Source organism: Streptomyces sp. 12E (genome assembly GCF_055633275.1).
Genome location: NZ_JBVNCJ010000001.1, coordinates 4,615,943 through 5,065,437, shown reverse-complemented (window position 1 = coordinate 5,065,437; position 449,495 = coordinate 4,615,943). Strand labels below are relative to the sequence as shown.

The following is a 449,495-nucleotide window of genomic DNA, read 5'->3' as shown; positions in this document are numbered from 1 at the left end:
ACAAGGCTCGTTCGTCCCGTGCGCTCCGGGAACGTCCGTGCGAGCACGGCATCGCCGCCTGCCACGAGAGGACCGCGACCGTCCACATCGGGGGCATCCTCCTCTGGTCCGCTCAGTGGCCCGACGGCCGCTGAGCGGACCTTCCGACCGGTGCCGTGTCCGATGACGCGACCGCAGGGCGGGTGCGGGAGCCGGGTCAGCGGACGACGTCGAACACGTTCTTCTGCAGGCCGTTGGCGTACGCCTCGTGCTCGACCAGCTTCAGCTTCTGGGTGTCCTTGTCCGTGTCGCTGAACAGGCGCTTGCCCGCACCGAGCAGGAGCGGGAAGACGAGCAGGTGGTAGCGGTCGATCAGGCCGGCGTCCGAGAGGCTCCGGTTCAGGGCGGCGCTGCCGTGGACGATGATCGGGCCGCCCTCGGTCTCCTTCAGGGCGGCGACCTCGTCGAGCGAGCGCAGGATCGTCGTCTCGCCCCAGCCCGACACCAGTTCGTCCTCGCTGAGGGTGGTGGAGACGACGTACTTCGGCATCGTCTTGTAGTCGGCGAAGTCCGCCATGTCCGGCCACACCGGGCTGAACGCCTCGTAGCTGGTCCGGCCCAGCAGCATCGCCGTGGCCTCCTTCTGCTCGCGGCCCTTGATGTCGAACGCCTCGGGGAGGAACTCGACGTCCTTGAAGGTCCAGCCGGAGTTCCGGTAGCCGGGCTCGCCGCCCGGGGCCTCCACGACGCCGTCGAGCGAGATGAAGGCGGTGCTGATCAGGGTGCGCATCTGAGGTTCCTCGGTGGCTCGTGTCCGGTTCTCGGCAGGTCGGACCGGTGGACGCTTCGGCCGCACTCGCGACCGCGGCGCACCGGCCATCACCTACGACTGCCGATCATGAAGGAACTCATCGGCCCGCGCCCCGTCTTCTCCGGCACTCCTGACGACCGGATCAGCTCCGAGGGCGCCACGCGCTCGATGGTCCAGCGGTGCCGGCCGAGCCGGGTGGAGGACTCGATGCCCTTGCGGGCGACAGCGGCGCCGGATGCCCCTCCTGCGCAGCCGGCGGCGCAAGTCGTCGTGGTCGCAGCCCTTGTCGCCGTGGAGTTCGGCGGGTCGGCGCCTGCGTGGGCCGCGGCGGGAGCGGATCGGCGGAACGCCACGGACCAGGGGCTTGAGGGCCTGGCTGTCGTGGAGGTTCGGGACGTCAGGGCCGGTGCCCCGGTGCGATGTCGTTCGTCGCGGGACATCGAAGTCAGAGCGCCAGCCGCGCTTTCCGCGGGGCAGAAGTGCTCGACGCGCACGATGTGTCGCCATCGAACGTGGGCCAAAGCCACCAGCGGTGCTCCTATGGCGTGGTGGCCGGTTCAAACGTCAACGGCAAGGCTGCGTTGCAGGTCCAGGCGCAAGGTGTCATAGGTCGGTGCCAGAGCTCTCAAGGTGCGCTGAGCCGCGCGGGTGTCGCCTGTGGCAAGGGGATGCTGCAGCGCGCCGACAAGGCGGGCCTGGCGGTCCATGGTGGCTGCCGCGGCGTTGCATCCTGCGCGGTGCAGGCAGGCGGCGGCGTCGGCAAGTCGTCGGGCACCGACGCGAACGGCGAAGTGAACCAAGTGCCCGGTGAGTTCTTCGCTGTCGGTGTCGAGCAGCTCGGCCAGGCCGTGGGCGGCGTGGCCGTTGGCGAGGCTGCCTGACGGCATGGAGGGTTGCGGATCGGCGGTGACCCAGGCGAGTGCACGGGGCAGGACGGCGGTGACCGCGGCGGAGGCGCTGACGGAGGCGATCCGGGTGAAGCCGGTGCGCATCGTGTACGGCTGTCCGTAGTCGACTGTATCGGCGCGCCAGGCGTCCATGAAGTCGGGCAGCGGCAGCCGCGCGTAGGGGTAGCCCTGCGGGTCGTGCACGGTGATGTGGTCGTCCCGGACACCGAGGGCGACGAGGTAATGGTCGGCGCCGATGGGGCCGGTCTTGCCCGGCTGATAGCGCAGATACCCCATCTCGACCGGGCCGATCATGACCGGTCCGGTTTCCAGCAACGAGGTGAGACGGCCGAGCGCACGGTCGGCGTCGTCTCCGCTGAAGGTGCGCGCCGTCCAGCCGAGCGCGGTCAGGGCATCGCGCACGCCGATCTCCGGCGTCCAGCCATAGGGGTCGAAGAACGGTAATGCGCCGCCCAGAAGTTGCATGCCGAACGGGCTGCCGGTAACGGTTTCGAGCACCGCCGGCTCGGGTGCGTCGGCCCCCATCATCATGGCCAGTGCGTTGGTGTAGCAGTACGGGCCCGATCCCAGGTACGGAGTACTGAACATCGCGGCAGCGTGGCAGTTTTCACGGGAAAACGCCACTGGCGGGAGGGGTGCAGCGGTCGGTCATGGAGACGGCGCGGCCACAGGCCGACCGCGGGCGGTCACGGACGGAGGCCCGGAGGAACTTTCGCGGAGCGCCGTGTCGGTGGCCCCGGCCACCACGGCGACCAGGAAACGCTCGTCCGTGTCTCCGGGGGGACGGGTTGGCCGGCGCGTCGCTTGCCGGTCAGCTCGGCGAGCGGAGCGGTGTTCCCGAGCGGGCCGATCAGCAGAGGGGGCACGGGCGGCCCTCGGCGCTCGACGGCCCGGGGCCCGACCGCACGCACGCGGTCGGGCCCCGGGCCGTCGTGGTCCGCCGGGGGCGGAGGGCCGCTACTTCAGGTAGACGATGCCGTCCGTGGTGAGGGTCGGACGGCCCTTGGTGCCGACGACGACGATCTTGACCGTGTGCTTGGCGCTGCCGCTCCAGGTCTTGGTCCAGATCGCGTCGCGGTACTTGGTGGTGGACGACTTCAGGTCCACGGTGGCGGTCTTCTTGCCGTCCACGTAGACGTGGGCCTGGCCGGAGGTGCTGGCGCGGGAGACCGTCCAGGCGACGGAGCGGCCGGTGAAGGTCCAGCTCAGCGAGGCGTTCTTGGAGGAGCTGGTGTACGACTTGCCGCCGAGGTAGCTGGAGGAGGACTTGGTCGTCCACTTGCCCGACTTGGTGGCGGAGCTCTCCTGGAGGATGACCGGGGTGCCGGCGACCGAGGCGGTGGCGGTGTTGCCGGCCCGGTCGTAGGCCTTCATCGACCAGGTGGTGGCGGAGCCGGACTTGGCGGTGTGGTTGGCGCTGGTGGTCGTGGGCCCGTAGGTCTTGGCGGTCGGGGCGGTGAGCCGGACCTCCTTCAGCGCGACGCCGTCGGCGGCCTTCCACTTCAGCGTCAGCGGAACGGCGGCGGTGTTGACGGTGCCGGTGCGCAGGGCCAGGTTCGGCTTGGTGGTGAAGGTGGGGGCGGTGCTCTCGGCGACGACGGTCGCGGCCGCCGTGGTGGTCGTCCTGCCCGACAGGTGGACGGCGCGGACGGCGACCTTGTGGGTGCCGGCGGCCAGGGTGGCCTTGGCGGAGGTGGCGGTGCCGGCGGTGGTGGCCACGGTCTTGCCGTTCACCAGGAGTTCGTACTTCGCGACGAGCGCGGCCGGGGTGGTGGCCGACCAGTTCGCCGTGACGGCGGCCTTGGTGTAGGTGGTCGTGCCGGAGGTGTTGTTGCCGGTGACGGACTTCAGGGTGAGGCCGGAGACCGGTCCGCCCGCCCAGGTGCGGACGGTGGCGAGCTTGTTGTAGAAGGCGTCACCGGGGCACTGGGTGTTGTAGCCGTCGCGGTGGCCGTGGATCGCGGGCAGGGTCAGCCGGGCGCCCTTGGTCCAGGTCTTCCCGGAGTAGCTGCGGCCGCTGTCGCCCGCGGTGAGGGTGGCGGTGGAGGTGGGGGCGACGCCGTACTGGCCGAGCTTCCACGCGGCGATCCGGGCGACGGAGGTCATGGCGGCCGTGGAGGGCGCGGTGGAGGTGTAGGTCCCCAGCACGGATATGCCGGTGGTCTCGCTGTTGAAGCCGTAGGCGTGGGCGCCCATCACCGGCCGGTCGACTCCGCCCTTGCGGCCCTCGTAGACCGTGCCGCACTTGTCGACCAGGAAGTTGTAGCCCAGGTCTTTCCAGCCCAGCTGCTTCACGTGGTACGCGTAGATGCCGCGCACCACGGCCGGGCCCTGGGCGCAGGTGTAGTCGTTGGACTCGGCGGTGTGGTGCACCACGACCGCCTTGATCTTCCCGTCGGGCAGGTAGCCCGGCTCCTCCGGGCTGATCGACTCGTCCGCGCCCCAGGCGGCGCGGGAGGTGATCGGCGGGCGCGGCGCGGTGGACGGCGGCGCGGGCGGGACGCTCTCCGAGGGGCTGGGGGAGGCGGTGGGCGAGGAGGTGGCCGGGGCGGACGGCGAGGCGGGGGCCGACGGTTCGGTCACCGAGGGCTGCGGCGCCGAGGGCTCGGAGGGGGACGGCTCGGGCGGCGTCTCGGAGGCGGGGGTCTCCGGGACGGTGGCGTCCGGCTGCGGCTCGGTGCCGGTGCCGGTCTCCGGCTCGGTGGCCGAGGAGGTGGGCTCCTCGCTCTCCTCGGCCCCTTCGGCCACGTACGCCGCCGGCTCCAGCGCGGTGACCTCGCCGCTGCCGGGGTCGACCATGTCCAGTCGCAGGCCCTTCGGCAGCCTGGCCGAGTCCTTTCCGTCGACCCGTACCTCGACGCCGTCGGACGGGCCCACCCACGCCGGTTCGGTGCCGCCGCGCGCGGCGCCGTTCTCGCCCTGGCCGCTGTCGCCGTCCAGCGTCAGCCACCGCGACCAGTTCTGCGTGCCGGCGGCCCGGGTGCGGACCTCGACCGTGCCGCCGACGCGGGCGGAGGGGTCGGACCAGGTCACGCCGAGCATGCTGAACGGCCCGGTGTCCCGCTTGCCCAGGGCGGCGGAGGTCCCGTCCCCGGAGACCCGCAGCTCGGTGGTATCCGCCTTGCTGGTGACGGGCCCCGGCGCACCGCCGGCGTGGGAGCCGTCGCTCTCCTGTCCCGTCATGGCCTGCAGGACGAGTGCCCCGGACAGGCCGGCCGCGACGACCGCGGACGCCTTCCAGAAATGCCGTGGTGTGCGCATGTCAGTTCGCGAGGTCCTTCTGCGTAAGGAGGGGGAACGGGGCGGGAAGCCCGCCGCCCGGACAGGCGGCACACGAGAGACCCACACGAACGGGTGAAGGTTGCACGACAGTACGGGATGTGTAACTCAGGTCACACCCGTGGAGGGGCCGCCGTGGAACTCCGCCCACGGCGAGGCCGGTTCCGGCAGCGCGAGGGGAGCGTTCCTCCCGGCGGAACACCGCACGGGCGGCGTCACGCCGGGAGGAACGCTCCCCTCATCGAACGGCGGCGCGATGCGCCGACAGCACCCGGAGGGCGGGGCGAGGACCCCTCCCGCCCTCCGGCGCACCCGGTCTAGAAGACCGACTCCGCCTCGTCCATCCGGTCCTTCGGGACCGTCTTCAGCTCGGTGACCGCCTCCGCCAGCGGCACCATCACGATGTCGGTGCCGCGCAGCGAGGTCATCTTGCCGAACTCGCCCCGGTGCGCCGCCTCCACCGCGTGCCAGCCGAAGCGGGTGGCGAGGACCCGGTCGTACGCCGTCGGCACGCCGCCGCGCTGGACGTGGCCGAGGATGACCGGCTTGGCCTCCTTGCCGAGCCTCCGCTCCAGCTCGTACGCCAGGGCCGTGCCGATGCCCTGGAAGCGCTCGTGGCCGAACTTGTCGATCTCGCCCTTGCCGTAGTCCATGGTGCCGTCGGCCGGGTGCGCGCCCTCGGCGACGCAGATCACCGCGAACTTCTTGCCGCGGGAGAAGCGTTCCTCGACCATCTTGACCAACTGGGCCGGGTCGAAAGGACGTTCGGGCAGGCAGATGCCGTGGGCGCCGGCGGCCATGCCGGACTCCAGGGCGATCCAGCCCGCGTGCCGGCCCATGACCTCGACGACCATCACGCGCTGGTGGGACTCGGCGGTGGTCTTGAGTCGGTCCATCGCCTCGGTCGCGACGCCGACCGCCGTGTCGAAGCCGAAGGTGCGGTCGGTGGAGGAGATGTCGTTGTCGATGGTCTTCGGGACGCCGACCACCGGCAGGCCCGCGTCGGAGAGCATGCGGGCCGCGGTGAGCGTGCCCTCGCCGCCGATCGGGATCAGCGCGTCGATGCCGAAGTCGCGGATCATGTCGGAGGCGTTCTCGCAGGCCTCGCGGAGGCGGTCGCGCTCCAGCCGGGAGGAGCCCAGTATGGTGCCGCCGCGGGCCAGGATGCCGCTGACCGCGTTGAGGTCGAGCGGGCGGTAGCGGCCGTCCAGCAGGCCGGAGTAGCCGTCCTCGAAGCCGATGACCTCGTCGCCGTAGTTGTCGACCGCCCGGTGCACGACCGACCGGATCACGGCGTTCAGTCCAGGGCAGTCGCCGCCTGCGGTGAGTACTCCTATGCGCATCGTGCCGTGTCTCCTGGTCGCTGTCGATACCGGTGAGCCAGTCCCGATTGTTTCACGTCCCCCCGGGCGCCGCCGACGCCCTACGGGCGGGCGTCCTAGCCAGCGCCGGAGGTATTGTCAAGAGGGGTTCGCTCACCTGGGTGGGCGAATTTTGTGACCCCGCCGAAGACCCTTGCGGCCTCGACGAAACGGAGAGCGCGCGTGACCCGCAGCGTGTACGTGACCGGTATCGACCGCGGTGACGGCCGCCAGGTCGTCGAACTCGGGGTCATGGAGCTCCTGACCCGGCAGGTCGACCGGGTGGGCGTCTTCCGTCCCCTGGTGCACGACGGGCCCGACCGCCTCTTCGAACTGCTGCGGGCCCGGTACCGGCTCGCGCAGGACCCGTCGACCGTCTACGGCCTGGACTACGCGGAGGCGTCCGCCCTCCAGGCCGAGCAGGGCACGGACGAGCTGGTGTCCACCCTCGTCGAGCGGTTCCACCGGGTCGCCCGCGACTACGACGTGGTCCTGGTCCTCGGCACCGACTACGCCGACACCCAGTTCCCGGACGAACTGTCGCTGAACGCCCGGCTCGCCAACGAGTTCGGCGCCTCGGTGATCCCGGTCGTCGGCGGCCGCAGGCAGACCGCCGAGTCGGTGCGCGCCGAGACCCGCAACGCCTACCGCGCCTACGACACCCTGGGCTGCGACGTGCTCGCCATGGTGGTCAACCGGGTCGCGGTCGAGGAGCGGGACGAGATCGCCGAGCGGCTCGCCACCCGGCTGCCGGTGCCCTGCTACGTGCTGCCCGACGAGCCGGCGCTGTCCGCCCCGACCGTCTCCCAGATCGTCCACGCCCTCGGCGCGAAGGTGGTGCTCGGCGACGACTCGGGACTCGCCCGCGACGCCCTGGACTTCGTGTTCGGCGGCGCCATGCTGCCGAACCTCCTCGCCGCCCTGACGCCGGGCTGCCTGGTCGTCACGCCGGGCGACCGCGCCGACCTGGTCGTCGGTTCGCTGGCCGCGCACAGCGCCGGCACCCCGCCGATAGCCGGGGTGCTGCTGACCCTGGACGAGGTGCCCGGCGAGCGCATCCTCACCCTCGCCGACCGTCTCGCGCCCGGCACGCCGGTGCTCTCGGTGCCGAGCAACAGCTTCCCCACCGCCGAGCAGCTGTTCTCCCTGGAGGGGAAGCTGAACGCGGCCACCCCGCGCAAGGCGGAACGGGCGCTCGGCCTCTTCGAGCGGTACGCCGACACCGCGGACCTCACCAAGCGGGTCTCCGCGCCCAGCAGCGACCGCGTCACCCCGATGATGTTCGAGCACAAGCTGCTGGAGCAGGCCCGTTCCGACCTGCGCCGGGTGGTGCTCCCCGAGGGCGTCGAGGAGCGGGTGCTGCACGCGGCCGAGGTGCTGCTGCGCCGGGGCGTGTGCGAGCTGACGCTGCTCGGCGACGTGGACCAGATCCGCAAGAAGGCCGCCGACCTCGGCATCGACCTCGGCGACACCCAGCTGATCGACCCGGCCACCTCCGAGCTGCGCGACTCCTTCGCCGAGAAGTACGCGGCCCTGCGCGCCCACCGGGGCGTCACCGTGGAGCTGGCCTACGACGTCGTCTCCGACGTCAACTACTTCGGCACGCTGATGGTGGAGGAAGGGCTCGCCGACGGCATGGTGTCCGGCTCGGTGCACTCCACGGCGGCGACCATCCGGCCGGCCTTCGAGATCATCAAGACCAAGCCGGACGCGGACATCGTCTCCTCCGTCTTCTTCATGTGCCTGGCCGACAAGGTGCTGGTCTACGGCGACTGCGCGGTCAACCCCGACCCGGACGCCGAGCAGCTCGCCGACATCGCCGTGCAGTCGGCGGTCACGGCCGCGCGGTTCGGGGTGGAGCCGCGGATCGCGATGCTGTCGTACTCGACCGGCACGTCCGGTACGGGCGCCGACGTCGACAAGGTGCGCGCCGCCACCGAGCTGGTGCGCGCGCGCCGGCCCGAGCTGCGGATCGAGGGACCGATCCAGTACGACGCGGCCGTGGAGCCGTCGGTCGCGGCGACCAAGCTGCCGGGCTCGGAGGTGGCCGGCCAGGCGACCGTGCTGATCTTCCCCGACCTGAACACCGGCAACAACACCTACAAGGCCGTGCAGCGCTCGGCCGGCGCCATCGCCGTCGGGCCGGTGCTCCAGGGCCTGCGCAAGCCGGTCAACGACCTGTCCCGGGGCGCCCTGGTCCAGGACATCGTGAACACCGTCGCCATCACGGCGATCCAGGCCCAGTCCCCGACCGAGAAGGCGACCGCCCAGTGAGCTCCACGCGTGTCCTCGTCCTCAACTCCGGCTCCTCGTCGGTGAAGTACCAGCTGCTGGACATGCGCGACAGCAGCCGGCTGGCCGCCGGGCTGGTCGAGCGGATCGGCGAGCGGACCTCCCTGGTGCGGCACACCCCGCTCGCGGCGGGCGGGGAGACCCGGGAGCGCACCGGGCAGGTCGTCGACCACGGCGCCGCCCTGAAGGCGATGGCCGAGGAGCTGGCCGCCGACGGTCTCGGCCTCGACTCCCCCGAGCTGGCCGCGATCGGCCACCGGGTGGTGCACGGCGGCAAGCGCTTCACCGAGCCGACGGTGATCGACGACCGGGTGCTGGCGGAGGTCGAGCGGCTGATCCCGGTGGCGCCGCTGCACAACCCGGCCAACCTCACCGGCATCCGCACCGCCATGACGCTGCGCCCGGACCTGCCGCAGGTCGCCGTCTTCGACACCGCCTTCCACACCACGATGCCGGAGGCGGCGGCCCGCTACGCGATCGACGTCGAGACCGCCGACGCGCACCGCATCCGCCGCTACGGCTTCCACGGCACCTCGCACGCGTACGTCTCGCGGGAGACCGCGAAGCTGCTGGGGAAGACGCCCGAGGAGGTGAACGTCATCGTGCTGCACCTGGGCAACGGGGCGTCCGCCTCGGCCGTGCGGGGCGGGCGCTGCGTGGACACCTCCATGGGGCTGACACCCTTGGAGGGGCTCGTGATGGGTACGCGGTCCGGAGACATGGACCCGGCCGTCATCTTCCATTTGATGCGTGTTGGCGGAATGTCCGCCGACGAGATCGACACTCTCCTCAACAAGAAGAGCGGTCTGGTCGGACTGTGCGGTGACAACGACATGCGGGAGATCCGGCGCCGGATCGACGAGGGCGACGCACGGGCGGAGCTCGCGTTCGACATCTACATTCACCGTCTGAAGAAGTACATCGGCGCCTATTACGCCGTTCTCGGTCGGGTGGACGCGGTGGCCTTCACCGCCGGGGTCGGCGAGAACGCCGCCCCGGTGCGGGAGGCGGCCGTGGCGGGCCTGGAGGGGCTGGGCCTGGCGGTGGACGGCGGGCGCAACGCCGTGCGCGGCGGCGGGCCCCGGCTGATCTCGCCCGAGGGCGCGCGGGTCGCGGTCGCGGTGGTGCCGACGGACGAGGAAATGGAGATCGCTCAACAGACATACGCACTGGTCGGAAAGCACAACTGAGCAGGGACTTCCTCATATGTATTTTCCGCCAGCCGGAATATTCCGCTGCGAAACAAACCGATAGGATCGCCCCATGCGCCGTTCGAAAATCGTCTGTACTCTCGGCCCCGCGGTCGACTCCCACGAGCAGCTTGTCGCCCTGATCGAGGCCGGCATGAACGTGGCCCGCTTCAACTTCAGCCACGGCTCGCACGCCGAGCACCAGGGCCGGTACGACCGGGTCCGTGCCGCCGCCAAGGAGACGGGCAGGGCCATCGGCGTCCTCGCCGACCTCCAGGGCCCGAAGATCCGCCTGGAGACCTTCGCCGAGGGGCCCGTCGAGCTGGTGCGCGGTGACGAGTTCACCATCACCACCGAGGACGTCCCGGGCGACAAGACGATCTGCGGCACGACCTACAAGGGCCTGCCGGGCGACGTCTCGCGCGGCGACCAGATCCTCATCAACGACGGCAACGTCGAGCTGAAGGTCCTGGACGTCGAGGGCCCGCGGGTGAAGTCGATCGTCATCGAGGGCGGCGTCATCTCCGACCACAAGGGCATCAACCTGCCCGGCGCGGCGGTGAACGTGCCCGCGCTGTCCGAGAAGGACATCGAGGACCTGCGGTTCGCCCTGCGGATGGGCTGCGACCTGGTCGCGCTGTCCTTCGTCCGGGACGCCAAGGACGTCGCCGACGTCCACCGCGTGATGGACGAGGAGGGGCGCCGCGTCCCGGTCATCGCCAAGGTGGAGAAGCCGCAGGCGGTGGAGAACATGGAGGGCGTCGTGGCGGCCTTCGACGCCGTCATGGTCGCGCGCGGCGACCTGGCCGTCGAGTACCCGCTCGAGAAGGTCCCCATGGTGCAGAAGCGCCTGATCGAGCTGTGCCGGCGCAACGCCAAGCCGGTGATCGTGGCGACCCAGATGATGGAGTCGATGATCACCAACTCGCGGCCGACCCGCGCCGAGGCCTCCGACGTGGCCAACGCGATCCTGGACGGCGCCGACGCGGTCATGCTGTCGGCCGAGTCGAGTGTGGGCGCGTACCCGATCGAGACCGTGCGGACGATGTCGAAGATCGTCCAGGCGGCCGAGCAGGAGCTGCTCTCCAAGGGCCTGCAGCCGCTGGTGCCGGGCAAGAAGCCGCGCACCCAGGGCGGCTCGGTGGCCCGCGCCGCCTGCGAGATCGCCGACTTCCTCGGCGGCAAGGGCCTGGTCGCCTTCACCCAGTCCGGCGACACGGCCCGGCGGCTGAGCCGCTACCGCGCCGCCCAGCCGATCCTGGCGTTCACCACGGACGAGTCGACCCGCAACCAGCTGGCGCTCAGCTGGGGCGTGGAGCCGTACGTCGCGCCGTTCGTGAACAGCACCGACGAGATGGTCGCGCTGGTGGAGCAGGAGCTGCTCAAGCTGAACCGCTTCAGCGAGGGCGACATCGTGATCATCACGGCCGGCTCGCCCCCCGGCGTCCCCGGCACCACCAACATGGTCCGCGTCCACCACCTGGGCGAGGCGACCGCCTGACCGTGAGGGTCCGGTACGACACCGAGGGCGCCCCCTGCGACGGGGGGCGCCCTCGGTGTTGCGGCTCCCGGGAGGGTCCGGAGGCGTTCAGCGGGTGATGTACTGCCGCAGCCCGGGGATGTGCAGGGTGCCGCCGAACTGGCCGGCCTGCTTCACCGTCACCTCGGTGAAGTGGATCCACGGGATGTCCAGCGGCGGCGGGTGCTCCGGGTCGAACGTGATCGGGATCAGGCCGAGCAGGTTGCCGGAGATGCTCTCGGTGTACATCACGGTGTCGCCGTCGGTGATGGTGGACATCGACCCCTTGGCCGCCCGCACGTGGTGGGTCGCGCCGGTCCGCTTGTCCGTGACCGTCTGGTGCAGGTCGCCGATGTCGGTGCCGTGGGAGATGACGTACTTCAGCACCCTCTTGGTGGCGCCGCCGACGGTCCGCACCTCGACGATGCCCTTGTAGGAGGCGCCCTTCAGCGTCAGCGAGCTGGCGTTGAGGGTCCAGGGGTCGTCGGGCAGCAGGATCTCGTTGTCGACGCCGCCCTCGGCGTCGGTGGCGACCGGGCAGTCCTCGGGGTCGACCGCGGCCGACGCGGAGGGGCTGGGAGAGGCGGTGGCCTCGGGGGTCTCCGCTTCCTCGGTGACCTCCCCGGCGGCTTCCTCGGCCGTCTCCTTGGTGTCCTCGGCGGTCTCCGAGGCCTTGTCGCCGGTGTCCCCGGCGGTGTCCTTCGCCTCTTCGGTGACCTTCTCGATGGTCTTCTCGGCGGTGCCGGCCGTCTTCTCGGCCTTCTCCTCCGCCTCCTCGGTGGCGGAGGCGGACGGGGCGGGGCTCGCCTCGGTCTTCTTGTCCTTGGGAGTGAAGACGTCCTTGAGGGCGTCCCCGAGACCCTCCAGGAGGTTGCGGTCGGTCTTCGAGGGGGTGGGCGCGGGCTCGGCCGTGTCCTCGGAGGCGGAGGCGGAGGGAGCGGGCGCCGGCTCGTCCTCGTCGTCGGAACCTGAATCCGACGAAGAGGACGAGGAGGTGTCCTCGTCGGTGCCCTGGTCCGCGTCCGTGCCCTGGTCCGCCTCCGGGGCCTTCTGCTCGTCGGGGGTCTCCGCCGAGGGCTCCTCGTCCGGTGACGCGCTCGCCGACGCGGAGGGCGTGGGCGACGTGGAGGCGTCGTCCTTCCCGGCGTCCTTGATGACCTCCAGGCAGGCCTGGTACTCCTCGAGGGTCAGGCTGTTCGCCGGCGGCGTCCCGTCGTTGCCGTCGGCGAGGGCCAGCGTCGGCGTGAACCCCATCCCCATGAGGACCGCCGTGGGCATCGCCGCCAGGGCTATCGCCTTGCCGCTCGGCACGTGGAACCTGGTGAGCAGCGGCTTCCTCGGAGCCGCGTGACGCGGCCCGCGCGCCTCCTCAGCCGACACGGTGACCCCCCGCGGCCCGGACGCCGTCCGCCTCCCCGTCCTCCCCCTTCTCCAGGGGGACGGCCGGGAACCGCGGCGCCACGGCGGGGTCGTGGAGCGTGTCGTCCGGCGCCGCCTCACCCGTGGGCGCGTCGGCGCCGTCGTGCTCGCCCGCCGCCTCGACCGGAGGCTCGCCCGGCGCCCAGGAGAGAGCGAGGGCGCCGCCGACCAGCGCGAACAGGAAGCCGATCAGGAAGCCGCCTATGTTGGAGATCACCAGCGACACCAGGGCCAGCAGGATCGTCGCGACACCGGCGAAGACCCGGGTGGCGGACTGGAACCACATGGTCAGCCCCAGCGTGAACAGCAGCACACCGATGATCAGCGATCCGGCGCCGGCCGTCGTCGCCATGGCGATCGACATGTGGCCCAGCTTGAGCGTGGCGTAGGGAAAGTAAGCGATGGGTATTCCGCCCAGCAGCGTGAACAGACCGGCCCAGAACGGCCGGGTGCCCCGCCAGTCGCGGAATCGCAGACGCAGCCGGGTGAAGGTACCGGCGCTCTGGACCGGAGTCTCGGCACTCATGGAAAACAGCTCCCTGGTCCGGTGGACGTACGTACCGGCTCGGCCTAGGCACGGAGAAGCCGGAAGTGTCTGGGTATCAGCGCGTGCCCGCCGCCGGACGGCGGGCCGGGCGGGTGGGGAGGCCAGGCCTCCCCACCCCTCCTCGGCCACTCAGCCGGCCGAGGTCACTCCGAGGACGGGACCGTCAGAAACACTCCATCTCCGGGTCCGCACCGAGACGCATCTTCAGACCGCTGAGCTTGAACGTGCCGGCCGTGGTCGCCCACGCCGTCTGCTCGACGTTGTAGAGGTCGGCCGACTTCGCCTGCTGGGCGAAGCCTCCCGGCAGCGAGGTGCCGTCCTGCTTCACGTCCGGACCACGGTTCTGGTCCTTGACCGCCACACCGATGTCGATCTCGTTGAACGTCGCGTCGGCTTCCAGCTGAGCCACATCGATGTAGAGGTTCTTGGCGATGACCTTGCGGTCCTCGTTCGGGCCCGCGTCAAGACGGAGGTAGACCGTCTTGTTGACGAACGGGATCACCGTCTTGACCGACTGGCACATCTTGGTGATCTCGGCGTACTTGAACGACGAGATCGCAACCGGGCGATCCGTCTTCTCCTTGCCGAGAACCGACGTGTAGCCCTCGTCCATACCGCCGTACTGGGCGAAACCCTCACCGTACAGGTGGTCGGCCCTCACCTTGAACTCCTGGCCGGACACGCTGAACGACGCCGCGAGCGCACCCTGCGCCAGGCCGACACCCACCGCCGCCGTCGCGAGCACGCTGGGCACCATGACCACAGCGAACCGCTTCCATCTGGTCCCGCCACGCACTTGGGACTCCATATTTCCTCCTTCTCGGACGTACATCTCCTGCTCCGGCCCGTCGCCGTGGACGGCGGCTCGGCAGGGCAGGGATGGGAGAAGTGCTACGTCCTCGGGAAGGAGAGCGCCCGAGCTCGACGGCGCGCACGACGCGCCCGATCACCGGCGATCACCCCCGAGCGACAACCACTGGTCGCGCCTGACACGCATCACGCACAACCCTGCCGGACAGGCTTCGCCGGGTGGGCGAAGACCCCCCTGTCCGAGAACCGGCGTCACTGCCGCCGGTTCTGCTCGGTGGGGACCCAGGAGTTCCCGCGGCCCGACCGGCTGCCGGGGGGTACGGGTAATGGACCGAGCGTCGCCGATCGTGGTGCATTCTCGCCGTCGACACAAGGGGGTTCGTTACTCGCTAGTAACGACCGGATGACCGCACGGCTGCCCGCCGACGTCGCGCGGCGACGCTGGGTGCGTGGAAAGTGCCGCACAGAACAGCCGATCCCTGGACAGAACCAGACAGACCACCGCCTGCGACTTACTGGCAGTAACAGCGGCCGCGATTGCCAAGATTTGGCAAAGCGCGGCCGCATCGGCATCCGTGATCCGTTCGGCACCTCGGACACCAGGAGCCCGGGCCCCCGGCGAATCGACCGGAACCGGGCAACGGCGCCCGGTGGCTCAGAACAGGGCCCGCGCCAGCGCCCGGCGCGCGGCGATCACGCGCGGATCGTCGGCGCCGACCACCTCGAACAGCTCCAGCAGCCGCACCCGCACGGCGTCTCGGTCGTCGCCCGCGGTGCGCCCCACCGTCTCGATGAGCCGGCCGAAGGCGTCCTCGACGTGACCGCCCACCAGGTCCAGGTCGGCGGCGGCGATCTGCGCGGCGGCGTCCCCCGGCTTCTCGGCGGCCTCCTTGCGCACCTGCTGCGGGTCCAGGCCCTGCACCCGCTGGAGCAGTTCGGCCTGGGCGAGGCCCAGCGTGGCCTCGGGGTTGGTCGGGTCGTCGGCGAGCACGTTCTTGTACGCCTGGACGGCGCCGGCGAGGTCACCGCCGTCCAGGGCCTGGACGGCGGCCTCCAGCAGGGCGTCGTACGGACCGGCCGCCTCGGCCGGAGCGGCCTGCGCGCCGCCGCCCGGCTCGGCGTCGGGGTCGACGGCGAGGCCGGTCAGGCCGAAGCGCTGCTCGCCGACCTGCACCAGCTGGTCCAGGGTCTGGCGGATCTGCGCCTCGCCCGCGGCCCCCTGGAAGAGCGGCAGCGCCTGTCCGGCCACCACCGCGAAGACCGCCGGGATCCCCTGGATCCCGAACTGCTGCATCAGCATCTGGTTGGCGTCGACGTCGATCTTGGCGAGGAGGATGCGCCCGTTGTACTCGACGGTGAGCCGCTCCAGCAGCGGGCTCAGCTGCTTGCAGGGCTCGCACCACTCGGCCCAGAAGTCGATGACGACCGGGACCTCGGTGGACCGCTGCAGGACGTCGCGCTCGAAGCCGGCCTCGTCGACGTCGATGACGAGATCGGCCGGGGAGATCGCGCCCCCGCCGCCCTGCCGGGCCGCTTCCGCGCGCGCCTGCTCCGCCTTCGCCTTGGCCTCCTGGGCCGCCTTCACCGCGGCGAGGTCGACGACTCCGCTCATGGACATGTTCCGTGGCTGCATGCGCCTATCCTCCCCCGTACACCGCGCGTGCGTGAAAACGCCCGGGCAAAGCCAGGCGTACGTGTGCTTCTGGCGCCGGGTCCCCACCCCACGCCGGTGGTCGTCGCTCGGGCACGCCGGTCACGCGTGCTTTCGCTACTGGTCGTAGCGTAATGCCGGCCGGGCTCCGCTGAACAGGGTGCCCCGGTGATCTCCCTCACGTGGGGCCGCAAGGAGTCCGCCGTTATCGTCGAGCCATGCAGAGCCGCACCCCAGCCGGTCGCGCCGGGCGTCCGCGCAGCGCCGCCGCGGACGCCGCGATCCTGGCCGCGACCCGTGCCGCTCTGGTCGAACTGGGGTGGTCCAAGCTCACCCTGGGGGACGTGGCGCTCCGCGCCGGGGTCGCGAAGACCACCCTCTACCGGCGCTGGGCGGGCAAGAACGAGCTGGTCGTGGACGCGGTCGCGGAACTCTTCGACGAGCTCACCCTGCCCGACCGCGGCTCGCTGGCCGCCGACATCGAGGGCGTGGTGCTCCAGTTCGCCGCGATCCTGGACCGCCCGGAGGCCCGGAACGGACTGATGGCGGTGGTCGCGGAGGCCACCCGCGACGACGCCCTGCGCGAGCGCATCCGCGCCTCGATCGTGGACCGGCAGAAGCGTCTCGTCCTCGCCGGCCGGGCACGCGCGCAGGCACGGGGCGAGCTGCCGCCGGCGGCCGACGCCGCCGAGGCGGCCCGCACCATCGACCTGATCTTCGACATGGTGGCCGGCGCGGTGGTGCACCGCACCCTGGTGAGCGCGGAACCGGCCGACGAGCAGTGGGTGCACGGCTTCACCCGGGTCCTGCTGTCGGGCCTGGCCGCCGCCCCCGCCGCCCCCGACCCCGGCTGATCGGCACCGGCCGCGAACCGGCCACGGTCGGCCGGTAGTCGCCTGTCACCGCCCCCGGCGCGCTGCGAGGATCGTGATCGCCCCGCACCGGGGCGGCAGGGGACGCACGGGACGCCGAGCAGTCAGGGAGGCACGCATGACCGGGACCGGAACCGAACCCGCCACCGCGCGGATCGACACCTCCAGGCCGCACCCGGCCCGGGTCTACGACTGGTTCCTCGGCGGCAAGGACAACTACCCGGTCGACGAGGAACTGGGCCGGCAGATCATGAGCGTCGACGGCACGGCCCAGCACGTCGCCCGCACCAACCGCTGGTTCATGCAGCGGGTCACCCGGTGGCTGGCCGGCGAGGCGGGCGTCCGCCAGTACCTGGACATCGGCACCGGCATCCCCACCGAACCCAACCTGCACCAGGTGGCCCAGGGCATCGCGCCCGGGTGCCGCGTCGTCTACACCGACAACGACCCCATCGTGCTGAAGCACGCCGAGGCGCTGCTGCGCAGCACCCCCGAGGGCGTCACCGACTACGTGCAGGCCGATGTGCGCGAACCCGGCCGCATCCTGGAACAGGCCCGCGAGAAGCTGGACTTCGACCGGCCGGTGGCGCTGTCCCTCGTCGCGCTGACGCACTTCCTCGGCGACGAGGACGACCCGTACGGGCTGGTGGCGCGGCTCGTCGGGGCGCTGCCCTCCGGCAGCTACCTGGTCCTGTCGCAGCTCACCGCGGACTTCGACCCGGAGGCGGTCGGCCGCGGCGTCGAGATGTACAAGGCGGGCGGCGTCACGCTCGCGCCGCGCGGCCGCGCGGAGATCGCCCGCTTCTTCGAAGGGCTGGAGCCGGTGCCGCCGGGCCTGGTCCAGCTGACCGACTGGCATCCCGAACTCGCACACGGCGAGACCGCCGACGAGCACGCGGTGATCTCGCTGTACGGGGCGGTGGCCCGCAAGCCGTGACCCGGTCACGCGCCGGGCCCCCATCGGGAGGCGAGCGACGAACCCCCTTGCTACGGTGCCCCGATGACATCGGTCAAGAAGTTCCAGGTCACCTTCGACTGCGCGGAGCCCGAGCGCCTCGCTCGCTTCTGGTGCGAGGTGTTGGGGTACGTCGTACCGGCGCCACCCGAGGGGTTCGCCACGTGGGACGACTACAAGCAGTCGCGGCCCCCCGAGCAGCGGGACTCGTGGTTCGCCTGCGTCGACCCCACAGGGGTGGGCCCGCGCCTGTTCTTCCAGCGCGTTCCCGAAGGCAAGGCCGCCAAGAACCGGGTGCACCTCGACGTGCGGGCCGGTACCGGGCTCGTGGGTGAGGAGCGCCTCGCCACGCTCGAGGCCGAGTGCGCACGGCTGGTCGCGCTCGGCGCGGTGCACGAGCGGACGCTGTACGCCGACGAGGACGACGAGTCGTGCATCGTGATGCAGGACATCGAGGGCAACGAGTTCTGCCTCGACTGAGCGTCTCCCGGGGCGAGATGAGGAGCCGTCCGCCCCGCTGCGGCGCCCCGGTCGGCGGGCTGTGCCCGGTGGGGCGGAGGCCGGCCGGGTGGCCCGCTCGCCGCTCATCGGCATCGGTCCGTGGTGGAGCGGGGCTCCGTGGACGGGTTCCGCGCCGCGGAATCCCGGCGAATGGTGCCCCGCGCCGCCCTCCTCCGGTCCGTCCCACCGGTGCGCCGACGTGATCCGAGGGACTCCGCACCGCAGAATCCTGGCGGGCGGCGCCCCGCGTCGTCCCCTCCGGTCGTCCAACCGGTGTGCCGACGTGATGCACGGGACACAGAAGGGCACTACCTTGCGCATACTCAGACGGGCGCTGGGCACCACGCTCACCGCAGCTCTCGGCTCGCTGCTGCTGACCGTTCCGGGAGCCGCCACGGCGTTCGCGGAGGGCGGCGTGCCGCTGCCGTTGTACTCCCTCGCCGACATGGAGGTCGACGGGAGCAACCGGCAGGTCTTCCTCAGCATGCCCGCGGGAGCGGACGGCCGAGTCGTGGTGACGGACTACGACGGCGGGAACAGCACCTGGCTGAGCGGCCTGCCGGGCGCCGGCGGGCTGGCCCTCTCGCCCGACTCCCGGACCCTCTACGTGGCCGCGCGGGACATCGACACCATCGTCGCGTACGACACCGCGACGCTGACGGAGACCGCACGGTACTTCGTGGGCGAGGACACCGCCCCGTGGAGCCTGGCTTTCGCGGGCGGGAAGCTGTGGTTCGGACACGGCGACACCGGGGACCTCGGGGCGGTCGACGTGTCCGGTGCCGAGCCGGAGATCGAGCTCGGTCTGGACGCCTCACTGGACTGGGGGGCGGATCTCGTCGCCTCCCCCGCCGACCCCGACGTGCTGGTGGCCGGCACGGGCAACCCCAACGTCAACACCCTCACGGTGTACGACGTGAGCAGCGGATCACCCGAGGTGTCAGCTCGACGGGTCTTCTCCGGGACCGAGATGAGCGGTCTGCGCGACCTGGACGTGACACCCGACGGCCGGAGCGTCGTCGTGGCCGCCCTCATGTCCTCCGGCTACCAGGCCTTCCGCCTCGACGACCTCTCGGACCAGGGAACCCCCGCGGCCTCGCCCTCTCCCCTGGCCGTCGCCGTCGCACCCGACGGCACGGTGGCCGGAGGAACCTCCAACACCAGCGTCGACGTGCCGGACCTGTCCTTCTACGCGCCGGGCGCTTCCGCTCCGTTGACCACGGTCGAGCTGGGCGGTGGCACCGAGAGACTGGTGGACGAGGGGCTGGCCTGGGCGCCGGACGGGAGCCGGGTCTTCGCCGTGACGCAGCAGACCGGCGTCATGGGACTCCGGTTCCATGCGCGGCAGGCCGCCACCACCGTGCGGACCACCCTTGCCCTCGATGCGCCCCCGACCAGCAGGAGGTACCGGGAACTGACCGTCACCGGCACCCTGGCTCCGGCGGCCGGCTTCGCTCCCGGCACCGCCGTCGCGGTGAAGCGCTACGACGACGCCGCTCCGGAAGGCACCTCGCTGGGCACCGTCACCGTGTCGGCCGACGGCGCCTTCACCGTGACCGACACACCGAGGAGGCTCGGTCAGGTGAGGTACGGCGTGACGTACGCCGGTGACCCCTGGCACACCGCGGCCTCCGCCGAGGTGACCGTGGAGATCACCCGCCGCTGACACCGTCTCCGGCACGGACGTCGCCGTGGCCCGGAGCAGGCCACCGGTTCCGCGCCCGGAACACCTCTGAGCGGCGGCCGCGTCGGCGGGGGCGGCCGCGTCGGCGGACGCCCCCGCCGCCCCGACCGAGCGGCGTCGGGTCTAGAACCCGGCGGGCTCGGTGTAGACGCCCCACTCGTCGCGCAGCACGTCGCAGATCTCGCCGAGGGTCGCCTCCGCGCGCACGGCGTCCAGCATCGGCTCGATCATGTTGGCGCCGGAGCGGGCGGCCGCGACCATGGCGTCGAGCGCGCCGCGCACCTTCGCGTCGTCGCGGGCGGCCTTGCGCTCGCCGAGCAGCCGCACCTGCTCGCGCTCCACCTCGTGGCTGACCCGCAGGATCTCCAGGTCGCCGGTGACCGACCCGGTGTGGACGTTGACGCCGACGACCCGCTTGTCGCCCTTCTCCAGCGCCTGCTGGTAGCGGAACGCCGACTCGGCGATCTCTCCGGTGAACCAGCCGTCCTCGATGCCGCGCAGGATGCCGGAGGTGATCGGCCCGATCGGGTGCCGCCCGTCCGGGTGGGCGCGCAGACCCCGCTCCTTGATCTGCTCGAAGATCTTCTCGGCGTCCGCCTCGATGCGGTCGGTGAGCTGCTCGACGTACCAGGAACCGCCCAGCGGGTCGGCGACGTTGCCGACGCCGGTCTCCTCCATCAGCACCTGCTGGGTGCGCAGGGCGATCTCGGCGGCCTGCTCGCTGGGCAGCGCGAGGGTCTCGTCGAGGGCGTTGGTGTGCAGCGAGTTGGTCCCGCCGAGCACCGCCGCCAGCGCCTCCACGGCGGTCCGCACGACGTTGTTGTACGGCTGCTGCGCGGTCAGCGAGACGCCGGCGGTCTGGGTGTGGAACCGCAGCCACTGCGCCTTGTCGCTCCTCGCGCCGTAGACGTCCCGCATCCAGCGGGCCCAGATGCGCCGGGCCGCGCGGAACTTGGCGATCTCCTCGAAGAAGTCGACGTGCGCGTCGAAGAAGAAGGAGAGGCCGGGGGCGAAGACGTCGACGTCCAGGCCGCGGCTGAGGCCCAGCTCCACGTAGCCGAAGCCGTCCGCGAGCGTGTACGCCAGCTCCTGCGCGGCCGTCGCTCCGGCCTCGCGGATGTGGTAGCCGGAGACGGAGAGCGGCTTGTAGGCGGGGATGCCGGCCGCGCAGTGCTCCATCAGGTCGCCGATCAGGCGCAGATGGGGCTCGGGCTGGAAGAGCCACTCCTTCTGCGCGATGTACTCCTTGAAGATGTCCGTCTGCAGCGTGCCGTTGAGCACGGCGGGGTCGACGCCCTGGCGCTCGGCGGCGACGAGGTACATGCAGAAGACGGGCACGGCGGGCCCGCTGATCGTCATGGAGGTCGTCACGTCCCCGAGCGGGATGTCCCGGAACAGGACCTCCATGTCGGCGGCCGAGTCGATCGCCACCCCGCAGTGGCCGACCTCGCCCAGGGAGCGCGGGTCGTCGGAGTCGCGGCCCATGAGCGTCGGCATGTCGAAGGCGACGGAGAGACCGCCCCCGCCGTTGCCGAGGATCATCTTGTAGCGCTCGTTGGTCTGCTCCGCGTTGCCGAACCCGGCGAACTGCCGGATGGTCCACGTCCGCCCCCGGTAGCCGGTCGGGTACAGCCCGCGGGTGAAGGGGTACTCCCCCGGCCAGCCGATCCGCTCGAACCCCTCATAGGTGTCCCCGGTCCGGGGCCCGTACACCGGCTCCACGGGATCGCCGGAGAGCGTGGTGAAATCCGCGTCGCGCTTGCGAGCGGCGTCGTACCGGGCCTGCCAGCGTCGGCGGCCCTCCTCGATGGCGTCAGCGTCCATGCTTCGAATTTACTAGGACGTCCTAGTAAATGTCGATGGGAGACCGCCGCACGCTGCTCCGTACGGCGGTGGGACGCGTTACGCGACCGCGGGCGCCTCGTCCGCGATCCTTCCCTCCAGCTCGCGGCTGATCCGGCGCTCCACGAAGAACGCGGCGGTGGGGACGGTGCCGGCCAGCAGCACCCAGAGCTGCTTCTTCACCGGCCACTTCAGCTTGGAACCCAGGTCGAAGGCGAAGATCAGGTAGACCACGTAGAGCCAGCCGTGGGCGATGCTGACCACCTGCGTGAAGTCGGCCGCGCCACCCATGTCGAGCACGTACTTGCCGATCATGCCGAAGGTCAGCGCGACGAGGAGGACACCGGTGACGTAGGCCATGACCCGGTAGCGGGTGAACACGCTCTTCTTCATGGAGTCGAGCGTAACGGCCCGTTCCGGGAGATCTCGTCCCGGGTCAGTCCTCCGCGAAGTCCCCCGCCGCCAGCCGCAGCGGGCGGAGCATCGCGAAGATCTCGCCGCACTCCTCGGCGTCGTAGGCGCCCAGGCCGAAGTCCATGGCCATCAGGTCGCGGGTGGCGGACTCGACCACCGCACGGCCCTTGTCGGTGATGGTCGCGAGGGTGCCGCGGCCGTCGTTGGGGTTGGGGCGCTTGGCGACCAGACCCGAGCGCACCAGGCGGTCCACGGTGTTCGTCACCGACGTGGGGTGCACCATGAGCCGCTCGCCGATCTTGGACATCGGCAGCTCGCCCGACTTGGAGAAGGTCAGCAGCACCAGGGCCTCGTACCGCGCGAACGTGAGCCCGTACGGTTTGACGACCGCGTCCACCTCGGCCAGCAGGATCTGCTGCGCCCGCATGATCGAGGTGATCGCGGCCATCGACGGCACGTTTCCCCAGCGCTGCTTCCAGAGCTCGTCGGCGCGGGCGATGGGATCGAACGAGAGACTGAGCGGCTTCGGCACGGACCAGACCCTACCGGCCGGTCATATGCCGGTCAGCCCCGTCTCACTCATCGGTCCGCGGTCGTCCGTCGCCGCGCGCCAGATGCCGCTCGACGGTCTCCACCTTGGAGGTGAGACCGTCCTCCACGCCCGGGCGGATGTCCGCCTTGAGGACCAGGGAGACGCGGGGCGCACGCGCCTCCACGGCGGCCACGGCGCGCTTGACCACGTCCATGACCTCGTCCCACTCGCCCTCGACCGAGGTGAACATGGCGTCGGTGCGGTTCGGCAGGCCGGACTCGCGGACCACCCGCACGGCGTCGGCGACGTACTCCCCCACGTCCTCGCCGACGCCCAGCGGTGTCACCGAGAAGGCGACGATCATGCGTTCACCACGCCCTCGTTACGGGCGCGGGAGGCGATCACCGCGTCCTCGGCCTCGCGCTTGAGCCGGCGGTCGGCGAAGAAGCCTCCGACCGGCAGGACCGACATCAGGAAGTAGAAGGCGGCGGTCTTCAGCGGCCACTTGGCGCGGTTCCAGGCGTCGGCCCAGAAGAGCACGTACAGGACGAAGAGGAAGCCGTGGACCGCGCCCATCACCGGGACGGCGTTGAAGTCGGTCGTCCGCTTCAGGACCGAGCAGACGAGCAGCAGCAGGAACGAGATCGCTTCGGGGCCCGAGACCAGGCGGAGGCGGCGGAGGGCGGAGGCGGTCTTGATGTCCACGGGTCACCTTCGGTGGGAGAGACGTCGGCGTCTACGGGTCGGACGGTTTGTGAACGCACGCACAAGCGCCCCGCCATTGTGGCAAACGCCGTCCGTGATCACCGGAGGGGGTCCCGTAGGGGGCCGTTCAGGGTCCGACTCCCCCTTCGGGATCTGTCGGCGGGGGCGAAGGTGCGGATACCGTCACAGTCGTGGCGATGTTCCGACTTCAGAGCAGCAAGGTGCTCGCCGTCGACATGACCGGGGACGCCGTGAAGGCGAAGAACGGCTCCATGGTCGCGTACGACGGCGAGATGGCCTTCAAGAAGCTCAGCGGTGGCGGTGAGGGCCTGAGGGGGATGGTGACCCGCAGGCTCACGGGCGAGCAGATGACGCTGATGGAGGTGAAAGGGCACGGGACCTGCTTCTTCGCGGACCGGGCCTCCGAGATCAATCTGGTGGGTCTGCAGGGCGACAAGCTGTACGTGGAGTCCAGCAACCTGCTGGCGACCGACGGCGGCCTGCGCACCGGGACGAGTTTCACGGGGGTGCGCGGGGCCTCGCAGGGCAACGGGCTGTTCACGACCACGGTCGAGGGGCACGGCCAGGCGGCGCTCCTGTCGGACGGGCCGGCCGTGCTGCTCCGGGTCAGCCCGCAGTACCCGCTGACGGTCGACCCCGGCGCCTACGTGGCCCACCAGGGGAACCTGCGGCAGTCCTTCCAGTCGGGCGTGACCTTCCGCACGCTGATGGGAGAGGGCGGCGGCGAGGCCTTCCAGATCCGGTTCGAGGGCGACGGGCTGGTCTACGTGCAGCCCAGTGAGCGGAACACGATCGCGGGGGACGTGTGACATGGGCTTCCGGGAGATCAACTCGAAGATGATCGAGGCGACCGTGGCGCCGGGTCAGCGGCTGTTCAGCCAGCGCGGCGCGATGCTCGCGTACAAGGGGGAGGTCGGCTTCACCCCGAACATGACGGGCGGCCAGAGCGGGGTGATGTCGATGATCGGGCGGCGGGTGGCGAACGAGGACACGCCCCTGATGACCGTCGAGGGCAGCGGCACCGTCCTGTTCGGACACGGCGGCCACCACATCCAGGTGATCGACCTCGCCGGGGACACGCTGTACGTCGAGGCCGACCGGCTGCTGGCCTTCGAGGGCACCCTGGAGCAGGGGACGGTGTTCCTCGGCTCGCAGGGCGGGGTGATGGGGATGGTCCGGGGGCAGGTCTCCGGGCAGGGCCTCTTCACGACCTCGCTCAAGGGGCACGGCGCGGTCGCCGTGATGGCCCACGGAGGGGTGATCGAGCTCCCGATCACCCCGCAGCGGCCGGTGCGCGTCGACCCGCAGGCCTACGTCGCCCACCACGGCGACGTCCGCAACAAGCTGTCCACCGCCCTCGGCTGGCGGGACATGGTGGGCCGGGGCTCCGGCGAGGCCTTCCAGTTGGAGCTGAGCGGCAGCGGTGCCGTCTACGTCCAGGCGTCCGAGGAGAAGCTGTGAGCGCCACCGTCCACGACCCGATGACGCTGCCGTCCGACGACAACGTCGATCCCTACACCTTCTGCGTGGAGCTCAAGGGCACCCAGTGGTTCATGCAGAAGGGGAAGATGATCGCCTACTACGGTTCGATCGATTTCAACGGCATCGGGCACGGGCGGCTCGACCGACTCGTCCGTACGTCGTTCCATTCGCCTCTGCACGCGAGCGACTGGGTCGTGGCGGAGGGCTCGGGCAAGATGCTCCTCGCCGACCGGGCCTTCGACGTGAATTCGTACGATCTGGAAGACGGCAACCTGACCATTCGCTCAGGCAACTTGCTGGCTTTTCAGCCAAGTCTGTCGCTGAAGCAGTCGATCGTGCCGGGTTTCCTGACGCTGATCGGAACCGGGAAGTTCGTGGCCGCCTCCAACGGTCCGGTGGTGTTCATGGAGCCCCCCATCCGGGTGGATCCGCAGGCGCTGGTCGGATGGGCGGACTGCCCCTCCCCGTGCCACCACTACGACCACGGCTACATGACCGGCGTGATGGGCGGTCTACGTGCGCTGACGGGCCTCGGCGGGGCCTCCGGCGAGGAGCACCAGTTCGAGTTCGTGGGGGCGGGCACGGTGCTGCTCCAGTCGTCCGAGGCGTTGATGGCGGAGCAGGCCACGGGGGTGACCCCGCACGAGCCCGGAGTGCCCGGGAGCGGGGTTCCGGGTGGCCACGGGCAGGGTGCGGGCGCACCGCGTCTTCCCGGACAGCTGGGAGACCTCCAGCGTCGCTTCGGGCTGTGAGCGGTAATGTGCGGGGTGTGACATCGAACGCCTGAGCACGACGTCACACGGAAGCCTTATTAGTTCACCATTCAACTTTCTTAGGTAGACTTCATTCATGGAGACCGAGACGGCCACCCGCTGGCTGACCAATGCGGAGCAGTGCGCCTGGCGCACCCACCTGGAGGTCAACAGGCTGTTGACGTACCAGCTCGAGAAGGACCTGCAGCCGTTCGGCCTGACGATGAACGACTACGAGATCCTGGTGAATCTGTCCGAGTCGGAGGACCGGCGGATGCGGATGAGCGACCTCGCCTCCGCGACCATGCAGTCCAAGAGCCGCCTCTCGCACCAGATCACCCGCATGGAGAACGCGGACCTGGTGCGGCGGGAGAACTGCGAGTCCGACCGCCGCGGACTCTACGCGGTCCTCACCGACCACGGCCTGGAGACCATGCAGAAGGTCGCGCCCCATCACGTGGCGTCCGTGCGCCGGCACTTCATCGACCTGCTCTCCCCCGAGGCCCTCACCGAGCTCGACAAGGCCCTCAAGCCCATCGCGGAGCACCTGCGGGGGCAGCGGGGACGTCACTGACGCCCTTCAGCGGGCGAGCGGCAGGCGGAGTTCGAACCGGGCTCCGCCGGCCGGCGCCGCACCCGCCGTGAGCGTCCCGCCGTGCCGTACGGCGACGTCCCTCGCGATCGCCAGCCCCAGCCCCGCCCCGCCGTCGTCGCGGCTGCGGGCGGCGTCCAGCCGTACGAACCGCTCGAAGATCCGCTCCCGGTCGGCCTCGGCCACCCCGTCGCCGTCGTCGGCCACTCCCAGGACCGCCCAGCCGCCCTCCCGCCGCACGGTCACGGTGACCCGCTCGCGGGCGTGCCGCCCGCCGTTGTCCAGCAGGTTGGCGAGCACGCGCCCCAGCTGCCCCCGCGATCCGGTCACCTCCGCCGGCTCCGCGTCCACCGTCACGCCGGTGCGTCCCGCGGCCTCCTCGCGGGCCAGCGCGGCCAGGTCGACCCGGGCGTCGGCGGGCCGCTCCCCCGCGTCCAGCCGGGCGAGCAGCAGCAGGTCTGCGGCGAGGCGCTGGAGCCGGACGGTGTCCTCGACGGCGCCGTCCAGGTCGAGCAGCTCGGGGTGGGCGGCGGCCACCTCCAGCTGGGTGCGCAGGGACGCGATCGGGCTGCGCAGCTCGTGCGAGGCGTCGGCGACGAACCGGCGCTGCCGCTCCACGGACGCCTCCAGGGCGGCGAGCGTCTCGTTGGTGGTGCGGGCGAGACGGGCGATCTCGTCGTGGGTCGCCGGTTCGGGGACGCGGCGGGCGAGGTCCTCGGAGGCGGTGATCGCGGCCATCTCGCTCCGGATGCCCTCCACCGGGCGCAGGGCGCGGCCGGTGACCAGCCAGGTCACGCCGGCGACCACACCGAGCAGGACGGGCAGGCCGATGAGCATCCCGGTCAGCGTGGTGCTCACGGCACTGTGCTCGGCGGCGAGCGGGGCGCCCGCGTGGACGGTGAGGCGGCCCCGGTCGGAGGTCTCCACCTCCAGGGCGGCGAAGCGGTAGTCCTGGGTGTCGCCGTCGATGGTGGCGGAGCCGTTGGTGAAGGTGGTCTCGTCGGCGATCTCGCCGGGGGCGAGGGGCGCGCCGGAGTCGTCCGGGTCGTCGCCGGAGTCGTCGTCGCCGTCCTCGTCCGGCTTCGGCGGCCGCGGCGTCACGTCGGTCGTCGCGGTGCCGGTGATCCGCTCCAGGTCCTCGCTCGCCGCGACCAGTCGTCCGTCCTCGTCGAGGATCTGCACCGGGCGGTCCTCGCCGTCCAGCCCCGACAGTCCGTCGTACGGCGTCCGGGCGGCGAGTTCGGAGGCGACCGCCCGCGCGGACTGCTCCGCCTGGGTGCCGGCCTCGCCGATCAGGTTGGAGCGCAGGGACATCAGTACGGCGGTGCCGGCCGCGACGAGGGCGACCGCGACCACGAGGGTGGCGCCCAGCGTCGCCCGTGCGCGGACGGAGCCGAACAGGCGGCTCACGGCGCCGTCTCCAGGCGGTAGCCGGCGCCGCGCACCGTGCGGATGAGACCGGCGCGCAGTTTGCGGCGCAGGGCGCTGATGTAGACCTCGACGATGTTGGGGTCCCCGTCGTAGGCGAAGTCCCAGACGTGTTCGAGGATGTCGGCCTTGGAGACCACCTCGCCGGCCCGCAGCACCAGGTGCTCGAGCACCGAGAACTCCTTGGCGGTCAGGGTCACTTCGTCCTCGCCCAGGAAGACCCGGCGGGCGGCGGTGTCCACCTTGAGGTCGCCGTGCACATGGACCGGGGAGGCCCCGGCGGCCGGCCGGCGGCGCAGCAGCGCCTTGATCCTGGCGACGAGGACGACGTACGAGAACGGCTTGGTGAGGTAGTCGTCGGCGCCGGTGTCCAGGCCCTCGGCCTCGTCGTACTCGCCGTCCTTCGCGGTGAGCATCAGGATCGGCACGTCGTGTCCCGCGGCGCGCAGGGCCGCGCAGACGCGGTAGCCGTTCAGGCCGGGCAGCATGATGTCGAGGATCAGGAGGTCGTACGTCCCCTCCGTGGCCCGGTGCAGCCCCTCCCGGCCGTCGTGGACGACGTCCACGGCGTAGCCCTCGGCGGTGAGGCCCTTGGCGAGGGAGAGGGCGAGGCGTTTTTCGTCCTCCACGATCAGCAGGCGCATGGGGTCAAGGGTCGCAAAGGGAACCTGAAGATCCCTTCAGGCGCTTTCAGGTTCCTCTCAGCGTCGGTCGGCGAGATTGATGCCGTACAGCGCGAAACGCAGCGACTCGGGAGGAACCCACATGAAGCGCAACATCGTGATCGCCGTCGTCACGGCCGCGGCCCTGGTCGGGGGCGGTACGGCGACGGCCCTCGCGGTCGCGGGGGACGACGACGGGACGACGTCGGCGGCGACGGAGAACCGGGCGGGGGACGACGACGCGCGGGACGACGACGGGCAGGACGACGACGGGCAGGACGACGCGCGCGACGACACCCGTGACGGACGTGCCGTCTCCGGTGACGTGACCGCCGCCGACGCCATCGCCGCCGCGCTGAAGCACACGCCGGGCACCGCCGTCTCCGCCGAGCTGGACGACGAGGCCTGGGAGGTCGACGTCCTCGGCAAGGGGGACAAGTGGCACAGCGTGCGCGTCGCCCCGGACGGCGGCAAGGTGCTGGGCGCCCAGAAGGACGACGAGGACGACACCGCCGAGGTGCGGGCCGCGCTGAAGGGGACGTCGGTGACGGCCGAGGAGGCCGCGAAGGCGGCTGCCGCCAAGGGGGCGGTGGTCTCCCTCGACCTGGACGACGGTGACAAGGGCTGGGAGGCCGAGACGCGCGCCTCCGGCGGGGACGAGCGGGACTGGCGGGTCGACCCGGGCAGCGCCAAGGTCACGGCAGACCGGAACGACGACGGCGACTCCGACGACTGAGCGTGGGGGCGGGCGTCGGGGGGTTCGCCCCCGCCGCCCCTTCCCTCCCCGTCCCCGGGGGCTGCGCCCCCGGACCCCCGTCGGCCCTGCGGGCCTCGTCCTCAGACGCCGGACGGACCGGAAGCGGTCAGCCCTTCCACCAGTTCGTCCGCCGCCCGGTACGGGTCCAGCTCGCCGGCGATGATGCGTTCCGCCAGGGCGTCCAGGCGGCGGTCGCCGTGGAGGTCGCCGATGCGTTCGCGCAGGGCCGTGACCGCGATGGTCTCGACCTCGCGGGAGGCGCGGGCCAGGCGGCGGGCCGTCAGGACGCCGTGCTCCTCCATCCAGGCGCGGTGCTTCTCCAGGGCCTCGACGACCTCGTCGACGCCCTCCTGGCGCGCGGCGACCGTCTTGACGATCGGGGGGCGCCAGTCGCCGGGGGCGCGGGACTCGCCGAGGCCGAGCATGTGGTTCAGCTCGCGGGCGGTGGCGTCGGCGCCGTCGCGGTCGGCCTTGTTGACGACGTAGACGTCGCCGATCTCCAGGATTCCGGCCTTGGCGGCCTGGATGCCGTCGCCCATGCCGGGGGCCAGCAGCACCACCGAGGTGTCGGCCTGGGAGGCGATCTCCACCTCCGACTGGCCCACGCCCACCGTCTCGACCAGGATCACGTCGCAGCCCGCCGCGTCCAGGACGCGGATGGCCTGCGGGGCGGCCCACGCGAGGCCGCCCAGGTGGCCGCGGGTGGCCATGGAACGGATGTAGACGCCGGGGTCGGAGGCGTGCTCCGACATGCGGACGCGGTCGCCGAGCAGGGCGCCCCCGGAGAAGGGCGAGGACGGGTCGACGGCCAGGACGCCGACCCGCCTGCCCTGTTTGCGGTAGGCGGTCACCAGGGCCGAGGTGGACGTCGACTTGCCGACGCCCGGGGAGCCCGTGAGACCGACCACGTACGCGTTCCCGGTGAGCGGCGCCAGGGCCGCCATGACCTCCCTGAGCTGCGGGGACGCCCCCTCCACCAGGGAGATCAGCCGGGCCACGGCCCGCGGCCTGCCGTCCCTGGCCTGGGCGACCAGCGAGGAGACGTCCTGCATCACAGCTCCGTTCATGAGAGAAGACCCTGCAAACCCGCGTACGAACCCGGCTCAGACCTTGGGTACCCGCACGATCAGCGCGTCACCCTGGCCGCCGCCGCCGCACAGCGCCGCCGCGCCGACACCGCCGCCGCGCCGCCTCAGCTCCAGGGCGAGGTGCAGCACGAGCCGGGCGCCGGACATCCCGATCGGGTGACCCAGCGCGATGGCGCCGCCATTGACGTTCACCTTTTCGGTGGAAACACCCAGGTCCTTCATTGACTGGACGGCGACCGCGGCGAAGGCCTCGTTGATCTCGATGAGGTCGAGGTCGGAGACCTCCAGGCCCTCCTTCTTCAGCGCGTGCCGGATCGCGTTGGACGGCTGCGACTGGAGGGAGTTGTCGGGCCCGGCCACGTTGCCGTGGGCGCCGATCTCGGCGATCCAGTCCAGGCCCAGCTCCTGCGCCCTGGCCTTGCTCATCACGACCACGGCCGCCGCGCCGTCCGAGATCTGCGAGGAGGAGCCGGCGGTGATGGTGCCGTCCTCGGCGAACGCCGGGCGCAGCTTGGCGAGGGACTCGGCGGTGGTGTCGCCGCGGATGCCCTCGTCCTTGCCGAACAGGACCGGGTCGCCCTTGCGCTGCGGGATCTCGACCGGGGTGATCTCGGCCTCGAAGATCCCGTTCCGCTGCGCGGCGGCGGCCCGCTGGTGGGACAGGGCGGCGATCTCGTCCTGCTCGGGGCGGGCGATGCCGAGGCGGGTGTTGTGCCTCTCGGTGGACTCGCCCATGGCGATGTTCTCGAAGGAGTCGGTCAGACCGTCGTGCGCCATGGCGTCGAGCATCTGCACCGCGCCGTACTTGAAGCCCTCGCGGGACTTCGGCAGCAGGTGCGGGGCGTTGGTCATGGACTCCTGGCCGCCGGCGACGATCACGTCGAATTCACCCGCGCGGATCAGCTGGTCCGCGAGCGCGATGGCGTCGAGGCCGGAGAGGCACACCTTGTTGACGGTGAGCGCCGGGACGTTCATCGGGATGCCGGCCTTGACGGCTGCCTGGCGGGCCGGGATCTGCCCCGCCCCGGCCTGGAGCACCTGCCCCATGATCACGTACTGGACCTGGTCGCCGCCGATCCCCGCACGGTCGAGGGCGGCCTTGATCGCGAAACCGCCGAGGTCGGCTCCGGAGAAGGACTTCAGCGAGCCGAGCAGCCGGCCCACGGGGGTGCGGGCGCCGGCGACGATGACGGACGTCGTGCCGTTCGTCGCGGAAGATGCGGATGATGCGGAAGTCATGAGCTGCGGTCCCCTTACCGGCTGCACAGCCGAGGAGTGAACGAGGGTTTACTTCGAATGTACTGACGTGCGGCGGACCACGTCATCGGCCTTTCGGTGTGATCGCGCGCACGTTGCGTAACCATCGCGGGAGCGCTGCACTGAATCCATGCTGACGCGAATCGACCACATCGGGATCGCCTGCTTCGACCTCGACAAGACCGTCGAGTTCTACCGGGCCACCTACGGCTTCGAGGTGTTCCACTCCGAGGTCAACGAGGAGCAGGGCGTGCGCGAGGCCATGCTCAGGATCAACGGCACCTCCGACGGCGGGGCCTCCTACCTGCAACTGCTCGAGCCGACCCGGGAGGACTCCACCGTCGCCACGTGGCTGGCGAGGAACGGGGAGGGCGTCCACCACATCGCTTTCGGCACGGCGGACGTGGACGCGGAGGCCGCCGACATCAGGGACAAGGGCGTACGCGTTCTGTACGAAGAGCCCCGACGCGGCTCCATGGGGTCACGAATCACCTTCCTGCACCCCAAGGACTGCCACGGCGTACTGACGGAACTGGTCACTTCGGCGCCCGTTGAGTCGTCCGAGCACTGACCCACGTACATAAGGGCCGGTAGGGTTGGGTCCGGTCGCCGCTCATGCGTGGTGACCCAGTCCCGTCGTCTTTGGCGACGGGATCGCCGGGGTCCGGGTTTCGGGGGGCGAGCGCGGGGCGGCAGCCCATGCTCCGCCGTTGATCTGACACCATTCCCCGGGGGCCCCGTTCGGCGGATGAACGGAGCTCGGCCAGACTTGCGACCAGGGGACGGATGGGACCGCGCAGTGCGGGGCTACGAGAGCCAGGAGCGAGAGCCGGCGGCTGACGTCGACCACCTCTCTCGGTTCGAAGCCGAGATGAAGCGGCTGAAGACCGAGCGGGAAAAGGCGATCCAGCACGCCGAGGACCTCGGCTACCAGGTCGAGGTGCTGCGCGCCAAGCTGCACGAGGCGCGGCGCACCATCATGTCCCGGCCCGCTTACGACGGCGGTGACCTCGGCTACCAGGCCGAGCAGTTGCTGCGCAACGCGCAGCTGCAGGCCGACCAGCTCCGCGCGGACGCCGAGCGGGAGCTGAGCCAGGCGCGGGCGCAGACCCAGCGGATCCTCCAGGAGCACGCGGAGCAGGCGGCCCGGCTCCAGGCGGAGCTGCACCAGGAGGCGGTGACGCGGCGCCAGCAGCTCGACCAGGAGCTGGCGGAGCGGCGGCAGACCGTCGAGTCGCACGTCAACGAGAACGTGGCCTGGGCGGAGCAGCTGCGGGCCCGTACCGAGCAGCAGGCCCGCCGGCTGCTCGACGAGTCCCGCGCGGAGGCCGAGCAGGCCCTGGCCGCCGCCCGCGCGGAGGCCGAACGGCTGACGGCCGAGGCCCGGCAGCGGCTGCAGGGCGACGCCGAGGCGGCCCGCGCGGAGGCCGAGCAGATCCTGCGCCGTGCCCGCGCGGACGCCGAGCGGCTGCTGGACGCCGCCTCCACGCAGGCCCAGGAGGCCACCGACCACGCGGAGCAGCTGCGGACGTCCACGGCCAGCGAGTCGGAGGCGGCGCGCCGTCAGGCGCAGGAGCTCAGCCGGGCCGCCGAGGAGCGGATGTCCCAGGCCGAGGCCGCGCTGCGCGAGGCCCGGGCCGAGGCGGAGAAGGTGCTCGCCGGGGCGAAGGAGTCCGCCGCGAAGGCGCTCGCCTCCGCCGAGTCCGCCAACGAGACCCGTACGCGGACCGCCAAGGAGCAGGTGGCCCGGCTGGTCAGCGAGGCCACCAAGGAGGCGGAGGCCACCAAGGCGGACGCCGAGCAGCTGGTCGCGGACGCCCGCGCCGAGGCCGAGAAGATCGTCGCCGAGGCCGCCGAGAAGGCCCGTGCGATCACCGCGGAGGAGTCCGCGACGCAGCTGTCCAAGGCGGCCAGGACCGCCGAGGACGTGCTCACCAAGGCGTCGGAGGAGGCCAAGCGGACCACCAGGGCGGCGGCCGAGGAGGCCGAGCGGATCCGCGCCGAGGCCGAGGCCGAGGCGGACCGGCTGCGCGCCGAGGCGCACGACATCGCCGAGCAGCTCAAGGGCGCGGCGAAGGACGACACCAAGGAGTACCGCGCCAAGACGGTCGAGCTGCAGGAGGAGGCCCGCCGGCTGCGCGGCGAGGCCGAGCAGCTGCGTGCCGACGCGGTCGCCGAGGGCGAGAAGATCCGTGCGGAGGCCCGCAAGGAGGCCGTGGCGCAGATCGAGGAGGCGGCGAAGTCCGCCGAGGAGCTGCTCGCCAAGGCGAAGGCGGACGCCGACGAGCTGCGCTCCACCGCGCGGACGGACAGCGAGAAGGTCCGCACCGAGGCCATCGAGCGCGCCACGACGCTGCGCCGGCAGGCCGAGGAGACGCTGGAGCGCACCCGCCAGGAGGCCGAACGGCACCGCGCGGAGGTCGTCGAGCAGGCCGACGCGCTCAAGGAGGACGCCGAGCGGGCCGCGCGCGAGCTGCGCGAGGAGACCGAGCGGGCCGTGGAGGCCCGCCGGGCGGAGGCCGCCGGGGAGCTGACGCGGCTGCACACGGAGGCCGAGGAGCGGCTCGCCGCGGCCGAGCAGGCGCTGAGCGACGCGCGTGAGGAGGCCGCCCGGATCCGCCGGGAGGCGTCCGAGGAGACCGAGCGGCTGCGCGCGGAGGCCGCCGAGCGGATCCGTACGCTGCGGGAGCAGGCGGAGGCGGAGGCCGAGCGGCTGCGGGACGAGGCCGCCGCGGACGCGTCGGCGTCCCGCGCGGAGGGCGAGGCCGTCGCCGTACGGCTGCGGTCGGAGGCCGCGGCCGAGGCGGAGCGGCTGAAGTCGGAGGCGCAGGACAGCGCCGACCGGATGCGCGCGGAGGCGCAGGCCGCCGCCGAGCGGATCGGCACGGAGGCGTCCGAGACGCTGGCCGCCGCGCAGGAGGAGGCCGCCCGGCGGCGCCGCGAGGCCGAGGAGCTCCTCGGCGCGGCGCGGCAGGAGGCCGACCAGGAGCGCGAGCGGGCCCGCGAGCAGAGCGAGGAGCTGCTGGCGTCGGCGCGCACCCGCGTGGAGGAGGCGCAGGCCGAGGCCGTACGGCTGGTCGAGGAGGCGGACCGGCGCGCCACGGAGATGGTGTCGGCGGCCGAGCAGCACGCGCAGCAGGTGCGGGACTCCGTCGCGGGGCTGCACGAGCAGGCGCAGGAGGAGATCACCGGGCTGCGCAGCGCCGCCGAGCACGCGGCGGAGCGCACCCGCCGCGAGGCCGAGGAGGAGGCGGACCGGGTCCGCGCCGACGCCTACGCGGAGCGGGAGCGGGCGAGCGAGGACGCGGGCCGGCTGCGGCGCGAGGCGCAGGAGGAGACGGAGGCCGCGAAGGCGCTGGCCGAGCGGACGGTGTCCGAGGCCATCACGGAGGCCGACCGGATCCGCGCGGACGTGTCCGAGCACGCCCAGCGGGTGCGTACGGAGGCGTCGGACGCGATCGCCGAGGCGGAGCAGGCGGCGGCGCGCACCCGGGCGGACGCCCGTGAGGACGCCAACCGGATCCGTTCGGACGCGGCGACGCAGGCGGACACCCTCATCACCGAGGCCCGCAGTGAGGCGGAGCGGCTCACCGAGGAGACGATCGCGGAGACCGACCGGCTGCGCACGGAGACGGTCGCCGAGGCCGAGCGGGTGCGTTCGGAGACGGTCGCCGAGGCGGAGCGGGTGCGTTCGGAGTCGGTGTCCAAGGCGGAGAAGCTGATCGCGGACGCCACCGGGGACGCGGAGCGGCTGCGGGCCGAGGCCGCGGAGGCGGTCGGGTCGGCGCAGGCGCACGCGGAGCGGATCCGCCGGGAGTCCGAGCGGGTCAAGGCCGACGCGGAGTCGGAGGCCGAGCGGATGCTGTCCGCCGCGCGCGGGGAGGCCGAGCGGACGCTGGACGAGGCCCGCAAGGACGCCAACAAGCGGCGCTCCGAGGCGGCCGAGCAGGTGGACACGCTCATCACGGAGACCACCGCCGAGGCGGACAAGCTGCTCACCGAGGCGCAGCAGCAGGCGCTGAAGACGACGGCGGAGGCCGAGTCGCAGGCGGACACGATGGTCGGCGCGGCCCGGCAGGAGGCCGAGCGGATCGTCTCCGAGGCGACCGTCCAGGGCAACTCCCGGGTGGAGAAGGCCCGTGCGGACGCGGACGAGCTGCTGGTCGGCGCGCGCCGGGACGCGACGCAGATCAGGGAGCGCGCCGAGGAGCTGCGCGACCGCATCACGCGTGAGATCGAGGAGCTGCACGAGCGGGCCCGCCGTGAGGCGGCGGAGACGATGAAGTCGACGGGCGACCGCTGCGACGCGCTCATCAAGGCCGCCGAGGAGCAGCTCGCCAAGGCGGAGGCGAAGGCCAAGGAGATCGTCTCCGAGGCCAACTCCGAGGCCGGCAAGGTGCGTATCGCCGCCGTGAAGAAGGCCGAGGGCCTGCTGAAGGAGGCCGAGCAGAAGAAGGCCAGGCTGGTGAAGGAGGCCGAGGAGCTGAAGGCCGAGGCGGTCCGGGAGGCGCGGCACACGGTCGAGGAGGGCAAGCGCGAGCTGGAGGTGCTGGTGCGGCGCCGTGAGGACATCAACGCCGAGATCTCCCGCGTGCAGGACGTGCTGGAGGCGCTGGAGTCCTTCGAGGCGCCCGGGGGCGCCAAGGACAACGGGGTCAAGGCGGGGGCCGCGGCGGGTGCTACCCGTACGGGTGGCAAGTCGGCGGAATAGCCGACAAAGCGGGCGAAATCCTTTGTGCGGTGAGGGCTTTGATCATGCCTTTGGCAAGTCTTCCGACGGCGAGCCACTCAAAAGGGGTGTCATTCTCCGTATCAAACGTGCATCCGCTCGATGACACAGCGCTTCGGCCCCTAGGATTCCACCTATCACCTCACCGGTCTCATTCGACAGGAACCCCATGAGCGACACTTCCCCCTACGGCTTCGAGCTTGTGCGGCGTGGGTACGACCGCGCTCAGGTGGACGAACGTATCTCCAAGCTCGTCTCCGACCGTGACAGCGCTCTCGCCCGCATCACCGCTCTGGAAAAGCGCATCGAAGAGCTCCACCTCGAGACACAGAACGCCCAGGCCCAGATCAACGACGCCGAGCCGTCGTACGCGGGTCTCGGTGCGCGCGTGGAGAAGATCCTCCGCCTCGCCGAGGAGGAGGCGAAGGACCTGCGCGAGGAGGCCCGGCGCGCGGCGGAGCAGCACCGCGAGCTCGCCGAGTCGGCCGCCCAGCAGGTGCGCAACGACGCCGAGTCGTACGCCGCCGAGCGCAAGTCGAAGGCGGAGGACGAGGGCGCGCGGATCGTCGAGAAGGCCCAGGGCGACGCCGCCCAGCTGCGTTCCGAGGCGCAGCGGGACGCGCAGTCCAAGCGGGAGGAGGCGGACGCCCTCTTCGAGGAGACCCGTGCCAAGGCCGCGCAGGCCGCCGCCGACTTCGAGACGAACCTCGCCAAGCGGCGTGAGCAGTCCGAGCGCGACCTGGCCTCGCGCCAGCAGAAGGCCGAGAAGCGTCTCGCGGAGATCGAGCACCGGGCGGAGCAGCTGCGGCTGGAGGCCGAGAAGCTGCGCACCGACGCCGAGCGCCGGGCCCGCCAGACCGTGGAGACGGCCCAGCGCCAGGCCGAGGACATCGTGGCCGACGCCAACGCCAAGGCCGACCGGATCCGTTCGGAGTCCGAGCGCGAGCTGGCGGCGCTGACCAACCGCCGCGACTCGATCAACGCCCAGCTGACGAACGTCCGCGAGATGCTCGCCACGCTCACGGGCGCCGCGGTGGCCGCGACCGGTACGCCCTCCACCGAGGACGAGTCGATCTCCCGCGGGGTCCCGGCCCAGCAGTCCCGGTAACACCGGCCGAAGGATCGGCGAGGCCCCCTGCCGCTGAGCTTGGGTTCAAGGGATCGTCGCAACACCACTTGGTTTTAGGTGGTGAGTAGATCACGTAGACGCTCGGCTGGGGTATCCCAGCCGAGCGTCTTGCGTGGGCGGCCGTTGAGTTCCTGGGCGACGTGTTCGAGGTCTTCGGGGCTGTGGACGCTCAGGTCGGTGCCCTTGGGGAAGTACTGCCGCAGCAGTCCGTTGGTGTTCTCGTTCGAGCCGCGTTGCCAGGGCGATGCGGGGTCGCAGAAGTAGACGGGCATGCCGGTGGCCATGCTGAACTGCTTGTGGCGTGCCATCTCGCTGCCCTGGTCCCAGGTGAGGGAACCGCGCAGGTGGGCGGGCAGGGTCTGGATCGTGGCGACGAGGCCGTCGCGGACGGTCTCGGCGTCGTGGGCTCCGCCCGGCAGGTGGACCAGCATGGTGTAGCGGGTGCTGCGCTCGACCAGGGTGGCGATCGCGGAGCGGCCGCCCTGGCCGATGATCAGGTCGCCTTCCCAGTGACCGGGCACGGCCCGGTCCTCGATGTCGGCGGGGCGGTCGCTGATCATCACCATCGGGTCGGTGAACCGTGGGGTGCGCCGCTGGGGGTCCCGGCGTGGTTTGCGGCGGGTCCGCCCGGAACGGACGGCCGCCTGCACCTCCCGTTTCAGGCCGCCACGGGCCTGGAAATACAGCGCCTGGTAGACCGTCTCCACGCTCACCCGCATGCTCTCGTCGTCGGGATGTTCTCTCAGTAGAGCGTGGCAGATCTGCTCCGGTGACCACCGCCTGCGCAGTCCGTCCTGGACGAAGCGGCGCAGCCGTCCCTCGCGCAGCAGTTTGCGTTCCTTGGGCCGGGGCCTGCGGGCGGCGGCCGCGCGGTGGGCGGCGTAGGGCTGGTAGCCCTCGCTGCCCGAGTTCGCGTCGATCTCCCGCTTGACCGTGCTCGCCGGCCGTCCCAGGGCTCGTCCGATCGCCCGCAGCGAGTGGCCCGCCGCATGGAGATCGCGGATCTTCTCGCGCTCGGCGAGCGTCAGGAACCGCGGGTGGAGCTGCTTTTCCAGGGCCGTCAGGCCCACCGGTGGCGTGGTCACAACGGACATCGTGACGGTCCCCGCCGCGTAGTCGACGCGGCGGCCGTCGGCGTAGGTGCGTGTGGTGCCGCTCTTCTTGACGCCCCAGTCCCAGTCCTTGGCCGTGCGCTCGTTCACGCCGACCTGCCGGGCCGCGACCCGGCGTGCGACACCGGCGGCCCGAAGCCGCTCGTACTCGTCCCGCCCGGGATGCCGGCGCGGCAGACGAACCGAGCTCCGTCCAGCTTTCCGGGCCCAGCTGAAAGCAGTGTTCCGGTTCACCCCCAGCTCACGCGCCACCACGGTCACGTTCCCCACGGCATCCAGCCGCGCAAGAAAACGCTCCCGCAGCCCCGCAAGATCATCGCGCCCAACGACCACGGTCCTCGCAACTCCCACAGATCGCGGGTGTTGCGAGGACCGTTAGAACCCAAGGAGGTGGCAGGGGGCCTTGTCCCGTTCTAGCGTGGCCGCATGATCGAGCTCGAGGGGCTGACCAAGCGGTACGGCGAGAAGGTGGCGGTCAAGGACCTGACCTTCACCGTCCGGCCGGGCGTCGTCACGGGCTTCCTCGGTCCGAACGGCGCCGGCAAGTCGACCACCATGCGGATGATCCTGGGGCTGGACCACCCGACCGCCGGGGACGTGCGCGTCGACGGCACGCACTACGACCGGCTCGAGGACCCGCTGACGTGCATCGGCGCCCTGCTGGAGGCCAAGGGCGTGCACCCGGGCCGCAGCGCCTACCACCACCTGCTGTGCCTCGCGCAGAGCAACGGCCTCCCGCGGCGGCGGGTGCACGAGGTGCTGGACACGGTCGGGCTGACCGCGGTGGCGCGGAAGAAGGCCAAGGGGTTCTCGCTCGGCATGGGCCAGCGGCTCGGCATCGCGGCGGCGCTGCTCGGCGATCCGCGGATCCTGATGTTCGACGAACCGGTCAACGGCCTCGACCCCGAGGGCATCCACTGGATCCGCACGCTGATGAAATCGCTCGCCGCCCAGGGCCGCACGGTCTTCGTCTCCTCCCACCTGATGAGCGAGATGGCGCTGACCGCCGACCACCTCGTCGTCATCGGCCAGGGCCGGCTGCTCGCCGACACCTCCATGGCCGAGTTCATCGAGCGCAACTCCCGCTCGTACGTCCGTATCCGCGGTCCGCAGCGCGAGCGGCTGCTCGACGTGCTGCACCAGGCCGGGATCACCGCCGTGGAGAGCGGCGACGGGGCGCTGGAGGTGGACGGCTCCAAGGCCGAGTACATCGGGGAGCTGGCGGCCCGGCACCGGCTGGTGCTGCACGAACTGAGCCCGCAGCAGGCCTCCCTGGAGGAGGCGTTCATGCGGCTGACCGCGGAGTCGGTGGAGTACCACGCGCACACCGGCGCCGCCGCCCCGCCGCAGCGGTGGGGCGACGACTGGAAGAAGGGCTGAGCATGGCGGCGACGCAGGTCGTCCGGTCGGAGTGGACCAAGATCCGGTCGGTGGCGTCCACCGTGTGGACGCTCTCCCTGGCGGTGGTCGTCACCATCGCGCTCGGCATGCTGATCTCGGCGCTGTCGAAGAACGAGTACGAGGCCCTGGGCGCGCGGGACCGGCTCTCCTTCGACCCGACGTTCATCAGCTTCGCCGGGATGAGCCTCGGCCAGCTCGCGATGATCGTGTTCGGGGTGCTGGTGGTGTCGAACGAGTACAGCACCGGCATGATCCGCGCCTCGCTGGCGGCCGTCCCCCGGCGCGGCACGTTCCTGCTGAGCAAGCTGGCGGTGGCCACCGCCCTCGCCTTCGTCGTCTCCATGGCCACCGGCTTCGCCGCCTTCTTCCTGGGCCAGGCGATGCTCGGCGAGTACAAGGCGTCGATCGGGGACGACGGCGTGCTGCGGGCGGTCATCGGCGGCGGCCTCTACATGACGCTGATCGCGCTGTTCTCGATGGGCGTCGCCGCGATGCTGCGCTCCCCCATGCTGTCCCTGGGCATCCTGATGCCGTTCTTCTTCCTCATCTCCAACATCCTCGGCAACGTCGACGCCACGGAGAAGGTCGGCCGGTTCCTGCCGGACCAGGCGGGCAGCAGGATCATGCAGGTGGTGGTGCCCCCCGACGACGACGTCCCGTACGGGCCCTGGGGCGGCCTGGGGATCATGGCGCTCTGGGTGCTCGCGGCGGTCGTCGGCGGCTACGTCCTGCTGAAGCGGCGCGACGCGCAGTAAATGATCATGCGGGACCGGTTTTTACCTCGGCTTGAGCGGAACCGTCAGTGCCTCGATAAGCTCCTAACCCTTACGGGGGCGTGTGCCCCGCTGTCCTGAACCTTCCGATGGGTGCGGAGCATGATCGAGGCAGTCGGCCTGACCAAGCGGTACGGCGACAAGACCGCTGTGTACAACCTTTCCTTCCAGGTGCGTCCCGGCGCCGTCACCGGGTTCCTGGGCCCCAACGGCTCGGGCAAGTCGACGACCATGCGGATGATCCTCGGCCTGGACAACCCCACCTCGGGACAGGTCACGATCGGCGGCTACCCGTACCGCAGGCTGCCCAACGCCCCCCGTCAGGTCGGCGCGCTGCTGGACGCGAAGGCGGTGCACGGCGGCCGGTCCGCGCGCAGCCACCTGCTGAGCCTGGCCCAGCTGTCGGGCATCCCGGCCCGGCGCGTGGACGAGGTGCTGGGCGTGGTGGGCCTGCACGACGTGGCGCGCAGGCGGTCCAAGGGCTTCTCGCTGGGCATGGGCCAACGGCTCGGCATCGCCGCCGCGCTGCTCGGCGACCCCCAGGTGCTGCTGTTCGACGAGCCGGTCAACGGCCTCGACCCCGAGGGCATCCTCTGGGTGCGCAACCTGATGAAGGCGCTGGCCGCCGAGGGCCGTACGGTCTTCGTCTCCTCCCACCTGATGAGCGAGATGGCGCTGACCGCCGACCACCTCATCGTCATCGGGCGCGGACAGCTGCTCGCCGACATGAGCGTGACGGACTTCATCTCCGCCAACTCCGCCGACTTCGCGCGCGTGCGCACGCCCGACACCGAGCCGCAGCAGCGCGAGAAGCTGTCCGCCGCGATCACCGAGGCCGGCGGCCACGTGCTGCCCGAGCAGGACGGCGCGCTGCGGGTGACGGGGCTGGCGCTGCCGCGCATCAGCGACATCGCCCACGACGCCGACGTACGGCTGTGGGAGCTGTCGCCGCACCAGGCCTCGCTGGAGGAGGCGTACATGCGGATGACGCAGGGCGCCGTCGACTACCGCTCGACCACCGACCAGAAGGCCGGGCTCCAGCAGCCGCTGGAACCCGGCGCGCAGCCGCCGGTGCCGGTTCCGGGGCAGGGCCAGCCCGGCTGGTACGCCCCGCCGCCGCCCCAGCAGGGCGGGCAGCCCTTCGCCGCGCCGCAGGGCGGGCCCGCGGGCCCCTACGGCGCTCCGGGCGCCCCTGGAGCCCCCACGCCCAACCCGTACGCACAGCCCGCCCCGCAGGCCCCCCAGCCGCCGTCCGGCCCGGCTCCGGCGGCGCCGCCCGCCGCACCCGCCGTGCCCCCGACCGCTCCCGCAGCCGACCTGACCAAGCCCGAGGACGCCCGATGAGCACGCCCCCGCCCCCGATGCCGCAGACCGCCGCACCCGACTGGCAGGCGGCGCCCGGCTCCCCGTACCCCACCTACACCTCGCCGATCCCCGTGGTCCGCACGCACCTCGGGCACGCGCTCGCCTCCGAGTGGACGAAGATCAGGTCCGTGCGCTCGACCATGTGGACGCTGGGCGTGTTCGTGCTGCTCGTGGTCGGCATCGGCCTGCTGACCGGCCTGGTGGTCTCCAGCGCCGAGGCCGACATGGGCGGCGAGAGCCCGCTGTCCCTCGGCTTCTTCGGACTGCTGCTCGGCAGCATGTGCGTCATCACGCTGGGCGTGCTGACCACGGCGTCGGAGTACGGCACCGGCATGATCCGCACCACGATGGTCGCCTGCCCCTCGCGCGGACGGGTGCTCCTGGCGAAGGCCCTGGTGTTCTTCCTGCTCGCCTTCGTGGTGACCCTGGTGTGCGCGACGCTGACCGGCTTCCTGCACGTGGCGCTGCTGGAGGGGCACAACGCGAAGGACCCCAGCGGCGAGGAGTGGCTGAAGGGCACGGTCGGCGTCTCGCTGTACGTGGCGCTGCTCGGCACGCTGTCGCTGGCGATCGGCTCGGTCATCCGGCACTCGGCGGGCGCCATCACCCTCATGATCGGCGCCGTGCTCGCCCCGCTGGTGATCGCGCTGTTCATGTTCTCGTCCTCGCTGGCGGACGTGCGGGAGGCGCTGTTCGAGTACTCCATCCCGAACCAGATGAGCATCTTCTACGCCAACTCGCTGAGCGAGTCCGGCCCTTCGGGCTGGGACCCGCTGTGGGTCATGCTGGTCGCCGCGGCCGCCGCGCTCGGCGGCGCCTTCGCCCTGCTGCAGAAGCGGGACGTGTGACGGGGTTCAGAACCTCGGCGCGTTACGGGACCGCTGCACCCGCGTGGTGCGGCGGTCCTTCGCGTTCCAGCACGCCTTGTGCCAGTGCCGGCGGTCGTCGACGCCCGCGTGCTCGGGCCAGGCCACCACGTGCGGCACCCCGTCCGGGATCAACTGGTCGCAGCCGGGGCACCGGTAGGCCTTGCCCTGGGCGCTGGCGCCCGCCACGTGCCGCACGTTCCACTCCTCCCCCCGCCAGCTCTCCGCGGACTGCCAGCCGCCGTAGCGGCCGGAGCGGTCGTCCTCGGCGCTCCGGCCGGACGAACCGGCTCCCTTGGGTCGGTTACGACGCGGGGACACGGGACACCTCACGGGGCTATACAGGATGCTGGGGCCGGGTCCAGCCTACGCGGCGCGCGCGGGGGTACGCGTAGGGCACCGATCGCCACAGGTCCCCTCCGTGACGTTGCGACGCCCCTCCTGAGCGGCCGATTCTGCAGACAATCCGCAAAGTCCCCCGCCCGGCCGTGTCCTCGGCACGTGTCAGGCGGTTATGCCCTGCGGGGGAGCTCCGCGTCGGGGCCAAGGAAGCAGGAAAGCAATGCGCGTTGGAAGTTTCGTGTTGGCCGCCCAGTTCCCCGGGCAGGGCGAGGGAGAGGCGCTGCACCGCGCGGTCCGCTCGGCCGAGGTCGCCGAGGAGGCGGGGCTCGACACGGTCTGGCTGGCCGAGCACCACTTCGTGCCCTACGGAACCTGCCCGTCGGCCGTCACCCTGGCCGCGTTGCTGCTCGGCCGCACCCGCCGGCTCCGGGTCGGCACGGCGGTCAGCGTGCTGCCCACCGTGCATCCGGTCGCCCTCGGCGAACAGGCCGCGCTGCTGCACATCACGAGCGGCGGCCGGTTCTCGCTGGGTCTCGGGCGCGGCGGACCGTGGGTCGACCTGGAGGTGTTCGGGGCCGGACTGCAGGCGTACGAGAAGGGGTTCCCGGAATCACTCGATCTGCTGGTGCGCTGGCTGCGCGAACCGTCCGTCGGGGCCGACGGCGAGCGGTACCGCTTCCGCGAGGTGCCCGTCGTCCCCCGCCCGTCGGAGGCCCTGGACGAGACGGAGGGGCCCGAGGTCGTGGTCGCCTGCACCTCCCCGGCGGGCGTACGGCTGGCCGCCGAGCGCGGGCTGCCGATGCTGCTCGGCATGCACATCGGGGACGAGGAGAAGGCCGAGATGGTCGCCCTGTGGCGGCAGCACGCGCGCGCCTGCGGGCGGCCGGCCCGGGAGGTCCACCGCGCGGCCCATGTCTCGGCCGGCGTCTGCCAGATCGCGGACCGGCGCGCGGACGCGGCGGAGACCCTGATGAAGGCGATGCCCGGCTGGCTGGAACAGGGGCTCGAGGCCCATGTCACGGTGGACGGGCGGCAGCGGCGGATGCGCGACCCGCTGGCGTACACCGAACTCCTCTGCGGGCTGCACCCGGTGGGCCCGCCGCGGCTGTGCGCCGACCGGCTCGCCGCGACCAGCGAGCGGACCGGCATCTCCCGCTTCGCCCTGCTCGTCGAGGGCTCCGGCGACCTGGCGGCGACCGAGGAGAACGTGCGGCGGCTCGGAGCCGAGGTACTCCCCCGACTCGGCTGAACGAACGGGGTTCACACGGGCTTGCCGCCCCGGTACGACTGCACCTCCCCCGCGTACGGAGCGGCAAGCGAACGGTGGAACGCGTCAGCAGTCGCGCAGTTCCGGCGACTGGTTCAGTATCTGACCGCGCACCGAGGTGAAGCGGGCCAGCCTCTCGTCGACCGAGGAGTCAAGCGGGAACACGGCCACCCGGTGGCAGTTCTGGAAGGCCAGCCGTACACCGAAGTGGCGTTGCAGCGCCCCGCGTATCGCGTCACTCGCGAGCGCACGCAGCAGCTGACCGCGTGCCTGCTCGTCCGGCGGGGGCGTCTGGTTGTCGGCGAAGGCTCCGCCGTCCACCTTCAGCTGGGCCACCAGGGAGCTGATCATCTCCCACGCGAAGGGCAGGGAGGTCCGGACGCAGTCGACGAATTCAGCTTCGTCGACCTCGCCTCGCTCGGCCTGTTCGAGTAGGGCCGGTGAGACGTCGAGCGACATGGGTTCTCCTCTCGCACCCCCAACGATCAGGGGTTGCCTGACAGATAAGGGAGTGCGCGATATCAGACACGCTGCGTACACAGTTCGCGACCTCCCGTTCAATACCGTAAGCAACGGGCGGGGGCGGCACCAGGCGAATGCCCGGATGCGGAACTTCCTGTGGGCCGGTAATCGGCCACCGCCGAAACACGCGTTTTCCCGGAGATTCAGGACGCGCCTCGTGGGCCCCGAGGGGCGTGTGTGACGACGAATCGCGTCGGGGCGGGCCGGTCGAGTAGCGTTGCCGACCATGCGTCTCGTCATTGCCCGCTGCTCCGTGGACTACGCCGGGCGGCTCACCGCGCACCTGCCGTCGGCACCCCGTCTCATCCTGGTCAAGGCGGACGGCAGCGTCTCGATCCACGCCGACGACCGGGCCTACAAGCCCCTGAACTGGATGTCGCCCCCCTGCACGCTGAAGGAGGGAACCGGCGACGAGGAGGGCGTCTGGACCGTCGTCAACAAGGCGGGCGAGAAGCTCATCATCACGATGGAGGAGATCCTCCACGACTCCTCGCACGAACTGGGCGTCGATCCCGGCCTGATCAAGGACGGCGTGGAAGCGCACCTCCAGGAGCTGCTCGCCGACCGCATCGAGACCCTCGGCGAGGGGTACACCCTCATCCGCCGCGAGTACATGACGGCGATCGGCCCGGTCGACATCCTGTGCCGGGACGCCGAGGGGCGGACGGTCGCGGTGGAGATCAAGCGGCGCGGCGAGATCGACGGCGTGGAGCAGCTCACGCGCTACCTGGAACTGCTGAACCGCGATCCCCATCTCGCCCCGGTGCGGGGCGTCTTCGCCGCGCAGGAGATCAAGCCGCAGGCCCGGGTCCTCGCGACCGACCGGGGCATCGGCTGCCAGGTCCTCGACTACGACGCGCTGCGCGGCATCGAGGACGACAAGCTGCGGCTGTTCTGACCGCTCCGGCAGGGAGTCGAGGGCCGGGTTCCGTCGGGAACCCGGCCCTCGACCGTGCTCGGAGGTGTCCGCGGGTCAGATCACCTGTACCGGGCCGCCGGGCGTGCCGGCCCCGCCGCTCTGCGGGGCGCTCGCGCTCGTCTCCACGGGGGTCGACGGCGCGGTGTCGCCCGCCGTGGTCTCCGGCCCCGTGGGCGTCTCCGGCTCCGTCGGCGTCTCCGGCTCCGTCGGCGTCTCCGGCTCCGTGGGCGTCTCCGGCTCCGTGGGCGTCTCCGGCTCCGTGGGCGTCTCCGGCTCCGTCGGTGTCTCCGGCTCCGTGGGCGTCCCCGGCTCGGACGACGGCTTCGAGGGGGAATCCGTCGGATCGTCCGGATTCTCCGTCCCGCTCGGTCCGTCCGACGGCTCCCCCGACTCACCGGCCGTGGGCGTCGGGTCGTCGGAGGTGCCCGGGGTGCCGTCCGGGCCCGGGTCGGTCGGCCGGCTGGTGGCCTCGCCGGTGTCGCCCTCGTCCCCGGCCGCCGGATCGGCGCCGAGGCTGCCGTCGTCGACGCCCTGGCTGGCGGAGGGGTTGACGCCGACGTTCTCGGACGGGGTGCCGGTGTCGTTCTCCGACGTGGCGCCCAGGGTGACCACCGTGCCCAGCACGGCGACGAGCAGCGCGCCCGCGCCGGCCGCCACCAGGTTGCGCTTGGCCAGTGCCTTGAGACCGCCGCCCGGCTTGGCCGGCGGCGCGGACGGCGACGGCACCGCGCGGTGGACGACCAGGGCGGTGTCGGCGGGCGGCTGGAGCTCCGGGAAGGCCGTCGGCACCCTGCGCGGCGGTGCGGCCGACTCCTCGTAACGGGCCTCGGGCACCTCCTCCGCCACGGTCGGCACGATCGTCAGCGGGGTTCCGGAGCGGTCGGCGACCAGGGCCAGCGCCCTGCGTCCGGCGACGGTGCCGCGCTTGTCGGCGAGGGCGCCGCGCAGCCCGATGGACGCCTCCAGTTCGGCGCGCGCCCGGTCGAACTGTCCGGCGCACAGCGCGTGGACGCCGAGCTCGTGGTGGAAGTAGGCCTCTTCCGCCACGTCCCCCGCGAGCCTGGCGGCCTCCGCACCGGCCCGCAGCGTCTTCTCCCAGGCGCTCCAGTGCAGGCCCGAGGCGAACGCGGGCGCGGCGGTACGGGCCAGCCGCACGACCGTGCTCTGCTCGCCCTCGGTGGTCTCCGTGGCGAGCGGGGACGGCACGGCGAGCGCGGCGAGCACCGTGTCGGCCTCGGCACAGACCCGCTCCGGGTCGACCGAGGGGTGTCCGGTCCACCAGGCGTAGTGCTGGGCGGCGGCGCGGACCTGCTCCTCGGCCTCGTCGGCGTATCCGGCGGCCTCCAGCTGGGCCGGCACCCCGGCGGCGAGCCGGTAGCGGGAGCCGACCGGGGAGACCAGTCCGCAGGCGGCCAGCTCGCCGAGGGCGGCGTCGGCGTGGGTGTCGCCCACCAGGGCGGGCAGGTGCGCCTGGTGGGGCACCTCGCCGCCGAGCGCGACGGCGAACCGCAGGGTGGCGCGGGCGGAGGCGCTGAGCCGGGAGGCGAGCAGCGGGGCGGGGGCGGCGGCCTCGCCGAGCGAGGGCAGCGGCACCTCGTCGCCGTCCGCGGGGCCGTGGGCGGCCTCGTCGGGCCGTACGTCCTCGAAGACGCCGAACTCCTCGACGGCGTCGGCGCCGGCCCGCAGCCGGTCGCGCTGCCGCAGCAGGGCGCCGGCCTGGACGAAGCGCAGCGGCAGGCCCTCGGACTCGAACCAGAGGTCCCCGGCCCAGTTCGACTCGTCCTCGGTGAGGCTCCGGCCGACGGCGTGCTCGAGGAGGTCGAGGCCGGCCGCGCGGTCGAGACCGGGGAGGACGACCTCCTCGAGGCCGGCGTCGGCGGACGGCTCGGGCACGTCCGGGGTGGCGCCGAGCAGGAAGGCGCACTCGGGGGTGGCGTCCAGCAGCTCGTCGAGGGCGGCGCCGCCGAACTCCAGGTCGTCGAGGACGACGACGGCGCCGATCTCGCGGACGTGGTCGGCGAGTTCGTCCCGGTCCGGGCGGTGCAGCGGGGCGTCGTGGACGGCGTGGAAGAGGTCGTGCAGCAGGTCCTCGGCGGAGCGGCGGTGGCCGTTCAGGCGGACGACGCCGTCGGGGGCGAGGTCCGCGCAGTCCTCGGCGACGATGTCGAGGAGCCGGGTGCGGCCGGAGCCGGCGGGGCCGGTGAGGCGTACGGAACGGCCGCGGGCCAGCAGCCGGACCAGCTTCTCGCGCTCGTCCTCACGGGCCAGCAGCGGCAGCGGGAGCTGCGCGGGCCCCGGCGGGACGGGCGGCCTGGCGGCCCGCTCCACCTCGGCGCGCTCGGCCTCGGTGAGCTTCGCGGGGCGGGCCGGCCGCTCGGCGGGCGGGCAGGGCTCGATCTCGCTGCCGTCGACGGGGTTGACGGTCAGCAGGAAGTCGCCGGAGACGAGCCGCACCGTGCGGGCGGGCCCGGGCGCGTGCTGTCCGAAGTCGGAGGTGAGGGATTCCCGGGGCGGACGCTGGCGCGGCGCGGGGCCTGCCCCGGCCTCGGATCCTCCCCCGCTCTCGGCTTCGCTCGAGCGGGGGGACCCCCATGACCGGGAGGTGCCCCCACCTTCCTGGCCGTACTCCTCGGGTCCCGGGTTGTTCGGGTCCATAGGTCCTAGCCCCCCAAAAGCGTCGTGTGGCGGAAGCCCTTCCCGACCTCGTCGCACACCGCGCTGTCGCTTCTGGTCCGGCCCGCTCGAGGGTTGCAGGGCAGCAGGCAGCCGAACCTTAAACCTTCGCTCAGTATCCACGACAGTCCGGGGTACCGGGCGGTCCGGGACATCACGGTCTCGTGAGGATTGTGCGCACGTCGCACGGTTCGCCGAGGTCGGTCCGGGTCCTCGGGGGTCGCCCCGTCCCGCACCCGTGCGTCCTCACACGCGGGGCAGCGTGTCCACCCCGATGCCTCCCTCGATCGCCAGGATCCGGTGCAGCCGGGTGGCCACCAACAGGCGCTGCATCTGCGGCGGTACGTCCCGCAGCACCAGGCGCCGGCCGCAGCGGCCGGCCCGTCGGTGGGCCCCCATGATCACACCGAGTCCGGTGGCGTCCCAGGAGTCCAGATCGGACAGGTCCAGCACCAGGTCGCCGGCTCCGTCGTCGACGGCCGAGTGCAGGACCGTACGGGCGTCCGCCGCGCTGCGGACGTCGAGGCGGCCCCCGACGACCAGCTCGGCGTGGTCGCCCCTGATGTACATATGCGCTCCCCGTGTTACGTCTCGTGCTCCGCGTTTTCCTGACGGCCGGTGACGCAACCTCTGACCGCGCGGTGGTGCCCGAGGTTGCTGCCCGTGAGCGAACCGATACCGAATTCACCCCGGCGTGTGATGCCCGCCGGGGCGGGCGCACGGTGTCAGTGCTCGTAGAAGCCCTGCCCGCTCTTGCGGCCGATGTCACCGGCGTCAACCATCCGGCGCATCAGCTCGGGAGCGGCGAACTTCTCGTCCTGGGACTCGGTGTAGATGTTCGACGTGGCGTGCAGCAGGATGTCCACGCCGGTCAGGTCGGCGGTGGCCAGCGGTCCCATGGCGTGGCCGAAGCCCAGCTTGCAGGCCAGGTCGATGTCCTCGGCGCTCGCCACGCCCGACTCGTACAGCTTGGCGGCCTCGACGACGAGGGCGCAGATGAGACGGGTGGTGACGAAGCCGGCGACGTCGCGGTGGACGACGATGCAGGTCTTGCCGACCGACTCGGCGAACTCCCGCGCCCTGGCGAGGGTTTCGTCGCTGGTCTTGTGGCCGCGGACCAGTTCGCACAGCTGCATCATCGGGACCGGCGAGAAGAAGTGGGTGCCGACGACCCGCTCCGGGCGCTCCGTCACGGCCGCGATCTTGGTGATCGGGATGGCGGAGGTGTTGGAGGCGAGGACGGCGTCCTCGCGCACGATCTTGTCGAGCGCCCGGAAGATCTCGTGCTTGACCTCGAGCTTCTCGAACACGGCCTCGACCACGACGTCCGCGTCCGCGCAGGCGTCCAGATCGGTGGTCGGGGTGATCCGGGCGAGGGCGGCGTCGGCGTCGTGCGCCTCCATCCTCCCCTTGCCCACGAACTTGTCGTACGACGCCTTGATCCCGTCGGTGCCGCGCGTGAGCGCCTCGTCGGTGACGTCCCGCAGGACGACGTCCCAGCCCGCCTGGGCGGAGACCTGGGCGATGCCGGACCCCATGAGGCCGGCCCCGATGACGGCGAGCTTGCGTGTCACTGTGCGACTCCCCTGATACGCGCTGTCTTGTTCTCCAGGAGCGGACACTAGCGGGCGCCGACGCCCCTGTGACTGACTTAGTAACGCGTTTCACGTCTCACCTGATGAGACTCCCGTCACGTCTCCCCGCCGGGTCCGGCGGAAAGGCGGTCACCGCGTGCGCGGCGGGTGCGAGGGTGGGGGGACCGGTGTCCGATCGACGGAGGAGAAGCCCGGCATGGCCGTGATCCACCGCACCACCCTCGAGCCGACCAAGCTGGAACTGCTGACCGCCTGGCTGCCCTCGCGCCCCTGGTACCACGGGGGCGCGGGAGCACCGCGGCTGGCCAGGGCCGGCGGTTTCCGGCTCGACGACCCGGAGGGGGAGGTCGGCATCGAGTTCATGGTGGTGACCGACTCCTCCGGCGCCGGACCGGCCGCCTACCTGGTGCCGCTCACCTACCGGGGCGCTCCCCTCGACGGGGCGGAGCACGCCCTCGTCGGCACCACGGAACACGGTGTCCTCGGGCGGCGCTGGGTCTACGACGGCTGCCACGACCCGGTGGCCGTCGCCGGGTTGGCGGCGCTGATCGAGGGCCGCGTCCAGGCCCAGGCCCAGAGCGTCAGCGACACCCCCGACCGGGAGGTCGTCCGCGCCTACGCGGACGAGGCCCCGGTCCCGGAGGAGTTCACCGCCGTGGAGGACACCGAGGAGCACACCGCGCTGTCCGCGCCGGACGGCACGGTCCTGCGCGTCCTGCGGACCCCGGAGCCCGCTCCGGACGGCTCACCGCTTCCCGGCCCGGGAGCGTCGGGCCATGTCGCCGGTGCGTGGGACCTGCCCGACGGCACCCGCGCGCGGGGCCTGCTGTGCGTCCTGCACACGCCCCCTGCGGCGTAGCCCGGTTCAGCCGCGCACCGCGTAACCGAGCACCCGGTCGCTCAGCAACTCCTCGATGTCGTCGACCAGTCCGAGCACCTCGCGCGACACCTCGGCCGGTGCGCGGCCCTTCATCATCTCCCGGCCGATGGTGACGAATACGGTGCCGTGGATCCAGCAGATCTGGCCGGCCACCAGGCCCGGCAGCGGGTCACCGGGGGCGGCGTCCGTCTCCTCGCGGAGCGCCGCCTCCAGGTTGTCCTGGACCTCCTGCTGCAGGCTCCACAGCCGGGAGCGCAGCTGCGGGGAGTCATGGATGACCCGCATGAAGCGGTCGTAGCCCTCCATCAGGCCGATCCGGGGTGACACCGCCTCGATGTCGGCGCGCAGTTCGCGCAGTACGGCGCGGGCGGCCGACTCCCCCTCGTCCCGGGCCCGGACCCAGCGTGCCAGCTGGTCGACGACGCCGCTGGAGCGGTCGAAGAAGAGGTCCTCCTTGGCGGGGAAGTAGTTGTAGACCGTGTTCACGGACACGTCGGCGGCCTCCGCCACCTCCGCCATCGTCACGGTCACGAAGCCGTGCTCCAGGAAGAGCCCGGTGGCGATGTCCGAGATCCGCTGCCTGGTCTCGCGCTTCTTCCGCTCCCTGAGTCCCTCTGCCATGCCCCTCATCGTAGGTCGACCCGAAGATCAGTGGACCCTCTCAAAATTTGGTGTCGTTGCAAAATTTCAATGACTCTGTTTTTCTGGAGTCATGGCAATCATCAGTACGGCCGGACTGGCCCGTACCTTCCAGACGAGAAGCGGCCCCGTGGAGGCCGTGCGCGGTGTCGACCTCACCGTCCGCGAGGGCGAGATCCTCGGCCTCCTGGGACCCAACGGCGCCGGCAAGACCACCACCCTGCGCATGCTCACCACCCTGCTCGCCCCCACCGGCGGCGCGGCCACCGTCGCCGGCCACGACCTGGTGGCCGACCCGGCCGGGGTGCGGCGGGCCTGCGGCTACGTGGCGCAGTCCGGCGGGGTCGATCCGCAGGTCACGGTGCGGGAGGAACTGGTCACCCAGGGCCGCCTGTACCGGCTCGGCAGAGCACGGGCCGCCGAGCGCGCCGAGGAACTGGCCCGCGACCTGGACCTCACCGGGCTGCTCGACCGCACGTGCGCCGCGCTCTCCGGCGGCCAGCGGCGCCGCCTGGACATCGCGATGGCGCTCACCCACCGCCCGAAGGTGCTGTTCCTGGACGAGCCGACGACCGGTCTCGACCCCGGCAGCCGCGCCGGCCTCTGGGACCTGGTGCGGCGGCTGCGCGACGAGCACGGCACCACCGTGTTCCTGACCACCCACTACCTCGACGAGGCGGACGCGCTCGCGGACCGGCTGGTCGTCGTCGACCGCGGCGTGGTCGCCGCCGAGGGCGCCCCGGACGCCCTGAAACTGGAGTACGGAGGCTCGGCCGACGCCTCGCTCCAGGACACGTTCCTCGCCATCACCGGCCGCAGTGCGACACCGGCCGACGCCGCCCCCGTAGCCGTATAGGACCTCCACGATGCTGCTCCACGACACCGCACTCGTCTACGGGCGCTACCTGCGCCAGTCCCTGCGCTCCCGTTTCGCCCTGTTCTTCGGCGTGCTGACGCCGCTGCTGTACCTGCTGTTCTTCGGCCCGCTGCTGACCGGTCTGCCGCTCGGCGGGCCGGGCAGCTCCTGGCAACTGCTGGTCCCGGGGCTGCTGCTGCAACTCGGCCTGTTCGGGGCCTCGTTCGCCGGTTTCTCGATCATCATCGAGAAGGGTCAGGGGGTGGTCGAGCGGATGCGGGTCACGCCCGTGAGCCGTCTCGCCCTGCTGCTGGGCCGGGTGCTGCGGGACGCCACGCTGTTCGTCTTCCAGGCGGTGCTGCTGGTGCTGGCCGCGCTCCTGATGGGGCTGCGGGCCCCGCTGCCCGGGGTGCTGATCGGCTTCGCCTTCGTCGCCCTGCTGACCGTGTCCCTCGCCGCGCTGTCCTACGCGCTCGCCATGAGGATGGAGACCCCGCAGACGTTCGGGCCGACGATCAACGCCCTGACGATGCCGTCGATGCTGCTGTCGGGCCTGATGCTCCCGATGACCCTGGGTCCCGCCTGGCTCGACGTCCTGTCCCACCTGACGCCGTTCCGCTACCTGGTCGACGCGGTGCGGGACGCCTACGTCGGCTCCTACGCCACGGCCCACATGCTGTACGGCGGTCTCGTCGCCGTCGGCTTCGCGGTCCTCGCCGTGACCGTGGGCACACGCGTGTTCCGGACGGCCGGAGCGTAACTAGGCTGGCCCCATGGTCAACCTGACGCGCATCTACACCCGGACCGGCGACAAGGGCACCACGAACCTCGGTGACATGAGCCGGGTGCCCAAGACCGACCTGCGGATCTCCGCCTACGCCGACGCCAACGAGGCGAACGCGGTGATCGGCACGGCGATCGCGCTGGGCGGTCTGGAGGAGGAGGTCGTCGGGGTCCTCACCCGCGTCCAGAACGACCTGTTCGACGTGGGCGCCGACCTCTCGACGCCGGTGGTGGAGAACCCCGGGTACCCGCCCCTGCGGGTGGAGCAGTTCTACGTCGACCGGCTGGAGGCGGACTGCGACCGCTTCAACGAGCGGCTGGACAAGCTCCGCTCCTTCATCCTGCCCGGCGGTACGCCCGGCGCGGCCCTGCTCCACCAGGCCTGCACGGTCGTACGCCGGGCCGAGCGCTCCACCTGGGCGGCGCTGGAGGTCCACGGCGAGACCATGAACCCCCTCACCGCCACCTACCTCAACCGCCTCTCCGACCTCCTGTTCATCCTGGCCCGCATCGCCAACAAGGAGACCGGGGACGTCCTGTGGGTGCCCGGCGGGGAGCGCTGAGCCCTACCGGAGCCCCGCCGGGCCGCGCGCGGCCCGGTACAGACCCAGCAGGATCTCGGCGCCGCCCACGCACACCATCACCACGCCGGCCTTGACGGGATCGACCACCGGCAGGTCCACGCCCCCGGCGAACAGCCACAGCCCCAGGCCCGCCACCAGCGTCGCGGTCCCCGCGATGAGATTCCTGGAAGCCCGCTTCACCGGCCGACACGCTCCTTGACGCGGTCCTGCCCGGCCGGGGACCCGCCCGCCGGGGCCTTCTTGGGCCAGATCCAGTAGGCCAGGGCCACCAGGCCGTGGAGGCCGGCCGCCCGCCAGGCCGTGAAGCGCCAGTCCTCCAGGGAGGCGGTGCGGCCCGGGTCGTCGACGTACCAGATGGCGAGCTGGAGCAGCGCGGTCGCCACGGCGGCGGCCGTCAGGGTGCCCAGCCACACCTTGGTCTCGTGCCAGGCGCGGGGCATGCCGTAACGCGGTGGGCCGAGCGGCCTGGGCGCGCCGCCCAGCCGGTGGGCGGCGTGGCCGTCGAGCCACTTCACCGTGCGGTGGCCGTGGCCCACGGTGTAGCCGATGTAGAGCGCGGCCAGGCCGTGGCTCCAGTTCGGCTCGGCGCCGTTCCTCAGGTCCAGCACGGTGGCGACCAGCAGGACGACCTCCAGCAGCGGCTCGCACAACAGCAGCGCGAGGCCGGCACGGGGCATCCGCAGCAGATAGCGGCAGGCCAGTCCGGCGGCCAGCAGCACCCAGAAGCCGATCTCACAGGCGGCGATCAAGGCGACGATCATGGTTCGCTCCCTTCGGTCACCCTTTCAGGCTCCCGTGCGGAGCGGCCCGTTTCGTCGTCGCCGCCGACGAACCCGCGGTACATCGAAAGATGCAGTCCGGGACCGTCCGCGGGGATCGGGCGCCGGGCGCGCGCACCGTGTTGGATGGTGCCATGGCCGTACGACCGCCCCGCCCCCGCCGCTTCGACGTCCACGTCGCGCTGGGCGGTCTGCTCGGCGGGCTGCTCCTGTGGGGCGTGGGCCTGGCCACCCGTCCGCACACGGAGCCGTACGTGCTCCTGCCCGGGCGCTGGCCCCTCCTGCTGCCGCTCGCCGTCATGGCGGCCTGTGAGCTGCTGCGCCGCAGCGCTCCCCGTGCCGCCCTGCTGATCGGCACGCCCGCGCTCGTGCTGGACCTCGTCACCCAGGGCAGCCTGGTCACGGTCCTGATGTACACCGACCTGATGTACGCGGCCGTCCTGTACGGGCCGCCCGCCTCGGCCCACCGCATCCCGCGGATCACCGGGCTGCTCTCGGTGGCCGGGTTCGTGGTGCCGTTCGCCGTCTGGCGCGAGCCCGAAGCACTGCTCATCGGTGTGATCACCGGCCTGGTCACCTTCGGACCCGCCTCGACCGGACTCATCGTGCGCAACCACCGCGAGGTCGCCGAGGCGGCCCGGCTGCGCGCCGAACAGACCGCGCTGCTGGCCGAGATGGACCGCGTCCAGGCGGTGACCGCCGAACGCGCCCGGATGGCGCGGGAGTTGCACGACATGGTCGCCAACCACCTCTCCGCCATCGCCATCCACTCCACGGCCGCACTCTCCCTGGAGGACGAGAGGACCTCCCGCGAGGCGCTCGCCGTGATCCGGGAGAACAGCGTCCAGGGGCTGTCCGAGATGCGACGGCTCATCGGCATCCTGCGCGACGGGGCCGACGACCGGGAACCCGCCGCGGTCCCCACCCTCGACGGCCTCGGCGCGCTGGTCGAGGGCGCCCGCGCCAACGGGCTGGACGTCACCCTCGACGCCGCCCACGCCTCCGTGCCCGCACCGGTCGAGCTCGCCGCGTACAGGATCGTGCAGGAATCGCTGACGAACGCGCTGAAGCACGCCGCGCCGGGAAGGGTCACCGTGCGGCTGCGCCGCCTCGACGACGGCCTCGACATCCGGGTGAGCAGCCCGTACGGCGGCCGGGACATCCCGCGCGCACCGGGGTCCGGGGCCGGGCTGATCGGCATGCGGGAGCGGGCGACCCTGCTGGACGGCACGTTCGAGGCCGGACCGGAGGGCGGTCCGGACGGCAAGCTGTGGGTCGTACGCGCCCGTCTTCCCGTCACCGACATCACCCGAGGAGAGCTGGAATGATCCGGGTCCTGGTCGCCGAGGACCAGTCCGCCGTCCGCGCCGGACTGGTGCTGATCCTGCGCAGCGCGCCCGACATCGAGGTGGTCGGCGAGGCGGAGGACGGGGAGCGGGCGGTGACCCTCGCCCGTGAGCTCCGCCCCGACCTGGTGCTGATGGACGTGCAGATGCCGCGCCTGGACGGGGTGTCGGCGACCCGGCAGGTGGTCGGGGAAGGACTCGCCGACGTGCTGGTGCTGACCACCTTCGACCTCGACGAGTACGTGTTCGGGGCGCTGCGGGCCGGGGCCGCCGGGTTCCTGCTGAAGAACACGGACGCGAAGGACCTCATCGCCTCGGTGCGCACGGTGGCGCGCGGGGAGGGCGTCGTCGCCCCGGCCGTCACCCGGCGGCTGATCGCGGAGTTCGCCGCGAAGCCCGCCCGCCGGGCGACGGTCGATCCGGCGGTGCTGGACGCCCTCACCCGGCGCGAGCGCGAGGTGCTGTCCTGTCTGGGCGAGGGGTTGTCCAACGCCGACATCGCGGCGCGCCTCGACATGGCGGAGGCGACGGTGAAGACACACGTCAGCCGCCTGCTGGGCAAGCTGGAGCTGCGCAGCCGGGTGCAAGCGGCGGTGCTGGCCCAGGAACTGGGGATCTGACGGAAGCCGGCACGAGTTTCGGGGGCAATGGTCCAGACCTATTGACCTGTGGTCCAGACCTTTCTATTCTCGCGGCACCGCGGGCGTGATGGCTCAGTCACGCCCACAACGGCTTCTCCCCCATAAGGAGGCGCAGCATGCGCTTCAGACACAGAGCCGCCGCGGGGTTCGCGACCCTGCTGCTTCCCGTCGCCGGCCTCGTCGGCCTCGCGAGCCCCGCCCAGGCCGCCGCCTCGGCGACCGCCACCTACGCCAAGACCCAGGACTGGGGTTCCGGCTTCGAGGGGAAGTGGACGGTGAAGAACACCGGCACCACCACCCTCAGCTCCTGGACCGTCGAGTGGGACTTCCCCTCCGACACCAAGGTCACCTCCGCCTGGGACGCCACCGTCACCAACTCCGGTGACCACTGGACCGCCAAGAACGTCGGCTGGAACGGCACCCTCGCCCCCGGGGCGTCGGTCAGCTTCGGCTTCAACGGCAGCGGCTCCGGCGCCCCGGCCGGCTGCAAGCTCAACGGCGGCAGCTGCGACGGCGCCTCCGTCCCCGGCGACGCGGCCCCGTCCGCGCCCGGCACCCCCACCGCCTCGGACATCACCGACACCTCGGTGAAGCTGTCCTGGTCGGCGGCGACCGACGACAAGGGCGTCAAGAACTACGACGTGCTGCGCGACGGCGCCAAGGTCGCCACCGTGACCGGCACCTCCCACACGGACACCGGCCTCAGCAAGGGCACCGACTACTCCTACACCGTGCGGGCCCGTGACACCGGCGACCAGACCGGCCCGGCCAGCGGCGCGGTGAAGGTCCGCACCACCGGCCAGACCGAGGAGCCGCCCACCGGCGACGAGGTCAAGCTCGGCTACTTCACCGAGTGGGGCGTCTACGGCCGCAACTACCACGTCAAGAACCTGGTGACGTCCGGCTCCGCCGCCAAGATCACCCACATCAACTACGCGTTCGGCAACGTCAAGAACGGTCGGTGCACCGTCGACGACACCTACGCCGCCTACGACAGGGCCTACACCGCCGACCAGTCCGTCAGCGGCGCCGCCGACACCTGGGACCAGCCGCTGCGCGGCAACTTCAACCAGCTGCGCCAGCTGAAGGCGAAGTACCCGCACATCAAGGTGCTGTACTCCTTCGGCGGCTGGACCTACTCCGGCGGCTTCGGCCAGGCCGCGCAGAACCCGGCCGCGTTCGCCGAGTCCTGCAGGCAGGTCGTGGAGGACCCGCGCTGGGCCGACGTCTTCGACGGCATCGACATCGACTGGGAGTACCCGAACGCCTGCGGCCTCACCTGTGACAGCAGCGGCCCGGCGGCGTTCAAGAACCTCTCGCAGGCCCTGCGCGCCGAGTTCGGCAAGGACTACCTGGTCACCGCCGCCATCACCGCCGACGGCTCGAACGGCGGCAAGATCGACGCGGCCGACTACGGCGGCGCCGCGCAGTACCTCGACTGGTACAACGTGATGACGTACGACTACTTCGGCGCCTTCAACGCGCAGGGTCCGACGGCCCCGCACTCGCCGCTCACCTCGTACGACGGCATCCCGCAGGCCGGCTTCAACTCGGCCGACGCGATCGCCAAGCTGAAGTCGAAGGGCGTCCCGTCCGCCAAGCTGCTGCTCGGCATCGGCTTCTACGGCCGCGGCTGGACCGGCGTCACCCAGTCCGCCCCCGGCGGCTCGGCGACCGGCGCGGCCCCGGGCACCTACGAGGCGGGCATCGAGGACTACAAGATCCTGAAGAACAGCTGTCCGGCCACCGGCACCATCGCCGGCACGGCGTACGCCCACTGCGGCACCAACTGGTGGTCCTACGACACCCCGGCCACCATCGGCACGAAGATGTCCTGGGCCAAGGACCAGGGCCTGGGCGGCGCCTTCTTCTGGGAGTTCAGCGGCGACACCACCAACGGCGAACTGGTGACGGCCATCGACAACGGCCTGAAGTAACCCTCGAGCAGCACCACGCGACTTCACCCTCCCCCGGACCTCGTCCGGGGGAGGGTGAACGCGGTTACGCGACGTTCACCCTCTGTCCGGGCGGGGCCGCCTCGAGCCACGCGAGGAAACCGGTCAGCGCGTCCTCGCTCATCGCCAGCTCCAGACGCGTGCCCCGGTGCAGACAGGCGAGGACCACCGAGTCCGACAGCAGTGCCAGCTCCTCCTCGCCCTCGGGCAGGCGGCGGCCGGCCACCTCGATCGCGGAACGCTCCAGAACGCGGCGCGGCCGGGGGGCGTAGGAGAACACCCGGAACCACTCGACCCGGTCACCGTTGTAACGTGCCACCCCGTACGCCCAGCCCTTGCCGCCGGAGTCGCCCGACTCGGGCGCGTCCCAGCGCAGGCTGCAGTCGAACGTTCCGCCGGAACGCTGGATGAGGCGTCGGCGCAGGCCGAAGACGAAGAGCCCCACCAGCACGAGGGCCACCACGATTCCGCACACAGTCAGAGCGAGGACCATCGGCACCGACCTCCTCGTCTCCTAGGTAACGGAACGGAAAAATCATCCAGATCTGCCTCAGCCGCGGCCGGCACCGGATCGCTCCGGTGCCGGCCGCGGCTGAGTGACGTCATCCCACCGCGCCGGTGTCAGCGCCCTGCCGACGCCGCCCGCAGACGGACGTCCGCGCGGCGCTGGGCCTCGGCGTCGTCCTCCGCCTTCGCGTGGGCGAGCTCCCGCTCCACGCTCTGGACGTCGATCTCGTCCGCCAGCTCGGCGACCTCGGCCAGCAGCGACAGCTTGTCGTCCGCGAACGAGACGAAACCGCCGTGCACCGCGGCGACGACCGTCCCGCCCTCACGCGTGCGAATGGTCACCGGGCCCGACTCCAGCACACCGAGCAGCGGCTGGTGACCGGGCATGACGCCGATGTCGCCGGACGTGGTGCGCGCGACGACCAGGGTGGCCTCGCCGGACCAGACCTCTCGGTCGGCCGCGACCAGCGCGACGTGCAGCTCAGCAGCCAAGGTGGCTCCTCGGGTCACCACCCGGCGGTTGTGCCGGGTGTTGGTTACAAGTCTAAGGGGCGTGACCGAGGGGGCGGGACGTACCCGCCCCCTCGGGTGTGAACCTCAGGGGTTCACGGTGAGCCTGATGCTCAGGAGACGCCCAGCTCCTTCGCGTTCTTCTTCAGGTCCTCGATGCCACCGCACATGAAGAACGCCTGCTCCGGGAAGTGGTCGTACTCACCGTCGCAGATCGCGTTGAACGCGGCGATCGACTCGTCCAGCGGCACGTCCGAACCGTCCACGCCGGTGAACTGCTTGGCGACGTGGGTGTTCTGGGACAGGAAGCGCTCCACGCGACGGGCGCGGTGGACGACGAGCTTGTCCTCCTCGCCGAGCTCGTCGATACCGAGGATCGCGATGATGTCCTGCAGGTCCTTGTACTTCTGCAGGATGTTCTTCACGCGCATGGCCGCGTTGTAGTGGTCCTGCGCGATGTAGCGCGGGTCCAGGATCCGGGACGTCGAGTCCAGCGGGTCCACGGCCGGGTAGATGCCCTTCTCCGAGATCGGACGGGAGAGCACCGTCGTCGCGTCGAGGTGGGCGAAGGTGGTGGCCGGGGCCGGGTCGGTCAGGTCGTCCGCGGGGACGTAGATCGCCTGCATCGAGGTGATCGAGTGACCACGGGTCGAGGTGATGCGCTCCTGGAGGAGACCCATCTCGTCGGCCAGGTTCGGCTGGTAGCCCACCGCGGAGGGCATACGGCCGAGCAGGGTCGACACCTCGGAACCGGCCTGGGTGAAGCGGAAGATGTTGTCGATGAAGAACAGCACGTCCTGCTTCTGCACATCGCGGAAGTACTCCGCCATGGTCAGACCGGCGAGGGCCACGCGCAGACGGGTGCCCGGGGGCTCGTCCATCTGACCGAAGACCAGGGCGGTCTTGTCGATGACGCCCGACTCGCTCATCTCGTCGATGAGGTCGTTGCCCTCACGGGTGCGCTCACCGACGCCGGCGAACACCGACACACCGTCGTGGTTGTTGGCGACGCGGTAGATCATCTCCTGGATGAGCACCGTCTTGCCGACGCCGGCACCGCCGAACAGACCGATCTTTCCACCCTTGACGTACGGGGTGAGGAGGTCGATGACCTTGACGCCGGTCTCGAACATCTCGGTCTTCGACTCGAGCTCGTCGAAGTTGGGCGCCTTGCGGTGGATCGGCCAGCGCTCACCCGTGTACTGCTCGTCGACGTTCAGCACCTCACCGAGGGTGTTGAACACCTTGCCCGTGGTGAAGTCGCCGACCGGCACCGAGATGGAGGAGCCCGTGTCGGTCACCGGGGCCTGGCGGACCAGACCGTCGGTGGGCTGCATGGAGATGGTGCGGACCAGGCCGTCACCCAGGTGCTGCGCGACCTCGAGGGTCAGCGTCTTGAGCTCGCCCTCCTTGGCCGGGTCGGCGACCTGGACGTGCAGCGCGTTGTAGATCTCCGGCATGGCGTCGACGGGGAACTCCACGTCGACGACCGGGCCGATGACCCGGGCGACGCGGCCCGTGGCCGTCGCGGTCTCAACAGTGGTGGTCATTAGCTGTCACTCCCCGCGTTCGCGTCGGCCAGGGCACTGGCGCCACCGACGATCTCGCTGATTTCCTGGGTGATTTCGGCCTGGCGGGCCGCGTTGGCAAGACGGGAGAGCGTGTTGATCAGCTCGCCCGCGTTGTCGGTGGCCGACTTCATCGCGCGCCGCGTGGCGGCGTGCTTGGAGGCGGCCGACTGGAGCAGCGCGTTGTAGATCCGGCTCTCGACGTACCGCGGCAGCAGCGCGTCGAGGACGTCCTCCGCCGAGGGCTCGAAGTCGTACAGCGGCAGGATCTCGCCCTTGGTGGTGCTCTCCTCCGCGACCTCTTCGAGGCGCAGCGGGAGCATCCGGGAGTCGACCGCCGTCTGCGTCATCATCGACACGAACTCGGTGTAGACGATGTGGAGCTCGTCCACGCCGCCGTCCGCCGTCTCCGTCTGGAGCGCCTCGATCAGCGGGGCCGCGATCTTCTTGGCGTCCGCGTACGAGGGCTCGTCGGTGAAGCCCGTGAACGACTCCGCGATCTTGCGCTCGCGGAAGTTGTAGTGGGCGACACCGCGGCGGCCGACGATGTACGCGTCGACCTCCTTGCCCTCGCGCTCCAGGCGCTCGGTCAGCTGCTCCGCCGCCTTGATGGCGTTGGAGTTGAAGGCGCCGGCCAGACCGCGGTCGCTCGTGAGGAGCAGGACCGCGGCACGGGTCGGGTTCTCCGCCTCCGTGGTGAGCGGATGCTTGGTGTCCGACCCGGTTCCGACCGCCGTGACCGCGCGGGTGAGCTCCCGCGCGTACGGCGTGGAGGCCGCCACCTTGCGCTGCGCCTTGACGACGCGCGAGGCGGCGATCATCTCCATCGCCTTGGTGATCTTCTTGGTCGCGGTGACGGATCGGATGCGACGCTTGTAGACCCGGAGCTGGGCTCCCATGAGTCAGGTCCCTTCCTTACGTCACTTGGCGGCGGACGGGGCGTCCTCGCCGAGCAGCTTGCCGTCGCTCGTCTCGAACTGCTTCTTGAAGGCCGCGATCGCCTCGGCCACGGCCTGCAGGGTGTCGTCGGACATCTTGCCGCCCTCGCGGATGGAGGTCATGAGGCCCTGCTCGCTGCGGTGCAGGTACTCGAGCAGCTCCTTCTCGAAGCGGCGGATGTCGGCGACCGGCACGTCGTCCATCTTGCCGGTGGTGCCGGCCCAGACGGAGACGACCTGGTCCTCGGTGGACATCGGCTGGTACTGGTCCTGCTTCAGCAGCTCGACCATGCGCTGACCGCGCTCCAGCTGCGCCTTGGACGCGGCGTCCAGGTCGGAACCGAAGGCGGCGAACGCCTCCAGCTCACGGAACTGGGCGAGGTCCACGCGCAGACGGCCGGAGACCTGCTTCATCGCCTTGTGCTGCGCGGAACCACCGACTCGGGAGACGGAGATACCGACGTTCAGCGCGGGGCGCTGACCGGCGTTGAACAGGTCCGACTCCAGGAAGCACTGGCCGTCGGTGATGGAGATGACGTTGGTCGGGATGAACGCCGAGACGTCGTTGGCCTTGGTCTCGACGATCGGCAGACCGGTCATCGAGCCCGCGCCCATGTCGTCGGAGAGCTTGGCGCAGCGCTCCAGCAGGCGGGAGTGCAGGTAGAAGACGTCACCCGGGTAGGCCTCACGGCCCGGCGGGCGGCGCAGCAGCAGGGAGACGGCGCGGTAGGCGTCGGCCTGCTTCGACAGGTCGTCGAAGATGATCAGGACGTGCTTGCCCTCGTACATCCACTGCTGACCGATGGCCGAACCGGTGTACGGCGCCAGGTACTTGAAGCCGGCCGGGTCGGACGCCGGGGCGGCGACGATGGTCGTGTACTCCAGCGCGCCGTTCTCCTCCAGCGCGCGGCGGACCGACGCGATGGTGGAGCCCTTCTGGCCGATGGCGACGTAGATGCAGCGGACCTGCTTCTTCGGGTCGCCGGAGCGCCAGTTGTCGCGCTGGTTGATGATCGTGTCGACGGCCAGGGCGGTCTTGCCGGTCTGGCGGTCGCCGATGATCAGCTGGCGCTGACCACGGCCGATCGGGGTCATGGCGTCGACGGCCTTGTAGCCCGTCTCCATCGGCTCGTGCACCGACTTGCGCTGCATGACCGTGGGGGCCTGCAGCTCGAGGGCGCGGCGGCCCTCGGTCTCGATCTCGCCGAGGCCGTCGATCGGGTTGCCGAGCGGGTCGACCACACGGCCGAGGTAGCCCTCGCCGACCGCGACGGACAGGACCTCGCCGGTGCGGGTGACCGGCTGGCCCTCCTCGATGCCGCTGAACTCACCGAGGACGATGGCACCGATCTCGCGCTCCTCGAGGTTGAGGGCGAGACCGAGGGTGCCGTCCTCGAACTTCAGCAGCTCGTTGGCCATGGCCGAGGGCAGGCCCTCGACCTTCGCGATGCCGTCGCCGGCAAGGGTGACCGTACCGACCTCCTCGCGCGAGGCCGCGTCCGGCTTGTACGACTGGACGAAGTTCTCCAGTGCGTCCCGGATCTCCTCCGGCCGGATCGTGAGCTCCGCCATCTGAGTTCCCTGCTCTCCTTGTTGGGCCCGAAGTTTCACTTTGGGGGGATGGGGACTCCCCCCTGAAAGAGGTGAATCCTCTGCACGGCCCAACGCGGGCCGTCGTCAATACGTATGAAGTTGCTGCTAGCCCGCCATGCGACGGGCGACGTCCTCGAGCCGGTCCGCGAGCGAGCCGTTGATGATCTCGTCGCCGACCCGCACCCGGATCCCGCCGAGGACCTCGGGGTCCACGTCGAGGTTGAGGTGCATCTGGCGGCCGTAGAGCTTGGCCAGCGCGGCGCCGAGACGACGCTTCTGGGTGTCGCTCAGCGGAACCGCCGAGGTGACGACGGCGACCGTCCGGTCGCGACGCTCGGCGGCGAGCTTGGACAGGGACTCGAGTCCCGTCTCCAGACTACGTCCCCGCGGCGCGGTGACGAGGCGCGTCACCAGACGCTCGGTGGTGGCCTGGGCACGGCCGCCGAGCAGCTGACGCAGCAGCTCGCCCTTGGCCGTCCCGCTCGCGGCACGGCTGGTCAGCGCGGCCCGCAGTTCCGTGTCGGACGACACGATCCGGCCGAACCGGAACAGCTCGTCCTCGACGTCGTCGAGGGCGCCGGCCCGCTGGGCCGCCGTGAGGTCGGCCGTGGCGGCCAGTTCCTCCAACGCGTCCACCAGGTCGCGCGACTGCGACCAGCGGGAGCGCACCGTCCCGGCCACCAGGTCGGCGGTCGGGCCGCCGACCTGACCGCCGAAGATGCGCCCGGCCAGTTCGGCCTTGGCGTCGGCGGCCTGCGCCGGGTCGGTGAGGACCCGGCGCAAGCTGACCTCGCGGTCGAGCAGCGCGGTGACGGCGGCCAGCTCGTCGGCGAGCTGCGCCGCGTCCACGGACGTGGAGTCCGTCAGCGCGTCGAGACGCTCCCGTGCGGCTGCCAGGGCCTCGCGGCTCGCTCCGTTCATCGCGCGGCCTCGGCCTTCTCCTCGAGCTCGTCGAGGAAGCGGTCGATCACGCGGCTCTGCCGGGCGTGGTCCTCGAGGGACTCGCCGACGAGCTTGCCGGCCAGGTCGGTGGCGAGCTTGCCGACGTCCTGGCGCAGCGCGGACGCGGCGGCCTTGCGGTCCGCCTCGACCTGGGTGTGACCGGCGGCGATGATCTCCTCACGCTGCCGCTGGCCTTCCGCGCGCATCTCGGCGATGAGCGCGGCGCCCTGCTCCTGCGCCTCCTGGCGCAGGCGCGCGGCCTCGTGGCGGGCCTCGGCGAGCTGAGCCTTGTACTGCTCCAGCACGCTCTGGGCCTCGGTCTGAGCCGCCTCGGCCTTCTCGATCCCGCCCTCGATCGCCTCGCGGCGCTGCTCCAGAACCTTGTTGATGTTCGGGAGGAGCTTCTTGGCGAGGAAGCCGAAGACGATGACGAAGGCGAGCAGGCCGATGACGAGCTCGGGAATCGGCGGGACGAGGGGGTTCTGGGCCTCCTCGGCCGCGATATGAAGCAGTGGGCTCATATCAGAGTGCCTTTCGTCTAGTGACCCGGTCGTGGATCAGGTGATTACCGGCCGTAGACGAACGGCATGACCAGGCCGATCAGGGCGAGCGCCTCACAGAAGGCGAAGCCGAGGATCTGGTTGGCGCGGATCAGGCCGGCGGCCTCGGGCTGACGGGCGATGGCTTCGGTGCCCTTACCGAAGATGATGCCGACGCCGATGCCGGGGCCGAAGGCGGCGATGCCGTAGCCGATGGAAGCGATCGAGCCGGTGACGGCGGCGAGGGTCTGGGACATGCCAGTTCTTCCTTTTCTTCACGGTTCCGGTGGGGGTGGGCCACCGGACGACTGGGGGCGGGGGCGGGACGCTCAGTGGTGCTCGGCGAGCGCGCCCTGGATGTAGGTCACGGTCAGCAGGACGAAGACGTACGCCTGCAGGGCCTGGATGAAGAGCTCGAAGGCGGTCATCACGAGGACCATGAGGAACGAGACGCCGGCGTAGGCGATCCCGATGCCGTTCAGCAGGTACCAGCTGGCGATGGTGAACAGCACCAGCAGGATGTGGCCCGCGAACATGTTCGCGAAGAGTCGCACGGCGTGGGTGAAGGGCCGCACGAGCAGGTTGGAGAAGGCCTCGATCAGCATGACGACCGGCAGGGCGGCGCCGAGCGACTTGTCGTAACCGGTGAAGTTCTTCAGGGCGCCGACGAAGCCGTGCTTCTTGAAGGTCAGGGAGACCCACACCACGTACACGAGCAGTGCGAGCACCGCCGGGTAGGCGATGATCGACGTCACCGGGAACTGCGCGAGCGGGATGATCGACCAGAGGTTCATCATCCAGACGAAGAAGAACAGGGCGACGACGAACGGGACGTACTTCTCGCCCTCGCGCTTGCCCATCGTCTCGTACACGACGCCCCGGCGGACGAAGTCGTAGCCGGTCTCGGCGACCATCTGGAGCTTGCCGGGGACGACCTTGGGCCGGCGGAAGGCCGCCCAGAAGAAGCCGATGATGACGATCGAGCCGAGCAGCGCCAGCAGCATGGGCTTGTTGAAGTACAGGTTGCTGTCGCCGTCGCCCCAGAGGGGCTTGTAGAGGAACGAGTGCAGCCCGGGAGACGGAAAGCCACAACCGTCGAAGATGTGGCAGTCGGTCTCGAAGGCGAGCACCTGCGTCGGGTCAGCACTCACCGCGGGCTCCTTCGGCGTGGCGCATGGATTCGGCAACCTCGTGGTGTCGGCGCGGAACGGGGCCGCGGTTCGGCACGGGACTGGTGTTACGGATGTGGGGGCGGCTGTGGGGCGTCTCGCCTCGCGATGTGGCAGGCGTCAGCTCGGATGCCCGCGCCCGCGATGCCGCAGTTGGCACCGGACGATAGCAGGGTCTCCCATGCGCCTTTATCCCGGCCCTACGTCTCACGACGAGTGCCCCTGGTTTTCCTTCTTCTCGTCCGTCGTCGACCCGGGCTCCACGTAGAGGATCCTGGCCTTCATCTGGGCACGCGCCTGCGCGGCGACCCAGGCGAGGGTGCCGGCGAGCAACGAGAGGGCGAAGACCTTCGGATGGAACAGCGTCGTGTCCCTGAAGAGCACGATGAAGACGAACATCAGCGCAATCTGAGCCATGTACATCATCAGCGCCATCGCCTGGAACAGAGTCGGCAACGACTTGGCGGTCCACTGCAGGACGTACAGCCCCGCCCCCATGAAGAAGATCACGAGGACCACCCCGACGACCGCCCCGATCGCTCCCTTGCCCCCTTCGACGGCACCGCCGATCGCGACTGCGACCGCACCGACGACAGCGGTGGGCACGGCAGCCTGGATCAGAATCCGGACGTCGTTGGACGGCATGGCGGCAACTCCGCTTTTCAGGGGGCAGGGGGTGTCGTCATGGACGAGCGTAGTCCCCCGGGTCGAGTGCTGGACTCGCACCGACGAGGCCGTCGCACTGCGGCCCTTCGGCTCCATCCGGGGTTCTCGTGAACGGTATCACAAACTATTTGATGCAGTCTTTACCTACCGGGTGTGCCCACTGTCACACATGAGAGTGAATCTGCGCGCCTGAGCGAAAACCTGGACCCTTTGTCTGTTATTGGGGCGGTTTACACCCCCAACGGGAACCCATCGAGGCCCCACGGCTTGGCAATGCTCTAGTCGGATTCTTACCTTGGCCGTGATCGGTCGGCCAGGCGTGCGCGGGAGCCGACGGCGGTCGCGCCGTTGACACCGGAGACGCCCGCGGCGACCGGGGCACGGTGGTCGTCGGCGGACTCGGGGTCCGCCGGGGCCGACGCGTCCGGGGCGGCGGCCGGGGCCGCCCGGCGGCGGCGGTAGCGCGGCGGCACGACGGCCTCCGCCCAGCGCGGGGCGCGCGGCCTGAAGCGGGGCAGCAGGAGCAGGACCAGACCGAGCGTGGAGAGGATCACGACGCCCAGCACGATCCACATCGACGCCGAGTGCACGGAGTAGGCCAGCGCGCCGAAGCCGATCAGCGCCGACCAGAAGTACATGATCAGCACCGCCCGGCTGTGCGAGTGGCCGATCTCCAGCAGCCGGTGGTGCAGGTGCCCCCGGTCCGCCGCGAACGGCGACTGGCCCCGCCAGGTGCGCCGCACGATCGCCAGGATCAGGTCGGCGGCCGGGATCGCGATGATCGTCAGCGGCATCACCAGCGGGATGTAGACCGGCACCATCTGGTGCACCGTGCTGCGCTCGGACCCGCCGAACAGGCTGTCCGGGTCCACCTGCCCCGTGATGGAGATCGCGCCCGCCGCCAGCACCAGACCGATCAGCATCGAGCCCGAGTCGCCCATGAAGATCCGGGCGGGGTGCATGTTGTGCGGCAGGAAGCCCAGGCACATGCCCATCAGGATGGCCGCGAACAGCGTCGCGGGGGCGGCGGCCTCGATGCCGTACGAGTACCAGATGCGGTAGGCGTACATGAAGAACGCGGCCGACGCGATGCACACCATGCCGGCGGCGAGGCCGTCGAGGCCGTCCACGAAGTTGACCGCGTTGATGGTGATGACGACCAGCGCCACCGTGAGCAGGGTGCCCTGCCACTGGGTCAGCGCGACCGTGCCGACGCCCGGGACCGGCAGCCACAGGATCGTCAGACCCTGCATGACCATCACACCGGCGGCGATCATCTGGCCACCGAGCTTGATCAGCGCGTCGATCTCGAACTTGTCGTCCAGCACGCCGATCAGCCAGATCAGCGCGGCCCCGGAGAGCAGCGCCCGCGGTTCGTTGGACCTCTCGAAGAGCTGGCCGAGGTTGGTGAGGTGGTCGGCGGTCAGCAGACCCGCGCACAGGCCGAAGAACATGGCGATACCGCCGAGCCGCGGAGTGGGTTCCCGGTGCACGTCACGTGCCCGGATCTCCGGCATCGCCCCCGCCACGATCGCGAATTTCCGTACCGGCCCTGTCAGCAGGTACGTCACCGCGGCCGTGATGCAGAGCGTCAGCAGGTATTCACGCACGGGCTTCCCCACAGGTCTCGCTGGCCATCACAGCCCCACACCCTAGCGAGGCGCGCATACGGGTGAGGACTTCCGGGTAGCGACGATGGTTGCACGCGTGACCGTGCGTCCGCGCCACCTCCCCCGGAACCGGCCCGCTCAGCGGGGGTAGGGCGGGAACGCCGCGGCCAGTTCCCGTACGTCCTCCCGGGCGCGCGCGGGCTCGGTGCCGCCCCGCAGGACGCTCGCCAGCAGCCCCGCCACGAACGTCATCTCCCTCGCCCCCATGCCCTGTGTGGTCACCGCCGCCGTGCCCAGGCGCAGCCCCCGGTCGTCGTCGTGCGGAAGCGCGCAGCAGTCCAGGACGATCCCGGCCGCCGCGAGCCGGCCGCGCGCGGTGCGTCCGTCGACGCCGAGCGGCGCCGGGTCGGCGATGATCAGGTGGGTGTCCGTGCCGCCGGTGGTGACGACCAGTCCCTCGGCGGCCAGCGCGGCGGCCAGCGCCCGCGCGTTGGCGACCACCTGGTGCGCGTACGCGGCGAACGCCGGCGTCGCCGCCTCCCCGAACGCGACGGCCTTGGCCGCCACGGCGTTCATCTGGGCGCCGCCCTGGGTGAAGGGGAAGACGGCGCGGTCGACCCGCTCGGCCAGTTCGCCGCCGCACAGGATCATCCCGCCGCGCGGACCCCGCAGCACCTTGTGCGTCGTCGCGCACACGATGTCCGCGTACGGCACCGGACTGGGCGCCACTCCCCCGGCGACCAGGCCGATGGGGTGGGCGGCGTCCGCGATGAGACAGGCGCCGACCTCGTCGGCGACCTCGCGGAAGAAGGCGTAGTCGAGGTGGCGCGGATAGGCGATGGAACCGCAGACGATCGCCTTGGGACGGTGGGTGCGGGCGAGGGCGCGGACCTGGTCGCGGTCGACGAGCCCGCTCTCCGCGTCCACGCCGTAGCCGACGAAGTCGAACCAGCGGCCGGAGAAGTTGGCGGGCGAGCCGTGGGTGAGATGACCGCCGTACGGCAGGCCGAGGGCGAGCACGGTGTCGCCGGGGCGCAGCAGGACGGCGTACGCGGCGAGCACGGCGGACGAGCCGGAGTGCGCCTGCACGTTGGCGTGCTCGGCGCCGAACAGCGCCTTCGCCCGCTCCACGGCGAGGCGCTCGGCGGCGTCGACGACCTCGCAGCCGCCGTGGTGCCGGTTGCCGGGATATCCCTCGGCGTACTTGTTGGCCAGCGGTGAGCCGAGGGCGGCCAGCACGGCCGGCGACATGAAGTTCTCGGCGGCGATCAGCTGGAGCGTGTCCGACTGCCGCTCCCGCTCCGCGAGCAGCACATCGGCCAGCTCGGGATCCTGCCGCCGCACCACATCGCCCTCGAGGACGTGCCCGACCGTCATACCGCCCAATGTAGGCCGCGTCACACGAAAACGCCCCCGCTGCCGCGCCCCGCGTCGCCGGGGGGCAGCCGTTCGGCGGGACGACGGGGGAGGGCGGGCGCGGCGGAACGCGCCGGAGGCCCCGCGAGCCCGTCCCGGCGGCAGCCCGCCTACGCCCGGGCGGGCACCCCGGTCAGCGCGGTGACCACCGGGTCCAGCGCCTCGAATATCTCGTCCCCGATGGACCGGAAGAACGTCAGCGGCGCCCCGTACGGGTCGTACACCTCGTCCGCCTCGGCGGTCGGCGCCAGCAGCCACCCGCGGAGAGCCGCGGCGGCCCGCACCAGCGCCCGGGCGCGCATGACCAGCCCCTCGTCCAGGGGCGGCAGGGTCGCCGGGTCGATGGCGTCGACCAGCCGCGTGAACTCCTTGAGCGTGAACGTCCGCAGCCCCGCCGAATGCCCCATCGAGATGACCTGTGCCCGGTGGTCCCGCGTGGCCGTCAGCACCAGATCCGCCCGGATCACGTGCTCGTCCAGCAGCTCGCGCCCCGTGAACCCCGACGCGTCCGCCCCGAACTCCGCCAGCACGGTCTCCGCGTGGGCCTCCATGGGCGCGCCCTCGTGCCCCCAGGTGCCCGCGCTCTCCACGATCAGCCCGCCCCCCAGGATCCCCAGCCGCTGGCTCACGAAATGCCGGGTCAGCCGCTCGGTGATGGGCGAGCGGCACACGTTTCCGGTGCTGACGTGGAGGATGCGGAAGGTGTCGCGCGGAAATCCGAAGGTCGTCGTGATCTCCGCGCTGGATTCCCCGTTGCCTATGCCACGCCCCGACTCGGGGGCCGTCAATTCGCCACCTCGAGGTCGGGTACCACCTTGCGCAGCTCCTCCGGCGAGATCGCTCCCTCGCGCAGCAGCACCGGCACGGGGCGGGTGACGTCGACGATCGAGGAGGGCACGTTGCCGGGCGTCGGACCGCCGTCCAGGTACACGGAGACGGAGTCGCCGAGCATCTCCTGCGCGGCGTCGCAGTTCTCCGGCGCCGGGTGACCGGTGAGGTTGGCGGACGAGACGGCCATGGGACCGACCTCGGTGAGCAGCTCGATGGCGACCGGGTGCAGCGGCATCCGCACGGCGACCGTGCCCCGGGTGTCCCCGAGGTCCCACTGGAGCGACGGCTGGTGCCTGGCGACCAGCGTCAGCGCGCCCGGCCAGAACGCGTCGACCAGTTCCCAGGCCAGCTCGGAGAAGTCCGTGACCAGGCCGTGCAGGGTGTTCGGGGAGCCGATGAGGACGGGCGTGGGCATGTTGCGGCCCCGGCCCTTGGCCTCCAGCAGATCGCCGACCGCCTCCGCGGTGAACGCGTCGGCGCCGATCCCGTACACGGTGTCCGTCGGCAGCACCACGAGCTCGCCCCGGCGGACGGCGGACGCGGCTTCACGCAGACCGGTCGCGCGGTCGGTCGCGTCGTTGGTGTCGTATCGCCGAGCCATCTAGCGGGCCTCCTCGTACGGGTGCTGCTGGGGGGATGAAGTATGCGGGGCGGTCACGGCAGCGCCTTGCGGGCGGTGGCGAACCGGGGGCGGTTGTTCAGGTCGGGGTGGTCGGCCGCGTCGGTCCAGCCGCGGTCCTCGGCGAAGATCCACGGCACCTGCCCGCCCTGGGTGTCGGCGTGCTCGACGACGACCACCCCGCCGGGCCGCAGCAGCCGGTACGCGGTGCGCTCCAGGCCGCGGATCAGGTCGAGCCCGTCCTCGCCGGAGAACAGGGCCAGGTCGGGATCGTAGTCGCGGGCCTCCGGCGCTACGTACTCCCACTCGGTGAGCGGGATGTACGGCGGGTTGGAGACGACCAGGTCGACCTGGCCGTCGAGGTCCGGGAAGGCCGTCAGGGCGTCTCCCTGGCGCAGCTCGACCCGTGACCCCTCCATGTTCTTGCGGGTCCACCTCAGGGCGTCCTCGGACAGCTCCACGGCGTACACGCGCGAACGCGGCACCTCCTGGGCCAGCGCCAGCGCGATGGCGCCCGAGCCGGTGCACAGGTCGACGATGCACGGCTCGACGACGTCCATGGCGCGGACGGCGTCTATCGCCCAGCCGACCACCGACTCGGTCTCGGGCCGCGGCACGAACACCCCGGGGCCGACCTGGAGCTCCAGGTAGCGGAAGTACGCGCGCCCGGTGATGTGCTGGAGCGGCTCGCGCGCCTCGCGGCGCGCGATGACCTCCCAGTAGCGGGCGTCGAAGTCGGAGTCCCGCACCAGGTGCAGCTCGCCGCGCTTGACGCCGTGCACGAACGCGGCGAGCTCCTCCGCGTCGGTGCGCGGCGAGGGCACGCCGGCGTCGGCGAGCCGGTGGGTGGCCTGGGCCACCTCGGCGAGCAGCAGGTTCACGACGGTCCTCCGGGCTGTCTACGGGGGGTTACGCGGCGGCGAGCTTGGCGGCCGAGTCCGCGTCGACGCAGGCCTGGATCACCGCGGCGAGGTCGCCGTCCAGGACCTGGTCCAGGTTGTACGCCTTGAAGCCGACGCGGTGGTCCGAGATGCGGTTCTCCGGGAAGTTGTACGTACGGATCTTCTCGGAGCGGTCGACGGTGCGGACCTGGCTGCGGCGGGCGTCGGCGGCCTCCCGCTCCGCCTCCTCCTGCGCCGCGGCGAGGAGCCTGGAGCGCAGGATACGCAGTGCCTGCTCCTTGTTCTGGAGCTGGCTCTTCTCGTTCTGGCAGGAGGCGACGACTCCGGTCGGGATGTGCGTGATGCGCACGGCGGAGTCGGTGGTGTTGACGGACTGGCCACCGGGTCCGGAGGAGCGGTAGACGTCGATGCGCAGGTCGTTGGGGTTGATCTCGACGTCGACCTCCTCCGCCTCCGGGGTCACCAGGACACCGGCGGCGGAGGTGTGGATGCGGCCCTGCGACTCGGTGGCCGGCACCCGCTGCACGCGGTGCACGCCGCCCTCGTACTTCAGCCGGGCCCACACCCCCTGGCCGGGCTCGATCTGCCCGCGGGCCTTCACGGCCACCTGGACGTCCTTGTAGCCGCCCAGCTCGGACTCGGTGGCGTCGATGATCTCGGTCTTCCAGCCGACGCGCTCGGCGTAGCGCAGGTACATGCGCAGCAGGTCGCCGGCGAACAGGGCGGACTCGTCGCCGCCCGCGCCCGCCTTGATCTCGAGGATGACGTCCTTGTCGTCGCTGGGGTCGCGCGGGACCAGCAGCAGCCGGAGCTTCTCGGTGAGCTCCTCGCGCTGCCGCTCCAGGTCCTTGACCTCGGCGGCGAAGTCGGGGTCGTCGGCCGCCAGTTCGCGCGCGGTCTCGACGTCGTCGCCCGTCTGCCTCCAGGAGCGGTACGTGGCGACGATCGGGGTGAGCTCGGCGTAGCGCTTGTTCAGCTTGCGCGCGTTGGCCTGGTCGGCGTGGACCGACGGGTCGGCGAGCTTCTTCTCCAGGTCGGCGTGCTCGGCGACGAGTTCCTCGACGGCCTCGAACATCTTGGGCTCCTGCGATTGCGTGGGTGAAGGGCGGGCGACCAAAAACGCCGGTCCCGGCCGCACCCCGGGACGGGGCGCTGCCGTGGACCGGCGATATGGGGCTCGCTACTTCTTGGAGCCGGCGGCCTTGCCGAAGCGGGCCTCGAAGCGGGCCACACGGCCACCGGTGTCGAGGATCTTCTGCTTGCCCGTGTAGAACGGGTGGCACTCGGAGCAGACCTCGGCGCGGATGGTGCCGCTGTCGATCGTGCTGCGGGTGGTGAACGACGCGCCGCAGGTGCAGCTGACCTGCGTCTCGACGTACTCGGGGTGGATGTCGCGCTTCAAGGTGTCTCCTAGGTTCGGGAGGGCGCCGGGTCGCAGCCGCGGGATGCGGGAGCGTGAACCGGAGCCGACTCACCAGTCTGCCAGGACTGGGGTCATCACCCAAAACCGGGGGCGGGCGCCGGGTATTCCCCCGCGGGCCGGCGGGGTCCTCCCGCGCCCGTGCGGCAAAGCCGCGCACCGGCACGGCCCCGCGTCACCGAGCGGCGCTCACGACGCCCCTCGCCGCGCCCTCGGCCGCGTTCCCGGTGACGTTCCCGGGGACGGGGGCGTCCCTCCTCAGGGCGTCCCAGACCCGTGCGGCCTCGGCTTCCCGCACCAGGACCCGGTTGCCGTCCGCCGGGTCGTACCGCACCGGCAGGGTGATCATGTGCAGGTCGGCGGGGGTGATGTCCTTCAGGCCGGCGGCGAAGGACATCAGGGAGTTCACCGAGCCCAGCTCGGAGTCGGTGGTGACGGCCTTGGTGGCGGTGTCGGCGAGGTCGTACAGCTTCTTGGGGTGGGTGAGGACGCCGACCTCCTCGACCTGCCGTACCAGGGCCTTGAGGAAGGCCTGCTGGAGCTGGATGCGGCCGAGGTCGGAGCCGTCGCCGACGCCGTGCCGGGTGCGCACCAGGCCGAGGGCCCGCGCTCCGTCGAGCCGGTGGGTGCCGGCCTCGAGCCGCAGGTGGCTGTCGGGGTCGTCGATGTCCTTGCCGGTGGTGACCTCGACGCCGCCGAGTTCGTCGACGAGCTTCCGGAAGCCGGTGAAGTCGACCTCCAGGTAGTGGTCCAGGCGCAGACCGGTGATCGACTCGACGGTCTTCACCGCGCAGGCCGCCCCGCCGGTGGCGTAGGCGGAGTTGAACATCACGCCGCTCGCCGCGGGGTGGGTGCCGCCGCCGGTGTCGGTGCACTCGGGGCGGTCGACGACGGTGTCGCGCGGGAGGGAGACCACGCTCGCCCTCTCGCGGCCCTCGTGGACGTGCACGATCATCGCGGTGTCCGAGCGGGCGCTCCCCCCGTCGGGGCCGCCGCCGAGCGTCCCGTTGTCACCGGAACGGGTGTCGGAGCCGAGGACGAGTATGTTCTCGGAGCCGTTGTCGGCCTTCTCGGGCCGGTCGGCGCCGAGGACCCGGTCGATGTCGAGGCTCTCGATGTTGCCGTTGAGCTTGACGTACAGGTATCCGGCGCCGGCGCCGCCGAGGGCGACGATGCCGGCGGCGGTCCAGGCCGCGGCCTTCAGGCCCCGGCGCCGCTTGCCCTGGTGGCTCGGTGTGCTCTCGGCGGACATGTGCTCCTCGGCTCGTCCTCGGTCGGTCGCTCCCGCGCTCGGTGTCAAACCCGGTCCTCACAGCCGTACGCCACCCATCGTCCCGCCACCGGGGCGAACGGGAAAACGGGGGACGGGGTCGCACGTCCCGGTCCCGGGCCCGGCGGACCCCGTCGTGACGGAGCCCTCTCCGCACCCCTCACCGCACGCGAAAGGGCCGCTCCCCCGCGGGAGCGGCCCTTTCGGCGCAAGGTCCGGCGTCAGTCGCCGTTGCCCGGCGTCGGCGTCGTCTTCTGGATCTGCATCAGGAACTCGGCGTTCGACTTGGTCTGCTTCATCTTGTCGAGGAGCAGTTCGATCGCCTGCTGCGAGTCGAGCGCGTGCAGCACCCGGCGCAGCTTCCAGACGATGGCCAGCTCGTCGCTGCCGAGCAGGATCTCTTCCTTGCGGGTGCCGGACGCGTCGACGTCCACCGCGGGGAAGATGCGCTTGTCGGCGAGCTTCCGGTCGAGCTTGAGCTCCATGTTGCCGGTGCCCTTGAACTCCTCGAAGATCACCTCGTCCATGCGGGACCCGGTGTCCACCAGGGCGGTGGCGAGGATGGTCAGCGAGCCGCCGTCCTCGATGTTGCGGGCCGCACCGAAGAAGCGCTTCGGCGGGTACAGGGCGGTCGAGTCGACACCACCGGACAGGATGCGGCCGGAGGCCGGGGCAGCGAGGTTGTACGCACGGCCCAGACGCGTGATCGAGTCGAGCAGCACGACGACGTCGTGACCCAGCTCCACCAGGCGCTTGGCGCGCTCGATGGCGAGCTCGGCGACCGTGGTGTGGTCCTCGGCCGGGCGGTCGAAGGTCGAGGAGATGACCTCGCCCTTGACCGACCGCTGCATGTCGGTGACCTCTTCCGGACGCTCGTCGACCAGGACGACCATCAGGTGGCACTCGGGGTTGTTGTGGGTGATCGCGTTGGCGATCGCCTGCATGATCATGGTCTTGCCGGTCTTCGGCGGGGCCACGATCAGACCGCGCTGGCCCTTGCCGATCGGCGACACCAGGTCGATGATCCGGGTGGTGAGCACGCCCGGGTCCGTCTCCAGGCGGAGGCGGTCCTGCGGGTAGAGCGGGGTGAGCTTGTTGAACTCCGGGCGGCCGCGGCCGTGTTCGGGCGCCATGCCGTTGACGGAGTCGAGGCGGACCAGCGCGTTGAACTTCTCGCGGCGCTCGCCCTCCTTGGGCTGGCGCACGGCGCCGGTGATGTGGTCGCCCTTGCGCAGGCCGTTCTTGCGGACCTGGGCGAGGGAGACGTACACGTCGTTCGGACCGGGCAGGTAGCCGGAGGTCCGGATGAACGCGTAGTTGTCGAGGATGTCGAGGATGCCGGCGACCGGGATCAGGACGTCGTCGTCGGTGAGCTGCGGCTCGGGGGCCATCTCGTCGCGGCCACGACGGCCACGGCGGTCGCGGTAGCGCCCGCGGCGGCCGCGGCGGCCGCCCTCGAAGTCGTCGTCGTCGTGCTGACGGTCCTGCCGGCCGCCGCCCTGCTGGCTCTGCTGACGGCCCTGGCCGCCCTGGCCCTGCTGCTGGTCGTCGCCCTTGTTGCGGCGGTCCCCGCGGTCACCACGGTCGCCGCGCTCGCCGCGGTCACGGTCGCGGCCGCGCTCACGGCGGTCGCGGCGGCGGCCTTCGCCGCCGTCGTGGTCGGCCTTGGCGTCGCCCTGCTGCTGCGACTGCTGCTGGGCCGGGGCCTCGGCCTTCGCCTCGGCGGTGACCGTCTCGGCCTGGGCGGCGGCCGGGGCGCCCGCCTCGGCGGTGGCGCGACGGCGGCGGCGCTCGGCGGGGGCGGCCTCCTCGGCCTGCTCGGCCGGGGCCTTCGGGGAGGGCTGGCCGGGGATGTCGATCTGCTGCTGGGCCGCGGCCTGCTCGGCCGGGGCCTGCTCGGCCTTGGCGTCGGCCTTCTTCTCGGCGGCCTCACCCGTACGGGTCCGGGAGGTGGCGCGGCGCTTGGGCTTGGTCTCGGCGGCGGCCTCGGCCTTGGCCGGGGCGGCGGCGCCTCCGGCGGCCTGCGCCTCCTTGATGACCTCGATCAGCTGACTCTTGCGCATGCGCGCGGTGCCCCTGATTCCGAGGCCGGACGCGACCTGCTGCAGCTCGGCCAGCACCATGCCCTCGAGGCCGGTACCGCGGCGCCGCCGGGAGCCGGCACCGCCGGCAGGCGCGGAAGCGTCCGTGGCGGGCGCGGCAGCGGTCTCCTCGACACGTGCGCCCATCAGATCGGTGGTGTCGCTCACGAAGGGTCCTTCCCTGGAGCGGACGTCGGCCTGTCTGGCTCGGCGACCGGTTGTGCTGTCCGGCATCGGTCCTTGCTGTGTGAACCGTGCCGGGGCGGTTGTCCGCCTGAGCGGCGGAAGAGATATCTGGTGATGGCGCTTCCCCGAGCCGTGGCATCCAGTGTCACGTGGCGTGGTCGCACCGGTTCCGAAGCCCGCCCCGCGGGCCGTTCAGCGTCCGCGTACGACGTACTGCCCGCGTACGTAGCAGAGAACACAGTGCGGCTTGGGGGGCTCCCGGAAGAGTGTCTGTCCCGGACGGGGACACGAGGCACCTCGCCATGGTGGGGTCGGGTGCAGACTTGAGGTTAACACTACCGGATCCAACAAACATTCCCCCTCTCGAAATCCGGCGACCGTGTGTCAGGTGGCGAGCGGAAGCACGCTCGCGCCCTGCGCGTCGAGACCGAGCCGGTTGGCGGCCCAGCCGGTGCCGGCCAGTGCTTCGACCTTGTCGGCCGTGCCCGCGTCCGCCAGCGCCATGACCGTGGGACCGGCGCCGGAGATCACCGCGGGGATGCCGTCCTCGCGCAGCCGCTCCACCAGGGCGGCGCTCTCCGGCATGGCCGGGGCGCGGTACTCCTGGTGCAGCCGGTCCTCGGTGGCGGGCAGCAGCAGCTCGGGGCGCCTGGTCAGGGCCTCGACGAGCAGGGCCGCACGGCCCGCGTTGGCGGCGGCGTCGACGTGCGGGACGGTGCGCGGGAGCAGGCCGCGCGCGGTCTCGGTGAGGACCGGCTTCCCGGGCACGAAAACCACCGGAACGATGGAATCGGCGGGGTCCATCCTGATCGCCCGGGCCGCGCCGCCCTCCATCCAGGACAGGGTGAAACCGCCCAGCAGGCAGGCCGCGACGTTGTCGGGGTGGCCCTCGATCTCGGTGGCGAGTTCGAGGAGCGCGGTGTCGTCGAGCCTGGCCTCGGCGCCTATGGTCACGGCGCGGGCGGCGACGATCCCGGCGCAGATGGCGGCGGAGGAGGAGCCCAGGCCGCGGCCGTGCGGGATGCGGTTGGCGCAGACGATCTCCAGGCCGCGCGGCTGTCCGCCGAGCAGGTCGAAGGCGGTGCGCAGGGAGCGTACGAGCAGATGGCTCTCGTCGCGCGGGAGGGTCTCGCCGCCCTCGCCGGCGATGTCGATGTGCAGCCCGGAGTCGGCCACCCGGACGACCACGTCGTCGTAGAGACCCAGCGCGAGGCCGAGGGCGTCGAAGCCCGGGCCGAGGTTGGCGCTGGTGGCGGGGACGCGCACCCGGACGGCGGCGGCGCGGAACGCGGGACCGGCCATCGCTCGAAGACTCTCCTTGAGCTGCGTGACTGTCGAACGGGATTCGACGGACATCCGACGGACATGCGGGGGCGTACGAGACCCCCTGGGAGCGCCGCCGACCGGGGTGGCCGGCCGCTCTCCGGATCCTCCGGGCCGCTTTCCGGACCACGGAGGCACCGCGATACCGCGGCATATGCGGTAGGCGGATTCAGTACAGCCTATCGAAGGAAGGTCGAGTGGCGACATAGGGCGCACAGGAGGCGCACGATGCGTGTCGTAAGCCCCCTGTGCACCCACTGTGGGGAACCTTCCCAGGTGGACGCGCTCTTACGCCCGGTTTGCGGACCGGGCCCCATGCCGCCGCCCGCGCTAGACGAGGCCGAGCCGCTCGGCGGCGGTCGCGGCGTCCACCGGGACGGTGACCGGCTGCGGGGCGCCGGCGACGGCCCAGTCCGGGTCCTTCAGACCGTTGCCGGTGACGGTGCACACGATCTTCTGCCCCGGGTCGACCCTGCCCTGCTCGGCGGCCTTCAGCAGGCCGGCCACCGACGCGGCGGACGCGGGCTCGACGAAGACGCCCTCCTGCGAGGCCAACAGCCGGTAGGCGCGCAGGATCTCACGGTCCGTCACCTCGTCGATGGCGCCGCCCGACTCGTCCCGCGCGGCGAGCGCGAAGTCCCAGGAGGCGGGGTTGCCGATGCGGATGGCGGTGGCGATGGTCGACGGGTCCTTGACGACCTCGCCGCGCACGATCGGCGCGCTGCCGGAGGCCTGGAAGCCCCACATGCGCGGCGTCCTCGTGCTGATCCCGTCGGCGGCGTACTCCTTGTACCCCTTCCAGTACGCGGTGATGTTGCCCGCGTTGCCCACCGGAAGGACGTGGACGTCGGGCGCGTCGCCCAGCATGTCCACGATCTCGAAGGCGGCCGTCTTCTGCCCCTCGATCCGCACCGGATTGACCGAATTGACCAGCGCCACCGGGTAGTTGTCGCTCAGCGCGCGGGCCAGCGTGAGGCAGTCGTCGAAGTTGCCGTCGACCTGGAGGATCTTCGCGCCGTGGACCAGCGCCTGGCCCATCTTGCCGAGCGCGATCTTGCCCTGCGGCACGAGCACGGCGGAGACCATGCCCGCGCGCACGCCGTACGCGGCGGCGGAGGCGGAGGTGTTGCCGGTGGAGGCGCAGATGACCGCCTTGGCGCCCTCCTCCTTGGCCCTGGAGATGGCCATGGTCATCCCGCGGTCCTTGAAGGACCCGGTCGGGTTCGCGCCCTCGACCTTGAGGTGCACCTCGCAGCCCGTGCGCTCGGAGAGCACCTGCGCGGGCACGAGCGGCGTACCGCCCTCACGGAGCGTCACGACCGGCGTGGTGTCGGATACCGGCAGCCGGTCCCGGTACTCCTCGATGATTCCGCGCCACTGGTGGGTCATTGCTGGTTACTCTCCTTCAACCCGCATGATGCTGGCGACACCGCGCACGGTGTCGAGCTTGCGCAACGCCCCGACGGTCCCGCCGAGGGCCGCGTCGGACGCACGGTGGGTGACGACGACGAGGGAGGCCTCACCGTCCTTGCCCTGCTGACGGACCGTGTCGATCGAGACGCCGTGCTCGGCGAACACGGTCGCGACCTGGGCCAGGACGCCCGGTTTGTCGGCCACGTCGAGGCTGATGTGGTAGCGCGTGACGACCTCGCCCATCGACGAGACGGGCAGCGCCGCGTACGCCGACTCCCCCGGCCCGGTCGTCCCGCCGACCCGGTTGCGCCCCACGGCGACCAGGTCCCCGAGCACCGCGGAGGCGGTCGGCGCGCCGCCCGCGCCCGGCCCGTAGAACATCAGCTGCCCGGAGGCGTCCGACTCGACGAACACGGCGTTGTAGGCGCCGCGCACGGAGGCGAGCGGGTGGCCGAGCGGGATCATCGCCGGATGCACCCGCGCGGTGACCGACGCGCCGTCCTCGGCCCGCTCGCAGATGGCGAGCAGCTTGATGGTGCAGCCCATCTCCCTCGCGGAGGCGAAGTCGGCGGCGGTGACCTCGGTCATGCCCTCGCGGTGCACGTCGTCGAGGCGCACCCGCGTGTGGAAGGCGATCCCCGCCAGGATGGCGGCCTTGGCGGCGGCGTCGAAGCCCTCGACGTCGGCGGTGGGGTCGGCCTCGGCGTACCCGAGCGCGGTGGCCTCGTCGAGGGCCTCCTGGTAGCCGGCGCCGGTGGTGTCCATCTTGTCGAGGATGAAGTTGGTCGTCCCGTTGACGATGCCGAGCACCCGGTTGACCTTGTCCCCGGCGAGCGACTCGCGCAGCGGGCGGATCAGCGGGATGGCGCCGGCGACGGCGGCCTCGTAGTAGAGGTCCTTGCCGTGCTCCTCGGCGGCGGCGTGCAGCGCGGCGCCGTCCTGGGCGAGCAGCGCCTTGTTCGCGGAGACGACGGACGCGCCGTGCTCGAAGGCGGTGGTGATGAGCGTGCGGGCGGGCTCGATGCCGCCGATGACCTCCACGACGATGTCGAGGTCGCCCCGCTTGACGAGCGCGGTGGCGTCGGTGGTGACCAGGGCGGGGTCGATCCCCTCGCGCACCCTGTCCGGCCGCCGCACGGCCACGCCCGCCAGCTCCACCGGGGCCCCGATGCGGGCGGCGAGGTCGTCGGCGTGCGTCGTCATGATGCGCGCCACCTCTGAGCCGACCACTCCACAGCCCAGCAGCGCCACCTTCAGCGGACGCGTACGCATCATCCGACCTCGATTCCTGATTACCGTCTCGGTTGCACCAGTCTCACTCACCGGACCGGGGTTTCTTTCCCCGGTCCGGATCGTGAGACATCTATTTCATTTTCATGACCGGAAAGACAGAAGATCTTCCGTCGTCCGATCACGGTCTTTGTCGCGGCTCGTCCGACATCGCCGCTCGTCCGGCATCGCCGCTCATCCGACGTCGAGACGGAGGAGGTCCTCCTCCGTCTCGCGCCGCACGATCACGCGCGCCTCGCCGTCCCGGACGGCGACGACGGGCGGACGCAGGACGTGGTTGTAGTTGCTCGCCATGGACCGGCAGTACGCCCCGGTCGCCGGCACGGCGACGAGGTCGCCCGGCGCCAGGTCCCCCGGCAGGAAGGCGTCCTTCACCACGATGTCACCACTCTCGCAGTGCTTGCCGACGATCCGGCACAGCACCGGCTCGGCGTCGGACACCCGGGAGGCCAGGACGACGCTGTACTCGGCGTCGTACAGCGCGGTGCGGATGTTGTCCGACATCCCGCCGTCCACGGAGACGTACGTCCGCAGCCCTTCCAGCGGCTTGACGGTGCCGACCTCGTAGAGCGTGAAGGCGGTGGGCCCGACGACGGCGCGCCCCGGCTCCACGGAGATCCGGGGGGTCGTCAGCCGCGCGGCCTCGCACTCCCGGGTGACGATCTCGGTCAGCGCCTTGGCGATCTCGTGCGGCTCGCGCGGGTCGTCGTCGCTGGTGTACGCGATCCCGAGGCCGCCCCCGAGGTCGATCTCGGGCAGCTCGACCCCGTGCTCGTCGCGGATGTCCTTGAGCAGCCCCACCACCCGGTGCGCGGCCACCTCGAACCCGGACATGTCGAAGATCTGCGACCCGATGTGGGAGTGGATCCCGATGAGTTCCAGCCCGTCGAGCTGCAGCGCCCGCCGCACGGCCTCCGCCGCCTGTCCTCCGGCCAGCGGGATGCCGAACTTCTGGTCCTCGTGCGCGGTGGCGATGAACTCGTGCGTGTGCGCCTCGACGCCCACGGTGACGCGGATCTGCACCCGCTGCCGCCTGCCGAGCTCCCGCGCGATGTGCGCGACGCGGACGATCTCCTGGAACGAGTCGAGCACGATCCGCCCGACCCCGGCCTCGACGGCCCGCCGGATCTCCGCGACGGACTTGTTGTTGCCGTGGAAGGCGATCCGCTCGGCGGGCATCCCGGCGGACAGCGCGGTGGCCAGCTCGCCGCCGGAGCACACGTCGAGGTTCAGCCCCTCCTCGTCCAGCCACCGCACGACGGCCCGGGAGAGGAACGCCTTGCCGGCGTAGAAGACGTCGGCACCGTCACCGAAGGCGGTGCGCCAGGCCCGCGCCCTGGCCCGGAAGTCCCGCTCGTCGAGGAAGTAGGCGGGGGTGCCGAACTCCTCGGCGAGCCGCTTGACGTCGATCCCGCCGACGGTGAGCACACCGTGCTCGTCACGCGTGACGGTCTCGGCCCACACCTTGGGCTCGAGGGCGTTGAGGTCGGCGGGTGGTGCGGAGTAGTGCCCCTCGGGGAGGACGTCGGCGTGACGGGGCCCGGCGGGGTGTGCGGAACGGCTCATGGTCTTCTCTCTGGGCTCTCTCAGAGGTGGTCGGGTGCGTCGATGCCGAGCAGGGACAGGCCGCCGGCCAGCACCGTCCCGGCGGCGTCGGCGAGCGCGAGCCGGGCACGGTGGGCGGCCGAGGGTTTCTCCTCGCCGAGCGGCAGCACGGCGGGCAGCAGCGGCAGTACGGCGTCGGCGACGGCGACGAGCTGCCGGGCGAGCCGGTCGGGCGCACGGTGGGCGGCGGCGGCCGCGAGGACCCGGGGGTGGTCGGCGAGGAGCTGGAGCAGCGGCCGGTCCTCCGCCCGGTCCTCCGCCACGGGACCGGGCTCGGGCCCGAACCCGAGGTCGGCGGCGTTGCGCAGGAGCGCCCGGGTCCGGGCGTGGGCGTACCGCACCCGGAAGAGGGGGTTGCCCTCCCGCTGCACCAGGTGCTCACCGCCGATGCGGGGCCGGTCGTGCGGGGCCGGGTACAGCAGGGCCCAGTGGGCGGCGTCACGGCCCAGCGGGAGGGGATCGGCGGGCGCGGGGACGGGCCGTACGACGGTGCCGTGGTCGTCGTCGAGGTGGACGACGGCGCTGTGGTCGTCGAGGTGGACGACGGCGCCCTGGGACCGGAGGATCCGGCCGAGCGCCTCGGCCATGACGACGGCCCGCACCTCGGGGACCGCGCGGAGCCGGACGGTGCGACCGCGCAGGGCGTCACCGTGCCCGTACCGGGAACCGTGCCGCAGGACCTCGCGGACGAGGCCGGCGCTCCCGGCGCGGGCGAGGCTGATGTTGAGGAACCCGGGCCCGGTGACGACGACGTCGCTGACGCCGGGGGCTCCCAGAAGACGGGGCCGGAGGATCTCGGCGACCCGCTGGGCCGGCTCCCCCGCCGGCCGCGCGAGCTGGAGGGCGACGTTGGTCGCGTAGTCCCCGCACCCTCCGGGCCCCGGAGGCGTCACGCGCACCCGCTCGGGCAGGACCGCCACCCTCAGCTCCCCCTCGTCGACGGCACGGCGCACCGCGTGCAGCACGGTGCGGGAGAGCTCGACGGGGGTCACGGGACAAGCGTAGGGGAGGAGGGGGGTGGGTAGACGAATGAGTTGGACCACGGTCCCGAGATGTGGACGGCCGCCGCTCTCACCCTCCCGCGTGCCCGGCGGCCGGCTCGGCGTCCCCGGCCCCGCGCACCCGTCCGAGGGGCCCCGGGACCAGCCGCTGGACGGCCCGGACGAGCTCCGTGGGATCGAAGGGCTTGGCGAGGAAGGCGTCCACCCTCGCATCGAGCCCGCGCTCGATCTCGTACCGGGTGCAGGCGCTCACCATGAGGAGCGGAAGGTGACTGGTCCGGGGGTCGGCGCGCAGCCGGGCGGCCGTCCGGAACCCGTCGAGCCGCGGCATGACGACGTCGAGGGTGACGAGGTCGGGCCGCACCTGATGGACGACTTCCAGACATTCGGCACCATCGGCCGCGGTCACGACCTCGATGCCCTCCAGCTCGAGATTGACCCTGATCAACTGCCGGATGACCTTGTTGTCGTCCACGACAAGAACCCGGCCCGACGCCCCTGGCACACCTCGAGAGTAGGTCGCCCCCGGCCACCGCGTCCGGCGTTTCCCCCATTCCGCCCCACCCGGGCGGCCCCTCCTGCGGAAACGGGTTCATGACCACCCCCGGGGAGCTGGTAGTGTTCTACCCGTCGCCGCGATCACCGCGACCGACACGCCCCCGTAGCTCAGGGGATAGAGCAACGGCCTCCGGAGCCGTGTGCGCAGGTTCGAATCCTGCCGGGGGCACCCTATATGAGGTGCCCAAAGACCCCGTCACCAGCGGAAACGCTGAGGCCGGGGTCTTCGCGTATGTGCGGGCGTGTGCCGCCCGGAGCGGCTGTATGTCGGGGTCTGTGGACGAGGCGTGGACGGGATCTTGGAGCATCGCCGCAGGTGAGGTCCGGGAAAAGGTGAGGCCGCACCAACGTCCGTCGCCCCACCTTGTAGGGATCGTCACGCCGCGGGGACGCCGACTCAGGCCCGGGCCCAAGCCTGACGATGACGAGCGACGCTGTACACCTGCTCCACCTGGTCAGCCGTGAGCACGCCTGAGAGTGGAGTGAGTGCCGCTACCTGGCGCTCCTCGTAGACCCGGACACTGAGCTGTGTGGCAACCACCTTCAGCTCGGAGACACCGACGAAGACGAGCACCGGCTCCACCGGTACCGGGAAGTCGCAGTAACGCTCAAGCACCCGGACGACCCGGTTTGCTTCCGCCCGGCTCTTGCGCGCGTAGGGCGCCGGTTTCCCGTGATCGACTTTCACGGAATCGTCCCCGACCCACACGGCCCTCTTGTTGTGGTGCTTCGTATTGATGCTGAACACCCCACCGGGCCCGATCAGTAAGTGATCGATGTCCACTTTGTTGGCCAAGGGGATGGAATGCAGGACACGCCAACCGTGGCGCCCCAAGCGGTTCAGCTCGGCTCCCACTCGCCGCTCCCCCTCCAACCCCTTCCGCCAGGAATCCCACTCAGTGGGGCGCCGAAGAACCCGCGAGATCATTCGCTGCAACAGTCCCGGTTCGGATTCGTCGAGCAGATCATGCAAGGAGGCCCCGGGAAGGTTCACGGCCAGATCGTCCGCCGGCGTCAGAGGCGGCAGCGTCGGACGCTCTGCAACCCCGGGCGCCCTGTCTGGCGAAGCCGGCTCCGTGAGCTTCTGTAAGTGCTGTGTGAGCACGGCGATCACGTCGTCGTGATACTCCGCCCGCAAAACCGTGATGTCCCCCGTCATGACATTTGCCCAACCGGCCGCAGTGCCGTCCGGCAGGTTGGCATACAGGCGATCACGCCCGTACCGCTTCCAGCGCGTGACGCGCAGTTCCACAAGGCCCCCTGTGCTCTCGCATTGACGTTGCCGACATGCCAGCAGCAAGCGAGAGGAGGCCACAAGACCGCGGGGCAAGCAGCGCGGCCGAGCTCGCTCTTTCCGGATGAAGCACCGTCCCCGGTAAGGCATGAAACGACTGAGGCCCCAGGCGGCATGCCTGGAGCCTCTGTGTGGGTGCGGGTTGTCTCACTCGTACTCGCGAAGCAGGTCCTCGATGCGGCGGTTGGCGACGTCCTGCCGTCCGTCGAGGCACTTCGCGTAGCGGGTCAGCAGAACCTCGACGCTGTTGCCGGCGCGCTCGGCCACCTCGGTCGGATCGACGCCGGCGTTGAGCCACGTCGACAGTGCCGAGTGCCGGAGATCGTACGGCCGACTCGCGAGCGGCGAGGCCGCGACGGCCGGCGGAAGCGCGAGGAGCCGGGCCTCGTGCCACACGCGGTAGTAGGTCGAGGACGGGACGACCGAGCCCTTCTCGCTGAAGAACAGCCGCCCGTCGTCCGCCGTGCCGAAGGTGGCCAGGTGCTCACGGAGCACGGCGACGAGGTGCGGCGGGATGGGCACCCGCCTCACATCCTCGGTCGGCCGGTTCTTCAGCCCGCGGTCGTCATGAGTCTCCCCCGAGTCGGTCCACTGCTTGCCGACGGACGGACGAGTCCGGTGGAGCAGCGCCGAGCCCCAGCCCTGCCCGGGAAGGCTCAGGTCCGTCTCGACGAGGCCGACCGCTTCCGCCGGCCGGAGACCACCGAAGTACATGGCGGCGAACAGACCCACAAGGCGACGACCACGGGCACGCCGGTACCCGCCCACGTAGGAAACCGCCGCCAGGAGGTTCCGCGCCTGCTCCGGGTTGGCGACGACCCGCGGATCGACCTGCTTGGACACCTTCGGCTTCTGCCAGCGGACAGCCGTAATCGGGTTCTCACTCAGCTCCCCCAGGTCGACGGCGTAATTCGCGGCATTGACGAGCGTCCGACGCTTGCGCCGCACGGTCTCCGCCGCTGCCGCCGTGCCGTCGAGCTTGAGCTTCAGCGAGTCGAGGACCGCGCGAGCCGTGGCCGGTTCAGCGAGATCGGCGAGCGGCCGGGACGCCTTGGACACCCAGTGGAGAACGTTCCGCACGTCGTCCGGGACTTCCCGGTCATCGGGCCCCGGCAGCACGAAGGCCCAGTTGCGCAGTGCTCTGCGAATCATCTCGTCGGACGGCCGTCCGGCGCGCTCGTCGAGGAGCCCCAGCGTCACGCTGGTAAGGGCTTCGTTGATGCCGTCCCGTGTGTTGGGGGCGGCATGGGGCCACTTCATGGCGAGGTACCTGAGAGCGAAGGCGTACCACGACACGGCCGACCTCTTCTCTTCCATCGAGGCCGGAAGACCCGACTTCGTGTCGAACTCCTCGCCGTCGCGCATCGCGCGCATGAGCTTCGTGCGGTAGTGGTCGGCAAGCGCCTTGGTCCGGAAGGACTCCGAGAAGACGTTGCCCGCAACAGACCAGCGGACCCCATACGAGGGTGTCTTGGTGTCCCGCTTACGGACGCTCCAGACCTTCACGTCGAGAGACTTCATGCCGCCGCCTCCAACTGCCGCAGCCAGGCGGTGAAGTCACTCCGCCACACCCGGAGCTCCCCATTGGGCAACTTGAACGCAGCGGGGCCCTGGCCCAGCTCGCGCCAGCGGTAGAAAGTACGGCGGGACACACCCCCCAGCTCTTCAAGGATCTGCGGGACGGTCATCAATTCGTCGCGTCGGTGGTCCACGCCAGTTCTCCTTCCGTGTGGTCGTCTGTCAGGGCTGCGGGCGAAGAAATGCCATGAGCGATGAGGTGTTCTGCAGCGGTCAGTCCGGTGCCGACGAAGCGCCAGTGCGAGAGGACGAGCACGGTGTCCGGGTCGGGCAGCGGGTGGCCGGCCTCGGTCGCGCGTTCGCGGGTGAGGGCTTCGTTGTGGTCGGCGCGTTCCTGGCGGAGGGCGCCGAGGGTGACGGAGTAGGCGCGGGACTTGGTGGAGAAGTGGCCGCGGAAGCCGAGCATGTGGGCCCACTTGCGCAGGCGCAGGTCTTCGAGTTCGGGCAGTGCGCCGAGGTTCCAGCAGGTGAGGATCATGCGCCGGGCGTGGTCGGTGACGCCGGAGCCGATCAGGTCGGTGATCGGGTTGCGGATGGGCCGGTCGAGGGTGCCCGCGGTCTCGGCTCCCTTGGTGGCGTACTTGGCGATGTAGGCGGCCACGGCGCGGCTGGACAGTTCCGAGGTGCCCGCGAAGTCGGCCGAGCGGATGGGGCGGATGTCGAGCTGTTCGCCGAAGCGGAAGGCGTACGCACGTCCGTCGAGGACCGGGCCGGGTGTCTCGGCCGTCCGCGCCGCGGAGCGGATCGCGTCGGTGAGCAGTTCGGTCGTGGCCCAGGCCGGCGGGGCGTCCTCGGCGCTGTCCGGGCCGTCGAGGCGGATGACGGCGTGGAAGTGGACGGCGCCGCGCCGCTGGTACTCGGCGACCTTGGCGTACGAGACCTTGAGGCAGTGGCGTAGCGCCGAGCGGCTGAGGCCCGCGCGGGAGGCGAGGTGCTGGCGCAGGTAGGTGGTGAAGCGGCCCCACAGGGCCCCGGCGTGCGCGTTCCACAGGACGGCCGCGCGGTAGTCGTAGCGCTCCGGGTCCAGGGGCGTGCCGAGGGCGGGGTCGTCGTCCGGGTGGAGGCGGCCGCAGCGGCACCGGCCGCCGCCGGGGCGGTTGTGGACGGGGCCGAAGGACGGGGCGGTGAAGGTGGCGAAGACGCGCGGGTGCCCGGCGACGGCCGGGCCGATGCCCTTGCCGCCGCTCAGCCCGGCGGTGACGAGGTGGAAGGTGTCCTTGCGGTAGATCTCGGCGCAGGAAGCGCACCGGGTGGCACGGCGGTTGTTGCAGCGGATGAGGAGCTGTCCGGCCGGGAGGTCACGGTCGGCGATCTCGCGGACGATCTCGCCAGTGGCGGCGTGGACATCGAGCCGGTGACCCTCCATCCGTACGGGCCGCTCGCAGCCGCCGAGGCGCTGGATCTGGTGGGCGTAGGCGCCGAGATCGCCGTGCCGGGCGAGAGCTGCCAGCTGGCGGATGGCTGCGGACGGAGCCGCAGGACGCATGTGCGGGTTCCTCCTTGAAGAGAGCGGACGTGCGGTGTGAGCGCCCGGCCTGTCGAGGGGGCTAGACAGCACGAGCAGGCCGGGCAGGCGGAGCGATGAGGTCAGCGGCGGGTGAGGACGGAGCGGATGACGACGGCGCACACGGCCACGGACGTGGCGGTAAGGGCGACGGCGAGGAGCATGGAGATCAGGACAGCGCCGACGACCAGGATCACGCCGGTGCCGCCACCGACGAGGGCGAGCGCGGCGCCGGGCGTGAGCCGGACGGCCGAGCGGGTCGGGACCGGGGTGACCGGGGCCTGCAGCGGAGCCGGGGCACTCGGCGTGATGGTGGTCGGTTCGACGACGGCGGGCGGGGCGGCCGGGCCGGTGGGCTGCGGCATGGCCGGGACCTTCGGTCGGAACATGAACGCTCTCCCTTCGCGGGTCACTTGAGGACGGGGTCGATGACGGAGGCGAGCAGACTGTCGGCGAGGAGGTAGCCGCCGACGAGCAGCACGGCGATGAGCCACCAGGGCGGGCGGATGAGCTTGACGCCGAGAACGCCGACCACGAGCAGGGCGAGCCAGAGCGGAACGTCCACTTCGGTGGTCTCCTGTCAGGCCGAGCAGCGGTGGGTACGGGCGGCCAGTTCGGCAGCGGCGCGGCTGTCGTGCTCGGCGGAGAAGTCGCAGCGTGGCGCGGTGCAGGCGGCCAGGTGGCGGTTCCGGCCGCGGTCGACGTACGAGGCGACGTTGACGGGGCCGATGCGGCGGACGTTGCGGAAACGCGGGTTCATGGCGGTGCTCCTCTCAGAGGTGTGCGGCGACGGATGCGGTCATGGACGGGGGCAAGCCGAGCCGGGCGCGCACGGCGTCCGGGTCGGCGGGGTGGCCGGTGGTCGAGCGGTGCTCGTCGGCCAGGGCCCGGACGCGGTCGACGAGGGCGGGCGGCAGTGCGACGGCGGGATCAGGTGCCGGGGCCGGAGTGGCAACCGGTTCGGCAGTGGGCTCCGGAGCCGGGCCGGGGTCGATGGAGGACGCCGGCAGCGCCTCACGTTCGGGCCGGTCGACGGCGGACGGAACAGCGTGCGGCTCCGTTTCGGCGTCCGCCGCAGGGGAGACCGGGGCCGTCGGTGGTTCCGGGGTGTGCGGGGCGTGGGCCAGCAGCGTGCCGCCGAAGAAGGCGACAGCGGGCCAGCCCGCGACCGTCACGCGGAGCCAGGCCGGCACGTCGTCCAGGTCGAGGAGCCCGGCCGTGGCGACGTTGGCGCCGAGGGACGCAGCCAGGGCCACCAGGAACCACAGCCGCGGACCACCGGCCGCCTGTCCCGCTCGCTGCTGCTGGCGCATCCGGCGCCAGGCAGCGACCAGGAGCAGGTCGACGCTCACGGGGTAGGCCCACGCCTTCCAACCGTCCTGCCCGGCCGCCGCAGCGAGGTCGTGCAGGTGAGAGAAAGACAGGGCACCGGCGATGACGGCCTGAACGATCACGGCGTCCACGCGGGCCAGAGGGGCACGCATCGGCTCGGTCTCCTTCCGGCGTGGTCAGTCGGTGGACTTGAGCGAGTCGGCGCGCTCACGGGCGCGGCGGGCCACCTCGGCGGCCTCGGTGTCGCCGGGCGCGTGGTCGGCGATGCGCTCCAGCAGATCCGCCTTACGGTCCATGAGCACGGTGTACTCGGCGGAGGTGTGGTGGTTCTGCCGGAGCGCGGCCAGGTCCGCGATGAGCGCGCTGACTTCGACGATGGAGGGACGTGGCACGGGGCTTCCTTCCGGTTTCGGGCATGGGAGGGGTAGGGACATGGCGCGAGGCGGTCACGCCGGCCGTGGGAGAGGGAGCGCGGTTACTCGGTGACCGGGCGAGCGGTGGGCACCGTGGCGGGGAGCGAGGTCGGTCCGGCCGGTTCGGCGACGATGGGCCGGAAGGCGTCGAGGCGGGGCAGTCCCGGGACCAGGCCGGAGGTGTCGCGGCAGACGGCCGCCGCGTCGTCGAGGGTGAGGTGGGGTGAGCGGACGCGGGACCAGCCTCCGGAGGAGTCGCCGACGACCGCGACGCCAGGCCGTTCGGCCGGGATGGAGGTTGCGGCCAGCGCCGCTTCCGGTGCGATGTCGCCGAGCGCCATGTTGGCGGACGTCTCGTCGTTGACGCGGTGGCAGACCCGCCCGGTGAGCTGGGCGCGGAGCATGGTGGCGCCCTTGCCGAGTTCGGCGCCGAAGCGCTGCCCGCACACCTCCAGGTAGATGCCGGCCGCGCGGCCGAGCTGGGCGAGGCGGATGAGCTTGGTGACCATGGCGTCCCGCCGCTTTTCGTCGTCCTTGCTCGCGGCGAGGAAGAGTTCGGCGACCTCGTCGACGACGACCACGACCGGCACCGGCCGCGCCTTCTCGGGCAGGCCCCAGACGTCCGAGGTAAGCACGGCGTCCGGACCGGTCCCGCTCGTCATGCCGATCAGGCGGAACCGTGCCTCCATCTCCTCCACCAGGACGCCCAAGAGGTCGTTCGCACGGTCCGGCGTGTCAGCGAGCGCCGACAACCGGGTGGCGAATGGCGCCAGTTCAACGCCCCATTTGCAGTCGATCCCGACGAGCGCGACGGGCTGCCGGGCCAGCCCGCACAACAGGTTGCGCAGGTACACGGACTTGCCCGACTGCGTGGCGCCGAGGATCAGTTCGTGCGGCACGGTCCGGAAGTCCCGGACGTGCCAATGTCCGTCTTCGCGCAGCGCCAGCGGCAGGGACAGCGGTTCGGTCCGCAGCCACCGCCGAGCGGGCCGGACGTCGGCGAGGACGTCCCAGCCGACCAACCGCAGCTCCAGCCGCCCCGGCTTGGTGGGACGGACGTGCACGGCGTGCGCGCCCCAGGCGTGCCGCAGCCGGTCGGCCGAAGCGGTGAAGTCCTCGGGAGCCTGCCCGGCCGCCATGCGCAGCCGCATCACGAGCCCGGACCCAGTCGGCAGTGGGAGTGACCGGCGAGGCGGCACCGGAGCAGCCTGCCGCCCCACCATCCGCGCAGTGGCCCGGCGCATGGCCGAGGCGGGCACCGTCAGGCCGCAGGCATCCATGGTGGCCCGGTACGAGGCGAGCACCCGCAGCATCACGGCCGGATACCCGACCAGCCACCAGAACAGGACCGGCAGCCGACGGCGCACCGCGACCAGCGCGGCTACCGCCAGCAGTACCGGCACCAGAACCCACAGGGCATCGGTCATGACGCTCAGCCCTGCACCGCGGCCGGAGTGCCGACCATGACGGCGTCCGCCCGGTAGGCGATGCCGTGCCGGGCACGGCCGCCGAACTCGCTCTCCCAGGGCCGAGCCACCAGCCCGGACAGGAAGACCGGCGCGCCCATGACCAACCCCTCACCGATGCCCTTCTCGGGCACGGTGACCTTGATCATGTCCGAGCCGCCCTGGGCGATGAACACCAGCTCCAGGACCATGAGCCGGTCGTTGGTGACCGGGTCCACGGCCACCTCACCGGTCTTCCGGTCCCTCACCTTGACCTCGGGCAGCTTCGTGACCAGCAGAGTGGCGGACGAAGTGTCCACGGGGATGACACGCATTCTGTGAACCTCACTTGATCGGGCGTCCGTCACGGACGCCGAACCGTTGAATACCCCCCTAGACAGCACAGGGAGGGGCCCGCCCCAACTGTCTAGGGGGGTTGACGACTACCGTAACGCGGCATCTCGACAACTGTCTAGGGGGATATACGAGCGCCGTGTCGGCGGAGTGACCAGCGCTCTACGAAAGCGCCCAGTGCAGGGCGGTGGCGTCATCGTGCGCCTTGCCCCGCGGCCAGCGCCGGCCGTCAGGGTCGCCGTCCTCCGCCTTACGGGTCTGGCGGATCAGTTCGTCCGGGCCGGCGGAGTCAAGGAGAGCCGAGGTCTCGTCCCACGAGGCAAGCCCGAAGCGGTCCACCAGCCGTGCCGCGCCGTCGCTCAGCAGCGTCACGGAGGCCAGGGAGTCCAGCGGCATCGCGCCGGTCAACGCGTGCTCGGCCGCGAGCGGATCGGGACCGGCGATCCAGAAGCCACCCGGCCGGTTCCGCAGAGACGTCAGGGCGTCCCGGTACTCGGCCAGCGCGGCGGCGTGTTCCGGCGAACCGGTGGGCAGCTCGTCGACCGGCCCACGAAGCCGCGCGCCGACCTCGTCTAGACGCCGGTCAGTGATGACGGAAGAGCTCCCGTCCCGCTTCGCGAGGAGCAGTGAGGAGTCACCGAGCACGAGGTGTTCGAGCACTCCGTCACGGGCACGAACAGCGACGACCGTACTGGTCGGACTGGCCCGGTACTCCAGGTCGCAGACGTCCTCGTGAAGCGAGCGGGTGATGCGGATGGAGTCGGCCAGGCACTCGGCGAGCGACCAGGCCGGACGCGCGACGAGGGTACGCAGCAGCAGCGCCCCCAGAGTTCCGGAGAACCAGGCGACGCCGTGCACGCACCCGGTTTCCACGCCCCCTACGCCGGCGCCATCGAGGAGGACGGCGGCATCAGATGCGGCAGCGGCGAAGTCCTCGTTCTCACTGCCCGGCGTGGACGGCGAGGTACCGAGGGTGAACCTCACTCCGCCGTCTCCTCGTCGTGACGGTATAGCGGGCAGACCAGTTCGACGGACCGCGGCTCACTGGTCTCCGGGTCGTACTCGACCCCTACCAGCGTGGAGAACCGGCGATCTCCCACCTGCCCCCAAAGGGAGTTGAGTTCGGAGGAGAGCAACTGGACGACACCGAGCGATCCTTGCGTGTGGATACCGGCGATGGCCAGGAGCGAGCCCTTGCCGTCCGGGCGCGGCAGTCGGCCGAGATAGCCGATGTCGTACGGCCGGGCCGGATCACTGTCCTGCCCCGACCGGTGCACGGTGCCGGTGAGCCGGTCCACGACCGTCCAGGGGCCGCCTTCCGCCTTCTCCCATCGCAGCACAGGGTCTTGAGCATAGGTGTTCCACATGTCCTGTGACATGCGCGGCCCGCAGACGACGACCAGGCCGTCGCGATTCAGGTCGATCTCTCCGCTCACCGGTACGTGCTCGGAGGTGACGGCGAGCCCGTACGACCGCGCCAGGTCCTCCAGACGCTTGCCAGAGCTGACGTCGTCCACGGCAACGACCGTGCGCCCGCGTTCGTCGTCCCGCCGCAGTGGAGTCGCGACCGTGATGGCACCCGACCCGAGGAATGCGCCCTCGGGCGCCGGGCCGGTGTGGCGGATCTGGTGAATGCGCCCGCGACTGAGGCCGGCCTTCGCCGCGATCTGCGCGTACGACAGTCCTTGTGCATGGAGGTCCTGCACCACGCGGCGCCGCAGCCGAGCGAGTTCGGTGACCTCCTGCTGTGCGTCGGCCAATCGCGTCGTGACCTCACGCAGGAGCAGGTACGGATCATCGATCGCCATGATCCGTTGCAACTCGTCCGACATGTGCTCACCTCCTTGTCTCACCCAAGAGTCTAGGCCCCTAGACGAAACGGGCAGGAGTGGCCGGCCCGACCGGACACCAATCACGTGGAGGCCGGACCGGCGCCGAGGCACCCCGCGAGGAGTCATTCCCTGCCGCCCGCGCGGCGGCCGAGGAGAAGCAGGCTGGAGGTGGTCACACCCCCTCCCGCACCAGATCCGCCCACACCGAAGAGCCCTTCGGCAGAGTCTTAGCACCCCAGTCCTTCGCGCAAGCCGCCACCAACATCAGCCCGCGGCCGCCCTCTTCCAGGCCGGTCGCGTTCCGCATCATCGGAGCGCTGTCGCCGCCCTGGTCGATCACCTCGATGCGCACGAAGTCCGCGCCGAAGCCGACGACCACGAGGAACCAGCCGCCGGCCTTGCCGCTCAGCGAGTGGCGTACGGCGTTGGCCGCCAGTTCCCCGGCGACCAGGGCCCCCTCGTCGACGCAACCCCACTCTTCGAGTAAGACGGCTACGAAGTGGCGAGCTTCGGCGACTTGTTCAGGCAGGCCAGGGAAGGCACGGCACCACTTGGTGAGCACGGCAACACTCCTCGTCTAGAGGGCTAGACAGCACGAGGAGCAGGGTATTCCCACATGCCACGCCAATCTAGGCATGCAGAGGAATTATTCCTCTACTGAGTGACGGCAGTCTCCAACCCGCGAAACTCTCCCATCACCTGCATCAGCAGGTCGCGCGCCTCACCGCCGAAGAGAGCCGCGCCCTCGAACCGGCTGAACATCTCCTCGTACCGAGCGAGGTCGTCTGTCTCGGTGGAGACCCGCTCACTGGGGAACGCCTCCGCCACGACGGACCGCCGGTCGCAGAGCGTGAAGCCATGACGAGGCAGCACCGGCACCGGCCGAGTCCACGGGATGACCCCGAGTCGCACCGTGTCCAGACTCTCGACGGCCAACAGTCGATCAAGCTGGGCAAGCATCAGCGACGGCGTCCCCGGCCACGTCCGCAGCACTGCTTCCGTCAACACGAACACCGACTCGCGCCCCGGCTCGTACAACAGGCTCTGTCGCTCCACCCGAGCAGCGACGGCCCGGCCTACCGCCCCAGCATCCAGGCCCGGTGACGTCAGGAAAACGTGCCGGGCATACTCGGCACTCTGGAGCATGGCCGGCAGGACCACGCACTGAAAGGAGCGCACCAGCCGAGCCCCGCGAATCGCCTCATCCACGACGAGCCCCGCGGAGACGTCCCCCTCGAAACCAGTACCGGTCTCTACAGCAGCCTCAACCGCGGCCAGCAGCTCGCGGACCTCACCGGCGGTCGACTCATCGAGCCCGAGCGCCCGGGACAACCGGTCCAGCACATCGAGACTCGGGACCATACGCCCGTTCTCCACCTTGGAGACCGTCGGCTGGCCCACACCGGCCTGTTGTGCCAGAGCAGCACCCGTCAGGCCGGCATCCGCACGCAGAGCCCGAAGACGTGCCCCAAGCACCCTCATCCGCTCGCGCCGTTCACTCCACATACCCAGGGTTCTACACCACGAGCCAGCAGCCACCAGGCACAAGAGCAGCCTCAACGGCCAGCAACGTGAGCGTGATTCAAACTCTCTCTACTGGTTCAAGCCCCGGCTGCGCTCCGCTCCGCCGGGCGCGCTTCCCGGCTCCGCTCCGGGCGCCGCTCCTGCCTTCGGCCCGCTCCGCCCGCGCTGCGCCGACGCGCGCCCACAGGTGGATAGGGCCGGAGGCCATGAGTCGATCACCGCATGGAGCGGCGTGCGGTCCAGGCCGATGCCTCCGGCGGGGGATCGGCCAGCACCGGGATGGAGGGGGCGCCATCGCCGACCGCGGGCCCGTAGTGGCGTGCGTGGGTAGCTCCCATCCCGTCCACCGTCGACCCAGGCAGAGCCGAGCAGACGCGGCCCAGGGGCGTCAAGGTCGTTCGTACAGTGGCGCGCTCCACCTTGACGCCCCTGAACCACGCCCGCTCCACGGTGTGTGGGTCGACGGCGGACGGGATGGGAGCTGGGGTTAGTGGTGGGTGGAGGTGGCACGGGCCAGTCACGGATATAACCATTACGGTTACTAACCGCCGGTTAGCGCTGGGGCTAACTAAGGCCATCTAGAGCTAACTAGGGCCAGGATAGATATAGTGGCAACGCAACAATGGTTGCCATTGAGTGGGGTAGCAACGCTAGGTTGCATCCCTGATAACAGACCTCCAGCACGGAGACCCGGCCCCGGGGGCCAACCAGGACCGGGCTCGTGCGTGGAGTAACGAAGCGGGTCCGGCCGACTACTCAACGGTCGGACCCGTTTCTTGCGGTCCACCATCTTCCGGCACCACTTCGCACGGCGCTAGCGCCGCGTCAACTGCTCCACACAGGTTGCGACAGCCGCCACAGCGGGCAAGGCCACGATCAGCAGCCTGAACCACCGCGGGTCCGGACCTTGATCAGGCTTCCCTTCCTGCTCCTCAGGCTCTCGCTTTTCCATCCCTACTCCTTACCTGAGTGGTTCACCCGGCGAGCCGGGTACCTCGGCCGCACGTGCGTCGAGGCGCGGTGATCGGTAAGGAGTGAGACGGGCTCAGCATACCCGTCACGCCTTGCGCTTGACGGGGCGTCATTGCAGACCAATTAGAAAGCTCGCGCAGCTCAATTAATTCATTCCAGGTTCGGTTGTAGCTTCACGCCCTTCGGCTTCCACGTGTCCGAATCGGATGCGGAAATCACGTATCCGATTCGTCGGTCTGATTCGCGTCTCGCACAGCGTACACTACGACCAGCCGCAGTAGGTGTGGCTGATCGAAGGAGGAGAGCGACCGTGACGGAGGTGAGCTCCGCGGAGCGCGAGGCCATCGAGTGGGACCTCGAACCAGGTGACGTGATCGAGCGCAAGCAACTGCACGCCAAGTACGGCGGACGGACGCAGGGTGGCATCGGGCCATCAGCCAAGACGCCGAACGTGATGATCTTTACGGACCCGATCGCCGGCGAGAAGCACGGGTACTACGACGGCTGGATGCCCGATGAGCTCTTCCACTACAGCGGCGAAGGGCAATACGGAGATCAGCGCATGCTCTCCGGAAACGCCAGCATCTTGAACCATGAGGCCGAGGGGCGAGCGCTGCGGGTCTTCCAGGGAGCCCGGGGCAACGTGACCTACCTCGGCCGGTTCGCTGTGGCGGGATGGTACGAAGCGGACGCGCCGGAGACCGGAGACGGGCCGATTCGCAAGGTCATCGTCTTCAAGCTTCGCCCGCTGGACACGCCGCCCAAACACGCTGGCACGAAGCTGGGCCGGCTGCTCGCCGATCAGGAGCAACCTGTCATCGAGATCGACATTGAGCGACTAGAGACCGAGAAGACGTACGTCGACCCGAACCGCGAGCCCTACGAAGCGGAGCGTCGGGAGGGCAAGCTGGTCCTGGACTTCAGCGCCTATCTGCGCGCCAAGGGCTACCGGGTGCACCGGCAACGGATCTTGCCTGAAGGAGAGACCAGGCCTCTTCTCACGGACCTCTACGTACCGGACCTCGATCTCCTCATCGAAGCCAAGGGCAGCGTGACACGGGAGAACATGCGCATGGCGCTTGGCCAGCTCCTCGACTACAACCGCTTCGTGCGCGCGAAGTACCGAGCCGTGCTCGTGCCAAGCAAGCCTCGCGCAGACCTCATCGGGCTCGCGGAGGCTGCTGGGCAATCGATCATCTGGCCAGAGGGGAAGAGCTACAAGTGCTCAAGGCCTGACCTGCTGCCCCAAGCTTGATCACTGTGGTTGCTGTACAGCAGCGAAGTACAGCAACCACGGCAACCAACCCCAACCGGCAACGTACTCGTAGGGCCGTCGTCCGCCCGGTCTAACCGTCACCGACCGGTCCACATAGAGCTACGGATCAGAAGGCCATGTGCCCCAACTGTGCCCGATCGAGCGGAAACGGCGGGGCGTCCGGAAGTCCGGGCAAGCGAACGGCCCCCGACCAACAATCCAGGTCAGGGGTCGTTCTCACTGCTCATCGCGCGGAGGCGGTGGGACTTGAACCCACGGCGACATCGCCGCCACGACGGTTTTTACTTCGTATCCACGCAAGGACACTCAGTCCGACGGCCCCACCTATCACTAGAGGGCAATCTCAGTCCGCATCTCTCACAGCGCAGCCCGCCCTGCCGTATGTCACGCGATGGCGGGATCGTAGCTTTACCTTTTGGACGCTCAACGGGATACGACATAGCCCGGCCCCCTCATTCTGCCCTTCGGCGAGGCTATACCCGCCGGAGTTGAGATGCACGACGCACCACGACTGACCTGTCTACGCAGTGTGACAGGGCGATGAGCGGCGTGTGAGCATTTGCGACAAAACAAGAGGGCTCAATCAAAGCGAAGGCCGGCGCGACGTCCGAGCTGGGCCGTCCCTGGGCCGTCCCTGGGCCGTCCAGGGTCACCCAACACCAACCGACAACGACAGAAGCCCACGGCATCTGAGCTGGTCAGAGCCGCGGGCTTCTTCAGGTCTGCTGGTCCGCGGGAGTAGCGATCAGTAGACCGGCATGTGAACACCCCGACGGGACCGTCCTGGGGCCATGGAAGGGCGCTCGATGGTGAGCTAACGCCGACAACTGCCGGCAGCTCAGCAGCAGGTCAGAGCGTTCATTGGTTAGGCGGCCTCAGGTCACGGCCGCCGTTGATCAATTGTGGGAATGTTGAAGTGGCCCGGTCCTTTCCTCACCGCGCAACGAGCGCAGCCCGCATCGAAGTCATGAGTCCGCCCAGTTGAAGTCCCAGTTGACGACGTCGTTCGTCCCAAGCCTCTGGCGGGATCGGCGCCAATTGGGTACCCAAGCGGGCCGGAATAAGTCGAGCAAGCGGCACGTTCAGCTTCCCACGGGTCGCCTCCGCGTACCCCCACATCGAGGTCTTGTCTGTGTTCAACGCGTACCAGATGGTCAGAGGATCGACGCTGGCGCCGCCGTCATAACGTGCGGCCGCACAGCCGGTAGCCAAAGCCTCGTGTACGAGGGCGACGAACTTCGTTCGAATGCCCTCCAACACCTGTTGCTTGCGGGTGGCGGTGAGGGCGTCTTCGTACGACCGCTGTTGTCTCGCTGCGTTGATCCGAATCGTGTTGGATGTCTCCTCAGCCTCGCCACGCGCGGCCGCAGCTCCAAGACTGTCAACATCCTTCAATCCTTGCACCAAAGTGGGCGGAGTGCGGTCGGCACGTACCGCAACACTGGGCCATGCCCCATTGCCGGTAATTACCAGCGCGCTGTCGTCGGGAAGGCTTGTCCCGGCCCTGCGGGCAAGTATTTCGGACAGGACGGGGTGACCATACGTCGCCAATGCGGTCCAGCTCTCCCCATCACGCGACGCCCGCGCAGGGTCAGATGTGACGGGTCGGCCAGGCTGGTCGAGCACCGCACCGAACCGTTCGAAGAGGACCTCGCGTAGGTCTTCCAGGGTGACGGGGGAAGGGGCATGCTCCGGCAACGGCATCGCATCCTCCGAACCAAAGCCGACACCTTCCTGTCGCACAACGTCGATCTGCTCGACTAGCTCGCGGATCGCTTGCCGCTGAGCCGAGGCCCTCTCACTCCTTGGCGCCTTAAAAATCGTCTGGAAGGCACGCTCGGTGGCGCCAAGAATCGGCTGAAGCTGACCAAGCAACTGACGGAAGTCGTCGATCCGGCCGGCAAGCGCGGTATAAACGTCTTGCTCAACGGTGTTGGGTACGAAGTAGCTTCGAATGTGCACAACGTCACGTGCCTGACCGAGGCGATCCACACGACCGATGCGCTGTTCCACGCGCATTGGGTTCCATGGCATGTCGTAATTGATGAGGAAGCTGCACGCCTGAAGGTTGAGTCCTTCACTGGCCGCGTCGTTGGCCAGTAGGACGGTCACACGGCCGGAGCGCACAGCGTCGACAAGGTCACGCTTGGAGATGTCGACCCAGCCTTCGTGTTCACGGAAGACCTGCCCACCTTGTCCGGTAAAGGTGGCCAACTGTGACCGATAAGCCCCGACAAGCCTGTCCCGAAGACTGAGGAGCGTGTCTGTGTACTGGGTGAAGACGATGACTGAATGCCCCCGCCCTCGGGCGGCGTCCAGATCGGAACGCAACCGGTCGAACTTCGAGTCCGGAACGTTCTTCATTCGGTCGATATACCCCTGGATGTCTTTTATTTCGATCGGCGTCAGCGGCAGCGCCTGAGCATCATTGACGTGGTGTCCGTCTCCGGTCTCTATCCCATCGTTAAGCCCAGCGTCGCTCCACGCCTCCTCGAAGTCCTCTGCCGCCTGGTCGTCGTCGAGCGCCAACGCCTCGCGATTGAGTCGTTTTGTCAAAGTCGCCTGGATAGCAGCCCATGACGAGGTGAGACGACGACGGTAGACGGTCAATACGAAGCCGGCGCCACGCTTGCTTCCATGAGCAGACATGAGGCGGTCGATGAGGTCGTCAAGCTCGTCGTAGAGCTCCTGCTCCTCTTGAGTGAAGGGGATTATGACCGGCTGAGTGTCCCGATCTGCAAGGTTTTCCGTGAGGAGCCCGCGATCCCGGTATAGCTTCAACGTCTCACGGCTATGGCGGGTGACGAACTGACCGACAGGGCTGAGCAGAGACAGCCATTCGCGCAGAGCAGCAAGTCCGCTGGGGGTTAGCTCCTGGGCGATCTCCTCCCCTGACAAGTCGCCCGTACCGAACTTTTCGATGCGAGCGGCTGCTACCGGTCCCACCTGATTTTGGATCTTCTGCAGAACTGCTTCCTCAGCTGCGGTACGCGGTAGCCGAGGTGTATCGCGCAGCGTCTGGTCCAACCATGCCCAAGCCGTCTTGCGATCCTTCGGGCCGTCGCCCCTACCTACTTCGCGGAAGTACCTTTCGAACGCTCGCGGGCTGGCCAAGGGGCCCTGCAAGCCTACGTGGACGAGCAGGTCGCGCAGCTCGATCGGGGCAACCTGCATCGGCGTCGCGGTCAGCAACCAAAGTGCCTTGGTCGCTCCCCGTTGGGTGATGCGATCGAGCAGTTCGAGTAGGCGACCCGGGCGGTACTCATCCTCATCAATGTGGGTACGGCGAGCGTGGTGCGCCTCATCCACAACTACGAGGTCGTACGGGCCAGCGGCAAGGAGGCGTTCCTGCTCGGCCGGTCGACGCGCCAGATGACTGGAGGCAATCAGTACCGGCTCAGACTCCCACGGATTCGCCCCCGGTACGACACTCCGCACGTCTTCAGGGTGAGCACCGTAGATTTTGCCGCCCTCAAGGCGGGGAACCCATAGCCCGAACTTCTCGAAGAGCTCGTCCTGCCACTGCCGGCAGACGTTCGCGGGGGCCAAGATCAGAGCACGTCGCACGCGCTTGGATAGCAGGAGCCGACGCAACGACATGCCGGCCGAGATGGTCTTGCCGAGACCTACCTCATCGGCGAGTAGCCAGGAGCGCGGATAGAGACCGGCAAGCCGTTCAACTACCTGCTGCTGATGCGGGAAGAGCGTCAGCCCTGTAGTTGCCACTGGCAGAGCTTCTGCACCCACCAGGGCCGGAGCCACCTGCAAGTACCGAGCGACGACAGTGTCGTCACCCATCGGCTCCGGTTCTTCCGGGTCCCTCTCTCCGGGCACATCGTCCGGCGCCATGCTCAACAGGCGTTCCGCGGCCGCATCCGGGAGCGCATATACCTTGAAACCGACCATCCGGCCGGCCCAATGCTCCTCAAACTTCAGCGCCCAGTGGCTGAAGTACGTTGCCGCCTCAGTCCACGAGGGATAGACAGAGAAGGACTCGAAATTGCGGATCCATGCCTGGGCCGACTCATTGACTGACCCCTGGAAGGCAACCCCGTCTCCGGCCGCATCACGTAGGACACCGATCTTCTCGTGAAAGTACGGGTCCATGCTGCCGCCAACGAGGGGCGTTCCATCCCGGTCCACCGGAATCGCAATGCGAACGTCGAGACGCCCCACCTTGGCCAACCAGGCAAGCACCTCAAGGCGGCGTCGACCCACTTCCGACTCGGTGACCAATGCATCCGCAAGCTTCTTGGCGAAGGCCGGGCCGATCTCGGACCGCCCAAGTAGGGCGTCCCGGTCCTCCGGGCTGACCTCGGCACCGCACAGCAGCCGCACGCGTCCCCCACCGTTGATGAAACGGGACAGACCACGAGCGGCGACGCTCAGCGAAGAGGAGCGGAAGTACCCCACTGAGCGGTCGTACCGTACTGACCGCGACAGCGCCGGGACGTAAAACGACTCCAACACACGGTCACTGGAGTCATAGCCCGGCTTGAGGTCCAAGCCTCTCAGGCCGGGCGGCGTCGTGACGTTGACTTCAGACATCGAATCCGAAGGTCTGCTGCTCGTGTGCGGCAACGGGTTCCACCTCATCGGCAGGCAGCTCGATGTGGTCGAACAGTGCCGCCCGGAGGCTGTCCAGGATTCGCGCCTCCGGGCGGGCGAAAGCGCCCTTGTCCTTCACGCGCGGAATTGCGTGCAGCGCGGCGCGCACCACCTCGGTAAGGGTGGAGTCGTCAGCCAGACCGGTGCGGTTCAGCCAAGCCTTCGCTGCGCCCAGACCGTCCGAGTCGTACAGCGACATCAAAGCGTGCAGCCGGTCTAGCCAGGTCCCATATTCCGCTGCATCTGGGTCAAGCACACCGGCCGTGACACGCTGTGCCGGCGTGAGCAGAGTGACGCTGCCGCTCGACGCCTTAACCACCTTGTGCCGCTTGGCAAGATCGTCAAGCTCAAGGTGCGTTGCGATGGAAAGCTTGCGGGCTTCGTCATACGGAAATTCCGCGGCCGCGAAGTCGCTCCACGCAAGCAGATACCAGTCGGTGATGCGGTCGAAGTCGATGTCTCGGCCGCCGAGCAGGTCCCGCTTCTTTAGCGAAGCAACCTTCTCGCGGGCAAGATCGAGAGCTGCATCGGGTCGCAGCACCTCGGAGTTGCCGTCGGCGTCGAGCTGGCCGGTGTAGACCGGCCAGCGGTCAGAGAGCACAGACAGCACAGGGCCGTAGGTCGCGATCGTGAGATCGACACCGGTCATGCCCTGCGCTGCGAAACGACCAGCAGCCTCCTCGGCCGCGCGCTCAACGTCGCGGCGGATGTCGGACCAGAAGGCAGGCTCACTGCCAGCGCGCTTACGGCAGGCAAGGAAGATAGTGGACGAGGCAGCGTTCTTCTTCGCCACGTGAAGGGAGTGCTCGCTTTCAGTCTGCACAGGCCACGAGGCATCAATAGAAAACCCAGCGTCGAGCAAGGCCGCACCTAGGGTGTCCCAGGCGTCGATCCGCTTGTGCGTGAACATCACCGTGAGCACACCATCTGGCTTGAGAACGCGGTGCGCCTCCCCAAAGGACTGCTTCAGCAGCTCTTCGTACCGCTCATCTGCCAGCTGGGCGGCGGTCTTAGCACCGTCATCCTTGCGGCGTCCGCGGCGGGAAGGAGCCGCAACGTCTTTGAAGAGAGACGGGTTGGCCACGGCTTCGGCGTTCTTGTCCGTAAGGACGAGATCGGTGAACTGTGGCCATGTGTCGCGCAGCGATCTTTTGAGCCAGACGTAGAAGTAGTCCGAGATCTCCGCGTACATCACGTTGTCGTAATATGGAGGATCAGTCACTACGGCATCGATCGACGCATCTGGCAGCGGGAGAGACGTGGCCGATCCGCGAATGATACGTGCCTGGGCCCGCCGCTCCTCTTGGTCGTCGAGCGCCGCGCCTCGCTGGGTGAGATTGCACATGCCGGCATAGACACGTGCAACCTGGCTTACGGTCCATGTAAGCAGCGAATGAGCGCCATCAAATTCAGCGAATGACCATTTGTAGGCGAAGTCATGCCTATCGAATGTGTTGCGAATCTTGATCCGCGTCGCATCCCAACTACTGAGCATGCCGTTGTAATCGCACGCCTTGTCCAGCGCTAGCGCCAGGTAAAGACCAAGAGCTCGACCCCGATCATCTCCTATCTCCGAACGTGCTTCCGCTACAACATCGCGCAATTCTTCCAGTGCCGTTATATTGGCAAGCAGCTGCCTGGGGGAAAACATGTCGGACCAACGGGTTAGGCCCATCCTGCGAGGCTCGCCAGTCTTCCATCCATCAGGAATGGGATCGTTCGGAACAAGGTCTTCGATCTCCCATCCAGGCAAGCGAGTCGCAAGTTCTCGTTCCGCCATTTCAACCGCAGCGAGATCGTCCAGAGACGGAGCCCGGAACTGTCGACCCCTGACGCCATCTCGGGAAAAGGCAACTGCGAGCAACATTTGCCCGACCCGCCCCTCATTTCCCATGGCGTTGATATACTGCCCGGAAAACGTTTCACCCGTCCAGATACTTGTAGCAGTACCCCTCTTATACGTAGATCGTTCGCCCCACTGTTTTGCCTGCTCGCCCTCCACGACACGTAGCTCATAAGTGCCGGCATCTGCATCTACTTCGAGCGCAACCGCGACACTCCGGCCAGACTTCCCTCGCGCCAACCAGAAATCCGGAGACAGTGGTGTCGGCCGACCTGTTGTCGGGCACGGGACGGTGTGAGCCCAGACGTAGGCAACGATGACCTCCGCACCTTGCCGAGGGAAGTAAACCTCCAAGCGCTTGCGCACTCTTTCAGTCCAGCGACCTCCCCAGTCGCTGATAGTTTTCGCAAACTCAGGACCCATCTCTGCTGGCAATGCCACCGTCCCTTGCAGCACCGCCGTCGCAACCGGATTTAGCTCATTCGCGACCGTGTCAAATCCATATCGCGCCGCCTCAAATGGAATTGACCCGCCGCCAGAAAAGAGATCTAGGACGGCCTGAGGGGCGCTGTCCGATGTTTCACCTGAGGTGCGGATCTTGCAGAGGCGATGGATACGTTCGAGAACCGACTCCTCGGGGCTCACGGAGAATGCACGCGGGTACCCGTACCCATTTCCGACAAGCTTGATCCCCGCTTCGTTTGCGGCGTTAATCTCCTTCTTTCGAGCTACGGCATCGCCAAGGATCCCGACCGCCTTCATGTACCACGCGTGGTAGGCCTCTTGCCCCTCGGGAAATTCCTTTTCCAGAGCGGTCAAAATGCGATGGGCTGCTACATCTTCAGCAGCCTCCTCAGAGGAAGGCCAGGCTGGCAGCAGTGAAGCTACTACGGCCGCGCGACTGGCGATGAGCGGACGCCGTGCCCACCAAACGTGAAGTGCAAACGAAGGTGGCAGCGCCGTGAAAGTCGCGCGCTCTCGCACGCTCTCAACACCGAGGGGGGCCGCCGGAAGCCATTGCTCGATCAAACTACGGCTCACAGGCCGCCCTCCCATTACTCTTAGACGGCGGACATACCCGCCATCTCCTGTTGTCACTACCCACCGCTGGGACCACTCGTCTCAGGTCAGCACGAGTCGTCCCGAAGGAACCAGCATGCCACTCCGCGTCGACACGGGGAGGCCGGTCTGCGGACTCAACAGGGGACTCATGGGTGGTCGTGTTGACATCGATCAACACGCACCGACACGTGTCCTCACTGCAGCAGCGTGCCCGAGTCCGCCTTCTGTCGAGGTGCCGACGGTCAGCGTCGCTTGCCGCCATCAAGGAGGATGCGAAGCGCCTTGAGCCCGTGCCTGTGCTGCACTTGGGCGTGCCAGTACGCCGCCTCCTCCCGGCTCATTCCCGCTACGCCCTCAGCAATGTCGACGATGCGATCGGTCCGTCGGAGCGGTTTCACTGCACGCAGCAACAGTTCCGCGTGCGCACCAAGCATCGGATCGAGATCTAGCGGCTTCTGCGAAGTCCAGTCCCGGCCACGGAAGCCGGCGGCACGCAAGACGTCCTGGAGCGGGGCGGCGATGTGCGTGGCTCGACCGCCGTTCACACGGATGGCGCGGTGGCCGCCGTCGAGGTCGTCTGCGGCAACGTCGACAGCGACGATGCGCCCATCCTGATCCCGGGTAATTAGGCAGGTATACTGCTCGGCTCGGCTCATCTGTCACTCTCAGTGCGCATCAAGATTCTACACTTGGTCGGACCAGTGTCTCGCGCAGCCTGAGCAAACCGTTCCACCACATCCCCAGACAAGGGTAGCGGGTTAGCGAAAACCGCAGTTACCGATGCTTTTAGAACGGACTCGCGTGGTCCGAGTAGCTGCTTGAGGGCTTCTCGGAGCGGGGCATAGTCTCCCGGAGTGCCCAGGTAGGAGATTTTGGCCGTGTGTAGCTGGCTGTCGCCGAGGGTGACGACTACGTCTACGTCGTAAGTCAGGTCTGCGCCCAAAGTCGCCGGGGGGACGATGGAATGGAGGCGCAGTAGCTCCGGGCCACCTCCAGCGCCCAAGTGGTCGATCTCAATCTTCAGTTCCAGCAGACTCTCACGCTGAGTATCCGCTGCTGCGCTACGTGCCTGCGCGAAGGCGCTTCCAGCCGCACCAACTCCAGTAAATTCCGCGGGCTTGGCTGGTTGCAGACCTAGCTGGGTGCCGCCCGGAGAGCCGTTCAGTGTCTCATCCGGGCATCCGCGGCCAGGGTGAACGGTGTCACAGAGAGGACACGCCTGTTCAACGGGCGCAGGGGCGGAACCGGGCGGGTGCAGAAGGACGTCAGCCGCTAGGCGAATGCTGGCACCGGGGTGCTCCTTCGTCGCCCAGCCATCGTCGCCACGGTCCGGGTCTTGGTACTCCCACACTCCGTTGCGGACGCCGGCACTGATCAGGGAGACGAGTTGGGCTCGGTCGAAGACCATCTTGAGATCGGGACGCCTGGCGAATGCCTTGACCAACTCTTCGGTCGGCTGGGGCCGCTTCATCAGGTCGCCGAGCTTGTTCTTTACGTGAGCAGGGTCGATTGCTTTGTCGCCAGCACGCAGCGTCTTTTCCATTGCAGCCAAACGGTTCAAGATCGCATCAGTCTGGTTGGGCCAGACCGAAGAGGTGGTGACCTGATCAAGCTGCACCGCTTCGAGGCCCTGGCCCGTGGGCACATACAGTGCGTTCACGTGGTTGCAGACGGCGACCCTGGCCATGAGCGCAGACTCCTTGGCCTTGTCTTTGAGCTCAGCACGCTTCTCAGGCGTCAGCGCGTTGAGCGTGTCAGAACTCGTGGAGAGCTCTTCGAGCGCAAGGTGCGTCTTAACGGCACGGACCATCGCCTCATGCGTGCCCAAAGACGGCGCGAGGATCACCAGCCGGTTGCGGTACTCGCGGACTCCACCGGACGGAGTGCGCTCCCACAGCTCCTGGATCTTGGGCGGCGTTGCGCCGTGAGGGTCGATGCCTCGCGGGTCACCGAAGTCGTCCCAGTGCATGACGACAAGCCAGGCATCTTCGGCATTGTCCGGGACCTTGGCGTCGTCCCAGTGACGGCGGACCTTGAGTGTGCTGTCGCGGAACTGTTCGGTGAGGATCTTCGTCGCCTTGGTACGCGCCTTGGTCACGCTTATTTCACTCTCGGCCTCCTGGATCAGCTTGACCAGGGATGCCTCGGTCGAGAAGCGGTAGCCGCGCACATCAGCGTGCAAATACCAGCAGGCGGTCTCGAGGCCATCGAGAGCCTTCTGCAGCAGATTCGGGTCATCCCCAGGGACAAGCAAGGCTCCGAACAGCTCGGGTGGCTGCACGCCCGGCACGTCACGCGTGAGGGAGTAGAGGTAGATGGCGGTGGCCAGACGGCGTCCGTAGTGCGCACCCATCCGCTCGTCGATCCGCTCCGCGTGTGACAGTTCCCCTCCGGCCTGTGAGGCGATGTCTGCCCGAATCACAGGCTCGAACTGCGGTCGCTCCAGCCTGCTAGAGAGCTCCTCCGCGATGACCCGCTCCGCAAGATCAATGTGGTGCGGGTGAATCAAGTAGGTACGGTCAGGCTGCTGAGCCCACAGTCGACGAACAACGCGGGCAAGCAACCGTAGGGCTCCGCGGGTCCGCTGAAAGTTTGGGATCGTCGACAGACGTTTGTCCAGGATCCGGATAAGAGAGGGGTGGAACGGGTAGGTTCGCGCTACCTCTGACGCCCAGCCGCTACCGACCATGCCCTCTGGCAGATCCAGACCACTGGCATGTGCAGAGTCGGCGGCCTCTGCGTAAGCCTCGGCCGCCGCAGCAGCAGCGCTTCCGCTCTCGAGTTGCTTAAAGAGACGACGCGAGAGGATCTTCGGAAGATCAGGTTCCTCACTGGGCCGGAGAACTAGCTCCTTACGCGCCATGAGTGAACGAGCCTCGTTGATGGCCTCCAGGACATCGCTGGTCGCCTCGCCGAACGCGTCAGTCACCCCGGTAGTGGTGATGACCAGTGCGGCGTGGGGCAGACTGTCGACCGCCTCCATGAGCGCCATTAGGAAGGCCGTGGTCTGACTGGCCAGCGTGGTCTCGCCGACGCGCACACCCTTGGCGACGTGGTAGTAGCGAGCAATCTCATCGATGAGGAGTAGCGACGGGCGGTCTCCAAGCATCCGCTTAATCGCATCGGATCCAGGAGCAGTCAGCGCCTCGTCATCCGCTCGAACGAGCTCGTACCCAGCAACTCCACCAACCTGAAGGGCGAGGTACCCCCAAACCGTACGCGGCGTGATACCCGCGACCTCGGGAAAACTTTGCGCACCTGTGCTTGTGCCGACGAATGCCCCTACCTGATCCACCGGTTGAGTCGGGAGGAGCGAGGCATCCATGAACTCAGTCGCGCGCCCTGCATCGAGTCGCCCTCGCGCTGCATGGAACAGGGCGATGAGGTTGTGAGTCTTACCGCCGCCGAGGTTGGTCTCCAACCGAATGACGCTGGCACCGTCCGGCTTACCACCACCGATACGGCCCAAGACCTCATTGAGCAACGACTTCAGACCGGCCGATGGGAAGGTCGCCGCGAAGAAGTGTCCTGCGTCAGCATACGTGTCCGGCGCCGTACCTGCGATGACCTCCTCGAGCGACGCGGCGAAGCGTGACTCTGTGAGTTCGCCTGCCAGCACGTCATCGCGCGGCTCGACTAGTTCAAACAGACTCTCCACGTTCCTCCCCTTCGCCACTTGCCCCACACAGTATCCGTGAGATGGCGCTGAGGGCTCAATGTGTCCTGATCGAGAACGGACTCGCGCGGCCTGCGCCGAGCAACCTGGCCCAGCACCGAGCTCTCCAGACGAGCGTCGTCACACAACGCAAGAAGAGAACCACGCTCTGCGGTCAGGGGCTCTCAGGGTCACGAACTGTCCTGGATGCAGTGCCAACCTCGAGGGCGCCCCAGTGGTCACTGCGGCACGGCGGATTCGCACGCCAGCATTCACAGCCCTGCTTCTGGGTTCACCCCAGCCGGCGGTGTTGCCCTGGCCGTGTAAGGCGAGCCAGCATCCCGGACTCAACCGCCACCGAGGCTCGCAACCATCCGATCGTCCAACGTCTCTGCGACAGATAAGGGGCGCCACAGCACCTGGCGAGCCCGACGGCCAGGCTGCCGGCGCCCTGGTCTCAGGGGGCTCAGCCGTCGCGACTCGAGTTAGTCCTGGACGGCGGCCGGTCCACGGATGGTCCGCGGACCATCTGTGGACCATCCGTGGACCGGAGAAGGATGGCCTTCCACCTCCGAGGCTCTGAGCTGCTAAAACGCATTAGGCCCACTCGGCCTCCGGAGCCGTGTGCGCAGGTTCGAATCCTGCCGGGGGCACCCTGTATGAGGTGCCCAAAGACCCTGTCACCAGCGGAAACGCTGAAGGCGGGGTCTTCACGTATGTGCAGGCGTGGGCCGTCCGGAGCGGCCGTGTGTCGGGGTCCGGGGGCAGGATCTTGGGGCATCGCCGCAGGTGGGGCGGTTCAGTCCGGTCGATCAGTGGGCAGGGCCCGTCTCACGGCCGCCCTCAGTCCCGCTGTCTCGTGCCGACGCCTCTGCTCCCCAGTCCCACAGAGCCTGGAGGACAGGGCCGAGGCGGTGTCCGCTCGGGGTGAGCGTGTAGCGCACTCGCGGCGGCCAGCCCGGACGACGGTCGCGCTCGACGACTCCGGCCTCGGCGAGCTGTGCCAGGCGGTCGGACAGCACCTTGTCCGACAGTGCGGGCAGGGTCGTGCGCAGTTCGCTGTAGGAGCGGTCGCCGCGTAGTAGTTCGCGAACCACCAGGGTCGTCCAGCGGCCGTGCAGTGCCGACAGCGTGATCTCCACCGGGCACTCGGGGGTGGGTGCGGTGGCGTTCGCGCGCGGGTCGTCGGGGAGTCCTGCCGGGTGGCCAACCGTTCGGTGAGTCACGGGATCGCCTCCTAACGTGTGGGGCACTTCGATTCTCCCGGCCCGGAAGGACGTCTGTCGATCATGCGAGCCTTGGCCGATCGGCCCGAAGAGGTGCCCGCCGTGTTCGCCGAACGGTTCAACAGCGGCGACGCCGCCGCGCTGGCGCAGGTCTACGAGGAGGCGGCGGTGCTGGTCCCGCAGCCGGGAACGCCGGCGACCGGCCCGGACCTGCACGCCGCGAACGGCCGTCTGCAGAAGCTCGGAGTTCCCATCCTGGTCCGTCCGCGGCATGTGTACCGCAGCGGAGACGTGGCGCTGCTGATCGTCGACTGGGTCATCGACGGGACCGGTCGGGAGGGGCAGGCCGTGCACGTCGAGGGCACTGCCACCGACGTCGCCCGGCGGGGTCGGGACGGCCGTTGGCGGTATGTCATCGACAACCCCTTCGGCACCCGTGCACAGCAGCTCCCGACCGGGGACACAGTGGAACCGGATCTCTGAGCGAGCACACCTGGGAAACACCTAGGCCCCTGGTGGAGGCCAGGGGCCTCGGGCAGGGTCGGGTGCTCCCGGTCGTGCTCGCGGAGCAGGTCCTCGATGCGACGGTCGGCGACGTCCTGCCGTCCGTCGAGGCACTTGGCGTAGCGGGGCGGCAGGTCCTCGACGCTGTTGCCGGCGTGCTCGGCCGCCTCGGTCGGGTCGACCACCGCATCGGCCAGTCGGTCATCCGGTCACTGGCTGGCTACGGCCGATGGCCTTGGAATCGGTCATCCGGGCGCCTCGCCCGGGGCGATCAGTCCCGTCTCGTAGGCGAAGACGACGGCCTGGACGCGGTCGCGCAGGTCCAGTTTCGACAGGATGCGGCCGACGTGGCTCTTGACCGTGGTCGGGCTGAGGAACAGCCGGGAGGCGAGTTCGGTGTTGCTGAGGCCCGTCGCGAGCAGGCGGAGCACCTCGAGCTCGCGCGGGGTCAGGCCGGACAGGTCGCGGTGCGGGGCGGTGGTCCGCGGTGCGTCGTGAGGGGCGAAGCGCTCGATCAGCCGACGGGTGATCGTGGGCGCGAGAAGGGCGTCGCCGGTCCGTACCAGGCGCAAGGCGGAGACCAGGTGTTCCGGGCTGACGTCCTTGAGCAGGAAGCCGCTGGCGCCGGCCGTGAGCGCGGCGTAGACGTAGTGGTCGAGGTCGTACGTGGTGAGGATGACGACCCGTGTTCCGGCCAGGTCGGTGTCGCCGATGATGCGCCTGGTGGCCTCGATGCCGTCCATCTGCGGCATCCGGATGTCCATGAGGACGACGTCGGGCCGCGTACGGCGGACCGCTGCGACGGCCTCGGCCCCGTCGGCGGCCTCGGCCGTCACGTCGATGCCGTCCGCCGCCAGGATCATCTTGAAACCGGTGCGTACGAGGGCCTGGTCGTCGGCGATGACGGCGCGCAGGGGTGGCCGGTCCTCGGTCATGCCGCGCTCCGGGGGATGCGGGCCGTCACCCGGTAGCCGCCGTCCGGCATCGGTCCGGCCGTCAGCTCGCCCCCGTAGACGGCCAGCCGTTCGCGCAGCCCCATGTGACCACGGCCGTTGCCCTGTACCGGTGGATGGTCCTCGGCGCCGCCGGTGTCCGTGATCTCGATCTCCAGGCAGGTGTCGGTGTAGCCGATGGCGACGGACGCCCGCGCACCGCGCGCGTGTTTGATGGTGTTGGTAAGCGCCTCCTGCACGACGCGGTACGCCGCGAGGTCCACTCCCGGTGGCAGCGGGTCCGGCGGCAGCGACACCCCGACGCTCACGGGCGTGCCGGCGGCGCGTACCCGTGCGACGAGCGCGTCGAGCCGTGCGAGTCCCGGCTGGGGCTCCAGGCCGTCGGGTTTCTCGTGGTCGGGGGCGGTTAGCAGGCCCATCACGTGGCGGAGTTCGGTCATGGCGGCCCGACCGCCCGCCTCGACGGCCAGCAGTGCCTCCTTCGACTGCTCGGGCGCCGTGTCCATCACCTTGCGAGCCGCGCCGGCCTGGATCACCATCACGCTCACATTGTGGGTCACGACGTCGTGCAGTTCGGCGGCGATGCGGGCGCGTTCCTCCTCGACGGCGCGGCGCGTGGCCTCCTCCTGGGCGGCCTGCAGTTCCGTCACGCGGTCCCGGCTGGACGCCAGCCGCAGTTGCAGGAAGCGGACGAAGCTGGCCAGCATCCCCGCCACCAGGAGCACGAATCCCGGGCTGGACCATCCCGGGAGCAGGGGTTCGGCGTTGCGGAAAGCGAAACCGGACAGCGCGGCGGCGATCACCAGGACGACGATCGCCACTGTCCGGTGACGGCTGTGCACGACGGCGCTGTAGGCGCCCATGACGCAGGCCAGGACGGTGATCCAGGAGGCGGAGCCGCCGATGGCCAGTGCCGCGCCCAGCACCACCACGAACATGGTCAGCGGATACCGGCGCCGGGCTGCCAGCGGCAGCGTCGACAGGACGACCAGGGCCCAGGGCACGGGGGAGGGTTCCTCCTCCACGGGCACCTCGTCGGGGCCGGGCGGTGGGGGCGGGGCCGGGACCCCGGTCCCGACGTCCACCGCAGGGGGGTCGGTGTTCACCGGCCCCCCGCCGGGGTAGCGCACCGCCACGAACAGGGCGAGGACGGTCAGTACGAGCGCCAGCGCCACATCGGCGCGCACCGCTCGCCGGGACGGCGGGGCGGCCTTCTCCTCCGGGCGCAGCGCGTCGAGGAGTTGCCGATGCCGGCGACTCCGGTCTTCCGTCTCCATCCGTGCATTGTGCTGCGCCGTCCGCCCGGTCCGCGTCCACCTGTCCGGTCAGAGCACTGTCCTGGAGGCCTACTCCTCGGGGACGACTCCGCGGCGGTTCCTCCGCGGGAAGGACCCGATGTCGGTTCCGCGGCCGACGCGCCCCGTACGCGGCGCCCCTAGGTTCGCAGGGCCGGCAACGACATGTACCTCTCGCGACCGCAAGGACGGACGACCGACATGCATCAAGTGATCGAACTGGAGGGTGTGGCGAAGCGCTACGACAACGCCGGCGCGCCGGCGCTCGGACCGCTCACGCTCAGCGTCGCCAGGGGTGAGGCCGTTGCCGTCACGGGCCCTTCCGGCAGCGGCAAGTCCACGCTGCTGAACCTTGTCGCCGGCCTGGACAAGCCGACCGAAGGCGCCGTGGTCGTGGCCGGGCGACGGATCGACCGGTTGAGCGAGCACGCCCTCGCCAAGTTCCGTCGCGAGCACATCGGCATGGCCTTCCAGTTCTTCAATCTTCTCGACGATCTCACCGTCACCGACAACATCCAGCTCCCGGCCCAGCTGGCCGGGGTCGGTCGGCGCAAGGCCGCGGCCCGCGCGGGTGAGCTCATGGAGATGCTGGGCATCCTGGAGCACGCCCGCGCCTACCCGGGCCGACTGTCCGGAGGTGAGCGCCAACGGGTGGCGGTCGCCCGGGCGTTGGTCAACCGGCCCGCGCTGCTGCTCGCCGACGAGCCCACCGGTGCGCTCGACACCGCCTCGGGGCACGACGTCCGCGATCTGCTGATGGATCTGCACCGTGCCGGACAGACCGTCGTGCTGGTGACGCACGACCTGTCGCTGGCGAAGGCGTGCGCGAGCCGCACCGTTCACCTGGTCGACGGCCGCGTCGCCCTCGACTCCTCCGCGCGGGCCGTCCGATGAGCCCGTTCGGTACCGGTGCGCTGGGCCGGGTCGTACGTTCCGGCGTCGGCCGACGGCGGGTGCAGACCGTGGTGATCGCGGTGGCCACGATGATGGCCGTGGCCTCGGCCGTGGTCGCCGGGTCGCTGATGGTCGCCGCGGCCGCGCCCTTCGACACGGCCTTCGAGAAGCAGCGGGGCTCTCACATCACCGCGCAGTTCGATCCGGCCGGGGCGAGTGCGGCGCAGTTGGCGAGGACGGGGAAGCTGCCCGGCGTCGCCGCGAGCGCGGGACCGTACCCGTCCACGACGGTCCGCCCGGTGGACCGGTCGGGCTTCCGGCTGCCGACGCTGGTCCTGGTGGGGCGGTCCGGCCCCGGCGGCGCCGTGGACCGGGTGGAGCTGAAGGCGGGCCGGTGGGCGCAGAAGCCCGGGGAGATCGTGCTCGACGCGTCGTTCGAGGGGCCCGTCATCGGGATCGGCACTCCTGTGAGGACGTCGGACGCCGAGGACGCCCCGGCCCTTTCGGTCGTCGGCTTCGCCGTGTCGGTCAGCGAGACCGCCGACGCCTGGGCGGTGCCCGCGCAGGTCGACGCGCTGGGCTCGGAGGGCGCCCCGGTCTCGAGTCAGATGCTCTACCGCTTCGACTCCGCGAGCACGAGGCAGCAGATCCTCGCCGGCCGGGAGAAGCTCGCCGCCTCCGTGGGGCCCGGAGCGCTTCTGGGGACCCAGTCCTGGCTGGACACCAAGCGCGCCGCCGATCAGGGCGCGGCGGCGACCGTCCCGTTCGTGACGGCCTTCGGCGTGCTCGGCATCGCGATGTCGGTGATCATCGTCAGCAGCGTGATCAGCGGCGCGGTCGGCACCGGCCTGCGCAGGATCGGCATCCTCAAGGCCATCGGCTTCACTCCGCGCGAGGTCGTACGCGCCTACACGGCCCAGGCGATGATCCCGGCCGCCGTCGGCATCGCCCTGGGCGTCGTCCTGGGCAACCTCCTGGCGGTGCCGCTGTTGTCCGACACCGAGTCGGTGTACGGCGGCGTGTCGCTCTCGGTGGCCTGGTGGGTGGACGTCGCCGTGCCGGCCGCCGCCCTGGTCGTCGTGGGGCTCGCGGCGCTGGTCCCCGCCTTGCGGGCCGGCAGGCTGCGCACGGTCGAGGCCATCGCGGTCGGCCGGGCGCCGCGCACGGGGCGCGGCCAGTGGGCCCACCGGGCGATGGGGAGGCTGCCGCTGCCGCGGCCGGTGACCTACGGTCTCGCCACCCCCTTCACCCATCCGGTGCGTACCCTCGCGATGCTGCTCGCGGTGGCGTTCGGCACCGTCGCGGCGACGTTCGCGGTGGGGCTGACCTCGTCCCTGAACGCGATCGGCTCCTCGCAGGACCCCGAGAACCGTGCCGCGGTCACGGTCACGACGACCAGGGCCATCGAGGTCGCTCCCCCGCCGCCGCCTCCCGTGGGGGGCGACGCGGGAGATCCTCCTCCCGTGGGGAACGGCGCCGCGAGCACGTCCGAGAGGCCCGAGGCCGCCGACCCGGCGGAGGTGCGGTCCGCCATCACGTCGCAGCCGGGCACGGAGTCCTACTACGGCAAGACCCGGACCGAGGTCGCCGTGGCCGGGGTCTCGGGATCGGTCCGGGCCAGCCTCTACGAGGGTGATTCGCGCCCCGGCGGTTACGAGCTGCTCTCCGGGCACTGGATCACCGGCGAGGGACAGGTCGTGGTGCCCTCGCGTTTCCTGGAAAGGACCAGCACCCGGCTCGGTGACACGGTGCGGGTGACCCATGGGAAGGAGACCGTGAACCTGCGGATCGTGGGCGAGTCCTTCGACACGTCGGGCAGCCGGCTGGAGATCCACGCGGACATGGCCGACTTCGCGTCGGCCGAGCCCAGCACCTTCCTCGTCGAGACGAAGGCCGGCGTCTCCGCCGACGAGTACGCCCGGCAGGTCGCCGCGGTCGTACGGCCGCTGGGGGGCGACGCCACGACCGGCTCCGAGTCGGGGCAGGACGGCGTCATCCTCGTCATGGCCGCGACGGCGGTGCTGCTCACCCTCATGCTGGTCGTCGTGGCCGGTCTCGGGGTACTCAACTCCGTGGTCCTCGACACCCGGGAACGCATCCACGACCTGGGCGTCTGCAAGGCGATCGGCATGTCGCCGCGGCAGGTCCTGAGCCTCGTGCTCGCCTCGGTGGCCGTGATCGGCGTGACCGGCGGGCTGCTCGGCGTCCCCGCGGGGTACGCGCTGCACCACGTCGTCATGCCGGTGATGGGGCGTGCCGTGGGCACCGGCCTGCCGCCGCTCGTCCTCGATGTGTACGGGCCCTTCCGGCTGCTCCTGCTGGGGCTCGGCGGAGTCGTGATCGCGATGCTGGGCGCGCTGGTCCCGGCAGGCTGGGCCGCCAGGGCGCGTACGGCCACGGCGCTGCGCACCGAGTAGCGTCCGGCGGAGCGCGACCCGCGGGGGCGGATCCGCCGAGGTCCGCGGGGTCGGTGGGCCGGGTGTGGACGGAGTCCTGGGGATTGCCGCAGGTGAGATGGTCGGTCGGCTGGCCGGTCGGTCGGCGAAGAGAGCTTGTCGCACGGCTGCTCCCGGTTCCGCCGTCGCGTGCCGAGGTCTCCGCCCCCGGTCCCGCGGAGTCCGGACGGCAGGGCCGAGGCGGTGTCCACTCGGGGCGAGTGCGCAGCCCACTCGCGGTGGCCGGCCCGGTCGACGGTCGTGCTCGACGACTCCGGTTCCGCCGACCGGCCCTGCTGACCGCTCCGCCGCGTCAACCGCCGTGACGGAAAGAGAGGCCCGCGACCACGGATGTTCCGCGTGTGGGACGGGGGCGGACGGTCCAGGCGGCGGCGAGGCGGTCGACGAGGAGCAGGCCCCGGCCGTTCTCGGAGTCCGCGCCCGGGTGGGCCAGTACGGGCTTTCCGGTGCCGGGGTCGGAGACGGCGAGCCAGTAGTGTCCGTCGGCGGGCCACAGCACGATTTCGATGAGGTCCTCGTCCTCCCGGCGGACCCCGTGGCGGATGGCGTTGGTGACCAGTTCGGAGGTCAGCAGGCCCAGGTCGTCGCCCAGGTGCGGGCGGAGGACGTGCGGCAGCGATTCGGCGACGGCACGGCGGGCCCTCCGTACGGAGGCGGGGTGGGCGGGGAAGTGCCAGTGGACGGGTACCAGGGGGATTTCGGGCATGGCGAACTCCAGTTCCGTATCGGGGGTTTGAGGTCGCCGGTGGCCTACCGCCCTGGTCGCGGGCGCACCCGTCCCAGGGCAGGCGGGCATGCTCGCGCGGTGCACTTCCGGCATCGCGTTGTGTAACTTGCGCGATACTGACAGTAGAGCAGCCGGTGGTAAATTTCCCACGCACTCAAGAGAATTCACCACGGAGAGGTAGGCGGCCTTCGAGTGGCGCCGAGCGACCCCTGCTCCGGATGGAAGGAATCCCGATGCCCCCGAGGACGACCCCCACAGAACGACAGAAGCGGCTGGGAAGCGAGCTGCGGCGCATCCGTACTGCGTCAGGGATGTCCGCAGAGTTCGCGGCGGGCTTGCTGGGCGTGGACCGGGGCAAGATCTCCAACATCGAGTCCGGAGTCCGGGGTATCAGCGCCGACCGCCTGCGCACATTGGCCTGCAACTGTGATGTGACCGATGAGACGTACATCGAGGCGCTCGTCGAGATGGCTCAGACGAGTACGGGCTGGTGGGAGCGCTACCGAGGCATCCTTCCCCAAGGCTTGCTGGACATCGCGGAGATGGAGAGCCACGCGGTGCGCATGCGCGGCGCCAACACCGTGCACGTGCCCGGCCTGCTCCAGACCTCGGAACAGGCGATGGCCATCTTCCGGGCTGCGGTTCCCGCCTTGCCCGAGCACGAGGTTGCTCTACGAGTTGCGCTGCGTGCCGAACGCCAGCAGGTGATCACCGGTGACAGGGCGGTCCCGTACGTTGCGGTCATCCACGAGGCGGCACTCCGGATGCAGTTCGGCGGTACCGACGTGGCCCGCGCCCAGTTGGAGTACCTGCTGGAGGTCTCTGAACGGGACAACGTCACCGTGCTCGTTCTGCCCTTCTCCCACGGTGCCTTCCCTGGTGCCGGGCAGACGGTCGTCCACATCGAAGGGCCCGTCCCGCAGCTCGACACGGTGCAGGTGGACAGCTCCCACGGACCCACCTTCCTCCACGCCGAAGGTCAGTTGGCGAAATACCGGGCGCAACTCGATCTGTTGGAAAGTCTGGCTCTGCCGCCAGAGCAGTCCAGAGACTTCGTTCGTGACATCTCACGCCGACTATGAGGAGTACCGATGCCCGACATCATCTGGGAAGCCCCGTTCTGCGCCGAGGGCAGCTCCTGCTTCCGTCTCGGTACCGATGCCGACGGCAACGGGTACATAGCTGTCGCCGGTCAGGAGGAGAGCCCTCTCACCGACTCCCTCGAAGCCCTGCGCACCCTCATCACCGACATCAAGGCCGGCAAGGCCGATCACCTGCTGTAGGCCCGCAGCGCGCCGTCACCGAGTGACACGGCAGACATCAAGCGTTGCTGATCGACTTCCCCGAGGGGGTCAGCTTCCGGCATCTGCAGACCACCCGTGGACAGGCCCGGTCAGGCGATCCCAGCGCCCCCGGCTCAGCGGCCTGGGGCTTCGTCGTTGCTCCACGGAAAATCCCGTGCCGGTACGGTGCGCGGCTCACTAGCGTGAGCCCGTGAGCGAAGACATGTGGGCGGGAGTGCGGGAGCGGGTGCTTCGGCTTGCCGAACACCCCGGAGCGGGCCGGATCTTCGGGGCACGGGGGCATGGTTTCCGCCTCGGTCCGGTCATGGGCGAAGAACAGATACGAGCGTTGGAAGCGGACCTGGGCACCGGTCTGCCGGCGCAGTACCGGAGCTTCTTGCTCCACGTCGGAGCGGGGGGAGCCGGGCCCGACTACGGTCTGATGACACCGACCGGGGGCGACGGTGGGTGGCAGTGGCGCGGCGTCGGACTCGCCTTCCCCGCACAGCCGACCACCGCCGAGTTCGCCGGACGTCCCTTCGTAGCCGAGGCGTTGCGAAGCGAGTTCGCCGCGGTCGAGGCACAGGAGCCCACGCCGGACGCCTTCGCGACCGACGAGGAGTTCAGTCGCGCGTACGCGGCCTGGGACGCACGCTACGAAAAGCTGTACGACGCGCAGGAGGCGGGGGTGGTGTTCCTCAGCGAGCAGGGATGCGGTTACGCGTCGCTGTTGGTGATGACGGGCCCGCACCGAGGCGCCGTCTGGGAGGATCTGAGACCGGCGGACCGAGGGATCGAGCCGACCGGGTACGACTTCGCGCACTGGTACCGAAGGTGGCTCGAGCGCACCGAGCGACAGCTCGGGACCTGACAGGGTGAGGACGATGCAGTACTGCGAACGCCATGAAATGCACAACTGCGCCGACTGCGGCGCTCCGCGCACACCTCGCGGCGGCGCACCTGCCACCGTCGAATGGGACGGCTGGCCGGCGGCCTCGATCATCATTCACGCCAGCGGCAAGGCCCACCTTCCGGGCTGCACGCACATCGTCCCGGCAGACATCCGGCCGCCCCGCTACGGCTGGGTGCTCACCCCCTCACCCGGAGCGTGGCGTCGTCTCGCTCCCTCCAGCCCGCTCCGCGCCACCGAGGGCAACACCGAGCGGGCGGCCGTGAGCCGCTGCGAGGACTGCGACGCGACGCAGTAGGGGCGCTCTTCGGTGCGCGGCACCCGGCCGGTGAGGTGACCTGGTGGGCGTCAGCCGGCGTCCGGCCATTCCTCGGGCGGTGGGGACGGTTCCGGGTCTTCCCGCCGGGCCGCTTGGCGGGCGTTCTCCTCCCGCAGGGTCGTCAGCCATCGCCACAGGTCCGGCAGGGGCTGTTCCGGGCAGGCGAGACGGTGTTCGATGCGGCAGCGCTGGAACTGGTCCGGTGGGCACACTCCGTAGACCGTCACCCGTCCGTCGGACAACTCGATCCAGCGATGCTCCGCCGGCACGGTGTGGGCCAGTGGGTTCATGTCCGGTTCCAGCAGCACCCAGTCGTGCTCCAGCGTCGTCGCCCGTTCCTGCGGCAGCCCGCAGTGCGGGCAGCGGAACCGTCCACCGCCCAGCCGTCGCGGCTGCTCCTCCAAAAGCCCCATACCGTGAGAATCGCCAGCTCGGCGACCCGGGCGTAGAGCGCGAACCGGACGGGACGTCTGGGGCGGGAGACCGCCGGCGGGGCGGAGGACGACGCGGCAGGTGCGGTCGGTAACCGACGGACGACGGCACGCGGCCGAGATGCGGTGGGGGCCGGCGCGGAATGATCAGCGCGCCTCACGGCCCTGTGGGAAACCGTCCGGCCCCTGTGTCAGGCGGCCGGCTCCGTCGGGCGGGTTCCGCGGTGTCTCGTCGTCAGTGTCGAAGGACATGCTCATCCCTGGTGCTCCCGCCCCCATCCAGCCGCCTTGGCGCAGGTCAGCGGCCCGGGCGGGCGGCGGGTGCCAGGCAGGAGATGCCCTGACGGGGGCCGGACCCGCTGATTTCCCCGGGCATCTCCGACTCCCTACGCCCGTGGTGGGCGCATACTGGAGGCAATGACAAAGTCTGCTGCGCCCAAACGCCATCTGCCCACCAGCCCCTTCAAGGCCCCGGTCGCGCCTCCTCCCAAGCACTTCGCCGTGGGCGACCAGGTCACGCACGACATGTACGGCCTCGGCCGGGTCACCGGTGTCGAGGAGGGAATCGCCGCGGTCGTGAATTTCGGATCGGCGGAACGGCGGATCCTGAGCCCGTACTCCAAGATGACCAAGCTGTAGGACCGCTGTATCCGGTCACAGTACGTCGGGTCCCCCCAGGGGCTCGTCATGAATGGGAGCCCCCTCATCAATCCGACCTCGCAGTTCTCCGCTCCGGAAAGGGCGCCTCGCCCCGCTTCCGCAGTGGCTCCGCCTCCGGCGACAGATCCTTTCCGCGCCCCGGACTTCGGGGACGACGAGTACCTCCACCAGGAGGACGGTCCGGAATCGTTCCCGCCTGCGGGTGCGGTGCGGTCCAAGGCGGCCGGTCGCCGTCCGTGACGGTGGTCCGGCGCGCCCCTGGCCGCCCGGGCGGCCAGGCCTCGGCAGGGGAACGCCCCCGCGCCCGCCCGGCCGGGCGGCACCGGAGGTGACCGGGCCCACCCGCTGGAAGCGGACGGGCCCGGGAGACGCCTCGGCCGGTTGCGGGACGGGGTCCGCGGTCCGGTGGGTCACACGGGGCCCGGCCAGGTCGCCGTCACCAGCCAGTGGCGGGCCGTGAGGCGTACGCCGGTCTCCGTCTCGTAGGCGCGGAAGGCGTCGGTGGCGGCCAGGCGGGCGCGGTCGACGGCCTCGGGGGCGGCGTCGCGCAGCCAGTGGCGCATCGGGCCCCAGCCGAAGAGGAAGGCGGCGGCGTCCGTCGCGTCCGTGCCCCACATCTGCGGCACTTCGAGTGGTTCGATTCCGATCGCTTCGAACCCGGCTCCGCCCAGGACGCGTGTGGTGCGTTCCGGGTCGGCGAAGGCTGCGGGGCCGGTTTCCGTCTTCTCGGAGAAGTCGGGCAGGGTCACGTGCTCGGCGACGGCCGCGAAGACGACCGACTGGTCCATCCTGTCGACGGACTGCGGGCAGACGAAGGCCAGGCGTCCGTCCGGCCGCAGGGCGCGTCCGATGTTGGCGAACGCGGCGACCGGGTCGGCGAAGAACATGATGCCGAAGCGGCTGAGGGCGATGTCGAAGGCGGCCTCCTCGAACGGGTGCACCTGGGCGTCGGCCCGGATGTGGGAGACGTTGGCGAGGTGTTCCGCGGCGGCGCTCGCGCGGGCGCGTTCCAGCATGGGCGCGGAGAGGTCGACTCCGAGGGCGCGGTCGGCGGCGCGGGCGGCCAGGCGGGTGAGGCGTCCGTTGCCGCAGCCGATGTCGAGGACGCTGTCCGTCTCCCGGATGCGGGCGGCGGCCAGGAGCGGGGCGTTGGCGGGGTCGTTGAGGGCGTCGTAGCGGGACTGGTGGTCGGCCCAGTGCCGGCCCTCGTAGCCGTTCCACGCCTCGGACTGGTGGGTGTTCACGATCCGGTTGTCGGCCATACGGTCCATGGTGCCGTGCGGGGCGGCCTTCGGGGTCCTCAAAGTCTCCGCCGTCGCCGCCGTCCGGCTGCTCACCGAAGGCGCGCGGGACGCCGAGGGGCCGGCGCGGCGCACGCGGGCGCGTGGTGGCAGCGGGTCGTGCGGCGGGGTCAGGCCGAGCGCTTGCGGGACGCCGTCCTCGTCGCCGGGGTCTTCTTCGGGGGCGGCTTCCCGGCCGTGCCGCCCTCGGTCGCGCTCCCGGTCGTGCTCTTCGCCGTCGTCTTCTTCCCGGACCGGCCCGTCTCCGGCGCCGGCTTCCGCGCCGAGGACGCCGTCTTCTTCTCCGCCGTCGACGGGGACTTCCCGCCGCCGGCTCCCCCGGTGGGCGGGCGGGACGTCCTGCGCCGAGGCGGCCGCTCGGCCTCGGCCGGATCGCCGCGGACCGCGCGGACGCTCCGCTCCAGGGCCGTCGTCAGGTCCAGGACCTCGACGCCGCGCTCCGGTTCGGGCACTTCGGGCAGGGCCTCGCCGGAGATCTTGGCGGCGACGACCTGCTCCACCGCCTCGCGGTACTCGTCGCGCAGGCCCTCCAGGCCGACCCCGCTGAGGGCGTCCATCAGGGTGTCCGCGAGGTTCAGCTCCTTGTCGTGGAGGGTGACCTCCGCGGCGGGGGCGATCCCCTCGGGGGCGCGGACCTCGTCCGGCCAGAGCAGACCGTGCAGGGCGATCGCCTCGCCGACCACGCGGAGCATGCCCAGGCGCTCCCTGCCCCGCAGCGCGAACTTCGCGATGGCCACCCTGTTGCCGCGCTTCAGGGTCTCCCGCAGGAGCGTGTACGGCCGGGCGGCCGGCGCCCTGCCCGCCGCCAGGTAGTACGCGGCGCCCAGCTGGAGCGGGTCGATGCTGTCCTCGGGGACGAAGGTGACGATCTCGATCGTCCTGGCGGTGGGGAGCGGCAGGTGGGCCAGGTCCTCGTCGGTGATCGGGATGATCGTGCCGTCCGCCTCCTCGTAGCCCCTGCTGATCTCCTGGGCGGCGACCTCGCGGTCCTCCAGCTCGCAGAACTTGCGGTGGCGGATCCGGCCGCCGTCCTCCGTGTGGATCTCGCGGAAGGGGACCGCGTGGCTCTCGGTGGCGTTCACGAGCTTGATCGGGATTCTGACCAGGCCGAACGAGACCACGCCGTTCCAGATGGATCGCATGTGCGGCACCTTCCGGTCGCCCGCCGATCACCGCCGGGGCGTTTGTCACATTGTGCGATAGATGTCCATCTTATGATGCCTGGCATCGGGGTGAGGGGCGACGGCTCGCGCCCGGCTGTCCGGAGAGGCGCCGCGACGGAGGGCCCGGGGACCGGGGCCCCGGGCGGTCACAGCCGGGCCCAGGTGTTCCGGTTCCGGGCCGTCGCGTGCAGGGCCTCCGCGTCGGCAGGTTTCAGGACTCCGCCCGTACGGGCCAGGGTCTCCACCTCGGCGTCCGTCAGGACGCGCACCCCGCGGGGCGGGGCCGGGACCGTCACGGCCGACGCCCCGACCAGGACGAGCACCGGGCGGACCTCGGCCGTCAGGGCGTAGGAGGCGCGGTCGGCGTCGGCCCGGACCCGGCGCAGCAGGGGGCGCGGTTCACGGCGGCCCAGGCCGACCTCGGGGTCGGCGACCGTCACCCGCTGCCGGCGGGCGTACAGGGCGTGGACGGCGTAGAGGCCGCCGGGGCCGATCAGCAGGTGGTGGATGCGGTCGCCGCCGGGGAGCGGGACCGAGTGCAGGGCGCGCCAGCCGGCGCCGTCCATGCGGTCCAGGGCCTCGCCCACCGCCCGCTCCGCGGCGAGCGCCCTGCGGCGCGGGTCGGGGCGGAGCCGGTGGGCCGGGCCGGGGTCGCGGTCGAGGTCGATCAGCAGCGCCTCGCCGGGGCGGTTCGGCGCGAGGTCGTCGTCCGGGTGCAGGGACAGCCGGGCCAGCTCGGCGGGGGTGGGGACCGGGGGCGGGCCGACCGAGACCGGGCCGGTGAGGAAGGGGCCCAGCGCGCCGAGCACCTCCTCCTCGCAGTCCTCGCCGAGCAGGTTCACCCGGGCCGTCTCACGGTCGTACCAGGCGAGGTTCCTGCCGTCCGGGAGGCAGACGTACAGCCTCTCCCGGCCGTGCCGGTAGGTCGGTATGACGCGCAGTCGATCCATGCATCATCACCCCACGTCCATGGGAACAGGCGGGGTGCTCCAGGGGCAAGGAGCCGGTTACCTTGGAGAGGAGTTGGGCGGTGAGGGTGGGGAGGCGCCGTTGCGTACCCGCGGGAAGCAACCCGACGTACCGGCTCCGGACCGTCCGTGGAACGAGATCGTGCCCGGCCTGTGGATGGGCGGACACGAGTTCCGGAGCCTCTCCGGCCGGCTGGAGTCCGCCGTGGTGAACCGGCAGTTCGATCTCGTGCAGACGCTGCTGCGGCTGCCCGGTCACGGGCCGGACCCCGGGGTCGAGCACCAGGTGTGGCCGATCCCCGACGGGCCGCTGGACGGGACGCAGCTCGCGGGCGTGATCCGGCTGGCCGAGGCGGCGTGCGAGGCACTGGACGGCGGCCGTACGGTCCTCGTGCGCTGTTACCACGGGTACAACCGCTCGGGCCTGGTGGTAGCGCACGCGTTGATGCGGCAGGGCGGGACCGCCGAGGCGGCGATCCGGCTGATCCGCTCCCGCCGCTCGCCCTGGGCCCTGCACAACGACCTGTTCGTCGACTACCTCCGCGCCGGGCTGACCACGGCACGGCTGCTGGAGGAGCTGACGGAGTAGGCGAGGCGGGTGGTGTCGTCCCCGATGGCGCAGTAAGGCGGGCGGGCGCGGAGGGGCGCTCCTAGTGTGGCGATAAGTCTCCTTCGACCCGTCTTCCCCGCATGTGGAGGTACTGTCATGTCCCTGCGTCCCCCGCTCACCCGCCGCCTGCCCATAGCTCTCGCCGCCGGGGCCCTCGCGGTCGCGACCGCCGTCACCCCCGCCGTCGCCGGCGACGACCCGGGCCAGGGTGGTGGCCAGGCGCACTGGAGCCAGCAGGGCGGCAACGGCAACGGAAACCAGCAGGGTGGCAACGGCTACCGGCCGGGCAACGGAAACCAGCAGGGCGGAAACGGCCACCAGCAAGGCGGCAACGGAAACCAGCAGGGCGGCGGCAATCAGCAAGGCGGAAACGCCTACCAGCCGGGCAACGGAAACCAGCAAGGCGGAAACCAGCAGGGCGGCAACGGTCACCAGCAAGGTGGCGGCAATCAGCAAGGCGGAAACGCCTACCAGCCGGGCAACGGAAACCAGCAAGGCGGCAACGGCAACGCCGACCAGCAAGGCGGTAACCAGCAGGGCGGCAACGGTCACCAGCAAGGTGGCAACGGAAACCAGCAGGGCGGCGGCAATCAGCAAGGCGGAAACGCCTACCAGCCGGGCAACGGAAACCAGCAAGGCGGAAACCAGCAGGGCGGCAACGGTCACCAGCAAGGTGGCAACGGAAACCAGCAGGGCGGAAACCAGCAGGGCGGCAACGGTCACCAGCAAGGTGGCGGCAATCAGCAAGGCGGAAACGCCTACCAGCCGGGCAACGGAAACCAGCAAGGCGGAAACCAGCAAGGCGGAAACGGTCACCAGCAAGGTGGCAACGGAAACCAGCAGGGCGGAAACGGCGGCTTCGGCAACCCGGCCGGCGGCAACCACGGCGACCAGGGCCAGTACAAGGGTGTCGTCACGGCGCCGTCCCTGGCCCTGCGCAGCGCCCCGAACCGGGGTTCGCAGATCATCCGGTACGCCCACAAGGGCGACATCGTCTCGATCTTCTGCAAGGTCCCGGGCGACAAGGTGAACGGCAACCCGCTCTGGTACCTCCTCACGGACGGCACCTGGGCGTGGGGTCCGGCCGCCCACATCGACAACATCGGTCCCGCGCCACGCTGGTGCTGATGATCAAAGCACACAAAGCGCCCCCTTTGTGTAAGTTCCGGACATGAGCAAGGTCGGCATCACCCCGGCGACGGCGGATCCGCCCGCGCCCACCGTCCGCCTCGCCGGGCGCCGCGGCGTCGAACTCGCCCTGATCGTCCTGGCCGTCCTGCTGTCGGTGTACGGCTACTGCGCCGTCGGCCTCGCCAGGAACGGCTCCGTCCCGCCCGGCGCCGCCGGTTACGGCGCCGGGCTCGGCGTGCTCGCGCTGCTCGCCCATCTGGCGGTGCGCTGGCGCGCCCCGTACGCCGACCCGGTGCTGCTCCCCATCGGGGTGCTGCTCAACGGCCTCGGCCTGGTGCTGATCTACCGGCTCGACCTGGAGACGCCGGGCGATCCGGCGGCCCCGACCCAGCTGGTCTGGTCGACGCTGGGCGTGGCGCTGTTCATCGCGGTCGTGCTGGTGCTGCGCGACCACCGGGTGCTCCAGAACTACAGCTACGTCTGCGTCACCACCGCGCTGGTCCTGCTGACGGTCCCGATCTTCTTCCCGGCGGTGAACGGGGCCCGGATCTGGATCCGGGTCGCCGGATTCTCCATCCAGCCCGGAGAGTTCGCGAAGGTGCTGCTGGCGGTCTTCTTCGCCGCGTACCTCGCCGCGAACCGGGGCGCCCTCACCTACGCCGGCCGCCGCGTCCGGTGGCTGCGGCTGCCCACCGGGCGGGTGCTCGGTCCGATCGTCGCCGTCTGGCTGGTCAGTGTGGGCGTGCTGGTGCTGGAGCGGGACCTCGGCACCTCCCTGTTGTTCTTCGGTCTGTTCGTGGTCCTGCTGTACGTCGCCACCGGCCGCACGGGCTGGATCGCGGTGGGGCTGCTGCTGGCCTCGCTGGGGGCGGTGGCGGTGGGCCGGCTGGAGCCGCACGTGCACCACAGGATCGAGACCTGGCTGCATCCGTTCGGCTCCATCGAGGCGGGCGAGGGCCCGAACCAGATCGCCCAGTCCCTGTTCGCCTTCGCCGAGGGCGGGACGCTCGGCACCGGACTCGGGCTCGGGCACTCGGTGCTCATCGGCTTCGCGGTCAAGTCCGACTTCATCCTGGCGACGGCCGGTGAGGAGCTGGGCCTGGCCGGGCTGTCCGCGATCTTCCTGCTCTACGGGCTGCTGGTGGAGCGCGGCTACCGGGCGGGGCTGGTCCTGCGCGACCCCTTCGGACGGCTGCTCGCGGTGGGCCTCGCCTCGCTCGTGGCGCTCCAGGTGTTCGTGATCGCGGGCGGGGTGACCGGGCTGATCCCGCTGACCGGGATGGCGATGCCCTTCCTGGCGCAGGGCGGCTCGTCGGTGGTGACCAACTGGGCGATCGTGGCGCTGCTGGTCCGGCTGAGCGACTCCGCGCGGCGGCAGGGCGACGGGGGTGCCCTCCGGTGAGCCGGCGCGTCCGACGCGTCCGGCGCGGCGGCGGGGGTGCGCCCCGGTGACCCGGCACATCCGGCACGCCGCGCTGTTCTGCGCCCTGCTGCTGGTGGCGCTGCTGGTGAACGCCGCCCGCGTCCAGGTGCTGCGGGCCGACGCCTACGACAGCAACCCGGCCAATCGCCGGGCCGCCATCGCCCGCTACCAGCAGCCGCGCGGCGACATCCTGGTCGGCGGGCGGCCGGTCACCGGCTCACGGGACACCGGGGAGCACCTGCGCTACGAACGGACGTACCACGACGGGCCGTTGTACGCCCCGGTGACCGGCTTCGCCTCGCAGGAGTACGGGACGACGCTGCTGGAGCACACGGAGGACCGGCTGCTGTCCGGGGCCGCCCCGCTGCTCGCTCCGCTGCCGCTGTGGAACGAGTTCACGCGCTCCCGCAACGCGGGCGGCGACGTGGTGACCACGATCGATCCGGCGGCGCAGCGGGCGGCGTACGAGGGGCTGCGCTCGCGCAAGGGCGCGGTGGCGGCGGTGGAGCCGGCGACCGGCCGGATCCTGGCGCTGGTGTCGGTCCCGTCGTACGATCCGGAGCTGCTGTCCGGGAACGGCGCGACGGCGCGGGACGCCTGGGCGCGGCTGAACGCCGATCCGGACCGTCCGATGCTGAACCGGGCGGTGCAGCGGACGTATCCGCCGGGTTCGACGTTCAAGGTGGTCACCGCGGCGGCGGCGCTGGACGCGGGCGTGGTGGAGGACCTGGACGAGCCGACCGACTCCCCCGACCCGTACACCCTGCCGGGGACGAGGACCCGGCTGACCAACGGGTCCGAGGGCTGCGAGGACGCCACGGTGCGGGAGGCGTTCGTCCGCTCCTGCAACACGGTGTTCGCCAAGCTGGGGGTGGCCACGGGGGTGGCGGGGATGAGGTCGGCGGCCGAGGACTTCGGCTTCAACGACCCGGAGGTGCGCGTCCCGTTCCGGGTGGCGCGCAGCACCTTCGACACCACGGTGGACCGGGCGCAGCTCGCGCTGTCGTCGATCGGGCAGTACAACACCCGGGCGACGCCGCTGCAGATGGCCATGGTCGCGGCGGCCGTGGCGAACGGCGGGCAGGTGCGGGAGCCGTACCTGGTGGAGCGGACCGTGCGGGCGGGCGGCGGCACGGTGTCGACGGCGGGTTCGCGTCCGGTGCGGCGGGCCATGCATCCGGCGACGGCGGTGCGGATGCGGGAGCTGATGCGGGGCGTGGTGGAGGACGGCACCGGCACGAAGGCGGCGATCCCCGGCGCGGTCGTCGGCGGCAAGACCGGCACCGCCCAGCACGGTCTCGGCAACTCCGGTACGCCGTACGCCTGGTTCATCGCCTGGGCGCAGGGCGGTGCGGACATGGAGGCGAAGGTGGCGGTGGCGGTGGTGGTCGAGGACGCGGCGGCGAACCGGCGGGAGATCAGCGGGGGCGGGACGGCGGCGCCGATCGCGCGGGCGGTGATGGAGGCGGTACTCAACTCGCAGGCTGAGCAGACCACTTGGTGAGACGGGGGTACCGGACCGCCACCTCCCCTACCTAACGTTCGGTACATGACCGAGACCGCGTACGAACTCGCCCAGGTGAACATCGCCCGCCTCAAGGCTCCGCTGGACTCCCCGCGGTTGAAGGGCTTCGTCGACGGCCTGGACCCGGTGAACGCGGACGCCGACGCCGCCGACGGCTTCGTCTGGCGCCTGCAGAGCGAGGGGGGCGACGCGACGGACATCGCCGTCTTCGGCGACTCCTGGCTGATCATCAACATGTCGGTGTGGCGGGACACCGACACCCTGACGGCGTTCATGTACCAGGGACGCCACCGCGAGATGCTGGCCCGGCGCAGGGAGTGGTTCGAGCGCGTCGAGGAGGCGATGGTGGCGCTGTGGTGGGTCCCGGCGGGCCACCGCCCGACGGTCGCGGAGGCCGAGTCCCGCCTCCTCCACCTGCGCGCCCACGGCCCGACCCCGTACGCCTTCACCCTGCGCACGCCGTTCCCGGCGGGCGGCGCGGAGCCCCTGATCGGCGAGGTGCCGGAGGGTCTGGGCTGCTCGGTCTAGCGCCGGCGGTCGACGGCGGTGAGGTCGATGTCGACGGGGAACGGGACGGTCAGCTTGAGCCGGTCGTGGAAGATGCCCATCGGCACGTACGACTTGGTCATCGGGTCCAGCTCGTAGACGTAGACCACGGGGAGTCCGTCGTTCTGCTCGACGCGCCAGTAGTGCGGAATGCCCACGGCCGCGTACTTCCGCGGTTTCACCTCGCGGTCCCGTTCCTGCGACTCCTCGGAGACGACCTCGACAGCGATCACGACGTCCTCCGGGCGGTACCAGGTCTGGTCAGGACCGGCGTCGGCGTCGGCCCGGAACACGAGAATGTCGGGTTCCGGCCGATTGCGCGCGTTGAGTTTGACGGTCATCTCGCGGATGACGTCCAGCTCGTCCGGCACGTGAGCCAGCAGGGCGTTGTCCAGCAGGCGGATGACGCGCGAGTGGAAATTGGTCTGCGGACTCACGAAGACGAGACTCCCGTCGATCAGCTCCGTGTGCGGAGGCAGGTTGGGAAGCTCGTCGAGGTCGTCAGCCGTCCAGCCGCCCACCGGCGGACGAGGCCACTCGTAGTCGTCGTCCAGCCCGTAGTCGCGTGCGGCGCTCATGATCGCTCCCATGTGCTGCAGTCTGACCGGCATCGTCAGCGTACCCAGGGCGAACGCCGGATCGACGTCCCATGAGGCGATCCGGAAGTACGCGCCGTTGACGCATCCACCCGGCGGACCGGTCGGCGACAAGTCCCGCCCAAGGGATTGACGGTCTTGCTGACAGGCAGTCTCATAAGTGGGTGACCCGCCGGTAACCTGAGACGCCCCGAGGTGGAACCACCATGACGACCCTGTCGGAAGCCGACGCGCTCGATGGCCTGCGGGACGCGCTCGGACTGCTCAAGGACCGGGAACAGGTGGCCGAGCGGCTGCTCGACGCGTCCGCCAGGCACTCCTTCGACCCGGACGAGGAACTGGACTGGGACGCGCCCTTCGAGGAGGGCAAGTGGTTCTGGCCGCCGGAGCTGGTGTCGCTGTACGGCACGCCGATGTGGCGGCGGATGAGCGAGGAGCAGCGCCTCCTGCTCTCCCGGCACGAGGCGGCGGCGCTCGCCTCGCTGGGCATCTGGTTCGAGCTGATCCTGATGCAGCTGCTGGTCCGGCACGTCTACGACAAGGCCGCCACGAGCGCGCACGTGCGCTACGCGCTCACCGAGATCGAGGACGAGTGCCGGCACTCCAAGATGTTCGCCCGGTTGATCACCCGCGGCGGCACCCCCTGGTACCCGGTGGGCCGCGTCCACCAGAACCTCGGCCGGCTCTTCAAGACGGTCTCCACCACCCCCGGCTCCTTCACCGCGACCCTGCTCGGCGAGGAGGTCCTGGACTGGATGCAGCGGCTGACCTTCCCGGACGAGCGGGTCCAGCCGCTGGTCCGGGGCGTCACGCGCATCCACGTCGTGGAGGAGGCGCGGCACGTGCGCTACGCCCGTGAGGAGCTGCGGCGCCAGATGGTGACCGCGCCCAGGTGGTCGCAGGAGTTCACCCGGGTCACCTCCGGGGAGTTCGCCCGGGTGTTCTCCGTGGCCTTCGTGAACCCCGAGGTCTACACGAACGTCGGCCTGGACAGGCGGGAGGCCGTCGCCCAGGTCAGGGCGAGCGCCCACCGCCGGGACGTGATGCAGCAGGGGGCGAAGAGGCTCACGGACTTCCTCGACGACATCGGCGTGCTGCGCGGCGTCGGACGGAAGCTGTGGCGGTCGTCCGGGCTGCTGGCCTAGGCGGGCGCGCGGGGCGGGCGGCTACCCTGCGGGCATGACCCCGCAGGCCTCCACCCCCGCCTACCGGCGGCTCAGCGTCGAGGAACGCCGCAGCCAGCTGCTCGAGGCCGCGCTGTCCCTCTTCGCCCACCGCGCCCCTGAGGACATCTCCCTGGACGACGTGGCGGAGGCGGCCGGCGTGTCACGGCCCCTGGTGTACCGGTACTTCCCGGGCGGCAAGCAGCAGCTGTACGAGGCGGCCCTGATGTCCGCCGCCGACGAGCTGCGGCACTGCTTCGACGAGCCGCACGAGGGTCCGCTGCTGCCCCGGCTGTCCCGGGCCCTCGACCGCTACCTCGCCTTCGTCGACCAGCACGACACGGGGTTCAGCGCGCTGCTCCGGGGCGGGAGCGTGGTGGCGACCTCCCGTGCCACCGCCATCGTGGACGGCGTGCGGCGGGCCGCCGCCGAGCACGTCCTCAGCCACCTCGGGGCCGCCGAACCCGGCCCCCGGCTGCGGATGACGGTCCGGATGTGGATCACCGCCGTGGAGGCGGCCTCGCTGATCTGGCTCGACGAGGACAAGCAGCCGCCGCCGAGCGAGCTGCGCGACTGGCTCGTGGAGCAGTTCGTGGCGGTGCTGGCGGTGACCGCGCGGCGCGACGCGCAGACCGACGCGCTGGTGCGGGCGCTGGCCGCGGACCTCTGACGGGCCGCGCATCGCCGACACTGGGGGCGTGAAGAGCGAAGACACCCCGTTCGAGGGCGGGCCCATGGACGGGCGCGTCCTGCCCGTGCTGCTGGGCATCACCGGGCACCCGTCCAGGACGTACCGCATCCCCGTCCCGGCCCCGGACGGCGGCCCGCCCACGGTGCTGGTCTACCGACGGGTGCCCCGGGCGCGGAGTACGCGGACCGGGCTGACACGGGGCTGGAAGTACCTGTACGACCCCACGGGGCAGGCCGGCCGCCGGAGGTGGCCGTGGTCGAAGCCCGCGCCCGCTCCGGGCGCCACGCCGGAGGGCAAGCCGGACGACGCCGACGGGTGACCCGGTTGCGCCGAACCGCGCACACTCGGCGAGCGGGCCGCGCACACCCGCCCGATGCTCGCGATGCGGAGCGGACGAGCCGCCCCGCGTCGGAGGTGATGGTGTGTCAGGAAAGCTTCTGCGTCTGGTGTGCGCGGCGGCGCTGGCGGCCGGTGCCGCCCTCGCCCCCGTGCCCGCGGCGGCCGCCCCGGAACCGGACGGCGACACCGGCGAGCGTTCCGTCGCCGAGCTGCTGACGGAGCTTCAGACCCTGTACCGGGAGGCCGAGAAGGCCACCGAGGCCTACAACGCCACCGAGGAACGGCTGAAGCGGCAGCGCGCCGAGACCGGGCGGCTGGAGAGGGCCCTCGCCCGCACCCGGCACTCCCTGCAGGACAGCCGGGGCGCGGCCGGACGGCTGGCCCGCCAGCAGTACCAGAGCGTCAGCGGCCTCTCCCCCTACCTGCGGCTGCTGCTCGCGCGCGATCCGCGGGGCGCGCTCGACCAGGGGCACGTGATCGGGCGGCTGGCGCGGGAGCGGGCCCGGGCGGTGGGCCGGCTGACCGGCGACGAGAAGGCGGCCGGCGCGCTGGCGAGCCGGGCGCGCAAGGCCCTCGACGCCCGGATCGCCCTCACCGAGCGGCGCGGGAAGGAGCGGGACGAGGTCCTCGAACGGCTCCGCGCGGTCGAGGAGATGCTCGCCTCGCTCACCGCCGAGCAGCTCGCCGCGCTGGCCGAGCTGGAGCGGGACACGGTGGCCGAGGCGCAGGAGGAGCTGGTGACCTCCGGCGCGCTGGGCAGCGGCGGCGCTCCTCCCTCGGCGGCGGGCGAGCGGGCCGTGCGCCACGCCGTGGAGCAGCTCGGGAAGCCGTACGAGTGGGGCGCGGAGGGGCCCGCCGCGTACGACTGCTCGGGGCTGACCTCCGAGGCGTGGGCCGCCGCGGGGACGCCGATCCCCCGGACCAGCCAGGAGCAGTGGGCGCGGCTGGAGCGGGTGCCGCTGGCGGAGCTGCGGCCGGGGGACCTCGTCGTGTACTTCCCGGAGGCCACGCACGTCGCCCTCTACCTCGGCGACGGCAAGGTGGTGCAGGCGCCCCGCCCGGGCGCGCGGATCAAGGTCTCGCCGATCGCGGCCAACCCGGTGCTGGGCGCCGTGCGCCCCGATCCGGCCGGGGAGCCACTGCGGCGGTACGTGCCGCCGGAGCTCCCCGAAGGGGCGGCGGAGGGGTCCGACGAGGGGTACGCCTCCGGTCACGCGCCTGCCGCGCCCGAGACCTCCATCAGGTAGCCCTCGGTCTTCCTCGGGTCGTAGAAGAAGTTCTCGAAGTCGGCCGGGTCGTCGAAGCCGTTGGCGAAGCGGTCGGCGACCGGCTGGAGCTGTCCGGCCGCGCCGATCAGGTCCAGGACGTGTTCCTGCGGCGGGGCGAGCATGGCGTTCGTCCACTTGGTGACGTGCCGCGCCGTCTCCCAGTAGCGGTCGAAGGTCGCCCGCATCCAGGTCTCGTCGAACTCCTTCTCCCCGTGCTCCAGGATCGAGGCGAGGTAGGAGGCGGCGCACTTGGACGCCGAGTTGGAGCCCTGGCCGGTGATCGGGTCGTTGGCGACGACCGCGTCGGCGACGCCGAGGACGAGGCCGCCGGAGGGCAGCCGGCCGATCGGGTCGCGGACGGTGGGGGCGTAGCGGCCGGCGAGGGTGCCGCCGGCGTCGGTCAGTTCGACCTTGGTGGCCCGCGCGTACTCCCAGGGGAGGAACCTCTCCATGAGTTCCAGGGTCAGGGAGAGGTGTTCCGCCGGGTCCCTGACGTCCTTGAAGGCGTCCAGCGGACCGCCGGGGACGCCCTCCCAGAACAGGATGTCGGCGCGGCCCGAGGTGGTGAACGTCGGCATGACGAACATCTCGCCGACCCCGGGGACCAGGTTGCAGCGGACCGCCTCCGTGTCCGGGTGCTCCGGGCGCGGGCCGAGGCCGTGGACGTAGGCCACCGCGAGGGCGCGCTGCGGCTCGCCGTACGGGGACCGCTCCGCGTCGCGGGCGAACATCCGCACCAGCTCGCCCTTGCCGGCCGAGACGAGCACGAGGTCGTACGTGCGGGAGAGGTAGTCGAGGTCGCCGACCGCCGCGCCGTGGATGACCAGCTGGCCGCCGCGCTGGGCGAAGGTCTCCATCCAGTCGGCCATCTTCACCCGCTGGTCCACCGACTGCGCGAACCCGTCGAGCCGGCCCAGCCAGTCGATCGCGCGCCGGGACGGACCCGGGTCGAAGGAGCCGGGGGCCGCGACCGAGACGCCGAGCCCTTCGATCTTCGGGGCCTGGGACTCCCAGAAGTTCAGCCGGAGGTCGCGCTCGTGCTGCAGGGCGGTGTGGAACATGCACTGCGTCGACATCACCCGTCCGCTGCGGATCTCGTCCGCGGTCCGGTTGGACATCAGGGTGACCTCGTACCCGTGCGACTGGAGGCCGAGGGCCAGCTGGAGACCGGACTGGCCGGCTCCGACGACGAGTATCTTCCGCATACGGGAAACGCTCCTGGGAGGGCTGCTCGGGGGGGTACTCGGGGGGGTACTCGGGGGGGTTACTCGGGGGTCTCGTCGAGCGCGTGGCTGACGAGGGCCAGGAGGGTCTCGATGACCGAGATCCGGCGGCGCGCGTCCATGATCATGACAGGTATGTGCGCGGGGATCGTCAACGCCTCCCGCACGTCCTCGGCCTCGAACCGCTCGCTGCCGTCGAAGTGGTTGACCGCGACGACGTAGGGCAGTCCGCAGCTCTCGAAGTAGTCCAGCGCCGGCCAGCAGTCCTTCAGACGGCGGGTGTCGGCCATGACGACGGCGCCGATCGCGCCGCGCACCAGGTCGTCCCACATGAACCAGAACCGCTCCTGGCCCGGTGTGCCGAACAGGTAGAGCACCAGGTCGTCGTCGAGCGTGATGCGGCCGAAGTCCATGGCCACGGTGGTGGTCAGCTTGCCCGGCGTGGCGGTGAGGTCGTCGGTCTCCGCGCTCGCCTCGGTCATCAGCGCCTCGGTCTGCAGGGGCGTGATCTCCGAGACGGAGGCGACCAGCGTGGTCTTCCCGACGGCGAACCCGCCCGCCACCACTATCTTCGTGGCGACGGGCGCGCGGGTGCGGTCCGTCTGCCAGGGCAGCAGCGGCTCGTCGTCCTCGACGAGCGGGGAGACGCCGGGAGCGGCGTCAGAGACGACGGAGTCCACTCAGCACCCTTTCCAGCAGCGCGCGGTCCGGGCGGCCCGTGCCGTGGCCGGTTCCCGTTCCGTAGACACGGATCTTTCCCTGGTCCGCGAGGTCGCTCAGGAGGACCCGGACCACGCCGAGCGGCATCCTCAGCAGCGCGGCGATCTCGGCCACCGTGCGCATACGGCGGCACAGTTCGACGATGGCCCGCATCTCCGGCATCACGCGGGAGGTCAGGTCGCCTTTCGTCAGCTCCTTGCGCTCCCCGGCGGCTTCGAGCGCGACGGTGGCGCCGACGAACGTCTCGACGAGCAGGACGTGGCCGAAGCGGGTGCGGCCGCCGGTGAGCGAGTAGGGGCGGACCCGGGCGGGTTTGCGGTCGCCGCCGCGGACCGGGAGCTGTTTCCTGGGCCTGCTCATCGGCGGCTCCCGGTCGACTCGTTCTCCAGGGACTGGCGCAGCTCGCTGCGGAGTTCCGGGGTCAGGACGTGGCCGGCGCGGCCGACGAACAGGGCCATGTGGTACGCCACCACGCTCATGTCGCAGTCCGCGGAGCCGTGCACGCCGAGCAGGGAGCCGTCGCTGATGGACATCACGAACAGGCTGCCCTCGTCCATCGCCACCATCGTGTGCTTGACCGGACCGAAGTCCATCAGCTTCGAGGCGCCGACGGTGAGGCTGCCGATGCCGGAGACGACGGTGGCCAGGTCGGCGGCGGAGCCGCGGGGGCCGGTGCGCCTCGCGCTCCGCGCGCCGCGGGCTTCGTGGTTGCGTGAGTCGTCGGACGACAGCAGGAGCAGGCCGTCGGAGGAGACCACCGCGACGGAGAGGATGCCGGGCACCTCCTCGACGAGGTTGCTCAACAGCCAGTGCAGGTTGCGGGCCTCACTGCTCAGTCCGACAGTACTGGGCGCGGTCAACTGCTTGCCTCCTCGACGGTGCCCCCCGTGCTCTCTTCGGATGTGGCGGCCGGATCGGACGGCGTCCGGTGACCACCGGTCCGTTCGGCGAGTTCCGCCTCGACGTCCCGGCGCCCGGCGTCCGCCCCCTGGCGGAAACCGCCGAGCCGGCGGCGCAGGGCCTCGGCGTCCACGGAGCCGGTGCGCGGCCGCGGGGCCGCGGTGGGCGCGGTGATCCTCGGCGTGCGCTTGGGCAGCCCCTTGGCCGTGACCGGTCCCTCGTCCCCGTCGCCGTCCCCGTCCCCGTCGCCGTCCCCGTCGGCGACGCGCGCGTGCTCCGCGGCGGTTCCGGCTCCGGCCGCGGCGTCCTCCGTGTGCTCGCCGGCCGGCCGGCTCGCGGCGCCGGAAGGGGCTTCCCCGTCTCCGGCCGCGTGACCGGCGCCCGGGCGGACGGCGTCGTCCGCCTCCGCGCCGAACGGCTGCGGAGCGGCGTCCGCGGATTGGGACGAGGCGTCGTCCCCGCCCGTGTGCCCCGGCCCCGGGCGGACGTTCTCGCCCTCCGGCCGGCCGCCGGCCCCGGCGTCGGCCGCCGCTTCCGTACCTGCCTCGGTGACGGCGGCGGTCTCGGCTCCCCGGGCGCCGGGAACGGCCGTGCGTTCGGTGTGGTCGGCGTCGGTCCCGTGGTCCCGGGCGGCTTCCGGCAAGGGCTCCGGCTCGTCGGCCGCCTCCGCCGAGGGCGCCGGCTCGTCGGCCGCCTCCGGCTGCACCGGGATCAGCAGCTCCATCGTGACCTCGGCGGGCCGCTCCGGCGGCGTGTCGGCGCCCTCCGCGTCCTCGTGCCCCGCGCGCTCCCGCGCGGAGTCCTGCGCGGAGTCCCGCGCGGCCCCGGCAGGGGCCTGCGGCTCCGCCGGCCGGCCGGCGCCGCTCTGCGCCCGCTCGTCGGCGTCCTCGGCGCGGGCCTCCTCGGACCGCCCGGCGGAGCTTTCCGCCGGTTCCTCCGCAGGGGCCTGCGAGGACGCGTCCTCGTCCGCGTCGGCCGCCGCCGGCGTCCCCGTCGGTTCGCCCGGGGCCTCCCCACCGGGCGGGTCCTGGCGGGGCACCGCCTTCTCCGCCGGGGCGACCAGCGGATCGTCCGACTTCGTACGGCCGTGGAGGACGTTGGAGTTGGCCTCGGCGTCGGCGCCCGGGAGGGAGCGCACGGGGGTGCCACCGGCGACGGAGGCGGGGACCGCGCCGGGGGCGGCGGACGCCAGGAGGGGGGTGGGGAGGACGACGACCGCGGCGATGCCGCCCTGCTTCTGCTCGCGCAGCCGGACCCGCACCCCGTGCCGGTGGGCGAGCCGGGCCACGACGTACAGGCCGAGACCGAGACCGTCCTCGGCCTCCGCGTCGTACGTGGCCTCCGGGTCGAAGTCGGACAGCCGGGAGTTGAGCCGCTCCAGCCGCTCCCCGGTCATGCCGATGCCCTCGTCCTGGACGGAGAGCATGACCTCGCCGTTCTCCAGCAGCCAGCCGGAGACCTCGACGGGCAGGTCGGGCGGGGAGAACGAGGTGGCGTTCTCCATGAGCTCGGCCAGCAGGTGGGACAGGTCGTCCGCGGCGAACCCGGCGATGTGCGCGTGCGGCGGCAGCGCGGCGATACGGACCCGCTCGTACCGCTCGATCTCGCTGACCGCGGCCCGTACGACGTCCACCAGCGGGACCGGGCCCGCCGTCTGCCGGCCCTGCTCGGTGCCGGCGAGGACGAGGAGGTTCTCGCTGTGCCGGCGCATGACCGTGGCGAAGTGGTCGAGCTTGAAGAGGGTGGCCAGCCGCTCCGGGTCGTCCTCCCGCTTCTCCAGCCCCTCGATGACGCCGAGCTGACGCTCGACGAGTCCGAGGGTGCGCAGGGCCAGGCTGACGAACGTACCGCCGATGCCGGCGCGCAGCCGCTCCAGATGGGCGGCGGACTCGGCGAGCTCGGTGCGCAGTTCCTCGCGGGCGTCGGCCATCTTCTGCCGCTGGCCCACGAGGTGCTTGCGGTCGGCCTCCAGCGTGGCGACCCGCTCGGCGAGGGCGACGGTGCGCGCGTGCAGGGCGTTGACGGAGCGGACGACCTGGGCGAACTCGTCGTTGCGGCCGGTGAAGGCGACCGGCTCCTGGGCTGCGGGGTCCTCCGCCTCGGCGAGGCGGGCGGAGCCCCGGCGCAGCACCGACAGCGGGCGCGTCAGGGTGCGGGCCATCGCGGTGGCGATGCCGACCGCGAGCAGCATCAGGGCGCCGAGGGCGGCGATCCGGATCTCCAGCGCGGTGACGTCGTCGTCGCGCAGCCGGGCGAGGTCCTTGGTCCGCTTGTCGAAGAGGGCGGACTCCACCCCGCGCATCGTCTCGACCCGCGCGGTGAGCGCGGCCTGCAGCTTCTCAACGCTGGTGTCGAGGTCGTCGTCGGAGAGGGTGGGCTCGTCGGTGAGGCGGGCCAGGTACTGCTCGGCGGTCTCGACCTCGGGACCGGTGACCGTGGAGTCGTAGGAGGCTCGGGCGGCCTTGGGCGCGGACTCGCGGAAGTCGGCGAGGGCGGCGTCGGAGCGCAGCCGGGCCTGGAGCGCGGCGGCGGTCAGCGCGTCGCGCCGCCCGGTGTCGGCGTCCGAGGAGACGGCGGTGGTGGACGGCAGGCCGGTGATCGGGTCGATCACGGTCTGGGTGGTGCGCGGCACTTTCAGCGCGGCGAGCAGCAGTCCGCGGGTGGCGGCGGCCTGCTGGACGGCGGAGTCCAGCTCGGTGAGCGCGTGGGCGCCCGAGCCGGCGCGGGGCGGGGTCCGCTCGGCCAGCTGTCCGGCGAGCCGGTGCAGCCGCGTGATGGCGGTGGAGTACGCCTGGTGCGCTTCGAGAGCGCTGCTCTTGCCCGTGAGCGCCGCTCTGCGCACGGTGGCGACGGCGTCGAGGCCGTCGCGCAGCTCCCGCGGCATGTCGGTGTCGGCGCGCAGTTCCTCGACCTGCCGGTCGACGCGGGCGCTGTGCTCCTCGGAGGGCGCCTCGGACTTGGGGCGGCCGGCCGCGATGTAGGGGACGACCTCGTCGCGCTCGTCGGCGAGGGAGTGCGCCAGGGTGAGGGCGTCCTGGGTCCGCTCGGCGAGCGTCACCAGGTCCTGCGAGTCCTTGAGCTCCCCGGAGGCGGCGAGCACGGAGGGCGCCCCGGCCGCGGCGATCGCGGCGGCCACCACGGCCACGGCCACGATGAGCCGGTTGCGTACATGGGTGGGGCGGCCCCTGCCTACGCCGGCCGTCCGCTCCGCTTCCCCCGTGGGGGCCGTCTGCTTGCCTGTGCGACGAGGCCGCGACTTCTGCACCGGTGCTCGCATTCCTGACTCGTGTACCCGTGGGTCCGGGTGACGCTCCGTCAACGGGTGCGGGCGTTCACCCCGAGCTCTTGACCGCGCTCGGACAGCGAGGCGCCCCCATCGCTCCCCGACCCTCCCAGTGACCGTGGACAGTGGATGCGCATCACCTGACCCGCCACTCGAAGGAGTGAACCCCGGAGGTGAGTTGGTGGGCAAGTTCCGTCGCCCCCCGCGGCGGCCCCGCGCGGCAGGCCGGTTGGACGTCTGCGGCGGGCGGTGGCAGTATTCGCCGCCACGCCTTCCCGGAGCACTTCATTCCCTCCCAAATCAGGCGTCTGACCTGCACGGCTGCACGGATCCCGCGACCTGCGGGTACCTTTCGCGAGCCGTGTGGAGGGCTCGTGCAGACTGGCGGGATGCGTACGGAGCTTGTTTCGGAGCCCGGTGATCCCGGCCGCCCCAACGAGGACTTCGCGAGCGTCGGGCTTCCGGCCTCCGGGCAGGGCGGTTCGCTCGTGGTGCTGGACGGGGTCACGCCACCCGGGGACGGCGGCGGTTGTCTGCATTCCGTCCCCTGGTTCACCGCGCGGCTGGGCGGGGCGCTGACCGAACTGACCGTTTCCCTCCCGGATGTGCCCCTGGCCGAACTGCTGTCCCGGGCCCTCGCGCGTACCGCCGCCGGCCACGCGGCAACCTGTGACCTTTCTCACCCTCGTACGCCGCAGGCAACGGTGGCGGTGGCCCGCTGGTCACCGGCCTCGGTGGACTACCTGGTGCTGTCCGACTCGGCCCTGCTCGTCGAGTCCACCGACGGCACGGTCACCCCGTTCCTGGACGACCGGCTGGACCGGCTGCCCCGTTCGGCCCTGGCCAGTCACACCCTGGTGGACACCACGCTGCGCAACAAGGAGGGCGGCTTCTTCACCGCGGCGGCGGATCCCTCCGTGGCCTCCTGCGCGGTCACCGGTTCGCTGCCGCGCGGCGGGGTGCGCGCCCTGGCCGCCCTGACGGACGGCGCGGCGCGCTGGGTGGAGCGGTTCCGCGCGGGCGACTGGGCGGACTGCCTCGCCCTGGTCCGCGAGGAGGGCGCCCGGTCCCTGGTGGACCGCGTGCGGACCCTGGAACGGGCGGAGGCGGACCGGGTGCCGCCGCACCGCGGCAAGACGCACGACGACGCGACGGTGGTGTACGCCGAGCTGTCACCCCGTGAGCGGTAGCCCGTACGGGGTCACTTCTCCGCGCTCCGGTTCAGCTGGCCCAGCAGCCGGGCGAGTTCCGCGACCTCGGCGGGGTCCCAGTCGGCGAGCCGTCCGGCGTAGCGGGCGCGGCGGGCCTCGCGGACCCTGCGGACCCGTGCGTGGCCCTCCTGCGTGAGGGCGATCAGCCAGGCGCGGCCGTCGGCGGGGTCCGGCTCGCGGGCGACGAGGCCGAGCTCCTCCAGCGCGCGCAGCTGACGCGACATCGTCGCCTTGCCGACGCCGATGTAGGCGGCGAGCTCGGTGGCCCGCTGCCGGCCGCACTCATCCAGACGGACCAGCAGCCCGTACGCGGACGGTTCCAGGTCGGGGTGGACCGCGCGGGCCATCTCCCCCTGGCTGGCCCGGGCACGCCGCAGCAGCACCGTCAACTCGCGTTCCAGCGCGAGGAATCCGGGCTGGTCCACGCCCTGCGCGGGCTCCGGGGAGGCGGCGCGCTCTTCGCCGCCCTGTCCGTCTTCGTGCACGTCCGCCCCTGCTTCGGTTTTCCGGTTCTGAAAGTCTTCCGCCAAGTGGCGACGTCGCCGCAGCTCCACCAGTATTTCGCAGGCGTGGACCAATGGCAGCGCGCGGACGCCCCGCCCCGCCGCGGTCCACGTGCGCAGTTTCCTCACCAGGCGATTGCGTGGCATGCCCACTACATGCGACGTGGGTCACCCTCCGGGTTCGCCCCCCCCCCACACCGACCTTTCGGAGATGCGTCATGCCTGTGCACAGATCCGCCCTTCCCCGTGTACGAGCGCTCGCGACCGCCGGTGCGGTCCTGCTCGCGGTGCTCTCCCTCCCCCGCCCGGCCGTCGCGGCCGAATCCGCTCCCGGCGTCCCCCCGCGCGGCTCCGCCCACATGGGCATGGGCGTGCTCGCCCACGACGGCCGCGGCGGTCTCCCCTCCGTCCGCACCACCCGGACGGAGGGCGTGGACGTCTCCAGCCACCAGGGGAACGTCGCCTGGACGACCCTGTGGAACAGCGGCGTCCGCTGGGCCTACGTCAAGGCCACGGAGGGGACGTACTACACCAACCCGTACCACCCCCAGCAGTACGACGGCTCCCACGACGTCGGCATGATCCGCGGCGCCTACCACTTCGGCACGCCCGACACGGCGAGCGGCGCCGCCCAGGCCGACTACTTCGTCGACCGCGGCGGCGGCTGGTCCGCGGACGGACGGACCCTGCCGGGCGTGCTCGACATCGAGTGGAACCCGTACGGCGACGCCTGCTACGGCAAGTCGCCGAGCGCGATGGTGAGCTGGATCCGCGACTTCCTGGACCAGTACCGCTACCGCACCGGCCGCGACGCCGTCCTCTACACGGCCACCAGCTGGTGGAAGCAGTGCACCGGCAACTACGCCGGCTTCGCCGCCACCACCCCGCTGTGGATCGCCCGGTACGCCTCCACCGTGGGCGAACTGCCCGCCGGCTGGGACGCGTACACGATGTGGCAGTACACCTCGACCGGGCCCACCGTCGGGGACCACGACCTCTTCAACGGCACCCTGGACCGGGTACGGGCCTTCGCGCTCGGCTGACCGGCCCCGAGCGAGGTGGAGGCCCGGGCCTCCCTCACGAAAACCCGGGCCTCCCCTCGTCCGATCACCTCCGTCACGCGGCGACCGGAACCTCCGGCGCCGCGCCGTTCGTCGCGGGCGACAGCGCCAGTTCCAGGACCTGGCGGACGTCGGTGACGGCATGGACGTCGAGCTTGTCCAGCACCTCCGCCGGGACGTCGTCCAGGTCGGGCTCGTTGCGCTTGGGGATGATCACGGTGGTGATCCCCGCGCGGTGCGCGGCGAGCAGCTTCTGCTTCACCCCGCCGATCGGCAGCACCCGTCCGGTCAGCGACACCTCACCGGTCATCGCCACGTCCGTGCGGACCAGCCGGCCGGAGAGCAGCGAGGCCAGGGCGGTGGTCATGGTGATGCCCGCGCTCGGGCCGTCCTTGGGCACCGCGCCCGCCGGGAAGTGGATGTGCACGCCCCGGTCCTTCAGGTCGCCCACCGGCAGCTCCAGCTCGGCGCCGTGGCTGCGCAGGAAGCTCAGCGCGATCTGCGCGGACTCCTTCATCACGTCGCCCAGCTGGCCGGTCAGGGTCAGCCCCGCCGCGCCCGTCTCCGGGTCGGCCAGGGACGCCTCCACGTAGAGGACGTCCCCGCCGGCGCCGGTCACCGCGAGCCCGGTGGCGACACCGGGGACGGCGGTGCGGCGCTCGGCCGGGTCCTGGGCGGACTCGGGCACGTGGTGCGGCCGGCCGATCAGGTCGCGCAGGTCGGCGTCCGTGACGGTGAACGGAAGTTCCCGCTCCCCCAGTTCGTTCCGGGCCGCCACCTTGCGCAGCAGCCGCGCGATGGACCGCTCCAGGGTGCGCACGCCGGCCTCGCGCGTGTACTCGCCGGCCAGCTTGCGCAGCGCGCCCTCGTCGATCGTGACCTCGTCCCCGTCCAGTCCGGCGCGCTCCAGCTGGCGCGGGAGCAGGTGGTCGCGGGCGATGACGATCTTCTCGTCCTCGGTGTAGCCGTCGAGGCGGACCAGCTCCATCCGGTCGCGCAGGGCCTCCGGGATGGCTTCCAGGACGTTGGCCGTCGCCAGGAACACGACGTCGGACAGGTCGAGCTCGACCTCCAGGTAGTGGTCCCGGAAGGTGTGGTTCTGCGCCGGGTCGAGGACCTCGAGCAGCGCGGCGGCCGGGTCGCCCCGGAAGTCCGACCCCACCTTGTCGATCTCGTCGAGGAGCACGACCGGGTTCATCGACCCGGCCTCCTTGATCGCCCGCACGATCCGGCCGGGCAGCGCGCCGACGTACGTACGGCGGTGGCCGCGGATCTCGGCCTCGTCGCGGACGCCGCCGAGGGCGACGCGGACGAACTTCCGGCCCATCGCGTGGGCGACGGACTCGCCGAGGCTGGTCTTGCCGACACCGGGCGGGCCGACGAGGGCGAGCACGGCGCCGCCGCGCCGTCCGCCGACGACGCCCAGGCCCCGGTCGCTGCGCCGCTTGCGCACCGCCAGGTACTCGGTGATCCGCTCCTTCACGTCCGCCAGGCCCGCGTGCTCGGCGTCCAGGACCGCCCGGGCGCCCCGGATGTCGTAGGCGTCCTCGGTGCGCTCGTTCCACGGCATCTCCAGCACCGTGTCGAGCCAGGTGCGGATCCAGGAGCCCTCGGGCGACTGGTCGGAGGACCGCTCCAGCTTGCCGACCTCCTTGAGCGCGGCCTCGCGGACCTTCTCCGGCAGGTCGGCGGCCTCGACACGGGCCCGGTAGTCGTCGGACTCCTCGCCCTCCTGCTCCCCGTTGAGCTCGCGCAGCTCCTTGCGGACGGCCTCCAGCTGGCGGCGCAGCAGGAACTCGCGCTGCTGCTTGTCGACGCCCTCCTGGACGTCCTTGGCGATGGTCTCGGCGACGTCCTGCTCGGCGAGGTGGTCGCGCAGCTGCTGGGTGGCGAGCTTCAGCCGGGCCACCGGGTCGGTGGTCTCCAGCAGGGCGACCTTCTGCTCGGTGGTCAGGAACGGCGAGTAGCCGGAGTTGTCGGCGAGCGCGGAGACGTCGTCGATGGCCTGGACGCGGTCGACGACCTGCCAGGCGCCGCGCTTGCGCAGCCAGGCGGTGGCGAGCGCCTTGTACTCCTTGACCAGCTCGGTCACGTGGCCCGGCAGCGGCTCGGGCACGCTCTCGTCGATGCGGGCGCCCTCCACCCACAGCGCCGCGCCCGGACCGGTGGTCCCGGCGCCGATCCGCACGCGTGCCCGGCCGCGGATCAGGGCACCGGGATCGCCGTCGGCCAGCCTGCCGACCTGCTCGACCGTGCCCAGCACACCGGTGCCGGCGTAGGTCCCGTCGACGCGTGGCACCAGCAGCACCCTGGGCTTTCCCGACTCCGTCCCGGCGGCGGCCTGGGCGGCCTCCACCGCGGCGCGCACCTCGGAATCGCTCAGGTCCAGCGGAACCACCATCCCGGGCAGCACGACCTCGTCGTCGAGCGGCAGCACGGGCAGGGCGAGCGATGCGGACTCAGCAGCCATGATCTCCCCTTCGGCAGTCAAGTTGAGTTACATCGACTCAATGCTCGTGAGCCGCCGAATGTTCCCACCGGTGCGTTCGCTCTGAGCGATCATCGCCCCGGGGCTCCGAAGCCCTTGACCGCCGTGAAAACGAAGCTGCCAGGATGAACGCATGTCCCCCCGGTACGACATTCCCGAACCACCCGAAGTCCTGGACCGCCGCGAGGGCCCGTACGGCGAGGTCGTGCTGCGCAGGCACGGCGACCTGCTGCAGATCATCGCCAACGGCTGCTTCCTGATGGACACCTCCGACGGCCGTTCGGAGCGGCGGCTCGTCGACGCCGCCCTGGCCGCCCTCGACGCGCGCGCGGTGGACCCGCACGTCCTGATCGGCGGTCTCGGGGTCGGCTTCTCACTCGCACACGCCGCCGGGCAACCCCGCTGGGGACGGATCGCCGTGGTGGAGCGCGAACCGGCGATCATCGAGTGGCACCGCGCGGGGCCGCTGGCCGGACTCACCGCCCGGGCCCTCGCCGACCCGCGCACGGAGATCGTCGAGACGGATCTCGTCCGTTACGTCAATGAGACGTCGGACACGTTCGACGCGCTCTGCCTCGACATCGACAACGGGCCCGACTGGACCGTCACCGAGGACAACGACGGGCTCTATTCGGCGGCCGGACTGGCCTCCTGCGCAAGGGTGTTGAGGCCGGGCGGGGTACTCGCCGTGTGGTCGGCGAAGCCGTCCCCGGAATTCGAGGGAACCTTGCGGAATGCCGGGTTCCAGCAGGTGCGTACCGAAGAGATCCCCGTTGCCCGGGGCGTTCCGGACGTCGTGCACCTCGGCGTCCGCCCTGGATAGCAAAGCCGCGGTGACTCCCCGTACGCTGCTGCCCTGACGCGGTCATTCAAGCGTCAATCGCAGTGATGCGCAGACGACGGATCACCCCACGGATTCCGGAAAAAGCACACCTCAGGGGCGGGCGATGGAGCAGACACAGACCTCCCACAACGGCACGGCCACGACCACTCCCGGCGCCCAGCGCCGGGTCCTGGTGGTCGAGGACGACGCGACGATCGTGGACGCCATCGCGACTCGCCTGCGCGCCGAGGGATTCCTGGTGCAAACGGCGGGTGACGGCCCGTCCGCGGTGGACACGGCGGAGGCCTGGCAGCCCGACCTGCTGATCCTCGACATCATGCTGCCGGGCTTCGACGGCCTGGAGGTCTGCCGGCGCGTGCAGGCCCAGCGGCCGGTGCCGGTGCTGATGCTCACCGCGCGCGACGACGAGACCGACATGCTGGTCGGGCTGGGCGTCGGCGCCGACGACTACATGACGAAGCCCTTCTCCATGCGGGAGCTGGCGGCACGCGTGCACGTGCTGCTGCGCCGCATGGAGCGGGCGGCCCTCGCCGCGACGACCCCGCGCAGCGGCATCCTGCGCCTGGGCGAACTGGAGATCGACCACGCGCAGCGCAGGGTGCGGGTGCGCAGCGAGGACGTCCACCTGACGCCCACCGAGTTCGACCTCCTGGTGTGCCTGGCGAACACCCCCCGCGCGGTGCTCTCCCGTGAGCAGCTGCTGGCCGAGGTCTGGGACTGGGCGGACGCCTCCGGCACCCGCACGGTCGACAGCCACATCAAGGCGCTGCGCCGGAAGATCGGCGCCGAGCGCATCCGCACCGTGCACGGCGTGGGCTACGCCCTGGAGACGCCGACGCCATGAGCGACGGCCCGGCCGGGCGCAAAGGTCCCGGGGCGCGGCAGCCCTGGGGCGGTGTGCGTCCGTTCTCGATCAAGACCAAGCTCGGCGCGCTGGTCGTCGTCTCGGTCCTGATCACCACCGGCCTTTCGGTGATCGCCGTGCACACCAAGACGGAGCTGCGCTTCATCACGATCTTCTCGATGATCGCGACGCTGCTCATCACGCAGTTCGTGGCGCACTCGCTCACCGCGCCGCTGGACGACATGAACGCCGTGGCCCGCTCCATCTCGCACGGCGACTACACCCGCCGGGTGCGCGAGAACCGCCGGGACGAGCTGGGCGACCTGGCCCAGGCGATCAACGTCATGGCCGACGAGCTGGAGGCCCAGGACCGCCAGCGCAAGGAACTGGTCGCCAACGTCTCGCACGAGCTGCGCACCCCCATCGCGGGCCTGCGCGCGGTGCTGGAGAACATCGTCGACGGCGTCACGCAGGCCGACCCCGAGACGATGCGCACGGCCCTGAAGCAGACCGAGCGCCTCGGACGCCTCGTGGAGACGCTGCTCGACCTGTCCCGCCTGGACAACGGCGTGGTCCCGCTGAAGAAGCGGCGGTTCGAGGTGTGGCCGTACCTGTCCGGGGTGCTGAAGGAGGCCAACATGGTCGCCTCGGCCCGGGCGGGCATGGCCTCCGGATCGGGCAGCCACACCCGTACGGACGTCCATCTGCACCTCGACGTGTCGCCGCCCGAGCTCGTCGCGCACGCCGACCCCGAACGCATCCACCAGGTCGTCGCCAACCTCATCGACAACGCGGTCAAGCACAGTCCGCCGCACGGCCGGGTGACGGTCCGGGCGCGGCGCGGGGACCGGCCGGAGTCGCTGGAGCTGGAGGTGCTGGACGAGGGACCCGGCATCCCGCGGACCGAGTGGCACCGCGTCTTCGAGCGGTTCAACCGGGGCAACGTCAACCGGCCGCACGGTCCGGGCAGCGACGGCGGCACCGGTCTCGGCCTGGCGATCGCCCGCTGGGCCGTGGATCTGCACGGCGGCCGGATCCGCGTGGCCGAATCCGAGCGGGGCTGCCGCATTCTCATCACTCTTCCGGGAGAGTGATCCGCACCGGGTTGACGTAAAGTTCGAAGCGGAGCCGCACGGTCCATCGATGTTCGCGCTGACGGACACGTGTGATCAGGCAGAGGCCCGCGTGAGCTGAGCGCCGGGGCCCGGCCGAGCGATCCCTGATACGGCCCGTAGAATCAAAACCAGGGTTGTTTCCCGCCATTTCCTGCCCCGAAACACCCGCCGCGATGTGACTTACGCGACGATGAACGGGCCCGGCCTGACCTTCTCGCTCTCGGGGGCGTAGCCTTTATTTCCGCTGTCCATCATCTTGCGAAGCGGAAGAGGGCGGTTGACGCCGTGTCGCCACAGTCCCCCAGTAACTCGAGCATCTCGACCGACACCGACCAAGCGGGGAAGAACCCCGCTGCGGCCTTCGGTGCCAACGAATGGCTCGTCGACGAGATCTACCAGCAGTACCTCCAGGACCCGAACTCGGTGGACCGAGCCTGGTGGGACTTCTTCGCCGACTACAAGCCGGGCGCGCCTGCGACCTCGGCTCCGGCGGGTACCGCGGCCGCGGGGGCCGCGGGAACCACCACCCCCCCGGCCCAGCCGGCCGCTCCGGCCCGGCCCGCCGCGCCCGCTCCTGCGGCCGCGCAGCCCGCCGCCGCGCAGCCGGCCACCCCGGCGCCCGCCGCCCCGGCTCCTGCTCCGGCGAAGGCCGCCGCGCCGGCTGCCAAGCCGGCCGCCGCAAAGCCCAAGGCCGAGCCCGCGACCGAGGCGAAGGCCGGCCCCGAGCAGGTCACCCTGCGCGGCCCGTCCGCCGCCGTGGCGAAGAACATGGACGCCTCCCTTGAGCTGCCCACGGCCACGTCCGTGCGCGCGGTCCCGGTGAAGCTGCTGTTCGACAACCGCATCGTCATCAACAACCACCTCAAGCGGGCCCGGGGCGGGAAGATCTCCTTCACGCACCTCATCGGCTACGCGATGGTGCAGGCCATCAAGGCCATGCCGGCGATGAACCACTCGTTCGCCAGGGTGGACGGCAAGCCGACCCTGGTGAAGCCGGAGCACGTCAACCTCGGCCTGGCCATCGACCTGGTCAAGCCCAACGGCGACCGCCAGCTCGTCGTCGCGGCCATCAAGAAGGCCGAGACGCTGAACTTCTTCGAGTTCTGGCAGGCCTACGAGGACATCGTCCGTCGCGCCCGCGACAACAAGCTGACGATGGACGACTTCACCGGCGTCACGGTCTCCCTGACCAACCCCGGCGGCCTCGGCACCGTCCACTCCGTGCCGCGTCTGATGCCCGGCCAGTCGGTGATCATGGGCGTCGGCTCCATGGACTACCCGGCGGAGTTCCAGGGCACCTCCCAGGACACCCTGAACAAGCTCGGCATCTCCAAGGTCATGACGCTCACGTCGACCTACGACCACCGGGTGATCCAGGGCGCCGCCTCCGGCGAGTTCCTGCGCGCGGTCGCCAACCTCCTGCTCGGCGAGAACAACTTCTACGACGAGATCTTCGAGGCGCTGCGCATCCCCTACGAGCCGGTCCGCTGGCTCAAGGACATCGACGCCTCCCACGACGACGACGTCACCAAGGCCGCCCGCGTCTTCGAGCTGATCCACTCCTACCGGGTCCGCGGCCACGTCATGGCCGACACCGACCCGCTGGAGTACCGCCAGCGCAAGCACCCCGACCTGGACATCGTCGAGCACGGCCTCACCCTGTGGGACCTGGAGCGCGAGTTCGCCGTCGGCGGCTTCGCCGGCAAGTCCCTGATGAAGCTGCGCGACATCCTCGGCGTGCTGCGCGACTCGTACTGCCGCACCACCGGCGTCGAGTTCATGCACATCCAGGACCCCAAGCAGCGCAAGTGGATCCAGGACCGCATCGAGCGCTCGCACACCAAGCCCGAGCGCGAGGAGCAGCTGCGCATCCTGCGCCGGCTGAACGCCGCGGAGGCCTTCGAGACCTTCCTGCAGACCAAGTACGTCGGCCAGAAGCGCTTCTCGCTGGAGGGCGGCGAGTCCGTCATCCCGCTGCTGGACGCGGTGCTGGACTCGGCCGCCGAGTCCCGCCTGGACGAGGTCGTCATCGGCATGGCCCACCGCGGCCGGCTGAACGTGCTGGCCAACATCGTCGGCAAGTCGTACGCGCAGATCTTCCGCGAGTTCGAGGGCAACCTCGACCCGAAGTCGATGCACGGCTCCGGCGACGTGAAGTACCACCTGGGCGCCGAGGGCACCTTCACCGGCCTGGACGGCGAGCAGATCAAGGTCTCCCTGGTCGCGAACCCCTCGCACCTGGAGGCGGTGGACCCGGTCCTGGAGGGCGTCGCCCGCGCCAAGCAGGACATCATCGGCAAGGGCGGCACGGACTTCACCGTCCTGCCGGTGGCGATCCACGGCGACGCGGCCTTCGCGGGCCAGGGCGTGGTGGCCGAGACCCTGAACATGTCGCAGCTGCGCGGCTACCGCACCGGCGGCACGGTCCACGTCGTCATCAACAACCAGGTCGGCTTCACCGCCGCCCCGGAGTCGTCGCGCTCGTCGATGTACGCGACGGACGTGGCCCGCATGATCGAGGCCCCGATCTTCCACGTGAACGGCGACGACCCGGAGGCCGTGGTCCGCGTCGCGCGGCTCGCCTTCGAGTTCCGCCAGGCGTTCAACAAGGACGTGGTGATCGACCTCATCTGCTACCGCCGCCGCGGTCACAACGAGTCGGACAACCCGGCCTTCACCCAGCCGCTGATGTACGACCTGATCGACAAGAAGCGCTCGGTGCGCAAGCTGTACACCGAGTCCCTGATCGGTCGCGGCGACATCACCCTGGAAGAGGCCGAGCAGGCGCTGCAGGACTACCAGGGCCAGCTGGAGAAGGTCTTCACGGAGGTCCGCGAGGCCACCAGCCAGCCCGGTTCCGTGGAGTCCTCCGACCCGCAGGCCGAGTTCCCGGTCGCCGTGAACACCGCGGTGACCACGGAGATCGTCAAGCGGATCGCCGAGTCCCAGGTCAACATCCCCGACCACATCACCGTCCACCCGCGTCTGCTGCCGCAGCTGCAGCGCCGCGCGACGATGGTCGAGGACGGCACCATCGACTGGGGCATGGGCGAGACCCTCGCCTTCGGATCCCTGCTCCTGGAGGGCGTCCCGGTCCGTCTCGCGGGCCAGGACTCCCAGCGCGGCACCTTCGGCCAGCGCCACGCGGTCATCATCGACCGCAGCACGGGCGAGGAGTACACGCCGCTGCAGTACCTCTCCGAGGACCAGGCGCGGCTGAACGTCTACAACTCCCTGCTGTCCGAGTACGCGGCGATGGGCTTCGAGTACGGCTACTCGCTGGCCCGCCCCGACGCGCTCGTGCTGTGGGAGGCGCAGTTCGGCGACTTCGTCAACGGCGCGCAGACGGTCGTGGACGAGTTCATCTCCTCGGCCGAGCAGAAGTGGAACCAGACCTCCGGTGTGGTCCTGCTCCTCCCGCACGGCTACGAGGGCCAGGGACCGGACCACTCCTCGGCCCGTCCGGAGCGGTTCCTGCAGCTCTGCGCCCAGAACAACATGACGGTCGCGATGCCGACCTCGCCGTCGAACTACTTCCACCTCCTGCGGTGGCAGGTGCACAACCCGCACCACAAGCCGCTGGTCGTCTTCACGCCGAAGTCGATGCTGCGCCTGAAGGCAGCGGCCTCGAAGGCGGAGGAGTTCACCACGGGCCAGTTCCGCCCGGTCATCGGCGACGCCTCGGTCGACCCGGCCGCGGTGAAGAAGGTCGTCTTCACGGCCGGCAAGGTCTACTACGACCTCGACGCCGAGCGGCAGAAGCGCGGCGTGACGGACACGGCGATCATCCGCATCGAGCGCCTGTACCCGCTGCCGGGTGCGGAGCTCCAGGCGGAGATCAAGAAGTACCCGAACGCCGAGAAGTACCTGTGGGCCCAGGAGGAGCCGGCGAACCAGGGCGCCTGGCCGTTCATCGCGCTCAACCTGATCGACCACCTCGACCTGGCGGTCGGCGCCGACCTCCCGCACGCCGAGCGTCTGCGCCGCATCTCGCGGCCGCACGGCTCGTCCCCGGCGGTCGGCTCCGCGAAGCGCCACCAGGCCGAGCAGGAGCAGCTGGTGCGCGAGGTCTTCGAGGCGTAACCGGCAGCCGTACGCGCGCGGGCCGCACCCCTCTCACGAGGGGTGCGGCCCGCCCGTTTTCCCGCACATATCCTTGTCCCCATGTACTTCACGGACCGTGGCATCGAGGAACTGGAGAAGCGGCGCGGGGAGGAGGAGGTCACCTTCGAGTGGCTGGCCGAGCAGCTGCGCACGTTCGTCGACCTCAACCCCGACTTCGAGGTCCCGGTGGAACGCCTGGCCACCTGGCTGGCCCGCCTGGACGACGAGGACGACGAGTAAACACCCCACGGGGGCGGCATCCCCGCCCCCACCTGCACCCCCGCCCGCCACGCCGGCCACAGGCGGTCGCCGCCACCCCGCACTCCGCGGGCAGCCGCCGTCGCGCCCCCGCGATCCGCGGGCGATCGTGCCGCGGGGCGGCACGGGTGGGCCATGGGGGTCCCCCGCCCGAGCGGAGCCGGGAGTGGGGATGCACCCCGCAAGCGCCGGGCCGCGCGGACACCCCCGGCCCGCACCGACGCCGGGCTCCCCGCGAACGCCGGCCCACGCGACCCCACCCCGCTCCGCACCGACGCACGGGGCCACCTCCCCCACCTCGCGAACCGGCTGATCACTAGAACGAGTGCCTTGACTTTCCCCTGCCGCGATATATCGTGAATCACGTAAGACGCGATATGCCGCGTCGTCGTCGACCGCTGCGTTCCCAGGAGGTCCCCCCATGCCCGAGTGGTCCGTCGCGGAACCCACGAAGCTCACCTTCGACGCCCCCGTGAGCGACCTGCACGTCCGCATCGTCAACGGCGCCGTGAACATCGTGGGCATCGACGAAGGCCCTGCCCACCTCCAGGTCTCCGAGGTCGAGGGACCGCCCCTGGTGGTCACCCAGAAGGACGGCGTCCTCACGGTGGCCTACGACGACCTCCCCTGGAAGGGCTTCCTCAAGTGGCTGGACCGCAGGGGCTGGCGCCGCAGCGCGGTGGTCTCCCTGGCCGTCCCGGCCCGGACCCGGGTCGAGGTGGGCGTGGTCGGCGCCGGCGCCGTGGTCTCCGGCATCCGGGGCCCCGCCGCGGTGAAGGGCGTCGCCGGCGACACCACCCTGGTCGCCCTGTCCGGCCCGGTCCGCGCGGAGACCGTGTCCGGGAACGTGGAGGCCCAGTCCGTCACCGGCGACCTCCGCTTCGCCTCCGTCTCCGGCGACCTCACCGTCGTCGAGGGCTCCGGCTCCTCCGTGCGGGCGGACACGGTCGGCGGATCCATGATCGTCGACCTCGATCCCGACGGCCCCGCCGACGTCAAGCTGACCAGCGTCTCGGGCGAGATCGCCATCCGGCTGCCGTATCCGGCGGACGCCGAGGTGGAGGCCAACACCGCGAGCGGCGCGATCTCCAACGCCTTCGACGACCTCCGGGTACAGGGTCAGTGGGGCGCCCACAAACTGACCGGCCGTCTGGGCGCGGGCAGCGGCAGGTTGCGCGCCACCACCGTCTCCGGCTCCATCGCCCTGCTGCGCCGCCCGCCCGGGGAGGACGAGCCCGAACCGCGGGACGGCTCGGGGGACAATGCCGGTACGACCGACAAGAAGGTGCTCTGACATGCCTCCCGTCTTCGCCCACGGACGCCTCCGCCTCTACCTGCTGAAACTGCTGGACGAGGCCCCGCGTCACGGCTACGAGGTGATCCGCCTCCTCGAGGAGCGTTTCCAGGGGCTGTACGCACCGTCGGCGGGCACGGTCTACCCGCGGCTGGCCAAGCTGGAGGCGGAGGGACTGGTCACCCACACCACCGAGGGCGGCCGCAAGGTGTACTCCATCACCGACGCCGGCCGCGCCGAACTGTCCGACCGCAGCGGTGAGCTGGCCGATCTGGAACTGGAGATCCGGGAGTCGGTCGCCGAACTGGCCGCCGAGATCCGGGCCGACGTCAGCGGCGCGGCGGGCGATCTGCGCCGCGAGATGCGGGCCGCGGCCGGCAGGGCCCGCCAGAGCCGTACCGGCGGGGCCGCACCCGACGAGGAGGGCGCTTTCGGCGACTTCGGGGTCTTCGGCACCAAGGACCCCTGGCAGGCGGCCAAGGAGGAGATGCGCCGCGCCAAGCAGGAGTGGAAGGAACAGGCCCGCCGCGCCAAGGACGAGAGCCGCCGTTCCCGCGAGGAGGCGCAGCGCGCCCGCCGCCAGGCCAAGGAGGCCCAGGACAAGGCGCAGGAGGAGGTGCAGCGCATCGTGCGGCAGGTCCAGGAACAGGTGCAGGGCCATTTCGCCCGGGGCGACTGGCCGGCGGGTCTGCGCGAGGGCCTCGGTGAACTGGCGAAGGGGATGGGCGAGTTCGGCAAGGACTTCGGCTTCGGCCGCACCGGCGCGGGGGCGTCCGACAAGGTCTCGGAGCCGTCGTACTCCCGGACTCCCGAGGACTTCCCCGCCGATTACACCCCGTCCTGGGCCCATGAGGACGCCTCGGACTCCACCGGTGACCCGGCCCGCGACCTGGACCGCCTGCTGGACCGCTTCCGGGACGACATCCGTGACGCGGCCCGCGACCACGGAGTCACGACGGAGCAGCTCCGCGACGCCCGCCGCCACCTGTCCACGGCGGCGGCCCACATCGGGGCGATGCTGCGCTCGCCGAAGCAGTAGGTCCTCGGACCGACCGAAGAGGACCGGACCCGCGCCGGCCCACCCGGACCGGGCCGGCGCCCCGGGCCCTCCCGCCCCGACGGGGACGCCCCGGGCCCGGCCGGGCCCGGGCCCCTCGAGCCGGCCCTACGCCGATGTCAGCCCGCCTTGGCCTCGCCGCTCCCGTACAGCACGCGGGTCACGGACTCGTACGTCACGCCGTGGTCGGCGAGGACCTCGGCGGGGACGCCGGGACGGAGGGTGAGGGCGAGCAGGATGTGTTCGTCGCCGATGTGCCGGTCCCGTCGGTCCACGGCGACGCGCAGGGCGCCCTCGAGCACGTCCTTGGCGCCCCGGCTGAAGCTGCGGCGCCCTGCCCACCAGCCCTTGTCCTTGCGGTCGCCGGACATCGCCCCGGCGCCATGGGTCTCCTCCACCCGGGCGACGATCTCCGAGACGTCGATCCCCAGTCCGGCGAGGGCTTCGGTCTCGGCCCGGGAGAGACCGGCTCGGCGCCGGGACTCCTCCAGCGCCCGCCGCAGCGACTCCTTGCGCTCGCCCGCCCCGAGCGCGGCCAGCGCGAAGGACGCGCGGCTCGCCTCCCGGTCCAGCAGCGCGAGCAGCAGATGCTCGGCGGCGACGGTCCCCCCGTGCGCGCTCTCGACGCACTCGACCGCCCCCTTCACCACGTCCCGGGCGTCCTTCGTGAACCGCTCGAACATCAATGCCTCCCGTACTTCTTGTGCACGGCCTGCCTGCTGACCCCGAGCTCGGTGGCGATCTCCTGCCACGACCAGCCCTGATGGCGCGCGCTGCGCACCTGCACGGTCTCCAGTTGCTCCAGCAGCCGGCGCAGGGCGGCGACGGCCCGCAGGCCGACCCGTGGATCGCGGTCGCCCGCGCGCTCGGCGAGGTCGGTTGCCTCAGTCATGATGTCAACGTACGTTGACACCCCTCCGTCGTCAACCCCCGTTGACATGCCGACGGCCGGCCCGGGGATCCGGACCGGCCGTCGAGGTGAGCCTCGCCCCTCAGGGATTCGTGAGCACGATCTTGCCGAACTGCCCGCCGGACTCCATCCGCTCGAAGCCCTCCCGCGCCCGGTCCATGGGCAGCACCTCGTCGATGACGGGACGTACACCGGTGGCGGCGCAGAAGGAGAGCAGGTCCTCCAGCTCGTCCTTGGTGCCCATGGTCGACCCGACGACCTTGAGCTCCAGGAAGAAGATCCGGGTCAGCTCGGCGTGCGAGGGCCGGTCACCGCTGGTGGCACCGGAGATCACCAACGTGCCGCCGGGCCGCAGCGACTTCACCGAGTGGGACCAGGTGGCGGCCCCCACGGTCTCGATCACGGCGTCGACCCGCTGCGGCAGCCGCGCCCCCGGCTCCACGGCGTCCACGGCCCCGAGCTCCAGCGCCCGCTTCCGCTTGGCCTCGTCCCGGCTGGTGGCGAAGACCCGCAGCCCCGCCGCCCTGCCGAGCACGATCGCGGCGGTGGCGACGCCACCCCCGGCCCCCTGCACCAGCACGGAGTCCCCGGGCCGCACCCCGGCGTTGGTGAACAGCATCCGGTACGCGGTCAGCCAGGCGGTCGGCAGACAGGCGGCCTCCTCGAAGGAGAGCTCCTTCGGCTTGGGCAGGACGTTCCAGGTGGGCACGGCGACCCGCTCGGCGAACGTGCCCTGGTAGCGCTCGGTCAGGATGGACCGGGGCTCCTCGGGGCCGACCCCGTGCCCGCTCTGACCGATCACGGAGTGCAGGACGACCTCGTTGCCGTCCTCGTCGACGCCGGCGGCGTCGCAGCCGAGGATCATCGGCAGCTTGTCCTCCGCGAGGCCCACGCCCCGCAGGGACCAGAGGTCATGGTGGTTGAGGGAGGCGGCCTTGACCGTGACGGTGCTCCAGCCGGGCCGGGGCTCGGGAGCGGGTCGCTCCCCCAGCTCCAGACCCGCGAGCGGCTGGTCGCGGTCGATTCGGGCGGCGTAGACGGCGAACATGACCTTGACGATAGGTTCCCCGCCCCGCCGAAGGAACCGGGCCCCGCTGTGAGACACGCCCTCTTGCCACCCGGCAAGGCCCGCCGTCCGGGCGGCCCGAGCCCCCCGGGGAAAGGGACCGGCCCCGTCCCACCCGGGGACGGGGCCGACCAGTACTCCGCGTGCCTCAGCTGCGGGCGACGCCCTCCGCCCGGGCGGCCGCGGCCACCGCCGCCGTCACCGCGGGGGCGACCCGCTCGTCGAACGGGGACGGGATGACGTAGTCGGCGGCGAGATCGTCGCCGACCACCGAGGCCAGCGCCTCGGCCGCCGCCAGCTTCATCCCCTCGGTGATCCGGGAGGCCCGCACCTGCAGCGCCCCCGCGAAGATCCCGGGGAAGGCCAGCACGTTGTTGATCTGGTTCGGGAAGTCCGACCGTCCGGTGGCCACGACCGCCGCGTACTTGTGCGCGACCTCCGGGTGCACCTCCGGATCGGGGTTGGCCATGGCGAAGACGAACGCGCCCTCGGCCATCGACGCCACCGCCGCCTCCGGCACCGTGCCGCCGGAGACGCCGATGAAGACGTCGGCGCCGGCCAGCGCCGACTCCAGCGGCCCGGAGAGGCCGGCCTTGTTGGTGAACGACGCCAGCTCCGCCTTGATCGGCGTGAGGTCCTCGCGGTCCCGCGACACGACGCCCTTGCGGTCGGCCACGGCGACGTCGCCGACACCGGCCTCGATCAGCATCTTGGCGATCGCCACACCCGCGGCGCCCGCGCCCGAGATCACGGCGCGCAGATCGCCGAGGGCCCGGCCGCTCAGCCGCGCGGCGTTCCGCAGCGCGGCCAGCGTCACGACCGCCGTGCCGTGCTGGTCGTCATGGAAGACCGGGATGTCCAGCCGCTCCTGCAGCCGCTTCTCGATCTCGAAGCAGCGGGGCGCGGAGATGTCCTCCAGGTTCACCCCGCCGAAGGACGGGGCGAGCCGGACCACGGTCTCGACGATCTCGTCCACGCCGGTGCAGTCCAGGGCGATCGGAACGGCGTCCACGCCGCCGAACTGCTTGAAGAGGATGGCCTTGCCCTCCATCACCGGGAGGGAGGCCTCGGGCCCGATGTCACCGAGCCCCAGCACGGCCGTGCCGTCCGTCACGACGGCGACGACCTGCGACTTCCACGTGTAGTCGTGGACGAGGTCCGGCTGCTCGGCGATCGCGCTGCACACCTTCGCGACGCCGGGCGTGTAAGCCAGGGACAGATCGTCCTTGTCGCGGATCGGCACGGTGGCCTGCACGGCCATCTTGCCGCCGCGGTGCAGCGCGAACGCCGGGTCGAAGGAATCGAGGGGCTCGACCCCGTCGTCCTGCCCTGTATGGCCGTTCCGGCTTTCGCTGTCGCTGCGAGGATTGACAATCTCCGCTGCCACTTGGTTTTACCCCTTAAGTGTTCATGGTTTGAGGGTTGCCGCCCCTGGTGAGGGGCGGGCGGGACCGCGCAAGGCCCGGGGGGTTGATACGTACGGGCCGAACACGACGGGCGCGCCGCACACGCGCCCTGATCCCCGGATGAGGGGTGTAAAGAACCTTCTTACCGGACGGACGCCGTCGGCGACGAGTCCATAACGCGAAGGTCACATGCCGGGGACCCGCATTGTCGCTCGATATCAGGACAAGGCCGAGGGGAAATAGGAGCAAGCCCACAACCACGGCAAAATCCACGGCATACGGGTCCGCATCCTGGGATGCACCGGAGATCTTCCGGCCGGAACGAATGATTCCCGCAGACTGTCCGGCCAGATGTCCCGGAGTGGTGCGGTTCGAGTGTCACCCGTTATCCGATTTTGACATCGCGAGCCCCCTGAACGGCTCAGTCCAAATGGCAAGATGCCGTAATCGCACGAGGTCGCGACACTCGAAGGCGTGTGTTCTCGTCGACCTGCGGCGCTGCCGATACCCGTCGGCGGCGGCCCACCCATCGGCATCTCCACCCATCCGCCGGAGGAACCCACCATGACCGCAAGCACCACCCGTCGTACCACCGCCGCGCGCTCCCGTCTTGCGGCGGCCGGCGCGATCGCGGTCGCAGGCGCACTGCTTCTCACCGGCTGCGGTGACCAGACCGACGACAGCGGCAGCGGGGGCACCAAGGAGACGGGCAAGTCCAACTCGGCCCCCCTGTTCGACAAGCTGCCCAAGAAGATCCAGGACGCGGGCGTCCTCAAGGCCGGCACCAACGCCGAGTACGCCCCGATGGAGTTCCAGGAGGGCGGCAAGATCGTCGGCGTCGACCCCGACCTCGCCGCCGCGCTGGGCGAGAAGCTGGGCGTCGAGGTCCAGTTCACCTCCGGTTCCTTCGACGGTCTGATCAGCTCGCTGAACTCGGGCCGCTACGACATCGCGATGTCGTCCATCACGGACACCAAGCAGCGCCAGGAGGGCCTGGACGACAAGGGCAAGAAGCTCGGTCCGGGCGTCGACTTCGTCGACTACTTCGTCGCCGGCACCGCCGTGTACGTCCAGAAGGGCAACCCGAAGGGGATCAACTCCATCGAGGACCTGTGCGGCCGGCCGGCCGCCGTGCAGCGTGGCACCACGTACGAGAAGGCGCTGCAGACCCAGTCCCAGAAGTGCACGGACGCGGGCAAGGAGAAGATCACGATCCAGTCGTTCGAGAACGACACCGAGGCGCAGACCCGCGTGAAGTCGGGCGGCGCGGTCGCCGGTGTCAACGACTACCCGGTCGCGGTCGACCTGGCCCGCAAGGCGGACGGCGGCAACGCCTTCGAGATCGTCGGCGAGCAGGTGGACGCCGGCCCGTTCGGCATCGCGGTGAACAAGGACAACAAGCAGCTCACCGAGGCCCTGGAGGCGGCCGTCAACGCCATCATCGAGGACGGCACGTACAAGGAGATCCTGGCCAAGTGGGGCGCCGAGACCGGCGCCATCGACAAGGCCGTGGTCAACGGCGGCGAGTGACGGTCCCCGGCACGTACTGAAGGGCGGTCACAGTGACTGACAAATTCGACAAGGAGACGGCCGGCGCCCGGCCGGCGGCCGCCGTCTCCAAGGACAGCGGGGCCGCCGTGCCGCCCGCGGCGATCAAGGCCATCCCGGTCCGCCACTACGGCCGGTGGGTCAGCGGTGTCGTCGTGCTGGCGCTGGTGGCCCTGCTCGTCAACGCCTTCGCCACCGCCGAGAAGATCCAGTGGCACGCCGTCGGCGACTACGTCTTCGACGGCACCGTCCTCGCCGGCGCCGGGCGCACCCTGCTGATCAGCGTCCTGGCGATGGTCATGGGTGTGGTCCTCGGCGTGATCCTCGCCGTGATGCGGCTGTCGAAGAACCCGGTGACGAGCTGGGTGGCCTGGATCTACATCTGGTTCTTCCGCGGTACGCCGGTCTACGTGCAGCTCCTGCTGTGGTTCAACCTGGCGCTGATCTTCCCGATGCTGAACCTCGGTCCGCTCTACAAGGACGAGATGGTCGACGTCATGACGCCGTTCATGGCGGCCCTGCTGGGCCTGGGCCTGAACGAGGCGGCGTACATGGCGGAGATCTGCCGCGCGGGTCTGACGGCCGTCGACGAGGGCCAGACCGAGGCCGCGCACGCGCTGGGCATGAGCCACGGCAAGACGCTGCGGCGCATCGTGATCCCGCAGGCGATGCGGGTGATCGTGCCGCCGACCGGCAACGAGTTCATCAACATGCTGAAGACCTCGTCGCTGGTGTACGCGGTGACGTACAACGAACTGCTGCGCGCCACCTCGACGATCGGCTCCACGTCGTACGCCGTGATGGAGATGCTGTTCGTGGCGTGCATCTGGTACCTGGTCATCACCAGTGTCTTCAGCGTCGGCCAGTACTACCTGGAGCGCCGCTTCGCGCGCGGCTCGTCCCGGAGCCTGCCGACGACACCGTGGCAGAAGATCAAGGCCAACCTGACGGCCTTCAGCCGCGAGAGGAGCACGGTATGACGGCCATGGTGAAGGCCGAGGGCGTCCACAAGTCCTTCGGCCACGTCGAGGTCCTCAAGGGCATCGACCTCGAGGTGAGGACCGGCGAGGTGTTCTGCCTCATCGGCCCCTCCGGCTCCGGCAAGTCCACCTTCCTCAGGTGTATCAACCACCTCGAGAAGATCAACGCCGGGCGTCTGTACGTCGACGGCGAGCTGGTCGGCTACCGCCAGAAGGGCGACAAGCTGTACGAGCTCAAGGACAGTGAGGTCGCCCAGCAGCGCCGGGACATCGGCATGGTCTTCCAGCGCTTCAACCTGTTCCCGCACATGACGGCCGTCGAGAACGTCATGGAGGCGCCGGTCCAGGTCAAGGGCGTGAGCAAGGCGCAGGCCAGGGAGCGCGCGACGCAGCTCCTGGAGCGGGTGGGTCTCGGCGACAAGGCCGGGAACTACCCCTCGCAGCTCTCCGGCGGCCAGCAGCAGCGCGTGGCGATCGCCCGCGCGCTCGCCATGGACCCCAAGCTGATGCTCTTCGACGAGCCGACCTCGGCGCTCGACCCGGAGCTGGTCGGTGACGTCCTCGACGTCATGCGCGACCTGGCCGAGTCCGGTATGACGATGGTCGTCGTCACCCACGAGATGGGCTTCGCCCGCGAGGTGGGAGACAGCCTGGTCTTCATGGACGGCGGTGTGGTGGTCGAGTCGGGCGACCCGCGCGACGTCCTGACCGACCCGCAGCACGAGCGCACGAAGGCGTTCCTGTCCAAGGTGCTCTGAACGGACGCGCGGAGGGGCGGTACGGCCGGTCCGTACCGCCCCTCCGCGTTCCCCTCCGGCTACTTCAGCGCCAGCAGCAGGGTGTCCGACGGCGAGCACCACACCGGCCGGGCCTCGCCGAACCCCTTCTCGCGCAGCACGCGCGCGTGCCAGGCGGCCGGCGGCATGTCCCCGTCGGCGTGCTCGCCGTAGATCTCGAACCGGCGGGCCGTCGGTCCGGCGAGGACCGGGTCCTGGGCGGCGAGCCGCCACCACTGGGCCCAGTCGAGGACGCCGTCCGCCCTGGCCCGGTCCATGCGGGCGTGGCGCAGGGCGCGCTCGGCCGCGTTGATCCGGGGCGTCGTGTCGTCGATCATGTGATCCGCGTTCATGAAGACGCCGCCGTCGCGGACGAGCCCCGCGACGTGTCCGTAGAGGTCCTCGAGGGGTTCCCGGTGCAGCCAGTGGAGGGCCGTCGCGGTCAGCACGGCGTCGTAGGAGTCGTACGGCAGTTTCGCCGGCCACTCGGGGTCCTTGAGGTCGGCCGTCACGAAGGAGACCCGCCCGTCCCCCTCGAACGTGCCCTCCGCGATGGCGAGCAGCGCCGGGTCCAGGTCGACGCCGGTGCTGGTGGCCTCCGGAAACCGGTCGAACAGCCGGGCGGTGATGCTGCCCGTGCCGCAGGCGAGGTCGAGCACGCGCGGCGAGGTGCCGACGAGGGCCTCCACCATGTCGAGCATGACCCGGAAGCGTTCCTCGCGGTCCGGCATGTACCACTCCTGCTGCCGGTCCCAGCTCTCCTGCCAGGCCCGCCAGTCGGCGGCCGTGGTGGTGTCCGCGTCCGTCATCGAGCGCCTCCCTCACGTACGTCCCGTAATACCCTGGATACGCGATCGTCCATTACAAGACCGCTCTCTGACGATAGAGCCCCTGCGTAAGGACTACAAGTGGAACTGGCCTATTACTCGGACTATGCCGTGCGCCTCGTCAACACCGAGGAACCGGCCCGGGGGAAGGACGCGCTGACCTCGGTCGAGGCAGTCCGAGACCTGTTCGGCGCCAACCGGTCGGCGGCCCGGCGCACCACCGACGCCGATGTGACGCGGTTCCGCTCGGTCCGGGCCAGGCTCCGCTCGGTCTTCGAGGCGGCGGACGGCGGCGACGAGACCCTCGCCGTCGACCTGCTGAACTCACTGCTGCTGGAGTTCCCGGTCAGCCCGCAGATCTCCGGCCACGACTTCCGCGACGACGACGGCCGTCCGCTGTGGCACATGCACCTGGCCGACCACCCGTCCAACGCCACCGCCGGCTACGCGGCCATCGCCGCGATGGGCCTGGCCTTCCACCTCACCGAGTACGGCGTGGACCGCCTCGGCCTGTGCGAGGCGTCGCCCTGCCGCAACGCCTACCTGGACACCTCCACCAACCGCTCCCGCCGCTACTGCTCCGACCGCTGCGCCACCCGCGCCAACGTGGCCGCCTACCGCGCCCGCAAACGCCTGGAGGCCGACCGGCCGGAGAGCACGGGCCGGACCGCCGACAGCGCCCAGCCCACCGCGGCCGGCAGCGAACGCCGCTCGGAGCCGCGCGGCCGGTAACGGAACCGGACCCGGCCGAGCACCAGCTCGTCGGGCACCACCCCGTAGTCGGTGCTGTCGCCGCCCGCGAACGCGTTGTCCCCGAGCACCCACCAGCCGCCCTCGCGCCGCTCGGCGGCCCGCTTGACGACGAGCAGGTCCTGCTGGAACGGATGCCGCAGCACGATCACGTCCCCGCGTCTGACCCGGGCGCCGTAGTGCACCAGCAGCCGGTCCCCGTGGTGCAGCGTGGGCACCATGGACGGTCCGGTCACCTCGGCCACCCCGAAGGGGAGCGGCGCCCCCGCCCGCTCGGCGTCCTGCGGCAGCTCCGGCATCACCCGGCACCTCCCCGGTTCGTCCTCCACCAGTCTCAGTCTCACCCCGGACTTTTGTCCTAAGCCCGCGGGGGCCCCCGCGAAAAGCCGTCCGTCACGGAGTAATGTCCAGTGTGAGAAGACGATCACGAGGAAGGAAACGCTCCATGCTTTCCCGCCTGTTTGCCCCCAAGGTCAAGGTCAGCGCCCACTGCGACCTGCCCTGCGGCGTGTACGACCCGGCCCAGGCCCGCATCGAGGCGGAGTCGGTGAAGGCCGTCCAGGAGAAGATGGCCGGCAACGACGACCCGCACTTCCAGGCCCGTGCCACGGTCATCAAGGAGCAGCGCGCCGAGCTGGCGAAGCACCACGTCTCCGTGCTGTGGAGCGACTACTTCAAGCCCCCGCACTTCGAGAAGTACCCGGAGCTGCACCAGCTGGTCAACGACACCCTGAAGGCCCTCTCGGCCGCCAAGGCGTCGACGGACCCGGCGACCGGCCAGAAGGCCCTGGACTACATCGCCCAGATCGACAAGATCTTCTGGGAGACCAAGAAGGCCTGACCCGGCCTCCTTCCGCGGCGGCGATCGGTGCGCCATCGCGGTTCGCGGGTGTGGTGAAGGGCCCCGTCTCCGGCGGCGGGGCCCTTCGGCGTTTCCGTGACCGCTCACGCGGGCCGTGGGATGCTGGGCGGATGGAGCTGGAGGATCTGGTGCGGCTGCGGCGGGCCCGGGACCGGATGGACCGGGAGTACGCCGAGCCGCTCGACGTCACGGAGCTGGCGCGGACCGCGCTGATGTCCCCCGGTCACTTCCAGCGCAGCTTCCGCGCGGCGTACGGGCAGACGCCGTACGCCTACCTGATGACGCGGCGCATCGAGCGGGCCAAGGCGTTGCTGCGGCGGGGCGACCTCACGGTGACGGAGGTGTGCCTCGCGGTCGGCTGCACCTCGCTGGGGTCGTTCAGTTCCCGGTTCACCGAGCTGGTCGGGGAGACGCCGAGCGCGTACCGGGCCCGGTCGCACGAGGAGAGCGCGGTCATTCCGCCGTGCGTGGCCCGGATGTACACCCGGCCGGTCCGGGGCCGGCCCCGGGTCGATCCGGGCGGGACCTTCTAACGTGGGCGCATGGACACAGGAAACGACGTACGACTGGCCCAGTGCTTCATCGCCGTCGACGACCACGACAAGGCGCTGGCCTTCTACCGTGACGTGCTGGGGCTCGAGGTCCGCGACGACGTGGGGTTCGAGGGGATGCGCTGGGTGACGGTCGCCTCGCCGGAGCAGCCGGACGTGGAGATCGTGCTGGAGCCGCCCGCCGCGAACCCGGACGCCTCCCCCGGTGACAAGCAGGCGATGGCCGAACTGCTGGCCAAGGGCATGCTGCGCGGGGTCAACTTCACCACCACCGACTGCGACGCCCTCTTCGAGCGCGTCCGCGCCGCCGGTGTGGACGTGCTCCAGGAGCCGGTGGACCAACCGTACGGGGTGCGCGACTGCGCGTTCCGCGACCCTGCGGGGAACATGCTGCGCTTCATGGAACGTCCCCGGCGGTGAACGTCCGCTGGACGTACGCCTTCATCGACCGGCCGGCGTCCGGGGCCGGCCGGGCCGGCGGGTTCTGGACGGCCGTCACGGGGACGCGGCTGTCCGAACCGAGCGGGGACGACGGGGAGTTCGTGACCCTGCGGGCGGACGGCGCCGATGCCTGCGTGGGGATGCAGCGGATCGTTTCGGGACCGGGCGGCACCCATCTCGACTTCTCCGTCGAGGACGTGTCCGGGTTCGTCGCGAACGCGCTGCGGCTGGGCGCTGAGACGGCCGGCGAGCACGAGGGGTGGGCCGTGCTGCGGTCGCCCGCGGGGCAGTTGTTCTGCGCGGTGCCCTGGCGCGGGGAGTCGGTACGGCCGCCCGTCGTGCACGGCAGCCGTCTGGACCAGGTGTGCCTCGACGTCCCGCCGTCCGGCTACGACGCCGAGGTCGCCTTCTGGAGCGGGCTGCTGCCCGACTGGGACGCGGCGGCCGGTTCGCTCCCGGAGTTCCACGTCGTCAGGCCGCCGACCGGGCTGCCCGTGCGCATCCTGCTCCAGCGGCTGGCGGAGGAACGGCCGGCGTCCGCCCATCCGGACCTCGCCTGCGCCGACGTCGGCGCGACCCGGGCGCGGCACGAGGAGCTGGGCGCGGTCCGCGTGGCCGCGTTCGGTCGCTGGACGGTGATGCGGGACCCGACGGGCGGTACGTACTGTCTGACCGACCGCGATCCGCAAACGGGCGGACCGGCCCGTCCACCGGACTAGCCGGTGGTGACGAGGCAGGCGGTGGCCACCAGTCCGTCCTCGACGCCCGGCGGCGGCTCGGGGACGGGGCACCGCGTCTCCCAGCCCTCGGGGAGGGCGGGGGCCGGGCTCGGCTCCGTCCTCTCCCAGCGGGCCGGGGACGGCGGTTCGGCCTCGTCCCGCAACCACAGGGTCAGTCCGCCCCCGACGATCACGACGGCCGTCCAGATGCCCACGCCCCACCGCCACACCGCGCCCATACCGCAAGGCTAGCGCTTGGTGGGGGCCTGGCTCCCGGCATCCTTCCGGGCTCGGCCCGAGGCGAGGGCGCCGGTCTCCCCCGCTTCGGACGAGGGGGATTCCCGGCATTCCGGGTTGCGGCACGGTCCGTGCACCCACACCGGGACCCACGCGCCCAGCGTCTTGTGGCGCTTGACCACCTTCTCCACCGGCTGTCCGCAGGCGGGACAGACGGGCTCTTCGCTGTCCATGACCCCAGGGTAGGCCCAAAGCGGGCTCAGCGCTTCCTGCTGTACGTCCGCACGACCACACCGTTGCCGAACGAGCGCACCGACTCCAGCGCGAAGTGTGTGAGCGCGAAGCCGGATGCGAACATCGGCATGCCGGAACCCTGCACGATGGGGTACGTCTTGATGACCAGCTCGTCGATCTCGTCGACCAGTTCGCCGGCGATCTCCGCTCCGCCGCACAGGTAGATGTCGTACGCGCTGTCCTCCGCCTTCAACGCGCGCACCCGGCCGGCCAGGTCGTCAGCGATGATCTCGACGTTGGGATCGGGCGACTCCCCCAGCGTGCGGGAGGCGACGTATTCGCGCAGGTGGGCGTAGGGGCTGGTGATGCCCTCCTTCAGGGCCAGGTCGTAGCTGGCCCGGCCCTGGACGATCGTGTCGAACCGCTTGTTCGGCAGGTGGTCGATGCCCCTCTGCCTGCGGCCGGGGGTCGGGACGGTCTCGGGGTACTCCGCCGCGAGGAAGCCGAAGAACTCCTCGTCGACGTAGGCGAACATCGCCGACGCGTCGCCCTCCGGGTCCCCGATGAAGCCGTCGATGGAGCAGGCGATGAAGTACGTGAGCTTTCGCAACGCGGTCTCTTCCCGTGGGCGGCGGTCGTCGCTGACAACTTCATTTGTAGTACTTCAACCGTAGTGGATGCAAGGGGTCATCGGGACCGGAGTCAAGTGGGAGAAGAGATTCCGCATGGTTGGACCTGGAAGGTCCGCCAGCACCGGGAACACGATCAGCACCAGCAGGGCCGTCAGCAGCACGTTCCAGGTGAAGACCGGCATGCGGAACATCGTCATGCCGGGCGCGCGCACGCAGATGATCACGGTGATGAAGGTGACCGCGCCCAGGATCGAGCCGAATCCGGACAGGGCCACGCCCGTGATCCACAGGTCGGCCCCGACACCCGGCGACTGGACCTCATCGGACAGCGGCGCGTACAGGAACCACCAGGCTGTTCCGCGCGCCCGTGATCGGCGGCGGGGAGCGGGCGCCGTATGGGTCGAAGGGTTCCTGCGGGGACCGGGCAGGGCCGATGGCCCCCGTTCCCGCCGTCAGCCCTCCGCGCGGACGGCGGACAGCGCCTCCCGGACGGCCAGGAGGAGGCCGCTGCAGGCGACGAGCCGTGCGTCCGCGCCGACACAGGAGTCGCGGGCCGCCGGGTCGTGGCCGGCAGGCGCACCTCGTCGGGCGAGGGTCAGCAGCCCGCCGGCCGCCATCCGGTCCCGCTGGGGCGGCATGGCGGGCACGCCGACGCGCTCGGGGATCACCACGGCCAGTGGGCACCCGGACGCCCGCGTGGCCCGGCCGCCAGCGGCGTCCCCGCGCCGGTGCGCACCATGGCCACGGCCGGGGCGGGCAGCCGAGCCAGCCGGGTCCGCAGCGCGGACTCCACCAGCAGGAGCGCGTCCGGGGCCAGGTCGGCGTGCCCCACCACCGCGATGTTCCCGCCCGTCGTGCCGTCGTCACCCGCCGTTGTCCTCGTCCCGCCCCCGCCGGCCTCGTCGTCCGGCATCCGCCGGATCCCTCGGTACGGCCGGCGGGCGCCACCCGTGGGCCAGTGAAGTCCGGGCGCACGGCGACGGCCGGGGCCGAACGTCCCTTTCGAGGTCCCGGACCCGCCGGCGGCCGGCCGCGCGACCCGTCACTCCCGGCCGGTCCTTCAGCCGGTCGTGCGGGGTTCGCGCCACATGGGCCACATGCGCGGGCCGTCCGGGAGGGCCAGGGGCTCACCGGACGCCTCGAAGCCGAGGCGCCGGTACAGCAGGGCGCTGCGCTCGCTGCTCGCCTCCAGGTACGCCGCCCGTCCCTCCCGGTCGCAGCGGTCGAGGACGGAGCTGATCAGCGCGGTGCCGAGCCCCTCGCCCTGGCGGTCCGGTGCCACGCCGATCATCCACAGGTACTCGTGGGCCCGTCCCGAGGGGTGGATGTCCGCGGTGAGCCGGCCGATCAGCTCCACGCGTTCGTTGTCCGGGTCGACGGCCCGGCGCATCCGCGCGAAACCGTCGTCGTCCGGCTGCTCCTCGCCGTGCTCGGGCTCGCCCGCCGGCACGGACAGCCACAGGGCGCACGCCGAGCCGTCCTCGGTGAGATCGACACGCCCTTCGGCGAGCACGACGTCGGTGAAGGCGGCCATGAGCCTGTGGTGCGTCGTACGGCGGTACTCCTCGCCGGGAAAGACCCACCCGCTGACCGGGTCGTCCTGGAAGGCCTCGTCCAGAAGCCGCACCACCAGCTTCCGGTCTCCGTCCCCAGCCGTCCGGATCGCCACTCCCATGTCCGCCCCTCCAGCTCAACCGGCCTCGCACATACGGGTGTTGAGCGTAATGGGGCCACCGGGCCGGGGAGGGCGGGCCCCGCACATCGTGGGGAAGTGCGGGACCCGCCGGACCGGGGCCACGGTGCCGTGCGGGGTCAGGAGCCGCACGGCACCTGTGGCTCCGGGGCCGGGAAGACGGCCGGCGGGCCGTCAGGTGGTGCGCCGTGTCACGAACTCGGCCAGGGCCAGCAGCCCGCCCGCCGCCTCCGGGTCGGGCACCGCGCGGGCCACTTCCTGCATCGCCCGGGCCATCCGGTCGGCCGCCTGGGTCTGCGCCCAGTCCCGGCCGCCCGCCCGTTCCACGGCCAGCGCGATCTCCTCCAGGTCGTCCTCCTCGTCGTGCGGGGCCGCGTACACGGCGGCGAGCTCCGCGGCCTCCGGGGTGCCGGAGGTGAGCGCGGCGACCACCGGCAGCGACTTCTTGCGGGCGGCCAGGTCCGCGCCGACCGGTTTGCCGGTGCGGCGCGGGTCGCCCCATATGCCGATCACGTCGTCGATGAGCTGGAAGGCCAGTCCCGCCTCCCGGCCGAACGCGTCCAGTGCGGCCACGTCCGCGTCCCCGGCGTCCGCGTACAGCGCCCCGATCGCACAGGCGCAGCCGAGCAGCGCCCCGGTCTTGGCCTCGGCCGTGGCCAGCGTCTCGGCGAGGGTGACCTCGCCGGGGCCCCGCTGCTCCATGGCCGTGTCCGCGTGCTGACCCGCGCACAGCTCGACCACGCAGTCCGCGAGCCGGGCCGCCGCTGCCGAGGCCGCCGGATGGGGGTCCTCGGCGAGCAGTCGCAGGGCGAGCGCCTGGAGGGTGTCCCCGGCGAGGATCGCGTCGGCGTCCCCGAACACCGTCCAGGCGGTGGGCCGGTGGCGGCGGGTGGTGTCCCGGTCCATCACGTCGTCGTGCAACAGCGTGAAGTTGTGGACCAGTTCCACGGCGGCCGCCGCCCGTACGGCGGCCGCCCGGGCCGCGGGCCCGCCCAGGGCGGAGGCCGCGGCGAGCACCAGGGCGGGGCGGATCGCCTTGCCCGCACCGCCCCCGGCCGGGGTGCCGTCCGCCTGCTCCCAGCCGAAGTGGTGGAGCGCGACGCGGCGCATCGGTCCTGGCAGCGAGCCGACGGCGGCCCGCAGCACCGGATCGACTGCGGCCCGTGCCCGCTCCAGCAGCGTCGTCGCCTCGTGCCCGTCGCCGGGCCGCTGCTCCGGCACCGCCGGCACCCCGGTCGCGCTCTCCACGGCACGCCCCGTCTTCGGCTCCGTGATGGAATCCGTCATCGACTTCCCCCTGGGACCGACTCGGTGGAGGAGCGGAGGGATGGCGCTTCCGCACCCGTCGAGCGCGTACCTCCGAGGTGTACCCGCCCGGACGGCCGGGGACACGGCGTGCGGGGCGGGAGCCGGTGGTAGGTCATCGCCAACGGCCGATCTCGACGTTCTCCAGGACGCCGAGCGCGTCCGGCACCAGGACCGCGGCCGAGTAGTAGGCCGTGACCAGGTACTTGATGATGGCCTGTTCGTTGATGCCCATGAACCGCACGGACAGGCTCGGCTCGATCTCGTCGGGGATGCCGGCGGCCCGCAGCCCGATGACGCCCTGGTCCTCCTCACCGGTGCGCAGGGCGATGATGGAGGTCGTCCGGGCCTCGGTCACCGGGATCTTGTTGCACGGGTAGATGGGCACTCCCCGCCAGGTGGGGATGCGGTTGCCGCCCACGTCGATGGTCTCGGGGACGAGTCCCCGCTTGTTGAGCTCACGGCCGAACGCGGCGATCGCGCGCGGATGGGCGAGGAGCAGCCTGGTCCCGCGCCGCCTGCTGAGCAGTTCGTCCATGTCGTCGGGGCCCGGCACACCGTTGTGCGGCTGGATCCGCTGGTCGTACTCGCAGTTGTGGAGCAGGCCGAAGTCGCGGTTGTTGACGAGTTCGTGCTCCTGGCGCTCCTTCAGCGCCTCCACCGTCAGCCGGATCTGCTGCTCCGTCTGGTTCATGGGCTGGTTGTAGAGGTCGGCCACGCGGGTGTGGATGCGCAGCACGGTCTGGGCGACGCTGAGTTCGTACTCGCGCGGCCTGGCCTCGTAGTCGACGAAGGTGTGCGGGATGTCCGGCTCCCCGCTGTGACCGGCCGCGAGGTCGATCTCCTTCTCGCCGTATTTGTTGGTGCGCTGCTCCGGGACCGTGAGCCGCCGGCGGAGGTGTTCGCGCAGGGTGTCCGACCGCTCGGCGACCTGCTCGACGGCCTCGCGCGGCAGCACGAGCACGGTGCAGGCGGTGAGGGTGCGGGCGGTGTACTCCCAGATGGCGTCCTCGCCCAGCAGCGCCTGCTCACCGAAGTAGGCGCCGTCGGCGAGGACTCCGAGGGACTCGTCCTCGCCGTAGGGACCGGTGCCGACCCGCTCCACCCTGCCGTGCGCCAGCAGGTACACCTCGTCGGCCGGGCTGCCGAAGGAGGCGATGACCTGACCGGCCCCGATCTCCCGCTGCCGGCAGCGGGCGGCCAGCTCGGTCAGCACCTCCTCGTCCTCGTACGATCGCAGTACCGGCAGTTCGCCCAGTTCCGCGGGGACGATCTCGACGCGGTCGCCGGTCTTCACGAACGTCATCCGGCCGTCGCCCACGGCGTAGGTCAGCCGCCGGTTGACACGGTATGTACCGCCCTGTACGTCGACCCAGGGCAGCATGCGCAGCAGCCAGCGCGAGCTGATCTCCTGCATCTGCGGCACGGACTTGGTCGTGGTGGCCAGGTTCCGCGCGGCCGCCGTACCGAGGCTCTGCTGCTGCCTGGCCTGCTCCGAACGGACCTCTTCGCCTACCGACATAGAGAATCGCCCTCCCCAATGATGATCCCGCGCCGGGCGGGACGTTGCGCGATCAAGCCTTACTCACGCAGCGTGCGCGCACCATTACCCGATCGAGCGGGATTGGATCTTGGGATGGATGGGCACACATGGGGCGCCCGTTCGCCGGCGCCGTACCGGAAGGAGATTGTCCGGATCGACTCGCACAGGAGACGGACGAGTAGTTGAACCCGCTCCTTCCAGGTATAGGCCCGGTAGCGAGCGGCTGCGAAGAGCGGCTGCCGCCCGGAACGAAGGAGGGCGGTCATGGCCCCACCCATGTCCGCGAGCGCGTTCCTGCGCGCTCTGAAGGCGGAGGGTCTCACGGTCGTCGAGGTCGGCGACTGGCGCGACCACAACCGCAACCACAAGGGCCCGTGGGGCCCCGTCCACGGCGTGATGATCCACCACACGGTGACCAAGGGCAGCGCCCGCACGGTCGACATCTGCCGCAAGGGCTACGAGGGCCTGCCCGGTCCTCTGTGCCACGGCGTCATCACCAAGGACGGCCGGGTCCACCTCGTCGGCTACGGCCGGGCCAACCACGCCGGGCTCGGCGACGACGACGTGCTCCGCGCGGTGATCGCCGAGAGAGGGCTGCCGAAGGACAACGAGGCGAACACCGACGGCAACCGGCACTTCTACGGTTTCGAGTGCGAGAACCTCGGCGACGGCGAGGACCCCTGGCCGGCGGTCCAGCTGGAGGCCGTCGAGAGAGCCGCGGCCGCCGTGTGCCGCCATCATGGCTGGAACGAGCGGTCGGTGATCGGGCACAAGGAGTGGCAGCCGGGGAAGGTGGACCCGCGCGGGTTCACGATGGGCTCGATGAGGAAACGGATCGGCGACCGGCTGAGGTGACGCGTGGGCCCGGCGGCGCGCGGTCCGCCTGGCGACAACCCGTCGGAACCTGTCGCTCGCTCCTCTGGGACCCCGAACGGCTCGCTCCTGGCATGGTGGACCGTCCCTCCCGGTCCCAGGAAAAGACCTCGCCGTGCAGTACGTCGTCCCGGTCGGCATCGGCGTCCTCTACGCCCTGTCGATGTCTCTCGGTCTCTCGTCCGCGAACCGCACCGGCGGCGCCTGAACGCCCTCATGGTCGCCGGTGCTGGCGCCGCCTACCTCGGCGGCGGCGGGCTGGGCGGCTGGGAGTTCGCCTTCACGGCGCTGGTCACCTGGGTCGCGTTCCGCGGCCTGGACTCCTGGACGTTCATCGGCGTCGGCTGGCTGCTGCACACCGCGTGGGACGTCGTCCACCACCTCGAGGGCGCTCCCGTCATCCCGTTCGCCCCCGCCTCGTCCCTGGGCTGCGCCCTCTGCGATCCGGTGATCGCGCTGTGGTGCCTGTGGGGCGGTCCCTCCCTGATCGACGTGTTCCGCGACCGCCGTCGAAGCCGCGGGGGCCCCGGGCGACAATGGCCCGGTGACCGGCTCCGACACCCCCGGCCCCCGCGACGCCCTCGCGGACCTGCGCCCACGGCTGCCCTCCCCGCTGCGGGAGGTCGCGGACGGGCGGTTCGAGCGGCGCGGGGTGCGGCTGCTGCTGAAACGGGACGACCTGATCCACCCGGAGCTGATCGGCAACAAGTGGCGCAAGCTCGCCCCGAACCTCGACGAGGCGGCCGGGCGGACCGTGCTCACCTTCGGCGGCGCGTACTCCAACCACCTGCGGGCCACGGCCGCCGCCGGCCGGCTGCTCGGCCTGCGCACGGTCGGCGTGGTGCGCGGACAGGAACTCGCCGGCCGCCCGCTCAACCCCTCACTGGCCCGGTGCGCGGCCGACGGGATGCGGCTGCACTTCGTCGACCGGTCGACGTACCGCCGCAAGACCGAGCCGGAGACCCTGGCGGCCGTGCTGCGCGCGGCGGACGCCGAGGACGCGCACGTCGTGCCCGAGGGCGGCAGCAACCCCGCCGCCGTGCGCGGCTGCCGGGCGCTCGGGGAGGAGCTGGCCGGCCGGGCGGACGTGGTGGCGGTGGCCTGCGGCACCGGGGGCACGCTGGCCGGACTGGCCGCCGGGCTCGGCGGCGGGACGTGCGCGCTGGGGGTACCCGTGCTCAGGGGCGGCTTCCTGGCCGAAGACATACAGGCCCTGCAGAGCGAGGCGTTCGGCGGCCCGCGCGGCGACTGGAGCCTCGACGACCGCTTCCACTTCGGCGGCTACGCCCGCGTCCCCCCGGAACTCGAGGCGTTCGCCGAGGACTTCGAGCACCGCCACGACATCCCGGTCGAGCGTCTCTATGTCGCCAAGTTGCTTTACGCTCTTGTCGCCCTGGCGGACGACGGCGCGTTCCCGCGCGGGAGCACGGTCGCCGCGGTGATCACCGGGCGCCCCTTCCCCTGAGTCGTCTCCCCGAACGCCGCCGCCTCCTCCAGGTCCAGCCGGCGCAGCAGCGTGCGCAGCGCCTCCTTCACACGGGTGCGCAGCCGGTGCAGCGGCGCCATCAGCACCAGGCCGGCCGCCGGCCCGCCGACCGCCGCGAGCAGGAACCCGCCGACTCCCCCGGCCCAGGTCGCGCCCTCGACGACCGCGGCCGCCGGGGCCACCCGGAACGCGGTGATCGCGATGGCGTCGTCCAGCGGGGACCCGCCCTGGAGGATGGTGGTGATCCGGGACGGCGGGCCCACCCGGCGTGCCACCGCCGTCGCCACCACCGCGTCCGGCGGGGCCACCGCGGCGCCGAACACCAGCGCCGCGGTCAGCGGCAGGCCCGGCACGATCGGATACGGGACCCAGCCGACGGCGAACGTCGCGAACAGCACGTACCCCACCGACAGCGGTGCCACCGGCCGCAGTTGCGCCCGCAGGCCGAGGCAGGAGCTGTCGGTGGCCGCCGTGTGCAGCAGCGGGGGCGGCACCGGGGTGCGCCGGGCGGCCGCGGCGCTGCCCGCCACCAGCAACAGCAGCGGCATCACGTCCATGTCCGGCCCGCCCTCGTTTTTCCTCGCGGCTCCTCGCACGGGCGTCGTAATCTGGCAATCATGAAACAGTGCACGCACGTCGAGGCGCTGCCGCACCCGGAACCCGTCCCTCTCGGCGAGACGTGTCCGGAGCGCCTGCGGGACGGCACCGATCCGGTGCGGCTGCGCCTCCGCCCCACCCGTGGTCACGTCGGGTGCTGCGACTCCTCGCCGAAGCGGCACACCACGGAGCACCACGGGGAAACCGACCACCCCGTGATGCGGAGCCATGAGCCCGGCGAGGAATGCGCTGGTACCTCGTCGACCACGTACGCGTGTGACCCGGCGTGACCCCGGTGCCGGACGGTTCGACCGTCTGACGTCTGGGTACGTCAATGCGGCGCGCGCTCTTCCCATTTGGGGGCCGCAGACCCCTAGCCACGGAGCGTATTCATAGTTTTACTATGAGTGACGGCACATGGGTCGGGGTCCCGGGGACAGGACCGCCGAGAGCGCGATAGCGTCACCGCTGAACCACGTAGCGCGTTACCCGGGGGCGAACCAGGCCCTGAAACGCTTGTACCACCTTGGAGGTGAGGGTGTCCCAGATCGCAGGCGAGCCCGCGACCCAGGACTTCGTGGAAGTCCGGCTGCCGGCCGCGGGGGCCTACCTGTCGGTGCTGCGTACGGCCACGGCCGGCCTCGCGGCCCGTTTGGACTTCACCCTCGACGAGATCGAGGACCTGCGCATCGCGGTCGACGAGGCCTGCGCGATCCTGCTTCAGCAGGCCGTGCCGGGTTCGGTGCTCAGCTGTGTCTTCCGGCTCGTCGACGACTCGCTCGAGGTGACCGTCTCGGCGCCGACCACGGACGGTCACGCTCCTTCGCGGGACACCTTCGCCTGGACCGTCCTGTCCGCGCTCGCGGGCAAGGTCTCCTCCGCGGTGGACGAGGACAAGACCGTGTCGATCAGCCTCTACAAACAGCGCGGCGCGGGACCCGGGTCGACGTGAGGAGCGAGGGCGGGCCGGTGCGGGACGAAGAACGCGGCACACGGGAGCTGCCGGCCGAGCGTGTGCCGGACGGCATCGACGGCATCCCCGAGCAGGCCCGGCCGCATCCGGAGGACGACTCCACGGAGACCCTTCCTCCGGGTGGCGGGCGGCCCGGGGGGACCGTGCGGAGCGCGGCCGGGCCGGCCGGGGTCGCTCCCGGTCACGGGGGTGCCCCTGCCGGGGCCGGGCCGGCGGGGGACGAGGCGAGCGCTCGGGGAAGGGCGACGGGCGGGACGATGAGCGAGCACGAGCGACAAGCCGAGGACGAGGCGCCGCGGGCGCCCGCCGCCCGGGGTGCCCGGAGCGCCCCCGGCACTTCGGGCGCCCCGGGCGGGCACGCGCGCCACGACCCTCAGGACCGCAGCGGGGCGCGCGCCCTGTTCCTCGAGCTGCGCACGCTGCAGGACGGCACCCCCGAGTACGCGGAGCTGCGCAACCGCCTGGTGCGCATGCATCTGCCGCTCGTCGAGCACCTCGCGCGCCGCTTCCGCAACCGCGGTGAGCCTTTGGACGACCTCACCCAGGTCGCCACCATCGGCCTGATCAAGTCGGTCGACCGCTTCGACCCCGACCGGGGCGTGGAGTTCTCGACGTACGCGACGCCGACGGTCGTCGGGGAGATCAAGCGGCACTTCCGCGACAAGGGCTGGGCGGTGCGGGTGCCGCGCCGGCTGCAGGAGCTGCGGCTGGCGCTCACCACGGCCACGGCGGAGCTGTCCCAGCTGCACGGCCGCTCCCCCACGGTGCACGAGCTGGCCGAGAAGCTGGCCATCTCCGAGGAGGAGGTCCTGGAGGGCCTGGAGTCCGCGAACGCGTACTCCACGCTGTCCCTGGACGTCCCCGACACCGACGACGAGTCCCCGGCGGTCGCCGACACCCTCGGCGCCGAGGACGAGGCCCTGGAGGGCGTGGAGTACCGGGAGTCGCTCAAGCCGCTGCTGGAGGACCTGCCGCCGCGCGAGAAGCGCATCCTGCTGCTGCGCTTCTTCGGCAACATGACCCAGTCGCAGATCGCCCAGGAGGTCGGCATCTCGCAGATGCACGTCTCCCGGCTGCTGGCCCGCACCCTGGCCCAGCTGCGGGAGAAGCTGCTCGTGGAGGAGTGACCCGGCGCGACCGCCCGGGCGCTACTTCCCGGCGTTCCCGGGCCCCCGGATACCGAGGGCCCGGGTCGTCTCGGGGTTGACCAGCAGGACGAGGGCGGTGACGGCCACGACGGCGAGCACGATTCCGGCGGGGATGGCCACGCTGTCGGAGCGCAGCAGGTTGTAGGCCACCGGCAGCGCGATGATCTGTGTGATGACGGCGGGGCCGCGGCTCCAGCTCCGCCGGGCGAACAGTCCCCGCGCGGCGAGCAGCGGGAGCAGCGCGAGCACGATCAGCGTCACCCCGCCGGTGACGGCCTGCCGGCGGTCGTCCGGTTCGCCGGTGAGGGCGAGGACCGACATCCACACTCCGCCGGCCACCAGCGCGAGCCCTTCCAGGGCGGCCAGCGCCGCGGCGTACGTCAGGCGGCGCGGGCGAGGCCCGGTGGCGTCCGGGGTGGTGGTCTGCTCACTGCTCACCCCTGAAGGGTAGCCCTCGCCGTGCACGCCCCCCGTGCCGAGGTTCACGTCCCGTCTCCCCCGCCGCCCCCGCCTCGGTCTGGGCCCGGTACCACTCAGTAGGTACCCTGCACGTCATGCGTGCACTTCTCGTGGTCAACCCGGCGGCAACCACCACCAGTGCGCGTACGCGCGACGTGCTGATCCACGCGCTCGCCAGCGAGATGAAGCTGGAGGCGGTCACCACCGAGTACCGCGGGCACGCGCGCGACCTGGGCCGGCAGGCCGCGGAGAGCGACGACATCGACCTGGTGGTGGCCCTCGGCGGGGACGGCACGGTCAACGAGGTGGTCAACGGTCTGCTGCACGCGGGACCCGACCCGGAGCACCTGCCCGGTCTCGCCGTGGTCCCCGGCGGCTCCACCAATGTCTTCGCCCGCGCCCTGGGCCTGCCCAACCAGCCCGTGGAGGCCACCGGCGCCCTGCTGGACGCGCTGCGCGAGGGCCGCGAGCGCACCGTCGGCCTGGGTCTGACCTCGGGCACGCCGGGCTCGGGGGACGAGGCCGTACCGGCCCGCTGGTTCACCTTCAACGCGGGGCTGGGCTTCGACGCCGGCGTGGTCGGCCGGGTGGAGCAGCAGCGGGAGCGCGGCAGAAAGTCGACCCACGCGCTGTACATGCGCCAGGTGGTCCGTCAACTGCTCGGCGATCCGCACCGGCGGCGCGGAGTGATCACCCTGGAGCACCCCGGTGAGGAGCCGGTCACCGATCTGGTGCTCTCCATAGTCTCGAACACCTCGCCGTGGACGTTTCTCGGCAATCGCCCGATCTACGCGTCACCTAAAGCCTCGTTCGATACCGCGCTCGATCTCTTCGGTCTGAGGCGGCTGTCCACCGCCGCGGTTGCCCGGTATGGCACCCAGTTGCTCACTTCGTCCCCGGAGAGCGGACCTCGCGGCAGGCACGCCGTCTCCCGGCACGATCTGACACGCTTCACCTTGCATTCGAAGGTGCCGCTGCCCCTTCAGATGGACGGTGACCACCTGGGACTGCGAACCAGCGTGACGTTCACAGGCGTACGCCGTGCACTGCGTGTGATTGTGTGAGCAGAAAGGGCCAAAGTCCTTTCAGTCGAACGTTTAGACCAGGATCCACCCCATGGAAGTACGGCTGTGACCTAGTCGACACCGAAGAATCAAAAAAAACTTTCCGGAAGGGGTTGTATCCGCCGCCGAGGTTTGCGAGTCTCTTCTTGGCGATCGGGACGGCCCGCAACACCGGCCTCCACAGATCACCGGAACCCCTCTTCAAATCCAAGGACCCAACGCCGGGAAACCCGGCGGTCGGCCCTTCCCTTGTCGAGGGATTCGTGAAAGCGTTCACATTCACAAGCAATCGCAGTACATACCCAGGAGAGGTAGCAGCCATGGACTGGCGTCACAACGCCGTTTGCCGCGAGGAAGACCCCGAGCTCTTCTTCCCCATCGGCAACACCGGTCCTGCGCTGCTGCAGATCGAGGAAGCCAAGGCCGTCTGCCGTCGCTGCCCGGTGATCGAGAGCTGCCTGCAGTGGGCGCTCGAGTCCGGTCAGGACAGCGGCGTCTGGGGTGGTCTCAGCGAGGACGAGCGTCGCGCGATGAAGCGCCGTGCCGCCCGCAACCGGGCCCGTCAGGCCTCCGCCTGACAACCCACCCCTGCTGACAGCCTGAGCTTGGCGGCGCGTACGGCGCGTACGCATCTCCCGCCCCCGAGCCGCAGCGCGCAGTTGAGCATGAGCCCCGGCCGCATTCAGCGGTCCGGGGCTTTGTGCCGTCCGCGCCCGCTACTTGTCCGACTGCACCGGGATGTCCAGGATCACCCTGGTCCCCCGCTCCGGGGCCGGCACCATGTCGAAGGTGCCGCCCAACTCGCCCTCCACCAGGGTCCGTACGATCTGCAGGCCGAGGTTGCCCGCGGTGTGCGGGTCGAATCCCTCGGGCAGACCCACGCCGTCGTCCTGCACGGTGACCAGCAGGCGGGTCTCCTTCGTGGTGCCGCCGCGGACCGCCGACACCTCCACGGTGCCGGTCTCGCCCTCGCGGAAGCCGTGCTCCAGGGCGTTCTGCAGCACCTCGGTCAGCACCATCGACAGCGGTGTGGCGACCTCCGCGTCGAGTATGCCGAAGCGGCCCGTGCGCCGGCCGGTGACCTTGCCCGGGGAGATCTCGGCGACCATCGCGAGGACGCGGTCGGCGATCTCGTCGAACTCCACCCGCTCGTCCAGGTTCTGGGACAGCGTCTCGTGCACGATCGCGATGGAGCCCACCCGGCGGACCGCCTCCTCCAGCGCCGCGCGTCCCCGCTCGGACCCGATGCGCCGTGCCTGCAGGCGCAGCAGCGCCGCCACCGTCTGGAGGTTGTTCTTCACCCGGTGGTGGATCTCCCGGATGGTCGCGTCCTTGGTGATCAACTCGCGTTCGCGGCGGCGGAGCTCCGTGACGTCACGGAGCAGCACCAGCGAACCGATGCGCGTCCCCTTCGGCTTGAGCGGGATGGCCCGGAACTGGATCACCCCGTCGTTCGCCTCGATCTCGAACTCGCGCGGGGCCCAGCCGCTGGCGACCTTGGCCAGCGCCTCGTCCACCGGCCCACGGGAGGGGGCCAGTTCGGCGGTGGTCTGCCCGAGGTGATGGCCCACCAGGTCGGCGGCGAGACCCATGCGGTGGTACGCGGACAGGGCGTTCGGGGAGGCGTACTGGACGATGCCGTCGGCGTCGAGCCGGATCAGCCCGTCGCCGACGCGGGGCGAGGCGTCCATCTCGAGCTGCTGGTTCGCGAACGGGAAGGATCCGGCCGCGATCATCTGCGCGAGGTCCGAGGCGCTCTGGAGGTAGGTGAGCTCCAGCCGGCTCGGGGTGCGCACGGTGAGCAGGTTGGTGTTGCGCGCGATGACCCCGAGGACGCGCCCCTCACGCCGCACGGGGATGGACTCGACCCGTACGGGAACCTCCTCGCGCCACTCCGGGTCCCCCTCGCGCACGATCCGGCCCTCGTCCAGGGCCGCGTCCAGCATGGGACGGCGTCCGCGCGGGACGAGGTGGCCGACCATGTCGTCCTGGTACGAGGTCGGGCCGGTGTTGGGCCGCATCTGGGCGACGGAGACGTAGCGGGTGCCGTCGCGGGTGGGGACCCACAGGACCAGGTCGGCGAAGGAGAGGTCGGAGAGCAGCTGCCACTCCGAGACCAGCAGATGGAGCCACTCGAGATCGGTGTCGTCGAGGGCGGTGTGCTGGCGTACGAGTTCGTTCATGGAGGGCACGTCAGCGAGCGTACCCGGCGGTCCGCGGGGGCCTGAAACACCCGCGGGCCGCGGCGCCTGGGAGGGACCCTCAACCCTCCCGGCACCGCAGCCCGGAGCAACATCGGCCGTGGGGTGTGCGGTCCCGGTCGGCCGAGGGACGAGGAGCCGGGGCAGTCAGGGCAGAGAGCTCCGGTTCCTCGGTTCCGCCTTCCTGTGCGGGGAAGGCAGGCTTGTCGTGCCTTGCTACGCATTGTGGACTAGACCACTGTCCCTGTAAATGCGTCGGACGCCGTTCTTCGGTTCCTGGTCGGCGGGTTGCCGCCGGCCCGGACCCGCGGGCTTCCGTCATGCAGCCTAACCCGTGGGGTTCCCGCGTGGGACCGGTCGGCGGGGTCGATTTCGGCGCGCGGCCCCCGCACCCGCTCTGTTAGATTGAGATTGGTCTAAACCACATTGCACCACCGCACGGACCCGTGCTGACGGGTCCGGTCCCAGTCGAGTCCTCCTCAAGATCGGCAGGCCCACCGTGGAAGTTGTCATCGTTGCGGACGCCAAGGCGGGCGGCGAGCTCGTCGCCGAGGCCATGGCGCAGCTCCTGCGGCGCAAGCCCGACGCCCTGCTGGGCGTGGCCACCGGCTCGACGCCGCTGCCCGTCTACGAGGCACTGGCGGCCAGGGTGCGCTCCGGTGGCGTGGACGCCTCCCGGGCCCGGATCGCCCAGCTCGACGAGTACGTGGGACTGTCCGCCGACCACCCCGAGTCCTACCGCTCGGTGCTGCGGCGCGAGGTGCTGGAGCCGCTCGGCATCGGCATGGACGCCTTCATGGGCCCCGACGGCACGGCCGAGGACGTGCAGGCCGCCTGCGAGGCGTACGACAAGGAGCTGGCCGGGGCCGGCGGCGTGGACCTCCAGCTGCTCGGGATCGGCACGGACGGGCACATCGGGTTCAACGAACCGTGCTCCTCGCTCGCCTCCCGCACCCGGATCAAGACGCTGACCGAGCAGACCCGGGTGGACAACGCCCGCTTCTTCGGCGGCGACGTCGACCAGGTCCCGCACCACGTCATCACCCAGGGCATCGGCACCATCCTGGAGGCCCGGCACCTGGTCCTGCTGGCCACCGGCGAGGGCAAGGCGGACGCGGTCGCCGCGACCGTCGAGGGGCCGGTGGCGGCGGTGTGCCCGGCGTCCGCGCTGCAGCTGCACCCGCACGCCACGGTGGTCGTCGACGAGGCCGCCGCCGCCAAGCTGAAGCTCGCCGACTACTTCCGCCACACCTACGCGAACAAGCCGGACTGGCAGGGCATCTGAGCGCCCCTCCGTGGTCTGGACCATCCCTCGTCCCAGGGGTATACAAAGGGGATCACGGAGCGTGCGGGGCGCACCCCCGCCCCGAGCCGTGCCACGATGTCAGCCGTGGCCGACGGTGATGTCGGTCGTTTCGGCACTCGAAGCCGGGAAGGCAGAGCATGAGCACCGACGTCAGCAGTGCGGAGAACGCGGGTGGGACCACGGTCCGTACGGCGCGTGTGCCCAAGTACTACCGGCTGAAGAAGCACCTGCTCGACATGACCGAGACGGCGCCGCCCGGCACGCCGGTCCCACCCGAGCGCACCCTGGCGGCGGAGTTCGACACCTCCCGCACCACCGTGCGCCAGGCGCTCCAGGAGCTGGTGGTCGAGGGGCGCCTCGAGCGCATCCAGGGCAAGGGCACCTTCGTCGCGAAGCCCAAGGTCTCCCAGGCGCTCCAGCTCACGTCGTACACCGAGGACATGCGCGCCCAGGGTCTGGAGCCCACCTCGCAGCTGCTGGACCTCGGCTACATCACCGCCGACGACCGGCTCGCCGGGCTGCTCGACATCACGGCCGGCGGGCGGGTGCTGCGCATCGAGCGGCTGCGCATGGCCAACGGCGAGCCGATGGCCATCGAGACCACCCATCTGAGCGCCAAGCGTTTCCCCGCGCTGCGCCGCAGCCTGACGAAGTACACCTCCCTCTACACCGCCCTCGCCGAGGTGTACGACGTCCATCTCGCGGAGGCCGAGGAGACCATCGAGACGTCCCTGGCCACCCCGCGCGAGGCCGGTCTGCTCGGCACTGACGTCGGCCTGCCGATGCTGATGCTGTCCCGGCACTCGCGGGACCGCGGCGGACAGCCGGTGGAGTGGGTGCGGTCGGTGTACCGGGGCGACCGGTACAAGTTCGTCGCCCGTCTGAAGCGCCCGCAGGAGTGACGCCGACGGCTCCCGTGCCGGGGGGCCGAGCCGCCTTTGAAGCGCCCCGCGAACCCCGGTGAAACGGGCGGTCGGCGAGGTTTTCGCCGCTGCCGCCCCTCGGTCGGGCCGCTTGTCGGGCACCGCTCCGCCGACGAGGGGTTACGGCCGCACCGCACCCTGACCTAGATTTCCCTGCGCACCACCGCCGGTGATCAGTGAGGGGACGGGAGCCGTCTGATGTCACAAACCCCAGAAACCAGAGGAGGGCAGGTGGTGACGCCCGTCCGCGTCGTCATCGCCCTCTGTCTCGTCGCACCGTTCGTGGCCATGCTGTGGGTCGGTTCGTACGCCAAGACCGACCCCGTCGTCATCGGCATTCCGTTCTTCTACTGGTATCAGATGCTGTGGGTGCTCCTCTCCACCGCGCTGACGATGGTCGCGTACAAGCTCTGGCAGCGTGACCAGCGCGCCCGCTCGGCCTCGAAGGGCGGTGCGTCGAAGTGAACGACGGCGTGAACGGCGTGGCACTCGCCGTCTTCATCTTCTTCTTCGTGCTGGTCACGGCCATGGGATTCATGGCCGCACGCTGGCGCAAGGCCGAGAACGAGCACAGCCTCGACGAGTGGGGACTGGGCGGGCGGTCCTTCGGGACCTGGGTCACCTGGTTCCTGCTCGGCGGCGACCTGTACACCGCGTACACCTTCGTGGCCGTGCCAGCGGCGATCTACGCGGCGGGCGCGGCCGGCTTCTTCGCGGTGCCGTACACGATCCTGGTGTACCCGCTGATCTTCACCTTCCTGCCCCGGCTGTGGTCGGTGTCGCACCGGCACGGCTATGTGACGACGTCCGACTTCGTGTGCGGCCGGTTCGACTCCAAGGGGCTGTCGCTGGCCGTCGCGGTCACCGGCATCCTGGCCACGATGCCGTACATCGCGCTCCAACTGGTCGGCATCCAGGCCGTGCTGGACGTGATGGGCGTCGGCGGCGGCGAGGACACCAACTGGTTCGTCAAGGACCTGCCGCTGCTGATCGCCTTCGGTGTGCTGGCGGCGTACACGTACTCCTCGGGTCTGCGGGCGCCCGCGCTGATCGCGTTCGTCAAGGACACGCTGATCTACCTCGTGATCGCGGTGGCGATCATCTACATCCCGATCAAGCTGGGCGGCTTCGACGAGATCTTCGCCTCCGCGAGCGAGGCGTACAGCCAGACCAACCCGGCCACGGGCGCCCCGCGCGGGGCGCTGGTACCGGGCGAGGCGGGCCAGTGGACGTACGCCACGCTGGCGCTCGGCTCGGCGCTCGCGCTGTTCATGTACCCGCACTCGATCACCGCGACGCTGTCCTCGCGCAGCCGTGAGGTGATCCGCCGCAACACCACGATCCTGCCGCTGTACTCCCTGATGCTGGGCCTGCTGGCGCTGCTCGGCTTCATGGCGATCGCGGCCGGGGTCAACGTCAGCAACGGCCAGCTGGCGATCCCGCAGCTGTTCGAGAACATGTTCCCCGACTGGTTCGCGGGCGTGGCCTTCGCGGCGATCGGCATCGGCGCGCTGGTGCCGGCGGCGATCATGTCGATCGCGGCGGCGAACCTCTTCACCCGCAACATCTACAAGGACTTCATCAAGCCGGACGCGACACCGAAGCAGGAGACCCAGGTCTCCAAGACCGTGTCCCTGCTGGTGAAGGTGGGCGCGCTGGCCTTCGTCCTGACCATGGACAAGACGGTCGCCATCAACTTCCAGCTGCTGGGCGGCATCTGGATCCTGCAGACCTTCCCGGCGCTGGTGGGCGGTCTGTTCACCCGCTGGTTCCACCGCTGGGCGCTGATCGGCGGCTGGGCGGTCGGCATGGTCTACGGCACGGTCGCCGCGTACGGGGTGGCCTCGCCGACGCAGAAGCACTTCGGCGGGTCGTCGAAGGAGATCCCGGGCATCGGCGAGATCGGTTACATCGGCCTCACCGCGTTCGTGCTCAACGTCCTGGTCACGGTCGTGCTGACCTTCGTCATGCGGGCCCTCAAGGCGCCCGAGGGCGTCGACCGGACCAAGCCGGAGGACTACACGGCGGACGCGGGCGACCCCGGCGTCCAGGCGGAGCTTCCGCCGGCCACGGCGGGCAGCGCCCACTGACGCGACGGGTACGACGACGGGCCGCCGGGAAAACCGGCGGCCCGTCGTCGTACCCGTCCGGCACACTCCGCTCATGGACATCGTCATCCGGCCGGTGGAACCCGGCGAGCACGAAGAGCTCGGTGAGATCACCGCCCAGGCCTATCTGCTGGACGGACTGCTGGACTTCGGGGGGAGCGACCCCTACCTCGGGGAGCTGCGGGACGTGGGGAAGCGGGCGGCCGCCGCCGAGGTGCTGGTCGCCGTGGCGAACGGGACGGTGCTGGGCGGAGTGACCTTCGTGCCGGGTCCCGGCCCGATGGCCGACATGGCGCGGCCGGGCGAGGCGGAGATCCGGATGCTCGCGGTCGCCCGTGCGGGGCGGGGGCGGGGCGCCGGGGAGGCCCTGGTGCGCGCCTGTGTGGACCGGGCGCGGGCCGTCGAGGGGTGCGGACGGGTCGTGCTGTCGACCCAGCGCACCATGCGTGCCGCCCACCGCGTCTACGAGCGGCTCGGTTTCACCCGCTCCCCGGAGCGCGACTGGAACCCCCTGCCGGAGCTGGACGACATCACCCTCCTCGCTTACGAGTTGACGCTCTGACACCTCCGCGACACAACATATGGGGTTGTCGGCGGCGCCTGACACAAGATGTATGCTCATGCTCGCTGTCGTCGCAGGGGAATCCGGTGTGAATCCGGAACTGTCCCGCAACGGTGTACCCATGCCCGCCCTCGCCGAGGTGCGCGCACGGGCGTCAGTCCGAGGACCTGCCGACAGTGCGCCCGGCCGTCCGGTCCGGGTGCCTGGACGTCCGGGCCTCGCGGAATGGGCCGGTGGACGCGACGCCGTGTGCGCTCGTGTGCTGCCCCCTGCCCTCCTCGAGGCCCCGTGCCGAGCGAGGGAGAGCCCCACGTGACCATCGCGCCAGCCGATCCGGCCTCAGCGACCGACGTGACCGAGGAGAGCGGCGGCCCCGGTGCCGCGCTGCTGCGGACCCTGACCGAGCTGACCGCCGACCTGCCGGACGCCGACCCCGGCCGGGTCGCCGCCGCCGCGCTGCGCGGCCGGTCCGCCTCCGCCGACGCGGCGGAGCTGCGGGAGCTGGCCACCGAGGCGGCGGCCGGGCTCATCTCCGAGGACCCGGCCTACTCCCGGCTCGCCGCCCGGCTGCTCACCGTCTCCATCCGCGCCGAGGCCGCCTCACAGGGCGTCACCTCGTTCACCGAGTCGGTCGCGACCGGGCACCGCGAGGGCCTGATCGCCGACCGGACCGCCGGGTTCGTCCGGCTGCACGCCGTCCGCCTGGACGCGCTGATCGACCCCGGGGCCGACGACCGCTTCGGTTACTTCGGCCTGCGCACCCTGCACAGCCGCTACCTGCTGCGGCACCCGGTCACCCGCAAGGTCGTCGAGACGCCCCAGCACTTCCTGCTGCGGGTCGCCGCCGGACTCGCCGAGGACGACAGCGCGCGCTCCCTGGACGAGGTCACCGCGCTCTACGGGCTGATGAGTCGTCTGGACTACCTGCCCTCCTCCCCCACGTTGTTCAACTCCGGCACGCGGCACCCGCAGATGTCGTCCTGCTACCTCCTCGACTCCCCCAAGGACGAGCTGGACTCGATCTACGACCGCTACCACCAGGTCGCCCGCCTCTCCAAGCACGCCGGCGGCATCGGCCTGTCCTACTCCCGCGTCCGCGCCCGGGGTTCGCTGATCCGCGGCACCAACGGGCACTCCAACGGCATCGTCCCGTTCCTGAAGACGCTCGACGCCTCGGTCGCCGCCGTGAACCAGGGCGGGCGGCGCAAGGGGGCGGCGGCGGTCTACCTGGAGACCTGGCACTCCGACATCGAGGAGTTCCTGGAGCTGCGCGACAACACCGGCGAGGACGCCCGCCGCACGCACAACCTGAACCTCGCGCACTGGGTGCCGGACGAGTTCATGCGCCGGGTGGACGCCGACGGGCGGTGGTCGCTGTTCTCCCCGGCGGACGTGCCCGGACTGGTCGACCTGTGGGGCGAGGAGTTCGACGCTGCGTACCGGGCCGCCGAGGCGGCGGGCCTGGCGAAGAAGACCCTCCCGGCCCGCGAGCTGTACGGCCGCATGATGCGCACCCTCGCGCAGACCGGCAACGGCTGGATGACCTTCAAGGACGCCGCCAACCGCACGGCGAACCAGACGGCCGAGCCGGGTCACGTCATCCACTCCTCGAACCTGTGCACCGAGATCCTGGAGGTCACCGACGACGGGGAGACGGCGGTCTGCAACCTGGGGTCGGTCAACCTCGGCGCCTTCGTGGCGGACGGGGACGTCGACTGGGAGCGCCTCGACGAGACGGTGCGCACGGCCGTGACGTTCCTCGACCGGGTCGTCGACATCAACTTCTACCCGACCGAGCAGGCGGGCCGTTCCAACGCCAAGTGGCGCCCCGTCGGTCTCGGCGTCATGGGCCTGCAGGACGTCTTCTTCAAGCTGCGGCTGCCCTTCGACTCCCCGGAGGCGAAGGCCCTGTCCACGAGGATCGCCGAGCGGATCATGCTCGCCGCGTACGAGACCTCCGCCGACCTCGCCGAGCGCTGCGGCCCGTTCCCGGCCTGGGAGAGGACCCGTACCGCCCGGGGCGTGCTGCACCCCGACCACTACGACGTCGAGCTCACCTGGCCGGAGCGCTGGGCGGCGCTGCGCACGCGGATCGCCTCCGTCGGGATGCGCAACTCGCTGCTCCTCGCGGTCGCGCCCACCGCCACCATCGCGTCGATCGCGGGCGTGTACGAGTGCATCGAGCCGCAGGTGTCCAACCTGTTCAAGCGCGAGACGCTGTCCGGCGAGTTCCTCCAGGTCAACTCGTACCTGGTGGACGACCTGAAGCGGCTCGGCGTGTGGGACGCCCGCACCCGTGAGGCACTGCGCGAAGCCAACGGCTCCGTGCAGGGCCTCGCGTGGATCCCCGAGGACGTGCGGCGGCTGTACCGCACCGCCTGGGAGATCCCGCAGCGCGGTCTGATCGACATGGCCGCCGCCCGCACTCCGTACCTCGACCAGGCCCAGTCGCTGAACCTGTTCCTGGAGACGCCGACCATCGGCAAGCTCTCCTCGATGTACGCGTACGCCTGGAGACAGGGCCTGAAGACCACGTACTACCTGCGCTCCCGCCCGGCGACCCGGATCGCCCGCGCGGCGGCCCGGACCACCGTCCCCGTCCGGCAGGCGGCCGACCCCGATGCCGTCGCCTGCTCCCTGGAAAACCCCGAGTCCTGCGAGGCCTGCCAGTGATGACCAGCGAAACCAAGAACCTGCTCGACCCGGGCTTCGAGCTGACCCTGCGCCCCATGCGCTACCCCGACTTCTACGAGCGCTACCGGGACGCCATCAAGAACACCTGGCACGTGGAGGAGGTGGACCTCCACTCGGACGTGGCCGACCTGGCGAAGCTCAGCCCCGAGGAGCAGCACCTGATCGGCCGGCTGGTCGCGTTCTTCGCGACCGGCGACTCGATCGTGGCGAACAACCTGGTGCTGACCCTGTACAAGCACATCAACTCCCCGGAGGCGCGGCTGTACCTGTCGCGGCAGTTGTTCGAGGAGGCGGTGCACGTCCAGTTCTACCTGACCCTGCTGGACACGTACCTGCCCGACCCGGACGACCGGGCGGCGGCCTTCGCGGCCGTGGAGAACATCCCGTCCATCCGGGAGAAGGCCGAGTTCTGCTTCCGGTGGATGGACTCGGTGGAGAAGATCGACCGGCTGGAGACGCAGGCGGACCGCCGCCGCTTCCTGCTGAACCTGATCTGCTTCGCCGCGTGCATCGAGGGCCTGTTCTTCTACGGGGCGTTCGCCTACGTCTACTGGTTCCGCGGCCGGGGCCTGCTGCACGGTCTGGCGACCGGCACCAACTGGGTGTTCCGCGACGAGACGATGCACATGTCCTTCGCCTTCGACGTGGTCGACACCGTGCGCAAGGAGGAGCCGGAGCTGTTCGACGAGCAGCTCGGTCAGCAGGTCACCGACATGCTGCGCGAGGCGGTCGAGGCGGAGCTGCAGTTCGCGCGTGACCTGTGCGGGGACGGGCTGCCGGGCATGAACACCGAGTCCATGCGGCAGTACCTGGAGTGCGTCGCCGACCAGCGGCTGGTGCGGCTGGGCTTCGCCCCGGTGTACGGCTCGGAGAACCCGTTCTCCTTCATGGAGCTCCAGGGCGTGCAGGAGCTGACGAACTTCTTCGAGCGGCGCCCGTCCGCGTACCAGGTCGCCGTGGAGGGCACGGTCGACCTGGACGAGGACTTCTAGGACGCCGTGCGCCCCGGCGCCGTCTCACGCCGCCCTTGCGGTGCGGTGTGAGGCGGCGCCGCACGCCGGGCGGGCGGCGGCCGGTACGCCACGGCGCTCGGCGGCGGCGCGGGCGGCCCCGGCCCGCTCGATCTGCCGGTCGATCCGCCGCTCGCGCACGATGCCGAGCAGGGCGGGCCAGGTCATGAAGACGAACAGGCCGAGAACGGCCACCATCGCGGTCAGTGCTTCCCTCTGCGTCGTATCCATGGACACCACTGTCCCGCCCGACACTCCTTACCGACAGTGGCAGGACTGCCGTACACCCTCGATTTACTGCCAGGGGCGCGGCACACTGGAGCCATGCTCCGGAATGTGGCCGCCGTCCTCCTCGACGGTGTGAATCCTTTCGAACTCGGCGTCGTCTGCGAGGTCTTCGGCGTCGACCGCAGCGACGACGGCCTACCGGTCCACGACTTCGCCGTCGTCTCGGCCGACGGTCCCGTGGTGCGCACCAACACGGGCTTCTCCCTCCAGGTCGAGCACGGTCTGGAGCGCCTGGAGACGGCCGACCTCATCGCCGTGCCCGCCGGCGCCTCCTACGTCTCCCGGGATTTCCCGCCCGAGCTGCTGGACGCCCTGCGCCGGGGCGTGGACCGGGGCGCGCGGGTGCTGAGCGTCTGCTCCGGGGTGTTCGTCCTCGCCGCCGCCGGACTCCTCGACGGCCGGCGCGCCGCCGCCCACTGGAAGCACGCGGAGGAGCTGACCAGGCGGCACCCCCATCTGACGGTCGAGCCGGATGTGCTCTACGTCGACGAGGACCCGGTGATCACCTCCGCGGGAACCGCCGCCGGCATCGACGCCTGTCTGCACCTGGTGCGCAAGGAGCAGGGCTCGGAGGTCGCCAACAGGATCGCCCGGCGCATGGTGGTGCCCCCGCACCGCGACGGCGGGCAGGCCCAGTACATCGAGCGCCCGCTGCCGCGGTCCGGGGGCGACACCGTCTCCGACGTGCTGGTGTGGATGGAGCGGCACCTCGACCAGGAGACCACCGTCGAGCAGCTCGCCGCCCGCGCCCGCATGTCGCCGCGCACCTTCGCCCGCCGCTTCCAGCAGGAGACCGGCACCACCCCCTACCGCTGGATCCTGCGCCAGCGGGTGCTGCTGGCCCAGCACCTGCTGGAGGCGACGGACGAGACGGTGGACGCGATCGCGGGCCGTACCGGCTTCGGCAACGCCGCGGCGCTGCGCCACCACTTCACCCGTGCCGTCGGTACCACCCCGCACGCCTACCGGCGCACGTTCAGGGGCCCGGAGGCCGCCTGAACGCGCGCCGCGCGGCCGGTCAGCGTGGTACCGCCCGCAGCCGCAGGCCGCGCGGCCGGAGCGTGATGCCGATCCGGGGCCGCGGGTCGGAGCCGGGCGTGTGCTCGAAGCGGTAGGCGGAGGCGACCACCGCGGTGACGAGCGTGAGTTCGGCCATCGAGAAGTGGTCGCTGGGGCACTTGCGGTTGCCCACGCTGAACGGGCTCATCGCGTACTTGGGCACGTTCCCCGCCCGCTCGGGGAGCCAGCGGTCGGGGTCGAACTCCTCGTGCCGCTCGTACGACCGCCGGTCGCGCTGGATCGCGTACGGGCTGTAGATGAGGTCCGCGCCCTCGGGAATGCGGTATCCGCCGAGTTCCGTGTCGGTGACCGCGCGACGGGTCAATATCCATACGGCCGGGTACAGCCGCAGGGTTTCGACGACGACATTCGCGGTGTACGTCAGCTTTCGGACGTCCTCGAATGCGACCGGGCGGTCGCCCACGACGGTTTTCACCTCTTCGCGGATCTTGTCACCGACTTCCGGGTGCTCGGTGAGAACCAGGAGGAGCGACATGATCGTGGCTCCGACGGTTTCGCTGCCGGGGGTGAGGATGGCGATGACCTGGTCGTGGATCTCCTGTTCCCCTATGGGCTCGCCATTCTCGTCCCGCGCCTCCAGCAAAGCCGTCAGCAAATCGTTCGGTTTTTGACCGCTCGCCCGTCGGTCGGCGACGATCTCGTCGACCAGGACATGCAAATCGGCCAGCGCGCGGTTGAATTCCCGGTTGGCCGGGAGCGGAACCCGGTAAAGCGGTCCGAGCGGTACCACCATGCGCTGGTACATGCCGCTGAACAGGGTGGCGAGGTCGGCGCAGACGCGCTCCGCCCGGGCGTCCACGGAACTGCCGCGCATCAGGCAGCGGGCGGTGACCCGGACGGCCACGCGGAAGGACTCCGCCGTGACGTCCAGCACCTCCCCGGAGCGCCAGCGCTCCACGAGCGCGTACGCCTCCTCCGCCATGACCGGCCCGTACGCGGGAATGGCGTCGAGCTTGAACGCGGGCTGGATGGTGCGGCGCTGGCGCCGGTGCAGCGGGCCGTTGGCGGTGGCGACGCCCTCCTTGCCGAGCAGGTCCTCCAGGGACTCCCACAGCGGTCCGGCGATGATGTAGTCGGGGCTCAGCGCCACCGCCCCGGTGAGTGCGGGGGTGGTGACGGCGTACACCGTCTTCGGGCCGAGCTTGAGGCGCACGACGTCGCCGTGGTCGCGCAGCCGGGACATGAAGGACAGCGGATCACGTGCCAGTCTCCAGCCGTGGCCGAGGACGGGCACTCCTCCGCCTGCCACGGGGGGCTCGCGCAGCGGGGGTGCCCCGGCCGCCCTGGGGTTCGCCGACTCGACGCTCATGACTCACCTGCCGCTTCGTTGGTGACGTACGGGGGTGTGGACCGGTCGTCCCAGCTGTCGACCCGGTACCGGCCGGACTCGTGGTGGAACCAGTAGACGGAGCTGAACCAGTTCCGCATGTTGCCGACGCAGGCGCGTACGGCGGCGCTCGTTTCCTTTCCTCCCACCGTGCCGTCGTCGAGGGTGTCCGCGAAACGCAAGGCGTCCCTTTCGGCGCCCTGGAATTCACTGATGCATTCCTCGACGCGACGCCGCACCTCCGCGATCGCCTCCTCGAGTGTGAGTTTCTCGTGGATGATGAGACTGATGCCGAGATTGTGCACCTCACTGCCCGCCAACTCCTTCGGCAGTGAACACAGGTCGTTGTACCAGGCGGCGAATTCCTGACTGAGCAGTGCCGCTTTCCGGTAGGCGGGGTTCTGCCGTACCTCGTCCGGCAGTTCACTGCCCGCGCTCGGCTCCAGGAGATCGGTCCAGATCCAGTGCGCGAAGGTGAGCCGGCGCAGTTCCAGGTACTCCTCGACGGTGGGGACGATCCCCTCCGTGCGGTTGCGGAATTCCCGGTCGTACGCCTCGATCACCTCGTGGAAGTGCCGGGCGAACCGGTCATTCCAGCCGCCCGGCAGGAACGCGTACAGCCGCTCCACGCTGTCCGCGAGCCCCGCCACCACGGGGTCCTCGTGACCCAGGTGGTCACCGGGGCTGTCGAGTGCCCTGTGCAGCCGGTCCTTCAGCCGCAGCCAGGCGGCGGCGCGGCCGTGGACGACGTCACGGTCGTGCCGGTCGTCCCAGACGAAGAACCACGCGCTGTAGTCCGCTATCGCCTGCAGGACGTCGTCGGGGGAGCCTACGTAGTAGCCCGCCATGAGGTCGGTGTAGCACAGGCCATCGGCATATTCCTCCACCTTGTCCGCCGGCATGAGCCGCTTTTCGAGCAGCCATGCCCGGGTCTTCTCCTGGAGTCGCGGCCAATACGGGTGGAGTTGCCGGGGAAAATCCGCCTCGATCACCGGAAGGGACAGCGCCGGTGGAACTGCGATGGTGGTCGGTGTCGATGTGGTGCCGTGTGTCAACGCATGCACGAACAAACCCCTCTCTGCCGCCAGTCGGCGTGCGCCCGCCCCGAGCCGGGCGCACGCCGTGCGTATCCCCGCACCTCTATTCAGCACCACAACTGACCGTTCTGGGACCGGATTTGCTTCTTTCACCACGACAGGGGACGCACAGACGAACGGCGCCCGATCGAAGGAGTGCTCGATCGGACGCCGGCGGCGAGGAGAGGGAGGGCTCCCGGAGGACGGTCAGTCGTTGGCCACCACGGGGTAACGCGGCTCGTTCTCGGCCATCTGCCGCAGCGCGTCCTTGCGTTCGCGCTTGGACAGCCGGTCGATGTAGAGGTAGCCGTAGAGGTGGTCGGTCTCGTGCTGCAAACACCGTGCGAAGTAGCCGGTGCCGCGCACCCGGACGGGGTTGCCCTTCTCGTCCTGGCCGGTCACTTCGGCGTAGTCGGGACGGGCCAGCGGCATGTACGCCGTGGGCACCGACAGACAGCCCTCGTTGCTGTCGTCCAGCCGGCGCCTCTCGGCGGGCAGTTCGACCAGCTTGGGGTTGCAGAGCACACCGACGTGCCGCACGCCCTCGTCGTCCGGGCAGTCGTAGACGAAGACCTTCTTGCCCACGCCGATCTGGTTGGCGGCCAGGCCCACGCCCTCGGCGGTGCGCTGGCTGGCGAACATGTCGGCGACCAACTGCTGGAGCTCGTCGCCGAAGTCCGTCACGTCCTCGCACTCCTGGTGCAGCACCGGGTTGCCGACCACGGTGATCGGGCGCGAGGTGCCGCGCTCCCGCCACGCCGCCTCGCGCTCCTCGCAGTCCTCCGTGTCGATGACGTACCCCTCGTCGTCGACGGGGAGCACGCCCGCGTGCTGCTGATCGGTGTCCTGCTGAGCCATGACCGACGTGTGCCTTCCTGAGTGAAACCGGGGTCGTGATCTGACAAGGGTACGGTGAGGCGCCCCCCTCGGGGACGCGGGACGGTGCCGGTGTGCGGCTCCGCCGCGCGGGCGCGACCGGCCACGACGGACCCGCGGCCGCCGACGCTTCTAACAGACCTCTTCAAGGTCCCGCCAGTCCCGGGAGTCCGGGCTGTCCGCGACCCACCCGTCGAGCAGCCCCCGGACCAGCGAAGCCGGCGCGGCCACCCCGCACTCCCGCTCCGGCACCCACGACTGCCCGTCCGTACGGTGCCCCAGCGGCCCGGGATGCCCCGGCTCGCTGTGGTCGTGCGGATCCAGGTGCTCGCCCTCGCCCTCGTCGGACGGCATCCGGGACTCCGAGCACATCCGGCACAGCAGCCGCACGGAGGACGACCAGTCCTCGGCCGCGAACCCGGCGTCGGAGGCCAGCTGCTCCAGCGCGTCCCGGTCGGCCTCGGTCGCGGCCTCCAGCAGCACCACCCAGGTCGGCACCGGCGAGGGCGCCCACAACTCGATCTCGTCGAACACCGGGTAGGTGTGCCCGGCGGCGGTGCTCCGCTCCCCGTGCGGCACGCCGTCGTGCAGGACGACCTCGCCCCAGCGGCGCCCGGAGGACGGCAGCGGAATGGAGAGCACCTCGATCCGGGCGGGGTCGAGGCGCCGCCCCCACACCACCTCCGCCTCCCCTTCCGGGGACAGCCGTACGGCCGCGCTGCCCAGGTCCATGCCGAGGGGCTCGCCGGAGTCGGTGGCCGGGCCGGGCACCTTGAGCCCGTAGGCCTGCCAGGCCCGCCGGGCCAGCGGCCAGTCCTGCAGGGCGGTGGCGGCGATGCCGACGTTCCACCAGTCGGGAGCCCCGGTGTCACGGTCGAGCAGCGCCACGGCCCGCAGTCCGGCGGCCCGCGCCTGCTCCCAGTCGTGCCGGAACTTGTGCAGCAGCGCGAGGTTGAACCAGGACTCCGACAACCAGGGCTCCAGATCGGCGGCACGGGTCAGCAGCGCGCCCGCGTCCTCGTACCGGCCGTCGCCGATGAGCGTGAACGCACGGTCCGTGGCCTGCCGCCAGGAGGCGGAGGGCCGGTGCCGTCCCTTGCCGAAGATCCTCACGATTCCCGCCTGCCAGTTCCGTCGGTGGGCTGGCTGTGCCTGTCCGCGCCCCCGGACACCCTCTTCTTCGCATCCAACCACGTACGGCCACGAGGGCGCTCATTACCCATGGGTTACCCAGCCTCGGCCGGGGTCAGACAGTCCCGTGCGTGGTCCTCGCCACGCTCGTCCTCCGTGTTCACGCGCACCCTCCGTGTTCCGTGACAGCACCCGGGCCAGTGCTTCGACCACCTCCGGCGCGTAGGCACCGGCGGCGCCCAGGCGCAGTTCCTCCAGCGCGGTCAGCGGCCCGCCCGGCCCTCCTTCCCGGGACTTCTCCTCGTACGCGTTGACCGCCCGGACGATACGCGCGGCGAGTGGCTGCTCCCGGTGCGGGTCGGCCTGGCGCTCGACGATCGCGGCCACGCGCGGGTCCACCCCGGTCTGGCGCACCACGGCGCCGCCGAGCAGCGCGATCCGCCGCTGTTCGGCGACCGGCAGGGCGGCGGTGGCGCCGTCGGGGACCGGGTCGACGAGGCTGAGCTGGCCGATGTCGTGCATCAGGGCGGCGTACTCCAGCACGGTCAGTTCGGGTTCGGTCAGCCCGAGGTCCCGGCCCACCGCCCGGCTGAGCCCGGCGACCCGGCGGGCGTGCCCGGCCGGGGTGTATCCGGCGATCTCGGTGGCCCGCGCGAGGGAGGCGATGGTCTGTCGGTAGGTGGCGCGCACGGCGGCGTACCGCCGGTAGGACAACTGTGCGAGCAGCAGGGGGACGGAGAAGACGGGCAGCGCCCACAGCCCCACGACCGCGACCCCGAGCGCCATCACCGCGCCCGTGGCGATGACGGCGGCCCCGATGCCGGGCACGGCCCGCAGTTCGCCGCGCAGCGTCGGCAGGAAGGGCCATCCGGTGCGGGAGTGGGCCAGCGCGGCGGCGAGCACGACGTCGCACAGCGCGGTGAGGGACAGCAGGGCGAGCAGCAGCAGCGCGTGGGCGGGACCTCCCCAGCCGTCGAAGGCGCCCCGGTTGTACAGCGGCTGGAAGCACACGGCGGCGAACCCGACGGTCAGCACCCTGCGGGCCGACGGGTCGAGGGCCGGGCCTACGCCACGCCCGACGTGCGGCACGCTGCCGAGCAGGGAGGCGGCGAGCACCACGGTGACGACCTGGGCGGCGCCGTGCTGGGTGGGCCGCCCCGCGGTCTCGCCGAGCAGCGCGTACGCCAGCGAACCCGCGGCGGCGAGCGGCGCGGCCTCCCTGATCCGTGTCCCGTTGCGCCGGGTGAGCTCCCCGACGGCGACGAGCACCCCGAAGGCGAGGGCGGCGCCGCGTTCCTCGACGCCGTCGTAGAGGGTGGCGCCGAGGGAACCCGCGGCGAGGACGGCGGCGCACAGGTGCACGACGGTGTGGAGCCGGGGCCTCATCGGCGCGCCCCGGGCCGGCCGGCGGCCGGTGCGGCGGGTCCGGACACGGCGGTGGACCGTGTGCCGGCGCCGGCCGGCCGGGGGTCGTCGGCGGTCACCGCCGGATGCCAGCCGGCCCGGCCGATCGCCCGGACCAGCGCTGCCACCATCCGCGGGTCGAAGTGGGTGCCCGCGCACCGCCGGAGCTCCTCCAGGGCCACGGGCACGGGCCGCGCCCTGCTGTAGGAGCGGTTGGAGGTCATCGCGTCGAAGGCGTCGGCGACGGCGACCACCCGCGCGGACTCCGGGATCTGACCGCCCGACAGTCCGTAGGGGTAGCCGGTGCCGTCCAGCCGTTCGTGGTGGTGCAGGACCGCCGCGCGGGCCTCGCCGAGGAAGGAGATCCCCCGCACCATCTCGTGCCCGTACTCGGGGTGCAGTTCGATCACCCGGCGCTCCTCGGGGGTCAGCGGGCCGTCCTTGGTGAGCAGCCGGGTGGGCACGCCGAGCTTGCCGACGTCGTGCAGGATGCCCGCGAAGCGGAGCATCTCGACGCGCTCGTCGTCCATGCCGAGTTCCCGCGCGATCATCATGGACGCCCGTCCGACGCGTTCGCTGTGCCCGCGTGTGTAGCCGTCCTTGATGTCGACGGCCTGGACGAGCGCGCGGATCGTCGCCTGATGGGCGGCCCGCTCCCGGTGGTACTGGGCGAACGCCCACCAGGAGACGCCCATCGGCGGCAGCACGAGCAGCGCGGCCACGGGACCGTAGGGGCTGCGCCACAGCAGCGCCATCATGAGTCCGGCGAGGCCGTGCACGGTGATCGGCGCCAGCGACCTGAGGAACAGCCGCCACCAGTCGGTCGGCGCCGAGACCCGCCTCCCGCGCGGGAGCCCGCCGGGCGCCGGCGCCGGAATGCCGCCGTCCAGCAGGGTGAGCACCAGGCAGAACACCAGCACCGCGGCCCCGGCCGTGCCGAGCGCGCCCGGGACGTCGCAGTCCGCCACCGCGTCCCGGCCGCCGACCGCCAGGTGGACCCGGCCCGCCGCCCATACGGCGAGCACCAGCCGGCCGGCCCGCCAGAGCCTGCGCGCCGGGTACGGGCGTCGTTCCACGGGGAGCAGCAGCGCTCCGGGGAGCGCGACCAGCGCCGCGGCGGGCGGTGGCAGCAGGAAGGCCCCGGCCAGCAGGACGGGGTGGAAGGTTCCGCCCGGGTGCGGGGCCGCGGCCTGACGCGACCGGGCGAGGTGTTCGCAGCCCGCGTACAGCGCGGCGAGCAGGGCGACCGCCCACCAGGAGAAGCGGACACCGCTCGGCGGTGACACCGGGCTCCCGGGGACCAGCGGCAGCAGGCAGAGCAGGGCCGGCACGGCGACACAGGCGGCATACGCGCGGGCCCGCGCCGGTAACGCCTCCATGAACCCCTCCCCGACCGTGCCCGCCGACACCCGGCCTGCCACCTGCCAGGTTCTGGAGCCTAGGGCGGCGGGGCGTGCCTCCACGGGCCGATAACCCGCGGATTAGCACGTTCGAGTGACACGGGGGCCGGGGAACCGCGGAGTGTCAGGACTCCTGCGGGGTGGTCGGCGCGGCCGTGACGTCCTGGTCGGGGACGGCCTGGCCGGAGCGGATCAGGTCGAGCCGGCCCATGACCTTGGAACGCAGGTCGCCCGGCACGTCGTCCTGTCCGCAGCAGCGCTTGACCAGCTTCTTCACCGCCTGCTCGAGCCCGTACTTCTCCAGGCACGGCGAGCATTCCTCGAAGTGGTGCTCGAACTTCACGCAGTCGGAATCCGGCATCTCCCGGTCGAGGAACTCGTAGAGATGATCGAGGATCTCGCTGCAATCCGTCTCGTGCGGCTCTCCGCAGCTCATGACCCCGAGCCTTTCGCTTCGTTCGACTCCCCGGCGCCGGCCGGGACCAGTCCGCGCTCGCGCGCGTAGCCCTCCAGCATGCCGCGCAGCTGACGGCGGCCGCGGTGCAGTCGGGACATCACCGTACCGATGGGCGTCCCCATGATGTCCGCGATCTCCTTGTAGGCAAAGCCCTCCACATCGGCGAGGTACACCGCGATGCGGAACTCCTCGGGGATCGCCTGGAGCGCCTGCTTGACGTCCGAGTCGGGCAGGTGGTCCAGCGCCTGCGACTCCGCGGAGCGCAGACCGGTGGACATGTGCGACTCGGCGCGCGCGAGCTGCCAGTCCTCGATCTCCTCGGCCGCGCTGCGCTGGGGTTCGCGCTGCTTCTTGCGGTACGAGTTGATGAAGGTGTTGGTGAGAATCCGGTACAGCCACGCCTTGAGGTTGGTGCCCTCGCGGAACTGGTGGAAGGACGCGTACGCCTTGGCGTACGTCTCCTGCACCAGGTCCTCCGCGTCGGCCGGGTTGCGCGTCATGCGCAGGGCGGCCGAGTACATCTGGTCGAGGAACTCGAGCGCGTCCCGCTCGAAGCGCGCGCTGCGCTCCGCGGTCGACTCCGCGCCCGTGCCGCCCCGGCCCTCGGGCTGCTCCGCCTGGCCGTGTTCGGTCCCTGCGTCGGTACCGGGAACCGGACCCACCTCCTCGAGAGTTGTCGTGGGACCGAAGGCGGCCCCACCCGAATCGGAGGATAGACGACGATCCGGTCCGCCCGCCGCCCGAATGGGGGCGGTCTTGGCCGCGTGCAGCACCGTCCAGTCCAGGTCGGCGCGGCTGCTGCGGGTCGGGCAGGCTGTCGAACCCATGCGGCGGACTTCCTCTCCTACGGCGGTGGTGCCGTCGGCCGGCACGTACGACCGTCCCAACAGCGGGAGCCGCCCGGGCATTCCCGGGGTCAGCCGAGCGTGCCGGTCCACCGCACGACGGCGTCGGTGACGACCGCCACGGCCCCGTCCTGAGTGATGTCCGCCCGCTTGGGCACGGCGAAGCCGTGGTCGCCGCGGGGGACCTCGACCAGTTCGAAGCCCCCCTCGGGGAACTCCTCGGGCCTGCCGAAGGGATCGTTGCCGCCCTGGACCACGAGCGTGGGCACACCGGTGCCCAGCAGCTCGTCGGCGCGGGACCTCTCGGGCCTGCCCGGCGGATGCAGGGGGAAGCTCAGGGCGAGCACGGCGTGCGCGCCGAGTTCCGCGGCGGTGCGGCAGGCGACGCGGGCGCCGGCGCTGCGCCCGCCCGAGACCACCGGCAGGCCCGGCTTCGCCAGCGCGGGCCAGATGCCGCGCCAGCCGGTGTCGAGGGTCTTCGGCGCGGGGGCCACCTTCTTGCCGGCCACCCGCCAGGGCTGTTCGACCAGGGCGACGGTCACGCCGTGTGCGGGCAGTCCGGCGGCGAGCGCCTTCAGGTCCCGGGCCCCGATGCCGCCGCCGGCGCCGTGCCCCACCGCGAGGACGAGGCGGGCGCGGTCGTGTGCGTGGTGCCAGGTGACGCGGGCGGTGCCGGCGTCGGTCTCGACCGTCTCGACGGTCTCGGTCGTGTCCGTCGTGTCAGCCGTGTCAGCCGTGTCAGCCGTGTCAGTCGTGTCAGTCGTGTCAGTCGTGTCGGGGGTCACGTCAGAAGAGTGTGCCCTCTTCCGGTGCGGCCAGCTCGGTCAGCAGCTCCGGTCCGTTGTTGCGGACGTTGCTGACCGCCGTGGCGACCGGGTAGGCGCGCATCAGGCCGGGGGGCGGCGGGGCGAGCAGCTCGCGCAGTTCGCCGGCGTCCGTGCGGGCCGGGTCCAGCCAGGCGTCCCAGCGGTCCGGGGTGAGCATCAGCGGCATCCGCGGGTGGATCTCGGCGAGGGTGTGCGGGCCGTCCGCCGGGGACACGGCGAGCGGGCTCGTCTCCGCCTCGGTGGTGATGACGGAGCACGTCACCCACCAGGCCTGGGGATGGTCGTCCGGCAGCGTCTTGTCCCGCCAGAACTCGTACAGCCCGGCCATGGCGAACACCGAGCCGTCGGCCGGCGTCACGAAGTAGGGCTGCTTGCGGGGCCGCTTCTTCCTCCCCTCGACCTCCAGGTCCCGCTCCTGCTTGCCGGTGACCCACTCGTAGTAGCCGTCGGCGGGCAGGATGCAGCGCCGGGAGGAGAAGGCGCGGCGGTAGGAGGGCTTCTCGTGGACGGTCTCCGCGCGGGCGTTGATCATCCGGGCCCCGCCCTCGGGCGTCTTGGACCAGGAGGGCACCAGGCCCCACTTCAGCTTCCGCAGCTGCCGGACCGGGCGCGGGTCCGCCGCGTCCTTCAGGGCACGGTCGAGGACGGCGTAGACCTCCTTGGTCGGCGCCACGTTGTAGTCGGGCTCCAGGGTCTCCTCCGGCTCCCACTTCTCGACCTCGAAGATCCCCGCGAGATCCTCGGGCCTGCGACTCGCTGCATACCGTCCGCACACGTCAAACCCCGTCCGTACCTGTCAGGACAACGTGTCACTACCCTACGGAAGGGATCCGAGCGTTCCGAGCGGACGTTCCGGAATCCGGTGACCGTCCGAACGGGGGGGCCGGGATGCGGGAGGGGTCCCGCGACGGGTGCGGACACTGGTCGGTACGCCGTACGCCCGGCGAGAAGCTCTCGGCCCCGGACGCCGTCGCGGCCGGGCCCAGGAACCGAGGAGACCAGCGATGCCCCTCTCCGCCAGCCTCGCGCGCGGTGTCGCGCCCACCCCGCCGGGGACCCTGCACGCCCGTACGCTCACCGGTGAGCTCAGCGCTCCGCCCCGGCAGGGGCTCACGGTCCGCTTCGGGCGCGGTGAGGAACCCGACGTGGACCTGGGGGTCGGCGTGGACGATCTGCGGGTGAGCCGGCGGCACGGCGAGCTGACGTACCAGCGGGGGATGTGGTGGCTGCGCAACACCGGGCAGCAGCTCGTCCGACTGCCCCGGGGCCGGATGTTGCACCTCAGCACCGAGCCGGTCCCGCTCGCCACCGGTTACACCCCGCTGTTCGTGAAGGGCTCCGGCTACCGGGAGCACCTGGTCGAACTGTATGTGGCCGGCTACGACGACCAGGGTCCGGTGTCACGGCGGCGGGCGGCGACGGTCCGGCCGGAGACCTGGGCACTCGATGACGACGAACGGCTGCTGCTGGTCGTCCTCGGCCAGCGGTATCTGCTGTACGAGGAGGACCCGCGCCCCCTGTCGTACGCCGTCGCCGCCAAGCAGCTCGCCTACCTCCGTCCGGACGGCAACTGGACCGAGCGCAGGATCGAACACCGGATCGAGGCCGTACGCCGCCGGCTGCACCACACCGGCTTCCGGTACCAGCTGCTGCACGACAAGTCGCAGGGCCGACCCGCCGACAACAGCCTGCTGCACAACCTGATCAAGGGGCTGGTGGAGTCGACGACGCTCGTGCCGCCGGACCTGGACCTGATGGAGGACGACGCCGCCTGGCCGGACTCCGCGCCCTGAGCGGGCGCCGACTCCGCTGGGTCATCTGCTCCGTGCCGTCTCCTCCGAGTCGCCTCTTCGGGATCATCGCGTGCGGAGTTCGGCTGCGGCGGAGCCGGCGAGGTCTTCGGCCATCGCACAGAGCTCGTCCATGGGTTGTCGCCCGCCGACGTCCAGGCGCACCATCTCGGCGACGGTCTTGGCGCCCTGACCGCTGTATCTGCGGTACTCGACGAAGGTCGTACAGGTGTCGCCGTCGTCGTCCGGTTCGACGACGGCGCGGTATCCACTGAGCCTGACGGCCGTGGCTCCGTCCACCGCGGACCTGGGCTGATCACGGAAGAAGCTCACCTCCGCCTCCAGTTCGTCCACGTCGCTCGACCACTCGCAGCTCCAGTTCGCGACGCCCACGTCCGGCACGTCGGCCTTGAGGCCGGGAACGGCGGCCAGCGCCTCGGCGTCGAGGAGTTCGCAGGCGTTCGACCAGGCCAGCGATGCGCGTGGGTAGCCCGGCGAGCGGCGGGGGACCGGACCGGAATCGAGGACCTCCGCCGCGCTCCCGGCTGCCTCGTAGGCGACCGTGCACAGAGTCGCGTTGCCGCCGACCACGGTGCCCCTGCCCATGTTGACGCGGACCTCGACCAGTGGGTCCTCGGCGCCGCCGTCGGACGTGAGCAGCAGCCTGCACTCGTCGCCCTCCGACTGCTCCTGCCGGATGCCGATCCTCCCGATCGTGCGGGAGGGCTCCGAACCTTCGGGCCGCGGTCCCGGCAGGAGGCCGACCGACACATCGATCCGGGTCCTGTCGTCGATGTCCACGAGCACGTCGCAGCGGTCGAAGTTCCCGTAGTCCACGTCCACGCGCACTTCCCCGTCGCCGAACTGGGCGAGAGCGGCGGGATCGGTCAGCGCACACACATCGGCGGTGCGCGGATCGCCGATCAGGGCCTGCGGTTCGCCGTCCGAGGCGTTCTCTTCCTGCTCGCTCTGAGCGGACCTGGGGGTGGCCGCCTCCCCGTCGTCGCCGTGGCCGGGGAGGACGGCGAGGCCCAGAGCCAGCACGGAGCTGACGCCGAGAGCGGCCGCGATCAGGGGCCGGCGCAGCCTTCGCTGCCGGGGGACGGCGCCGGCCACGCCCTCCAGGAGGCGTCTGACCTCGGCGTCGTCAGGGCGTTGCCGAGGATCGCGGTGCAGCATGGCGGCGAGCACGGGACGCAGCGGTCCCAGGGCGGCCGTGTCCAGCTCTACGACGCCCTGCTCGGCCTTCCAGTACCTCAGCCGCTCGGCTTCCTCGTCGTCCTCCCCCGCCCTCGCGGAATCGGCGTCGTCCTCGGACGCGTCACCGCGCGGCGGCGCACCGGTGACGAGCGCGTGGAGGGTGGCGCCCAGACAGAACACGTCCGAGGCCGGCCGGGGCACGTTGCCCCGGGCCAGCTCGGGGGCGGCGTAGTCCGGGGTGAAGCTGAACGGGCCGTTGACCGTGATGGTCTCGCTGCCGCCGACCCGGTGGGCGGCACCGAAGTCCAGTAACTTCGCGGTCCCCTGCCGGGTGAGGCCGATATTGGCGGGCTTGATGTCGCAGTGGACGATGCCCGCTTCGTGCAGGGCGGTCAGCGCGTCGGCGAGCTGGGCGCCGATGCGGGCCGCCCGCGCGGGGGAGACCGTCGGCCGCCGGTCCAGGCCCCCGCCGGGCACGTACTCCATGACGAACCAGTACGTCCGCGGTCCGGCCCCGCCCTGCTCCACGGTCACGACGTCGTACAGCGTCACGACGTGCGGATGCTCCCGGAACTTGGCCATGGCGCGCGGTTCGCCCAGCAGCCGTCGCACCGCGGTCTCGTCCGCGCTGTCCGTCCGCTCCGGTTTCAGGGCGACGTCCTGGCCCACCACCGTGTCGTGGGCCAGCCACACGTCGCCGCCTCGCCCCGCGCCGATGACCTCCTTCAGGACATAGCGGTCCGCGAACCGCTCCCCCGAACGCACGGATCTTCCCCCCCCTCGGTCGGTCCGGAACACACACGGCACAAGGCCGCGTTCATGGACGAACCTACTGCGGCCCGCGGACCCTGTGCAGGCTCTCCCGGAGCCTTCATCAGTCGCACCCATGTGCGGAAGCGGTGACGTCGCCCGCTTCGGGACCGGTCCCGGCCGCAACACCCACGGCACGCGCCGCCCCGTCACCCCCGAGCGGGAAGACTCCGTGCCGAGCTCCCGGACCGTCGTGCCGAGCCCCCGGACCGTCGTGCCGGCCCCGGACGAGGGGGCGGTCACCCGCCGCGCGTACCCGCCCGAGGTCCTCGACCTGCCGACCGGAAGCCGCCGCCCACCGGCGAGGAGGAGGATCCCAGGGAAGTCACCCCGCCCGACCTGGCGGCCCTCTCCTCCGATCCCTGGTCCGGGCGGAGCCGGGCTGCGGTGCGGTCGGGTTCCGGGCCGCCGTCCATGGTGTGACGCCGAGAGGTTCCGGCTGCCCCGTGCCGAGTTGCGGGGGACGACCGAGGTCGGAGAGGACGAGGCGTCCTGGTCCACCGCGACCGGCGCCCGCACCCTCGTGGTCAGGGGGCCTTCACGACGCTGCCCGCGGAACGGCCGTGCCTGGCCGGCGCCCGGCTCCGCCGCGGGGACGACGCCGTCACCGTCTTCCCCCTCGAAGGCCGCAGCCTCCGCATCACCGCCTCGTCACCGACAACCACGTGCTGGGCACCGAACTGAAGGCGCGGTTCGCGGCCGAGGACGGGGAGATGGATGGACGCGTACCACGACGGCCGGTTCCAGACGGCGATCCCCCATGAGAGCGGCGCCGACCAGTCCAAGGCGGGCGCCCATGCGCAGGCCGACCGCGACAACTCCGAACCGTGTGCCGACTACGACCACGACGAGGTCCGCACGTCCCGCACCGGATCCCCCTCCTGACCGGTGGACACGGCCGGGGTCGGGCGGCCCACCGGGTCAGCTCGCGGGCCGGACCCGGAGGACGGCGGCCCGTTCACCGACGTCGACGAGCTGCACTCTCATGCGGTTGACCACGCCCGTGGCGCCCTCGTCACAGGTCAGCGCCGCGGAGGCGGAGGAGTCCGCGGCCGGCCCGGTGAACGACGCCGGACAGCCGCCGTCGGAGGAGAACTCCGGCTGGGCCAGCGGTGCGGACATCGTGACCCTCCCGTCGCTGATCGCGATGACCGTGACCGGGCCGAGCCCGAACCGGGCGGGCACCGGTACTTCGGCCCCCTCGACCACGCGGATCTCACAGATGCCGTCCGCGCATGCGGCGTACCGCGTGCCGTCGGACGCGGTCGGCGAGGGCGGGGCCGGGGCTGTGGGCGTGGCGGACGGTTCGCCGGTGACCGGCGACGCGGTGGCCGTGCCGGCCGGACTCGGGTCGGCGGATGCGCCGCCGTCCGACGCGGAGCCGCATCCGGCCAGGAACAGCGCCAGGCCGACGACGGCTACGGTGGAACGGTTCACAAGGGCTCCCGGGCTTCAAGGGGGTCGGATCGGCCCGCCATGTGTAGCGCGGTGTGCCCGGGACCCCTCCCGGGCGCGCGCTCGTCACTCGACGGTCGCCTCGGGGGTCAGCTCCCCCTTCCAGATCTCCTTGCCGTCCTCGTCGTGGGCCGCTACCTCACCGCCGCGGAAGTGATAGCTGGTCTTCTGAGGGAAGAAGTCGACCACATAACCGTCTCCGGACTTCTCCGCCTCCCTGGGGCTGTCGTACGGCTCACCGTTCCCCTTCTTGAAGAAGTAGTAGACCTTCCCCTTCTTCGCCCGGCAGAAGGCGTAGCGTTCCTCCAGGTCCTCCCGGCTGTAGGCCGCCACGAGCCTCGCCCCGGCCCCCTCCGGGAGCATCCCCGCCAACCGCTTCGGACAGGGGCCGCCCCAGGAAGGTGCGGGGGAGGGCTTCGAGGAGTCGGAACCCGTCACGAGTGAGGTCACGGACGACCAGTTGAGGATCAGCAGGACGACGAGGGTGACCGCGGCGGCCGCGATGACCAGAAGGCATCCGCACGCCGTCAGCACCTCCCCCCGTGTCGGCTCCCGGGGGGTGGGCCGCACGACGGCCGACGGGCGAGGGGACCCTCCGAACACGGGGCCCTTGTACAGGGGCGTCGTGTCCGCGCTCGACCAGAGCGCGCCGCACATGTCGCACCACAGCTCCCCGACCATACGGTGAGAGCAGACGGGGCACTCCCATTCGAGTCCCGGCACGCTCAGGCCGCCGGCTCCGGACGCGCCGGTGCCGGTGCGGAGCGGCGGCCTTCTGCCACCGGTGACGGGCGCTCCGGTGGCGGGCGCCTTGCCGGCGGTGGCCGGCTTCTTCGGGGCGGCCGCCCTCTTCCCTGCGGACTTCGCCTCCGCAGGCTTCTTCACCGTCGTCGGCTTCCTGGTGACAACCGTCTTCTTCGGCGGAGGCGCACCGGCCGCGCCCCCGGAATCCGCGGCACCCCGCGGCGTCTCGCAGACGGCGCACACCCGCGCCCCCACGCCGTTGTACGTGTCGCAGTCCGAGCACCGCCACGTCGGCCCGGTCACCCCGCCTCCCGCCGGCTCACGCGTCCGCGGCGGTCAGACGGGCCATGACCGAGCGGAAGAGGGCCTGCGTCGCCGACGGGACGGGAGCGCTGAGCCAGTCCCGGGCCTCCTCCCGTTCGGCGGCGGTCGGACCGGCGTCCCACCAGGGGGCGGAGACGTCCTCGACGCGGTACTCGTGCGCGAACCGCTCGGCGGACCGCCAGGCCGCCTCCGCCCGGTCCGCCTCGACGACGATCTCCGCCATGACGTCGCCGCCGGTCACCTCGGCGGGCCGGAACCGGAACGCCAGGCGCAGGCTTCCGTCGTGCCCGGACAGCCGGCCCCCGACCGAGACACACCACTCGGGCCGCAGGTACAGACGGCCACCGTGGCCGGTCGCGCGGTCCTCCCGGCGGCGGCCCCAGGAGAACACCAGCCACCGCCCGTCGAAGTCGACGCGGGCGCCCGCACCCTGGAGCCAGGGATTCACAGGCTGTTCGCGATCGTCTCGATGATCTCGTCCATCTCGAACTCCTCGAGACCCTCTCCGGCCCTGGAGGGAAAGTGCAGGGTCAGGTCCCACTCCTCCCCGATGGTCTCCTTCCAGGGCTCCTCCTCGGGCGCGAAGAGGACGAGCCGCTTCGCCGACTGCTCCATCACCGCGGTCTGGCTACGGGCGTACCCCCACTGTTCGAAGAGATCGTCCATGTTGCGTGGAATGTTCCGCGGATAGGTCTGCGCGGTGGTCCCCACCGTGCCGAGGGGGTGAGCGGGCGCGTCGGTGAACATGACGATCACGTGACGCCGCCGGTCGAGACCGGTCTCCCAGGGGGAGTTGATCGCCAGGGCCAGTGCCTCCAGTCCGGACTCGGGGATGTCCCCGCCGCCCACCGCCTCGAGTCCGCGTACGAACCTCTCGAACTCCGCCACCTGCTGGGGCAGGCGCAGGAACTCCGTCTGCTCGATGGCGTCGGAGGGGTCGTCGCCGAAGTCACGGAAGGCGATGACCTTCAGCCGCAACTGGCTGATCTCCTTGCTCTTCCTCGCCATCACCTCGTTCAGCCGCTGGTGGAACTGCAGCGAGCTGTTCTTCACGACGTCCAGTACGGGATGCATGCTGCCCGTGGCGTCGACGCACATCACGATGTCGACGGCGTACCGCAGGTTCCCCTGGTACTTCTCGATCTCCGCGCTCATGCCTCTCCTCGGTTACGGGGTGGGACGGTCATCGGGTAGGCCGTCTCGGCGGTGACCGAGATTGATCCTGACCCTCGACTTCTTCGGCTCGTCGTCGGTGGCGGCGGCCGACCGGTGCGCCGGGTGGTCCGGCGGATGCCCGGAGCGTTCCGGCGGATTGAACTGGACCCGGCTTCGGGCAGGTGGGGCGGACACCCCGGGACGGGCGTGTCCGGTCCTCATCGCCCCGGCGGCCGGGCGCGGCTGCGGTGTGCTGTGGAGGATGCACACCTCGGGGTCCTTCAGCGCCGCCAGGAAGTCGGCGACGGTGGGGCGGCCTCCGGGGTCGGCCGCCGTCGAGGCCCCGATCAGCTCCTGCGTCGCGGTACCGAGCCGCTCGTCGACGACCAGCGGCTCGGCCGCGTTCACCGCGTCCGCCGGGGATCCGAAGCGGTCGGCGTACGCGGGCAGCGAGCCGGTGAGGTAGAGGTGCGTCATCAGACCCAGCGCGAACACGTCCACGGCTGTCGTCAGATCCCCGCTCACGACGGACTCGTCGCCCTGCACATAGCGCCGCCACTCCGGCGCGCCGTACAGGGAGTCGCCCGCGACGTCCTCCCGGGCCGGCGGACTGCCGGAGAGATAGGAGTCGTCGAAGTCGATGAGCTTCGCCGTGTGGAACGCGGCCCCCTCCCGCTTCTGGACGAGCACGTTGGCGGGTTTCAGATCACCGTGCACCACGTCGATGTCGTGCAGCAGCCTCAGACTGGTCACCAGCGTCCTCAGCAGCACCGCCTTCTGTCTCGGGGCGAGTGCGTGAGGGCTCTCCAGACCTGCGGTGTCGATGCGCTCGGTCACCTTGTAGTAGGTGCTGCCCGCGTGGAAGAAGTCGGTGGCGAGCACCAGGTTGCCGGCGCCGCTGGCGTCGGGCCGCAGCAGCTTCATGATGCCCCTGTGCCGCTCCTCGAACTCCCGGCACGTCTCCAACCTGATGCGACGGCTCGCGGCACTGCCGCCGGAGCCCTCGCGGGGACGCTTGGGTTCGAGGAAACGCTTGAGGAAGTACTCCTTGCCGTCCTTCTCGGCGAAGGCCCACATGCATTTGCCGCCGTCGGCGTTGGTCGGCTCGCTGACGACCAGGTACCCGCCGATCACATCGCCCGGTTTCACTCCCGCACCCCCGGCATGAACTTCTCGTACGTGTCCCGATAGGTCTGCCACGTCCGGTTCTGCCAGCCGCGCACCGCGTCCTGGTCGTCGTCCGGCGGTACGTCCAGGTACTCGCCCCGTACGACGTCGGCGTACCGCCCGGCGAAGGCCGCGCGCAGTTGCCCGAAGTCCTCGAAGCCCAGCGCCACCAGGGAGAGCGACGCGTCGTCACCCGTGGTCGGCTGGATCGCCCGGCGCAGTCTCTCCGCCCATTCGCCCACGTCGCCCGAGTGCCTGAGCGTTTCGAGCAGGAGGCACTCGAACTGCGCGGGCGTGTGCACGTAGCCGAAGAATCCGTCGGTGGCGGACAGCAGTACGCAGGGCGCGCGGAACTCACCGCGGTGGGCGGACAGGGTGAAGTCGCGGTCGGCGCAGATGACGTTCGTCATCGGCGGGTCCTGCCGGAGCTGGGCGAGGGTGTCGTCCTCGTGCGTGTCGTCGCGGGTGAGCGCGTGCAGGCCGCTTCCGGGAAGCATGGCGTACGACCTGGAGTCGCCGGCCCAGACGGCCTCCCAGCGGACGCCCTCCTCGCCGACCCGGTACCGGACCGCGGCCAGGGTCGTGGGCAGGACGCGGCGCATGGATCCGGTGATCTTGCTCCGTGCTGTCGTGGGAGCGGCGTTCAGCATGGCTCGCAGCCAGTGCTTCAGCTGCTCGGGGCTGTCCGCCTTCCCGGACGCGTCTTCCCCGGACCCGACGGCGTGCTGGAACCAGCATTCCGCGGCCAGCCGGGCGATCCGGGCTCCGGCCCAGGCGCTGGTGTACGTCGCACCGTCGGGTGCGCGCCAGGCGGGGGCGGCTCCGGAGCCGCCCGAACCGTCGAACACGGCCAGCAGGCCGCTGCCGGTGGGCCGGTGATGGGTCGCGAGCGGTTCGGCGTCCTCACCGTGACCGGGACGGCACTCCGTCCACACGGCGAGGGCCTGGAGCCGGCCGTCGACGGCGGACCAGGTCAGGTGGCCGGGCCGGGAGGGCCGGCCCTCCGGCGGACGGGTGGGTTTCGGTGGAATGAGCATGTCCGTTCACCACCCCCCGCCGCCGCGTCGCCCGTCCCCCGCCGCCCAGGTGCCCCGCACCCTGCCGGCACGACGCGCGGGCGCGGGTGCGGGGGCCGGCGCATCCGGGGGCCGGGGAGGCCCCGGCGGCGGCAGCGGCTCCTCCCTGCGTGCCACCACCTCTCCCAGCAGCACTTCGGACCCGTCGAGCCCCGCCGCTGCGAACCGGCCGCGCCGTGTGCCACGCACCCGACTTCGGCCGGGAGTCCCGGGCGGGCGGTCATGGCCGAACAGCTCGGCCCGGGCGCCGTACAGCCGGACGGCCGCGTCCCCGGTGAAGTCCCGCAGAGCGGCGTTCAGCGCGTCCTCCGCCTCCCGGAACTGCCCGGCGCCGTACCCGAGCGACACGTTGCGCAGCCGTTCGCACAGCGGGCCGTGCCAGGCGGCGCACATGTCGCGGATGCCCCGTGCCACCACCGCGGCGGGGTCGGTGACCCGGCACATCAGCTCGACCCGGCAGCGGAACGAGGCGGCCCCGTCGCGGCCGGCCTGCCGCAGGTCGAGAACGAGCCGGTGTTCCGTGGTGTCCACCAGGAGCATCCTCCGGTGCGGTCCGTACCAGGCGTCGGGCACCTGATCTCCCGAGCGGACCGTCAGCATCGGCCCGGCGTCCGGTACCAGCACCAGCGCCCTCCCCAGGGGCGTCCGCAAGGGACTCGGCGGGGGAAACCGCGGCAGCGGCCGGCCGTCGACCACGGGGTCGTACGTCATCGGGTGCGTCACCATCCCCTGTCCCCCTTCCGGCGCCGACCGCCGCCGTTCCCGCACCACGGGCATCACGAGCAAGCGGTCCCTGGGTACCAGCGGTCGCCCGGGACCCCTCCCGAGGGCAGCAGGGACACCGTCCCTGACCTGCCCGTTCGTCGTCAGGAACGATCGCTGCTCCGTCGGCGTCCCACATACCGTCCGCATGTTCGTGCAACACTGCTGGACCCCGTACGCCCAGAGGGAGCGATTCGAAACGCATGGAAAGCATGGTCAGCACCGCGTCCGCCTCACTCTCCTCCCTCTGGGACGAGGTCTCCGGCACCCAGCCCGCCCCGGATGTGTGGGTGGTCGTCGCCACACTGGTCGCCGCGGCCGCCGTCGTCGTGCCTCAGGGGCTGTGGCGGCTGTCCCGGAACGCCGTCACGATCGCCCACGAGGGCGGGCACGGCCTGGTGGCGCTGCTCACCGGCCGCACGCTGACGGGAATACGTCTGCACTCGGACACCAGCGGTCTGACCGTCAGCCGCGGGAAACCGCACGGCATCGGCATGATCCTCACGGCCGCCGCCGGCTACACCGCTCCCCCGCTGCTGGGACTGGGCGGTGCCGCGCTGCTCGGCGCCGGCCGCATCACGCTGCTGCTGTGGCTGGCCACGGCGCTGCTGGTGGCGATGCTGGTGATGATCCGCAACGCGTACGGGGCGGTGTCGGTGCTCGTGGCGGGCGGCACGTTCGTCCTGGTGTCCTGGCTGACCGGGCCCCAGGTGCAGGCGGCGTTCGCGTACGCCGTGGTCTGGTTCCTGCTCCTGGGCGGGGTGCGCCCGCCCTTCGAGCTCCAGGCCAAGCGGTCACGCGGCGGCGCGGGCGACTCGGACGCGGACCAGCTCTCGCGCCTGACCCACGTGCCGGCGGGCCTGTGGCTGTTCCTGTTCCACGCGGTGTCGCTCTGCGCGGTGCTGGGCGGGGGCAGGTGGCTCCTGGGTCTGTAGGGCGCGGCACGGGGCCACGGCACACCCGTCGCCGGGGCCGCGGGGCCGTGCGGGTGCGAGCAGGCATGACGGATCCGCTGCCGACGAACGGCCCGCCCGCTCCCCCTCCTTATAGAGTGGTCCCCATGGCCCGAAACTCCGCGCACACCGCCCTCTGGCCCGCCCCGCACGCGAGCGGAGCCGTCGACGCGACGGTCCACGTGCCCGGGTCCAAGTCGGTCACCAACCGTGCCCTCGTCCTCGCCGCCCTCGCCTCCGAGCCCGGCTGGCTGCGCCGCCCGCTGCGTTCCCGCGACACCCTGCTGATGGCCGGTGCCCTGCGCGCCATGGGCGTCGAGATCGAGGAGACGGTCTCGTCCAGCTCCTCCGTCGCGGGGGGACCGGACAGCACCGGCGAGGCCTGGCGGGTGCTCCCCACCGGCCTGCGCGGCCCGGCCACCGTCGACGTCGGCAACGCCGGCACGGTGATGCGGTTCCTGCCCCCGGTCGCCACGCTGGCCGACGGCCCCGTCCGCTTCGACGGTGACCCGCGCTCGTACGAGCGTCCCCTGAACGGCGTCATCGACGCGCTGCGCCGGCTGGGCGCCCGGATCGACGACGAGGACCGCGGCGCGCTGCCGATGACCGTGCACGGCGGCGGCGCCCTGGACGGCGGCACCGTGGAGGTCGACGCGTCCTCGTCCTCCCAGTTCGTCAGCGCCCTGCTGCTGTCCGCGCCGCGCTTCAACCAGGGTGTCGAGGTCCGGCACACCGGTGAGACGCTGCCGTCCCTGCCGCACATCCGGATGACCGTCGACATGCTCCGCGCGGTGGGCGCCCAGGTGGACACCCCCGAATCGGGCGGCGAGCCCAACGTCTGGCGGGTCACGCCGGGCGCCCTGCTGGGCCGGGACCTGACCATCGAGCCGGACCTGTCCAACGCCCAGCCGTTCCTGGCGGCGGCGCTGGTGACCGGCGGCAAGGTCGTCGTCCCGGACTGGCCGGCCCGTACCACCCAGCCCGGTGACCGGCTGCGGGAGATCTTCACCGAGATGGGCGGTTCCTGCGAGCTGACCGAGTTCGGGCTCGTGTTCACCGGCTCCGGGTCGGTCCACGGCGTCGACGTGGACCTCGGCGAGGTCGGCGAGCTGACGCCCGGCATCGCGGCCGTGGCGGCCCTCGCGGACTCCCCGTCCACCCTGCGGGGCGTGGCCCACCTGCGGCTGCACGAGACGGACCGGCTGGCCGCGCTGACCAAGGAGATCAACGAGCTCGGCGGCGACGTCACCGAGACCGCCGACGGGCTGCACATCCGCCCGCGCCGGCTGCACGGCGGGGTCTTCCACACCTACGAGGACCACCGCATGGCCACCGCCGGCGCGATCATCGGCCTCGCGGTCGAGGGCGTGCAGATCGAGAACGTGGCGACCACGGCGAAGACCCTGCCGGACTTCCCCGAGCTGTGGACCGGAATGCTCGGGGCGTAGGGGTTCACCATGCGCCGCTACGGCAAGCACACCGACGAGGACGACATCCGCTCCCGCCCCAACCGCAAGGGCAACCGGCCGCGCACCCACATCCGGCCCAAGCACGAGGACGCGGCCTCGGGGCTGGTCCTCACCGTGGACCGGGGCCGGCTGACCTGCCTCGTCGACGACCGGACCGTGCTGGCGATGAAGGCCCGCGAGCTGGGCCGCAAGGCGGCCGTGGTCGGTGACCGGGTGGCGATCGTGGGCGACCTGTCCGGGAAGAAGGACACGCTCGCGCGGATCGTGCGGATCGAGGAGCGCGCGTCGGTGCTGCGCCGTACCGCGGACGACGACGACCCCTACGAGCGGGTCGTCGTCGCCAACGCCGACCAGCTCGCCGTCGTCACCGCCCTCGCCGACCCCGAACCCCGCCCGCGGCTGGTCGACCGCTGTCTGGTCGCGGCGTACGACGGCGGTCTCGAACCGCTGCTGGTGCTGACCAAATCGGACCTCGCGCCGCCGGACAAGCTGCTGGAGCTGTACGGCGACCTCGACATCCCGTACGTCGTGACCAGCCGCGCGGAACTGGAGAGCGGCGAGGCCGCGGACCGGGTGCGGGAGCACCTGGACGGCCGGATCACCGCCTTCGTGGGGCACTCCGGGGTCGGCAAGACGACGCTGGTCAACGCGCTGGTGCCTCAGGAGCGACGGCGTACGACCGGACACGTCAACGCGGTGACCGGGCGGGGGCGGCACACGACGACGTCCGCGCTGGCGCTGCCGCTGGCGGGGGCCGAGGGCTGGGTGATCGACACACCGGGGGTGCGGTCCTTCGGACTCGCCCACGTCGACCCGTCCCGGGTGATCCACGCCTTCCCCGACCTCGAGTCGGGCACGGAGGGCTGTCCGCGCGCGTGCAGTCACGACGAGCCGGACTGCGCGCTGGACGCGTGGGTGGCCGAGGGCCACGCGGATCCGGCGCGGCTGTACTCGCTGCGGCGACTACTGGCGACGCGGGAGCGCACGGAGGGCGACTGACCTCCGCGGTGTTTGTCGTGACCTCCGGGCGGTAAGTGCATAATCGCACCGAGCCGGACCCGAACCTGACGAAGCGGTCACTGTACGTGGGAACGCGGGAGGACGACACATGGCGTGGCTGCTGGTCATCGTGGCCGGGTTGCTCGAGACCGGCTTCGCCGTGTGCCTGAAGCTGTCGCACGGCTTCACCCGGCTGTGGCCGACCATCGCGTTCTGCGCGTTCGCGCTGGGCAGCTTCGGACTGCTGACCCTGGCGCTGAAGAAGCTGGACGTGGGGCCCGCGTACGCGGTGTGGACGGGCATCGGCGCGGCGGGGACGGCCATCTACGGGATGGTGTTCCTCGGGGACCTGGTGTCGACCCTGAAGATCGTGTCGATCACGTTCGTGATCGTCGGTGTGATCGGGCTGCAGCTGTCGGGGTCCGCGCACTGAGCGTCCGCTACGGCACCACCGGCTGCCGGCGCAGGACGCCGCGCACCAGGTCGGCGACGCCGCTGCCGGCCGGGGGCGCGGTGACGCAGGACAGGGCGAGGCGGACCACCAGCTCGCAGGAGCGGGCCAGGTCGGCGGCGTCGGACCCGGGGACGCCGGGTCCCGCCAAGGCGGCGACGGCACGGTCGCGGACGAGGGCGACGAAGTCGGCGGGTGAGGGCAGCGGGCCGTCGGCGCCGCGCTGCGCGGGCACGGCGGAGCCGGACGCCACGGCCGCGAGGCCCGGGGCGGGCAGGCGTTCGCCCCAGCAGCCGGTGAGCATGGCGCGGACCAGGGCGTTCTCCCGGGCGCTTGCGGTGGTCCACTCGGCGGTCGCGGCCAGCCGGTCGCGCGGGTCCACGTGGCCGGTGAGGGCACGGTCGACGCCGGCCAGGTAACCGTCGGCCTCCCTGCGGACGAGGGCCCGGGCGAGCCCGTCCTTGCTGCCGAACTCGTTGTACAGCGTCTGGCGGGAGACCCCGGCCGCGGCGGCCACGTCCACCATCCGCACCGCGGACCACGGCCGGCGCGCCAGTGCCGTGTAAGCGGCGTCCAGCAGGGATTCCCGCGCTGCAGGCATCTTCGCCTCCCTCGGGGCGAGCGGCCGGTCCTGCGGTCAGGTTTGACGCGCCGTCGGACCCTGTCAAGGGTGCGCGGGACCCGCCCCCGCTGGCCCCGCACCGACCTCGGCAGATACCGTTCGTTGCATGCCCGACTACCTCGACGACCTGCGTCTCGCCCATGTCCTGGCGGACGCCGCCGACGCCGCGACGACGGAACGGTTCAAGGCTCTCGACCTCAAGGTGGAGACCAAACCGGACATGACGCCGGTGAGTGAGGCGGACAAGGCCGCCGAGGAACTCATCCGCGGCCACCTCAAGCGCGCCCGCCCGAGGGACGCGGTCCTGGGCGAGGAGTACGGGGTGGAGGGGACGGGGCCCCGGCGCTGGGTGATCGACCCGATCGACGGCACCAAGAACTACGTGCGCGGGGTCCCCGTGTGGGCCACGCTGATCTCCCTGACGGAGGCCGGTGAGGGAGGATTCCAGCCGGTCGTCGGGGTGGTCTCCGCCCCCGCCCTCGGCCGCCGCTGGTGGGCCGCGCGGGGACACGGCGCCTACACCGGCCGCAGCCTGTCGTCGGCCTCCCGGCTGCACGTCTCCCGGGTCTCCCGGCTCTCCGACGCCTCCTTCGCGTACTCCTCCCTCAGCGGCTGGGAGGAGCAGGGGCGCCTTGACGGCTTCCTCGACCTCACCCGCGAGGTGTGGCGCACGCGCGCCTACGGGGACTTCTGGCCGTACATGATGGTCGCCGAGGGGTCGGTCGACCTGTGCGCCGAGCCCGAGCTGTCGCTGTGGGACATGGCCGCCACCGCGATCGTGGTGACGGAGGCGGGCGGCAGTTTCACCGGACTCGACGGCCGCCCCGGCCCGCACAGCGGCAACGCGGCCGCGTCGAACGGGCTGCTGCACGACGAGCTGCTGGGGTACCTCAACCAGCGTTACTGAGCGGCGCGGAACGAGCGTGCGCGCCCCCGATCGGCCGCACGCGCCCCCTTGTTGCCCCCCGCTCCGCCTGCCACCCTGAGAGTCCCCCCACTTGTGAACTTGTGAAACCGCGAACGAGCGGACCCCCTCGTCCATGACCTCGCGTTTTCCGGTAGGAGGTGGCTCCATCCATGCTCGTCCGTGACGCCATGAGCACCGTGGTCCTCACCATCGGCCCCACCCACACCCTCCGCCAGGCCGCCGCCCTGATGTCCGCCCGCCGGGTGGGCGCGGCCGTGGTCCTCGATCCCGACGGCACCGGCATCGGCATCCTCACCGAGCGGGACGTGCTCAACTCCGTCGGGCTCGGCCAGGACCCCGACACCGAGCACGTACATGCCCACACCACCACCGACGTCGTGTTCGCCATCCCGTCCTGGACCCTGGAGGAGGCCGCCGCCGCCATGACCCACGGAGGGTTCCGCCACCTGATCGTCCTGGACCGGGGCGGGCCCGCCGGCATCGTCTCGGTCCGCGACATCATCCGCTGCTGGGCGCCCCGGCGGCAGCGGGCCCCGCAGGTACCGGCGTAGTGACATGCCGAACGGGCCGGACCCCGGGAGGGGTCCGGCCCGTTCTTCGACAAGCGGTCCAGCGCTGGAATCAGCCGCGCAGGGCCTGGACCGCGGCCTCCAGCCGCTTGCCGAAGTCCTCGTCCGCCTGACGGAAGTTGTTGATCGCGCGGTCGGCGATCTCGTCACGGGTGACGCCGGAGATGGCGTTCGCCAGGTTCTTGACCAGGCGCTCCTTCTCCTCCTCCGTCATCAGCCGGTACAGGTTGCCCGCCTGGACGAAGTCGTTGTCCTCGGCGTGGACGGGGGTGACCGTCTCACCGGTGACGCCGGTCACCGTGATGGGCTGCCACAGCGGACGACCCGTCTGGGTCGGGCCGCCGAAGCTGTTCGGCTCGTAGTTCTTCGCGCCCTTGTGGCGGCCGTCGTACAGGTAGCCGTCACGGGAGTTGGTGCGCGCCTCGGTGGCGTGCGGGCGGTTCACCGGCAGCTGGTCGGCGTTGATGCCGATGCGGTAGCGCTGGGCGTCGCTGTAGCCGAAGAGGCGGCCCTGGAGCATCTTGTCCGGGGAGGGACCGATGCCCGGCACGAAGTGGGCGGGGCTGAAGGCGGACTGCTCGACCTCGGCGAAGATGTTCTCCGGGTTGCGGTTGAGCTCCAGCTTGCCGAACTCGATCAGCGGGTAGTCCGCGTGCGGCCAGACCTTGGTCAGGTCGAACGGGTTGAAGCGGTACGTGGCCGCGTCGGCCGCCGGCATCACCTGGACGTAAGCCGTCCAGGACGGGAACTCGCCGCGCTCGATGGCCTCGCGCAGGTCCCGCTGGTGGGAGTCGGGGTCCTTGCCCGCGAGGATCTCGGCCTCCTCGGCGGTCAGGTTCTTGATGCCCTGGTCCGTCTTGAAGTGGTACTTGACCCAGAAGACCTCGCCGGCCTCGTTGTTCCACTGGTAGGTGTGCGAGCCGAAGCCGTCCATGTGGCGGTACGACGCCGGGATGCCACGGTCGCCGAACAGCCAGGTCACCTGGTGCGTGGACTCCGGGGACAGGCCCCAGAAGTCGAAGACGTTGTCCGCCTCCGTCGAGCCCGTGTACGGGTCGCGCTTCTGGGTGTGGATGAAGTCCGGGAACTTGATCGCGTCCCGGATGAAGAACACCGGGGTGTTGTTGCCGACGAGGTCGTAGTTGCCCTCCTCGGTGTAGAACTTCAGCGCGAAACCGCGCGGGTCGCGCACGGCGTCCGCGGCGCCCAGGTTGCCGGCCACCGTCGAGAAGCGCAGGAAGGTCTCCGTCTGCTTGCCGACCTCGGAGAGGAACGCGGCCCGCGTGTACTGCGTGACGTCGGCGGTCACCGTGAAGGTGCCGTAGGCACCGGCACCGCGGGCGTGCACCACACGCTCCGGGATGCGCTCACGGTTGAAGTGGGCCAGCTTCTCGATGAGGAGCTGGTCCTGAACGAGGACCGGGCCACCGACGCCCGCGGTCTCGCTGTTCTGGTTGTCGGCTACCGGGGCACCGGCTTCCGTAGTGAGCGGTCCCTGCGTCACGTGCGCCTCCTGCGTCATCGCTGACCAAACCGTTCCTTGGCCAAATCCGAGCTCGATCCTACAATGGACAATGTCTAAGTCAAGTAAAGCTCCAAAGTCACACCCGTTCGGGACTCATGTCCCCCTGCTGTTAGGCTGGTGCCTATGAGTGACCTTTTGGAACGGCTCCGTGGACGTGGATGGCGGATGACCGCGCAGCGCCGTGTCGTGGCCGAGGTCCTCGACGGCGAGCACGTCCACCTGACGGCCGACGAGGTGCACGCCAGGGCCGTCACCAAGCTGCCCGAGATCTCGCGGGCGACCGTCTACAACACCCTGGGCGAGCTGGTCTCGCTCGGCGAGGTGCTGGAGGTCGCCACGGACAAGCGGGCCAAGCGGTACGACCCCAACGCGCACCGCCCGCACCACCACCTGGTGTGCGCGCAGTGCGGCGCGATCCGCGACGTCCACCCGATCGGCAATCCGCTGGCCGACCTCCCCGACACGGAGCGCTTCGGTTTCACGGTCTCCGACGTCGAGGTGACGTACCGCGGAGTCTGCCCGAACTGCGCGGCGGCTTAGGCGGCACACCACAGGCGCAAGCGAAAGCCCCGGCGCCTACGGGCGCCGGGGCCAAAGGCCGAGGGCCGGAATCCTTTCGGATTCCGGCCCTCGGCCTTCAGTAGCGGGGACAGGATTTGAACCTGCGACCTCTGGGTTATGAGCCCAGCGAGCTACCGAGCTGCTCCACCCCGCGTCGATGAATGGAACACTACGTCAAGACGCCCGGCAGAAGCAAATCCGGGAGCTGCGGGCAGCCGGGCCGGCGGCACGGACGGGCGCAGCGGCACCCCGCGAACTCCGGGCCTCGCGACACTCCCGTCCAGCCTCACGCCGACAGTTCCTCACGCAACGCGTCCCGCAGCCGCGCCGCCCGCTCCGTGACCGCCACAGGCCCCAGCGTCGCCGCCCGCTCGGCCCACCGCTGCCCCTCCGCGAGCTCCCCTCGCCGCGCGTAGACCAGCGCGAGCCGCAGCGCCGCCCGCCCGTGCCCCGCATCGGCCGCCCGGGTCCACCACACGGCCGCCTCCGGCTCGCTGCCCTCACGGGCCAGCAGCAGCCCCAGGTTGAAGGCGCCGTTGCGCGACCCCGCCTCCGCCGCCTCCCGGTACCAGCGCGCCGCCTCCGCCACATCCCCCCGGGCCGCCGCGAGCATCCCGACCCGCACCTGGGCCCGCCGGTGCCCCTGGGAGGCCGCCCGCTCGTACCACTCCTCGCACTCGCTGCGCCGGTTCACGGGCTCTCCCAGCTCGTGCGCGGGTTCCGGCGGCCTGCGGGCGTCCAGCACCGTCGCCAGCCGGTACGCGGCCTCCGCGCTCCCCCCGCCCGCCGCGCACCGCAGGAACCGCTCCGCCTCTCCCTCCTCGCCCTCCCGCAGCCGCGCCATTCCGACCTGGAGCGCCGCCTCCATATGCCCGGCGGCCGCCGCCTGCTCGTACCAGCGCAGCGCGGACCGCTCCTCGCCCCGGCCCGCGTGCAGGATGCCGAGGTTGAAGGCGGCGTCCACGCTGCCGGCCTCCGCGGCCTTGGAGAACCACGGCTCCGCCCCGGTCTCGTCCCCGGCCCGCAGCAGCAGGATCGCCAGCGCGTTCGCAGCCTCGCGGTGACCGGCGTACGCGGCCCGGCGGTACCACTGCTCGGCCTGGGCGGTCCGGCCCTGGTCGGCGCAGAGCAGCCCGAGGTTGTACGCGCCGTTGATGTCACCGGCGTCCATCGCGGCCCGGTACCAGCGCTCGGCGGTCTGGGTCTCGCCCCGCTCGGCGTGCAGCGCGCCCAGCGCGTTGGCGGCGTTGCCGTCGCCGTTCTGCGCGGCCCGCAGCCACCACACGGCGGCGTTCTCGGTGTCCCCGGCGTCGCGCAGCAGGAAGCCGAGCGCGCAGGCGGCCCGGACCTCGCCGTCCTTGGCGGATGTCAGGTACCAGCGGCCGGCCTCCTTGAGCTCGCCGCGCCGCTCCAGGATCGTCCCGAGGTGCAGCGCGGCCCGGCGGTGCCCGCGCGCGGCGGCCTGCCGGTACCACTGCTCGGCCTCCCGCATCAGCTCGGCGGCGTCGCTCTCCCGCGCGGCCCTGCGGTCCAGCGCGCGGGCCAGCCGGTACGCCCCTTCCCGGTGCCCCCGCTCGGCGGCGGCCCGCATCCAGCGCTCGGCCTGCGCCGTGTCCCCGCGGTGCTCCAGCAGGTCGGCGAGGGCGTACGCGCCGAGGGTGTGCCCCTGCTCGGCGGACTGGCGCAGCCAGTACTCGGCGGCGGGTTCGTCGCCGCGCTCCCGGTGGTGGCGGCCGAGCGCGTGCGCAGCCGCGGTGGAGCCGGCCACGGCGGCGATCCGCCACCAGCCCGCGGCCTCGTCGGCGTAGCCCCGCTGGTGCAGCAGGACACCCAGGTTGTTGGCGGCGGCGCGGTCGCCCGCGGTGGTGGCGGCACGCAGATGGGGTTCGGCTCCGTCGAGATCACCGCGGCGCAGCAGCATGGCGCCGAGGACGCTCATCGCCTCGACGTCGCCGGCCTCGGCTGCGAGCCGTTGACGCAACTCCTCGGCCGCCTCGTCGGCGGCCTCCCCCGTCTCGTCACGGGGGTCCTCCCAAGGGGAGGACTGCACAAAACGCCCAGTCCCGAACAGAGTTGCCTTGTCCCCCATAACATCCATCGTCGCACCACCTGCAACCTGGGTACACCTGGTATACCGCAGTCAGTGAGGTCACTACAGCGTTTTGTCGACATGCCCACAGAGAGACAAGTCAAACACAGATCGGCCAACTCCCGTCCGCGGCGCGGCCGTCACCGCCCAGGCACATGCGTTCGCCCATCACAAAGGCCCGGATTCCTTGAGGAATCCGGGCCTTTGGCGTCGCCTGCTTCGCGACCTGAGTAGCGGGGACAGGATTTGAACCTGCGACCTCTGGGTTATGAGCCCAGCGAGCTACCGAGCTGCTCCACCCCGCGCCGTTGTGTTGCAACCGTAGCACGGCGCGGGGTGGGCGTTTGACCAGCCTGCTCGCTAACTGCTCGGGCTCGCGCTGGGAGCGGCGGTCCCGCCGGCGCCACCGCCCCCTTCAGCCGCCTGGGCCTGCTCGGCCTTGCGCAGCGCTTCCTCCAGGTCCTTCTGCGCCTTGCCGTAGGCCTCCCAGTCGTTCTTCTTCAGGGCTTCCTGGCCGGCCTCGAAGGCCTTCTGGGCGTCGTTCAGCGCTTCCTGGACCGTGGGGTTGTCGGACGTCGGAGGTGGCGTCGTGCCTTCCTCCTCGCCGGTTCCCTCGTCCTCGCCCGGTGGCGGCTCGGTGGTCGTGCCCTCACCCCCGAAGACCTTGTCGAGGGCCTGCTCGAGGGTGTCCTCGAAGGCGGTCTGGCCTCCGTAGGTCACCAGCACCTTCCGCAGCAGCGGGTACTTCAGTCCGCCACCGCGCACGTAGACCGGCTCCACGTAGAGCAGTCCCCCGTCGAGCGGGACGGCCAGGAGGTTGCCGTACTCGACCTCGGAGTCACCGCCCCTCAGCAGCCTGATGGACTCGGCGATGTCCTGTTCGGAGTTGAACTGGCTCTGGACCTGTTTGGGTCCGGCGACCGTGGTGCTGGTCGGCAGTTTCAGCACTCTGATCTTGCCGTAGTCCTCGGTGCCCGGATCGGCGTTCACCGCCATGAAGGCGCTGAGGTTGTCACGGCCGTTCGGTGTGAACGTCGTGGTGAGCGAGAAGGTCTGCTCCTGCTGGTCGGGCATCCTCATGCTCAGGTAGTAGGGAGGCACCGCGTCGCCCGTCTTGTTGGTCGGGTCGTCCGGCACCTGCCACACCTCGCTGCCGGAGAGGAACGTCGTGGCGTCCTTCACGTGGTAGCGGGTCAGCAGTTCGCGCTGCACCTTGAACAGGTCCTGCGGGTACCGCAGGTGGGCCATCAGCGCGTCGGAGATCTCGGTCTTCGGCTCCACCGTGTCCGGGAAGGCCTTCATCCAGGTCTTCAGGACGGGGTCCTGGGTGTCCCACTGGTAGAGCTTGACCTCGCCGCTGTACGCGTCGACCGTCGCCTTCACCGAGTTGCGGATGTAGTTGACCTGGTTCTGCTGGGCCACCACCGCGCGCTGGTCGTTGGTGGCGGTCAGCGAGTCGGCCGTGGTGTCGCCGAGGGTCGTCCGCGACGCGTACGGATAACCGTTGGTGGTGGTGTAGGCGTCGACGATCCACTGGATGCGGCCGTCCACGACCGCCGGGTAGGCGTCGCCGTCGATGGTCAGCCACGGGGCGATCGCCTCGACGCGCTCCTTGGGCGTGCGGTTGTACAGGATCCGCGAACCCTCGCCGATCGCACCCGAGTACAGGATCTGCGGCTCGCTGAACGCGACCGCGTAGGCGGCCCGGTTCACCGGGTTCTCGAGGTCGACCCCGCTGTCGCCCTTGTAGCTGTAGGTCTTCTCGCCGCTGTCGTCGGAGTAGTCGATCTCCTTCTGGGGACCGCCGACGATCGAGTACGTCGTCGTCCGCTCGCCGTAGTACACGCGCTGCTCGTACGACCCGAGGTCGCCCTTGGAGGGCAGGTCGGACTCGGTGAACTCGGGACGGCCGCCGGCGTCGGCGCTGGTGCCCTCGGCGGCGACGACCCCGTATCCGTGCGTGTACCGGAAGTGGTCGTTGATCCAGTTCCGCTTCGGGATGCCGTCGAGGTTCAGCTCGCGCAGACCGATGACCGTGTCCTGGTCCTTCCCGTCCTTGCTGTACCGGTCCACGTCCAGGTTGGTCGGGAACGCGTAGTAGTTCCTGATCTGCTGGAGCTGCTGGAACGTCGGCGAGACGATGTTCGGGTCCATGATCCGGATGCTCGCCGTGTTGTCGACGTCGTCCCGCAGCCGGGTCTTGTCCTCGGTCTGGCTGGTGCCCGGGTACTCGGTGACCTGCGAGTCGTCGATGCCGTAGGCCTCACGCGTGGCCTTGAGGTTCTTCTCGACGTACGGCGCCTCCTTGGCCTGCTCGTTCGGCTGGACCTGGAACTTCTGCACGATCGCCGGGTACAGGCCGCCGATGAGGATCGCCGACAGCACCATCAGACCGAAGCCGATCACGGGCAGCTGCCAGGTGCGCCGCCACAGGGTGGCGAAGAACAGCAGCGCGCAGATCACGGCGATGCAGAACAGGATCGTCTTGGCCGGCAGATAGGCGTTGGCGTCGACGTACCTGAGGCCCGTCCAGCTGTCGGTGGCCTTGAAGTCGCTCGACTTCACCGCCAGTCCGTACCGGTCGAGCCAGTAGGCGACCGCCTTCAGGGTCACGAAGACGCCGAGGAGCACCGACAGGTGTCCGGTGGCCGCGGCCGTGGCGCGCGCGCCCGGACTGGTGATGCGGAGTCCGCCGTACAGGTAGTGGGTGAGCGCGGCGGCGATCAGCGCCAGGATCGTGGCGGCGAAGCCGAAGCCGAGCAGGAAGCGGTACCAGGGCAGGTCGAAGGCGTAGAAGGAGACGTCGAGCTTGAACTGCGGGTCCTTCTGGCCGAAGGACACGCCGTTGACCCACATCAGCCAGGTCCGCCACTGGCTCGACGCCGAGGCGCCGGCGATCAGGCCCACCAGCGCGGTGATGCCGAGCAGCAGCCACTTCTTGTACGGGGCGATGCCCATCCGGTACCGGTCGAGGTTCTGCTGCTCCATGGACATGGCGCTCAGCGGCGGCCGCATCCGGTGTGCCAGCCAGACGTTGAAGCCGACCGCGAGGGCCATCAGCAGACCGAAGACGAAGAACAGCCCGATCTTGGTCCACAGGGTCGTCGTGAACACCGACGAGTAGTTGACCGAGCGATACCACAGCCAGTCGGTCCAGAAGCCCGCGAACATGGTGAACACCATGCCGAGGACGGCCAGGACGCCCAGTGTCATGAGCAGGGTCCGGACCCGCCGGGACGGGCGGCCCACTCTGATCCGTGGCCCCGTCGGGCCTCCGCCGCGGTCCGGCATCTGGAAAGCCAAGGTAGGCACCTCGAAGTTCGCTGTTGATTCGTCAGGCCCGCGTCTTCACGGACCGTGTGTGGTGCCCCCTGATCGTGGACCCACACCTATGCAACTTACTCACGCTTTACTCGGTTCCCGATTCCGGCCAGGAACGAGAGAGGATTGTGACCATGTCCAACACACCCATGGCGGCCAACCCGCTCACCCGGGCCGTGCTCGAGATCGACGAGTACGTCTCCGGCCTCGGCTGGGACCAGCCCGCCCGCCTGTTCGCCCTCGTCGACACCGTCCGGCTGCGGGCCGAACAGCCCTCACTCGCGGACCGGCTCGGTCTGGGCGACGCACAGGAGACGGCCGCTCTCACCCCGATCGAGCAGGACGAGATTCCCACGGGCAAGCCGCTCGACGAGTTCCTGGGCACCATCGCCTGGCCCGACGCGGTGACCGGCTGCGCCCTGACCGTGGAACGGCTGATGCTGCCGCCGTCGGCCGAGGCCCAGGTCCCCGAGGATCTGGACGAGGCCGCGCTGACGAAGTGGGTGGCACGGCACCCGGAGCGTCAGGAGGTGCGGATGACGGTCGCGGTGCTGCGCGACGGGGCCCGCGAGTCGGCTCTGCGGCTGCGTGAGAAGGACTCCGCCACGGAGGTCCTCACCGGCTCCGAGCTGGTCCCGGGCCTGGCTCAGGCGCTGGCGGCCACGTTCGAGGAGTAGCGGGGCCGGTCAGGACGCCGTGCACGTCGGCAGGTCCGAGGTGTCGCCGGAGCGGATGTCCGCCAGGGCGTCCAGGGCGTCGTCGATGGTGTCCACCTTTACCAGGGTGAGGCCCTCCGGGGTGTCCTCGGCGGCGGACGCGCAGTTGCCGGCGGGCGTGAGGAAGTACTCGGCGCCCTTGCCGCGTGCGCCGACCGTCTTCATCTGGATGCCGCCGATCGGCCCCACCTTGCCGTCGTCGTCGATCGTGCCGGTGCCGGCGACGAACCTGCCACCGGTCAGGCTGCCCGGGGTGAGCTTGTCGTAGATGCCGAGGGCGAACATCAGGCCCGCGCTCGGCCCGCCGACGTCGGCGAGCTTGATGTCGACGGTGAACGGGAAGGTGTGGTCGGTCCCGGCGGAGATCCCGACGACGGCGCGCTTCTCGCCGCCGTCCTCGGAGGTCGTGGTGGTGATCGTCACCTTCTCGGTCCTCGTCGCCGTCCGGTTCTCCTTCTCGGCGGCGGCCTGCTCCTTGGCCGGCACGATGGTGAAGACGACGTCCTCGCCCGGCTTGTGCTCGGTCACCCGCTCGGCGACGTCGGCCGGCTCCTTCACCGCCTCGCCGTCGACGGCCTTGATCACGTCGCCCGCGTGCAGCTTGCCCTCGGACGGGGACCCCTTGACCACCGTGGAGACGATCACCCAGGACTTCACCGGGACGTCGAGTTCCCTCAGGGCCGCGACCTTGGCGCTCTCCTGGGACTGGCTGAACTCCTCGGCGTTCTCCTGGGTGGTCTCCTCCTCCGTCTTGCCGTCGGGGTAGAGGGTCTCGTGCGGGACGACCTTGTTGTCGTGCGCGAGCCATCCGTAGACGGCCTCGACGAGGTTCATCCGGTAGTCGGCACCGGTGACCCGCACCGTGGTCATGTTGAGGTGACCGTCCGTCGGGTAGGTCTCGTGCCCGGAGATCCTCAGCACCGGCTCGCCGTCGTGCTCACCCAGCGTGTTCACCGTCGGCCCCGGGGACATCTCCGAGTAGGGCACGGGAAGGAACACTCCCACGCACAGGAGCGCGATCAGTATCAGGGTGGAGGCGAGCATCGTCGCGGTGCGGCGTGGCATGCCTCGACAGTACGGGACAGGCCTGTCAGCACACCGTCAGGGCCGCCCGGACGGGCGGCCCTGCTCGCTCCCTACGCCGTGGCCTGCTGTGATCGTCCTTCAGCTGCCCGGGCGCGGCCTTTCCATGGCCTCGCGGAACCGGGCGTAACCGATGAGTTCGGGACCGTCGCTCCGCACCTTGCGCGTGCGGTTGGCCCAACTGCCCCACAGCCCCGCTCCGATCGCGGCCACAAGCGGAATCAGCAACCAGGCAAGCGCCGCCATGCCGACCTCCCAACCCCATGAGCCTCCGCAACACTGACTGATCAGCAGATTAACCATCCGCAGTGACAACGCTCACGCCGGGGGTGGGGTTACGCAACCGGGGGTACGGCCCCGCTGAGCAGGCCCCACCGCCCGGCCACCACCCCGCAACGACAGCGCTACGCGCCGACCCGCCCTCCCGCCGCCCGACCACCACCCCGCAACGACAGCGCTACGCGCCGACCCGCCCTCCCGCCGCCCGACCACCACCCCGCAACGACAGCGCTACGCGCCGACCCACTCCTCGGTCCCGTCGGAGAACCTCTGGTGCTTCCAGATGGGCACCTCGTGCTTGAGGTCGTCGATCAGCTTCCGGCAGGCCTCGAAGGCCTCCCCCCGGTGCGGACACGACACGCCGACGACCACGGCGAGGTCGCCGACCCTGAGGTCCCCCACACGGTGCACGGCGGCCAGCGCCCGAACGGGGTACTCGGCGGCGACCTTCCCGGCGATCCGCCGCATCTCGTCCTCGGCGCCGGGGTGGCACGAATAGCCGAGACCCTCGACGTCGGCGCCCCCGTCGTGGTTGCGCACCGTCCCCACGAACAGCGCCGTCCCACCGGCCGCGTCGTCCCCGACCGCGCGGAGGACCTCGTCCACGGACAGCGGTGTGTCGCGGATCGAGATCAGCTTGATCGGGTCCTGTGCGGCCTGCTCACCCGGGTGATCGTGCGTGGATGCCATGCCCCCATCGTGCCCCACCCCGGCGACAACGCGGAACGGCGTCGTCGCCCGGCACGCGTGTGCCCGTCCGGAGCCTCCCTCGGGGACACGTCAGATCCGGCGCCGGGCCTTGCGCGCCCGTCGCACCACCGCCGCCGCGCCCAGCAGTGCCACCGTCGCTCCCGCGGCACCCGCCGCCGTCGCGTCCTTGCGCCCCAGGCGCCGGCCGGCGACCGTGTGCCTGCCGGACACCTCCTCCAGCAGCTCCGCGAGCACCTCCTCGTTGGTGTGCGCGGGCCGCCACCCGGCGTCGTGCAGCCGACTCCCGCTCACCACCCAGGGGTGCATCGTGTACGCCAGGTCCCCGGCCGGGGAAGGGGTGAGCCCGATCCGGTGCAACCGGGCCGCCGCGCCGAGCGCGACCGCCGACGGCAGCTCCATCCGCCGGATCCCGCTGAGCTCCTCGACCTCCTCCTGCTCCAGCCATCCGTCGCAGCCGACGGCCAGCTCGCCGTCGACCTTCTCCAGGACGGCGTACTCCAGGGCACTGCACAGATCCTCGACGTGGCAGAACTGCCACGCGGGCCGCGACCCGGCCACCACGAGCAACCTGGGTGACTCGAAGTACCTGGTCAGCGCGGTGTCGGTGCCCCCCACCAGCACGGCGGGACGCACGACCGTGACATTGAGCCCCGGGTGCGCCCTGGGCGCCCGGCGCGCGAGCCGCTCGATCTCCAGGAGGTCGCCGACCCCCGTGGCCTCCGCCGTGGCCCGCAGCTCCGCGTCCTCGGACAGCGGCAGCTCGTTGTCCGGCAGCGCCCCGTAGACCATCGTCGACGTGCACAGCACCACGCGGTGCACCCCGGCGGCCGCCGCGGCCGTCAGCACCGTCTGCGTCCCCCGCACGTTGTAGGCCGTCCGGGCGGCGGCGTCGGTCTCCAGGTCGAGGTCGAGCGCGAGATGGACCACCACGTCGGCCCCGCGCAGCCTGTCCGCGATGGCCGGGTCCCGTACGTCCAGGATGTGCCAGAGCGCCTCGGCGCACTCGCCGCGCCGCTCGTCGATGGCGATGACCTGCTTGATCTCCTCCGAGGCGGCGAGCCGCGCGGTGAGCAGCGCGCCGACGCCGGACGCGGCACCGGTGACCGCGACGACGGGCCCGCGCGGGGCAGCCGTTCTGTCGGCGGGAAGCGCCGTCGTCGAGGGACGGTGGTCGGGCGACGGGCGGGCCGGGTCGTTTCGCGCTGCGCGAACCTGTGGATCTGGGGAACTCACCGGGCGTCTCCAGCGGTTGTCTTCAGTACGAGCGCGAGCGACGCGTGCGTACCAGGTGGCATCCATCCTGCCGCAGGCCTCCTGTCGGCGAAGCACCGAGGCCCGAACCGCTTCAGGTGTCTACGCTGGGTGGTGTTGTCGGGCAGCCGTGCCGCCGGAAAGAACCGGTGGCCCTACCAGCCGAGGAAACCCGTGAGTGACACCCCATTCGGATTCGGCCTTCCGCCGGAGGAGCCGGACGACGGCGACGAGGGCAAGAAGAAGGACCCGCAGAGCGGTGGTGGTCAGGGCCCGGCCAACCCGTTCGGCTTCGGCGTGCCCGGAGCCGGAGGCTTTGGCGGCCCGGGCGCGGACAATCCGTTCGCCGCGATGTTCGGGTCGTTGAACCCCACCGACCTGGGCGCAGCGTTCCAGCAGCTCGGCCAGATGCTCTCCTACGAGGGCGGGCCGGTGAACTGGGACATGGCCAAGCAGATCGCCCGGCAGACCGTTTCGCAGGGCACCGCGGAGGGTTCGAAGGACGCGAGCGTCGGCCCCGCCGACCGCAGGGCCGTGGAGGAGGCGGTCCGTCTGGCCGACCTGTGGCTGGACGACGCGACCTCCCTGCCGTCGGGCGCCCACTCCGCCGTGGCCTGGAGCCGCGCGGAGTGGGTGGAAGCCACCCTTCCGGCGTGGCGGGAGCTGGTCGACCCGGTGGCCGAGCGCGTCGGGAACGCGATGGGCGACGTGCTGCCGGAGGAGATGCAGGCCATGGCGGGCCCGCTGATCGGCATGATGCGCTCCATGGGCGGCGCCATGTTCGGCACGCAGATCGGACAGGCCGTCGGCGTGCTCGCCGGCGAGGTCGTCGGCTCGTCCGACATCGGCCTGCCGCTGGGCCCGGCCGGCCGGGCCGCGCTGCTGCCGCTGAACATCGAGACGTTCGGCAAGGACCTGGGCGTCTCCAGGGAGGAGGTGCGGCTGTACCTCGCCCTGCGCGAGGCCGCCCACCAGCGCCTGTTCGCGCACGTCCCGTGGCTGCGCTCGCACCTGTTCGGCGCCGTCGACGGCTACGCGCGCGGGATCAAGGTCGACACCGGCAAGCTCGAGGACGTGGTCGGTCAGTTCGACCCGCAGAATCCCGAGCAGTTGCAGGAGGCCCTCCAGCAGGGCATGTTCCAGCCGGAGGACACGCCGGAGCAGAAGGCCGCCCTGGCTCGTCTGGAGACGGCGCTGGCGCTCGTCGAGGGCTGGGTGGACGCCGTGGTGCACGCCGCGGCCAAGCCGCGGCTGTCGTCGGCCGACGCGCTGCGCGAGACGCTGCGCCGCCGCCGCGCCTCGGGCGGCCCGGCGGAGCAGACGTTCGCCACGCTGATCGGTCTGGAGCTGCGCCCGCGGCGGCTGCGCGACGCCTCGCGCCTGTGGGCCTCGCTCACCGACGCGCGCGGGGTCGACGGCCGGGACGCCCTGTGGGCGCACCCGGACATGCTGCCGACGGCGACCGACCTGGACGACCCGGACGGTTTCGTGCACCGCGAGCAGATCGATTTCTCCGAGCTGGACAAGATGCTCGGCGAGGCCGCCGGCAAGCCCGACCTCAAGAAGAAGGACGAGGGCGAGAGCGAGAGCAAGGACGACGACGCCGAGTGAGCCTTCACGACGACGCGGTCCTCGTGCTCAAGGGGTACGAGGACCAGCCCGAGCTGCGCCGGACCTATCTGGACCATCTCGCGGCGCATCCGGACGGCATGTGGAAGGCCTGTACGGACGGTCACCTCACGGCGAGCGGCCTGGTGATCGATCCCGAGCGGGGCCGGGTCCTGCTGACCCTGCACCGGAAGCTGCGGATGTGGCTCCAGATGGGCGGCCACTGCGAGCCAGGTGACGTCTCGCTCGCGGCGGCGGCCCTGCGGGAGGCGACGGAGGAGTCCGGCATCACGGGTCTGGCACTGGTGCCCGGCGGGCCCGTGCGACTGGACCGCCACCTCACACCCTGTGCCTGGCACCTGGACGTCCAGTACGCGGCACTGGCTCCGTCCGGAGCCGTCGAGGCGATCAGCGACGAGTCCCTCGACCTGCGCTGGTTCCCGTACGACGCGGTGGCGGACGTGGCCGACACCTCGGTCACCCGTTTGGTGGAAGCGACCCGGACGAGACTGGGCGTCTGACACAGGGGTGGGGGCGACCGCCCGGGCGGTCGCCCCCACCCCTGTGCCCGTCCCCGTCAGCTCCAGACGTTGCCCTGGTTCTGGCCGCGGACGCCCTGCTGTCCCACGCCGTACTGCGCGGCGAGACCCGAGCCGATCTGGGCGTTCTGCGGCGGCAGCAGCTCGCTGGGCTGGACGAGCGCGAAGCCGGTGCCCATGAAGCTGAGCTCCCAGCCCTCGCCGGTGCTGCCGCGGCGCCGCCACACCCCGGAGGAGTGGGTCTGGGCCTGCATCTGCACACGCAGGGACGTGGACCAGGCGACGATCGCGTCGGCGTCGCAGTTGACGTACTTGTCCGGCGTCACCTGCATCAGCAGCGGCATGCCCGAGGTCATCAGGGCGACCTTGCCGTTGCCGGTGATGTTGAGCTGGTACTTCCCGGAGCCGGAGATGCCGTACAGGCTGTCGACGGCGATCACCTCGTGGTGCAGCGAGGAGTCCATCGCGAGCACATAGCTGCTGTCGACCGTCAGCCCGTCGTGATCCACCTCCATGACGTGGATGCGCTGGGCGAGGTTGGCGAGGTAGACGGTGCCCTGCCCGTGGCAGCGCATCAGGTCGAGTCCCTCACCGGTCTGCGCACGCGCGCGGGACGCGCTGTTGCTCTGGAACTCGGCGTCGAACTCGACGAGTCCCTGGTAGGCGACCATGGTGCCCTTGCGGGCGAGGACGTCCTCGTGGCCCTCCAGGGCGACCCGGAGCATCTGCTGGTTCTGCAGGCTCCAGCGCTCCTGGGTCTGCTGGTCGTTGAAGGCGAAAAGCGGGCTCTGCATGGTGTGGTTGCTCCCCCTCAGCCCCGGACCCGGAGACGGTCGGTGCTGTCCTCACTGGGCTGGACGACGACGATGCCCTGACCGGAGAAGGCCATCTGGTAGGCCTCCCCGCTGCCGCGACCGATCAGCGACTGGGCCCGGAAGCTGCGCTTGCCCTTCACCTTGAGGTTCGGCGACCAGGCGACCAGGGCGTCCGGGTCGACGTACGTCTCGTCGTCGCCGCCACCGCAGTCGACGACGATCGGCTTGCCGCGCGAGGTCAGCGCGACCCAGCCCTGCCCGGAGATCCTGGTGTTCCACAGGCCCTGTCCGGCGAACTTCGCCAGGCCCTTGACCCGCTCCGCGCCCCAGGTGAGGTGGGCGTCGAAGGCGAGCAGATTGGTGGCGTTGACGGAGATGCCGTCACCGTTGAGGTTGATCACGACGACGTTGGCGCCGTAGTCGGCGAGGTAGAGCAGGCCGTCGCCGGAGCACTTCATCAGCGGCGCGCCCTCACCGGTCATCCAGTCCTTGGCGATCTGTCGCACGGCCGGCGGATTGGGCTCGTACTGGACGAACCCTTCGTAGGCGACCATCGAGCCCACGCGCGCGAGGAGGTCGTTCCCGGTCTGCATGGCGACCTTCAGCATGTGGTTGCCGTGGTTCTCCATGCGGGCGGTGACGGGGGCGGGGGCATAGCCCGCGAGTGGCTGGTTCATGACGGGCTCCCTTTAGATCTCGTACGGCTGGACGACGATGAAGTTGCCTGGTGCGCCCCGGAACTGGAGGTTGACGCTCTCCCCGGTGTCGCCGGGGTAGGAGTTGCGGCGCATCCGCACCTGACTGGAGACGACCACCTGGGAGGCGGCCGACCAGGCGACCACGGCGTTGCAGTCGGCGAAGGTGGTGGGGGTGACCGGCAGCACCACGGGCGTGCCGTGGGTCTTGACGACGATGGTGCCGGTCCCCTGGAACTGCATCGTGAACAACGCGCCGCCGGGGATGCCGTGCCCCTCGATGCGGCGGACCTCGTACTGGAGGCCCTCGTCGAAGGCGAGGACGTTCTCGGCGGAGACGCACACGGCGTCGCCCTGGAGCTCGATCGGGTGCAGCATCGTGGAGTTCTCGGCGAAGAACACCTGGCCCTGGCCGGTGCAGCGCATCAGCTGCATCTCCTGACCGGTGGCGTTGCCGACGACGCGGCCGGAGAAGCCGGCGCCCTTGTAGCTGAAGTCGACCTTGCCCTGGTAGAGCACCATGCTGCCCTGCCGGGCCAGCACGGGCTGCCCGCCGATGCCCAGGTCGGCGCGGACCAGTTTCTTGTTCTGCTGGGTCCAGCGCTGTCCTGTGGGCGTCTCCTTGAACTGCTGGAGCGCGCCGAGCACACCGGGGCCCTGCGGTGCGCCCTGCGGAACCTGCTGGTGCGGCACCTGTCCGGGCGGGGACTGCTGGCCGTAGCCCGGAGGGGGCGTGGGCTGTCCGTAGCCGGGCGGCGGGGCGGGAACCTGCGGTGCCTGCGGCTGTCCGTAGCCCGGGGGCGGCGGGGCGGGCTGGCCGTACGGCGGCGGCTGCTGGCCGTAGGGCGCGGGCGCCGACGGCGGGGGCGGCAGCGGGGAACCGCCGGGCGGGGTGGGCAAGGGGGCGACGATGGTCGGCGCGGCATGCACCGGCGGCACGGAAGGTGCGGGGGCCGGCGGCGCGAAGCCCTGCGCGACGGGCTGGGGTGCGGGGGCCGGAGCAGGGGCGGGCGCGGCTCCGCCGGGTACGCCGAACGCGGGCGGCGCGGCGGCCTGGGCGGGCGGGGCGAAACCGGGCACGGCTCCGCCGGTCTCCGGCTGCTGAGGGGCGGCCGGCTCGTCCTCGGCCACCTCGCCGCCGAAGTTCCGCAGGAGCGCGTCGAGCCCGCCGTCGAAGCCCTGTCCGACGGCGGCGAACCGCCAGACGTCCTTGAAGTAGAAGTCGCCCAGCATCACGGCCCGCTCGGTGGAGAACTCCGAACCGCTGAACGGGTACCGGGCCACCTCCTCGCCGCCCGCGACGATACGGATGTACCCGGGACCGATCTGCGACATCTGTCCGGCACCGTCTAGGGTCGCCGTGAAGGACAGCTTCCTGATCTGCTGCGGGATCCGGTCCAGCGTCACGCGGAACGACTCGGTGTCGCCCGCCTGGGCGCCCAGGAGCTGAACGGACTCCTCGGGGGACTTCGGCTGGTTGTAGAAGATGAAGTAACGGTCGTCGGAGAGCCGTTCGTCGGCGTCGAGACCGAAGCAGCTGATGTCGAAGGTCAGCCCCGGACCGGAGATCTGCACGCCTACGTACAGATCCGTCCCCGCCGTGAGGTCACTGACCCTGGCCTTGTGGCCGCGTTGGAATTCCCTGGCCATGCGTACGACCGTCCCCCATCCCGAATGTGAGTGCGTCGCGCCAGGCTAACGGCAAACACGGACACCGGCTGAAGTCGGTACAAACCCGGTACACAACGCGTGCACAGGCTTACGGTGTGTTCACCTCGGGCGGTGCTCACGCATCACGCGCACCCGGCACGTGCGGCAGCCGCTCGGCCGCGACCACCCCTTCGAGGTAACCGCGGGCCCGTTCGGTCCTCGGATACGCCTCCAGCAACCGCCAGAACCGCGGGCCGTGCCCGGGCACCAGCAGATGCGCCAGCTCGTGGCAGAGGACGTAGTCGACGACGTACTCGGGCATGCCCTGCAGCCGGTGCGACAGCCGGATGCTTCCCTCGGCCGGGGTGCACGAGCCCCAGCGCGTGTTCTGGTTGGTCACCCAGCGCACCGAAGCGGGCCTGGCCCGCCCGCCGAAGTACTGGTCGGACAGCCGCCGGGCGCGCTCGGCCAGCTCCGTGTCCCCGAGGGTCCGCCTGCTCTCCTGCGCGGCCAGTTTGTCGAGCATGACGGTCACCCAGCGCTGCTCCTCCGCCTCGGACATCCGGGCGGGGATGAGCACGATCGTGCGATCGCCCTCGCGGTACGCGGAGACCGTCCTGCGACGGCGGGCGCTCCTGCGGACCTCGATCGCGCTCGCCCGTGAGCCGTTCGTCGACTGGCTCGTCGTGCTGCGCTGTGACATTCCGGCGCGGTGCAGTGGGTCGGCGGGCACGTCCCGACGGTACCCGCTGCGCACGGGGAAGTCTTGGCTCCGGGACGGTTCCCCGGCGATCCCCCACCGGGCGCCGGATTTGTACGATGATCCCCACTGTCTGTGGACAACTTTCGGCAGTCTTCGGCCCCTCCCGGCATGCTGGCATACATCGGGCGAGCCGCGAAGCGCTCGACCACCCAACGGGGACGTTCCGGTACACACGGGGGTCTGTCATGCATCCGATGGTCAAGCCCGCGCTTCGGCGCGGATGGCGCGATCTCCACACCGTGCAGTTCGGGGTGACACCGGCGCACGCGTTGACGCTGAGCCCGGTGGACACGGCCACGGGCAGTTTCCTCGACCTGCTCGACGGCACCCGCGGGCTGGAGCTCCTGCGGGAGGAGTCACGGCGCATGGACCTGCCCGAGGGCCATGTCGACCGGCTGGTGCGCCGGCTGTCGCGGGCCGGGCTGCTGGACGACTCGCGGGGCGGCGGACCGGCCGCCGAGGCCCTGCGGGAGAAACCGGAGGTGCTCGACCGGCTCCGTCCGGACCTGGCGTCCCTCGCCCTGACCACCTCCGCACCGGGCGATCCGCTCCGCCGGCTGGCGGCGCGCCGCAGTGTGCGGGTGCAGGTGAGGGGCGCGGGCCGGGTGGGCGCCTCCCTCGCGGCACTGCTGTCGGGGGCCGGGGTGGGCGAGGTCGACGTGCGCGACGTCGGACGGGTCGAGCCGTGGGACGTCACACCGGGCGGGTTGCCCGCCGAGGCCCTCGGCGACCGCAGGGACACGGCGGCCCGCCGTGCGGTACGCCGGGCCGCCCCGGACCGCCCGCCGCGCCGGACCGCCCGCTCCCCCCTCGAAGGAGGCGACCCCGGCTTCGGTCTGGTCGTCCTCGCCCCGCGGGACGACGTCGCCGTGCACGCCCCCGATCCAAGAGCCGCCGAAACCCTCGTGTCCTCGGGCACACCCCACCTCCACGCCGGTGTCGTGGAGGGGACCGGTGTGGTCGGCCCGCTGGTCCTGCCCGGGGAGACGGGCTGCGCGGGCTGTCTCCAGCAGGACCGCACGGAGCGGGACCCGGTCTGGCCGCGCCTGGCCGCCCAGTGGCGCTCCGGGCGGCAGCGCCGGGTGGGCGCCTGCGACCTGACGCTGGCCATGACGGTGGCCGGGCTGGCGGCCGCCCACGCGCTCGCCTTCCTGGACGGGCGGGTTCCGTCCAGTGCCGGCGCACGCTGGGAGGTCTCCCTCCCCGCCCTGCGCTGGCATGCGCGCACGGTCCGGCCGCACCCGGCCTGCCCGTGCGGAGCCGCGCGCAGAGGTCCGGAAAAAGGTAAGGGAGAACACACCTCCGGGAACGGGGGGTCGCACGAGACAATGGCCGTGCACGGGCCGTCGGAGGAGTGGCGCCGCGAGGCGGACGCGAAGCGGCCGGCAGGGACTTGGAGGGCGCATGTCTGATCTTCCCCGGAAGGCGGTCACCCGGACCGCCAGGCTGGCCGCGCTCCCGCTCGGCTTCGCCGGGCGGGCCACCTGGGGGCTCGGCAAGCGGATCGTGGGCGAGTCCGCGGAGCTTGTCGGCCGCGAGCTCCAGCAGCGCACCGCCGAACAGCTGTTCAAGGTGCTCGGTGAGCTCAAGGGCGGCGCGATGAAGTTCGGCCAGGCCTTGTCGGTCTTCGAGTCGGCCCTGCCGGAGGAGGTCGCCGGTCCCTATCGGGCAGCGCTGACCAAGTTGCAGGAGGCCGCACCGCCGATGCCCACCCGTACCGTCCACGCGGTGCTGGCGGAGCGGCTGGGCGAGGACTGGCAGGAGCTGTTCCTGGAGTTCGAGGACAGACCGTCCGCCGCGGCCTCGATCGGCCAGGTGCACCGGGCGGTGTGGCACGACGGCCGTGAGGTGGCGGTCAAGGTGCAGTACCCGGGCGCCGGCGAGGCCCTGCTGTCCGACCTGAACCAGCTGAGCCGCTTCGCCCGTCTGCTGGGTCCGCTCATCCCCGGCATGGACGTCAAGCCGCTGATCACGGAGCTGAAGGACCGGGTCTCCGAAGAGCTGGACTACGGCCTGGAGGCCCAGGCCCAGCGGGCCCACGCCGAGGAGTTCGACGGCGACCCCGACGTCGTCGTGCCGGATGTGGTCCACCAGTGCGAGCAGGTGCTGATCACCGAGTGGATGGACGGCATACCGCTGTCGGAGATCATCTCGGACGGCACGGAGGCACAGCGCGACCGGGCCGGCCAGCTTCTGGCCCGCTTCCTGTTCTCCGGTCCCGCCCGCACCGGTCTGCTGCACGCCGACCCGCATCCCGGAAACTTCCGTCTGCTGCCCGGCGGTCCGCGAGGCGAGGACGACTGGCGCCTGGGCGTACTGGACTTCGGCACCGTGGACCGCCTCCCTGGCGGGCTGCCCGAGCCCATCGGCGAGGCCCTGCGCATGACGCTGGACGGCGAGGCGGAGGCCGTCTACGAGATGCTCTGCGCCGAAGGCTTCGTCAAGGAGTCGATCGAGCTCGACCCCGACACCGTCCTCGACTACCTCCTGCCGATCATCGAGCCGGCCCAGGCCGACGAGTTCACCTTCACCCGCGGCTGGATGCGGAGCCAGGCGGCCCGGATAGCCGATCCCCGCTCCCCCGCCTCCCGGCTGGCCAAGCAGCTCAACCTTCCTCCGGCCTACCTGCTGATCCACCGGGTGACCCTGAGCACCATCGGCGTGCTCTGTCAGCTGGGCGCGACGGTGCGGCTGCGGGAGGAACTGGAGGAGTGGCTGCCGAACTTCCTCCCGGAGGAGCCGGAGGAGGAGCCGGCCGCCCAGGCCTGACGGACCCGACGGGTACGTCGAGCGCGACGCACCTCGGGGGCCGGTCCGTTCACACGGACCGGCCCCCGAGGGAAGAGCTGGGCCTCCTCCGACGGGGAGGCCGCCGCTTCAGGCGGGATCGGTTACTGCATGACCGCTATCGCGAGCGCGCGGCGGGCGCGCCGGGAAGCGCGCTCGGCCCGGCGCTGCATCCGGCGAGCGGTCATCAGGCCCATGGCCTGGCGCTCCCGCTGCGCCTCCCGCAGTCGCTCGTGCATATGCGCACGGGCCAGGGCTTCTGGAATGAGTTGCATCTCTCGGGTCCTGTTCTGGCGCGAGTCGTTCGCACCGCTGGTGGTGAAGTCTTCGGTCGCGGAGCCTGCGGGCTCGTGAGTGGACGGCATCATCGGGGCCTGCTTCTGGGGGTCGTGCGTGAGGGGGCGGTCGATCGTTCCCGGGGTGTTCATGCCGTGACCGGGTTCTTGCGCGGGCGGCCACGCGGCCGCTTGCGGGCGACGACAACTCCCTGGACGAACAGCTCGCCGCCCCAGACGCCCCAGGGCTCACGCCGCTCCTTGGCGCCGGCGAGGCAGGCCTCGATCAGCGGGCAGGTGCGGCAGAGGGACTTGGCGTACTCGACGTCCGCCGGCGACTCGGCGAAGAAGACCTCCGGGTCGTAGGAGCGGCACGGGACGGGCACGCCGAGGTTCTCGATGGCGTCGTCGAGCGCGGTGAGCGCGGTGAGCGGAGTCAAGGTCGGGTCCTCCGTGGAGCCGGGCTTGGGGATCGTGTCGGAAGGCGGTACGGACGGGACGTGCGCTTCGAGTTGCACGGTTCGTCTTCCTCGTCTGGTCGTTTCCGGCCTGTTGACCGGGTGGCGGCTAGTACCGGGCTCTTTTCTTGTCCCGAGGCGCTTCGCTCCCCCTGCTTGAGGGAAAACAGAAGGGCCGCGGATCCCGGGTGGGGTTCCGCGGCCCTGAAGGCGCCGGCCTGATCGAATCAGGCTGGATCACTCCAGGGTTCTGGCCCACGGAAGGCCCACATCAGGTGGTGCTGCGTCGTCTGCTTCCGGAATCCGGCACCGGCTGCCGCAAAGGCATAGGCCTTCGCCTGTGCCACTACCGCTTCCAGTGCCTCGGTCGGTCGCTCATCGCGCTCACGGACGGCAGGAGCCGCGGGAGCGTGGGAGGACACCAGGCGTGCGGCACGAACGCCGGACAGACCGGTGCCCTGGTTCGAGGCGCCGAGCATGCACAGGGAGACGGCCGAGCGATCGGTCAGTTTGACGACGGAGCTGGTGTTGATGCTGATCACTGGACTCGCCTCCTCTCGGCGTCTAGGGGACTGGGGTGAACCAGTCCGCGGATATGCAAGTACAACACGGAGTCACGGCCTTGGAGAAGGCCGCGGTCCCCGTGCCTAAGAACCTATGGGGATTGCCGGGGCATGCGCAAACTATTTTTCCGACGAGTTCGGATCAGTCTTGATCCCGTTCCTCGTCGATGTCACGGCCTGCGCAGATGGCCAGGACATCGGCTCCGTAGCGGCCCAGCTTGCGCATCCCCACCCCCGGGATCCTGGCCAGTGCGTGCTCGTCGTCGGGGACCGTCTCGGCGATGGCCATCAGCGTCTTGTCGGTGAAGACGCAGAAGGCCGGCTGCCCGCTGCGCCCCGCCTGGACGGCGCGCCACTCACGGAGCCGCTCGTACAGACCCTCATCCATGTCGGTGGGGCAGTCCTCACAGCGCATCAGCTTCATCTCGCCCGCGTCGGTCAGCGTGCGGCCGCACACCCGGCAGCGGGCGGGGCTGCGCTGTCCACGCCTCGGACCCGGGACGACCGAGGCGGACGCCGCCCCGAACGAGCCGCGCTCCACACCTCCCGCGCCGACCGCGCCGCCACGGCCCGCGGCGGCGTGCGAACCGGGGCGCAGCCCGTGCAGGAAGCGGCTGGGGCGCCGGTTCGGCCGGCTGCCGGGTGAACGGGAGAGCGCCCAGGAGAGATGGAGGCGCTCACGCGCACGGGTGACACCGACATAGAGGAGGCGGCGCTCCTCCTCGATCTGCTCGTCGGTCTTTGCGTAGGTGATCGGCATCATGCCCTCGGCGACACCGACCAGGAAGACGACGTCCCACTCCAGGCCCTTGGCCGAGTGCAGCGAGGCGAGGGTGACGCCCTGCACGGTCGGGGCGTGCTGGGCGTCGGCCCGCTCGTCGAGTTCGGCTACGAGGTCGGCGAGGGTGGCGCCGGGTCTGGCGGCGGCGAAGTCCCGGGCGAGGTGCACCAGCGCCGCCAGTGACTCCCAGCGTTCCCGGACCGCTCCGGAACCGGCCGGCGGTTGGGGCGTCCAGCCCTCGCCCGAGAGCACGGCGCGCACCTGGGAGGGCAGGTCGGGGGCGTCGTCGAGGAGGGGGTCGTTGCCGCCGAAACGGGCCGCACCGCGCAGGGCGATACCGGCCTTGCGCACCTCGGGACGGTCGAAGAACCGCTCGGCGCCCCGCAGCTGGTAGGGCACGCCGGCATCGGCCAGGGCCTGCTCGTAGGTCTCGGACTGGGCGTTCGTCCGGAACAGGACGGCGATCTCGCTCGCCGGGACCCCCGCGTCGATCAGCTCACGGATGCGGCGTGCGGCGCCCTCCGCCTCGGCCGGTTCGTCGGTGTACTCGGTGAAGACCGGCTCGGCCCCCGCGGCGCGCTGGGAGACCAGTTCCAGCCGGTGCTCGGCGGCCCGGCCACGGGCCTGGGCGAGCAGACCGTTCGCCAGGTGGACGACCTGGGGGGTCGAGCGGTAGTCGCGGACCAGCTTGACGACGGTGGCCCCGGGATGACGGGTGCGGAAGTCGAGCAGGTGGTCGGGGGTTGCGCCCGTGAACGAATAGATCGTCTGGCTGGCGTCGCCGACCACGCACAGGTTCTCCCGCTCGCCGAGCCACAGTTCCAGCAGGCGCTGCTGGAGGGGGCTGACGTCCTGGTACTCGTCGACGACGAAGTGCTGGTACTGGGCGCGGACCTGCTCGGCGATGTCGTGCCGGTCCTGCAGGACGGCGACGGTCAGCAGCAGCACGTCCTCGAAGTCGATGACGGCTCGCTCGCGCTTGAGGTCCTCGTAGGCGGAGTAGAGCTGGGCGATCTCGGCGGGGTCACGGGGGGACTCCCGGCCGGCCTTGGCCGCGGCGGCCGCGTAGTCGGCCGGAACCGTCTGGGTGACCTTGGACCATTCGATCTCCGCGGTGACGTCCCGCAGCTCGCCCCGGTCGAGCCGGATGCGGCAGGCGGCGGCTGCGTCGGCGACCAGCTGGATCTTGCGGTCGACGAGCCGGGGCAGGGAGCCGCCGATCGCTTTCGGCCAGAAGTACTGGAGCTGGCGCAGCGCCGCGGAGTGGAAGGTGCGGGCCTGGACACCGACGGCGCCGAGCTGGCGCAGCCGGCCGCGCATCTCCCCGGCGGCGCGGTTGGTGAAGGTGACGGCGAGCACGCTGGAGGGCTGGAGGACGCCCGCGCGCACCCCGTAGGCGATCCGGTGGGTGATCGCCCGGGTCTTGCCGGTGCCGGCGCCCGCCAGCACGCACACCGGACCCTGCAGGGCGGTGGCGACGGCGCGCTGCTCGGGGTCGAGCCCTTCGAGCACCGCGTCGGCCGAGTCCGGTACCCGTGGGAAGAGAGTGGAGTGCGTTGCTGCTGTCACACAGCCATGCTGCCAGGTCGCCGGAGACAGGCCAGCCGGTTGTCCACAGGGAGGGCCACGCGGTCGTACCAATGCGACGGGCGTCACGCGGGAGTCGTACGGCACCTCGCGGGAATGCCCGTGCTTTCACGTACGTTCCTCCCACGACGAGGACTTCCCCGAGCCGTCTAAGGAGCGCGAGAGGCATGCAGGGCACTGTGACGATGTACAGCACCACGTGGTGCGGCTACTGCCGTCGGCTGAAGAGCCAGATGGACCGTGAGGGCATCGCGTACACCGAGATCAACATCGAGCAGGACCCGGAGTCCGCGGCCTTCGTCGAGAAGGCGAACGGCGGGAACCAGACGGTGCCGACGGTCCTCTTCGCCGACGGTTCGACGCTCACCAACCCGTCGCTGGCCCAGGTGAAGCAGAAGATCGGCGTCTGAGCGGCCCGCACGGAGCGGGGTGGTCTCCTCGAACGACAAGGAGACCACCCCGCTTCTTCGTGTCCCGGTTCAGAAGGCGTTGCGGGTCGGCAGGTCCTTGCCGTACCAGCGCTCGATCAGGCGGGCCGCGATCGAGATGCCGTACGGCGGGAGCACCTCGCCGGACTCGAAGGCGGCGCCGAGCTCGTCCCGGGAGAACCAGCGGGCCTCGTGGATCTCGTCGCCGTCCACGTTGATCTCGGTCGAGGTGGCTCGGGCGGTGAAGCCCAGCATGAGGCTGGACGGGAAGGGCCAGGGCTGGCTGGCGACGTACTCGACCTCGCCGACGCCGATGCCGACCTCCTCGTGGACCTCGCGGCGCACCGACTGCTCGATGGACTCCCCCGGCTCGACGAATCCGGCGAGCGTGGAGAAGCGGCCCTCGGGCCAGTGGACCTGGCGGCCGAGCAGGATGCGGTCCTGGTCGTCGACCACGGCCATGATCACCGCCGGGTCGGTGCGCGGGTAGTGCTCGGCGCCGCAGGCGGGGCAGCGGCGGATGTGGCCGGCGGCGGCGATGACGGTGCGCTCTCCGCAGCGGGAGCAGAAGCGGTGCAGCCGCTGCCAGTTCTCCAGGGCGACCGCGTGCACCATCAGACCGGCCTCGCGCTGCGATAGGAGCAGTCCCGCCTCGCGCAGGCCCGCCGGGCGGGCGGAGTCGTCCATGCGGCCGGGCAGGGAGTCCTTCTGGAGGGCGAAGTAGCTGACGCCTTCGTCGTCGATGCCCAGGAAGTAGCGGTGGGCCTCGGTGAGCGGGGCCTCGAAGGACGGGGTCATGACGAGTTCGGTACGCCCGTCCGCCGTCTCGTCGATGAGGACCTGGCCGCCGGAGACCACGAAGCAGCGGGTCGAGGGGTGGCTCCACGCCGCGGCGAGCCAGGCCTCGTCGAGCCGGTGGTGGGCGGCGCGGTCGATGCCGCTCGGGGCGGTGAGCGAGATGGGACGGTCGGCGGTGTGGTCGGTCCAGGTGGTCACGGGTGCTTCCAACTCCCCCGGTGAAACGGATTGGGTCGGCGGGCGGTTCGGCGGGAGGGACCGGGTCCTGCGGGGCGCGGCGGCGGGTCCCTTCCAGTGTGCCCCGCGCGGGTGTCCGGTTCGGACGGCGTGCGGGGTCAGGGGGCGTGCCGCCAGTGCTCGGCGAGGTCGCCCCACAGGTACGCGCTGGTCTCGACGCCCTTGAGGAGCAGATCCAGGTCGACCTTCTCGTTGGGGGCGTGCCAGCCGTCGGAGGGGACGGAGATGCCGAGGAACAGCACCGGTGCGCCGAGGACGTCCTGGAGGTCGGCGGCGGGTCCGGAGCCGCCCTCGCGGGTGAAGCGGACGGGCCGGTCGAAGGCGCGGCCCATCGCACGGACCACGGACCGCAGGGCCGGGTGGTCCAGCGGTGTCAGGCAGGGGCGCGTGGCGGGGCTGAAGGAGATCTCGTGGCGGATGCCGTCGGGCAGCTGTCCGGGCACCCAGGCGCCGACGGCCTCGCGCACGTGCTCCGGGTCCTGGCCGGCGACGAGCCGGAAGGAGAGCTTCACCATGGCGGAGGACGGGATGATCGTCTTGCTGCCGGCGCCCTGGTAGCCGCCGCCGATGCCGTTGACCTCGGCGGTGGGCCGGGCCCAGACGCGCTCCAGGGTGCTGTATCCGGCTTCGCCCCGGGTGCCGTGGGACTTGGCGGCGCGCAGCCACTGCCGCTCGTCGAAGGGCAGCTCGGCGAAGAGTTCGCGTTCGCGGTCGGTGAGCTCGACGACGCCGTCGTAGAAGCCGGGGATCGCCACGCGCGCGTGCTCGTCGTGCAGGGCGGCCACCAGGCGGGCGACGGCGGTGGCCGGGTTGGGCACCGCACCCCCGAAGGAACCGGAGTGGATGTCCTGGTCGGGGCCGTGGAGCCGGATCTCGCACTCGGCGAGGCCGCGCATGCCGGTGCACACGGTGGGGGTGTCCTCGGACCACATGCCGGTGTCGGAGACGATCACGGCGTCGGCGGCGAGCCGGTCCGCGTGCTGTTCGACGAGCGCGCGGAAGTGCGGGGAGCCGGATTCCTCCTCGCCCTCGATCAGCAGTTTCAGGTGGACGGCCGGGGTGGTGCGGCCGGTGGCGGCGAGGTGGGCCCGGACACCGAGGGTGTGGAAGAACACCTGGCCCTTGTCGTCGGCCGCACCGCGCGCGTAGAGGCGGCCGTCCCGGACGACGGGTTCGAAGGGCTCGCTGTCCCAGCCGTCCTCGCGGGCCGCGGGCTGCACGTCGTGGTGGCCGTAGACCAGCACGGTGGGCGCCCCGGGGTCGGCGGAGGGCCATTCGGCGTAGACGGCCGGTGCACCGGGGGTGGGCCAGACCTCGGCGGTCGGGAAGCCGGTCTCCTTGAGTTTGGCGGCGAGCCAGTCGGCGCTGTGGCGCACGTCGGGCGCGTGGTCGGGCTGGGCCGAGACGGACGGGATGCGCAGCCACTCGGTGAGGTCGTCGAGGAAGGCGACGCGGTGCTGTGCGATGTACGTACGGACGGCGCTGACGGCAGTGTCAACGGGCTGGCTCATGTCCTCGAGCCTATCGGCCCGCGGCGGTGTCCTCGGAGTGCGGTATCTCACCGGACGGCTCCCCGAGCAGCAGTCGCTCCAGTTCCGCGCGGCCGGGCAGGGGGTCGGGACGGACGACCTCACCGGTGCGCACGTACAGGAACGCGGCGGTGACGGTCTCCAGGGGGACGCCCTGCTGTTCGGCCCAGGCGAGCCGGTAGACGGCGAGCTGGAGCGGGTCGGCGGTGCGGCCGCGGGCGGTCTTCCAGTCGACGATCTCGTACGTCGTCCCGTCCCCGTCGTCCTCCCTGTAGACGGCGTCGATGCGGCCGCGGACGACGCGGCCGGCGATCGACAGCTGGAAGGGGGCTTCCACGCGGTGGGGGGTGCGGTGGGCGTACTCGGTGCGTTCGAAGGCCTCCTTGAGGGCTTCCAGGTCGCGTTCGTCGGCGATCTCGGCGTCGCTGCCGGGCAGCTCGTCCGGGTCGAGCATGGGCAGCGTCAGTTCCTCGAAGCGCGCCTCGACCCAGGCGTGGAAGCGGGTGCCGCGGCGCGCGGCGGGCTGCGGGGGGCGGGGCATGGGACGGGCCAGTTCCTGGGCGAAGCCGTCCGGGTCGGCGGCCAGGCGCAGCAGCTCGGAGGCGGTCAGCGAGGCGGGCAGGCGGACCTCGGTGACGCTCGCGCGGGTGTGCAGGAGCTCTCCGGTGAGGGCGTCGAGGTCGCGGTCCCAGGAGGCGACGGTGCGGGCCTCCTCGGGGGTGAGACGGGACCGCGACGGAGGGGCCGGCTCCGCGGTGCCCGGGTGCGCGGCGGTCTCCGGCGGTGTCGCCTGGTGCGGGACGGTGGGGCGGTCGGTGCTCCAGGAGTCCCAGTCGTCCGGGCCGGCGTCCGCGAAGGGGTCCTCCTCGGGGAGGGGTTCTTCGTCGTCGGGCGGTGGCGGCCAGTCCGGATCGTCGTGGGCGTCGGGGTCGTGTACGGCCGTGGTGGGACCGTCCGGGGCGGTGGCGAGGCGGTGGAGGTGGGCGAGGACGGTGTCGGCGGCCGCGCGGCGGCGGGTGAGGGCGGCGGCGTCGAGGGGCAGGGGCCACACCTGGTCGTCGCCGGCCCGGTGCAGGGCGGGGTTCTCCTCGTCCCCGGCGGGCTCCTCGGCCCACACCTCGATCTCGCCGTGCCCGGCGGCGCAGTGCGCGTGGAGGGCGTGGAGGAATTCGGAGGGGCCGCGTGGTTTCTTCTGGCTGGGCCCCCACCAGTGGCCGGAGCCGAGGAGCAGGGAGCGGGGGCGGGTGAAGGTGACGTAGCCGAGGCGGAGTTCCTCGGTGTGCTGGTGGTCCTTCATGGCCTCGTGGAAGGCCTTCAGGCCGCGGGAGTCCCAGGACTCGACGTCGGGCAGGGTGTCGGCGTCGCCGCGCAGTCGGTGCGGCAGCACCTTGCCCTGCGCGGTCCACTTCTCGCGGCCCTGGCTGCTGGGGAAGGTGCCGGTGACCAGTCCGGGGACGGCGACGACGTCCCATTCGAGGCCCTTGGACTTGTGCGCGGTGAGGACCTTGACGGTGTTCTCGCCGCCGGGCAGCGCGTTGTCGAGACCCTTCTCGTACTGGGCGGCGGTGCGCAGGAAGCCGAGGAAGGCGAGCAGGGTGGCCTCGCCGTCGCCGGCGGCGAAGGACGCGGCGATGTCGAGGAAGTTGGAGAGGGTCTCGCGCCGGCGGGCGGCCAGGGCGTGCGGGGATGCGGAGAGTTCGACCTCCAGGCCGGTGACGGCGAGGACGCGGTGCAGGACGTCCATGAGGGGGTCGGCGAGGGAACGGCGGAGGTCGCGCAGCTCGGTGGCCAGACGGGCGAAGCGTACCCGCGCGTCCGGTGAGAAGGGCAGGCCGTCGTCGTCCCCGCTGCCGTCCAGCGGCGTCTCCAGGAAGGTGTCGAGGGCGTCGGCGAGCGAGATCACCTCGGCCGGGTCGACGCCCTCGACGGCTTCGGCGAGCCGCCGGTCGGGGTCGTCGTCGCCGTCCACGCGCGCGTGGGAGACGAGCCGTCGTGCGCGCCGCCCCAGCAGGGCGAGGTCGCGGGGGCCGATGCGCCAGCGCGGACCGGTCAGCAGCCGTACGAGGGAGGCGTTGGCGCCGGGGTCCTGGAGGACCTCGCAGACGGCGACCAGGTCGGCGATCTCGGGCAGGTGCAGCAGCCCGGACAGGCCGACCACCTCGACCGGGACGTCCCTGGCGACCAGGGCGCCCTGGATCTCGGCGAAGTCGCCGGCCGTGCGGCACAGCACGGCGATCTCGCCGGGCGCCTTGCCGGTGTTCACGAGGTGGGCGATGGAGTCGGCGATCCAGTCGATCTCCTCCGCGTGGGTGGACAGCAGGGCACAGCGGACGGTGCCGTCGCGTTCGGCGCCGGGGGCCGGGCGGAGGGCCTCCACGCCCGCGTGCATGGCGCGCAGGGGCTCGGCGAGGCCGTTGGCCAGGTCGAGGAGCCGGCCGCCGCTGCGGCGGTTCTCGCTGAGCGACTGGCGGGTGGCGGGGCGGCCGTCGGCGTGGGTGAAGTGTTCGGGGAAGTCGTCGAGGTTGGCGACGGAGGCGCCGCGCCAGCCGTAGATCGCCTGGCAGGGGTCGCCGACGGCGGTCACGGGATGGCCGGTGCCGCCGCCGAACAGTCCGGCCAGCAGCACGCGCTGGGCGACGGAGGTGTCCTGGTATTCGTCGAGGAGGACCACGCGGAACTCTTCGCGCAGGACGCGGCCCACCTCGGGGAGGGCGGCGAGCCTGGCGGACAGGGCGATCTGGTCGCCGAAGTCGAGCAGGTCGCGTTCGCGTTTGGCGGCCCGGTAGCGCAGCACGAGGTCGGCGAGCTCGCGCCGCGCGGCGGCCGCCTCGGGGACCTTGCGCAGGTCGGCGTTGGTGAGCCGGGTGTTCTCCAGGGTGCGCAGCAGCTCGGCGTCGTGGGCGCGCAGGTCCTCGGGCCGTACGAGGTGTTCGGCCAGCTCGCCGTCGAGGGTGAGGAGGTCGCCGACCAGGTCGGGGAAGGAGCGGGTGAGCGCCGGGTAGAGGCCGGGAGCCTCGCGCAGGACCCGCGCGGCGAGCTGGTAGCGGGTGGCGTCGGCGAGCAGTCTGGAGGTCGGTTCGAGGCCGATGCGCAGGCCGTGGTCGGTCAGCAGGCGGCCCGCGAAGGCGTGGTACGTGGAGATCACCGGCTCACCCGGGGGGTTGTCCGGGTCGATGGCATCGGGGTCGGTGACGCCGGCCTTGATCAGCGCCTTGCGGACGCGTTCGGCGAGTTCACCGGCGGCCTTGTTGGTGAAGGTGAGGCCGAGCACCTGTTCGGGGGCGACCTGGCCGGTGCCGACCAGCCACACCACGCGGGCCGCCATCACCGTGGTCTTGCCCGACCCGGCTCCGGCCACGATCACCTGCGGGGCGGGCGGCGCGGTGATGCAGGCCGTCTGCTCCGGGGTGAACGGGATGCCGAGGAGCTCCTTGAGCTGGTCGGGATCGGTGATACGGGCGGGCACACGCAGAATCTAGCGGTGGGCACTGACAGCGGAGGACGTCAGAGCCCACCGGTGGTGGAGAACCGCAGGTCGGCGCGGGTGGTGCGATGCGTCACGCCGGTCACTCGACCACGTGCCGGCCCTCGGGCCGGGCGCTGCACGAGGCCCGGAACGCGCAGTGGGCGCAGTGCTGGCCCGCGGTCGGTCCGAACCGTTCGTCGAGGACCTTCCCGGCGGCCGTGGCCAGCAGGTCGCCGATCCACTGTCCCTCCGGCGGCTCCTGGGCCTGCACCTTGGGCAGGGTCTCGCCGCCGTCCCGCTTGGCGGCCCCCTGGCGCAGCTGGACGAGCTCGGCACCGCCCGGTTCGGGACGCGTTCCGCCGAAGAGGTCGTCGACGGCGCCCTCCCCGACGGCGAGCTGGTAGACGGCGAGCTGGGGGTGGCGCTCCACCTCCTTGGCGCTGGGCGCCTGTTTGCCGGTCTTGAAGTCGACGACGTACGCGCGGCCCTCGCCGTCGGTCTCGACGCGGTCCATCTGACCGCGGATGCGGACCTCGTAGTCGCCCGCCTCGAGGGTGACGTCGAAGTCGTGCTCGCTGGCCACCGGGGTGCGTCCGGCGCGGTCCATGACGTGCCACTCGAGGAAGCGTTCGAGCGCCACGCGCGCGTTCTCCTTCTCCTGGGCCGACTTCCACGGCGCGTCGAAGGCGAGCGCGTTCCACACCGAGTCGAGGCGCTCCATGAGGACCTCGAGGTCGGCGGGGGTGTGCCCGGAGGCCACCTCGTCGGCGAGGACGTGCACCACGTTGCCGAAGCCCTGGGCGGCGGTCGCGGGTGCGTCGGCCTTCACCTCACGGCCCAGGAACCACTGCAGGGCGCAGGTGTTGGCGAGCTGGTCGAGGGCGCTGCCGGAGAGCACGACGGGCTGGTCGCGACTGCGCAGCGGCACCTTGCTCTCCGTGGGCTCGAACATGCCCCACCAGCGGTAGGGGTGCGCGGACGGCACCAGCGGGCGGCCGTCCTCGTCGGCGAGCGCGGCGAGCCGGGCCAGCCGCTGGGCGGCGGCTTCCCGGAGGGTGTCGGAGACCCGGGGGTCGACCGTCGTGGCGCGCAGCTCGGCGACGAGCGCGGCGACGGACAGGGGGCGGCGCGGGCGCCCGGTGACGTCCTTGGGCTCGACGCCCAGTTCGGTCAGGAAGCGGGAGGGCTGGTCGCCGTCGTCGGCGGGCGCCTTCACGGCCGTGACGACGAGCCGTTCACGCGCGCGCGTGGCGGCGACGTAGAACAGGCGGCGCTCCTCGGCGAGCAGCGCGCCGGGAGTGAGCGGTTCGGCGAGTCCGTCGCGGCCGATGCGGTCGGCCTCCAGCAGGGAACCGCGGCGGCGCAGGTCCGGCCACAGGCCCTCCTGGACGCCGGCCACGACGACCAGGCGCCACTCCAGGCCCTTCGAGCGGTGCGCGGTCATCAGGCGCACGGCGTCGGGCCGGGCGGCGCGCCGCGTGAGGGTGTCGGCGGCGATGTCCTCGGCCTCGATCTCCTCCAGGAAGTTCAGGGCGCCCCGGCCGCCGGTGCGCTCCTCCGCGCGGGCGGCGGTCGCGAACAGCGCGCACACGGCGTCGAGGTCCCGGTCGGCGTTGCGGCCGGCCGCGCCGCCGCGCCGGGCGGAGCGCTCCAGACGTCCCGGCCACGGTGTGCCGTCCCACAGGTCCCACAGGGCCTCCTCGGCCGTACCGCCGCCGGCCAGGCGCTCGCGGACCCGGCGCAGCAGGCCGCCGAGGCGCTGGGCGCCCCGCGCGTAGGCGGGGTCGTGCACGGCGAGCCGCTCCGGTTCGGCCAGCGCACGCGTGAGCAGCTCGTCCGAGGGCGGCGGCAGCGGATTGCCCGCGGTCCGCTCCTCCTCGCGCAGGGCCCGGCCCAGACGGCGCAGGTCGGCGGCGTCCATCCCGGCGAGGGGGGAGGTGAGCAGGGTGAGGGCGGTTTCGGTGTCGAGCCAGCACGGTTCCGCTTCGGCGCCGGCCCCGGTGTCCTCCCCGTCACCCGCCTCCGCCCTCGCCACCGCGCGCAGGGCCGTCAGCAGCGGGGCCACCGCCGGTTCGTGGCGCAGGGGCAGGTCGTCGCCGTCGACGTCCACGGGGACGCCCGCCGAGGTGAGCGCGCGGCGGGCGCTGGGGAGGGTGCGGGCTCCGGCCCGGACCAGGACGGCCATGTCGTTCCAGGGAACGCCGTCCTCCAGGTGCGCCCGGCGCAGGATGTCGGCGATGTTGTCCAGTTCCGTGCGGGACGTCGGGTAGGTGTACACCTCGACCCGGCCGCCGTCCCGGTCCGCGGTCAGCTCCCGGTGGGCGCGGGCCTTCTCGGCGGGCAGGCGGGGCAGCGGCATGCGCCGGGTCACCCGTCGGGTGGCCTCCAGCAGGGCGGCGCCGGAGCGCCGGGAGGTGCGCAGCACCTCGACCGGGGCCGGGCGGCCGTCCGCCCGGGGGAAGGCGTGGGGGAACTCCAGGATGCCGCCCACGTCCGCGCCCCGGAAGGCGTAGATCGACTGGTCGGGGTCGCCGAAGGCGACGAGGGTGCCTCCGCGGGCCAGGGCGTGCAGCAGGCGCACCTGGGCGGGGTCGGTGTCCTGGTACTCGTCGACGTAGACGGCGTCGTACCGCGCGGCCAGTTGCCCGGCGATCTCCGGGCGGCCGGCGAGGAGCACCGCGCGGTGGACCAGTTCGGCGTAGTCGAGGACGCCCTGCAGGTCGAGGACGTCGAGGTACTCGGCGAGGAAGGCGGAGGCGGCCCGCCAGTCGGGACGACCGATGCGGCGGGCGAAGGCGTCCAGGGCCTCGGGGCCGAGGCCCAGCTCGCGGCTGCGGGCGAGCACCGCGCGGACCTCGTCGGCGAAACCGCGGGTGGTCAGGCAGGCGCGCAGCTCGTCCGGCCAGCGCACATGGGCGAGCCCGAGCCGCTCCAGGTCCACCTGGCCGGCGAGCAGTTCGCGGACGGTGACGTCCTGCTCGGGACCCGACAGCAGCCGCAGCGGCTCCACGAAGAGGTCACTGTCCTGGTGGGCGCGGATCAGCGCGTAGCAGAACGAGTGGAAGGTGGTCGCCTGCGGGGCGCGCGCGGCCCCGATGCGCAGCGCCATGCGGTCGCGCAGCTCGACGGCCGCCTTGCGGCTGAACGTCAGCACCAGGATGCGCTCGGGATCCCCGTCACGGGCGATCCGCGCGGCCACGGACTCGACCAGGGTGGTGGTCTTCCCCGTGCCCGGGCCTGCGAGAACGAGCAGTGGACCGGTCTGGTGCTCAACCACGGAGCGCTGTGCGGCGTCCAGTCGAGGGGGATTCCCGCGGGCCGGCGGGGTACGCACCAGTCGATAAGCGCCACGGTTCCCCCGCCGCACCTGGGGGTGCGACAGGCCGTTGGTGGAGGAAGAGGAGCTCACGTGGTTCGCCGGTCCTGGTGGGTGTGCTGTGGGGCCGTTCGCCGCGCGTGCGAGGCGGTGGGCGCGAGATGAAGGGGGCGCGCGCAGCCGACGCTACGCCGGTGAAAAGTGCGGAAGCAGGCTTTCCGCTCCTTCCCTCCGGGCACTCCGGCCGCACATGTCCCTTGCCTCACGAACGTACGTCATGCCACGAATGTGCTCCGCCTCACCCCGAGGGGACAGAGGCCACACGGTGGCGTGCGGGAGGGCGGAAGCTGTCAGGTGTGACCTTCGGTGTGCCCACCGCCGTCCCACCGCGCACGCCTCATGTCGAGGCGCGACACATGGCCCTCCGCGGCCCGACCCGCCTCCTTCAGGGGCGTGCCCTCCGCGCGGTAGTGGCCGAGGGCTCTCAGTTCGCGGCCCGGCAGCAGCACTCCGTCCGCGCGGACGACGCGCCACCACGGCACCGCTCCCCCGTACAGGGCCATCACGCGCCCCACCTGCCGAGGACCGCCCTCCCCCAGCCACTCGGCCACGTCCCCGTACGTCATGACACGTCCCGGCGGGATCAGCTCGGCCGCCTCGAGGACCCGCTCGGCGTACTCGGGCAGGGCGTCCGGATGCTCGGGACCGCCGTCGGACGGAAGGCTCTCCTGACTCATCCGACCCATCCTGCCCCACCCCACCGACAACGTGACGCGATCGCGCGCGTGCGCACGGCTCGCCCCGCAGCGGCGCTTCGGGCAGACTGTGCCGCCCCGCGTTCGGACCCTGATGCCCCCTTGTGCCGGTACGGCATGCCACCATCGTGCGGGCGGTGACTGGTGATACAAGACCGAGAAGAGACGATGAAGCAGCAGGGCGCGCACCCCGAGGACACGGAGAGCACCCCTGACGACTCGTCGCGCCCGGACACCGCGGACCCCGAGACGGCGCACATCGACGAGGTGGAGGGCGACGAACCCCTGCTCCCCGCGCGGGTGCACCGCCCGTCCGACCTCATGCGGCTCCTGGCGGGCGTGCTCGCCGTCGTGGTGCTGCTGGCGATCGCCGCGTTCGCCCACGGCACCACCTCGGGCCTGGAACAGGACATCAACAAGGGCACCGGACAGGCGCCCGACCTGCTCATCAAGATCGCGGGCCTGGCCTCCAGCATCGCGATCCTCCTGGTGCCGGTGGCCTTCGCCATCGAGCGGCTGATCAAACGGGACGGACTGCGGATCGCCGACGGCGTGCTCGCCGCCGTCCTCGCGCACGGTGTGACCCTCGCCACCGACCTGTGGGTCGCGCGTGCCGCTCCGGACTCGATCCAGGAGGCGCTCACCCAGCCCTCCCCCGGCGACATCCACGCCCTGACCGACCCGGTGCACGGCTATCTCGCCCCGGTGATCGCGTACATGACGGCCGTCGGGATGTCCCGCAGACCCCGGTGGCGCGCGGTGCTGTGGGTCGTGCTGCTCCTCGACGCCTTCTCGATGCTCGTCACCGGGTACACGACACCGTTCTCGATCATCCTGACGGTCCTGATCGGCTGGACCGTCGCCTACGGCACCCTCTACGCGGTCGGTTCGCCCAATGTGCGCCCCACCGGCCGCACCCTGATGGCAGGCCTGCGGACCGTCGGCTTCCGCCCCGTGACCGCGTCCCGGGTGGAGTCCGGCGACGCCTCCGAGGCCGGGGACCGGGGGCGCCGGTACTTCGTCACCCTGGAGGACGGTCCGCCGCTGGACGTCACGGTGGTCGACCGCGAACAGCAGGCGCAGGGGTTCTTCTACCGCGCGTGGCGCAATCTGGCCCTGCGCGGCTTCGCCACCCGCAGCAGCCTGCAGTCGCTGCGCCAGGCGCTGGAGCAGGAGGCGCTGCTGGCCTACGCGGCCATCGCGGCCGGCGCCAACGCGCCCAAGCTGATCGCGACCTCCGAACTCGGCCCCGACGCGGTGATGCTCGTCTACGAGCACAGCGGCGGGCGCACCCTCGACTCGCTGCCGGACGAGGAGATCACCGACGAACTGCTGCGCGACACCTGGCACCAGGTACAGGCCCTGCAGTCCCGCCGCATCGCGCACCGCCGGCTGGTGGGCGACGCCATCCTCGTGGACCGTTCCGGCACGGTGATCCTCACCGACCTGCGCGGCGGTGAGATCGCGGCCGGCGATCTGCTGCTGCGCATGGACGCCTCCCAACTGCTGGTGACGCTGGGGCTCAGGGTGGGCGCCGAACGCGCGGTGGCCTCCGCACTGAGCGTCCTCGGCCCCGACACCGTGGCGGACTGTCTGCCGATGCTCCAGCCCATCGCGCTGAGCCGCTCCACGCGCGGGACCCTGCGCAAACTGGCCCGGGAGCGGGCGGAACGCGAACGTGAGGCGGTCCTGGAGGCCTACCGGCAGTCCAGGCCGGCCCGCGCGGAGCACGACACCGATCACGTCGTCCTCGACAAGCCCGGCAAGAAGGCCGTACGCGCGGAGCAGCGGGCCGAGAAGCGGGCCATCGACGAAGCCCTGGAGGAGGCGCGCGAGGAGGACCTGCTCACCCAGATCCGGCACGAGGTGCTGCGGATCAGGCCGCAGGCCCCGGTGGAACCGGCTCGCCTGGAGCGGGTCCGGCCGCGGACCCTGATCAGTCTCATCGCCGGTGCGATCGGCGCGTACTTCCTCCTGACGCAGCTCACCCACATCGAGTTCGGCCCGCTGGTCTCCAACGCGGAGTGGGGCTGGGTGGCCGCGGCGGTGCTGTTCTCGGCGGCCAGTTACGTCGCGGCGGCCATGGCCCTGCTCGGGTTCGTGCCCGAACGGGTGCCGTTCCTGCGGACCGTGGCGGCACAGGTCGCCGGGTCGTTCGTGAAGATCGTCGCCCCGGCCGCGGTGGGCGGGGTCGCCCTGAACACCCGGTTCCTCCAGCGCGCGGGGGTGCGGCCCGGTCTCGCGGTGGCGAGCGTCGGCGCGTCGCAGCTCTTCGGGCTCGGCTGCCACATCCTGATGCTGCTGGCGTTCGGCTATCTGACCGGTACCGAGAAGACGCCCTCCCTCTCGCCGTCCCGCACGGTCATCGGGGGGCTGTTGACGGTGGCGGTGCTGGTGCTCGTGGTGACCTCGGTGCCGTTCCTGCGGAAGTTCGTCGTCACGCGCGTGCGGTCGCTCTTCGCGGGTGTCGTGCCGCGCATGCTCGATGTGCTGCAACGGCCGCAGAAGCTGGTCACCGGCATCGGCGGCATGCTGCTGCTGACGGCCTGCTTCGTGATGTGCCTGGACGCCTCGATCCGGGCGTTCGGCGACGAGACGACGTCCGTCAGCATCGCCAGCGTCGCCGTCGTCTTCCTCGCGGGCAACGCGCTGGGGTCGGCGGCCCCGACGCCGGGCGGTGTGGGCGCGGTCGAGGCGACCCTGACGGTGGGTCTCATCGCCGTCGGGCTGCCCAAGGAGGTCGCCGCGCCGGCGGTACTGCTCTTCCGGCTGCTGACGCTCTGGCTGCCGGTGCTGCCGGGCTGGCTGGCCTTCAACCACCTCACCCGCAAGGCCGCCTTGTGAGCGAGGGCCCCTTACCTCGTACGGCCCGTGCCCCGTGCGTCCCGCTCCGGGCGACCGCAGGACGGGACCGTGCCCCGCCCCTTCCGTCCGAGTGCCGCCGCCCTGGCCGTCCGTGCCCTCCTGCTGGCGGGCTGCGGTGAGGACGGGGGCGAGGACCTGACGGAACAGCGGCTCGACCGGGAGGACTGCCCGGCTCCGTCCGAGGCGCGGGGCGGGGGCTCCGCCCCGTCGCCCCTTCCCGGCGGCCGGGGCGAGTGGAGTTGCGCCACCGTGAAGGCGCCGCTGGACTGGGACGGCCCCGGGAGCGAGACCATCGACCTCGTCCTGGTCCGCGCCAGGTCGAGCGGCCCGACGGGCGAACGCTTCGGCTCCCTGATCTTCGACTCCGGTGGTCCGGGCGGCTCGGGCGTCACCGCACTGCCCGGGTTCGGCGAGAGCCGGGCGATCCTGCGCACCCGCTACGACCTGGTGAGCTTCGATCCCCGCGGGGCCGGCCGCAGCGCACCCGTCGTCTGCCTGGACGACCGGCGGCTCGACGCGTACCTCCAGCAGGACGCCGCACCCGACGACGACGCCGAGCGCAGGGAACTCATGGACGACACCGAGGAGTTCGACGCGGCCCGCGAGAAGAACTCCGGGCGGATGCTGCCCCGTGTGCGCACCACGGAGGCCGCCCGTGACCTGGACCTGATGCGCCAGGTCCTCGGCGACGGCACACTGCGCTGCCTCGGCATCTCCTACGGCACCGAACTCGGCGGCGTCCACGCCCACCTGGTCCCGGAGAAGGTGGGGCGCGCGGTGTCCGACGCGGTCGTCGACCCCACGAAAACCGCGGAGCAGAGTCCGCTCGCAACAGCGGGAACACGTGCGTGCAGGACGTGGTGCACGCCTGTCTCCTGGACGGAAAGGTGCCTGCGGCCGGGACCGTCTGCTCGTGAGCGGGCCTGCGGTTCTGTCTGAAACAGCAGCTCAGAGCGTTATCCACAGGCTGCCCCGGCGGACGGCGGATCTGCCTACCATGGCTCGACCGCCGTCCGCGGCACATGCGGACGGCCAGCGAGGGGGGACAACACATGACCCGTTTCACACGGTGGACGGCCCTGACGGTCGCCGCCGCGCTGCTGACGGCCGGCTGCAGCGGCTCGTCGGACGACGGCTCCGGCGCCGACGGCTCCGGCGATGACGGCAAGAGCGGCGGGACGGCGCTCGACTGGGGGCGCTGCAAGGCCTCCGGGGACGATCCCACACCGGGCGAGGAGTGGCAGTGCGCCACCCTCCGGGTCCCGTTGGACTGGTCGAAGCCGGACGGCTCCACGATCGGGCTCGCCCTGATCCGGGCCAAGGCCACGGGCGGCGACCGCCTGGGCTCACTGCTGTTCAACTTCGGCGGGCCGGGCGGATCCGGCGTGTCGATGATGCCGTCCTACGCCGCCACGGCCTCCGAGCTGCGCGAGCGGTACGACCTGGTGAGCTGGGATCCGCGCGGGGTCGCCGCCAGCGAGGGCATCCGCTGCCGCGACGACAAGAGCATCCAGGCCGCCGAGTCGTCGGTGGACGGCACCCCGGACACACCGGCCGAGGAACGGACGTTCCTCCAGGACGCCGCCGACTTCGGCCAGGGCTGCCAGGAAGCCGCCGGGGAGCTGATGGCTCACGTCTCCACCACCGACACCGCTCGCGACATGGACCGCATCCGGCAGGCCCTCGGCGACGACCGGCTGAACTACTTCGGCATCTCCTACGGCACCGAGCTGGGCGGTGTCTACGCCCATCTCTTCCCGGAGAAGGTGGGGCGGATGACGCTCGACGCGGTGGTCGACCCGAGCGCCGACACCGTGGGCCACGCCAAGAACCAGACCCGGGGTTTCCAGACGGCCCTCGACAACTACCTGAAGTCCACCGGGCGGGACCCCGAGCAGGGTTCGCGGGAGATCGCGGAGCTGCTGGAGCGGATCGACTCCGACCCGCTGCCGACGTCGTCGTCCGGGCGCGAGCTGACGCAGACGCTGGCACTGACCGGCATCGTCCTGCCGCTGTACAGCAAGACCAGCTGGCCGGTGCTGACCAGCGCGCTGGAGGCGGCCGAGGAGGGCGACGGCACGGAGCTGCTGGCGCTGGCCGACGGCTACAACGAGCGCCAGGAATCGGGGCACTACGGCACGACGACCCACTCCCAGCGGGTCATATCGTGCCTGGACGACAAGCAGCGGCCGACTGCGGAGGAGACGAAGAAGCTGCTGCCCGAGTTCGAGGAGATCTCGCCCGTGTTCGGGTCCTTCCTCGGCTGGGACACGGCCGGCTGGTGCCACGACTGGCCGGTGCCCGGCCAGTTCGACACCCCGGAAGTAAGCGCGCCGGGCGCGGCACCGATCCTGGTCGTGGGCAACACCGGCGACCCGGCCACGCCGTACGAAGGCGCCCGGAAGATGGCGGACGAGCTGGGCGAGGGTGTCGGTGTGGTGCTCACCTGGAAGGGCGAGGGCCATGGCGCGTACGGCAGCGGGAGCGACTGTGTCGACTCCACGGTGGACGCTTACCTGCTGAACGGCACGGTGCCCGAGGACGGCAAGACCTGCTCCTGACGAGAGCGGGGGCTCCGCGCACTCGTGGTGCCCGGAGCCCCCGCGTCGGCTCGTGTTCGTGCCGGGGCCGGTCAGTAGACCGGCTTGTCCGGCTCGATCTGGTTGACCCAGCCGATCACGCCGCCGCCCACGTGGACGGCGTCGGCGAAGCCCGCGGACTTCAGAACGGCGAGGACTTCCGCACTGCGGACACCCGTCTTGCAATTCAAGACGATCTTCTTGTCCTGCGGCAGGCTCTCCAGGGCGTTGCCCATGAGGAACTCGTTCTTGGGGATCAGACGGGCGCCCGGGATGGACACGATCTCGAACTCGTTCGGCTCACGGACGTCGATGAGCTCGATGCTCTCGCCGTCGTCGATCCACTCCTTGAGCTGCTTGGGAGTGATCGTGGAGTCGGCGGCCGCCGCCTGGGCCTCCTCGGACACGACGCCGCAGAAGGCCTCGTAGTCGATGAGCTCGGTGACGGTCGGGTTGTCGCCGCAGATCGCGCAGTCGGGGTCCTTGCGGACCTTGACCTGGCGGTACTGCATCTCCAGGGCGTCGTAGATCATGAGCCGGCCGACCAGCGGCTCACCGATGCCGGCGAGCAGTTTGATCGCCTCGTTGGCCTGGATGGAGCCGATGGACGCGCACAGCACGCCCAGGACGCCGCCCTCGGCGCAGGAGGGGACCATGCCGGGGGGCGGGGGCTCCGGGTAGAGGCAGCGGTAGCAGGGGCCGTGCTCGGACCAGAAGACCGACGCCTGGCCGTCGAAACGGTAGATCGAGCCCCACACGTACGGCTTGTTCAGCAGCACGCAGGCGTCGTTCACCAGGTAGCGGGTCGCGAAGTTGTCCGTGCCGTCGACGATCAGGTCGTACTGGCTGAACAGGTCCATCACGTTGTCGGCCTCGAGCCGCTCCTCGTGCAGGACCACGTTCACGTACGGGTTGATGCCCTTGATCGTGTCACGCGCGGACTCGGCCTTGGGGCGACCGATGTCGGACTGGCTGTGGATGATCTGGCGCTGCAGGTTCGACTCGTCGACCTCGTCGAACTCCACGATGCCGAGCGTGCCCACGCCCGCCGCGGCCATGTACATCAGCCCCGGCGAGCCCAGGCCACCAGCGCCCACAAAGAGCACCTTGGCGTTCTTCAGCCGCTTCTGCCCGTCCATGCCCACGTCGGGGATGATCAGGTGGCGGGAGTACCTGCGGACCTCGTCTACGGTGAGCTCGGGGGCCGGCTCGACCAGGGGTGGCAGCGACACGGGGACTCCGTTGGTCGGTCAATCACTACGGTTGTTCTTCGCTTAACAGTGCCATGGCCTTTTTCATTCCGAGACACCCGTTCCGACACGCGAGACGATGGCGTCCCAGTAGCCGGGCAGGGGCTCCCAGGGGGCGGTGCGGGCGCGGTGGCCCGTGCGGTGGGTGTGGTCCGTGAAGTAGACCGTCGCGGCACCCTGCCAGCGGGCGATGCGCAGGGCCTCGTCCAAGTGCGGGCGGGGCACTCCGTGCACGAAGTGGCAGAAGCGTTCGGGCGGGTGGTCGGTGGTCCACTCCGCCGCCTGCGACCAGCGGTAGTCGCTCCACGGGCCGGAGAAGGTGACCAGCTGGTCGGCGTGCTCGGCGTATCCCGGGTACGGGTAGGTGCCGTGGCCGAGGACGATGTGGGCGTCATGGAGCGCCCGGAGCGTGGCGATCGTGCGCCGGGCCTCGGGGAACGCTGCTCGGTCGGCGGGACAGCGGTCCAGCAGGAAGCCGTCGACCTGGTACCAGTCGGCGAAGCGGCGGGCGTCCGAGACCAGCTCGCCGAACGTACGGAGGCCGTACGCCGTGTCGAGGCGGCCGAGGACGCGGACACCGGCGTTGCGGAGGCGGCCGGCCGCCTCCAGACAGCGCGGGTCGGGTCGGGTTCCGGGGCCGTCGGCCACGTCGAGGACGACCCAGTGGAGAGGGGTGCCCGGACGAGTGAGTTCGCTCCACTCGGCCGGGGCGACGAGGGGGTGCGCGAGGCCGGGAACACCGAGGCCGGTGTGGACGCCGGTGCTCGCCGTACCGGTTTTGACGCTGGTCAGATACGGCATGCCGCCTCCATCCAGATGTCGGCGAGGGACTCCTCGAGGTTGATCCGGGGGCGCCAGCCGAGACGGTCGCGGGCGGTGCGGACGTCGGCCTGCTGCCAGTTGCCGCAGCCGTCGGGGTACGGGAAGGCGACGGGGGCGGTGTGGTGGTCGGGGTCGGGGCGGGGGTGGCCGATCGAGGTGCGGGCGGAAGGCGTCGGGTGGGGCGCGTGTGGGGGGTGCAGGCCCGGGGGGGTGTCCAGTTCGTTGAGGGCGCCGCCGTAGCCGGCCACCCTGGCGAGGATGCCGGCGGCGTCCCGGAGGCGGACGGCGCGGCCCGAGCCGATGTTGATGACGCCCTGCGCGGCGGAGAGGGAGGCGGCGTGGACGGCGCGGGCCACGTCGCGGACGTCGACGAAGTCCCGCTGTGCGCCGAGACCACCGAGCTTCAGTTCGCTGTCGCCGGACTGCATGGCGCGGCGCATCGCCTCGGCGAGACGGCCGAGGGGGGAGCCGGCAGGGGTGCCGGGGCCGACGGGTGAGAAGACCCGGAGGACCACGGCGTCCAGGCCGGAGCCGAGGACCAGCTCGGTGGCGGCGAGTTTGCTGACGCCGTAGGGGCCGCCGGGGCGGGGGACGGCGTCCTCCGCCGTGGACGAGCCGGGCTGGCTGGGGCCGTACTCCGAGCCGCAGCCGATCTGTACGAGCCGCGCGCCGCAGCCGCTGCGGCGGAGGGCCTCGCAGACGGTGGCCACGGCGACGGTGTTGTGCCGGGTGAGTTCGCGGGCGCCGCCTCTCGTGGTGCCGGCGCAGTTGACGACCACGCCGGGGTGGACGGCGTCGAGGAAGCGGGTGAGGGCGCCGGGGCTGCCGGTGGCGAGGTCGAAGCGGACGTCGGCGTCGTCGCCGCGGCCGAGGGCGGTGAGCTGGACGGCGGGGTCGGCGAGGAGGCGGTCGGCCACGAAGCGGCCGAGGTAACCGTTGGCTCCGATCAGGAGGACTCTCATCGGGCGGCTCCTTCGGCGTCCGGGGTGGTCATGCGGGGTTCTCCTTCGGGTGGGGATGGGGTGGCGCAAGCGCCTGATGTCAGTGGATGGGGCGGGAATGCCGGCGACTGCGGCCCGCCGATGCCCCGGTCGCGGGCTGCGCGACCCGGTGCTGGTGCGGGGCGGAGGCGCATCAGCGCTTCCCGGCGTTCGCCGGGCGCCCCGCGTGGATGTGGGCCGGGGTGGGGTGCGCGGCCCGGCGTCGCGGGGCGCCTCCCCCCAGAGGGGATACCCCCAGCGCCCACCCGTGCCGCCCTGGGGGCACGGGCGTCCGTGGACCGTGGGGAGGACTGCCGGCGGGTGCCGGCGCTCGCGTCGTCACCGTGGTGGCTCCGGCCGGATGTGCGCCGAGGCTCGGACGAGTTTGCGGGAGGCGTGGATCAGGAGGATCAGCGCCGCCGCCCCGCAGGTGAGGGTGGGGAGTGCGGCGGGGCTCCAGGTCGCGGTCAGGGTCTGGACCGGCGTGGCCAGGGCGTCACAGCCGGGAAGGCGGGCGGCGAAGAGCGTCGCCAGGGCCGTCGCCTGGGCGATGGCCGTGAGCGTGAGGATCACCCTCGGTGCGTGGGCGAAGCCGTGGATCGTGAGGAGGCGGGCCAGGAAGAGAAGGCCGCCCAGGGCGAGCGTCGAGGGCAGGGCGGAGGGTTCGTCGAGGAGCGCGGACGTCGCCGTGAGCAGACCGGCCACCACACCCAGGAACAGGATGGACACACCGATGAGCACGGGCCGTACGGAAGCCGAGAAGTCCTCCAGACCACGGCTCGACGCCAGCCTGCGTCGGACACGGGCGGCGAAGAAGTGGGCCGCCCAGGCGGCGGGCGCGCACGCCAGGGCGAGCGCCACGACCGGGGCGACGGTGAGCGGCCAGTCCCCTTCCGCCGTGCCGTCGGGCAGACCGTCGGGGCCGCCGGTGACCGCCGTACCGAGCAGGCCGTCGCCCAGGAGGGCGTAGCCGAGGAGCCAGCAGTTCCAGGTCGCCGTGGCGGAGCGGGGCGGGATGTCGGTCCGGGCGCTCAGCGGGCCCCGGCGCAGTGCCGCGCGCAGGGCGAGGGTGACGGCCAGGACGCCGGTGGCCGCCGCGTAGAGGCGGGTCTGGCCGTGGGTGAGGCGCAGGGCGATCACCGTCGCCACGCACAGGACGCCGGGGAGGAGCGTGAGGACGGTCCAGCCGCCGCGTGCCCTCGGACTCCCGGTGGCCGGGGCGGGCCGAGGTGACGCGTCGTGGCGGGGGACCCTGGCGTAGAGCTCCTCCGCGAGGGAGAAGACGTCGCGGTGGCGGAAGCGTGCGGCGGTTCGGTCGGTGATGCCGTGGGCCTCCAGGCCCGCCGCGATCTCCAGCGGGTCCACCGCCTGTTCGCACAGGTCGCGGTGGCGGTGCAGCAGTGCCTTGACCGGGTCGGCCGCGCCGGGCGGGGTGCTGCGGTCCAGTTCGCCGAGGTCGGTCATCGGGTCGTCTCCGTCGCGGTTACCGGGGTGTCCATGGCCCACGTGGGGACGGCGCGGGAGGCGGGGTCGGTCCAGTGGCCGGGGACGTGGGATTCCGCGGGAGCGGCGAAGGGCAGGGGGTCGCCGGTGTCGTCCAGGAGGAGACGGCGGACCGGTGTGTGCGCGACGATCTCCAGGTAGATGCCGTGGAAGGCCGAGATGTTCTGGTCGACGGTGAACAACTCGAGTGCGCGGGCACGCGCGGCGGCACCGAGGCGTACGCGGCGCTCGGGGTCGCGCAGCAGGGAGACGCACGCCTCGGCGAACGCCCGCGGATTGCGCGGCGGCACGACGAGACCGGTGCCGCCGATGGCCTCCACGACCGCGCCGACGTCCGTGGAGACCGTCGCGCGCCCGCAGAGCATCGCCTCGACGAGGCCGGCCGGGAAGCCCTCGACGACGCTGGAGAGAACGACCACGGCGCCCGAGGCGTACGCGTCGGCGGGGGTGGCCAGGCCCGGGCCGCCGATCTCCTCGAAGGACACCGGATCGGCGCCCGCGGAGTGCGGGCCCTCGGCCTCGTCCGGGAAGAGGTGCGCGGCCAGTGCCTCGCAGTGGCCGAGGTAGGCGGCGCCCTCAGGGCCCGACGGACCGCCGATGATCCGCAGCCGGGCCTTCGGTTCCTCCTTGCGGATCTCCGTGAAGGCGTGCAGCAGCGAGACCAGGTCCTTGGCGGGCTCCACGCGCCCGACCCAGACGAGGGTGTGCGGGTCCGCGCTCTCCGGGGACTCCCCCGCCTCGGCGAAGGGCGCGGCGTCCATGCCGGGGTACACCGTGCGGAGCTTCGCCCGGTCGGCGCCGCAGCGCTCCTGCCAGCGGCGGGCGTGCGTGTTGCCCGGTGTGATGAACGCGGCCAGGCGGTAGGTCTCGGCGGCGAGCTTGCCGTGGAAGGCGGCGAGCAGGGAACGGACCGCGGGTGAGGCGTCCGGGCGGGTGAGGTAGTGCGTCCGCAGGCGTACGCCGTACTCGGTGACGAGGAAGGGGATGTCGAAGAAGTGGTGGGCGAGCAGGCCGGGAAGGGCCGTCACCCCGCCGGCGGCGGCGTGGCACAGGTCCACAGCGCCCAGCCCGTCCTCCTCGTACCAGTCGAGCGAGAGGGGGCGCAGGGCGCGCTCCAGATGGGCGGCGACGGCCAGCAGATCGGGTACGCGGGCCTCACGCGCCGTGCGCAGGGCACCGGGCGCGCGACAGGCGCGCTCCAGGGCGCGTACGGCCGTCTCGGAGCGGAGCGCGGCCACCAGACCGCCTTCGTCGCGGGCGAGTTCGGCGAGGCCCCGGAGAGCGGTGGCGAAACGGTCCGCCTCGGGTGGCACGGACCGCGGGTCGGGGAGGGCGGGGTCCGTCGCGGCGCAGAGGGCGGCGGCCAGTTCGCCGTAGTGCTCCGAGAAGCGCCGGCGCGCGCGGCGGCCGTACACCACACCGTCGTCCTCGGCCGCCCACAGCGGTGCGGTGCGGACCCGGCGGACCTGGGGCGGCAGCGGGACCCAGCCCGCGTCCTCCTGGGCTTCGCCCGTACTGAACGCGTAGACGTCGAACTCGTGCCGGTCGAGCCCGCGCACCAAGCGGTCGCACCAGAGCCCGCCCTCACCGCCCACATACGGATAACCACCCTCCGTAAGCAGTCCGATGCGCACGTGTGCACCCCCGATCTCCCGTCTGGGGAGCCGTCGTTGGTCCGGCGGCTCGCAGCGGGACGAACGTATGCGGACGAGGAGGTGGTGTGATGGACGGTTGTCCATCACGCCACCAAAAGGGGTGAACAGGCGTAACTTTCCCGCGTGGGGCGCGTTTTCCGCGCTAGGCGCTCAGCTCTTCGGGTACGGCCATGCGTTAGGGCGGCAGCTGATTCCGTCGTGGTCGAGGAACTTGGTCTGCTGCTGCATGACCGGGGCCAGGTCTCCGTCCTTGTCACAGGTGACGTGGTTGAAGCCCAGCCGGTGACCGATCTCGTGGTTGATCAGCATCTGGCGGTAGGCGTGGATCTCGTCGCCGTAGGTGTCCGCTCCCTGCGCCCAGCGGTCCGCGTTGATCATCACGCGCTCGGTGGCCGCCGAGTCGCAGGAGACGTTGTCCACGGTGGTGTCCAGGCCGGACTTGGCGCACCAGTCGGCGGTCGTGTCCGGACCGGCGAGGGTGATCACGAAATCGACCTCGCCCGAGTGGATGCGCTCGAAGGTGCGCGCGCCGTTGTGCGCCCAGCTGCGGTCGTCGTTGAGCGTCTTCTGGACCGCCTCGGCGAAGAGTTCGCCGTCCAGGCCGAGCCCCTGCTCCACGTCCACGCGGTAGGTGAACTTCTGTCCCTTGCCCGGAGCCCTGTCGATGCCGGGGATCGCGGTGAACCTCCCCGTGCCCCCGCGCGCGGCGCTCAGCGGGTACTTCTTCTCCATCTTCTGCTCGTACGTCAGCGGTTCGGCACTGGGCACGGAGGGCGTCTCCCGCCCGTCCCCGCGTGACGCGGGGTCCCGGACGTCGCGCGCCTGCTCACCGGCGGCCTGCGCCTGTACGCCGACGGCGTCGCGTCCGTCGGCGACCTGCCCGGCCACGACGACGGCCAGCACGGTCGTGACGGCGGCGGCCGCGATCCCGGCGAACGTCAGCCCCTTGCCGCCTCTGGCCGCCGTGGGCTTTCCGGTCGGCGGCACGTCGTCGGCGGGGACGCCGGTGACCGGGGCGGCGCTCCAGTCGGTGACGGCCGCACAGGGTTCCGCGGGGTCCGGTGGGCGGGAGGCGGAGGCGGGCGGGGAGAAGAGGTCGGTGTTCTCGCCGAAGGCGTCGAGGTAGTCCTGGCGCGGTCCTGCGGGAGGCGTCCGCCGCTGTCGCGGCAGGGGCGTGCCGGCTCCGGCCGCCGTGCGACCGTCCAACGCCCCCCAGCCGCCCCCGGGTTCCCGCTGCTCGGGATGCCCGCCGCGGGTCCGGGGAACGTCATGGGCGGGAGTCCCGTCGGGCAGCCGGGGAACCCCGTGCGCGGGCGTTCCGTCGGGAAGCCAACCGTCCGGCAGGCGCGGTACGCCGTGCGTCGGCGTTCCGCCCGGGAGGCGCGGCGCTCCGCCGGCCGGTGTCCCGTGTCCCGCCGTTCCGTACTCCGGAGGAGTCCCGTACCCCTGGGGTCCCCCCGCGGACCCCTGCTGCGGCGGGGGCGCGGGCGTCCGGCGCGGGCCGGACGCCGGCGGTCTGCCCGTCTGCCCGGTCCCGGACGAACCGCCCGGCGCCGGACGGTCGTCCCGTACGGCGCTCCTGTCCGCGCTGTCGCCCTTTTGGGCGGGTCCACGCCGGCTGTGGCGTCCCACGTCGCGCCTCAGCCCCTCATGTTCTCGGCGGTGGTCCCCGCACCGGTGCCGGCGGGTGGACCCGGAGCGCCCTGCGCGCCCGGCTCACCAGTATCCCCCCGATCCGCCGAATCCGTTGTATCCGCGAGGAGTTCGCGGAAGGCGAGGGCCACCGTCTCGGGGTACTCCATCATCGCGACGTGCCCCGCGTCCGGGATGGTCACCAGCCGGCGGTTCCGGAAGGCGCGAGCCGACCGCTGGGCCATGCGGAAGCCGACGAGCCGGTCCCGGCCGCCGTAGACGAGCAGGGTCGGCGCGAGCACCCGCTCGGCCTGGCGCCACAGTCCCTGCTGGCCGCCCAGCAGGTAGGCGCTGACGATCCCCCGCGCGGAGCGCGCCGTCGCGTCCCAGAAGTACGGCAGCCGCATCCGCCGCTCCATCTCCCGCACGGCGTTGCGGAACCCTTCCGGCGACACCCGCGCGGGGTCGCCGTAGCAGAGCTGCATCACGCCCCGGACGCGCTGTTCCGCTGTCCACTCGCGGGTGATCCGGGTGAACAGCGGCACGACCCCGGGCACCGCCAGCAGTCCCGTGGGGACGGCGGTGCGCTGCACCCGCAGTTCCGGCAGGGCCGGTGACACGAGCGTGAGGGTGCGGACGAGATCGGGGCGTACGGCGGCGACACGGGTCGCGACCGCGCCGCCGAGCGAGTTGCCGAAGAGGTGCACCGGGCCGCGGCCGGTCGCGTCGAGATAACGGATCACCGCGCGTGCGTGCGCGGTGACGGAGTAGTCGCCGTCGTCCGGGGGCGGGGAGTCGCCGAAGCCCGGCAGGTCGACGGCCTCGCTGTCGACGACGTCGTCCAGCAGCGGCATGAGTGCCGACCAGTTGAGCGAGGAGCCGCCGAGCCCATGGATGTAGAGGGCGGACGGCAGTCCCTTGCGCGCGGGCGGCCGCGACCGCACCGACAGTGTGACCCCGGGCAGCTCCACCGAGCCGAGCCGCTCGCCCTCGGCGATCCTGACCGCCGCCACCTTGGGAAGCACGGTTGCGGGCGACACGGACGGCAGCTCGGTCGAAGACATGCGGCAATGTTACGAGACGATCACGCGGCGGTTCGTGTGTTCGCCGTCACAGGCCGCCTCGAGGGGCGGGCCGCCGGGGGCGCGCCCCGGGCCGCCACCGGGGAAGGGCCCCGCCGTGCGCTCCCTGTCACGTCCCGGTCGCGGATCGCATGGCGTACGAATCGGGTGTCTCCTAGGCTCGAAGGCAGGGCACCCGCATATCGCCCCTGTGGTCTTCAGGGGGAAGCAGCAGACGTTCGCAGGAAGGGAGCCCGGCATGGCCGTAGATCCGACCGACCCCGAGACGTTCATCGAGGACGAGGACGCCCGCGAGGGCGAGGAGTTCGGCGTCGAGGCGCCCGAGGTCGACGCGGCCGAACAGCAGGCGGAGGTGAGGCCGGACCGCGACGACCCGCTGACCGCCGTCGATCCCGACCGCGCCAACGAGGCGGACCTGGTGGAGCAGGCCCGGATCGTCGCGCTCGACGAGGACGACTACCGGTGACGAGCGCGCCGGCGAAGGCCGTCACCGAGCCGCGAGGAGGAAACTTCTTGCCCGCTCTGACAGCTTTTGAAACCGTCCGTACGGCTTTCACCGCCGTCCGGCCCGTGAAATTCTGCGCCCTCACCGCGCACACCACGGTTACCGAAAAGTACGATGACGGCGCGGCTCACACCGCACGTGGACGACAATGGGAGGCGGCGTGACAGCCATCGAGCAGACAGACGCGGTACGCCCGAGGGGTACACGCCTGCCACGCCGTGCCCGACGGAACCAGTTGCTGGGCGCCGCTCAGGAAGTCTTCGTCGCGCAGGGCTACCACGCGGCCGCGATGGACGACATCGCCGAGCGTGCGGGCGTCAGCAAGCCGGTGCTCTACCAGCACTTCCCGGGCAAGCTCGATCTGTACCTCGCCCTGCTGGACCAGCACTGCGAGGCTCTGATCCAGTCGGTGCGCCACGCGCTGGCGTCGACCTCGGACAACAAGCAGCGCGTGCGGGCGACCATGGACGCCTACTTCGCCTACGTCGAGGACGACGGCGGCGCGTTCCGCCTGGTCTTCGAGTCGGACCTGACGAACGAGCCCGCCGTGCGCGAGCGCGTCGACAAGGTGACCAACGAGTGCGCGGAGGCGATCTGCGACGTGATCGCCGAGGACACCGGGCTGTCGCGGGCGGAGTCGATGCTGCTCGCCTCGGGGCTCGGCGGTCTCGCCCAGGTGGTGGCGCGGTCCTGGCTGCACAGCGACCGCAGCGTGCCGCGCGACCAGGCGGTGCAGCTGCTGGCCTCGCTGGCCTGGCGGGGCATCGCGGGATTCCCCCTGCACGGCAACGAGCAGCACCACTGAGGAGACGGCCGGGTCCCGGCGGCGTTTGTTCCCGTCGGCTGTTCGCTCCTGGCGTTGCCGGGCGCAGCGTGTACGCCCCCTCACCGGGCTAATGTGTGCTGGTACGGCGCGGAAAGTCGCGCACTTCACTGACCGTCGGAGGGACATAGCCGTGGAGGTCAAGATCGGCGTGCAGCACGCGCCCCGCGAGATCGTTCTGGAGAGCGGTCAGAGCGCCGAGGAGGTCGAGCGCGTGGTGGCCGAGGCGCTGGCCGGGAAGTCGCAGCTGCTGAGCCTCGTGGACGAGCACGGCCGCAAGATCCTGGTCCCGGCCGACCGTCTCGCCTACGTCGAGATCGGCGAGCCGGCCCCGCGCAAGGTGGGCTTCGGCGCGCTGTAGGCGCGACCGGCAGTCGAGTGGTCGTGTGAGGGGCCCGGCGGTTCAAGACCGCCGGGCCCCTCATGTTTTTCACGGACGGTGCACGGTTCCTTCACAGAGAGGATTGAATTTCGCAGGTCAGGGGTAAGACGGGCTACAACCGATGTGAGCAGGCCGGCCATGTGGGAGGGACCCCGACATGCTCTTGGAAGCGCTCAGCTCCGCGATCCTCGGCCTGGCTCTGGCGTGGGCGGCCGCCCACCGCCTGTCGCACCGGCTTCCCGCCCGCGCCCTGGTCCTGCCGACCGGTGTGGCCGGGGCACTCTTCGGCGCCTTCCTGATGAACACCGCGCTGGACGCCGGCAACCTGCTGACGATCCTGTTCGGCGCGGTGATCGTGTCCGTGGCGTCCCTGTCCCTGCTGCTGCGTCCGGCGGGAAGACTGCGCCGCCGGTCGGCGACCGCGTGACCGGCCGCCGCGGGCGGCGCCGGTCGTGAACCGGCTTTCGGTCACCCGTCCGGCGGATCACGCCGCGGACGCCGAGGAGGCGCCGGCCCGGCGCCGTCGGCCCTCCCCGACACGGCGCACCGGGCGGACCCCGGCCGCCCTCAGGCCGCCAGCCCCAGTGCCGCCATGCGCTTGGTGTGCGCCTCGGTGATCCGGGAGAACATCTTGCCGACCTCGGCGAGGTCGAACCCGTCCGCGACGCCGCCCACGAGCATGGTCGACAGCGCGTCCCGGTCGGCGACGACCCGCTGGGACTGCGACAGCGCCTCGCCCATCAGCCGCCGCGCCCACAGGGCGAGCCGTCCGCCCACGCGCGGGTCCGCGTCGATCGCGGCGCGCACCTTCTCGACGGCGAAGCCGCCGTGGCCGGTGTCGTCCAGCACGGCCAGCACCAGGGCACGGGTGTCGGAGTCCAGGCGGGCCGCGACCTCACGGTAGAAGTCGCTGGCGATGGAGTCGCCGACGTACGCCTTGACCAGCCCCTCCAGCCAGTCGGAGGGCGCCGTCTGCTTGTGGAAACCGTCGTACGCGGCGACGAACGGCTCCATCGCGAGTGTCGGCTCCTCGCCGATCCCGGCGAGCCGGTCGCGCAGCCGCTCGAAGTGGTGGAACTCGGCCGACGCCATCTTCGCCAGCTCCGCCTTGTCCGCCAGCGTGGGCGCCAGCTTGGCGTCCTCCGCGAGCCGCTCGAACGCCGCCAGCTCGCCGTACGCGAGCGCGCCGAGCAGGTCCACGACAGCGGCCCGGTACTGGGGGTCGGCGGAGGCGGCCGCCCAGTCCATGGCGGCGACGCCGGTGGGTCCGGCGGGGGTGTCGGGGGTTTCCGCGGCGTTGTCAGGCTTGTCAGAGCTCGTCATGAAGCGCACAATAGCCCGCTCGCCGCGTCCGGAAGGTCATGGCCGATCAGTGTGACGACGACTACGTGACCAAAACGGCCATGGCGTGTGCGCGAATCCGGGGTATGGTGGTAATGCGCCTGCTGAGCACTCTGACGTACTCGACGGGCCGCATGTATGAGGATGCCCGGTCGGAGGCCCGATCGGCTCCGACCCGACAGCCCTCCTTGCCGTACGCCACACTGCGTGCGGATTCCGGAGGGGGACCCTCAGCGGTACGAGCGCTCGAGCGTCGGCAGTGGTCCCGTGTCCTACGGCATCGCCCGTAAGGCGGCCGACGTCCCCGGCACGGTCCCTACACGACCCCCGCGCTCGCCTCGCACCGCGCACACAGAAGAGGCAGCACCCTGACTACGACGTTCCGAGAGCTCGGGATCCTCCCCGAGACCGCCGAGGCCCTGGAGGCCGTCGGCATCATCACTCCCTTCCCCATCCAGGAGATGACGCTCCCCGTGGCCCTGTCGGGCACGGACGTCATCGGCCAGGCCAAGACCGGCACCGGGAAGACGCTCGGCTTCGGCCTTCCGCTCCTCGAGCGCGTCACCGTCCCCGCGGACGTCGAGGCCGGGCGCGCGAAGCCCGAGGACCTCACCGACGCGCCGCAGGCGCTGATCGTCGTCCCCACGCGCGAGCTGTGCACGCAGGTCACCAATGACCTGCTCACCGCCGGCAAGGTGCGCAACGTGCGCGTCACCGCGATCTACGGCGGCCGGGCCTACGAGCCGCAGGTCGAGGCGCTGAAGAAGGGCGTCGACGTGGTCGTCGGCACCCCGGGCCGGCTGCTCGACCTCGCCGGGCAGAAGAAGCTCGACCTCAAGCACGTGAAGGCCCTCGTCCTCGACGAGGCCGACGAGATGCTCGACCTGGGCTTCCTGCCCGACGTCGAGAAGATCATCAACTTCCTTCCGGCCAGGCGCCAGACCATGCTGTTCTCGGCCACCATGCCGGGCGCGGTGATCGGTCTGGCCCGGCGTTACATGTCGCAGCCGACGCACATCAACGCCACGTCCCCGGACGACGAGGGCGCGACGGTCGCGAACACCACGCAGTTCGTCTACCGCGCGCACAACATGGACAAGCCCGAGATGGTCGCGCGGATACTGCAGGCCGACGGCCGGGGCCTGGCCATGGTCTTCTGCCGCACCAAGCGCACCGCCGCCGACCTCGCCGACCAGCTCAAGCAGCGGGGCTTCGCCTCCGGCGCGGTCCACGGGGACCTCGGCCAGGGCGCCCGTGAGCAGGCGCTGCGCGCGTTCCGCAACGGCAAGGTGGACGTGCTCGTCTGCACCGACGTCGCCGCCCGCGGCATCGACGTCGAGGGCGTGACGCACGTCATCAACTACCAGTCCCCCGAGGACGAGAAGACGTATCTGCACCGCATCGGCCGCACCGGCCGCGCGGGGGCGAAGGGTACGGCGATCACGCTGGTCGACTGGGACGACATCCCGCGCTGGCAGCTGATCAACAAGGCGCTGGACCTGGGCTTCGGCGACCCGCCGGAGACGTACTCCACCTCCCCGCACCTGTTCTCGGACCTCGGCATTCCCGAGGGCACCAAGGGCGTCCTGCCGCGCTCGGAGCGCACGCGCGCCGGGCTGGACGCGGAGGAGCTGGAGGACCTGGGCGAGCCGGGCGGGCGCGGCTCGCGCGGGCGCGGTGGCCGGGACGGGCGCGACGGCTCCCGTTCCGTGGAGCGCGAGACCTCGACCCGTACGCCGCGCCGCCGTCGCCGTACGCGTGGCGGTGCGACGCTGGACGAGGCCGCGCAGCAGCCCGTGGGTCCGGCCGCCGAGGGCGCCGGCGCGGCGGAGGCCGACACGGTCGCCCGCACCCCGCGCCGCCGTCGCCGCACGCGCGGCGGGGCCCCGGCCGGGGCGACGACCGCGGCGGAGGCGGCGGAGTCCGCCGTCGACACGGCGCAGGGCACGGCGGCGGAGGCCGTCGAGACTTCCGCGAAGCCACGCCGCCGCCGGACGCGCCGGGGCGCGGCGGACACGGCGACGGCCGCCGTCACTCCGGTGGCCGAGGAGACCACGGCCCCCCTGGCGGCCCCTGCCGTCACGGAAGCCCCGGTCGTCACGGAGCGCGAGGCTCCGGCCACCGAACCGCGCCGCCGCACCCGCAAGACCGCGGACACCGCGGCGGTGGACACGGCGGAGGCAGCCCCCGAGCCGGCCGAGGCGACCGAGACCAAGCCCCGCCGCACCCGCAAGACCGCGGCCAAGAAGACCGAAACCACCACCGACACGGTCGAGGGCGACGCCGAGCCGGCCGAGGCGACCGAGACCAAGCCCCGCCGCACCCGCAAGACCGCGGCCAAGAAGACCGAAACCACCACCGACACGGTCGAGGGCGACGCCGAGCCGGCCGAGGCGACCGAGACCAAGCCCCGCCGCACCCGCAAGACCGCGGCCAAGAAGACCGAAACCACCACCGACACGGTCGAGGGCGACGCCGAGCCGGCCGAGGCGACCGAGACCAAGCCCCGCCGCACCCGCAAGACCGCGGCCAAGAAGACCGAAACCACCACCGACACCGACACCGCGGAAGCCGCCGAGGCCAAGCCGCGGCGCCGGACCCGAAAGGCCGCCGAGTCGGAGCCGGCCGTCGTCGCCGGGATTCCGGCGCAGACGGTTCCCGAGGCCGAGGCCGAGGTGGAGGCCAAGCCGCGCCGCACGCGGAAGACCGCGGCCAAGAAGGCCGAGCCCGCCGTCGACACCGCGGAAGCCGCCGAGGCCAAGCCGCAGCGGCGCGCCCGCAAGGTCGCCGAGATTCCGGCGCAGGCCGCGGACGAGGCGAAGCCCAAGGTCCGTCGCACCCGCAAGACAGCGGCCGTGGCCGAGCCGGAGCCGGAGGCGAAGCCCCGGCGGACCCGGAAGACGGCAGCCGCCGCGGAGTCCGCGGAGGGCTGACGCAGCGAACCGACGGCCCGGTCCCCACCCGTGGGGCCGGGCCGTCGGCGTGTCCGCACCCGTTACCCTCACCCCGTGACCAGCCACTCCCCCTCCGTCCCGCCCCCCGGCGCCCGCGCCACCCGCCGACTCCGCACCTCGCGCGGGGAGTTCGCCGCCGTGGATGTGTCACCGGCCGCCGGAGTCACGGCGCGGGGGACCGCGTTGCTGCTGCCCGGATACACCGGCAGCAAGGAGGACTTCGCGCCGGTGCAGGAACCGCTCGCCGCACGCGGCTACCGCACCGTCGCCGTGGACGGACGGGGCCAGTACGAGTCGGACGGGCCCCCGGACGACGAGTCCGCCTACACGCAGGATGAGCTGGCACGGGACGTCCTCGCACAGGCGAACGCGGTCGGTGCGCCCGTGCATCTCGTCGGCCACTCGCTCGGCGGCCAGATCGCCCGTGCCGCCGTCCTCCTCGACCACTCCCCCTTTCGCTCGCTCACGCTGGTCTCCTCCGGCCCCGCGCGCATCTCCGTCTCCCAGGAGCAGCGCGTGAAGCTGCTGCGGGACGCGCTCGCGGTGATGTCGATGGCGGAGTGCTGGGAGGCGATCCTGGCCATGGGCCCGCCCGAGGAGGTGGGCGGCCCGGCGCGGGGGCCCGGCGGCCAGGAATACCTGCGGCGCCGCTGGCTGGGCACCAGACCCGCGCAACTACTGGCCACGGGCAGGCAGTTGTGCACGGAGCCGGACCGGGTCGCCGAACTGGCCGCCGTGCCCCTGCCGTGCCACGTCCTGTCGGGGGCGCGCGACGACACCTGGCCGGTGCCGGACCTCGACGCGATGGCCCTCCGCCTCGGGGCGCACCGCACCGTCGTCGACGGGGCCGAGCACTCACCCGCCGTGGACCGGCCCGCACCGACCGCCCGCGCCCTCGCCGACTTCTGGGACGGGCTCGCGGTCATCTCCTAGGACCGCTCAGTACTGCGTCTGCAAGTGGTCCCAGAAACCGTCGCGCAGGGCGCGGCGCAGGTCCGCCTGGCCGCGCAGGGAGTACTGCAGCAGCCCCTCCGCCTCCACCAGCAGGTCCTGGTCGACGGATCCGGGCAGATAGGGGTGGCCGGGAAGCAGTTCCACCAGAGTGTCCCGGCCCCGCGCGGCCAGCCACTTCGCGGCGATCTGCGCGCCGACGAACCGGACGTCCTCGCGGGCGGGCCGGCCCGTCGCGGGCTCGTACGGCGGTGCCGTGCGCCGGGAGACGTACGGCTTGAAGAAGTCCAGGTCGAGCGTGCGCTGGCTGTCGACCTCCCAGAGCAGCGGCTCGGCCTGGTTGCGGCCCTCGGGCGCCTCGATGCCCCAGAGGTGGACCCGGGCGCCGTACCCCTGGGCCGCCTCGACCGCCGAGACGAGGTCCTCGTCGCCGCCGAGCAGGGCCGCGTCGCTGATGGCGCGGTGCCGGGCCAGTGACTCCAGGTCGCTGCGGATCAGGGAGTCGACGCCCTTCTGCTGGTTGTTGGCGTTGAGGTTGCCGAGACGGACCTTGACGTCCGGGAGTCCGGCGATGGACTGCTGCTCGGCGGTGTGGATACGGCGTCTGGCGCCGTCGTACCAGTAGACCCGCAGCAGCCTGCTGTCCGCGAAGATGGTGCGGGCGCGGTCGATGAGCGCGTCGATGAGTCCCTCGGCGTCGAGGTCGAAGGCCCGGCGGTCCTCCGTCCCGGCCACGAGGCGCCCCGCGGCGGCGTACAGATAGCCCGCGTCGACGAAGATGGCGTGGGTCGAGGGCGTCTTCGCCACTTCGGCGAGCATGCGCTGGAGCAGCTCGTTGGTGCGGTCGATACGGGCGTGCAGAGCCGCGAGGTCTTCGTTCATCAACTCCATTGTTCCGGTGGTCACGCTACGAACACAACCGGTCCCGGTCGGTCTCCTTCGAAACCCTTACTGGTCAGTATTTAGCCGATCGAAAAATTTCCTTAGCGTAGGGAATGTTTGCACCACGCATCCCGTTGAACCCTTCATGGAACACGGGTCCAGCCGGCCCGTGGCCCCCACCGAGTAGTTCTCCTCCAGGAGGATGACCAGACGAAGGGAGAAGCCCCTTGCGCTTCGAGATCATGCGACTCGACGACGTCGACGGCACACCCGTGGACACCACCGTCGTGGACGCCGCCTCCGTCAACCGCATCGTCCAGCAGGCCGCCGCCATCGGACAGCGCCTGTGGATCCGCCCGGCCGACACACCGGCCTCATAACGCGCCGCACGCGGGACCCCGGCCACACGGGCCGGGCCCTCGCACACGTACGCCCGGGTGCCCCCGTACCGACGCCGGTACGGGGGCACCCGGGCGTACGGCGCCGGGATCAGCCGCCCCGGATCACCTGGGTGACGCCGTTGATGATCTGCTGCACGGCGATCGCGGAGAGCATCATGCCGGCCAGCCGCGTCACCAGCACCACGCCGCCGTCCTTGATGACCCGGATGATCAGCAGCGAGTACCGCATCACCAGCCACAGCACGACGTGGATGGCGAGGATCGCCGACCACACCGAGACCTGCCCGGTGACGCCGTCGGCCTTCTGCACGGCGAGGATGACCGACACGATCGCGCCGGGCCCCGCCAGCAGCGGCATGCCCAGCGGGACCAGCGCGACGTTGACGTCCTTGGTCTGCTGGGGCTCGTCGGTCTTGCCGGTGAGCAGGTCCAGCGCGATCAGCAGGAGCAGCAGCCCGCCCGCGATCATCAGCGCGGGCACCGACACGTGCAGGTAGGCGAGGATCTGGTGGCCGAGCAGCCCGAAGACGGTGATCACACCACCGGCCACGCAGACGGCCTGGAAGGCCATCCGCTTCTGCATCTTCGCAGGCCGGCCGGCGGTCAGGGCGAGGAAGATCGGGGTGACCCCAGGGGGATCCATGATGACGAAAAGGGTCAGGAAGAGAGAGCCGAAGACGGCGACGTCGAGCATGACAGCCTTGCTGAGGAACGGATGAAGAAAGGTGCGGGGAGGAGCGGAGTCTCAGGCTCCGCCGGCTCCCGGCACCGGGAACGCCCCGGTCGCGCGCCGTGTGATCTCGCCGTACACCTCGGGATCCGTCATGAACTCGCCGAGGAAACAGGTCTTCCGGCTGCCGTGGTAGTCGCTGGATCCGGTCACCAGGAGTCCCAGTTCCTTCGCGAGGCCGCGCAGCCGCGCCCGGGTCTCCGGGTCGTGGTCCATGTGGTCGACCTCGATGCCGTCGAGACCGGCCTCGGCCAGCTCGGCGATCGCGGACTCCGGCACGGTCCTGCCCCGCTTGCTGGCGGCGGGGTGCGCGAAGACGGCGACCCCGCCCGCGTTCTTGACCAGCCGCAGGGCCTCGAAGGGGTCGGTCTCGTGCTTCTCCGTGTAGGCCCGGCCGCCGTCGGCCAGCCAGTCATGGGTGAAGGCGTCGCTCACGGTGGGCACGACGCCCAGCTCGACGAGTGCGCTGGCCACGTGGGGGCGGCCCACCGAGCCGTCGCCGGCGATCCGCGCCACCTGCTCCCAGGTGACCGGCACGCCCAGCGCGTTCAGCTTCGCGATCATGCTCTGGGCCCGCGGCACCCGGTCGTCCCGGACCAGCTCGCGCTCGGCGAGCAGAGCGGGCTCCCGGGGGTCGAAGAGGTAGGCCAGCATGTGCATGCCGATGCCGTCGAGCCGGCAGGAGAGTTCCGCTCCGGGGACCAGCGTGAGTCCCTCCGGGAGAGCGGAGAGCGCCTCGGCGTGCCCGCGGGTGGTGTCGTGGTCGGTCAGCGCGATGACGTCGAGACCGGCGGCGGACGCCTTGCGGACCAGATCGGCCGGCGTGTCCGTACCGTCGGACGCGGTGGAGTGGGTGTGCAGATCGATACGCACGACGCATGACTCCAAGCGGTGACGGACGGACGGGGCGCTCCAGGATAACCGGATTCCCGCACGTCCCCTGTCACACCCGAAACCGCCGTACGCCCCCTACCGGCCCGCTGGGCGGCGCCTACACCTCCAGCAGGCGCGGCGACAGCGCGCCGCAGGGCACCAGCTCCACCTCGGCCCCCGCGTCCCGCAGGTCGGCGAGGACCAGTTCGTCGTACATCAGCATCCCGGACTGCTCCGGCCACACCACCGCCCACAGCCACATCCCGAGCGCCTCGCCCGCGAAGACGGCGCGGTCGTCCGGCGTCTTGGCGACGTGCCAGAGCGGGGTCGGGCGGCCGGCGGCCAGCACCTTGGCCTGGGGCGGCTTCTCGACGTTCATGTACGGCCCCGGGTCCGGGCCGTCGATGCCCGCGTACCGCGCGCCGAGGCCCACGCCCAGCTCCTCGGCGACCAGGATGAGCTCGCCCATGCCGCCGAGCGGCCCCGGCCCGGTGCACGCGACGGCGGTCGCCCGGCCCCCGCCACGGTCGTCGCCCGCGCTGGCCACGCCCGTGAACAGCCAGCCCACCGGTAACGGCCACGGCATCCACACCGGCACCTTCGTGCGGTGCACGACGACTTCGAGGGCCTCGACGCTCGGCGGTATCACGGGCTGCAGCGGGTGCACGGTGCCGTGCACATCGCACTGCCAGGCATCCGAGAAGAGGCCGGGAGCCCTGACCCGGCCACCGCACTTCGGGCAACTGGGTTCGCCCCTCATAGAGCCCCACGGTCCTACCCCGGCCGCGCCACGTCAAGGACGATCACCCGTCCGGCGCACGCGTCTTTCGGAATGGCCGGACAATCGTGCGTGACCACTCGCTTCGGCAGCCGTTGCCTCTCACAGAGGGGCACAGCAGTTCCCTCACCGTAATTCCGTGCGCCCACAGGGAGAGGGCCCGTGGGCTTGCGCCACGACTTCCGCCTGGTGCCGGCGCCGCCACCACGCACGGTGGCGTGCGGAGGCTCGGAACGCCCGCGGGAGCGTCGGTGAGACCGCGGCCCGGAGTCCCGGCACCGCGCGATGGAGCAGGCCCCGTCCGAAGCCGTGACCACTCGGGTCCGGCGGACGGGACTCGCCGCCGCGCGACGGGGCGAGGATGTCAGAACCGCACGTTCTTCACCCGGTGGCGGGTCCGGACCACTGGCGTCAGTCCAAAGGAGTGGACCTGCGGGACGGATCCCGCAGGTCCGTGCCCTGGTTCAACCAGCGCTCCTGGAGGGCCTGGGCGCCGTGCACCCGCTTCCAGGCGGCCTCGTTCGGGGTCATCGGCAGCAGCGGCAGGAACCGTACGGGATCCAGGGGCTCGTCGAGCTCCAGGTCCTCCACCAGGCCGCCTGGCTCGGCGACCAGCACCGAGGTGAACGGGGCGCCGGGCCACAGCGGTTCACCCACGTCGAGCGAGGCGCCGGGGGCCACGACCACACCCTCGACCTGCGGGGACGCGGCCAGCACGGCGAGCGGACGGAGCACCTTGTCGGTGTCGGCGACACCACCGCGCACGGAGAGCACCAGCTCGACACGCGGACCCTTGACCGGGTCCGCGATCACCGCCGTGGGGTCGGTCATGGGCTGCGCGGACATGCCGAGGGTGGCGTAACGCACGATGTCGCCCTCGTGGAAGCGCAGCACCTCGATACGGTCCGTGCCCAGGAAGGTGACCGCCGCGCGGGCGTCCGGCTCGCCCAGCGCCGTACGCAACCGGGCTTCGACCAGAGGAAGAACATCAGCCATGCGGCGAGCATAGAACTCGTCAGTACCGGGCAAAGCAGAGCCTTGACACGCCAGTCGGCTGATACGCTTGGCCGGTGGTTCGGGCAGCACGCAGAAGCGTCCGATCGTCCCGAACGCCTGTGTGACACTCCCCGTTCAGAGGGGGAATCCCCCGAGGGGATCGTGGACCGTCCCTTACGGGGGACCGGCCGGAGGAGGTGGGGCTGGCATGGACCGAAGTCGACCGTGCAGTAGCACCCGCTCTTCCGCCCGCTGATGCAGCTGCTCCTGTCTGGCTCCCGCCTTTCACCCGCGCGCCTTCATCGGAAGAGCACTTCGTTTCGTTCTGTCTGATCTGCCCCAGTAGCTGTATCAGCGACGAAGCCCGCCACCGCGACGGTGCGGTGCTCCCCGCTTTGTGGACGCGCCAAACATCCGCAGTCCAGGACGTCCTCATTCCGGGTTGTTCCACCCGTCGTTCCGGCGCCTTTCGTCGCGTGTATGCGAAGGAGCCCGCCATGTCGATGATCCGCGACCTGCGCGCCGTGGTCCGTCCCTCCTCCCGTGTCTCGCTGCGCAAGGAGAGCGGCCCGTACGACACCACCCGTGACCCCGCGACGACCACCGCCGTCGTCGACTGCGCCGTCTACCGCGACGGCCGCCGCCTGGAGGCCGAGGACGGCCCGCTCACCCCGCACGAGGCGATGCGGCTGGTGCGCCGCGACGGAGGTTTCGTGTGGATCGGCCTGCACGAACCGAACGAGGCCGAATTCGCCGGGATCGCGCGGGAGTTCGGGCTGCACCCGCTGGCCGTGGAGGACGCCGTCCAGGCCCATCAGCGGCCCAAGCTGGAGCGCTACGACGACTCGCTGTTCACGGTCTTCAAGACCGTCCACTACCTCGACCACGACGAGCTCTCCGCCAACAGCGAGGTCGTCGAGACCGGTGAGGTGATGTGCTTCACCGGCCGGGACTTCTTCATCACGGTCCGGCACGGCGGGCAGGGCTCCCTGCGGGCCCTGCGGCGCCGGCTCCAGGACGACCCCGAGCTGCTGGCCAAAGGCCCCTCGGCGGTGCTGCACGCCATCGCCGACCACGTGGTGGACGGCTACATCGCGGTGGCCGACGCGGTGCAGGACGACATCGACGAGGTCGAGACGGAGGTCTTCTCGCCGGGCCGCAAGGGCACCCCGCGCGGCACCGACGCCGGACGGATCTACCAACTCAAGCGCGAGGTACTGGAGTTCAAGCGGGCCGTGGCGCCCCTGCTGCGGCCGATGCAGCTGCTGAGCGAGCGGCCGATGCGGCTGGTCGACCCGGACATCCAGAAGTACTTCCGGGACGTGGCCGACCACCTGGCCCGGGTGCAGGAGCAGGTCATCGGCTTCGACGAACTGCTGAACTCCATCCTCCAGGCCAACCTCGCCCAGGCGTCCGTGGCGCAGAACGAGGACATGCGGAAGATCACCTCGTGGGCCGCGATCATCGCCGTGCCGACGATGGTGTGCGGGGTCTACGGGATGAACTTCGACTACATGCCGGAGACCCACTGGAAGTACGGCTACCCGGTGGTCCTCGGTGTCACGGTGGCCCTCTGCCTGGGCATCCACCGGTCGCTGAAGCGCAACGGCTGGCTGTGAGGGCGCCTGGATAGGCTGGGCCCATGACACGTGCGCTGCTCGACCGGGCCCTCATCGAGGAGGCCACGAAGAAGTCCGGCCTCGTCTGGGTCAAGGGGCCCGGCGCCCCGGCCCGCGCGCTGTGGCACGTGTGGCACGAGGGCGCCGCGTGCGTGGTCGGCGACGGGCCCGGGGAGCAGCCGCTGCCGGGGCTGGCCGACGGCGTGTCCGCCGAGGTGACGGTGCGCAGCAAGGACAAGGGCGGCCGGCTGGTCTCCTGGACGGCGACGGTCGTGGAACTGCCTTCGGGCTCCGAGGAGTGGGCGGCTGCGGTCGCCGAGCTCAAGGGCAAGCGGCTCAACGCGCCCGACGGCGAGGCGATGACCGGGCGCTGGGCCCGCGAGTGCCGCGTCCTGCGCCTGGAGCCGACCGGGGCGACGGCCCCGCTCCCCGACGGCTCCCTGGCCGAGGCCCCCCTGCCGACACCGGTGACGACCCGGCGCCCCGTCCCGGCGGGACTGCCCCGGCTGCTGCTCAAGAAGAGGAAGCGACGGGCCTAGGACGTCGGGAGCTGCTTGCCGTAGTCGAGGGTCTCGTCCTCGGCCGGTTCCTCCAGCTCGAAGTCGGCGCCCCAGGAGGAGAACGTGAGGGTGCCCGCCTTCCCGGCCCGCACCAGCCGCACCGGGTACGGCTTGCCCTCGAGCGAGACGTCCAGGGTGCCGCCGGAGCCCTCGTCGCCGGTGACGCGGACGGTGCGCACGCCGGACTGCTCGTGGTGGCCGTCCGTGGCCAGTTCGCCGTGCAGGGTCAGCAGGCCGCCGAGGAGGACGTCCTTCTCCGTGAAGCCGACGAACTTCTTGTACGACGGATCGCCCTGCGGCACCTTCACGTACTTCTCGGCGAGCTTGCCGGCCGCCGCCGCGTCCGCCTCGCCGTCCTTCTCCCCGTCCTCGTGACCCCAGAACTCGGCACCGGCCTTCAGGTACAGCTCGTCGTCGACCCGCAGCAGGCGAAACGTCTCCCCCTCGGTGGTGACCGAGCCGATGCCGCCCTGCTCCTTCAGCCGCATGTCCAGCGTGTACGTGCGCCCGCTGGTGACCACGGTGCCGTGCAGCCGTACGGTGCCGACCGACTCGGCGGCCTTCTGGGCTCTGCTCCGGATCTGGTCGGCGGACAGTCTGCCGACACCGTTGGTGCCCTCGTTCGGATCCTCGGAGCATCCCGTGAGCGCCGTCCCCGTCACGAGCAGCGCGCACACGGCGCCGGCCAGCACGGCCCTGCGGGAACGGCCCTGGGAGATCGGAATCACAGGTGCGCTGCCTCTCTGACGGGGGACCTGAACGGCGTACCGCAGGGTACCGGGGCCGGGTGGGCCGGGCGGAGCCAGTCCGCCCGGACCGGCTGCCGACGCACGGCTGATCGTTACGGGCTAGCCTGAAGCCCACCCGAGCGGGCCATCCGGAAACCGAGCGCAGCAGGCGGTACCCGCGACGAGAACACCCGCACGGAAAGGAGCGGCGGCCATGGCAGGGGGCGCCCCCCGGTTCTTCGTCTCGCACGTCTCCGGTGTCGCCGTCTTCGATCCGGCCGGCGACCAGGTGGGGCGCGTGCGCGACCTGGTCGTCATCCTGCGGCCCGGCCGGCGTCCGCCGCGACTGCTCGGCCTGGTGGTCGAACTCTCCACCCGCCGCCGCATCTTCCTGCCCATGACCCGGGTGACCGCCGTGCAGTCCGGCCAGGTCATCACCACCGGCGTGCTCAACGTGCGGCGCTTCGAGCAGCGGCCCACCGAGCGGCTCGTCTTCGGCGAGCTGCTCGACCGGCGGGTGACCCTCGTGGAGAGCGGCGAGGAGGTCACCGTCCTCGACCTGTCGGTGCATCAGCTGCAGAACCGCCGCGAGTGGGAGATCGACCGCGTGTTCGTGCGCAAGGGCAGGAAGGGCGGCACGTTCCGGCGCGGCAAGGGCGAGACGCTGACCGTCGAGTGGTCCGCGGTCACCGGGTTCTCCCTGGAGGAGCAGGGGCAGGGCGCCGAGAACCTGCTCGCCACCTTCGAGCAGCTGCGCCCCGCCGACCTCGCCAACGTGCTGCACCACCTCTCCCCCAAGCGGCGCGCGGAGGTGGCCGCCGCCCTCGACGACGACCGGCTCGCCGACGTGCTGGAGGAGCTGCCCGAGGACGACCAGATCGAGATCCTCGGCAAGCTGAAGGAGGAGCGCGCCGCCGACGTCCTGGAAGCCATGGACCCCGACGACGCGGCCGACCTGCTCGGTGAGCTGCCCGAGGCGGACAAGGAGCGGCTGCTGAGCCTGATGCAGCCCGCCGACGCGGCCGACATGCGGCGCCTGATGTCGTACGAGGAACACACGGCGGGCGGTCTGATGACGACCGAGCCGATCGTGCTGCGGCCCGACGCGACCGTCGCGGACGCCCTCGCCCGGATCCGCGAACCGGACCTCTCCCCCGCCCACGCCGCGCAGGTCTACGTCTGCCGCCCGCCCGAGGAGACGCCCACCGGCAAGTACCTGGGCACGGTCCACTTCCAGCGCCTGCTGCGCGACCCCCCGTACACGCTGGTCGGCTCGATCCTGGACGACGACCTCCAGCCCCTGGACCCGGACGCGGCGCTGCCCGTGGTCGCCGGGTTCTTCGCCACGTACGACATGGTGGCGGCGCCCGTGGTCGACGAGGCGGGGTCGCTGCTGGGCGCGGTGACGGTGGACGACGTGCTGGACCACATGCTGCCCGACGACTGGCGGGAGACCGAGTTCCACCTCGACGGGGACGAGGACGAGGGAGTGGTGACCGATGGCTCCTGAGCGCGACGGCGGACGCGAGCGCATGCCGGCGGGGGCCACGGCCGCCGGCCGGCCGCGCGCGCCCCGTCTGGACCAGCCGCGCCCCCCTCGGCGCCGCATCCTGCCCGAGTGGGACCCGGAGGCCTTCGGACGGCTTTCCGAGCGCATCGCGCGGTTCCTGGGCACCGGGCGGTTCATCGTCTGGATGACGGTCGTCATCATCCTGTGGGTGGTGTGGAACGTGTCCGCGCCGAAGGAGCTGCGCTTCGACGAGTACCCGTTCATCTTCCTGACCCTGATGCTCTCCCTGCAGGCCTCCTACGCGGCTCCGCTGATCCTGCTCGCGCAGAACAGGCAGGACGACCGGGACCGGGTCAACCTGGAGCAGGACCGCAAGCAGAACGAGCGGTCGATCGCGGACACCGAGTACCTGACCCGGGAGATCGCCGCCCTGAGGATCGGGCTCGGGGAGGTGGCCACCCGGGACTGGATCCGCTCGGAGCTCCAGGACATGGTCAAGGAGCTGGAGGGGCGGCAGAACGGCCACAAGGACCACCAGGGCACTTTCCCGGCGATGCGGGCGGAACACCCGCCGGGACGTGACGCAGACGACCACTGACGTCCTTACCGGCGGGTGTACCCGGAGCCGTACCATCGTTCCCATGGCTACGGAAGACGCGGTGCGCGAGGCACTGGCGACGGTGAACGACCCCGAGATCAACCGGCCCATCACCGAGCTCGGGATGGTCAAATCGGTGGAGATCGGTGCGGACGGTGCGGTCGCGGTCACCGTGTACCTGACGGTTTCCGGCTGCCCCATGCGGGACACCATCACGCAGCGCGTGACGGACGCGGTCTCCCGGGTCGGGGGCGTCACCCGGGTCGACGTGACGCTGGACGTGATGAGCGACGAGCAGCGCAAGGAGCTGGCGACCGCCCTGCGGGGCGGGCAGACCGAGCGCGAGGTGCCCTTCGCCAAGCCGGGCAGCCTGACCCGGGTCTACGCGGTGGCGTCCGGCAAGGGCGGCGTCGGCAAGTCCTCGGTGACGGTGAACCTGGCGGCGGCGATGGCGGCCGACGGTCTGAAGGTCGGTGTCGTGGACGCCGACATCTACGGCCACTCGGTGCCGCGCATGCTCGGCGCGGACGGGCGTCCCACCCAGGTCGAGAACATGATCATGCCGCCGTCGGCGCACGGCGTGAAGGTCATCTCCATCGGCATGTTCACCCCGGGCAACGCCCCGGTGGTGTGGCGCGGCCCGATGCTGCACCGTGCGCTCCAGCAGTTCCTGGCGGACGTGTACTGGGGCGACCTGGACGTGCTGCTGCTCGACCTGCCGCCCGGCACGGGCGACATCGCGATCTCCGTCGCCCAGCTGGTGCCGAACGCCGAGATCCTCGTCGTCACCACGCCCCAGCAGGCGGCGGCCGAGGTGGCCGAGCGGGCGGGCTCCATCGCCGTGCAGACGCACCAGAAGATCGTCGGCGTGGTCGAGAACATGTCCGGCCTGCCCTGCCCGCACTGCGGCGAGATGGTCGACGTCTTCGGCACGGGCGGCGGACAGACGGTCGCCGACGGCCTGACCCGCACCACCGGTGCGAACGTGCCGGTGCTCGGCGCCATCCCGATCGACGTCCGGCTGCGCGAGGGCGGTGACGAGGGCAAGCCCGTGGTGCTGTCCGACCCGGACTCCCCGGCCGGCTCGGCGCTCCGCTCGATCGCCGGCAAGCTGGGCGGACGGCAGCGGGGCCTGTCGGGCATGTCCCTGGGGATCACCCCGCGCAACAAGTTCTGAGGCCTCCCGTGCCCGAGGGCGCCGTCCGTGTGGACGGCGCCCTTCCGCGTACCCGCTCGGTCGTCCCGGCGTCCCCGGTCAGGCGTCGTACGCGGCGATGTCCTTCACCACGGCGAAGCCGAGGCCGTAGGCGCTCATGCCCCTGCCGTACGCCCCCACGTGCACGCCCTCCCGCGTGGAACCGGCGAGCACCCAGCCGAACTCGGACTCCCGGTAGTGGAAGGGCGTCGGCACCCCGTCCACGGGCAGGGACAGCGTCGACCAGTCCTCGCTCTCCAGATCGTCCGCGAGGACCCAGGCCGTCTCCGTCTGCTGCTCCAGCCAGTCGTCACGCAGAGAGTGGTCCATCTGGCCGGGCCAGGTGAAGGACAGCAGTCCCACCCCGGCGAGCCAGGCGGCGGAGGAGACCGAGGTGGCCTCCAGCAGTCCGGTGCCGTCGGCGCTGCGGCGCACCGGGGTGGCGGCCACGGTCACCACGACCGCGAACCTCTCCTTGGTCTCCTGGTCGGTCCCGGCCGTGTACTCGCTGCGCACCGAGGGCTCGTCGCCGTGCCCGACCGATCCGTGCGCGACGGCCCCGTCGGCCGCCAGTCCGACCTGCATCAGCCAGCGCGGTCCCGTGAAGGCCTCGTCGAGGCCGTACCAGGGGAAGGGCGCACGCAGGTAGCCGTCGGCCGCACGCCGGGCGGAGGCGACGGGTTGTCCGTCCTCCGCGGCCGGCGCCTGCGCGACTGCCCGACTCGTCGTCTCCATTGCCCGGACGCCTCCTCGCTCTCGTCGGACCGGGCGGCCCGCCCCCCTTCAGGCGTACTCGTCCGTCCCGCACAACAACTCGGCAGCATAGTCACCTTGACGCCACAGGCCGGGAAAGCGCCGGGCGCACGGGCTGTGCGGACGCCCTGATCGGGCCGTGAGCGGCCCGGGTGGAGTATGAAACGCGTCACGTACCCGGGGGTGTGCGGCTCCCGCGCCTCCGGCTCAGGTGGCGTCCGCGTCGAAGGGCGGGCGGGTGTCGGCCGCCGACGTCTCGGGCTTCTTGGTCATGTCCACGCGGCCGCCGGCGGAGGGAGTCGACGGCGGGTCGGTGTCGCGGACCACGTCCGCGACCTCGGCCATCTCCTTCTTCAGGTCGAAGCCGTTGCGGATCTCCTTGAGCCCCAGGTCGTCGTTGTCCAGCTGCTTGCGGATGAACGTCTTGGGGTTGAGGTCCTCGAACTCGAAGTCCTTGAACTCCGGGCCGAGCTCCTGCCGGATGTCCTGCTTGGCGCTCTCCGAGAAGTCACGGATCTTCCGGATCGTGCGCGTCACGTCCTGGATGACCTTGGGGAGCTTGTCCGGACCGAAGACGAGCACGGCGAGGACGATGAGCGTCACCAGCTCGAGCGGTCCTATGTCATTGAACACCTGAAGCTCCTCGCGATGCCTTCGGTCCTCGGTCCTCGGGGCGGCCTGCGGTCTTCCGTGGTCCGGGCCGGGTCCACGGTACCCGGCCGCCCCGTGCGACCGGTACCGTCCCGGACCTCATCCGCCTCAGTCGCCTTCCGAGGAGCCGAGCGTCAGGGTGACCGTCCGCTCCTCGCCGTCCCGCTCGAGGGTGAGCTCGAGGCGGTCGCCGGGGCGGTGGGCACGGGTCTTGACGATGAGTTCCTCGCCGGAGTGGACGCGCCGGCCGTCGACCTCGGTGATGACGTCGCCGGCCCTGATCCCGGCCCGGGCGCCGGGGCCGTCGGTGCTGACCGGGGGGCCGCCGTCGCCGCCCTTGGCGGCGACGCGGGCGCCGTCGCCGTCGTACCCCATGTCGAGGGTGATGCCGATCACCGGGTGGGCGGCCTTCCCGGTGTTGATCAGTTCCTCGGCGACGCGCTTGCCCTGGTTGATGGGGATGGCGAAGCCGAGTCCTATGGAGCCGGCCCGACCCGCGTCCGGGTCGGCGCCGCCGTCGGCGGAGCGGATGGCCGAGTTGATGCCGATCACACGGGCCCGGCCGTCGAGCAGGGGGCCGCCGGAGTTGCCGGGGTTGATCGGCGCGTCGGTCTGCAGGGCGTCGACGTACGACACGTCGCTGCCGTCGCCCTTCTCGCCGCCGGCGGTGATGGGCCGCTCCCTGGCGCTGATGATGCCGGAGGTGACGGTGCCGGCCAGGTCGAAGGGGGCGCCGATGGCGACGACGGGGTCGCCGACCCGCACGTTGTCGGAGTTGCCGAGGGGCAGGGGGGTGAGTCCGCTGACGCCCTTCACCTTCACGACGGCGAGGTCGTAGCCGCCGTCCCGGCCCACGACGGTGGCTTCGGCGGTGTCGCCGCTGTGGAAGGTGACGGTGATCTCGCCGTCGTCCCCGGCGGGTCCGACGACGTGGTCGTTGGTGAGGATGTGGCCGCGCTCGTCGAGCACGAAGCCGGTACCGGTGCCGGCCTCGCCGGCGCCGCTGACGTGCAGGGTGACGACGCTGGGCAGGGCCTGCGCGGCGATTCCGGCGACGCTTCCGGGGTCGCGCTCCGGCGCCTCCTCACCGGCCTGCGGCAGCTCCACGGTGCCCACGCCGCCGTTGCGCTCCAGATACGCGCCGACGATCCCGCCGATGCCGCCGGACACGAGCGCGAGCAGCAGCGCGGCCCCGACGAGCACCCGGCCGCGGCGCCGCTTCCGGCCGGTCACGGCCTGCCCGGTCTGCTGCAGGGGCGCGGCGGAGGCGGCCGCCGCCCAGGGGTCGTAACGCCCCCAGGGGTCGGCGGCCGGGGCGTCCTGGGCCGGGGGCGTCCGGCCGTCCGGGGGCGCCCCCGCGGGGACGACGGTCGTGGGGGGAGCCCCGTGCGTCCCCGCGTCCGCCGCGGTGGGGGCGCCGGGGGGCGTCGGGACCGGGGCCGTGGGGGCGTCGTGCGGCGCGGACGGGCCCTGGAGGGCTGTGCCCGGGCTCGGGGGAAGCGTCGAGGGCGTGCTGTGCGGTGTCGCGTCCTGGACCGTGGGAGGGGGCGTGAGCGCCATGCCGTGCGCGGATGTCGTCGCCGGGTGCTGGACGGGCGGGGCGGGCGCCCAGGGGCCCGGCTCACCGTACGGCGGGGTGCTGTAGGGGTCGGGGTCGTGCAGGGGCCTCCGCTGCTCGGGGGCGGAGGGCTCGAAAGCCGTCGGCGGCGGGGCGGGGACCACGGGTGCGGGGGCGGCCCGGGGCGCGGAGGCGTCGGACACGGCGGGGGCCGGGACGACCGGAGACACGGACCCGGCGGGCCCGTCGGAAGGGACACCGGGCGCCACGGACTCCGGGGTTCCGGAGGCGGTCGTGGCGGCGCCGGACGCGGGACCGACGGGCCGGTCCTCGGAGCCCTCGGACCGCAGGGGGCGGTCCAGTTCGCAGTCGCCCCGGCGGGCGTCGCCGGCGGCCGGCGCGCGGTCCGGGCGGGCCAGTTCGAAGTCGCCGTCGTGTCCCTCGGGACGCGTGGTCGGCTCCTCCCCCGGTGGGCCCGGCTTCCCCTCGTTCATGCTCTCCCCACGGCTGGACACGGCACCGCGCGACGGCGGTGGCCGCGAGACTACTGGCTCGGCCCCCGGCTGGGCCTGGGCGCGCCCCCTGGATTCAACCAGGTTCGCGCGCCCCTGCGCACCGGACGGTTCAGCGGGATGTCGGCGTGGGGACCGGCGTCGCGCCCGTGGTGACGAGGCCCGGGTCCTTGAGTCCGGTGGGGGCGGCCCACGTGGTCAGGGTGAGCGGCGGGGTCGAGGTGAGCGGTCGTATCAGCGGGGACAGGGCCGTCGCGCCGCTCGTCAGCGGCGTGCCCGGCACGGGGTGGCGCTCCGTCGGCGCCGGGACCCCGGGCAGCAGCGGCGCGGAGACCGCGGTCGGGGCGACCGGGGTGTCCGCGGACGCGCTCTGGCCCGTCATCTGGCCCAGCAGCGGTCCCATGCCGCGACGCCGCTGGGACTCGGGCACCGCCGTGCCCGTGCCCTGCGTGCGCATCGGCGTGACGTTGCTGCCCTTGCCCGCGCCGCGCGTCTCCGTGTCGGTGGGCATGCCCGCGGTGACCCCGCCGAGCGCGATCGCGGCCAGCGACACCGCCCCGGCGGCGACGAACGCGAACCGCAGCCCGCGGGAGGACGGCCGGTCGGTCTCGTGACGGCCGGCGCCGTGGACGACGAGGCCCCGGCCGCCCGCGGCGTCCGGCAGCGCGGCCCCGTGCCGCCGGACGGGCGCGTAGGCGAACTCGAAGCGCTCGCTCCGCCTGGTCCCGAAGGCCCCGGAGCCGCCGAACCGCCCCTGCGTGCCGCCCGGCAGCCCTCCGCCGCCCAGCGGCGAGCCGCCGTCGCCGAGGTCGCCCCCGGCCGGCAGCCCTTGGAGACGGGCCAGGAAGCTCTCGGAGGGCGGCGGGGGCGCCGCCTGGGCGAACACGTCCTTCAGACGGCGCTGCGCGTCCACCTCCGCCCTGCACTTCGCGCAGGTGGCCACGTGCGCCAGTACGCGCTCGCGCGCGTCATGACCGAGCTCCCCGTCCACCAGGGCGGAGAGTCGGTCTCCCAGGTGCTGCTCTGCGAGGTGCCCCTCGGAGGACTTCGGCTGTGAACCGCTCACGCGCTCGCGCCCCCTCCTCCCAGTGCGGGAACACGCGGCACGAAGGAGCGGCGCTCCGCGCGCGCCTTGGGCGAGCGGTGCGCGAGGGCCTTGCGCAGCTGGGAACGGCCGCGGTGGATCCGGGACCGGACGGTGCCGAGCTTGACGCCCAGGGTGGCCGCGATCTCCTCGTACGACAGTCCTTCGATGTCGCACAGGACGACGGCGGCGCGGAACTCCGGGGCGAGCGTGTCGAGGGCCTGCTGGACGTCCGCGTCGAAGTGGGCGTCGTTGAAGACCTGCTGGGGCGTGGGCTCCTTGCTGGCCAGCCGCTCGGCCGCGTCGTCGCCGAGCGCGTCGAAGCGGATGCGCTGCTTGCGGCGGACCATGTCCAGGAAGAGATTGGTGGTGATGCGGTGCAGCCAGCCCTCGAAGGTGCCCGGCGTGTACGTCGACAGGGAGCGGAAGACGCGGACGAAGACCTCCTGGGTGAGGTCCTCGGCGTCGTGCTGGTTGCCGGTGAGGCGGTAGGCGAGCCGGTAGACCCGGCCGCTGTGCATGCTGACGATCTCCTCCCAGGTGGGCGGAGTCCACGCCTGCCCGTCCGCGTCGGTGGAGAAAGTCGCGGTCTGGGCCGGGTCGCCGGCGCGGGCGTGGTCAGCAGCGGTGTCGTTCACGGATTTCGGCCTACCCGCCGATCCGAGGAAGCGCCGCAGCGCCCCTCCGCGATCCACAGGCGCAGCCGCACCTCCCCTATCGGCTCTGGTGGTGTCCAGTGGAGCCCCTACCATAGCCACCTCGCCTGTTAGCTCCGGATAAGCGGTTTTACGAGAATTTGATCTGGGCTGCCACGGCTCGTACGGCTGCGTCAGCACTTGCTCGGCGTCCTCGTCCACTGCCTGCCCCCCGTCATGACGCGCGCCTCCTGCCCATCCCTTCAAACGACCGGTCCCATCTGCGGGTTCCCGACGCCAACGGATACAGTCACGCCCAGGCACCCATGGGGACAGGAGAGGGTCATTACCGCCAACCGGCAGACGAGCTGGGCGTTCGCCGACGCCTATGTCGCCGAGGACGAAGCGCTGCACTGGGCCCGTGACCGGGCTCGTGACGCAGGGCTGCGCTCGGTGTCGCCCGGCACGGGCGCGGCGCTGCGGCTGCTCGCCGCCAGCGTGGACGCCAAGGCGGTCGCCGAGATCGGCACCGGCTGCGGGGTCTCCGGGATCCATCTGCTGCACGGGATGCGACCGGACGGGGTGCTGACCACGGTCGACCAGGAGCCCGAGCACCAGCAGTCCGCCCGCCAGGCCTTCCGCGACGCCGGTTTCGCCGGGAACAGGGCCCGCTTCATCCCGGGCCGCGCGCTGGACGTCCTGCCCCGTCTCGCGGACGCCGGCTACGACCTGGTCTTCTGTGACGGCGACCGGCAGGAGTACCAGGACTATCTCGCCGAATCGCTGCGCCTGCTGCGCCCGGGAGGCCTGGTCGCCTTCGAAGGGGTCTTCGCGAACGGACGCACGGTGGACTCCGGACCGCAGCCCACGGAGGTGCTGCGGCTGCGGGAGCTGGTGCGGACCCTGCGCGAGAGCACGGAACTGGTGTCGTCGCTGCTGCCGGTGGGGGACGGACTCCTCTGCGCCGTCAAGCGGTGACCGGCGGACCCGGTCCGCCCCTTCAGCCCGTACGCGAAACAGCCGCCCCGGCACCTCGTGCGGCGCCGGGGCGGCTGAAAGGGTATGGTCGCTTGCGCGTCAGCCGACGACCTTCTTGAGGGCGTCGCCGAGCGCGTCGGCCTCGTCCGGGGTCAGCTCGACGACGAGCCGACCGCCGCCTTCGAGCGGAACGCGCATGACGATGCCCCGCCCCTCCTTGGTCACCTCGAGCGGGCCATCACCCGTCCGCGGCTTCATGGCCGCCATGCTCGTTCCCCTTCCTGAAACCCAGCTCAACCGTCTAAGCCGACGGCCCACTGAAGGGCACCTGCGGTCCTCGAAGCAGGACACACGCCACCGGCATCGAACACATTGCTTCCAGGCCATTATCCCGCATGGCGGGACCCGATGACCAACATCGGTCGGCATCGCTTGGGCAACGCACGCGAGCAAAACCACTCAATTCGGCGATGTGACTGCGATACTGCTCCGCCGCACGCACGCCCGGCGATCGGAAACGGCCGGGAATTGTTTGACGCAGGTCACACGTCGGCCGCCCGCCACCGTCGGTGATCTCCGTCATGCTGTCCGACAGACGGGGCGTACCGGCCGGTAGGCCCCGAGCCGTCACACGGAGGGACACACCATGGCCGACACCGTGCTCTACGAGGTGAGCGACGGACTCGCGACGATCACGCTCAACCGCCCGGAGGCGATGAACGCGCTGAACGTCGCGGCGAAGGTCGCCCTCCGGGACGCGGTCCGGTCCGCCGCGGACGACGACGCCGTACGGGCCGTTCTGCTGACCGCGGCCGGGGACCGGGCGTTCTGCGTCGGGCAGGACCTCAAGGAGCACGTCGCGCTGCTGATCGAGGACCGGGAGACCGGTTCGGGGCAGACGATGAGCACGGTGCGCGAGCACTACAACCCGATCGTGAAGGCGATCGCCGGGGCCGCGAAGCCCGTGGTCGCGGCGGTGAACGGGGTCGCCGCGGGAGCCGGCTTCGGCTTCGCGCTGGCCGCGGACTACCGGATCGTCGCGGACACGGCGGCGTTCAACACCTCGTTCGCCGGGGTCGCGCTGAGCGCGGACTCCGGGATCTCCTGGACGCTGCCGCGCGTGGTCGGCCCCGGGCGCGCCACCGACCTGCTGCTCTTCCCGCGCAGCGTCTCCGCGCAGGAGGCGTACGAGCTGGGCATCGCCAACCGGCTGGTCCCGGCGGCGGAGCTGCGCGCGGAGGCGGAGAAGACGGCGCGGGCGCTGGCCGAGGGCCCGACGGTGGCGTACGCGGCGCTGAAGGAGTCCGTGGCGTACGGGCTGAGCCACTCGCTGGAGGAGGCCCTGGAGAAGGAGGACGAGCTCCAGACCCGGGCGGGCTCCTCCGAGGACCACGCGATCGCGGTGCGGGCGTTCGTGAACAAGGAGAAGCCTCGGTACCTGGGCCGGTGAGCTTCCGGTGAGCTCGGGGCCACGGCTGCGTCGGGGGCTACGGCTTCGTCGTGGTTGATCTCGCAGTTCCCCGCGCCCCCGGAGGGGCGCTTCTCGCCACGCATGTCTCCAGGTGGTCGTCGACCAGGCCGCAGGCCTGCATCAGGGCGTACGCGGTGGTCGGGCCGACGAAGCGCAGGCCCCGTTTCTTCAGGGCCTTGGACAGGGCCGTCGACTCCGGGGTCACCGCGGGCACGTCCGCGAGGGTCTTCGGCGCCGGGCGGCCGGCCGGGTCGGGAGCGTGGGACCAGATCAGGGCGTCCAGGTCGCCGGGCGCCCACCCGGCCAGCTCCCGCGCGTTGGCGAGGGTCGCGTCGATCTTGGCGCGGTTGCGGATGATGCCCGGGTCGGCCAGCAGGCGCTCGCGGTCGGCGTCGGTGAACTCCGCGACCTTGGCGATCTCGAAGCCGGCGAACGCGGCGCGGAAGCCGGGACGGCGCCGCAGGATGGTGATCCAGGACAGGCCCGACTGGAACGCCTCCAGGCTGAGGCGCTCGAAGAGGGCGTCGTCGCCGTGGACCGGACGGCCCCACTCCTCGTCGTGGTACGTCACGTAGTCCGGCGTGGACAGCGCCCAGGGGCAGCGCGGACGGCCGTCCGGGCCGGTGGGGGCGGTTGCTTCCTCGCTCACGGCTGCTTCCTCGGTCACGGCTGCTTCCTCGGTCACGGCTGCTAGTCCTCCCGGTGCGCGGCCGGCTTGTCCGGGGAGATGCGGGCCGCGGCGGCGCGGGCGCCGGCCAGCGCGGACTCCAGGTCGGCGATCCGGGCGTCGCGCTCGGCGAGCTCCGCGCCGAGGCGGCCGAGGGCGTCGTCCACGTCGGCCATGCGGTAGCCGCGGGCGGCGAGCGGGAAGCGCAGGCCGTCCACGTCCGCGCGGTTGACCGGCCGGTCCGGCGGCAGGGCGTCCCGCAGCCGCTCGGGAACCGCCTCGGGCAGCGGACCGTTGTCGCCGCCGCCCACCACGGCGAGGGTCACCGCGGCGACCACGACGGCGAGCGCGACGACCAGGAACAGGAACATAACCATCGCCGGGGCCCCCACGGTCGGATGAGTCGGAGTCGGATGTGTGGCTCCGATCGTGCCATGCGAGTCTGGCAGTCGGGGCCGCCGGGCGTTTCGGGGCGGCCCGGGACGGGATCGGACGAGGAAGAGGTCACAGGGGATGCTCAGGCTGGGCAGGCGGGAATTCGCACCGCACGAGCGGGTGGTCATGGCGATCGTGAACCGGACCCCGGACTCCTTCTACGACCAGGGCGCCACGTTCCGCGACGAGCCGGCGCTGGCGCGGGTGGAGCAGGCGGTGGCGGAGGGCGCCGCGATCGTCGACATCGGCGGGGTGAAGGCCGGACCGGGCGAGGAGGTCACGGCCGAGGAGGAGGCGCGGCGGACGGTCGGCTTCGTCGCCGAGGTGCGGCGGCGCTTCCCGGACGTCGTGATCAGTGTGGACACCTGGCGGCACGAGGTCGGCGAGGCCGTGTGCGAGGCGGGCGCGGACGTGCTGAACGACGCGTGGGGCGGGACCGACCCACGGCTCGCGGAGGTCGCAGCCCGGTACGGCGCGGGGCTGGTGTGCACCCACACGGGCGGTGCCCAGCCGCGGACGCGGCCGCACCGGGTGGCGTACGACGACGTCATGGCCGACATCCTCGACGTGACCGTGGGGCTGGCGGAGCGGGCGGTCGCGCTGGGCGTGCCGCGGGAGTCGGTGATGATCGACCCCGGGCACGACTTCGGGAAGAACACGCGGCACAGCCTCGAGGCGACCCGGCGGCTGGGGGAGATGGTCGACACGGGGTGGCCGGTGCTCGTCTCGCTGTCCAACAAGGACTTCGTCGGCGAGACGTTGGACCGGCCCGTGAAGGAGCGGGTGGTGGGGACACTGGCGACGACCGCCGTGTCCGCGTGGCTGGGGGCGCGGGTGTACCGGGTGCACGAGGTGGCCGAGACCCGGCAGGTGCTGGACATGGTGTCGGCGATCGCGGGAGAGCGGGAGCCGGCTGTGGCCCGGAGGGGGCTGGCGTAGGGGGTCGTCGCCCCCGCCGCCCCTTCCCTCCCCCGCTCCCGGCCTCGCTCGGGCGGGAGGGACCCCGGGGGCTCCGCTTCCGGGCCCCCTAGCGGCCCGCCTCCTTGGAGACCAGGGCCACCGCCTCCTCCACGTCGTCCGTGACGTGGAACAGGAGGAGGTCCTTCTCCGCCGCCTTGCCCTGGGCGATGACCGTGCCGCGGAGCCAGTCGACCAGACCGCCCCAGTACTCCGTGCCGAACAGCACGATGGGGAACTGGGTGACCTTCTGGGTCTGGACGAGGGTCAGGGCCTCGAAGAGTTCGTCCAGGGTGCCGAGGCCGCCGGGCAGGACCACGAAGCCCTGGGCGTACTTGACGAACATCATCTTGCGGACGAAGAAGTACCGGAAGTTCAGGCCGATGTCGACGTAGGGGTTCAGCCCCTGCTCGAAGGGCAGCTCGATGCCCAGGCCGACCGACAGCCCCTTCGCCTCGAGCGCGCCCTTGTTGGCCGCCTCCATGGCTCCCGGACCGCCGCCGGTGATCACCGCGAAGCCCGCCTCGACCAGGCCCCGGCCCAGCCGGACACCGGCCTCGTACTCCCACGAGTCCGCCGGTGTGCGCGCCGATCCGAAGACGCTGATGGCGGGTGGGAGTTCGGCGAGCGTGCCGAAGCCCTCGACGAACTCCGACTGGATGCGCAGCACCCGCCAGGGGTCGGTGTGCACCCACTCCGTGGACGCGCGCTCGTCCAGCAGTCGCTGGTCGGTGGTGCTCGCCTGCACCTGGTCCCGCCGGCGGAGGACCGGCCCCAGGCGCTTCTCCTCCGGCGGCTGCTGCTTCCCCTCGGGGTTGCCGGTAGCCATGTGCGCTCCCTCCGTTTGCTGGTCGTACCACCTCAGCGTAGATCCACACGGGTTACGTACGGGGGACCTCAGCATGTCCGGAACGCAGCGGCGCAAACCCCGTTCGCGTCACGCCGTCAGCCAGGACCGCAGCCGTTCCTCCCCCGCGAGGATCTTCGCGGTGTCCACGCGCTCGTCCCGCTTGTGCGCCAAGTGGGGGTTGCCGGGACCGTAGTTGACCGCCGGGATGCCCAGCGACGAGAAGCGGGAGACGTCCGTCCAGCCGTACTTGGGCTGCGGGGTGCCGCCCACCGCCTCGATGAAGGCCGCCGCGGCCGGGTGGGACAGCCCGGGCAGCGCCGCGCCGCTGTGGTCGTCGACGACGAACTCGCTCACCCCGCAGTCCGCGAACACCTCGCGGACATGGGCGAGGGCCTCCTCCTCGCTGCGGTCGGGGGCGTAGCGGAAGTTCACGCTCACGACGCATTCGTCGGGGATGACGTTGCCGGCCACTCCCCCGGAGACACCGACCGCGTTCAGGCCCTCGCGGTACTCCAGTCCGTCGATCACCGGGTACCGCGGTTCGTAGGCGGCCAGCCGGGCGAGGATCGGGGCGGCGGCGTGGATCGCGTTGGAGCCCATCCAGCTCCGCGCGGAGTGGGCGCGCTCGCCGGTGGTCTTCAGCAGCACCCGCAGCGTGCCCTGGCAGCCGCCCTCCACCTGCCCGTCGGAGGGTTCGAGGAGCACCGCGAAATCGCCCTCCAGCCACTCGGGGTGCGCCTCGGCCACGTGCTTCAGGCCGTTGAGTTCGGCCGCGACCTCCTCGTTGTCGTAGAAGACGAAGGTCAGGTCGCGGTTGGGGGCGGGGACCGTGGCCGCGATGCGCAACTGGACGGCCACACCGGACTTCATGTCGCAGGTGCCGCAGCCCCAGAGCACGCCGTCGGCGTCGAGCCGGGAGGGGACGTTGTCCGCGATCGGGACCGTGTCGATGTGGCCGGCGAGGATCACCCGCTCCGGGCGCCCCAGCCGCGTACGGGCCACGACGTTGTTGCCGTACCGGTCGACCGTGAGGTGCGGCAAAGCGCGCAGCGCGTTCTCAATCGCGTCCGCGAGCGGTTTCTCGGTGCCGCTCTCGGAGGGGAAGTCGACGAGCTGCGCGGTCAGGCGCGCGGCGTCCAGCGTGAGGTCAAGCGGGGTGTCGGCCATGCCGTCGACCCTAGCGCGCCGGGCGTTCGGAGCAGTGTCCGCACCCGGCCCGCAGGGAACCGTACTCTCCAGTACCTTGTACGCGTGCCAGAGCCGTCACTTCCTTCCAAGCGCACGCGTCGCCGTCGTCTCGCCCGCTGGAGTGCGGCCCTCGTGGTGCTGTCCGCGGTCGCCGGATACGTCGTGGTGCAGTACGACACCGGGGGCACCGGCGGTCCGCGCTGCAGGGTCGTCTCCGGCACGGGCGACGGGGCGACGTACGAGTTCACGCCCGAGCAGGCGGTGAACGCGGCGACGATCACCGCCGTGGGCACCGCGCGCGAGCTGCCCGAGCGGGCGGTGACGATCGCGCTGGCGACCGCGCTGCAGGAGTCGGCGCTGCGCAACATCGACCACGGCGACCGTGACTCGCTGGGCCTGTTCCAGCAGCGTCCCTCGCAGGGCTGGGGCACGCCGAAGGAGATCATGGATCCGGTGTACGCGGCGGAGAAGTTCTACGAGCACCTGGAGGAGGTGCCGGGTTACACCCGGCTGCCGCTCACCGTCGCCGCGCAGCGGGTGCAGCGCAGCGGCTTCCCGCAGGCGTACGCCAAGCACGAGCCGGACGCCACGCTGCTGGCCGCCGCCCTCACGGGACGCTCGGCGGCGACGCTGACCTGCGACGGCCGTCCGGCGGCGACGCGGGCGGCGGGCGCGGACGCGGTGCGTGCCGCGCTGGCCCGGGACTTCGGACGGGACGCGCTGGAGCCGGCCGGCGCCGAGGTGGGGGCGACGGCCTCCCCCTCGCCCCCGGTGAGCGCTCCGGTGGGATCCGACGGCACCGACGGCACCGACGGGCGGACCGTGCGCCTTCCGGTCACCGCCGGGGAGGGCGCCGACGCCGGGGCACGGGGCTGGCAGCTGGCCCACTGGGCCGTGGCCAACGCCTCCGAACTGCACATAAAGCAGGTGTCGTACGCGGGGCGGGAGTGGACGGCCGGGCACACCGACAGTCAGTGGCGGCCGACGGACGGCAAGAACGCGGAGGGCTCGGACGACGGCGCGGGGGTCGTGACCATCACGACCAAGCCGTAGCGCGACGGCACGACCGCGCAGGCGTGCGGGGGGTCACCCGCAGGCGTTGTGCACGGCCGATAATGCGACGTATTGCCAACTCTTTGCGTGGGCCCGCCGCAACCTTCCCGGCGGTCGAGCGGTAGTCACGGCGTCACCGTTCTCTCCCGTCGAAGGAGCACCATGTCCCTCCCCCTGACCCGTCGGATCGCCCGTGCCGCGCTGCTCGTCGCCGCGGGAGCGGCCGCCGGGGTCGGCGCGGCCGGTTCCGCCAGTGCGGCCCCGGAGCTGCCGGCCACCCCGAACCTCGGCGGGCTGACCGCTGTGGACGGGGCCGCCGGGAACACCGTGGACGACGTGACGCGGGACGTCACGAAGACCGCGGGCGGTGCCGGCGAGGCGGCGCCGGGCGCCGACAAGACCGTGAAGAAGGCTGCCGGGTCCCTCGGCAAGGGTGCGCCTGTGAAGGGGCTGCCGGTCGGCTGAGGGTCGGCCTGCGGCCGGGCTTCTGTCACGGCGGCGGGGTCCGGGGTCCTCCCCGGACCCCGCCGCTTTCGCGTGGCCCGGGGAAGACGGTGCGGTGGGCGTTTCCTGACCGGTGCCCGGCGTCGGTGGCTGTGCCCCCCATTGCCTGAAGGGCATGGGGGACGCCCTCATCTCCCTGCGGACGACTGCCCACAGCCGGGGCCGGGCGGCCGGCCGCCGCCTGGGGTCGGGTGGGGGGTCAGGTGGTCAGGCGGGTCGCTGCTGCCTGGATTCGTTCGTCCGTCGCCGTGAGGGCCACGCGGACGAAGTTCTCGCCCGCCGGACCGTAGAAGTCGCCGGGGGCGACCAGGATGCCCCGGTCGGCGAGGTGGGCGACCGTGGTCCAGCAGGACTCGTCCCTGGTGGCCCACAGGTAGAGGCTGGCCTCGCTGTGCTCGATGCGGAAGCCGTGGGCGAGGAGGGCCTCGCGCAGGACGGCGCGGCGGGCCGCGTAGCGCCCTCGCTGGACGCGCACGTGCTCGTCGTCGCCCAACGCCGCCACCACGGCCGCCTGGGTCGGCGCGGAGGTCATCATCCCGCCGTGCTTGCGGATCTGCAGCAGCGGACCGAGGACCGCCGGGTCTCCGGCCAGGAACGCGGCGCGGTAACCGGCGAGGTTGGACCGTTTGGACAAGGAGTGCACCGAGACGATGCCGTCGTACGACCCGCCGTTGACGTCCGGGTGCAGCACCGAGACCGGGTCGGCCTCCCAGCCCAGCTCGATGTAGCACTCGTCGGAGAGGACGAGGACGCCGTGCTCACGGGCCCAGGCGACGATCCGGGTCAGCTCCTCCTTGGACAGCACCCGGCCGGTCGGGTTGGACGGGGAGTTCAGCCAGAGCAGCTTCAGGCCCGTCGGGTCCAGCTCGGTCGGATCGTCGTACGCGACGTGGTCCGCGCGGGCGAGGCGGGCGCCGACCTCGTACGTCGGATAGGCCAGGCGCGGGAAGGCGACCTTGTCGCCGGGGCCGAGACCGAGCTGGGTGGGGAGCCAGGCGACCAGTTCCTTGGAGCCGACGACCGGCAGGACGTGGTGGTGGGTGACCCCGCGGGCGCCCAGCCGGCGCTCCACCCAGCGGGTGAGCGCGTCGCGCAGCTCCGGGGTGCCCCAGACCGTGGGATAGCCCGGTGAGTCCGCCGCGGCGGTCAGGGCCTTCCGGATCAACTCGGGCACCGGGTCGACAGGGGTGCCGACCGAGAGGTCGACGATGCCGTCGGGGTGCGCGGCGGCCGTCTTCTTGTACGGCTCCAGCTTGTCCCAGGGGAAGGTGGGCAGCCGGTCGGAGACTGCGGACACGGTTACGGGCTCACTTTCTGGTCCGGCAAACGCCTCGGTCCCGTACGGCGATCGGGAGGATCGGGCCGTACGGGACCGAGGCGGCACGTCGTTGCGGGGCCGCTTCTCGCGGGACGGCTACGCCTGCGGCGGCAGCGCGGCGATGAACGGGTGGTCCCGCTCGATCAGACCCAGCTTGCTGGCGCCGCCGGGCGAGCCGAGCTCGTCGAAGAACTCGACGTTCGCCTTGTAGTAGTCCTTCCACTCCTCGGGAGTGTCGTCCTCGTAGAAGATCGCCTCGACCGGGCAGACCGGCTCACAGGCACCACAGTCGACGCATTCGTCCGGGTGAATGTACAAGGACCGCTGGCCCTCGTAGATGCAGTCGACCGGGCACTCCTCGATGCACGCCTTGTCCTTCACGTCGACACAAGGCTGCGCGATGACGTAGGTCACGCTGTCGTTCCTCCTCGATAGGGCGCTGGCGGGCCTCCTCAGGCTCCGCCGCCTGGCGCGCGGGAGCGCGGCGTCGTCGATGCCCGCCCCTAGTATCTCCGTTCCTGGGCATGATCCGAACAGGAGGGGTGAACTGACCTGTGGAAATCTCTGCCGCCGGGCGCCTGGAGGTCCGTATCACCACTGCTGACGTGGGAAAACGGGTCTCCGTACGGAGCTTGATCGAACATGGCCCCTCGGGTGAGAGGTTCACCGACACGGTCGGTGTTCTCACATCATGGGACAACGGTGTGCTGCGGATCACAAGGAAGAGCGGGGAAAGCGTCCGCATCGCGGAGTCGACGCTGGTCGCGGGCAAGGTGGCGCCGTCCGCACCGGCGCGTCGGCGCGGTCCGGCGGCCTCGTACGAGGAGCTGGCACGGGTCTCCGCGCGGGCGTGGCGGCCCGTGGAGAGCGAACGGCTGGGCGAGTGGGAGCTGCGGGCGGCCGAGGGTTTCACCCGGCGGGCCAACTCCGTGCTGCCGCTCGGTGATCCGGGTGTGCCGCTCGGCGACGCGCTGACGGCCGTGCGCGACTGGTACACCGCGCGGGGACTGCCCGCGTACGCGCAGACCGCGACCGGCGCCGAGGGGACGCAGGAGCTGCTCTGCGCGGAGCTGGAGCGGCGGGGCTGGGTGCGGGAGGTGACCGCCGAGCTGTGGGTGGGCCCGCTGGCGCCGGTCGCCGACCTGGGCGGGGAGTCGTCCGGGGTCGTGCTGTCGCGGGAGGCGGACGAGGCGTGGCTGGCCCGGTACCGGCGCAAGGGGGTGAGCGAGGTGGCCCTGCGGGTGCTGGGGAGCGGTCCTTCGGTGTGGTTCGCCACGGTGCCGGACGCCGGCGCGGACGCGCCGGCCGCCATCGGCCGGTGTGTCGTGGACGGGCGGTGGGCCGGCTTCGCGGCGGTCGAGGTGGACCCGGCGCGACGGCGGCGGGGGCTGGCGACCGCCGTGATGGCCGCGCTGGCCCGGCGGGCGCTGGACGAGGGCGCCTCGGCGGCCTGGCTCCAGGTGGAGGACGACAACGCGGGGGCGCGGGCGCTGTACGACCGCATGGGCTTCGCCGCGCACCACGCGTACCACCACTACCGTGCTCCGGAATCGTCGGCTCCGGCAGGTGACGGAGCGCCGTGAGCGGGCACGAACCGGGTATGCGCCCTCCGCACCCCCCGCGCCCCCCGTCCCCCGAGCGCTCCGCCGAACTGCGCCGGCGGTTCGCCGAGGAGGCCCGCTGCGAGCGGCCGGACCTGTCCACGCTGTGCCTGCTGGTCGCCGCGGAGGCGGACGGCGCGCTGGACGACGCGGGCATGGACGCCGTGGAGGTGGAGCTGGACCGGCTGGCCGGCGAGCTGCCCCACCGGCCCGGCTCGCCGCACGCGTGGGCGGTGGCCCTGCGGGAGCTGCTGGGCGGGCGGTACGGCTTCCACGGTGTTCCGGACGACTATCAGCGGCTGGAGTCGTCGCTGCTGCACGAGGTGCTGCGGCGGCGGCGCGGGCTGCCGATCCTGTTGTCGGTGGTGTGGATGGAGGTGGCCCGGCGGGCGGGGGCGCCGGTGTACGGGGTGGCGCTGCCCGGCCATTTCGTCGTCGGGTTCGGGGAGGCGGGGGCGGGGGCCGGGCAGGTGCTGGCCGATCCGTTCGACGGGGGCCGGGTGCTGACCGGGGCCGACGCGGAGCTGCTGGTCGCCGGGGCGACGGGGGCGCCGCTGGAGGCGCCGATGCTGACGCCCGCCGGGGTGCTGGACGTCGTCCTGCGCGTCCTGAACAACGTCCGGGCGTGGTCGGCGGCGCGTCCCGAGCACTCGGGCGTGGGGCTGTGGGCGGTGGAGCTGTCGCTGCTGCTCCCGTCGCACTCCGCGCGGCTGCGGTACGAGCGGGCGCAGCTGCTGGTGCAGCGGGGCGACTTCCACGACGGGGCCCGGGAGCTGGAGGCGTACGCGGAAATGGTGGCGGCGGTGGACGGACCGGCGGCGGAACGGATCCGGGGCCAGGCGCAGGCGGCGCGGGCGCTGCTCAACTAGGGAGCGGGCGCCCGGTGGTCCACCGGGCGCCCGCTCCACGGACAGCGTGCCGTTCGCGTCAGCTGGGGTTCGTGTCGATGACGGCGACGCGGTCGGTCCTGCTGACCAGCGCCTGGCGGAGGGCGCCGTAGACGTCCTCGGGGGTGACGGCCGTCTTCTTGCCGTTGCCCCGGGTGATGAGCACACCGTCGAACGTCTGCCCGTACAGCTCCTCGAGGGCCTTCAGGTCGGGCTTGTCGACCAGCTTGCCGTCGACGGCCTGGACTCCGAGGAACTTCCACAGCGAGTTCTCGGGGCTCAGCGGGATCGAGTGCAGCGGATCGGTCTGCACGGTCACGATGTCCGACATCGCCGGCTCGGCGAACTCCTTCATCATCCGGTCGACCTCGGCCTTGGTGACCTTCGGCTGCTGGGCGGCCGTCGGAACGTTCACCGTGGCGGTCCTGCCGGTCTCGACCTGGGTGCGGTACGCCTCCGCCACCACGTCGGTCGCCTTGGCGACGTCGATGCCCTGACCGCCCTTGGGATACACCGGGACGGCCTTGCCGGACTCGAACGTGATCGAGCCCTCGGTCACCGAGCCGGAGCCGCCGGCGGCGCCCTCGAGGGCGGCCTGCAGCTTCTCCTCGTCGACGGGCATGACCGGCTCGACGACACGCTGGTTGCCGATGAGGGAGCCGATGACGTTGACCGGGTTGTAGTCGCTGCCGGTGGCCTCGCCGACGGTGGCGTCGGTGTCGAACTGCAGGCCCGCGTTGTCCGGCTCCAGCTCGACGGTCTTGCCGTCGACCGACAGCTTCAGCGGCTGGTCCAGCCGGTCGTCGAGGGCGGCGTCGAGCTTCTTGACGGCCTCGTCGCGGGTGCCGCCGCCGATGTCGACGCCGAGCACGGTGGTGCCCTTCGGCACGTCGGAGCGGTTCATCAGCAGTCCGGCGCCGTAGGCGACACCGGCGAGGAAGACCACGCAGCCGCAGAGCAGGACGAGCTTGTTGCGCCCCTTCTTCTTCGCCGGCTTGGAGGAGGCCGCCGGGGACGTGGAGGCCGGCTCGGGCCGCTTCGGGGGCGTGTGCGTCCGCGGGCCGTCGGCCGGGCCGCCGGGAGCGGTGAAGTCCGCGCCCGGCGGGACGACCGGGACGCCGCTGGTGACGGTGTGCCCGGAGACGTTGTCGTGGCGGGGGCCGTAGCCCGGAGTGCCCGGTTCGGCGGGCCGCTGCGGGGTGAGGATCGCGGTGTCGTCGCTCAGACCGCCGCCGGGGGCGCCGGGGCGTCCCCCCTGGTCGGCGGAGCCGGCGGGGGCTCCCTGGGCCGTCCGGGCGCCGGGACGCGCGGGGGCGCCCTGGCCCGCCTGGCCCGACTGGGCGCCACGGACCGGGAGTGCGGGAAGGCCGGGGCCACCGGGAACGGAGGGAGCGCCGGAGCCCTTGCCGGCCCGGGGAGCGACCGGGCTCGAGCCGGCCGCCGGTCCGCTGGTCGGACCCGCGGGGCCCGGCCGTCCACGGTGACCGGGCTGACCGGACTGACCGGACTGACCGGGCTGACCGGGCTGAGGAGCCTGGCCCGGTCGCGCCCCGTCGCGCCCGCCCGGAGCCTCGTCCGCGAAGAACGGCAGGTCGTCTCGGCGCGACTCGTCGCCGCCCCCCGCGCCCGGACGGGTGCCGGGGCCCGCCGGCCCGGCGGCCAGCGCTTCGGTCACGTCGAAGGAGCCGGTGCCGCCGCCGTGCCCGGGGGCCACGGGCCCGCCGGTCGCGCCGGTGGGTCCGGAGCCCTGCGTGGCGCCGGGGCGGGAACCGCCCTGCGCGCCCATGGAACCGGCGGCCCCACCGGGGTGTCCGCCGCCCGGCCGCGCGCCACCGGACGCACCGGTGGGGGCGGCGGGGAGCTGCGGGGCGCCGCCCGCGGCGGGACCCGAACCGCTCGGCGCCCCCGCGCCGTTGGCGGAGCCCGCACCCGGACCGCCCTTGCCCGCGCCCGACTTGCGGGGCGCGAACCAGTCGCTGGCCGGCTTCTCCTCGGCCGCCGGCCGGTCGGTCCGGTCGGTCCGGTCGGCGGTCTCGACCGCGTCGGCGGCCGGGGCGTCCTGGGCCGGGGACGGCGCCGACGCCTCGGCGGCGGTGGCGTCCTTGCCCTCCGGGTCCGTGACGGGCTTGCGCACGACGACCGGCGGAATGGGCCGCGATCCGGGGATGTTGATGCGGATCCGCGTGGTCAGCGTGGTCTCGGTCTTGCGTTCCTCCGGCCGCGCGGCCGAACGGCCCGCGTCCGTGCCCTCGTCCGGAATCGCCGGAGTCCCGTAGGGCGGCGTGCCCGACGGGTAGGCGGCTCCGCCGCGCCCGTTGGGCCCGGAGGACGAAGTGTCAGTTTCACGACTCAAGGCAGGTTCTCCCGGTTGGCTCCGCCGCCCGTCACGACCTCACGGTGGGAGTCCTCCCAGCTCGGGCGAAGCCGAGGGTTCGAGGGAGGCTCGGCGGCGCGCACCACCTTACTGGCCATGTCCGACCCGCATCCCAGTACCGCCGGGGAAACCCGCACCGGACCCGCACGCCCATGACACGGCGAAGTGGTACGTCACTTGCCAAGTCGGGCGGGAGGACCGTCCGGTTGCCGCCCGGGGACGAGGGTGGCGCAGATCACAGCCAAGGCGATGCCGCCGAGGAGGAAGAGGTAGGAACCGCCGCCCGCGGCGAACAGGAAGTCGCCTTCCGGGCGGCTGGTGGTGAGCAGGACGACGACGAGCACCCAGCCGCCGGCGGCCCAGGCGCCTCCGGCCCGGCTGCGGAGGGCCCGGGTGGCCCCCAGGACCAGCCCCGCCTCGGCGGCGAGGGCGAGCAGCAGCCCGCCGGGGAACCACGCGGGCTGCATCAGCGCCCCGGCCGCGCCGACCACGGCGCCGAGCAGGAACAGCCCCAGACAGGCGGCGACCCGTCCGGCGGAGGGCGGCCGCAGCGGCTGGGCGAGTACGGAGGGCGACCGGTCGTTCACGGCGCCTCCCCGATCCCGGCGAACAGGTCGCTCTCCCGCTCCCCGGGACGTTCGCCGCGCACCAACTCGTAGTACTCGGTGGTGAAGAGCGGCTGGGCGAGCTCGTTGGAGAGCACGAAGTACGGTTCGGCCACGGTGATCTGGGTGGCGTGCGCCCGCATGGCGGCGGCCTTGGCGGCGGCGTACGCGGTGCCGTCGATCTCGGTGGTGACCTGTTCGTCGGCGACGACACCGGGCACGTCGCCGACGACGGCCGCCTTCTCGAAGGGCAGGCCGGGCAGGTCGCCGTCGAGGCGGGCGAAGGACTCCTCGGCGACGGACCGGGGCACGCGGTTCCAGTAGACCTTGGGGACGTCCCAGCCCTGCCCGGCGGCGAGCTCGACGGCGCGCATGGCGACGCGGTGGGCCTGGACGTGGTCGGGGTGGCCGTAGCCGCCGTCGTCGTCGTAGGTGACGAGGACCTGGGGGCGGACCTCCAGGATCACCTCGGCGAGCAGCCCCGCGGCCTGGTCGACGTCGGCCTGCCAGAAGCAGCCGGGGTCGTCGTTGTCGGGCAGCCCCATCATCCCGGAGTCGCAGTACCGCCCGGCCCCGCCGAGCAGCCGGAAGTCCGTGACCCCGAGCGCGCGCATCGCCTCCTTCAGCTCCCCGAGCCGGTGCCCGCCGAGGGCGGCCCCGCTCAGGTGCGCCAGCTCGGGCGGGATGACCTCGCCCCGCTCACCGAGCGTGCAGGTGACCAGCGTCACATGGGCGCCCTCGGCCGCGTAGCGCGCCATGGTCGCGCCGTTGTTGATCGACTCGTCGTCCGGGTGGGCGTGCACCAGCAGCAGACGCCGAGCGGAGCGAGATGGGGGTCCCCCCGGTCGAAGGCTGGGGGAGGGCAGTTCCGTCATGCGCTCCACCCTATGAGGCGCGGGGCCCTCCCCGTCCGCACCCCGGCCGCCCGTCACCCGGTTCCGCCGGGCGGGCCGGAGACACGGCGTTGTCATACCCCGCCCCTACTGTCCGTTCCATGACCTCCGACAACCACGGGTCCACCCCGCCGCTCGACGAGTACCGCAGCCTTTTAGGCAAGGCATCGCCGGCCCGCGCCCGCAGGGCCATCAGGGAACTCGTCCTGATCGCCGACGACGGGGAGGCGCTCGAACTGGCCGTCCGCTTCGCCCTGACGGCCGAGTACTCCTCGGAGACGCTGCTGCGGCTGTGGCCGTCGGCCGCCGACCCGGACGGCTTCTGCGAGCACCTGCTCGCCCCGGCCTTCGCCCGTGAGGAGCGGACCGAGCTGCGGCTGCGCCGCATGACGTCGCTGCGGGGCCTGCGCCATCTCACCACGCTGCGCACCCTCCACGTCGACCGCTGCAAGGAGGTGACGGACCTCGGCGACCTCGGCGCGCTCACCGGGCTGACCGGTCTCGACCTGGGCGGCTGTACGGGCGTCGAGGACCTCACGCCGCTCGGCGGACTCACCGCGCTGACCCGGCTCAGCCTGCACCGGTGCCGGGCCGTGGAGGACGTCACGCCGCTGCTGGCTCTGAGCCGGCTGCGCGAGCTGGACCTGAGCATGACCAGGGTGCGCTCCGTCCAGGGCTTCGCCGCCGCGTTCCCCGCTCTGGAGAGGCTGACCCTCCGCGGTTGCCGGTCCTTCAAGGACGCGCGGCAGTTGTCCGGGCTGACCCGGCTCACCGCTCTCGACCTCGGCTGGACCGGCATCCGCGACCTGGCCGGACTGCACGACGTCCCCGCCGTCACCGAGCTGGACCTGCGCAGCTGCGACCGGCTCCGCAGCCTGAAGGGCATCGACGCGCTGACCGCCCTCAGCCGCCCGGTGATCGAGGACTGCCCCCGCCTGAGGACGCTCGACGGACTCGGCGCGCACCCCCGCCTGGAGAGGATCCACATCGAGGGCTGCCCCGAGCTGACCGACCTGAGCGCGGTGGCCCGTCTGACGCGGCTGAGTTCACTGGTGGTCCGGAGGTGCGAGCGGCTCACGTCCCTCCAGGACGCCGCAGGACTCGCCACCCTGGCATCGGTGAGCTTCGACGACTGCGTCGCCCTGGGGGACTTCTCCGCCCTCGCGACCCTGCCCCGCCTCGAACGCCTGTCCGTCATCGCGTGCGACCGGCTGCGCAGCCTGGAGGCCCTGGGCAGCCTCCCCCGCCTGACCGAGCTGGAGATCAGGGGGTGCCGCGGGCTGCGCTCCCCCGGTGACCTCGGCGGCCTGCCCGCGCTGCGCAAGCTGCTCATCGAGCACTGCCCCTCCCTGGCCGACCTCGACCGCCTCGGCGGCCTCCCGTCACTGGACAGGCTGTACGTGGGCGAATGCCGCACCCTCGGGAACGCCGAGGGCCTGGCCGGCTCCCCGGCGTCCGAGGTGGTCCTCCTCCGGCTGCCGGTCCTGAAGTCGCTGCGCGCCCTGGCGACGTGCGAGGGGCTGCGCGCCCTGTACCTCTCGGAGTGCCCGCGGGTGACGGACATCCCCGCCGGGTCCTTCGAGAAGATCGCGGTGGGGCACGTGTCCTGGAAGGACCTCTCCCTCCTGGCGGGCCAGAAGCAGCTCCGCGTCCTGGACATCGCCCACCTGGACGAGGTGGAGGACATCAGCGCCGTGACCGGCATGCCCGGCCTCGTCGAGGTCGACCTCTCCTCCTGCCACGCCCTCGACGACTACGCCCCGCTGTCCGAACTGCCGTCCCTGAAGACCGTCAGGGTGCCCTTGACGATGGGTTTCCGTGGCCGCCAGGGCCGGCCCGACCCCCGCGTGGCCGAACTCGCGGCCCGCGGGGTGACCGTCACCTCGGGCTGATCCCGTCGCGGTGCGCGGCGGCGGCCGGGAGCGGGCTGGCGCGTTTCTTTCGGATCACGAAGGTGAGCTGTATGTCGATAAGATCGATGGTCCGAGCGGCAAGCGAGGAGGCGTGATGACGCTCGTCATCGAACTGCGACGCGGGGTCTCAACCGCTTGGACCGGACGGAAGCCAGGACCGCCGCCCGCAGCAGGGACGCTTGAGCGGACAGTCGTCGATGGCGAGCTCTGGGCGGTCCTGGAAACACTGGGCCGGCACCGGCTGCCCACCCTTGCTGACGTCGATCCCTACGGGGACACTCTGCTGCGCGGTGAGGCAGTGGACCGCATGGTGCGGGAGCTGGAAGGTTCAGATCTTGCTCGGCTGGGAGACGCCGAGAGCCAGACCGTCTCGACGCTACTGGCCTGGGGCCTGCGCTGCCGCGCGGACAAGGACCTGCGCATTGCCTTCTCGGGCGATTAGTCCAGCATTCCGCGACCCTCAATTCGTCGGTCTGGGCGTGCCGTCGACTGACGCGTAGTGGGCGCGGACCGAGCCCTTGCTCCCGGACCGGACGCCGAAGCGGGGCGGCTGCTGGCGGAATCTTCGGCAGGTGATCGACGAGACCGCCTTCGAGTTCCAGACCGGACCACAGTGGATTCATCTGCCGGAGAGATACGGCAACTGGCGAGGCGTCTGCGACCGGCTGCGGATGTGTGCCATCGACGGCATCCGGGAGCGGGTGTTCACCGCGCTGGTCGCGCAGGCCGACGACGATCTCATCTGGGCTGTCTCGGCGGAGTCCACCATCGTGCGCGCACACCAGCACGCGGCCGGGGCCCGCGAAGAAGGGCCCCGACCGGTGAACCAGCAGGCCATGCCGTCGGCCGGTCCCGCGGCGGACCGAGCACCAAGATCCACCTGGCCTCCGGTACCCAGTGCCGGCCACTGGCCTTCGTGCTCACCGTCGGACAGGCTGGTGACGCACCCGCCTTCGCTCATGTCATGGCCCGCCTTCGCGTTCCTCGCGGCGAGGACGGCCTCTGGGCTTCGACGCGGACCGGCACAAAGAGCGCAACACGGTGGAGAGAGCCATCAGCAAGCTCAAGCGGTTCAGAGCCGTCGCTACCCGGTATGACAAGCGAGGGTACGTCTACCTCGGCACTGTCACCGCAGCTGCTCTCCTCGTCCGGCTCCGATCATGACCCGGCAGGCGAGAGTGGGAGCGCGGCGATCTCCCCCAGAAGCCGGGCCGTCGGTGCCGGGTCCACCAGCCACTTCAGATGGCTGCTGGTGAGTGTACGGACGTCGTAGGGGTTCTCCGGCGTCAGTGCGTCGCCTTCGCGGATCATCCGGTCCTGCATGGCGAGCGGCACGCTGGTGTCCTCGGTCAGCCGGATGTACGACTTGGGGATCCGCCCCCAGGTGTCGGCCTGTGCTCGGTCATCGGGTGTGCCGGCGTCGAGGTTCTCGTCGGGCTGGAAGGTGTTGAGGAGAACCATGAACTCCTCGTCCGTCCCGTCGGCGAGGAAAGCCGCTTTGAAGGCCGCGAGGACGCCGGGGTCGGCGGTGCGGAAGTTGGAGCGCAGCAGCCCGAGCTCGGCAGGGTTCCCGACCATCGCCGACGCCAGCCCTGCGGCGTCGACCGTGGCCATCTCGGGCTCGGCATAGTAGGCGCTGACGTCGAGGTCGACGGGGCACCAGGCGGAGACGTAGACGATGCGGTCGATCAGGTCGGGCCGCTGGTTGGCTGCGACGGTGGCCGTCATGCCGCCACGGCTGTGTGAGACGAGGATGACGGGCCCGTTCCGCTTGGCCCGTTCCAGTATCCCGATGAGGTGCGCGGCGTTGTCGGCGAGCGTGATGCCCTTGATGGTCCCGGGCGCGGTGGCGAGCCCTCCGAGATCCTGCGGCGCCTGATAGGCCCGCGGGTACGTCGCGGCGAACCCGTGCCCCGGGAGATCGACGGCGACGGAGCGGTGTCCGAGGAGGCCGAGTTCGGCTTGGAGCGGCGCGAAGGAGAAGGAGTTCGCGAAAGCTCCGTGAACCAGTACGAATGTCGGTTGCATCTATCTGCTCACTTTCTGGTCCTCTGCGGCATCGGTAGCACGCGTATCGCCCGTCCCGGCGCCGCGGACCACCTCGCGGCCGAGGCCGGGGAACGAGCCGTCGTCCTGCGGCGCACCATCCCCGCCGCAGAAGCGTCTTCGTGCACGGCAAGCGCCAGCGGTCAAGAGCGGAGCCACGAGGGCGGCTTACGAACAGCTGCCCATCACCCGATGCTTCACAGTACTCAGTGGAAGATCATCCGTACTACTCGTACGAGTCCTTCCGCTTGTGTATTTCGCCGCCCGTACCCGCACGACCTTGGCTTCGACGGACGGGATTTCCCATCAAAACTGTCGTGCGGGGACCATTCTTTTCATCTCCCGGTATGCGGGAAATCCGGCGTGAAGCCGGTGGGACCCTGACCACTGTGATCGGCAAGCCCGACCACATCCTCCGAGGGCGTCGCTCCGCCGAAGATCGAAGAGACGCCCCCTAGCCGCGCAGCGTGCGCGCCCAGGGGGCGTCGACGGCGTCGGCGTCGATCGCCACCAGGACGTTGCTGAGCAGGGCGTCCGCGAAGTAGCGGCGGATCTGCTCCTCGGAGGCCCCGGAGACGGCGCGGACGTACTCGACCTGCTTGGCGTAGCACCTGCGCACGGCCTCGCCGATGCCGGGCTCGCCGGCGCAGCCCTGGGCGTGCATGAGGATCATCAGCACGTCCCGGTCGGCGATGACCTCGTCGTACGAGGCGGTCAGCGCCCGCACGACCGCCTGCGGGTCGGTGCTCGTCACCGACGCCGCCGCCGTGGCGACGGACTCGCGCAGGCGGTCCGAGCAGTAGTCGACCAGGGCGACGAACAGCGTCTCCTTGTCCTTGAACAGCCGGTACAGGTATCCCTGCGAGATGCCCGCGGCCTTGGCGACGTCCGTCGTCGAGGTTCCGTAGTAGCCCCGCGCGGCGAACGTCTTGATGGCCGTGCGCATGACCGTGGCCCGGCGCTCGTCGGCGGTGGAGCGCTGTCGCGTCCTGGTTTCCATGCAAGCAATCAACCACTCCCATAGGAGCGCGTCAAACCACCGGAGCGGCCCGGTGCGGGTGTGCCCGGCGGACGCGCTCAGTCGTCGCTGAACGCCGCGACCATGTCGTCGGCGCTGCCGCCGAGGGCCTCCATGGCGATCAGCGGGTTCCAGTAGTCGACGTAGCGGCTGATCCTGCCGTCCACGGTCTCGACCACCGAGATGTACGACTGGTTGTAGGGGCGGCCGGTCTCCAGCGCGACCCCCTCGGACCTGAGCTCCGCGATGACCAGCGTGGGGTCGACGGTCTCGTGGATGCGCACGTCGGTCATCCTCAGGCGGAAGGCCTTGGGGAAGTTGCCGATGTGGCCGAACAGCTCCTCCCTGCCCACGAGCCGGGTGGGGTAGCCCTTCGGGGCGTACGGGAACTCCAGCACTCCGTCCTCGGTGAAGAGCCCGGCCCACTCCTCGGCCCGGCCGGCGGTCAGCAGGTCGAGGTGGTCCCGGAACACCTGCTGGGCGGCGGCCCGGACGGCGTCGGCGCTCTGCGGGGCGGAAGCGGTGTCTGTCATGACGGAAGGTCGCTTTCTGGAGTGACGATCAGTGGTTACATAGGTATGTAAGCGGTTGACCACTTACATGCCAAGCCAAAGAACAGCCCTCCACCTCTATGATGGAGGGCTGACCTCATGCGTCGCACCGGTTCGACCCGGGCACACTCGACTTAATGTAAGTAATAAACCACTCTCATCTGATGCGTCAAGCGACGCCTGCCACTTCCGGGGAGCGGAGCAAATCCCCTACGACTCGCCCTCTCCCCCGCCGTCGCCCCGGTAGCGCGGCAGGCCGCTCGTGGAGATGGTCCACTCGCCGATGGTGACGTCCTCGCCGTAGACGAAGTCCTTGCGCACCGCGTAGCGGGGGCCGTCCGGGGTGGAGTGGATGTCGGTGAAAACGGCGCCGGTTCCGGTACGGGGGTCGAAGATCACGTAGGTCGGGATCCCCAGCAGTGGGTAGTCACGCATCTTGCCCACCCAGTCGTTCTCCGGGTTGGACCGGGAGACGATCTCGACGGCGGCGAGGACTGCACGGGGATCGATGGAGCCTTCGACGTCGAGGTCGGCCCAGGCGATCACCATCACGTCCGGATGCCGCATGATGCCCTCGGGTACGTCCTCCACGTCGGGCGTACCGTTGTGGGCCAGCAACTCGTCCGGCATGACCTTCTCCAGACGGCGGCTGACGTGCGCGGCCGTGACCTCGTGCGGGCCTCCCGGCGACATCATGTCGTGCACGATCCCTTCCTTGGTGACTTCGAACTTCCCGGGGAGGGTGTCATCCATCGATCGCACGACATCCCTCATGGCCCGGTACAGGTGGGAGCCGCTCCGCCGCGCGTCGTGGGGTGCGATGGTCATGGCGCTCGCTCCTCGTCGTCTGTGCCCAGGGGCAAGGATCGTCACGTTCATGCTAAGCGGCTTCCTGGAGGCCGGTTCGGCAGGCGCGGCAGCGGCCGGGGTGAGGAGCGCGGAACGCGTGGTCGCAGCCGTCGCAGTTCTGCAGGGGGTGCCGTACGGGCGGCGGGGCGGCGGCCGGGGCGTGGAACGGGGGCGGGGGCGGAAGTTGGTCCGTGAGGCGGTGGGCCAGGAAGGCCGCGGGTCGTCGTACGCCCTCGGGCGGCAGGTCGGTGGTCAGGGCCCGGCGTACGGCGGCGGGGGTGACGTCCCGCTCCAGCCAGGCGGCGACGCCGGGGGCAAGGTGGGCCGTGTCACTGGTGGAGAGGAGCAGCCGGAACTCGTGGCGGTGGAGGTCCGCGAGGAGGTCGGTGGCGGCTCGGAGGAGGACGGGGGCGGGGTACGCGGGGCGCGGCACGGCAGGGAGGGGTTTGCCGGGCGCCCGTGGCTCACGGGCCCTCTGCGGTGCCCGCTCCTCGCAGGCTTCCTGGAGCCCCGGTTCCGTGGCCGCCCGGGTCGCCCCGGCGGGGCGGCGGGCCGCCGCCGGCTGGTTGCACGAGGTCGTGCGGGTCACGATGCGGCCGGTGGAGGTGCGGACGCGTTCGCGCCGCAGGTAGCCATGGGTTTCCAGCTCGCGCAGGGCGGCGGCGATGCGGGTGGTGCCTTCGGGGAACCGGGCGGCGAGGGTCTTGATGTCGGCGGGGGCGCCCTTCGGCAGCGACTGGAGGTGCGTGCCGAGCCCGATGGCGAGGAGCGAGAGCTCCCGGTGCTGGGCGAGGTGGTTGCCGATCACCGTGAAGCGGGTGGTGTGGCGGGTGTTGTCGTGCTGGAGCCCGCCGGTGGTGCGGTGGGCCCGGTTCGGGCGCTTGTTGCCCGCAAGGCGGGCCTGGGCGTGCGGGGGCACGCTAGGGTTCTGGGTACCCGTCGGGAAGCCTTCTTCTTCCTCGGTGGTCAGGCCCTCGCACTGGGATTGCGCTCCCGGCGGGGGCCGTCTCATGTCTGCGGCTGTGGTGGTGCGTTGCGCTGAGCGTCGACCCTTGGGGGCCGCGAAATCCAGCCGGTTCGAGGATGTTCACCCGCCCGAGTGAGCGCGACCACGGGCGGGAGGGGTGGGGTTTGGCGGGGTGCTTTCCCCCGGAGTTCTTTGTCCTTCAGTCGTCGACGGCACCGGAGCGCGAGGGCGCGGGTTCCGGTGGCGTGAAGCTCAGTTCGGCCCAGACGGTCTTGCGCGGGAAGCGCCCTTCGGCCACCCCCCAGCGGTCGGCCAGCGCCTCGACGAGCAACAGGCCCCGGCCTGACTCGGCTGTCGCGTCCGGTACTTGCGGCGCGGGCATCCGGTCACCGCGCGTGTCGGTGACCTCGATGCGGAGCGTGGTTCCGACCACGTAGAGCGTGAGGCGGAAGCTGCGGCCGGGGAGACGGCCGTGGGTGGCCGCGTTGGCGGCCAGTTCCGCGACGACGTGGCTCGCCCGCTCGTACGGGAGTCCCCAGCTCCGGAGCGTGTCCACCGCGAGCAGGCGGGCGAGGCGGGCGCCGCGGGGAGTGGAGGACAGCAGCATGCTGAAGTTGCGGATGCTGTGGTCGGGTTCGGGTCGTGACCCGTGCTCGGCGATTCCCTGAGTTTGCTGATTCACATCACCGAGCGTGGCCGACCGGACGTACCGTTATCTGTGATTGCCCCGCTACGTAGAGCTACAGTCCAGGCTTTGTCCATTGCTGTCGGAACTGTCGAAGCAACTTCTGCGAGCGGGGCGGAACAGTACGTCGCAGCACTACGGAGGGGCGCGCATGTCGGTGAACGGCGAGGCGGTGCGGGTCGGGACCGGAACGGACCAGACGGACGAGCCGGGCTGGGAGGTGGACCCGGACGACGACTGGGCACTCGCCGTGGTCGCCACGGTGGGACGGCAGTTGAGGCTCCGCCGGGAAGCGACCGGGATGCGGGTCTGCGACTTCGCGGTGGCGGTGGGGTACGGCGAGGATCTCGTCTACAAGATCGAGACGGGCAAGCGGATCCCGAGGCCCGAGTACTTGGACACGGCGGACGAGGTGCTGAACGCCGGTGGGCTCATCGCGGCGATGAAGGAGGACGTGAAGAAGGTCCGGTACCCGAAGAAGGTACGGGATCTGGCGCAGTTGGAGGCGCGGGCGGTTGAGCTTCAGCTCTACGATCCCGTGAACATCCACGGTCTTTTGCAGACACCGGAGTACGCGCAAGCTCTGTTCCGGATGCGCCGGCCTCGATACGCCGACGAAGAGGTCGAACGGGGTGTGGCTGCCCGCATGGCCCGTAAGACGGTGTTCGATCGAGAGTCAGCGCCTGAACTGAGCTTCGTCCAGGACGAGTGGACACTCCGACGACGCCTTGGAGGGACGGAGGTAGTGCGCCAGCAGCTCGAACATCTGCTGACAGTCGGGCAGCTGCCCAACGTCGAAATCCAGGTCATGCCGATGGATCGCGAAGAGCACGCCGGGGCGGACGGCGGGATCGAGGTGCTGAAGTTCGATGATGGAACGGCAGTAGGCCGCTCGCCAGGAGTCGCCAACGGCCGACCGGTTACCGATCCAAGGCAGCTCCGTATCCTTGAACTTCGGTATGGCATCATCCGGGCGCAGGCCCTCACACCGCGTGAGTCGACTGCCTTCATCGAGCAACTGCTGGGGGAGACATGATCCGCAAGACCTCGTCCGGGGACGCCTCCGACCTGGCGTGGTTCAAGAGCAGCTATAGCAGCGGCGCGGAAACCGACTCCTGCGTCGAGATCGCCACCGAACCCGGCACCGTCCACGTCCGTGACTCGAAGAACGTCAAGGGCCCCCAGCTGGCCTTCGCCCCCGCCGCGTGGGCCGGCTTCCTGCCGTACGCGGTCGAGGGCTGATCCCGCCGGACAGAGCGTGTGATCATAATGCGCGGGTGTCCACACCTCCCGTGCCGTTGCCCGCCGAGCGCATACCGCCCGGCACCGCCGACTGGCGGACTCCCGATGCCCGGCGCTGGCTCGCCGCCGTACCCGCCCGGTGGGCTCATCCGCTGTGGGCGGTCCTGGCGCTGGTCGTCTCCGTCGTGTGGGAACTGGAGGCGGGCCCCGTCGCCGCCTGCACGTCCGCCGACCCGTGCGACACCGATTGGCCGGGCCTCGGGGTGGCCGTCGTCATGGTGCTGACCCCGTACTGGGTGTGGCGGCAGCCGCGGCCCGCGCTCGCCGGACTCGTGGTCGTGTCGGCGGCTCTCGTCGTCGAGGAAGGCGTCACCGCGTTCGGCAGGCCGTCCGTGCTCGCGTTCCTCCTGTCCGCGGCGTTCACCGCCGCAGGGCTCGTCCACCGGCTGGCCACCGCCGGACGGCAGCGGTCGCTGGCCCTGGAGGCGGCCGGGCCGACCGCGCGGCCGCTGCCCGCCGCCGCGCGGACGTTCCGCCGGGGCCGGTTTTCCTTCGTCCTGGCCGCGCTGCTGCTGGCCGTCGCCGGATTCGGCTTCCGGCAGGCCCAGCAGGTCGCCGACGCGTACGAGGAGCGGGCCGCGGGCGCCACGGAACTGTCCGGACGGGTCACGGCCCTGAACGAGGGCGACGAAGACGCCGACGTCCTCACGGTGACGGCCGACGGGCGTGCCCATCGCCTCGAGACGGCGTTCCCCGAGGACTTTCCCGTGGGCAGCCGGGTCGACATCGTCGTGGACGGCGACTGGGCAGCGCTGGTCGCGGAGCCGTACGACGTCTTCGGCTGGGAACTGCTGGTACTGGGCGGCTCCGCCACGGCGCTGGCGTTCCTCGTGAACGGCGTGGTCGGGCGGACGCGTTCGCGGCGGCTGCGGCGCGGGCCGCTGCCGGTGCTGCACGTGCTGGTGCGCGAGGACCACGAGGACAGTCGCACCTGGGTGTTCGCGGCCGACGACCCGGAGGGCCTCCGGCCGGTCCTGCGCTTCCACTCGCAGTACGTCTTCGAGGACGACGGCGAGGGGGAGGACGGCCGCGACGTGGACGAGGACCCCGCGGCCGCCGTCGGACTCGGCAGGCTCGCGGAGATCGTCCGGGGCGGGGGCCCCATCCCGCCGGTGCGGGAGGCCGTCCTGTACGGCGTCCCCTACGCCGGCGCCGAAGTCGCCTTCGTCGCGCGCACCGACGCGGACGACGCCGAGGTGGTGGTGGAGTGCAGCGTCACCGCGGTGAGACCGGCCGTTCCGGGGTGGGGGAAGCGCGGGCCGCAGCGCCGTGGGCGGAAGGGCCCGCAGCGGTCCGTCGACGAGGCCGCCGCCGGCATGACGCCCACGGCGGGCCCACGGGTGTGGCGGGCCCACGGCTTCTCGCGTGCGGTCGGCCTCGGTCTGCTGCTGGTGCAGGGCGGCGGCATCTGGGCCGCGCTCGACGGAGGGTCTCTGTGGACCTGGCTGTGGTTGGCCGTGGGCCTGTCGTGGCTGGTGACGGCCGTGTCGACGGCGCTCACCTGGCGGATCACCGCCGACCGCGACGGGCTGTGGGTGACCGGGGCGTGGCGCGTGCGGCGGATCCCGTGGGACACGATCACGTCCGTGCGCCATTCCGACGACGGCATCCGCGTCGGTCGGGCCGAGGACTCCTCCGTGCGGCTCTCTCCCACCGGCTGGACGTGGCTGGAGCGCCGTCTGGGCCGCGAGCCGGGTGCGGAGCGCGCCGCCGATGAGGTGCGGGCGCTGCTGCTCCGCCCGGAGCTGCGGCCGTCGGCGGAGGCGTCGGCGGGGCAGCAGGGCATGCCGGTCGGGCCTCCGCTGGTGGCCCTGTCGGTGCTGTGGGGCGCGGCAGTGCTGCTCCTGCTCTGACGGTCCGGCGGGGCGGTGCCCAGGGAGCGGGCGGAGGAGGCGGGCTTGGTGATCCGGTTCCGGGCCGGGGACGCGGAACACTCCCCGCCCCGCCTCGCCTCGCCGTGACAACACGCGGCCGGGGAGGCCTCACGCCGATGAAAACGTGAGCAGTCGGCAGAGCACTGTCACCCAGGCGCCCGGACGAGCAGGTCGAAGACGCTGAGGGCCGAGGTGCTCACGGTTTTCGCCGGCACCTCCCCGACACCCCCTCAGAGATCCTGGAGTCGCCGGAACGGCTGGTCCGCCTCCAGTTCGAACGCCAGCTCCAGCAGCGTGCGTTCCGCGCCGGGGCGGCCCGAGACCATGACCCCGATCGGCAGTCCGTCCGCCGTCGTGCTCGCGGCCGGGACCGAGATCGACGGGGTGCCGACGACGTTGTTGACCGGGGTGAACGCCACGTAGGCCAGGATGCGTTCGATCAGGGTGGCGTAGGGGACGGCCGGGTTGAGGTGGCCGATCGGCGGAGTGGTGTGGGCCAGGACCGGGGAGAGGATCACGTCGAGGCCCCGGAAGCCCGCCGCGTACGCCTCCCGCGTGCGCTTCAGCCTGCGCACGACGCCCGGCGTCCGCTTCCACTTCCCCACGTACATCTCGCGCAGGCCCCGGCTCAGGCCGTCCATGCGGCTCCGGTCGAAGTCCGCGCCCAGTGTTCTGCCGGTGACGCCGAGCAGGAACGACAGCATGCCCCAGTACGTGAGGAAGTCGTCGGTGAAGTGCGGGTCGACGGAGAGTTCCACCGGTTCCACGGTGTGGCCGAGCCGCTCCAGGCGCTCGGCCGTCCCCGTGACGGCCGCCCGGGTGTCGGCGTCGACCCGGACGCCGTTCGGGGAGTCCACCAGGAGGCCGATGCGCAGGCGGCGGTCCGAGGGGCCCTCGACGAGGCCCACGGGCGGCAGCTTGGGGTTGCGCCAGTGCTGCTCCGCGGCGGCCAGGAACGCCGCGCTGTCGCGCACCGAGCGGCTCACGACGCCGTCGGTGACGAGGTCGATCGGCAGTTGACGGCCCTGCGCGTTGGCCACCACCCGGCCGCGGGTCGGCTTGAGACCGACGAGTCCGCAAGCGGCGGCGGGAATGCGGATCGAGCCGCCGCCGTCGTTGGCGTGCGCGATCGGCACCGCGCCGGCGGCGACCAGGGCCGCGCTGCCGCCCGAGGAACCGCCCGCCGAGTGGTCCGTGTGCCACGGGTTGCGGACGGGCTCGGCCCCTTCGAACTCCGTGGTGGGGCTGAACCCGAACTCGGGCAGTCGGGTCTTGCCGAGGACGGTGACACCGGTACTGAGGAACTGGCGGGTGAAGGGGGCGTGCCGCCGGGCGGCGCGGGGCACGAAGGCGGCGCTGCCGTGCCCGGTGGGCAGGCCCTGGTAGTCGGTGTTGTCCTTGACGAAGGTCGGCACCCCGGCGAAGGCGCCGGCGGGCGCGGAGCCGTGGGCCGGGAGGTCGAGGTGCACCTGGACCGCGTGGAGCCGGGGCTCCACGGCCCTGACCCGGGCCGCCGCGTCGCGGGCGGCCTCGGCGGCGCCGACCTCGCCCCGGCGGATCGCCTCGGCGAGGCCGACCGCGTCGTGGTCGCCGAGGGCGTCGTCCCGGAAGACGTGCACCCTCGCCTGCGCCTCGTTCTGTTCCTCGCCCTGTTCCTGGGAAGTCGTCACCGTCGGCTCCGCCCTGCGCGCGTGGATGATGGCCCCGCCATCATTGCCTACCGGCGGGTAACACGCGAGGGGCCGACGGGTGCGGGTCGGGAGGATCACCCGCTCCGGCCGTCGTCGGCGGCCGGCCCCCGGTCGGCCGCCCCCACCCGCACGGCCCCGGCCGAGTCGCCGGTCCGGAGCTCACGAGGTCCGACGCGGGGACGGGGGAGGGCGGACGGGACGTGGACTCCGGCCGGGTCCCGGGACGTGCCACGGGCCCCGGCCGGAAGACGGCGCTCAGAAGTTGATGCTGCCGATCATCCCCGCGAGGTTCGTCGTCAGTTCGCTGATGGTCGGGGCGATCGTCGACGAGGCGAGGTAGAAGCCGAGCAGCATGCACACCACGGCATGCCCTGCCTTCAGGCCCGACTTCTTGATCAGCAGGAAGACGATGATCGCCAGCAGCACCACCGCCGAAATCGAGAGTGCCACGGCGGTTCACCTCCAAAGGTCCCAGGGCGCGGGGTAGGGGGACGTAGGAACATGGGGGCAGGCAAAGACCAGACAGCAGCCAGCAGGTTCATACCCACTATGCGCTAACGATCATAACTATCCGTACGTGCGCATCGGTCGGCGCACGGCCGCACAAGGGGGCGCATGGCCAATATGGTCATGGCATGACGACCGAGACCGACTCCTTCCCCCGACGGCACGCCCGTACCCTGCGCTTCACGCTCGGCGCGCCGCGTTCGTTCAGCGTGGCCCCCGACGGCTCGCGTGTCGTGTTCCTGCGCTCCGGTTCCGGTACGGACCGGGCCAATTCACTGTGGGTCCTCGACACGGAAGGGGGCGGGGAGCGCGTGGCGGCCGACCCGCGCGCCCTCCTGGGCGGGGCCTCGGAGAACCTCTCCGCCGAGGAACGGGCACGGCGCGAACGGAGCCGCGAAGGCGGCGCCGGCATCGTCGGCTACGCCACCGACGCAGCCGTCGAGCTGGCGTCTTTCGCCTTGTCAGGGCGGCTTTTCACCGCCGAACTGCGGGCCGGGACGGCACGCGAACTGCCCGTACCGGGCCCGGTGATCGACCCCCGTCCGTCGCCCGACGGGCGGTACGTCGCCTTCGTCTCCCGGGGCGCGCTGCGCGTCGTGGGAGCCGAGGGCGCGGACGGACACGCCCTCGCGTCCCCGGAGTCGGAGGGCGTCACCTACGGTCTGGCCGAGTTCGTCGCGGCCGAGGAGATGGGCCGCTCGCGGGGCTTCTGGTGGGCCCCGGAGTCGGACCGGCTGCTGGTGGCGCGCGTGGACGACACGCCGGTACGGCGCTGGTGGATCGCCGACCCGGCGCACCCGGAGCGGGAGCCGCAGCGGGTGGCGTACCCGGCGGCGGGCACCCCGAACGCGGACGTCCGGCTGTTCGTGATCGGCCTCGACGGAACGCGCACCGAGGTCTCCTGGGACCGTGCGCACTACCCGTACCTGGCGCATGTGCACTGGTCAGCGGCGGGTGCCCCGCTGCTGCTGGTCCAGGCGCGCGACCAGCGCGCCTCGCTGATCCTGGCCGTCGACCCGGACTCCGGTACGACCCGGATGGTGCACGCCGACGAAGATCCAGATTGGCTGGAACTTTTCCCCGGTGTGCCCTGCTGGAGCCCCTCCGGGCAGCTGGTGCGGATCGCGGACGAGGGGGGCGCGCGACGACTCGCCGTCGGTGAACGACCGCTCACCGGAGGACAGTTGCACATCCGCGCCGTACTGGACGTCTCCGCCGACGACGTGCTGGTCTCGGCGTCGGCGGGCGAGGAGGCGGCCGACCCGGAGATCGGCGAGGTGCACGTCTACCGGGTGAACGAACTCGGCGTGGAGCGCGTCTCGCAGGAGCCCGGTGTGCACTCGGCGGTACGCGCCGGGGGCGTGACCGTACTCGTCTCCGCGGTTCCGGACCGGCCAGGTTCGCGGGTCCAGGTCCTGCGTGACGGGAAACCGACGGCGACTGTCCCCTCGTACGCCGAAGACCCCGGTATGTCCCCCCGCGTGACGCTGACACAGGGGGGCGCACGCCGCATTCCGTGCGCCGTGCTTATGCCCCGGGACTACGCCGGTGACACCCCGCTGCCGGTGCTCATGGACCCCTACGGCGGTCCGCACGGGCAGCGGGTGCTCGCCGCCCACAACCCGCACCTGACCTCGCAGTGGTTCGCCGACCAGGGGTTCGCGGTGATCGTCGCGGACGGGCGCGGGACGCCGGGCCGCTCGCCCGCCTGGGAGAAGTCCGTCCGGGACGACATCGCCGACATCGTCGTGCAGGACCAGGTGGACGCGCTCCAGGCGCTCGCCGCCGACTTCCCGCTCGACCTGGACCGGGTCGCCGTCCGGGGCTGGTCCTTCGGCGGTTACCTGGCGGCCCTCGCCGCCCTGCGCCGCCCCGACGTCTTCCACGCGGCCGTGGTGGGCGCCCCGGTCACCGACCTCCGCCTCTACGACACCCACTACCAGGAACGCTACGTCGGCCACCCGGACGAGCAGCCGGAGGTCTACCGCCGCAACTCGGTGATCGACGACGCGGGCCTGGTCGGCGCCGCCGAGCCGCACCGCCCGATGATGATCATCCACGGCCTCGCGGACGACAACGTGGTGGTCGCCCACTCGCTGCGGCTCTCCTCCGCGCTGCTGGCGGCCGGCCGCCCGCACGAGGTGCTGCCCCTGTCCGGCGTCACCCACATGACCCCGCAGGAGGAGGTCGCCGAGAACCTGCTCCGCCTCCAACTGGGCTTCCTCAAGCGCTCGCTGGGACTCGCGAACGGGGACGAACCGCGTTAACACACCGGCAACCCCACGGAAGCGGTACCGATATACGGACACGGCACGCTGATCAGCGTACGGCCGTGCGGGTGCCGTAAGCGGGCCGGGGTGCGCCATGTCACCCCGGCCCGTCGCCGTGCCCCGCCACGGGCACCACGGTCTTCTCCTCCGCGAAGTGGCAGGCCGAGTCGTGCGCCGCCGGGCCGCCGGACGCCCCGAACCGGGCCGGCACCGCGAGCGCCGGCACCTCCAGCGCGCAGCGCTCCCGCGCCTTCCAGCAGCGGGTGCGGAAGCGGCAGCCGGAGGGGACGTCCGTCGGCGACGGGACGTCGCCGCTGAGGATGATCCGCTCCCGGTGCTCCCGGGCCTCCGGGTCCGGCACGGGCACGGCGGAGAGCAGGGCCTGGGTGTACGGGTGGGTCGGGTGCTCGTAGATCTCGGTGTCCGTGCCGGTCTCCACGATCCGCCCCAGGTACATCACCCCGACCCGGTCGGAGATGTGCCGGACGATCGACAGGTCGTGCGCGATGAACACGTACGCCAGGCCGAACTCGGACTGCAGCCGGTCCATCAGGTTGATCACCTGGGCCTGCACCGACACGTCCAGCGCGGAGACCGGTTCGTCGGCGACGATCACCTCGGGGCGCAGCGCCAGGCCCCGTGCGATGCCGATGCGCTGGCGCTGGCCGCCGGAGAACTGGTGCGGGTAGCGGTTGACGTACTCCGGGTCGAGGCCGACGACGTCCAGCAGCTCCCGCACCCTCCGGCGCCGGTCGCCCTTGGGGGCCGCCTCGGGGTGGATCTCGTACGGCTCCCCGATGATGTCGCCCACCGTCATGCGGGGGTTGAGGGAGGTGTACGGGTCCTGGAACACCATCTGGATGTTGCGGCGCACCGCCTTCAGCGCGCGTCCGGACAGCCGGGTGATGTCCTCGCCCTTGTAGCGGATCGAACCGGCCGTCGGGCGTTCCAGGTTGACCAGCATCTTCGCGACCGTCGACTTGCCGCAGCCGGACTCGCCGACGATGCCCAGCGTCTCGCCCCGGCCGAGCGTGAAGTCCACGCCGTCGACCGCGCGCACGGCGCCGACCTGCTTGCGGAAGACGACGCCCCGGGTCAGCGGGTAGTGCTTGACCAGGCCGCTGACCTCCAGGACCGGCTCAGCCATCCAGGCACTCCCTCCAGAAGTGGCAGGCGCTCCCCCGCGTCGCCGAGACCTCGTACAGCGGCGGCTCGTCGGTGCGGCAGACGTCGCGGGCCAGCGGGCAGCGGGGGTGGAAGGCGCAGCCCGGCGGGATGTGCGTGAGGCTGGGCGGCAGGCCCTTGATGGCGTAGAGCTCCCGGCCCTTGAGGTCCAGGCGCGGGATGGAGTCCAGCAGGCCGCGGGTGTACGGGTGCGCCGGGGCCTTGTAGACGTCGTGCACCGGCGCCGACTCGACGATCCGGCCCGCGTACATCACGGCGATGCGGTCGGCGACGTCGGCGACCACGCCCAGGTCGTGGGTGATGAGGATCAGGGCCGTGCCCAGTTCGCGCCGGAGTTCCGCGAGCAGCTCCATGACCTGGGCCTGGACGGTGACGTCGAGGGCGGTGGTCGGTTCGTCGGCGATGATCAGGGCGGGTTCCAGGGCCAGCGCCATCGCGATCATGATGCGCTGGCGCATGCCGCCGGAGAACTGGTGCGGGTACTGCCCGACCCGCTCCCGGGCGGCGGGGATGCGCACCCGGTCCATCAGCTCGACCGCCCTGGCCCGCGCGTCCTTGCGGGAGGCGCCCCGGTGCACGGTGAACATCTCGGCGAGCTGGTCGCCGACGCTGAGCACGGGGTTCAGGGACGACAGCGCGTCCTGGAAGATCATCGCCATCTCGGCGCCCCGCACCCTGCGTCGCTCGTCCTCCTTCAGCCTCAGCAGGTCCCGGCCCCGGAAGACGACCTCGCCGCCGGTGATCCGGCCGGGCGGGGCGTCGAGGATGCCCATGACCGCCTGGGCGGTCACGGACTTGCCGGAGCCGGACTCGCCGAGCACGGCCAGGGTCTCGCCCGCCTCCACGCCGTAGCCGACGCCGTTGACGGCCTTCGCGATCCCGTCCCGGGTGTGGAACTCCACGCGCAGGTCACGCACTTCGAGCAGCACGGCGGCTCACCTCAGCTTCGGGTCGAGGGCGTCGCGCACCGCGTCGCCGAGCATGATGAACGCCAGGACGGTGATCGCGAGGGCCCCGGAGGGCCACAGCAGCGCGTGCGGGGCGTTGCGGATGTACGGGGAGGCGGCGGAGATGTCGATGCCCCAGGAGACGCTGGGCGGCTTCAGGCCGACGCCGAGGTAGGACAGGGTGGCCTCCAGCGCGATGTAGGTGCCGAGCGCGATGGTCGCGACGACGATGACGGGCGCGACGGCGTTGGGCGCGATGTGCCGCAGCACCAGCCGGGAGGGGGAGGCGCCGAGCGCCCGCGCGGCCTGGACGTAGTCGTTCTGCTTGGCGGTGATGACGGCGCTGCGGGCGATGCGGGAGATCTGCGGCCAGCCGAGCAGCACGATGAAGCCGATGACGGGCCAGACGGTGTCGCTGGTGATGACGGAGAGCAGCACCAGTCCGCCGAGGACGACCGGGATGGCGAAGAAGACGTCGGTGACGCGGGAGAGGACGGAGTCCCAGACGCCCCCGAAGAAGCCCGCCAGGGCGCCCAGGACGCTGCCGAGGACCGCGACGCCCAGGGTGGCGAGGACGCCGACGGCGACGGACGTGCGGGCGCCGTAGACGGTGCGGGTGTAGACGTCGCAGCCCTGGCCGTCGAAGCCGAAGGGGTGGCCGGCCCGGGAGCCCTCCTGGGCCTTGGAGAGGTCGCACGCGAGGGGGCTGCCGGAGGTGATCGCCGAGGGCCACAGGGAGATGAGGACCAGGAAGAGGATGACCAGGGCGGAGACGATGAAGACGGGGTTGCGGCGCAGGTCGCGCCAGGCGTCGGACCACAGGGAGCGCGGCCTGCCCTGCGGTCCGGAGCCGTCCGGGCCCTCCGGGCGCCTCTCCAGGGTCTCGGCCTCCTCGACGCCCAGGTCCATCGCGCCGCCCATTCCGGTCCCGGCGATGGCCTGCCCGGGTTCGTGGCGTCCGTCAGGCATAGCGGATCCTCGGGTCGAGCACGGCGTAGAGGAGGTCGACGACGAGGTTGGCGACCAGGAAGACCAGCACCAGCACGGTGACGAAGCCGACGACGGTCTGGGTGTTCTGCCGCAGGATGCCCTGGTAGAGCTGGTAGCCGACGCCGTGGATGTTGAAGATCCGCTCGGTGACGATCGCGCCGCCCATGAAGAAGCCGATGTCGGCGCCGATGAAGGTGACCACGGGGATGAGCGAGTTGCGCAGCAGGTGTCTCACGACCACCCGGCGGTGGGGCAGGCCCTTGGCGATGGCGGTGCGGACGTAGTCGGAGCGCCGGTTCTCGGCGATGGAGGTGCGGGTCAGCCGGGTGACGTACGCCAGTGAGACGGAGGCCAGGACCAGGCCGGGCAGGATCAGTTCGCCGAAGGGCGCCCCGGAGGAGACCGAGGGCCGGATCCACCCCCACTCCACGCCGAGCAGCAGCTGGAGCAGCAGGCCGGTGACGAACGTGGGCACGGAGACGACGACCAGGGTGAGCAGCAGGACGCCGGTGTCGACGGGGCGGCCCCGGCGCAGTCCGGTGACCACGCCGAGGGTGATGCCGACGACGACCTCGAAGAGGATCGCGATCAGGGTGAGGCGGACGGTGACGGGGAACGCCGTCGCCATCAGCTCGGTGACCTCCTGGCCGTTGAAGGCCGTGCCGAAGTCGCCGGTGAAGACGTTGCCCATGTAGGTCAGGTACTGCTGCCAGACCGGCTCGTCGAGGCCGAACTCCTTCTCCAGCCGGGCGGCGGTCGCCGGGTCGCACTGCCGCTCGCCGCACAGGCCCGCGATGGGGTCGCCCATCACGTTGACCATGAGGAAGATCAGCAGCGTGGCCCCGACGAACACCGGGATCATCTGGAGCAGCCGCCGGACGACGTAGCGTCCCATGACGGCTCAGCCCACCTTGATCTGGTCGTACACGGGGACGCTGAAGGGGTTGAGCCTGACGTCGGAGAGCCGTTCGGACCAGCCGGCGCTGCCGTTCTGGTACCAGAGCGGGATGGCGGCCATGTCGTCGCGGACGACCTCCTCGGCCTGCTGGAACAGGCCGACGGCCTTGGCGTCGTCGGTCTCCTGGTTGGCGCGGTCGACGAGGTCGTCGAACCGCTCGTTCGACCACTTGCCGTCGTTGGAGGAGGCGTCGGTGTAGTAGAGCGGCTGGAGGAAGTTCTGGATGAGCGGGTAGTCCATCTGCCAGCCGGCGCGGAACGGGCCCGTCATCTCGCGGTCGGTGATCCGGTTGCGGAAGTCGGCGAAGGTGCCGACCGGGTCGGCGGTGCAGGCGCGTTCGTCGTCCAGCGCGTTGTTGATGGAGTTGCAGACGGCGTTGACCCACTCGCGGTGGGAGCCGGTGTCCGCGTTGAAGGTGATCGTCACCTTGCCGCCGGGCAGCCCGCCGCCCTCCTGGATGAGCCTCTTGGCCTCGTCGGGCTTGTACGCGCACGCGTCCCCGCACAGGCCGGCCCGGAAGCCGCCGTCCTCGCCGAGGACGGGTGAGGTCCAGTCGGTGGCGGGGGTGCGGGTCCGCTGGAAGATCGTGTCGGTGATCTGCTCGCGGTCGATCGCCATGGACAGGCCCGTGCGGACCTTCTCCGAGCCGGGCTTGTTCCAGTCGTCGTCGTAGTGGGGGAAGGCGAGGGTCTGGATGATGCCGGCGGGGGTGTTGAGGTAGCGGTCGCCGAGGTCGTTCCCGACGTTCTTCAGCTGGGCGGCGGGGATGTCGTCGACGAGGTCGAGGTTGCCGGCCATCAGGTCGGTGTAGGCGGTGTTGTTGTCGGTGTAGACCTTGAGGTCGACGCCGCCGTTTTGCGCCTTGTCGGGGCCGGGGTAGTCGTCCCGGGCGCGCAGGGACATCTGCGAGCCGCGGGTGTACGAGTCGACCAGGTACGGGCCGTTGCCGACCGGCTTCCTCACCCAGGCGTCGTGGTCGTCGAAGAAGGCGCGGGGCAGCGGGGCGAAGGCGTTGTAGCCGAGGGTGTCGGGGAAGCTCGAGAACGTCTGGGTGAGCTCGACGGTGAAGGTGCGCTCGCCGGTGACCTTCAGGCCGGACAGGGTGTCGGCGGTCTGCTCGCCCTCCTCGGGGTGGACCTGGTCGTAGCCCTTGATGTAACCGAAGAAGTACGCGTTGCGCTGGTTGTTCCTCAGGCTCGCGCCGTAGTTCCAGGCGTCGACGAAGGACCGGGCGGTGACCTTCTCGCCGTTGCTGAAGGTCCAGCCGTCCTTGACGGTGACGGTGAAGTTCCGCGAGTCGGAGGTCTCGATCCTCTCGGCGAGCATGTCCTCGGCCTCGCCGGTGACCGGGTCGTACCGCTTCAGCCCGCGGAAGACCATGTCGAGGACCTTGCCGCCCTGGACCTCGTTGGTGTTGGCCGGCTCCAGCGGGTTCTGCGGGTCGCCCCAGGAGGCGCTCAGCACGGCGCCGGTGTCGCCGCCGCTGCCGTTCCCGCCCCCGCAGGCGGTCGCGGCGAGGGCGGCCGCCACCGCGCAGACGGCCCATCGGGCGTGCGTGGCTCCGCGCATCGGGTGCCTCCTCGTACGTGGGCTGGGCGCGTACGCCGGTCCTTCACGCCAATATCGAGGCAAAGGGTGCGACGCGCACACGTACGGCACCTGTACGAGGGGGACTCCAGCCGTATGTACGTATGGGACGCCCGGAAGGGGAAGTCACAAGGGCACGGGTGCGGGAGTCCTGTGCTCCCGCACCCGTGCCCCGGGTCCCTTCAGGGGGCCGGCGGTCAGGCCTTGGCCACGCCGTCCTGCTCCAGGGCCTTCAGCCCCGGGTCCATCACCACGTCCTCGGCGCGGGCCTCGGTCGTGGGCTCCTCCGGGAAGTGGCAGGCCGTCAGGTGGCCCGGCTTGCTGCCGTCGATCCGGACCAGCGGCGGCTCCTCGGTCGCGCACTTGTCCTGCGCCTTCCAGCAGCGGGTGCGGAACCGGCAGCCGGACGGCGGGGCGATCGGCGAGGGCACGTCGCCCTCGAGACGGATGCGCTCCCGCTTCTCCGCGTCGATGTCGGCGTCCGGAACCGCCGACAGCAGCGCGTGCGTGTACGGGTGGCGGGGCCGGTTGTAGATCGAGTCGCGGTCCGCGATCTCCACGATCTTGCCGAGGTACATCACCGCGACGCGCTGCGAGAAGTGCCGCACGATCGCCAGGTCGTGGGCGATGAAGACGAAGGCGATCCCCATCTCCCGCTGCACCTCCTGCAGCAGGTTCACCACCTGGGCCTGGATCGACACGTCGAGGGCCGAGACCGGCTCGTCGGCGACGATCAGCTTCGGCTCCAGCGCGATGGCCCGCGCGACGCCGATGCGCTGGCGCTGGCCGCCGGAGAACTCGTGCGGGAAGCGGTTGTAGTGCTCCGGGTTGAGACCGACGATCTCCAGGAGCTCCCGGACGCGCTTCTCGCGGCCGCCGGGCGGGTTGATCCCGTTGATCTCCATCGGGCCCGCGATGATCGTGCCCACGGTCTGCCGCGGGTTCAGCGCCGTGTACGGGTCCTGGAAGATCATCTGGATCTCGGACCTGATCGGCGCCAGCTCCCTGCGGCCGGCCCGGCTGATGTCCTTGCCCTTGTACTCGATGGTGCCCGCGGTCGGCTCGTACAGCCGGGTCAGCAGCCGGCCGGTCGTCGACTTGCCGCAGCCGGACTCGCCGACGAGGCCGAGGCTCTCCCCGGGGAAGACCTCGAAGTCGACGCCGTCGACGGCCTTGACCGCGCCGACGGTGCGCCGGATCGGGAAGCCGCCCTTGATCGGGAAGTGCTTCGTCAGACCACTGACCTTCAGCAGCGGTGCGCCGTCACCGTCCCGCTGCTGCGGGACGGTGTCGGCGACCGCCGTGGTCGTCTTGCTGTTGTCGCTCATGGTGATGCCCCAGTCGCCGGTTTCCGCTCAGCCCAGCCGGGGCTGAATCGTCTCGATGAACACCTGCTGCCGCTGCTCCACCGTCAGGTGGCAGGCGGCTCCGCGTCCTGGGCCGAGCAGCGGGCGCTCGCCCGAACAACGCTCCCCCGAGACCTTGTCGGTGAAGCCGCACCTCGGGTGGAAGGGGCAGCCCGAGGGCGGGTTGAGCAGGGAGGGCGGCGATCCGGGGATCGGCATCAGCGGCTCGTCGACGGAGGCGGAGAGCCTCGGCATCGACCCCAGCAGACCCCAGGTGTACGGGTGCTGGGGCGACTTGAGCACCTCGCGCACCGAACCGCGCTCCACGGCGCGGCCGGCGTACATCACCAGGATGTCGTCGGCCATGTTGGCGACCACGCCGAGGTCGTGGGTGATCATGATGATCGCGGAGCCGAACTCCTGCTGCAGGTCCTTGAGCAGGTCGAGGATCTGCGCCTGCACCGTCACGTCGAGCGCCGTGGTCGGCTCGTCGGCGATGAGCAGGTCCGGGTCGCAGGAGAGCGCCATGGCGATCATGGCCCGCTGCCGCATACCGCCGGAGAACTGGTGCGGGTAGTCGTCGACCCGCTTCTGCGGGTGCGGGATGCCGACCTTCTGGAGCAGGTCGATGGCGCGCACCCGGGCGTCCTTCTTGGAGGCGCCGGTGTGCTTCATGAACGGCTCGCCGATCTGCCGGCCGACCGTGTAGTACGGCGACAGCGCGGTCAGCGCGTCCTGGAAGATCATCGCCATCTTCTTGCCGCGCAGCGTCTCCAGCTGCTTCTCGCCGGCCGTGGTCAGCTCCTGGCCGTCCAGCGTGATCGACCCGTCGATGGCGGTCTTCTTGCGGTTGTGCAGGCCGAGCACGGCCAGGTTGGTCACCGACTTGCCGGAGCCGGACTCGCCCACGATGCCGAGGGTCTTGCCGCGCTCCAGGTCGAAGGAGAGCCCGTCCACCGCCTTGACGATGCCGTCGTCGGTGGAGAAGTGGACCTTGAGGTCGCGCACCGAGAGGAAGGCTTCCCCCGCGGCGGCGGCCGGAGCCTCTTCGGGCTTGGTCTGAGTGGTCACGGTGGGTTCTCCTAGGACAGACGCACGCGCGGGTCGATGACGGCGTACAGAGCGTCCACGATCAGGTTGAAGAAGATGATGAGCGCGGCACTGACCAGCATGACGCCCATCAGCATCGGCAGGTCCTTGTCGATGACGGAGTCCAGCGCGAGCCGGCCGAGCCCGGCCAGACCGAACGTCAGCTCCGTCACCATGCCGCCCGACAGCAGCGAGGACAGGTCGATGCCGAGGATGGTGATGATGGGGATGAGGGAGCCGCGCCAGGCGTAGCGGAAGAAGACGAAGTTGCCCGACATGCCCTTGGCGCGGGCCGCCTTGACGTGCTCCTCCTGAAGCTGCTCGATCATCGAGGACCGGCTCATACGAGTGTAGTTGGCGGTGAAGATGGTCGCCATGACGACCCAGGGGATCAGCAGACCCATGAACCAGCCGCCGAGGTCCTCGGAGAAGGGCACGTACTTCGGCTTGTCGAGCCAGCCCGTGCTGTAGACCAGGGCGAGCAGCACCAGCGGGCCGAGGAAGTAGATCTGCATGGAGCTGATGACCAGCGAGCCGGAGCTGAAGGTCTTGTCCACCCAGGTGCCGCGGTACTTGGCGGCCAGCATGCCGGCGCCGAGACCGACGATCAGGAAGACCAGCAGGCTGCCGACGGTCAGCGAGAGCGTCAGCGGGAAGCGGTCGAGGATGGTGTCCCAGACGTTCTGGTTGTTGGCGAAGGAGACGCCGAAGCAGGGGGCGTCGCAGTGACCGACGGCGAAGTCACGGCCGGCGAAGATGCCGATCAGGAAGTTCCAGTACTGGACGGTGACCGGCTGGTCGAGACCGAGGTTCTTGTGGATGATCTCCAGCGCGTCCGGAGTGCAGTTCTTGCCACAGGCCAGCAGCGCCGGGTCCTGCGGGATCGCGAAGAACATGAAGAAGGTGAACGCACTGATCAACACCAGGATCAGCGCCGCGCCGAACGTCCGGCGAATGAGGAATGGAAGCATGGCTGGAAGCTGCTCTCAGGACGGCGGCAATTCGGAGGGGGAGTCTGGAGACGTCCGGGGCCCGGTGGGGGGCGCTCCGCCGCGCGCCCCCCCACCGGGATCCCGGATGGGCGGTTACTTCTTGAGGAAGACCCGGGTGACGTCCACGTAGCTCGAGTCCGAGCTGTAGCGGATGCCGCCGACGTTCGAACCGAAGATCTGGAAGACCTTGGTGTAGTAGATCGGGGCGGCCGGGTTGACCTCCTTGGCGATGTACTCGCTCAGCTCACTCCACGCCTTGGTGGCCTCGGCGGTGTCGGTGATCTTCAGGATGCGCTGGATCTCCGAGTTGACGTGGTCGTCGTTGATGTGCGAGTAGTTCGACGCACCGTCCTGGATCTGCGTGCCGTCGTAGAGCGGCGGGACGACCGTGGAGGCGGACGGCCAGTCCTGGCCCCAGCCGGTCATGTACAGGTCGTAGCCGTTCTTGACCTTGCCGACCTGCTCGTACCAGGTGGCGCTGTCGATCTCCTTCTTCTGGATGTCGAGACCGATCTTCTCCAGGGCGTCGGTGATCAGCACGGCCTGCTGCTGACGGACCGGCGTGTTGGCGTAGGCGTAGACGAGGCTCTTGCCCTCGAAGCCGCCTTCCTTGATCAGCTTCTTGGCGGCCTCGATGTCGCCGTTGGGCTTCGCCTTGCGGTTGAACGGGTCGAAGGACTCGTCGTAACCCGGGGTGGTGGGCGAGGTCAGGGAGTTGGCGACCTCACCGCCGTAGGCGCCGCCGTCGGCCTTGAAGACCGCGGTGGAGGGCAGCGCGAGGGTGATGGCGTCACGGAGCTTCTTGTCCTTGACGCGGTCCATGTTGAAGTTCAGCTGCCACACGTAGGGCGCGTAGCCCTGGATCGTGCGCTTCATGGCCTCCTTGTCGCTCACCACCTTCTGGAGCTGGGTGGTGGCGACCTGACCCGTGAACATCATCGCGTTCTTGGCCTCGCCCTGGTCGGCCAGGAGGGTCTTGGTCTGGTCCTCGTCGTCGTGGTTCATCGAGATGTCGAAACCGTCGACGTACTGGTGGCGCACGGAGTCGGACTTCGCGTCCCACTCGGGGTTCTTGACCAGCTTCATGGACTTGCCGGGCTTGAAGTCGGCGATCTTGTACGGACCCGTGGCGACCGGGTCGGTGTCGTACTTCTCCTTGGTGTCCGTCTCCTCCGGGACGACGCTGTAACCGGGCATGGTCAGCATCTGCGGGAGGTCGGGCTGGGCGTTCTTGAAGTGGAAGACGACCGTCTTGTCGTCCGGCGTCTCCAGGACGTCGTCCGGCAGGTGCTTGCCCTTGAACGGACCCTCGTACGCCTTGCGGTAGGTGGTGCCGGCGCCGGACAGCCACTGCTGCAGGTAGGTCGGACCGTCGGTGATGAACGAGGCGTACAGGCGCTCGATCGTGTGGCGGATGTCCGCCGAGTTGATCGGGTTGCCGTTCTCGTCCTTCAGGTCGTCCTTCAGGGTGTAGGTCCAGGTCTTGCCGCCGTTCGAGACCTTGCCCGCGTCGGTGGCGAGGTCGCCCACGACGGTCAGGTTGCCCTGGTCGTCCTCGGAGTACTGGGTCAGGCCGCGGTAGATGAGGCGGCTGAGCAGCTTGCCGTCCGAGACGTAGATCTGACCCGGGTCCAGGTGGGAGAAGTCGTCCTCCTGGTAGACGGCCATGGTGCCGCCGGGCTTGGCGCCCGGGATCTCGGCGGCCGGACCGGTCGACGCCTTCACGTCACCGATCTGCACCGGCTTCGACTGCGACTTGGCGTCCTCTTTTTTCTTGCTGTTGTCCTTGGCCGGGCTGTCGCTGCCGCCGCCACCGCAGGCGGTGAGGGTCAGGGCGCCGGCGGCGACCGCGACGATCGCGGCCGTGGCGGCACGGTTACGGAAGATGCTCATGAGGACGGATCCACCTGCCTGTGAGTAGTGAGCACTGCTGGTACGTGGTCGGAGCCGGGCCATGCGGCGCCGGCGACCGGCCGAGCGGGAGTGTGGGGGGACTTCCCTGGTGGGCTCAGCGCCCCGTCTTGGGATCGAAGGCGTCCCGCACCGAGTCGCCGAGGAGGTTGAAGGCCACGACGAAGATCACCATGGCCACTCCGGGGAAGAGCATGTAGTACGGGTCCTGCTCCACGATGCGGGCGCCGATGGAGAACATCCGCCCCCAGTCCGGCGTGGGCTCGACGTACCCGACGCCCACGAAGGAGAGGAACGCGATACTGAGGATGGTGGAAGGCAGCATCAGCGTCGCCTGCACCAGCGTCGGCGTGACGATGTTGGGCAGCAGTTCCTTGCGGATGATGCGCCAGGGCGAGGCCCCGGAGATCCGTGCCGCCTCGATGAACTCCCGGTCGCGCAGGGAGAGCGTGGCGCCACGGACGATCCGCGCCATGCTCATCCAGCCCAGGAAGGACAGCACGATGATGATCGCGCAGGTGCGCACGTAGGTGGGCGTCTCCTTGTCCGGGGCGACGAACACCGTGGTGATGACGGGCATCGCGGCGACGAAGAACAACTGGCTGGGCAGGGCCATGAAGAAGTCGGTCATCCGGCCGAGCCAGTAGTCGATCTTCCCGCCGAAGTAGCCGCCGGCGAGGCCGATCAGCACGCCCAGCACCGTCATCAGGAGCGTCGCGACCAGCGCCGTGGCCAGCGAGGTCCGGATGCCGTACAGCAGCTGCGTGAACACGTCACGCCCCAGACCGGGCTCGATGCCGAACCAGAACTCCCCGTCGATGCCGCCGAAGGGCTTCGCCGGCATGGTGAAGAGGTCGAGGAGCTCCGGGTTCTCCTGCCCGTAGAGGGTGTACGGGTCCTTGCCGTACACCTTCGAGATCAGCGGGGCGCACGCGGCGACCACGAAGAAAAAAAGCACCACACAGGCGGAGACGACTCCGGTACGGTCGCGCTTGAAGCGCTGCCACATCAACTGGCCGGGGGAACGACCCTCGGGCTGCTTGACGCCCTCGGCGACCGCTTTTTCGGTGGTCGCTGCGAGCTCAGGGTCCAAGACAGCCGCGGACCCGGAGTCCTCGGCCTTGATTGGACTGGTCATCGTGTTCGTCCCCCGGGGGGTTGGAGAGTTGAGCGCAGCACAGATACCGGCAGGTTCTGTGGTTTGGGGGAACTTTCGCCAAGACAGTCAACGCGCGTCAAGGGCGGAAGGCATAGGGATCTCCCTACCGTTCATATTTTGAGCGAAAATTGCAAAGATTGACACCTACGCGCGCTTGACACCTCACGGGATAAACCGGCAATCCGGACAATTAGGTACAGTTTTTCGTTTACATGTCCGAAACGCGTTCGCGCGCACACCGATATCCGAACGGGCCCTCCTGGTTCCCGGCAGTCCCACCCGTAAAACCGGGGAGCGCCCGACACGGAAGGGCCGGACCCCGACGGGACGCTGTTGGCTTAATCCCCGGCTCTGATGCTTCGCCCCGTCGTTATGCGGCGGGGCGAAGTGCTGTCAGGGGGCTGGTCCGGGTGCGGGCGCGGGGCTTGTCGCCGAGCCAGGCGTTGATGCGGATGAGGTTGATCGCGGCGCCGGTGAGTTGATGCTGGAGGCTGGTCTTGGCGAGCCCGCGGTAGCGGGATCTGCGCAGGCCGCAGGCTTGCACTCCCTGGGAGATGGTCCCTTCGACCCCGGCACGGACCTTGTAGCGGTCCTTCCACTCGTCGGTCGTCTGGAGCTGCCGTGCCTGGTGGAGGGCTTCGTATTCGTGGCGGGGCCGCAGGGTGATCTCCCGGCGCTGGGCTTTCGGCGAGCTGACACAGTCCCGGAGCCTGGGGCAGGTGCGGCAGTCGGCCGGTGAGAAGCGGACCCGGATCACGGGCAGCTGTTCTTCCGAGCGGCGGTGGTGCCACTGGGTGCTGGTGATCCCGTTCGGGCAGGTCACGTGCTGGTTGTCCCAGTCGATGGTGAAGGCGTCCTGTCCGTAGGTGCTCTCACCACGGGCTTGGGCGACGGTCACCGGCCGCAGCGGCCCATGCAGGGCGACACCGTGGTCGATGCGGGCGGCGGCCAGGGCGCTGGAGTTGGCATACCCGGCGTCGACCCAGTGTTCGCCCGGGAGCAGGCCCCGTGCAGCGAGGCCGATGTGGACGACGGAGGCCATCCGGTCGTCGGGGACGGTGGCGACAGTGGTGGTCACGTTCGTCACCAGGTGCACCGTGTCGGCTTCGCACGTCTCGGTGAGGTGGACCTTGTAGCCGTCCCACATCGTGTCGCGTTTGACGCTGCCGCGTGCCTGGACGTCATACGGGGTGACCAGGCGTTTCGCCCCCGGCGGGCGGTCTTTTGGGTCCCGCCGTTCCACCTCGCTTCCCACCAGATGGAACTGCTGGACCCACATCTGCCGCAAGACCTCCACCTGCGGCAGCACCCGCAGTGCGGCAGGCGCGTCGTCCGTCCAGATCATGCGCAGCAGGCGCATCCCGTCCGCTCCGATCCGGCGCCCGACCTCGACCCGCTTGGTGCGGGCTCTGGGGAAGCGGGAGTCCTCGATCCGGGTCGCGTAGTGCGTGAACCATTCCGGTAGGGCACGGGCGCTGAGCCAGTCCGGCTCCGCTTGGGCCACCGCGTTCAGTGCCGTCCGCAAGGTCTCGCCGACCATCTCCAGCCAGTTCAGTTCACGCGCTGAGGAGAGCACATGTGTGGAGTCCGTCCGCGCCTTTCCGCCGGCTGTGACCAGCCCCCGTTTCTTGGCCGCGACCAGGATCGCGTCCAGGACACACCGTCCGGCATCCTCGCCGACCAGACGGTCCCTGAACTCCGAGAGCACTGAGAAGTCGAACCCGGGATCGGTCAGCTCCAGCCCCAGCGCGAACTTCCAGTCGATCCGGGCCCGCACCGCCTCAGCGGCCTGCCGGTCGGTCAGCCCTTCGACGAACTGCAGCACCAGCACCATCGCCAGACGTCCCGGCGACCAAGCAGGCTTCCCCCGTACCGCGAACAGACCCGCGAACTGCTCGTCCGTGAACAGCGCACCCAGCTCATCACGGACCCGGATCGCCAGGCTCCCCCTGGGGAAGGCCGCGCGCGCCACCCGCACGGTCTCCAGCGGAACTTCCCACGCCTCCTGCGGCTGCATCGACACCGACACCCTCCCCAAACACCAACGTCGGCCCTCAAGACCACAACCGGGTCTTGAAGGCCGACGTCACGCCGGAAACCGGATTAGCCAACAGCGTCCCGACGGGGTCCGGCCCTCACCGCCGTCCCGGCGGGCCGGGGCCCGACGGGACGGCGTCACCTCAGCAGTACGCCTTGGCCGCCCGCTTGGCCGTGCCCTTCTTGGGCGACTCGCTGCACTTCACCGCACCCTCGGCCTGGACGTTCCAGCTACGGGCCTTGCCGTAGCCCTTCTTGCCGAAGCCGGTGCCCTTGGAGTTGCAGGTCTTGGCCGTGTAGTAGCCGGACGCCTTCTTGACGCCGCTGAACACCACGTAGACGCCCGGCTTGGTGAAGTTGAACGTGACCGACTCGCTCTTCTCCTTGGTCTTCTCCCCCGCCTTGGAGAGCGTCCCGGAGACATGGGCGTCCATGCTGGAGATGACCCAGTTGGCCGAGTAGCTGGCGCCCCCGGTCACTTCGCGCCCCGAGCTGACCGTCTTGCGGTAGGTCGCCGTCTTGGTGTAGCTGCCGGTGCCGTGCTTGGGGATGTTGATCTGCTTGGCGTGGGTGATCACCCAGCCCTTGTCCAGGCTGGTCCAGGACGCGGACTTGTAGCCGGGCTCACAGACGATCGGCGCGGCACCGGCCGCGCCCGCCGGGCCGAGCGTCACCAGGGAGACGGCGGCCACACCGGTGGCCACGACCGTCGACAGGAATCTCTTGCTCATACCGCTGCCCCCGTTTTTCCTCGGCGGCCCGCAGCGCGGGCCGCACGGTCACTGCCCCGTCTCGGTTGACGAGGCCCGGTCAAGCTATGCCAGGGGCCCGGGAGGACCCAGTGATTTGAGTGAGACTTGAGCAACTAAAATTGGAATAAAACATTCCATATGTTCCCCGCAGGTACGGAACAGCGGTCCCGTCCGCTGCCCCGTACCATGGGGTGAGGCCGAGGCGTGTTCAGCCCGGCAGGACCCGCACACCACAGACGCTCGTGCGGGGCATTCCTCAGCATCCCGGGAGTACGCCTTATATGGCCACGCGCCACGACATCCGCAACGTCGCCATCGTCGCCCACGTCGACCACGGCAAGACCACCATCGTCGACGGCATGCTCAAGCAGGCCGGCGCCTTCGCCGCGCACCAGCTCGACCAGGTCGACGACCGCATGATGGACTCGAACGACCTGGAGCGTGAGAAGGGCATCACGATCCTCGCCAAGAACACGGCGGTGAAGTACCACCCCAAGGACGGCGGGGAGCCCATCACGATCAACATCATCGACACCCCCGGCCACGCCGACTTCGGCGGCGAGGTCGAGCGCGGCCTGTCGATGGTCGACGGTGTGGTGCTGCTGGTGGACGCCTCCGAGGGCCCGCTGCCGCAGACCCGCTTCGTACTGCGCAAGGCGCTGCAGCAGCGGCTGCCGATCATCCTCTGCATCAACAAGACGGACCGTCCGGACGCCCGCATCGACGAGGTCGTCAACGAGACCTACGACCTCTTCCTCGACCTGGACGCCGACGAGGACCAGATCGAGTTCCCCATCGTCTACGCCTGCGGCCGGGACGGCGTGGCCTCCCTGACCAAGCCGGACGACGGCACGGTCCCGGCCGACTCCGACTCGCTGGAGCCGTTCTTCTCCACGATCCTGGAGCACATCCCGGCCCCCACCTACGACGAGGACGCCCCGCTCCAGGCCCACGTCACCAACCTCGACGCCGACAACTTCCTCGGCCGCATCGCGCTGCTCCGCGTCCACCAGGGCGAGCTGAAGAAGGGGCAGACGGTCGCCTGGATGAAGCGCGACGGCACCGTCAGCAACGTGCGCATCTCCGAGCTGATGATGACCGAGGCGCTCACCCGCAAGCCCGCCGAGAAGGCCGGCCCCGGTGACATCTGCGCGGTCGCCGGCATCCCGGACATCATGATCGGCGAGACCCTGGCCGACCAGGAGAACCCGGTCGCGCTGCCGCTGATCACGGTGGACGAGCCGGCGATCTCCATGACCATCGGCACCAACACCTCCCCGCTGGTCGGCCGCGGCGCCACCGGCAAGGGCGCCGACAACAAGGCGGCCGTCAAGGACCGCAAGGTCACCGCCCGCCAGGTCAAGGACCGCCTGGACCGCGAGCTGATCGGCAACGTCTCGCTGCGCGTCCTGGACACCGACCGCCCCGACGCCTGGGAGGTGCAGGGCCGCGGCGAGCTGGCGCTGGCCATCCTGGTCGAGCAGATGCGCCGCGAGGGCTACGAGCTCACCGTCGGCAAGCCGCAGGTGGTCACCAAGGACGTCGACGGCAAGGTCCACGAGCCGGTCGAGCGCATGACCATCGACGTCCCCGAGGAGCACATGGGCGCGGTCACGCAGCTCATGGGCGTCCGCAAGGGCCGGATGGACAACATGTCCAACCACGGCTCGGGCTGGGTGCGCATGGAGTTCGTGGTGCCCTCCCGCGGTCTGATCGGCTTCCGCACGGAGTTCCTGACCCAGACCCGCGGCACGGGCATCGCCCACTCCATCCACGAGGGTCACGAGCCCTGGTTCGGCGCGCTCACCACCCGTAACAACGGCTCCCTGGTCGCCGACCGCTCCGGCGCCGTCACCGCGTTCGCGATGACCAACCTCCAGGAGCGCGGCGTACTGTTCGTCGAGCCCGGCACCGAGGTGTACGAGGGCATGATCGTCGGCGAGAACTCCCGTGCCGACGACATGGACGTCAACATCACCAAGGAGAAGAAGCTCACCAACATGCGGTCGTCCTCGGCCGATTCGTTCGAGGCGATCGTGCCGCCGCGCAAGCTGTCGCTGGAGCAGTCCCTGGAGTTCTGCCGCGACGACGAGTGCGTGGAGGTCACCCCGGAGGCGGTCCGCATCCGCAAGGTGAACCTGGACGCCCGCGAGCGCGCCCGCGCCGCGAGCCGCGCCAAGCACGGCTGACCCGGACACGCGAGCGGCACGTCCCCGGCGGGGGCGTGCCGCTCTCACGTGTGCGCGTCAGTCCCCGGCGCTCCGCCCGCCCGGGGTGCCCGTCGGCCCCTGTGCGGACTTCTTCAGGAAGCCCATGTCCTCGTACACCGGCGTGCGGAACCCGAACGCGCCGGCGTTGGCCAGGTTCTTGCGGGCGGCGGTGAGCTGGGGGCGCTGGTAGAGGGGGATGGAGCCGGCCGCCGCCCAGATGCGGGAGTCCGCCTTGCGGAGCAGGGCGCGGCGCTCGGAGTCGTCGAGCGTGGTGACGGCCTGGTCGAAGAGCTGGTCGACCTGGTCGGTGCCGACGCGGGTGTAGTTCTGCTCCACGTTCAGGGAGCCGTCCGCGGCCGGGACCGGTTTGGCGTAGACGGGGCGGGCGTCGGTGGCGGGGTAGGCGGTCGCGGGCCAGGAGTACAGGGCGAGGTCGTACGCGCCGGACGCGATGTGGTCCTTGAAGTAGCTCTCGTCGTCGACCTCGGAGATCTTCGTGCCGATGCCGATCCGCTCCAGCATCGTCGCGACCCGGTCGGCCACGGTGCGCAGCGTGTCCGAACCCGGCCCCGAGGGCAGGACGAAGCGGAGGGTGAGCGCCTTGCCGTCCTTGGCGACGCGGGCGCTCCCGGCCCGGGCCGGGGCGGCGGTGCCCCGGGGGGCGTAGGCGCCGGGGGCACCGTCGCCCCGCTTCAGCGGCCCGGTGTCGGTACCGGAATCCCGCGGAGCCTTGCCGCCGTCCCCACCGTCCCCGTTGCTCCCGTCGTCCTCTCCGACGATGTACGTGCCGTCGTCGCCGTCCTCGGACTCGCTCCCGTCGTCGCCCTCCGAGGAGCCGGCCGCCTCCTCCTCGTCCTTCTCCTTCTCCTTCTCCTTCTTCACCGGCCCGCCCGGCTCCCAGCCGGCGTCCGCGAGCAGCGCCCGCGCCTCCTTGGCGTCCTGCTCGCCGAGGGCTCCGCTGCCGTCGGCGTAGGCGGCCTGGCCGGACAGCGCGAGATGGCTGCCGAGGGGCTCGGCGGGCAGGCCGAGCGGTTCCAGGACCGCCTCGGCGATGGCCTCGCGGTCCAGCGCCCGGGCCACGGCGCGGCGGACCCGCTCGTCGGCGAGGGGGCCCTCAGCGCCGTTGAGGGCGAGCTGGGTGTAGGCGGGCTCGAGCGACTTGCGCACCTCGAAGCCGCCGAGGGCCTTCTGCTGACGGGCGTACTTCGCGGCCTTCTCGCGCAGCTTCTCGCGGGCGGAGACCTCCTCGTCGGCGGCCTCCTCGTCGGAGCCGTGGGCGACGGCCCAGGAGTGCAGCGCGTCCGCGGCGGACCGGTCCGCGCCGGGGCCCGCCAGAGGGCTGTTCCCGTCCCGCGGCAGCGCGGCGGCGGTGATGCGGCGGGCGGCGGCCGGGCCGATCTCGGCCAGGTCGACGGTGCCGGCGGCGAGCGCGGAGATCCGCTTGTCGTGGGGCACGGCCCGCAGCACGATCTTGGAGAGCCTCGCCGGGTCGCCCCACCAGCGCGTGCTGCGGGCGAGGGTGACCTCGTCCTCCCCGGTGTCGACCTTCCGCACCGTGAAGGGCCCGGCGGTGACCTTGAGCTTCTTGCGGGCCCCGTCGTTGAAGGAGTCCGGGGCGCCCATGACCTGCTTCGGGTACAGCGGCGTGAACAGCGACTTCCAGTCGGCGTAGGGACGGCTGAAGGTGACCTTGACCTCGAGGTCGTTCCGGCCCCGCTCGACCTTCTCGATGTGGTCGTAGCCGGCGTTGCGGGCGGTCCAGTAGGCGGTGTCCTTCCCCGACAGGGCGCGCCACTGGGCGGCGAAGTCGGCGGCGCCGATCTCGCGGCCGTCGCTCCAGACGGCCTGCTGGTTGAGCCGGTAGAGGACCACCTGTCTGGGCTCGGTGTCGACGACCTCGGCGGACTCCAGGTAGTCGGGGTTGCGCACCGGCCGGCCCCGGCCGTCCGTCCGGTACATCGACGGCAGGACGGCCTGGGCGATCCGGGTGGTGGTGGCGTCGGCGTCCGACTGGAAGGTGTTCAGGGTGTCCGGAACGGTGTCCACGGCCCAGCGCAGGGTGCCCCCGTCGGCGATCAGGGTCCGGTCGGCGCGCGCGATGTCCGCTCCCGCGAGGGGCTTGCCCGCCGGGTCGTCGGAGCCGCATCCGGCCAGCACGGGCACCGCGAGCACGCCCGCCGTGAGGAAGGCGGCCGAGCGCAGAGCCGCGCGCGGACCGACGCCGTCGTGGGACATCTCTGAGTACCTCCGGGAAGCCGCGGGCGTTACGATCACTTTTGGTGGTATTTGGAGCTCATCCGATGTATGCGGCCCACTGAAGAGGAAAGGGTTCGGCAACCCGGGGCGACACGGCGACCACGGACGGCAAGCCCACCCGTGCGGCGCAAAGCACCGCTCGGTGCACCCGTACGCCTCGGCCAATCGATGCACATCCCTTCACAGCGCAAGGTGTGACGCGCAACACTCTCAGGCGCATGAACGTTGCCGCCTTGGGCCTGAAGGACCCGTGGAAGTGAGGTCACGTCATGTCCGTGCACGAGGAACTGAGATCCGTCCAGCGCTGTCTCGACGACCTGGTCCGGTCGGTGGGGCGCCTGGAGAACCAGCTGGGCAGCGGCGGCCTGGAGATGCGCCGCGTCCGCACCGACACCGATCACCTGCGCGAGAGCGTCGCGCTGCTGCGGGAGACGGCCGCCGTCGGCACGGCCCCGCAGAAACGCCCCGATCTCGTGACCATCTCCGACACTCCGTACGACCCCTCGCTGTGGGTGGACACGGACGACGAGGGTCTCGGCGCCCACGACCGGCGCGCCCCCTGACCCCCGCCGATCGCGGCGCCCCCCGACCCCTACCGGAGTGGACAAGTGGCCACTGGCACGGAACCTCCCGCCACAGGACCCCGTCACCGAAGCGGCGGTGTGAGAACCGCTGCGCGGGCCGCGATCGCCGCCCCGCACCTGCGGACCGACCGCTGGTGGCTGGCCCCGGCCGCCACCGCGGCCGGGCTGCTCGCCTTCGTCGTCTACTCGACCTGGCGGGCCTTCGCGAACGCCGACTACTACGCGGCGCCGTACGTCTCGCCGTTCTACTCGCCGTGCCTCGCGGAGAACTGCGAGCCGATGAAGGGCGGGCCGAACTGGGAGCTGTTCGGAAGCTGGTGGGGCATCTCGCCGGCGATCATCATCCTGATCTTCCCGCTCGGCTTCCGGCTGACCTGCTACTACTACCGCAAGGCCTACTACCGGGGCTTCTGGGCGTCCCCGCCGGCCTGCGCGGTGGCCGAGCCGCACGCCAAGTACACCGGGGAGACCCGCTTCCCGCTGATCCTGCAGAACGTCCACCGGTACTTCTTCTACGCGGCGGTCCCGGTCGCCGGCATCCTGACCTACGACACCGTGCTCGCCTTCCGCGACGAGCACTACGCCTGGGGCCACATGGGGCTGGGCACCCTGGTGTTCCTGGTCAACATCGCGCTGATCTGGGCGTACACCCTCTCCTGTCACTCCTGCCGGCACATCGTCGGCGGGAAGCTGAAGCACTTCTCGAAGCATCCGGTGCGCTACCGGATGTGGCAGTGGGTGGGCCGGCTGAACGCACGGCACATGCAGCTCGCCTGGGCGTCGCTGCTGAGCGTGGCGCTCGCCGACCTCTACGTGTACCTCGTCGCGTCCGGTGTCTTCGACGATCCGCGCTTCTTCTAGCTGGGGGCTTCACTGATGTCCGTGGTCGACCGACAGGAGTGGGACGTCGTCGTGGTCGGGGCCGGCGGCGCCGGCCTGCGCGCCGCGATCGAGGCGCGCGAGCGGGGCGCCCGTACGGCCGTGATCTGCAAGTCGCTGTTCGGCAAGGCGCACACCGTGATGGCCGAGGGCGGCATCGCGGCGGCGATGGGCAACGCCAACGCCGGGGACAACTGGCAGGTCCACTTCCGCGACACCATGCGCGGCGGGAAGTTCCTCAACCAGTGGCGGATGGCCGAGCTGCACGCCCGGGAGGCGCCGCAGCGGGTGTGGGAGCTGGAGACCTGGGGCGCGCTGTTCGACCGGACGAAGGACGGCCGGATCTCACAGCGCAACTTCGGCGGCCACGAGTACCCGCGCCTGGCGCACGTGGGCGACCGCACCGGCCTCGAGCTGATCCGCACCCTCCAGCAGAAGGTCGTCGCGCTCCAGCAGGAGGACTTCCGGGAGACCGGGGACTACGAGTCCCGGCTGAGGGTCTTCCAGGAGTGCACGGTGACGCGCGTGCTCAAGGACGGCGATCAGGTCGGCGGCGTCTTCGGCTACGCGCGGGAGTCCGGGCGCTTCTTCGTCCTGGAGGCGCCCGCAGTGGTGATCGCGACCGGCGGGATCGGCAAGTCGTTCAAGGTGACCTCGAACTCGTGGGAGTACACCGGTGACGGGCACGCGCTGGCGCTGCTGGCCGGGGCCCCGCTGCTGAACATGGAGTTCGTGCAGTTCCACCCGACCGGGATGGTCTGGCCGCCGTCGGTGAAGGGCATCCTCGTCACCGAGTCGGTGCGCGGGGACGGCGGGGTGCTGCGCGACTCCGAGGGCAGGCGGTTCATGTTCGACTACGTCCCGGACGTCTTCAAGGACAAGTACGCCGAGACCGAGGAGGAGGGCGACCGCTGGTACGAGGACCCGGACCACAACCGGCGCCCGCCCGAGCTGCTCCCCCGCGACGAGGTGGCCCGCGCGATCAACGCCGAGGTGAAGGCGGGCCGCGGCTCCCCGCACGGCGGGGTCTTCCTGGACGTGTCCACCCGCATGCCGGCCGAGGTGATCAAGCGGCGGCTGCCGTCGATGTACCACCAGTTCAAGGAGCTGGCGGACGTCGACATCACGGCGGAGGCGATGGAGGTCGGGCCGACCTGCCACTACGTGATGGGCGGCATCGCCGTCGACTCCGACTCGGCGGCGGCGCGCGGGGTGCCGGGGCTGTTCGCGGCCGGTGAGGTGGCCGGCGGGATGCACGGCTCCAACCGGCTCGGCGGGAACTCCCTGTCCGACCTGCTGGTCTTCGGGCGCCGGGCGGGCCTGCACGCGGCCGAGTACGCGAGCGGGGCGGGGGCCGCGCGGCCCCGGGTGGACGACGCGCAGATCGACGCGGCCGCCGCGGAGGCCCTGCGCCCGTTCTCCGCGGAGGGCGGGGAGGCGGCCGGGGGGCCGCCGGAGAACCCGTACGCCCTGCACCAGGAACTCCAGCAGACCATGAACGACCTGGTCGGCATCATCCGCCGCGAGCACGAGATGGAGCAGGCCCTGGAGAAGCTCGCCGAGCTGCGCCTGCGGGCCCGCCGGGCCGGCGTCGAGGGGCACCGGCAGTTCAACCCCGGCTGGCACCTCGCCCTCGACCTCAGGAACATGCTGCTGGTCAGCGAGTGCGTGGCCCGGGCGGCGCTGGAGCGCACCGAGTCGCGCGGCGGGCACACCCGTGAGGACCACTCCGGGATGGACCGCTCCTGGCGCAACGTGAACCTGTTGTGCTCGCTCGCCGACCCCACGGACGGTCTCGCGGCCACCGATCCGGCACGCGGCCGGATCACCCTCACCCGCGAGACCACCGAACCCGTCCGCCCCGACCTGCTCGCCCTCTTCGAGAAGGAGGAGCTGGTCAAGTACCTGGCCGAAGAGGAGCTCCACGAATGAGCAGCTACGAGGCCCGCTTCAAGGTGTGGCGCGGGGACGTCGGGGGCGGCGGCCTGGAGGACTTCGCGGTCGAGGTGAACGACGGCGAGGTGGTCCTGGACATCGTCCACCGCCTCCAGGCCACCCAGGCCCCCGACCTCGCCGTGCGCTGGAACTGCAAGGCCGGCAAGTGCGGTTCGTGCTCGGCGGAGATCAACGGACGCCCCCGGCTGCTGTGCATGACCCGGATGTCGGTGTTCGAGCGGGACGAGACGATCACCGTGACGCCGCTGCGGGCCTTCCCGGTGATCCGCGACCTGGTGACCGACGTCGGCTTCAACTACACCAAGGCCAGGGAGGTCCCGGCCTTCGTCCCGCCGGAGGGGGTCGGGCCGGGCGAGTACCGGATGATGCAGGAGGACGTGGACCGGTCCCAGGAGTTCCGCAAGTGCATCGAGTGCTTCCTGTGCCAGGACACCTGCCACGTGGTTCGCGACCACGAGGAGAACAAGCCGGCGTTCGCCGGGCCCCGTTTCCTGATGCGGGTCGCGGAGCTCGAGATGCACCCGCTGGACGCGGCCGGGGAGGCCGGCCTGGACCGGGGGCGCTCGGCCCAGGACGACCACGGCCTCGGCTACTGCAACATCACCAAGTGCTGCACGGAGGTCTGCCCGGAGGGGATCAGGATCACGGACAACGCGCTGATCCCCCTGAAGGAACGGGCGGTGGACCGCAAGTACGACCCGCTGGTGTGGCTGGGGTCGAAGATCAGGCGCCGGTCCTAGCGGACCCAGCCCTCCCGGTACTCCTCCCAGTTCGTCTCCGTCGCCGCGAAGTCGATGTACGGGGCGACGCCGAAGAGCTCGCGGTCGGCGTCCGTGCGGGAGAGGCCGAGGCGGACGCCGCGGACGGCGGCGGCGACGGTCTCGGCGTGGCCCCAGTGGCTGGGGTTGCTCTCGTAGTAGAAGGGCAGGCCCATCAGCAGGTGGGTGGTGGGCGGGGTGACCTCCAGGGCGAGGGAGGTCTGCTGGGCCACGTAGCCGCCGTAGGTGCTCTCCAGCGGCCGCGCGGTGTCGTACGACATCAGGGCGATCTGGTCGACGCGCCGGGCCACCTGGCCGAAGAACTCCTGCGACCACCACTTGGGGTTCTCGGCGAAGAGACCGGCGACGGAGTGGAGACCCGGCAGCGGGTCGATCTGGTGGGCGGCCACGGACAGCTGCGCGTCCTCGGCACGGGTGACGGCGCGCAGGTCGTCCAGGAGGGAGAGGTAGTCCCGGTCGTCGGAGCGCAGGGGCTCCAGGTCGAGGTGGACGCCGTCGTAGCCGGCGTCCAGGACCTGGCCGGCGCTGCGGACGACCTCCGCGCGGGTGGCGGCGCGGTCCAGGTGCAGGCCGTCGGGGCCCCCGTTGGCGAGGACGTCCCCGAGGAAGGCCTGGACCCGGACGCCCGGCAGCTCCCGGTGCACGGCGTCGATCAGCCAGCGGGCGCGCGGGTACTTCGATTCCGGCAGGGTCCCGTCGTGCTCCAGCGGCCCGGAGTGGACGTACAGGTCACGGATCCCGGTGTCCTCGAGGCGGCGGGCCAGCGCGGTGACGTCGGCGTCCTTCTTCCGCCCGTCGACCCAGGCGTGCCCGAGCCACATGGCGTCCCGGTCGCGGGTGTACGTGCCGTCCGCCGGGTCCCCCATGTAGTTGACGCGCAGGGCGGTCTCGACGGCGAGAAGGGGGACGACCAGGAGGAGCGTGACCGCCAGGGCCGTGCGTCGGACCCGGCGGACCCAGGGTCTGCGGCGTTCGCCGGCCCGCCCCTCGGGGGCCGCGGAGGAGCCGTCGTCGGCGCCCTCGACCGGCTGCCGCGGGGCAGCCCCGTCGCCCGTGTCGTCCGGGGCGCCCGCTCCGGCCGGCTCCCGCGGGGAGGCCCCGCCGTCCGCGTCCGCCGGCTCCGCGCGTCCGGGCACGTCGGCGGCCTCCGGTGCGGCACCGGGCGTCGGCTCCGGGGACGGGCCGTCCGCCGCGGCCGTCGGTTCCCGCGGCTCCGTGCGTTCCATGCCGGCTCCCCCTCACCCGTCGGCTCCCGCAGGCAACCGCGTCGTCGATGTTGCGGAGGAGGACGAGGGGAACGGGTGTTCCGGTTGCGATCACGCGGGGAGCGGCGCCTGCCGCGTGTGCCGGTGGCCGTCGAGGGGGAAGGCCGGCGGAGCCGCGGGGAGCAGGCCGGACAGTGTGAAGCCGCTCTTCTCGGCGACGCGGCAGGAGGCCGTGTTGTCGACCTGGTGCAGCAGGTCCAGGCGGATCAGCCCCTCCCGGGCGAAGGCGGCGAAGGCCCAGTCGGCCAGGGCGGTCAGGGCGCGAGGTGCCACTCCCCTGCCCCGCGCGTGGGCCGCCGTCCAGTAGCCGACCTCGGCCGGGGCGGCGGGCGCGGCCGGCCGTTTGAGCACGACGTGGCCCGCCGGCCGGACGTCGGACGCCTCCTCCACGGCGAAGGCGAGGCGTTCGCCGGTCTCCCAGCCGCGGCGCTGCTCGGTCACCCAGCGCGCCGCGCTCGGCTCGTCGTGCACGGGCGCGCTCGCCCAGCGGCGCATCGCCTCGTCCTCGTACAGTCCGGCCAGGACGGCTGCGTCCTCGGGCGCCCAGGGGCGCAGGGTGAGGGAGCCGGCCGTCAGCCGTACCGGGGTGATCGGGGTGGCGTGCACGGTGTGAGCGTACGCGCCGCGCCGATAAGCAGTCAGAACAGGCTCAGCAGGGCCTCCGCCGGGTCGGTGAGGACGGTGTCGGCGCCGGGGAGGGGGAGCTCGAACCAGACCGTCTTGCCCCGGGGGGTGCGGCGGGAGCCCCAGGCCGCGCTGAGCAGGCCGACCAGCTGGAGGCCCCGGCCGCCCTCGTCGGTGTCGCGGGCGCGGCGGCGGCGGGGCTGGACCAGACCCGAGTCCCAGACCTCGCAGACCAGGGTCCGGTCGAGGAGGAGGCGGAGTCTGATCTCCCCTTCGCCGTACCGCAGGGCGTTGGTGACCAGCTCGCTGACCAGGAGCTCCGTGGTGTCGACCAGGGGCTCCAGGTCCCAGCTGATCAGCTGCGCGCGGGCGTACTCGCGGGCGCGGCCCACGCTGCGGGGCTCGCGGGGCAGGGTCCAGTCGCCGACGGAGCCGGCGGGCAGTCCCTGGACGCGGGCCATCAGCAGGGCGATGTCGTCCTCGCCGTGGTGGGTGTCGAGGGTGTTGAGGACGTGGTCGCAGACGTCCTCCAGGTTCGGGGGGGAGTCGGCGCGCCGTGCCGCCGTCGAGGGGTGGGACGGGTCCGTGAGCGCGCCCACGAAGGCCTGGAGGCCCTCGTCGAGGGGGTGGTCGCGGCTTTCGACCAGTCCATCCGTGTAGAGCGCGAGAAGGGCGCCTTCGGGCAGTTCGACCTCCACCTCCTCGAAGGGCTCGCCGCCGACGCCGAGCGGCATGCCGGGCGGTACGTCCAGCATCAGCGCGGGCTCGCCGGGTTCGACCAGGACGGGAGGCAGATGGCCCGCGTTGGCGAAGGTGCAGCGCCTGGTCACCGAGTCGTAGACGGCGTAGACGCAGGTCGCCAGGTAGACCTCGGAGAGGTCGGCCTCGCGGGGGCGGCGGGCGGCGCGGGTGGCCTGCTGGACGCCTCCGGGGGCGCCGAGGCCTCGGGCGATCTCGTCCAACTGGGAGAGCACCTCGGCGGGTTCCAGGTCGAGCTGGGCCAGGGTCCGTACGGCGGTGCGCAGTTCGCCCATCGCGACGGCCGCGCGCAGGCCGCGTCCCATGACGTCGCCGACGACCAGCGCGGTGCGGTGGCCGGGGAGTTCGATGACGTCGAACCAGTCGCCGCCGACCTCGCCGGTCCGGCCGGTGGCCGCGTTGCCGGGCAGGTAGCGGCAGGCGATGTCGAGGCCGGAGGCCTCCGGGTCGCCGGGCGGGAGCAGGGAGCGCTGCAGTATCAACGCGCGTTCGTGCTCACGCCGGTAGAGGCGGGCGTTGTCGATGCAGACGGCGGCGCGTGCGGCCAGTTCGACCGCGAGGTCGCGGTCGCGGTCGCCGAACGGCTCGCTGCCCTTGGTGCGGGCGAACTGGGCGAGGCCCACCACGGTGTCGTGGGCGACCATCGGCACGGCGAGCGTGGACTGCACCAGGCCGCCGTCCTCACCGGGGACGCTCTGCGGGCGGGCGGTGCGCAGGGCGTCCGCGCAGGGCGAGTTGAACGGGTAGTGGTGGACGGCTCCCAGCTTCACCGGATCACCGGTGCCGCCGAGCGGCGCGTCGGACACCGCGCTGGCGAAGGCGACGCGACGCACCTCCGCGCTGCCGTCGGCGAGCCCCGGCGGGGTCTCGTCGCCGGCCAGCAGCCCCTGGTACAGGTCGACGGTGGCCAGGTCGCAGAAGCCGGGGACGACGACGTCGAGGAGTTCCCGCGCGGTGGTCTCCAGGTCGAGGGAGTTGCCGATCCGGGCGCCCGCCTCGTTGAGGAGGGCGAGATTGCGCCGCGCGGCGGCGGCCTCCCGGGCGGCGGCGCGGCGGTCGGTGATGTCGGTCCCGAGCCAGGAGATGCCGATGGGCCGGCCGCTGCCGCTGTGCACGCGGTAGAGGTTGACGGACCAGTGGCGGCGCTCGTCGGAGCCCGGTACGTAGCCCGTGACGTGCATGTCCGTGATGGATTCGCCGGTCTCCAGCACCCGGCGCAGGGTCGCGGCGACCCGCTCGGCCTCACCGCGCGGCAGGTAGTCGTGCACGCCCTTGCCACGGTGGTCGTCGGGGGTGCCGCCGAAGACGGAGGCGAACCGCTGGTTGGCGCGGCGTACCCGCAGGTCGGGGTCGATCAGCAGGAAGCCGAACGGAGATTGGCCGAATATGGCCTGCGAGGCGGCGAGGTCGGTCTCGATGCGGCGCAGGGTGCGGACGTCGACGACGATGCAGACGGCGGCCTTCCGCCCGTCCTCGGTCCGCGTCGGCATGACGTAGACCTCGGCGATGCCCTCCCGGTCGCGCCCGTCCGCCACCAGTGAGTCCGGCAGCCGGAAGGGCACCACTCCGGTCCACTCCCGGCCGTCGAGGATCTCGGCCATCTTGCGCTGGCCGCGCTCCCGGCGGACGGGCTCGAGGAACGCCTCGATGGGGTCCGTGCCGACGGCGCGCTCGGCGGGGACGCCGAAGAGCTGCTCGGCGCGCAGGCTCCACTGGTCGACCAGCCCGTCCGGACCGATGGAGAAGGAGGCGACCTTGATGTAGTCGTACATCGAGCCGGGCGGACTGCTCTGCCACATCGCGTCGCCGGACGGGGCGTCGCCGGAGAAGAGGCCGTCGGCGGCCCCACTCCTCGCGCCGCCCGACGGGTCCTCGGACTCCGTGGCCTTCGCTGGTATCCCGCTCACGCGAACCGTCCCCTCCAGCTCACCGCGTCCGGCACCGGTCACCGGGGGCGGCTGCCCGCAGTATCCAGCACTACGGTGCCGTACAACACGGTGTTCACGATCACAGCACGGTCCCGATGCTTTTCGGTCCGCGCCGTGAGAACACTTCCAGTCTTCTAACCAGCGGACACCTCGTCGAACCTCCTCTTCGACAACCTCCGGGGCCTCGGACCGGTCACTGGGCGGAAGGGGCGGGCCCGTACACCGTGAACGGGCGTGCGATCCCTCATCTCGGCACCGCGAGTTCGAACCACACGGTCTTGCCGACGGCGCCCGGCCGGGTGCCCCAGCGGCGGGAGGCGGAGGCCAGCAGCTGCAGCCCGCGTCCGCCCTCGTCCTCGGGCCGGGCGGCGCGTTCGTGCGGGGGCTCGGGGAGGGGGTCGGAGACCTCCACCAGGAGGACACCGCCGAGGCCGGTGGGGCGCGTCAGGCGTACGCCGATGGGGCTGGTGGCGTACCGCAGGGCGTTGGTGACCAGTTCGCTGACCAGCAGGGCCGCGAGGTCGCCGACGTCGTCGAGGCCCCAGAGGCGCAGCTGGTCACGGACGGCCCCGCGGGCGGCGCGCACGGTGCCCGGGTCCGCGGAGAAGGTCCACGCGGCGTGGTCGCCGTCGGTGTCGATCACGCGGATCACTTCCCCGCCGAGGGAGTCAACCCATGTCCGTTTTCATGGGGTTAATGGGCACATACCCGATTTCTCGAACGGAGTACCGCGCTCAACGGCGCATCGTGGCACGAGCGGCGCGGGAAGGTGCTCACGCGCCGTCATCCCTGCCTCCGCGCGCCCGGTCCATGCCTCACACGCCTTCACGGAGACCGAGGTGGACGAGGGTGTCGCGGACCGCGGGCACGTCGTGGTCGAGCCAGTCGACGTCCCAGATCCGGTCTAGGGCGAGCCAGCGCAGCTCGTCGTGGTCCTCCAGGGGCCGGGGCGCGGCGGATCCGGGGCGCAGGCGCGCGGTCCACACCTGCATCACGTACGGCGCCCGCAGCGGCCACTCCCCCGGGACGCGCTCTCCGGCCTCGGCGTCGACGCCGAGCTCCTCGCGCAGTTCCCGCACGACGGCCGCCTCGGGGACCTCCCCCGGCTCGACCTTGCCGCCGGGCAGCTCCCAGCGCCCGGCCAGTTCGGCGGGTGCGCTCCGGCGGGCGGCGAGCAGCCGCCCCTCGTGCCACAGGGCCGCACCGACCACCACGATCCGCTCGCTCATGCGCCGGAGCCTACGGGAGGGACGGGCGGGGGCCCGCCGGCGGTCCGGGTCAGCCGGCGGACGTTCCGTTCTGGCCGATCCGCTCGACCCAGTAGAGCTGCTTGTGTCCGCGCCCGTCGAGGCTGTCCGCGATCTTCTCGGCCTCGGCGCGGGTCGCGTACCTGCCCACTCGGTAGCGATTGCCGTTGTCGTCCTGGCGCACGACGAGCCAGGGAAGAGTCACCGTGCCGTCGTTCATCGCTCCCCTCCACTTCTCGCCCGCGGCCGGTGCCGCGTCCCGTCCGATAAGGAAACCCCAGTCCGCATATGCCCGAGCCTACGCCTTCGCTTCACTGAGCGAATACGCCTTTTCACAAAGAGGCACGCAACCAGCCAGAACGCAGGGGGCGCACGGTGGTGGATGCGCCGTGCGGGGAGGCCGACGCATCCGGTCAGCAGCGCGGCGCCCGGTGTCTCGCGCTCCGGGGGCGACCTGGGAGAACGACCGGATTGCTACGGCACGGGGGCGACGGCGCCACGGCCGGCGCGCCGGAGCGGAGGCGGGCCGGGGGCGCGGGAGGGCGCGCGACGGATCGACGCAGGAGCGTGACGATCACTACCGGGAGCGGACGGAGAGGCCTCGGGGTCGTCGGCGGGGGGCCGCGAGAGGGGTGGTGAAGGCCCGCCGGCCGGCCCCGGGGCGGGCCGGACGCGGGCGCGGGTCACCGGAGACGGCGGGGCGGGAGCCCCCTCGCCGCCGGGGCCGCTACTTCACCGGGAGGTGGTAGGCGGCTCGGTAGCGGTCGGCGGGGATGACCACGTCGGCGGTCTCGACCGGCCGTCCCGAGGCGAAGTAGGTGCGCTGGATGACCAGGACGACGTGCCCGGGGACGCCGCCCAGCAGCGCCAGTTCCTCGGCGAGGCCGGGGCGGGCGCCGACCTCCTCGGTGACGTTGTCCACGATCACGTCGATGGCGCGCATGCGCTCGACGACGCCCATGCCGCCGAGCGGTCCCTCCTCGGGCAGCATCACGGGGGTCCGTCCGGTGAGGGCGAGCGGCTCCCAGGAGGTGGAGAGCATCATCGGCTCGCCGCCCTCCCGGAAGAGGTACCTGGTGCGCATCACGCGGTCGCCGGGCTCGATGCCGAGCCGCTCGGCGACGGCGCCGCAGGCCTCGGTCTGCTCGCTGCTGGACTCCCAGGTGCCCCGGACGCCCGCGTCGGCCTGCTCCTGGCGGAACGGCGTGGCCCCGCGCTCCGGACGGAACCCCGAGCGGGCGATCCGCCGGGGCACCGGCCGCTCACGCACGTACGTCCCCGAGCCGGAGCGGCCCTCGACGAGCCCCTCCGCCATGAGCACCTTGCGCGCCTCCAGCGCGACCGTGTCCGAGACGCCGTACTCCTCGCGGATCCTCGCCTGGGAGGGGAGCCGCGTGTGCGGCGGCAGCCGACCGTCGACGATCTTCTTGCGGAGATCGCCTGCGACACGCAGGTACGCCGGCTGCTCACCGATTGTCACGGGCCGCTCCCATCAGGTTGTACGGACAGCAACAGCGTGGCAACCGTAGGTTGTTCCGGGCAAGCAAAGGCCAAAGAATCACTCGATGTGATGACATCCGCCGGGTGAGGGCTTTACGCAGGCACTTTCTCCCCGCTATGGCGGCCCTCACACCTTCATTCCGCCGCCGTCGGTGTCGCGTTCGGCCTCCCCGTCGCCCTCGGGCGGCGTGGCGGCCAGGCCCAGGGCGTGGCGCGCGGTGACCGAAATGTAGGGGTCGGTCACGCCCCAGCCCGCGTCGGCGTGCTCGATGTACGTGTCCGCGTCGGCGGCTTCGGCGGCCTTCGCCCACTCCCCCTCCGCCTCCTCCAGGTCGGCGGCGAGGTCCCCCACCGGCCGTTCGGCGCCGGCCGGCCACTCGTGCCCCCGCAGCATCCGGACCTCCTCGGCGAGCGCGTCCGCGACCTTTGCCGCCCACTCCCGGTGTCCGGGCAGGTCGTCCTCGGGGAAGCCCGACCCGGGGGACTCGTCCAGTACCGCGCCGAGGACGCGCTCGGCCTCCAGATAGGCCAGTTGGTGCGCGTCGAGCGTGGTCTCGTCCCGGCGCAGCGACCCGGTGAGGGTCCGCTGCGGGTCCCGGTCGCCGAAGACGCAGGTGATCTCGCGGTCACCGATGCGCCAGCTCTCGCGGGACGGGACGAGGTGGTAGAGGTCCACGTGGCCGGGCAGCGCCCAGGGGTCCATGACGTAGGCGTCCCGAAGGGCGTAGCACCGCTCGTCGGCGGTCCCGGCGAGGCTGTCGTCGCCCGGGTAGCGGCCGTCGGGGAGGGTGACGACGGCGAAGACCTCACCGTCGTGCTCCCGCTCGCAGGGCACCCGGTCGGCGTCGGCGGTCCATCCCTCCAGCCCGCCGGGCGAGTCGAAGCACTCGCCCTCGGCCAGGGCGAGGACGCTGTTGCCGCGCGCCCCCTCCTCGATGCCCTCCCAGACGTCGGCCAGGACGCCGGAGGCGAGGGCCGCCCCCCACAGCGCGAGTCCGAGCGACGACAGCACGGTCCCGGCGATCGCCATCCCGCGCCCCCGCTCCCCCCGCCGCTTGATCTGCCACAACGCGACCACTCCCAGCACCAGCCCGACGGCCGGCACCAGACACAGCACACCGAACACCAGGGCGGCCACGGCGACACCGTTGACGACGGCCGGGGGCCTGGGTCCGTACGGCCCGTAGAGCCCGTACGGCGCGAGACCGGACGGGTCCCCGTGGACGAACCGCGGCGGCGGACACGGGGCCCGGCCCTGGGGGGCGGGGTGCCGGGAGGCGGGGTGCCGGGAGGCGGGGTGCCGGCCCTGAGGTTCCTGCGGGGGCCCGAGGGGCGGAGGTATGGACACGAGCCGCATCGTAGGCGCGGGCGACGGGCCTCGTCCCCGGGGCCTCCTCCTCGCGGACGGGATCCGCGCGGTGAGCGGTGCCCCCGGGGCCGGAACCGCGGCGCCCGGCCGTTCAGCCGCCCGGCGCCCCGCCCCGCGCCGCCGCCGGCCGTCTCGGCGGAGACCGCCGGCGGGGCCCGCGCGCACGTATGGGGCGGGCGCGGTGGATGCCGTCAGTCGTCGAAGGCCGTGGCGCGGGTGCGCTTCTCCCACGCCAGGACGTCCTCGCGGACCTGGTCGAGGTGGCCGAGGACCGCGCTGACGCCGTCGTCGCCGAGCGGCAGCCGCAGGGGCGCGTCCTCCGCATCGAGGGCGGCCAGGATCAGGGCCGCCGCCTTCGCCGGGTCTCCGGGCTGGGAGCCGTCGCCGCCGGCCACGGCGGAGCGGGTCTCGGCGACCTTGGCGTACAGACCGCTGTCCGGGCTGACCCCGGCCCGGCCCGTCTCGAACAGGCCGGTCCGGAACGCCCCCGGCTCGACGATCAGCACCTTGACGCCGAACTCCCGCACCTCGTCCGCGAGCGCCTCCGACATGCCCTCCAGCGCGAACTTGGTCCCGCTGTACGCCGCGAAACCGGCGAACGACATCTGCCCGCCCATGCTGCTCATCTGCACGATCGCCCCCGAGCGCCGCTCCCGCATGCCCGGCAGCACGGCCCGCACCAGCGCGGCGGGGCCGAGGACGTGCACGTCGAACAGCTCGCGCAGCTCGTCGTCCGAGGTCTCCTCGAAGGCCCCGACGTGGGTACGCCCCGCGTTGTTGACCAGGACGTCGATCCGCCCGTGCCGCGCCATCACGTCCCGCACCGCGGCCTCGGCGCCCCCGATGTCGGCGACGTCCAGGCGCAGCGCCTCCACCTGGTCGGGGTGGGCGGCGACCAGGTCCTCCAGCGCCTCGGGCCGGCGGGCCGCGCCGATCACCACATCGCCGTCGGCGAGGGCGGCCTCGGCGATCGCCCGGCCGAATCCGCTGCTCGCGCCCGTGATCAGCCACACCTTGTTCATCTCGGCTCCTCGTGTCCCGGCTGTCCTTCGGTCAGGTGAACCACCTTGCGCCCCAGTCGAGTTGACCGTCCAAGACCTTGGCTGACAGCCGATGGGCATGACGACGGACGTCCACCTGCGGAACCTGCGCTACTTCCTGGCCGTGGCGGAGGAGCTGCACTTCACCCGTGCGGCCGAGCGCCTGTACGTGTCACAGCCCGCGCTGAGCAAGCAGGTACGCGCACTGGAGCGGCAGCTGGGCGCCGAGCTGTTCCGGCGCGACCGGCGGGGCGTGGTGCTCACCTCCGCCGGTACGGCACTGCTGCCGCACGCCCGGCGCGTGCTGGCGGCGTGGGAGGAGGGAGCCACGGCGGTGGAGCGGGCGCGGGCGGCCCAGCGCAGCACGCTGGTCGTGGGCATGAGCACCAGCCCCGGACGCGGCGGCCTGCTCCCGGCGATCCGCTCCCGCTTCACCGCCGCGCACCCGGACGCCGCGGTCCGGCTGCGGCAGGTCGGCTGGGAGGACCCGACGGCGGGGCTCGCGGACCGTGCGGCGGACGTGGCGTTCGTCTGGCTGCCGCTGCCCGACGCCGGCCGCTACGCGTGGACGGTGGTCGCCGAGGAACCGCGTCTGGTCGCCCTCCCCAAGACGCATCCCCTGGCCGCCCGTAGGGACCTCACGCTCGCGGACCTCGCCGACGAACCGTTCCTGGCGCTGCCTCCGAGCGCGGGCGTGCTGCGCGACCACTGGCTCGCCCTCGACGAACGCCCCGGCGGTCCGCCTCGCATCGGCGCGGAGGTCGCCGGCACGGAGGAGACCTACGAGGCCCTGGTGGCCGGTCTCGGCATCTGCCTGGTGGCCGCGGGCAACGCCCCTCTGATCACCCTCGGCGGCGTCACGACCCGCCCGGTCCACGGCCTCTCCCCGAGCCGGTACGTCCTGGCCTGGCGCGTGGAGGACGGCTCCCGCCCGCTGGTCCGGGGGTACGCGCAGGCATGTCGCCGGGTGGCGGGGCGGCCGCGGTCCGGGCGGGGGCGGCCCTGACCCGCATCGGCCCCGCAGGGGGCCGCTAGCATGTGCGGACCCCTGACCATTGACCGATCACCCGATCTTCACACGCAGACCAGGAAGTTGAAAACAAAACCAAGCCGGATATCCGCGCGCACGCTCCGGCCGCAGGCGATCCTGTGGGCGGCCGCGGGCGTGGCGACCCTCGGATTCCTCGTGACCCTGGAGTTCGTCGCGCGCGGCTACGGCCTGCCGGGGCCGATCACCCACCACGCACGCGAGGTGGTCTTCGCCCCCGACTCGGGACCGCTGCTGTACGCCGGTCTCGCGTTGTCGATGGTGGTGCTCACCTGGCGGCAACGGCTCGTCGCGGCGGGCGCCGCGATCGGCGTCGACGTCGCCTTCTTCCTGGTGCGGTGGGTGGTCGGCGCCGAGATGAACTTCGGCAACGGCGCGCTATGGGTGGTCCTGGGCATCGCGGTCGTCGCCGTCACGCGCCGCACCGGGGCGGAGCGCCTGCTGCTGCTGAAGGGCACCGGTCTCGGCCTGCTCCTGGTGGCCGGCCACAAGACGGGCGACACCTGGCTGCTCATCACCTCGAAGACCCGCCCGACGGTGCTCGACCCGTACGTGGCGCTCGCCGATCACGCGCTGGGCGACCCGTCGTGGCTGGCCGGCCGGATCGTCGAGGCCGCCGAGCCGATCGGTCCCCTCGTCCTCCACGTGGTCTACGGCCAGCTCCCGCTCGCGGCGGCGCTCGTCGGGCTGTACCAGCTGCGCCACGTGGCGGTGGAGCGCCGCTTCCCGGCCCACCACCTGGTGCGCACGTTCCTGGTCATCGGCCTGCTCGGGCCGGCCGTCTACATGGTCTTCCCGGTCGTCGGACCGGTCTACGCCTACGGCGCCGACGGCGGACCGTGGGCGGTGGGCCACCTGTGGCCGGACACGCTGCCGTCCATCGGCACCCCGCACCCGGTCCCGTTCGACGGGATTACCCCGCGCAACTGCATGCCCAGCCTGCACACGGCATGGGCCGTCACGCTCTTCGTCCACACCCGCGAGGGCTCACGGGCGATGCGCTGGGCGGGTACGTTCTGGCTGGTCGCCACCCTCTCGGCGACGCTGGGCTTCGGCTACCACTACGGCGTGGACCTGGTCGCCGGCGTGGTGTTCGCACTCACGGTCGAGGCGGCGATGCGCTCGCTCGCACGCGGCTGGGACCGGCCGGCCACCTGGTTGGCCGCCCACGGCACGGCGGTCTTCGCCGTACTCCTGGCGGCGTACCGCTGGCTGCCGCAGGAGATGGCCGCGTACCCGTGGGCGTACGGGCCCCTCCTCGTCCTGGCGATGGCCTCGGTGATCCACGGCTACCTGCGGACCACCGCGCGGTGGGAGACGACGGACGCACCCGAGCGGCACCGGGAACCCCGGCCCCCGAAACCGCGGACGGAACCCGCCTGATCCGGGCCGCGTCGGGAGCCGACCGCCGTGGGCGGTCCCGGCCCCGTGAACGAACGCCGACGCGCGTGACGGACCGTCACCTCACGGCCATGGAGGCCACCGAGCCGGCGCAGCGGCCGGCCCCCGGAGACGTGCCACGTCGTGACAGCCGCCCGGCCGCTTCCCGGCGGACCCGTCGACGCCGCGCCCGCGCCCGTGCCGGCCGGGCGGGGGCACACGGCGACCGACCCTCGCGTGCTCCACTTTCACCTGCGTAGAAAACAGCGACACTTTCGAGTACAACGGCACGCAAGTTTCCGCTCCACCTGGGCGTGCGCCCGGGTGACGGCCACCCCCTCACGCTCCGGAGCGGCATCTACGTCACCCCCTCCACTGCGTTGACCTGCGGTGAACTCCGGCACGAGCCAAGTGATATGACTTTTATTGCCCCGTTACCTGGGTCCTGCCATGATGGTGCGCGCCGGGCGAACAGTCGAACGTCATCCGCATCGACTTCGAATGTTTCGCCGACCGGGTCCCGCAGGATCCGTCTGCTCGTTGTTTCCGCGCACCGCGCCGGAGATCGCCCAATGGCGGGAATCCCCGGCGCGCGCCGCGAAGAGCGTCCGCACATCGTCGTGCACGACCCACCCGAGCCCGTCGCGCCCACCACGGCGCCGCCGCCGTCCCGCGCGACGGATCGATCCCGCCGGAGTACGGCACTCCGCGCTCCGGCATCCGCGGCGAAGGCGTCGCCGAACGGAGGTTCACGCTGTTGTCCGTCGACCAGATGATCGAGTTACCGGGCCTGGACCGGATCCGCACCCGGGACCCCAACAACCACCTGCACTGCCGCAAGACCCAGCTCCTCGCGTACGTCGGCGGCCGCACCCCCTGGTCCGACCTGCTGATGTACCGGGCCCTGGGCTCCACTTCGGCCGTCCACCGCCACTGCCACCTGCGCGGCGGGGACCGCTGGGCGTTCGACACCCCGTACGTGGACGACGACGACCTGCGCCTGCTCGGGTTCGAGGTGCTCTCGGCAGGGGCCGTGGACCTGGCCCGCTTCGAGTCCGGCCTGACCGACTTCCTCGCCGCGGGACAGCCGGTGTTCTTCTACGCGCCCCGGCACCACTTCCCCCACTGGCTGGAGTTCATGCGCCGGGTGGGCACGCTCCCCGAGGAGTACCGGCTCCTGCACTCGTTCCTCGTCTGCGGGGCGAGCGGCACCGACGTCCTGCTGGTCGACAACACCGCAGACGACCACGAGTACTTCCCGCTGACCGTGGGGTGGGACGTGCTGCGCGACGGCTACGCCCGGGAACCCGAACGCTGGTTCACCGGCTGCGCCACCGTCCGGCAGGTGGCCGAACCCGACCGGGACGGGTTCGAGGCCGCCTACCGCGCGTTCCTGGCCGGCTTCCGCGACGGCTTCGAGCTCTACGACGTCATCGGCGACAACCTCGTCGCGGAGCGCACGTCGGTCGCCGCCACCTATCGCGCGCCCGGCGTCAACAGCATGGCGCTGCTGGCCGGTTCGCGGACCCTGTTCTGCCGGTTCCTGGCGCTCACCGAGCACGGCGAGCGGGTCCGCGCCGCCTACGCCCGCGTCGCGCGGCTGGCCACCGTGCTGTCGGACCGGGTCACCGCCTTCCAGGCCGGGCTGCCCGCCCTGCCGGCGGACCGCATCCGCCGCGGCCTCACGCAGCTGCGGCTGCACGAACAGCGGGCGGCGCGGCTCCTCGTCGACGAGGCCGCCGCCCTCCCGAAGATCCTGCCGGTCCCGGCCAGTGGCCGGTAATCGCCTCACCCGGGGAAGAGAAGTGCGACGGTTATACCTGTTCAGCGGCATGGCGGGCGTACAGGGCCCGCCGCTCGCCGCACTGCGGGCGCTGTACGCGAGGCCGGAGAACGCGCGGTACTTCACCGCCGCGGCCGAGGCGGTGGCGCGCGTGCTCGATCACGTCGGCGCGGACGCCTACCGTCGGGAGCTGCCCGGCGGCATCCCGCTGACCGCCTGGCTGCGCGGCGCCCCGCCGGACGCGGGCGCCCTGGAACACTCCATCGTGGACGGCCTGTGCGCCCACATCTACCAGCTGTGCCTGCTGCAGCCCGCCGTCGGCCGCGCGGACGGCGACCGGTCCGCTCCGGTGGCCGCCATCGGCCACAGCCTGGGCCTGATCGGCGCGATGGTCGCGGGACTGAGGGTGACCGGGCGCCGGCAGTACACGGCGCTCTGCCACGACGTGATCGCGATGACCGCGCTGACGCTGATCCGCTGCCATCAGCTGACACCGCGCCAGAAGAGCGCGGCCGCACCGATGGCGGCCGTGACGGGCGTGCCGGCCGAGGAGCTGCGCGCGCTGGTGACGGACTCCCCGGTGCACCTGGCCCTCGCGAACTCCGGCCGCTCGCACGTGCTGGCCGGGGACCCGGACGACCTCGCCGGCTTCCGGACGAGGCACGCGCGGCGACTGGCCGAGCCGGGGGTGGGGTGGACCTACCTGCGCAGCACCGCGCCGTTCCACACGCCGCTCCTGGAGCCGGCGGTGCGCGCGACGCTGGAGGAGCGGCACTTCATGACGTTCCCGCTCACCGGCGACCGGCTGGCCGTACCGGTGTACGTCGCCGACGCGCCGGTCAACCTCCAGCACCGCGGTGACCTGCTGCCGGACGTCCTCGCCCACGCGGTGTGCCGCCCGCTGGACTGGCCCGGCACGGTCCGCACCGCGATCGAGGACTGCCGGCCCGACCAGATAGTCGACTTCGGACCGGGCCCGTCGGCCCGGGTGTTCACCCGCGAGACCCTGCGCGGCGGCCACCACGGCCTGCGCTACCGCAGCGTCCCCGCACCGACCGCCTGAGTGAAGGAGCGTCCACGCATGCACTGTCTGGTCTTCCCCGGCCAAGGCGTACAACGCAGAGGCATGGGAGGGGAGCTGTTCGAGCGGTATCCGCGGGAGACCGCGGCCGCGACCGAGTTGCTCGGCTATCCCGTGGCGGACCTGTGCCGCGACGACCCCGACGACCGGCTCGCCGACACCCGCTACGCACAACCGGCCGTCTTCCTCGTCAACGCGCTCTCCTGGATGGAACTCGAGCGCGCCGGCCGGCGGTACGACTACTTCGCCGGGCACAGCCTGGGCGAGTTCAACGCGCTGGTGGCCGCCGGCGTCCTCGACCTGATGGACGGCCTGGCGCTGGTCCGGCGCCGCGCCGAGCTGATGGCCGACGTCACCCGTGGCGCGATGGTCGCGGTGGTCGGGCTGAGCCCGGCGCAGGTCGAGGCGGTGCTGCACGGTGCCGGGCTCAACCTGGTGCACGTCGCCAACCGCAACAGCGACCAGCAGGTGACGGTGGCCGGGGAGCGGCCGCAGCTGGCGCTCGCGGTCAAGGCGTTGCGCGGCCGGGGCGCCCGGGTCCTGCCTGTGTCCGTCAGCGGCCCGTTCCACACGCCCCTCATGGCCCCGGCCGGCCGGGCGTTCGCGGCGGTCCTGCGCGAGTACGGGTTCCGTGCCGGGCACACGCCGGTGATGTCCAGCGTCACCGGCGCGGAGTTCGCCCCGGACCAGGCGGTCCGGCTGCTCAGCGGGCAGATCCACCGCCCGGTGGAGTGGGTGCGCACGGTCCGGGCCCTGCGCGCGGCCGGCGTCGACCACTTCGACGAGGTCAACGGCACCACCCTCACCGCCTTCATCGCACGGATCGCCGCACAGCCGACGGAGGAACTCGTATGACCACGGACATCGCTGTCGTCGGACTGTCCGTCGAAGTGCCGGACGCGCCGGACCAGCACGCCTTCTGGGACGTCGTCCGCACCGGCCGCAGCCTCACCCGGCCGTTCCCGGCGCAGCGGCGCCGGGAGATCGAGGAGTACCTGCGCTACCACTGGGAGTCGGCGCTGGTGCCGGACGCCGAGGAGCGGGTCGAGTTCCACGACGGCAGCTTCCTGGACCGGGTGGACCTGTTCGACCACGCCTTCTTCGGCATGACCCCGAAGCAGGCCGCGGTCACCGACCCGCACCAGCGGCTGGTCCTGCGCACGATGTACCGCGCGCTGGAGGACGCCGGCTACACCGGCGAGCGGCTGGCCGGCAGCCGCACCGGCGTGTACGTCGGCTACGCCGGCAACCCCGGCGGGTCGTACCTGGACTACTTCTGCCGCATCGACCCCGCGCTGGGACAGCTCGGCATCACCGGCAACATCGTCACGATGCTGGCCAACCGGCTCTCGTACCTGCTCGACCTGCGCGGCCCGAGCATGGTGATCGACAGCGCCTGCTCGGCGTCGCTGCTGGCGCTGCACCAGGCCAGGGCCGCGCTGCTGCTGGGCGACTGCGAGATGGCCGTGGTGGCCGGCACCCGGATCGTGATGGCGCCGGTGCGGCACCCGCACACCCGGATCGGCATCGAGTCGTCCGACGGCGTGACCCGTACGTTCGACGAGGGCGCGGACGGCACCGGCTTCGGCGAGGGGTCCGGGGCGGTCGTGCTCAAACGGCTGGACCGGGCGCTGGCCGACGGCGACCAGGTGTACGCGGTCGTCAAGGGCAGCGCGGTCAACCACGACGGCAGGTCCGAGATGATGACCGCGCCGGACTCCCGCGCCCAGGCCGACCTGCTGGAGGCCGCGTGGCGGGACGCGGGCGTCGATCCCCGCACGATCGGCTACCTGGAGGTGCACGGCACCGCCACCAAGGTCGGCGACCCGATCGAGTTCGAGGGGCTGCGGCGGGCGTTCGCCGCCCGGACCGACGACCGGCGCTTCTGCGCGGTGGGCACGGTGAAGGCGAACATCGGCCATCTCTTCGAGGGCTCGGGCGTGATGGGCGTGATCAAGGCCGCGCTCGCGCTGCGGCACCGCGTGATCCCGCCCCTGGCGAACTACGAGCGGCCGAACACCGCGATCGACCTCGACGACGGCCCGGTGTACGTGCCGCGGGAGGCCCGTGCGTGGCCGGAGGGGGACGGCCCCCGCCGCGCCGGGGTGAGCGCCTTCGGCCTCGGCGGGACCAACGCGCACGTCGTGCTGGAGGAGTTCACCGCGGCGCCGGCCGGGTCCGGCGAGGACCGGCCGCCCTACCTGTTCACGCTCAGCGCGCGGAGCCCGGCGTCGCTCGGCCGGCTGGTCACCCGTTACCGCGAGGCGATCGACGCCGGCCGGATCGACGGGAGCGTGCGGGACGTGTGCTGGACGTCGAACGTCTCCCGCGCCGGACACCGGCACCGCCTCGCCTACACGGTCGCCGACCTGGCCGGGCTGCGGGCGGCGCTGGCGGCCACCGAGGCCGGTGAGGCGCCGGACGCCGCCGGCACCGACACCGCCCGCGCCTGGACCGGCGGCGCCGACCTCGACCTGCGGGCGCAGTACCACGGGCCGGGTCCGCGGATCGTGCACCTGCCGCCGTACGAGTTCGACGAGACCCGCGCCTGGGTCGACTTCCCCGACACGTGGCGCGAGAGGTTCGCGCTGGCCGCACCGCGGGCCGAGCACCCGGTGACGCACGAGGTGGGGTTCGCGCCGGCTCCGCTCGCCGGGTCCGGCGACCCGTCGGCCCGCGTGATGGCGCTGGTGGGTCCGGCCGCGGCCGGCGCCGTGGCCGCCGCCCTGCCGCCGGACGCGGTGCTGCGCACGCCGGACGCCGGGGACACCGCGGACGCCGGACCGGACCGGCTCGCCGAGGAGCTCGTCGACGAGGGCTACACCCACCTGGTGTACGCGCTCGCCTTCGACGGCGAACCGGCGGACGGTCCCGCGGAACTGGACCGCCGCGTCGACGAGCACCTGACCGGCCTCTTCCGGCTGGCGAAGGCGCTGATGCACGCGAGCGCGACGGTCGACCTCGTGGTGCTGACCCGGCGGGCGCTGGCGGTCGTGCCCGGCGAGACGGGCGTGGTCGCGGAGCACGCGGCGCTCGCCGGACTGGCCAAGGCGATCGGCCGGGAGTACCCGTACGTGACCGTCCGGCTGCTCGACGTCGACGACGCGGTGCCGGCCGCGCTGCTGCGCACGGAGATCCTCGCCGCGCAGGCCGGCGTGTACGCGCTGCGCGGCACGGACAAGTACCGCGAGTCCTTCGCCGAGCTGCCCGAGGTCCCGGCGGTCCGCGACGCGTACCTGCGGCCCGGCGGCGCGTACCTGATCACCGGCGGTCTCGGCGGCATCGGTCTGGAGACGGCCCGGCACTTCGCGGCCGGCGCCCCCGGCGTCCACCTGTACCTCCTCGGCCGCACCGCCCTGCCGCCCGAGGCCGAGTGGGACGCGGTCGCCGCCGACCCGCAGCACCCCGCCGCGGCGCGCGTCACGGCGGTCCGCGAGATCGCCGCGCTCGGCGCCGGCGTGCACCCGGTGGCCGCCGACGTCGCCGACGAGGCCGCGCTGGCGGACGTGCTGGCCGCGATCCGAGCCGCGCACGGCCGGGTGGACGGCATCGTGCACGCCGCCGGCGTGCCCGGCGACAACCTCATCGCGTACCGGGAGGCCGACGAGTTCGCGTCCGTCCTGCGCCCGAAGCTGCGCGGCGCGTTCCTGCTGCACCACCTGACCCGGGACGACCGGCCCGACTTCGTGCTGCACATGTCCTCGGTGGCCGCGGTGTTCCCGGCCCTCGGGCAGGCCGACTACGCGGCCGCGAACCTCTACCTGGACCACCTGGCCCGCACGCTGAACACACCGGAGCACCGCGTGGTCAGCGTCGACTGGGTGGCCTGGCGCGAGGTCGGCATGGCGGTGGCCACCGGCGTCAGCGAGGACCTGGTGTTCCGGTCGCTGCGCACCCGTACCGGCCTCGGCCTGATCGACGCGGCGCTGCGCGGGGACCGGGCGGGATTCTTCGCCGGTGAGATCAACTACGGCAGCGACCTGATGAGCGTACTGCCGACGTACCACGTCGCCCTGTCCGCGGACATCGAGGGAAAGATCGAGACGGGACTGGCGGCGCTCGAGGAGCGGTCCCGGCAGAGCCTCGCCCGCGTGCGCGAAGCCGTGGAGTCCACCGAGGTGCGGCTCACCGGGCGTCCGGACGACGGCTACACCGACCGGGAACGGATGGTGGGCCGCTGCCTGGCGCACACCCTCGGCCACCCGGAGATCGACGTCCACGCCGACTTCCGGGACCTGGGCGCCGACTCGATCATGGCGCTGACCATCGGCAACAGCCTCTCCGCCTGCCTCGGCCGCCAGTTCGACGCCGTCGACCTGATGAGCGAGCGCACCGTGGCCGCCGTCGCCCGGCTCATCGAGAACAAGTACGACACGGACGCGCCGGACGACGACGGCGACGACGACGCGTGGCTCGACGAGCTGCTGACCATGCCCGGAGACTGACGTGCCGGACCTGACCCGGGGCCCGGTCCTGACCGGCATCGTCGGCACCGCGGCCCCGCTGGCCCTGGCCAATCTGCTCCAGCAGGGCTACCTGCTGGTCGACAGCGCGGTCGTCGGCCGGTACGTGGGCGTCACCGGGCTGGCCGCGCTGGGCGCGGCACAGCCGCTGTACGCGATTCTGACCTCGCTGTTCACCGGTGTGTCCGGCGCGTTCACGGTACGGCTCGGGCACCTCGCCGGCGCCGGGCGGCGTGACGATCCGAGCGCGCTGCTGGCGCTGGCTGCCTGCACCGCGGTGTGGTCGGCGCTCTGCGCCGCGGTCGCGGTGCTGGCCGCGGCGCCGCTGCTGGCGCTGACGGGCGTGACCGGCGAGGTCGCCGCCGAGGCCCGGACCTTCGTGGTGACGCTGTGCTCGGGCATGGTCGCGGTCTACGCGCTCGGCGCGGTGTGCGCGGTCCTGACCGGCCGCGGCGACGTCCGCCGGGCCACCGCCCTGATGATCGCCGCGAGCGTGCTGAACGCGCTGTTCGCCTGGCTGTTCGTGGGTCCCTGGCGGCTCGGGATCGCGGGCGCGGCGCTGGCCGTGCTGGCCTCCAACGCGCTGACCGCGGCGGTCGGCCTGACCCGCCTGGTGCGCGAGCAGCGCCGGCCGCGGCCGTCCGGGGCCGTCCCGGTCACGGCCGCCGCGGTGCGCGCCGAGGTGCGGCGCGGCCTGCGGATCGGCACGCCGATGGCCGTGCAGTACCTGCTGATCGGCGTCGGGGTGCTGGTGCTGGTGTGGATCATCACGCCGTTCGGTGAGGAGGCCCTCGCGGCGCTGACCGTCGTCGCCCGGCTGGAGCTGCTGACCAGCGTGCTGTTCCTCAACCTGTCCGGCGCGCTGATGGTGTTCACCGCGCAGAACACCGGCGCCGGCCGGACCGCGCGGGTCCGCGAGGGGGTCCGCCACGCCGTGTGGCTGGGCGTCGCGCTCACCGCGGTGGTGTCCCTGCTGCTGCTGGCCGGACGCGGGCCGATCGCCGCGCTGTTCTCCGGCAGCCCCGAGACCCGGCTGGTGACCGAGCGGTACATCCTCATCACGGCGCCGTTCTTCCTGTGCTACACGCTGACGGTCGTGCTGCACGGCTGGTTCAACGGCATCGCCCGCACCGTCGTGCCGCTGATCTGCACGGTGGCGTCGCTGGGCGTGGTCCGGCTGCCGTTGTCGTACGCGCTGGGCCACGCGTGGGGGGTCGACGGCATCATGTGGGCGACGGTGATCGGCTGGGCCGTGGGACTGGGCTATACGCTGCTGGCCGTCCGGCACGCGGTGACCGCGCCGCGGGCCGGCCCCGGCGAGGAGGCCGGCCCGGTGGCGCAGCCGGAGGGGAGGGCCGTCCGGTGATCCGGTCGTTGTTCGTCAGCGACGTCCTGCCCCGCCGCCCCGCCGGCGGCGCGGTGCAGCGGATGGACCTGGTCACCGGGGCGCTCGCCGGACTGGGTCCGGTGGACGCGCTCTTCCTCGCGCCGCCGGACACCGTGCCGCCGCCGGACGAGACCGTCCGCTTCGCCCGCACCGGGGTCGCCGCCGTACCGCCGTACACGGGCGCCCGCGCCTTCCTGGAGATCGCCGCGCGCGGGCCGTCCGCCGCCTACGCCGCTCACCAGCGGCGCTCGCTCGCGCCCGTCCTGCCCGGCTGGTCGACCGGCACCCGCTACGACGTGGTGTGGTTCAACCGGGAACGCGCCTGGCTGCCGCTGCGCGGCCGGTTCACCGGCCGCACCGTCGTCGACGTGGACGACTTCGAGGACGTGCTGATCCGCCGCTGGTCGCGGCTCGGCCGGGGCGTGTGGGGCGTGCCGCTGACACCGTGGCAGCGCGTGCAGGCACGGCGTTCGATCGCCTGGTGGGGCCGCGTCCACCGGCGGGTGGCCCGGGAGGCGGACGTGGCCGTGGTCGCCTGCGCCCGCGACGCCGCCCGGCTGGGCACGGGGCGGACGGTGGTGGTGCCGAACACCTACCCGGCCCGCCCGCCGGGGCCGCCGCGCACCGGCCGCGGTGCGACCATCCTGTTCCAGGGCTCCTTCGACTGGGAGCCCAACGCGGACGCGGCCGCCTGGCTGACCGGGGAGATCCTGCCGCTGATCCGCGAGCGGGTGCCGGACGCGACGGTCGTGCTGGCGGGCGCGTCCACCCCGGAGGTCGCCGCGCTGGCGGGCCCGCACGTCGAGGTCACCGGCGCGGTCCCGAGCATGGCGCCCCACCTGCGCGCCGCCGACCTGGTCGTGGTCCCGCTGCGCGTGGGCAGCGGGACCCGCATCAAGATTCTCGAGGCGTTCGCGCACGGCGTGCCGGTGGTCAGCACCACGGTCGGCGCCGAGGGCCTCGACGTGGTCCCCGGTGAGCACCTGGCCCTCGCCGACACCGCCGAGGACCTGGCCCGGCACTGCGCGGACCTGCTCACCGACCGGGCCCGCAGGGACGCGACGACCGCCGCCGCGAGCCGGCTGCACGCCGGCCGGTACCTGCCAGGACACGCGACCGCCCGCGTGCGGGAGGCGGCCCTGCGGGCGGTCGCGGGTTAGCACCGGGGCGGCACGGACACGGCGGTGGGGCCCGCGCGTCGGCACGTCGGCGGAGTGCCGACGCGCCCCTCTCCCGGTTCCGAAACTTTCGGATCGACTACACACACTTGCGTTCCAACCCGACCCGAACCCCTCTTCACCCTGGGCACAGTCCCGCGTGATCGACGACTGGAACAGGAAAGATGCACGCGTTTCACACCCCTTCGAGTGCGGAGATGTTTCCGAAAGGACGTCGAAAGTATTGACAGGGTCATGAAGCTCTCAGAAAACTGAGGCCGCCGAAGCAGAAGACCGCGTTCCCCCTCGCGTCCCGCGACGGGGGCCCGGTCGCTCGGCACCGCACAACGGCGGGCACCTCCCGCCGCGTCCCATGCGAGGCCGCCGGGCGGCAGATGGCCGCGCGGCCCCCCACCTGCCTTCATCGGAAGGGAACAGCAGCATGCACCAGGACGGCACGCAGCAGGACCAGACCCAGCAGACGATCGTTCCCCCCGGCCTGAGCCGCCGGGGCTTCCTCGCCGGCGCCGCCGGCGGCGCCGCCGCGCTGGCCACCGCGTCCGGGCTCCTGCTGCCCGGCACCGCCCACGCCGCCACCACCATCACCACCAACCAGACCGGCTACGACGGCATGTACTACACGTTCTGGACCGACGGCGGCGGCTCGGTCTCCATGACCCTCAACGGCGGCGGCAGCTACAGCACCCGGTGGACCAACTGCGGCAACTTCGTCGCGGGCAAGGGCTGGGCCAACGGCGGGCGCCGGACGGTCCGTTACACCGGGTACTTCAACCCGTCGGGCAACGGCTACGGCTGTCTCTACGGCTGGACCTCGAACCCGCTGGTCGAGTACTACATCGTCGACAACTGGGGCAGCTACCGGCCCACCGGTCAGCACAGGGGCACCGTCTACAGCGACGGCGGCACGTACGACATCTACAGGACGACGCGGTACAACGCCCCCTCCGTCGAGGGCACCCGCACCTTCGACCAGTACTGGAGCGTCCGCCAGTCGAAGGTGACCAGCGGCTCCGGCACCATCACCACCGGCAACCACTTCGACGCCTGGGCCCGCGCGGGCATGAACCTCGGCCAGTTCAGGTACTACATGGTCATGGCGACCGAGGGCTACCAGAGCAGCGGCAGCTCGAACATCACCGTCAGCGGCTGACGCCGACCGCTGAAGTCAGCACCCTCGCGCCGAAGGAGCCGCCCCCGAACGGGCCGGCTCCTTCGTGAGCTGTGCGTACGACGGCGAGAGCGCGTCACACGTCGAGGCGGACCCCTGTGAGCCGATCCTGACCTGCGGAGGAGCCCTGCGTAGGGCTCTGACCTGGGGTTACTCGTTGGCGCGCGTTGGCTCCCGACGGCCTTTTACGGTGTCCTGCGGACTGGCCGGGGACCCCACGCCGAGCGCTTCGCCCGTCACCTGATCGACGACGCAGCCACGATCACCGATGCCGAGCTGGAGGCCCTCCTCTGCCGCGAGTGGCGCTCACGCCTCACCGCCGCCTGGCCGACCGACGCAGGCCGACGGGCGCCGGGACCGCGGCCGTCGCCTCCTGTGAATGGACCGGCCGGGTCCCGCCACGGCGGCAGGTGACGAAAGGGCAGCTCTTTTCCGGCACGAGAACACCGACCGCACCGGCACCCGTCGGCTCAGTCGGCCGCACCGGCACCCGTCGGCTCAGTCGGCCGTACCGGGCTCCACGACCCACTCGGCCTTCAGCCCGCTCACCGAGGCGATCATGTCGAAGTCGCCGTCATAGTGCAGGACCGTGGCCCGGTGCCGTTCAGCGGTTGCCGCGATGAGGACGTCGGCCAGCGACAGCGCGCGGTGGAAGCCGGCGTTCAGCGCCAGGCCCTGGATCTCGAGTGCCCGCTCGAACTCCTGATCGTTGCAGGGCAAGTAGTCGAAGCCGCGGAGCAGGGTACGCAGGCGCAGCGCTTCGGGCTTGCCGCGAGCCGAGTACAGAACCTCGTACTCCGTCGGGGCGCAAACCGCGAGGAGCCCGTCGCGGTCCAGCACGTCCAGCCGCGCCCGCACCGCTGCCTTGCCCCGACGGGCCAGCGCCGACTTGTCGATGAGATAGCGCCCCTTCACGCCGCCGAGACTCCGCCGTCACGCTTGAGCGTGCCGTCCGGATGACGCGGCCCGGTCTGCGAGCGAATCTCCGCGAACGCGTCCTCGAACTCCCCCTCGTCGATGGCATCGAACAGCTCCCGGCGCAGCCGCAGCTTCACCCCCTCCTCCATGGCTGCCCGTACTGCAGCGGCCTTGGTCTTCACGCCGTACACCCGCATCGCCTGCTCGACGATCTCGTCGTCCAGATCAATCACAGTCCTGGCCATCAGCCATCCCTCCGCGGCCCGACAACACGTCAACGATATCAATTTTGATTAAGAAATGGTATCGCAATGCCGACGCGTGTGCTCCGCGCCCTCCCAGTACGGGAAAAGACCAGGAGCCCGGCCCCGAAAGACCGGACCCCTTCTGAGCTGTATGTGTGCCAGATCAGCGACGTGATGACGCAGCATCCGCTACACGTTGAAGCGGAATGTCCGCGGACTGATCCTGATCTGCGGCGGAACCTCGCACAGTGCCCTGACCTGCGGTTTCCCCGTTGACATGTGTTGGCTCCCGACGGCTGTTTACTGGTGTCCTGCGGACTGGCTGCGGACCGGAGGACACCCTTACTCGGATGACGTGGGCCTCTCGTCCGTCATACCCAGACGTGCCTGTTCCTCCTCGACGATCCGACGTGCCAGCTCGGTGTCCGACACGTCGACCGCGTCCGGGGTGGCTTCGGCCACGGCGCTGCGGCGGGCATAGGCATCGAACAGGCGCGTCTTGGTCTCCAGCATCTTCACCATGCGTTCGTCCACGCCTTCGATGGCGAGGAGACGGTGCACGCGAACCGGCCTGACCTGACCCATACGATGGGCCCGGGCCACCGCCTGATGCTCGATCGTCGGCTTGATCTGGGGTTCGCAGATGACGACGACGGAGGCGGCCTGCATGTTGAGGCCGACGCCCGCTGCCTGGATCTGCCCCAGGAGCACCGCCGGGCCCTGGACACCGGCGAAGTCGTCGACGATCTCCTGGCGACGCTGGGCCGGGACGCCGCCGGTCAGCGGACCGAACACCGGAGTGGCCGTGGCGGTTCCGGCCGCGAGGGCCTCCTTCACCACGCCCAGTACGTCCTTGAAGTTGGAGAAGACCACCGTCTTCTGCCCGTTCTCGCCGGCCTCCTGGACGATCTCCCGGAGTCGGTTCAGCTTGGTCGACTTCTCGGGGCGCATGTACGCGGCCCTGCGCATGGCCATGAAGTTGCCCGCGCGCACGGCTTCGCGGTACGCCTCCTCGTCCGAAGCGCTCAGCTCCTCCCACTCGTCGGTCTGCTGAAGGCTCGGGAGTTCCGTCAGCACGTCCTCCTGGTTGCGCCGCAGGTAGACCGGGGCCACAGCCTTGCGGAAGGCGACCGATCCGGCCAACGCGTCCCGTTCACCGAGCGAGTCCGCGACGTCGCCGTCGAGCATCTGGACCAAGTTGCGGAACTCCACGACCCTGTTCTCCATCGGGGTTCCGGTCATGAAAAGGGTGCGCTCGCAACGCTCCGCCCACAGGCCGACCGTTTGGGACCGCTTGGCCTTCGGGTTCTTCACGGAGTGCGCTTCGTCGACCACCAGCAGCCCGACCTCCCCGCCGTCCGGTGCGGGGAAGCCGCGCAGCGCGTCGTACGTGGTCACCCCAACGCCACCCCGCCCCTTCCAGTCGGCGAACGCGTAGTGCCGGTCGGGACCGTGGAGCACCGTGACGCGCAGGGCGCTGCGGGCCTCGATCTCCCGTGTCCAGTTCACGAGGACGCTCGCCGGGCAGACGACCATGAAGTGGCTCTGTCCATCGGCTGCCAGGTGGGCGAGGACGGCGATCGCCTGGATCGTCTTCCCGAGGCCCATCTCGTCGCCGAGTATCACCTTGCGCTGCGCGAGCGCGAACCGTGCGCCGAACGCCTGGTAACCGCGCAGGGAGACCCGCCGGTGCGTGTCGTCGAGGTGTTGGGTCCGTACCCGCTCCGCGATCTCGTCGGGCAGAAAGCCCTCTGCGGCAGCCGCGTCCGGCAGCCGCCCGGAAATCTCGGCGAGCAGGCTGTAGTACTCGGCGGAGCGGAGTTCGAAGTCCACCCATGCCGTGACGTCGGACGAGAGCCCCCGGAGCAGGTCCACCGACGCCTGGGCGAGCAGCTCGGGCAGGCCGACACGCTCCGCCTCGTCCACCAGCGACCGGGTCTCGGCGACCGCCGCCCATACGCGAGCCTTCTTCTCCCGGCCGGCCAGAAGCATCCGGACCCTTCCGGTGGCGGGCCTCGCGTCGGCCAGCAACGGACCGAGGCGTTCCGCCAGGGCGGTGGCCTTGTCGACCGCGCGCCGGGCGTCCGGGCCGGCCTCCACCAGGACGTGCAGGGCCCTGACGAGCGCGGTGGTGCGCGGTTCCAGCCGGTCCACGTCGATGTGGACGGCCACGGTCTCGTGCACAGCCTCGGAGAGCCTGCGGGCGGCGGCGAGCATCTGGTCGACGGTGCGCTGCCCGACACCGGGAATCTGCCGCAACCGGTAGGGGCCCGCTTCGAGAACACTGCCCAGGGTGCGCAGTCCGCTCTTCTCGACGCTCCCCAACCGCAGCCGCCCTTCGGTGACGTCCTGCAGCCGGGCGACGGGAATGGCGTCGAGCTCCCGCTTCACCGCCGCGTCATGGATGGGCTTCAGTGCCGCCCGTACCGCCTCCACCGCCCTTCCGTGGTCACCGACCACTGCCTGCGCCGCCTCATACAGTCGCGCTCCCCTCGCGACCGTGTCCCGCTCGCCCCGCCCCACGCTTCCCGCCCTTCTCCGCCCCTCCCCGGCATCTTCCCACCGCCCACACCGGGCCTCGACCGGCTTCCGCCGCTCCGCGCGGATCTACCGAGCCCTGGGGCAGCCATTCACACCTCCAGGCTTACGACCGCCGGTAGGATCGGCACCATGAGCGGTAGTAGGAAGTATTCGATCAGCCTGCCCGAGGATCTCGCCGAGGCCGTACGCGCCCATGTCGGGCCCGGCGGTTTCTCCGCCTACGTCGCCGAGGCTCTCGAACAGCGGGTCGCCATGGACAAGCTGCGGGAGATCGTCGCCGACTTCGAGACCGACAACGAAGCTCTCACCCGCGAGGAGGTCGAGGCCGCCCGGGCGCTGCTGCGCCACGACCACCGGCAGGCCGGCGGGGCCGCCGCCTGATGCCCGGCACCCTCCTCCTCGACAGCGAAGGACTCTCAAAGCTCTACCGCAAGGACCGCACCGTCGTGGCCCTGGTCCAGGCGGCGTCGGAGGAGGGCGTCCGCGTCGCCACCAGCGCCATGACCACGCTCGAGGCCGACTACGAGCGCATCCACCCGGCCCGCATCAAGTGGATCCTCTCCCGCGTCGACGTTCACGACGTCACCAAGGAGATCACCGACCGGGCCGCCGCCCTCCTTCGCACCCATCACCTTCACGGCCACAAGTACGCCATCGATGCCGCTCTCGCCGCCATCGCCCGCAACGCACCCCAGCCGGTCACCGTCCTCACCTCCGACCCCGAGGACCTGACACTCCTGTGCGGCCCTTCCGTGGAGGTCGTCAGGGTCTGAGACCGCGTCGCCGCCACGCCGCCCGGCAAACGCTGTCACCGCGTCGCGGGATCGAGGACCCACCGCGGACAGACATCTGCGCCCGACCCGCCAACAGGCGGGTCGGGCGCAGGTTTTGGCATGCCGTCAGACGTTGAAGCGGAACTCCACCACGTCCCCGTCCTGCATCACGTACTCCTTGCCCTCCATGCGGGCCTTGCCCTTGGCGCGGGCCTCCGCGACCGAGCCCGCCTCGACCAGGTCGTCGAAGGAGATGACCTCGGCCTTGATGAAGCCCTTCTGGAAGTCGGTGTGGATGACACCGGCGGCCTCGGGGGCGGTGGCGCCCTTCTTGATGGTCCAGGCGCGGGATTCCTTGGGGCCGGCCGTGAGGTAGGTCTGCAGGCCGAGGGTGCGGAAGCCGACGTGGGCGAGGGTGGCGAGACCGGGCTCGTCCTGGCCGACGGACTGGAGGAGCTCGAGGGCCTCGTCCTCGTCCAGCTCGGCGAGGTCCGCCTCCAGCTTGGCGTTGAGGAAGATCGCCTCGGCGGGGGCGACCAGGGCGCGCTGCTCGTCCTTGAAGTCGTCGTCGGTCAGCTCGTCCTCGTCGACGTTGAAGACGTAGAGGAAGGGCTTCGTCGTGAGGAGGTGCAGGTCGTGGAGGAGTTCCGCGCGCTCGGTGCCCTGGACGATGCCCTGGGAGAACAGCGTGTCGCCCTTCTCCAGGATCTCCTTGGCCTCCTCGACCGCCCTGACCTTGGGCGCGACGTCCTTCTTGATCCGCGATTCCTTCTGGAGGCGGGGAAGGACCTTCTCGATGGTCTGGAGGTCGGCGAGGATCAGCTCGGTGTTGATCGTCTCGATGTCGTCCTTCGGTGAGACCTTGCCGTCGACGTGCACGACGTTCTCGTCCTTGAAGGCGCGGATGACCTGGCAGATCGCGTCGGACTCGCGGATGTTCGCGAGGAACTTGTTGCCGAGGCCCTCGCCCTCCGACGCGCCGCGCACGATGCCGGCGATGTCGACGAAGTCGACCGTGGCCGGGAGGACCCGCTGGGAGCCGAAGATCTCGGCCAGCTTGGTCAGCCGGGGGTCGGGGACGCCGACGACGCCGACGTTCGGCTCGATCGTGGCGAACGGGTAGTTGGCCGCCAGCACGTCGTTCTTGGTCAGGGCGTTGAACAGGGTCGACTTGCCGACATTCGGCAGACCGACGATTCCGATCGTGAGCGACACGTTGCGACTTCCCGTACGTGAGGATGGGGGCGAGGACCGGCCGACGGGGCTGTGTGGGCCGATCCACCAGTCTACGGCGTGCCCGCCCGCTCCCCGGCGACGTAGTCGAACGTCCGGCCGAGCTCCGTTCCCCGGCGTGTCTGACACGCCGTTCGGCACATAAAACGACCTACGTTGGTGCAGTGGAGCAACACAGGACGCGACCCGCGCGGTATGGACGGTACGGACCGCGACGTGACAGCCCGGCCGGACCGGCCGAGCCGCCGCTGCCTGCGCAGGCGGGGCGGGCTGTGGAGGCCGGGGCCGCGCGGTCCGCCCGGCCCGTCCGTGAGCCGGAGGACCGGCCCGCTTTCCCGCCCGCGGTCCGGCGGCTGCCCAACCTGCGGCTCACCGGTCTGGGCTCGGTCCTGTTCTGCGGGCTGACGATGCTCGTCCTCGGTCTGCTGACCGAGGCGCTGTTCGGGGCGTCGCAGACCGTGTACGGCGTGCTCTTCCCGCCCGTGTGCGTGCTGACCGCGCTGTGGGTGCGCGAGGGGGACCTGCTCGTCGCGCCCGTGGTGGTGCCGATCGCGTTCGCCGTGGGACTGGTCCCGCTCGCCGACGAGGGCGGCGGCGGCACCGGCGACCGGCTGATGGGCATGGTGACGGGCCTCGCCACCCAGGCCGGGTGGCTCTACGGCGGGACGCTGGTCGCGGGGCTGATCGTGCTCGCCCGCAGGATGCGCCGGGTCCGCGCGGCCAACCGGCGCGCCGCGCGGACCCGTCCCGCCCGGCCGCAGGCCTAGGCGCCCGTCGCCGCCCGCATCGCCGCGCCCACGATGCCGGCGTTGTTCTGCAGCTGGGCGGGGACGATCTCCGCCTTGATGCCCTGGATGTGGTGCAGGAACTTGTGGGACTTGCGGCTGACGCCGCCGCCGATGATGAACAGCTCGGGCGAGAAGAGCATCTCCACGTGGGCGAGGTACTTCTGCACCCGGTGCGCCCAGTCCTCCCACGACAGGTCGTGGTCCTCCCGGGCCTTGCTGGAGGCGCGCTTCTCCGCGTCGTGGCCCTGCAGCTCCAGATGGCCCAGCTCGCTGTTGGGGACGAGGACGCCGTCCACGAACAGGGCGCTGCCGATGCCGGTGCCGAAGGTCAGCAGGATCACCGTGCCCCGGTGGTGGCGTCCGGCGCCGAAGTGCATCTCGGCGACGCCGGCCGCGTCCGCGTCGTTCACCACCGTCACCGGCAGGCCGCCCAGGCGGTCGCCGAGCAGCACGCGCGCGTCGGTGTCGATCCAGCTCCTGTCGACGTTGGCCGCCGTACGGATCGTGGTGCCGCCGGTGACGACACCCGGGAAGGTGACCCCGACCGGTCCGGTCCAGCCGAAGTGGTCGACGACCTGCTTCACGCCGTCGGCCACCGCGTCGGGTGTGGCCGGGTGCGGGGTGAGGACCTTGCAGCGCTCCTGCGCCAGGTCCCCCTTGTCCAGGTCGACCGGGGCGCCCTTGATCCCGGAACCGCCGATGTCCACGCCGAAGATCTGCATGGCCCTACGTTACGACGTACGACGCAACGTCACGGATCCGGCCTCCACGGCCGTCACCCCCGCCCCACCGGCACCGCACGGATCACGCCCCGGAGCCGCCGCGCTCGGCCACCAGGGCCGCCGCCTCCTCGCGCAGGTCGCGGCGGAGCTCCTTGGGCAGCGAGAAGGTGATGGACTCCTCGGCGGCCTTGACGATCTCGACGTCCTCGAAGCCGCGCCCCGACAGCCACTCCAGCACCTGCTCGACCAGGATCTCCGGCACCGAGGCGCCCGAGGTGACGCCGACCGTGGTCACGCCCTCCAGCCAGGCCTCGTCGATCTCGTCGGCGAAGTCCACCAGGTACGCCGCACGGGCGCCGGCCAGCTTGGCGACCTCCACCAGCCGCTTGGAGTTGGAGGAGTTGCGCGAGCCGACCACGATCACCAGGTCCGCCTCGGCCCCCATCTGCTTGACCGCGAGCTGGCGGTTCTGCGTGGCGTAGCAGATGTCGTCGCTGGGCGGGGAGATCAGCTGGGGGAACTTCTCCTTGAGGGCGTCGACGGTCTCCATGGTCTCGTCGACGGAGAGGGTGGTCTGGGAGAGCCAGACGACCTTGGAGGGGTCGCGGACCTCGACCTTGGCCACGTCGCCCGGCCCGTCGACGAGCTGGATGTGGTCGGGGGCCTCGCCGGAGGTGCCGATGACCTCCTCGTGGCCCTCGTGGCCGATCAGGAGGATGTCGTAGTCGTCGTTCGCGAAGCGGACGGCTTCCTTGTGGACCTTGGTGACCAGCGGGCAGGTGGCGTCGATGGTGGCGAGCCGGCCGCGCTCGGCCTCCTCGTGGACGACGGGGGCGACGCCGTGCGCGGAGAACATGACGATGTTGCCCGGCGGGACCTCCTCCGTCCGTTCGACGAAGATCGCGCCCTTCTTCTCCAGGGTCTGCACGACGTATTTGTTGTGCACGATCTCGTGCCGGACGTAGACGGGGGCCCCGTACTGCTCCAGGGCCTTCTCGACGGCGATCACGGCGCGGTCCACTCCCGCGCAGTAGCCACGGGGGGCGGCGAGCAGGACACGGCGGCCAGGCGAAGCGGTCATGCGTCCCATCGTAAGGGCCGCGCGCGGGGCCCGGTCACGGTGCGTTGTCGGTGGGGCGCACTACTCTCGCGGACATGGCTCTCAACACGTCTGCGGAAACGCCGCTGCCCGTCGGTGAGGTGTCGCGGCTGATCGGGGGGTGGATCGACCGGCTCGGCGCGGTGTGGGTCGAGGGGCAGATCACCCAGCTGTCCCGGCGGCCGGGCGCCGGGGTGGTGTTCCTGACGCTGCGCGATCCGTCGTACGACGTCTCCGTGAGCGTGACCTGCTACCGGCAGGTGTTCGACGCGGTCGCGGACGTGGTGAGCGAGGGCGCGCGGGTGGTGGTGCACTGCAAGCCGGAGTGGTACGCGCCGCGCGGGCAGCTGTCGCTCCGGGCCGCCGAGATCAAGCCGGTCGGGGTGGGCGAGCTGCTGGCGCGCCTCGAGCAGCTGAAGAAGTCCCTCGCGCGGGAGGGTCTGTTCGCACCGGAGCGGAAGAAGCCGCTGCCGTTCCTGCCGCGGCTGATCGGGCTGGTGTGCGGGCGGGCCTCGGCGGCCGAGCGGGACGTGCTGGAGAACGCCCGGCACCGGTGGCCCGCCGTCCGCTTCGAGGTGCGCAATGTGCCCGTGCAGGGGGTGCACGCGGTGCCGCAGGTGGTCCAGGCGGTGAAGGAGCTGGACGCGGTCGACGACGTGGACGTGATCATCGTGGCGCGGGGCGGCGGCAGCGTGGAGGACCTGCTGCCGTTCTCCGACGAGCAGCTGGTGCGGACGGTGGCGGCGTGCCGTACGCCGGTCGTCTCCGCGATCGGGCACGAGCCGGACAACCCGCTCCTCGACCACGTGGCCGACCTGCGCGCCTCCACGCCGACCGACGCCGCCAAGAAGGTGGTGCCGGACGTGGGCGAGGAGCACGAGCGGGTACGGATGCTGCGCGACCGCGCGCGGCGCTGCGTCCAGGCGCTGCTGGACCGGGAGGAGCGGGGGCTGGCGAACGCGCTGGCCCGGCCCTCGGTGCAGGATCCGCACCGGATGGTCGACGCGCGCGCGGAGGAGGTCACGGCGCTGCTGGAGCGGGTCAGGCGCTCGCTGCGGCACCGGCTGGACCGGGCCGACTCCGAGCTGACGCACACGCACGCGCGCGTGGTGGCCCTGTCCCCCGCCGCGACCCTGAAGCGCGGGTACGCCGTGCTCCAGCGGGCGGACGGGCACGCGGTGCGGGATCCGGCCGGGGTGGAGGCCGGTGAGGTGTTGCGGGCGCGGGTGTCCGAGGGCGAGTTCACTGTCCGAGTCGATGTTTAGGGTGGGCGGATGACCAGCAAGACGGAGCAGACGGCGGCGGCCGAGGCGCTCGGGTACGAGCAGGCGCGGGACGAACTGATCGAGGTCGTACGACGGCTGGAGACGGGCGGTACGACGCTGGAGGAGTCCCTCGCGCTCTGGGAACGGGGCGAGGAGCTGGCCAGGGTGTGCCGGCGCCGGCTGGACGGGGCGCGGGCCCGGCTGGACGCGGCGCTCGCGGAGGAGGAGGCCGGGGCGGACGACGCCGGGGAGGCCGGTCAGTGAAGTGGATCACCGAGCTCCACATTTAATTGAACATTGAACTTCAAGGGCGTACGGTCGGATCCGTCAACAGGTCCGTGCTCCATACACGGAAATACGGGCCGAGGTACCCCCGAGAAGGTTCACGCATGTCTCTCGCCCTTGACCCCGTCGCCCAGGACCTGCTGTTCCGCGAGGCGCGCACCGCCAACACCTTCACCGACGAGCCGGTGACCGACGAGCAGGTGCGGGCGATCTACGACCTGGTCAAGTACGGCCCCACGTCCATGAACCAGTCGCCGCTGCGCGTCACGCTGGTCCGCTCCCCCGAGGCCCGCGAGCGTCTCGTCCGGCACCTGGCGGAAGGCAACCAGGCCAAGACGGCCTCCGCCCCGCTGGTCGCGATCCTCTCCGCGGACAACGAGTTCCACGAGGAGATGCCCCACCTCTTCCCGCACTTCCCGCAGGCCAAGGACGCCGTCTTCGGTGAGCGCCCGGTGCGGGAGAGCTCCGCCGCGCTGAACGCCGCCCTTCAGGCCGCCTACTTCATCATCGGCGTGCGCGCCGCGGGCCTGGCCGCCGGCCCGATGACCGGCCTCGACCTCGAGGGCCTCCGCAAGGAGTTCCTGGACGACGACCACACCCCGCTGATGGTCGTCAACATCGGCCGCCCCGGGCCGGACGCGTGGTTCCCGCGCTCCCCGCGCCTGGAGTACGAGCAGGTCGTCACCACCGTCTGAGCCCCACCGGCGCGGACCACAGGGGGCGGGGCCCCTCCGGATCGGCCGATCCGGAGGGGCCCCGCCCCCTGTGGGTTCCGCTCACTCGGTGCGCAGCGCCCCGGCCATCTTCGTCAGCTGCCCGAACGACGCCGTGCCGGTCACGACGGTGGTCGAGCCCTCGGCGCCCTCCAGCACCAGCGCGTCGTAGTGGTCGCCCTCGTAGCGCGTCCAGGTCTCGCCGTCGATCTGCTGGGTGGTCTCCGTCCTCACGGCGCCCTGCGTCGCGTCCTCGATGAACGCCGACCGCTTGCCCACGGACTGCTCGACCGCCACGTACTCCCCGTCGGGCGCGTGGAAGCCGAGGTGCCAGGCCTCGGACTCGGCGCCCCGGTAACGGACGGAGGTGGGCTTCCACGCCTCCGGCAGGCCCTCCGGCGCGGCCACGGGGTAGGAGGCGGCCCGGCGGGCCGTGAGCAGGTCGACCCGGTAGTCGACCCGCTTGATGTCGGGTTCACCGTCCTCGTGCGGGATGAACAGCCAGACCACTCCCGCGACGAGCATGATGACCGCCAGGGAGAGGATCATGTCCCGGGCCGTTTTCTGCACACTGCTCGTTCCTGCCACGCCCCCTATCGTCGCAGGTGCCCGGTGCGCTCATCCGTGGGGGGCCCTGCTCATTCTGTCGGACTGGCGATAGAGTCGTGTCCCACACCCTCATCCGGCCGTCGTCGTACAGAAAGGTGCGCTCCGATGACCGAACACCATCACTTGCCGTCCGAGCTCGATGTCCCGTCCGAGGCCCCCGACCGCAACCTCGCCCTGGAGCTCGTACGGGTCACCGAGGCCGCGGCCATGGCGGCCGGCCGCTGGGTAGGGCGCGGCGACAAGAACGGCGCCGACGGCGCCGCGGTGCGCGCCATGCGCACCCTCGTCTCCACCGTCTCGATGAACGGCGTCGTCGTCATCGGCGAGGGCGAGAAGGACGAGGCCCCGATGCTCTTCAACGGGGAACGCGTGGGCGACGGGACCGGCCCGGAGTGCGACATCGCCGTGGACCCGATCGACGGCACGACGCTGACCGCCAAGGGCATGACGAACGCCATCGCGGTGCTGGCCGCCGCCGAGCGCGGCTCGATGTTCGACCCGTCGGCCGTGTTCTACATGGACAAGCTGGTCACCGGCCCCGAGGCCGCCGACTTCGTCGACATCAACGCGCCGGTGAACGTGAACATCCGCCGGGTCGCCAAGGCCAAGCGGGTCACCCCCGAGGACGTCACCGTGGTGATCCTCGACCGGCCGCGGCACGAGGGCATCATCAAGGAGATCCGGGAGACCGGGGCGCGCATCAAGCTGATCTCCGACGGCGACGTGGCCGGCTCGATCCTCGCGCTGCGCGAGGGCACGGGCATCGACCTGCTGCTCGGGGTGGGCGGCACCCCCGAGGGCATCATCTCGGCCTGCGCGGTGAAGTGCCTGGGCGGGACCATCCAGGGCAAGCTGTGGCCCAAGGACGACGAGGAGCGGCAGCGGGCGGTCGACGCCGGGCACGATCTGGACCGGGTGCTGACCACGGAGGACCTGGTCACCGGGGACAACGTGTTCTTCGTGGCGACGGGGATCACCGACGGCGAGCTGCTGCGCGGGGTGCGGTACCGGTCGGAGACGGCCACGACCGACTCCATCGTGATGCGGTCCAAGTCGGGAACGGTCCGGAGGATCGACTCCGAGCACCGGCTCAGCAAGCTGCGGGCTTACAGCGCGGTCGACTTCGACCGGGCCAAGTGAAACGTCACTTCGGTACGAAAGGCCTGCGGCGCGGCGTGTGAGTGCGCTGTGCCTGCGGCGCGCGGGTGAGTGCGGGTGCGTGGGGGCTGGTCGCGCAGTTCCCCGCGCCCCTGAGGCGGGTCGACCCACCCGGCACCGAAAGGACGCCCCCCGTGCGAAGGGAGCGCCCACGCGGCGGAGCCGCACATGTCACAACCCCACGCCCCTGAGGCGGGTCGACCCACCCGGCACCGAAAGGACGCCCCCCGTGCGAAGGGAGCGCCCACGCGGCGGAGCCGCACATGTCACAGCCCCACGCCCCTGAGGCGGGTCGACCCACCCGGCACCGAAAGGACGCCCCCCGTGCGAAGGGAGCGCCCACGCGGCGGAGCCGCACATGTCACAGCCCCACGCCCCTGAGGCGGGTCGACCCACCCGCCGCCGAAAGGACGCCCCCCGTGCGAAGGGAGCGCCCACGCGGCGGAGCCGCACATGTCACAGCCCCACGCCCCTGAGGCGGGTCGACCCACCCGCCGCCGAAAGGACGCCCCCCGTGCGAAGGGAGCGCCCTTTCCTTCTGCGCGTGCGGGTCAGCCCGCTGCCGCGATGCGGCCCGGGCGGGGGGTCTTCTTCAGCTCCATTTCGCGGCGCCTGCGGCGGGCCAGGACCACTCGGCGTTCGGCGGCGGTGAGGCCGCCCCAGACGCCGTAGGGCTCGGGCTGGAGCAGGGCGTGCTCGCGGCACTCGACCATCACCGGGCAGCGGGCACAGACGCGCTTGGCCGCCTCCTCGCGGGAGAGCCGGGCGGCGGTGGGTTCCTTCGAGGGTGCGAAGAACAGCCCCGCCTCGTCGCGCCGGCACACCGCCTCGGTGTGCCAGGGGGCGTCCTGGTCCCTGTCCAGCGCTGCCGCTCGCCGGGCCGGAACAGCGGCTATCTGCAGGGACGAATGCGGCGGTTGCAGCACGGTCTACTCCTGACGACGGCTTCGCGAGCGAGACACGATGCAGCAAGGCTTACCCGATGTGCGCGCGCCTATGCACTGAGTTCCCAACCGCGCGTCAGTGACCCAGGTGTCTGCGCACGCTCCGGTCGACCTTGCGCTGCACCCGGTCGAGGATGTCCGCCACGAGCTTGCCGCGCCTGGGCCGCGCCTCGACGGAGCCCAGCACCGCCCAGCCGTCCACGTAGACCACCGGGGCCTCGGGGTCGGTCGCGTCGAGCGGGTCCACCTCGAAGGAGCCGAGCACGCCGCCGCCCATGCCGCGCAGCGACACGTTCTCCGGGACGCGGATCTCGACGCTGCCGAAGACGGCGAACGACTTGATCATGACCTGCTGGTGGTCGAACAGCGCCTCGCTGAGGTCGATCTCGACACTGCCGAAGACCGCGTACGCGTGAATGCGACGGCCTGTGCGCCAGCGGCCCTTGCGGGTGGCGGCGCCGAACACCGCGACCACGTTGTCGTCGGGGTCCACCGGGATCGCGCCGCTGGTGGGGCGACTGGGTGCGGAGGCGTGCGCCGCGTGCCGCTGGTGGGCCGCGGGCAGGTCCCGGACGAACGCCTCCAGCTCACCGACCGTCTTGGCGGCCAGCACGCCCTCGACGCGCTCCGCGTGCTCGTCGGCGGTGAGCCGGCCCTCGGCGAGGGCCTCGCGCAGGAGGCCGGCGGTACGGTCCCGGTCGGCGTCGGAGGCGCGCAGTTCGGCCGTCCGCGGTGCCGTGTCCGGCTGCTGGGCGTGCTTCTGAAGGTCCACGGCAGCAGCGTACCGAAACGCGATAGATCGCGACTACCCCCCGGCGGGGACGAGTGAGGACAACCTCACAGGCTCACCGCGAAAAGCAGGTCCTACGCTGGTGGGCGCCCGCCGACGTCGGCGGGCGGCGGCGAGCGAGCCGAAGGGGCGCGCCTGTGCGGAGGGCCCGAACGCGCGGAGGTCCGAAGGGCCGAGCACGATCGGGCCCTCCGCACAGGCTTCGGCGCCCCGGGGGCGAGCCGCTCCGGAAGACTTCCTGTCGAGTGAGGAATGGGCGAGATGCCTGAGTTCGAGTACGCCGATCTGCTCCCCATGGGGGAGGACACCACCCCCTACCGGCTGGTGACCTCCGAGGGCGTCTCCACCTTCGAGGCCGACGGACGGACGTTCCTCAAGGTGGAGCCGGAGGCGCTGCGCAAGCTCGCCGAGGAGGCCGTCCACGACATCCAGCACTATCTGCGCCCCGCGCACCTCGCCCAGCTGCGCCGCATCATCGACGACCCCGAGGCGTCGGCCAACGACAAGTTCGTGGCCCTGGACCTGCTGAAGAACGCGAACATCGCGGCGGCGGGCGTGCTGCCGATGTGCCAGGACACCGGTACGGCGATCGTCATGGGCAAGCGCGGGCAGAACGTGCTGACGGAGGGACGCGACGAGGAGGCCCTGTCCCGGGGCATCTACGACGCGTACAGGAACCTGAACCTGCGCTACTCGCAGATGGCCCCGCTCACCATGTGGGAGGAGAAGAACACCGGTTCCAACCTCCCCGCGCAGATCGAGCTGTACGCGACGGACGGCGGCGCGTACAAGTTCCTGTTCATGGCCAAGGGCGGCGGGTCGGCCAACAAGTCGTTCCTCTACCAGGAGACCAAGGCCGTCCTGAACGAGGCCTCCATGATGAAGTTCCTGGAGGAGAAGATCCGTTCGCTGGGCACGGCCGCCTGCCCGCCGTACCACCTGGCGATCGTCGTCGGCGGCACGTCGGCCGAGTACGCGCTGAAGACCGCGAAGTACGCCTCCGCGCACTACCTGGACGAGATCCCCACCGAGGGCTCGCCGCTCGGGCACGGCTTCAGGGACAAGGAGCTGGAGGAGAAGGTCTTCGAGCTGACCCAGAGGATCGGGATCGGGGCGCAGTTCGGGGGCAAGTACTTCTGCCACGACGTGCGGGTGGTGCGGCTGCCCCGGCACGGGGCGTCGTGCCCGGTCGCGATCGCGGTGTCGTGTTCGGCGGACCGGCAGGCCGTCGCGAAGATCACCGCCGAGGGCGTCTTCCTGGAGCAGCTGGAGACCGACCCGGCGCGGTTCCTGCCGGAGACGACCGACGAGCAGCTCGAGGAGTCGGGCGACGTCGTCAGGATCGACCTCAACCAGCCGATGGACGGCATCCTGGCCGAGCTGACCAAGTACCCGGTCAAGACCCGGCTCTCACTGACCGGACCGCTGGTCGTGGCGCGGGACATCGCGCACGCGAAGATCAAGGAGCGGCTGGACGCGGGCGAGGAGATGCCGCAGTACCTGAAGGACCACCCGGTCTACTACGCGGGGCCCGCGAAGACGCCGGAGGGGTACGCGTCGGGATCGTTCGGGCCGACGACGGCCGGGCGCATGGACTCGTACGTGGAGCAGTTCCAGGCCGCCGGCGGGTCCAAGGTGATGCTGGCGAAGGGGAACCGGAGCAAGCAGGTCACGGACGCGTGCGGCGCGCACGGCGGGTTCTACCTCGGGTCCATCGGCGGGCCGGCGGCCCGGCTCGCGCAGGACTGCATCAAGAAGGTCGAGGTCGTCGAGTACGAGGAGCTCGGGATGGAGGCGGTGTGGAAGATCGAGGTGGAGGACTTCCCCGCGTTCATCGTCGTCGACGACAAGGGGAATGACTTCTTCCAGGATCCTTCGCCGCAGCAGCCGACGTTCACGTCGATTCCGGTGCGGGGGCCCGGGCTGGCGTAGTCCCACGGGGCGGGCGGCGGGGGCGAGGTTCCCTCGCCCCCGCCGCCCTTCGCCGCTCCCGGCCCCGGGGCGCCGCCCCGGGCCCCGCTCCTCGCACGCCGGAGAGGCTGGAGCTCAGCCTCTCCGGCGTGCGAGGAGCCGATCACCGCTGTCCGCATAGCGGATCCCGTGTGCTTCTTTCGGACAATCAGGTTCCGTCCCCGCCTTCTCCGTTGACTGGCTCGACCGACACTGTGAGTCTTCTCGCCACTCCGACATGCTCATGCCATGTCAATCCTGTGTGGCTCACCCCACGGCCACCTCCCGGAGGAGACAAGGTGAAACGAAGATTCGCCGTGGCGGGCTTCTCGCTCGCCGTCGTGCTCGGCTGCGGCACACTCCCCGCCGCGGCCACCGACTCCGCGCCCGCCGCGAGCACCGCCGCCGCCGCGCCCGACGTCGACGTGACCAAGGTGCGGGCGCACCTGAGCGAACTCAGCGCCATCGCCGGACGCAACAGCGGGAACCGCCGGTCCACCACCCAGGGCTACCGCGACTCCGTCGCCTACGTGAAGGGCAAGCTGCAGGCCGCCGGGTACACCGTCACCGAGCAGCCGTGCACCTCCGGCTGCACCAGCGGGGCCGGGCCCAACCTGATCGCCGAGTGGCCGGGGGGCGACGCCGGCAACGTGTACATGTTCGGCGCCCACCTCGACGGCGTCTCGGCCGGGCCCGGCATGAACGACAACGGCTCCGGCTCGGCCGCCCTGCTCGAGAACGCCCTGACACTGGCCCAACAGGACCCGGCCATGCGCAACCGGGTCCGCTTCGCCTGGTGGACCGACGAGGAGCAGGGCCTCAACGGGTCCGACTTCTACGTGCGTTCGCTGTCGTCGGCCGAGCGCTCGAAGATCAAGGCGTACTACAACTTCGACATGATCGCCTCCACCAACGGCGGCTACTTCATCAACCACATCACCTCCTCGGCCGCCGCGCCGATGAAGGCGTACTGGGACTCGCTGGGCCTCCAGCCGGAGGAGAACACCGAGGGCGCGGGGCGCAGCGACGACTACTCCTTCGAGCAGTACTCCATCCCCACCTCCGGCTACGCGATGGGCGCCGGCGCGCGGAAGACCTCCGCGCAGGCCGCCAAGTGGGGCGGCACGGCGAACAGGGCGTACGACCCCTGCTACCACTCCTCCTGCGACACCCTCGCCAACATCAACACCACCGGGCTCGACCGCGCGTCCGACGGCATCGCGTACACGCTCTGGCAGCGGGCCGTGGACACCGGCACCGGCGGCGGCTGCGACACCGCCGGAGCGGTCGCGAACGGCGGGTTCGAGAGCGGCACCTCGCCGTGGACCGGGACCATCGGGGCCATCGGCGCCCACTCGGGCCGGTCGCCCCACAGCGGAAGCCGGTTCGCCTGGCTCGCGGGGAACGGGTCCACGAGCACCGAGTCGCTCAGCCAGACGGTGACCGTGCCGGCCGGGTGCTCCCGGGCGTCGCTGACCTACTGGCTGCACATCGACACCGACGAGTCCGGCTCGACCGCGTACGACAGGTTCACCGTCAGGGCCGGCGGCACCACGCTCGCCACCCTGTCCAACGTCGACGCCGGCAGCGGCTACGTGCAGCGGTCGGTCGACCTGTCGGCGTACGCCGGACGGACGGTGACCCTGACCTTCACCGCCAGCGAGGACCGCAGCCTGCAGACCAGCTTCCTCCTGGACGACATCGCCCTCCAGAACGGCTGACCTCCCCCCACGGGACCGCCGCCCCGCCGCGCTCCTCCTGCGGTGGGGCGGCGGCCGTCCGGGAATACGCTCGTCGGACACCGCTGCTGTGCATGCTCGGAGGTACGACGATGACGACCACGGACGACGACCGGCACTACCGCGTCGAGCACGACTCCATGGGGGAGGTGAAGGTACCGGTCGACGCCAAGTGGCGCGCGCAGACCCAGCGCGCCGTGGAGAACTTCCCGGTCTCCGGGCAGCGCCTGGAGCGCGCCCACATCGAGGCCCTGGCCCGGATCAAGGGCGCCGCGGCCAGGGTGAACGCCCGGCTCGGGGTGCTGGACGAGGACGTCGCCGAGGCGATCCAGGAGGCGGCCCGCGAGGTCGCCGAGGGCCGGTGGGACGACCACTTCCCCGTCGACGTGTTCCAGACGGGCTCCGGTACCTCGTCCAACATGAACGCCAACGAGGTCCTCGCCACGCTCGCCACCGAGCGGCTGGGGCGCGACGTGCACCCCAACGACCACGTCAACGCCTCGCAGTCGTCCAACGACGTCTTCCCCTCGTCCCTCCACATCGCCGCGACCGCCGCCGTCACCCGCGATCTGATCCCCGCCCTCGACCACCTCGCCGCGTCCCTGGAGCGCAAGGCCGAGGAGTTCGCCGACGTGGTGAAGTCCGGACGGACCCACCTGATGGACGCCACCCCGGTGACCCTGGGTCAGGAGTTCGGCGGGTACGCGGCCCAGGTGCGGTACGGGATCGAGCGGCTGAACGCCTCCCTGCCGCGCCTCGCCGAGCTGCCGCTGGGCGGGACCGCCGTCGGCACCGGCATCAACACCCCGCCGGGGTTCTCCGCCGCCGTCATCGAGGAGGTCGCCCGCGCGACCGGGCTGCCGCTGACCGAGGCGCGCGACCACTTCGAGGCGCAGGGCGCCCGCGACGGCGTCGTGGAGACCAGCGGGCAGCTGCGCACCATCGCCGTCGGGCTGACGAAGATCGCGAACGACCTGCGGTGGATGGCGTCGGGACCGCGCACCGGCCTCGCCGAGATCAGTCTGCCCGACCTCCAGCCCGGCTCCTCGATCATGCCCGGCAAGGTCAACCCGGTGATCCCGGAGGCCGTGCTCATGGTGTGCGCGCAGGTCACCGGCAACGACGCGACCGTCGCCGCGGCCGGCGCCTCCGGCAACTTCGAGCTCAACGTCATGCTGCCGGTCATCGCGAAGAACGTGCTGGAGTCGGTGCGGCTGCTCGCAGGCGTCTCCCGGCTGCTCGCCGACCGCACCGTCGACGGGATCGTCGCGCACCGGGAACGGGCCCGGGAGTACGCCGAGTCCTCGCCGTCCGTGGTCACCCCGCTCAACAAGTACATCGGCTACGAGGAGGCCGCCAAGGTCGCCAAGAAGTCCCTGGCCGAGCGGAAGACCATCCGGCAGGTGGTCCTGGAGGGCGGCTACGTCGAGCGCGGCGACCTCACCGTCGAGCAGCTCGACGAGGCGCTGGACGTCCTGCGCATGACGCGCCCGTAACGCCTCGCGCACCGGGTGTGAACCGTGACGGGGGGCCACGGCGTCGTATGGCCGTGACACCTACTATCTGGCCATGGCGGAGGACGGAGCGACGATGCGCGGAGCAGGGGAAACGGGCGGGACGGCCGGACACTGGGCGCCCGGGACACAGATCCTGTGGCGGTACCGGGAGAACGGCGGCGCGCGCATCCACATCGCGCGCCCCGTCACGGTCGTGCGCGACGACCCGCAACTGCTCGCGGTGTGGATGGCGCCCGGTACCGAGTGCGTGAAGCCGGTGCTCGCCGACGGCACGCCGGTGCACCGGGAACCGCTCGGCACCCGGTACACCAAGCCGCGCACGGTGGGGCGGGGCCGCTGGCTGGGCACCGGTGTGCTGAAGCTGGCCCGGCCCGGCGATCCGTGGTCGGTGTGGCTGTTCTGGGACCCGGGCTGGCGGTTCAGGAACTGGTACGTGAACCTGGAGGCCCCGCTGGCCCGCTGGGCGGGCGGGGTGGACTCCGAGGACCACTTCCTGGACATCTCCGTGCGCCCGGACCGGAACTGGTCCTGGCTGGACGAGGACGAGTTCGCGCAGGCCCGGCGGGACGGTCTGGTGGACTCCGCGCTGGCCGGGAGGGTGCGGGAGGCCGGGCGGTCCGCGGTGGCGGTGATCGAGGCCTGGGGAACGCCGTTCGCCGACGGGTGGGAGAACTGGCGCCCGGACCCGTCGTGGACGATACCGTCACTGCCACGGGACTGGGACCGCACTCCGGCGCACGCGTCCTCGTGAGACCCTTGCTGCGCCCCCGGGCGGGAAACGTAGGATCGTCCTCCGCAAGGTGCGGGGCAGCAATCACCGGAACGCGCACCAGGCTTGACCGATCGTCACCGAGGGGCGGCAGGACGTGAGCGAGGGGTACGGAAACACCGGCGCCGGCCGGGAAGGGCCAGCCGGCGGCACAGGAACAACCTCTGACCACGCGGGAAATCCGTTCCGGGGGCACGTATTCCGGGTATCGGAGTTCCGGCGGGACGAACCGCGCGCACGGCGTGCGCCGGACGGATGGACTCGACACGCGTGACGGAGCAGCCGACCTCCTTCGAACGCCCGCAGCCGGGCGTCGACCCCGCGGATCCCCGCGGGGCGCTCCTGCGTACCCCGCCACCGGAGCGTGTGCCGGGCGCCGGGGCCGCCGCCTTACCCGTACAGGGCCGTTCCGGCGGCGAGCCCCCCGCGTCCGGGGCCGCGTCGCCGGACACGGTGCCTCCCGGCGGCACCGGCCAGGACCCGGCGGCCGGGCCCGGATCCGAGCACTCCCAGCCGGGTGCCGGACAGGGCGCCGGCCCGGACACGCACCGGCCGCGTCCCGCGCCCGAGGGCATCCCGGTGCAGCCGGTCGTGGGCTCCGACGGCAAGGAGCGGCGCACCGGGCAGTCCGCCCAGCCCGGCCGGCCCACGCCGATGCGGCGGGACGGGGACCGGCTGCGGTTCGTCGGCGCCGCGACCCGGCGGATCGCCCGCGGCATCGACCTGGACGAGATCGTGATGGGGCTGTGCCGGGCCACCGTGCCCACCTTCTCCGACGCGATCCTGGTCTACCTGCGCGATCCGCTGCCGGTCGGCGACGAGCGGCCCACCGGCCCGCTGGTGCTGCGGCTGCGCCGCACCGACCGGATCCCGGCCGAACGGGACACCGAGGGCGGGTTCACCCCGGTCGCCCCGCCGGAGCCGTCCGAGCTGGACTCGGTCGGCGCGGAGCTGTGCACGGTGCGGCCCGGCAGCGCGCTCGCCGAGGTGCTGCGCGGGGTGCGGCCGGTGTTCACCGACGCGCCCGCGGCCCGCGCCGCGCTGCCCGAACTGCTCGGCGAGGAGGGCGCGTCGGCCGTGCCGGACGGGCAGCGGGCGGTCCTCGCGCCGCTGCGCGGCCGGCGGCGGGTGATCGGCGCGGCGCTGTTCCTGCGCCGCCCGGAGCGCATCCCGTTCGAGGCCGATGACCTGCTCGTCGCCGCGCAGCTCGCCACGCACAGCGCCCTCGGCATCGACAAGGCGGTGCTGTACGGGCGGGAGGCGTACATCGCGGACGAACTGCAGCGCACGATGCTGCCGGAGAACCTGCCGCGCTGCACCGGGGTGCGGCTGGCGTCCCGGTACCTGCCGGCCGCGGAGACCGCGCGGGTCGGCGGCGACTGGTACGACGCCATCCCGCTGCCCGGCAGCCGGGTCGCGCTGGTGGTCGGCGACGTCATGGGGCACTCCATGACGTCGGCGGCGATCATGGGCCAGCTGCGCACCACCGCGCAGACCCTGGCCGGGCTCGACCTGCCCCCGCAGGAGGTGCTGCACCACCTCGACGAGCAGGCGCAGCGGCTCGGCGTGGACCGCATGGCGACCTGTCTGTACGCGGTGTACGACCCGGTCGCGCACCGCATCACCATCGCCAACGCCGGCCACCCGCCGCCCGTCCTGCTGGAGCTGGGCGGCCGGGCCGAGGTGCTGCGGGTGCCCGCGGGCGCCCCGATCGGCGTGGGCGGGGTGGACTTCGAGGCCGTGGAGCTGGACGCGCCCGCCGGGGCGACCCTGCTGCTCTACACCGACGGCCTGGTGGAGTCCCGGCTGCGGGACGTGTGGACCGGGATCGAGCAGCTGCGGGAGAAGCTCGCCGCGACCGCGCAGCTGACCGGGCCCGATCATCCGCCGCCGCTGGAGGCGCTCTGCGACGAGGTGCTGGACATGCTCGGTCCGGGCGACCGGGACGACGACATCGCGCTGCTCGCCGCCCGCTTCGACGGGATCGCGCCGAGCGACGTGGCGTACTGGTTCCTGGAGCCGGAGGACGCGGCCCCCGGCCGGGCCCGCCGCCTCGCCCGGCGGGCGCTGTCCCGCTGGGGTCTGGAGGAGCTGAGCGACTCCGTCGAGCTGCTGGTCAGCGAGGTGGTGACCAACGCCGTGCGGTACGCCACGCGGCCGGTCACCCTGCGGCTGCTGCGCACCGACGTGCTGCGCTGCGAGGTCGGTGACGACGTGCCGCAGCTGCCGCGGCTGCGGCAGGCGCGGGCCACGGACGAGGGCGGGCGCGGGCTGTACCTGGTGAACCGGCTGGCCCGGCGCTGGGGCGCGACCCGGCTGAGCACGGGCAAGGTGGTGTGGTTCGAGCTGAACCACGGCTGAGCCGTCGTACGACGAGGGGCGCCCGGTGCGGTCACCGGGCGCCCCTCGTGCGTCCCGTCTACTGCTCCTCGTCGTCCCCCGGGTCCTCCGGGCCCCCCGGGAGCTCGAACGTCGGCGATGTGGGGGTGGTCGGGTCCGCCGGCGGCTCCGACGTCGGCGGTGCGGAGCTCGGCGGCGCGGAGGTCTCCGGCGGCGCGGAGGTCTCCGGCGGCGCCTCGGTGGTCGGTTCCTCGCTCGTCGGCTCGTCGCTCGGCGTCCCGGACGGCGACTGCGAGACCGACGGCGAGCTGCTCGGCTTCCTCACCGCGTTGCCCTGCTTGGTTTCCAGGTCGAACTCGGTGACCTCGTCCATGACGCCGAAGGTGTAGGCGGCCCAGATCTGCGCCGGGGGGCCACCGCCGTTGACGCGGTAGTCGACGCCGGCCGCCCGGTACATCGGGACCTGGGCGAACGTCTTCGAGTCCTCTCCGAACAGGCCGACCGAGGTGACCAGTTCGGGGGTGAAGCCGGTGAACCAGGCCGACTTGTTGTTGTCGGACGTACCGGTCTTGCCGGCGACCGCCTGGCCGTTGCGCAGCGGGTTGTCCCGCACGGACTTCTGGGCCGTACCGTCGTCGACCACGCCGGTGAGCACGGAGGTCACCGTGTCGGCGGCCTCGCGGCTGATGACCTGCTCGCCGATCGGGTCGGGGAACTCGACCGCGCGGTCCTTGTGCTCGACCGACTTCACGATCGCCGGGGTGACCTTCTTGCCGTGGTTGGCGAGGGTCGCATAGACGCCGGCCATCTCCAGCGGGCTCGCGCCCATGGTGCCCAGCGTCTGCGCGGGCACGGGGGGCATGCCCTCGGTCTCCATGCCGAGTTCGCCCGCGGTCTCGACCACCTCGGTCATGCCGACGTCGATGCCCATCTGCGCGAAGACCGAGTTGACGGACTTGTTCATCGCCTCCTGGACGGTGACGTCGCCGTAACTCCGGTCGTCCTCGTTGGGCGGCGCGAAGCCGACCTCCTTGCCGCCGTCCATCACAGGGCGCTCGCTCGTGCCGTCGTAGATCGTGTTCGCCGTGATCGGCACGCCGTCCTGGGTCTCGGCGTCCTGGTCCACGGCCGCGGCGAGGATCAGCGGCTTGAAGGTGGAGGCGGGCTGGTAGTCGTCGCGGGTGGCGTTGTTCCGGTAGTGCTTCACGTAGTCCACGCCGCCGTACATCGCCAGGACCGCGCCCGTCTTCGGGTCGACGGAGGCGGCTCCGGCCTGGACGTCGGCGTCGACCTCGCGCTTCTCGGGGTCCAGCTTGCTGGTGAGCTCGGTCTTGACCGCCTCCTCCAGCGCCTTCTGCTTCTTCTTGTCGACGTTGAGCGTGATGGTGTAGCCGCCGAGGTCCAGCATGGCGTCGGCCTGCTTCATGTCCTCGGCGGTGCCCTGGGCGACGAGCTGCCGCTTGACCGCGGTGTTGGCCGCCTCGACCAGGTACCCGGTCTGGCCCTCCATGCCGGGGGCGGCCTTGGGCTCCTCGGGGACCTGGAACTTCATGTCCTGGCGGTCGGCCCGGTCCAGCCACTTCTGCTCGACCATGTTGTCCAGGACGTAGTTCCAGCGCTCCTGGACGAGCTTCTTGCCGGTGTCGCTGGCGATCGCCCAGTCGTACTGGTTCGGCGCCTGGAGCAGCGCGGCGAGGTACGCGCCCTGCTCGACGGTCAGGTCCTCGGCGTCGACGCGGTAGTAGGCCTGCGCGGCGGCCTGGATGCCGTAGGCGCCGCGGCCGTAGTAGCTGGTGTTGATGTAGCCGGCGAGGATGTAGTCCTTGGACTTCTCCCGGTCCAGCTTCAGGGAGATGACCAGTTCCTTCAGCTTGCGGGTGACGGTCTGTTCCTGCGTCAGGTAGTAGTTCTTGACGTACTGCTGGGTGATCGTCGAACCGCCCTGCGCGCCCTTGCCGGAGACCGTGTTGAGCAGGCCGCGCGCGGTGCCCTTGAGGTCGACGCCGGAGTCCTTGTAGAAGGACTTGTTCTCGGCGGCGACGAAGGTGCGCTGGACGTCCTTGGGCACCTTGGCGAGGTCGACGATCTCGCGGTTGTAGCCCCTGCGGGCCATGATCGAGCCGTCGCTGTACTCGTAGACGTTGCCCTGCAGCTCGGCGTCGGCGTTCCCCTCGGGGATGTCGATCACCATGTACAGCACGATGAAGGCGCCCATGCCGAGCAGGCAGAGGCCGAAGAACGTGCCGAAGATCTTCTTCCAGGTGAAGAGGCGGCGTATGCCGCCGCGGCCGACCGCGCCCGACGAACGGCGGCCCTGGGATGCCGCACGGCGCCCACCGCGCTGTCGCGCGCGTCTTTCTTCCGCTCGTCCCATGCGTCCGTTCCGCTCCGCTTCGTTCGTGTGTGCTCTACCGCCACACCAGTTCGCCGCTCGGGTCAGCTCAGAAAGCTAACACCGGGAGCTATGACAAAGGGCCGCCGATCCTGCCTTTACGGGCGTGACAATCAGCACCCGGCCCAATGGAACCGACGTACGAGAGGGGTGCGGGGTTGCCGTGATCGGGTAAAGTGCTATCACTTAGCTAGACAGGTGCTAGCCGCTCGGCGGGCGCCCGGAGAAACGGGGGATCACCCATGTCCACACACGACACGCAGGTCACGGCCGATGTGCCCGAGATGCCGGCCCCGCGCGTGCGGGAGTTCGCGGCGCACAGCATCGGCGGCGGACTGGCGCTGCTGCTCGGCCTCGTCGGCCTGATGGCCGGTATCGGGATGATCATCGGCGCCACGGCGGTGAGCGGGGCCGGCGCCAAGGCCCTGCTGATCATCGGCGGCATCCTGGTCGCCGTCGCCGCGTTCCTCGCGATGTGCGGGCTGAACATGGTGGCGCCGGGCGAGGCGCGGGTGGTGCAGCTCTTCGGCCGCTACCGGGGCACGATCCGGCAGGACGGGCTGCGCTGGGTGAACCCCCTCACCTCGCGCACCAAGATATCGACGCGGGTGCGCAACCACGAGACCGCCGTCCTGAAGGTGAACGACGCCTACGGCAACCCGATCGAGCTGGCCGCGGTCGTGGTGTGGCGGGTGGAGGACACCGCCCAGGCCACCTTCGAGGTGGACGACTACGTCGAGTTCGTCTCCACCCAGACCGAGGCGGCCGTGCGGCACATCGCCATCGAGTACCCCTACGACGCCCACGACGAGGACGGCCTCTCGCTGCGCGGCAACGCCGAGGAGATCACCGAGAAGCTCGCCGTCGAACTGCACGCGCGCGTGGAGGCGGCCGGGGTGCAGATCATCGAGTCCCGGTTCACCCACCTCGCGTACGCTCCCGAGATCGCCTCGGCGATGCTCCAGCGGCAGCAGGCGGGCGCCGTCGTGGCGGCGCGGCAGAAGATCGTGGAGGGCGCCGTGGGCATGGTGGAGTCGGCGCTGGCCCGGATCGCCGAGCAGGACATCGTGGAGCTGGACCCCGAACGGAAGGCGGCGATGGTGTCCAACCTGATGGTGGTGCTGTGCGGTGACCGCTCCGCCCAGCCGGTCCTCAACACCGGGACGCTCTACCAGTGACGACTCCGTCCGGGGGCCCGGCCCCCCAGGGCCGGCCGCAGCGCAAGCAGGTGCTGCTGCGGCTGGACCCCTCGGTGTACGAGGCGCTGGCGCGCTGGGCCAACGACGAGCTGCGCTCGGCGAACGCGCAGATCGAGTTCCTGCTGCGGCGGGCTCTCGCGGAGGCCGGGAGGCTGCCCGGCGAGGCGGGGCCCCTGCCCCGCCGGGGCCGTCCCCCCAGGGGCTCCGCCTCCGGACCCCCTTCGGCCTGAGCGGCCTCGCCCGGCCGGGCCGATCGCGCCCGGGCCCCGGTGGCAGAACCGTGACAATCGGCCCCCACCTGGGCTTTCCCGCCCCTGACCACGTGCCGCGCACCCCGCGTATACACACTGCGTATACACCGTGTGTAGAGTGCTCCGCATGTCCATCGGTCACACCCTCCTGGGACTCCTGGAGTCCGGCCCGCGCCATGGTTACGACCTGAAGCGGGCCTTCGACGAGAAGTTCGGTCACGACCGGCCGCTGCACTACGGCCAGGTCTACTCGACGATGTCCCGCCTGCTGAAGAACGGGCTCGTCGAGGTCGACGGCATCGAGACCGGCGGCGGTCCCGAGCGGAAGCGGTACGCGATCACCGAGGCCGGCATCACCGATGTCGAGCGCTGGCTCGCCACGCCGGAGAAGCCGGAGCCGTACCTCCAGTCCACGCTCTACACCAAGGTCGTCCTCGCCCTGCTCACCAGCCGGGACGCCGCCGACATCCTCGACACCCAGCGCTCGGAGCACCTGCGCGGCATGCGGATCCTCACCGACCGCAAGCGCACCGGCGACCTCGCCGACCAGCTCATCTGCGACCACGCCCTGTTCCACCTCGAGGCCGACCTGCGCTGGCTGGAACTGACCGCGGCGCGTCTCGACAAGCTCCGTGCGGCGGTGACCCGATGACCGCCCCCGTTCCCGCCGGCTCCCTGCTCACCGCCCAGGACCTGCGCAAGGCCTACGGCCCCACCACCGCGCTCGACGGCGCCGCCTTCTCCATCCACCCCGGCGAGGTCGTCGCCGTGATGGGGCCCTCCGGGTCGGGCAAGTCGACGCTGCTGCACTGCCTCGCCGGGATCGTCACCCCCGACTCCGGGTCGATCATGTACAACGGGCGTGAGCTGACCACGATGAGCGACGCCGAGCGCAGCGCCCTGCGGCGTTCGGAGTTCGGCTTCGTCTTCCAGTTCGGGCAGCTCGTCCCGGAGCTCACCTGCGTGGAGAACGTCGCCCTGCCGCTGCGGCTGAACGGCACGCCCCGCAAGGAGGCCGAGCGGGCCGCGCTGGCCTGGATGGAGCGCCTGGAGGTCGACGACGTCCGCAAGAAGCGGCCCGGCGAGGTCTCCGGCGGTCAGGGCCAGCGGGTCGCCGTGGCCCGGTCGCTGGTCACCGGCCCGCGGGTGCTGTTCGCCGACGAGCCGACCGGCGCGCTGGACTCGCTCAACGGCGAGCGGGTGATGGAGCTGCTCACCGAGGCCGCCCGGTCCACCAACGCCGCCGTCGTCCTCGTCACCCACGAGGCGCGGGTGGCCGCGTACTCCGACCGCGAGGTCGTCGTGCGCGACGGGAAGTCCCGGGACATGGAGCGCGTCGTATGAGTGCCGCACGGCAGTGGGCGCGGGATCTCGGCATGGGGCTGCGGTTCGCCTTCGCCGGCGGACGCGAGGGCTGGACCCGCGCGCTGCTCACCGCCGTCGGCGTCGGGCTGGGCGTGGCGCTGCTGCTGCTCACCACCGCCCTGCCGGGCGCGCTGGCGGAGCGGGACCGGCGGGGGGAGGCGCGCCTCAACTACACCTACGGTGAGCAGATCGAGCGCGCCGACGACACCCTGGTGACCGCGGACACCGACACCGAGTTCGACGGCCGGGACATCCGCGGCCGGCTGCTGGAGCCGGAGGGCGGCAAGGCCCCGCTCCCGCCCGGCCTGCGGGAGTTCCCCGCGCCGGGCGACATGGTCGTCTCCCCCGCGCTGAAGGAACTCCTCGACTCCGACGGCGGCGGGCTGTTGCGGGACCGGCTGCCGTACGACGTCGTGGGGACGATCGGCGAGCAGGGGCTCATCGGCTCGCAGGAGCTCGCCTACTACGCGGGCGCCGAGGGCCTCGCGGACCGGGCCGGCGACGGGACCGTGGGCCGCATCGACTCCTTCGGGGACCCCAACCCGATCGAGGAGGAGATGGACCCGGTCCTCATGCTGCTGGTCCTGGTCGTCTTCGTGGTGCTGCTGATGCCGGTCGCCGTGTTCATCGCCGCGGCCGTGCGGTTCGGCGGCGAACGGCGCGACCGCAGGCTGGCCGCGCTGCGGCTGGTCGGTTCCGACGGCGGCATGACCCGGCGGATCGCCGCGGGCGAGGCGCTCGGCGGGGCGCTGCTGGGGCTGGTGTTCGGCACCGGGTTCTTCCTGGCGGGGCGTGAGTTCGCGGCGTCCGTCGAGGTGTTCCGGATCAGTGTCTTCCCGAGCTATCTGAACCCCTCGCCGCTGCTGGCGCTGCTGGTCGCGGTGGCGGTTCCGGGGGCCGCGGTGCTGGTGACGCTGCTGGCGCTGCGCGGGGTGGTCATCGAGCCGCTGGGCGTGGTGCGCACGGCGCGGCCGGCCCGTCGCAGGCTGTGGTGGCGGCTGCTGCTGCCGCTGGCCGGGATCGGCATGCTGTCCCCCATGACCGGCCAGGGCCGGGACAACGGGGACTTCAACCAGTACCTGGTCACCGGCGGTGTCGTCTGTCTGCTCGTCGGCGTCACCGCGCTGCTTCCGTGGATCGTGGAGACGGTCGTCGCCCGGCTCGGATCGGGCAGCGTGTCCTGGCAGCTCGCGGTGCGTCGACTCCAGTTGAGCAGCGGTACGGCGGCCCGCATGGTCAACGGCATCGCGGTGGCCGTGGCCGGCGCGATCGCGCTGCAGATGCTGTTCGCCGGAGTGGAGGACGACTACACCAAGAACACCGGTTACGACGTGACACGGGCCCAGATGCAGGTGAGGGTGCCCCAGGGCACGGAACTCGCCGCGGCCGCGACGAAGCTGGAGAGGACCGAGGGCGTACGCCAGGTGCACGCCCTGTCCGAGGGGTACCTCTATGACGCGCCGCCGCAGAAGGAGCCGCAGAACGGCGCGCGGCTGACCATCGGCGACTGCGCCACCCTGCGGGAGGTCGCGAAGCTGCCGGGTTGCCGGGACGGTGACGCGTTCACGCTCCGCGGCGGCGACTACGACGACGAGACCGCGGCGCTGAACGAGCCCGGCCGGAAGCTGTACCTGGAGACGCCCGAGGGCCCCGCGGAGACCGAGGCCGTCACCTGGACGCTCCCGGAGGGGGTGAAGCAGGCCGACTCGATCGACGACCCGACCGGCGACAAGCGCAACGGCTTCCTGATGACCCCGGGCGCGATGCCCGCGGCCATGGCGGAGGAGGTCAAGGGGGATCTGTATCTGGTGATCGACGACTCGGTGCCGTACGTCCGCGAGTACGTGCGCAACGCGGCGGCCGAGATCGATCCGATGAGCGTTCCGTTGACGTGGTCCGCCACCGAGCGTTCCGACCGCTACGAGTCGATCCGTACGGGCCTGTTCGTCGGCGCCGTGGCCGTACTGGCGCTGATCGGGGCGAGTCTGCTGGTCTCCCAGCTGGAGCAGTTGCGGGAGCGCCGCAAGCTGCTGTCGGCCCTGGTCGCCTTCGGCACCCGGCGCCGCACGCTGAGCCTGTCGGTGCTGTGGCAGACGGCGATCCCGATCGCCCTGGGGCTGCTGCTGGCCTCGGTGGTGGGCGTGGCCCTGGGCGCGGTGCTGCTGAAGATGGCCGCGACACCGGTCGGCGTGGACTGGCCGAGCATCTTCCGGATGACCGGCGTGGGCGCGGGCGTGGTCCTCGCGGTGACCCTGCTGAGCCTCCCCCCGCTGCTGCGCATGATGCGCCCGGACGGCCTCCGGACGGAGTGAACGGCACGGACGGCGGGGCGCTCAGCTCCCCGCCATCCGTACCGGCAGGTCCCGCATCGCCGCTCGCAGGGACGCCGCCAGTTCCCTGTGCTCCGCCGCCCTCACCGTGCCCGTGCGCATGGCGAGGGCGATGCGGCGGGAAGGGGCCGGGTCGGCGAAGCGGGCGGTGAGCAGCCGGTTGGAGCGGGCGGTCTCGACCTGGACGGCGGTACGCGGCAGCAGGGTCACCCCGAGGCCGCCCGCGACCAGTTGGACGAGCGTGCCCAGTCCGGCCGCCGTCGTCGTGGCCGGGACGTCGGCCCGCCCGGCCTCCCGGCAGATGTCCAGGGCCTGGTCACGCAGGCAGTGGCCCTCGTCGAGCAGCAGCAGGTTCAGCTCGCGCAACACCGAGCGGGGGACGCCCTCCCGGCCGCCGAGGCGGTGGCCGAGCGGGGTGACCAGCACGAAGTCCTCGTCGAAGAGGGGGATCTCGGTCACGCCGGGGACGCCGAGGGGCACGGCGAGCAGCAGCAGGTCGAGCCGGCCGCCGGCCAGCCCGTCCAGCAGGCTCGCGGTCTGCTCCTCGTGCACCTGGAGGTCGAGGAGCGGATAGCGGCCGCGGACCAGTCGCAGGACCGTCGGCAGCAGATAGGGCGCGACGGTCGGGATCACGCCGAGCCGCAGCACCCCGGTGAACGGCGCCCGCAGTGCGTCCGCCTCCTCCAGCAGCGCCCCGACCTCCTCCAGCACCGCCTTGGCGCGGACGGCGAGCCGCTCACCGGCCGGGGAGAGCAGCACCTTGCGCGTCGTACGCTCCACGAGGGTGACGCCGAGGGTCTCCTCCAGCGCCGACACGGCGCCCGACAACGCCGGCTGGCTCATCCCGATCGCCGAGGCGGCGTCCCTGAAGTGCAGATGCTCGGCCACCGCGGCGAACGCGCGGAGCTGAGCGAAGCTGGGCTGTCTGCGCCTCTTGCCCACGGTCACTGATAGCTACCTCCGATCAACACGACCGAGTGTAGCTATTTCACTAATCAATACACGGTGTGCCAACATCAACAAGGTCCAACCCATGGGAAATGTCCGCAATCCGGGTGTTTCCCCGCTGCAAGGAGAGCCCGTGCTCACTGTCGGTGACAAGTTCCCCGATTTCGAACTGACCGCCTGTGTCTCGCTGGAGAAGGGCAAGGAGTTCGAGACGATCAACCACAAGACCTATGAGGGCAAGTGGAAGATCGTGTTCGCGTGGCCCAAGGACTTCACCTTCGTGTGCCCGACCGAGATCGCCGCCTTCGGCAAGCTGAACGACGAGTTCGCCGACCGTGACGCCCAGGTCCTGGGCTTCTCCGGCGACTCGGAGTTCGTCCACCACGCCTGGCGCAAGGACCACGACGACCTGCGCGACCTGCCGTTCCCCATGATGGCGGACTCCAAGCACGAACTGATGCGCGACCTGGGCATCGAGGGTGAGGACGGCTTCGCCAAGCGTGCCGTGTTCATCGTGGACCAGAACAACGAGATCCAGTTCTCCATGGTGACCGCCGGCTCCGTCGGCCGTAACCCCAAGGAGGTCCTGCGGGTCCTGGACGCCCTGCAGACCGACGAGCTCTGCCCGTGCAACTGGACCAAGGGCGACGAGACCCTGGACCCGGTCGCGCTGCTGGCCGGGGAGTGAGCTGACATGTCGCTCGACTCCCTGAAGTCCCGCATACCGGACTACGCCAAGGACCTGAAGCTCAACCTGGGCTCGGTCATCGGCAACTCCGACCTGTCGGCCCAGCGGCTGTGGGGCACGGTGCTGTCGACGGCGATCGCCTCGCGCTCGGCGATCGTGCTGCGCGAGCTGGAGCCTGAGGCGAAGGCGAACCTGTCGCCGGAGGCGTACACGGCCGCCAAGGCCGCCGCCGCGGTGATGGCGATGAACAACGTCTTCTACCGCACCCGTCACCTGCTGTCGGACCACGAGTACGGCAACCTGCGCGCCGGTCTGCGGATGAACGTCATCGGCAACCCGGGCGTCGACAAGGTCGACTTCGAGTTCTGGTCCTTCGCGGTCTCCGCGATCAACGGCTGCGGCATGTGCCTCGACTCCCACGAGCAGGTGCTGCGCAAGGCCGGCGTGGAGCGCGAGGTCGTCCAGGAGGCGTTCAAGATCGCCTCGGTGGTCCAGGCGGTCGCCGCCACCCTGGACGCGGAAGCGGCCCTCGCGGAGTAACCCCGCCCACCGCCCCGCGCCACGGGCCCGCCCACCCCGACCGGTGGGCGGGCCCGTCCCGTGCGCCCGCGTTTCCACGTCTCCACGCCTTCGCGTCCCCACGGGCAGTCGTGCCGCAGGGCCGCACGGGTGGGCGATGGGGGTCCCCCGCTCGAGCGGAGTCGAGAGTGGGGAGGCATCCCGCAGACGCCGGGCCGCGCCCCCCCCGGCCCGCAGCCACGGCGACGCGGTGCGGCACGGCTGCCCGCAGCCGGGGTGTCGGGTCACCCGCGGCTACTCCTCGCCCGTGCCCCCCGGCCGCTCCTCCGCGTCCGTGTCCGGCGTCGGAGGCTGAGGCGCCGGTCCCTCACCCGGCGCCGCCGGCAGCGGAGCGCCCGGTTCGGACATCGCCGTGGCGCCGCGCGGCCGGGGCGCCTGGATCGAGGCCGTCTCGTGGGAGTAGGCGCGCAGATAACCGACGACGGTGTTCGTGACCGCGACCAGCGGCACGGCCACCACCGCCCCGCCGATGCCGGCCACCATGCCGCCCGAGGCGACCGCCAGCACCACCGCCAGCGGATGGACCCGCACCGCGCGGCCCAGGATGAACGGCTGGAGGATGTGCCCCTCGATCTGCTGCACCGCCAGCACCACCACCAGCACCATGACGCCCGTGAACACGCCCTGGGTGACGAGCCCGACGACCACCGCCAGCGCTCCCGACACCACCGCACCCACCAGCGGGATGAACGAGAACAGGAAGATGAACACGGCGAGCGGCACCGCCATCGGCACATCGAGGAAGTAGATGCCGAGACCGATGAAGACCGCGTCGATCAGAGCCACTATCACCGTGCCGCGCACGTACGCCGTCAGCGTCCGCCACGCGGCCGGGCCCGCCCCCGCGACGCCCGGACGGGCCACCGCCGGAACGAGCCTCAGCGACCACTCCCAGATCCGCTTGCCGTCGTAGAGCAGGAACAGCGTCGAGAAGACCGCCAGCAGTATGCCGGTGAGCGCCTCGACCACGACGGTCACGCCCTCCAGGCCCGCCGAGGTGATCTGCTCGGTGTTGGCGCCGACCGCTTCCCGCAGGTTCTTGGCGATCTCGTTGATCTGCTTGTCGGTGACGTGGAAGGGACTGTTGAGGAGCCAGTTGCGCAGCTCGTCGATGCCGTCCTGGATCTGGTCGGAGAGGTGGTCGATGTTCTCCATGACCTGCCAGGTCACGAACCAGCCGATGAGACCGATCACGACGAACCCGAACAGCGCCGTCAGCGCGGTGGCCGGCCCGCGCGGCACGCCGAGCCGCCTCATCCGCGCCACCGTCGGCTGCAGCAGCGCGGTGATCAGCAGCGAGGCCACGAACGCCAGCACCACCAGCTGGACGGCGCTGATGACCCGCATGAGCACCCAGACCGTGCCGGCCAGCACCAGCAGCCGCCAGCCGGCCTCGGCCGCGACCCGTACTCCCCAGGGCACGGCCTGCGCCGGGTCGGGGCGGGCCGGGACGACGGTGGCCGTGTACGCGAGCGACGACTCGGGGACGGGGCCCGGGGTCTTCACCCGTTCGGGTTCGGGTTCCGGCGCGGCGGCGACATCCAGTCGGGGATCCCGCTCCACCTCGGCGCGGCGCTCCTCCAGCCGCCTGCTGACCTCGGTCAGTCGGGCTCCGACCCGGCCGAGCCACCCTGGCACTCGCGACATGATCCGTCCTCTTCCCCCGTCTCTCCCCACCACTCCCCCTGGAGCCGTCGGTCAGACCGTACATGGCGAAAGCCCCGCACCGTAGGACGGTGCGGGGCTGTGCCGTGGTTGAGCGGGGCGGGGCCGAGGAGTTCCCGGTACTCCTAGTACCAGTGGTTGGCCTGCCAGAAGTTCCAGGCGCCGCAGGGGCTGCCGTAGCGGTCGTTCATGTAGCCCAGGCCCCACTTGATCTGCGTGGCCGGGTTGGTCGCCCAGTCGGCTCCGGCGGAGGCCATCTTGGAGCCCGGGAGCGCCTGCACCAGGCCGTAGGCGTCGGAGGTGGGGTTGTCGGCCCGGTAGTTCCAGCTGGACTCGTGGTCCACGATGTTGCTGAAGCACTGGAACTGGTCCGCCGGGACGATCTGCCGGGCCATGGACTGCACTTCGGCGATCGTGTAGGACGACTGGACCGCGAAGCTGGACGCGTCACGGGTCGCGGAACGGCTGGCGGCGGCCTTGGCCTCCGCGCGATCCTTCTTGGCCTGCTGCTCCGCCTTCTGGGCCGCTTTCTTCTTCGCGACCGCCGTCTGGGCGGCGGCCTTGCGGGCGGCCTCCTCGGCGTCCTTCTTGGCGCTCGCGTCCGCGGCGATGGCCATCGTTTCGGCCTGCTGCGTCAGGGAGGCGGTCTGCACCTGGGCCTGCTGGCCCGCGGGGATGTCCGCGAGCAGCGTGGTGCCGCTTGCCGTCGCTTCGACGTCGTTGTCCTGCGCGGTGCTGCCCGAGGCAACACCGACGACGCTTCCGACAGCGGTGACCGCGGTGGCCGAGGCCACTGCGAATCCCCGGACCGAGATCCGGCTCACACGGTTTCCTTCCAGCATCGCCCGCTTCGGTGACCCTCGCGGACGCAATCGTGCCCCTGGCACTGGCCTCCCCAACTACGGGTCACGGGAGGCGCGGGCCCGGTGGGCAACTCCTGCGAGGGAGCGCCGCGTGGTGCTCGGGCGGCATACGACGACGCTATGGAGTTGAGACTGTGGTGCTATACCGCTGGGGGTACAGGTGTGTCGTATGCGGGGCCTGACAGGAGTGAGACTCTGCCGCAACCCGACGCCGCAAGGCAATTATCCGTTGCGTGTGAAAGCTCACATCCCGTTTGGTCCTGAGGGATTCCGGAAATCCGCACACGCGCCGACGCCGCCCGGCTAGGCTCTACGCCTTTCCGGACGGCGCCGACCACGGGGCGACCGCCCCTCACGGGAAGCCGCGGGTCAGATCTGTCCGTCTTCCAGCATCTCGGTCACCAGCGCGGCGATCTGGGACCTCTCGGACCGCGCCAGGGTGACGTGCGCGAACAGCGGATGCCCCTTCAGCTTCTCGACGACGGCGACCACGCCGTCGTACCGGCCGACCCTCAGATTGTCGCGCTGGGCGACGTCGTGGGTCAGGACGACCCGGGAATTGGCCCCGATACGGGACAGGACGGTCAGCAGGACGTTCCGCTCCAGCGACTGGGCCTCGTCCACGATCACGAACGCGTCGTGCAGCGAGCGGCCCCGGATGTGGGTGAGCGGCAGGACCTCCAGCATGCCGCGCGCGGTGACCTCCTCGATGACCTCCCTGCTGGTGACCGCCGACAGCGTGTCGAACACCGCCTGCGCCCAGGGGCTCATCTTCTCCGCCTCGGAACCCGGCAGATAGCCGAGCTCCTGGCCGCCCACCGCGTACAGCGGACGGAAGACCATCACCTTCTGGTGCTGACGGCGCTCCAGCACCGCCTCCAGGCCGGCGCACAGGGCCAGTGCCGACTTGCCGGTGCCGGCCCGGCCGCCCATGGACACGATCCCGACGTCCGGGTCGAGCAGCAGATCGAGCGCGATCCGCTGCTCCGCGCTGCGGCCCTTGATGCCGAACGCCTCCCGGTCGCCGCGCACCAGCCGCACGTTGCCGTCGGCGGTGACCCGCCCGAGCGCCTTGCCGCGCTCCGACTGGATGGTCAGCCCGGTGTGCACGGGCAGGTGCGCGGCCTCGGGCACGTACACGCGGCCCTCTTCGAAGAGGACGTCCACCTGCTCGCCGGGCAGGGCCAGTTCGGACATTCCGGTCCAGCCGGAGGAGTCCGTGATGGCGAGCTCCGCGCGGTACTCCTCGGCGAGGAGGCCCACGGAGGACGCCTTGATCCTGAGCGGGAGGTCCTTCGACACGACGGTGACGTCGAACCCCTCGGCCTGCAGGTTGCGGGCGACCGCGAGGATGCGGGAGTCGTTGTCCCCCAGACGGTAGCCGCTGGGCAGCACGCTGGGGTCCGAGTGGTTGAGCTCGACCCGCACGGTCCCGCCGAGGTCCCCGGTCGGAATGGGGGCGTCGAGGCGGCCGTACCGCACCCGGTAGTCGTCCAGCAGGCGCAGCGCCTGGCGGGCGAAATAGCCGAGTTCGGGATGGTTCCGCTTGGCCTCCAGTTCGGTCACCACGACGATGGGGAGCACGACCTCGTGCTCGTCGAAGCGGCTCAGGGCGCCTGGATCGGCCAGCAGGACACTGGTGTCGAGAACATAGGTGCGCCGGTCTGGCTTGTGGCGCTTTGCGCTGGTCACCACGGAAGGACGTACCCCCTCGGATGAGGTCGGGGAGCGACGAGGCGGAGCTGGACCGGTCGACGGCCCTCGTGCACAGCGGGCCGGAAACCGGCCCTCCGCCGCTTCTTCCGTGCCGTGACCGCACGGTCGGGCTGGTGCAAAGGGCCTCCCGGGCGGACGGCGCCTGTGCCGCCCGCTGAGATCCGACACCCGTGGTTCGGGTGTCGACCTGCCTGGGTTATGCCCTCGAACGGACGCCGCCATGCCACGGCATATGACGGCGCGCCGGTGAACTCCGTGTGACCTGCGGTGGATGCGCGGTGTGCTCAGCCGCCGTAGCGCCGGTGGCGGGCGGCGTAGTCGCGCATCGCGCGCAGGAAGTCGACCTTGCGGAAGGCCGGCCAGAACACGTCGCAGAAGTAGTACTCCGAATGCGCGGTCTGCCAGAGCATGAATCCGGACAGCCGCTGCTCACCGCTGGTGCGGATGACGAGGTCCGGATCGGGCTGGGCCCGGGTGTAGAGGTGACGCCCGATCATGTCGATGTCGACGGCCTCGGCGAGCTCGTCCATCGACGTGCCCTGCTCGTGGGCGTCCAGCAGCATGGAGCGCACCGCGTCGGCGATCTCCTGGCGACCGCCGTATCCGATGGCGACGTTGACCACTATGCCGTCGACGTCCGCGGTGGCCTGCTCGGCCTCCTTCAGGGTGGTCTGCATCCCGGAGGGCAGCAGGTCGCGCGTGCCGACGTGATGCACCCGCCAGCGTCCGTCGGCGGCGAGGGTGCGCACCACGTCCTCGATGATGCCGAGGAGCGGGACGAGCTCCTCCTTCGGCCGGTCGAAGTTGTCCGTCGACAGCAGCCAGAGGGTGACGACCTCGACGTCCGTCTCGCTGCACCAGCCGAGGAACTCACCGATCTTGTCCGCGCCGGCCCGGTGGCCGTGGACGGTGCTGGAGCCCGCGGCCTTCGCCCAGCGACGGTTGCCGTCCATGATGACGCCGATGTGCTTGGGCACCTGAGCGGTGTCCAGGTGACCTTCCACCCGGCGTGCGTACAGCCTGACCAGCAGGCCACGCAGCTTGTCGCGCAGGTTCACGTGATCGTCAGCCCCTCCGTACGGATCGGACAGGCGCGGCGCGCCCCGCCGCGTCGCGCGGCGGGCGGCCCGGTCTCAGCCGCGGGTGGCCCCTGTCCGTATGGCGGCCCCCGAAGGCGAAGCGTACCCCTGCCGGGGCGGAGGGCCCCAAAGGCCGGGGTGGCCGCACTCGCCGACCGCCCGGCGGCACGCGGCCCCTCACCCGTACGGCCGCCGCACATGTGCGGGGACCGCGTGCGGTGTGTCCGCCGCCCCCCGACCGTCGCCCCGTCGGGCGCTCGCCCGGGGCCAAGGAAAAACGGGCCGGTCCGTGGGGGGGAGACGGACCGGCCCGAGGGGGGGTTTCCACCATAACCCTTCGTAAGTGATGCTGCGTACATCGGCGCGCCACAACTACTCTCCGAAACCGCCCGGCGACGCCCAGACGGCCTCGGAAGGCGCCCTCCGGGGCTCCGAGGTGGCCGAAAAGCGGCGAAATCACGTGAAAGCCGAGCAGTGAGGGGGCCTTGCGCCGAAAGTGACACCATCCGCCACCAGGGTGACCGCACTTCCGGTCATCCCTCCGACGGGCGCCCCGGACACGGACACCGGATTGACCCGAGGAGGCCGGCTCGGGCACCGCGCAGCCCCCTCCACTGCGCGGTACCACCGCCCCGCGCAGCTTTGCTGACGCGAATCATCGTGGTCCGAACCTATGTGATCCTCCGCTCCGCGGGCCAGCCTCTCCCCATGAAGATGCGGAAACTCACAGACGCGCGGTGCGGCCGGCTCCGCCCTTGCGGGCGTGGAGGAGGTGCCGGGTGCTGTGGGCCACGAAGGCTCCCTCGGCCTCGATCCGCTCGTGCAGGGCGCGCAACCGCGGCAGATGCGCCTCGACGGTGAAACCGGGGACCATCCAGATCACCTTGCGCAGGAAGTGGACGACGGCGGCGATGTCGTGGAACTCGACGCGCAGCCGTTCGGCCCGCAGGTCGACGATCTCGAGCCCGGCGGCCTCGGCCGCGCGCCGCTCGCGGTCCGGGTGCCGCGCGTCGCGCCGCTCCTCCGGCTGCGCCCCGAGGAAGTACTCGACGAGCTCGTGCACGCTGCCGGGCCCGACGTGCTGGGCGAAGTAGACGCCACCGTCCTCGAGCACCCGCGCGATCTCCTCCCACGGGGCCTCGACGGGATGCCGGCTGACGACGAGGTCGAAGGCCCCGTCCGCGAAGGGCAGCGGCGCGTCCTCGGGCGAGGCCACGACGGCGACACCGCGCGGCCGGAGCAGCGCGGTGGCCTTGGCGACGTTGGGCGGCCAGCCCTCGGTGGCGACGGCGAGCCGGGGCCTGCGCGGGGCGTTGGCGAGGGCGAAGTCGAAGACCTCCCCTCCCCCGGTCTGGAGGTCGAGCACGGCGTCGGCCCGTCCCAGCCGCCCGGCCATCGCCGTGGCGTACCCCCACGAGGGCCGGGCCTCGTGGGCCCGCCCCTCGAACCAGGAGAAGTCCCACCCCTCCGTGGGCACGGAGGCGCCTTCCGCGATCAGGTCCTCGAAGGTACGGCGGCCCGCCCTGTCCGTCATGGCGCCGATCATGCCCGGCGGACCCCCGCGCCGTCCCCCGGTTTTACGGCACCAGCGGCCGCACCTCCTCCGCCACGAACCGCACGAACCCCTCCGGGTCCGGCTCGTCGCCGGTCGGCTGGAGAACGACCGAGTCGGCCCCGGCCTCGGCGAGCCGCCGTACGGCCTTGGCGACGGCCTCCGCGTCCCCGGCGACCCCGAGATCCGCTTCCCCGCCGACCCCCTCGGCGACCAGGTCGGCCCGCAGCCGCTCACCCGCGCCGGCCCCCGTGGCCGCGAGCAGGTAGACGACGACCTTGTGGGACGTGTCGGTACGCCCCGCCGCGGCCCGTCCCTCGTCGATGAGCCGGCGCGCCCGTCGCACCCCCTCGGGTGAGGTGCCGGCGGTGAGGATGGTCCCGTCGGCGGCCTCGCCGGTGAGCCGCACGGTCCGGGGCCCGGTGGCGCCGGCGAGCACCTCCACCGGCTCCCGTGGCGGCCAGTCGAGGGCGACGTCGTCGAGCCTGACGTACCGCCCCTCGGTGGTGACCCGCTCCCCTCCCAACAGGGCCCGCAGCGCGACGAGGTGCTCCCGCAGCAGGGTGAGCGGCGATTCGGCCCGCGCCCCGACCTGTCCCATCCAGTCCTGCACCCCGTGGCCGACGCCGAGGACCGCGCGCCCCGGGAACATCCGGTGCAGACTGGCGGCCTCCATGGCCGTCATGGCGACGTTCCGCAGCGGCACGGGCAGCAGCCCGACCCCGACCCGCACCCGCTCGGTCCACGCCAGCGCGGCGGCGGCGGTCGAGATCCCGCCCTCCCTGAAACAGTCCTCCCACAGCCAGAGCTCCTCGAGCCCGACGTCGTCGGCGAGCCGGGCGACGGAACGGAGCCGCTCGGGGGCGAGCTGAGGACGGAAGACTGCGCCGAGTGTGGTCATGGGGGTTCCCTACCCAGCCGGGAGGGGCCCTTGAAACCGACGCTCCCGGTGGGCCGTCGACGTGCGGGTCCGCTCGGCTCCCCGAGCGGGTGGCCGGTGACGAGGGCCGTGAGGACCGGGGAACCCCGAAGCCCGCTTCCTTCTGCGGCACGGACGCCACCGCCCGTGCCGCCGTCGTTGTCAGCCCCGCCCACTGGGGTCCTGGATCGCAGGTCGCCGCCGTCCGGCGGCGTTCACTGACGTCCCATCACGAGCGGAAGCCGTCATGGGTTTCGAGGCCGCCTACGCCGACTTCTCCGTCGATCCGACTCGGCTGGCCAACGCCGAGGCCGGGTTTTGCGGGGCCCGGTTCGCCGGGTCGCACGTGGCGTTGAGCGCGGGCGGGAGCGTGACGCCGGACTTCGAGGTGGAGGACCCGGAGGACGTCCCCCGGGCGACGCTCACCGTCACGGCCCCGGTCTCCAAGCTCGGCTCCGACCTCGGGTACGCGCCGATGGACGTGCTGGTCCAGGGTGAGGTGGTGGCCGAGGGCCTCACCGTGCCCGGCGGCGGCCTCCCGCAGGACAGCGTCTTCGCGGTGCCCACCCAGGCCCGGTCGAGATTGTCGGGCACCTGACGTAGTGACTGCTGCCATCCGGCATGTGCTCGCCGGTCGGCCGCACGGACCAGTCACGGCTTCGGACGGGAGAGTTCCTCCCCACGACCCGTCACGAGGCCGCTTCCGCCGGCCGGGGGAGCTCCGGCCCGTCCCCGGGGAACGGGCCCTGGAGCTCGCTCGCCCTCTGCGGGTCGGACCACGCCTCAGCCGTGGAACGCCAGGAGGTGAGACCGCGTGCGAACGGTTGCAGCAGTCCCGTGCCGGCGCCGGCGATCAGGTCCGCCGGCAGTTCGCGTACGCAGGTGTGCCGCTCGTGCTCGGGCAGCCAGTGCAACCAGGGCAGCCCTTCGGCCAGGGCCTCCTCGGCCAGCGGCCGGTGCCGGTCGGCCAGAACGGCCAGAACGGCCAGCGACCGTGCGGCCAGGCGCATGCCGCTGAGGGTCGCTTCGAACCGCTCTTCCCGCATCAGTGCGAGGTCGTCCTCGTCACGGCGTTCCGGTATGACGTCGGCGTGATCCAGTGAGGGCAGCACCTGGGTCGGGCCGCGAAGGAAGGCGCTGTGCGAGAAGCTGCGAACGGTCATGCCAACCATGACATCTGAACTACTTCAGACAAGCCGGGTCGACGAAGGTGTGGTGCGAGATTTCCGCCTTCCGGGCGCGCCGGAGATACGTTCGGTGCGGACGGTTCGTCGGAGGGGGCGGTCGGGGATGGGACGCTGGCGGGACGGGCGTGGGGAGCTGGTCGTGCGGGGGGAGGGCGGGGAGCGGCCTGCGGCGCGCGTTCCGCTGGAGATCGCCGCCTCCTACCGGGCCCGTACGAAAGGGCTGCTGGGGCGGGACTCCCTCGACGGGGCCCTGCTGCTCTCGCCCGCCAACAGCGTGCACACCTTCCGCATGCGCATGCCCATCGACGTCGCCTACCTCGACCGGCGGCTCCGGGTCGTCGCCGTCCGCACCATGCCGCCGGGGCGGCTCGGTCTGCCCCGGCTCCGGGCACGGCACGTGCTGGAAGCCGAGGCCGGGGCGATGGAGGGGTGGGGGCTGCGGGTCGGGGCCCGGGTCGAGGTGGACCTTTAGGGCGCCGTCGCCGACCACCTGCTCCGGTCGGCTCAGCCCGCCGTGCGCGGGAAGGTGATCTCGACCCTGCGGTTCTTCTTGCGGCCGGCCTCCGTGGAATTGTCGGCGATCGGGTACTGCTCGCCGTAACCGCGCACCTCGTAGGTGATGTTCGCGTCGCTCAACTGCCGGCCCAGGACGGCCTGGACGGCGTTGGCGCGCTGCCGGGACAGGACGTCGCCGTGGGCGGACGAGCCCAGGTTGTCGGTGAAGCCGAAGACGCGGACCTTCGTCGCGTTCTGCGTCTTGATCTCACCCGCGATCGTGACGATGCGGGCCTTCGCCTCCGCGCCGAGCTTGGCGCTGTCCTTGCCGAACAGCACCTCGGCCTGGAGCGCGAACGTCACGTCGGAGTTGGTGTCCTCACGGCGCTCGTCGCCGCTCTTGTCCTCCACGATCTGCTTGATGTCGAGGACCTTGGGCTCGGTGAGGGTGGCGCCCTCCGGGAGCTTGAGGTCGGGGTCGTTCGGGTCGACCTCGACGGGTGCGGACGCGGACGCCTCGGTTCCCGGCGGAACGCTGGGGCCGTCGTCCGCGTGGGCCACCACCGCGCCGTACAGGTGGGTGGCGACCATGACCGTGGCGGCCGACAGGGCCAGGGCAAGGCGGGGCGGCGCCAGGCGGGTCGGGGTGCGAGTCATGGCCGGCCTCACCCGGAGATCTTGATCGTGCCGCTGGCGAACGTCGGTACCTGAAGGTCGACCTCGACCGTGTCCGCAGGCGGTGCGGGGAACTGCATGAAGACAGGCAGGGTCTGACCTGCGTTGAGGGTGGCAAGACCTGTTGTGGTCAGTGGTCGGCCATCCGTGTCTCGCAGCACGTAATAGCGCTTCTTCCCCTTCGAGTCCACGAGGGTGGCGCCACCGAGCGACGGACCGTGTTTGATGACCTCGGTCTCGTCCCCGCTCATCTGAGGCGGAACGGCCACTGACTCCGCACCGTCGTTCTTGAGATTCCCGCTCACGGTGACGAAGCCGCCGGAATCCCGTGCAGCGGAGGTGATCTGAAGGAGCAGTCCGTCTGTGCCTCTTAGCTCGGCCAGAGGAGTCTCCGCCTCCTCCTCCTGGGCACTCGGATTGGAACCACTGTCCTTGGAGGCCGACGCCGAAGGACTCGGCTTGTCGTCATCTCCTCCACCGCCACAGCCCACGGCGCCCACGGCAAGACCGGCCGCAATGGTCAACGCGACCATCCCCCTGCGGGCCCGCGCAGTGATCCGAATGCTCATCTCTCCGCTTCCTTCATCACTCGTCGTTCGCTTGTCAGTCGGCCAGGTGGACGTCGAACAGGTCCTCGGGCTGCGGCAGGAGTTCGACGGGCTCCTTCGGGTCCAGCTCCCATTCCTCGCCGCCCTTGCAGCTGAGCAGCGGCAGTACGTCTTCCTCAGCTTCTTCAGCGTCCTCGGACGGGGGCGGGAAAGTGCAGCGGGGTTCGATCACAGCGGTGGCGGTCGCGTCGGAGCGACGGTTCTCCGTATCGGGGACGATCGAGTCTCCGACGGTCTTGTTGGTCTCCACCTCGACCCTGTAGCCGAGGAGGCCCGCCGGATCGCATCCGATCACACGGGCGTCGTTCCGCGCGGCAAGCTCGTGCGCGCGTCCGCAGGTGAGACCGATGCCGTCGACGTTCCCGCTGAAGATGGCCTGCCACTTCTCCGGATTGAGCAGGTCCTGAATCCACCGTTCCGCGAGCGCGTCCCGCGTGTCCTGTGCCGCCGCGAGCGCCGCCGCGTCGGCGGCGGTCTGCGCGCCGTTCCGGTTCACCGCGGCCTGGCCGACCGCGAAGTACGCGAACGCGAGAAAGAGCAGGCCCCCCACCACCGTGATGTAGATGGGGAAGGCCTGCCCTGCGTCGCCGTAGCGGCGGAATCGCGTCAAGGAGCGACCCTGGAGATCTGATCGTTGATCTTGCCGAGGATGGTCTGGCCGATGCTGGTGCCGGTGATCGCGAGCACGATCAGCACGACCACCGCGATGATGCCCAGGTACTCGACCGCGGTCTGCCCCTTGTCGGCGTTGCGGCGCTGCAGGGCCTCGACCGTCGTGTTCTTCCAGCCGTTGACCCGGACCTTGGTCGCGACGGCGGTCTTCGTCATCAGGTCGCTCATGGTGTTCCCCTCCGGCTGACGCGGTAGCGGCCTGTCTCGTGGGGCCGCTTTCGGCATCCGCACCGTACGGGTGGGAGCCCGGTCCGTCAGAGGGCCCCTGGGCCCAATTCCGGGCCCAGGGGCGGTCCCAGTTCCTCGTTCCCCTCGCCGTCACCGGAGGTCACCCCGTCCCTCGGCCCGAACCCGGTGCCGTGCCCAGCCACTTCGCCGCGGCCTCGGAACGGCTCGTGCTGTGGAGCTTCGCGAAGATGCGGTTGATGTGGTTCTTGACCGTCTTCTCGCTGATGAAGCACGTGGCGGCGATCTGCTGGTTGGTCATGCCGGACGCGATGAGGTCCATGATCTCCGCCTCCCTCGCGCTGAGTCGGTACCTCGACCTGTCGGGAGCGGCCGGACGGCCGCCTGTCCACCCAGACGACGATCGTGCCACATCCGGTTGCAGTTGCGAAAGGTTTTCCGCAGAAGTAGGTGAGGGTGGGATGTGGGAGAGGTCGACTCCGCTTGTTGCTGTGTCAGTTGTCCGTGCACTTCCCAGTCCCTCCGGTAGCGTCCCGGGTGGTCGCGGGTCCTGGCGGAGTTGCGAGAGCAACGCTCCTGCCGCTGTGGGGGTGAAGTGGGGCCTGCCCTCTCCGATGTCGCGGATCGCCGACACCAACTGGTCCGCCGTGAACTCGCCGTGGACCAGGTAGCCGCCCGCTCCCCTGCGCAGGGCCTCCTGGACGATCTCCGACTCCCCGCTGTACGTCAGCATCACCACGGAAGCGATCCGCACCAGGTACGGGAGTGCCGAGATGCCGTCCACGCCGGGCATGCGGACGTCCAGGAGGACCACGTCGGGACGGTGCGCGCGGGCCGCATCGCAGGCCTCCCGGCCGTCGGCCGCCTCCGCCACCACCGTGATGCCCCCGCGGCCGGTGAGGAGGGCGGTCAGGCCGGCGCGGACCACCGGGTTGTCGTCGGCCACGACGACCCGGAGGGGAGCCGGCGGCGGGACGTTCGCGAAGGGATTGGGCGGTGTCGTCACGGGGTGGCCTCCGTGGGGGTCGTCACGGCCGCCAGCGGGAGTTCCAGGCGGACTTCGGTGCCTCGGGTGTGCGTGCCCCGGCCTATGCGGATGCGGGCGCCGACCGAGGCCGCCCGCTCGACCATGCCGACCAGCCCGAAGTGACCGGTGCGGCGCAGTTGTCCGAGGTCGGTGCCGGGCGGGAGGCCGGTGCCGTCGTCGTACACGCTGATGCGGAGCAGGTCGCCGTGGACCCCGGCGTGGACGTCGACCCTGGTCGGCCGTGCGTGGCGGTGGGCGTTCTCCATGGCCTCCGAGGCGATGGTGAGGAGTTGGCGGGCCACGGCGGGCGGGACGGGCGGGACCGCGTGCTCGCCGGTGGGACGGTAGGCCGCGGGCACGCCGGTGCGGGCGGAGAAGTCGCGGGTGCGGGCGGCCAGTTCCGCCAGGACGTCCGTGCCCTGGCCCGGGTCCGACTCGCTGCGCAGGTCGGCCAGGAGTTCGCGGGACTCGGCGGCGGCTCTGCGGGCCGAGCGGGCCACCAGTTCCGCCTGTTGTCTCACCAGGGCCGGGTCCATGTGCGGGGCGCCCGCCGTGCCGGCCAGGCCGTCCGCCGCCAGGGCCACCCCGTGGAGGGTCTTCGCCACCGAGTCGTGCATCTCGCGGGCCAGGCGGGCCCGTTCGGCGCTGACCGCCTCCGTGACGGCCAGGCGGGCCTGGACCTCGGTCAGGGCCTGGGTCGCCGTGCCCAGCCGGAGCATCAGGTTGCGGAGGCTGGAGCCGACCGCGCCCGCGATCACGCAGAGGCCGGGGAGGAGGAGTGATTCCGCCGGGTCCGTGTGCGGGTTGTCCAGGGCCGCGTGGACCAGGAGGAGGATCAGGCCCTGGAGGGAGGCGAAGACGGCCGCGCCGCGCCAGCCGTAGATCAGGCCCGCGAGGAGGGGCGTGCAGACGCTGACGTAGGCGAGGGTGGTGTCGGGGCCCGCGGAGATGAGGAGCAGGGCTCCGAAGAGGGTGTCCGCCGCGAGGAGGCTGGGGTGGCGGAGGAGGAGGGGGCCGAAGCGTTCCCAGTCCCTGAAGAGGACGTAGGAGGCCATGAAGGTGGCCACGACGGCGAGGGCGACGAGGCGGGTGCTCCAGCCGGGGGCGGCGTTGAGGAGGGCGGAGGGGGTCGCCAGGGCGATCATCGCCAGCCTGAAGCCGAACGCCTGCCGGCACAGGGCTTGCAGGGCGTTCACCTGGATCTGCACATCTGGTGCGGGTCGTGGGGGGTGCGTCCGGCCTTCGGCCGGACGGAGGTTCCCGCCCGCACCGGCCGTGCGGGTTTCGTCGCCGGGCGCGGGTGACGCCTGTGGGGGTCCGGCGCCGTCGGCGGCGTTCCCGCCCGGGTCCCCCTCATCGGGCTCCGCCGGTTCCCAGCCCGGGGGCAGTCCCGGGGTCGCCGAGGTCGCCGGGACGTCCGGGGCGCCCGTCCTCGCGTGGGGCGGGAGGACCGTGCCCGTCGGCGGGGTGGTGATCTCCGAGGGTCTGGGCGCGCGGCGGAACAGCCCCGTGCGCTCCCCGGCCGTCGTCATCGCACCCCGCCCCCTGTCCTACTCGCCCGTGACCGCGCCGAAGTCGATGCCGGAGCCGAGGATCAGGCCGGCGCCGAGGAGGATCATCGTGGCCGGGACCATGAACGTGGTGATCATCATGGTGGCCTTCGGGACCGCGCGGGCCGCCTTGCGGCGGGCGTTCTGCGCGTCCGTACGGCGCATGTCCTTGGCCAGGGACACCAGCGTGTCCACGATCGGCGCGCCCAGCTCCTCACCCTGCTGCAACGCCGTGACGAACATCGCCACCTGCTCCGAGTCGTTGCGGCGGCGCAGCTCCGCGAACGCCTGCCTGCGGCTCATGCCCAGGTCCATCTGGCGGAGCGTGATGCGCAGCTCGTCCGCCCACGGACCCTCGTACTTCGACGACACCCGGTCAAGGGCCTGCCGGAAGCCCAGGCCCGCGCTCACCACCACCGCCAGCACGTCCAGGAAGTCCGGCAGCGTCCGCTCGATGACGTCCCTGCGGACACGGATCGCCGACCAGATGCCGACCTCCGTCCAGAACGCGCCGAAGGCGAGGAGCAGCAGGGCCATGAAGGGCTGGCCGCGCATCAGGAAGACCAGGCAGCCCACGGCGCCCAGGAAGCCGTACACCGCGCGGCGGGCGGCGTAGCGGTCGAGGGTGAGGCCGCCGGGGTTGCCCGCCAGGTCGATCTTGCGGCGGTACTTGACGACCTGCCCGGGGCCCATGAGGCGCAGCACGGCGGGGGCGTAGCGCATGCCCAGGCGGTCGACGAGGGAGTCGACCGCGCCCGTGCGGGTGGAGCCGACCTCCAGGGCGAGGGCCAGGTCGCTGGGGAGTTTCACCTCCGCCCGGTACATGCGGACGCCGGCGAAGACGCCGTAGACGGCGAGGCCCGTCAGGAGGGCGAGCAGAAGTGCCATGTCGGTCGGTCCTCCTCGCCGTTCAGACGTCGATGCGGGACAGGCGGCGGATGAGGACGAAGCCGACGGCGTACAGACCGAACGCGACGATCACCGCGGCCTGTCCGGCCGGGGAGCCGGTCATGCGCTCCAGGGCGCCGTCCTTCACCCCGTTCATCAGGAACAACGAGCCGACGCCGAGGACGGGCACGGCGTACGACGTCATGCTGACCTGGGAGAGCTGGGTACGGACCTCCCGCCGGGTCTCCTTCCGCTCCTCCAGCGTCTCCGTCAGGTTCCGCAGGGCGCTCACCACCTGGCCGCCCGCCCGGTTGGACAGCACGAGGGTGGTGACCAGGACGACGAGCTCGCGGGACGGGAGGCGGTCGGCGAGTTCGCCGAGGGCGTCGTCCATCGACGCGCCCACCGCCAGCTGGTTGGCCACCTTGGCCAGTTCCTCGCCCGCCGGGGCCTCCAGCTCCTCCGCCGCCATGCCGACGGCCGTGCGGAGGGCGAGGCCGGCCTGGGTGGCGTTGGCGAGGATGCGGGCCAGCTCGGGGAGCTGGTTGATGAACTTCTCGATGCGCTTCTGCCGCTGCCAGTTGAGGAACTGCAGCGCCACCCCGATGCCGAGCAGACCGGCGATCGGGCCGAAGAAGGGGGCGAGGGCGGCCTGGCCGACGAGCCACAGGCCGGCGGCCGTGGCCAGCATGCAGACGAAGAACTCGCCGGGGGTGACGTCCAGGCCGGTGGCCGCCAGGCGCAGTTCGAGCTTCTTGCCGAGCGCGGTGCGGCGCAGGCGGCGGTCCAGGGCGGGGAAGCGGCGCCGGCGGCCGGCGACGGGGATCTGGCCGGTGGCCGACAGCCGGTCCACCAGCGCCTGCCGCTGTGCCCTGCCGGTGGCGTACGCGTGCACGCCGACGACCGCGAGGACGCAGGCCAGCAGCGTGACGCCGGTGGTCAGCGTGATCAGGTTCTGCAGATCCATGGGGACGGTTCCTACCTGGCTTCTCGGGTGGCGAGCTGGTCGTAGGACTGGGCGATGCCGAACGCCTGGGGGACGGGCTGGCTCGCCATGTGGAGGCGGTCGGCGGTGCGGCGCGGGAGGGGGTAGTGCTCGTAGGCGCCGTGGACGCGGCCGTCGGCGGTCATGGGCCGGGCGTGGAAGCGGACGACCGTGGCCAGCCGGTACGGCTCCGAGCCGTGGCTCTCCAGCAGGGCGACCTCGGTGATGCGGCGGGCGCCGTCGGCGAAGCGGGTGAGCTGGACGATGACGTCGACGGCGCTGTTGATCTGGTCGTGCAGGGCGACGAAGGGGATCTCCACGTCGGACATGGAGGCGAGGGTCTGGAGCCGCATCAGGGCGTCCTCGGCGCTGTTGGCGTGGACGGTCGCGAGGGAGCCGTCGTGGCCCGTCGACATGGCCTGGAGCATGTCCAGGGACTCGCCGCCGCGGACCTCGCCGACGACGATGCGGTCGGGGCGCATGCGGAGGGAGTTGCGGACGAGGTCGCGGATGGTCACCCGGCCCTTGCCCTCGACGTTCGGCGGGCGGGCCTCCAGGCGGATGACGTGCGGCTGCTGGAGCTGGAGTTCGGCGGAGTCCTCGATGGTGATGATGCGTTCACGCTCGGGGATCAGGCCGGAGAGGGCGTTGAGGAGGGTCGTCTTGCCGGTGCCCGTCGCACCCGACACGATGACGTTGAAGCGCGCCTGCACCAGGCCGGCCAGCAGGTACAGCGTGTGCTCGTCGAGGGAGCCCAGGCCGATCAGCTCCTGGAGGGTGAAGGAGCGGGGGAAGCGGCGGATGGTGAGGGTGGCGCCGGTCAGGGAGAGCGGCGGGATGATGACGTTGACGCGCTCCCCGGAGGGGAGGCGGGCGTCGACCATGGGGTTCGACTCGTCCACGCGGCGGTTGACCGTGGAGACGATGCGTTCGATCGTCTGCATGAGCTGGTCGTCGGAGGCGAAGCGGAGCGGGAGCTGCTCGACCCGGCCGCCGCGCTCCACGAAGATCGCGTCGGGGCCGTTCACCATGATCTCGGTGATCGACGCGTCCTCCAGCAGGGGTTCCAGGATGCCGAGGCCCAGCGCCTCGTCGACGACCCGGCGGATCAGCTGGGAGCGTTCGACGGTCGACAGGACCGGGCCCTCGCGGCTGATGATGTGGCCGAGGACGCGTTCCAGCCGGGCCCGGCGCTCGGCCGCGGCCAGCGAACTCATCTCCGCGAGGTCGATCTCCTCCAGGAGCTTGGCCCGGTAGGAGGCGACCAGGTGGCCGTCCTCGCCCCGGCCGGACGTCTCCTCGGGGGAGTTGATGCGTGCCCGCAGGCTCATGGGTCGCTCGCTCCTCAGTGGTCGACCGGCATCGTGGCGGTCTTGCGGACGGGGTCGAAGTTCCAGCCGGGGACGATCGACGGGATGCGGATCGTGGCGGTGACGGCGACCTCGTCGCCGCCCTCCGCCACCGCGCAGGCGGTGCGTCCGGCCAGCCAGTCGCTGACCGCCGCCGTGCAGGCCGGTCCGGCGGCCCGGTCGAGCGAGGCGCTGCGCGCCCCCGCGCGGGCCGCCGTACCGGCCTGCTGGGCGGTGTAGGCGACCAGGCCGAGCTGTACGGCGGCCATGGCGACGACGAGCAGGACCGGGAGGAAGCCGAGGTACTCGAGGGCGACCTGGCCGCGGTCGCGGGGGCGGCGTGCGTACGGCGTGTACGGCATGTCAGTCCGTCTCCTCCTCGACCGCGCCCGCGTGCCCCTCCACGTCGAGGGGGAGGGAGACGACGCCGGGGAAGAGGAGGGGGACGTCCAGCTTCACGTCGGCGGTGACGAAGTCGCCCGAGGTCGTGCAGTTCACGGTCGCTCCCCCCGCCCACGCTCCCGACAGCTTGTCCAGCCCGGCCGCCCGGCAGGCGCCCTGGCGTGCGCCCGGTTCCGCCGCCGTGGCCGCCCGTACGGCCTCGTCCGCAGCATTCCCCGCGAGCGTGAACGCGTACCCCACCAGGACGAGCTGCCACAGCACCACCAGCGTCACGAGGATCGTGGGGGTCATGCCGAGGAACTCGATGGTGACCTGGCCCCGGTCGTCCGGTCGCCGTGACGCCGCCGTCCTCATCGCCTCATCCCCCCGAGTCCCTGCGCCGCCGGAAGCTCACCGACCCGCGGTCGCCGCGCGGCCGGCCCGCCTTCCGGTCGCCCTGCGCCGCCTTGACCAGACCGAGTTCGCCGGCCAGGTTCCACAGGGCCTGCTTGACGGTGCTCCTGCTCTCCAGTTCGTGGACGCGGCCGGCGTCCACGACGGCCTGGAGTTCCTTGAAGTGGGCGGGGACCACGGTGGCCGCGACGGCGGTGCCGGTGATCTTCCGGATGAGCGGGGGCTGGATCTCCGTGGACCGGGTGTGCCGGTTGACGACCACGGTGGTCTCCTCGGCCTTGCGGATCTGCAGCCGGTCCCACATCCGCACCGCCCGCTTGGCGCCCCGTACGGCGATGACGTCGGGGGTGGTGACCAGCAGGGCGGTGTCGGCCATCTCCACGGCCGCCGCGCCGGCGCCGCCGAGCTGGGCGCCGCAGTCGATGACGACGACCTCGTAGCGGGAGCGCAGGGCGCTGACGATCTGGCGGGCGGCGCGGTCGGTGACGTCCTCGCCGCGTTCGCCCTCGCCGGGGGCGAGCAGCAGGGCGAGGCCGGTGTCGTGGCGGAAGACCGCGTCGGCGAGGACGCGCGGGGAGATGTCGTTGATGGCGGCGAGGTCGACGACGGAACGGCGGAACTGGACGTCCAGATAGGCGGCGACGTCTCCGGTCTGGAGGTCCATGTCGACCAGGGCGGTGGCGCGGCCGGAGGCCTGGGCGGCGAGGGCGAGCTGGACGGCGGTCAGGGTCGCGCCGACGCCGCCCTTGGCGCCGCTGACGGTGACGACGGTGCCGCCGACGCCGGTGAACACGTCGCCGCCGGAGCCGAGGTGGCGTCGTACGCCGGCGGACCACTGGGCGACGGCCTGGACGCGGCTGGCGAGTTCCTCGTAGCTGAGCGGGAGGGCGACCAGGCCGCGGGCGCCGTGGTCCATGGCGGCCTGGAAGAGGCCGGGGCTCGCGTCGGAGGTGACGAGGACGACGCCGACGGCCGGGAAGCGCAGGGCGACTTCGCGGATCAGCTCCAGGGCGGGGACGGGGCCGATCCGCTCGTGCACGACCACGACCTCGGGCAGTTCGTCGACGGACTCGGCGGCCAGCCGGGCGAGGGTGTCGACGAGCTGGGTGGAGTCGGTCACCGGGGCGACCGGTTCGGCGTCCGGGAGCTGGCTGAGCAGTGTGGTGAGGGACCGGACCGCGTCCGCGTCGCCGACTGCCGGGAGGATCCTCGTGGGCATGCGGGCCTCTCACTTGTCCTTCGCGAGTTCGTACGTCCGCTGCGAGTCCGGGACGGTGCTGTCGGTCCCGGGGGCGACCAGCGCGAGGCGGACCCGCTGGGCGAACGACTCGGCGTAGGTGATGCGCTGGGCGTCGACGGCGGACAGCGCGAAGGTGATCGGGACGGCGTCGGTGGGCTCCCGGCCGCGGTCGTTCTCGTCGGGCCGGAGGGCGGTGAGCTTTCCGACGTCGAGGACCTTGGCGTTGGTCACGATGATCCTGGACTGGTCGGGGTCGCCCTCGCGCTCGCCCTCGAAGGTGGCGTAGACGTTGACCGAGGAGCCCGGTGTGATCTTGCCGGCCACTCCGGTCGCCGCGTCGATCATGATGGCGACCTCCTGCTGTCCCGGCCGCAGGGCGGGCTGGTCCACGATCATGTCGCTCTGCAGCAGGGAACCCTCCCGCAGGTCGGTCACGGCGATCTTGCCCCGGATCTCGTCCAGGTCGGTGACGGCGTTCTTCGACAGCCACCGCTCGGGCATCTCGATCCTCTCGAACTGGCTCGTTTCGAGGGGGGTGTAGGGCGCCACGCCCGTCTTCAGCCGGTACGCGGTGACCTCGGGGCCGACCTTGGACTCCACGTCGCTGATGACGGAGAGCACGCCGGCGAACGCGCCCAGGGCGCACAGGACCGACAGGAGCAGGAGTATCACGCCGCGGCGCTGACGGGAGTTCATGAACCGTGCAACCTCATCGGGGATATCGGTCGAGCGGGATCGGGCGGGATCGTGCGGTGGGCGGACGGGGCCGGGCAGGGGCGAGCGGGGTCAGGTGCCCCGGGTGAGGGCCGGCGTGCCCTCGGGGGCGGGCGGTACGGCGGAACAGAACACGCACCGGTCGCCGATGACGTCGATGCCGCACCAGTGGCAGCTGCCGCGCCGTACGGAGGTGACCAGCTGGTACAGGACGGACAGGTCGGGCAGGTAGGTGCAGAACTCGATGACCCTGCCGGTCCCCCACCAGCCGGGGGACTCGGCGGGCAGCGGTGTCTCGCGCAGGCCCTGGACCTTCCAGGACGGGGCCAGGGTGGCGGTGACCCAGTCGGACTGGAGCTGCCCCCTGGCGACGAGCATCCAGGTGCCGAACTCGGGGCCGTCGAGGGAGGCGTCGGGGCCGAGGCGGACGAGGCGCGGCTGCGGGTGGGCGAGCACGGCGAACTGGCTGCCGGGAATCCAGGACTTGGCGTGCTGCTTCAGGTCGACGGGGACGCGGTCGAGGCGGGCGACGGAGCCGAGCAGGGCCCCGGAGTGGATGTAGTGGATCAGCAGCCGGCCGGCGGAGGCGAGGACGCCGGGGCTGAGGTCGCAGGAGGCGAGCTGCCGTAACTGGCGGGCCAGGACGGCCAGTCCGAGCGGTGGCAGCTCGGGGCTGAAGAGGGCTATCCGGTCGCTCTCCAGCAGTGAGCGCAGGGTGTGCAGGCGTCGCCGGACGGCGGTGGGGGCGGCCCGGGAGCAGACCACGATGACGTGCCCGTGGTGCTCGATGAGCAGTTGCAGCTCGGACAGGACCTGCTCGAGCGGGCGGGTGTCGACGTCCCGCAGCACCACGGCGGGCAGGGTGCGTTCGTCCTGGGCCGGCAGCGCCATGTCGGCGCCGGTCACGGCGATGGCAGTTGGCACGCGCGGCTCCCCGTTCTCCCCAGGCCCTCGGCCCATCGGGCGTCACTCCGATGCACCCTGGTGACTTCACTGCGTGACTACGCCAGCACTGTATCCGCGGGCCCGTGAGCGGAGAACAGCGTTTGAGCAGCCGAACGACAACTGCTGATGCACAAGGTGCGCCAAAACGGGACAGGGTGAGCATCTCGCCGGTCCCGAGCGGGCCTCGGGGGCGTGAATCCCGTGCACCGCCTTGACGCCGGGCGGCGCCCCGGGGCCGGCTCACCGGTCGATTCAGGTCTGGACCTATTGACAACGCAATTGGTCTGGACCACCTTGTGCTGCACACGATGGCCACCGTCGCTCACCCCTCTCCCCCACCCTTCTCCCCCACCGGAGGCCCCCATGAACCGCGCACCAGGAACGCCCGTTCGACACAGACGCCGCTGGACCGGAGCCCTCGTCTCCGCCCTCGCCCTCGCCCTCCCCCTCGCCGGTGCGGGCCAGGCGTCCGCGGCGGACGTCAACAACGCCAGGAACGCCGGCTTCGAGGCGGGCCTGGGCGACTGGACCTGTTCGGCGAACAGCGGCACGACCGTCTCCTCCCCGGTACACGGCGGCACGGCCGCGCTCAGGGCCACGCCCGCCGGGCAGGACAACGCCCGCTGCACCCAGAGCGTCGCGGTGAAGCCGAACTCCACGTACCGGCTGAGCGGCTGGGTGCGGGGCGGGTACGCCTACCTGGGCGTGACCGGCACCGGTACGACGGACGTCTCCACCTGGACCCCGGACTCCGGCAGCTGGAAGCAGCTGTCGACGAGCTTCACCACCGGCTCCTCCACCACCTCGGTGACGGTCTACACCCACGGCTGGTACGGCCAGGCCGCCTACTACGCGGACGACCTGTCGGTGTTCGGCCCCGACGGGGGCGGCGGCGGTGGCCCGGAACCGACGGTCCCGGGCACGCCCGGCGGTCTGTCCGTCTCCGGGACGACCTCCTCGTCGGTGTCCCTGGCCTGGAACGCGGTGTCGGGGGCCACGGGCTACACCCTCTACCGCGACGGCACGAGGGTGACGGCCGTGTCGGGCACGTCGGCGACCGTGACCGGGCTCGCGGCCTCGACGTCGTACTCCTTCCAGGTCGCGGCGGCCAACGCGGCGGGCGAGTCGCCGAAGTCGGCGGCGGTCACGGCGCGGACGAAGGAGAGCGGCGGGGGCGGGGGCGGTGACCTGCCCCGGCACGCGGTGACCGGGTACTGGCAGAACTTCGACAACGGTGCGGCGGTGCAGCGCCTCTCGGACGTGCAGAGCGCCTACGACATCATCGCGGTCGCCTTCGCCGACGCCACCGGCACACCGGGCGCGGTCGCCTTCAACCTGGACTCGGCGGGCCTGGGCGGCTACACCGTCGACCAGTTCAAGGCGGACGTCCGGGCCAAGCAGGCGGCCGGGAAGAAGGTCATCATCTCGGTCGGCGGCGAGAAGGGCACCGTCGCGGTGAACGACTCCGCCTCGGCGACGAACTTCGCGGACTCCGTGTACGCCCTGATGCGGGAGTACGGCTTCGACGGCGTCGACATCGACCTGGAGAACGGCCTCGACCCGACCTACATGACGCAGGCGCTGCGGTCTCTGTCGGCCAAGGCCGGCCCGTCGATGATCCTGACGATGGCGCCGCAGACCATCGACATGCAGTCGACGTCCGGCTCGTACTTCCGCACCGCGCTGAACGTGAAGGACATCCTCACGGTCGTCAACATGCAGTACTACAACAGCGGTTCCATGCTGGGCTGTGACGGCAAGGTCTACAGCCAGGGCTCGGTGGACTTCCTGACCGCGCTCGCCTGCATCCAGCTGGAGGGCGGCCTCGACCCGTCCCAGGTGGGCCTGGGCCTGCCCGCCTCGACGCGGGGCGCGGGCAGCGGCTACGTCTCCCCGTCGGTCGTGAACGACGCCCTGGACTGCCTCACCAAGGGCACCCGCTGCGGCTCCTTCAAGCCGTCGAGGACCTACCCGTCCCTGCGGGGCGCGATGACCTGGTCCACCAACTGGGACGCCACGGCCGGCAACGCCTGGTCCGACGCGGTGGGCCCGCACGTCCACGCGCTGCCGTAGCCGGCGCGACGCCCGTCGTCCGCCCCCGCCCACGACGACGTGGACGGGGGCGGTCCCGTTCCGCTGTGAAGTCCGTATGAAACATTTCCCCCGCCCCACCGCATCAATGAGGTGAAGGCAGCGGGCGCGGGTCCGGACGAGCACAGGGGGCACGGCACATGAGACAGGCGCGGGCGGACGAGTACGCCCAGTTCGCGGCGGCGCGGGCCGGCCACCTCTACCGGTCCGCGTGTCTGCTCACCGCCGGGGACACGCACCTGGCCGAGGACCTCGTGCAGGAGACCTTCGGACGGCTGTACGTCCGCTGGGGACGCGTCTCCCGGGTCGGGAACCCCGCCGGGTACGCGCAGACCGTGCTCACCCGGACCTTCCTCGCCCACCAGCGGCGGCGCAGCAGCCGTGAACGGGCGACGGACGTGTTCCCGGACCTGCCCGGCGGCGGGGGCGGGGACGCCTCACTGCGGCTCACGCTGCTGGACGCGCTGGCGCGGCTGCCCGTCAAGGACCGGGCCGTCGTCGTCCTGCGGTACTGGGAGGACCGGTCCGTCGAGGAGACCGCCGACGTCATGAACGTCAGCTCGGCGGCCGTTCGGACCCGGTGCTCCCGGGCGCTGGGCCGGTTGCGTGAACTGCTCGGTGAGGAGCTCACGGAGTACGCCGGATCCTGACGTCCCCGAAGCCCGTTGTTCCCCGTTCCCACTCCCCCACTTCGGCATTCCCACTCCCCCACCTCGGCTCTCACTTCTCCCACCATGCGGAAAGGGTGGTTCGCCATGCCCGAGAACCAGCATCAGGAACCCTTCGAGGAACGGCTCTCCGCCGCGCTGCACGAGGCCGGCGGGCGCTTCGACGCCGACCGCTCGGCCCTCGTCGCCGGTGGGCGGGCCCGCGGGCGGCGGGCGCTGACGCGGCGCAGGGCCGGGGTGCTCGGCGGGGTCGCGGGGGTCGCGCTGGTCGGGGTGGGCGGGGCGCTGCTCCTGCCGCAGGGGAACTCCGACGGATCGGATGTCTCCGCCGCGGCCACCGGGTCCGCCTCCCGGCCGTCCGCATCGGCCACCGCGCCCGCTCCGGCTCCCGTGTCCGGCGACACCATCCTCGGCCGGCTCAAGGAGCTGCTCCCGGAGGGCGAGTTCAGTCAGGAGGACGCCCGCGGGTCGGCCGACGAACCGGGGCCGTACGCGTATCTCGTCCACGACGACGGGCGGGGAGCCGCCGCGATCAGCATGGGGTTCGACCGGGTGGAACCGGACGGCGACCGGGCCCGGCAGCTGACGCGGTGTCCCGACGAGACGTTCACCCCGTACGACGACTGCTCCTCCACCCGGCTGTCCGACGGTTCGCTGCTGCGGCTGCTCAAGGGGTACGAGTATCCCGACAAGCGCGCCGACACCAAGTACTGGTCCGCCGACCTGGTCACGGCCGAGGGGCAGCACATCAGCGTCGGCGAGTGGAACGCGCCCGCGCAGAAGGGCGCGCCGGTGTCCCGTGCGGAGCCTCCGCTGTCGGCCGGGCAGCTGGAGGAGGTCGTCACGGCCGAGGTGTGGCGCCGGGTGGTGGACGCGATCCCCGAGACGCCGGAGTCCACCGGGGGCGCCCCGACCGCCGGCGCGCCGCCGGCCGCCTCCGGGAAGGACGCCGGCAGGACGCTGGCCGGGCTGCTCCCGGAGGGACTGGACGTGGTCAGGGAGGGTGACTCGCAGGACGAGTTCGCCTACGTCGTCGTCGACGACGGCCAGGGCGAGAGCCTCGTCCAGGTCAACGTCCAGTACGGCATGAACGACGTCGCCGAACAGCTCTACGCCGGCGGCGAGACCCTGCCCGACGGCACCCGTGTCGCCGTCCGGCAGGGGAGCGGGGACGACCGGGTCGCCGGAGTCCTGATGTGGACCGTCGACACCCTGCGGCCCGGCGAGGACGGCTTCCGCGTGGTGATCAGCGCCTTCAACAACGGTGCCGCGCATGCCGAGCCGTCCCGCGGCACTCCCGCGCTGACCGTCGGCCGGCTGCGGGAGATGGCGCTCAGCCCGGAGTGGGACAGGCTGCGGTAGGGCCGGTGGTCCGGGCGGGTCAGAAGAACTCCGCCCAGGGCTGGTCCCAGACCTCCTTCACGCACAGCACCAGGAACAGCAGGCCCGCGACCGCGAGCATGCCGTTGCTGAGCCAGCCGTTGCGCCACTCACGGGGTGTGCGGGAGGAGTTGAGGAGCCAGATCAGGGTCAGGGCGAGGAAGGGCATGAACGCCGCGCCCAGGACGCCGTAGATGATCACCAGGCGGAAGGGTTCGCCCTGGAAGAGCAGGACGACGGGCGGGAAGGTCAGCCACAGCAGGTAGGCGCGGAAGGGCCAGGAGCGTTCGTGCTCGCCGGAGGCGATCTCCCTGGCCTTGCCCGCCGTCCCGTCGGTCCCGCCCGCCCTCCTCTCGCGCTGCCGGGTCACGAAGTCCGCGAACATCAGGCTCACGCCGTGCCACACGCCGATGAGCGAGGTGAAGGACGTGGCGAAGAAGCCGATCAGGAAGAACTTGGCCGTCGCCGTGCCGTACTCGTCCTCCAGGATGTCGCCGAGCTGCACCAGGCCCTTGCCACCGCCGGAGAGCGCGATGTTCGCGGCGTGCAGCAGCTCGGCGCCGACGAAGAGCATGGCGACGACGAAGACGCCGGTCGTGAGGTAGGCGACCCGGTTGTCCAGCCGCATCACCTTCATCCAGCCGGTGTCGGCCCAGCCCTTGGCGTTGACCCAGTAGCCGTAGGCGGCCAGCGTGATGGTTCCACCGACGCCGCCGATCAGGCCGAGGGTGTTGAGGACGGAGTCCTCGCTGTCGGGGATGACGGGGAGGAGGCCGGCGAAGGCGTCGCCCAGGTTGGGGGCGACCCGGACCGCCAGGTAGACCGTCACCACGAACATGACGCCCACCAGGACCGTCATGACCTTCTCGAAGACGGCGTACTTGTTGAACCAGACGAAGACCAGGCCGGCCACGCCGCAGGCCACGCCCCACCATTCGAGGTCCATGACGCCGGGGAACAGGGCCTGCAGGGGCAGGGCGCTGGACGACATGGCCGCGGCGCCGTAGGAGAAGCCCCAGATCACGACGTAGACCGCGAAGAACCACGTCGTCCAGCGGCCCAGGCTCGCCCAGCCGTCGAAGAGGGTGCGGCCGGTGGAGAGGTGCCAGCGGCCCGCCGCCTCGGCCAGGGAGATCTTGACCAGGCAGCCGAGGACGGCCGCCCACAGCAGGGTGTAGCCGAAGTTGCTGCCCGCGATGAGGGTGGCGACGAGGTCGCCGGCGCCGACACCGGTCGCGGCGACGACGATGCCGGGACCGATGTAGCGCCAACTGGACTTACGGGGAGCCGAACCGGCCCCGGACCCGAGTGGTGCGCCGACGTCTCTGGTGCTGCCCGTGGTGTCCGCCATGGGGGTCAAGAAAACCCATGGCGGCCGGTGGGACAAGAGGGCGTGCGCGGACCTTCACCCGATGCGCCTAGTCGGCGTCGGTTCCGTCGGCGTCGGCGTCGTCCTCGCTGTCCTTCGCGGCGGCCTTCGCGGCGGCCTTCGCGCCGGTCCTCACGTCGGTCTTCACGCTGTCCTTCCCGTCGTCCGGCTGGTCGTCCCTCCCGGACCGCGCCTCGCCGTCCTCGAAGTACGCGTCCAGGACCGCGTCCAGTCCGGCGTCCCATTCCGCGAAGCGGCCGCGGGACGGGGCCTCGACCTCCAGGGGGTACCAGCGGCTGTCGGGGGTGTGGACGGTGACCGTCCAGCGCTTGGCGAAGCGGGCGGTCTCCGTCTCCACCGCGCCGATCTCGTCCCAGCGGAACTCGCACTCCTGGTCGTCCAGACGCAGTCGTACGCCCCGGTGGTCGGCGACGATCCGGGCGCGGCGGTCGGAGGCCTCGAAGACGGGACCGTCGGGGACGGACTCCTCCTCGGGGACGGACTCCTCCCCGGCCTCGGCTGTCGGCTCCGGGACGGCGTCCTCCTCCGGGGCCGTGTCCTCCGGCTCCGCCTTCGCGTCCTCCTCCCGGCCGGACGCGGGCGAGGTGAGCCCGGGGATGAATGCCGGGTCGAAACCGGCGCCTTCCAGGGGCTGGCTGCTCGAACCTATGCGCTGCTCCACACCGCAGGAGTATGGTCGATAAACCTGTGCCGGACACAGCCAGCCCCAACTTCGTTATCGGACGCCTACACAGGCGTCACGGCTCACACGACCAGGCTGAGCGCCGCGGCGACCACGAAACCGGCCACGGACAGCACGCTCTCCAGCACGGTCCACGTCTTGAGCGTGTCGCGCTCGCTGATGCCGAAGTACTTGGCGACCATCCAGAAGCCGCCGTCGTTGACGTGCGAGGCGAAGATCGAGCCCGCCGAGACGGCCATGATGACGAGCGCCACGAACGCCTGCGAGTGGTCTCCCTCCGCCAGCAGCGGGGCCACGATGCCCGCCGTCGTCACGATCGCCACCGTCGCCGAGCCCTGCGCGACCCGCAGCACCACGGAGATCAGGTAGGACAGGACGATCACCGGGAGGCCGACGCCGTTGAAGGTGTCGGACAGCGCCTGTGCGACACCGCTGGCCTTGAGCACGGCGCCGAAGACGCCGCCCGCGCCGACCACCAGCAGGATGTTGCCGACCGGCTTGAGGGAGGACGTGGAGACGGTCTCCAGGGACTTGCGGGACCAGCCGCGCCGGATGCCCAGCAGGTAGTAGGCGAGGAACAGGGCGAGGGTGAGCGCCACGAACGGATGGCCGAAGAACTCGATCACCGAGCGCGGCGTGGAGGGGTCCAGGGCGATCGAGGAGAAGGTCGCCGCGAGGATCAGCAGCAGCGGCGTACCGATGATGCCGAGGACCGTGCCGAGCGGCACCGGGCTCTCCGGCGGCTCCACGCCCGAGGCGCGCTGCTCGGCGACGACGGCGTCCTTGGCCTCCTGCGCGGCCTCGACCATGTCCTGCGGCACGGCGACGAAGATCCGCTTGCCGATCCAGGCGGCGTAGACCCAGGCGGCGACGACGGCCGGCAGGCCGCAGACGACGCCCATCAGGATGACCCAGCCCAGGTCCACGTCGAGCAGTCCGGCTGCGGCCACCGGGCCCGGGTGCGGGGGCAGGAAGGCGTGGGTGACCGAGAGGCCCGCGAGGAGGGGGAGGCAGTAGAGCAGGATCGACTTGCCGGAACGTTTGGCGGCGGCGTACACGATCGGCGCGAGGACGAAGATGCCGACGTCGAAGAAGACCGGGATGCCGAAGATCAGACCGGTGAGGCCCATGGCCAGCGGGGCGCGCTTCTCGCCGAACAGGCCGAGCAGCCGGCCCGCCAGCACCTGGGCGCCGCCGCTGACCTCGAGGATCGCGCCGAGCATGGTGCCCAGGCCGATGATGATCGCGACATGGCCGAGGATGCCGCCCATGCCGGACTCGATGGTGGAGACCACGTCCGAGCGCTGGACCGTGCCGAAGAGTTCGGTGACCGAAAGACCCGCCATCAGGCCGACGGCTATGGAGACGGCGAGCAGCGCGACGAAGGGCTGCAGCCGGACCTTGATGATCAGGAAGAGGAGCAGGGCGATACCGATGCCGGCGACGGTCAGCAGGCCCGCGGTGCCGTCGAGGAGGAGGAGCAGGCCTCCGGTGTGCGGTGGTGTCTGAGCCGGTGCGGAGGCGGCGAGCGGGAGGGACGGGTGGGGCATGCGGGGGTCCTCTGGCTAAGTGCATGGGGCTTTCGGGCAGGGGGGATCGCGGCACGGCGTCCCAGGGGTGCGGGACGCCGTGCCGTGACGACGTACGGCGTGCGGGTGCGGGTGGGGGGAAGGCGCGGGTCAGCCGAGGACGGCGAGCGCGTCGATCTCGATGAGGAGGCCGGCGGGGAGACCGACGTACACGGTCGTGCGGGCGGCGGGCGGCTGGGTGAGACCCTGCTCCTCGAAGTAGGCGTTGTAGATCTCGTTCATCTCCGCGAAGTGGTCCACGTCGGTGAGGTAGACGCGGATCATCATCACGTCGTCCCAGCTCGCGCCGCCCTCTTCGAGGATCGCCTTGACGTTGGCGAGGGTCTGGAGGGTCTGCTCGCGCAGGGTCGGACCGGCGGGGGTGGGGGCCTTGCCCTCCTCGTGCGGGAGGAAGCCGACCTGGCCGGCGACCTGGAGGATGTTGCCCTTGCGGACGCCGTGGGAGAACTTGGCGGGCGGGGTGGTGTGGGTGGCGGGGGTGAGGGCGGTCTTCTCGGTCATGCGGGGGTGTCCTTCACTGGGGTTCTGCCGGAGTACTCGCCGCTGATCGCGTCCGCCGTACGGCGCACCAGCGGGAGCAGGGTGAGGAGTTCGTCGGCGGTGACGACGACGTTCGGCGCGGACACCGACATCGCGGCGACCACCCGGCCGTCGGCGCCGCGGATCGGCGCGGCGACGCAGTTGATGGACTCCTCGTGGCCGCCGAGGTCGGTGGCCCAGCCCTGTTCGCGCACCTTGGCCAGTTCCTGGAGGAACGCGGTGGCGTGGGGTGTCGAACGGGACGTGTACATGGGGTAGTCGAGCTTCTCCGCGAGGGCCCGGCGCTCGTGCTCGGGCAGGTCGGCGAGGAGCAGCTTGGCGACGGCCGCGACGGTGACGGCGACCGGTTTGCCGATCCGTGAGTACATGCGGACCGGGTAGCGGCTCTCCACCTTGTCGATGTAGAGGACCTCGTTCTCCTCGTACACGGCGAGGTGGACGGTGTGTCCGCACTGCTCGTTGAGGCGTACCAGGTGGGCGTGGGCGATCTCGCGGACGTCGAGGTTCTCCATCGCCTCCTGGGCGAGGGCGAAGAGGCGGGCGCCGAGGCGGTAGCGCTGGTCGGACTGGCGGTAGACCAGGCCGTGCTCGTGGAGGGTGCGCAGGAGGCGGAGGGCGGTGGACTTGTGCACGTCCAGGCGGCCGGCGACCTGGCCGAGGTCGGCGGGGCCCTCCGCGAGCAGCGGGAGGATGCTCAGGGCGCGGTCCACGGTCTGGCTCATGGGATGCGTGCCTCCTTCTCGGGCTTCTCGGGCCCCTCGTGTCCATCGGCTCGGGTCCAGCCGGGGCCGAGTCGCAGTCTCCCCCACGCGGTGTCGTCGAGGGCGGCGAGGCGGTCGGCGTGGGCGCGGGCGGGGGGCGCGGCGAGGTCGCCGGGGGCGGTGAGGGCGGCCGCCGCCATGAGGTGGCCGTGCCGCAGCCGGTCCCGTACGGGCAGGCCCCGGAGGGTCGCCGAGAGGAAGCCGGCGGCGAAGGCGTCGCCGGCGCCGACGGCGGCGACGACGTCGACGTTCGGGGCGGGGACGAAGGCCGCGGTGCCGTCCGCGTCCCCGCACGGGAGGCCGTCGGTGTCCTTGCCGAAGGCGACCGCTCCGCCCTTGCCCTGCTTGACGACCAGGATCTCCGGTTCGGGCAGCGCCTCCCGGACGGCACGGGCGCCGTGCAGCCCCCACGCCTCGCGCGCCTCGTCGTCGCCGACGAAGACGATGTCCGCCCCGCGGGCCAGCTCCAGCAGGACGTCCGGGCCGCGGCCCTCGCTCCACAGTCCCGGGCGGTGGTTGACGTCGAAGGAGACCAGGGGGCGGGCGGGGTGCGGGGCGGTCAGCTCCCGCAGCAGGTCCAGGCAGCCGGGGGAGAGCGCCGCCGTGATGCCGGACAGGTGCAGGACGCGTCCGGCGCGTACGGCGTCCAGGTCCACGCCGGCCGGCGACATCGCGGACGCCGCCGAGCCCGCCCGGTAGTACGCGACCTCGTGGGCCTCCGTGGCGCGGTCGCCGGCCGTGCGGAAGTAGACGCCGGTGGGGCGGGCCGGGTCGCGGCGGACGTGCGACACGTCAACGCCGTATCCGCCGATCGCCTCGACGAGGTGGTCGCCGAAGCCGTCGGCGCCGACGGCGCTGATCCACCGGGTGGCGTGCCCGGCGGCCGCGAGCGCGCACGCCACGTTGGACTCCGCACCGCCGATCCCCCGCTCGAAGGAGGGGACGTCGGCGAGGCGGCCGGGCCGGGAGGGCAGGAACGTCACCATGGACTCGCCGAGCGCGACGACGTCCACGATGTCGGGGGCGGTGCCGGCTGCGGTGGCGGTCACGATGGCGGGCTCCTCGTCTGCTGCGGGGCGGGCGGTGTCCGTTGACCCCGCGTGGCCGAGATGTTAGACAGCGGTGAGCGATATACGCAACGAGTGTTGCAAGCAGCGCAATGCTGCTGATCAGGGAGGTTTGATGGTCCTCGACGCTTTCGCCCACCTCGCCGGGGAGCGGGTCGACCACCGCTTCAAGGGCCTCCCGCCGGACGCCGAGGGGCTGACCGTCGGCGAGCTGGCCGCCCAGCGCCGGAACCTCTTCACCGACGGCTTCACCACGCCCGTCCTCGCGCTCTCCGCGGAGCGTCTGGAGCACAACCTGAAGCTGATGGAGACGTACGCCGCCCGGCACGGGCTCGCCTTCGCGCCGCACGGCAAGACCTCCATGGCCCCGCAGCTCTTCCGGCGGCAGATCGAGCACGGGGCGTGGGGCATCACGCTGGCCGTTCCGCACCAGGTGCGGGTGGCGCGGGCGTACGGCGTCCAGCGGGTGTTCCTCGCCAACGAGCTGGTGGATCCGGCGGCCCTGCGGTGGATCGCCGCCGAGCTGGACGCCGACCCCGGGTTCCGGTTCGTCTGTTGCGTCGACTCCGTGCGGGGGGTCGAGCTGATGGACACGGCCCTCTCCGGCGTTTCGCGCCCGCTGGACGTCGTCGTCGAGCTGGCCGCGGGCGAGGGCGCCCGCACCGGTGTGCGGACGGAGGCCGGGTGCGCCGCCGTGGCCGACGCCGTGGCCGGCGCCCGGTCGCTGCGGCTGGCCGGGGTCGCCGGGTACGAGGGCGAGGTGCCCCGGGCGGACCCGGAGCGGGTGCGCGCCTGGCTGCGGCGGCTGGTGTCGCTCGCCGTGGACTTCGACACGGCGGGGCGCTTCGCGGGGCTGGACGAGATCGTGGTGAGCGCGGGCGGCAGCGCCTGGTTCGACGCGGTCGCGGACGTGTTCGCCGGGATTCCGGACCTCTCCTCGCCCGTGCTGAAGCTGTTGCGCTCGGGGGCGTACGTCTCGCACGACGACGGCCACTACCGCGAGCTGACGCCCTTCAACCGGGTCCCGGAGGAGGGCGCGCTGGAACCGGCGTTCCGGCTGTGGACGCAGGTGGTGTCCCGCCCGTCCGCCGAGCAGGCGTTCACCAACGCGGGCAAGCGGGACGCGGCCTACGACCTCGACCTGCCGTTCGCCCAGGTGGTCCGCCGGGACGGCGCCGAGCGCCCGGCGGACGGGATCTCGGTGACCGGCCTGTCCGACCAGCACGCCTGGCTGCGCACCACCGGGGAGGCCGATCTGGAGGTGGGAGACTGGGTGGGACTCGGCCTGTCCCACCCCTGCACGTCGTTCGACAAGTGGGCGCTCATCCCCGTGGCGGAGGCGGACGGCACGGTGGTCGACTACATCCGTACGTTCTTCTAGGAGGCCGGACCATGGAAGAGCTCGTCATCCGGGACGCGGACGTCGTCGACGGCTCCGGCGACCATGCGTACCGCGCGGACGTCGTGGTGGACGGCGGTCGCATCGTCTCCATCGTCAAGGAGGCGGCGGACGCGGGCTGCCAGCGTCCGAAGGCCCGGCGCGAGCTGGACGCCGAAGGGCTGGTGCTGGCCCCCGGCTTCATCGACATGCACGCCCACAGCGATCTGGCGCTGCTGCGCGACCCCGACCACGGCGCCAAGGCCGCGCAGGGCGTCACCCTCGAAGTCCTCGGCCAGGACGGGCTGTCGTACGCGCCGGTCGACGACCGGACCCTCGGCGAGGTGCGCCGGGCGATCGCCGGCTGGAACGGCTCCGGGGACGACGTCGACTTCGACTGGCGGTCGGTGGGCGAGTACCTGGACCGGCTCGACCGGGGCATCGCGGTCAACGCCGCGTACCTGATCCCGCAGGGCACGGTCCGCGCGCTCGCCGTCGGCTGGGAGGACCGGCAGGCCACGCCCGAAGAGCTGGACCGGATGCGGCGGCTGGTCGCGGAGGGCATGGAACAGGGCGCGGTCGGCATGTCGTCGGGGCTGACGTACACGCCCGGCATGTACGCCGCGGACGCCGAACTCACCGAGCTGTGCCGGGTGGTGGCGTCGTACGGCGGCTACTACTGCCCGCACCACCGCTCCTACGGCGCCGGCGCGCTGGAGGCGTACGAGGAGATGGTGACGCTGACGCGGGAGGCGGGCTGCCCGCTGCACCTCGCGCACGCCACCATGAACTTCGGCGTGAACAAGGGCCGGGCGCCCGAGCTGCTGTCGCTCCTGGACGACGCCCTGGACGCGGGCGCGGACATCAGCCTCGACACCTATCCCTACACCCCCGGCTGCACCACCCTCGTGGCGCTGCTGCCGAGCTGGGCGGGCGAGGGCGGTCCGCAGGAGATCCTGCGGCGGCTCGCGGACGAGGGGACCGCCGAGCGGATCCGGCACCACCTGGAGGTCACCGGCTCGGACGGCTGCCACGGAGTGCCCGTGGAGTGGGAGACCATCGAGATCTCGGGGGTCGGCGATCCCGCGCTGGGCGAGTACGTGGGCCGTACGGTCCTGGAGTCGGCGCGGGCGCGCGGCGAGTCGCCCTGGACGGTCGCTCGGGAGCTGCTGCTGAAGGACAGGCTCGCCCCGACGATCCTCCAGCACGTGGGCCACGAGGAGAACGTCCGGGCGATCATGCGGCACCGGGTGCACACCGGCGGATCGGACGGCATCCTGCAGGGCGCGAAGCCGCACCCGCGCGCGTACGGGACGTTCCCGCACTACCTCGGGCACTACGTGCGGGAGTTGGGGGTGCTGTCGCTGGAGGAGTGCGTCGCGCACCTGACCGCGCGCCCCGCGGCGCGGCTGCGGCTGCCGGACCGGGGGCTGGTCCGTGAGGGGTACAAGGCGGACCTGGTGCTGTTCGACCCGGCGACGGTGGCCGCGGGGTCGACCTTCGCCGAACCGCGGACGCTTCCGACGGGCATCCCGTACGTGCTGGTCGACGGGCGGTTCGTGATCGAGGACGGGCGGCGCACGGACGTGCTCGCGGGACGGGCGGTCCGCAGGACTCCCCGCTGACCGCCCGCCCTCACGTCCTCACGGCTTGGGGACGGCGCAGCCGCTCGCGCTCAGGTCGAGCTTGTTGTCCACGCCGAAGCAGGCCGGGAAGAGGTGGGTCTGCTGGGCGTAGTTGATGCCCCGGCGGACCGTGACCCGCCCGTTCTCGTCGACCTCGCACGGGTTGTTGACCGTGCAGCGCTCGCCGTCCTCGTTGCCGGTGTTGTTGACGGCGACCACCTGGCCGGTGGCGTTGTCGACGACCGGGGAGCCGGAGGTGCCGCCGATGGTGTCGCAGGCGGAGGTGTAGCGCACCGAGTCCTTCCAGGTCCAGTCCCCCTCCTTCATGCGGTGGACGAACCCGTCGACGGAACAGGTGTAGATCCGCTTCCAGTAGCCGGACACCACGCTGATGGACGTGCCGGCCGCCGGGCGGGTGGCGCTCAGGGTCAGCGCGTCGATGCCGTACGCGCTCTTGATCCGCGCGTACGTCGTGCCGAGCCGGTAGATCGCGGCGTCCGTGTCGGTCATGGTCGCGTACACGAGCCGGTCGGCGCGCAGGGTGGCGACCCTGGAGCCGGAGGAGTTCAGCAGCCCGAAGGTGCGGCTGGACGCGCGGTCGACGAGGACCTGGCCGGGTGCGGGGAAGCCGCTCTCCAGGCAGTGGCCGTTGGTGAGGACGAGCGCCGGGTCGTCGGCCGCCGACCCGGGCATCCGGACGACGGAGCCGGAGCAGTTGCTGAGCGAGACGGCGCCGGCGAAGTTCACCGCGTCCTCCCTCGGCGCGGTGAGTCCGGACAGGGCGTCCGCCGCGGTCCCGACCACGCCGTCGACGACATCCGTCAGCGTGGTCGGGGCCGCGTCCGCGGTCGTGTCCGCGCCCGTGGGGGAAGGCGCGGAAGCGACCGCGGGGGTCGCGCCCGCCCCTGCGAAGGCCAGGGCGCAGAGCGCGACGACGAGAGGTTTTCTCATGGGGGTCCCCTCTTGCGGCGTCGGGCGGCCGGAGGAACCCGGCCGCCCACGAAGTTGTCATGCGCATTGTCAGCATGCGGGTGACGAGGGGACAAGGCCCTGTTTCCGACCGGCGACCGGGCGCCGCGAGGCCCCCAGGTTCGCCCGGGTCCGCGGAGAAAGAGGGGGTCGGGGAGGGGAGGGTCGGTGTGGAGGTGATGAAGGCGTACGGCCGTACGGACATAACCACCCGAAACGACGCGTCTCACGTGGCGGAAAACACGGTCCGAAGGGCCATACCGGGCCGTAAGCTCCCAGCATGCAGGTGATCCAGTCGACCAAGCTCGCCAACGTCTGTTACGAGATCCGGGGCCCGGTGCTCGAGGAGGCGATGCGGCTGGAAGCGGCCGGTCACCGCATCCTCAAGCTGAACACCGGCAATCCGGCGGCGTTCGGCTTCGAGTGCCCGCCCGAAATCCTGGAGGACATCCTCCGCAACGTGTCGACGGCGCACGGCTACGGCGACGCGAAGGGCCTGCTGGCCGCGCGCCGGGCGGTCGTCATGCACAACCAGACCCTCGGCATCGAGACCGACGTCGAGCACGTCTTCATCGGCAACGGCGTGTCCGAGCTGATCGTGATGGCGATGCAGGGACTGCTGGACGACGGCGACGAGGTGCTCGTGCCCGCGCCCGACTACCCGCTGTGGACGGCTGCCGTCTCCCTCTCCGGCGGCACGGCGGTGCACTACCGCTGCGACGAGCAGTCGGACTGGATGCCGGACCTCGCCGACGTGGAGCGCAAGGTCACCGACCGCACCAAGGCGATCGTCGTCATCAACCCGAACAACCCGACCGGCGCCGTCTACGACGAGGCGGTCCTCAAGGGCCTCACCGACATCGCCCGCCGCCACAACCTGCTGGTCTGCTCGGACGAGATCTACGACAAGATCCTCTACGACGACGCACGGCACATCCCGACCGCCTCCGTCGCCCCCGACCTGCTCACCCTCACCTTCAACGGCATGTCGAAGGCGTACCGGGTGGCCGGCTACCGGGTGGGCTGGATGTCGATCTCGGGCCCGCGCGCCCACGCCGACTCCTACATCGAGGGTCTGACGATCCTGGCGAACATGCGCCTGTGCGCGAACATGCCGGGCCAGCACGGGGTGGTCGCGGCGCTCAGCGGACGCCAGACGATCAACGAGCTCGTCCTGCCCGGCGGGCGGCTGCGCGAGCAGCGGGACACGGCGTACGAGCTGCTGACCCGGATCCCCGGCGTGAGCTGCGTGAAGCCGAAGGGGGCGCTGTACCTCTTCCCCCGCCTCGATCCCGACGTCTTCAAGATCGAGGACGACCGGCGGATGGTCCTGGACCTGCTGCGCCGCGAGAAGATCATGGTCGTCCAGGGCACCGGCTTCAACTGGCCGGAGCCGGACCACTTCCGGGTGGTGACCCTGCCCTCGGTCGCCGACCTGCGGGACGCGGTCGGACGGATCGCCCGCTTCCTGGACGGCTACGCGCAACCCTGAGGCCTCCTCGCGGGCGGCCTCCTTACGAACGACTCAACTTTAGACTGAATCTAAGCTAGGATGGTTTCCTGTTGCACCACAGGAGGCCATCCATGTACGAACCGATCCGTGCCAAGTCGGTCCACAGCACGATGGCCGGCACCCCCCGCGACTTCCCCCACCGTTCCCGCGAGGAGGAGCTGGACATCCAGCTCTCGGGCCATCTCGCCGCCCTGCTCGCCGTCACCGACGAGCTGCGCGCGGTGGCGCCCTCGGCCGATCTGGACACCGCGGCCGAGCGGCTCGCCGGGGAGGTCGCCCGCCTGCGGGGAGGACGTACGCCGGCCCGCGCGTCGGCGACCACGCGGGGCCACGAGCCGAACGCGGCGGCCCTGCACCGGCGGGCGCACGCGCTCGCCGGCCGCGCCCTGGTCGTCGCCGCCTCCCGCGCCGACACGGCGGTGGCGATCCTCGCCGCCGAGCGGATGGACGCGCACACCGCGGCCCTGGAGCCGCGCACCCTCGCGTCCTCTCGCTGAGCCCCCGCGAGGGCTCCCCCGAACGGCCCCGGTCCGCGTGCACCCGCAGCGACGCGCGGACCGGGCGCCACACCTCCCCCACCGCCGGCCGCTCCCCGGCCCGGCTCCGGTCGGCGTTGCTCGAAGGGGCACCTTCCGGTGCCTGTAAGGGCGCTCCGGCAGGCTGCCCTTGTGAGGCTTCGGAGTCGACCCGTATCGTCCGACCCTGACATGTGTCCGGATCCGGTCGCGAGCGTGGACTGCCGCGGTGAGCAAGGAGTTTGTTGTGCGAGTGGGCGGCCGGGAGAACGCGGACGAGCGGTCCGACGCGAAGGCGGCGGCGAACTCCGGGCGGCGCCGGCCGTCCGCCGCGCCGCACGTCAACAGTCTGCTCTCGCTGCAGGCGAGCATCGGCAACCAGGCTGTCGTGCAGCTGCTCCGGCAGGCGGGACATCCGTGGGAGCGGGAGGAGCACCAGCACGGTGCGGGCTGCGGCCACGAGAGCGCGCGACAGCCCGCGGTGCAGCGCTCGGCCGTGTCCGAAGTGCTGCGCGGGGCCGGCCGTCCGCTGGACCCGGCCCTTCGCGCCGATCTGGAGCCCAGGATGGGCGCGGACTTCTCCGGCGTCCGGGTCCACGACGACGCCGCCGCCCAGGCGTCGGCCGCCGAGGTCGGGGCCAGCGCCTACACCGCCGGCAACCACATCGTCATCGGCAAGGGCGGGGCCGACCGGCGCACCATGGCCCACGAGCTGACCCATGTGATCCAGCAGAGCCGGGGGCCGGTCGCGGGCACGGACAACGGCTCGGGGCTGCGGATCTCGGACCCCTCCGACCGCTTCGAGCGTGAAGCCGAGGCGAACGCGGAGCGCATCGTGTCGGGCCCGACTCCGGTCCAGCGCCGGACGGACGACGCCGCTCACGAGGCCGCGCCCCTCCGGACCGCCTCGGGGACCTCCGAGGTCATGGTGCAGCGCACGGTGGAGGAGGACCTGACCGACGATCCGCGGGCCTTCCTGGCGTCCAACATGCTCTCCATGGACGTGGTGGCGGGCATGAAGGCGCGCTGGAACCAACCGGCGCTGAACGGCGCCTACGACAAACTCGGGGCGATCCTGGGCAGCCTGACCCGTCACTGGTTCGTCCTGACCGCCGACCCGCGGCGACAGAGCTCCGGCCCGGCGTACCTGCTGACCCCCGCTCTGGAGATGTACGTGGCCGACCAGGAGTACCGGGCGGCGCACCCGTTCCTGCAGGAGCTCGCCGGGCGCACGGACCTGCCGCCCGTCCAGCCCGAGAGCAGCTACCTCCGCTCCTCGTACGTCCCCTACCTCACGGGGGGCGCGAGCGATCCCGAGACGCAGGTGGGTCACCAGGAGATCCCGCGGGAGCCGGGCAACGCTCCGGGCGCGGGCCTCGTCTTCACGGCCACGATGAACGGGTGCGCTTTCGCCGTCACCGGGAGCTCCCAGGGACCGGACATGTTCCGGGCCTGGCACTACCAGTCGCCCGGCAGCCAGATGGCGCACGCGCTGGAATTCCAGCGCGCTCACGGCACCATGGACTGGTTCGGCGACGAAGAGTACATGGGCCCCGGGGCCGAAAGGACCCTGCCCGAGGTCACGAACATGCTGAGCTTCGGGCCGAACGGCTGGGAGATCCTCGGCCAGGAGGTCCTGGTGTCCGCGTCCGACATGAACGACGCGCGCATCGGCAGGACCTCCGGCCGTCCGCTCAACCTGGAACCGGCCGACGCCGACAGGAGGTTCAACCAGGCCGGCGCGGTCTACAACGGCCTGGCCCACAAGCACCTGCGTGACGTCAGCAGGGCGAGCGATGCGGTCAAGAAGCGCAAGGCGCCGGAGGACGTGCGGAGCGCGGTCACCGACGCCCAGGGGCAGGTGGCCGCCGGTGCGGGGGGAATCCTCATCGCCGGGGACGCCGCCCAGCTGCACAAGCTCACCGGTAAGGCCTTCCGTCTCGCCGGCGTCACGCAGGTGTCGCTGCGGGCCCTGCTCGGCAAGCACGGGAACAGCGAGGAGGAGGAGTGGTTCGACAAGCTGGAGTACTTCGTCGAGACGTTCGGGAACTACCGCCGGTGGCTGTCGGATCTGCGGACCGCCGCAGAGCGCCTGCGGCAGCCCGCCGGCTAGTCCGGTCGCAGACCGCCGTGCGCCCCGGCCCGGGGCCGTGTTCGTGCGGGCGGCCGTCACGGAGCGGCTCGCCGCACCCGGCGGGCACGTGACGGGCCGGATCGGCCACCGCAACCGGAGCGTGCCCTCCGGGCGGCCGCGTCCCGCGCCGGGGCCGGACCTCCCGGAAGGACGGGTTCGCCGCCGTGGAGCGTGTGCAGGCCGCCCTCACGGCCGACGGCACAAACAGCGTCTCCGTTCATGCCGGAGACGGCGCCCGGCGGAAGGACCGTGCTCCACGTCGTCGACGTGGGCCCCGCCGTGGAACACGGCGCCACCAGCCCTTTCCCGGACACCCTGCTCCTGGTCGCGGCGCGACGGCGGTGTGGCGTGACGGGGGAGCCGGCAGGACCGTGCGGTGCGAGCCGGCCGGGCGCCGGGAGTCCCCGTGCGGAGCCCGGAGGACCGGCCCCCGTGGGCCCGGCATGGGCGAGGGCCCGTCGTCGTCCCTGCCGCCGGGGCGGGCGGGAGGGATGGCGTGCGGGCCCATGGGCCCGCACGCCGTTGTGCGGGCCTCGCCGGTGTGTTCCGCGGCCGGTCGTGGCGTGACGATCGCTGGTCAGGGCATCCTCATACCGACCGGCCGCGGGGTCTGTGCGGGCGTCAGCCCAGGCGCTCCACCAGCGCGCGGTACTGGTCCCACAGCTCCTTGGGCGTGTGGTCGCCGAAGGTGTCCAGGTGGCCGGGGACCAGGGCGGCCTCCTCGCGCCAGACCTCCTTGTCGACGGTGAGCAGGAACTCCAGGTCGGCGTCGGAGAGGTCGAGTCCGTCGGTGTCGAGGGCGTCCTTGGCCGGGAGGATGCCGATGGGGGTCTCGACGCCCTCCGCCTTGCCGTCCAGACGCTCCACGATCCACTTCAGGACACGGGAGTTCTCGCCGAAACCGGGCCAGACGAACGCGCCGTCGTCGTTCTTGCGGAACCAGTTGACGTAGTAGATCTTCGGCAGCTTGGACTGGTCCTTGTCCTTGGCCACGTCGATCCAGTGGGCCATGTAGTCGCCCATGTTGTAGCCGCAGAACGGCAGCATGGCGAACGGGTCGCGGCGCAGCTCGCCGACCTTGCCCTCGGCGGCGGCGGTCTTCTCGGAGGCCACGTTGGCGCCGAGGAAGACGCCGTGGTTCCAGTCGAAGGACTCCGTCACCAGCGGTACGGCGCTGGCGCGGCGGCCGCCGAAGAGGATCGCGGAGATCGGCACGCCCTTGGGGTCCTCCCACTCCGGCGCGATGATCGGGCACTGCGCGGCGGGGGTGGTGAAGCGGGCGTTGGGGTGGGCGGCGGGCGTACCGGACCCGGGGGTCCAGTCGTTGCCCTTCCAGTCGGTGAGGTGGGCCGGGGTCTCCTCGGTCATGCCCTCCCACCAGACGTCGCCGTCGTCGGTGAGGGCGACGTTGGTGAAGACGGAGTTGCCCCAGAGGGTCTTCATGGCGTTGGCGTTGGTGTGCTCGCCGGTGCCGGGGGCGACGCCGAAGAAGCCGGCCTCGGGGTTGATGGCGTACAGGCGGCCGTCCTCGCCGAAGCGCATCCAGGCGATGTCGTCGCCGATCGTCTCGACCGTCCAGCCGGAGATCGTGGGCTCGAGCATGGCGAGGTTGGTCTTGCCGCAGGCCGACGGGAAGGCGGCGGCGACGTACTTGGACTCCCCCTGCGGCGGGGTGAGCTTGAGGATGAGCATGTGCTCGGCGAGCCAGCCCTCGTCGCGGGCCATGACGGAGGCGATGCGCAGGGCGTAGCACTTCTTGCCGAGCAGGGCGTTGCCGCCGTAGCCGGAGCCGTAGGACCAGATCTCGCGGTCCTCGGGGAAGTGGGAGATGTACTTGGTGCTGTTGCAGGGCCAGGGGACGTCCTCCTGGCCGGGCTCCAGCGGGGCGCCGACCGAGTGCACGGCCTTGACGAAGAAGCCGTCGGAGCCGAGCTCGTCGAGGACGGCCTGCCCCATGCGGGTCATCGTGCGCATGGAGACGGCGACGTAGGCCGAGTCGGTGATCTCGACACCGATGGCGGACAGCGGCGAGCCGAGGGGGCCCATGCAGAAGGGCACGACGTACATGGTGCGGCCCCTCATCGAGCCGCGGAAGACGCCCTGCTCGCCCCGGAAGACCTCCCGCATCTCGGCGGGGGCCTTCCAGTGGTTGGTCGGGCCGGCGTCCTCCTCCTTCTCGGAGCAGATGAAGGTCCGGTCCTCGACGCGGGCGACGTCGGTGGGGTCGGAGGCCGCGTAGTAGGAGTTGGGGCGCTTGATCGGGTCGAGCTTCCGGAAGGTGCCCTTGGCGACGAGCTCCCCGCACAGGCGCTCGTACTCGGCCTCCGAGCCGTCGCACCAGACCACCCGGTCCGGCTGTGTCAGGTCTGCGATCTCGTCGACCCAGGAGATCAGTCCCTGGTGGGTGGTGGGGACGCCGGGTTCCGCGATGTCGCGCGCCACGATTGCTCCTAAATGAGGGTTTTTTGTTGGAAGGCCCCGTGGGGGCTGCGACCCGGATGCTTCACGGTGGTGCGCTGCGCGCTCATCCGGTGTCGACCGCACTCATTTGATCATCCGACGAGAGCGCCCATCTGTCCAGAGGGCCGCACAGGTGAGCAACGTGACGATGACCACGGTTTTCCGTGGGCTTTTACGCGCACGTTGGGTACACCTGACGATTTCTTTGCGTGACAGCCTGGCGGAGCGGCGTGAGATGATGACCACCCGGCGGGCCCAATCGGCCGCCGTGAGGCATAACTTACGGTTCCGTAGGTACCATGCGAGACATGACTGCGTTCGCCCCCGACGCGCCCACGGACCCGCCGGCCGACGGCCGCGGTCCGGTGGCGACTTCCCTCCCGCATCCGGTCAAGCCCAAGCTCCGCGGCTGGCTGCACCTGGGCATGTTCCCCGCCGCCCTGGTCGCCGGACTGGCGCTGACCGCATTCGCCGACTCGCCCCGGGCCCGCCTGGCCTGCGGGGTCTACGCCCTGACCGCCTGCCTGCTGTTCGGCGTGAGCGCGCTCTACCACCGGGGCGACTGGAGTCCCCGCATGGACGGGGTGCTGCGCCGCCTCGACCACGCCAACATCTTCCTGATCATCGCGGGCACCTACACCCCGCTGACCATCCTGCTGCTGCCGGACTCCAAGGGGCGGTGGCTGCTGTGGGGCATCTGGGCCGCCGCGGCGGCCGGGATCGTCTTCCGGGTGTTCTGGGTCGGCGCCCCCCGCTGGCTCTACACGCCCTGCTACATCGCGATGGGCTGGGCTGCCGTCTTCTTCCTGCCGGACTTCATGCGCACGGGCGGCATCGCCGTACTCGTCCTGGTGGTCGTCGGCGGGCTGCTCTACAGCGCGGGCGGGGTGATCTACGGCCTCAAGAAGCCCAACCCGTCACCGCGCTGGTTCGGCTTCCACGAGGTCTTCCACTCCCTCACCCTGGCCGCCTTCATCGCCCACTACGTGGGGATCTCCCTGGCGGCGTACCGGCACGGATAACGGTCGCCCGGGCTCCCCGCCCCGGCCCCCCGGACGGCCACGACTCGACGAGTCGTGGCCGTTCCCGCGTGCCCGCAACACCGACGCGGCCCCTCGATTGACGACAACCATGAAATGATAGTTACTTTCATTTAACGGTTGGAGTCAATCGACCGAACGACGTGCGCCCGATCCCCGCCGCCGGTGGGCCCTCGGCGCGCTGGTCGCGAGCATGCTCGTGCTCGGCTTCGACCTGACGGTCCTCGACGTCGCGCTGCCGACGACGGCCGCGGAACTCGGCGCCGCCACCGGCGAACAGCAGTGGGCGGCGGACGCGTACATCGTCGTCTTCGCGGCGCCGATGCTTCCCGCCGGACTGCTCGGCGACCGGTTCGGCCGGCGTCTGACGCTGGTGACCGGGCTGCTGGTCCTCCTCGCCGGATCGCCGGCCGGCGCCCTGGCCGGGGACGTGAACACGGTCGGTCATGGGCGTCGGCGGCGCCCTGGTGACGCCGCTGGCCCTCTCCGTGCTGCCCTCGCTCCTCGGGCCGGACGAGCGCACCGAGGCCGTCGGCGCCATCTCGGCCGCCTCCGCCCTCGGCATGCCGCTCGGCCCGGTCATCGGCGGCCGGCTGCTGGACCACTTCCGGCGGGATCGGTCCTCCTGATCAACGTTCCGATGGCCGGCATCGGCGTCGCCTGTCTCCTCGTCGCCGCGCTGGTCGCCGCGCTGGTCGCCGCCCTGGCGGCGGGGGCACTGCTGCCGGGCGGGCGGCCAACGGCGGAAGCGGCCACCGCACCGGCCGTGGCCCCACCCCCGACGGATGTCCGACAATGATCCGCATGACGGCCGCACGCTCCCCCCTCTCCCCCGCCGACCGCCCGCAGCCGAGCCTGCGGGAACGGAAGAAGATCAAGACCCGCGAGGCGATCCGCGCCGCGGCCTACGGGCTGATCCGGGAGCAGGGATACGACGCCACGACGATCGAGCAGATCGCCGACCGCGCCGAGGTGTCGCCGTCGACCGTCTTCCGCTACTTCCCGGCCAAGGAGGACATCGTCCTCACGGACGAGTACGACGCGGTCGTCATGGAGGAGTTCTCGGCCCGGCCCGCCGACGAGCCGTGGGCGGTCTCCCTGCGGCACGTCATGCGCAGGGCCATCGCGCTCGGGGCCGGCGAGGAGCGCGAGGTGACTTTGCTGCGGACGCAGCTGATGGCCGAGGTCCCCGCGGTGCGCTCGCGGATGCTGGAGAGCATGTCGGTCATCGGCCGCATGCTCGCCCGGGCCATCGCCGGACGCACCGGCCTCGACCCCGACGGCCTGGAGATCCGGGTCCTGTCGATGTCGCTGGTCGGCGGACTGATGGAGACCTCCCAGTACTGGGCCGAGCACGGCCACCGCGACGACCTGGCCGACCTGGTCGACCGCGCCCTGGACGTTCTCGAGAGAGGCCTGTCAGCCGTCGGAAAAGCCTGAGGCCCTGCCCCCGCGCCGTGGCATCCTGACCGGGTGAACGGTCCCGAGATCCACGTCGAGTTCGCCCCCGAACTCCTCCTCTTCGTCCCCCAGGCGCGACCCACCGGCGCCACGAAGACCGCCACCGACGGCGTCTCCAGCCTCGGCCACGTCGTCGAGTCCCTCGGAGTCCCGCTGACCGAGGTCGGCACGCTGCTCGTGGACGGCCGCGAGGTGCCCGCCGGACACGTACCCGCCGCCGGCGAGTCGGTGACCGTGCGCGCGGTCGCCCACCCCCAGCGGGTGCCGGGCGCCCCCCTGCGCTTCCTGCTCGACGTGCACCTCGGCACGCTGGCACGCCGGCTGCGGCTGCTGGGCGTGGACACGGCGTACGAGTCGACGGACATCGGCGATCCGGCGCTGGCCGCGCGGTCGGCGGCGGAGCAGCGGGTGATGCTCAGCCGCGACCGGGGGCTGCTGCGGCGGCGGGAGCTGTGGGCGGGGGCGTTCGTGTACAGCACGCAGCCGGAGGAACAGCTCCGGTACGTGCTCGACCGGTTCCAGCCCGAGCTTCGGCCGTGGAGCCGGTGCACCGCCTGCAACGGACTGCTGCGCCGGGCCACCAAGGACGAGGTCGCCGACCAGTTGAAGGGCGGGACGCACCGCACCTACGACGTGTTCGCGCAGTGCGGCGAGTGCGGACGCGCGTACTGGAAGGGCGCGCATCACGAGCAGCTGGTCGCGATCGTGGAACGGGCGCTGGCGCTGCGCCCCCAGCGCCCCTGACGACGGTGCGCGCCGGGACCGCCGCGGCCTGCCGTGGCGGTCCCGGCGCTCAGGGCCGCCGGGCCCCGAAGGCGCACGCACGCCGCCGCCGGGGAGCACCGTACGGCCGACGGTTCAGCCGCCCAGCGCCGCTCGCAGCCGGTCGGGATCGGTCGTCGGCGCGTCGCAGGTGAAGTTGCGGCAGACGTAGGCGGCCGGTTCGCCCCGGACCAGGGGACGGTCGGCGAGCAGCGGGAACTCGTCGCTCTCCGGGGTCCCGACGGCGACCACCGCGCCGGGCGCGGAACCCAGGAGCGCCGTGCGGTGCAGGGCGGCGGTGGCCGGGTCGTCGAGCGCCGGACCGACCACCGCGACCTCCCGCGGACCGTCCAGCACGGCCTCGGCGACCGCGAGCCCCCACCCGATGAACCGCGGGACGCGCGGGCCGAGCGCCTTCACCACGCCCAGCGCCCGTTCGGCGGCCGTGCGGTGCGGCGCGGAGCCGGTGTGCGCGGCATAGCCCAGCAGGGCGCCCGCGGCGGCGGTCCAGCCGGACGGGGTGGCGTTGTCGGTCGGGTCCTGCGGACGCCTGATCAGCCGCTCCGCGTCGGACGCCGTGTCGTACAGGGCGCCCGAGCCGGGGTCGGTGAAGCGGGTCAGGACGTGGTCGAGGAGCAGTCCGGCGAACTCCAGCCAGACGCCCTCGCCGGTCACCGACGCCAGCGCCAGGAAGCCCTCGGCGACGTCGGCGTAGTCCTCCAGCACGCCCGCGTTGGCCCCGACGCGGCCGTCCTTGCTGGTGCGGGCGATCCGGGCCTGGTCGTCCAGGTGCAGCCGGACCAGCAGATCGCCGGCGGCGACGGCCGCCTCCGTCAGGTCCGGCCGGTCGAAGTAGGCGCCGGTCTCGGCGAGCGCGGCGATCGCCAGGCCGTTCCAGGCGGCGACCACCTTGTCGTCCCGGCCGGGCGCGGGCCGCGCGGAACGCGCCGTGAGCAGCCGCTCCCTGATGCCGGCGATCCGGCCGGCGTCGAACACCTCGTCCCGCTGCGGCAGTTGCAACACCGAGGCGCCCTCCTCGAAGGTGCCCTCCGCGGTCACGCCGAAGTACCGCGCGGCGAGTTCCGCGTCCTCGTCCCCGAGGGCCTCCCGCAGCTGCGCGGGCGTCCACACGTAGTACGCGCCCTCGACGTGCCGGCCCGTGCCGCCTTCCCGTCGCCCGCCACCATCCTCCTGACGACGCCCTTCGGGCGGCACCGCCTCTTCGCTGTCGGCGTCCAGCGCGGAGGCGAAACCGCCCTCGGGGGTGCGCAGTTCGCGGACCATGAAGTCGGCGGTCTCCAGCGCGACCCGGCGGGCGAGATCGCTGCCGGTGGCCCGCCACAGGTGCGCGTACACCCGGCACAGCAGCGCGTTGTCGTAGAGCATCTTCTCGAAGTGCGGCACCACCCAGTCCCGGTCCACGGAGTACCGGGCGAAGCCGCCGCCGAGCTGGTCGTAGATCCCGCCGCGCGCCATGCGCTCGCAGGTGTCCGCCGCCATCTGCAGCGCGCCCTCGGCGCCGGTGCGGGCGTGGTGGCGCAGCAGGAACTCGAGCGTCATGGACGGCGGGAACTTCGGCGCCCCGCCGAACCCGCCGCGCTGCGGGTCGTACTCCCTGGTCAGCCCGAGCAGCGCCTGCGAGAGCTCCTGCTCGCCGGGCAGCCGGTCGTCGCCGTAGGACAGCTCCCGGCCGGCCAGGTCCCGGGCGATCTTCCCCGCCACCTCGTCGACCTCGCCGCGCCGCTCGTCCCACGCCTGGCGGACGCCCTGGAGCACCTGCCGGAACGACGGCATGCCGTGCCGGGGGGAGGGCGGGAAGTACGTACCGAAGTAGAACGGCTCCGCGTCCGGGGTGAGGAACACGGTCATGGGCCAGCCGCCCTGCCCGGTCGCCGCCTGCACCGCCTCCATGTACACGGCGTCGACGTCCGGGCGCTCCTCGCGGTCCACCTTGACGCTGACGAAGTGCGCGTTCATGTCGTCGGCGGTGGCCTGGTCCTCGAAGGACTCGTGCGCCATGACGTGGCACCAGTGGCAGCTCGAGTAGCCGACGCTCAGCAGCACCGGCACGTCGCGCCGCCGCGCCTCGGCGAAGGCCTCCTCGGACCAGGACCACCAGTCGACGGGGTTGTCGGCGTGCTGGAGGAGGTAGGGGGACGTGGCCTGCGCAAGTCGGTTCGCCATGCCTCCATCCTCCCGCACGCGTTCCCGCCCCGCCCGTACGCCACGGGAGAGGGCGTGAACGGGGCAGGAGCCGCGCGGACCTGTGTGGTGGTGGCTCCCGCGGGGGCACCGGCGAGCGACGTGATCCAGAACCAGGCACGGAGCTTTTCCCGAGCACCCCCGTAGGCGCCGGACTGCGCGAACGCACCCGGCCCGCACCGGCGCCGGGTGCTCGGACCACCCGTCCGTACGGCCCTCCAGAGGCTCTGGAAGGCCGTACGCTCAGCCCCGCTTCTCGGCGGCGCCCGCCGCCCCCGCCTTCTCGGCCTCCGCCCCCTCGGACTCCTCCGGGAAGTTCACGCGGCCCATGTGGCGGTTCATGGACTTCATCAGGGCCCACACCGCCAGAGCCATCACCGCGAAGACGATGAACCCGAGAACACCGGGGGTGACCTTGTCCTCGTCGAGTTCCTTGGCGAGGGGGACCAGGTGGGTCAATGCCAGGCTTGCGCTTGCGCTCATGTCAGGCATTGTCCCGGATGCCCGCGAAGAGGTCGTCCTCGGGGAGGGAGGTATCGACGAGGGACTTCGCGAGCTCGTACTCCTCCGTCGGCCAGACCTCCCGCTGGATGTCCATCGGCACCCGGAACCAGCCCCCGTCGGGGTCGATCTGCGTCGCGTGCGCGATCAGCGCCTTGTCACGGATCTCGAAGAAGTCGGCGCACGGCACGTGCGTGGTGAGCGTGCGCTCCTTGCGCTCGAACTCGTTCCAGCGCTTCAGCCAGTCCTCGTACGGCGACTCCAGGCCGCGGTCCAGCATCGCCCGGTGCAGCGCCTCGGTGCGGGGACGGTTGAAGCCCTGGTTGTAGTACACCTTCAGCGGCTGGTACGCCGGGCCGTACTCGTCCTCCGGGTACTTCTCGACGTCCGCCGCGCCCTCGAACGCCACCATCGTGATCTTGTGGGTCATGATGTGGTCGGGGTGCGGGTAGCCGCCGTTCTCGTCGTAGGTGGTGATCACCTGGGGACGGAACGCCCGGATCTTGCGGACCAGCTCACCGGCCGCCTTGTCGACGTCCTCCAGGGCGAAGCAGCCCTCCGGCAGCGGCGGCAGCGGGTCGCCCTCGGGCAGCCCGGAGTCCACGAACCCGAGCCACTCCTGCTTCACTCCCAGGATCTCCCGGGCCTCGTCCATCTCCTTCCTGCGCACCTCGTGGATGTTCTCCTCGATGTACGCGTCACCCTGCAGTTTCGGGTTGAGGATGGAGCCGCGCTCCCCGCCCGTGCAGGTCACCACCAGCACGTCCACCCCCTCGGACACGTACTTCGCCATGGTGGCCGCACCCTTGCTCGACTCGTCGTCGGGGTGGGCGTGCACGGCCATCAGTCGCAGCTGGTCAGTCAAGACTCAATCCTCAAGTCGGTAGGCGCCCTCAGTGCGGCGGCGCAGTCGCAGGCTTCTATAGTGACCGAATCGGGGGACGAATAATTCCGGGGTTTTCCGCTCCGGGGCCCGCCAGGGGACACCGGTCCCCCCTCTGCCGAGGAGACGATCATGAGCACGTCGAGCACGCGGCTGCCCGAGGGCCGTTACGGCCGCTCCTCGGACGAGCGTGCCGACCGCACCCTCAAGGTCGTCGGCGCCGTGCTGTCGGTGCTGATGCTCGGGCTGATCGGCTGGTTCGGCTACTACTACGTGGCGCAGAACGAGATCAGCGCCGAGCTGATCGGTTTCGACACCGCCGAGGACTCCGTGAAGGTGCACCTGGAGGTCCACAAGGACGCGGGGGTCACCGGCTACTGCACGGTCCGCTCCCAGTCCGAGGACGGCGCCGAGGTGGGCCGCGCCGACTTCCGCTTCGGCAAGGACGCCACGCGCATCGACGAGGTCGTCACGCTCCGCACCACCTCCCGGGGCACCTCGGCCGAGCTCGTCGGCTGTCACGCGGACTGACGCCACGGGGAATACCTGGCCGCTGACCTGCGCTGACATGAGTCCGGTGGCTTATGTCCTCCCCTTGCGGGCACTCAATTGTTAGGCTCGTGGTTTCGCCCATCCCTGGAGGAACATCCTTCCGGGTAGGGCGATGCTTTGTATTTCCCAGTACCTACGAGGAGCACCTGTGACCCAGACCAGCGAGAACGTCACCTGGCTGACCCAGGAGGCGTACAACAAGCTCAAGGACGAGCTTGCGTACCTTACTGGTCCCGCGCGCACGGAGATCGCCGCCAAGATCGCCGCCGCGCGCGAGGAGGGCGACCTGCGGGAGAACGGCGGGTACCACGCGGCCAAGGAAGAGCAGGGCAAGCAGGAGCTCCGTGTGCGCCAGCTCACCCAGCTCCTCGAGAACGCCAAGGTCGGCGAGGCCCCGGCGGCCGACGGTGTCGTGGCGCCCGGCATGGTCGTGACGATCGCCTTCGACGGTGACGAGGACGACACGCTGTCCTTCCTGCTCGCCTCCCGCGAGTACGCGAGCTCCGACATCGAGACCTACTCGCCGCAGTCCCCGCTCGGCTCGGGCGTCATCGGCCACAAGGTCGGCGAGGACGCGGAGTACGAGCTGCCGAACGGCAAGAAGGCCTTGGTGAAGATCCTGGAGGCGAAGCCGTACACCGGCTGATCCGCCCCCGCGAGTCCCGACGGGCCCCCGGCACCCTGTGCGGTGCCGGGGGCTTCGTCATGCGGCCGCCGAGCGGTACTTGCGCACGGCGAGCGTCCGGAAGACCGCGATGATCAGCACGGACCAGATCAGCGACGCCCAGACCGGGTGCTGCATCGGCCACGCGTCGGACTGCACGACGCCCGGGTTGCCGAACAGCTCTCGACACGCCTGCACGGTCGCACTGAAGGGATTCCACTCGGCGATGTGCCGGAGCCAGGGGGTCATCTGACTGGAGTCCACGAAGGCGTTCGAGATGAACGTCACCGGGAACAGCCAGATGATGCCGCCCGAGGTCGCCGCCTCAGGGGTCCGTACGGACAGGCCGATCAGCGCACCGATCCAGGTGAAGGCGTATCCGAGCAGGAGGAGCAGCGCGAAGGCGCCCAGCACCTCGCCGGCGTTGGTCGGCTCGGCCGAGCCGGGTCGCCAGCCCACGATCAGCGCGACGGTCGCGAGGACGAGCATCGTGATGAACGTCTGCGCCAGGTCCGCGACGGTCCGGCCGGTCAGGACCGCGCCCCGCGCCATCGGGAGCGACCGGAAGCGGTCCACCAGCCCCTTTTGCATGTCGTCGGCGATGCCGGCGGCCGAGCCGGCCGTGGCGAAGGTGACGGTCTGCGCGAAGATCCCGGCCATCAGGAAGTTCTTGTAGACGTCCGGGTCGGTGGTTCCGCCGACGCTCATCGAGCCACCGAAGACGTACGTGAAGAGGACGACGAACATGACGGGCTGGATGACCCCGAAAAGGAGCATCTCGGGGATCCGGGTCATGCGGATCAGATTTCTGCGGGCGACGACCAGGGAGTCCCGGATCGACCGGCCGAGGGGGTTGCCGGGGGCCGTGGCCCGGACGGTGTCGGTGACGGCGCTCATTTCGCGGTCTCCTTGGTCTCCCCGGCCTCGGTCCCGGCCTCCGCGACATGGCCGGTGAGGGAGAGGAAGACGTCGTCGAGGGTGGGGCGGCGCAGACCGATGTCGTCGATCTCGATGCCGTCGGTGTCGAGGTCGCGGATGATCTCGGCGAGAAGCTTCGCGCCGCCGGAGACCGGTGTGGTGATCTTGCGCATGTGCTCCTCGACCGTGGTGTCGCCCTGGCCGGCGCCGCGCAGGCTGTACTTGTCGAGGAGGGCGGACGCGGCCCGGATGTCCTCGCGGTCGTGCACCACGACCTCGACGCGTTCGCCGCCGGTGCGGGCCTTGAGCTGGTCGGAGGTGCCCTGGGCGATGACCCGGCCGTGGTCGACGACCGCGATGTCGTGGGCCAGGTGGTCGGCCTCCTCCAGGTACTGGGTGGTGAGCAGCAGCGTCGTGCCGCCGGAGACGAGCTGTTTGATCACCTCCCACAGCTGCTGGCGGTTGCGCGGGTCGAGGCCGGTGGTCGGCTCGTCCATGAACATCACGGGCGGCGAGACGACCAGGGCGGCGGCGAGGTCGAGGCGGCGGCGCATGCCCCCGGAGTAGGTCTTGGCGGTGCGGTCGGCGGCGTCCGCGAGGTGGAACTGCTCCAGCAGTTCGTCCGCGCGGGCCTTCGCCGCCTTCGCCCTCATCTGGTAGAGCTGTCCGACCATCTGCAGGTTCTCGCGGCCGGTCAGGTACTCGTCGACGGCGGCGAACTGGCCGGACAGGCCGATGGAGCGGCGTACGGCGTC

415 protein-coding genes, 4 tRNA genes, 9 pseudogenes and 1 riboswitch (2 of these 429 running past the window's edge) are annotated in these 449,495 nt (G+C 71.5%); of the genes and pseudogenes, 177 read left to right on the top strand and 251 right to left on the bottom strand.

The window, feature by feature from the left end; translation table 11 throughout:
• Positions 1-59 (top strand): annotated as a pseudogene (locus tag ACZ8ZB_RS23665) (IS5/IS1182 family transposase) (its annotated part extends 37 nt beyond the left edge of the window); the annotation flags it as partial.
• A 137-nt stretch (positions 60-196) separates the two neighbouring features.
• On the opposite strand, the gene ACZ8ZB_RS23660 reads toward ACZ8ZB_RS23665, so the two are convergent.
• From ACZ8ZB_RS23660 to ACZ8ZB_RS23640, 5 genes and pseudogenes are all read right to left on the bottom strand, one after another.
• Positions 197-769, bottom strand: coding sequence for a dihydrofolate reductase family protein (locus tag ACZ8ZB_RS23660; protein WP_470739653.1), 573 nt, complete (start codon positions 767-769; stop codon positions 197-199).
• Between the two features lie 182 nt (positions 770-951).
• Positions 952-1,261, bottom strand: a pseudogene (locus ACZ8ZB_RS23655) (IS5/IS1182 family transposase); the annotation flags it as partial.
• Positions 1,262-1,347: 86 nt separating this feature from the next.
• The gene (locus ACZ8ZB_RS23650; protein ID WP_470739652.1) at positions 1,348-2,286 is read right to left on the bottom strand and encodes a hypothetical protein; all 939 of its coding nucleotides are present in this window, start codon (positions 2,284-2,286) and stop codon (positions 1,348-1,350) included.
• 369 nt (positions 2,287-2,655) lie between these two features.
• Positions 2,656-4,959 carry an N-acetylmuramoyl-L-alanine amidase gene (locus ACZ8ZB_RS23645; protein ID WP_470739651.1) on the bottom strand — a complete coding sequence of 768 codons (2,304 nt, stop codon included), beginning with the start codon at positions 4,957-4,959 and terminating at the stop codon, positions 2,656-2,658.
• A gap of 335 nt (positions 4,960-5,294) precedes the next feature.
• The gene (locus ACZ8ZB_RS23640) at positions 5,295-6,320 is read right to left on the bottom strand and encodes an ATP-dependent 6-phosphofructokinase (protein WP_470739650.1); all 1,026 of its coding nucleotides are present in this window, start codon (positions 6,318-6,320) and stop codon (positions 5,295-5,297) included.
• 201 nt (positions 6,321-6,521) lie between these two features.
• Here ACZ8ZB_RS23640 and pta point away from each other — a divergent pair, with 201 nt between their 5' ends.
• The 3 genes from pta (at position 6,522) to pyk (ending at position 11,321) form a co-directional block, all read left to right on the top strand.
• Positions 6,522-8,612, top strand: a complete 2,091-nt coding sequence (gene pta, locus ACZ8ZB_RS23635; RefSeq protein ID WP_470739649.1) for a phosphate acetyltransferase — start codon at positions 6,522-6,524, stop codon at positions 8,610-8,612.
• Complete coding sequence (locus ACZ8ZB_RS23630) at positions 8,609-9,820, top strand: acetate kinase (protein WP_470739648.1); 1,212 nt, start codon at positions 8,609-8,611, stop codon at positions 9,818-9,820. Before pta ends, ACZ8ZB_RS23630 begins: the two co-directional genes overlap by 4 nt.
• Before the next feature lie 73 nt (positions 9,821-9,893).
• A complete protein-coding gene (gene pyk / locus ACZ8ZB_RS23625) occupies positions 9,894-11,321 on the top strand; it encodes a pyruvate kinase (RefSeq protein ID WP_470739647.1) in 1,428 nt (475 codons plus the stop codon).
• Between the two features lie 87 nt (positions 11,322-11,408).
• On the opposite strand, the gene ACZ8ZB_RS23620 is transcribed toward pyk, so the two are convergent.
• The 4 genes from ACZ8ZB_RS23620 to ACZ8ZB_RS23605 form a co-directional block, all read right to left on the bottom strand.
• The gene (locus tag ACZ8ZB_RS23620; RefSeq protein ID WP_470739646.1) at positions 11,409-12,650 is read right to left on the bottom strand and encodes a hypothetical protein; all 1,242 of its coding nucleotides are present in this window, start codon (positions 12,648-12,650) and stop codon (positions 11,409-11,411) included.
• Between the two features lie 58 nt (positions 12,651-12,708).
• The gene (locus ACZ8ZB_RS23615) at positions 12,709-13,284 is read right to left on the bottom strand and encodes a DUF6114 domain-containing protein (RefSeq protein ID WP_470739645.1); all 576 of its coding nucleotides are present in this window, start codon (positions 13,282-13,284) and stop codon (positions 12,709-12,711) included.
• A 184-nt stretch (positions 13,285-13,468) separates the two neighbouring features.
• Positions 13,469-14,113 (bottom strand): DUF6230 family protein, encoded by a 645-nt coding sequence (locus ACZ8ZB_RS23610; protein WP_470739644.1) that lies wholly within the window; start codon positions 14,111-14,113, stop codon positions 13,469-13,471.
• A gap of 657 nt (positions 14,114-14,770) precedes the next feature.
• On the bottom strand, positions 14,771-15,748 hold the full coding sequence (locus ACZ8ZB_RS23605; protein WP_470739643.1) for a tetratricopeptide repeat protein: 978 nt from the start codon (positions 15,746-15,748) through the stop codon (positions 14,771-14,773).
• Between the two features lie 236 nt (positions 15,749-15,984).
• Here ACZ8ZB_RS23605 and ACZ8ZB_RS23600 point away from each other — a divergent pair, with 236 nt between their 5' ends.
• The 4 genes from ACZ8ZB_RS23600 (at position 15,985) to ACZ8ZB_RS23585 (ending at position 19,760) form a co-directional block, all read left to right on the top strand.
• Complete coding sequence (locus tag ACZ8ZB_RS23600) at positions 15,985-16,620, top strand: TetR/AcrR family transcriptional regulator (protein ID WP_470739642.1); 636 nt, start codon at positions 15,985-15,987, stop codon at positions 16,618-16,620.
• A gap of 136 nt (positions 16,621-16,756) precedes the next feature.
• Positions 16,757-17,575 (top strand): SAM-dependent methyltransferase, encoded by an 819-nt coding sequence (locus ACZ8ZB_RS23595; protein ID WP_470739641.1) that lies wholly within the window; start codon positions 16,757-16,759, stop codon positions 17,573-17,575.
• Positions 17,576-17,638: 63 nt separating this feature from the next.
• A complete protein-coding gene (locus tag ACZ8ZB_RS23590) occupies positions 17,639-18,073 on the top strand; it encodes a VOC family protein (RefSeq protein ID WP_470739640.1) in 435 nt (144 codons plus the stop codon).
• Positions 18,074-18,407: 334 nt separating this feature from the next.
• On the top strand, positions 18,408-19,760 hold the full coding sequence (locus ACZ8ZB_RS23585; RefSeq protein WP_470739639.1) for a WD40 repeat domain-containing protein: 1,353 nt from the start codon (positions 18,408-18,410) through the stop codon (positions 19,758-19,760).
• 141 nt (positions 19,761-19,901) lie between these two features.
• Here ACZ8ZB_RS23585 and ACZ8ZB_RS23580 read toward each other — a convergent pair whose 3' ends face one another.
• The 5 genes from ACZ8ZB_RS23580 to ACZ8ZB_RS23560 form a co-directional block, all read right to left on the bottom strand.
• The gene (locus ACZ8ZB_RS23580; protein WP_470739638.1) at positions 19,902-21,602 is read right to left on the bottom strand and encodes an acyl-CoA mutase large subunit family protein; all 1,701 of its coding nucleotides are present in this window, start codon (positions 21,600-21,602) and stop codon (positions 19,902-19,904) included.
• A gap of 78 nt (positions 21,603-21,680) precedes the next feature.
• Positions 21,681-22,013 carry a DUF3817 domain-containing protein gene (locus ACZ8ZB_RS23575; protein WP_470739637.1) on the bottom strand — a complete coding sequence of 111 codons (333 nt, stop codon included), beginning with the start codon at positions 22,011-22,013 and terminating at the stop codon, positions 21,681-21,683.
• A gap of 43 nt (positions 22,014-22,056) precedes the next feature.
• A complete protein-coding gene (locus ACZ8ZB_RS23570) occupies positions 22,057-22,566 on the bottom strand; it encodes a MarR family winged helix-turn-helix transcriptional regulator (RefSeq protein ID WP_470739636.1) in 510 nt (169 codons plus the stop codon).
• A gap of 43 nt (positions 22,567-22,609) precedes the next feature.
• Entirely contained in the window at positions 22,610-22,930 is a 321-nt protein-coding gene (locus ACZ8ZB_RS23565; protein WP_470739635.1) for an MTH1187 family thiamine-binding protein, read from the bottom strand.
• Positions 22,927-23,271 (bottom strand): DUF3817 domain-containing protein, encoded by a 345-nt coding sequence (locus ACZ8ZB_RS23560; RefSeq protein WP_470739634.1) that lies wholly within the window; start codon positions 23,269-23,271, stop codon positions 22,927-22,929. The genes ACZ8ZB_RS23565 and ACZ8ZB_RS23560 overlap by 4 nt, the downstream gene beginning before the upstream one ends.
• A 197-nt stretch (positions 23,272-23,468) precedes the next feature.
• Here ACZ8ZB_RS23560 and ACZ8ZB_RS23555 point away from each other — a divergent pair, with 197 nt between their 5' ends.
• The 4 genes from ACZ8ZB_RS23555 (at position 23,469) to ACZ8ZB_RS23540 (ending at position 26,100) form a co-directional block, all read left to right on the top strand.
• On the top strand, positions 23,469-24,101 hold the full coding sequence (locus tag ACZ8ZB_RS23555) for an AIM24 family protein (RefSeq protein ID WP_381223792.1): 633 nt from the start codon (positions 23,469-23,471) through the stop codon (positions 24,099-24,101).
• A gap of 1 nt (position 24,102) precedes the next feature.
• Positions 24,103-24,753 (top strand): AIM24 family protein, encoded by a 651-nt coding sequence (locus ACZ8ZB_RS23550; protein ID WP_470739633.1) that lies wholly within the window; start codon positions 24,103-24,105, stop codon positions 24,751-24,753.
• A 20-nt stretch (positions 24,754-24,773) separates the two neighbouring features.
• Positions 24,774-25,526 carry an AIM24 family protein gene (locus ACZ8ZB_RS23545; protein ID WP_470741564.1) on the top strand — a complete coding sequence of 251 codons (753 nt, stop codon included), beginning with the start codon at positions 24,774-24,776 and terminating at the stop codon, positions 25,524-25,526.
• Between the two features lie 97 nt (positions 25,527-25,623).
• On the top strand, positions 25,624-26,100 hold the full coding sequence (locus tag ACZ8ZB_RS23540; protein WP_470739632.1) for a MarR family winged helix-turn-helix transcriptional regulator: 477 nt from the start codon (positions 25,624-25,626) through the stop codon (positions 26,098-26,100).
• A gap of 6 nt (positions 26,101-26,106) precedes the next feature.
• On the opposite strand, the gene ACZ8ZB_RS23535 is transcribed toward ACZ8ZB_RS23540, so the two are convergent.
• Both ACZ8ZB_RS23535 and ACZ8ZB_RS23530 read right to left on the bottom strand, forming a co-directional pair.
• Positions 26,107-27,528, bottom strand: a complete 1,422-nt coding sequence (locus tag ACZ8ZB_RS23535) for a sensor histidine kinase (protein ID WP_470739631.1) — start codon at positions 27,526-27,528, stop codon at positions 26,107-26,109.
• A complete protein-coding gene (locus ACZ8ZB_RS23530; RefSeq protein WP_470739630.1) occupies positions 27,525-28,190 on the bottom strand; it encodes a response regulator transcription factor in 666 nt (221 codons plus the stop codon). The genes ACZ8ZB_RS23535 and ACZ8ZB_RS23530 overlap by 4 nt, the downstream gene beginning before the upstream one ends.
• Positions 28,191-28,311: 121 nt before the next feature.
• Between ACZ8ZB_RS23530 and ACZ8ZB_RS23525 the strand changes: the two genes are divergently transcribed.
• Complete coding sequence (locus ACZ8ZB_RS23525) at positions 28,312-28,944, top strand: PepSY domain-containing protein (protein WP_470739629.1); 633 nt, start codon at positions 28,312-28,314, stop codon at positions 28,942-28,944.
• A 101-nt stretch (positions 28,945-29,045) separates the two neighbouring features.
• On the opposite strand, the gene meaB is transcribed toward ACZ8ZB_RS23525, so the two are convergent.
• Both meaB and ACZ8ZB_RS23515 read right to left on the bottom strand, forming a co-directional pair.
• Positions 29,046-30,017, bottom strand: coding sequence for a methylmalonyl Co-A mutase-associated GTPase MeaB (gene meaB, locus ACZ8ZB_RS23520; RefSeq protein ID WP_470741563.1), 972 nt, complete (start codon positions 30,015-30,017; stop codon positions 29,046-29,048).
• A 51-nt stretch (positions 30,018-30,068) separates the two neighbouring features.
• Positions 30,069-31,292 carry an acetyl-CoA C-acetyltransferase gene (locus ACZ8ZB_RS23515; RefSeq protein ID WP_470739628.1) on the bottom strand — a complete coding sequence of 408 codons (1,224 nt, stop codon included), beginning with the start codon at positions 31,290-31,292 and terminating at the stop codon, positions 30,069-30,071.
• A gap of 148 nt (positions 31,293-31,440) precedes the next feature.
• Here ACZ8ZB_RS23515 and mce point away from each other — a divergent pair, with 148 nt between their 5' ends.
• The 3 genes from mce (at position 31,441) to ACZ8ZB_RS23500 (ending at position 37,147) form a co-directional block, all read left to right on the top strand.
• On the top strand, positions 31,441-31,881 hold the full coding sequence (mce, locus tag ACZ8ZB_RS23510) for a methylmalonyl-CoA epimerase (protein WP_470739627.1): 441 nt from the start codon (positions 31,441-31,443) through the stop codon (positions 31,879-31,881).
• Positions 31,882-32,109: 228 nt separating this feature from the next.
• Positions 32,110-36,021: a polarized growth protein Scy gene (gene scy, locus ACZ8ZB_RS23505; protein WP_470739626.1), complete on the top strand. Its 3,912-nt coding sequence runs from the start codon at positions 32,110-32,112 to the stop codon at positions 36,019-36,021.
• A 187-nt stretch (positions 36,022-36,208) separates the two neighbouring features.
• Entirely contained in the window at positions 36,209-37,147 is a 939-nt protein-coding gene (locus ACZ8ZB_RS23500) for a cellulose-binding protein (protein ID WP_470739625.1), read from the top strand.
• 74 nt (positions 37,148-37,221) lie between these two features.
• Here ACZ8ZB_RS23500 and ACZ8ZB_RS23495 read toward each other — a convergent pair whose 3' ends face one another.
• Positions 37,222-38,457, bottom strand: a complete 1,236-nt coding sequence (locus ACZ8ZB_RS23495) for an IS30 family transposase (RefSeq protein ID WP_470741562.1) — start codon at positions 38,455-38,457, stop codon at positions 37,222-37,224.
• Between the two features lie 249 nt (positions 38,458-38,706).
• Between ACZ8ZB_RS23495 and ACZ8ZB_RS23490 the strand changes: the two genes are divergently transcribed.
• The 4 genes from ACZ8ZB_RS23490 (at position 38,707) to ACZ8ZB_RS23475 (ending at position 42,667) form a co-directional block, all read left to right on the top strand.
• The gene (locus ACZ8ZB_RS23490) at positions 38,707-39,660 is read left to right on the top strand and encodes an ABC transporter ATP-binding protein (RefSeq protein ID WP_470739624.1); all 954 of its coding nucleotides are present in this window, start codon (positions 38,707-38,709) and stop codon (positions 39,658-39,660) included.
• A gap of 2 nt (positions 39,661-39,662) precedes the next feature.
• Positions 39,663-40,436, top strand: a complete 774-nt coding sequence (locus tag ACZ8ZB_RS23485) for an ABC transporter permease (RefSeq protein WP_470739623.1) — start codon at positions 39,663-39,665, stop codon at positions 40,434-40,436.
• 120 nt (positions 40,437-40,556) lie between these two features.
• On the top strand, positions 40,557-41,798 hold the full coding sequence (locus ACZ8ZB_RS23480; protein ID WP_470739622.1) for an ABC transporter ATP-binding protein: 1,242 nt from the start codon (positions 40,557-40,559) through the stop codon (positions 41,796-41,798).
• Complete coding sequence (locus ACZ8ZB_RS23475) at positions 41,795-42,667, top strand: ABC transporter permease (RefSeq protein ID WP_470739621.1); 873 nt, start codon at positions 41,795-41,797, stop codon at positions 42,665-42,667. Before ACZ8ZB_RS23480 ends, ACZ8ZB_RS23475 begins: the two co-directional genes overlap by 4 nt.
• A 6-nt stretch (positions 42,668-42,673) precedes the next feature.
• Here the strand turns inward: ACZ8ZB_RS23475 and ACZ8ZB_RS23470 are convergent, their stop codons facing one another.
• Complete coding sequence (locus ACZ8ZB_RS23470) at positions 42,674-43,006, bottom strand: ATP/GTP-binding protein (protein WP_470739620.1); 333 nt, start codon at positions 43,004-43,006, stop codon at positions 42,674-42,676.
• Positions 43,007-43,247: 241 nt separating this feature from the next.
• On the opposite strand from ACZ8ZB_RS23470, the gene ACZ8ZB_RS23465 reads away from it, so the two are divergent.
• Positions 43,248-44,276, top strand: a complete 1,029-nt coding sequence (locus ACZ8ZB_RS23465; RefSeq protein ID WP_470739619.1) for an LLM class flavin-dependent oxidoreductase — start codon at positions 43,248-43,250, stop codon at positions 44,274-44,276.
• An 84-nt stretch (positions 44,277-44,360) separates the two neighbouring features.
• Here the strand turns inward: ACZ8ZB_RS23465 and ACZ8ZB_RS23460 are convergent, their stop codons facing one another.
• On the bottom strand, positions 44,361-44,753 hold the full coding sequence (locus ACZ8ZB_RS23460) for an SCO5389 family protein (RefSeq protein WP_470739618.1): 393 nt from the start codon (positions 44,751-44,753) through the stop codon (positions 44,361-44,363).
• A 289-nt stretch (positions 44,754-45,042) separates the two neighbouring features.
• On the opposite strand from ACZ8ZB_RS23460, the gene nucS reads away from it, so the two are divergent.
• The gene (gene nucS / locus ACZ8ZB_RS23455; RefSeq protein ID WP_381223702.1) at positions 45,043-45,714 is read left to right on the top strand and encodes an endonuclease NucS; all 672 of its coding nucleotides are present in this window, start codon (positions 45,043-45,045) and stop codon (positions 45,712-45,714) included.
• A 75-nt stretch (positions 45,715-45,789) separates the two neighbouring features.
• On the opposite strand, the gene ACZ8ZB_RS23450 is transcribed toward nucS, so the two are convergent.
• The 3 genes from ACZ8ZB_RS23450 to ACZ8ZB_RS23440 form a co-directional block, all read right to left on the bottom strand.
• Positions 45,790-48,390, bottom strand: coding sequence for an ATP-binding protein (locus ACZ8ZB_RS23450; protein ID WP_470739617.1), 2,601 nt, complete (start codon positions 48,388-48,390; stop codon positions 45,790-45,792).
• Between the two features lie 264 nt (positions 48,391-48,654).
• Entirely contained in the window at positions 48,655-48,978 is a 324-nt protein-coding gene (locus ACZ8ZB_RS23445; protein ID WP_030223853.1) for an STAS domain-containing protein, read from the bottom strand.
• A gap of 155 nt (positions 48,979-49,133) precedes the next feature.
• Positions 49,134-49,982, bottom strand: coding sequence for a 3-hydroxyacyl-CoA dehydrogenase family protein (locus ACZ8ZB_RS23440; RefSeq protein WP_470739616.1), 849 nt, complete (start codon positions 49,980-49,982; stop codon positions 49,134-49,136).
• A gap of 217 nt (positions 49,983-50,199) precedes the next feature.
• Here ACZ8ZB_RS23440 and ACZ8ZB_RS23435 point away from each other — a divergent pair, with 217 nt between their 5' ends.
• Positions 50,200-50,862: a maltokinase N-terminal cap-like domain-containing protein gene (locus ACZ8ZB_RS23435; RefSeq protein ID WP_470739615.1), complete on the top strand. Its 663-nt coding sequence runs from the start codon at positions 50,200-50,202 to the stop codon at positions 50,860-50,862.
• 6 nt (positions 50,863-50,868) lie between these two features.
• On the opposite strand, the gene ACZ8ZB_RS23430 is transcribed toward ACZ8ZB_RS23435, so the two are convergent.
• Positions 50,869-51,504, bottom strand: a complete 636-nt coding sequence (locus tag ACZ8ZB_RS23430; RefSeq protein WP_470739614.1) for a TetR/AcrR family transcriptional regulator — start codon at positions 51,502-51,504, stop codon at positions 50,869-50,871.
• A 91-nt stretch (positions 51,505-51,595) separates the two neighbouring features.
• Between ACZ8ZB_RS23430 and ACZ8ZB_RS23425 the strand changes: the two genes are divergently transcribed.
• The 3 genes from ACZ8ZB_RS23425 to ACZ8ZB_RS23415 are packed head-to-tail and all read left to right on the top strand — an operon-like array spanning position 51,596 to position 53,724.
• On the top strand, positions 51,596-52,378 hold the full coding sequence (locus ACZ8ZB_RS23425; RefSeq protein WP_470739613.1) for an ATP-binding cassette domain-containing protein: 783 nt from the start codon (positions 51,596-51,598) through the stop codon (positions 52,376-52,378).
• Between the two features lie 10 nt (positions 52,379-52,388).
• Positions 52,389-53,138 (top strand): ABC transporter permease, encoded by a 750-nt coding sequence (locus tag ACZ8ZB_RS23420; protein WP_470739612.1) that lies wholly within the window; start codon positions 52,389-52,391, stop codon positions 53,136-53,138.
• A gap of 13 nt (positions 53,139-53,151) precedes the next feature.
• Entirely contained in the window at positions 53,152-53,724 is a 573-nt protein-coding gene (locus ACZ8ZB_RS23415; protein WP_470739611.1) for a cob(I)yrinic acid a,c-diamide adenosyltransferase, read from the top strand.
• A 3-nt stretch (positions 53,725-53,727) separates the two neighbouring features.
• Here ACZ8ZB_RS23415 and ACZ8ZB_RS23410 read toward each other — a convergent pair whose 3' ends face one another.
• On the bottom strand, positions 53,728-53,925 hold the full coding sequence (locus tag ACZ8ZB_RS23410) for a DUF5708 family protein (protein WP_470739610.1): 198 nt from the start codon (positions 53,923-53,925) through the stop codon (positions 53,728-53,730).
• Entirely contained in the window at positions 53,922-54,506 is a 585-nt protein-coding gene (locus ACZ8ZB_RS23405; RefSeq protein WP_470739609.1) for a hypothetical protein, read from the bottom strand. The genes ACZ8ZB_RS23410 and ACZ8ZB_RS23405 overlap by 4 nt, the downstream gene beginning before the upstream one ends.
• A 152-nt stretch (positions 54,507-54,658) precedes the next feature.
• Here ACZ8ZB_RS23405 and ACZ8ZB_RS23400 point away from each other — a divergent pair, with 152 nt between their 5' ends.
• The 3 genes from ACZ8ZB_RS23400 (at position 54,659) to ACZ8ZB_RS23390 (ending at position 58,448) form a co-directional block, all read left to right on the top strand.
• Positions 54,659-55,852 (top strand): sensor histidine kinase, encoded by a 1,194-nt coding sequence (locus ACZ8ZB_RS23400; protein WP_470739608.1) that lies wholly within the window; start codon positions 54,659-54,661, stop codon positions 55,850-55,852.
• Positions 55,849-56,490: a response regulator gene (locus ACZ8ZB_RS23395; RefSeq protein ID WP_470739607.1), complete on the top strand. Its 642-nt coding sequence runs from the start codon at positions 55,849-55,851 to the stop codon at positions 56,488-56,490. Before ACZ8ZB_RS23400 ends, ACZ8ZB_RS23395 begins: the two co-directional genes overlap by 4 nt.
• A 137-nt stretch (positions 56,491-56,627) precedes the next feature.
• Positions 56,628-58,448: a glycosyl hydrolase family 18 protein gene (locus tag ACZ8ZB_RS23390; RefSeq protein WP_470739606.1), complete on the top strand. Its 1,821-nt coding sequence runs from the start codon at positions 56,628-56,630 to the stop codon at positions 58,446-58,448.
• 64 nt (positions 58,449-58,512) lie between these two features.
• Here ACZ8ZB_RS23390 and ACZ8ZB_RS23385 read toward each other — a convergent pair whose 3' ends face one another.
• From ACZ8ZB_RS23385 to ACZ8ZB_RS23265, 25 genes are all read right to left on the bottom strand, one after another.
• A complete protein-coding gene (locus tag ACZ8ZB_RS23385; protein ID WP_371235942.1) occupies positions 58,513-58,959 on the bottom strand; it encodes a DUF2550 domain-containing protein in 447 nt (148 codons plus the stop codon).
• A 128-nt stretch (positions 58,960-59,087) separates the two neighbouring features.
• The gene (locus ACZ8ZB_RS23380; protein WP_470739605.1) at positions 59,088-59,465 is read right to left on the bottom strand and encodes a F0F1 ATP synthase subunit epsilon; all 378 of its coding nucleotides are present in this window, start codon (positions 59,463-59,465) and stop codon (positions 59,088-59,090) included.
• Positions 59,466-59,596: 131 nt separating this feature from the next.
• The gene (gene atpD / locus ACZ8ZB_RS23375; RefSeq protein ID WP_190097019.1) at positions 59,597-61,033 is read right to left on the bottom strand and encodes a F0F1 ATP synthase subunit beta; all 1,437 of its coding nucleotides are present in this window, start codon (positions 61,031-61,033) and stop codon (positions 59,597-59,599) included.
• A complete protein-coding gene (locus ACZ8ZB_RS23370) occupies positions 61,033-61,950 on the bottom strand; it encodes a F0F1 ATP synthase subunit gamma (RefSeq protein WP_470739604.1) in 918 nt (305 codons plus the stop codon). The genes atpD and ACZ8ZB_RS23370 overlap by 1 nt, the downstream gene beginning before the upstream one ends.
• 21 nt (positions 61,951-61,971) lie before the next feature.
• Positions 61,972-63,561 (bottom strand): F0F1 ATP synthase subunit alpha, encoded by a 1,590-nt coding sequence (gene atpA / locus ACZ8ZB_RS23365; protein WP_398924124.1) that lies wholly within the window; start codon positions 63,559-63,561, stop codon positions 61,972-61,974.
• 126 nt (positions 63,562-63,687) lie between these two features.
• Positions 63,688-64,503, bottom strand: coding sequence for a F0F1 ATP synthase subunit delta (locus ACZ8ZB_RS23360; protein ID WP_470739603.1), 816 nt, complete (start codon positions 64,501-64,503; stop codon positions 63,688-63,690).
• Positions 64,500-65,045: a F0F1 ATP synthase subunit B gene (locus tag ACZ8ZB_RS23355; RefSeq protein ID WP_371235936.1), complete on the bottom strand. Its 546-nt coding sequence runs from the start codon at positions 65,043-65,045 to the stop codon at positions 64,500-64,502. The genes ACZ8ZB_RS23360 and ACZ8ZB_RS23355 overlap by 4 nt, the downstream gene beginning before the upstream one ends.
• A gap of 44 nt (positions 65,046-65,089) precedes the next feature.
• Entirely contained in the window at positions 65,090-65,320 is a 231-nt protein-coding gene (gene atpE / locus ACZ8ZB_RS23350) for an ATP synthase F0 subunit C (protein WP_191886765.1), read from the bottom strand.
• Positions 65,321-65,392: 72 nt separating this feature from the next.
• The gene (gene atpB, locus ACZ8ZB_RS23345; protein WP_470739602.1) at positions 65,393-66,214 is read right to left on the bottom strand and encodes a F0F1 ATP synthase subunit A; all 822 of its coding nucleotides are present in this window, start codon (positions 66,212-66,214) and stop codon (positions 65,393-65,395) included.
• A 225-nt stretch (positions 66,215-66,439) separates the two neighbouring features.
• A complete protein-coding gene (locus tag ACZ8ZB_RS23340; protein WP_470739601.1) occupies positions 66,440-66,877 on the bottom strand; it encodes a hypothetical protein in 438 nt (145 codons plus the stop codon).
• 311 nt (positions 66,878-67,188) lie between these two features.
• Positions 67,189-68,508 (bottom strand): MraY family glycosyltransferase, encoded by a 1,320-nt coding sequence (locus ACZ8ZB_RS23335; RefSeq protein WP_470739600.1) that lies wholly within the window; start codon positions 68,506-68,508, stop codon positions 67,189-67,191.
• A gap of 138 nt (positions 68,509-68,646) precedes the next feature.
• Positions 68,647-69,885 (bottom strand): serine hydroxymethyltransferase, encoded by a 1,239-nt coding sequence (locus tag ACZ8ZB_RS23330; RefSeq protein ID WP_470739599.1) that lies wholly within the window; start codon positions 69,883-69,885, stop codon positions 68,647-68,649.
• Positions 69,886-70,034: 149 nt separating this feature from the next.
• Positions 70,035-70,712, bottom strand: a complete 678-nt coding sequence (locus tag ACZ8ZB_RS23325; protein WP_470739598.1) for an arsenate reductase/protein-tyrosine-phosphatase family protein — start codon at positions 70,710-70,712, stop codon at positions 70,035-70,037.
• On the bottom strand, positions 70,709-71,356 hold the full coding sequence (locus ACZ8ZB_RS23320; protein WP_470739597.1) for an L-threonylcarbamoyladenylate synthase: 648 nt from the start codon (positions 71,354-71,356) through the stop codon (positions 70,709-70,711). The genes ACZ8ZB_RS23325 and ACZ8ZB_RS23320 overlap by 4 nt, the downstream gene beginning before the upstream one ends.
• 53 nt (positions 71,357-71,409) lie before the next feature.
• Entirely contained in the window at positions 71,410-72,255 is an 846-nt protein-coding gene (prmC, locus tag ACZ8ZB_RS23315; protein WP_470739596.1) for a peptide chain release factor N(5)-glutamine methyltransferase, read from the bottom strand.
• A gap of 28 nt (positions 72,256-72,283) precedes the next feature.
• On the bottom strand, positions 72,284-73,351 hold the full coding sequence (gene prfA / locus ACZ8ZB_RS23310; RefSeq protein ID WP_470739595.1) for a peptide chain release factor 1: 1,068 nt from the start codon (positions 73,349-73,351) through the stop codon (positions 72,284-72,286).
• A 105-nt stretch (positions 73,352-73,456) separates the two neighbouring features.
• Positions 73,457-73,678 carry a 50S ribosomal protein L31 gene (rpmE, locus tag ACZ8ZB_RS23305; protein ID WP_030042685.1) on the bottom strand — a complete coding sequence of 74 codons (222 nt, stop codon included), beginning with the start codon at positions 73,676-73,678 and terminating at the stop codon, positions 73,457-73,459.
• Between the two features lie 193 nt (positions 73,679-73,871).
• Positions 73,872-74,948: an LCP family protein gene (locus ACZ8ZB_RS23300; protein ID WP_470739594.1), complete on the bottom strand. Its 1,077-nt coding sequence runs from the start codon at positions 74,946-74,948 to the stop codon at positions 73,872-73,874.
• A 239-nt stretch (positions 74,949-75,187) separates the two neighbouring features.
• Entirely contained in the window at positions 75,188-77,215 is a 2,028-nt protein-coding gene (rho, locus tag ACZ8ZB_RS23295; RefSeq protein ID WP_470739593.1) for a transcription termination factor Rho, read from the bottom strand.
• Positions 77,216-77,617: 402 nt separating this feature from the next.
• The gene (thrB, locus tag ACZ8ZB_RS23290) at positions 77,618-78,535 is read right to left on the bottom strand and encodes a homoserine kinase (protein WP_470739592.1); all 918 of its coding nucleotides are present in this window, start codon (positions 78,533-78,535) and stop codon (positions 77,618-77,620) included.
• A gap of 351 nt (positions 78,536-78,886) precedes the next feature.
• A complete protein-coding gene (gene thrC, locus ACZ8ZB_RS23285; protein ID WP_470739591.1) occupies positions 78,887-79,945 on the bottom strand; it encodes a threonine synthase in 1,059 nt (352 codons plus the stop codon).
• Positions 79,946-79,951: 6 nt separating this feature from the next.
• On the bottom strand, positions 79,952-81,244 hold the full coding sequence (locus ACZ8ZB_RS23280) for a homoserine dehydrogenase (protein WP_470739590.1): 1,293 nt from the start codon (positions 81,242-81,244) through the stop codon (positions 79,952-79,954).
• Positions 81,245-81,433: 189 nt separating this feature from the next.
• Positions 81,434-82,825: a diaminopimelate decarboxylase gene (lysA, locus tag ACZ8ZB_RS23275; protein WP_470739589.1), complete on the bottom strand. Its 1,392-nt coding sequence runs from the start codon at positions 82,823-82,825 to the stop codon at positions 81,434-81,436.
• 20 nt (positions 82,826-82,845) lie between these two features.
• Positions 82,846-83,856 (bottom strand): ArgS-related anticodon-binding protein NrtL, encoded by a 1,011-nt coding sequence (gene nrtL, locus ACZ8ZB_RS23270; RefSeq protein ID WP_470739588.1) that lies wholly within the window; start codon positions 83,854-83,856, stop codon positions 82,846-82,848.
• 79 nt (positions 83,857-83,935) lie between these two features.
• Entirely contained in the window at positions 83,936-84,370 is a 435-nt protein-coding gene (locus ACZ8ZB_RS23265) for a response regulator (RefSeq protein ID WP_470739587.1), read from the bottom strand.
• A 150-nt stretch (positions 84,371-84,520) separates the two neighbouring features.
• On the opposite strand from ACZ8ZB_RS23265, the gene ACZ8ZB_RS23260 reads away from it, so the two are divergent.
• Positions 84,521-84,592: transfer RNA gene (locus ACZ8ZB_RS23260), tRNA-Arg, on the top strand.
• A 228-nt stretch (positions 84,593-84,820) separates the two neighbouring features.
• On the opposite strand, the gene ACZ8ZB_RS23255 is transcribed toward ACZ8ZB_RS23260, so the two are convergent.
• From ACZ8ZB_RS23255 to ACZ8ZB_RS23185, 15 genes are all read right to left on the bottom strand, one after another.
• Positions 84,821-85,675 carry a nuclease-related domain-containing protein gene (locus tag ACZ8ZB_RS23255; protein WP_470739586.1) on the bottom strand — a complete coding sequence of 285 codons (855 nt, stop codon included), beginning with the start codon at positions 85,673-85,675 and terminating at the stop codon, positions 84,821-84,823.
• A 189-nt stretch (positions 85,676-85,864) separates the two neighbouring features.
• Positions 85,865-87,238, bottom strand: a complete 1,374-nt coding sequence (locus ACZ8ZB_RS23250; RefSeq protein ID WP_470739585.1) for a tyrosine-type recombinase/integrase — start codon at positions 87,236-87,238, stop codon at positions 85,865-85,867.
• Positions 87,235-87,405 carry a helix-turn-helix transcriptional regulator gene (locus ACZ8ZB_RS23245; protein WP_189696691.1) on the bottom strand — a complete coding sequence of 57 codons (171 nt, stop codon included), beginning with the start codon at positions 87,403-87,405 and terminating at the stop codon, positions 87,235-87,237. Before ACZ8ZB_RS23245 ends, ACZ8ZB_RS23250 begins: the two co-directional genes overlap by 4 nt.
• Positions 87,405-88,781, bottom strand: a complete 1,377-nt coding sequence (locus ACZ8ZB_RS23240; RefSeq protein ID WP_470739584.1) for a replication initiator — start codon at positions 88,779-88,781, stop codon at positions 87,405-87,407. Before ACZ8ZB_RS23240 ends, ACZ8ZB_RS23245 begins: the two co-directional genes overlap by 1 nt.
• Positions 88,782-88,882: 101 nt before the next feature.
• The gene (locus ACZ8ZB_RS23235) at positions 88,883-89,188 is read right to left on the bottom strand and encodes a SpdD-like protein (RefSeq protein ID WP_470739583.1); all 306 of its coding nucleotides are present in this window, start codon (positions 89,186-89,188) and stop codon (positions 88,883-88,885) included.
• Positions 89,189-89,208: 20 nt separating this feature from the next.
• The gene (locus ACZ8ZB_RS23230) at positions 89,209-89,364 is read right to left on the bottom strand and encodes a hypothetical protein (protein WP_469669567.1); all 156 of its coding nucleotides are present in this window, start codon (positions 89,362-89,364) and stop codon (positions 89,209-89,211) included.
• 15 nt (positions 89,365-89,379) lie between these two features.
• Positions 89,380-89,559: a mobile element transfer protein gene (locus ACZ8ZB_RS23225; protein WP_470739582.1), complete on the bottom strand. Its 180-nt coding sequence runs from the start codon at positions 89,557-89,559 to the stop codon at positions 89,380-89,382.
• 13 nt (positions 89,560-89,572) lie between these two features.
• Positions 89,573-90,283, bottom strand: coding sequence for a DUF2637 domain-containing protein (locus tag ACZ8ZB_RS23220; RefSeq protein WP_470739581.1), 711 nt, complete (start codon positions 90,281-90,283; stop codon positions 89,573-89,575).
• Positions 90,284-90,307: 24 nt separating this feature from the next.
• Positions 90,308-90,523 carry a hypothetical protein gene (locus ACZ8ZB_RS23215; RefSeq protein WP_470739580.1) on the bottom strand — a complete coding sequence of 72 codons (216 nt, stop codon included), beginning with the start codon at positions 90,521-90,523 and terminating at the stop codon, positions 90,308-90,310.
• 83 nt (positions 90,524-90,606) lie between these two features.
• A complete protein-coding gene (locus tag ACZ8ZB_RS23210; RefSeq protein ID WP_470739579.1) occupies positions 90,607-91,971 on the bottom strand; it encodes an FtsK/SpoIIIE domain-containing protein in 1,365 nt (454 codons plus the stop codon).
• Positions 91,972-91,976: 5 nt separating this feature from the next.
• Positions 91,977-92,324: an SCO3933 family regulatory protein gene (locus ACZ8ZB_RS23205; RefSeq protein ID WP_470739578.1), complete on the bottom strand. Its 348-nt coding sequence runs from the start codon at positions 92,322-92,324 to the stop codon at positions 91,977-91,979.
• A gap of 181 nt (positions 92,325-92,505) precedes the next feature.
• Positions 92,506-93,327, bottom strand: coding sequence for an integrase (locus ACZ8ZB_RS23200; protein WP_470739577.1), 822 nt, complete (start codon positions 93,325-93,327; stop codon positions 92,506-92,508).
• Complete coding sequence (locus tag ACZ8ZB_RS23195) at positions 93,324-94,175, bottom strand: sigma factor-like helix-turn-helix DNA-binding protein (RefSeq protein ID WP_467234135.1); 852 nt, start codon at positions 94,173-94,175, stop codon at positions 93,324-93,326. Before ACZ8ZB_RS23195 ends, ACZ8ZB_RS23200 begins: the two co-directional genes overlap by 4 nt.
• Positions 94,176-94,347: 172 nt before the next feature.
• Positions 94,348-94,737, bottom strand: coding sequence for an ATP-binding protein (locus ACZ8ZB_RS23190; protein WP_470739576.1), 390 nt, complete (start codon positions 94,735-94,737; stop codon positions 94,348-94,350).
• Between the two features lie 92 nt (positions 94,738-94,829).
• Positions 94,830-95,681, bottom strand: coding sequence for a helix-turn-helix domain-containing protein (locus tag ACZ8ZB_RS23185; RefSeq protein WP_470739575.1), 852 nt, complete (start codon positions 95,679-95,681; stop codon positions 94,830-94,832).
• Between the two features lie 1,300 nt (positions 95,682-96,981).
• On the opposite strand from ACZ8ZB_RS23185, the gene ACZ8ZB_RS23180 reads away from it, so the two are divergent.
• Complete coding sequence (locus ACZ8ZB_RS23180) at positions 96,982-97,926, top strand: SRA domain-containing endonuclease (RefSeq protein WP_470739574.1); 945 nt, start codon at positions 96,982-96,984, stop codon at positions 97,924-97,926.
• Positions 97,927-98,880: 954 nt separating this feature from the next.
• On the opposite strand, the gene ACZ8ZB_RS23175 is transcribed toward ACZ8ZB_RS23180, so the two are convergent.
• The 4 genes from ACZ8ZB_RS23175 to ACZ8ZB_RS23160 all read right to left on the bottom strand — a co-directional run bounded on the left by ACZ8ZB_RS23175 (position 98,881) and on the right by ACZ8ZB_RS23160 (position 109,118).
• Entirely contained in the window at positions 98,881-102,495 is a 3,615-nt protein-coding gene (locus tag ACZ8ZB_RS23175; protein ID WP_470739573.1) for a DEAD/DEAH box helicase, read from the bottom strand.
• Entirely contained in the window at positions 102,488-105,439 is a 2,952-nt protein-coding gene (locus tag ACZ8ZB_RS23170; RefSeq protein ID WP_470739572.1) for a DUF1156 domain-containing protein, read from the bottom strand. Before ACZ8ZB_RS23170 ends, ACZ8ZB_RS23175 begins: the two co-directional genes overlap by 8 nt.
• Before the next feature lie 263 nt (positions 105,440-105,702).
• Positions 105,703-106,116 (bottom strand): DUF7680 family protein, encoded by a 414-nt coding sequence (locus ACZ8ZB_RS23165; RefSeq protein ID WP_470739571.1) that lies wholly within the window; start codon positions 106,114-106,116, stop codon positions 105,703-105,705.
• Positions 106,113-109,118 (bottom strand): DUF499 domain-containing protein, encoded by a 3,006-nt coding sequence (locus ACZ8ZB_RS23160; RefSeq protein WP_470739570.1) that lies wholly within the window; start codon positions 109,116-109,118, stop codon positions 106,113-106,115. Before ACZ8ZB_RS23160 ends, ACZ8ZB_RS23165 begins: the two co-directional genes overlap by 4 nt.
• A 565-nt stretch (positions 109,119-109,683) precedes the next feature.
• Between ACZ8ZB_RS23160 and ACZ8ZB_RS23155 the strand changes: the two genes are divergently transcribed.
• Positions 109,684-109,768: transfer RNA gene (locus ACZ8ZB_RS23155), tRNA-Arg, on the top strand.
• Between the two features lie 159 nt (positions 109,769-109,927).
• Here ACZ8ZB_RS23155 and ACZ8ZB_RS23150 read toward each other — a convergent pair.
• Positions 109,928-110,341, bottom strand: coding sequence for a winged helix-turn-helix transcriptional regulator (locus tag ACZ8ZB_RS23150; RefSeq protein ID WP_470739569.1), 414 nt, complete (start codon positions 110,339-110,341; stop codon positions 109,928-109,930).
• A 63-nt stretch (positions 110,342-110,404) separates the two neighbouring features.
• On the opposite strand from ACZ8ZB_RS23150, the gene ACZ8ZB_RS23145 reads away from it, so the two are divergent.
• The gene (locus ACZ8ZB_RS23145) at positions 110,405-110,824 is read left to right on the top strand and encodes a YybH family protein (protein WP_470739568.1); all 420 of its coding nucleotides are present in this window, start codon (positions 110,405-110,407) and stop codon (positions 110,822-110,824) included.
• Positions 110,825-111,090: 266 nt separating this feature from the next.
• Here the strand turns inward: ACZ8ZB_RS23145 and ACZ8ZB_RS23140 are convergent, their stop codons facing one another.
• A complete protein-coding gene (locus tag ACZ8ZB_RS23140) occupies positions 111,091-111,780 on the bottom strand; it encodes a response regulator (RefSeq protein WP_470739567.1) in 690 nt (229 codons plus the stop codon).
• Positions 111,777-113,075 (bottom strand): sensor histidine kinase, encoded by a 1,299-nt coding sequence (locus ACZ8ZB_RS23135; RefSeq protein WP_470739566.1) that lies wholly within the window; start codon positions 113,073-113,075, stop codon positions 111,777-111,779. Before ACZ8ZB_RS23135 ends, ACZ8ZB_RS23140 begins: the two co-directional genes overlap by 4 nt.
• A 219-nt stretch (positions 113,076-113,294) precedes the next feature.
• On the opposite strand from ACZ8ZB_RS23135, the gene ACZ8ZB_RS23130 reads away from it, so the two are divergent.
• Together ACZ8ZB_RS23130 and ACZ8ZB_RS23125 are read left to right on the top strand one after the other, a co-directional pair.
• A complete protein-coding gene (locus tag ACZ8ZB_RS23130; RefSeq protein WP_470739565.1) occupies positions 113,295-113,987 on the top strand; it encodes an ABC transporter ATP-binding protein in 693 nt (230 codons plus the stop codon).
• Entirely contained in the window at positions 113,984-116,404 is a 2,421-nt protein-coding gene (locus ACZ8ZB_RS23125) for an ABC transporter permease (RefSeq protein ID WP_470739564.1), read from the top strand. The genes ACZ8ZB_RS23130 and ACZ8ZB_RS23125 overlap by 4 nt, the downstream gene beginning before the upstream one ends.
• A 331-nt stretch (positions 116,405-116,735) precedes the next feature.
• Here ACZ8ZB_RS23125 and ACZ8ZB_RS23120 read toward each other — a convergent pair whose 3' ends face one another.
• The gene (locus ACZ8ZB_RS23120; protein ID WP_470739563.1) at positions 116,736-117,149 is read right to left on the bottom strand and encodes an ATP-binding protein; all 414 of its coding nucleotides are present in this window, start codon (positions 117,147-117,149) and stop codon (positions 116,736-116,738) included.
• Between the two features lie 254 nt (positions 117,150-117,403).
• Here ACZ8ZB_RS23120 and ACZ8ZB_RS23115 point away from each other — a divergent pair, with 254 nt between their 5' ends.
• The 4 genes from ACZ8ZB_RS23115 to ACZ8ZB_RS23100 all read left to right on the top strand — a co-directional run bounded on the left by ACZ8ZB_RS23115 (position 117,404) and on the right by ACZ8ZB_RS23100 (position 119,661).
• Positions 117,404-118,252: a helix-turn-helix domain-containing protein gene (locus tag ACZ8ZB_RS23115; RefSeq protein ID WP_470739562.1), complete on the top strand. Its 849-nt coding sequence runs from the start codon at positions 117,404-117,406 to the stop codon at positions 118,250-118,252.
• A 9-nt stretch (positions 118,253-118,261) separates the two neighbouring features.
• On the top strand, positions 118,262-118,453 hold the full coding sequence (locus ACZ8ZB_RS23110) for a hypothetical protein (protein ID WP_391789818.1): 192 nt from the start codon (positions 118,262-118,264) through the stop codon (positions 118,451-118,453).
• 211 nt (positions 118,454-118,664) lie between these two features.
• The gene (locus tag ACZ8ZB_RS23105; protein WP_470739561.1) at positions 118,665-119,324 is read left to right on the top strand and encodes an SMI1/KNR4 family protein; all 660 of its coding nucleotides are present in this window, start codon (positions 118,665-118,667) and stop codon (positions 119,322-119,324) included.
• Between the two features lie 13 nt (positions 119,325-119,337).
• On the top strand, positions 119,338-119,661 hold the full coding sequence (locus ACZ8ZB_RS23100; RefSeq protein ID WP_470739560.1) for a hypothetical protein: 324 nt from the start codon (positions 119,338-119,340) through the stop codon (positions 119,659-119,661).
• Positions 119,662-119,711: 50 nt separating this feature from the next.
• Here ACZ8ZB_RS23100 and ACZ8ZB_RS23095 read toward each other — a convergent pair whose 3' ends face one another.
• On the bottom strand, positions 119,712-120,095 hold the full coding sequence (locus tag ACZ8ZB_RS23095; protein ID WP_470739559.1) for a DUF6083 domain-containing protein: 384 nt from the start codon (positions 120,093-120,095) through the stop codon (positions 119,712-119,714).
• A 435-nt stretch (positions 120,096-120,530) separates the two neighbouring features.
• Here ACZ8ZB_RS23095 and ACZ8ZB_RS23090 point away from each other — a divergent pair, with 435 nt between their 5' ends.
• Positions 120,531-120,752 (top strand): hypothetical protein, encoded by a 222-nt coding sequence (locus ACZ8ZB_RS23090; protein ID WP_470739558.1) that lies wholly within the window; start codon positions 120,531-120,533, stop codon positions 120,750-120,752.
• A gap of 431 nt (positions 120,753-121,183) precedes the next feature.
• Here the strand turns inward: ACZ8ZB_RS23090 and ACZ8ZB_RS23085 are convergent, their stop codons facing one another.
• The 3 genes from ACZ8ZB_RS23085 to ACZ8ZB_RS23075 all read right to left on the bottom strand — a co-directional run bounded on the left by ACZ8ZB_RS23085 (position 121,184) and on the right by ACZ8ZB_RS23075 (position 124,187).
• A complete protein-coding gene (locus ACZ8ZB_RS23085) occupies positions 121,184-122,035 on the bottom strand; it encodes a class I SAM-dependent methyltransferase (protein ID WP_470739557.1) in 852 nt (283 codons plus the stop codon).
• Positions 122,036-122,184: 149 nt separating this feature from the next.
• Complete coding sequence (ku, locus tag ACZ8ZB_RS23080; RefSeq protein ID WP_470739556.1) at positions 122,185-123,216, bottom strand: non-homologous end joining protein Ku; 1,032 nt, start codon at positions 123,214-123,216, stop codon at positions 122,185-122,187.
• Positions 123,217-123,383: 167 nt separating this feature from the next.
• Positions 123,384-124,187: a nuclease-related domain-containing protein gene (locus ACZ8ZB_RS23075; RefSeq protein WP_470739555.1), complete on the bottom strand. Its 804-nt coding sequence runs from the start codon at positions 124,185-124,187 to the stop codon at positions 123,384-123,386.
• A 100-nt stretch (positions 124,188-124,287) separates the two neighbouring features.
• On the opposite strand from ACZ8ZB_RS23075, the gene ACZ8ZB_RS23070 reads away from it, so the two are divergent.
• The 5 genes from ACZ8ZB_RS23070 (at position 124,288) to ACZ8ZB_RS23050 (ending at position 129,422) form a co-directional block, all read left to right on the top strand.
• Positions 124,288-124,794: a protein-tyrosine phosphatase family protein gene (locus ACZ8ZB_RS23070; protein ID WP_470739554.1), complete on the top strand. Its 507-nt coding sequence runs from the start codon at positions 124,288-124,290 to the stop codon at positions 124,792-124,794.
• A 117-nt stretch (positions 124,795-124,911) separates the two neighbouring features.
• A complete protein-coding gene (locus ACZ8ZB_RS23065; RefSeq protein ID WP_470739553.1) occupies positions 124,912-125,943 on the top strand; it encodes an SH3 domain-containing protein in 1,032 nt (343 codons plus the stop codon).
• Positions 125,944-125,986: 43 nt separating this feature from the next.
• The gene (locus tag ACZ8ZB_RS23060; RefSeq protein ID WP_470739552.1) at positions 125,987-127,348 is read left to right on the top strand and encodes an FtsW/RodA/SpoVE family cell cycle protein; all 1,362 of its coding nucleotides are present in this window, start codon (positions 125,987-125,989) and stop codon (positions 127,346-127,348) included.
• 46 nt (positions 127,349-127,394) lie between these two features.
• Positions 127,395-128,873 (top strand): penicillin-binding transpeptidase domain-containing protein, encoded by a 1,479-nt coding sequence (locus ACZ8ZB_RS23055; protein WP_470739551.1) that lies wholly within the window; start codon positions 127,395-127,397, stop codon positions 128,871-128,873.
• A 45-nt stretch (positions 128,874-128,918) separates the two neighbouring features.
• Entirely contained in the window at positions 128,919-129,422 is a 504-nt protein-coding gene (locus ACZ8ZB_RS23050; RefSeq protein WP_470739550.1) for a DUF3291 domain-containing protein, read from the top strand.
• Here ACZ8ZB_RS23050 and ACZ8ZB_RS23045 read toward each other — a convergent pair.
• Complete coding sequence (locus tag ACZ8ZB_RS23045; protein ID WP_470739549.1) at positions 129,419-130,018, bottom strand: Uma2 family endonuclease; 600 nt, start codon at positions 130,016-130,018, stop codon at positions 129,419-129,421. The two genes, ACZ8ZB_RS23050 and ACZ8ZB_RS23045, sit on opposite strands and share 4 nt — an antisense overlap.
• A 224-nt stretch (positions 130,019-130,242) precedes the next feature.
• Here ACZ8ZB_RS23045 and ACZ8ZB_RS23040 point away from each other — a divergent pair, with 224 nt between their 5' ends.
• The 4 genes from ACZ8ZB_RS23040 (at position 130,243) to ACZ8ZB_RS23025 (ending at position 133,476) form a co-directional block, all read left to right on the top strand.
• The gene (locus ACZ8ZB_RS23040) at positions 130,243-131,181 is read left to right on the top strand and encodes an AurF N-oxygenase family protein (protein ID WP_470739548.1); all 939 of its coding nucleotides are present in this window, start codon (positions 130,243-130,245) and stop codon (positions 131,179-131,181) included.
• 34 nt (positions 131,182-131,215) lie between these two features.
• Positions 131,216-131,869, top strand: coding sequence for a TetR/AcrR family transcriptional regulator (locus ACZ8ZB_RS23035; protein ID WP_470739547.1), 654 nt, complete (start codon positions 131,216-131,218; stop codon positions 131,867-131,869).
• A 28-nt stretch (positions 131,870-131,897) separates the two neighbouring features.
• A complete protein-coding gene (locus ACZ8ZB_RS23030; RefSeq protein WP_470739546.1) occupies positions 131,898-132,209 on the top strand; it encodes a hypothetical protein in 312 nt (103 codons plus the stop codon).
• A 103-nt stretch (positions 132,210-132,312) separates the two neighbouring features.
• Entirely contained in the window at positions 132,313-133,476 is a 1,164-nt protein-coding gene (locus ACZ8ZB_RS23025) for a C40 family peptidase (protein ID WP_470739545.1), read from the top strand.
• Here ACZ8ZB_RS23025 and ACZ8ZB_RS23020 read toward each other — a convergent pair.
• Genes ACZ8ZB_RS23020 through ACZ8ZB_RS23000 form a run of 5 tightly spaced genes read right to left on the bottom strand, consistent with a single transcriptional unit; the run spans position 133,440 to position 139,605 of the window.
• Entirely contained in the window at positions 133,440-134,702 is a 1,263-nt protein-coding gene (locus tag ACZ8ZB_RS23020) for a styrene monooxygenase/indole monooxygenase family protein (protein ID WP_470739544.1), read from the bottom strand. The two genes, ACZ8ZB_RS23025 and ACZ8ZB_RS23020, sit on opposite strands and share 37 nt — an antisense overlap.
• A 59-nt stretch (positions 134,703-134,761) precedes the next feature.
• Positions 134,762-135,400, bottom strand: a complete 639-nt coding sequence (locus ACZ8ZB_RS23015) for a GTP-binding protein (RefSeq protein WP_470739543.1) — start codon at positions 135,398-135,400, stop codon at positions 134,762-134,764.
• The gene (locus ACZ8ZB_RS23010; RefSeq protein WP_470739542.1) at positions 135,381-135,800 is read right to left on the bottom strand and encodes a DUF742 domain-containing protein; all 420 of its coding nucleotides are present in this window, start codon (positions 135,798-135,800) and stop codon (positions 135,381-135,383) included. Before ACZ8ZB_RS23010 ends, ACZ8ZB_RS23015 begins: the two co-directional genes overlap by 20 nt.
• Positions 135,797-136,300, bottom strand: a complete 504-nt coding sequence (locus ACZ8ZB_RS23005; protein ID WP_470739541.1) for a roadblock/LC7 domain-containing protein — start codon at positions 136,298-136,300, stop codon at positions 135,797-135,799. The genes ACZ8ZB_RS23010 and ACZ8ZB_RS23005 overlap by 4 nt, the downstream gene beginning before the upstream one ends.
• Entirely contained in the window at positions 136,297-139,605 is a 3,309-nt protein-coding gene (locus tag ACZ8ZB_RS23000) for a sensor histidine kinase (RefSeq protein WP_470739540.1), read from the bottom strand. Before ACZ8ZB_RS23000 ends, ACZ8ZB_RS23005 begins: the two co-directional genes overlap by 4 nt.
• Positions 139,606-140,012: 407 nt before the next feature.
• Here ACZ8ZB_RS23000 and ACZ8ZB_RS22995 point away from each other — a divergent pair, with 407 nt between their 5' ends.
• The gene (locus tag ACZ8ZB_RS22995) at positions 140,013-140,813 is read left to right on the top strand and encodes a protein phosphatase 2C domain-containing protein (RefSeq protein WP_470739539.1); all 801 of its coding nucleotides are present in this window, start codon (positions 140,013-140,015) and stop codon (positions 140,811-140,813) included.
• 11 nt (positions 140,814-140,824) lie between these two features.
• On the opposite strand, the gene ACZ8ZB_RS22990 is transcribed toward ACZ8ZB_RS22995, so the two are convergent.
• Positions 140,825-141,319: a MarR family winged helix-turn-helix transcriptional regulator gene (locus ACZ8ZB_RS22990; protein WP_470739538.1), complete on the bottom strand. Its 495-nt coding sequence runs from the start codon at positions 141,317-141,319 to the stop codon at positions 140,825-140,827.
• 236 nt (positions 141,320-141,555) lie between these two features.
• On the opposite strand from ACZ8ZB_RS22990, the gene ACZ8ZB_RS22985 reads away from it, so the two are divergent.
• Entirely contained in the window at positions 141,556-142,380 is an 825-nt protein-coding gene (locus ACZ8ZB_RS22985) for a lysozyme (RefSeq protein ID WP_470739537.1), read from the top strand.
• 73 nt (positions 142,381-142,453) lie between these two features.
• Here the strand turns inward: ACZ8ZB_RS22985 and lon are convergent, their stop codons facing one another.
• Positions 142,454-144,868: an endopeptidase La gene (gene lon, locus ACZ8ZB_RS22980; protein ID WP_470739536.1), complete on the bottom strand. Its 2,415-nt coding sequence runs from the start codon at positions 144,866-144,868 to the stop codon at positions 142,454-142,456.
• A gap of 151 nt (positions 144,869-145,019) precedes the next feature.
• Between lon and ACZ8ZB_RS22975 the strand changes: the two genes are divergently transcribed.
• The 7 genes from ACZ8ZB_RS22975 (at position 145,020) to ACZ8ZB_RS22945 (ending at position 154,384) form a co-directional block, all read left to right on the top strand.
• On the top strand, positions 145,020-145,709 hold the full coding sequence (locus tag ACZ8ZB_RS22975; RefSeq protein ID WP_470739535.1) for a spermine/spermidine synthase domain-containing protein: 690 nt from the start codon (positions 145,020-145,022) through the stop codon (positions 145,707-145,709).
• Between the two features lie 124 nt (positions 145,710-145,833).
• Positions 145,834-146,574, top strand: a complete 741-nt coding sequence (locus tag ACZ8ZB_RS22970) for a response regulator transcription factor (RefSeq protein ID WP_028959305.1) — start codon at positions 145,834-145,836, stop codon at positions 146,572-146,574.
• The gene (locus ACZ8ZB_RS22965) at positions 146,571-147,668 is read left to right on the top strand and encodes a HAMP domain-containing sensor histidine kinase (protein ID WP_470739534.1); all 1,098 of its coding nucleotides are present in this window, start codon (positions 146,571-146,573) and stop codon (positions 147,666-147,668) included. The genes ACZ8ZB_RS22970 and ACZ8ZB_RS22965 overlap by 4 nt, the downstream gene beginning before the upstream one ends.
• 306 nt (positions 147,669-147,974) lie before the next feature.
• The gene (locus tag ACZ8ZB_RS22960; RefSeq protein ID WP_470739533.1) at positions 147,975-151,772 is read left to right on the top strand and encodes a multifunctional oxoglutarate decarboxylase/oxoglutarate dehydrogenase thiamine pyrophosphate-binding subunit/dihydrolipoyllysine-residue succinyltransferase subunit; all 3,798 of its coding nucleotides are present in this window, start codon (positions 147,975-147,977) and stop codon (positions 151,770-151,772) included.
• Between the two features lie 81 nt (positions 151,773-151,853).
• A complete protein-coding gene (locus tag ACZ8ZB_RS22955) occupies positions 151,854-152,033 on the top strand; it encodes a DUF6104 family protein (protein ID WP_003992906.1) in 180 nt (59 codons plus the stop codon).
• A 439-nt stretch (positions 152,034-152,472) separates the two neighbouring features.
• A complete protein-coding gene (locus ACZ8ZB_RS22950; RefSeq protein WP_470739532.1) occupies positions 152,473-153,345 on the top strand; it encodes a DUF4097 family beta strand repeat-containing protein in 873 nt (290 codons plus the stop codon).
• Between the two features lies 1 nt (position 153,346).
• Positions 153,347-154,384, top strand: coding sequence for a helix-turn-helix transcriptional regulator (locus tag ACZ8ZB_RS22945; protein WP_470739531.1), 1,038 nt, complete (start codon positions 153,347-153,349; stop codon positions 154,382-154,384).
• 137 nt (positions 154,385-154,521) lie between these two features.
• Here ACZ8ZB_RS22945 and ACZ8ZB_RS22940 read toward each other — a convergent pair whose 3' ends face one another.
• The 4 genes from ACZ8ZB_RS22940 to ACZ8ZB_RS22925 all read right to left on the bottom strand — a co-directional run bounded on the left by ACZ8ZB_RS22940 (position 154,522) and on the right by ACZ8ZB_RS22925 (position 157,765).
• On the bottom strand, positions 154,522-155,085 hold the full coding sequence (locus ACZ8ZB_RS22940; protein WP_470739530.1) for a Clp protease N-terminal domain-containing protein: 564 nt from the start codon (positions 155,083-155,085) through the stop codon (positions 154,522-154,524).
• Positions 155,085-155,294 carry an HTH domain-containing protein gene (locus ACZ8ZB_RS22935; RefSeq protein ID WP_344568920.1) on the bottom strand — a complete coding sequence of 70 codons (210 nt, stop codon included), beginning with the start codon at positions 155,292-155,294 and terminating at the stop codon, positions 155,085-155,087. The genes ACZ8ZB_RS22940 and ACZ8ZB_RS22935 overlap by 1 nt, the downstream gene beginning before the upstream one ends.
• Positions 155,295-155,394: 100 nt before the next feature.
• Positions 155,395-156,360, bottom strand: coding sequence for a zinc-binding dehydrogenase (locus ACZ8ZB_RS22930; protein WP_470739529.1), 966 nt, complete (start codon positions 156,358-156,360; stop codon positions 155,395-155,397).
• Positions 156,361-156,526: 166 nt separating this feature from the next.
• Positions 156,527-157,765, bottom strand: a complete 1,239-nt coding sequence (locus tag ACZ8ZB_RS22925) for an NAD(P)-dependent malic enzyme (protein ID WP_470739528.1) — start codon at positions 157,763-157,765, stop codon at positions 156,527-156,529.
• 583 nt (positions 157,766-158,348) lie between these two features.
• On the opposite strand from ACZ8ZB_RS22925, the gene ACZ8ZB_RS22920 reads away from it, so the two are divergent.
• From ACZ8ZB_RS22920 to ACZ8ZB_RS22910, 3 genes are read left to right on the top strand one after another with little or no spacing between them, the layout of a single operon-like run.
• Positions 158,349-159,314: an ABC transporter substrate-binding protein gene (locus ACZ8ZB_RS22920; RefSeq protein WP_470739527.1), complete on the top strand. Its 966-nt coding sequence runs from the start codon at positions 158,349-158,351 to the stop codon at positions 159,312-159,314.
• Positions 159,315-159,346: 32 nt separating this feature from the next.
• The gene (locus ACZ8ZB_RS22915) at positions 159,347-160,312 is read left to right on the top strand and encodes an amino acid ABC transporter permease (protein WP_470739526.1); all 966 of its coding nucleotides are present in this window, start codon (positions 159,347-159,349) and stop codon (positions 160,310-160,312) included.
• On the top strand, positions 160,309-161,070 hold the full coding sequence (locus ACZ8ZB_RS22910; protein ID WP_470739525.1) for an amino acid ABC transporter ATP-binding protein: 762 nt from the start codon (positions 160,309-160,311) through the stop codon (positions 161,068-161,070). The genes ACZ8ZB_RS22915 and ACZ8ZB_RS22910 overlap by 4 nt, the downstream gene beginning before the upstream one ends.
• A 59-nt stretch (positions 161,071-161,129) precedes the next feature.
• Here ACZ8ZB_RS22910 and ACZ8ZB_RS22905 read toward each other — a convergent pair whose 3' ends face one another.
• Positions 161,130-161,897 (bottom strand): class I SAM-dependent methyltransferase, encoded by a 768-nt coding sequence (locus ACZ8ZB_RS22905; protein WP_470739524.1) that lies wholly within the window; start codon positions 161,895-161,897, stop codon positions 161,130-161,132.
• Positions 161,898-161,996: 99 nt separating this feature from the next.
• Here ACZ8ZB_RS22905 and ACZ8ZB_RS22900 point away from each other — a divergent pair, with 99 nt between their 5' ends.
• Entirely contained in the window at positions 161,997-162,647 is a 651-nt protein-coding gene (locus tag ACZ8ZB_RS22900) for a CGNR zinc finger domain-containing protein (protein WP_470739523.1), read from the top strand.
• Here the strand turns inward: ACZ8ZB_RS22900 and sodX are convergent.
• On the bottom strand, positions 162,530-162,964 hold the full coding sequence (sodX, locus tag ACZ8ZB_RS22895) for a nickel-type superoxide dismutase maturation protease (RefSeq protein WP_470739522.1): 435 nt from the start codon (positions 162,962-162,964) through the stop codon (positions 162,530-162,532). The genes ACZ8ZB_RS22900 and sodX overlap by 118 nt on opposite strands.
• A gap of 146 nt (positions 162,965-163,110) precedes the next feature.
• Between sodX and sodN the strand changes: the two genes are divergently transcribed.
• From sodN to ACZ8ZB_RS22875, 4 genes are all read left to right on the top strand, one after another.
• Positions 163,111-163,506 (top strand): superoxide dismutase, Ni, encoded by a 396-nt coding sequence (sodN, locus tag ACZ8ZB_RS22890; RefSeq protein ID WP_004983535.1) that lies wholly within the window; start codon positions 163,111-163,113, stop codon positions 163,504-163,506.
• Between the two features lie 131 nt (positions 163,507-163,637).
• A complete protein-coding gene (locus ACZ8ZB_RS22885) occupies positions 163,638-164,060 on the top strand; it encodes a helix-turn-helix transcriptional regulator (protein ID WP_470739521.1) in 423 nt (140 codons plus the stop codon).
• 9 nt (positions 164,061-164,069) lie between these two features.
• Complete coding sequence (locus ACZ8ZB_RS22880) at positions 164,070-164,498, top strand: VOC family protein (protein WP_470739520.1); 429 nt, start codon at positions 164,070-164,072, stop codon at positions 164,496-164,498.
• Positions 164,495-165,238, top strand: a complete 744-nt coding sequence (locus ACZ8ZB_RS22875; RefSeq protein ID WP_470739519.1) for a VOC family protein — start codon at positions 164,495-164,497, stop codon at positions 165,236-165,238. Before ACZ8ZB_RS22880 ends, ACZ8ZB_RS22875 begins: the two co-directional genes overlap by 4 nt.
• Here the strand turns inward: ACZ8ZB_RS22875 and ACZ8ZB_RS22870 are convergent.
• The 9 genes and pseudogenes from ACZ8ZB_RS22870 to ACZ8ZB_RS22830 all read right to left on the bottom strand — a co-directional run bounded on the left by ACZ8ZB_RS22870 (position 165,235) and on the right by ACZ8ZB_RS22830 (position 170,861).
• Positions 165,235-165,477: a hypothetical protein gene (locus ACZ8ZB_RS22870; RefSeq protein WP_470739518.1), complete on the bottom strand. Its 243-nt coding sequence runs from the start codon at positions 165,475-165,477 to the stop codon at positions 165,235-165,237. The genes ACZ8ZB_RS22875 and ACZ8ZB_RS22870 overlap by 4 nt on opposite strands.
• A 9-nt stretch (positions 165,478-165,486) precedes the next feature.
• A complete protein-coding gene (locus ACZ8ZB_RS22865; protein ID WP_470739517.1) occupies positions 165,487-165,708 on the bottom strand; it encodes a hypothetical protein in 222 nt (73 codons plus the stop codon).
• A gap of 26 nt (positions 165,709-165,734) precedes the next feature.
• Positions 165,735-166,319 carry a dihydrofolate reductase family protein gene (locus ACZ8ZB_RS22860; protein ID WP_470739516.1) on the bottom strand — a complete coding sequence of 195 codons (585 nt, stop codon included), beginning with the start codon at positions 166,317-166,319 and terminating at the stop codon, positions 165,735-165,737.
• 135 nt (positions 166,320-166,454) lie between these two features.
• Positions 166,455-166,688, bottom strand: a pseudogene (locus ACZ8ZB_RS22855) (cbb3-type cytochrome c oxidase subunit I); the annotation flags it as partial.
• A gap of 105 nt (positions 166,689-166,793) precedes the next feature.
• Positions 166,794-167,009, bottom strand: coding sequence for a hypothetical protein (locus ACZ8ZB_RS22850; RefSeq protein ID WP_470739515.1), 216 nt, complete (start codon positions 167,007-167,009; stop codon positions 166,794-166,796).
• Positions 167,006-167,254: a hypothetical protein gene (locus ACZ8ZB_RS22845; RefSeq protein ID WP_470739514.1), complete on the bottom strand. Its 249-nt coding sequence runs from the start codon at positions 167,252-167,254 to the stop codon at positions 167,006-167,008. Before ACZ8ZB_RS22845 ends, ACZ8ZB_RS22850 begins: the two co-directional genes overlap by 4 nt.
• 147 nt (positions 167,255-167,401) lie before the next feature.
• Positions 167,402-168,016, bottom strand: coding sequence for a GNAT family N-acetyltransferase (locus ACZ8ZB_RS22840; protein WP_470739513.1), 615 nt, complete (start codon positions 168,014-168,016; stop codon positions 167,402-167,404).
• A gap of 192 nt (positions 168,017-168,208) precedes the next feature.
• Entirely contained in the window at positions 168,209-169,321 is a 1,113-nt protein-coding gene (locus ACZ8ZB_RS22835; RefSeq protein ID WP_470739512.1) for a family 2 encapsulin nanocompartment cargo protein polyprenyl transferase, read from the bottom strand.
• A 133-nt stretch (positions 169,322-169,454) separates the two neighbouring features.
• Entirely contained in the window at positions 169,455-170,861 is a 1,407-nt protein-coding gene (locus ACZ8ZB_RS22830) for a family 2B encapsulin nanocompartment shell protein (protein WP_470739511.1), read from the bottom strand.
• Positions 170,862-171,146: 285 nt separating this feature from the next.
• On the opposite strand from ACZ8ZB_RS22830, the gene ACZ8ZB_RS22825 reads away from it, so the two are divergent.
• From ACZ8ZB_RS22825 to ACZ8ZB_RS22815, 3 genes and pseudogenes are all read left to right on the top strand, one after another.
• Positions 171,147-171,737 (top strand): N-acetylmuramoyl-L-alanine amidase, encoded by a 591-nt coding sequence (locus ACZ8ZB_RS22825; protein ID WP_470739510.1) that lies wholly within the window; start codon positions 171,147-171,149, stop codon positions 171,735-171,737.
• A 133-nt stretch (positions 171,738-171,870) separates the two neighbouring features.
• Positions 171,871-172,265 (top strand): annotated as a pseudogene (locus ACZ8ZB_RS22820) (DUF6010 family protein); the annotation flags it as partial.
• A gap of 34 nt (positions 172,266-172,299) precedes the next feature.
• The gene (locus tag ACZ8ZB_RS22815) at positions 172,300-173,220 is read left to right on the top strand and encodes a 1-aminocyclopropane-1-carboxylate deaminase/D-cysteine desulfhydrase (protein ID WP_470739509.1); all 921 of its coding nucleotides are present in this window, start codon (positions 172,300-172,302) and stop codon (positions 173,218-173,220) included.
• A 56-nt stretch (positions 173,221-173,276) separates the two neighbouring features.
• Here ACZ8ZB_RS22815 and ACZ8ZB_RS22810 read toward each other — a convergent pair.
• Positions 173,277-173,798: pseudogene (locus tag ACZ8ZB_RS22810) on the bottom strand (cation:proton antiporter domain-containing protein); the annotation flags it as partial.
• Between the two features lie 60 nt (positions 173,799-173,858).
• Between ACZ8ZB_RS22810 and ACZ8ZB_RS22805 the strand changes: the two are divergent.
• From ACZ8ZB_RS22805 to ACZ8ZB_RS22795, 3 genes and pseudogenes are all read left to right on the top strand, one after another.
• Positions 173,859-174,118 (top strand): annotated as a pseudogene (locus ACZ8ZB_RS22805) (UBP-type zinc finger domain-containing protein).
• Between the two features lie 258 nt (positions 174,119-174,376).
• The gene (locus ACZ8ZB_RS22800) at positions 174,377-174,790 is read left to right on the top strand and encodes an ATP-binding protein (RefSeq protein ID WP_469793075.1); all 414 of its coding nucleotides are present in this window, start codon (positions 174,377-174,379) and stop codon (positions 174,788-174,790) included.
• Positions 174,791-174,807: 17 nt separating this feature from the next.
• Positions 174,808-175,938, top strand: a complete 1,131-nt coding sequence (locus tag ACZ8ZB_RS22795) for an RNA polymerase sigma factor SigF (protein WP_470739508.1) — start codon at positions 174,808-174,810, stop codon at positions 175,936-175,938.
• Between the two features lie 21 nt (positions 175,939-175,959).
• Here the strand turns inward: ACZ8ZB_RS22795 and ACZ8ZB_RS22790 are convergent, their stop codons facing one another.
• Positions 175,960-176,397, bottom strand: a complete 438-nt coding sequence (locus ACZ8ZB_RS22790; protein ID WP_470739507.1) for a hypothetical protein — start codon at positions 176,395-176,397, stop codon at positions 175,960-175,962.
• 116 nt (positions 176,398-176,513) lie between these two features.
• On the opposite strand from ACZ8ZB_RS22790, the gene ACZ8ZB_RS22785 reads away from it, so the two are divergent.
• Positions 176,514-177,482 carry a diacylglycerol/lipid kinase family protein gene (locus ACZ8ZB_RS22785; RefSeq protein ID WP_470739506.1) on the top strand — a complete coding sequence of 323 codons (969 nt, stop codon included), beginning with the start codon at positions 176,514-176,516 and terminating at the stop codon, positions 177,480-177,482.
• Between the two features lie 320 nt (positions 177,483-177,802).
• The gene (locus ACZ8ZB_RS22780) at positions 177,803-178,060 is read left to right on the top strand and encodes a WhiB family transcriptional regulator (protein WP_030219886.1); all 258 of its coding nucleotides are present in this window, start codon (positions 177,803-177,805) and stop codon (positions 178,058-178,060) included.
• 138 nt (positions 178,061-178,198) lie between these two features.
• On the opposite strand, the gene ACZ8ZB_RS22775 is transcribed toward ACZ8ZB_RS22780, so the two are convergent.
• The gene (locus ACZ8ZB_RS22775) at positions 178,199-179,665 is read right to left on the bottom strand and encodes a sensor histidine kinase (protein ID WP_470741561.1); all 1,467 of its coding nucleotides are present in this window, start codon (positions 179,663-179,665) and stop codon (positions 178,199-178,201) included.
• 517 nt (positions 179,666-180,182) lie between these two features.
• Between ACZ8ZB_RS22775 and nagB the strand changes: the two genes are divergently transcribed.
• The 7 genes from nagB to ACZ8ZB_RS22740 all read left to right on the top strand — a co-directional run bounded on the left by nagB (position 180,183) and on the right by ACZ8ZB_RS22740 (position 188,268).
• Positions 180,183-180,968 carry a glucosamine-6-phosphate deaminase gene (nagB, locus tag ACZ8ZB_RS22770; protein WP_470739505.1) on the top strand — a complete coding sequence of 262 codons (786 nt, stop codon included), beginning with the start codon at positions 180,183-180,185 and terminating at the stop codon, positions 180,966-180,968.
• Positions 180,969-181,126: 158 nt separating this feature from the next.
• Entirely contained in the window at positions 181,127-181,891 is a 765-nt protein-coding gene (locus ACZ8ZB_RS22765) for a GntR family transcriptional regulator (RefSeq protein ID WP_470739504.1), read from the top strand.
• A 219-nt stretch (positions 181,892-182,110) separates the two neighbouring features.
• The gene (locus tag ACZ8ZB_RS22760; protein ID WP_470739503.1) at positions 182,111-182,377 is read left to right on the top strand and encodes a DUF3311 domain-containing protein; all 267 of its coding nucleotides are present in this window, start codon (positions 182,111-182,113) and stop codon (positions 182,375-182,377) included.
• Complete coding sequence (gene mctP, locus ACZ8ZB_RS22755; RefSeq protein WP_470739502.1) at positions 182,374-184,002, top strand: monocarboxylate uptake permease MctP; 1,629 nt, start codon at positions 182,374-182,376, stop codon at positions 184,000-184,002. Before ACZ8ZB_RS22760 ends, mctP begins: the two co-directional genes overlap by 4 nt.
• 73 nt (positions 184,003-184,075) lie before the next feature.
• Positions 184,076-184,582, top strand: a complete 507-nt coding sequence (locus tag ACZ8ZB_RS22750; protein WP_470739501.1) for a GNAT family N-acetyltransferase — start codon at positions 184,076-184,078, stop codon at positions 184,580-184,582.
• Between the two features lie 12 nt (positions 184,583-184,594).
• A riboswitch (cobalamin riboswitch) is annotated at positions 184,595-184,771 on the top strand.
• A gap of 123 nt (positions 184,772-184,894) precedes the next feature.
• Complete coding sequence (locus tag ACZ8ZB_RS22745; protein WP_470739500.1) at positions 184,895-187,255, top strand: ribonucleoside-diphosphate reductase subunit alpha; 2,361 nt, start codon at positions 184,895-184,897, stop codon at positions 187,253-187,255.
• On the top strand, positions 187,255-188,268 hold the full coding sequence (locus ACZ8ZB_RS22740; protein ID WP_030835193.1) for a ribonucleotide-diphosphate reductase subunit beta: 1,014 nt from the start codon (positions 187,255-187,257) through the stop codon (positions 188,266-188,268). The genes ACZ8ZB_RS22745 and ACZ8ZB_RS22740 overlap by 1 nt, the downstream gene beginning before the upstream one ends.
• Before the next feature lie 24 nt (positions 188,269-188,292).
• Here ACZ8ZB_RS22740 and ACZ8ZB_RS22735 read toward each other — a convergent pair whose 3' ends face one another.
• Positions 188,293-188,517, bottom strand: coding sequence for a hypothetical protein (locus ACZ8ZB_RS22735; RefSeq protein WP_470739499.1), 225 nt, complete (start codon positions 188,515-188,517; stop codon positions 188,293-188,295).
• A gap of 93 nt (positions 188,518-188,610) precedes the next feature.
• On the opposite strand from ACZ8ZB_RS22735, the gene ACZ8ZB_RS22730 reads away from it, so the two are divergent.
• Positions 188,611-189,573, top strand: coding sequence for a helix-turn-helix domain-containing protein (locus ACZ8ZB_RS22730; protein ID WP_470739498.1), 963 nt, complete (start codon positions 188,611-188,613; stop codon positions 189,571-189,573).
• Positions 189,574-189,592: 19 nt separating this feature from the next.
• Here the strand turns inward: ACZ8ZB_RS22730 and ACZ8ZB_RS22725 are convergent, their stop codons facing one another.
• The 10 genes from ACZ8ZB_RS22725 to ACZ8ZB_RS22680 all read right to left on the bottom strand — a co-directional run bounded on the left by ACZ8ZB_RS22725 (position 189,593) and on the right by ACZ8ZB_RS22680 (position 199,772).
• On the bottom strand, positions 189,593-190,963 hold the full coding sequence (locus ACZ8ZB_RS22725; protein WP_470739497.1) for a bifunctional albaflavenone monooxygenase/terpene synthase: 1,371 nt from the start codon (positions 190,961-190,963) through the stop codon (positions 189,593-189,595).
• Complete coding sequence (gene cyc1, locus ACZ8ZB_RS22720) at positions 190,960-192,045, bottom strand: epi-isozizaene synthase (RefSeq protein ID WP_470739496.1); 1,086 nt, start codon at positions 192,043-192,045, stop codon at positions 190,960-190,962. Before cyc1 ends, ACZ8ZB_RS22725 begins: the two co-directional genes overlap by 4 nt.
• Positions 192,046-192,264: 219 nt before the next feature.
• On the bottom strand, positions 192,265-192,915 hold the full coding sequence (gene def / locus ACZ8ZB_RS22715; protein WP_470739495.1) for a peptide deformylase: 651 nt from the start codon (positions 192,913-192,915) through the stop codon (positions 192,265-192,267).
• A 150-nt stretch (positions 192,916-193,065) separates the two neighbouring features.
• The gene (locus ACZ8ZB_RS22710; protein WP_030835179.1) at positions 193,066-194,046 is read right to left on the bottom strand and encodes a tetratricopeptide repeat protein; all 981 of its coding nucleotides are present in this window, start codon (positions 194,044-194,046) and stop codon (positions 193,066-193,068) included.
• 102 nt (positions 194,047-194,148) lie between these two features.
• Complete coding sequence (locus ACZ8ZB_RS22705) at positions 194,149-195,450, bottom strand: HD-GYP domain-containing protein (RefSeq protein ID WP_470739494.1); 1,302 nt, start codon at positions 195,448-195,450, stop codon at positions 194,149-194,151.
• Positions 195,447-196,847 carry an HD-GYP domain-containing protein gene (locus ACZ8ZB_RS22700; protein WP_470739493.1) on the bottom strand — a complete coding sequence of 467 codons (1,401 nt, stop codon included), beginning with the start codon at positions 196,845-196,847 and terminating at the stop codon, positions 195,447-195,449. Before ACZ8ZB_RS22700 ends, ACZ8ZB_RS22705 begins: the two co-directional genes overlap by 4 nt.
• A gap of 145 nt (positions 196,848-196,992) precedes the next feature.
• Complete coding sequence (gene rsrA, locus ACZ8ZB_RS22695) at positions 196,993-197,304, bottom strand: mycothiol system anti-sigma-R factor (RefSeq protein WP_470739492.1); 312 nt, start codon at positions 197,302-197,304, stop codon at positions 196,993-196,995.
• Positions 197,301-197,987: an RNA polymerase sigma factor SigR gene (gene sigR, locus ACZ8ZB_RS22690; protein WP_470741560.1), complete on the bottom strand. Its 687-nt coding sequence runs from the start codon at positions 197,985-197,987 to the stop codon at positions 197,301-197,303. The genes rsrA and sigR overlap by 4 nt, the downstream gene beginning before the upstream one ends.
• A 254-nt stretch (positions 197,988-198,241) precedes the next feature.
• Positions 198,242-198,955 (bottom strand): alpha/beta hydrolase family protein, encoded by a 714-nt coding sequence (locus ACZ8ZB_RS22685; protein ID WP_470739491.1) that lies wholly within the window; start codon positions 198,953-198,955, stop codon positions 198,242-198,244.
• A gap of 1 nt (position 198,956) precedes the next feature.
• Positions 198,957-199,772 (bottom strand): SOS response-associated peptidase, encoded by an 816-nt coding sequence (locus ACZ8ZB_RS22680; RefSeq protein WP_470739490.1) that lies wholly within the window; start codon positions 199,770-199,772, stop codon positions 198,957-198,959.
• Positions 199,773-200,001: 229 nt separating this feature from the next.
• On the opposite strand from ACZ8ZB_RS22680, the gene ACZ8ZB_RS22675 reads away from it, so the two are divergent.
• Positions 200,002-200,790 (top strand): FHA domain-containing protein, encoded by a 789-nt coding sequence (locus ACZ8ZB_RS22675; RefSeq protein WP_470739489.1) that lies wholly within the window; start codon positions 200,002-200,004, stop codon positions 200,788-200,790.
• 63 nt (positions 200,791-200,853) lie between these two features.
• Here the strand turns inward: ACZ8ZB_RS22675 and ACZ8ZB_RS22670 are convergent, their stop codons facing one another.
• On the bottom strand, positions 200,854-202,752 hold the full coding sequence (locus ACZ8ZB_RS22670) for a serine/threonine-protein kinase (protein WP_470739488.1): 1,899 nt from the start codon (positions 202,750-202,752) through the stop codon (positions 200,854-200,856).
• 762 nt (positions 202,753-203,514) lie between these two features.
• On the opposite strand from ACZ8ZB_RS22670, the gene ACZ8ZB_RS22665 reads away from it, so the two are divergent.
• Positions 203,515-203,682 (top strand): hypothetical protein, encoded by a 168-nt coding sequence (locus ACZ8ZB_RS22665; protein ID WP_470739487.1) that lies wholly within the window; start codon positions 203,515-203,517, stop codon positions 203,680-203,682.
• Between the two features lie 36 nt (positions 203,683-203,718).
• Here ACZ8ZB_RS22665 and ACZ8ZB_RS22660 read toward each other — a convergent pair whose 3' ends face one another.
• The 7 genes from ACZ8ZB_RS22660 to ACZ8ZB_RS22630 form a co-directional block, all read right to left on the bottom strand.
• The gene (locus ACZ8ZB_RS22660) at positions 203,719-204,234 is read right to left on the bottom strand and encodes a hypothetical protein (RefSeq protein ID WP_470739486.1); all 516 of its coding nucleotides are present in this window, start codon (positions 204,232-204,234) and stop codon (positions 203,719-203,721) included.
• A gap of 84 nt (positions 204,235-204,318) precedes the next feature.
• Positions 204,319-205,137: a hypothetical protein gene (locus ACZ8ZB_RS22655; protein WP_470739485.1), complete on the bottom strand. Its 819-nt coding sequence runs from the start codon at positions 205,135-205,137 to the stop codon at positions 204,319-204,321.
• 178 nt (positions 205,138-205,315) lie between these two features.
• Positions 205,316-205,768 (bottom strand): hypothetical protein, encoded by a 453-nt coding sequence (locus ACZ8ZB_RS22650; RefSeq protein ID WP_470739484.1) that lies wholly within the window; start codon positions 205,766-205,768, stop codon positions 205,316-205,318.
• Positions 205,765-206,475 (bottom strand): vWA domain-containing protein, encoded by a 711-nt coding sequence (locus tag ACZ8ZB_RS22645; RefSeq protein ID WP_470739483.1) that lies wholly within the window; start codon positions 206,473-206,475, stop codon positions 205,765-205,767. Before ACZ8ZB_RS22645 ends, ACZ8ZB_RS22650 begins: the two co-directional genes overlap by 4 nt.
• A 12-nt stretch (positions 206,476-206,487) precedes the next feature.
• Positions 206,488-207,624 (bottom strand): protein kinase domain-containing protein, encoded by a 1,137-nt coding sequence (locus tag ACZ8ZB_RS22640; RefSeq protein ID WP_470739482.1) that lies wholly within the window; start codon positions 207,622-207,624, stop codon positions 206,488-206,490.
• Positions 207,621-208,679 (bottom strand): serine/threonine protein phosphatase, encoded by a 1,059-nt coding sequence (locus ACZ8ZB_RS22635; RefSeq protein ID WP_470739481.1) that lies wholly within the window; start codon positions 208,677-208,679, stop codon positions 207,621-207,623. Before ACZ8ZB_RS22635 ends, ACZ8ZB_RS22640 begins: the two co-directional genes overlap by 4 nt.
• Before the next feature lie 6 nt (positions 208,680-208,685).
• Positions 208,686-209,444, bottom strand: coding sequence for a hypothetical protein (locus tag ACZ8ZB_RS22630; RefSeq protein WP_470739480.1), 759 nt, complete (start codon positions 209,442-209,444; stop codon positions 208,686-208,688).
• A gap of 248 nt (positions 209,445-209,692) precedes the next feature.
• Here ACZ8ZB_RS22630 and ACZ8ZB_RS22625 point away from each other — a divergent pair, with 248 nt between their 5' ends.
• The 4 genes from ACZ8ZB_RS22625 to ACZ8ZB_RS22610 all read left to right on the top strand — a co-directional run bounded on the left by ACZ8ZB_RS22625 (position 209,693) and on the right by ACZ8ZB_RS22610 (position 213,334).
• The gene (locus ACZ8ZB_RS22625) at positions 209,693-210,415 is read left to right on the top strand and encodes a M50 family metallopeptidase (RefSeq protein ID WP_470741559.1); all 723 of its coding nucleotides are present in this window, start codon (positions 209,693-209,695) and stop codon (positions 210,413-210,415) included.
• Positions 210,416-210,540: 125 nt separating this feature from the next.
• Positions 210,541-211,881 carry a 3-phosphoshikimate 1-carboxyvinyltransferase gene (gene aroA / locus ACZ8ZB_RS22620; RefSeq protein ID WP_470739479.1) on the top strand — a complete coding sequence of 447 codons (1,341 nt, stop codon included), beginning with the start codon at positions 210,541-210,543 and terminating at the stop codon, positions 211,879-211,881.
• Between the two features lie 9 nt (positions 211,882-211,890).
• The gene (gene rsgA / locus ACZ8ZB_RS22615) at positions 211,891-212,901 is read left to right on the top strand and encodes a ribosome small subunit-dependent GTPase A (RefSeq protein WP_470739478.1); all 1,011 of its coding nucleotides are present in this window, start codon (positions 211,891-211,893) and stop codon (positions 212,899-212,901) included.
• A 109-nt stretch (positions 212,902-213,010) separates the two neighbouring features.
• Positions 213,011-213,334 carry a DMT family transporter gene (locus tag ACZ8ZB_RS22610; protein WP_048455705.1) on the top strand — a complete coding sequence of 108 codons (324 nt, stop codon included), beginning with the start codon at positions 213,011-213,013 and terminating at the stop codon, positions 213,332-213,334.
• Positions 213,335-213,341: 7 nt separating this feature from the next.
• Here the strand turns inward: ACZ8ZB_RS22610 and ACZ8ZB_RS22605 are convergent, their stop codons facing one another.
• Positions 213,342-213,953 carry a TetR/AcrR family transcriptional regulator gene (locus ACZ8ZB_RS22605; RefSeq protein ID WP_470739477.1) on the bottom strand — a complete coding sequence of 204 codons (612 nt, stop codon included), beginning with the start codon at positions 213,951-213,953 and terminating at the stop codon, positions 213,342-213,344.
• 127 nt (positions 213,954-214,080) lie between these two features.
• Here ACZ8ZB_RS22605 and hisN point away from each other — a divergent pair, with 127 nt between their 5' ends.
• Complete coding sequence (gene hisN / locus ACZ8ZB_RS22600) at positions 214,081-214,881, top strand: histidinol-phosphatase (protein ID WP_470739476.1); 801 nt, start codon at positions 214,081-214,083, stop codon at positions 214,879-214,881.
• Between the two features lie 170 nt (positions 214,882-215,051).
• Positions 215,052-215,453 (top strand): CBS domain-containing protein, encoded by a 402-nt coding sequence (locus tag ACZ8ZB_RS22595; RefSeq protein ID WP_470739475.1) that lies wholly within the window; start codon positions 215,052-215,054, stop codon positions 215,451-215,453.
• Positions 215,454-215,523: 70 nt separating this feature from the next.
• Here ACZ8ZB_RS22595 and ACZ8ZB_RS22590 read toward each other — a convergent pair whose 3' ends face one another.
• Positions 215,524-216,975: a catalase gene (locus ACZ8ZB_RS22590; protein ID WP_470739474.1), complete on the bottom strand. Its 1,452-nt coding sequence runs from the start codon at positions 216,973-216,975 to the stop codon at positions 215,524-215,526.
• A 144-nt stretch (positions 216,976-217,119) separates the two neighbouring features.
• Between ACZ8ZB_RS22590 and ACZ8ZB_RS22585 the strand changes: the two genes are divergently transcribed.
• On the top strand, positions 217,120-217,536 hold the full coding sequence (locus ACZ8ZB_RS22585) for a Fur family transcriptional regulator (protein WP_470739473.1): 417 nt from the start codon (positions 217,120-217,122) through the stop codon (positions 217,534-217,536).
• Between the two features lie 101 nt (positions 217,537-217,637).
• Here the strand turns inward: ACZ8ZB_RS22585 and ACZ8ZB_RS22580 are convergent.
• The 4 genes from ACZ8ZB_RS22580 to ACZ8ZB_RS22565 form a co-directional block, all read right to left on the bottom strand.
• Positions 217,638-217,711, bottom strand: a tRNA-Met gene (locus ACZ8ZB_RS22580).
• Between the two features lie 132 nt (positions 217,712-217,843).
• On the bottom strand, positions 217,844-219,655 hold the full coding sequence (locus ACZ8ZB_RS22575; RefSeq protein WP_470739472.1) for a tetratricopeptide repeat protein: 1,812 nt from the start codon (positions 219,653-219,655) through the stop codon (positions 217,844-217,846).
• Positions 219,656-219,877: 222 nt separating this feature from the next.
• A tRNA-Met gene (locus ACZ8ZB_RS22570) sits at positions 219,878-219,951 on the bottom strand.
• Between the two features lie 55 nt (positions 219,952-220,006).
• Complete coding sequence (locus tag ACZ8ZB_RS22565; RefSeq protein WP_470741558.1) at positions 220,007-222,937, bottom strand: UPF0182 family membrane protein; 2,931 nt, start codon at positions 222,935-222,937, stop codon at positions 220,007-220,009.
• A 164-nt stretch (positions 222,938-223,101) separates the two neighbouring features.
• Between ACZ8ZB_RS22565 and ACZ8ZB_RS22560 the strand changes: the two genes are divergently transcribed.
• On the top strand, positions 223,102-223,644 hold the full coding sequence (locus tag ACZ8ZB_RS22560; RefSeq protein WP_470739471.1) for a PPA1309 family protein: 543 nt from the start codon (positions 223,102-223,104) through the stop codon (positions 223,642-223,644).
• 9 nt (positions 223,645-223,653) lie between these two features.
• Here the strand turns inward: ACZ8ZB_RS22560 and ACZ8ZB_RS22555 are convergent, their stop codons facing one another.
• The 4 genes from ACZ8ZB_RS22555 to ACZ8ZB_RS22540 form a co-directional block, all read right to left on the bottom strand.
• Positions 223,654-224,748 (bottom strand): YlbL family protein, encoded by a 1,095-nt coding sequence (locus ACZ8ZB_RS22555; RefSeq protein WP_470739470.1) that lies wholly within the window; start codon positions 224,746-224,748, stop codon positions 223,654-223,656.
• A 99-nt stretch (positions 224,749-224,847) separates the two neighbouring features.
• Positions 224,848-225,012, bottom strand: a complete 165-nt coding sequence (locus ACZ8ZB_RS22550) for a hypothetical protein (protein ID WP_167353495.1) — start codon at positions 225,010-225,012, stop codon at positions 224,848-224,850.
• Between the two features lie 264 nt (positions 225,013-225,276).
• Positions 225,277-225,735, bottom strand: a complete 459-nt coding sequence (locus ACZ8ZB_RS22545) for a molybdenum cofactor biosynthesis protein MoaE (protein WP_470739469.1) — start codon at positions 225,733-225,735, stop codon at positions 225,277-225,279.
• Positions 225,736-225,825: 90 nt separating this feature from the next.
• Positions 225,826-226,989, bottom strand: coding sequence for an SDR family oxidoreductase (locus tag ACZ8ZB_RS22540; protein WP_470739468.1), 1,164 nt, complete (start codon positions 226,987-226,989; stop codon positions 225,826-225,828).
• 192 nt (positions 226,990-227,181) lie between these two features.
• Between ACZ8ZB_RS22540 and ACZ8ZB_RS22535 the strand changes: the two genes are divergently transcribed.
• Together ACZ8ZB_RS22535 and ACZ8ZB_RS22530 are read left to right on the top strand one after the other, a co-directional pair.
• Positions 227,182-228,618, top strand: coding sequence for a zinc-dependent metalloprotease (locus ACZ8ZB_RS22535; protein WP_470739467.1), 1,437 nt, complete (start codon positions 227,182-227,184; stop codon positions 228,616-228,618).
• Entirely contained in the window at positions 228,615-229,136 is a 522-nt protein-coding gene (locus ACZ8ZB_RS22530; protein WP_470739466.1) for an NUDIX hydrolase, read from the top strand. Before ACZ8ZB_RS22535 ends, ACZ8ZB_RS22530 begins: the two co-directional genes overlap by 4 nt.
• Positions 229,137-229,192: 56 nt before the next feature.
• On the opposite strand, the gene ACZ8ZB_RS22525 is transcribed toward ACZ8ZB_RS22530, so the two are convergent.
• The 4 genes from ACZ8ZB_RS22525 to ACZ8ZB_RS22510 all read right to left on the bottom strand — a co-directional run bounded on the left by ACZ8ZB_RS22525 (position 229,193) and on the right by ACZ8ZB_RS22510 (position 233,047).
• Positions 229,193-229,948 (bottom strand): AIM24 family protein, encoded by a 756-nt coding sequence (locus ACZ8ZB_RS22525; protein WP_470739465.1) that lies wholly within the window; start codon positions 229,946-229,948, stop codon positions 229,193-229,195.
• Positions 229,949-229,965: 17 nt separating this feature from the next.
• Positions 229,966-230,646: an AIM24 family protein gene (locus ACZ8ZB_RS22520; RefSeq protein WP_470739464.1), complete on the bottom strand. Its 681-nt coding sequence runs from the start codon at positions 230,644-230,646 to the stop codon at positions 229,966-229,968.
• 12 nt (positions 230,647-230,658) lie between these two features.
• Positions 230,659-232,314 (bottom strand): TerD family protein, encoded by a 1,656-nt coding sequence (locus ACZ8ZB_RS22515; RefSeq protein WP_470739463.1) that lies wholly within the window; start codon positions 232,312-232,314, stop codon positions 230,659-230,661.
• Between the two features lie 136 nt (positions 232,315-232,450).
• Positions 232,451-233,047, bottom strand: coding sequence for a M48 metallopeptidase family protein (locus ACZ8ZB_RS22510; protein ID WP_470739462.1), 597 nt, complete (start codon positions 233,045-233,047; stop codon positions 232,451-232,453).
• 215 nt (positions 233,048-233,262) lie between these two features.
• On the opposite strand from ACZ8ZB_RS22510, the gene ACZ8ZB_RS22505 reads away from it, so the two are divergent.
• Both ACZ8ZB_RS22505 and ACZ8ZB_RS22500 read left to right on the top strand, forming a co-directional pair.
• A complete protein-coding gene (locus ACZ8ZB_RS22505; protein ID WP_470739461.1) occupies positions 233,263-234,489 on the top strand; it encodes a TOMM precursor leader peptide-binding protein in 1,227 nt (408 codons plus the stop codon).
• Complete coding sequence (locus ACZ8ZB_RS22500) at positions 234,482-235,846, top strand: ABC1 kinase family protein (RefSeq protein WP_470739460.1); 1,365 nt, start codon at positions 234,482-234,484, stop codon at positions 235,844-235,846. The genes ACZ8ZB_RS22505 and ACZ8ZB_RS22500 overlap by 8 nt, the downstream gene beginning before the upstream one ends.
• 122 nt (positions 235,847-235,968) lie before the next feature.
• Here ACZ8ZB_RS22500 and ACZ8ZB_RS22495 read toward each other — a convergent pair whose 3' ends face one another.
• The 4 genes from ACZ8ZB_RS22495 to ACZ8ZB_RS22480 all read right to left on the bottom strand — a co-directional run bounded on the left by ACZ8ZB_RS22495 (position 235,969) and on the right by ACZ8ZB_RS22480 (position 239,510).
• Positions 235,969-236,292: a hypothetical protein gene (locus ACZ8ZB_RS22495; RefSeq protein ID WP_470739459.1), complete on the bottom strand. Its 324-nt coding sequence runs from the start codon at positions 236,290-236,292 to the stop codon at positions 235,969-235,971.
• On the bottom strand, positions 236,289-236,657 hold the full coding sequence (locus ACZ8ZB_RS22490) for a WhiB family transcriptional regulator (RefSeq protein WP_073932361.1): 369 nt from the start codon (positions 236,655-236,657) through the stop codon (positions 236,289-236,291). Before ACZ8ZB_RS22490 ends, ACZ8ZB_RS22495 begins: the two co-directional genes overlap by 4 nt.
• 167 nt (positions 236,658-236,824) lie before the next feature.
• Entirely contained in the window at positions 236,825-237,139 is a 315-nt protein-coding gene (locus ACZ8ZB_RS22485) for a hypothetical protein (protein ID WP_470739458.1), read from the bottom strand.
• 163 nt (positions 237,140-237,302) lie between these two features.
• Positions 237,303-239,510, bottom strand: a complete 2,208-nt coding sequence (locus ACZ8ZB_RS22480) for an ATP-dependent DNA helicase UvrD2 (RefSeq protein ID WP_470739457.1) — start codon at positions 239,508-239,510, stop codon at positions 237,303-237,305.
• A 185-nt stretch (positions 239,511-239,695) separates the two neighbouring features.
• Here ACZ8ZB_RS22480 and ACZ8ZB_RS22475 point away from each other — a divergent pair, with 185 nt between their 5' ends.
• Entirely contained in the window at positions 239,696-239,938 is a 243-nt protein-coding gene (locus ACZ8ZB_RS22475; RefSeq protein WP_389157766.1) for a mycoredoxin, read from the top strand.
• 69 nt (positions 239,939-240,007) lie between these two features.
• On the opposite strand, the gene nudC is transcribed toward ACZ8ZB_RS22475, so the two are convergent.
• From nudC to ACZ8ZB_RS22450, 5 genes are all read right to left on the bottom strand, one after another.
• On the bottom strand, positions 240,008-240,952 hold the full coding sequence (gene nudC / locus ACZ8ZB_RS22470) for an NAD(+) diphosphatase (RefSeq protein WP_470739456.1): 945 nt from the start codon (positions 240,950-240,952) through the stop codon (positions 240,008-240,010).
• A gap of 137 nt (positions 240,953-241,089) precedes the next feature.
• Positions 241,090-242,502, bottom strand: a complete 1,413-nt coding sequence (locus ACZ8ZB_RS22465; protein WP_470739455.1) for a dipeptidase — start codon at positions 242,500-242,502, stop codon at positions 241,090-241,092.
• A 10-nt stretch (positions 242,503-242,512) separates the two neighbouring features.
• Positions 242,513-245,986 (bottom strand): UvrD-helicase domain-containing protein, encoded by a 3,474-nt coding sequence (locus ACZ8ZB_RS22460; protein ID WP_470739454.1) that lies wholly within the window; start codon positions 245,984-245,986, stop codon positions 242,513-242,515.
• Positions 245,987-246,086: 100 nt separating this feature from the next.
• A complete protein-coding gene (locus ACZ8ZB_RS22455) occupies positions 246,087-249,395 on the bottom strand; it encodes an ATP-dependent helicase (RefSeq protein ID WP_470739453.1) in 3,309 nt (1,102 codons plus the stop codon).
• Between the two features lie 257 nt (positions 249,396-249,652).
• Positions 249,653-250,039: an MGMT family protein gene (locus ACZ8ZB_RS22450; protein WP_470739452.1), complete on the bottom strand. Its 387-nt coding sequence runs from the start codon at positions 250,037-250,039 to the stop codon at positions 249,653-249,655.
• Positions 250,040-250,225: 186 nt separating this feature from the next.
• Between ACZ8ZB_RS22450 and ACZ8ZB_RS22445 the strand changes: the two genes are divergently transcribed.
• From ACZ8ZB_RS22445 to ACZ8ZB_RS22435, 3 genes and pseudogenes are all read left to right on the top strand, one after another.
• Complete coding sequence (locus ACZ8ZB_RS22445) at positions 250,226-252,901, top strand: lysylphosphatidylglycerol synthase transmembrane domain-containing protein (RefSeq protein WP_470739451.1); 2,676 nt, start codon at positions 250,226-250,228, stop codon at positions 252,899-252,901.
• Positions 252,902-252,970: 69 nt separating this feature from the next.
• A pseudogene (locus ACZ8ZB_RS22440) lies at positions 252,971-253,759 on the top strand (alpha/beta fold hydrolase); the annotation flags it as partial.
• Positions 253,760-253,974: 215 nt separating this feature from the next.
• Complete coding sequence (locus ACZ8ZB_RS22435; RefSeq protein WP_470739450.1) at positions 253,975-255,483, top strand: alpha/beta hydrolase; 1,509 nt, start codon at positions 253,975-253,977, stop codon at positions 255,481-255,483.
• Between the two features lie 71 nt (positions 255,484-255,554).
• Here ACZ8ZB_RS22435 and moeZ read toward each other — a convergent pair whose 3' ends face one another.
• The 7 genes from moeZ to ACZ8ZB_RS22400 form a co-directional block, all read right to left on the bottom strand.
• Positions 255,555-256,733, bottom strand: coding sequence for an adenylyltransferase/sulfurtransferase MoeZ (moeZ, locus tag ACZ8ZB_RS22430; protein WP_470739449.1), 1,179 nt, complete (start codon positions 256,731-256,733; stop codon positions 255,555-255,557).
• 63 nt (positions 256,734-256,796) lie between these two features.
• Positions 256,797-257,552, bottom strand: a complete 756-nt coding sequence (locus ACZ8ZB_RS22425; RefSeq protein WP_470739448.1) for a spherulation-specific family 4 protein — start codon at positions 257,550-257,552, stop codon at positions 256,797-256,799.
• Complete coding sequence (locus ACZ8ZB_RS22420) at positions 257,540-258,535, bottom strand: NAD-dependent epimerase/dehydratase family protein (protein WP_470739447.1); 996 nt, start codon at positions 258,533-258,535, stop codon at positions 257,540-257,542. The genes ACZ8ZB_RS22425 and ACZ8ZB_RS22420 overlap by 13 nt, the downstream gene beginning before the upstream one ends.
• A 357-nt stretch (positions 258,536-258,892) precedes the next feature.
• A complete protein-coding gene (locus ACZ8ZB_RS22415) occupies positions 258,893-260,017 on the bottom strand; it encodes a hypothetical protein (protein WP_470739446.1) in 1,125 nt (374 codons plus the stop codon).
• Positions 260,014-261,690: a DUF3492 domain-containing protein gene (locus ACZ8ZB_RS22410; protein WP_470739445.1), complete on the bottom strand. Its 1,677-nt coding sequence runs from the start codon at positions 261,688-261,690 to the stop codon at positions 260,014-260,016. Before ACZ8ZB_RS22410 ends, ACZ8ZB_RS22415 begins: the two co-directional genes overlap by 4 nt.
• Positions 261,691-261,861: 171 nt before the next feature.
• Entirely contained in the window at positions 261,862-263,343 is a 1,482-nt protein-coding gene (locus ACZ8ZB_RS22405; protein ID WP_470739444.1) for a DUF3152 domain-containing protein, read from the bottom strand.
• Positions 263,344-263,351: 8 nt separating this feature from the next.
• Positions 263,352-264,407 carry an alpha/beta fold hydrolase gene (locus ACZ8ZB_RS22400; protein ID WP_470739443.1) on the bottom strand — a complete coding sequence of 352 codons (1,056 nt, stop codon included), beginning with the start codon at positions 264,405-264,407 and terminating at the stop codon, positions 263,352-263,354.
• 256 nt (positions 264,408-264,663) lie between these two features.
• Between ACZ8ZB_RS22400 and ACZ8ZB_RS22395 the strand changes: the two genes are divergently transcribed.
• From ACZ8ZB_RS22395 to ACZ8ZB_RS22380, 4 genes are all read left to right on the top strand, one after another.
• On the top strand, positions 264,664-264,891 hold the full coding sequence (locus tag ACZ8ZB_RS22395) for a hypothetical protein (protein ID WP_470739442.1): 228 nt from the start codon (positions 264,664-264,666) through the stop codon (positions 264,889-264,891).
• Positions 264,892-265,090: 199 nt separating this feature from the next.
• Positions 265,091-265,735 (top strand): TetR/AcrR family transcriptional regulator, encoded by a 645-nt coding sequence (locus tag ACZ8ZB_RS22390; RefSeq protein ID WP_030834589.1) that lies wholly within the window; start codon positions 265,091-265,093, stop codon positions 265,733-265,735.
• Between the two features lie 151 nt (positions 265,736-265,886).
• A complete protein-coding gene (locus ACZ8ZB_RS22385) occupies positions 265,887-266,114 on the top strand; it encodes a DUF3107 domain-containing protein (protein ID WP_019522837.1) in 228 nt (75 codons plus the stop codon).
• A gap of 178 nt (positions 266,115-266,292) precedes the next feature.
• On the top strand, positions 266,293-266,562 hold the full coding sequence (locus ACZ8ZB_RS22380) for a hypothetical protein (RefSeq protein WP_470739441.1): 270 nt from the start codon (positions 266,293-266,295) through the stop codon (positions 266,560-266,562).
• Positions 266,563-266,702: 140 nt separating this feature from the next.
• Here ACZ8ZB_RS22380 and ACZ8ZB_RS22375 read toward each other — a convergent pair whose 3' ends face one another.
• Entirely contained in the window at positions 266,703-267,458 is a 756-nt protein-coding gene (locus ACZ8ZB_RS22375) for a ferritin-like domain-containing protein (RefSeq protein WP_470739440.1), read from the bottom strand.
• Positions 267,459-267,937: 479 nt separating this feature from the next.
• Between ACZ8ZB_RS22375 and ACZ8ZB_RS22370 the strand changes: the two genes are divergently transcribed.
• Both ACZ8ZB_RS22370 and ACZ8ZB_RS22365 read left to right on the top strand, forming a co-directional pair.
• On the top strand, positions 267,938-270,409 hold the full coding sequence (locus ACZ8ZB_RS22370; protein ID WP_470739439.1) for a DEAD/DEAH box helicase: 2,472 nt from the start codon (positions 267,938-267,940) through the stop codon (positions 270,407-270,409).
• 75 nt (positions 270,410-270,484) lie between these two features.
• Positions 270,485-271,363, top strand: coding sequence for an alpha/beta fold hydrolase (locus ACZ8ZB_RS22365; RefSeq protein ID WP_470739438.1), 879 nt, complete (start codon positions 270,485-270,487; stop codon positions 271,361-271,363).
• A gap of 6 nt (positions 271,364-271,369) precedes the next feature.
• Here the strand turns inward: ACZ8ZB_RS22365 and ACZ8ZB_RS22360 are convergent, their stop codons facing one another.
• Entirely contained in the window at positions 271,370-272,272 is a 903-nt protein-coding gene (locus tag ACZ8ZB_RS22360) for an NYN domain-containing protein (protein WP_470741557.1), read from the bottom strand.
• A 218-nt stretch (positions 272,273-272,490) separates the two neighbouring features.
• Between ACZ8ZB_RS22360 and ACZ8ZB_RS22355 the strand changes: the two genes are divergently transcribed.
• Positions 272,491-272,643 carry a hypothetical protein gene (locus tag ACZ8ZB_RS22355; protein ID WP_106979586.1) on the top strand — a complete coding sequence of 51 codons (153 nt, stop codon included), beginning with the start codon at positions 272,491-272,493 and terminating at the stop codon, positions 272,641-272,643.
• 109 nt (positions 272,644-272,752) lie between these two features.
• Here ACZ8ZB_RS22355 and ACZ8ZB_RS22350 read toward each other — a convergent pair whose 3' ends face one another.
• From ACZ8ZB_RS22350 to ACZ8ZB_RS22335, 4 genes are all read right to left on the bottom strand, one after another.
• Positions 272,753-273,358 carry a MarC family protein gene (locus ACZ8ZB_RS22350; RefSeq protein WP_470739437.1) on the bottom strand — a complete coding sequence of 202 codons (606 nt, stop codon included), beginning with the start codon at positions 273,356-273,358 and terminating at the stop codon, positions 272,753-272,755.
• 51 nt (positions 273,359-273,409) lie between these two features.
• Entirely contained in the window at positions 273,410-274,267 is an 858-nt protein-coding gene (locus ACZ8ZB_RS22345) for a PHP domain-containing protein (protein WP_470739436.1), read from the bottom strand.
• Between the two features lie 118 nt (positions 274,268-274,385).
• Positions 274,386-275,027 (bottom strand): DUF6758 family protein, encoded by a 642-nt coding sequence (locus ACZ8ZB_RS22340; RefSeq protein ID WP_470739435.1) that lies wholly within the window; start codon positions 275,025-275,027, stop codon positions 274,386-274,388.
• A gap of 429 nt (positions 275,028-275,456) precedes the next feature.
• Positions 275,457-276,041 (bottom strand): suppressor of fused domain protein, encoded by a 585-nt coding sequence (locus ACZ8ZB_RS22335; protein ID WP_470739434.1) that lies wholly within the window; start codon positions 276,039-276,041, stop codon positions 275,457-275,459.
• A gap of 497 nt (positions 276,042-276,538) precedes the next feature.
• Here ACZ8ZB_RS22335 and ACZ8ZB_RS22330 point away from each other — a divergent pair, with 497 nt between their 5' ends.
• Both ACZ8ZB_RS22330 and ACZ8ZB_RS22325 read left to right on the top strand, forming a co-directional pair.
• Positions 276,539-277,660: a magnesium and cobalt transport protein CorA gene (locus tag ACZ8ZB_RS22330; protein WP_470739433.1), complete on the top strand. Its 1,122-nt coding sequence runs from the start codon at positions 276,539-276,541 to the stop codon at positions 277,658-277,660.
• Between the two features lie 23 nt (positions 277,661-277,683).
• Positions 277,684-278,199 (top strand): hypothetical protein, encoded by a 516-nt coding sequence (locus tag ACZ8ZB_RS22325; RefSeq protein WP_470739432.1) that lies wholly within the window; start codon positions 277,684-277,686, stop codon positions 278,197-278,199.
• On the opposite strand, the gene ACZ8ZB_RS22320 is transcribed toward ACZ8ZB_RS22325, so the two are convergent.
• On the bottom strand, positions 278,196-278,948 hold the full coding sequence (locus ACZ8ZB_RS22320; protein WP_470739431.1) for a hypothetical protein: 753 nt from the start codon (positions 278,946-278,948) through the stop codon (positions 278,196-278,198). The two genes, ACZ8ZB_RS22325 and ACZ8ZB_RS22320, sit on opposite strands and share 4 nt — an antisense overlap.
• Positions 278,949-279,162: 214 nt before the next feature.
• Between ACZ8ZB_RS22320 and ACZ8ZB_RS22315 the strand changes: the two genes are divergently transcribed.
• The 3 genes from ACZ8ZB_RS22315 to ACZ8ZB_RS22305 are packed head-to-tail and all read left to right on the top strand — an operon-like array spanning position 279,163 to position 282,233.
• Positions 279,163-280,458, top strand: a complete 1,296-nt coding sequence (locus ACZ8ZB_RS22315) for a magnesium transporter MgtE N-terminal domain-containing protein (RefSeq protein ID WP_470739430.1) — start codon at positions 279,163-279,165, stop codon at positions 280,456-280,458.
• Positions 280,448-281,056 (top strand): DUF1003 domain-containing protein, encoded by a 609-nt coding sequence (locus ACZ8ZB_RS22310; protein ID WP_470739429.1) that lies wholly within the window; start codon positions 280,448-280,450, stop codon positions 281,054-281,056. Before ACZ8ZB_RS22315 ends, ACZ8ZB_RS22310 begins: the two co-directional genes overlap by 11 nt.
• 43 nt (positions 281,057-281,099) lie before the next feature.
• Positions 281,100-282,233: an Mrp/NBP35 family ATP-binding protein gene (locus tag ACZ8ZB_RS22305; RefSeq protein WP_470739428.1), complete on the top strand. Its 1,134-nt coding sequence runs from the start codon at positions 281,100-281,102 to the stop codon at positions 282,231-282,233.
• A 78-nt stretch (positions 282,234-282,311) separates the two neighbouring features.
• Here ACZ8ZB_RS22305 and ACZ8ZB_RS22300 read toward each other — a convergent pair whose 3' ends face one another.
• The 5 genes from ACZ8ZB_RS22300 to sigE all read right to left on the bottom strand — a co-directional run bounded on the left by ACZ8ZB_RS22300 (position 282,312) and on the right by sigE (position 287,447).
• Positions 282,312-282,986, bottom strand: a complete 675-nt coding sequence (locus tag ACZ8ZB_RS22300; RefSeq protein WP_470739427.1) for a hypothetical protein — start codon at positions 282,984-282,986, stop codon at positions 282,312-282,314.
• Between the two features lie 225 nt (positions 282,987-283,211).
• Positions 283,212-283,637, bottom strand: coding sequence for a sec-independent translocase (locus ACZ8ZB_RS22295; RefSeq protein WP_470739426.1), 426 nt, complete (start codon positions 283,635-283,637; stop codon positions 283,212-283,214).
• A gap of 126 nt (positions 283,638-283,763) precedes the next feature.
• On the bottom strand, positions 283,764-285,707 hold the full coding sequence (locus ACZ8ZB_RS22290; protein ID WP_470739425.1) for a S1C family serine protease: 1,944 nt from the start codon (positions 285,705-285,707) through the stop codon (positions 283,764-283,766).
• Positions 285,708-285,837: 130 nt separating this feature from the next.
• Entirely contained in the window at positions 285,838-286,791 is a 954-nt protein-coding gene (locus tag ACZ8ZB_RS22285; protein ID WP_470739424.1) for an anti-sigma factor family protein, read from the bottom strand.
• A complete protein-coding gene (sigE, locus tag ACZ8ZB_RS22280) occupies positions 286,788-287,447 on the bottom strand; it encodes an RNA polymerase sigma factor SigE (RefSeq protein WP_381221215.1) in 660 nt (219 codons plus the stop codon). Before sigE ends, ACZ8ZB_RS22285 begins: the two co-directional genes overlap by 4 nt.
• 234 nt (positions 287,448-287,681) lie before the next feature.
• Here sigE and ACZ8ZB_RS22275 point away from each other — a divergent pair, with 234 nt between their 5' ends.
• Entirely contained in the window at positions 287,682-288,422 is a 741-nt protein-coding gene (locus ACZ8ZB_RS22275) for an O-methyltransferase (protein ID WP_470739423.1), read from the top strand.
• Between the two features lie 99 nt (positions 288,423-288,521).
• Here the strand turns inward: ACZ8ZB_RS22275 and ACZ8ZB_RS22270 are convergent, their stop codons facing one another.
• Positions 288,522-288,689, bottom strand: a complete 168-nt coding sequence (locus ACZ8ZB_RS22270) for a DUF3117 domain-containing protein (protein WP_003966491.1) — start codon at positions 288,687-288,689, stop codon at positions 288,522-288,524.
• Between the two features lie 379 nt (positions 288,690-289,068).
• On the opposite strand from ACZ8ZB_RS22270, the gene chcB reads away from it, so the two are divergent.
• A complete protein-coding gene (chcB, locus tag ACZ8ZB_RS22265; RefSeq protein WP_470739422.1) occupies positions 289,069-289,872 on the top strand; it encodes a 2-cyclohexenylcarbonyl CoA isomerase in 804 nt (267 codons plus the stop codon).
• A 37-nt stretch (positions 289,873-289,909) separates the two neighbouring features.
• Here the strand turns inward: chcB and ACZ8ZB_RS22260 are convergent, their stop codons facing one another.
• Both ACZ8ZB_RS22260 and ACZ8ZB_RS22255 read right to left on the bottom strand, forming a co-directional pair.
• Positions 289,910-290,542, bottom strand: coding sequence for a DNA-3-methyladenine glycosylase I (locus tag ACZ8ZB_RS22260; protein ID WP_470739421.1), 633 nt, complete (start codon positions 290,540-290,542; stop codon positions 289,910-289,912).
• Positions 290,543-290,583: 41 nt separating this feature from the next.
• Positions 290,584-290,937: a DivIVA domain-containing protein gene (locus ACZ8ZB_RS22255; protein ID WP_470739420.1), complete on the bottom strand. Its 354-nt coding sequence runs from the start codon at positions 290,935-290,937 to the stop codon at positions 290,584-290,586.
• A 136-nt stretch (positions 290,938-291,073) separates the two neighbouring features.
• Between ACZ8ZB_RS22255 and folP the strand changes: the two genes are divergently transcribed.
• On the top strand, positions 291,074-291,934 hold the full coding sequence (folP, locus tag ACZ8ZB_RS22250; RefSeq protein WP_470739419.1) for a dihydropteroate synthase: 861 nt from the start codon (positions 291,074-291,076) through the stop codon (positions 291,932-291,934).
• Positions 291,935-292,022: 88 nt separating this feature from the next.
• On the opposite strand, the gene ACZ8ZB_RS22245 is transcribed toward folP, so the two are convergent.
• Together ACZ8ZB_RS22245 and dapE are read right to left on the bottom strand one after the other, a co-directional pair.
• Positions 292,023-292,781, bottom strand: a complete 759-nt coding sequence (locus ACZ8ZB_RS22245) for an LOG family protein (protein ID WP_470739418.1) — start codon at positions 292,779-292,781, stop codon at positions 292,023-292,025.
• A 108-nt stretch (positions 292,782-292,889) separates the two neighbouring features.
• On the bottom strand, positions 292,890-293,969 hold the full coding sequence (dapE, locus tag ACZ8ZB_RS22240) for a succinyl-diaminopimelate desuccinylase (RefSeq protein ID WP_470739417.1): 1,080 nt from the start codon (positions 293,967-293,969) through the stop codon (positions 292,890-292,892).
• Between the two features lie 84 nt (positions 293,970-294,053).
• On the opposite strand from dapE, the gene ACZ8ZB_RS22235 reads away from it, so the two are divergent.
• Together ACZ8ZB_RS22235 and ACZ8ZB_RS22230 are read left to right on the top strand one after the other, a co-directional pair.
• Positions 294,054-295,043: a VldE C-terminal domain-containing protein gene (locus tag ACZ8ZB_RS22235; RefSeq protein WP_470739416.1), complete on the top strand. Its 990-nt coding sequence runs from the start codon at positions 294,054-294,056 to the stop codon at positions 295,041-295,043.
• A 162-nt stretch (positions 295,044-295,205) separates the two neighbouring features.
• Positions 295,206-295,508: an ATP-binding protein gene (locus tag ACZ8ZB_RS22230; protein WP_470739415.1), complete on the top strand. Its 303-nt coding sequence runs from the start codon at positions 295,206-295,208 to the stop codon at positions 295,506-295,508.
• Positions 295,509-295,746: 238 nt separating this feature from the next.
• Here the strand turns inward: ACZ8ZB_RS22230 and ACZ8ZB_RS22225 are convergent, their stop codons facing one another.
• Complete coding sequence (locus tag ACZ8ZB_RS22225; protein ID WP_470739414.1) at positions 295,747-296,844, bottom strand: bifunctional succinyldiaminopimelate transaminase/glutamate-prephenate aminotransferase; 1,098 nt, start codon at positions 296,842-296,844, stop codon at positions 295,747-295,749.
• 117 nt (positions 296,845-296,961) lie between these two features.
• Entirely contained in the window at positions 296,962-297,279 is a 318-nt protein-coding gene (gene fdxA, locus ACZ8ZB_RS22220; RefSeq protein WP_004926152.1) for a ferredoxin, read from the bottom strand.
• A gap of 140 nt (positions 297,280-297,419) precedes the next feature.
• On the opposite strand from fdxA, the gene ACZ8ZB_RS22215 reads away from it, so the two are divergent.
• Together ACZ8ZB_RS22215 and ACZ8ZB_RS22210 are read left to right on the top strand one after the other, a co-directional pair.
• Positions 297,420-298,448, top strand: coding sequence for a GNAT family N-acetyltransferase (locus ACZ8ZB_RS22215; protein ID WP_470739413.1), 1,029 nt, complete (start codon positions 297,420-297,422; stop codon positions 298,446-298,448).
• 17 nt (positions 298,449-298,465) lie between these two features.
• Positions 298,466-299,335 (top strand): transglutaminase family protein, encoded by an 870-nt coding sequence (locus tag ACZ8ZB_RS22210; protein WP_470739412.1) that lies wholly within the window; start codon positions 298,466-298,468, stop codon positions 299,333-299,335.
• A gap of 58 nt (positions 299,336-299,393) precedes the next feature.
• On the opposite strand, the gene ACZ8ZB_RS22205 is transcribed toward ACZ8ZB_RS22210, so the two are convergent.
• From ACZ8ZB_RS22205 to mshB, 3 genes are all read right to left on the bottom strand, one after another.
• Positions 299,394-301,706, bottom strand: a complete 2,313-nt coding sequence (locus tag ACZ8ZB_RS22205) for a protein kinase family protein (RefSeq protein ID WP_470739411.1) — start codon at positions 301,704-301,706, stop codon at positions 299,394-299,396.
• Positions 301,707-301,900: 194 nt separating this feature from the next.
• Positions 301,901-302,314, bottom strand: coding sequence for a DUF6113 family protein (locus tag ACZ8ZB_RS22200; protein ID WP_470739410.1), 414 nt, complete (start codon positions 302,312-302,314; stop codon positions 301,901-301,903).
• Positions 302,311-303,207 carry an N-acetyl-1-D-myo-inositol-2-amino-2-deoxy-alpha-D-glucopyranoside deacetylase gene (gene mshB / locus ACZ8ZB_RS22195; RefSeq protein ID WP_470739409.1) on the bottom strand — a complete coding sequence of 299 codons (897 nt, stop codon included), beginning with the start codon at positions 303,205-303,207 and terminating at the stop codon, positions 302,311-302,313. The genes ACZ8ZB_RS22200 and mshB overlap by 4 nt, the downstream gene beginning before the upstream one ends.
• Positions 303,208-303,326: 119 nt before the next feature.
• Here mshB and ACZ8ZB_RS22190 point away from each other — a divergent pair, with 119 nt between their 5' ends.
• The 3 genes and pseudogenes from ACZ8ZB_RS22190 to ACZ8ZB_RS22180 all read left to right on the top strand — a co-directional run bounded on the left by ACZ8ZB_RS22190 (position 303,327) and on the right by ACZ8ZB_RS22180 (position 306,302).
• Positions 303,327-305,117 (top strand): leucine-rich repeat domain-containing protein, encoded by a 1,791-nt coding sequence (locus ACZ8ZB_RS22190; RefSeq protein WP_470739408.1) that lies wholly within the window; start codon positions 303,327-303,329, stop codon positions 305,115-305,117.
• Positions 305,118-305,232: 115 nt separating this feature from the next.
• Positions 305,233-305,580, top strand: coding sequence for a hypothetical protein (locus ACZ8ZB_RS22185; RefSeq protein ID WP_470739407.1), 348 nt, complete (start codon positions 305,233-305,235; stop codon positions 305,578-305,580).
• 76 nt (positions 305,581-305,656) lie between these two features.
• Positions 305,657-306,302, top strand: a pseudogene (locus tag ACZ8ZB_RS22180) (IS5 family transposase).
• Here ACZ8ZB_RS22180 and ACZ8ZB_RS22175 read toward each other — a convergent pair.
• From ACZ8ZB_RS22175 to ACZ8ZB_RS22150, 6 genes are all read right to left on the bottom strand, one after another.
• Positions 306,297-307,166 carry an alpha/beta fold hydrolase gene (locus ACZ8ZB_RS22175; protein ID WP_470739406.1) on the bottom strand — a complete coding sequence of 290 codons (870 nt, stop codon included), beginning with the start codon at positions 307,164-307,166 and terminating at the stop codon, positions 306,297-306,299. The pseudogene ACZ8ZB_RS22180 and the gene ACZ8ZB_RS22175 sit on opposite strands and share 6 nt — an antisense overlap.
• 472 nt (positions 307,167-307,638) lie before the next feature.
• Positions 307,639-308,184 carry a TetR/AcrR family transcriptional regulator gene (locus ACZ8ZB_RS22170; RefSeq protein WP_470739405.1) on the bottom strand — a complete coding sequence of 182 codons (546 nt, stop codon included), beginning with the start codon at positions 308,182-308,184 and terminating at the stop codon, positions 307,639-307,641.
• A 77-nt stretch (positions 308,185-308,261) separates the two neighbouring features.
• Positions 308,262-308,735 carry a nuclear transport factor 2 family protein gene (locus ACZ8ZB_RS22165; RefSeq protein WP_470739404.1) on the bottom strand — a complete coding sequence of 158 codons (474 nt, stop codon included), beginning with the start codon at positions 308,733-308,735 and terminating at the stop codon, positions 308,262-308,264.
• Positions 308,736-308,963: 228 nt separating this feature from the next.
• On the bottom strand, positions 308,964-309,581 hold the full coding sequence (locus tag ACZ8ZB_RS22160) for a Uma2 family endonuclease (RefSeq protein ID WP_470739403.1): 618 nt from the start codon (positions 309,579-309,581) through the stop codon (positions 308,964-308,966).
• A 52-nt stretch (positions 309,582-309,633) separates the two neighbouring features.
• Positions 309,634-310,521: a helix-turn-helix domain-containing protein gene (locus tag ACZ8ZB_RS22155; RefSeq protein WP_470741556.1), complete on the bottom strand. Its 888-nt coding sequence runs from the start codon at positions 310,519-310,521 to the stop codon at positions 309,634-309,636.
• A 247-nt stretch (positions 310,522-310,768) separates the two neighbouring features.
• Positions 310,769-311,251, bottom strand: coding sequence for an ATP-binding protein (locus tag ACZ8ZB_RS22150; protein WP_470739402.1), 483 nt, complete (start codon positions 311,249-311,251; stop codon positions 310,769-310,771).
• A gap of 154 nt (positions 311,252-311,405) precedes the next feature.
• Between ACZ8ZB_RS22150 and ACZ8ZB_RS22145 the strand changes: the two genes are divergently transcribed.
• The 3 genes from ACZ8ZB_RS22145 to ACZ8ZB_RS22135 are packed head-to-tail and all read left to right on the top strand — an operon-like array spanning position 311,406 to position 314,409.
• On the top strand, positions 311,406-312,290 hold the full coding sequence (locus tag ACZ8ZB_RS22145) for a helix-turn-helix domain-containing protein (RefSeq protein ID WP_470739401.1): 885 nt from the start codon (positions 311,406-311,408) through the stop codon (positions 312,288-312,290).
• A complete protein-coding gene (locus ACZ8ZB_RS22140) occupies positions 312,287-312,496 on the top strand; it encodes a DUF397 domain-containing protein (protein ID WP_470739400.1) in 210 nt (69 codons plus the stop codon). Before ACZ8ZB_RS22145 ends, ACZ8ZB_RS22140 begins: the two co-directional genes overlap by 4 nt.
• 35 nt (positions 312,497-312,531) lie before the next feature.
• A complete protein-coding gene (locus ACZ8ZB_RS22135) occupies positions 312,532-314,409 on the top strand; it encodes a hypothetical protein (protein WP_470739399.1) in 1,878 nt (625 codons plus the stop codon).
• A gap of 251 nt (positions 314,410-314,660) precedes the next feature.
• Here ACZ8ZB_RS22135 and ACZ8ZB_RS22130 read toward each other — a convergent pair whose 3' ends face one another.
• Both ACZ8ZB_RS22130 and ACZ8ZB_RS22125 read right to left on the bottom strand, forming a co-directional pair.
• A complete protein-coding gene (locus ACZ8ZB_RS22130; RefSeq protein ID WP_470739398.1) occupies positions 314,661-316,100 on the bottom strand; it encodes an amidase in 1,440 nt (479 codons plus the stop codon).
• Positions 316,101-316,376: 276 nt separating this feature from the next.
• The gene (locus ACZ8ZB_RS22125) at positions 316,377-316,571 is read right to left on the bottom strand and encodes a hypothetical protein (protein WP_030830707.1); all 195 of its coding nucleotides are present in this window, start codon (positions 316,569-316,571) and stop codon (positions 316,377-316,379) included.
• Positions 316,572-316,756: 185 nt separating this feature from the next.
• On the opposite strand from ACZ8ZB_RS22125, the gene ACZ8ZB_RS22120 reads away from it, so the two are divergent.
• Complete coding sequence (locus ACZ8ZB_RS22120; RefSeq protein ID WP_470739397.1) at positions 316,757-318,895, top strand: S9 family peptidase; 2,139 nt, start codon at positions 316,757-316,759, stop codon at positions 318,893-318,895.
• 100 nt (positions 318,896-318,995) lie between these two features.
• Here ACZ8ZB_RS22120 and ACZ8ZB_RS22115 read toward each other — a convergent pair whose 3' ends face one another.
• The 12 genes from ACZ8ZB_RS22115 to ACZ8ZB_RS22060 all read right to left on the bottom strand — a co-directional run bounded on the left by ACZ8ZB_RS22115 (position 318,996) and on the right by ACZ8ZB_RS22060 (position 333,830).
• Complete coding sequence (locus ACZ8ZB_RS22115; RefSeq protein ID WP_470739396.1) at positions 318,996-320,045, bottom strand: ABC transporter ATP-binding protein; 1,050 nt, start codon at positions 320,043-320,045, stop codon at positions 318,996-318,998.
• Positions 320,038-321,012, bottom strand: coding sequence for an ABC transporter ATP-binding protein (locus ACZ8ZB_RS22110; protein ID WP_470739395.1), 975 nt, complete (start codon positions 321,010-321,012; stop codon positions 320,038-320,040). Before ACZ8ZB_RS22110 ends, ACZ8ZB_RS22115 begins: the two co-directional genes overlap by 8 nt.
• A gap of 6 nt (positions 321,013-321,018) precedes the next feature.
• Complete coding sequence (locus tag ACZ8ZB_RS22105; protein ID WP_470739394.1) at positions 321,019-321,999, bottom strand: ABC transporter permease; 981 nt, start codon at positions 321,997-321,999, stop codon at positions 321,019-321,021.
• Positions 321,992-322,915: an ABC transporter permease gene (locus tag ACZ8ZB_RS22100; protein WP_470739393.1), complete on the bottom strand. Its 924-nt coding sequence runs from the start codon at positions 322,913-322,915 to the stop codon at positions 321,992-321,994. The genes ACZ8ZB_RS22105 and ACZ8ZB_RS22100 overlap by 8 nt, the downstream gene beginning before the upstream one ends.
• Before the next feature lie 6 nt (positions 322,916-322,921).
• A complete protein-coding gene (locus ACZ8ZB_RS22095; RefSeq protein ID WP_470739392.1) occupies positions 322,922-324,547 on the bottom strand; it encodes a peptide ABC transporter substrate-binding protein in 1,626 nt (541 codons plus the stop codon).
• Positions 324,548-324,762: 215 nt separating this feature from the next.
• Positions 324,763-325,893, bottom strand: a complete 1,131-nt coding sequence (locus ACZ8ZB_RS22090; RefSeq protein WP_470739391.1) for an ABC transporter ATP-binding protein — start codon at positions 325,891-325,893, stop codon at positions 324,763-324,765.
• 27 nt (positions 325,894-325,920) lie between these two features.
• A complete protein-coding gene (locus tag ACZ8ZB_RS22085; protein ID WP_470739390.1) occupies positions 325,921-326,982 on the bottom strand; it encodes an ABC transporter ATP-binding protein in 1,062 nt (353 codons plus the stop codon).
• 11 nt (positions 326,983-326,993) lie between these two features.
• Complete coding sequence (locus ACZ8ZB_RS22080; protein WP_470739389.1) at positions 326,994-327,971, bottom strand: ABC transporter permease; 978 nt, start codon at positions 327,969-327,971, stop codon at positions 326,994-326,996.
• A 114-nt stretch (positions 327,972-328,085) separates the two neighbouring features.
• The gene (locus ACZ8ZB_RS22075) at positions 328,086-329,885 is read right to left on the bottom strand and encodes an ABC transporter substrate-binding protein (protein ID WP_470739388.1); all 1,800 of its coding nucleotides are present in this window, start codon (positions 329,883-329,885) and stop codon (positions 328,086-328,088) included.
• Positions 329,886-330,000: 115 nt separating this feature from the next.
• Positions 330,001-331,041 (bottom strand): ABC transporter permease, encoded by a 1,041-nt coding sequence (locus ACZ8ZB_RS22070; RefSeq protein WP_470739387.1) that lies wholly within the window; start codon positions 331,039-331,041, stop codon positions 330,001-330,003.
• 391 nt (positions 331,042-331,432) lie between these two features.
• Positions 331,433-333,085, bottom strand: a complete 1,653-nt coding sequence (locus ACZ8ZB_RS22065; protein ID WP_470739386.1) for an IS1182 family transposase — start codon at positions 333,083-333,085, stop codon at positions 331,433-331,435.
• A 157-nt stretch (positions 333,086-333,242) separates the two neighbouring features.
• Positions 333,243-333,830, bottom strand: a complete 588-nt coding sequence (locus ACZ8ZB_RS22060; protein ID WP_470739385.1) for a hypothetical protein — start codon at positions 333,828-333,830, stop codon at positions 333,243-333,245.
• Between the two features lie 302 nt (positions 333,831-334,132).
• Between ACZ8ZB_RS22060 and typA the strand changes: the two genes are divergently transcribed.
• Complete coding sequence (gene typA, locus ACZ8ZB_RS22055; RefSeq protein WP_470739384.1) at positions 334,133-336,040, top strand: translational GTPase TypA; 1,908 nt, start codon at positions 334,133-334,135, stop codon at positions 336,038-336,040.
• A 57-nt stretch (positions 336,041-336,097) separates the two neighbouring features.
• Here the strand turns inward: typA and ACZ8ZB_RS22050 are convergent, their stop codons facing one another.
• The gene (locus ACZ8ZB_RS22050; protein WP_470739383.1) at positions 336,098-338,296 is read right to left on the bottom strand and encodes an ABC transporter family substrate-binding protein; all 2,199 of its coding nucleotides are present in this window, start codon (positions 338,294-338,296) and stop codon (positions 336,098-336,100) included.
• Between the two features lie 290 nt (positions 338,297-338,586).
• Between ACZ8ZB_RS22050 and ACZ8ZB_RS22045 the strand changes: the two genes are divergently transcribed.
• The 4 genes from ACZ8ZB_RS22045 to ACZ8ZB_RS22030 are packed head-to-tail and all read left to right on the top strand — an operon-like array spanning position 338,587 to position 342,476.
• Complete coding sequence (locus ACZ8ZB_RS22045; RefSeq protein WP_470739382.1) at positions 338,587-338,880, top strand: hypothetical protein; 294 nt, start codon at positions 338,587-338,589, stop codon at positions 338,878-338,880.
• A gap of 45 nt (positions 338,881-338,925) precedes the next feature.
• Complete coding sequence (locus tag ACZ8ZB_RS22040) at positions 338,926-339,762, top strand: hypothetical protein (protein ID WP_470739381.1); 837 nt, start codon at positions 338,926-338,928, stop codon at positions 339,760-339,762.
• Positions 339,763-339,777: 15 nt separating this feature from the next.
• The gene (locus ACZ8ZB_RS22035; protein ID WP_470739380.1) at positions 339,778-341,712 is read left to right on the top strand and encodes a fumarate reductase/succinate dehydrogenase flavoprotein subunit; all 1,935 of its coding nucleotides are present in this window, start codon (positions 339,778-339,780) and stop codon (positions 341,710-341,712) included.
• Complete coding sequence (locus ACZ8ZB_RS22030) at positions 341,709-342,476, top strand: succinate dehydrogenase/fumarate reductase iron-sulfur subunit (protein ID WP_470739379.1); 768 nt, start codon at positions 341,709-341,711, stop codon at positions 342,474-342,476. The genes ACZ8ZB_RS22035 and ACZ8ZB_RS22030 overlap by 4 nt, the downstream gene beginning before the upstream one ends.
• Here the strand turns inward: ACZ8ZB_RS22030 and ACZ8ZB_RS22025 are convergent.
• The 9 genes from ACZ8ZB_RS22025 to ACZ8ZB_RS21985 form a co-directional block, all read right to left on the bottom strand.
• The gene (locus ACZ8ZB_RS22025; RefSeq protein ID WP_470739378.1) at positions 342,473-343,741 is read right to left on the bottom strand and encodes a glycoside hydrolase family 18 protein; all 1,269 of its coding nucleotides are present in this window, start codon (positions 343,739-343,741) and stop codon (positions 342,473-342,475) included. The genes ACZ8ZB_RS22030 and ACZ8ZB_RS22025 overlap by 4 nt on opposite strands.
• A 90-nt stretch (positions 343,742-343,831) precedes the next feature.
• Positions 343,832-344,386 carry a GNAT family N-acetyltransferase gene (locus ACZ8ZB_RS22020; protein WP_470739377.1) on the bottom strand — a complete coding sequence of 185 codons (555 nt, stop codon included), beginning with the start codon at positions 344,384-344,386 and terminating at the stop codon, positions 343,832-343,834.
• Positions 344,387-344,418: 32 nt separating this feature from the next.
• Positions 344,419-347,070, bottom strand: a complete 2,652-nt coding sequence (locus ACZ8ZB_RS22015; RefSeq protein ID WP_470739376.1) for a SpoIIE family protein phosphatase — start codon at positions 347,068-347,070, stop codon at positions 344,419-344,421.
• Between the two features lie 265 nt (positions 347,071-347,335).
• On the bottom strand, positions 347,336-347,743 hold the full coding sequence (locus ACZ8ZB_RS22010) for an ATP-binding protein (protein ID WP_470739375.1): 408 nt from the start codon (positions 347,741-347,743) through the stop codon (positions 347,336-347,338).
• A 163-nt stretch (positions 347,744-347,906) separates the two neighbouring features.
• Positions 347,907-348,320 carry a (deoxy)nucleoside triphosphate pyrophosphohydrolase gene (locus ACZ8ZB_RS22005; protein ID WP_470739374.1) on the bottom strand — a complete coding sequence of 138 codons (414 nt, stop codon included), beginning with the start codon at positions 348,318-348,320 and terminating at the stop codon, positions 347,907-347,909.
• A 49-nt stretch (positions 348,321-348,369) separates the two neighbouring features.
• Positions 348,370-348,558, bottom strand: coding sequence for an SPOR domain-containing protein (locus ACZ8ZB_RS22000; RefSeq protein ID WP_470739373.1), 189 nt, complete (start codon positions 348,556-348,558; stop codon positions 348,370-348,372).
• A 507-nt stretch (positions 348,559-349,065) separates the two neighbouring features.
• On the bottom strand, positions 349,066-349,818 hold the full coding sequence (locus ACZ8ZB_RS21995; RefSeq protein ID WP_470739372.1) for a GntR family transcriptional regulator: 753 nt from the start codon (positions 349,816-349,818) through the stop codon (positions 349,066-349,068).
• A gap of 147 nt (positions 349,819-349,965) precedes the next feature.
• A complete protein-coding gene (locus ACZ8ZB_RS21990) occupies positions 349,966-351,186 on the bottom strand; it encodes a DUF4190 domain-containing protein (RefSeq protein ID WP_470739371.1) in 1,221 nt (406 codons plus the stop codon).
• 212 nt (positions 351,187-351,398) lie between these two features.
• Positions 351,399-352,229: an oxidoreductase gene (locus ACZ8ZB_RS21985; RefSeq protein ID WP_470739370.1), complete on the bottom strand. Its 831-nt coding sequence runs from the start codon at positions 352,227-352,229 to the stop codon at positions 351,399-351,401.
• A gap of 91 nt (positions 352,230-352,320) precedes the next feature.
• Between ACZ8ZB_RS21985 and ACZ8ZB_RS21980 the strand changes: the two genes are divergently transcribed.
• From ACZ8ZB_RS21980 to ACZ8ZB_RS21935, 10 genes are all read left to right on the top strand, one after another.
• Positions 352,321-353,253, top strand: coding sequence for a LysR family transcriptional regulator (locus ACZ8ZB_RS21980; protein WP_470739369.1), 933 nt, complete (start codon positions 352,321-352,323; stop codon positions 353,251-353,253).
• 87 nt (positions 353,254-353,340) lie between these two features.
• Positions 353,341-354,678, top strand: coding sequence for a phosphatase PAP2 family protein (locus tag ACZ8ZB_RS21975; RefSeq protein WP_470739368.1), 1,338 nt, complete (start codon positions 353,341-353,343; stop codon positions 354,676-354,678).
• A 754-nt stretch (positions 354,679-355,432) separates the two neighbouring features.
• On the top strand, positions 355,433-356,458 hold the full coding sequence (locus ACZ8ZB_RS21970; RefSeq protein WP_470739367.1) for a hypothetical protein: 1,026 nt from the start codon (positions 355,433-355,435) through the stop codon (positions 356,456-356,458).
• 22 nt (positions 356,459-356,480) lie between these two features.
• Positions 356,481-357,521 (top strand): hypothetical protein, encoded by a 1,041-nt coding sequence (locus tag ACZ8ZB_RS21965; protein WP_470739366.1) that lies wholly within the window; start codon positions 356,481-356,483, stop codon positions 357,519-357,521.
• 18 nt (positions 357,522-357,539) lie between these two features.
• Positions 357,540-358,394 carry an ACP S-malonyltransferase gene (locus ACZ8ZB_RS21960; protein WP_470739365.1) on the top strand — a complete coding sequence of 285 codons (855 nt, stop codon included), beginning with the start codon at positions 357,540-357,542 and terminating at the stop codon, positions 358,392-358,394.
• Entirely contained in the window at positions 358,391-361,984 is a 3,594-nt protein-coding gene (locus ACZ8ZB_RS21955; protein WP_470739364.1) for an SDR family NAD(P)-dependent oxidoreductase, read from the top strand. The genes ACZ8ZB_RS21960 and ACZ8ZB_RS21955 overlap by 4 nt, the downstream gene beginning before the upstream one ends.
• A 1-nt stretch (position 361,985) precedes the next feature.
• Entirely contained in the window at positions 361,986-363,368 is a 1,383-nt protein-coding gene (locus ACZ8ZB_RS21950; RefSeq protein ID WP_470739363.1) for an MATE family efflux transporter, read from the top strand.
• Positions 363,365-364,549, top strand: coding sequence for a glycosyltransferase family 4 protein (locus ACZ8ZB_RS21945; RefSeq protein ID WP_470739362.1), 1,185 nt, complete (start codon positions 363,365-363,367; stop codon positions 364,547-364,549). The genes ACZ8ZB_RS21950 and ACZ8ZB_RS21945 overlap by 4 nt, the downstream gene beginning before the upstream one ends.
• Positions 364,550-364,988: 439 nt before the next feature.
• Positions 364,989-365,717 (top strand): glycoside hydrolase family 11 protein, encoded by a 729-nt coding sequence (locus ACZ8ZB_RS21940; RefSeq protein WP_470739361.1) that lies wholly within the window; start codon positions 364,989-364,991, stop codon positions 365,715-365,717.
• Positions 365,718-365,879: 162 nt separating this feature from the next.
• Positions 365,880-366,149, top strand: coding sequence for a DUF6000 family protein (locus tag ACZ8ZB_RS21935; RefSeq protein WP_470741555.1), 270 nt, complete (start codon positions 365,880-365,882; stop codon positions 366,147-366,149).
• Positions 366,150-366,233: 84 nt separating this feature from the next.
• On the opposite strand, the gene ACZ8ZB_RS21930 is transcribed toward ACZ8ZB_RS21935, so the two are convergent.
• From ACZ8ZB_RS21930 to ACZ8ZB_RS21920, 3 genes are all read right to left on the bottom strand, one after another.
• Positions 366,234-366,650: a PIN domain-containing protein gene (locus tag ACZ8ZB_RS21930; RefSeq protein ID WP_469692852.1), complete on the bottom strand. Its 417-nt coding sequence runs from the start codon at positions 366,648-366,650 to the stop codon at positions 366,234-366,236.
• Positions 366,647-366,898 (bottom strand): type II toxin-antitoxin system VapB family antitoxin, encoded by a 252-nt coding sequence (locus ACZ8ZB_RS21925; protein ID WP_470739360.1) that lies wholly within the window; start codon positions 366,896-366,898, stop codon positions 366,647-366,649. Before ACZ8ZB_RS21925 ends, ACZ8ZB_RS21930 begins: the two co-directional genes overlap by 4 nt.
• 342 nt (positions 366,899-367,240) lie before the next feature.
• On the bottom strand, positions 367,241-369,334 hold the full coding sequence (locus tag ACZ8ZB_RS21920) for a DEAD/DEAH box helicase (RefSeq protein ID WP_470739359.1): 2,094 nt from the start codon (positions 369,332-369,334) through the stop codon (positions 367,241-367,243).
• 234 nt (positions 369,335-369,568) lie between these two features.
• On the opposite strand from ACZ8ZB_RS21920, the gene ACZ8ZB_RS21915 reads away from it, so the two are divergent.
• Complete coding sequence (locus ACZ8ZB_RS21915; protein WP_018845686.1) at positions 369,569-369,820, top strand: hypothetical protein; 252 nt, start codon at positions 369,569-369,571, stop codon at positions 369,818-369,820.
• Complete coding sequence (locus ACZ8ZB_RS21910; RefSeq protein ID WP_470739358.1) at positions 369,820-370,212, top strand: DNA-binding protein; 393 nt, start codon at positions 369,820-369,822, stop codon at positions 370,210-370,212. Before ACZ8ZB_RS21915 ends, ACZ8ZB_RS21910 begins: the two co-directional genes overlap by 1 nt.
• A 126-nt stretch (positions 370,213-370,338) precedes the next feature.
• On the opposite strand, the gene ychF is transcribed toward ACZ8ZB_RS21910, so the two are convergent.
• Entirely contained in the window at positions 370,339-371,427 is a 1,089-nt protein-coding gene (ychF, locus tag ACZ8ZB_RS21905) for a redox-regulated ATPase YchF (protein ID WP_470739357.1), read from the bottom strand.
• A 182-nt stretch (positions 371,428-371,609) separates the two neighbouring features.
• Here ychF and ACZ8ZB_RS21900 point away from each other — a divergent pair, with 182 nt between their 5' ends.
• On the top strand, positions 371,610-372,212 hold the full coding sequence (locus ACZ8ZB_RS21900; RefSeq protein WP_470739356.1) for a DUF6542 domain-containing protein: 603 nt from the start codon (positions 371,610-371,612) through the stop codon (positions 372,210-372,212).
• Here ACZ8ZB_RS21900 and ppgK read toward each other — a convergent pair.
• Positions 372,209-372,955, bottom strand: a complete 747-nt coding sequence (gene ppgK / locus ACZ8ZB_RS21895; protein ID WP_470739355.1) for a polyphosphate--glucose phosphotransferase — start codon at positions 372,953-372,955, stop codon at positions 372,209-372,211. The two genes, ACZ8ZB_RS21900 and ppgK, sit on opposite strands and share 4 nt — an antisense overlap.
• An 82-nt stretch (positions 372,956-373,037) precedes the next feature.
• Positions 373,038-374,045 (bottom strand): 4-hydroxy-3-methylbut-2-enyl diphosphate reductase, encoded by a 1,008-nt coding sequence (locus tag ACZ8ZB_RS21890; RefSeq protein ID WP_470739354.1) that lies wholly within the window; start codon positions 374,043-374,045, stop codon positions 373,038-373,040.
• A gap of 65 nt (positions 374,046-374,110) precedes the next feature.
• Between ACZ8ZB_RS21890 and xseA the strand changes: the two genes are divergently transcribed.
• The 3 genes from xseA to ACZ8ZB_RS21875 all read left to right on the top strand — a co-directional run bounded on the left by xseA (position 374,111) and on the right by ACZ8ZB_RS21875 (position 376,299).
• Positions 374,111-375,319 (top strand): exodeoxyribonuclease VII large subunit, encoded by a 1,209-nt coding sequence (gene xseA, locus ACZ8ZB_RS21885; RefSeq protein WP_470739353.1) that lies wholly within the window; start codon positions 374,111-374,113, stop codon positions 375,317-375,319.
• A gap of 9 nt (positions 375,320-375,328) precedes the next feature.
• The gene (locus ACZ8ZB_RS21880) at positions 375,329-375,583 is read left to right on the top strand and encodes an exodeoxyribonuclease VII small subunit (RefSeq protein ID WP_470739352.1); all 255 of its coding nucleotides are present in this window, start codon (positions 375,329-375,331) and stop codon (positions 375,581-375,583) included.
• A gap of 125 nt (positions 375,584-375,708) precedes the next feature.
• Positions 375,709-376,299: a malonic semialdehyde reductase gene (locus tag ACZ8ZB_RS21875; RefSeq protein WP_470739351.1), complete on the top strand. Its 591-nt coding sequence runs from the start codon at positions 375,709-375,711 to the stop codon at positions 376,297-376,299.
• Positions 376,300-376,380: 81 nt separating this feature from the next.
• Here ACZ8ZB_RS21875 and ACZ8ZB_RS21870 read toward each other — a convergent pair whose 3' ends face one another.
• The gene (locus tag ACZ8ZB_RS21870; protein ID WP_470739350.1) at positions 376,381-376,905 is read right to left on the bottom strand and encodes a DUF4245 domain-containing protein; all 525 of its coding nucleotides are present in this window, start codon (positions 376,903-376,905) and stop codon (positions 376,381-376,383) included.
• A 126-nt stretch (positions 376,906-377,031) separates the two neighbouring features.
• On the opposite strand from ACZ8ZB_RS21870, the gene glpX reads away from it, so the two are divergent.
• Positions 377,032-378,066 carry a class II fructose-bisphosphatase gene (gene glpX, locus ACZ8ZB_RS21865; protein ID WP_384711898.1) on the top strand — a complete coding sequence of 345 codons (1,035 nt, stop codon included), beginning with the start codon at positions 377,032-377,034 and terminating at the stop codon, positions 378,064-378,066.
• A 569-nt stretch (positions 378,067-378,635) separates the two neighbouring features.
• Here the strand turns inward: glpX and ACZ8ZB_RS21860 are convergent.
• Positions 378,636-379,010: a WhiB family transcriptional regulator gene (locus ACZ8ZB_RS21860; protein ID WP_470739349.1), complete on the bottom strand. Its 375-nt coding sequence runs from the start codon at positions 379,008-379,010 to the stop codon at positions 378,636-378,638.
• A 94-nt stretch (positions 379,011-379,104) separates the two neighbouring features.
• Positions 379,105-379,800 (bottom strand): DUF1707 SHOCT-like domain-containing protein, encoded by a 696-nt coding sequence (locus tag ACZ8ZB_RS21855; protein ID WP_470739348.1) that lies wholly within the window; start codon positions 379,798-379,800, stop codon positions 379,105-379,107.
• Between the two features lie 279 nt (positions 379,801-380,079).
• Between ACZ8ZB_RS21855 and ACZ8ZB_RS21850 the strand changes: the two genes are divergently transcribed.
• From ACZ8ZB_RS21850 to ACZ8ZB_RS21830, 5 genes are all read left to right on the top strand, one after another.
• Entirely contained in the window at positions 380,080-381,750 is a 1,671-nt protein-coding gene (locus ACZ8ZB_RS21850; protein WP_470739347.1) for a fumarate hydratase, read from the top strand.
• Between the two features lie 317 nt (positions 381,751-382,067).
• Positions 382,068-383,489, top strand: coding sequence for a M28 family metallopeptidase (locus tag ACZ8ZB_RS21845; RefSeq protein WP_470739346.1), 1,422 nt, complete (start codon positions 382,068-382,070; stop codon positions 383,487-383,489).
• Positions 383,490-383,599: 110 nt separating this feature from the next.
• Complete coding sequence (locus tag ACZ8ZB_RS21840) at positions 383,600-385,003, top strand: class II fumarate hydratase (RefSeq protein ID WP_470739345.1); 1,404 nt, start codon at positions 383,600-383,602, stop codon at positions 385,001-385,003.
• A 73-nt stretch (positions 385,004-385,076) separates the two neighbouring features.
• Complete coding sequence (gene fomD / locus ACZ8ZB_RS21835) at positions 385,077-385,775, top strand: cytidylyl-2-hydroxypropylphosphonate hydrolase (protein ID WP_470739344.1); 699 nt, start codon at positions 385,077-385,079, stop codon at positions 385,773-385,775.
• Positions 385,776-386,048: 273 nt separating this feature from the next.
• Positions 386,049-388,154, top strand: coding sequence for a SpoIIE family protein phosphatase (locus ACZ8ZB_RS21830; RefSeq protein WP_470739343.1), 2,106 nt, complete (start codon positions 386,049-386,051; stop codon positions 388,152-388,154).
• 58 nt (positions 388,155-388,212) lie between these two features.
• Here ACZ8ZB_RS21830 and ACZ8ZB_RS21825 read toward each other — a convergent pair whose 3' ends face one another.
• Complete coding sequence (locus tag ACZ8ZB_RS21825) at positions 388,213-390,507, bottom strand: transglycosylase domain-containing protein (RefSeq protein ID WP_470739342.1); 2,295 nt, start codon at positions 390,505-390,507, stop codon at positions 388,213-388,215.
• A 260-nt stretch (positions 390,508-390,767) separates the two neighbouring features.
• Between ACZ8ZB_RS21825 and ACZ8ZB_RS21820 the strand changes: the two genes are divergently transcribed.
• The 5 genes from ACZ8ZB_RS21820 (at position 390,768) to ACZ8ZB_RS21800 (ending at position 395,652) form a co-directional block, all read left to right on the top strand.
• Complete coding sequence (locus ACZ8ZB_RS21820) at positions 390,768-391,703, top strand: SPFH domain-containing protein (protein ID WP_470739341.1); 936 nt, start codon at positions 390,768-390,770, stop codon at positions 391,701-391,703.
• The gene (locus tag ACZ8ZB_RS21815; RefSeq protein ID WP_470739340.1) at positions 391,700-391,954 is read left to right on the top strand and encodes a type II toxin-antitoxin system antitoxin; all 255 of its coding nucleotides are present in this window, start codon (positions 391,700-391,702) and stop codon (positions 391,952-391,954) included. Before ACZ8ZB_RS21820 ends, ACZ8ZB_RS21815 begins: the two co-directional genes overlap by 4 nt.
• Before the next feature lie 148 nt (positions 391,955-392,102).
• Positions 392,103-392,627 carry a PadR family transcriptional regulator gene (locus tag ACZ8ZB_RS21810; protein WP_030830521.1) on the top strand — a complete coding sequence of 175 codons (525 nt, stop codon included), beginning with the start codon at positions 392,103-392,105 and terminating at the stop codon, positions 392,625-392,627.
• Positions 392,624-393,319 carry an ABC transporter ATP-binding protein gene (locus tag ACZ8ZB_RS21805; protein ID WP_470739339.1) on the top strand — a complete coding sequence of 232 codons (696 nt, stop codon included), beginning with the start codon at positions 392,624-392,626 and terminating at the stop codon, positions 393,317-393,319. The genes ACZ8ZB_RS21810 and ACZ8ZB_RS21805 overlap by 4 nt, the downstream gene beginning before the upstream one ends.
• A complete protein-coding gene (locus ACZ8ZB_RS21800; RefSeq protein WP_470739338.1) occupies positions 393,316-395,652 on the top strand; it encodes an ABC transporter permease in 2,337 nt (778 codons plus the stop codon). Before ACZ8ZB_RS21805 ends, ACZ8ZB_RS21800 begins: the two co-directional genes overlap by 4 nt.
• Positions 395,653-395,673: 21 nt before the next feature.
• Here ACZ8ZB_RS21800 and ACZ8ZB_RS21795 read toward each other — a convergent pair whose 3' ends face one another.
• Positions 395,674-396,618, bottom strand: a complete 945-nt coding sequence (locus tag ACZ8ZB_RS21795) for a LysR substrate-binding domain-containing protein (RefSeq protein ID WP_470739337.1) — start codon at positions 396,616-396,618, stop codon at positions 395,674-395,676.
• Between the two features lie 133 nt (positions 396,619-396,751).
• Between ACZ8ZB_RS21795 and ACZ8ZB_RS21790 the strand changes: the two genes are divergently transcribed.
• Both ACZ8ZB_RS21790 and ACZ8ZB_RS21785 read left to right on the top strand, forming a co-directional pair.
• Positions 396,752-397,306, top strand: coding sequence for a peroxiredoxin (locus tag ACZ8ZB_RS21790; protein WP_470739336.1), 555 nt, complete (start codon positions 396,752-396,754; stop codon positions 397,304-397,306).
• Positions 397,307-397,312: 6 nt separating this feature from the next.
• A complete protein-coding gene (locus ACZ8ZB_RS21785) occupies positions 397,313-397,846 on the top strand; it encodes an alkyl hydroperoxide reductase (protein WP_470739335.1) in 534 nt (177 codons plus the stop codon).
• Between the two features lie 273 nt (positions 397,847-398,119).
• Here the strand turns inward: ACZ8ZB_RS21785 and ACZ8ZB_RS21780 are convergent, their stop codons facing one another.
• From ACZ8ZB_RS21780 to ACZ8ZB_RS21755, 6 genes are all read right to left on the bottom strand, one after another.
• Positions 398,120-399,532, bottom strand: a complete 1,413-nt coding sequence (locus tag ACZ8ZB_RS21780) for an AI-2E family transporter (protein WP_470739334.1) — start codon at positions 399,530-399,532, stop codon at positions 398,120-398,122.
• Positions 399,533-399,675: 143 nt separating this feature from the next.
• Positions 399,676-400,374: an aggregation-promoting factor C-terminal-like domain-containing protein gene (locus ACZ8ZB_RS21775; protein WP_470739333.1), complete on the bottom strand. Its 699-nt coding sequence runs from the start codon at positions 400,372-400,374 to the stop codon at positions 399,676-399,678.
• A 408-nt stretch (positions 400,375-400,782) separates the two neighbouring features.
• The gene (locus ACZ8ZB_RS21770; protein WP_470739332.1) at positions 400,783-402,108 is read right to left on the bottom strand and encodes a PhoH family protein; all 1,326 of its coding nucleotides are present in this window, start codon (positions 402,106-402,108) and stop codon (positions 400,783-400,785) included.
• Between the two features lie 305 nt (positions 402,109-402,413).
• Positions 402,414-403,187 carry an isoprenyl transferase gene (locus tag ACZ8ZB_RS21765; protein WP_073932231.1) on the bottom strand — a complete coding sequence of 258 codons (774 nt, stop codon included), beginning with the start codon at positions 403,185-403,187 and terminating at the stop codon, positions 402,414-402,416.
• A gap of 745 nt (positions 403,188-403,932) precedes the next feature.
• Positions 403,933-404,742 (bottom strand): methyltransferase domain-containing protein, encoded by an 810-nt coding sequence (locus ACZ8ZB_RS21760; RefSeq protein WP_470739331.1) that lies wholly within the window; start codon positions 404,740-404,742, stop codon positions 403,933-403,935.
• Between the two features lie 43 nt (positions 404,743-404,785).
• Positions 404,786-405,661: an LLM class flavin-dependent oxidoreductase gene (locus ACZ8ZB_RS21755; RefSeq protein WP_470739330.1), complete on the bottom strand. Its 876-nt coding sequence runs from the start codon at positions 405,659-405,661 to the stop codon at positions 404,786-404,788.
• 265 nt (positions 405,662-405,926) lie between these two features.
• Between ACZ8ZB_RS21755 and ACZ8ZB_RS21750 the strand changes: the two genes are divergently transcribed.
• Entirely contained in the window at positions 405,927-406,277 is a 351-nt protein-coding gene (locus ACZ8ZB_RS21750) for a hypothetical protein (protein WP_470739329.1), read from the top strand.
• Between the two features lie 91 nt (positions 406,278-406,368).
• On the opposite strand, the gene ACZ8ZB_RS21745 is transcribed toward ACZ8ZB_RS21750, so the two are convergent.
• On the bottom strand, positions 406,369-406,842 hold the full coding sequence (locus ACZ8ZB_RS21745; RefSeq protein WP_470739328.1) for a hypothetical protein: 474 nt from the start codon (positions 406,840-406,842) through the stop codon (positions 406,369-406,371).
• 127 nt (positions 406,843-406,969) lie between these two features.
• On the opposite strand from ACZ8ZB_RS21745, the gene ACZ8ZB_RS21740 reads away from it, so the two are divergent.
• The gene (locus ACZ8ZB_RS21740) at positions 406,970-407,338 is read left to right on the top strand and encodes a DUF192 domain-containing protein (protein WP_470739327.1); all 369 of its coding nucleotides are present in this window, start codon (positions 406,970-406,972) and stop codon (positions 407,336-407,338) included.
• 32 nt (positions 407,339-407,370) lie between these two features.
• Here ACZ8ZB_RS21740 and ACZ8ZB_RS21735 read toward each other — a convergent pair whose 3' ends face one another.
• From ACZ8ZB_RS21735 to ACZ8ZB_RS21670, 14 genes are all read right to left on the bottom strand, one after another.
• A complete protein-coding gene (locus tag ACZ8ZB_RS21735) occupies positions 407,371-408,018 on the bottom strand; it encodes an OmpA family protein (protein ID WP_470739326.1) in 648 nt (215 codons plus the stop codon).
• A gap of 8 nt (positions 408,019-408,026) precedes the next feature.
• On the bottom strand, positions 408,027-408,605 hold the full coding sequence (locus tag ACZ8ZB_RS21730; RefSeq protein WP_470739325.1) for a hypothetical protein: 579 nt from the start codon (positions 408,603-408,605) through the stop codon (positions 408,027-408,029).
• Positions 408,606-408,639: 34 nt separating this feature from the next.
• Positions 408,640-409,254 (bottom strand): pilus assembly protein TadG-related protein, encoded by a 615-nt coding sequence (locus tag ACZ8ZB_RS21725; protein WP_470739324.1) that lies wholly within the window; start codon positions 409,252-409,254, stop codon positions 408,640-408,642.
• Positions 409,251-409,484: a hypothetical protein gene (locus tag ACZ8ZB_RS21720; RefSeq protein ID WP_470739323.1), complete on the bottom strand. Its 234-nt coding sequence runs from the start codon at positions 409,482-409,484 to the stop codon at positions 409,251-409,253. The genes ACZ8ZB_RS21725 and ACZ8ZB_RS21720 overlap by 4 nt, the downstream gene beginning before the upstream one ends.
• 160 nt (positions 409,485-409,644) lie before the next feature.
• Positions 409,645-410,508, bottom strand: a complete 864-nt coding sequence (locus tag ACZ8ZB_RS21715) for a response regulator (RefSeq protein ID WP_470739322.1) — start codon at positions 410,506-410,508, stop codon at positions 409,645-409,647.
• Positions 410,505-411,674, bottom strand: coding sequence for a sensor histidine kinase (locus ACZ8ZB_RS21710; RefSeq protein ID WP_470741554.1), 1,170 nt, complete (start codon positions 411,672-411,674; stop codon positions 410,505-410,507). The genes ACZ8ZB_RS21715 and ACZ8ZB_RS21710 overlap by 4 nt, the downstream gene beginning before the upstream one ends.
• Before the next feature lie 405 nt (positions 411,675-412,079).
• Positions 412,080-412,967 (bottom strand): DUF5936 domain-containing protein, encoded by an 888-nt coding sequence (locus ACZ8ZB_RS21705; protein ID WP_470739321.1) that lies wholly within the window; start codon positions 412,965-412,967, stop codon positions 412,080-412,082.
• Positions 412,968-412,989: 22 nt separating this feature from the next.
• Positions 412,990-413,934: a type II secretion system F family protein gene (locus tag ACZ8ZB_RS21700; RefSeq protein WP_470739320.1), complete on the bottom strand. Its 945-nt coding sequence runs from the start codon at positions 413,932-413,934 to the stop codon at positions 412,990-412,992.
• Positions 413,935-413,945: 11 nt separating this feature from the next.
• Positions 413,946-415,283 carry a CpaF family protein gene (locus ACZ8ZB_RS21695; protein WP_470739319.1) on the bottom strand — a complete coding sequence of 446 codons (1,338 nt, stop codon included), beginning with the start codon at positions 415,281-415,283 and terminating at the stop codon, positions 413,946-413,948.
• A gap of 14 nt (positions 415,284-415,297) precedes the next feature.
• Positions 415,298-415,663, bottom strand: a complete 366-nt coding sequence (locus tag ACZ8ZB_RS21690; protein WP_470739318.1) for a TadE/TadG family type IV pilus assembly protein — start codon at positions 415,661-415,663, stop codon at positions 415,298-415,300.
• Position 415,664: 1 nt separating this feature from the next.
• Positions 415,665-416,057: a pilus assembly protein gene (locus ACZ8ZB_RS21685; RefSeq protein ID WP_470739317.1), complete on the bottom strand. Its 393-nt coding sequence runs from the start codon at positions 416,055-416,057 to the stop codon at positions 415,665-415,667.
• A gap of 4 nt (positions 416,058-416,061) precedes the next feature.
• Positions 416,062-417,315: an AAA family ATPase gene (locus ACZ8ZB_RS21680; RefSeq protein WP_470739316.1), complete on the bottom strand. Its 1,254-nt coding sequence runs from the start codon at positions 417,313-417,315 to the stop codon at positions 416,062-416,064.
• A 9-nt stretch (positions 417,316-417,324) separates the two neighbouring features.
• Positions 417,325-418,032, bottom strand: a complete 708-nt coding sequence (gene cpaB, locus ACZ8ZB_RS21675) for a Flp pilus assembly protein CpaB (protein WP_470739315.1) — start codon at positions 418,030-418,032, stop codon at positions 417,325-417,327.
• Between the two features lie 90 nt (positions 418,033-418,122).
• Positions 418,123-419,010 (bottom strand): hypothetical protein, encoded by an 888-nt coding sequence (locus tag ACZ8ZB_RS21670; RefSeq protein WP_470739314.1) that lies wholly within the window; start codon positions 419,008-419,010, stop codon positions 418,123-418,125.
• A gap of 348 nt (positions 419,011-419,358) precedes the next feature.
• Here ACZ8ZB_RS21670 and ACZ8ZB_RS21665 point away from each other — a divergent pair, with 348 nt between their 5' ends.
• The 3 genes from ACZ8ZB_RS21665 (at position 419,359) to ACZ8ZB_RS21655 (ending at position 423,116) form a co-directional block, all read left to right on the top strand.
• Positions 419,359-421,068: a chitinase gene (locus tag ACZ8ZB_RS21665; RefSeq protein WP_470739313.1), complete on the top strand. Its 1,710-nt coding sequence runs from the start codon at positions 419,359-419,361 to the stop codon at positions 421,066-421,068.
• 158 nt (positions 421,069-421,226) lie between these two features.
• Positions 421,227-421,736, top strand: a complete 510-nt coding sequence (locus ACZ8ZB_RS21660; RefSeq protein ID WP_470739312.1) for a SigE family RNA polymerase sigma factor — start codon at positions 421,227-421,229, stop codon at positions 421,734-421,736.
• 105 nt (positions 421,737-421,841) lie between these two features.
• Positions 421,842-423,116, top strand: coding sequence for a hypothetical protein (locus tag ACZ8ZB_RS21655; protein ID WP_470739311.1), 1,275 nt, complete (start codon positions 421,842-421,844; stop codon positions 423,114-423,116).
• A 19-nt stretch (positions 423,117-423,135) separates the two neighbouring features.
• Here ACZ8ZB_RS21655 and ACZ8ZB_RS21650 read toward each other — a convergent pair whose 3' ends face one another.
• From ACZ8ZB_RS21650 to ACZ8ZB_RS21625, 6 genes are all read right to left on the bottom strand, one after another.
• Positions 423,136-424,485: an Nramp family divalent metal transporter gene (locus ACZ8ZB_RS21650; protein WP_470739310.1), complete on the bottom strand. Its 1,350-nt coding sequence runs from the start codon at positions 424,483-424,485 to the stop codon at positions 423,136-423,138.
• 67 nt (positions 424,486-424,552) lie between these two features.
• Positions 424,553-425,185, bottom strand: a complete 633-nt coding sequence (locus tag ACZ8ZB_RS21645; protein ID WP_470739309.1) for a hypothetical protein — start codon at positions 425,183-425,185, stop codon at positions 424,553-424,555.
• Positions 425,186-425,268: 83 nt separating this feature from the next.
• Positions 425,269-426,756, bottom strand: a complete 1,488-nt coding sequence (locus ACZ8ZB_RS21640) for a GntP family permease (protein ID WP_470739308.1) — start codon at positions 426,754-426,756, stop codon at positions 425,269-425,271.
• Between the two features lie 129 nt (positions 426,757-426,885).
• A complete protein-coding gene (locus tag ACZ8ZB_RS21635; protein ID WP_470739307.1) occupies positions 426,886-427,296 on the bottom strand; it encodes a RidA family protein in 411 nt (136 codons plus the stop codon).
• Complete coding sequence (locus tag ACZ8ZB_RS21630) at positions 427,293-428,057, bottom strand: IclR family transcriptional regulator (RefSeq protein ID WP_470739306.1); 765 nt, start codon at positions 428,055-428,057, stop codon at positions 427,293-427,295. Before ACZ8ZB_RS21630 ends, ACZ8ZB_RS21635 begins: the two co-directional genes overlap by 4 nt.
• Positions 428,054-429,145: a sugar kinase gene (locus tag ACZ8ZB_RS21625; RefSeq protein ID WP_470739305.1), complete on the bottom strand. Its 1,092-nt coding sequence runs from the start codon at positions 429,143-429,145 to the stop codon at positions 428,054-428,056. Before ACZ8ZB_RS21625 ends, ACZ8ZB_RS21630 begins: the two co-directional genes overlap by 4 nt.
• A 133-nt stretch (positions 429,146-429,278) precedes the next feature.
• Here ACZ8ZB_RS21625 and ACZ8ZB_RS21620 point away from each other — a divergent pair, with 133 nt between their 5' ends.
• Positions 429,279-430,544, top strand: a complete 1,266-nt coding sequence (locus tag ACZ8ZB_RS21620) for an amino acid deaminase (protein WP_470739304.1) — start codon at positions 429,279-429,281, stop codon at positions 430,542-430,544.
• Between the two features lie 11 nt (positions 430,545-430,555).
• Positions 430,556-432,166 (top strand): N-acyl-D-amino-acid deacylase family protein, encoded by a 1,611-nt coding sequence (locus ACZ8ZB_RS21615; RefSeq protein ID WP_470739303.1) that lies wholly within the window; start codon positions 430,556-430,558, stop codon positions 432,164-432,166.
• An 18-nt stretch (positions 432,167-432,184) separates the two neighbouring features.
• Here ACZ8ZB_RS21615 and ACZ8ZB_RS21610 read toward each other — a convergent pair whose 3' ends face one another.
• On the bottom strand, positions 432,185-433,117 hold the full coding sequence (locus ACZ8ZB_RS21610; protein WP_470739302.1) for a S1 family peptidase: 933 nt from the start codon (positions 433,115-433,117) through the stop codon (positions 432,185-432,187).
• A 298-nt stretch (positions 433,118-433,415) separates the two neighbouring features.
• Here ACZ8ZB_RS21610 and ACZ8ZB_RS21605 point away from each other — a divergent pair, with 298 nt between their 5' ends.
• The 3 genes from ACZ8ZB_RS21605 to ACZ8ZB_RS21595 all read left to right on the top strand — a co-directional run bounded on the left by ACZ8ZB_RS21605 (position 433,416) and on the right by ACZ8ZB_RS21595 (position 437,276).
• Entirely contained in the window at positions 433,416-434,627 is a 1,212-nt protein-coding gene (locus ACZ8ZB_RS21605) for a pyridoxal phosphate-dependent aminotransferase (protein WP_470739301.1), read from the top strand.
• 92 nt (positions 434,628-434,719) lie between these two features.
• Positions 434,720-435,145: an SCO4983 family protein gene (locus ACZ8ZB_RS21600; protein ID WP_470739300.1), complete on the top strand. Its 426-nt coding sequence runs from the start codon at positions 434,720-434,722 to the stop codon at positions 435,143-435,145.
• A 265-nt stretch (positions 435,146-435,410) separates the two neighbouring features.
• Positions 435,411-437,276 carry an eCIS core domain-containing protein gene (locus ACZ8ZB_RS21595; RefSeq protein ID WP_470739299.1) on the top strand — a complete coding sequence of 622 codons (1,866 nt, stop codon included), beginning with the start codon at positions 435,411-435,413 and terminating at the stop codon, positions 437,274-437,276.
• A 642-nt stretch (positions 437,277-437,918) separates the two neighbouring features.
• Here ACZ8ZB_RS21595 and ACZ8ZB_RS21590 read toward each other — a convergent pair.
• The gene (locus tag ACZ8ZB_RS21590) at positions 437,919-439,739 is read right to left on the bottom strand and encodes a phosphoenolpyruvate carboxykinase (GTP) (RefSeq protein WP_470739298.1); all 1,821 of its coding nucleotides are present in this window, start codon (positions 439,737-439,739) and stop codon (positions 437,919-437,921) included.
• A gap of 326 nt (positions 439,740-440,065) precedes the next feature.
• Between ACZ8ZB_RS21590 and trhA the strand changes: the two genes are divergently transcribed.
• The 5 genes and pseudogenes from trhA (at position 440,066) to ACZ8ZB_RS21565 (ending at position 443,002) form a co-directional block, all read left to right on the top strand.
• Positions 440,066-440,779, top strand: a complete 714-nt coding sequence (gene trhA / locus ACZ8ZB_RS21585) for a PAQR family membrane homeostasis protein TrhA (RefSeq protein ID WP_470739297.1) — start codon at positions 440,066-440,068, stop codon at positions 440,777-440,779.
• Between the two features lie 211 nt (positions 440,780-440,990).
• A pseudogene (locus ACZ8ZB_RS21580) lies at positions 440,991-441,458 on the top strand (MFS transporter); the annotation flags it as partial.
• A complete protein-coding gene (locus tag ACZ8ZB_RS21575; protein WP_470741663.1) occupies positions 441,438-441,596 on the top strand; it encodes a hypothetical protein in 159 nt (52 codons plus the stop codon). The pseudogene ACZ8ZB_RS21580 and the gene ACZ8ZB_RS21575, both read left to right, overlap by 21 nt.
• A gap of 5 nt (positions 441,597-441,601) precedes the next feature.
• Positions 441,602-442,237 (top strand): TetR/AcrR family transcriptional regulator, encoded by a 636-nt coding sequence (locus ACZ8ZB_RS21570; RefSeq protein WP_470739296.1) that lies wholly within the window; start codon positions 441,602-441,604, stop codon positions 442,235-442,237.
• Positions 442,238-442,270: 33 nt separating this feature from the next.
• Complete coding sequence (locus ACZ8ZB_RS21565; RefSeq protein ID WP_470739295.1) at positions 442,271-443,002, top strand: Mut7-C RNAse domain-containing protein; 732 nt, start codon at positions 442,271-442,273, stop codon at positions 443,000-443,002.
• Between the two features lie 114 nt (positions 443,003-443,116).
• On the opposite strand, the gene ACZ8ZB_RS21560 is transcribed toward ACZ8ZB_RS21565, so the two are convergent.
• From ACZ8ZB_RS21560 to mca, 3 genes are all read right to left on the bottom strand, one after another.
• Positions 443,117-445,204, bottom strand: coding sequence for a thioredoxin domain-containing protein (locus tag ACZ8ZB_RS21560; RefSeq protein ID WP_470739294.1), 2,088 nt, complete (start codon positions 445,202-445,204; stop codon positions 443,117-443,119).
• A 261-nt stretch (positions 445,205-445,465) separates the two neighbouring features.
• Positions 445,466-445,714 (bottom strand): hypothetical protein, encoded by a 249-nt coding sequence (locus ACZ8ZB_RS21555; protein WP_470739293.1) that lies wholly within the window; start codon positions 445,712-445,714, stop codon positions 445,466-445,468.
• Complete coding sequence (gene mca, locus ACZ8ZB_RS21550) at positions 445,707-446,588, bottom strand: mycothiol conjugate amidase Mca (protein ID WP_470739292.1); 882 nt, start codon at positions 446,586-446,588, stop codon at positions 445,707-445,709. Before mca ends, ACZ8ZB_RS21555 begins: the two co-directional genes overlap by 8 nt.
• Positions 446,589-446,738: 150 nt before the next feature.
• On the opposite strand from mca, the gene ACZ8ZB_RS21545 reads away from it, so the two are divergent.
• The gene (locus ACZ8ZB_RS21545) at positions 446,739-447,137 is read left to right on the top strand and encodes a DUF4307 domain-containing protein (protein ID WP_470739291.1); all 399 of its coding nucleotides are present in this window, start codon (positions 446,739-446,741) and stop codon (positions 447,135-447,137) included.
• 169 nt (positions 447,138-447,306) lie between these two features.
• Positions 447,307-447,804, top strand: a complete 498-nt coding sequence (gene greA, locus ACZ8ZB_RS21540; protein ID WP_470739290.1) for a transcription elongation factor GreA — start codon at positions 447,307-447,309, stop codon at positions 447,802-447,804.
• A 57-nt stretch (positions 447,805-447,861) separates the two neighbouring features.
• Here greA and ACZ8ZB_RS21535 read toward each other — a convergent pair whose 3' ends face one another.
• The gene (locus tag ACZ8ZB_RS21535) at positions 447,862-448,719 is read right to left on the bottom strand and encodes an ABC transporter permease (RefSeq protein WP_470739289.1); all 858 of its coding nucleotides are present in this window, start codon (positions 448,717-448,719) and stop codon (positions 447,862-447,864) included.
• On the bottom strand, positions 448,716-449,495 hold the 3' portion of the coding sequence (locus tag ACZ8ZB_RS21530; protein WP_470739288.1) for an ATP-binding cassette domain-containing protein. It continues 216 nt past the right edge of the window; only the last 780 of its 996 coding nucleotides appear in the window; the start codon falls outside the window, past its right edge — the gene reads right to left on this strand; the stop codon is at positions 448,716-448,718. Before ACZ8ZB_RS21530 ends, ACZ8ZB_RS21535 begins: the two co-directional genes overlap by 4 nt.

What these genes read in the sequence shown, in the direction of transcription:
- ACZ8ZB_RS22210 (WP_470739412.1), top strand. Translation starts at nt 298,466, where the DNA reads ATGCGCCCTCCGCACCCCCCGCGCCCCCCGTCCCCCGAGCGCTCCGCC.
- mce (WP_470739627.1), top strand. Translation starts at nt 31,441, where the DNA reads ATGCTGACGCGAATCGACCACATCGGGATCGCCTGCTTCGACCTCGAC.
- ACZ8ZB_RS23320 (WP_470739597.1), bottom strand. Translation starts at nt 71,356, where the DNA reads ATGGCTCGGCGATACGACACCAACGACGCGACCGACCGCGCGACCGGT.
- ACZ8ZB_RS23100 (WP_470739560.1), top strand. Translation starts at nt 119,338, where the DNA reads ATGCAGTACTGCGAACGCCATGAAATGCACAACTGCGCCGACTGCGGC.
- rsgA (WP_470739478.1), top strand. Translation starts at nt 211,891, where the DNA reads ATGCGCCGCTACGGCAAGCACACCGACGAGGACGACATCCGCTCCCGC.
- ACZ8ZB_RS22610 (WP_048455705.1), top strand. Translation starts at nt 213,011, where the DNA reads ATGGCGTGGCTGCTGGTCATCGTGGCCGGGTTGCTCGAGACCGGCTTC.
- ACZ8ZB_RS22350 (WP_470739437.1), bottom strand. Translation starts at nt 273,358, where the DNA reads ATGCTCGACGTCGCCGTCTTCGGCTCTCTCTTCCTGACCCTTTTCGTC.
- ACZ8ZB_RS22115 (WP_470739396.1), bottom strand. Translation starts at nt 320,045, where the DNA reads ATGGCTGAGCCGGTCCTGGAGGTCAGCGGCCTGGTCAAGCACTACCCG.
- ACZ8ZB_RS23545 (WP_470741564.1), top strand. Translation starts at nt 24,774, where the DNA reads ATGACGCTGCCGTCCGACGACAACGTCGATCCCTACACCTTCTGCGTG.
- ACZ8ZB_RS22380 (WP_470739441.1), top strand. Translation starts at nt 266,293, where the DNA reads ATGCTCTTGGAAGCGCTCAGCTCCGCGATCCTCGGCCTGGCTCTGGCG.
- ACZ8ZB_RS22515 (WP_470739463.1), bottom strand. Translation starts at nt 232,314, where the DNA reads ATGGCCAGGGAATTCCAACGCGGCCACAAGGCCAGGGTCAGTGACCTC.
- ACZ8ZB_RS23390 (WP_470739606.1), top strand. Translation starts at nt 56,628, where the DNA reads ATGCGCTTCAGACACAGAGCCGCCGCGGGGTTCGCGACCCTGCTGCTT.
- ACZ8ZB_RS21915 (WP_018845686.1), top strand. Translation starts at nt 369,569, where the DNA reads ATGAGCGGTAGTAGGAAGTATTCGATCAGCCTGCCCGAGGATCTCGCC.
- ACZ8ZB_RS21760 (WP_470739331.1), bottom strand. Translation starts at nt 404,742, where the DNA reads ATGACGGACAGGGCGGGCCGCCGTACCTTCGAGGACCTGATCGCGGAA.
- ACZ8ZB_RS23125 (WP_470739564.1), top strand. Translation starts at nt 113,984, where the DNA reads ATGAGCCCGTTCGGTACCGGTGCGCTGGGCCGGGTCGTACGTTCCGGC.
- ACZ8ZB_RS22170 (WP_470739405.1), bottom strand. Translation starts at nt 308,184, where the DNA reads ATGGAAACCAGGACGCGACAGCGCTCCACCGCCGACGAGCGCCGGGCC.
- ACZ8ZB_RS23165 (WP_470739571.1), bottom strand. Translation starts at nt 106,116, where the DNA reads ATGAGCCGAGCCGAGCAGTATACCTGCCTAATTACCCGGGATCAGGAT.
- ACZ8ZB_RS21730 (WP_470739325.1), bottom strand. Translation starts at nt 408,605, where the DNA reads ATGAGCATTCGGATCACTGCGCGGGCCCGCAGGGGGATGGTCGCGTTG.
- ACZ8ZB_RS23530 (WP_470739630.1), bottom strand. Translation starts at nt 28,190, where the DNA reads ATGCGCCTGCTGATCGTGGAGGACGAAAAACGCCTCGCCCTCTCCCTC.
- ACZ8ZB_RS21610 (WP_470739302.1), bottom strand. Translation starts at nt 433,117, where the DNA reads ATGAGAAAACCTCTCGTCGTCGCGCTCTGCGCCCTGGCCTTCGCAGGG.
- ACZ8ZB_RS22165 (WP_470739404.1), bottom strand. Translation starts at nt 308,735, where the DNA reads ATGACAGACACCGCTTCCGCCCCGCAGAGCGCCGACGCCGTCCGGGCC.
- thrC (WP_470739591.1), bottom strand. Translation starts at nt 79,945, where the DNA reads ATGACCCACCAGTGGCGCGGAATCATCGAGGAGTACCGGGACCGGCTG.
- ACZ8ZB_RS22605 (WP_470739477.1), bottom strand. Translation starts at nt 213,953, where the DNA reads ATGCCTGCAGCGCGGGAATCCCTGCTGGACGCCGCTTACACGGCACTG.
- ACZ8ZB_RS21785 (WP_470739335.1), top strand. Translation starts at nt 397,313, where the DNA reads ATGTCGCTCGACTCCCTGAAGTCCCGCATACCGGACTACGCCAAGGAC.
- ACZ8ZB_RS22175 (WP_470739406.1), bottom strand. Translation starts at nt 307,166, where the DNA reads ATGCAACCGACATTCGTACTGGTTCACGGAGCTTTCGCGAACTCCTTC.
- ACZ8ZB_RS22970 (WP_028959305.1), top strand. Translation starts at nt 145,834, where the DNA reads ATGGAGCAGACACAGACCTCCCACAACGGCACGGCCACGACCACTCCC.
- sodN (WP_004983535.1), top strand. Translation starts at nt 163,111, where the DNA reads ATGCTTTCCCGCCTGTTTGCCCCCAAGGTCAAGGTCAGCGCCCACTGC.
- ACZ8ZB_RS23465 (WP_470739619.1), top strand. Translation starts at nt 43,248, where the DNA reads ATGCGCGTTGGAAGTTTCGTGTTGGCCGCCCAGTTCCCCGGGCAGGGC.
- ACZ8ZB_RS22090 (WP_470739391.1), bottom strand. Translation starts at nt 325,893, where the DNA reads ATGAGCGACAACAGCAAGACGACCACGGCGGTCGCCGACACCGTCCCG.
- ACZ8ZB_RS23640 (WP_470739650.1), bottom strand. Translation starts at nt 6,320, where the DNA reads ATGCGCATAGGAGTACTCACCGCAGGCGGCGACTGCCCTGGACTGAAC.
- ACZ8ZB_RS21650 (WP_470739310.1), bottom strand. Translation starts at nt 424,485, where the DNA reads ATGGCGGACACCACGGGCAGCACCAGAGACGTCGGCGCACCACTCGGG.
- ACZ8ZB_RS23330 (WP_470739599.1), bottom strand. Translation starts at nt 69,885, where the DNA reads ATGACGGTCGGGCACGTCCTCGAGGGCGATGTGGTGCGGCGGCAGGAT.
- ACZ8ZB_RS21600 (WP_470739300.1), top strand. Translation starts at nt 434,720, where the DNA reads ATGTACGAACCGATCCGTGCCAAGTCGGTCCACAGCACGATGGCCGGC.
- ACZ8ZB_RS22785 (WP_470739506.1), top strand. Translation starts at nt 176,514, where the DNA reads ATGCGTGCACTTCTCGTGGTCAACCCGGCGGCAACCACCACCAGTGCG.
- ACZ8ZB_RS23300 (WP_470739594.1), bottom strand. Translation starts at nt 74,948, where the DNA reads ATGTCCGCCGAGAGCACACCGAGCCACCAGGGCAAGCGGCGCCGGGGC.
- atpE (WP_191886765.1), bottom strand. Translation starts at nt 65,320, where the DNA reads ATGTCCCAGACCCTCGCCGCCGTCACCGGCTCGATCGCTTCCATCGGC.
- ACZ8ZB_RS21825 (WP_470739342.1), bottom strand. Translation starts at nt 390,507, where the DNA reads ATGGGACGAGCGGAAGAAAGACGCGCGCGACAGCGCGGTGGGCGCCGT.
- ACZ8ZB_RS23225 (WP_470739582.1), bottom strand. Translation starts at nt 89,559, where the DNA reads ATGAACCCGCGTTTCCGCAACGTCCGCCGCATCGGCCCCGTCAACGTC.
- ACZ8ZB_RS22190 (WP_470739408.1), top strand. Translation starts at nt 303,327, where the DNA reads ATGACCTCCGACAACCACGGGTCCACCCCGCCGCTCGACGAGTACCGC.
- ACZ8ZB_RS22585 (WP_470739473.1), top strand. Translation starts at nt 217,120, where the DNA reads ATGAGTGACCTTTTGGAACGGCTCCGTGGACGTGGATGGCGGATGACC.
- ACZ8ZB_RS22100 (WP_470739393.1), bottom strand. Translation starts at nt 322,915, where the DNA reads ATGGGACGCTACGTCGTCCGGCGGCTGCTCCAGATGATCCCGGTGTTC.
- ACZ8ZB_RS21985 (WP_470739370.1), bottom strand. Translation starts at nt 352,229, where the DNA reads ATGAACAAGGTGTGGCTGATCACGGGCGCGAGCAGCGGATTCGGCCGG.
- ACZ8ZB_RS21750 (WP_470739329.1), top strand. Translation starts at nt 405,927, where the DNA reads ATGGGTTTCGAGGCCGCCTACGCCGACTTCTCCGTCGATCCGACTCGG.
- ACZ8ZB_RS22315 (WP_470739430.1), top strand. Translation starts at nt 279,163, where the DNA reads ATGGCAGGGGGCGCCCCCCGGTTCTTCGTCTCGCACGTCTCCGGTGTC.
- ACZ8ZB_RS21810 (WP_030830521.1), top strand. Translation starts at nt 392,103, where the DNA reads ATGTCCATCGGTCACACCCTCCTGGGACTCCTGGAGTCCGGCCCGCGC.
- ACZ8ZB_RS22550 (WP_167353495.1), bottom strand. Translation starts at nt 225,012, where the DNA reads ATGGCGGCGCTTGCCTGGTTGCTGATTCCGCTTGTGGCCGCGATCGGA.
- ACZ8ZB_RS22575 (WP_470739472.1), bottom strand. Translation starts at nt 219,655, where the DNA reads ATGGATGTTATGGGGGACAAGGCAACTCTGTTCGGGACTGGGCGTTTT.
- ACZ8ZB_RS22920 (WP_470739527.1), top strand. Translation starts at nt 158,349, where the DNA reads ATGACCGCAAGCACCACCCGTCGTACCACCGCCGCGCGCTCCCGTCTT.
- ACZ8ZB_RS22965 (WP_470739534.1), top strand. Translation starts at nt 146,571, where the DNA reads ATGAGCGACGGCCCGGCCGGGCGCAAAGGTCCCGGGGCGCGGCAGCCC.
- ACZ8ZB_RS22005 (WP_470739374.1), bottom strand. Translation starts at nt 348,320, where the DNA reads ATGAGCGAGCGGATCGTGGTGGTCGGTGCGGCCCTGTGGCACGAGGGG.
- ACZ8ZB_RS21665 (WP_470739313.1), top strand. Translation starts at nt 419,359, where the DNA reads ATGAACCGCGCACCAGGAACGCCCGTTCGACACAGACGCCGCTGGACC.
- ACZ8ZB_RS23425 (WP_470739613.1), top strand. Translation starts at nt 51,596, where the DNA reads ATGGCAATCATCAGTACGGCCGGACTGGCCCGTACCTTCCAGACGAGA.
- ACZ8ZB_RS23550 (WP_470739633.1), top strand. Translation starts at nt 24,103, where the DNA reads ATGGGCTTCCGGGAGATCAACTCGAAGATGATCGAGGCGACCGTGGCG.
- ACZ8ZB_RS22520 (WP_470739464.1), bottom strand. Translation starts at nt 230,646, where the DNA reads ATGAACCAGCCACTCGCGGGCTATGCCCCCGCCCCCGTCACCGCCCGC.
- ACZ8ZB_RS23235 (WP_470739583.1), bottom strand. Translation starts at nt 89,188, where the DNA reads ATGTTCCGACCGAAGGTCCCGGCCATGCCGCAGCCCACCGGCCCGGCC.
- ACZ8ZB_RS21630 (WP_470739306.1), bottom strand. Translation starts at nt 428,057, where the DNA reads ATGAGCCAGACCGTGGACCGCGCCCTGAGCATCCTCCCGCTGCTCGCG.
- ACZ8ZB_RS23075 (WP_470739555.1), bottom strand. Translation starts at nt 124,187, where the DNA reads ATGGATCGACTGCGCGTCATACCGACCTACCGGCACGGCCGGGAGAGG.
- ACZ8ZB_RS22340 (WP_470739435.1), bottom strand. Translation starts at nt 275,027, where the DNA reads ATGAGGGGCGAACCCAGTTGCCCGAAGTGCGGTGGCCGGGTCAGGGCT.
- ACZ8ZB_RS23515 (WP_470739628.1), bottom strand. Translation starts at nt 31,292, where the DNA reads ATGACTTCCGCATCATCCGCATCTTCCGCGACGAACGGCACGACGTCC.
- typA (WP_470739384.1), top strand. Translation starts at nt 334,133, where the DNA reads ATGGCCACGCGCCACGACATCCGCAACGTCGCCATCGTCGCCCACGTC.
- ACZ8ZB_RS23400 (WP_470739608.1), top strand. Translation starts at nt 54,659, where the DNA reads ATGGCCGTACGACCGCCCCGCCCCCGCCGCTTCGACGTCCACGTCGCG.
- ACZ8ZB_RS22420 (WP_470739447.1), bottom strand. Translation starts at nt 258,535, where the DNA reads ATGAGAGTCCTCCTGATCGGAGCCAACGGTTACCTCGGCCGCTTCGTG.
- ACZ8ZB_RS22045 (WP_470739382.1), top strand. Translation starts at nt 338,587, where the DNA reads ATGTCCGTGCACGAGGAACTGAGATCCGTCCAGCGCTGTCTCGACGAC.
- ACZ8ZB_RS22465 (WP_470739455.1), bottom strand. Translation starts at nt 242,502, where the DNA reads ATGAGCCAGCCCGTTGACACTGCCGTCAGCGCCGTCCGTACGTACATC.
- ACZ8ZB_RS22330 (WP_470739433.1), top strand. Translation starts at nt 276,539, where the DNA reads ATGTCGATGATCCGCGACCTGCGCGCCGTGGTCCGTCCCTCCTCCCGT.
- ACZ8ZB_RS23175 (WP_470739573.1), bottom strand. Translation starts at nt 102,495, where the DNA reads ATGTCTGAAGTCAACGTCACGACGCCGCCCGGCCTGAGAGGCTTGGAC.
- ACZ8ZB_RS23145 (WP_470739568.1), top strand. Translation starts at nt 110,405, where the DNA reads ATGCGAGCCTTGGCCGATCGGCCCGAAGAGGTGCCCGCCGTGTTCGCC.
- ACZ8ZB_RS22760 (WP_470739503.1), top strand. Translation starts at nt 182,111, where the DNA reads ATGTCACAAACCCCAGAAACCAGAGGAGGGCAGGTGGTGACGCCCGTC.
- ACZ8ZB_RS23445 (WP_030223853.1), bottom strand. Translation starts at nt 48,978, where the DNA reads ATGTACATCAGGGGCGACCACGCCGAGCTGGTCGTCGGGGGCCGCCTC.
- ACZ8ZB_RS22105 (WP_470739394.1), bottom strand. Translation starts at nt 321,999, where the DNA reads ATGCCTGACGGACGCCACGAACCCGGGCAGGCCATCGCCGGGACCGGA.
- chcB (WP_470739422.1), top strand. Translation starts at nt 289,069, where the DNA reads ATGGCCGACACCGTGCTCTACGAGGTGAGCGACGGACTCGCGACGATC.
- ACZ8ZB_RS22765 (WP_470739504.1), top strand. Translation starts at nt 181,127, where the DNA reads ATGAGCACCGACGTCAGCAGTGCGGAGAACGCGGGTGGGACCACGGTC.
- ACZ8ZB_RS21670 (WP_470739314.1), bottom strand. Translation starts at nt 419,010, where the DNA reads ATGGGCCGAGGGCCTGGGGAGAACGGGGAGCCGCGCGTGCCAACTGCC.
- ACZ8ZB_RS22275 (WP_470739423.1), top strand. Translation starts at nt 287,682, where the DNA reads ATGACGCGCGCCTCCTGCCCATCCCTTCAAACGACCGGTCCCATCTGC.
- ACZ8ZB_RS23340 (WP_470739601.1), bottom strand. Translation starts at nt 66,877, where the DNA reads ATGCCGTCCAACGACGTCCGGATTCTGATCCAGGCTGCCGTGCCCACC.
- ACZ8ZB_RS22910 (WP_470739525.1), top strand. Translation starts at nt 160,309, where the DNA reads ATGACGGCCATGGTGAAGGCCGAGGGCGTCCACAAGTCCTTCGGCCAC.
- ACZ8ZB_RS22865 (WP_470739517.1), bottom strand. Translation starts at nt 165,708, where the DNA reads ATGGACAGCGAAGAGCCCGTCTGTCCCGCCTGCGGACAGCCGGTGGAG.
- ACZ8ZB_RS22560 (WP_470739471.1), top strand. Translation starts at nt 223,102, where the DNA reads ATGTCCAACACACCCATGGCGGCCAACCCGCTCACCCGGGCCGTGCTC.
- ACZ8ZB_RS22975 (WP_470739535.1), top strand. Translation starts at nt 145,020, where the DNA reads ATGTCCCCCCGGTACGACATTCCCGAACCACCCGAAGTCCTGGACCGC.
- ACZ8ZB_RS21635 (WP_470739307.1), bottom strand. Translation starts at nt 427,296, where the DNA reads ATGACCGAGAAGACCGCCCTCACCCCCGCCACCCACACCACCCCGCCC.
- ACZ8ZB_RS22290 (WP_470739425.1), bottom strand. Translation starts at nt 285,707, where the DNA reads ATGAACGAGGGGAAGCCGGGCCCACCGGGGGAGGAGCCGACCACGCGT.
- ACZ8ZB_RS22255 (WP_470739420.1), bottom strand. Translation starts at nt 290,937, where the DNA reads ATGGTTATGTTCCTGTTCCTGGTCGTCGCGCTCGCCGTCGTGGTCGCC.
- pyk (WP_470739647.1), top strand. Translation starts at nt 9,894, where the DNA reads ATGCGCCGTTCGAAAATCGTCTGTACTCTCGGCCCCGCGGTCGACTCC.
- ACZ8ZB_RS22245 (WP_470739418.1), bottom strand. Translation starts at nt 292,781, where the DNA reads ATGGCTACCGGCAACCCCGAGGGGAAGCAGCAGCCGCCGGAGGAGAAG.
- ACZ8ZB_RS22630 (WP_470739480.1), bottom strand. Translation starts at nt 209,444, where the DNA reads ATGGTGACGCACCCGATGACGTACGACCCCGTGGTCGACGGCCGGCCG.
- ACZ8ZB_RS23405 (WP_470739609.1), bottom strand. Translation starts at nt 54,506, where the DNA reads ATGATCGTCGCCTTGATCGCCGCCTGTGAGATCGGCTTCTGGGTGCTG.
- ACZ8ZB_RS21545 (WP_470739291.1), top strand. Translation starts at nt 446,739, where the DNA reads ATGAGCACGTCGAGCACGCGGCTGCCCGAGGGCCGTTACGGCCGCTCC.
- ACZ8ZB_RS22435 (WP_470739450.1), top strand. Translation starts at nt 253,975, where the DNA reads ATGACCCGTTTCACACGGTGGACGGCCCTGACGGTCGCCGCCGCGCTG.
- ACZ8ZB_RS21705 (WP_470739321.1), bottom strand. Translation starts at nt 412,967, where the DNA reads ATGGCACTTCTGCTCGCCCTCCTGACGGGCCTCGCCGTCTACGGCGTC.
- ACZ8ZB_RS22665 (WP_470739487.1), top strand. Translation starts at nt 203,515, where the DNA reads ATGGACGCGTACCACGACGGCCGGTTCCAGACGGCGATCCCCCATGAG.
- ACZ8ZB_RS22475 (WP_389157766.1), top strand. Translation starts at nt 239,696, where the DNA reads ATGCAGGGCACTGTGACGATGTACAGCACCACGTGGTGCGGCTACTGC.
- ACZ8ZB_RS23415 (WP_470739611.1), top strand. Translation starts at nt 53,152, where the DNA reads ATGGTCAACCTGACGCGCATCTACACCCGGACCGGCGACAAGGGCACC.
- ACZ8ZB_RS22950 (WP_470739532.1), top strand. Translation starts at nt 152,473, where the DNA reads ATGCCCGAGTGGTCCGTCGCGGAACCCACGAAGCTCACCTTCGACGCC.
- ACZ8ZB_RS23220 (WP_470739581.1), bottom strand. Translation starts at nt 90,283, where the DNA reads ATGCGTGCCCCTCTGGCCCGCGTGGACGCCGTGATCGTTCAGGCCGTC.
- ACZ8ZB_RS22635 (WP_470739481.1), bottom strand. Translation starts at nt 208,679, where the DNA reads ATGCTCATTCCACCGAAACCCACCCGTCCGCCGGAGGGCCGGCCCTCC.
- ACZ8ZB_RS23060 (WP_470739552.1), top strand. Translation starts at nt 125,987, where the DNA reads ATGAGCAAGGTCGGCATCACCCCGGCGACGGCGGATCCGCCCGCGCCC.
- ku (WP_470739556.1), bottom strand. Translation starts at nt 123,216, where the DNA reads ATGCGATCCATCTGGAACGGCGTGGTCTCGTTCGGCCTGGTCAGAATC.
- ACZ8ZB_RS21680 (WP_470739316.1), bottom strand. Translation starts at nt 417,315, where the DNA reads ATGCCCACGAGGATCCTCCCGGCAGTCGGCGACGCGGACGCGGTCCGG.
- ACZ8ZB_RS22030 (WP_470739379.1), top strand. Translation starts at nt 341,709, where the DNA reads ATGAGCAGCTACGAGGCCCGCTTCAAGGTGTGGCGCGGGGACGTCGGG.
- nucS (WP_381223702.1), top strand. Translation starts at nt 45,043, where the DNA reads ATGCGTCTCGTCATTGCCCGCTGCTCCGTGGACTACGCCGGGCGGCTC.
- ACZ8ZB_RS23185 (WP_470739575.1), bottom strand. Translation starts at nt 95,681, where the DNA reads ATGTGGAGTGAACGGCGCGAGCGGATGAGGGTGCTTGGGGCACGTCTT.
- ACZ8ZB_RS22080 (WP_470739389.1), bottom strand. Translation starts at nt 327,971, where the DNA reads ATGCTTCCATTCCTCATTCGCCGGACGTTCGGCGCGGCGCTGATCCTG.
- ACZ8ZB_RS23500 (WP_470739625.1), top strand. Translation starts at nt 36,209, where the DNA reads ATGAGCGACACTTCCCCCTACGGCTTCGAGCTTGTGCGGCGTGGGTAC.
- ACZ8ZB_RS23095 (WP_470739559.1), bottom strand. Translation starts at nt 120,095, where the DNA reads ATGGGGCTTTTGGAGGAGCAGCCGCGACGGCTGGGCGGTGGACGGTTC.
- ACZ8ZB_RS21700 (WP_470739320.1), bottom strand. Translation starts at nt 413,934, where the DNA reads ATGGATCTGCAGAACCTGATCACGCTGACCACCGGCGTCACGCTGCTG.
- ACZ8ZB_RS22675 (WP_470739489.1), top strand. Translation starts at nt 200,002, where the DNA reads ATGCCCCTCTCCGCCAGCCTCGCGCGCGGTGTCGCGCCCACCCCGCCG.
- ACZ8ZB_RS23540 (WP_470739632.1), top strand. Translation starts at nt 25,624, where the DNA reads ATGGAGACCGAGACGGCCACCCGCTGGCTGACCAATGCGGAGCAGTGC.
- ACZ8ZB_RS21875 (WP_470739351.1), top strand. Translation starts at nt 375,709, where the DNA reads ATGTCTCTCGCCCTTGACCCCGTCGCCCAGGACCTGCTGTTCCGCGAG.
- ACZ8ZB_RS21820 (WP_470739341.1), top strand. Translation starts at nt 390,768, where the DNA reads ATGTCCACACACGACACGCAGGTCACGGCCGATGTGCCCGAGATGCCG.
- ACZ8ZB_RS22905 (WP_470739524.1), bottom strand. Translation starts at nt 161,897, where the DNA reads ATGACGGACGCGGACACCACCACGGCCGCCGACTGGCGGGCCTGGCAG.
- ACZ8ZB_RS23130 (WP_470739565.1), top strand. Translation starts at nt 113,295, where the DNA reads ATGCATCAAGTGATCGAACTGGAGGGTGTGGCGAAGCGCTACGACAAC.
- ACZ8ZB_RS22500 (WP_470739460.1), top strand. Translation starts at nt 234,482, where the DNA reads ATGTCTGATCTTCCCCGGAAGGCGGTCACCCGGACCGCCAGGCTGGCC.
- ACZ8ZB_RS22450 (WP_470739452.1), bottom strand. Translation starts at nt 250,039, where the DNA reads ATGAGTCAGGAGAGCCTTCCGTCCGACGGCGGTCCCGAGCATCCGGAC.
- ACZ8ZB_RS22945 (WP_470739531.1), top strand. Translation starts at nt 153,347, where the DNA reads ATGCCTCCCGTCTTCGCCCACGGACGCCTCCGCCTCTACCTGCTGAAA.
- ACZ8ZB_RS23600 (WP_470739642.1), top strand. Translation starts at nt 15,985, where the DNA reads ATGCAGAGCCGCACCCCAGCCGGTCGCGCCGGGCGTCCGCGCAGCGCC.
- ACZ8ZB_RS21615 (WP_470739303.1), top strand. Translation starts at nt 430,556, where the DNA reads ATGGAAGAGCTCGTCATCCGGGACGCGGACGTCGTCGACGGCTCCGGC.
- ACZ8ZB_RS22075 (WP_470739388.1), bottom strand. Translation starts at nt 329,885, where the DNA reads ATGAGCATCTTCCGTAACCGTGCCGCCACGGCCGCGATCGTCGCGGTC.
- ACZ8ZB_RS23580 (WP_470739638.1), bottom strand. Translation starts at nt 21,602, where the DNA reads ATGGACGCTGACGCCATCGAGGAGGGCCGCCGACGCTGGCAGGCCCGG.
- ACZ8ZB_RS22300 (WP_470739427.1), bottom strand. Translation starts at nt 282,986, where the DNA reads ATGGAGACGACGAGTCGGGCAGTCGCGCAGGCGCCGGCCGCGGAGGAC.
- ACZ8ZB_RS22880 (WP_470739520.1), top strand. Translation starts at nt 164,070, where the DNA reads ATGGACACAGGAAACGACGTACGACTGGCCCAGTGCTTCATCGCCGTC.
- ACZ8ZB_RS23085 (WP_470739557.1), bottom strand. Translation starts at nt 122,035, where the DNA reads ATGGCCGACAACCGGATCGTGAACACCCACCAGTCCGAGGCGTGGAAC.
- hisN (WP_470739476.1), top strand. Translation starts at nt 214,081, where the DNA reads ATGCCCGACTACCTCGACGACCTGCGTCTCGCCCATGTCCTGGCGGAC.
- ACZ8ZB_RS22830 (WP_470739511.1), bottom strand. Translation starts at nt 170,861, where the DNA reads ATGTCGGTAGGCGAAGAGGTCCGTTCGGAGCAGGCCAGGCAGCAGCAG.
- ACZ8ZB_RS23395 (WP_470739607.1), top strand. Translation starts at nt 55,849, where the DNA reads ATGATCCGGGTCCTGGTCGCCGAGGACCAGTCCGCCGTCCGCGCCGGA.
- ACZ8ZB_RS23120 (WP_470739563.1), bottom strand. Translation starts at nt 117,149, where the DNA reads ATGCCCGAAATCCCCCTGGTACCCGTCCACTGGCACTTCCCCGCCCAC.
- ACZ8ZB_RS21850 (WP_470739347.1), top strand. Translation starts at nt 380,080, where the DNA reads ATGCCTGAGTTCGAGTACGCCGATCTGCTCCCCATGGGGGAGGACACC.
- ACZ8ZB_RS22445 (WP_470739451.1), top strand. Translation starts at nt 250,226, where the DNA reads ATGAAGCAGCAGGGCGCGCACCCCGAGGACACGGAGAGCACCCCTGAC.
- ACZ8ZB_RS22825 (WP_470739510.1), top strand. Translation starts at nt 171,147, where the DNA reads ATGGCCCCACCCATGTCCGCGAGCGCGTTCCTGCGCGCTCTGAAGGCG.
- ACZ8ZB_RS23525 (WP_470739629.1), top strand. Translation starts at nt 28,312, where the DNA reads ATGAAGCGCAACATCGTGATCGCCGTCGTCACGGCCGCGGCCCTGGTC.
- ACZ8ZB_RS23135 (WP_470739566.1), bottom strand. Translation starts at nt 113,075, where the DNA reads ATGGAGACGGAAGACCGGAGTCGCCGGCATCGGCAACTCCTCGACGCG.
- ACZ8ZB_RS22325 (WP_470739432.1), top strand. Translation starts at nt 277,684, where the DNA reads ATGACACGTGCGCTGCTCGACCGGGCCCTCATCGAGGAGGCCACGAAG.
- ACZ8ZB_RS21710 (WP_470741554.1), bottom strand. Translation starts at nt 411,674, where the DNA reads ATGATCGCCCTGGCGACCCCCTCCGCCCTCCTCAACGCCGCCCCCGGC.
- ACZ8ZB_RS22160 (WP_470739403.1), bottom strand. Translation starts at nt 309,581, where the DNA reads ATGACCATCGCACCCCACGACGCGCGGCGGAGCGGCTCCCACCTGTAC.
- lon (WP_470739536.1), bottom strand. Translation starts at nt 144,868, where the DNA reads ATGGCTGCTGAGTCCGCATCGCTCGCCCTGCCCGTGCTGCCGCTCGAC.
- ACZ8ZB_RS21655 (WP_470739311.1), top strand. Translation starts at nt 421,842, where the DNA reads ATGCCCGAGAACCAGCATCAGGAACCCTTCGAGGAACGGCTCTCCGCC.
- ACZ8ZB_RS21570 (WP_470739296.1), top strand. Translation starts at nt 441,602, where the DNA reads ATGACGGCCGCACGCTCCCCCCTCTCCCCCGCCGACCGCCCGCAGCCG.
- ACZ8ZB_RS21605 (WP_470739301.1), top strand. Translation starts at nt 433,416, where the DNA reads ATGCAGGTGATCCAGTCGACCAAGCTCGCCAACGTCTGTTACGAGATC.
- ACZ8ZB_RS23485 (WP_470739623.1), top strand. Translation starts at nt 39,663, where the DNA reads ATGGCGGCGACGCAGGTCGTCCGGTCGGAGTGGACCAAGATCCGGTCG.
- ACZ8ZB_RS23450 (WP_470739617.1), bottom strand. Translation starts at nt 48,390, where the DNA reads ATGGACCCGAACAACCCGGGACCCGAGGAGTACGGCCAGGAAGGTGGG.
- ACZ8ZB_RS23420 (WP_470739612.1), top strand. Translation starts at nt 52,389, where the DNA reads ATGCTGCTCCACGACACCGCACTCGTCTACGGGCGCTACCTGCGCCAG.
- ACZ8ZB_RS23490 (WP_470739624.1), top strand. Translation starts at nt 38,707, where the DNA reads ATGATCGAGCTCGAGGGGCTGACCAAGCGGTACGGCGAGAAGGTGGCG.
- ACZ8ZB_RS21695 (WP_470739319.1), bottom strand. Translation starts at nt 415,283, where the DNA reads ATGAGCCTGCGGGCACGCATCAACTCCCCCGAGGAGACGTCCGGCCGG.
- ACZ8ZB_RS23605 (WP_470739643.1), bottom strand. Translation starts at nt 15,748, where the DNA reads ATGCAGCCACGGAACATGTCCATGAGCGGAGTCGTCGACCTCGCCGCG.
- ACZ8ZB_RS23050 (WP_470739550.1), top strand. Translation starts at nt 128,919, where the DNA reads ATGACCGAGACCGCGTACGAACTCGCCCAGGTGAACATCGCCCGCCTC.
- ACZ8ZB_RS23035 (WP_470739547.1), top strand. Translation starts at nt 131,216, where the DNA reads ATGACCCCGCAGGCCTCCACCCCCGCCTACCGGCGGCTCAGCGTCGAG.
- ACZ8ZB_RS23645 (WP_470739651.1), bottom strand. Translation starts at nt 4,959, where the DNA reads ATGCGCACACCACGGCATTTCTGGAAGGCGTCCGCGGTCGTCGCGGCC.
- trhA (WP_470739297.1), top strand. Translation starts at nt 440,066, where the DNA reads ATGACTGCGTTCGCCCCCGACGCGCCCACGGACCCGCCGGCCGACGGC.
- lysA (WP_470739589.1), bottom strand. Translation starts at nt 82,825, where the DNA reads ATGAGCCGTTCCGCACACCCCGCCGGGCCCCGTCACGCCGACGTCCTC.
- ACZ8ZB_RS22370 (WP_470739439.1), top strand. Translation starts at nt 267,938, where the DNA reads ATGACGCTCCCCGTGGCCCTGTCGGGCACGGACGTCATCGGCCAGGCC.
- ACZ8ZB_RS23595 (WP_470739641.1), top strand. Translation starts at nt 16,757, where the DNA reads ATGACCGGGACCGGAACCGAACCCGCCACCGCGCGGATCGACACCTCC.
- ACZ8ZB_RS21830 (WP_470739343.1), top strand. Translation starts at nt 386,049, where the DNA reads ATGGACTCGACACGCGTGACGGAGCAGCCGACCTCCTTCGAACGCCCG.
- ACZ8ZB_RS22270 (WP_003966491.1), bottom strand. Translation starts at nt 288,689, where the DNA reads ATGGCGGCCATGAAGCCGCGGACGGGTGATGGCCCGCTCGAGGTGACC.
- ACZ8ZB_RS23195 (WP_467234135.1), bottom strand. Translation starts at nt 94,175, where the DNA reads ATGTCGGACGAGTTGCAACGGATCATGGCGATCGATGATCCGTACCTG.
- ACZ8ZB_RS23385 (WP_371235942.1), bottom strand. Translation starts at nt 58,959, where the DNA reads ATGGTCCTCGCTCTGACTGTGTGCGGAATCGTGGTGGCCCTCGTGCTG.
- folP (WP_470739419.1), top strand. Translation starts at nt 291,074, where the DNA reads ATGCTCAGGCTGGGCAGGCGGGAATTCGCACCGCACGAGCGGGTGGTC.
- ACZ8ZB_RS23435 (WP_470739615.1), top strand. Translation starts at nt 50,200, where the DNA reads ATGGCCGTGATCCACCGCACCACCCTCGAGCCGACCAAGCTGGAACTG.
- ACZ8ZB_RS22070 (WP_470739387.1), bottom strand. Translation starts at nt 331,041, where the DNA reads ATGACCAGTCCAATCAAGGCCGAGGACTCCGGGTCCGCGGCTGTCTTG.
- ACZ8ZB_RS23430 (WP_470739614.1), bottom strand. Translation starts at nt 51,504, where the DNA reads ATGGCAGAGGGACTCAGGGAGCGGAAGAAGCGCGAGACCAGGCAGCGG.
- ACZ8ZB_RS22335 (WP_470739434.1), bottom strand. Translation starts at nt 276,041, where the DNA reads ATGGCTGATGTTCTTCCTCTGGTCGAAGCCCGGTTGCGTACGGCGCTG.
- ACZ8ZB_RS23045 (WP_470739549.1), bottom strand. Translation starts at nt 130,018, where the DNA reads ATGAGCGCCGCACGCGACTACGGGCTGGACGACGACTACGAGTGGCCT.
- ACZ8ZB_RS22400 (WP_470739443.1), bottom strand. Translation starts at nt 264,407, where the DNA reads ATGTCTTCGACCGAGCTGCCGTCCGTGTCGCCCGCAACCGTGCTTCCC.
- ACZ8ZB_RS23475 (WP_470739621.1), top strand. Translation starts at nt 41,795, where the DNA reads ATGAGCACGCCCCCGCCCCCGATGCCGCAGACCGCCGCACCCGACTGG.
- ACZ8ZB_RS23020 (WP_470739544.1), bottom strand. Translation starts at nt 134,702, where the DNA reads ATGCGGAAGATACTCGTCGTCGGAGCCGGCCAGTCCGGTCTCCAGCTG.
- ACZ8ZB_RS22095 (WP_470739392.1), bottom strand. Translation starts at nt 324,547, where the DNA reads ATGCGCGGAGCCACGCACGCCCGATGGGCCGTCTGCGCGGTGGCGGCC.
- ACZ8ZB_RS23110 (WP_391789818.1), top strand. Translation starts at nt 118,262, where the DNA reads ATGCCCGACATCATCTGGGAAGCCCCGTTCTGCGCCGAGGGCAGCTCC.
- ACZ8ZB_RS22035 (WP_470739380.1), top strand. Translation starts at nt 339,778, where the DNA reads ATGTCCGTGGTCGACCGACAGGAGTGGGACGTCGTCGTGGTCGGGGCC.
- ACZ8ZB_RS23210 (WP_470739579.1), bottom strand. Translation starts at nt 91,971, where the DNA reads ATGACCGATGCCCTGTGGGTTCTGGTGCCGGTACTGCTGGCGGTAGCC.
- ACZ8ZB_RS22885 (WP_470739521.1), top strand. Translation starts at nt 163,638, where the DNA reads ATGGAGCTGGAGGATCTGGTGCGGCTGCGGCGGGCCCGGGACCGGATG.
- ACZ8ZB_RS23240 (WP_470739584.1), bottom strand. Translation starts at nt 88,781, where the DNA reads ATGCGTCCTGCGGCTCCGTCCGCAGCCATCCGCCAGCTGGCAGCTCTC.
- ACZ8ZB_RS23460 (WP_470739618.1), bottom strand. Translation starts at nt 44,753, where the DNA reads ATGTCGCTCGACGTCTCACCGGCCCTACTCGAACAGGCCGAGCGAGGC.
- ACZ8ZB_RS22930 (WP_470739529.1), bottom strand. Translation starts at nt 156,360, where the DNA reads ATGTTCGCCGTCTACGCCGCCCGAATCGACCGCGACCAGCCGCTCGCG.
- ACZ8ZB_RS21800 (WP_470739338.1), top strand. Translation starts at nt 393,316, where the DNA reads ATGAGTGCCGCACGGCAGTGGGCGCGGGATCTCGGCATGGGGCTGCGG.
- ACZ8ZB_RS21560 (WP_470739294.1), bottom strand. Translation starts at nt 445,204, where the DNA reads ATGGCGAACCGACTTGCGCAGGCCACGTCCCCCTACCTCCTCCAGCAC.
- ACZ8ZB_RS22545 (WP_470739469.1), bottom strand. Translation starts at nt 225,735, where the DNA reads ATGGCATCCACGCACGATCACCCGGGTGAGCAGGCCGCACAGGACCCG.
- ACZ8ZB_RS22000 (WP_470739373.1), bottom strand. Translation starts at nt 348,558, where the DNA reads ATGAACGACGGCACGGTGACTCTTCCCTGGCTCGTCGTGCGCCAGGAC.
- ACZ8ZB_RS22740 (WP_030835193.1), top strand. Translation starts at nt 187,255, where the DNA reads ATGACCAGCGAAACCAAGAACCTGCTCGACCCGGGCTTCGAGCTGACC.
- ACZ8ZB_RS23250 (WP_470739585.1), bottom strand. Translation starts at nt 87,238, where the DNA reads ATGAAGTCTCTCGACGTGAAGGTCTGGAGCGTCCGTAAGCGGGACACC.
- ACZ8ZB_RS21780 (WP_470739334.1), bottom strand. Translation starts at nt 399,532, where the DNA reads ATGTCGCGAGTGCCAGGGTGGCTCGGCCGGGTCGGAGCCCGACTGACC.
- def (WP_470739495.1), bottom strand. Translation starts at nt 192,915, where the DNA reads ATGGCTCAGCAGGACACCGATCAGCAGCACGCGGGCGTGCTCCCCGTC.
- ACZ8ZB_RS23615 (WP_470739645.1), bottom strand. Translation starts at nt 13,284, where the DNA reads ATGAGTGCCGAGACTCCGGTCCAGAGCGCCGGTACCTTCACCCGGCTG.
- ACZ8ZB_RS22310 (WP_470739429.1), top strand. Translation starts at nt 280,448, where the DNA reads ATGGCTCCTGAGCGCGACGGCGGACGCGAGCGCATGCCGGCGGGGGCC.
- ACZ8ZB_RS22780 (WP_030219886.1), top strand. Translation starts at nt 177,803, where the DNA reads ATGGACTGGCGTCACAACGCCGTTTGCCGCGAGGAAGACCCCGAGCTC.
- ACZ8ZB_RS22940 (WP_470739530.1), bottom strand. Translation starts at nt 155,085, where the DNA reads ATGTTCGAGCGGTTCACGAAGGACGCCCGGGACGTGGTGAAGGGGGCG.
- ACZ8ZB_RS21910 (WP_470739358.1), top strand. Translation starts at nt 369,820, where the DNA reads ATGCCCGGCACCCTCCTCCTCGACAGCGAAGGACTCTCAAAGCTCTAC.
- ACZ8ZB_RS22360 (WP_470741557.1), bottom strand. Translation starts at nt 272,272, where the DNA reads ATGGAGTTGATGAACGAAGACCTCGCGGCTCTGCACGCCCGTATCGAC.
- ACZ8ZB_RS23040 (WP_470739548.1), top strand. Translation starts at nt 130,243, where the DNA reads ATGACGACCCTGTCGGAAGCCGACGCGCTCGATGGCCTGCGGGACGCG.
- ACZ8ZB_RS23660 (WP_470739653.1), bottom strand. Translation starts at nt 769, where the DNA reads ATGCGCACCCTGATCAGCACCGCCTTCATCTCGCTCGACGGCGTCGTG.
- ACZ8ZB_RS23245 (WP_189696691.1), bottom strand. Translation starts at nt 87,405, where the DNA reads ATGACCGTCCCGCAGATCCTTGAAGAGCTGGGGGGTGTGTCCCGCCGT.
- rsrA (WP_470739492.1), bottom strand. Translation starts at nt 197,304, where the DNA reads ATGAGCTGCGGAGAGCCGCACGAGACGGATTGCAGCGAGATCCTCGAT.
- ACZ8ZB_RS22415 (WP_470739446.1), bottom strand. Translation starts at nt 260,017, where the DNA reads ATGACCGACCTCGGCGAACTGGACCGCAGCACCCCGCCCGGCGCGGCC.
- mshB (WP_470739409.1), bottom strand. Translation starts at nt 303,207, where the DNA reads ATGACGGAACTGCCCTCCCCCAGCCTTCGACCGGGGGGACCCCCATCT.
- meaB (WP_470741563.1), bottom strand. Translation starts at nt 30,017, where the DNA reads ATGCAGGACGTCTCCTCGCTGGTCGCCCAGGCCAGGGACGGCAGGCCG.
- ACZ8ZB_RS22995 (WP_470739539.1), top strand. Translation starts at nt 140,013, where the DNA reads ATGCGTACGGAGCTTGTTTCGGAGCCCGGTGATCCCGGCCGCCCCAAC.
- ACZ8ZB_RS22835 (WP_470739512.1), bottom strand. Translation starts at nt 169,321, where the DNA reads ATGACGGATTCCATCACGGAGCCGAAGACGGGGCGTGCCGTGGAGAGC.
- ACZ8ZB_RS23010 (WP_470739542.1), bottom strand. Translation starts at nt 135,800, where the DNA reads ATGAGCAGGCCCAGGAAACAGCTCCCGGTCCGCGGCGGCGACCGCAAA.
- aroA (WP_470739479.1), top strand. Translation starts at nt 210,541, where the DNA reads ATGGCCCGAAACTCCGCGCACACCGCCCTCTGGCCCGCCCCGCACGCG.
- sodX (WP_470739522.1), bottom strand. Translation starts at nt 162,964, where the DNA reads ATGCCGGAGCTGCCGCAGGACGCCGAGCGGGCGGGGGCGCCGCTCCCC.
- ACZ8ZB_RS22840 (WP_470739513.1), bottom strand. Translation starts at nt 168,016, where the DNA reads ATGGGAGTGGCGATCCGGACGGCTGGGGACGGAGACCGGAAGCTGGTG.
- ACZ8ZB_RS23065 (WP_470739553.1), top strand. Translation starts at nt 124,912, where the DNA reads ATGTCCCTGCGTCCCCCGCTCACCCGCCGCCTGCCCATAGCTCTCGCC.
- prfA (WP_470739595.1), bottom strand. Translation starts at nt 73,351, where the DNA reads ATGTTCGAGGCCGTCGAGGAACTCGTCGCCGAGCACGCCGACCTGGAG.
- atpD (WP_190097019.1), bottom strand. Translation starts at nt 61,033, where the DNA reads ATGACCACCACTGTTGAGACCGCGACGGCCACGGGCCGCGTCGCCCGG.
- ACZ8ZB_RS22120 (WP_470739397.1), top strand. Translation starts at nt 316,757, where the DNA reads ATGACGACCGAGACCGACTCCTTCCCCCGACGGCACGCCCGTACCCTG.
- ACZ8ZB_RS21940 (WP_470739361.1), top strand. Translation starts at nt 364,989, where the DNA reads ATGCACCAGGACGGCACGCAGCAGGACCAGACCCAGCAGACGATCGTT.
- ACZ8ZB_RS23090 (WP_470739558.1), top strand. Translation starts at nt 120,531, where the DNA reads ATGACAAAGTCTGCTGCGCCCAAACGCCATCTGCCCACCAGCCCCTTC.
- ACZ8ZB_RS22185 (WP_470739407.1), top strand. Translation starts at nt 305,233, where the DNA reads ATGACGCTCGTCATCGAACTGCGACGCGGGGTCTCAACCGCTTGGACC.
- ACZ8ZB_RS23555 (WP_381223792.1), top strand. Translation starts at nt 23,469, where the DNA reads ATGTTCCGACTTCAGAGCAGCAAGGTGCTCGCCGTCGACATGACCGGG.
- ACZ8ZB_RS21685 (WP_470739317.1), bottom strand. Translation starts at nt 416,057, where the DNA reads ATGAGGACGGCGGCGTCACGGCGACCGGACGACCGGGGCCAGGTCACC.
- ACZ8ZB_RS23650 (WP_470739652.1), bottom strand. Translation starts at nt 2,286, where the DNA reads ATGTTCAGTACTCCGTACCTGGGATCGGGCCCGTACTGCTACACCAAC.
- ppgK (WP_470739355.1), bottom strand. Translation starts at nt 372,955, where the DNA reads ATGCAGATCTTCGGCGTGGACATCGGCGGTTCCGGGATCAAGGGCGCC.
- ACZ8ZB_RS22705 (WP_470739494.1), bottom strand. Translation starts at nt 195,450, where the DNA reads ATGAGGCCCCGGCTCCACACCGTCGTGCACCTGTGCGCCGCCGTCCTC.
- ACZ8ZB_RS21925 (WP_470739360.1), bottom strand. Translation starts at nt 366,898, where the DNA reads ATGGCCAGGACTGTGATTGATCTGGACGACGAGATCGTCGAGCAGGCG.
- ACZ8ZB_RS22935 (WP_344568920.1), bottom strand. Translation starts at nt 155,294, where the DNA reads ATGACTGAGGCAACCGACCTCGCCGAGCGCGCGGGCGACCGCGATCCA.
- ACZ8ZB_RS21890 (WP_470739354.1), bottom strand. Translation starts at nt 374,045, where the DNA reads ATGGGACGCATGACCGCTTCGCCTGGCCGCCGTGTCCTGCTCGCCGCC.
- ACZ8ZB_RS22625 (WP_470741559.1), top strand. Translation starts at nt 209,693, where the DNA reads ATGGTCAGCACCGCGTCCGCCTCACTCTCCTCCCTCTGGGACGAGGTC.
- xseA (WP_470739353.1), top strand. Translation starts at nt 374,111, where the DNA reads ATGGCTCTCAACACGTCTGCGGAAACGCCGCTGCCCGTCGGTGAGGTG.
- ACZ8ZB_RS23355 (WP_371235936.1), bottom strand. Translation starts at nt 65,045, where the DNA reads ATGAGCCCACTGCTTCATATCGCGGCCGAGGAGGCCCAGAACCCCCTC.
- ACZ8ZB_RS23565 (WP_470739635.1), bottom strand. Translation starts at nt 22,930, where the DNA reads ATGATCGTCGCCTTCTCGGTGACACCGCTGGGCGTCGGCGAGGACGTG.
- ACZ8ZB_RS21555 (WP_470739293.1), bottom strand. Translation starts at nt 445,714, where the DNA reads ATGCCTGACATGAGCGCAAGCGCAAGCCTGGCATTGACCCACCTGGTC.
- ACZ8ZB_RS21720 (WP_470739323.1), bottom strand. Translation starts at nt 409,484, where the DNA reads ATGAGCGACCTGATGACGAAGACCGCCGTCGCGACCAAGGTCCGGGTC.
- ACZ8ZB_RS23610 (WP_470739644.1), bottom strand. Translation starts at nt 14,113, where the DNA reads ATGGAGTCCCAAGTGCGTGGCGGGACCAGATGGAAGCGGTTCGCTGTG.
- ACZ8ZB_RS22775 (WP_470741561.1), bottom strand. Translation starts at nt 179,665, where the DNA reads ATGAACGAACTCGTACGCCAGCACACCGCCCTCGACGACACCGATCTC.
- glpX (WP_384711898.1), top strand. Translation starts at nt 377,032, where the DNA reads ATGACCGAACACCATCACTTGCCGTCCGAGCTCGATGTCCCGTCCGAG.
- ACZ8ZB_RS22505 (WP_470739461.1), top strand. Translation starts at nt 233,263, where the DNA reads ATGCATCCGATGGTCAAGCCCGCGCTTCGGCGCGGATGGCGCGATCTC.
- ACZ8ZB_RS21740 (WP_470739327.1), top strand. Translation starts at nt 406,970, where the DNA reads ATGGGACGCTGGCGGGACGGGCGTGGGGAGCTGGTCGTGCGGGGGGAG.
- ACZ8ZB_RS22060 (WP_470739385.1), bottom strand. Translation starts at nt 333,830, where the DNA reads ATGAGCAAGAGATTCCTGTCGACGGTCGTGGCCACCGGTGTGGCCGCC.
- ACZ8ZB_RS22230 (WP_470739415.1), top strand. Translation starts at nt 295,206, where the DNA reads ATGTCCCTCCCCCTGACCCGTCGGATCGCCCGTGCCGCGCTGCTCGTC.
- ACZ8ZB_RS22495 (WP_470739459.1), bottom strand. Translation starts at nt 236,292, where the DNA reads ATGAACACCCCGGGAACGATCGACCGCCCCCTCACGCACGACCCCCAG.
- ACZ8ZB_RS22305 (WP_470739428.1), top strand. Translation starts at nt 281,100, where the DNA reads ATGGCTACGGAAGACGCGGTGCGCGAGGCACTGGCGACGGTGAACGAC.
- fomD (WP_470739344.1), top strand. Translation starts at nt 385,077, where the DNA reads ATGGCGGAGGACGGAGCGACGATGCGCGGAGCAGGGGAAACGGGCGGG.
- ACZ8ZB_RS22700 (WP_470739493.1), bottom strand. Translation starts at nt 196,847, where the DNA reads ATGGAGGCGTTACCGGCGCGGGCCCGCGCGTATGCCGCCTGTGTCGCC.
- ACZ8ZB_RS22845 (WP_470739514.1), bottom strand. Translation starts at nt 167,254, where the DNA reads ATGCCGGACGACGAGGCCGGCGGGGGCGGGACGAGGACAACGGCGGGT.
- ACZ8ZB_RS23575 (WP_470739637.1), bottom strand. Translation starts at nt 22,013, where the DNA reads ATGAAGAAGAGCGTGTTCACCCGCTACCGGGTCATGGCCTACGTCACC.
- ACZ8ZB_RS23205 (WP_470739578.1), bottom strand. Translation starts at nt 92,324, where the DNA reads ATGCGTGTCATCCCCGTGGACACTTCGTCCGCCACTCTGCTGGTCACG.
- ACZ8ZB_RS21980 (WP_470739369.1), top strand. Translation starts at nt 352,321, where the DNA reads ATGGGCATGACGACGGACGTCCACCTGCGGAACCTGCGCTACTTCCTG.
- ACZ8ZB_RS22750 (WP_470739501.1), top strand. Translation starts at nt 184,076, where the DNA reads ATGGACATCGTCATCCGGCCGGTGGAACCCGGCGAGCACGAAGAGCTC.
- ACZ8ZB_RS22725 (WP_470739497.1), bottom strand. Translation starts at nt 190,963, where the DNA reads ATGAGCGTCGAGTCGGCGAACCCCAGGGCGGCCGGGGCACCCCCGCTG.
- ACZ8ZB_RS21745 (WP_470739328.1), bottom strand. Translation starts at nt 406,842, where the DNA reads ATGACCGTTCGCAGCTTCTCGCACAGCGCCTTCCTTCGCGGCCCGACC.
- ACZ8ZB_RS21755 (WP_470739330.1), bottom strand. Translation starts at nt 405,661, where the DNA reads ATGACCACACTCGGCGCAGTCTTCCGTCCTCAGCTCGCCCCCGAGCGG.
- ACZ8ZB_RS22425 (WP_470739448.1), bottom strand. Translation starts at nt 257,552, where the DNA reads ATGCCGTATCTGACCAGCGTCAAAACCGGTACGGCGAGCACCGGCGTC.
- ACZ8ZB_RS23115 (WP_470739562.1), top strand. Translation starts at nt 117,404, where the DNA reads ATGCCCCCGAGGACGACCCCCACAGAACGACAGAAGCGGCTGGGAAGC.
- ACZ8ZB_RS21880 (WP_470739352.1), top strand. Translation starts at nt 375,329, where the DNA reads ATGACCAGCAAGACGGAGCAGACGGCGGCGGCCGAGGCGCTCGGGTAC.
- thrB (WP_470739592.1), bottom strand. Translation starts at nt 78,535, where the DNA reads ATGGCCGGTCCCGCGTTCCGCGCCGCCGCCGTCCGGGTGCGCGTCCCC.
- ACZ8ZB_RS23480 (WP_470739622.1), top strand. Translation starts at nt 40,557, where the DNA reads ATGATCGAGGCAGTCGGCCTGACCAAGCGGTACGGCGACAAGACCGCT.
- ACZ8ZB_RS23360 (WP_470739603.1), bottom strand. Translation starts at nt 64,503, where the DNA reads ATGAACGGAGCGAGCCGCGAGGCCCTGGCAGCCGCACGGGAGCGTCTC.
- ACZ8ZB_RS23140 (WP_470739567.1), bottom strand. Translation starts at nt 111,780, where the DNA reads ATGACCGAGGACCGGCCACCCCTGCGCGCCGTCATCGCCGACGACCAG.
- ACZ8ZB_RS22525 (WP_470739465.1), bottom strand. Translation starts at nt 229,948, where the DNA reads ATGCAGAGCCCGCTTTTCGCCTTCAACGACCAGCAGACCCAGGAGCGC.
- ACZ8ZB_RS22555 (WP_470739470.1), bottom strand. Translation starts at nt 224,748, where the DNA reads ATGCCACGCCGCACCGCGACGATGCTCGCCTCCACCCTGATACTGATC.
- dapE (WP_470739417.1), bottom strand. Translation starts at nt 293,969, where the DNA reads ATGGCCGACACCCCGCTTGACCTCACGCTGGACGCCGCGCGCCTGACC.
- ACZ8ZB_RS22645 (WP_470739483.1), bottom strand. Translation starts at nt 206,475, where the DNA reads ATGAGCGCGGAGATCGAGAAGTACCAGGGGAACCTGCGGTACGCCGTC.
- ACZ8ZB_RS22145 (WP_470739401.1), top strand. Translation starts at nt 311,406, where the DNA reads ATGTCGGTGAACGGCGAGGCGGTGCGGGTCGGGACCGGAACGGACCAG.
- ACZ8ZB_RS22985 (WP_470739537.1), top strand. Translation starts at nt 141,556, where the DNA reads ATGCCTGTGCACAGATCCGCCCTTCCCCGTGTACGAGCGCTCGCGACC.
- ACZ8ZB_RS22375 (WP_470739440.1), bottom strand. Translation starts at nt 267,458, where the DNA reads ATGACGAGCTCTGACAAGCCTGACAACGCCGCGGAAACCCCCGACACC.
- ACZ8ZB_RS21620 (WP_470739304.1), top strand. Translation starts at nt 429,279, where the DNA reads ATGGTCCTCGACGCTTTCGCCCACCTCGCCGGGGAGCGGGTCGACCAC.
- ACZ8ZB_RS21805 (WP_470739339.1), top strand. Translation starts at nt 392,624, where the DNA reads ATGACCGCCCCCGTTCCCGCCGGCTCCCTGCTCACCGCCCAGGACCTG.
- ACZ8ZB_RS22595 (WP_470739475.1), top strand. Translation starts at nt 215,052, where the DNA reads ATGCTCGTCCGTGACGCCATGAGCACCGTGGTCCTCACCATCGGCCCC.
- ACZ8ZB_RS22735 (WP_470739499.1), bottom strand. Translation starts at nt 188,517, where the DNA reads ATGGATACGACGCAGAGGGAAGCACTGACCGCGATGGTGGCCGTTCTC.
- cpaB (WP_470739315.1), bottom strand. Translation starts at nt 418,032, where the DNA reads ATGAACTCCCGTCAGCGCCGCGGCGTGATACTCCTGCTCCTGTCGGTC.
- ACZ8ZB_RS21575 (WP_470741663.1), top strand. Translation starts at nt 441,438, where the DNA reads ATGGCCGGCATCGGCGTCGCCTGTCTCCTCGTCGCCGCGCTGGTCGCC.
- ACZ8ZB_RS22565 (WP_470741558.1), bottom strand. Translation starts at nt 222,937, where the DNA reads ATGCCGGACCGCGGCGGAGGCCCGACGGGGCCACGGATCAGAGTGGGC.
- ACZ8ZB_RS22870 (WP_470739518.1), bottom strand. Translation starts at nt 165,477, where the DNA reads ATGGGCGCGGTGTGGCGGTGGGGCGTGGGCATCTGGACGGCCGTCGTG.
- ACZ8ZB_RS21535 (WP_470739289.1), bottom strand. Translation starts at nt 448,719, where the DNA reads ATGAGCGCCGTCACCGACACCGTCCGGGCCACGGCCCCCGGCAACCCC.
- ACZ8ZB_RS22025 (WP_470739378.1), bottom strand. Translation starts at nt 343,741, where the DNA reads ATGGAACGCACGGAGCCGCGGGAACCGACGGCCGCGGCGGACGGCCCG.
- ACZ8ZB_RS21735 (WP_470739326.1), bottom strand. Translation starts at nt 408,018, where the DNA reads ATGACTCGCACCCCGACCCGCCTGGCGCCGCCCCGCCTTGCCCTGGCC.
- ACZ8ZB_RS22955 (WP_003992906.1), top strand. Translation starts at nt 151,854, where the DNA reads ATGTACTTCACGGACCGTGGCATCGAGGAACTGGAGAAGCGGCGCGGG.
- ACZ8ZB_RS21955 (WP_470739364.1), top strand. Translation starts at nt 358,391, where the DNA reads ATGACCACGGACATCGCTGTCGTCGGACTGTCCGTCGAAGTGCCGGAC.
- ACZ8ZB_RS22140 (WP_470739400.1), top strand. Translation starts at nt 312,287, where the DNA reads ATGATCCGCAAGACCTCGTCCGGGGACGCCTCCGACCTGGCGTGGTTC.
- ACZ8ZB_RS23590 (WP_470739640.1), top strand. Translation starts at nt 17,639, where the DNA reads ATGACATCGGTCAAGAAGTTCCAGGTCACCTTCGACTGCGCGGAGCCC.
- ACZ8ZB_RS21660 (WP_470739312.1), top strand. Translation starts at nt 421,227, where the DNA reads ATGAGACAGGCGCGGGCGGACGAGTACGCCCAGTTCGCGGCGGCGCGG.
- ACZ8ZB_RS21640 (WP_470739308.1), bottom strand. Translation starts at nt 426,756, where the DNA reads ATGCCCCACCCGTCCCTCCCGCTCGCCGCCTCCGCACCGGCTCAGACA.
- ACZ8ZB_RS21690 (WP_470739318.1), bottom strand. Translation starts at nt 415,663, where the DNA reads ATGCCGTACACGCCGTACGCACGCCGCCCCCGCGACCGCGGCCAGGTC.
- ACZ8ZB_RS23280 (WP_470739590.1), bottom strand. Translation starts at nt 81,244, where the DNA reads ATGATGCGTACGCGTCCGCTGAAGGTGGCGCTGCTGGGCTGTGGAGTG.
- ACZ8ZB_RS21840 (WP_470739345.1), top strand. Translation starts at nt 383,600, where the DNA reads ATGACGACCACGGACGACGACCGGCACTACCGCGTCGAGCACGACTCC.
- atpA (WP_398924124.1), bottom strand. Translation starts at nt 63,561, where the DNA reads ATGGCGGAGCTCACGATCCGGCCGGAGGAGATCCGGGACGCACTGGAG.
- ACZ8ZB_RS22730 (WP_470739498.1), top strand. Translation starts at nt 188,611, where the DNA reads ATGCTCCGGAATGTGGCCGCCGTCCTCCTCGACGGTGTGAATCCTTTC.
- ACZ8ZB_RS21960 (WP_470739365.1), top strand. Translation starts at nt 357,540, where the DNA reads ATGCACTGTCTGGTCTTCCCCGGCCAAGGCGTACAACGCAGAGGCATG.
- ACZ8ZB_RS23370 (WP_470739604.1), bottom strand. Translation starts at nt 61,950, where the DNA reads ATGGGAGCCCAGCTCCGGGTCTACAAGCGTCGCATCCGATCCGTCACC.
- ACZ8ZB_RS22395 (WP_470739442.1), top strand. Translation starts at nt 264,664, where the DNA reads ATGGCCGTAGATCCGACCGACCCCGAGACGTTCATCGAGGACGAGGAC.
- ACZ8ZB_RS22050 (WP_470739383.1), bottom strand. Translation starts at nt 338,296, where the DNA reads ATGTCCCACGACGGCGTCGGTCCGCGCGCGGCTCTGCGCTCGGCCGCC.